This window comes from Microbacterium sp. NPDC056057 (assembly GCF_042266945.1).
Taxonomy (GTDB): Bacteria; Actinomycetota; Actinomycetes; order Actinomycetales; family Microbacteriaceae; genus Microbacterium; species Microbacterium trichothecenolyticum_C.
The window spans coordinates 228,328-689,700 of sequence record NZ_JBHJWS010000001.1; the positions used below are offsets into that span (position 1 = coordinate 228,328).

Sequence of the window (461,373 nt, forward strand, 5' to 3'; positions counted from 1 at the left end):
GGAGCCCGAGGACGCGGGCGGTGTACCAGGCGAGGTTGAAGAGGGCGATGATGCCGGTGGTGGTTGCGGCGATGATGGTGCCGGTGTCGGGCACGAGCAGCGCCCAGGCCAGCCAGATCACCTGGTTGACGACGGCGAGGATGAGGAACAGGACGGAGACCCCGTCGACGTGCCGATCGCGGACGAGCGCGACGCTCTGACCGGCGTTGGCGAGAACGGCGGGAATGATGGCGACTGCTCCGTAGGCTCCTGAGCCGAAGAGCTGATCGATGAGGACCATGAGAGCGGCCAGCCCGAGCCCCGGAGCCAGGGTCAGCAGGAAGCTCCGCTTCAGCTGCCTCGACATCAGGTACAGGATCGGCACCGTCGACAGCAGCGAGAGGGCGCTTGCGACGACTTGCGAGGCCTGGCCGATGGCGATGCCGTGCGCGGTCCAGCCGAGGTTGACGGCAAGGAACGCCTGCCAGGCGGGAAGGGAGAGCCCCTCCACGTTGCGGGTGCGTGCCAATCGCACCAGCTGTGGAAGGCCGAGGACGACTGCCGTGACGGTTCCCGCCCACCCCAGGATCTCGGTCTCCGTCATCGCCGCGGTCTCACACCGTCGCCGCCATCACGGGTTCTTCTGGTCCCGCCAGGCCAGCCAGTCCGGGACGACGGCCAGGTCGTAGTCGGGACCGGATAGCCCGACGGTGAACAGCGTCGCCCCCATCGCGTGGAACCGATCGGCGTCTGCGGTGGTCCGGTGGGCAATGGAGTCGAGAACCCCGACCGAGATCTCGATCTCCGACATGTCGCGGCCGACCGCGCGTGCGTGGTCGGCGAGCACCACGAGCTTCCGCTCCATCGTCGGGATGTCGCTGTAGCTGTGCCAGATGTCGGCATGGGTGGCGACGATGCGCAGCGTCTTCTTCTCACCGGCTCCGCCGATGAGAATCGGGATCTTCCGGGTGGGCGGCGGGTTGAGCGTGCCCCAGCGGTCCTCGATGACGGGGAGGTCCCGCGCGAGGGCGTCCAGCCGCCGCCCGACGGTGCCGAACTCGTACCCGTACTCGTCGTAGTCGCGTTCGAACCAGCCCGAGCCGGTCCCGAAGATGAAGCGGCCCCGGCCCGTCCCGTGGGCGCTGATCCGGTCGATCGTTCGCGCCATGTCAGCCTGCAGGCTCGCGTTGCGGTAGCCGTTGCAGTTCACCAGCGCACCCAGCTCCACGCGTCGGGTCTGCTCGGCCAGCGCGGCGAGCATCGTCCACGACTCGAAGTGCGCCCCGTCGGGGTCGCCGGTGAGCGGGAAGAAGTGGTCCCAGTTGAACAGGATGTCCACGCCGAGTTCTTCAAGTTCGGCGGCCCGATCGCGGATCAACTCGTAGGTCGCGTGCTGCGGCTGCAACTGCACCGCGATGCGCACGGGTCTGGCGGTCATGGCGTTTCGCCGGCCTTCCTGCTCGTCGGTTCGGGAGCGGACTGCTCCGGATGCTGCGCCGCCGGCGCGGCAGGTGAGGCCCAGCTGCCCAGAAGCTGCAGCGCCTCGTGATCGGCTGAGCCCGGTTCGGCGGTCAGCACGGTGAGCTGGACGCCGGCCTCTCCCACGAGGTCCAGGCCATTGAAGTGGAGGGTGAGGTCGCCGACCGCATGGTGGTGGAACCGCTTCACGCCGGACTGGTGCTCCCACACATCATGGCGCCCCCATAGTGTTCGGAAATGGTCGCTGCGGGTTGAGAGCTCGCCGACGAGATCGTGCAACGGCTTGCTGTGCGGGTCACGCCCCGCCTCGGTACGCAGCTGCGCGACGTTGATGCCGGCGATCGCCTCCCAGTCCGGGTAGAACCGGCGGGCGACGGGCTCGAGGAAGATGAACCGGGCGAAGTTCGGCGGCGTGGTCGTCGAGGTCGCCAGCATCTCATCCATCAGCCCAGCGGCCAGCGGGTTCCACGCCAGCAGGTCGGTCCGGCCGTTCCCGACCATCGCCACCGCGGACTGCATCGAGTCGAGGAACCACTGGATGCTCGGCGACGGCCGCCACACCGGTGCCGGCTTTCCGCTTCTGCGGCTGGCGGCTGTGGTCCCCGCCGCCTGATGGGCGAGGCGGTACAGGTACTCGCGCTCGGCGTCGTCCATCTGCAACGCCTTCGCCACCCCGTCCAGCACCGCCTCGGAGGCGCCGGCGATGCCTCCCCGCTCCAGCCGCGCGTAGTACTCGACGCTCACCCCGGCGAGCGCGGCGGCCTCACCGCGACGCAGACCCGGCACCCGGCGGTCGCCGCCGCGCGCGAAGCCGACGTCCTCGGGCTCCACTCGTGCGCGTCGCGACATCAGGAAGTCGCGGACCTCGGAACGGTTGTCCATGCACACAGGCTAGGTCGCCCCGCCACCGTGCTGGGATGCCCTGCCAGGGCACGTCAAGCCCGGGACTCCCACCGAAGTACGAGAAACCGTTGGCTGGTGACATGCCACAGCTCTCACTCCTCAAGCTGGCGCCGCAACGACTGCTCAACAGCGTCGTCGCCGCGCTGCTGCTGCTCACGGCGCCCGCGCTTTCCCAGGGCAGCCCCTCCCCTGCCCCGCAAGCCGTACTCGCGGTCGACGGCTCCACGACCGCCGCGCAGTTCGCCGCGCAGCTTCCCCTCACCGTGACGTTCCATGACCGGATGGGCACCGCCGTGTTCGCACAGCTGCCGACGTCCCTCGCCCCCGACAGCACAGATCCGATGAACGAGTATCGCGCCGGCGACGTCGCCTACGTCACCTCAGATCAGAGCATCGTGGTCTTCCTCACGGACGGCTCCGCCGTCCCAGATCACGGCCTCATCCTCCTGGGTCACCTGACGCGAGGGCTGGACGACCTCGCCGACTGCCGACAAGACTGCCCCGTCGAACTCAGCTGACCTTCTTGCCGAGTTGGGCGGCTATGTCGGGAACGTAACGGAACTGCTCGATCGGTGGCCGCTCGTAGTCGTCCGCCTTCGGACGGTCGGGGATCGTTATCTTCGGCCGGTCCAGGTGATGGTAGGGAATGCTCTCGAGAAGGTGGCTGATCGCGTTCAAGCGCGCGCTGCGCTTGTCGTCGCTCTCGACGACCCACCACGGCGAACCTGGCGTGTCGGTGGCGGCGAACATGGCGTCTTTCGCGCGGGAGTAGTCCTCCCACCGGCGAATCGACTCCAGGTCCGTCGGCGACAGCTTCCACAGTTTCATCGGATCTTCGCGCCGCGCGAGAAAGCGCGCCTGCTGCTCGTCATCCGAGACCGAGAACCAGTACTTGATCAGGATGATGCCGTCCTCGATGAGGTGCTGCTCCATGACCGGCACCTGCCGCAGGAACCTCTGGTACTGCTCATCCGTGCAGTACCCCATGACCCGCTCCACCCCGGCTCGGTTGTACCAGGACCGGTCCATCAGCACGATCTCACCTTTGGTGGGCAGGTGCTCGATGTACCGCTGGAAGTACCACTGGCCCCTCTCGCGCTTGGACGGCTTGGTGAGCGCGACGACGCGCGTATGCCGGGGATTGAGGTACTCGGTGACCCGTTTGATCGCTCCCCCCTTGCCGGCGGCGTCGCGTCCTTCGAAGATCACGACGACACGCGCGCCCGATTTCGCCACCCATCGCTGCATCTCGACCAACTCGATCTGAAGGCGCTTCAACTCGGCCTTGTACAACCGCTTGGGCGCCTGCCGCACCGACGTCTTCGTACTGCCCTTCTTCGCCACAGCTCCCCCTCCGTTCACCCGGCGTCGATCACCGCGCGTTCTGCCGCGCATCATCCTGCCCGCCGATGTCAACGACGGCCAGGGCTTGCACTGAGCGCCGAGTTGAGGCAGGGCAGCTGATCGCCGCGGTGAGGGTGGTGAGCAGCGGGAGGTTGGATGCTGCCACGGCGGCCGGGTCGGCCGCCTGGTGTCCGATCCGATCGCGGTGGCGCTCCGAACAACCGTCGAGCACACGGCTCGTGAACCGGGGGGTTGCACCGTGACAGAACGACGACCACGCAAGTTCTTCGCACTCGCGGCGCTGGCCGGCGTGGTCAGCGCCGTGGTGTTCCTCGCGGTCTCGGAGCTGGTCGCACTGCTGGTTGCACGGGAGGCCAGCCCGATCCTGGCCGTCGGTTCCTTCGTGATCGACATTGTTCCCCAGCCGCTCAAGGAGCTCGCGATCGCCACCTTCGGCGAGTTCGACAAGATCGCTTTGCTGGCCGGGCTCGGGCTTGGGGTGGTGATCGCCTCCGCGATCGCCGGGGTGCTGCAGTTCCTGCGTCCGCCCCTCGGCGTCGTCGCACTCGGTATCGCGGGGGCGCTCTCGGTCGCGGCGATCGTGACCCGAGCGGGCGTCACTCCGCTCGCATTCCTGCCACCGGTGATCGGAGCGATCGCGGGCTCGATCGTGCTCATCGTGCTGTGTCGGCGCATTCGAGGCTGGCAGCGTTCGACCGCTGGACCGGAGCCCAGCGGTGCGGCGAACGAGAGCCCAGCGGGGATGGATCGGCGCCGGTTCTTCGTCCTTGCCGGTGTCACCGGCGCCGCCGCGGTGATCGTCGGCGTCACCGCGCGAGCGGTGAGCATGGCCACCTCGTCAGTGGAAGCAGTCCGGCGGGCATTGCGCCTGCCCGCGCCGCGTTCGACCGTGACGGTGCCCGTAGGAGCCGAACTCGACATCCCGGGCGTCACTCCCCTGATCACCCCGAACGCGGACTTCTACCGGGTCGACACTGCCCTGACCGTTCCCACCGTGAACCCCGACAGCTGGCGGCTGGTGGTCGACGGCATGGTCGACCGACGGGTCGAGCTCGGCTTCGACCAGCTGCTCGCCATGGGGCTCGACGAGTACGCGATCACGCTGACGTGCGTGTCCAACGTGGTCGGGGGTGACCTCGTCGGGAACGCCATCTGGCTGGGTGTCCCGGTTCGCGACATCCTCCGCCTCGCGGGGCCGCAGTCCGACGCCGACATGGTGCTCTCCCGCAGCATCGACGGATACACGGCCAGCACCCCGCTGTCGGCCCTCACCGACGACGGGCTCGACGCGATCCTCGCCATCGGGATGAACGGCGAGCCGCTGCCACTGGAGCACGGATTCCCCGTCCGGATGGTGGTACCCGGTCTCTACGGCTATGTCTCCGCCACGAAATGGTTGACCGGACTGAAGGTCACCACGTTCGCGCAGGACCAGGCCTACTGGACCCCTCGCGGCTACAGCGAACAAGCACCCATCAAGTTCTCCTCACGAATCGACACCCCCAAGATCGGAAAGACCGTCGCCGCGGGCCGGATCCCGGTCGCCGGCGTCGCGTGGGCGCAATCCGTCGGCATCGAAGCCGTCGAAGTGCGCATCGACGACGGCGACTGGCAGCCCGCGACCCTGTCGACCCCGATCAACACCGACACCTGGGTGCAATGGTTCGTGGAGTGGGATGCCACACCGGGCACCCACTACGTCTCGGTGCGAGCCACCAACAAGAACGGTGAACTGCAACTCGAGGATGCCGCGCCGATCGCACCCAACGGCTCCTCGGGCTGGCAGCGCTCCCTGATCTCGGTCGCCTAGCGACGGCCGAACGCTGTCAGAGCCATCCACGGAGGCGGAAGACGACGTACAGAGCGGCCCCGAATCCCACCATGATGAAGATGGCGAAAGCGAAGCCCCACGGCGAAGACAGCCACGGCATGACCGTGAAGTTCATGCCGTAGATGCCTGCGACCAATGACGGCGCAAAGATGATGGCGGCCCATCCGGAGATCTTCTTCGCCTGTTCGGTCTGCCGCAGGCTCGTCTCCGTAAGCAGTCGCATCTCATCGTTCTGCTGCTGCGCAACCAACGTCGTGTGGGTCATCAAGGCATTCGTGAGCGTCTGACGGAATTCTTCCGTCTTCTCGGTGATGCTCAAGACGTGGTCGAGGACGTCGCGGAAGGAACGCCTCAACTCCAACGCGTGCGGATCATCCCGCAATTCCGACTCGAGATCATGTCGCAGCGTTGTCAGGATGGCCGTCAGCGCTCGAATCGCGCGCTGCAACTCCATGACCTCGCCCGAAAGGTCGTAGATCCGCTTCGTCACCGCGCGATCTCCTGAGAACAGCTGGAACTCGATCTCGTCGATGTCGGCCTGCAGCCCCTTGACCACCGGTTCATACTCGTCCACGACCTGGTCGACGATCGCATACAGCACGCCCAGCGGGCCGCGCTCGAGCAGTTCAGGCGAGCCTTCGAGTCGTGCCCGCACCCGGCGCAGATCGGGTGATTCCGCGTGACGGATCGCAATCATGAAGTTCCCGCCGACGAACAAGTGCACCTCGCCGAACTCGACGGTCTCGTCCTCGTCGATGTACCGAGCCGGGCGCAGCACCACGAATCTGGTGTCGGCATACCGGTCCAGTTTTGCGCGCTGGTGGCCCATCAAGGCGTCTTCGACCGCCAGCTCATGCAGCCGAAACTCCGCCGCCGCGATGCCGAGCTCGCGCTCATCCGGGCGGTAGAGGCCAATCCACGCGAAGCCACCCAGCTCGTCGAGTGCTTGGAGGGTGCCGGCGAGGCTGGCAGGACTCGCCACCCGGCGACCTTCGACGTAGATCGCGTCATCAATCAACGTCACGCCGTCAGTCTCCCACCCGCAAACCGACGTCGGGAGAGCCGAGCATCAGCGGTCATCCCAGCCGACCGTGAACATCGCGGCCGGACGAGAGCTATCCTGCCGCCATGGCCGACCGCGCGACCAAGCCCGAACTGCACGTGGACAGCGTCGCGGACTGGGAAGCCTGGCTCGACTCGGACCCCGACCCGAGCGGAATCCGACTTCGACTGCGGAAGACGACCGCGACCCTACCCGGGATCACGTACGCCGAGGCGCTCGATGTCGCGCTGTGCTTCGGGTGGATCGATGGGCAGAAGCAATCCCTCGACGCCGACTACTTCCTGCAGACCTTCACACCCCGACGACCGCGGAGCATATGGTCGAAGGTCAACATCGGCCACGTGACCCGGCTGATCGAGGAAGGCCGCATGCGTCCCCAGGGTCAGCTCGAGATCGAGCGCGCCAAGGCCGACGGACGATGGGACCGCCCATATCGGCAGCGCGACGGCGACCTCCCGGCGGAGTTGCGGGAGGCCCTGGAGGCGGACCCGAAGATCGCGGAAGCCTTTGCGTCCCAATCGGCGCAGAACCGGTTCGCGATGGCCTTCCGCGTCACCAACCTGAAACGGCCCGCGTCGCGCGCTGCACGCGTCGCCGAGTACGTCGAGATGCTGAAACGGGGCGAAACCCTCCACTGACGATCAGCTGCCGGCGCGGCCGAGCAACGAGGATCCCCTGTGCGGATCTCGTCATCGCACCCTGATCGCGGACGGCTGAACCGTCACGGTGAACTCGCGCGTTTCGCCGAGCTCTTCGCCGTCGACTTCGAGGAGTCGCGGCGAAGGAAGGGTCACCGCGAGTTTCTGGGCCCGCCCACGTTGAAGCGATTCCGAGCCGGACTCTGCGGTCTTCTCGGTCGTGCTCATGAGACGCTTCAGCCCGTCGTCCCACACCATGGTCTTGACCGTGCTCAGCCACTGCGCGAGTCCCTCGGCGCTGAGCACGAGGAAATCGAGTTCGCCATCGGAGGGGTCTGCATCCGGCATGATTTTCAGGCCGCCTTGCAGGGTGCCGCAGTTGCCGACGAGCAGCGTATGCCCCTTCTCGGTCCACGGTTCTCGGCCGTCCGCGGCAATTCCGAAGGACAGAACGTCGCTCCCGGATATTGCTCGTCCGAGCGATTCGACATACGCGAGCCAGCCCGCCCGATCCTTGAGCTGCTCATCGGTCTCGGCGATCATCTGGGCATCGAGCCCGAACCCGACCATCACGACGAACCCGTGTCGCTCGGTGCCACCCTCCGTCGTCACCTCGATCCAACCCACGTCGACCGCCTGGGCCTCACCCTCCAGCGCCCGCCGGAACGCCGCCCGCACATCGTCGATGGGCACGTCCAGGTTTCGGGCGAACAGGTTGCCGGTGCCCAGCGGGATGATCGCCAGCTCGACCTCGGCCATCGATTCAGCCAGGTACTCCGCGACCGCACGGACCGTCCCGTCACCGCCCGCGACGATGAGTACATCAGTCGGAGCCTCCAGAGCGCGCGTGGCGGCTCCCCGACCAGGATCATGTTCCGTCGTCTCGAACCAGCGGACGTCGGCGGTCGGCATCCCGTCGAGCGCGTCGGCGAGCGCCGTCTCGAGAGGTTCCTTGTCTGTTTTCGATGGATTCCAGACGATCGCGATGCGCATCGGTGCCTCTTCTCTCCACGGCGATCGAGCCGGCACCTCCAGGGGTGCATCGGCCGGCGCCATCCTCGTTCGTGCTACTTCGCGCCACCCAGTTCGGCGGCGATGTCGGGAACATCATTGAACTGCTCGACCGGAGGTCGTTCATACTCGTCCGCGTCGGGTCGGTCGGGTATCAAGACGTCGGCCCAGCGCTTCGGTACCCGTTTGACAGACGACCTGGGCGCGCTCCTGTTCGACATCACACCCCCAGAGTCCCCGCCGGATGCCGGTCATCCGCGCCGGCGCTGCTGCCGCAAGTATGCGGTTCGCTCGTGAGCTCCGTCGATCCGTGGCGCACACAATCCCGGAGGCATAAGATACGCGCCGCACACCCCAGGCGGAACATCGCCGGTGCGGAGCCCATCCCTCTACGGGCATCGGCACGATCAGGGGCGAAGGTCGCGCGATGCAACGGCGGCCGATGGGGGACGGAGTCAGTCACCTGTGCCCGCCGGTGATCCTACGAGGGTCGTGCGTCGGGGTTCGAGTTCAACGTCGGCGGTTCGAGGAGCGGTGATCTTGCATCCCGATCCCGACTCATGTGCCGTCGTTCGCTTCTTGGCGTGATGTCGTCCGTCATCGCGTTTCGCAATTCCGTAAGGCGATCGTCGACCGCCTTTCCAGCGAGAATGCGAGCGCGTCCGGATGCCTTGTGCCATTTTGTGATCGCTGGCCATAGCTGGCGCGCAGGGGCCTTGACGCGTGATGGTGCGACAAGAAAGAGGGCCGTGGAGGCGGCCTGTAGTTGAGCGAGCGGTTCATTGAGCGCATTACCGCGTGCATTGCCGCTGACCCGGAGCTTGTCCGCCGCACGAAGGAAGTCGACGTAGGCGGTGCGACGGACGTCTCGGAACTGTCCGCGCTCGCGGTGCCGCCGCTCGATCTGGGCAACGACGACTCCGGCGATGATCGCCAAACACGCGACGAGCGTAGCCCCGACGGTGGACCAGAAATTGGTGACCTCAGCGGCGGTCCAACCCGAACTAGGCACACCGAACCCGCTCAGGACGGAAAGTGGATGACGACTTGTCGGCAGCCGTTCACAACGGCGCCAGCGAAGACGATCACTCCAGCGCTGAAGAACCAGCGTGCTGCGAGTCTGCGCATCATGTCCCCATTCCCCAGAAAGCGCATGAGCGGCGAGATGAGCACAAGCTAGCGCCATCGACGGCGCCAGTAAAGAGGGCTCCCCGCCTGCATCCCGCAGCGACCGCGCAAGACGGACGAGCTGAACCGGCTCGTCTCGGAGGGGCAGATCTCGGCAGATGCTCTGCACGTCATCACCGGCGTCCCCGTCGACAGCATGCGTGCGTTGCTCGCCTGGCCATCCGTGGTCCGGGAAGGCTGGCGTCCCACGATCGCCCGGCCATCGGCGGCGACCCGCCTCTTGGTCGTGGTTCGAGGAGGTCATCGGGCCCAGATCGAGACCAGTGAAGCGATGAAGGTGGGAAGCGTCGCGAGCATTGCGACCGCGAGCAGGATCCGTCCGATCAGGACCCCTATCCCCGATGCGCGGGCTGCAAGCAACGCCGGCAGCAGGCGGGGGAATGCCAGTGCGACGAGTCCGGCAAGAGCGAGCAGGATCCCGAGCGGCCACAGCACGACAGCCGGGAGCAGCGGCACCGTCGTCGCCGGCCAGTTGCGTCGCGACATGAGCGGAAGGCTCCGACTCAATCGCCCCGCGACTGCAGCGAGGAACGCGCCCTGCAGCACGGCGAGCCCGGCGAAGAGGAGCACCGCGAGCCATCCAGGTCCGACGATATCGAAGTCGATGTTGTCAGCGCGCAGGGGATCGATGAAGGGCGACACGGTGACGAGCAGCAGAACACCAAAACTGGTGCCGCGCAGTCGGCCCGGAGCAAGCCACGGTTCCACGAGTAGGTACAGTGCGGTCGATGCGAACGCGAACGGTATCGCGCCGAAGAGAAGGTAGCCGAGCGTGCCTTCCAGCGTGATGAACCCGACGAGCTCCCCCGCTTCCGTGAGCCGCCCCCTGGCTTGCGGTGAGGTGACAGCCAGCAGCCGCATCACAAGCCGCCCGCCCGCGCCGGTCACGAGAATGCTCGAGGCCGTGGCCGCGACCAGGAAGACAGACACCCACCACACGTAGTGGCGCAAGCCGGCGCGATGAAACCGCAGGGGTGCGTCCGACCCGGGAAACTGCGGCACGGTGAGCCGCTCGCCATTCCACAGGATCGCGAGCACCACCCCCGTGATCAGCAACGCCCCGCACACGATCACCAGGAACATCTGACCCCGCTTCAGACGCAGGAAACAGCTATCGCGAAGCTACTACCGCGCGCCCCGCCCGCGGTAGAGCACTCGCGCACGCCCTTACGCCGTAGGCTGCGGCCGACCACAGCAAGACCGATCCGCGTGCGGTCTCCGCGTGGAGAAGCCGCACCCGCGCTCGGAGGCGAGCCGTCAGCGTCCCACAAGCGCTTCGACTCGCCATGTCCGGTCCTAGGTTGTCGGCATCCGGTCTGGGGCTGTCGGCGTCTGGTCGAACGCGAACTCGACGAACTCGCCTGTCGTTTGAGCGCAGTGGAAGACGAAGTAGAGGGCATGCCGGCCGGAGACTGCCGCCGTCCGGGCCGTGGACGTCGTGGCGCCGGGGGTTGTCGGCGCTAGTGGGATGTCGGCGATCATCGGTCCGTCGCTCGCGTCGAGGCGCACCTCCACGCGGCCGCCGCCGGTTCGTCGCGTCAGCACGCTCACGGTCGCAGCTCGAGCGTCGGAACCGAAGTCGAGGTGTTTCACGCCGATGATCGCACCCGCCGTGAGGTTGGTGACGACCTGGGCGACGCGGAGTCCGGACTGGCCGTCGACGAGCCCGTCCGCGGCCTCCACCTGTGTGATGTACGGCGCCGATTTCCGCGCGGGGCGCCGTCCGTTCGCGTCGGTCAGGACGCATGCCATGGCGGCGGGCCACCGATGGAAGGCCGGGAGTGCGTCCTTCGAGAATCCGAGGCTCGTGTACTCGGCGTGCTGGAACCCGCCGTCTTCGGTGGGGGTGAGGGCGACAGCGGTGGCCTGGCGGCTGCCCTGCGTGCGGCCGGTCTGACGGTGGTAGAGCAGGTACCACGTGCCGTAGATCTCGATCATGCCGCCGTGCGTGTTGCCCACCTTGTCGGTCGGGCGCTTCTGGCCGTTGTGGCGGACATTGCCGAGCGAGACGAGGATGCCGCCGTACTCGAACGGGCCGCGCGGGTCGGTCGCGGTGGCGTAGCACATAGCGTTCGTCGCGCGTGGCCCGACTGCGTAGTAGACCAGCACGTACCGGCCGTCGATCTTGCGGATGCTGGGGCCGTTCGCCATGCCCATGCCCCGCGTCCGGATCAGGCCGGGCCAGGTCGACGGCACCATAATGCTCGGCACGAGAACGCGCGAGGCGTATTCCCCCGTCGCGGCATCCCGGATCACGGTGCGCATGTCACGGGGGTCCAGCTCGACGACGCGGCACGACGCGAGTCCGTAATAGAGGAAGAGTCGCCCCTCGTCGTAGATCACCGAGGGGTCGTACATGAATCGCTTGGCGTTGCGCGGGTGGATGCGCATCCGCTTTCCGGCGGGACGCTCGATGACGGCCACACCGCCGCCGAACGCCATGTCGCCGTCGTCGATGCCGTCCACATCGTCGACCCACCCGGCGGGCTTCTCGCTGTCCGGGAACCGAACGCGGCCGAGGTATTCGAAAGGACCTGCGGGAGAGTCCGCAACGGCGACGCCGATTCCGGATGCCGACAGACCGACGCCGTAGTAGAGGTAGTACCTGCCCTCCACCTCGACGACGTCGGGGGCGAAGAGGTTGTGCAGCAGCGGGTCGGCGGTCCCGGCGGCCATCTGTGCGCCCAGGAAAGGATCCTGGTCGCGACGGAAGATGACTCCTTCGTAGCGCCAGGATGTCAGGTCGTGGACGGATGCCGACCACGTGACGTAGTCGCCCTCGCACATGTTGCCGGTTCCGGCGAGATCGTGCGAGCCGTACAGGTAGACGCGGTCGCCGAACAGCTTCGGCTCGGCATCCGGGATGTACTCATAGCTCGGCAGGATCGGGTTGATCGACGAGGTGTCCGGGCCGTAGCTCACCTCAGTGCGTTCGATGCTGCTCACGATCCTGGTCCTCTCGTCGCATCGGGTGCGACTTCTTACCTACGTCAGCGTAGGTAGTGCGAGCGTAAGCTCCTCTCGAATGCGATGCAAGTCGGCCGTGTGTCCCGGGTGGTGGGCGAACAGGTCGTCGGCGAACGCAGCCCATTGCCCGGTGAAGTCGATCGCGGGGTCGCGCAGCCAGTTGAGCTGCAGGCCGTCCATGAAGGAGTGCACCTCGACCGCCACGTCACGGCCTGGCCGACCCATGCCCTCGAGCGCGGTGGCCAGCCAGCCGATCGTGCGCTGCCAGCGATCGATGAAGTACTGATGCGCGGGATGGTCGACGTCGAGCGCCTCCGCGGACAGCACGGCGTACAGCCGGATGATTTCCGGCTGCGACCCGTTGCGGCGCACGATCAGGTCGAGCATCCGGCGCACGTCGCCGCGGTGGATGTCGATCTCCGCCAAGACGGCCTTTGCATCGTTCATGTCCCGAGCGGACAGCACGGCGAGCAGCATCTCTTCCCTCGACACGAAGTGGTGCAGCACCCCCGCGCGGGTGATTCCGCTCGCCCGGGCGAGCTCGGCGATCGTGAACTGCCGGAAGCCCGCTTCCGAGATCAGGCGCGTCGCCTCGGCGATCAACTGCGCACGCCTGCCCTCGGGTGACATCCGCTGCCGGGTCTTGGCCGTCATCCCGACATCCTCCCATTCGACTTGCGAAGTTTTGTTGCTTCTGCCTACTATTCCGTACCTACGCTGATGTAGGTAAGGGTGAGGATAAATGTCGATGAAGACGTCAGTCGAATCCAAGACGTTCGCCACCGCCGTCGAGCGGGTCGCCGAGGGCGGCGAGATCGCCGCCGAGACGGAGTGGCTGCTCTCGCAGCTGACCGATGGCGAGAAGCTGTGGCTGCTGGACGGCGATGCCGAGTTCTGGCCGGGCATGGGCTCGATGATGCAGGAGGGCTACAACGTCCGGCCGATCGAGATGGGACGCATCGACCGCCTGGGGATTCCCGGGCTCCGGTTCAGTGACGGCCCCCGCGGTGCGGTCGTGGGAGCCTCGACGGCGTTTCCCGTGGCGATGGCGCGCGGGGCCACCTGGGACGTCGATCTGGAGGAGCGCATCGGCGTCGCGATCGGGCGCGAACTTCGCGCGCACGGCGCGAACTTCTTCGGCGGCGTGTGCATCAACCTTCCCCGTCACCCGGCGTGGGGCCGCGCGCAGGAGACGTACGGCGAGGACCCGCACCTGCTCGGAGAGTTCGGCGCCGCCCTCGTGCGCGGCATCCATCACCATGCCATGGCCGTCGCGAAGCACTACGCGCTCAACTCGATGGAGAACGCGCGGTTCACCGTCGACGTGCAGGCCGACGACGCGACCCTGCACGAGGTGTTCCTGCCTCACTTCCGCCGGGTGGTGGAGGAGGGCGTCGACGGCATCATGACCTCGTACAACTCCGTCAACGGCGAGTGGGCCGGCCAGAACGAGGTGCTCATGGAGCACATCCTCCGCGGTCAGTGGGGGTTCGAAGGCGTCACGGTGTCGGACTTCATCTTCGGCCTGCGCGACGCGGGCCGCTCGCTCGGTGCCGGGCTCGACGTCGAGGAGCCCTTCCGCCAGCAGCGCGCACAGCACCTGCCGGCAGACCTCGCCGCGGGGCGGGTGAGCTGGGATGATGTGGACCGCGCCGCGCGCCGCATCCTGCGAACGCAGCTGGCGCACCACTCACGGACGCTCGACGACGAGCCGGGTCTCGAGGTGGTGTTCAGCGACGAGCACCGCGCGCTGGCCCGCGAGGCATCTCGCGCCTCCATCGTCCTGCTGCAGAACGAGCCCGTCGCAGGCGTTCCCGTTCTTCCGCTGTCCGCCGACTCGCTCACGTCGGTCGCCCTCATCGGGCGCCTCGCCGACCTGCCCAACACCGGAGACCACGGCTCGTCCGACGTCCGCTCGCCGCAGGTCGTCACGGCTCTCGAAGGCCTCACCGCCGCGCTCCCCGACGCCCGCATCACAAGCGTCACGGACGATGATCCGGATGCCGCCGCCGCTGCGGCGTCATCCGCCGACGTCGCGATCGTCGTGGCCGGATACACCGCCGCAGACGAAGGAGAGTTCCTCGGCGCCGACTCGATGGCCGACGCTGCGCTGCTCTCGCTGTTCCCCCCGCTACCGGAAGGCGCGCCGGCATTCGACCTGTCACAGGCTGCCGGCGCGATGGGCGGTGCGACGGGAGGAGACCGGGCGAGCCTGCGGCTGAGGCCGGTCGATGTGGAGATCATCAAGGCGACGGCAGCCGCCAATCCGCGCACGATCGTCGTCGTCGTGACCGCCGGTGCCGTGATCACGGAGGAGTGGCGGCATGACGTGCCCGCACTGGTCGTGGGCTGGTACAGCGGAGCCGAAGGCGGCCATGCCCTTGCCGACGCACTGACCGGCCGGGCCGATGCGTCCGGACGGCTGCCCTACTCGATTCCGACGAGCGAAGACCACCTCCCCTTCTTCGACCGCGATGCGACAAGCATCGTCTACGACCGCTGGTACGGTCAGCGACTCCTCGACCGCGACGGGCATGCCGCTGCGTTCCCGCTCGGCTTCGGACTGTCGTACACGTCATTCCGGATCCACTCGGTGTCCCCGTCGCCGATCGAGGGCGAGTCCTTCGACGCGATCGTCCGCGTGACGAACACCGGCAGTCGGGCCGGCCGGCACGTCGTCCAGCTCTACGCGACAGTGGACGCCGAAGACTTCCCCGCCCGCGTCCTGCTGGGCTTCTCACCCGTCGAACTCGACGCCGGCGAGACCGCCGAGATCGTCGTGGCCGGCTCGGTCCGGCCTCTCCAGAGGTGGACCGAGGGAGGATTCGTGCCCGCCGCGGCCGTCGCCACCCTCGAGGCCTCGTCGTACTCGGGGGACCCGGCATCCGTCACGGCCCCGCTCCCGCTCTCGCTCCCCTGAGCATCCGACACACCACACCCGAAACACGGCGGCGACTCGACGTCGAGTCGCCGCCTCAACCCACCTGGAAAGACATGACCACGACACCTGATTCCGTCGCGCCCGCCGCAGCCGACGGCCTTGAACCGATCACGGAGAACACCTTCGTCGCACACGCCGCCGGCAACGACGATCCGCCGCCGCCCATCAAGGGTCTGCGCCGGCTCATGTTCTGGATCGTCCCGGCCAACTTCGGCATCTTCTCGATCTGGGGATCGTCGCTGTTCCTCCTCCTGCCGCAGCAGATCAGCGAGGAGTTCGGGGACGCGAACAAGGTCGCCAACCTCGCGATCGCCTCGACGATCGGCGCTTTCGCCGCGATGATCGCGCAGCCCGTCGCCGGCCAGGTCTCCGACCGCACCCGATCGCGCTTCGGTCGCCGCGCCCCCTGGATCATGATCGGCGCTTTCGCGGGGGCCCTCTCGCTCGTCGGCATGGCCTTCGCGACCTCGTTCGTCGGTCTCGTGATCGCGGCGACGCTCATGCAGGTCTGCTACAACTTCGCACAGGGCCCGCTCAGCGCCGTCATGCCTGACCGCGTCCCGACTCAGCGTCGAGGCACCTTCTCCGCCCTGACCGGCATCGGCACCATGCTGGGCGCGCTGGGCGGCTCCATCCTCGGCGCGATGTTCTTCCACAACATCGCCGCGGGCTACATCACCTTCGCCATCACGTCGGTCGTGCTGCTCGGCCTGTTCGTCGCGTTCAACCCCGACTACTCCAGCCGCGACATCGCGGTCGAGCCGTTCAAGTTCCTCGACTTCCTCAAGACGTTCTGGGTCAACCCGGTCAAGTACCCCGACTTCTTCTGGGCCTTCACAGGCCGCCTGCTGCTGTACACCGGCTACTTCGTCGTGAGCGGGTACCAGCTGTTCCTCCTCACCGACTACTTCCACGTCACGCAGCCCGAGACGATCATCCCGCTGCTCAGCCTGATCAACCTCGTCGGGATCATCATCTCGACGGTCATCTCGGGCCCCCTGTCGGACAGGTTCGGACGCCGCAAGCCGTTCGTGTTCGCCTCGGCCGCCGTCGTCGCGCTCGGCTTCCTGCTGCCGTGGCTCTGGCAGGACGTGACCGCGTGGGTCATCATGACGGCCATCGCGGGGTTCGGCTTCGGCATGTTCCAGGCCGTCGACACGGCGATCATGAGCGAAGTGCTGCCGTCGGCCAGATCGTTCGCGAAGGACCTGGGCGTCGTGAACATCGCGGCGACCCTCCCGCAGACCGTCGCCCCGGCCGTCGCCGGCATCATCGTGCTGACCTTCGGCTACGCAGGCCTTTTCCCCGTCGCGATCGTCCTCGGCATCCTCGGCGCCTTCGCGGTCTGGCCCATCAAGTCGATCCGCTGACGACAGCAATCTGGGCACACCATCAATACGCTGCCGTCCGGATCACGGAATTGCAGGAACGCGATGGATCGGTCAGGCGCGGGTGAACTCCATGATCCAGTTGCACTCCCAAGTCTTGCCGTCGTCGCGCGAGAACTCCTGCTGCCACCTCGCCGAAACAGGTGTGATGTCCGACCAGGTGAAGTGCGCCCTGATGGGGTCGCCCTCGTGCGTGTCGTCGCCATAGAAGTCGCCGCGCCCGTCAGTGAATCGTCCGACGACGGGTGGGAAGAGTCGGCCCGTGCTGCTGTTCGCCCAGTAGATCGACCACTCGCCGCTCTCCTGGTCTTGGAACCGGATGCTCGCACCCGACCAGCCCTGCGTCGGGCAGTGCATCTCGTCAACGTTGCCGACGCCGTCGAGCAATGGCCGCGCCCACGACGTAGCGGGAAACTCGTCCCACTCGTCGCTGCCCACGAACAGCTGCCGTAGGCGACGGTTGGCCACAGTCCATTCGCCATAGAGGAAGTCGAAGTCGCTCATGGTGTGATCATCGAGCGGGCCACCGACATCGGGACGCCTGCGCGCTCGCCGAGTGACAATGCCTGGGTGCGGCTACGTTGGCGGCATGGAGACGAAGATCGCCGGTACGACGATGCCCGTGCTCGAGATCACACTCGAGGGAGGTGAGCGGATCATCGCGGAGGGCGGCGATGTGTCGTGGCTGACGCCGGGATTCGACATCGAGACGTCGACGGGGTTCGGGTCCGGCGGCCAGGGCGGCTTCATGAGCGGGCTCAAGCGGATGGTCGGCGGTGGGCAGCTGTTCCTCACGCAGTACACCGCCTCTCCTTCCGGTGGCTTCGTCGCCTTCGCGGCGCAGCTGCCGGGCACGATCCGCGAGCTGGCGATCGACGCGGCCGACGAGTACATGGTGCAGTCGGGCTCGTACATGGCGAGCACGCCGGACGTCGAGGTGTCGGTCGGCCTGCAGAAGAAGCTGGGTGCGGGCATCTTCGGCGGCGCCGGCGTGGTGTTCCAGAAGCTCGCCGGCAATGGCACGGCGTGGGTGCAGCTGGCGGGCGAGATCGTCGAATACGAACTGCAGGCGGGTCAGTCGCTGTTGATCCACCCCGGGCATCTCGCGCTGTTCCGCGCGAACATGCAGCTCGAGTTCGCGAGCATCAAGGGCATCAAGAACAAGCTGTTCGGCGACTCGCTGTTCCTGGCCCAGCTGCACGGTCCCGGACACGTCTGGCTGCAGTCGATGACCCCGGCCAAGCTTGCGGCCGCGATCGAGCCGTACCTGCCCGACAAGTCGTCGTCGAACAACAGCTGATCCGGCGCGGCCGCGGGCCGCAGCATCCGTCCCCGTCAGTCGTGCGGCGATGAGACGGATGCCGCGGCAGGCTGTCAGGACTCGCGAACGGCGCCCGCCGGGATCGCGGTCGACGAGTCCGCGCTGCGGCGGGCGACCGCGGCGTCCTCCTCATCGAACTAGGGGCCGCGCACTAACGCCACCGCAAGCCCAGACTCGGCCCACCGATCTCGATCACGCGCCCGCAGCGCGTGCGGTTGCGATCCATATCCGTGCAGTGCCGGTAGGCCGGCCCTCGGCGAGCGGCGTTTCAGGCTGGGTAGCCCGATCTCTAGGCGGATTGCGTAGGGACGGCGGTTTCTGCCAGATTGGCGAGCAGTTGGAGGCGTTCGTGGCTGGGGGTTCCGGGTTCCGGGTTCGGCGGAGAAGACGATCATCTGAAGTCCGCGGTCGGACGCGAGGTCCATGGCTTGGAAGGTGAGGTCGAGATCGCCGACGACCGGGTGGTGGATCAGTTTGAGGCCGGTGCGGTGCTCGCGGACGTCGTGGGCTCCCCAGAGCTTTCGGAACAGATCGCTTCGGGTTGAGAGCTCGCCGACAAGCTCCGTCAGTCGACGGTCGTAAGGGGAGCGGCCGGCCTCGGTGCGAAGTACAGCCACGATCTGACGTGTCTGCGCTTCCCATTCCCGGTAGAAGGTCTGCGCCCTCGGCTCGAGGAAGATGAACCGGGCGGCGTTGGCCGGCTGCGGGCCGTCATCGAGCATCTCAGAGTAGAGCGCTCGCCCGAGCCGGTTGGTGGCTACGGCATCAAGCCGGCCGTTCTGCACATAAACGGGCACCGTCGACATCGCGTCGATCGTCTGTCTCGCGCCGGGCGTGAGTTGCGACTTGCGGGTGGTCTTCACTCGCCGCTGTGGATGGGTGCCGGCATTCGCGGCGCGGATCAGGTCATACAAGTGGGCGTGCTCGGCTTCGTCGAGCTGCAGGGCGCGGCTCACGCCGTCGATGACGGCTTCGGAAACCCCCGCGGCGTTGCCACGCTCCAGACGCTTGTAGTACTCCGCGCTCATCCCGGCCACCAGTGCGGCCTCTTCCCGGCGGAGTCCGGGCACCCGACGGCGACCGCCGAAGTCCGGCAGCCCCACCTCCGACGGCGTGAGCTTGGCGCGCCGCGTGGTGAGGAAGTCACTGATCGCGTCCGAGGTATCCATCTTCCGAAGTTACGCCGACTCGGGGCGCGTAGAGGGTTCCTGTCGGGGCACCCATAGACAGGGCCACGCTAACCCGACGGAAGAAGCGTTGACTCGAACCATCAGCCGCAGAACGAGCGGCGACATTCGAGAAAGGCACACACCTCCCGTGAAGAACGCACACCTGGGATCCCTCGAGGTCTCTCGCATCGGCCTTGGTGCGATGACGATGGCCGGCACGTACACGACGGGTGGAGCGCTCGACAACGACGAGTCCATCCGCACCATCCACCGCGCCCTGGACCTCGGCGTCACCCACATCGATACCGCGGAGATCTATGGTCCGTACCTCAGCGAGCAGATCGTGGGCCAGGCACTTCGCGGACGACGCGACCAGGTGAAGATCGCCACCAAGTTCGGGCTCGTCTCACACGCCGGCGGCGGACCCGGTGTCACAGACAGCGCCCCGATGAACGTGAAAGCCGCGGTCGAAGGGTCCCTGCGCCGTCTCGGTACCGACCACATCGACCTGTACTACCAGCACCGCGTCGACCCGAACACGCCCATCGAAGACACCGCAGGCGCCGTCGCCGACCTGGTCGCCGAAGGCAAAGTGCTCCACTTCGGACTGTCCGAAGCATCCGCACAGACCATTCGCCGGGCGCACGCCGTCCAGCCCGTTTCCGCCCTCCAGACCGAGTACTCGCTGTGGACCCGCGACGTGGAAGCCGAGATCCTTCCTCTGCTGCGCGAGCTCGGCATCGGATTCGTTCCCTATTCACCCCTCGGTCACGGGCTGCTCACCGGGCAAATCCGCTCCGCCGCCGACATCCCCGACGACGACTGGCGCAAAACCAACCCCCGGTTCGTGGGCGAGAACTTCACCCGCAACCTCCGCCTCGTCGACGAGGTCCGTGCCATCGGTGCCGAGATCGGAGCCACCCCCGCACAGACCGCGCTGGCGTGGATCCTCACCCGAGGAGACGACATCGCCCCGATCCCCGGCACACGGCGAGTCGCGCGTGTGGAGGAAAACACCGCAGCCGACGCCCTCGAGCTGACTCAGGAGCAGGCCGATCGCCTCAGCGCGCTCGAACCCGCCGCCGGTGAACGACACGACCAAGCCAACATGGCCTCGATCGAACGGTGATCGGGGCAGACCGCCGCAGCTCGGGCTGGATCCCTATCCGGGCGGCGCCCGGAAACCGATCCGTCGCGCAGCGATCTAGGGTTGGCGCCGCTGTCGCTGGCTTCTGGGTCCGCGGCATCGGTTCGGTGTCGGTCGACGCGCGGCGCCCTCAGTCGACCTGGTCGTCGCCGGCCCACTCCTGCGGCTCGCCGGGCTTATATGTCCCGAAAGTCCACTCGTAGCCTTCGAGGTCCCGGACGCGGCAACGGTAGTTCCCCCACTCCGTGTCGGTGGGCTCGAAGACGACCTCTGCGCCGGCGGCGACGGCAGACCGGAAGACGTCGTCAACCCCGGCCGGAGAGCCCAGGGCGAACACGAGCCCAAGCCCGACCGACTCGCCGCGTGGTTGCGCGCGGTCGTAGCCCGCTCGATCGGTGAAGACGGTGAAGACAGCGTCGCCGCGCCGCATTTCGGCGTGCTGGATGCCTCCCTCATCGTCGGGCCATTCCGCGGTGGTCGTCAGCCCGAATGCGCGCTCGAGCCATCGAAGGGCGGCGGGTGCATCGCGGTACGGGATCTGTGCATAGAGGAACGCCGGAGTCTCTGTCGTTGTCATGCTGAGAAGGTAGCGATACTCCCGGACAGATTGTGTCCGGATCGGTGGAAGCGCTCAGGTCGTTGCCGGGGCCGTTGTCGACTCGACGGGCATCGGGACTCGTCCGCGCATCGACGTCGCCACGGGACCGAGCCACTGAGGCGCGAAAGCACCCGAGGTCGGTCCTGTGGACTCCGCCCCCTCCGCCCCTGTCGGGGCGTAGCGTGACAGCGTGGCGAGCTCAAAGACGCGCACACCCGGCGCGGGCAGAATCGGCTGACGATGGATGCCGCTGCCCGTGCCGAACTGGCCGCATTGCGTCGGCGCGCGTATAGCCGGGACGCCGATATCGCCGACGACGAGGCGGCGGTGGAACGTCTGTCCGAGCTCGAAGGGCTCGCCCTCGCAGCCCGGTCTGTGACCGCCCCCGCGTCGTCGTGGACGGCAGGCGTCCCAGAGCCCGAGGTCTCCACCCCCGATCCCTTCACTCACAGAGGCCCGGCGTCCGATGCGGGCCCGACGGTCGACGGACCGGCCACCGGCCGCCCCTCGTCCCGCCGCCTTCTGATCGTCGGCCTCGTCGCCTCGGCCACGCTGTTCGCGGCCGCCCTCGGCGCGGTCCACGGGCTGCAGACGGTGCCGGACCCGATCCGCGCTGGCGCGGCCACCGCGCCTTCTCCCGCAAGGGCCGCTGCGCCCAACCTCACCGCGAACGGTCGCGTGACCATCCCTCTGCTCATCGACAGGGTGCGCGGCGAGTTCATCGACGTCTCCTCGCTGCCCGATGTGCCGATGTTCCCCGCCAACGGCGTGACAACCTGGGCGCAGCCACTGGGCGTCTACTACGGATGGGCGCTTTGGGTCGCCAGAGTATCGAGCAGGAACGGACCAGAGAACTGCCTGCTGCTGACCGACGGCACCGCGACCGAAGCGCGGTGCAATCCCCACGATGCCACCGCGGAGGGGGCGGTTGGAGTGTCTCTCGCCTTTGGCAAGCTCGCCCAAGATCAGCGACCCCTGGGCATGACACCCGATCAGCAGGTGGCCTTCGGATGGGGCGGTGGGGCCTACATGACCATGGAGATCAACGACAGCTAATCTGCGTCTCCCAACCTTGCACCGAGGTCGGGCGTCACCGTGAACCCAATCAGTCGAGCCGCTCCACACGCAGGTCACGCGCAACGAACGATCCGTCGCCCTGCTCGCTCAGGGATCGCGCCGCACCGACCCGCCGGGTCAGGTCGATAGGGTCAGCACGTGACCAGGTCTCGAGCATCAACCGTGTGGACCATCGTCGCGGGCGTCGTCGTAATCGCCGGGGTCGTTGTGATCGTCGCCGGGCTCTTGACGCCCGTGACGTTCGGTTGGTTCACGTATCAACCGCTCGCAAACGCCACATTCGCACCAGCCGGTAACGGGGTGTTCGTCTCCCGCGTCACCATGATCGGATGGGCTCTGCTGGGGATCGGACTTGTTGCGCTCGCGTTCCTCATCGGCGTTCGCATCGGCGCGAAGCGAGCGGACGCGAGGGACGTGCACGATGGCTGACCGGCACCGTCGTTGGTTGATTGTCGTGAACGCAGTGACCGCCGCGGTCGGCGCCATCGTGACCGTCGTGTACTTCTTCCAGCCGTGGCGTAGCTGCGACTACGAAGACACCTCAGCTGGGTGCGCGATGCTCCCCGCCGACGCGAATGTCATGCTGATCGCCATCCTGGTCACGCTCTCGGCAGCCTCCGTGCTTGTGATCTTGCTCCTCGCCAAGGAGAAGGCTCACTCCCGCTAGCGAGAGGACGCGGCCCGGGTTGGATCCCCGCGACGGGGCAGTGTGCGGATGCCGTGCCCAGAGGCGCGAGTAGCGCTCAGGCGGTCGTGGCATGAAGTCGAGCCTGGAGCAGTCGGATGTGTTCGCCGAGGTCACCGGATGACAGCAGTCCCGGGCCGAGCGGCCCGGCGGAGTCGGTGCCGATTGGCGGGAGCGACCGGAGCGCGGCCGCGGCGTCGGAGCTCATGCATGCGATCTGCCACTCGAGTTCCTCGTTGACGGCGTTCGGGTCGCCCGCGGAGAGCCTGACCGCGCGGGCGGCATACGCCGCCGCGCCAAGCGCGTGCGCGCCCATGTGGGCGACACCCGCCGCCTGCGCGGCGGCTCGCGCAGCGGCGGCGCCGGCCGGGGAGACGGCGGACTTGGCTGCACGTCCGGCAATGAACCGTTGACGGATCTCGTCGGCGGCCGACAGCTGCCCTGCGGCGAACCCTCGAGCTCGCGCGATCGCATCGCGCGGGCGGTCGTCGTCGGGCGCCTCGGACTCGAACAGCGGCAGGACGCGCTCCGCGCAGCCTGCCGCCCACGCAGCGACTCGTCTCCGGTCATCTTCGCTGAGCGACTGAGGTGAAAGCATGCCAGCAATCTCGCACAAGGTGCCGATCACGGGCCCCATCGGATCCGCAGGGGAGCGATGCGCAGGCGCGGGGCCGCTGCGTGCTGCGGTGGCCCCGCGCAAGCCGCTCGAAGGTTGGCGTCCCGCCGGACGGGTCTGGATAATGGCGCAATGCCTGCCGCGCTCATCGAAGTTCGTCGCCAATACACCGTCGACGAGGAGGTCGCCATCATCGATGCGGTCCAGCGCGCCCTGGTCGACGCATTCCGGATTCCACCGGAGGACCGCAACATCCGACTGATCGTCCACGAGCCGCATCGCTTCGCCTGCGCCCCAGGCCTCGATCGCCCGGAGTATCGGACGATCGTCACCATCGACTGCTTCGCCGGCCGATCGGTGGACGCTAAGCGCCGGCTATACGCCGGGATCGTCGAACGGCTGGGCGCACTCGGCATCCCTGGCGATCACATATCGACCATCGTCCACGAGATCGACCGCAACAACTGGGGAATCAGCGGCCACGCCGCCAGCGACGTAGACCTCGGGTTCACCGTCAACGTGTGAGCCCGCGCCGATCACAAACGGGCGGGGCTCACTGAGGGGACGCTCCCGTGCAGCCGCGATCCTCACGCCTGCTTGGGGTGGGTGCGACAATTGCGCGATGAGCGGCAATGCTTCACTCGACGACGGCCCGTTCTTTCACGGAACGCGTGCGGACCTCGCCGCCGGAGACCGACTCGTCGCCGGGCATCGGTCGAACTACAGGCACGAGGTCATCATGAACCACGTGTACTTCACCGCCCTCCGAGACGGCGCGGGCCTGGCCGCCGAGATAGCGGCGATGCTGGGACCCGCCGAAGCGGAGCCGCACGTCTACCTCGTCGAGCCGACGGGAGACTTCGAGAACGACCCGAACGTCACGGACAAGAAGTTCCCGGGCAACCCCACGCGGTCCTACCGGACAAGCGCACCCATGATCGTCGTCGAGGAAATCACGGAATGGACCCGGCTGACACCCGAGGCCCTCGAGTCATGGCGCGTTCGGCTGGCTGCGCTGCGCGAGAGCGACGCCGAGATCATCAACTAGCACCGCGCATTTCAATGGTTGGTCAACGTGTCGACCCCGACGATCCCTCTCCGAGCGCGGAACGCTCGAGTGGCATCTGCGGGCGGCCGGGATCGCTTTCAAGACCGTATCGGTACGCAGAGAGGCGGCCGGGGCCGGTCGTGCCGTGTCGTCGGGCTCGGGGCGCTGGCCCTGGGCATCGGTCCGCGGCGTGCCAAGTGGTCTGTCGACAGGTCCACCACGCAAGAGGCACGATCGGGGGATGGATGCTGTTGTGCGACGCGCTTTCCGTCAGATCGATGTCTTCGGGCTGGGCTACAACGACGGCAATCCCGTGGCTGTGGTGCTCGGCGCGGATGGCCTGACGGATGAGGCGATGCGACGGTTCTCGGTGTGGACGAACCTGTCGGAATGCACCTTCGTGCTTCCTTCGACCGTGCCCGAGGCGGACTATCGGGTACGGATCTTCAGCCTGAACACAGAGCTCCCCTTCGCGGGTCACCCGACGTTGGGAACGGCGCGCGCGTGGCTCGATGCCGGTGGTATTCCAGCCACGCCAGGTGTGGTCATGCAGGAATGCGGTGCCGGTGTGGTCCCCGTGCGCCTCGACGGTGACATCCTCGCCTTCGCGGCCCCGCCCCGACTCCGCTCCGGCGCGGTCGATGCCGACCTGCTCGCGGCGGTCACCGAGATCCTCGGCATCGACGAGGGGCAGATCGTGGATGCCGAGTGGCTCGACAACGGCCCCGGCTGGGTGGGTGTGCTGCTCGCAGACGCGGCGACTGTTCTGAGCCTGCGTCCGGATGCCTCCGGGCACCCCGGCCGCTGGGACATCGGCGTTCTCGGATTGCACGACGCCGACTCGCTCCCGGCTGTCGAGGTGCGGGCGTTCTTCACGGACGGCGACGGGCCGCTCCGCGAGGACCCCGTCACGGGCAGCCTCAACGCCGCCGCCGCGGAATGGCTCATCGCCACCGGACGAATACAAGCGCCGTACCTCGCGGCTCAGGGTGGCGCCATCGGGCGACGCGGACGCGTGCACATCAACAGCGAAGATGGTCGCATCTGGGTCGGTGGCCGCGCAGACGTCGTCATCTCCGGAACCGCCGACCTCTGACCGACCCCCTCGGAGCGGATCCGCGTACGGGCACTGGACCGATTGGGGACGGGTCCGCGCATCGCGCGAGCGAAGACGCGCAGGATGGGTCCTGCGTTGGCACGTGGATCAGAGGACCCGCTACGACCCAGAGCGCGGTCGAAGGCTGTCAGCTGGAGGGCCCTTGGATGAGCTTGGGCTCGACGAAGCGCTCTCCGCCTTCAAGCGAAGGTTCGATGACGTTGTCTGCCGCGACGGCCCCGACGCGCAGGAGTTCGAGGTCGATGGTGGTGAGGCGACGAAGCTTCTGGTCGACGATGACCTCTTCCCAGTTGTCGACGCCGACGACAGCGACATCGTCCGGCACCCGGAGACCGCGTACAGCCAGAGCGTCCAGCACCCCGAACCCCATGTGGTCGTTGCCGCAGAACACCGCGTCGAATGCTGTGCCGGCGGCCAGGAGCTGCCCCACGGCCTGCTCGCCCCACTCCTGGCGCCACGATCCGTACAGCGCGGCGACGGGCTCCAGCCCATGCTCCTCTAGCGCGCGGCGCATCCCCGTCTCGCGCCGGCGCACGGCGAGATCGTCCCGATCGGCAGACACATACGCGACGCGCGTGCGCCCACGCTCGATCAGATGGCGCGCGGCGAGGTAGCCGGCCTCCTCGTTGTCGGGCACGAACACCGAGTCGTCAGGGTTGTCGGATGCCGCGAAGGCATAGGTCACCGGAACCTCGAACTGGTGGGTGATCGACGGCGTGACGCGGCCGTATCCGGCCCCGACGACCAGGAGACCGTCGATGCGCCGATCCTGAAGCGTGCGGATGCTCTCGCTCATCTCGTGGTGCGCGTTGATCCGCCCGTCGAACACGAGCGCCGCGCGCTCGCGACGACCGAGCTCGAGGATCGCGCCCATGACGACGGCGCGGGAGAACGTCGCGGTCGCGCGGTGCGTCAGCAGGCCTACCGTGCGGCTTCGGCCCGAGGCGAACGACTGGGCGAGAGCGTTGGGGCGGAAGTCCAGCCGATCGGCGACCTCACGCACGCGCGCCATCGTCGCGGCCGACACCAGCGGGCTGCCGTTGAGCGCCTTCGACGCGGTGGCTTTCGAGACCCCGGCCACCGCGGCCACGTCGCTCAGCCGCACAGCTCGTTGTGTGACCATCAGGTGATCCTACTGACCGGCTGCCGCGAACAGCGAGAGGTCCGCGTGCGGCGCCGCCGCGCGAGGGCCGCCCAGGCGCCGGTCGACGAACTCGACCTGCGTCGGCCAGTGCTCGGCGCCGCCGCCTTCGTGCTCGTTGAATTCGAACGTGACGATGTCCTTGTCGTCGCCCGCATAGGAGTTGAAGGCGGCGAACACCGTCGACGGCGGGCATACCGGGTCCTGCAGTCCCGCCGAGAAGAGGGCGGGGGCGTCGGCGCGCGCCGCGAAGCTGACGCCGTCGAAGTACGACAACGTGCGGAAGGCGGCGTCCGCTCGGCTGCGATGGATCGCGAGATAGCGCACGACCTCCTGGTAGGGGTCGCGCCCGGTCATGCCGACGGCGCGACGGAAGTGGCAGAGGAACGGGAAGTCGATGATCGCCGCGGACACTCCGTGGTGCAGACCCGCGGCGGCCAGTGCGATACCGCCGCCTTGGCTACCACCGCTGACGGCAACGGCAGCAGGATCAACGCCGTCGAGGCCGCGCACGGCATCGACGCATCGGACCGCGTCCGTGAAGACCCGGCGGTAGTAGTACGTCTCGGGGGCAGCGATGCCCCGGGTGACGAACCCGGGCACGCTCGGCTCCGAGCCGTGCGGGTCAGCGGTATCGGCTGCGGCCTGGCCGCGCGTGTCCATCACGATGTGCGCATAGCCCGCAGCGGCCCAGTTCATGCGCTGGTGCGCCATGCCGCGGCCTCCGCCGTAGCCCAGGAACTCGATCACCGCGGGGAGCACCTCCGGCCCGTCGGCGGGGCGCAGGTACCAGGCATGCACTGGCTCGCCTGCGAATCCGGGGAACACCAGCTGAGACGCCCGGATCGCCCGCAGCGGTGAGCCGGCGTCGCGGACCGCGGTCTCGCCACCGGCCGTGCGCGCCTCGGCGAGGGTCGCTCGCCAGAACGCGTCGAAGTCCTCCGGCTCGTCCACCACTGGGCGGAACCGGCGCAGTTCCTCGAGGGGAAGATCGAAGCGGGACATCAGGATGCCGCCGCCAGCGCGCCGGCGGCGGGCCGCAGGGCATCCGCAGCCGGGCCGAAGGGCAGGTCGCGCGTGCGCACCGGCATCCCGGTCGCGAGCGAGGTGTTCCCCGCCACGCCGACGGCCATCGCACGCACGCCGTCGAGCCAGGAGGCGGCATGCTGCAGCGGGTCGTCGCCCGCCCCGTCGAACAGATCGCGCAGCAGCGCGGTGTCGGCGCCGCCGTGGCCGCCGGCGACGTGCGGGATCGGGATCTCATGCGCCGCGCCGAAGTGGTGCTGCACGACGAGGCGCTCCCCGACCGGCCGTCCGCTGTCGTCGGCGACCTCCTCCGGGCGTGCGCTCGGATCGACGACCTGCTGGCGTCCCGACTCGTCGAGGAGGATGGCGCCGCGCTCCACCACCGACAGTTCGGCGCGACCGCGGGTGCCGTTCACCGACACGGTGTACCCCTCCCACGGCGAGTGGGCGTTGAGGGCGTAGGTCATGCTGCTGCCGCGCGCGTAGTCCACGACGAGCGACAGGTTGTCTTCGATCGTGATGCCCTCGCCGAAGACGTCGCGGTCGCGCAGGTAGCCGTCGTAGCGCTCCTGCTCGTAGTAGAGGCCGCGGAGCACCTCGTGTTCGCGCAGGTCGAGCAGGAACGGGTCGCCCTCGGCGACGTCGACGGTGCCGCGCTCCGGCCGCGGCCCGAGGCCCCGGCGCGCAGCGTTGTCGGCGCCGTAGAAACGCAGGCCGCCGGTGGCGAAGACCCGCTCGGGCCGATCCCCCAGCCACCAGTTCACGAGATCGAAGTGGTGCGAGGACTTGTGCACGAGCAGCCCGCCGGAGTTCTCCTTGCGCCGGTGCCAGCGCCGGAAGTAGTCCGCCCCGTGCGAGGTGTCGAGCAGCCATTCGAAATGCACCGAGGTGATCTCGCCGAGCTCCCCCGCAGCGATGATCCGCTTGAGCGCGGTGTTGCGGGGCGCGTAGCGGTAGTTGAACGTCACGGTGACCGAGCGACCCGTCCGCTCCGCGGCATCCGCGATGCGCCGCACACCCTCGGCGTCGGTGGTGAGCGGCTTCTCGACGATCGCGTCCGCGCCGCCTTCGAGCGCGGCCACGACGAGGTCGGCGTGCGCGTAGTCGGGCGCGGTGACGATGACCCGGTCGATCGCCATCCGGCCGATCGTCGCGCCGAGATCGGCCGCGTCGAATCGCTCGGGTGCCGCCTGGCCTGCGCGGGCGAGGTGCTGCTCGTTCCAGTCCAGCCGCCCGGGATTCGGATCGGCCCATGCCACCAGGCGCGCCTGATCGGCGTACGTCCCGGCGAGCGCCTCGAGGTACATCTGCGCCCGCGCGCCGGTGCCGATGAGCGCGTAGCGCGTCGGTCCTGTCATTGGTGGTCGTCCTCTCTCGGGGTCAATGGGAGCCCGCGCCGCGGCACGCGACGGCGGGAGCGGAGACGTCGAGCCTCGTGAAGGAGCCGGTCGGATCGGACGCGGTCCCGGGCACATACGCGGTCACCCGCACGCTCCCTGCGTCGACCGAAGCTTCCGTCGATCGCAGCCGCAGCACGGCCGTGGCACCGGCGGGCAGCCCCGCACGCTCCGCCTCGGCGAACGGGCTCTCGACTCGCACGTCGCTGGCAGCGTCGCCCGTGTTCCGCGCCTTCACCAGCCACAGCGCCCGCTTGCCGACGCAGATGCCCTGCACGGATGCCTCGACCGCCGCCTCGGCGGAGACGAGGGGAAGCACCGGCACGAACAGGGATGCGTTCTTCGCAGACCCGATGCCGCTGCCCCACTCGTAGAACCCCTCGCGGGTGCCGCTGTCGTTGTCGTTCACGAGGATCGAGAACGAGAAGGCGCCGTCGCGGAGGTCGACGCCGAGCACCGCCCACGGAACGGTCACGTCGTAGGACGTCGTCGTGCCGTTGCGGGTGACGGTCGCCGCGGCGTCGTCGACCACGCCGACCGGAGCGGTGTAGCGATAGACGCCCGCGCCGTCGGCGCCGAGGTAGGCGCCGAGTTCGACGCGCGACTGCGGATGGGCGCCGGGAAGGCCCCGGGCGACCGCGAACTGGATCGAGTCCCCTGACCAGAGACGGTCGATCGTCGCGCCGGCGACATGGTCCTGGTCCGTCACCTCGGCGCGCACGCGCAGGCCGTCAGCGCTCCACGACAGCGCGAACGTGCCGCCGAGGTCGTCGGCGTCGGGCGCGGCACCGGCGATCGCGACGTACGTCGCCCGCTCGCGCCACGGCACCTCGACGGGCGCGGCAGGTTCCGCGGGAATCGGGGCGAGTGCGGTGGTTCCGGCGAGGCTCCGGACGCCGGAGGGCGTCGTGGCGGTGACGGTGAACGGGTAGGGCTGCCAGTCGTCGATTCCGGCGGCGTCGACGCCGAGCGTGCGCGAGTCCCCTTCCGCCAGTGTGGCGGCGGGGAGCGTGCCGCTGGCGGGCCCGACCGCCCACGCGATCTCGTCGAGCGACGTGTCGCCCGCCCCGGCGAGGTTCTCGACGCTCAGGGCGAGCTGCGGCGCGTCGCCCAGGATGGGCCCGAGGGCGAGCACGGGGTTCTGCACCACGACGGCCTCGTCGTCGACGAACGCGACGACCGCGTCGCCGCTGCGCACCGTGTACGCGAGCGGGTGAGTGCCGAGCTCGCGGAGAGGCGCCAACGTCACCGATCCCGTCACCTCATCGCCCGTGCCGCTCAGGGCGCTCGCGCCGCCCACCGGCCCGAAGACCGAGAGGTCGCCCGAGACGTTCAACGCTGCCCTGTCGACGCGCACCGGCACCGCGGGAGCGCCGCCGAGGGCGATCTGGCCGGGGGTCTCGATGGTCACCGCCGGGTCACCGACGAGAGCTGGTGTGCCGGTCGCGCCGGAGAGGAAGGCGGGGCTCGCGCCGACCGTCAGTTCGACGCGCGCATCGGGGCGGGCTCGCCACGATCGCCCGTCGCTCTTCGTGATGCGCGCCTGCGCCGAGGTCTCGGCGGCGAGGGTGACCGGCTGACCGGTCGCCCACAGCATTCGCAGCACGTCGCCCGCGGCATCCGTGTAGTCCGCGACGATGGCGCCGTCCAGGCGGTGGAGGGCCGTCAGCTCGCGGCCGGCGGTGATGCCGTTGTACACCGCGAGGGCGGGATAGCTGGGCTTCGGCAGGAGGGCGGTGCCACCGTCGGCCGGCAGGCGGGAGATGCCGAAGTTGTGCTCGGGCTCGCCGCGGTTCGCACCCGAGTCGATGAGTTCGTAGTACACGATCCGCTCGACCCCGGCCGCCTCGAGCAGCGCCGCGGAGCGAACGATGTACGCGGCCTGCTGCTGCTCGGTCGTGCCGCCGGTCGTCGTCGTCCACCCGTGCTCGCTGAGCCAGATCGGGATGCCGGCACCCGGCGCGTACTCGTCGATGAGGGCGCGGAGCGTGGCCACGCCGGCCTCGGTGCGGCCCTCCGGCGCGACCGGGAAGTCGTAGGTGTGGTAGCTGACGGCATCGAGGTGATCGAGCGCGCCGAGCGCGAAGAGCTCCTCCATGAAGTCCCACCTCGCACCGGCGCTCACCGGACCGATCACCCGCGCGCCCGGCGCTGCGGCGTGGATGGCGGTCGCCGCCGGCACCAGCAGGTCGTAGTAGCAGGCGGCGCTCATGCCGCACGCGCCGTTGTTGAACGTGTGATTGAACTCGTTGTAGACCTCGTAGTCGACGTCCGAGCCGTAGTGTGCGGCGGCCGCGGCGGCGTAGGCGGCGAAAGCGGCGATGCCTTGGGGCGAGCTCGGCGTCTTGCCGCCGTCGTACCAGCGGCTGAAGTACGCGAGGATCACGAGCGGGCGCTCGCCACGCGCTTTCGCCGCGGCCAGCTGCGCGTCGAAGAGGGCCGGGAACTGATAGACCCCGGGCGACGTCTCGATCGTGTCCCACGACGGTCCCTCCCGCAGAACAGCCGCGCCGAGCGGGTCCATCAGGGTGTCAACCTGATCGACCGAGTAGCGGTTGACGTGCACCGCGACACCGACCGGGCGCCGGGCTTCTCCGCCGTCGGCGGCTGCGGCATCCACGATCGCGAGCGTGCCGGTCCGCGACGCGGCCACCGGGGCGTCGACCGACAGGGTGAGCGAGTAGTAGCCCGGCGGGAGCGTCGAGAGGTCGACCGCGGCCGACCCCCCTGCCGCGATCGCGGTGCCCGAGTCGATGCGCTGGCCCGACGACGCTCGCAGATCCCAGTCGACCGTGTCGGCGATCGTCGTGATGCCGACTTCGGCCTGCCCGGTCTCGTAGACGAGTGCGGTGTCCGAGAACGCGAGGGTGCCGGGCGGCGGGTCGTGGGACTCGAACGACGGGTTCACGACGAGGTTCGCGTCGCTGCCCGGAGCGCTCATCCGCACGTCGTCCACCCACACGGTGCCCGCTCCGCGCACCAGCAGGCGCATGACGAAGGTCATGCTCCCCGCCGGCTGCGTGTAGGTCCACTCCAGCCGGGTCCAGTCGTTCGTCCCGGCGGGCAGTTCGACGCGCTGCGAGTGGTCGCCGCTGAGCACGAAATAGGCGGCGCCCGACGACGACAGCCCCTCTGTGCGCACCCACGCGCTCATCGCATATGTGGTGCCACCCGACGCGCGGATGTTCTGGCGCAGGTCCACGTACTTGGTGGAGTAGGCCGAGGCGAATTCGACGCGTGCCGACGCGGCGCCGTCGTGCGCGGTCGCGGTGTCGGCGCGCACCACGAAGTCGGGAGCACCCGACACCATCGTGGTCCAGCCGTCGAACGAGTCGGATTCGGCGATGGTGGCCGACGCCCGCGGGGCCGTCGCCAGCAGGAGCCCGCCCACCATCAGGAGGGCGGCGATGATTGCGAGGGCGCGCCGCGATGCGCGCCGATGAGCAAGAGGCATGACTGTTTCCCGATCCGGGTGACCGCCTTCGGTCACCCCTTGATCGCGCCGGCCTGGCCGGCGCTGCGGAGGAACTGACGCTGGAACAACAGGAAGAGTCCGATGGGGATGATCACCGAGATGAACATGCCCGCCATCAGCAGGCTCGTCGGGGCCGTGTCGCTGATCCGGTACAGCCCTACCGAGAGCGGCTGCAGGTCGGGCGACGGCAGCACGAGCAGCGGCCAGAGGAACTCCTTCCACGAGCCGACGATCGTGAGGAGCGACACCACCCCGATGACCGGGCGCGACATCGGCAGCACGATCGACCAGAACACCCGGAACACTCCCGCCCCGTCGATGCGGGCGGCCTCGAACACGTCACGGGGAAGCCGGTCGAAGAAGCGGGCGACGAGCAGCACGTTGAACGCGCTGGCCGCGGTCGGCAGCCACACCGCCCAGAACGTGTTCACGAGGTTCACGCCGATCAGCGGCACGTCGAGGATCGTGACGTAGAGCGAGATCAGCGACACGACACCCGGGATGAAGAGCGTCGCGAGGACGGCGGCGTTGACCGCCTTGGCGTACTTGGGCCGAAGGATCGCGATCCCGTAGCCCCCCGTGAGTGCGACCAGAAGGCCGAAGAACCAGCAGCCCGCGGCCATCCACACGGTATTGAGCAGGTACTGGCCGATCCGGATCTGCGACCAGGCATCAGGCAGGTTCTGCCACTGGATGCCGCTCGGCCACCACTCGAACGGGTACTTGAGGATGTCCTGGCTCGTCGACAGAGCGGCCTTGAAGAGCCACAGGAGCGGACCGAACGCCACCACCACCAGCCCCGCGATGAGCACCACCGTGAGCACGCGCGTCGCGATGCGGACCGTTCTGCGGCTGCGGTCGAGCGCCGAGATGTTCGACCGTTCCTCGGACTCGTCCTGCTCGCGGGAGCGCCGGGTGATCGCACGCACCGTCGTCGTCACCGAGGTCATGATTCGCTCCACTTCCGGGTGAGACGCAGGTAGATGGCGGACACCACGCTGAGCACGAGTGCGAGCAGCAGGCTCAGGGCCGTCGCCTTGCCGAAGTCCCCCGACAGGAACGCGTAGTTGTAGACGAGCATCAGGAGGGTCACCGTGCGGTTCTCGGGCCCGCCGCCGGTCATGACGAACGGATCGGTGAACACCTGCATGGTGCCGATGATCTGCAGGAGGAGCATCAGCAGGATGACGCTGCGCAGCTGGGGCAGCGTGACGTGCCAGGTGCGCTGCATGATCGAGGCGCCGTCGACTTCGGCCGCGTCGTACAGCTCGGCCTGGATCGACATCAGCGCGGCGAGGTAGATGATCGTCGCGGTGCCGGCGGTGGCCCAGGTGGCCTGGATCACGATGCTGGGCATCGCCAGCGCCGGGTCCTGCAGCCACCCGATCGGTCCAAGCCCGAACCATCCCAGGACGGTGTTGAAGAGCCCCGACGCCGAGGGATCGTAGAACTGCTTCCAGAGGAGGACGCTGACGACCGGCGGGATGATGACCGGCAGGTAGACCAGCACGCTCGAGATCTGCCGGGTGCGGCGCAGCTCCGCCATCACCATCGCCATCAGGATCGGCAGCGGGAAGCCGATGAGGAGCGCGAGAACCGCGAACCACACGGTGTTCCCGGCGGCGGTCCACAGCAGCGGGTCTGCCAGCACCCGTTCGAAGTTGCGCAGGCCGATCCACGTCGGTTCGTTGATGAGGTCGGTGCGCTGGAACGCGAGGATCAGGCTCTTCAGGATCGGCCACCACGCGAAGTACCCGAAGGTCAGCAGCAGGGGCAGGAACATCACCAGCGTCCCGACCCCGCCGGCTCGCACCCACGCCGAGAAGGCCGCGATCGGTCGGCGACGCGGGCGTCGCGGCGCCGGGCCTGGCCCGTCGGCGACGCCGACGGCCGGCTCGTCGAGCAGGGGTGGGGCGGTGGCGGTCACGATTCGTTCTCCCGTCTCGGGGCGGTTCGGGCGATGAGGCTCCTGGCGGCCGCGGCACGCGGGTCGCGGCCGCCAGGGGGCGTCACTCGGCGTCGACGAGGTCCTGGACCTGGGTCTCGGCCGACGACAGCAGCTCGGAGAAGTCCGCGTCCTCACGCGTGAGGACGGCCTGCACGATGGGGTCGAGCGCCGCGTACAGCTCCTGCGCCTTCTTCGCCGGCTCGGGGACGATCGTCGCGGTCGCCAGGCTGTCGAGATAGGCCGCGTAGTTCTCCCGCGGCACGTTGATGTACGGCTCGATCCAGCCGAGGTAGGTCTCGTACTGCTCGTCCGACACCACGGGCACCTCCGGGAGGCCGACCGGAAGGTCGTCCGCGACCTGGGCCTCGGCCCACGTGACAGCCGCTTCCTCGTCGACGTACCGGTCGAGGAAGTAGAACTTCGTCCACTCCAGCGCTGCGCAGATCTGATCGGGCGTCGCCTTGGGGTTGTACCACTGGATGTTGCCGCCGCCGAGGACGCCCACCGGGTCGTCGCCCGTGGGGAACGGGGCGAGACCGAAGTCCTCCTTCGGCATGCCGCGTCCGATCACCAGGCTGTTGTACAGGTTGGCGCCGTTGAGGCTCTGCCCGATCACGCCGGCCGCGATGTCGTCGCGGATGGCGTTGTTGTCGTACAGATAGTTCGCGCCCGCGGCATCCGCCTCCCATCGCACGTCGTGGAGGAACTGCAGGCTCGCCGCCATGCCCGGAGTGTCGAGGGTGACCGTAGTGGTGTCGCCGTCGACCTGTTCGACGAGATCGCCGTTGGAGTACGACATCGACGTCAGCAGCCAGCCGCCGGTGTTGGCGGTGGTCGGGATGATGAAGCCGGTCTGGCCGGTCTCTTCGGTGACCGTGGCGGCCGCCTCGAGCACGTCGTCCCACGTGGCCGGCGGAGCATCGGGGTCGAGCCCTGCCTGTGCGAACAGGGCCCGGTCGTAGATCAGCCCCATCGTGTAGGCGGCGCGCACGACGCCGTAGGTGCGCCCGTCCGCATCCTGCGTGACGGCGGCCAGCTGCGGATTCAGCTGGCTGAGCACCTCGTCGTCTTCGACGTAGGCGGTGATGTCGGCGGCCTGCCCGCGCTCGATGAGGGACTGGATGTCGGTGAACGGCACCTGCAGTGTCGTGGGGAGGGTGCCGCCGACCAGCAGCGCCGGGAACGTCGAGACGTCGTACTTCGTCTCCTCGTCGTCGATCGTGATGTTCGGGTGGGCCTTCTCGAAAGCGGTGACCGCGTTCTCCCACGCCTCGAGGTTGGCGGCCTGATCGGCCGTCGGGCGCTCGCCCACGGTGATCGTGACGTCGGCGTCGGGATCGCACGCGACCGCCTCGGCCGACGGCGATGCCGGGGCGGTGCCTCCCGCGCACCCGCTGACCACGATTCCCGCGACCGCGAGGCCTGCGAACAGCCCTCCCGCGCGAAGCCGGCGATGCTGTGTCATCTGTTCTACTCCCTCGTAGTTCGGTTCTGCCTGTCGTCTTCGATGTCTCTAACAACCGGTTTCAACACTCTTGCCCAGATCAACTCCGGTGTCAACCAGGAATCGTTTTCTCACCCCATCCCCCCGCACGGAGCCACCGCTCGCATGCGGCTGTCCAGTCGACACCGGGGCCGCCCAGCGCGCACCCGTGGCCGCCGACCGGGTACAGGTGCAGCTCGTGCGGGACCCGCTCCCGCCGAAGTGCCCCCGAGAGCAGCAGGGAGTGCTCGACCGGCACCTTCTCATCGTCGAGTGAATGGAAGACGAAGAACGGCGGCGCGTCCGCGGTGACCCGCGTCTCCAGGGAGAGGGCGGACCTGTTCTCGTCCGTGTCGCGCCCACCCAGCAGGACCTCGCTGGAGCCCTGGTGGGAGTGCCTCCTCAGCGAGACCACCGGATAGCCGAGGATCGCGGCATCCGGCCGGGCCGCGGGCACTACTGCGTCGAGGGCCGCGAGCCCTGCGGCATGGCCGCCCGCTGAGAAGCCCACGAGCAGCACGCGGTCGACGCCCGCGCGGCGGAGGCCCTCGATGCGCGCGCCGATCGCGGCGTGGGCGGCGGGATGCGGCCGGCCGAGCGGGTAGCGGAGGACGCTCGCCGCGATGCCCAGGCCTTCGAGCCAGTCGACCACGGGTTCAGCCTCGTGGGGTGCGTGACTCCGGTAGCTTCCCCCGGGAAGCACGAGCGCGTGGCCTGACATGGTCCTCACCTTTGAAACCGGTTTACAGATGCCCTAGGTTTGCATGACGGCCCAGCGATGAGCAACTCGCGATCGATGACGACGGCGGCGGCAGCCGCAGTGAGGAATGCACAGATGCACGATGACCGGACGCGCGTTCATGCCCGCCTGCGGCGGTTCGTCCGCGAACGGCTCGAGCCGGCGGTTTACTCGGCCTACGAGCCGGTTGCGGTCGAGCACTGGCAGGTTCCCGACGAGCCTGTGCCGTTCTCGAGGGCCGTCGCGCAGATCTACGAGCCGACCACCCGGAACCAGCAGTGGGGGCGCGCATGGAGTTCCACGTGGTTCCGCCTCTCGGGAGCGCTGCCGGCAGGCTGGGACGCCGCGAACACCGAGATCGTGTGCGACCTCGGCTTCACGGCGGAGCAGCCCGGCTTCCAGGTGGAGGGACTTGCGTACCGCTCCGACGGCACGGTGATCAAGGCGGTGTCACCGCGCAGCCACCATCTTCCCTGCATCGTCGACGACGATGGCGCTCTGCTCCTCTACGTGGAGGCGGCGGCCAATCCCGACGTCGCGGGCACCTACACGTTCGCTCCCACACCTCTGGGCGAGAAGGCGACGGCGGGGCCGGAACCCCTGTACGAACTCGGCACCATCGCCTTCGCGGCGCGCGACACGACCGCATGGGAGCTGCTGCAGGATGTGCGGGTGCTCGACGGTCTCGCGCGCCGTCTGCCCGAGGACTCCACGCGGCGCGGCCGCATCCTCCACGGCCTCGACCGCATGCTCGACGCCATCGATCCCGATGACGTCGCCGGCACCGCCGCCGAGGCGCGCGCGGTGCTCGCCCCCCTCCTCGCGGCTCCGGCGCACGCGTCCAGCCACCGGATCATCGCGGTCGGGCACGCGCACATCGACTCTGCCTGGCTGTGGCCGGTGCGCGAGACGGTCCGCAAGGTCGCGCGCACGTTCTCCAACGTGCTGGATCTGATGGACCGCAACCCCGAGTTCGTGTTCGCGGCCTCGTCGGCGCAGCAGTACGCGTGGCTGAGGGAGCACCAGCCGGAACTGTTCGGCCGCGTGCGCGAGCGGGTCCGCGAGGGGCGCTTCGTGCCCGTCGGCGGCATGTGGGTCGAATCCGACACGAACATGCCCGGCGGCGAGTCGATGATCCGCCAGTTCGCGCACGGCAAGCGGTTCTTCCGCGCGGAGCTCGGCGTCGACAGCGAGGAGGTGTGGCTGCCCGACTCGTTCGGCTACTCCGCCGCGCTGCCGCAGATCGTGCGGGGTACCGGCAACCGCTGGTTCCTGACCCAGAAGATGTCGTGGAACCAGGTCAACCGGCTCCCGCACCACACCTTCTGGTGGGAGGGCATCGACGGCACGCGCGTGTTCACCCACCTGCCGCCCGCCGACACGTACAACTCCCAGCTCACGCCCGACGAACTGCTGCACGCCGAGCACAACTTCCAGGAGTCCGGCGCCGCGACCATGTCGCTCGTGCCCTTCGGCTGGGGCGACGGCGGCGGCGGCCCCACGCGCGAGATGATCGCCGCGGCCGAGCGCTCGCGCGATCTCGAGGGGCTCCCCCGGGTCGAGATCGGCTCACCTCGTCGCTTCTTCGAAGAGGCCGAGGCCGAATACCCCGACGCTCCGGTGTGGTCGGGCGAGATGTATCTCGAGCTGCACCGGGGCACGTACACCTCGCAGGCGCGCACCAAGCGCGGGAATCGCCGCAGCGAGCAGCTGCTGCACGAGGCCGAGCTGTGGGCGACCACCGCTGCGGTGTGCGCGGGGGTGCCCTACCCCGCCGACGAGCTACGGCGCATCTGGGAGCGCGTGCTGCTCCTGCAATTCCACGACATTCTGCCGGGCAGCTCGATCGCCTGGGTGCACCGTGAGGCTGAGCGTGACTACGCCGCGATCGCGAGCGAGCTCACCGCTGTGATCGAGCGCAGCCTCACCGCGCTCGTCGGAGACGGTGATGTCGAACTCGTCGCGAACGCCCTTCCGACCGCGGTCGACGGCGTACCCGCGCTCGGCATCGGCGCAGCCCGCAACAGCAGCGGGGAGGTGACTTGGCAGCGGGCGGGCGACGGCGGCGTCGCGATGGAGAACGGCGGCGTTCGAGTCGTCGTCGATTCGCGCGGTCGCATCGTGTCACTCGTGGACGCGGCCACCGGTCGTGAGGCCGTCGCCCCCGGTGGCGCGGCGAACCGGCTCGTTATCCACCGCGACACCCCCACCGAGTGGGACGCGTGGGACATCGACGACCACTACCGCCGCGTCGCCACCCCGCTCGACGCCGATGCCCCCGACGCGCTCGAGGTCGCGGCATCCGCTGACGGCACGGTCGTGGTGACGGTGCGCCGCTCGGTCGCGAACTCGCGGCTCACTCAGCGCATCTCGCTCTCGCCGGGGTCGGCCGCCGTCGACCTCGCGTTCGACATCGACTGGCAGGAGGGCCAGAAGTTGCTGAAGCTGTTCGTCGACCTCGACGTCCACGCTGACGACGTGCTCGCGGAGACGCAGTTCGGCCATGTGCGCCGGGCGACCCACGAGAACACGTCATGGGATGCTGCACGCTTCGAGTTCTGCGCGCACCGCTGGGCCTACGTCGCCGAGCCGGGCTACGGCGTCGCGGTCGCGAACGACTCCACCTATGGGCACGACGCGAGCCGGACGGTGCGGCAGGGCGGCGGTCGGACGACGACGCTAGGTCTGTCGCTGCTTCGCGCGCCGCGATTCCCCGACCCCGAGGCCGACCGCGGAGATCACACTATGAGAGTGTCGATCCGGCCGGGAGCCGGCATCCGCGACGCGGTCGCCGAGGGTCACCGACTCAACCTCCCGACGCGCCGCGTCACGGGCGGTCGCGCGGTCGATCCGCTGTTCGAGTTCGACGGCGACGGCGTCGTGGCCGAGACCGTGAAGCTCGCCGAAGACGGCTCGGGCGATGTTGTCCTGCGCTTGTACGAATCCACTGGCGGCCGCGGCACGGTCACGGTGACTCCGCGCTTCGACACGGCGGAGTGGGTCCCCACTGACCTGCTCGAGCGGCCGGTGGGCGATCGATCCAGCGTGCGGTCGTTGACGTTGACACTCCGGCCGTTCGAGATCGTGACACTTCGGTTCTCGCCAGCCCCGGCGGCGCCCCGCCGGCGCCGAGACGTGATCGGATAGCTCGCGCGCGATCGGCCAGGGCTGGCGGGCAGGCTCGTGGTCGGCTCCCGCGCGGGAATCGGAGCGAGGCGCCCGACACCTCCGGGTAGTCGATGGGATGTACGGCGGGGAGCCCCACCTCCATTGATCGATCCGTATTCGTGCAGTGCACGGAGGCGGCCCCGGCGCGTTCGCTGGGTCGTGGTGTGCCATGTTCGAGCTGGCGTCGACACCGGGCGGAGCGTCACCGTTCGGCCGTTCGCCGGCGGTCAAGGCGTCGACCCCGTGGGCTTCCGTGACCGGGGTGCGGTCAGAAAACTCTCGGCGGCGCCCGGAACGAGCAGCACGACCCCCCGTTCCGCACACATGCGCGCAGGCTACGCCGATGCCGGCCCGCCGGGCTACGTCCAAGTCGCGTGCAATGAGAATGACGACTCCGCGCATATCGAAGACGGAGCCGTCGGCGTGCCGACCGCGCCATACCCATTCACCCCATTCGGTCTCACCGTCGACCACGGCAGCGATGAGCTCGGCGGCGAAGTCGGGGACGCCCTGGAATACGGCTGACCAGTTGGCTAGCACCTGCTCGCGGCCTCTGAACGCGCGGGCGGGGTGTGCCGGCTGGTTGCTCTCGTAGTCCTGCGTGACGAGCGATGCCACCCGTTCCGGGTCATGGGAGTTCATCGCGTCCCGCAACCGTTCCAGCAGGGAGGCCACGGACCCGCCGGTCGGTCACTGTCGAAGGGCGGCCGTCGCGCGACCGGCGGGGACTGCGGAGATTCGAGACCACGCCCAGGCGGAACGCAGGATGAAGGCCAGGAGCAGCACCTCGAGTCCGATGGAGATGCCGTAGAAGGCGATCCACTCCCAGGTCGTCCCTGCCGCATTGAAGATCGAGTAGGGGATGAGGAGTGATGCGACGACGAGGTTCGTGACGCGGTTCGCCCGATCGGGCAGCGTCATGGAGAGCATCACCATCAGGGCGGGGATCGACACCGACACGAGGAAGACAGTCAACAACGTCGGGCTGATGTCGAACCTCCAGACGAGGCCGTTCAGGATGCCATCTACGACGCCGGGCTTGTAGAAGTTGAGGACGTCTACGTAGACGTAAAGGAACATGAAGCTGGTCCACGCGGCAGCGAGCTTGGCCTGCACGGGGATCCGCCGGTTGTCGAGCGTGTTCGGGGTTTCGGTTCGGGTGGTCATCGGTTCTTCTTCCTTGAGGAGCGGTCCCTCCACCGGAGTGGCGGCAGCGCTGGGTGCGGGTTGGGTCGTTCTCGGCGGGGACGGTCGTCAGATGGTGACCACGACCTTCCCTCGGGTGTGCCCGGCTGCGATGTAGCGGAGGGCGTGGGCCGCTTCGTCGAGGGGGTAGGTGCGATCGATAACCGGCCTGACCTGCCCGGTTGCGAGCAGGTCAGCCAGGGCGAGCAGATCCTGGCGCTTCCCGATCGACGTGAAGGGTCTCAGTTGCTGACGAGTGAACGCCGACAGCACGCGCGCTTTGACGATCCGACCGAGGGGGCCGAACCAGCGTCCGCCGCGTCCGCTGTTGGGGATGAGAACGCCCGTGGGCGTGAGCGCTCCGCGGAGGGCCGCCAGGGGGTGGGCCTCCACATTGTCGAGGACGACGTCATAGCGCTTGCCGGTGCCGGTGAAGTCGGTCGCCGTGTAGTCGACGACGTTGTCAGCACCAAGCGACCGGACCAGCTCGACGTTGCGAGTGCTGCACACGCCCGTCACCTCGGCGCCGAACGCCTTGGCGATCTGCACGGCGAACGTTCCCACGCCGCCCGACGCGCCCGTGACCAGCACCGACTGGCCCGGTCTAACGTTCGCGATGTCGCGCAGGGCCTGCAACGCCGTCATACCCGAGGTGGGCACCGCGGCCGCGTCCACGACCGACAGATCGGCAGGCACGGTGACGAGGTTCTCCGACGCGACGCAGGCGTACTCCGCGAGCGCTCCAGTGGTGCTCCAACCGAACACCTCGTCGCCGGGGCCGAGCGCCGTGACATCCTTCCCGACCGCTGCCACCACGCCGGCGAGGTCCCTGCCGGGGATGGCGTGGCGCGGCCGGCGGAGCCCGAACACCGGGCGCACGACGTACGGCTCACCGGTCATGACGAAGTAATCGCCGGGATGCACCGAGGCCGCGCCCACCTGGACGAGCACCTCACCTCGACCAGGTATCGGCAGCCCGATTTCGGTCAACTCGAGCACTGAGGGCGGGCCGTAGTGACGCTGGATGGCGGCCCGCATCGTCGCCGCCCCGGTCGGCCTCGCCGCCGGCACCAGGCCGGTTGCAGCATCCGATCGCTGTTCGATTCTCACAGAAGCCTCCTCACACGAGCTGCGACTTCGCTCGTTCGTACACTGTACGTCGTACGCTGTACTATCGCCGTACGCTGTACGATTGTCAAGCCCTACGAGCGAGCAAGGAGACCCGTGTCCGCGAAAGAACAACGCCAGGTCCCCTCAGACGCAGGGCTGAGCAAGCAGCGGGTCGTGCTCGAGGCGATCCGGCTCGCCGACCGCGAGGGGGTCGGCGGGCTGAGCATGCGCCGGCTGGCCGGCACGCTCGGCGCCGGCGCCATGTCGCTCTACCACTATGTGGCGAGCAGGGATGAGCTGCTCGACGCCATGATCGACATCGTGTTCGACGAGATCGAGCTCCCACCCGAAGGGACCGACTGGCAGTCGGCGATGCGACGGCGGGCGGTATCCGCTCAACAGGTTCTCGCCCGTCACCCCTGGGCGAACGGCCTGATGGAGTCGCGGACCTCGCCGGGGCCCGCGAACCTCCGCCACCACGAAGCGGTCACCGCCTGCCTGCGTAGGGCCGGCTTCTCGCCCTTGATGGCGACGCACGCCAACTGGCTGATCGACAGCTATGTGTACGGTTTCGCCCTGCAGGCGGCCAGCCTGCCGTTCGACACCGCCGATGAGCTCGCGGAGATGGCCGAGGACGTCTATCTGCCCCAACTTCCTCCTGACGAGTTCCCGTATCTCAACGAGTCCGCCGCGGCGCTGGTCGATGCCGGCTTCGACCCGGCGGAGGAGTTCATCTTCGGCCTCGACCTCGTCCTAGCTGCCCTCGAGCCACTGAGAACCGCCGGATAGCGACACCTGCGGACCACCACGCGGACCTCGGCACCGCGTGCGATCCAAGAGCGCGCCACTAGTCCGCATTCAACAACCGCTCGCTATCGAACTCACCGCGACGCGCTGAGCGATCTCGTCGATGCATCGTGATCGAGAGTGGGAACGGGATCGCTATCCGGGCGATGCGCGCAAGCGATACGTCGGGCACAGGGCTCAGCTCGCTCGATGGCCATCCCCCGCGGGCATCCGGACGCTCGGGAGCGCTCGCCGCGCATGTTGCGAATCTCGGGAGGCAAGCGAGGCGGCGCGCTCGCCGGGATCCACGATGCGGACGCTTGTACAACCTTCGCTTGGGCACGTCGTGATCGACGCTGCGACCGGTTGCTAGGTCGGCTGGGCGGTCCTGGTGCTTCGCCAGGATGCGAGGACGCGGTCGAGGTGTTGACCGAACTGTGCCGGGAGGTCGATGGCAGGGTTGAGCAGCCATTGCAGTTCGATGCCGTCCATGTACGCGATGAGCGCGCGACATTGCTGGTCGATCTCCGTCGCGCTCATCGGGCGAACGTCGCCGGCGTTGACGGCGAGGGTGAGCTGTGCGCTGAAGTCGGAGACGGTGCGGTCGTACCGGTTGCGGATGAACGCGGCGGCGGGGTGGTTCGGATCGGTGGCTTCGGTACTGAGTGTGAGGAACAGTTCGAGGTAGCCGGGGTGATCGACGTGGTAGTTCACCAGCCTCCGGAGACCGTTGAAGAAGTCCACTCCGGCCGCGTGTGGGTCTGCGAGCTTGTCGGTCTGCTCGCGCCAGTACTCGAGCACGCCGGTGAGGAGGTCTTCCTTGCTGTCGAAATGGCGGGTCAGCGCGGCGGGAGTTACTCCGACGGCGGTCGCGATCTGCCGCAGCGAGCCGCTGCGGTAGCCGTATGTCGCGAACACCTCGGCGGCGGTGGTGATGATCTGCCTGCGACGAGCGATGCCGCTCCGATACGGTCCTCGTCGTGTTCGGACCTCGGTCATGGAACCCACCCTTCCACTCTTGATGGAATGTTAGCGCGCGCGTACTATTCGTGAACAGTGAACGACGAGATACTTTTCGTCCATCCCGAGGGAAGGTGCGCGATTGGCCGACGATGACCAGAGCACACACCGCGTCCAGGCGACGCTGCGAGCGCTCATCGACACGATCGTCCCTCCGGACCAATGGCCAGGAGGGTGGGACGGCGGCGTCGAGCGCCTGCTGCGCGAACATGGTTCGGACTTCCTGGCCTGGAGCGCGTCGCCGCTCGAGACCGCCGTGCAGGCAGCGGACGATGCCGCGCTGCGCGTCCATCAGCGACCGTTCGCAATGCTCGCCCTCGAGGAGCGCTCCGCGGTGTTCTCGGCCCTATTCGACGCGGAACCGGGACACGGAGCGCTAGAGGCGCTGATCACCCTCACCTACCAGGGTTACTACGCCGGTACGAGACAGCCGGCAGGGTGGGCGATGGTCGGGTACACCGACATCCCGAACGGGACCGGTCCGGTCGACGCGGTCGACCCTGCGGGGATCGACGCAGGGTCGCTCGCCGAGTCCTACGACGTGATCGTCATCGGTGCCGGGGCAGGCGGCGGCGCGGTGGCCGCCGAACTCGCTGAGCGGGGAAAGCACGTCCTGCTGATCGACCGGGCGCGACCCGTGCGCAACAGCGAGCTGCGCGGCAACCACCTGCAGGGGAAGCGGACAGGACGCTACGACGTTCGCGTGGGCCCGCACGCGGGCAACCCCCGCGTCCTCGAGCACCCCGACGGGACCACGGAGGTGCTTCCGGCCGAGGGCGATGCCCTGGCTTACGGGCTGAACGCCATGGTGCTGGGCGGCGGCACGCGGGTGTGGCAGGGCATGTCGTGGCGATTCTGGGAGCAGGACTTCCGGATGGCATCCACCTACGGTGTCCCGCCAGGCAGCACGCTCGCGGACTGGCCGTTCGAGTGCGCCGAGCTCGAGCCGTACTACGAGCGCGCGGAGTGGGAGCTCGGCGTCGCGGGGGATGCGGACAGCGCCGTGGGACGGATGACGCCGCGCCGCCGCGGCTACCCGATGCCCGCGATGCCCACCGACCGCACGCGAGACGCGCTGACAACCGCGGCGCACCGGCTCGGGCTGACGACGTCGCCGATCCCGTTCGCGATCAACACGATCCCGCGCGACGGCCGGGCGGCGTGCGTTCGCTGCGCGCAGTGCATCGGCCACGCGTGCCCGGTCGACGCCAAGAACGGTGCGCAGAACACCTTCATCCCCCGTGCGCTCGCGACCGGGCGTACCGATCTGCTCCTCGGCGCGCAGGTCACCGCCATCGCACACGACGGGAGCGGGACGGCGACCGGCATCGTCGGTGTGATCGAGGATGCCGCGGGAGAACGTCCATTCCGGGCGCGGGCCGACCGGGTCGTGGTCGCGGCAGGAGCCATCGAGACGGCCCGGCTGCTGCTGGTCTCGGGGCTGGGCAACGACTGGGTGGGGCGCAACCACATGACCCACGGAGTCGCGCTAGCGATCGCCGGGGACAGCCCCGACATCAAGGAGACCATCGGTCCCGGGCACTCCGTCGCCACCATCGACTTCGTACACGACGACCCGGACGGATGGGGAGGAGGCGTGATCTTCGACGCCGCGCTGCAGTTCCCCTACGACAAGGCCCAAGCTGGTCGCGAACTCGCTCCCGCGCCATTCGGTGCGGAGCACAAGCGATGGATGCGCGAGGCGCCAAACCTGGTCGGCACGATGTCGATGGTGCAGGAGATCCCGCACGAACAGACCCGAGTGCTGCTGGACCCGGTACTGACGGACCGGCGCGGCATGCCCGCCGCCCGCCTGCGCGGCACCGCCCACGACGCGACCCGGGCCAACGTGGCCGCGATGGCGAGGCACTGCGCCGACTGGCTGCGCGCCGCAGGAGGAGGACGGATCACCACCCGGGAGATGCCGATCGCGCCCCAGGGGCAGGAGCACTCCGCCGGGACGGCACGACTGTCCGCCGACCCCGCGACCGGTGCCTGCGATCCTCAGGGCCGGCTATGGGGGACTCGCAACGTCTACGTCGCCGATGCGTCCCTTCACGTCACCAACGGCGGCTTCAACCCCGCGCTCACAGTCATCGCCAACGCCCTCCGTGTCGGGCACCTCATCCCCGACTGACCACGGACACGGCCACCAGGTGGGGATCCCCAACCGGGCGGTGCTCGCAAGCGGCACCGTGACGTGCTTAACCGTGCTCGCCGGGATCCCCTGGCCGGTCGATCGCATGCCGTCGGCCGAGGAGGAATCGGGGGATCATGCCAAGACAGACGAGACCCGAGACGCCGGCGACTTCGGCCGCAGCGAGCGGCGTCAACACAACACGCGAGCCGGGAAGAAGGCCACGCCAGGGAGCGGCTCGCAGGGGAGTCAGCAAGGGAGGGTGGCCGGAAGTGCGCTCGAGCCTACGGGGAAGGCTCGCTCGGCCTTGCGGAAAAGTGACCGGGTCGCGCTGTGCCCGCCGACAGAAGCTCGAGGTTGCGCTCGTAGCTGCGCTTGCCGTACAGCCGATAAAGGAGCTTGATAGCCCTCGGCACCTCCGTCAGGAACTCATCGAGCTGGTCGGGGGTCATCGAGTCCTGTATGAGCCCGAAGAACAGGAAGATCTGAGACCGGGCGTAGCCCTTCTGCGCCTCCTCCCCGACGTGCTCCCATTCCTCCTCGCTGAACGTCTGCTCGATCACCGGAAGGATGAAGCGCTCCTCCTTCGCGAGATGCTCCTCCAAGAGCGCGCCGATCGCCTCGAGATGCGCCGCGACAGCCTCCCCGGCGCCCTGATCGCGCTGCTGCTCCCAGGTATCGAACAGCGGCCGGCAGGACCCCAGCAGCCCCGCGACCTCAGCGTGATGATGCTTCATGAGCTCGACATGGACGGTGCAGGCCGGACGCCTCTCTTCAAGGCTGTCCCAGAGCAGGCTGTCTTCGAGGACATGGTGATGGTGGAGTGCGTCGTTGACGAGCCTGACGGACTGGACGACCTGTGCCACGCGCCGGCGGTCGGACGAAGTGCCCCGAACGCCCGCTGGCATCAGCGCGTAGAGCCGCCGGAAGGCGTCGTGGATGTAGAGGAGGTCAGACGGGTCGCAGCCTGCGTCTTCCGACGGGACGTCGCCCGAGGATGGGAGTGCGGTGGCCATTGCGTCGCCCCTCAGAGAGTCGCCGGGATCTCGCGCCCCGGGACCAGAGTCGAGTCCTGCTTGGGATAGAGGCGCCTGCCGATCGAGAAGCTAACGGAATCGGGCGGCACTGACAAGACCGCGTCGGGGCGCTGCACCGGATCCGCTTACGGGCGGGGAACGAAAGTCCTGCCGCCGCCGGGCGTTCGGCCACATCCTCGAGAAGGTCGGCGGCGCTCGGATGGACGAGCTGCCCCCGGAGAGGGTTTGCGACCCGATGGATCTCACCGAGACGGCCGCGTTCACGACGAGCACCGTCCCTCAACCGGGACGGCAGTTCATCTCGGAACGCAGGGGCGCGCTCGGCACCCCAACCGCGCCCCACCGCTGCCCCGTCTCAGTTGGTCAGAAAGAGCACGCTGATCAGCATCGCGATGATGAACGTGCTGAAGGCGAAGGCGATGTAGGTCTGTCCCGTCACGATGCGCCGAGCGCGCGTGGTCAGGATGCTCACGTCCGATGACGAGAACGTCGTGGCGAGCTGCGCGGCGAGGTAGTAGTAGTCGGCAAAGACCGGGCCGTCTCCGCGGTTGCCGGGCAGCTCGATGGATTCCTCCTGGGAGTTCAGACGGGCGTAGTGCATCGCGTAGGCCGTGACGGTGACGAGCCACGCGGTGATCACGACGACGAAGCTCAGCGCGTTCGCGAGGACGCTGTCGAGGAGCCCGGGAAGGATGAGCACGAGGGCGACGGCGAGCAATGCCAGCACCGCCCACAGAGCCGTGTATGTCGGGATCGCGGCACTGCGGCGGGAGTTGTTCGTGGCTGACAGCCAGGCGCGCAGCGTCGGTGCATCAGATCGGCCGAATATTGCGTGTGTGAGAGTGAGAAAAGCGAGGGAGTACCCGATCCAGAACACGAAGACGGTGAGTGTCACCGTGTCGACCGTCAATCGCACCGGCACGACGAAGCTGTAGCCCAGCAGCGCGATGATGGCGACGACAGCGGCGATCGCGAGCGCGACCAGGTTGCGGAAACCCTCGTAGGCCAATCGCGGCGCAGGGCCGACTTCCGGCGGCATGCCGTGATGGTACTGCTCGAACGCATCCGTCATCAGCACTCCGAATATTTGCGCGATATCGTACGCGCCCACGCAACCTTGGATCCCTGTCCGTGCGGTGGCCGAATCAGGTACCCCTTCGGGCGGTCGATTGTGATCCGTTCGTGCGCAAGAGATGCGCGCGGGCTGGAACGTGAGGTCCAACGCTTCGCACCGCGCGAGCGGATCAGGGGTGGGGCGGACGGAAGACACGCTCGACCACGGCATCGATGCCGACCTCATCGGGGTCGATCGATTCGACGTACAGTCGCGCCGACGCAATCAGTCCGTCACGGATGATCGCGACGATCACACCGCACGCTGCATACGGCTGGCCATCAGTATGGTGGCCGCTCCAAGCCAGTTCCCCCCACTCCATGTCGTCGAGCCGACAGAAGGAGAGCAGCTCGGCGTGGAAATCGGGGATGCCAGCGAACACGCCGGTCCAGTTCGAGAACACTTGTGCGCGTCCGACGAACTCCCGCCCCGGATGGGCAGGCTGCTCACTTCGATAGTCGAGGGCGAAGAAGGACGCGAAGCGCTCAGCGTCGTGGTCGTTCTGCGCTTGTGTGAGTCGTTGGAGGACGGTGTCCATGGCGCACCCTCGCATCACGGTGTTCAAAGTGTTCCGGCGACAGAGGCCTGTGGCCGCGGCAAGCATTCCACCCCGCAGACGCGCGCACAATCCCCGTCACCGACCGTTGCCGAGCGTGCTGGAGGATCCCCAATCGGGCACCGCGCGATAGCCGTGCGCCTGCAAGTCGTCGCGAGCGTCCGTCTTCGATTCCCCCGCTATGGTTGCGTCAAGAGTCAGCAAACGTATGCCCGCACGCTGACTCGTTGGCCGGGGACCAAAGCGCTCGGGGGTGCTGGATGGATAGGCAGTCTGTGGTTTTCGACCGTAGAGCGGCGTTTCGCCTCGTCGCGGCGGGATCAGTGGTGGCGCTAGCTACACCAGCACTCACTTCCTGCGGAGCGGCAGCCGTCCCCGCGACGGGCTGGCTTAGTGCAATGACGGCCGCGTTCGCCGCCGGCGTCCTCACCGACGCGGCAGGTGTTGCACTGCCGGAAGCCTGGGCTAGTTGGCAAGCCGGCCGGGACGCGACCATCCAGGCACAAGCCGATGAGGGGTACACGTTCACTTCGAACTCGTGCTACGGCGATGCCGTGCCCCCCGCCATCATCTTCTCCACTGGCACGTCAGAAGCCGATGACCCGGGCACGGATCGCATGATTGTTGGCGTGAATAGCGGCGCGGAATCCGTAGTGTTCGAACCTTGGGCTTGGCAAGCGCTCTACAAGTTCATTTCGGAGTACACCGCAAACAAGTCGGGAGATGAGCTCGCCGGATTTCGAGCGTTGTGCAAGATCAGCCTTATCCCCTCCGGGACGATCACCACTGCTTCCACAGCGACCGGACTATCGGAGATCTTGACCTACAAGACACGTAATGGCGAGGTCGAAATGAACCGGCGAACGAACCAGGATGGCTCGCTCACTGTCCAGGTGGTGGCCACGGGGATTCCGGACCTGCGGAGCCGCCCAACGACCAGGGAGTACAAGCTCGATATTCCGGTCGCCTAACTCGCGAATCCCGACAATCGCTGCCATGTGAACTGACGGATAGGATCCCTGAACGTGCCCCGTTGTGTCATGGCGATCCCGGGGCGAGGAGTCCGGTTTCGTAGGCAAGGATCACGAGCTGGGCGCGGTCGTGCGCGTGTACCTTCGTCATGACACGGTTCACGTGGGTCTTCGCGGTGTGCGGCGAGATGTGCAGGTCGTCCGCGATCTCCTGATTCGACCGGCCGCGCGCGACGAGGAGCAGGACCTCGCGTTCGCGCTCGGTGAGGGCCTCTAGCTCCGGGGGGATGCTGCGCAGAGGCGCCGCCGTCCGCTGCGGGGTGACGTACTTCGTGATGAGGCTCCGGGTCGCCGCCGGCGAGAGGAGCGCCTCGCCGGCGTTCACGGCGTGCACGGCGTGGACGATCTCGTCGGGCTCGGAGCCCTTGCCGATGAATCCGCTCGCACCGGCGCGCAGGGCGGTGACGATGTACTCGTCCTCTTCGAAGGTCGTGAGGATCAGCACGCGGGTCGAAGCGAGGTCGGGGTCGGCGCAGATCGCCGCCGTCGCAGCAATGCCGTCCAGTCGCGGCATCCGGATGTCCATCACGATGACGTCGGGGCGCAGCCGCGCGGCGGCGGCGACGGCATCCTGCCCGTCGACCGCTTCGCCCACGACCTCGATCCCGTCCGCATGCGACAGGATGTCGGACACCGCCTGGCGGATGAGGGACTGGTCGTCGACGACGAGCACGGTGGTCATGGGCGCCGGTCCGTGCCGAGCGGGAGTGTCGCCGCGACCCGCCACCCGCCCGGTGTCGGTCCCGTCTCGACTGTGCCTCGTGCCGCTGTGACGCGTTCGCGCAGGCCGATCAGTCCGAGAGTGGAGCCCGTGCTGTCGACGGATCTCCCAATGGTGTGAGGAGTATCGACGGGGAGAGTCGGATTGGTGACCACGATGTCGAGTGTGTCAGCCCCAGCCCGGACGAGGACGTGGGCGCGAGACTCGGCGCCGTGCTTGTGGGCGTTCGTGAGTCCCTCCTGGATGACGCGGTAGGCAACGATCTGAGCGGGCGTTTCGGCCTGCGCGAGGTCGCCCTCGATTCGGATCGTCACGGCGAGCCCGGCGTCCTCGAACTGGCCGACGAGGTCGCCGAGACGTTCGAGGCCGGGCTGCGGTGAGATGTCGCGGGGACCGTCATCGTCCGTGCGGAGGACCTCGAGGAGCGCTCCGATCTCGCTGAGCACCGTGCGCGCGGCGCTGCGGATCGTGCGGACGGCGTCCTGAGCGTCGTCGGGACGGGACGGGATCGCCGAGGACGCGACGCCCGCATTGAGGCTGATCACGGCGATCTGGTGCGCGACGGCGTCGTGCAGATCACGGGCGATCCGCAGGCGCTCCTCCGACACGCGTCGCTTCGCCTCGGACTCCCGGGACTCTTCCGCGCGTTCGGCGCGCTCGGTGATGGCGGCGATGTACTCCCGGCCGGATCGCGCCCCGTCGCCCGCCGCGGCGGCGAACGCGACCGTGATCACGACGGCGAACGCGCGCAGATCGAGGAGGCTGCTGAGCGAGGCGAGGACGTTGATCACGATGATCACGATGATCGTGACAAGAGTCGTGATCAGGGCGGCCCGCCGCCGCAGTCGGTTCGTGGCACCGAACATCGCGATCGCCATGGCCAGCACCAAACCGGGCCAGAGAGTTCCGGTGAACCCAGCGGCCGCGTACTGCGCGACGCATGCGGCGAGAACGGCGATCGGCCACCGGCGTCGCAGCGGAAGGATCAGCGCCGGAGCCAGCACGAGGGCGAACGTGAACACGCTGTCCGGGCGGAAGTCCACCTGCGGGAACGGGAGGTAGGCCGAGGCGACGATGAACACGGCCGCGATGACATCGCCGATCCAGGTCGGCACGCGCGGATGCGGCCCGCTGCGCCCGCTCTGCCGTCCCGCCTCGCGTGTCATCAGTCAAGTGTGGCGGGCATGGCGGCGCGCGGCATCCCTCCCCCGCGGCATGCCGAGTACCGCAGCCGCGGTATGCGAAGTGTCTCCCTCGGGGGGACGCGAGCGAGGGTGCGAGCGGCGAGGCTGAAAGTCCACTTCACTCAGGAGCCTCATGAATACGCCGATCATCTCGGTCCGGGACGTGCACAAGTCCTATGGCCGGGGCCAGAACCGCTTCGATGCGCTGAAGGGGGTGAGCTTCGACATCCGTGAGGGCGAGAGCATCGCGATCGTCGGCAAGAGCGGCTCGGGCAAGTCCACGCTCATGCACGTGCTCGCGCTGCTGGATGCCCCGTCCTCCGGCACGGTCGAACTCGAGGGCGTCGACACCGCGAAGCTGCGCGGCGGCGCCCTCAACCGCACTCGCAACAAGACCTTCGGCTTCGTCTTCCAGCAGTTCTTCCTGACCGGCAACTCGTCGGTGCTCGAGAACGTGATCCTGCCGCTCAAGATCGCCGGCGTGGGCCGCTCCGAACGGCGCCGCCGCGGCCTCGCCGCGCTCGCACAGCTCGAGCTCGACGACAAGGCCAGGAACAAGGCCGTCAACCTCTCGGGCGGTCAGAAGCAGCGCACCGTGATCGCGCGGGCGCTCGTGAACAACCCGCGGATCATCTTCGCCGACGAGCCGACAGGCAACCTCGACACTGCGACCGGCGCGATCGTCGAGGACATCCTGTTCGCGCTGAACCGCGAGAACGGCATTACCCTCATCGTCGTCACCCATGACGAGGAGCTCGCCAACCGCTGCGACCGGCGCCTGTTCATCCGCGACGGCCTGCTGGTCGAGGACTCCGCGGCGGTGGCCGCATGAGAACCGTCGACCTGATCGGCTCCGCCGTCTCGAACACCTTCCGCTCCAAGACCCGCACGATCCTGACGATCCTCGCGATCTTCGTGGGCGCATTCACCCTCACCCTCACGAGCGGCCTCGGCACGGGCATCAACGCCTACATCGACGACACCGTCACCTCGATCGGCGCCGCCGACGTCATGACGGTCACCAAGACCCAGGAGACCGCGACCGGCGTCGCGGCGACCGGACCGGTCGAGTACGACCCGAACGCCATCGCGAGCGGGCAGCCAGGCCCTCCGGGATCCACCGTCGTCGCCCTCACGCCCGCCGACCTCGACACTCTCGCAGGCATCGAAGGCGTCACCGACGTCGTGCCGACGCGCTCGATCTCGCCCGACTACATCCAGGCCGGCGACGGCACGAAGTACGTCATCGGCGTCGGAAGCCTCATCGCCGGTCAGACCATCCAGCTCGAGGCGGGTTCCTCGCCTGACGACGACGCGACCGAGCTGCAGCTCGTCCTGCCCGTCGCGTTCGTCGAGTCGATGGGCCTCGGCGACGCCGAGAACGCCATCGGGCAGACGGTGTCGATCGCGATCACGGATGCCGAGCGCACGCAGCATCTCGTCGAGGCGACCGTCGTCGGCGTCGCGGAAGAAGGGCTCGCTTCGCCGACCGGCGCGAGCCTCGTGCCCAACACGGCACTGGCCGATGAGCTCTTCGACACACAGAACATCGGCATGCCGGCCGACGAGGTGGAGCGCTACGCGCAGGCGAGCGTCTTCTTCGACCCGGCATCGACCGACGACGAGATCAGCGCGCTCAAGGATCGGCTCGCCGACGAGGGCTTCACCGGCTCGACCGTCGCCGACCAGCTCGGCATGTTCAAGACCGTGATCGACGGGATCGTGCTCGTGCTCAACGCATTCGCGATCATCGCGCTCCTCGCGGCGAGCTTCGGCATCGTCAACACGCTCTTCATGTCGGTGCAGGAACGCACCCGCGAGATCGGGCTTATGAAGGCGATGGGAATGGGCAACGGCCGCGTCTTCAGCTTGTTCAGCCTCGAAGCCGCGTTCATCGGGTTCCTGGGCAGCGCGATCGGCGTCGTCATCGCGATGCTCGTCGGCGCAGGCGTGAGCTCCGCGCTGTCCGGATCTCTGCTCGCAGACCTGCCCGGCCTCACCCTCATCGCCTTCGACCCGCTCTCGATCGCGGTCATCATCATCGTCGTCATGGCGATCGCCTTCCTCGCCGGAACGCTACCCGCCGCACGCGCCGCGCGCGCCGATCCGGTCGACTCGCTCCGCTACGAGTGATCTCAGGGGAGGAGGGGTCCGGAGTCTCCCGACCCTCCTCCGCTGACAATCCGGCAAGACCCTCACGGCCGACGGCGGGATGTGGTTGCCGCGGCATCTCTCTTGGGCAGCGGCGGCGTCCGTGTACCGACAACCGCTTCGAACGTTGACCAGGATGGCGCGATGTCGGGCCCTGGCGCACTCGGCACTCCTTGAGTGGGCGGAGGGATCGTCTTGCGGGCAACGAACGGAGCCGTACGGCAAGCGCGCATTCGGCTCGGTCGTCATCGCGAGCGCGTCGGGCCCTTCAGCCGGCGTGCACGCCGCAGATGGCCTAAAGGTGACTGCGGGCCGACAGCAGGTCGATCCTGCCCGCATCGAGGCGAACCACGAGGTTCGCGGCATCGATCACCGACTGCTCGTGGCTGACGCACACCACGGCCACGCCGCGGTCGGCTTCTGTCCTCATCGCACGGACGATCCGCTCCGCGCTGTCCGCGTCGAGTGCGGTCGTGGGTTCGTCGAGCAGCAACGCGTCGGCGCCGCGCGCCAACCCCTGCGCGAGGAGGGCGCGCTGCTGCTGCCCGCCGGACAGGGACCGGAACGGCGCTCGCTGCAGGGCGGTCAGGTCGAGGCGCTCGAGGGCGGCATCCACCGCCATCCGTGACGCGCGATCGAGTCGGCGCCACGCGCTGATCCGCCCCCACGCTCCGACGGTGACGACGTCGCGCACGGTCAGCGGCAGGGTGGGCGAGATCGCCGCGCGCTGCGGCACGAAGGCCCGTGACGCCGCGCGGATCTCGACGCTGCCCGCACGCGGCGTGATCGTCCCGGCGAGCACCTCGAGCAGCGTCGATTTGCCCGCGCCGTTCGGTCCCGCGATCACGGTGAGCGCGGCCTGCTCCGCGTCGAGATCGACGCCGCGGAGGGCCGGCGTCCCGGCGTGGTCCACGAAGACCGCGCGCAGAGACAGGGCGGCGGCGGACGATGTTTCGAGAGGCACGAGCTCAGCCTAATCGATTTTGAGAATCATTCTCATTAACGCTACCGTCGTCGCTCGTGCCCCTCATCACCGATCCGTTCTCCCTCGAGTTCGTGCAGCGCGCCCTCCTCGGCGGCAGCCTCGTGGCCGTGCTGTGCGGCGTCGTCGGCACCTGGGTCGTCGCTCGCGGCATGGCCTTCCTGGGCGAGGCGCTCGGCCACGGCATGCTCCCGGGCGTCGCCCTGGCGACCCTCCTCGGTGTGCCGGTGCTGCTGGGCGCCGGCGTCAGCGCGGCGGCGATGAGTCTCGGGATCGGCGCGCTGCAGCGACGCGGTCGCCTGTCGTACGACACCAGCATCGGCATGCTCTTCGTGGCCATGCTCGCGGGCGGTGTGATCGTCATCTCGCACTCCGGAAGCTTCGCGACGGATGCCACGGCCATCCTCTTCGGCGACGTCCTGGCGATCTCGGCCGACGATCTCGCGGTGCTCGCGTGGGCGACCGGGATCGGGGTGGCGGTCGCCGCAGCCGCGCACCGCTCCCTCGTCGCCGTGGCGATCGACGCGCGAGTGGCGGCGGTGCTCGGGCTCAGACCGAGGATCGCGCTGGCCGTGCTGGTGGGCCTGGTCACACTCGCGGTCGTCGCCTCGTACCAGGCCGTGGGCTCGCTCCTCGTGGTGGGCCTGCTCATCGCGCCGGCGGTCGCCGCCGGCCACTGGACCCGCCGGCTGCCGTCCGCGATGGCCCTCGCGTGCGTCTTCGGCGTCGCCGCCGTCGTACTCGGCCTGCTGCTGTCGTGGCACGCGGGCACCGCCGCCGGCGCCTCCATCGCGCTGACCGCCGTGCTTCTCGCGGCCGCCTCGTGGGCAGTACACACCGGGCGCACCCGCACGCGCGTCACGACCGCAGCCGCCGCGTGACGACGCGCGCGGGTGCCGCAGCATCCCACCCCACCACCCGACGAAAGAAGCCAGCCCCCGTGCTCCACCGCACTTCCCCGCTCCTCGCGCCGCTCGCGGTCGCCGTGCTCATGCTCGCCGGCTGCGCGAGCGCCGACGCCGGCACACCCGCCGCGAGTCCGGCATCCGGCGGACACGGCGCCGTCGACGGCGCGAAGGAGATGAGCGAGCCACCGCTCGCCGTTGTCACCATCGACCCCGGCGGCGTCGTGCGCCAGCTCGACCTGCTCGACGAGACCGTCGCCGAGCTCGGCGACGTGCCGGCCGCATCTCGCGCGAGCACCGACGGCCGCCATGTCTTCGCCGACAGCGGCGACGGGCTGGCGATCGTCGACAGCGGCCGGTGGACGTGGGACCACGTCGACCACTTCCACTACTACCTCGCCGCACCGGTGATGCTCGGCCAGGTGGCGGGCCGCGGGCCGGCGACCGTGGCGACGACCTCATCGTCCACCACCGGCAGCACCGGGATCTTCTTCGCCGGCAGCGGCGAGGCGGTGCTCCTCGACACCGCGGCGATGTCGAAGGGCGAGCTCGTCGAGCGGTTCCGTCTCGAGACCGCTCCGCACGACGGCATGGCCGTGCCGATCGGCTCGTACGCGCTCGTGACGCAACCGCAGGGCGGGGTGGCGGCATCCGTCTCGATCGTGGATGAGGACGGGATGCCGCAGCCCGGCGCGGGCGCCGACTGCACCGATGCGCGGGGCACCGTGACCACCCGTGTCGGTGCCGTCATCGGGTGCGCCGACGGTGCGCTGCTCGCGACCCTCGTCGACGGCGAGGTCGAGCTCGAGCGGATCCCCTACCCCGAGGGCACGACCGCTCCGCCGGCCACGGCGTTCGCGGGAAGAGACGGCCGCCCCACCGTCGCCGGTCCGGCCGGAGACCAGGGGATCTGGCTGCTCGACACCCGCGCGCGCACCTGGACGCTGCTCGCGGTGGACCGGCCGATCGTGCAGGCGACCGCGGTCGACGACGAGGCCCAGCACGTGCTCGCGCTCGGCGCCGACGGCCGGGTCCTCGTGATCGACGGCACGACGGGGGCACTCCTCGCGCAGACAGAGCCGCTGGTCGCCGAGTCGCTCGCAACGGATGCCGGCAGCCCGACGCTCGTCGCCGACCAGCCTCGCGCCTACCTCAACGGACCCGCGGAGCGCGCCGTCTACGAGATCGACTTCGCCGACGCGGCACGCATCTCGAGGACGTTCGAGACGCCGACTTCGCCCGCCCTGCTCGTGGTGACCGGCCGATGAGCCGCCCCCGGCCCGCAGTGCTCGCCGCGCTGCTGACGGCGGCGGTCGCCATCCGTCCTCACCGCGTGTGCGCCGACGGGCGAGGATCGCCCGCTCGCCGTCGTGTCGACGAACATCCTCGGCGACGTCGTGGGCGAGCTCGTGGGCGACGACGTCGAGGTGATGACACTGATGCGGCCCGATGCCGATCCGCATTCGTTCGAGATCTCCGCACAGGATGCCGCGCGCCTGCGCACCGCCGACCTGCTGGTGTCGAACGGCCTGGGCCTCGAAGAGGGGCTCCAGCAGCATCTCGACGCCGCCGTCGCGGAAGGGGTCGACAGCTTCGTCGCGGGCGATGCGATAGCGGTGCTGGAGTACGCGAGCGGCGATGCCGCCGGCACCCCCGACCCGCACTTCTGGACCGACCCCGCCCGCATGATCGATGTCGTCGCGGCGTTGGCCCCGCGCCTGTCCGCGCTGCCGGGGGTGGATGAGGCGGCCATCGACGCACACGTCGACGCCTACCTCGCCGAGCTCGCGGCCCTCGACGACGACATGTCGTCGGCGTTCGCCGGCATCCCGGCAGGGCGCCGCGCGCTGGTCACCAACCACCACGTCTTCGGGTATCTCGCCGAGCGCTTCGGCTTCCGCGTCGTGGGCGCCGCGATCCCGGGCGGCACGACACTCGCCGCGCCGAGCGCATCCGACCTCGCGGACCTCGTGTCGGCGATCGAAGAGCACGGCGCTCCGGCGGTCTTCGCCGAGTCCTCGTCGCCGGACCGGCTGATGCGCGCCCTCGCCGACGAGATCGACACGCACGTCGAGGTCATCGAGCTGTACACCGAGTCGCTCACCGCAGACGGCGGCGGCGCGGAGGACTACCTGACCATGATGCGCGAGAACACGCAGCGCATCGTCACCGGGCTCACGCAGTGAGCCCCACACCAAGAAAGAGGAACACCACATGCGCACACGCACGCTGCGGCGCGCCGGCCTGATCGCCGTCGCCGCCGGCGCCGTCGCGACCCTCGCGGCCTGTTCATCGACACCGTCGACCTCGGCCGGAGCCGGAGCCGAGACGCCTGCGGCCACCGTGGCCGGACCACGGATCGCGGTCTCGTACGAGGGCGGCATCCTCGTGCTCGACGGCGAGACCCTCGAGCCGGTTGCCGATCTCGCCTCGGAGGAGTTCACCCGGCTCAACCCGGCGGGCGACGGCCGCCACGTGCTCGTCACGATGAGCGAGGGCTTTCAGGTGCTCGACACCGCGGCGGCAAGCGCGGACGACGTCGCGCTGACCGACCTGATCTTCGCCGCCGACGCCCCCGGCCACGTCGTCCGGCACGGCGGCAAGACGATCCTCTACGCCGACGGCACGAGTGACACGACGATCTTCGACACCGACGCCCTGTTGTCCGCCGACGACGAGCTGCCCGAGACCGAGACGATCCCCGGCGTCGAGGCGCACCACGGCGTCTCGGTCGTGCTCGAGGACGGCACGTTCCTCACGACGGTGGGCGGCGCCGACGGACGCACCGGCATCTCGGTGGCCGACGAGTCGGGTGCGGTGATCGCCACGAGCGACGCCTGCCCGGGCGTGCACGGCGAAGGCACCGCGGCCAACGAGGCCGTCGTCTTCGGCTGCGAGAACGGCGCGCTGCTGTACCGCGACGGCGAGATCACCAAGCTGGACGCCCCCGACCAGCCGTACGGGCGCATGGGCAACGCGTGGGTGAGCGAGACGAGCCCGCTCGTGGTCGGCGACTACAAGAACGATCCGGATGCCGAGGGCTACCTCCTCGGTGCGGTCACCGTCATCGACACCGAGGCCGGCACGCTCGAGGTCGTCGACCTTCCCGAGGGCGTCGAGTACACCTTCCGCGACGTCGCCCGCGGACCCGAGGACCTCGCCTACATCCTCGCGAGCGACGGATCCGTCCACGTCTTCGACCCCGCCACGGGCGAGATCACCGATGCGTTCCCCGTCGTCGAAGCGTGGGAGAGCCCCGTCGAGTGGCAGGACCCGCACCCGGCCATCGTCATCGCAGGCGACATCGCCTACGTGACCGAGCCCGCCGCCGACGCGATCCACGCCGTCGACCTCACCACGGGCGAGGTCGTGGCCACGGTCACCCTCGACGTCACGCCGAACGAGATCGCGGTAGCCGCCGGCTGATCCACCCGCGAGGGCGGGCTCAACGTCCGCCCTCGCCGTGGACGTCGACTCAGCGAAAGGCTGCCTGAAAGCGATCCGCAATCGGGCATAAGCGCGATGAACAATACGGCACGATCATGGTCATGACGCTGCTGCGGCTAACAACGCCGAGGCGTAGGTTCGGCATCATGACTGAGGTCGTTGTCGGCGGGCTGCGCATAGCGTACCGGCGGGGCGGGAGCGGACCTCCGCTCGTCCTCTTTCATGGTGCCTTCGAGGACTCTCGTATCTGGGCCGATGAGCTGCGAACCTTGAGCCCGCACCTCGACGTCATTGCCTGGGACGCGCCCGGGTGCGGCGCCTCTGGCGACGTGCCCCGCGGGTGGAGCGACGCGGACTGGGCGAAGATCGCCTCCGGATTCGTCACCGCGTTGGGGCTGACAACGCCCGCCGTCGCAGGGCTCTCTTTCGGGTCAGTGATTGCGCTGCTGCTCGCCCGCCACCACCCGTCCAGTGTCGGCCACCTCGTCCTGATCGGCGGGTACGCCGGTTGGGGTGGATCTCTGGACGCGGACACGCTGGCACAGCGCATCGCCGCGGTGCGCTTCACAACGATGCACCGGGTCGAGGAGTGGGCGGAGGACTTCCTTGATTCCGTGTATCCGCCAGGTGGGATGCCCGAGCGTCGAGCGCGCGCCCGCACCCTCATCGATGACTGGCGATCCGCCACCACCGAGGCGCTCATCGACGTCATGGTGCAGGATCTGCGGCCAGACCTGCCCGAGATACGCACGCCGACCGTCGTCGTGCGTGGTACGGCTGATTCACGTAGCCCCCGAGCCGCCTCGCTTGATCTGTGCGCGAAGCTCCCACGTGCCCACCTCCTGGAGATCGCCGGCGCGGGCCACGATTGCAGCGGGCCGGAACTCGATGCTGTGCTCCTGCGCGCAGCGCGTGAGGCGCAAGCTGCTGCCGCCACGGCACCTGAATGACGCCGCGCACGCCGCCCGATGCGCTGGGTGAGCATCAGCATCGGTCGACTGGGGAGCGCTCGAGGGACCGCAAAGCGGCGGCGCCCGAAGAGATCCCTCAACGGGCATTTCCTGGGCCTGCTACGGGTGGTGCTGGTGATGCCGCTCGTTGCAAGCAAGGCTGGTGCCAGCCCAGCCGATTGGCCTCACTCCGACCAGTCAGTCGGTGGCTCGGTACTGTCCGAGCACACGTCGAGCTCCGCCGGAGGCGTTGATGAAGACACGGGAAGAACAACAAGCGTCTCTGGAGCCGTGAAGGCCCGCCTTGGCGTTTCGCTTGGGAGCCAGTCGGAGCCCTCATGAAACTGGTTGTCACGCTCACCGGCGTCGTACGCTCAGGGTCATGCGCACTGCAGGCTTGCTCGGGTACAACTCCAACAAGGACCGTCCCTTCCTGATTCGCGAAGCAACGGATCAGGTAGAACCTTCCACTCAGGAGTTTCTTGTGAGGATGGCAAGCGAGGAGTTGCAACAGAATTCCTGGGATTGGACCAGATTCGACACGTTCATAACGAGGGCGATCCAGCTGACCGCTCTCTTTGCCGAGTCCGGCCGGCAAGACCGCGCCATAGGTTTGCTGGATGAGTGCCTGGGCGTGCTTCGGGGAATTGCACGCACGCACCCGGGCGCCGAACAGTTTCGACACAGAAATCGCGTGTTGGAAGCGATCTGCAACTACAACGTCGCCGTGCTGTTGGTGGAGGGCTTGCAAAACGACTCGCTACACGCTGAAGCGTTGGAACTGGTCAACTCAGCGGTGGATCGGCTCTATGAAGTGGATCTCGACGATCACACGGAGTCGTATGGCAGGACCATGAATGCCGTCGTCGCTCTCGGCGGCATACTCACACATCGATAGCAGCGATCCTCTTGCGGGCAGTGGCACGCTGACGCACCGCCGTCGCGCAGGATGGCCGTTCCCGCTTCCCTCGGTCGAATCGAAGCTTGTCACTCTACTCGAGGGCGCAGACGTGGCGTCGCACGAAGGGCACGCCGCCTTCGGACGAACGAGGGGCTTTGGCCGCAGGTCATTCGGGAGTTGCGAATCCTGGGCCGGAAGGATCCGTAGCCCGAGCGCTCGGCCGTCACACACGCCCCGCCCCGCCGTCGCGGTCGGTGGTCACCGATATCCTCTGAGCCGTGAGCTCAGGGGAAGCATGGCTGATCGCCATAATCGGCGGCGCGCTGGCCGGCATCATCACCGCCGCCGTGCTGGCAATCTTCAGCAAGCGGGTTCGGGTGAGGTTGTGGATGCCGATCGGGCGCGCTCTCAGGTGGCCGCTGACCCTCCGCGTCACCACAACGCGCCGTATGCGTGCGCGGGCCGAAGAGCTCGAGAGGGCGCAGAAGCAAAACGAGCGCTCGAACCGGTTCTACGCCGACCTTTGCGAAGCGCTGGGGATCGTCGTGCTCTCGGGCGACAAGCAACTTCTCGAACGCATAGCCCAACTCCGTGGAGCATCGTCGAGCGCCGACCAACGGGCCGCGGCAGCGGTGGCCCATGCCGCCGAGCAGATCGCGGCCACGCAGGCTCTGGCCGTTGATGAGGCCGACCGCGTTTCGAAGGCCCATCAGCGTGAGTTGCAGTCCGCGATCGCCTCCGCACGAGCGGAAGGCCGCCAGCAGGCGATCGGCATCCTCAAGGAACAACGAGAGCGGTCACCCCTGCTGCGGCCGACGTGGCGTGTGGTGTACCTCGAAGACGACCGCTTCCTGCTCAACAACACGCAGTCCGGCGTGGAGATCAGCGACGTATCGATCGCGGCGCCGCTCGGCGACTTTGAGTTCATCGGCGACACCCAATGGCCGGGTCCCTATAGCGGCGTGCAGCAGTTCCGCGGACGACGGATGCGGAACGGGCGTTCCTTCGGGGTGAAGTTCGCCATTCGCTACCGTGACGCCGACGGCGAGTGGCGGGCCGGCGAGGCTTGGATCGACAAGGAGCCGCGGCAGGCCGTGGTCTTGTAGTCGACGGCCCTCACCAACATCACACGCCCGACTCGGTCAATCCTCCGGCTCCCGGGCCAATGACGGAGGTCCCCATTAGCATCGACATCGCACGACGTTGACCGACGGTGGGGAGGCTTATCGGCATGCCGAAGGCGAAACCGACGAGCCACAAGCCCCCGGGGTGGGCACAGCCCCACGAAGATGCGCCTCCGGATCTGTGGCCTGACATCTCGAAACTGCCGACGCGGCAAGCGGTGGCCGCCCTCGCGGGGGCGCGGCAAACTCGCCCGGAGGATTACCTTGCCGTCGTGAATGGGCTGCGCTGGGCGACGACGGGCGACATGGCGTCGGCGTGGTCGTTTCTCACGACGTGGGTTGCAGTGCTCGCGGTCGTCTTCGCTGCGCTGACGGTGCTGAGCCCATGGGTACTAATAGGCGTGTTCATATTCTTCGTGTTGTTCACAATGATGCTGAGTCACATCGCGCGCGTCGTCTCAGACCACTCGGACAGGAAGAGGCACGCCGAGGTATGGTTGGCGGCGCTCGAGGACGCGAAAGCGCCGGCGCGTCAGCGCTGGCGCTGGCGCTTTCGCTGGTCACGATAGTCGACAGGTCGCGGGTGCGCCGTTCTCGGCCTACCGACCCCTCTTGTCTACTCCGCGGGCTCCTTTGACAGATGTTGTTGTGAGCCTCGCGTCTCATCCTTGAGCGGGCACCGCGCAAGAGCGGACCGGTCGGCGTGCATCGGGCGCGGACTGCGGCCCGGCAACGGAATGAGGACTGTCGAATACGCTGCGTCCGCAAGCGTTGCTCGCGTCCACTTCGAGTTTCGGAAGGATGGCCCAAGCTGACCCGTTCCCTCGACCGATAGTACGAAGCGGCAGTTGGTCAATCCGAAGTCGACGTGTTAGAAGCATCGCTCGTCCCATTGCCGGCGGTGCTGGGCGTCGGAGGCGTGCCGTCCAGTTGCACCGCGTTGTAGTAGGGAACGTAAGCCAGACGGAACGCAAGCCACCATGCCCCGAGCATGTGGATGCCGCTTGCCTCGTCCGAGGACAACAAGCCGTGTGCGACACGGTTTCGCAGGTTCGGTCCCAGCGGTCCGCAGTACAGAGCCCGAATGTTCCAGGCGAGGTCGACGCCCAGCACTTCGTCTGCCCCTGGTAAGTCGATCAGCGCACTGAGACCCGGCTCAATCTCAGTGTCATCCTGCCGGATGGTCCTAGTCTCGACACCTCCGCGTTGCAGGACTCCGCGAACGCACGCCTCTGTCGCTGGCGCGAGAAGGTGGATCGCTTCCGCGAAGCGCTCGTAGTACCCATGGAAGAGCCCTCGGGCGTATAGCCCTCGAACTTCCGCCGGAACGAACGGGGATGCAGAGACGATGATGTCGAAGTCCGCAAGCGTGAAGCGCTGTCGGGAGCTGAACTCCCGCAGCGCGGGCCAGATGTATCCGGAGCTCAGGAGCGAACTCTTTAACTCGAACGAGCGAATCATCTCTGACCACTCGTCGTCCGGCACGCCCATGCGTTCCCGCGTCCCGTCGGACCGATGAATCGTTCGGCCGTCGCTGTCGACGGTCGTTCTCGAGAAGACGTGGAGCAGCGGGTGCGCAGCCATCTGCTTCCGAGCCTCCTCTCGCGCCGTGGCGAAGTCGTCCATGCGCACGTTGTCCAGCCACGCCGCGAGAGCGTCAAGGACGTTGTCCATCTGCGCGATACGGCGCGCTGACTCCGCAATGTTCGACAGGTCGATCGGCTCACCCTCGAGAGGCATCATCTCGCTGAGAGCTGCATCCCCTTCGACCCGGATAATTTCGGGAAGTGCTGTCAACCTGTCGACGACGTGCTGCGTTCGGTGTCGGCTGGGGATGGCTCGATAAGCGTTGAACGAGTTCCCGAAGAAGTCGCGAGCAACCATGCGTGAATCTGACCTTCGCGACTCCGCTTCACGCCACCAGGAGTCGCCGAGCAAGGTCTGGCGCGTCGATCGCGCCTGTTCACCAACCCCACGCGTCCACTGGATCGACTCTTCATACAGTTGACGCTGAAAGTGGCCGTCGCCGGTTTCGAGCCCTAGAGACTCCAATCGCTCGGCCACGAGGTCTGGATCTGGGAAGTAGCGGGCCGCTCGCATGGCGCGGGCCATTGACCAGGCGGTAGCAGCGTCACCTGCATGAAACGTTCGTAGTCCGAGGTCGATCAACGCCTGCTTCGCTGCGTCCATGTGAAACCGCGCGGCTACATCAGCCGCACGTTTCCAATCCTCCTGCTCGCTTCTGCTCAGGTCGCGCGAGAAACCTGCTGCGATCCACCGATCGACCGCGTCCTTCGCCCAGCGAAAGCGGTCACTCTTCTCCGTCGACCGGATGTGCAGCACGTCCGCCATACGTGCCGATAGTTGGTTCGGTGAAACCATCGGCAGCAGTCGCTCGAAGAACAGCAGCTCCGTCGGCGTGAAGTCGCTGGGGACATGCGTGCGACGGTCGTCGAACTGCATCAGGGGCGAATACGGCCTGTCCCAGTCCAATCCGTTCAACATCATGCCGATAACACCGGCAAGGAGCGAGACAGCCCTCGCCGCGAGCGGATCGCTCGCCTCTATCTCTGCGAGTTGCCGGAGATTGCTCCACGCCTTCGCAGGCTCCGCGTCTGCGGCAGGTGACCACTCCACGCGTGCGAGAGCCGCGACTAGCTCATCCGCTTCCTTGTCCATAGGCGCAACGTAGCCGATTGGTCCGACACCGGCGCGAGCAGCCGCTGGAGCGCTATTCATTTTGGCGGGCGTGGGTAGCGCCAGGCGTCAACGACCGCTACTCGTCGTCACGATTCCGTTGTGTGCAGTGCCCTAATCGGCGGAATGGTGGATGTCCTCTCGTGCGGCTTCATCTCTGGTCCCCAGTACCATGTGCCCATGGATTCCCACGTGGCCGCCACTGATCGGACATAGGCGGCTACCGGCGATGTGGATAACTGGTGACGTTGAACTACCCGACGAGATCCTCGACGCGCACGAAGGCGGCGAGTTGGTGTTCTTCGTCGGCGCGGGGGCCTCCTTGGCCAGTCCTTCCAACCTTCCCCTATTTGACGGGCTCGCCAGGAAACTCGCTCGACGTGCCTCGCACCCGTTCTCCAAGCGCGGAGGCCTGGACTTCTTCGTCGGCCAGTTGGAATCACTGCCACAGGGGTTCGATGCACATCATCACGCGCGCGAACTGATCGCCGATCCGAGATCCAAGTTCAACTCCCTGCACCATTCGGTCGTCGATCTCGCGAGCATCGGCGGCGGCTTTCGCATCGTTACCACCAACTATGACGATCACCTCGCCGCCGCAGCGGCCAGCGCGAACGTCATAGTCGCGGACACCTGGCATGCGCCCGCACTACCGCTCGGGCGCGATTTCATAGGTCTCGTACACCTGCATGGTTCGGTGACGCGCCCAAAAGAGGACATGATCCTCACTGACCGCGACTTCGGCCACGCGTATATCACCGATGCTTGGGCCGCTCGATTCCTACTGTCAATGTTCGATCGATTCATGGTGGTGTTCATCGGTTACAGCCACGACGACGTAATCATGCGATACCTCGCCCTAGGACTGCCGTCAGGCGGACAAGTTGCAGGGCCCCGACGCTTCGCGTTCACCAGCGACCCATCAAACTCTAAGTGGGCATACCTCGGTATCCGACCGATCGCGTATCCGGTTGCGGGGCGGAATCACGGCGCACTCGTCGCGGCACTCGACGCCTGGAGTGAGCGCGCGCGGATGGGGCAGACCGATCACCAATCCCGCATGCAGACGATCATCTCCGGTGGCACCACACTTCCGCTGCCCGACCGGGACTACCTGCATGCTCGCCTCCGGACTGTTGAAGGCGCCCGTGATTTCGCGAACGCCACGAACCAGCTCCCTGACGAGTCAAAGCTCCAGTGGCTGGTCTGGCTGGAGGACCTCCCAGAGTTCAAGAAGCTCTTCCTGCCTCCAGATGTCCCCGAGGCGACCGCGATCCTCGGACACTGGTTCGCGAGCACCTTTATCTCGTCGCCAAGCCTCAACGGCGCCGCGCTGCAGACGATGCAGCGGCTCGGCCAGTCGATGACGGGCTCGCTCTACAGGACCTCAACTTGGATCGCCAACGAGCTGGGCAACCACGATGCGGGAGCGGGCGATCGGTGGCAGGCGTTCCTTGCGTCGTCGGTACATGGCCAGTCCGCACCCCTCGGTTCGGACTTCTTGATGCCGTTCCTACCTGAAGCTACGGCGCGCAGCACGGCAGTGCTGCGGACAGCGTTGCGGCCACTGCTCAAGCTTGAGCGACGATGGTTCGTCGATGAGTCAGTTGAGCGGACCATCCCTCCCGACGCCAAGGTCACATGGAACTCGGAAGAGTACGCCCTAACACAGCACCTCATGCTCATCGTCCAAGCCGTTCAAGCAGGAGATCGATCGCTCGGGGGCGCCCTGGAAGATGCGCTCGTCGCGGCGTACGACCTGCTCGACGCCTATCACGGTGAGCGCCATTGGGATCCGTTGACGCATGGTCGCTCGGCGATCGAACCCCACCAACAAGATGATCTGCGCGAGCCGCTCGACGCGATCATTGACGGTCTACGAGAGTACGGGCTCAAGGCGCTGCCGCTTCGCCCTGAGCTACCTGACCGATGGTGGGACTTCGACCGCACCCTGATGCGCCGCCTGGCCCTCCACCTCGTCGCCTCGGATGCGGCGCGGAGCGATGACCAAAAGATCGAGTGGCTGGTCGCGCGCTCAGGGCTCTATGCGGAGAATCTGAAGCACGAGATCTATCAACTGCTCGGCGCTACGTTGCCTGGAGCGTCGCCAGCGCTCAAAGAGAAGGTTCTGGACGCCGCCGAAGCCGGTCCGGACTACCCGGAGGAGATCCCGGACCGCGACCGGCACTTCGCATACGCAAAGTTCAACCTCCTCGTGTGGTTGACGGAGGCCGACCCCGACTGGGAGACGGCCCGAGCCGCGTTGGAGAAGATCCAAGCCGAGAACCCACAGTTTGCTGCCCGAGACCACCCCGACTTCGACTCCTGGATGACCAGTGGCACGTGGGGCGGCAAGCCACCGATGGCCATCGAGGAATTTATCCAGGCTCTCGACGAAAGCGTACCTGCGGCCCTCGATGAGCTGATGTCGCGCGACTACTCCGAGCGCCACTTTGATGAACCCGACTGGTCCGACGCGCTCGGCCTCATCAAGCTGGCCGCGCAGCAGCGCCCCGACCTCGGTATCAGACTCTGGGATGCAATAGACGACCACAACGATCTAGCCGACAAGCGACTCCAGCTCCGGCGTTCCATCGTTGGCGGCTGGGGCGACGCAGAGCTCGGCGATCTCTCCACCGAACCCGTCGAGCGCGTGGCGACGCTAGTAGCCGATCACGACTCTGCGCACGCGATCGGTCGGTTCCTGCTTGACCAGATCCGTCAGCAGGTCGACCTTGATGAATCACCGGTCCTTGGGGAAATGCGAGAACTAGCGCGCACACTCTGGCACAGCCAGGGAAGCGCGTTCACACATCGGGAAGACTCAACACCGCTCTCGTTCGCGCCGCTCTATTTGAACTCATGGCCAGGATTCCTCGCCCAGTATTGGAGTAGCGAAGTAGACCGACGCTGGCGTCATCATCGCGACGACTGGACAGGACTCAGTCCCGAAGAGTTTGCCGCTCTCATCGATCTACTCAGCGGCAATCGAGATGCGCTCGACGCCACACAACCAGCGATCGCCGGACAGCTGTTCTTTTATTTCGCCGCCGACCCCGACTTCGCAACCACGCATCTGCTTCCCATCTTCCGCAACGACGAGACGCACGCATTCGGCTGGCACCCGTTCCTCCATCACGCTAGATGGGACGACCGGCTTCTACAGGCAGGGTTGCTGGACAGCATGATTGCGGAGCTCGCACGCCTCGATACGCTGCCGGACGAGACGCTGCACCACATATTCCTCGGGCTCGTTGCCTCAGTGGTGTCCTACGCCGGCATCTCAAGCACAGATCGAAAACGACTGCTCGACCAAACCGTCCTTGCATCGGACGGAAAGCACGCCGCCGACTTTGCCGAGGCGGTATCGCAATTCGTCCGGTCGGAGAACGTCGACGGAGCGGAAGTGTGGCGCCGTTGGCTCGGCAAGCACCTTGAGCGCCGCCTAAATGGGCAGCCGCGAGTCGCTTCGGTCGAAGAACTCGCTCGCTGGGCTGATGTCGTCCCCTTCGTCGGGGAGTTCCTGCCTGTCGCGGCGACGTTGGTGAGCGGACACAGCATCGGGCTAGGTGAAAGGTTTTTCAATCGTGAATTCTCAGAGGATGTGCTCAACACCCACGGCGCGGAACTCGTCGCATTCCTAGCCGAGCGAGTAAGGAACACGAACGGGCAAAACTACATGGTGAGCTACCGAGTCAGAGAGCTCGTTGATACCGTCCGTAGGGGGGTCGGAGACGTCGTAGTCCAACCGCTGGCTGTTGCAGCGAGGGATAGGCGGTTCATCACCGATTCCGAGTGAGGACGGCCCGCACCGTCGACGTGCCGAACTCGATCCTGCCGGGGACGCCCGCACGCAAACCGGTCCTCCAGCGCGCATACAAGACCGAGAACTCGGGGCACCACGCGAGACGAGGCGGGAATGCTCGTATACCCCGCCCGGTGAAAATGCCCGTGTGGCCGCGCTATTCGCGCGGCCACACGGGATAGTCGCAGCGACGATCCTGCCACGACGCGAGAGATGCCTCAGCGACCGTAGTGGGGACGACCGTCGCCATTCTCGGGCTCATCCGAGCCCTCGTCATTCGGTGTTGCTTCGCCATCGGGGGCGCCACTGTGGTGCTCCGTCGAGGGGCCTGCGTCTTCAGCTGCCGCCTCAACCTGCTCGGCCTCGGGAGAGCTGCCGTCGTCGTCCGCGGAGTTGTCGGGGTGAGTCGGGTGATCTCCGGGCTGCTCGGCGGACTCGGGCGCACTCTCGGACTCGCTGGGCAGCGGGCCCGCGTCGGGCTCCTCGGGGTCGGTCGCGCCTTCGGTCTCGGATTGCTCTTCGACTTCCGGCTCGCCGGCCTGGCCGAGCTCCGCGTCAGCGGCCGGCTCCGAGTCCTCCGCCGGCTCGGCGGTCTCCCCGTGCTCCGGTCCGTCGGTCGGCGCCGACGTCGACTCGGGTTCCTCGACCTCAGCCACCGTCTCATCGTCGGCAGTGGCGTCCGTCTCAGTCTCCGGCTCGCGGTCGCCGGCGGCATTCGCCTCAACCGGGGCAGGTTCTTCCGGCACCTCGGCGTCCGACTCCGAACCAGCCTCCGGTTCGGACACAGCATGATCCCCAGGCGTGACCTCAGCGGCCTCCGCCTCGGGCTCCCCCGCGTCCACCGACTGCGCCGCAGGCTCAGCCTCGACGGGTGCCGGGGTCGAGTCCGACACCTCGACGTCGGGGCCTTCCTCGATCACAGGAACCGCGACCTCGGAGGTCTCAGCCGCCGAACCACCGGCCCCACGCTGCCGCCGCTGCCGGCGGGTCTCGAACGCCGCAGCGCCCGCCGCGCCCGCGACCCCGACGCCACCCGAACCCGCAACCTCACCCGAAGCCTCGGCACCAGCCGCACCAGCCGCGACCCCCGCACCCACGAGCACTCCCGCGGCCGCAGCATCCGTCCCGCCATCCGGTCCATCGCCCTGCGGAGCCGGGCCTGCCCCGCCGTCGCCCTCGTCGCGACGGCGCCGGCGCTCAGCCCGACGCTCCTTCGCGCCCTCGACGAGGTTGTACAGGGTCGGCAGCACGAGCAGCGTCAGCACGGTCGACGACACGAGGCCGCCGATCACGACGATCGCGAGGGGCTGCGAGATGAAGCCGCCCTGGCCTGTGATGCCGAGAGCCATGGGCGTCAGCGCGAAGATCGTCGCGAGCGCCGTCATGAGGATCGGGCGCAGACGGCGCGAGCCACCCGCCACTGTGGCGTCGTGCGCAGTGAGGCCCTTCTCGCGGTACTGGTTCACGAGGTCGACGAGCACGATCGCGTTCGTCACGACGATGCCGATGAGCATCAGCACACCGATGAGCGATGCGACGCCGAGCGGCACGCCCGTGATGATCTGCAGCAGGATCGCGCCGGTCGCCGCGAAGGGCACCGACACGAGCAGCAGCAGCGGCTGGCGCAGCGACTTGAAGGTCGCGACCATCACGATGTAGACGATCAGGATCGCCGCGAGCAGTGCGAGGCCGAGCTGCGAGAACGCGTCCTGCTGCTGGGTCACGACACCGCCGAGCGTGGCGTCGGCCGACGACGGCAGGTCGGCGTCGGCGAGGGCCGTCGTCACCGAGGCCGTGGCGGTCTGCAGGTTGTCGGTCGACGGGGTCACCGTGACGGTCGACGTGCGCTGGCCGCCCTCGGTCGTGATCGAGGTCGGCCCCTCGCTCTCCTCCACGGTCGCGACCTGCTCGAGCGGGATCGGGCCGGTGGCGCTCGGCACCTGCAGCTGACGCAGGTCGTCGAGCGACGCGGGTGTCTCGGACGCCGCGAGGTACACCGTGAGCGACGTGTCGTCGATCTCGACCGTGCCGATCGACTGCGGCTGCATCGTGTTCGACACCAGCGCGCCGACCGCGACCTCCGACAGGCCGAGCTCCGCGGCCTTGTCGCGGTCCACCGTCACGGCGATGTACGGCAGCGAGGCCGACAGGTTGCTCGAGACCTGGCCCACGCCGTCGGCTCCTTCGACGGCCGAGATGACAGCATCCGTCGCGTCCTGAAGTGTCGACGAATCGGGGGCCGTGACGTCGATCGCGATGTCGGTCGAGCCGAAGCCGCCGCCACCCGCGGCGACGGTGATCTCGCCGGCGTCGTCGAGGTCGGCGACCGCCTTCTGCACCTCTTCGCGGAGGGCCACCTGGTCGACGCCCGGGTCGGTGGTGATCGAGTACGTGATGCCGCTGCCGCCGCCCGAGAAGGCGTCGCGCAGGGCCGAGCCGCTCGAGCCGATCGACACCTGCACGGTCTCGATGCCGTCGATGTCGAGGAGCACCTCCTCGACCTGCTCCGCCGCGGCGCTCTCGGCCTCGAGCGAGGGAGCCGGGCCGATGTCCTGCGTCATCGTGAACGTGTTCTGGCCCGAGTCGCCCAGGAAGTTCGTCTTCATGAAGGGAGCCGCGGCGATCGTGCCGACGAGCACCAGCACGGCGAGGGCGAGCGTGATCCACGAGTGCTTGAGCGTCCAGCGGAGGATCGGCAGGTACGACTTCTGCAGACGGCTCGGCGGCGCGGCCGGGTCCTCCGGGTCGACCGCGACGCCCTCGGCGTCGAGGATCGGCTTGCCAGGCTTCAGGAACCAGTACGCAAGCACCGGCACGATCGTGAGCGCCACGAACAGCGACGCGGTCATGGCGATCGTCACGGTCATCGCGAACGGGCGGAACAGCTCGCCCGTGACATCGCCGACGAAGGCGATCGGCAGGAACACCGCGACGGTCACGATCGTCGACGCCGTGATGGCCGACGCCACCTCGCGCACCGCGCGCCGGATGGAGTCGCCCTTGTCGGCGTCGCCGACGTAATGCCTCTTGATGTTCTCGATGACGACGATGGAGTCGTCGACCACGCGCCCGATCGCGATCGTGATCGCTCCGAGGGTCAGGATGTTGAGCGAGTAGCCGAACGCCTGCAGGCCGATGAACGTGATGAGGATGCTCGTCGGGATCGAGATCGCCGCGACGAGCGTCGAGCGCACCGACAGCAGGAAGACGAAGATCACCAGCACCGCGAACAGGAGGCCGAGCAGGCCCTCCTTCGCGAGGGTGTCGATCGACTCCTGGATGTAGGGCGCCTGGTCGAACACGACCGTGAACTCGGCGCCGTCGAGCGAGTCCTCCAGGTCGGGCAGCACCGCCAGCACGCCGCGCGACACATCGACCGTGTTCGCCGCGGGCAGCTTCGTCACGGCGATCGTGAGCGCCGGCTCGCCGTTCACCCGCGAGACGGTCGTGACCGGGTCGGCCTCTTCTGCCACGGTCGAGACGTCGCCGATGGTCTTCGGGCCGGCGACGAACTGGTCGGCCGTCGACGGCACGAGCGGCAGCGCCGCGATCTCGTCGACCGACGAGATCTTCGAGCCGGTCTGCACCGTGAGCGTCTCGTCGCCCTCGGTGATCTCGCCGCCGGGGAACAGCACGCCGTTCTGGTCGAGCGCATCGCGGATCGCCTGCTGCGTGTAGCCCGCGGCGGCCAGTTCCTCCTGGTTCGGCGTGATCGTGACGCGCTGCCCCACGCCGCCGACGATCTGGGCGGCGTTGACGCCCGCGACATCCTCGAGATCCGGGATGACGGATGCCTCGAGCTGAGCCTGGATCGTCGCCTCGTCGTCGTAGCCGGTCACGGCCAGCTGGATGACGGGGAAGTCGTCGATGCTCGCCGAGATGACGTTCGGCTCGACACCGGTCGGCAGCTGCGACTTGATGCGGTTGATCGCCTGCGTCATCTTCTGCTCGGCGGTCGCGAGGTCGGTGCCGTAGGTGAAGGACGCCTGCACGATCGAGGCGTTCGTGGTGCTCGTCGCACTCGTCGACTCGAGCCCCGGGACGCCCTGGATGGCGGTCTCGATGGGCACCGACACGTCGTTGCTCACGACCTCGGGCGACGCGCCCGGGTACGTCGAGACGACGATGAGCGCGGGGAACTCGATCGACGGGATCAGTTCCTGCTTGAGGTTCGTGAGCGCGAGTCCGCCGAAGATGGCGGCGACGATCGTGATCAGCGCGATGAGCGCGCGGTTCTTGAGACTCAGAACGGCGAGGTTCGACACACGGAGGCCTTCGCTGGTGAGGTGATGCAGGGGGAGGGGCAGAGCCCGCACGATACGGAGATGTATCGCGTTTCAGTATTTCATGCGGCTCTCATGAAACCGCTCCCCCGAGGAGAAGGCCGAGTCCCGCCGCGATGGCGGCGAGCGCGAGCGTGCCGAACAGGTTGAGGGCCGCATGCCGCCAGCGCTTGCGCTGGGCGAGCAGCACGGTCTCGACCGAGACGGTGCTGAAGGTCGTGTAGCCGCCGAGCAGACCGAGCCCGAGCACGAGCGACAGCTCGGGCGCGATGGCCGTGCCGAGCCCGGTGAGCACACCGAGCACGAACGAGCCCGAGACGTTGACCACGAGGATCCCGATCGGGAACCGCCCGCCGCCCGACGGCGTGAGCCCCCGGTCGACGACGTACCGCAGCCCCGCGCCGACGCCGCCCGCGAGCGCGGCGACCAGCAGCCACGGGCTCACTCGGCGTCCTCCGGGTACTCGATCTCGCCCGGCCGGTCGGCGATCCGGCGTCCGATGAACAGTCCGACGATCGCGCCGACGACACCTGCGATGACGGATGCTGCCGCCAGCCCCGCGGCCATCCACGGCGTCGCGACCCAGAGGGCTGTGGCCACCGCGAACGCGCTGTAGGTGGTGAAGCCGCCCATGATCCCCGTGCCGAGGAACGAGCGGAGGATCGGCCGCCGGTCGTCGAACCAGCCGACGATGACCCCGAGGATGAGCGATCCTGCGACGTTGATCCCGAGCGTCACCCACGGCACCGCCGTCGGATCGGTCACCGGGTCGAGCACGAGCGCGCGGGCGAGGACGCCGATGGCCCCGCCGGCCACCGTCACCCCGAGGATCCGGGGATCGACGGGCTGCGGCATCCCTTCACGCTACTCGCCCCGCTGATCCCGGATACTCGGGGCGTTTCGTCTTCGCGCGCCAGAGCGCGCTCCGCTCAACGACCGGGATTCCCGCTCGTTGAGCGAGCGAGGAACGAGCGAGACGAACCGCCCGCACCCGGCCGCACACGCCGGGTCAGCGCCCGGGCCGCAGCAGCCCGCGGATCGCGGACTCCGGCGTGATCGACAGGTCGAGCAGATTCCCCTCGCGGTACCGCGTGAACACGCGCGGGTCGATGTACGAGCCCCGCGCGACCGCCGGGGTGTTGCCCAGCGCCTCCGCCGTCGCCTTCACGGCGAGCACTTCGGCCCGCTTGCGGTCGGTCTTGGTGTCGACGGTGCCGATGCGCGCGAGCGCCTCGGCGGCGAGGATCGTGCCGCGCAGCGTGCGGAAGTCCTTCGCGGTGAACTTCCCGCCCGTGAGCGCCCGCACGTACGCGTTCACCTCGGTCGGGGTCAGCGCCACCCGCCGCCCGCCCCGCTGCCACGCGAGCAGCGGCGACCGCGGCCGGCCCGCGGCCAGCAGCTCCATCACGGCGGCGAGGTCGGCGTCGTCGAGCTCGAGCACCTGGTGCTTGCCGCTCTTCCCCGGAAACGCGAAGGAGACGACGGATGCCTCGACCGAGACATCCCGTCGCTGCAGCGTCGTGAGCCCCCGGCTGCCGTGCGCGGCGAGGTAGCGCTCCGAGCCGATGCGCGGCGCGGCGTCGTCGAGCAGGCGGAAGGCGACCGCCAGCACCCGCTCGCGATCGAGGTCCGCCCGGCGGATCGACGTGGTGACCCGCGCCCGTGCGCGGGGCAGCGCCTCGGCGAGCGCGAGCGACCGCGCGAACTTGCCGCGGTCGCGGCCCGCGGTCCAGTCGGGGTGGTAGACGTACTGGCGGCGGCCCGCGTCGTCGACGCCCACGGCCTGGATGTGCCCGTCGGGGCGGGTGCTGATCCACACGTCCTGCCACGCGGGCGGGATCACCAGCCCTTGGATGCGATCCAGGTGGCGGGACGCGGGTGCGCGCCCCTTCTCGTCGAGGTACCGGAAGCCCGACCCCGCGCGCAGCCGACGGAAGCCGGGGTCCTCGTAGGGACGGACGCGGACGAGCTTCGGCATCCGATCACGCTACCGGCCGCGCGCCGGCGCGATCCCGGGGTTGACTTTCGCCGCGGCGGAAGCCCGGCACGCACCGGTCGACCCGGCATATCACCGGAAAACCGGCGTCGTCAACCCCCTACGGACCCCGCCCTTCGGGTGCCACTGTCGAGATGTGCCCACGAGGCATCCGATGCATCACATGCATCGACGAAGCAGAAGGAGAACCTCCTATGAACCTCGCCCTGATCATCATCATCGTCGTCGCGATCATCCTTGCGATCGTCGGCGGCCTCAACTCGGCGCTGAGCTGGCTGCTGTGGGTGGCCATCATCGTCGGCGTCATCGCCCTGATCGCCTTCCTGTTCCGAGTGATCAGCGGCGGACGCGGCACCTGATCTCACCCCTCCCCCGCTAGGCAGACGGATGCCGCGGCCACTGCTGGCCGCGGCATCCGTCTGTCCTGCGGGCTCCGCCATTCCTGTTCGCCTGTCACGAGATGCCGGCCGGGCCGGCACATCGCGACAGGTGAGCGAGGAAGAGTCAGAGGTTCGCGTCCGCGTAGACGCGGAGCGCGTCGCGCACGAACTCGGCGCCGTGCGTGCCGCCCTGGCTCGTCGCGTAGTTCGCGCCGAACCGCGGGTCGGCGACGTACATCTCGCCGAGGCCGATCACGTACGCCTTCACGTCGCCGCCGGGCGCCGCCGCGGGCGTGCCGGGAATCCCGGTCAGCCACTCGACGTGCCGCTTCGCGACCGCCTGGGCCTCGTCGCTGTCGGGGGCGATTCCGGATTCCGCGGCCGCGATCCAGTCACGGCCGAGGTCCGAGACGCGCTGCTGCCACGCGGCCTTCTCGTCGGCGCTCATCGAGCGCCACCAGCGGTCGCTGTCGTCATACGCCTTCTTGCCCCAGCGCTGTTCGACCTCGTCCTTGTACTGCGTGTGGTCGAAGCCGTCGAACATGTTCTCTGCCATCAGTCGTTCACCTCCTCTCACTGCACTGATCGTGTTCTCGACCGACGCGATCTGCCGCGCCAGCCGGTCCTGCTCCTGCCGCAGCCATGCCAGGTGCGCCTCGAGGGCGGGCACCTCGCCGGTCTCCCGCTCGATCACCGCGGCGATCTGCGGCAGTCCGAGTCCGAGCTCGCGCAGCAGCAGGATGCGCTGCAGCCGCACGAGCGCGGCCTGGCCGTAGTACCGGTAGCCGTTGTGGCCGATGCTCGACGGCGCGAGCAGGCCGATGTCGTCGTAGTGACGGAGCGTGCGACTGGTGGTGCCGGCGAGCTTCGCGATCTGTTGAATCGACCACTCCTGCTCGTCCTCCATGACGACCTCCTCTCTCTCGTGGTCGGTTCGTCGTGAGGACCACGTTAAAGGTTGACGTCGCGTCAAGGTCAAGCGGGTTCGAGCAAGATTCTTGACAAGAACGCGATATATCGTGTTACTCTCGTAGCACGCGATATATCGCGATACGGATCACCCCCTAGAGATACCGCAGGAGAAGCAGTCATGACCCTGGAGAAGTGGATCATCCACCCGGGCGAGACGCGCGTCATCGACATCGAGAACGTGCGCACGCTCAAGATCGGCCTCGTCGGCGGGCAGGTCGACGTGATCGCCCATGACGAGCCCGGCATCCGCATCGAAGTGCACGAGGTCACCGTCAAGGACCTCCGCATCGAGGTCGCCGACGACCACGTCGAGATCGACCACCCGCAGCTGCGCTGGGACAACTTCCTCGAGGTGTTCCGCAACTTCGGCAACACCGGCCCCAAGGCCGAGATCAGCGTCGCGGTCCCCCGCGAGGTCGCCCTCACCCTCGGCGTCGTCAGCGCCAGCGCCCTCGTCTCGGGCCTGCAGAACAACGCCTCGCTCAACACCGTGTCGGGCGACATCATCGTCGACGGCCTCACCGGCGACCTGTCGGTCAACGCCGTATCGGGCGACGTGCAGGTGCGCGAGCTCGTCGGCTCGCTCAACGCCAACAGCGTCTCGGGCGACGTGGCCGCCACCGGAGCCCTCCGCAAGGCCACCATCGACACGGTCTCGGGCTCGGTCCTCGTGGACTCGGCCGGCGACATCCTGTCGGTCGGCCTCAACACCGTCAGCGGCACCTCGACCGTGCGCCTCGACGAGGGCCACCCGGCCAACTACGTCATCCGCAGCGTCAGCGGCAAGGTCCAGGTCGACGGCATCGTGCGCTCCGGCAACGGCACCGGCCCGACCACCAACTACGCCGGCTCCGTCGGCGAGCTCTCGGGCAGCTTCGCCGACGTGCGCGCCCACAGCGTCTCGGGCAACATCACCGTGCTGCGCCGCGCGGCTTCTCCGGTGACGGATGCTGCGCCCCACGCGTCCGTCGACGCCCCGACGTCTGCACCGGCCGAGCCCGCGGGCTCGCAGCCTGCCGCCGGTGTCGATGAAGCGGCCGCCGGTGAAGCGGCGGATGGCTTCGACCGAGGAGGGCTGTGAACCATGGCTCCGGTCTTCTCGCACGGCGATCTTCGCCTGTACCTGCTGAACCTGCTCGATGAAGGGCCGCGTCACGGCTACGACATCATGCAGGCCCTGTCGGACCGCACCGGGGGCACCTACACCCCCAGCGCCGGCACCATCTATCCGCGTCTGGCGAAGCTCGAAGAGGAGGGCCTCGTGACCAAGACCGTCGACGGCCGCAAGACCGTGTACGCGATCAGCGAGGCCGGCCACGCCGAGGTGCAGTCGCGGGCGGGTGAGCTCGAGGGCATCGAGGCCGGCCTCGCCGACTCGGTGCGGCTCATCGCCGACGAGGTGCGCGGCAGTGTGCGCGAGGCGATGAAGAGCCTCCGCGCCGACCTCGCTGCCGCATCGCGCGAGGAGCGCAAGACGACGCCTCAGCCCTCGCGCGAGGACGACCCGCGGGTGCGCAGCCGCGAGCAGGTGCAGCGCGTCGACGCCCTCGTGAACGAGTTCCGCGCCAACGTGCGCGGCGACGTCCGGGTCCACGTGGCCCGCGGCGGCGAGCTCGCCTCGTCGATCGTCGACCAGCTCGCCAGCGAACTCGACCGCGTGGCCCGCGACGTGACACGCGCGCTGCGCGGCTGAGCCGCAGCATCCCTCAGCCGAACGCCCTGGGTTTCCTCGGAAGCCCAGGGCGTTTCGTCTCGCAAGCTCGCTCAACGAGCGGTGGGTTCGGCCTTCCGCCACAGGTCGTTGAGCGAGCGAGGAACGAGCGAGACGAAACGCCTCGGCCCTGCGAACGAGTCAGGCGGGCCAGATCTCCTCGTCGTCGGGGACAGGCTCGCCGAGCGGGACGATCAGGATCGGGCGGTGCTGGCGGTGCGCGAGGCGCGCGCCGACAGAGCCTGTGAAGAACTCGCGGACCGACTCGCCGAAGCCGCGCTTGCGGGTGCCGACGACGAGCAGGCGCGCGTCGATCTCGTCGGCGAAGTGCTTGAGCGCCATCGCAGGGTCGCCGACGAGCTGGCGCACGGTCCAGTCCGGCCCGGAATCGCCGAGAACGGATGCTGCGGCATCCTGCACCTTCGCGAGCTCACCCTCGCCGGCGGCGATGTTGATGTCGATGGGCGCCGAGTGGACGTACCCGTCGGGGTCCTCGTAGGTGACGAAGCGCGTGACGTCGACGTGCACGACAACGAGCGGCGCCTGGAAGAGCTTCGCGTAGCGCGCCGCCTCCTTCAGGACGCGCGGCGACTGGTCGGGGATCACACCCGCGATCACCGCCCCGTGCAGGCTCGCATCGGTCGTCGCATCGCCTTCCGGCTCGGATGCCTCGTCGGTCATATGTCCGCACTCCTCGTCCACCGGTGGCGTCGGAACCGCCGGGGTACGGGGGCTCCGTGTTATCCTGAATGCTACTCTTACCGGTTCGAAGCCGGATTCGTGAATGCCCGGGTTTGCGAGGCCGAGAGCCTGCAAAATAGCCCGCGATCCTAAATGAGGGGGTCTCGCATGGGGCGTGGCCGTCAGAAGGCGAAGCACACCAAGATCGCCCGAGAGCTGAAGTACGACACGTACAGCGTGAACTACTCGGCGCTCGAGCGCGAGCTCGGTCACCACAGTGAAGACGAGTACGTCGACAAGTGGGCCGACAAGTACAGCGACGAAGACGAGGACGAGACCTCGCCGCTCTCGTCGTCGCAGGCGTAGCACGTCGCATGTCGGCCGCCGTTTCGGCGGCCTGACGGGTGTTCGTCGACCCCGGAGGCCTCGCAGCCCCGGGATGCCTCACCAGGCGCCGTGGCGCCTGGCCCAGTCGTCCTCGACGGTGTGGGGGCGGGCCGCGACGACCCCTGCGGGGATCGCTGCCGCGACGACCATCGCCAGCACGATGAGCGGACCCGTCCACGAGTCCGTCGCCTCGTGGAGCAGGCCGATGCCGAACGGGAACAGCGCCGCGATCGCGTAGCCGCCGCTCTGGGCGAAGCCGCTCAGGGCGACCGAGCCCTCGTGCGTGCGCGTGCGCAGGCCGAGCAGCACGAGGATCATCGGGAACAGCAGCGGCGCGAGCCCGAGCAGCACGACCCAGAGCCACGGCGCGGCGGTCGGCACGAAGAGGAACCCCGCGGTGCCGGCGAACCCGCACGCGACCGCGACCCCGAACAGCAGTCGGGTGGCGTTCCAGCGCGTGACGAGCAGCGGAACCACCAGAGATGCCGGCAGGCCCATGAATCCGAAGAGCGACAGCAGCGCACCGGCCGTCGCCGGCGTCACGCCTGCGATGTCGACGAGCAGCTGAGGCATCCACGCGAACGACGTGTAGGCGATCGTGCTCGACACCGCGAACGCGACGAGCAGCGCCCACGCGAGCGGGATCCGCCACATGCGGCCGAACGCCAGCGGGCTCGGCTCCTCGAAGTCCTCGTCGTCCTTCTCGGCCTGCTCGGCGCGGTGGCGCAGCGCGAGACCGATCCACGGGATCATCGCCACCAGGGCGAAGACGGCCCACAAACCCAGCGAAAGGTGCCAGTCCGCAGCATCCGCCATCGGAACGGCGATGAGGGGCGGCAGGAAGGTCGACACGGCCATCGTGGTCGAGAAGATCGTCGTCATCAGGCCGATGCGGTCGGGGAAGTACCGCTTCACGAGCGGCGGCAGCAGGATGTTGCCCGTGCCGACCGCGGCGAACACCAGCGCGGTGCCGGCGAGCAGCAGACCCCAGCTGGGCGCGAAGCTGCGCGCGACGAGCCCGAGCGTCACGACCGCCATTGCGGCGACCGCGAGGCGCTCGAGCCCGAACCGGCGCTCGAGGGCGGGCGTCAGCAGCCCGAAGATCGCGAAGCACACGGGCGGCGCCGTGCCGATGAGCCCGATGACCGCCGGGGGGACGGCGAAGTCCGCGGCGATGTGGTCATAGAGGGGCGACAGCGAGGCGACCGCCGAGCGCAGCGAGAACGCGAACAGCACGATCCCGACGAGCGCGAGGGTCCTCCCCTGCCAGAGCGGACGGGCAGGAGACGACTTCACCTATCCACCCTACGGGCGGCGACGGATGCTGCGGCCCGAGGTGGACGCCGCGCGAAACTCGGAGATCCCGCCGAACTCGGACGCTTGGCGCCCGAATCGTCCGATTCTCGCGAGATCTCCGATTCTCGCGGGCCGGACGGATGCTGCGACCCGCGGTGTCAGGACTCCTGCGAGCCCTCGACCCAGGCGAGGTACTCGTCGGTCACGGTGCCGGTGATGTAGCGGCCGTCGAAGCAGCTCATGTCGAGGTCCTCGACGTCGGAGCCCTCGAGGATCGCCGCCTTGAGGTCTTCGACCTCCTGGTAGACGACGAAGTCGGCGCCGAGCTCCTCCGCGATCTGCGGGATCGTGCGGCCGTGGGCCACCAGCTCGTGACGCGACGGCATGTTGATGCCGTAGACGTGCGGGTAACGCACGGGCGGCGCGGCCGAGGCGAACGTGACGCTCTTGGCCCCGGCATCCCGTGCCATCTGGATGATCTCCTTCGACGTCGTGCCGCGCACGATGGAGTCGTCGATGAGGAGCACGTTCTTGCCCTTGAACTCGCTCGACATGGCGTTGAGCTTCTGGCGCACGCTGCGCTTGCGGGCGGCCTGGCCGGGCATGATGAACGTTCGGCCGACGTAACGGTTCTTGTAGAAGCCCTCGCGGTACTCGACGCCGAGCTTGCGGGCGACCTGCATGGCCGCCGGGCGCGACGAGTCGGGGATCGGCATGACGACGTCGATCGCTTCCTTCGGCGTGTACTTCGCGATGGTGTCGGCGAGCCGGTCGCCCATGCGAAGACGCGCCTCATAGACCGAGATGCCGTTCATGACCGAGTCGGGGCGCGCGAGGTAGACGTACTCGAACGAGCACGGCACGAGCTGCGGGTCGGTCGCGCACTGCTGCGTGTGCAGGTTGCCCTCGAGGTCGATGAAGACGGCCTCGCCCGGGTCGACGTCGCGCACGACCTCGAACTCGCCGTTCTCGAGCACGAGCGACTCGCTCGTGACGACCCACTCATAGTGGCCGTCCTCGTTCTTGCGGGTGCCCAGGATGAGCGGACGGATGCCGAACGGGTCCCGGAACGCCAGCAGACCGTAGCCCGCGATCAGCGCGATGGCCGCATACGAGCCCTCGACGCGCTCGTGCACGCGGGTCACGGCCTGGAACACCTGCGCCGGGTCGAGCTCGAGACCCGACATGGACGACTGCAGCTCGTTCGCGAGGACGTTGACCAGCAGCTCGGTGTCGGACGACGTGTTGAGGTGGCGGCGGTCCTTGTGGAAGAGCTCCTCGGTGAGCTCACGCGTGTTCGTGAGGTTGCCGTTGTGCACCAGCACGATGCCGTACGGGGCGTTCACGTAGAAGGGCTGCGCCTCTTCCTCGTTCGACGCCGTGCCCTTGGTCGCGTAGCGGACGTGGCCGAGGCCGATCTCGCCGAGGAGCGCGCGCATGTCGCGCGTGCGGAACGACTCGCGCACCTGCCCCTTGACCTTGTGCATGTGCACGACGCCGTTTCGCTCGGCGGTCGAGATGCCCGTGGAATCCTGACCCCGGTGCTGGAGGAGGAGGAGGGAGTCGTAGATCTCCTGGTTGACGGACCCGCGGCCCACCATTCCGACGATTCCGCACATGGGTGTTGCCTGCTCCTGCTGTTCGTGCCCGGCTCAGCGAGCCGTGTGGTCTGCGTATGCGCCGACGAGGCGCACCGCGCCGCCGTCGACGCCCTTGGCGCCCTGCTCCCAGTGGCCGTCGGCCGGGCGGTCGCCGGTGCGCACGACACCCACCTGCCACGTCGCGATGCCGTCACGGGAGAGAGCGGATGCTGCGGCCTCGGCCTTGTCGGCCGACACGACCGCCAGGAACCCGATGCCGAGATTCCAGGTGCCCTCGGTCGCCTCGAGCTCAAGACCGCCGAGGTCGGCGAGGACGCGGAACACCGGCGAAGGCGACCACGTCGAGCGGTCGACCTCGACCCACGTGTCCTGCGGGAGAACGCGCGCGAGGTTCGCGGCGATGCCGCCGCCGGTGACGTGGCTGAGGGAGTGCACGGCGTCGCCGGTCGCCTCGATGAGGCGCAGCAGCGGCAGCGTGTAGAGGCGGGTCGGCTCGAGCAGGGCCTCGCCCCACGTCGTGCCGAAATCGGCGGCGTTGTCGCCGTACTGGATGCCGGAGCCCGCCACGATGTGGCGCACCAGCGAGTAGCCGTTGGAGTGCAGGCCCGAGCTCGCGAGCGCCAGGACGACGTCGCCCTCGCGCACCCGCTCGGCGCCCAGCACGCGGTCGGCCTCGACGACGCCGGTCGCGGCACCCGCGACGTCGTAGTCGTTGACGCCCAGCAGGCCCGGGTGCTCGGCGGTCTCGCCGCCAACGAGGGCCGTGCCGGTGGCCTCGCAGCCCTCGGCGATGCCGCGGACGATGTCGGCGATGCGCTGGGGGAAGACCTTGCCGCAGGCGATGTAGTCGGTCATGAACAGCGGCTTCGCGCCGACCACGACGATGTCGTCGACGACCATGCCGACCAGGTCCTGCCCGATCGTGTCGTGCTTGTCGATGGCCTGCGCGATCGCGACCTTCGTGCCGACGCCGTCGGTGCTGGTGGCCAGCAGCGGCTTGTCATAGGCCTTGAACGCGGCCGCGTCGAAGAGTCCGGCGAAGCCGCCGACGCCCCCGAGCACCTCGGGGCCGTGGGTGCGCCGCACCGCCGACTTCATCAGCTCGACGGCGAGGTCGCCGGCGGCGGTGTCGACGCCGGCAGCCGCGTACGGGTTCACGGGCTCTTCGGGGCGGGAGGGGGCATCGCGTTCGGATGAGGCCACGGCTACCAGCCTACCGGCGCCCCACCTGGACGGATGCCAGGGACCGCCGCTGTTACGCCGGGCCTCAGCATCCGTCCCGTTCTTGCGGTGTGAGCCCCCGCCTCGACGTCGATGCCCGGATCTACAATGGCCACATGGGCGGCGCCGGTGCTCCGGAGTGGCTGATCCGCGAAGACGCCGGTCAGCCCGTTCTCCTCGCCCTCTACCTCCGCCAGGTGCTTGGCATCCGTTCTCCGGACGAGCTTCCCCACCTCCGCGGCATCCCTCCGCGCGCGAACGACCGGTCCGAAGAGGCCCAGGCGCTGCTGGAACGGCAGTGGCGTGAGTTCTGGGCGATGACGGTCGAGCCGCAGGCGCATCCGTCGCCGGTCCCCCTCGATCTCGTCGACGGCTTCGACACCGCGCTCGCCCTTCCCACCGAGGGCTGCGACGAGCTGCGCGCAGCCTTCGAACCGCATGCGATCGAGGCGGTGGCGTTCGCGCAGTCGGCGAACGCCCGGTACCGGAAAGAGGCGTCGCACAGCACGGGCACCGCGTACCGCGCCTACGCGGGGGCGATCGCCGAGCACGAGCGGCAGGTCGGCCGGCGGGCGCACTCGTTCGAGCTCAATGTGCAGGTGCTGCCGCTGAATCAGCGCGGGGTGTGGTGGATCGGCTCGCTCACGATCGCCGTCACCGACGGACTGCGGGGCGATGTCGCGGCGTTCGATGCCGCCATCCACCCGATCATCGCCGAGCTGGCGTAGCGCCCGCGCTCAGTGGGCCGGGCCGTGGCCGTTGGTGCCGGGCTCCGGGTCGACGTGCACCTGCTCGTGGTCGACCGTGACCTGGTGCGTGTGACGCCGTGACCGGCGGTCGAGGATCAGCGCGAGGACGCCGCCGAGTGCGAGGCCGATCGGGGCGCAGATGAGCGCCAGGAAGCCGAACACCTGGCCCTGCGAGTACATGACCCCGGTGTTCGGGCTCGCGCCGGCGGTGCCGTTGAACGCGAACGTCAGGATCATCGCGACGAAGACGCCGACCAGTGCCCCGACGATCAGGAACACCGAGATCTTCGGTGCGCGTCGCACGCGCACGGTCTCGATGCGGTCCTGGCTGTGCTCGGGCATACCTCCATTGTCCCACCCGGCGGCACGCTGCGCGCCCATGAGAAAGGCGGCGCCCCGCTCGGAAGCCGAGAGCGGGACGCCGCCGGGGTGACGGCCGGTGGTCAGCCGGCCGTCTGGTCTCCGTTGCCGCCGGCCGTCGCACGGCGGCGGGAGACCACGATCCAGACCACGGCCCCGATCCCGAGGGCCAGGGCGATCCCCACGAGCGCCCACGGCCATACCGGCGCCGTCGTCTGGTCGGCGGAGAGGACCTCGGCTTCGGCGGCCTCGGCCACCGGCACCTCCTCGGCCTTCACCGGCGCTGCCGCGACCGCGCAGTCGCCCGCCACGGGGAGCACGGCCGACACCGGGTCGAGCTCGTCGCCCGCCGGGTACGTGCCGAAGGCGGCCGCGCCGGCGTCGGTCAGGGTCGCGGGAAGCGCGTCGAGCACGAGTCCGTCGTCGGTGACCTCGAGGTCGGGCAGGGCGAACTCGGCGAACCGGACACCCGCGGCCGTCACCGGCTCACCCGCCTGCGTCGTGCCGCTGACGTCGAACACCAGGTAGCCGGTGTCGCCCGCCAGCTCGACGCGGGCGTTCGCGAGCGTCGTGTCGAGCGCACCCTGGTGACCGGTGAAACGGATGCTGCCGCCATAGGTGACGAGACCCGTCCGGGTCGCAGCATCCACCGCTCCCGTGCCCGCGGTCCAGACGAACTCGGGGTATTCGTAGGCGACGTCGGTCAGCTCCCAGCCGCCGGCGGCGATGCCCTCGATGTACGTGCGGAAGGTCTCCTTGAAGCCCCAGTTCAGGCTGGCGGCCTCGACGAAGCAGCCGGCGGCGGTCGCGGCACGGGCGAGCGTGAAGCGGATGCCGCGGTCCACGGACCCCTGGAACGTCAGCGTGTGCTCGCCGTCCGCGAGCGTGGCGGGCAGCGAACCTGTCCACGTGGCGTTGCCCGAGGCATCCGCCGCCACCTCGCCGAGGAGCGTCGGCGTCGAGTACACGACGACCTTGATGCCGTCCTCGTTCGGGGTGAAGCCCGACGCCGAGACCGTGACCGGCTCGCCCTTCTGCAGCGCGGCGAGGGTGTCGTCGTCGAGGTCGATGCCCGTCGAGGCGGGCGGAGCGGCGGGGAGCGACGTCGTGCGCGTTGTCGACGCGGCAGCCACCGCGACGGTGCCCGTCGAACCCGCGGGCGCGGCCGCTGGGGCGCCGACCGTGAACGCGAGCGGGTCGAGCACGGTCGTGTAGCCCTGGAACACCTGGCTGCGCCCGGCAGCGGTCAGCGTGGCCGGCACGCGCGAATATGAGACGGTGCCGTTGGCGGTGACGCGCACCGCCGCGGACAGGTCGAGGTTCGCGAAGGCGACCTGCGAGCCGCCGCTCGTGACGTACAGCGTCGCCGCGTTCGCCGACGTGATGCGCACCTGCGGGTTCGCGATCGTGACGTCGAGCACGCCGCCATGGCCCGTGAAGCGGACCGACCCGTTGTACGAGACGGTGCCCGTGCCGGTCGCCGCGTCATACGTGCCGCCAGTCGCCTGGCCGAACTGGAACAGGCCGCCGGAGCGGGTGGCGCCGCCCGCCACGGCGATGCTGCCCTTCGCGGTGCTGCTCGTGATGTAGCTCGCGAAGCTCGACGAGATCGCCCACGAGAGCGAGCCGCCCTGCACCGCCGCCGGCGGGGTCACCGGCGTACCGGGATCGACCGGGGGCTCCGGATCGGTCGGGGGCGTCACGTCGGGGAAGAGCTTCGTCCAGTGGTCGGCCGTGAACGGCACGTCGGCGCGGGCGTAGATCGTGTCGGCAGCCGGGTTGGAGTGCTGCTTCCACACGATCACCTCGTACTGCTTCGTGCGGTCGAGCTTCGCTGCGGGGGCGACGACCGTGAAGGTCGTCGACCCGGCCGTGACGGACGGGAACGGCAGCGCGAACGCCGTGTAGCCGCCGCCGGCGGTGACCTGCGATTCGGTCCCCTTCTCGATCACCGCCGCGTAGACCGCCGGGACGTCGGGAAGGTTCGATCCGGACACCTTGATGGTCGCACCGGTGGTGGCCGCAGCATCCCTCACCGTCACGTCGAGGGCAGGCACGGGCTCGGGGTCGGCGAACGAGAGGGGAACGAATCGCTCGTTCGCGGGCTGCACCCAATTGGAGTGCGAGCCGAGCGTGAACACGGCCAGCGTGCCACCCTCGAGCTTCTTCGCGTCGAGCTTCGCCTTGTCGATCGTCACCGTCCACGAGAACGAGCCCGAGCCGTCCTCGGCGACGGTGAACGCGGGTTGGTTCGGGTATCCGGAGCCGACCAGCGCCGCATAGGCGTTCGTGCGGTTCGACGCGCGCGTATCGGATGCCGAGATCGGCGTCCACGCTCCCTCGACGATCCATCCGATCTGCGCATAGATGCCGCCGGTGTTGACCTCATAGCCCGTGCCGGTCACCGTGATGCTCTCACCGGCGGGGTCGAGCCCCTCGGTCTTCGAGACCGACAGGGTTGCGACGGGCTTCGGAGCGGCGAAGCTCACCGAGACCTTGGCGTCCTGCGAGCGATCGTTCATCGCGGTGTGGTTGGCGAGCGTGTAGACCGCCGTCGAACCCGCCTTCGGCGCGACGCGGAACTCGGTCGTGAACGACCCGTCGGCGTTGAACTTCACCTGCGTCGCCGTCGTCGGGTTGCTCGTGACCTGCTTCGCGCCCACCGTGCAGCCTGCGGAGATGAAGGTGAACGACAGCTCCGACAGCGGGACATCCGTGCAGATCGCGACGTAGATCGGCTGATTCGGGTTGTACCCCGCACCCGTCACCGTCACGGTCTCGCCCCCGGCATCAAGGCCGGTGGCCTTCGACAGCGTGAGCTTCGGCGCGAACGAGAGCGAGACCTTCGCGTCCTGCGAGCGATCGTTCATCGCGGTGTGGTTGGCGAGTGTGTACACCGCCGTCGAACCCGCCTTCGGCGACACTCGGAACTCGGTCGTGAACGACCCGTCCGCGTTGAACTTCACCTGCGTCGCCGTCGTCGGGTTGCTCGTGACCTGCTTGGCGCCCACCGTGCAGCCTGCGGAGATGAAGGTGAACGACAGCTCCGACAGCGGGACATCCGTGCAGATCGCGACGTAGATCGGCTGGTTCGGGTTATACCCCGAGCCCGTCACCGTGACGGTTTCACCGCCCCTGTCGAGGCCCGTGGTCTTCGAGAGCGTGAGCGTCGGCGTCCGGGGCCCCGGCTCGGTCGGGGGCGCCGTGATCTCGTATGGGACGACGGACGAGGCCGAGCCGGTGAACGCGGCGGCGTCAGCCGGGGTGAACACGGCCTTCAGCTGCGCAGTGCCTGCGGCGGCGATGCTCGCGGTGACCGTCGTGCCGACGGCGGCGGAGCCGAGCTGCGTCTCACCGTTGAAGTACGAGACGGTTCCGGATGCTGCAGGCTCGACGGTCGCGCCGAGCGTGAAGTCCGCGCCGGCCAGGCTCGAGGCGGCCGGGTCGACCGTCAGGGTCGTGGTCGTCGCGACGGCGGGGAGCGGCTCCCAGGCGATTGGCGTCGTCGCGTTCTGGCTCGGGTCGGTCATGCCGCCGCCGTGCGCCTTCGAGGTGTACACCGTGTACTGCGCGCCGTCGGTGTGGGCCGGAACGCTCACCTGCACGCTGAACGTGCCTTCGGCGGTCATCGGCGCGGTGCGGCCGCTGCCGATCGAGCCGTCGGCGTTGCCGGGCGACACCCAGACGACGTCGCCCATCGCGCCGCCGTAGAAGCCGCTGAGGCCCGCGGGCCCGACGCCGACGTAGACACCCGGCGCGACGCCGGAGAAGCCCGAGCCGGTGACGGTGATCGCGCCGCCGGCTCGAGGGGCCTGCGTGGCCGAGACGGATGGTCCGGCGGCGAAGGCCGGGACGGCGGTGAGGGCTCCTGCCACGACGAGCAGGAAGGCGAGGAGCGCGGCGATGCTCGCGCGACTGCGATCCAGGAACGGCTGCGTATTCACGGGGTGTCTCCGGCGCCGCGCACGCCGAAGCGCACCGGCGCATCAGTGCGATTCGGGTTGGTTGCTTAGGTTTGGCTAACCTAATATCGACTCGAACGTAGGGCACTCTCACAGCCGACGTCAAGCCTAAGGTAAGGCTCACCTAATGTTTCGCACCCTTTCCCCTCGTCGCGGTTCGGCGCGCCTCGCCGGCGCGATCGCACTCCTCGTGGCCGCGGTCGCCCTCGCCGGCTGTGCCGCGCCGGCCGCCGATGCGGCCGACGCGGACTGCCCCGCAGCATCCGTCCCGCTGGCGACACTGACCCTCGCCGAGAACCCGCGCACCGCGACAGGACCCTCCACGGCCTGCCTGGGGTCGCACGCGATCGAGCCCGTCGCGGCCGACGACGCCCCCGACCTGCCCGTGACGGTGACGGATGCTGAGGGCCGCGCGGTCGAGATCACCGATGTCAGCCGCATCCTGCCGGTCGACATCTCGGGCACGATCGCCGCGACCGTGTTCGGTCTGGGCCTCGGCGACGCGGTCGTCGGACGCGACTCGTCGACGTCGTTCGACGGCACCGAGGACCTGCCGGTCGTGACGAAGTCGGGGCACACGCTCAACGCCGAGGCGGTCCTCGAGCTCGCACCGACCGTGATGCTGACCGACACCTCGATCGGCCCGAAGGAGGTGCGCCAGCAGCTGCGCGACGCCGGCATCGCCGTCGTCGTCGTCTCGAGCGAGCGGCGCGCCGACACGGTCGCCGACCTCGTCTCGGAGATCGCCGGAGCCCTGGGCGTGCCCGGTCGCGGCGATGCGCTCGCGGAACGGCTCGATGCCGACGTCATGGCGGCGAGCGCCGAGGTGGCCGAGATCGCGCCGTCGGCAGCATCGGATCGTCCGCGCATGCTCTTCCTCTACGTGCGGGGCAGCGCGAACGTCTATTACATCTTCGGCCGCGACTCCGGGGCGGATTCGCTGATCGAGGCGGTCGGCGGCATCGACGTCGCGAGCGAGATCGGCTGGGAGGGCATGAAGCCCATGACCGCCGAGGCCCTCGTCGCCGCCCAGCCTGACGTCGTGGTCATGATGACCGATGGGCTCGCATCGGTCGGTGGGGTCGACGGGCTGCTCGAGCGCATCCCGGCGCTGCAGCAGACACCCGCGGGCGAGCACCGCCGTGTGGTCGACATGGCGGATGCCGAGATCCTGAGCTTCGGGCCGCGTACCGCGGAGGTCATCCGGGCGCTCGCGCGTGCGGTGTACGCGCCGGCGTCGAGCGCGACCCCGGCCGCTGCCGAGGTTCCGGCGTCGTGACGGGGACGATGACCGCTGTCGAGGTCGAGGCGGCGGAGGGCGCGACGGCGGAGGTCGTCACCGAGGTGCCGACGACGCACCGCCGTCGCCGGTTCGCGCTCATGACGGCGGGGCTGTCGATCGCCATCGTCCTCGTGGTCGTTGTGTCGCTCGGCCTCGGACAGTACTGGCTCACACCGACGCAGGTGATCGGCGTGCTGCTGCAGTCGATCGGGATCGACACGTCGTGGGCTCCGGAGGCGCCGACCGCGGCCGGGGTGATCCTCGACATCCGGCTCCCGCGCATCGTGCTGGGCCTCCTCGTCGGCGCGGCCCTCGCCGTGTCGGGCGTGCTCATGCAGGCCATCTTCGGCAACCCGCTCGCCGACGCGGCCGTCGTCGGCGTCTCGTCGGGTGCGGCGTTCGGGGCGGCCGCGAGCCTCACGTTCGGCCTCGCGGTGTTCGGCATGTGGACGACCCCCGCCTTCGCGTTCGTCGGCGGCCTCATCGCGGTGTTCTCGGTGTACCTCATCAGCCGCTCGGGCGGTCGCACCGAGGTCGTGACACTGCTGCTCACCGGCATCGCGATCAACGCCATCGCCGGTGCAGGCCTCGCGTTCCTGACGTTCCTCGGCACGACCTCGACGCGCGAGCAGATCGTGTTCTGGCAGCTCGGCAGCCTCAACGGCGCGCTGTGGCAGAACATCGCGATCGTCTCGCCCCTCGTGGTGATCGGCGTGGCCGCGGCGGTGTTCGTCGCGCACCGCCTCGACCTCTTCGCCCTCGGCGAGCGCACCGCGCGTCACCTCGGCGTGCGCGTGGAGCTGCTGCGGATCGTCGTCATCGTCATGGTGGCGCTGCTCGTGTGCGCGGCGGTCGCGTTCGCCGGGATCATCGGCTTCGTCGGCCTCGTCGTCCCCCACCTCATGCGCATGGCCATCGGGCCCGCGCACCTGCCGCTCATGGTCACGAGCGCCCTCGGCGGCGCGCTGCTCCTCGCGGTCGCCGACCTCATCGCCCGCACCGCCGTGCCGCTCGCCGACCTGCCGATCGGCATGATCACGTCGCTCGTGGGCGGCCCGTTCTTCCTGTGGCTGCTGCTGCGCACGCGCCGCAAGGCGGGGGGCTGGGGATGAGCACGACAACGGATGCTGCGGCCCGCGGGGTCGAGACCGGCGCCGGGGCCGTGCGGCTCAGCGCCCGAGACGTGACCGTGACGCCGCACGGCGCCGCGCGGCCGGTGCTCGTGGACGCGGGGATCGACGTCCGCGCGGGTGAGCTCCACGCCCTCGTCGGTCCGAACGGCGCGGGCAAGTCGACGCTGTTCGGGGTGCTCGCGGGCGATGTCACCCCGGACGCCGGCGACGTGAGCCTCGACGGGACGCTGCTGGGCAGCATCCGTCCTCGCCTTCTCGCGCAGCAGCGCGCGGTGCTGCTGCAGCAGAACGCCGTGTCGTTCCCGTTCACCGTGGAGCAGGTCGTGCGCATGGGCCGCGCGCCGTGGGCGCGCACACCCGCCGAGGACGATGACGACGCCGCGGTCGCGCGGGCGCTCGAGGTCACCGACCTCGTGCCGCTCGCCGGGCGCGGCATCACGTCGCTGTCGGGCGGCGAGCGCGCGCGGGCCGCGCTGGCGCGCGTGCTCGCACAGGCGTGCGACGTGCTGCTGCTCGACGAGCCCACCGCGGCGCTCGACCTCAAGCACCAGGAGGACGTGCTGCGCATCGCGCGGGGTCGTGCGCGCGAGGGCGCGGCGGTGGCCGTAGTGCTGCACGACCTCAACGCGGCGCTCGGCGTCTCCGACCGCGTGACACTGCTCTCGCGGGGTCGCGTCGTCGCCTCGGGCGCGCCGTCCGAGGTGCTGACGGCGGCCGCGATCGAGGAGGTCTACGGGCAGCGGGTCGACGTCTTCCCGCACCCGGTATCGGGCACACCGGTGGTCATGCCCCGGCGCTGACCCGCACCGCTGCAACCCGACCGGCGGCTCCCCTGTCACGAAGTGTCGCGCCGGGCGGCACATCGCGACAGGCGAACAGGAACACACGACGCCCAGAGGCTCCCCTGTCACGAAGTGTCGCGCCGGGCGGCACATCGCGACAGGCGAACAGGAACACACGACGCCCAGAGGCTCCGCCGTCACGAAGTGCCGCGCCGGGCGGCACATCGCGACAGGCGAACAGGAACACACGACGCCCAGAGGCTCCCCTGTCACGAAGTGTCGCGCGAGGCGGCACATCGCGACAGGGGAACAGCGGGGTCAGCGCTGGGCGACGAGTCGTGGTTGCAGGCCGCTCAGGGGCGCAGCGGTAGGAGATCCGAGATGTCGGCGCGCGTTCCCGAGGCGCTGATGCGGCCCGAGGTGGCAGCATCCGTCCACTGCTCCACGCCGGTCGCGAGGGCGATCCAGGTCGCGGGATCCGTCTCGACGACGTTCGGCGGGGTGCCGCGCGTGTGCCGGGGCCCCTCGACCACCTGCACCGCGCCGAACGGCGGCACGCGCACCTCGACCGAGTTGCCCGGAGCCTTCTCGGCCAGCAGCTGCAGCAGGTAGCGCACGGCCGTCGCGTTGTCGGTGCGGGCGGGCGGAACGGATGCCTCCGCCGCCGCCGCGACCGCGCTCAGGGCGGCGCGGCCGTCGTCGGTCGAGATCTTGCGGGCCACTCCTCCACGCTACGCCCCACACCCCCCGGCCGTTCCGCAGTCACTTCCTGCGGGTCACCGCGCGTCTCACCCGCCCCAACCGACTGCGGAACCGTGTGCGGGTGCCTCGGCGCTCGACCCCCACCGTTCCGCGGTCACTTCGTGCGGGTCACCGCGCGTCTCACCCGCCCGAACCGACTGCGGAACAACGAGAGGGCGGAGCGACGACGGGGACGGGACACCGCGGGAGCGGGGCGCGAGGGGTACCTCGGCCCGAAACAGCGAGGAGGGCCGCCGGTAGGCTGGGAGGCGTGAAGATCCTGGTTCTCGGCTCGGGCGCGCGGGAGCACGCCATCATCCTGGCGCTGCGGTCGGAGGAGGCGGAGCACGAGATCTTCGCGGCTCCCGGCAACGCCGGGATCGGGCAGGACGCGCAGCTGGTCGCCCTCGATCAGAACGACCCCGTGGCCGTCAGCCAGTTCGCGATCGACAACGACATCGCCCTCGTCATCATCGGCCCGGAGGCCCCGCTGGTCGCGGGTGTCGCCGATGCGGTGCGCACGCGCGGCATCCCGGCGTTCGGGCCCGGCCAGGCGGCCGCGCAGCTCGAGGGATCGAAGACGTTCGCCAAGCGGATCATGGATGCCGCCGGGGTTCCGACCGGTCGCGCGGTCCGCGCGCACACGCGCGCCGAGGTCGAGGCCGCGTTCGACGACCTCGGTGCCCCGCACGTCGTCAAGGCAGATGGACTGGCCGCCGGCAAGGGCGTCATCGTGACGAGCGACCGCGAGGCCGCCCTCGCGCACGCCGACGAATACCTGCCCTCGGGCGCCGTACTCGTCGAGGAGTTCCTCTCGGGCCCCGAGGTGTCGCTCTTCTTCCTCAGCGACGGCGATCACGTACTGCCGCTCAGCCCCGCCCAGGACTACAAGCGCCTGCTCGACGGCGACGAAGGCCCCAACACCGGCGGCATGGGCGCCTACTCCCCGCTCCCCTGGCTTGACGGCAAGTTCGGCAGCGAGCGCGAGTTCGTGGAGCTCGTCACGCGCGACATCGCCGAGCCCGTGATCCGTCAATTGGATGCTGAGGGCACCCCCTTCATCGGACTCCTCTACGCCGGCCTCATCCTGACCGACGACGGCGTGAAGGTCATCGAGTTCAACGCCCGCTTCGGCGACCCCGAGACCCAGGTCGTGCTGCCCCGGCTCGTCGACCCGCTGTCGGAGCTGCTGCTGGCCGCGGCATCCGGTCATCTCGAGGATCTCCCCCTGCCCGCCTTCGCCAACGACGTCGCCGTGACCGTCGTGCTCGCGAGCGAGGGCTACCCCGCCTCGCCGATCACCGGCCGCGCGCTGACGAACCTGCGCGAGGCGGAGTCGATCAACGGAGTGCACCTCGCCCACGCCGCCACCGCGGAGACCGACGGCGGACTCGTCGCCACCGGCGGCCGCGTGCTCAACGTCGTCGGTGTCGGCACCACCTTCGTCGAGGCCCGCGACCGCGCCTACCGCGCGCTCGGCGCGATCGGCCTCGAGGGCGGTCAGCACCGCACCGACATCGCCGCGCGCGTCGCCGAAGGACTCTGACGCATGCGCCGGGGCGCAGCATCCGTCCTGTCCGTTGGCCTGCTGCTCGTCGGCGGGGCCGTGTCAGGGTGCTCGGCGAGCGTCGACATCGACGCCCCCGGCAAGGAGCTGATGGACCAGGCGCACCAGGTCGCGAACGAGGCTCTCGTGGCCGCGGCCACGACCGCGCTGCAGGCGCTGCAGGCGACCGGCGCGGTCACCGAGGATGCCGTGCGCGAAGCGCTTCAGAAGGCCGGAGCGGCCGAGGTCGAGACCCGCGTCGTGGGCGACAGCCTGCTGTTCGGCGCCGAGGTCTCGGGCGGCTGTGTGTACGGCTCGGTCGGCACCTCGGGCACCGTCTCGATCGACCTCGGCGGCGTGAACGCCGACGGCGGGTGCCTCCGCGAGCCCTGATCCACCTCGTTGCTCGACGCCTTCGTGTCGACCATCGCGATCGAGTGGTCGCCTGGCTGGGTGAGGTCGACGGGCCCCGCCGCACCGAGGCGCTCGAGTCGCTCGCGGCTGAGGGCGTCGACCATGAGACGGCGATCATCATCGACGCCGGCGAAGGCCCGATCATCGTCTACGCGATGCAGACCGATGATCTCGAACGCTCGCGCGCCGTCACCGATGAGTCTCCACGACCGGTCGACGCCGAACATCGAGCGGTGATGCGCGCGGCGGATGATGGGCCGGCCGCGGCGGAGATCGTGCTCGACCTGCGCGCCGGCGAGCGCTAGCGAGGGCCGCACGCGCCGGGCGCCTCAGCCGATCGGACGAGGCGGTTCGAGCCGGGCGGCCGAAGCGGCGCAGCATCCGTTCTCGCGAGCATGGCGGCATGACAACCGCCACCGCCCGCCCGAGGGCCGTCCGACGCCGGCCTGAATGGCTCGTGCCCGCCGGGCTCATCGCCCTGAGCCTCGTGCCGATCGTGGCCGGGTCCGCCCGGCTGACGCAGCTGACCACCGGGGCCGCGGTCACCGCGGAGAACGCCCGGTTCTTCGACTCGCCCGTCCCCGTCGTGGCGCACATCATCGGATCGAGCCTGTTCCTCGTGCTCGGCGCGCTGCAGTTCGCCCCATCGCTGCGGCGGCGGCGCTGGCACCGCATCGCCGGGCGCGTCGTCGCGCCCGCGGGCCTGGTGTCGGCGCTCTCCGCGCTGTGGATGACCGTGTTCTACGACATCCCCTCCACCGTCACGGGGCCGGGCCTGCCGGCGATCCGGATCGTGCTCGGCACGACCATGGCCGCCGCCATCGTGTTCGCGTTCGTCGCGATCCGGCGCGGCGACGTGCGCACCCACAGCGCCTGGATGACGCGCGCCTACGCGATCGGCATGGGCGCCGGCACGCAGGTGCTCGTGTTCCTCCCCTATACGCTGCTCGCCGGCGCGCCTGCCCCCGTGGCCTACACCCTGCTCATGGCGGCGGGTTGGGCGATCAACCTCGTGATCGCCGAGCTCGTCATCCGGCGGCGCGCTCGCGCCGGACGCCGCCGCAGCGGCGCCCCGATGGCGGCTACCGGTGCCCGCCTATCATGAGGGCATGACGAGCCCGGTCCGCGCGCTCTGGGACGCGCCCGCGGCGGTTCCGGCGCCGCCTGGGCGGGTCTGGCGCGACTGGGTGCTCGTCGGTGTGATCCCGGCGCTGGCGGTGGTCGAGGCATCCGTCCGCACCGACGTGCCGTGGCGCTGGCTGTGGGCCGTCGTGCTCACCGCGCTCGCCCCCACGCTGCTGTGGCGCCGGTCACGCCCGTTCACGATGCTCGCGATCGCCTTCGCGGTCGGCACGGCCGTGGGCCTCGCAACGGCAGGCGACCCGCAGCTGTACACGACGGCGTACTTCCTGATCCTGCTGTACGCGGTGTTCCGGTGGGGTTCCGGGCGCGCGATGGTCGCCGGCGGCTCGCTGGTGGTGATCGGGATGCTGCTCACCTTCCTCCCGACCCCGCCCCAGGTCGCCGACGTCATCGGAGGCGTGGCGGTGGCGGTGACGACCAGCACACTCGGGCTCGCCGTGCGGTGGCGGCGACGCGCGCGCAGCCGCGAACTCGAGCAGGTGCGGCTGCTCGAGCGCGAGCAGCTCGCCCGCGACCTGCACGACACCGTCGCGCACCACGTCTCGGCGATCGCGATCCAGGCCCAGGCGGGCAGCGCCGTGGCGGCGACCGATCCCGGCGCGACGGTGCAGGTGCTGCAGGCGATCGAGGCCGAGGCGACGCGGACGCTCCGCGAGATGCGCGCGATGGTGGGCGTGCTGCGTGCTCCCGACGATGCGCTCGCGCCGACTCCCGGGCTCGCCGAAATCCGTTCGCTGGCGGCGGATGCTGCTGCCCCGACGATCGCCGTGCGGCTCGGCGGTGACCTCGACAGCGTGCCGCAGGCGGTCGCCGCCGCGGTGTTCCGCATCGCCCAGGAGGCGGTGACGAACGCCCGCCGCCATGCCCGCGGCGCGACGCGGATCGATGTGGGGGTTGATGTCGACAGCGATGGCGTGCGACTCGAGGTCCGCGACGACGGCGTGGGCGCAGCATCCGCCGCTCCCGGCTACGGGATCACCGGCATGCGCGAGCGCGCGGCGCTGCTCGGCGGGACGTGCGATGCGGGCCCGACGCCGGACGGCGGCTGGATCGTCGCGGCGACCCTCCCGCGGGCAGGATGGACCGCATGAGCGTGCGCGTGCTGGTCGCCGACGACCAGGATCTCGTCCGGACGGGCCTGCGCATGATCCTCGACGCGCAGCCCGACATCGAGGTGGTCGGCGAGGCCGCCGACGGCGCCGAGGCGGTCGCGCTCGCGCGGAGCCTGCGACCCGACGTGTGCCTGCTCGACATCCGCATGCCGGTGATGGACGGGCTCGCGGCGACTCGTGCCCTCGCCGGCGCGGACGTCGCCGACCCGGTCCCCGTCGTGGTGATCACGACGTTCGACCTCGACGAGTACGTCTATGAGGCGCTTCGCTCGGGTGCGCGCGGATTCCTCCTCAAGGACGCCGGAGCGGTGCTGCTCGCCGAGGCCGTGCGTGCGGCCGCCCGCGGCGATGCGCTCATCGACCCGAACGTGACGGTGCGCCTGATCGAGGCCTTCGCGGGCGGGACTCCCGAACCGGCGGCACAGCCCTCGAGTCCTCTCACCGACCGGGAGGAGGCGGTGCTCGCCGGCGTCGCCCGCGGCCTCGGAAACAGCGAGATCGGTGACGAGCTGCACGTGTCGCTCAGCACCGTGAAGACGCACCTCGCGAGCATCATGACCAAGCTCGGTGCCCGCAACCGCGTCGAGCTCGCGATCTGGGCACACGAGCGCGGCCGCGGCCGGCGCTAAACCACGGCAAGACAAAAGAAGGACGCCGGCGCCGCGTGCTGGGGGACATGCGGGCCGGCGTCCTGTCGACGCCCGGGATCGGGGAGGACCCTGCGGGCGCCGCGCGACCTGAGCTGGGGAAATCAGGTCTGACGACGAATGAAGCGCATCAGCCACGCGATCACGGCGATGATGATGATGACGAGGCCGATCCAGAGCAGGAACTTGGCCGCTTCGATGAACACGCCCAGCAGGAGCAGGACGATTCCGACGATGAGCAGGATCACTGCGAGTCCGGTCATGTGACCATGGTGGGCGGCTGGGGCGCCGCCCACCAACCTCTTGACAAGCTCCTCGAACGGCGTTACTCGGATGCGGCAGCCGCGTTCGCGGCCTGCCAATCCTCGGTCGACGTCGCCTTCGGCCGACGCAAGAACAGCACCACGACGACGCCGACGAGCATCACCGCAGCCGGCAGCAGGATCGCCTGCGCCATGGCCTGCGAGAAGCCGTCGACGACGAAGGGCGGCAGCGTGCCTTCGCCGAACCCGCCCGAGGCGTCAGACGCGCCGGGAAGGTTCGCCTCGAGCCGGGCCTGCATGAAGGCCGCGATCGATGCCGAGCCGATCACCGAGCCGATCGTGCGGGTGGTGTTGTAGATGCCCGCGCCGGCACCGGCCTGTCGGGGAGGCAGGTTGCGCGTGGCGGTCGTCGCGAGCGGCCCCCACATGCCGGCGTTGCCGATGCCCATGAGCGCCGACGGGAGCAGGAACATCCAGATCGGGGTGTCGACGTTCATGAGCGACGAGTACCAGAACAGCGACCCCGCGACCATGAGCAGGCCGGGCACCAGCAGGAACCGCGGGTCGGTGCGGTCGAGGAGGCGGCCGGCGAACGGTGCGCCGACGCCCGAGAGCACGGCCATCGGGATGAGCAGCAGCGCCGACTCGGTCGGCGTGAGGCCGCGCGCGAGCTGGATGAAGAACATCAGCGGCAGCGACATGCTCGTCACGGTGAATCCGACGATGGCGATGCCGAGGTTCGACACCGAGAAGTTGCGGTCCCGGAAGAGCGGCAGCGGCACGAGCGGCTCGTTCTTGGTGCGCGCCTGCGTCCAGATGAAGAGCGCCATGACGGCGACGCCGCCCGTGATCATCGCCCACACCCACGGCGCCCAGTCGTACTTCTCGCCCTCCTGCAGGCCGAAGACGATCAGGAACAGGCCGAGGGCGCTGAGCAGCACGCCGACGATGTCGAACCGGTGCGGGTGCGTCTCGAGCTTGGGCACGAGGATCCACGCGAGCACGAACGCGATGACGCCGACCGGGATGTTGATGAAGAAGATCCACTCCCACCCGAAGCCGTCGACGAGCAGGCCGCCGGCCAGCGGCCCGACGAGGGTGGCGACACCGGCGGTGGCGCCCCACAGACCCATCGCCGCGCCGCGGCGGTTCGGCGGGAAGGTGCGCGTGATGACGGCCATCGTCTGCGGGGTCATGAGCGCGGCGCCGAGGCCCTGCACCGCGCGGGCGATGATGAGCATCTCGAGCGTTCCCGACAGACCGCACCACAGCGACGCGAGGGTGAAGACCGTCAGTCCGATCAGGTAGATGTTCTTCGGCCCGAACCGGTCGCCGAGACGGCCGGTGATCAGCAGCGGCACGGCGTAGGCGAGCAGGTAGGCCGAGGTGACCCAAACGACGTTGTCGAGGTTGTTGGTGTCGGGGTCGAGCGCCGCCTTGATGGCGGGGTTCGCGACCGAGACGATCGTCGTGTCGACGAGGATCATGAAGAAGCCGATGACCAGCGCCCAGAGGGCGGGCCACGGGCTGCGGGGCTTGTGCCCCACCGCGTAGGCACCGGTGATCGGGCCGGCGACCCGATCGGTAGTGGATGCCGCGCCCGCCGTGGGGCGGGACTCCGGCGTTTGGGGGGTGGTCACTGTCGTGCTGCCTTTCTCTGGGCGAGATAGCGTTCCGAAGGGGTCGGCGTGGGACCCCAGGCGAAGTCGGGATCGGCGATGCGCGGGAGCACCGCGTCCATCCACTCGAGCTCCGCGCGCAGGAGCGCGAGCTCGCGGTCGATCTCGATGAGGTACTGCGCGGGCACGCCCTTCTCCAGGGCGTGACGCTGGCCGTCCTCGAGGGACCCGAGCGACGCGGCGAGCGCGTCGCGTCGAACGTGGAGCAGCTCGATCGCCTCGTCGCGATCCAGTCCGTGCACCTCGGCGAGCGCGACGCGGAACTCCGCCGGGCGGTCCACGCGCGGCAGCTCGCGGCGCACCCATTCGAGCACCGCGGCGGCGCCGGCATCCGTCTGCGTATAGGTGGTGCGCTCGGGGCGGTTGCCGTCGCGGTCGACGCCGACCTCGGCGATCAGTCCCGCCCGTTCGAGCCGTCCGACCGTGTGGTACACCGTGCCGTTCGTGATCGTGACGAGCCGGTCGTCACGGCGGAAGTGCATCAGCCGGATCATCTCGTACGGGTGCATGTCGCCCTCGCTCAGCAGCGCGAGCACGGCCACCCCGAGCGGGGTCAGGCGGGCGACGGGGTCGGTCACGATCTACTCCAGTTCGATTAGTCCACGTGGACTATACGCTTCTTCGTCGCCCGATGCACCCCTCGCGCTCTGTCCGTGGGGCGTCGTACGGTGAGGGTCATGGCAGACAAGGGCGCCGCGCGCAGGGAGAAGTTCCCCGAGTCGTACGCGATCTTCGACCCGATCGTCGCGGAATGGACGGCCCGGCCCGACGTCTCGCTCGGCGCGATGTTCGGTTCCGAGGGGCTCAACGTCCGCGGCAAGGTGTTCGCCTTCGTCACCTTCGAGGGCGCACTGATGGTGAAGCTGCCCGAGCGCCGCGTCGGCGAGCTGGCCGAGGCGGGCGAGGCCGCGCCCGCCGTCATGCGCGGCCGGCCGATGCGCGAGTGGGCGACTGCCGGGACGGATGCTGCCGACCGCTGGCCCGCGCTCGTCGCCGAGGCGTTCGCGCACGTCGACGAGATCACGCCGTGAGCCCGTCCGCCCAGATGCGACCTCGCCCCGAAACCCGCCGGAGTCACCCGGGATAATGGACGGGTGACGGCTATCCCCACCCCCACGACCGAGCTCCCCGGCTGGCGCCACGCCTACTCCGGCAAGGTCCGCGACCTCTACGTTCCGGCGGACACGCCCGAGGGGGCGACGCCCGAGCGCATGCTGGTCGTCGCGAGCGACCGCGTCAGCGCGTTCGACCACGTGCTCTCGCCGGGCATTCCGGGCAAGGGCGAGCTGCTCACCACCCTCAGCCTCTGGTGGTTCGACCGGCTCGCGGGTGCGGACGGGGGTCGCAGCATCCCGAACCATCTCGCCGCCTCGCACGAGCTCACGCTCGGGGCCGACGGCGAGGCCAATACGGCCGACGACCTGAAGAGCCTGATCCCGGAGGCCGTCACCGGGCGGGCGATGGTCGTGAAGAGCCTCGACATGCTGCCGATCGAGTGCGTCGTGCGCGGGTACCTCACAGGATCGGGCTGGGCCGAGTACCGCGAGAACGGCACGGTGTGCGGCATCGCACTCCCCGAGGGGCTGTCGAACGGCGACCGGCTGCCCGAGCCGATCTACACCCCCGCCTACAAGGCGCCGCTCGGCGAACACGACGAGAACATCTCCTACGAGCGCACCGTCGAGCTCGTCGGCGCCGAGCGCGCGGCCGAGCTGCGCGACCTCTCGCTCGAGATCTACGCGCGCGCGGCCGCGACGGCCGAGGCGCACGGCGTGATCCTCGCCGACACGAAGTTCGAGTTCGGCCTCGACGGCAACGGCGTGCTCACGATCGCCGACGAGGTGCTCACGAGCGACTCGTCACGATACTGGGATGCTGCGGCCTGGGCGTCCGGCACCACCCCCGACGAGCGCATGGCGAGCTTCGACAAGCAGATCGTGCGCGACTGGCTGGCGGCGAACTGGGCCGCCCCGCGCGAGGGGGAGCCGCCCGCACTCCCGGCGGACATCATCGACCGCACCACCGCCCGCTACCGCGAGCTGCTCGAGCGCCTCACCGCCGCCTGACGCCGCGGCGCGGCATCCGCGATCACGCGTTCTTCATCGCCTTCAAGCGAGCGAGCAGCACCGGTCCGGTGCGGTCGAGCATCGTGCCGCCGATGAGGATGCCGGCGACGAGCACCGCGGTGCCGCCCACGATCCCGATGACGAACGCGATCCAGCTCAGGGTCGGGTTCTGCGTGAAGTACCCGATGAGACCCGCGATGATCGCGGGCGCCGAGAGCGCGAGCGCGACCAGCCAGATGCCGAAGAACGCCATGCCCTGCAGGAACGTCGTGCCGGGAACGCGCTTGAACGGATTGTCGCCCGAGCCCGGAACCGGCACCACGAGCTGGGCCGACGTGACGGCGCAGACTCCGTAGCACGTGAAGAGGATCCCGAGCGCCATGCCGAGGATGCCGGGGAACTGCGTCCAGTCGCCCGCGAACGCGAACGGCAGGATCGCCGCGAGCAGCACCAGCGGCACCGCGACCGCGGCGGCGGCGAGGATGCGCCCGAGCCGGTCCGCGCGACCGCGCGCTCCCGTCGCGACCTCGTTGCCGAACGCCGTGCCGTCGTACGAGATGTCGGCGTACACCACGATGCCGATGATGAACGCGATGATCGGCGCCGAGAACGCCAGCGCCACGAACGGGTCGCCGTCGCGGGCGTAGAACCACAGCAGCACCGGCACCAGCGGCACGGCGATGAGCTGGCGGAGATACCGCGGGTCGCGCGTCCAGTACGTCAGCGCCCGCGCGAAGACCGCGCCCGCGGCACCGGTCGGCACGCGGCTGAACCATCCGATCGACCCGGCCCGCACGGCGGCGGCCGACGAGAGCCGGGGCCGCACGAGGGAGCGGGCGAGCGAGGCGCGCCACAGCAGCCACAGCGCCGCGAGGGTGGCGAGCGCGATGAGCAGCTTCGCCGCGGCCGCGGCCAGATCGCCGGCGGCCGCGTCGGCCGGTACGGCCCATGCGGCGCCGAGCGGCGTCCAGCCGAGCAGCGGCACGAGCTCGGCGATGGTGTCCGCGTTCACGGTGACCCCGTTGGCGAGCCCGGCGATGATCGGCCCCGCCAGGATGAGCGGGATGAAGATGAGGATGCCGGCGACCTCGCGGAAGCGCCGGCCTCCCCCGAAGCCGGAGGCGATCGTCGCGACAGCGCGTGAGGCGACCACCGCCGTGAGCACCGCCAGTGGCGTGCTCACCAGCCAGGCGACGAGCGCCGCGGGCCAGTGTGCCCACGTCGCGATCGTCGCGAGCGCAGCTGCCGACGTGATGATGCCCGGGATGCCGCAGACCGCGGCGAGGGTGAGCGCGACCATCATCCGCGAGGTCGTCATCGGGAACACGACGAGTCGGTCCGGGTCGAGCGTCGTGTCGACGCCGAACGCCACGAGAGGGATGAGGGCCCAGCCCAGCGTCACCAGTGACCCGGCACCCACGATGACGATGCTGGCGAGCCGCACGTCGGTGAATCCCAGCACCACGAGGCCGGCGACGATGCCCACGAGGAGCAGCGCACCGTAGAGGGCACCGAGGATGAACCCCACCAGCTGCCACGGGCTGCGCGCGAGCTGGTTGCCGAGGACCCGGAACCGCAGCCTCAGGAGCGTCGCAACCATTCCGGCCCTTCCGTGTGGCGGCGGCCTCCGACGAGCTCGACGAAGCGGTCCTGCAGGGACTCCCCCGCCCGCACGTCGTCGACGGTGCCCGCGACGAGCAGGCGGCCCGCCGCGACGATCGCGACGTGGTCGCACATGCGCTGGACGAGGTCCATCGAGTGACTCGAGACGATGACCGTGCCGCCGCCGGCCACATAGCCGGCGAGGATGTCCTCGATGTTCGCCGCCGACACCGGGTCGACCGACTCGAAGGGCTCGTCGAGCACGAGCAGCCGCGGCGCGTGGACCAGGGCGCACGCCAGCGCGATCTTCTTGGTCATGCCCGCCGAGTAGTCGACGACCATCGTGCCCGCGGCATCCGTCATGTCCATGAGGGAGAGCAGGTCGGCCGTGCGCTGGGCGATCTCGTCGTGCGGCAGACCGAACAGCAGCCCGTTGTAGGTGACGAGCTGCCCGCCGGTGAGGCGGTCGAACAGCTTGACGCCGTCGGCGAGGTTCCCGACCATCGCCTTCGCCTTCACGGGCTCGCGCCACACGTCGACGCCGTGCACGAGCGCCTGACCCGCGTCCGGCATGAGGAGCCCGGTCGCCATCGACAGGGTCGTGGTCTTGCCGGCGCCGTTCGGACCGACCAGCCCGTAGAACGATCCCGCCGGCACGCGCAGGCTGATGTCGGCCACGGCCACCTTCTCGCCGAAGCGCTTGTGGAGTCCTCGGAACTCGAGCGCGGGCGGTGTCGGCAGGGTCGCTGGGTCAGTCACATCTCTCCGTCGGTTCGCATCGAAGGTCCGGGTGCGAGCCGGAATCCGTCCAGCCTCTCGGATGCCGCGTGGCCGAGGCAACTCGCGCGCACCGCTCGCTAGGGTGATCCTCGCACCATCACCCGAGCGCAAGGAGCGCGCATGCCTTTGTGGACCATTCACGGCAACGGCCGGACCGTCGAACCCGGGAAGGTGGTGAAGCCCGACGAGCGGCTGAACTGGCCCGCGACGGTCGCGATCGGCGCCCAGCACGTCATCGCGATGTTCGGCGCCACGTTCCTGGTGCCCGTGCTGACGGGCTTCCCGGTCTCGACGACGCTCCTCTTCTCGGGCATCGGAACGCTGCTGTTCCTCCTCATCACGAAGAACCGCCTTCCCAGCTACCTCGGCTCGTCGTTCGCCTTCATCGCCCCCGTCACCGCCGCCACCGCTTCGCAGGGGATGGGCTCGGCCCTCGCCGGCATCGTCGCCGTCGGCGTGCTGCTGGCCGTCGTCGGCTTCATCGTGCAGTTCGCAGGACTCGGCTGGATCGAGAAGCTCATGCCGCCGGTCGTCGCCGGCGCCATCGTCGCGCTCATCGGCTTCAACCTCGCGCCGGTCGCGTGGCAGAACTTCCAGCAGGCGCCGATCACCGCGACCATCACGCTCGCCGCGGTGATCCTCGGCAGCGTGCTGTTCCGCGGCTTCCTCGGGCGCATCTCGATCTTCCTCGGCGTGATCGTCGGCTACATCGTGGCGCTGCTGCGCGGCGAGGTGGACTTCACGCAGGTGAACGAGCTCGTCGCGAACGGGCAGTGGGTGGGCCTGCCGACCTTCCAGTTCCCGACGTTCGGCAGCCCCGGCACCTGGAGCGTCATCGCCATGTTCCTCCCGGTCGTGCTCGTGCTCATCGCCGAGAACGTCGGGCACGTGCGCGGCGTCGCGACCATGACCGAGTCGTCGGTCAACCAGTACACCGGCCGCGCGCTCATCGCCGACGGTGCCGCCACTGTGCTCGCGGGCACCTTCGGCGGTTCGGGAACGACGACGTACGGCGAGAACATCGGCGTCATGGCGGCGACCCGCGTGTACTCGACGGCCGCGTACTGGGTCGCGGGCGTCTTCGCGATCCTGCTGTCGCTGTCGCCGGTGGTCGGCGCGGTGTTCAACTCGATCCCCGCCGGCGTGCTCGGCGGCGTCACCACCGCGCTCTACGGCCTCATCGGCATCATCGGTATCAAGATCTGGGTCGACAACCGCGTGGACTTCTCGCGCCCGGTGAACCAGTACACCGCCGCGGTCTCGCTCGTGATCGCGATCGCCGGCTTCACCATGGTGTGGGGCGACTTCCAGCTCGGCGCGATCGTCATCGGCGCGGCCGCGGCCCTGCTGATCTACCACCTCGGCAACGCGATCGCCCGCTGGCGCAAGACCGGCGCCGACGACGGCGGCCCGCTCCCCGCCGTCGGCCAGCTCGGCGGCGACCCGCAGGACTCGCAGGTCAAGTAGGCGCCCGGGCCACAGCATCCGTCCCCCTTCTTCGTCCGAGCACGGATGAGGGGAATGGATGCTGCGGGCAAATGGTTGTAGCTACATGTGAATGAGATCGTGCACCCCGACCGCCTCGACGCCGCCACTTCGATGGGCGCCGTCACGCTCCTCGTCGGCGACCTCGACGGCATGACCGCGTTCTACCGCGACGTCATCACCCTCCAGGTGCTGTCGGCCGAGGGCGACGAGGTCGTGCTCGGGCGCGCGGGCCGGCCGGTCGTCATCCTGAAGCATGAGCCCGCCCTGCGCCACGCTGCACCCGGCGCCGCGGGGCTCTTCCACACGGCGATCCTCTTCGAGACGCAGGAGGCCCTCGCGGCCGCGCTCTACAGCGTCGCGCAGCGCGCGCCGCAGACCTTCACCGGCTCGGCGGACCACCTCGTGAGCCAGGCGTTCTACCTCACCGATCCCGAGGGCAACGGCATCGAGCTGTACTGGGATCGGGCCCGGACCGAGTGGTCATGGACCCACGGCAGCGTCGAGATGGCGACCCTGTACCTCGACCCCAACGGCTTCCTCCGTGAGCACCTGACAGAGCGGGCCGCGAGCGGCGGGACCGGGCAGGACGCAGCATCCGTCGGTCATGTGCACCTGTCGGTCGGCGATGTCGCGAGCGCCCGTGCCTTCTACGTCGACGCGCTCGGCTTCGACCAGACCGCGGAGCTCGGCAACCAGGCGCTGTTCGTGAGCGCCGGCGGCTACCACCACCACATGGCGATGAACGTCTGGAACTCGCGCGGCGCCGGACCGCGGATGCCGGCGCTCGGCCTCGGCCGCGTCGACCTGGCCCTGCCCGACGCCGACTCGCTGGGCGAGCTCGCCGAGCGCCTGCGCCACCACGGCCTCGAGGTGCGCGACGACGGCCGCACCGTGGCCTTCGACGACCCCTGGCGCAACCTGCTGCACGCGACGGTGCCCGGCCGCGGCTGACCGGCGCCCCGAAGGCCCCATCTCTGCTCACCTGTCGCGAACTGTCGGCTCGGACAGCAACTCGTGACAGGCGAGCAGTCAGGGCTCGGAGTCATCGACGCTCAGCTGTCACAAAGCGCCGGCTGCGTCGACATCTTGTGACAGGTGAGCAGCCGACGCGGGACAGGTGACGCGACGGGTCAGACGGATTCGCGGATGACGAGCTCGGTCTCGAGGATCGTGACGTGACGCGGATGCCGCCCCGCGAGGAGGTCGACCAGCACCGTGGCCATGCGCTCGCCCTGCGCGAACGACGGCTGGCGCATCGTCGTCAGCTGCGGGATGACGGAGGTGGCCACCGGGGAGTCGTCGAAGCCGATGATCGCGACGTCCTCGGGGACGCGGAGTCCCGCGGCCGTCAGCACCGTCAGCACGCCGCGCGCCATGAGGTCGCTGGCGACGAACACCGCGTCGGGCTGGGCGCCGGTCGCGAGGACGCGGCGCATCGCGTCGGCACCGCCGTCCGCGGTGAAGTTTCCGTCCTCGACGGCGATCTCGTCGAGGTCCCACGCGGCGAGCGCGTCGCGATACCCCTGCAGCCGGTCGACGCCGGCGGGCATGTCGCGCGGGCCGGTGACCGTCGCGATGCGGCGGCGGCCGCTCTCGATCAGGTAGACCGTGGCGTCGTACGCCCCGCGGACGTTGTCGACGTCGACGTAGTAGTCACGGTCGCGCTCGCGCACCGGGCGGCCGCCGTAGACGACGGGCACGACACTCGCGATGCGGTCGATGAAGGTGTCGCTGGTGTGGTGCGAGACCACGATCGCACCGTCCACCGCACCCGAGCGCACGTAGCTCGTCGTCTTGTCGCCCGGGTCGTCGCTCGCGATGAAGAGGTTGAGCACGTAGTCCGAGCGGCTGAGGCGCGAGTTGATGCCCGACACGATCGCCGCGAAGAACGGGTCGCCGAAGAACCGGGTGGTGTCCTCGGGGACGATCAGCGCGATCGCGTGCGTCTTCTGGCTCGCCAGTGACCGCGCAGCGCGGTTGGGGACGTAGTTGAGCTCGCTGATCGCGCGCGTCACCGACTCCAGGGCTTCGGGACTCACCGCGGTCGAGCCGTTCACGACGCGGGAGACCGTCGAGCGGGAGACCCCCGCCGCGGCGGCGACCTCTTCGATCGTCACGGCGTGTGCGCTGCCGGCTCCCCGCTGGGTATGCCGCATGGCGTCGGTGCTCATTCCTGTCCCCTCCTTCCCGGATGCTACTGCGCCACGACACCGCGCGGCGCAGTGCTACGACGCGACGGTCGCCGCGCGCGCTGACTCCAGGTCGATCGCCCGAGCACCGATGATGCGGCGGTACTCGAGCGCGCTGTCCTTGGGCGTGCGCTCCTGGGTGTCGTAGTCCACCCGCACGATCCCGAACCGCTTCTCGTAGCCCCACGCCCACTCGAAGTTGTCGAGGAGCGACCAGTAGAAGTATCCGCGCACGTCGACGCCGGCCTCGGCCGCGTCGAGGATCGCACCCAGGTGCCCACGGAGGAACTCGACGCGGTCGGCGTCGTGCACGGCCTTCGCCTCGCCCTCGACGACGAGCTCGTCGTCGTAGGCGGCGCCGTTCTCGGTGACGTAGAGCACGGTGCCGGCCTGCTGCGCGTACTCGTCCCACACCCGCTCGAGGAGCGTGGTCAGCCCCTCGGGCTGCACCTCCCACTGCATGGGCGTCCGGGGAAGACCGCGCTCATGCCAGTAGATGCCCTCGTGCGAGGGGTACGGCGAACGCGCGGGGCGGTCGGTCGGCGCGTCGCCGCCGATCGGCGGGTTCACCGGCTCGTGGCCGCCCACGTACTCGCCGTGGTAGTAGTTCACACCGAGGGTGTCGATGGGCGTCGCGATGGTCTCGAGGTCACCCGGGCGCACAGCGGTCTCCCACGCGGCGATGGCCGCAGCATCCACCGTCCGGATGTCGTGAACGATGTCGGCGGGGTACTGCGCACGGAAGATCGGGTCGAGGAACCAGCGGTTGAACTGGCCGTCGATGCGGCGCGCCGCGTCGACGTCGGCGGGGTCGTTCTCGTCGACCGGCTCGGCGACCGTGAGGTTCAGCGTGATGCCGAGCTTGAGCGACTCGTCGCGAGAGCGCAGCTCGCGCACGGCCTGGCCGTGGCCGAGCAGCAGGTGGTGCGCGGCGAGCACGCCCTCCTCGACGCTGTAGTGGCCCGGCGCGTGGATGCCCGCGGTATAGCTGAGGAACGACGAGCACCACGGCTCGTTGAGCGTCGTCCACACGTTGACCCGGTCGCCCAGGGCGTCGTGCATCGTCAGCGCGTACTCGGTGAAGAGGTCCGCGGTGTCGCGGTTCGCCCAGCCGCCCCTCTCCTGCAGCGCCTGCGGCAGGTCCCAGTGGTACAGCGTCAGCCAGGGGAGGATGTCGGCCCCGAGCAGCTCGTCGACCAGTCGCTTGTAGAAGTCGAGGCCCTTGAGGTTGACCGCCCCGCCGTCGGGCCGCACTCGCGACCACGACGTCGAGAAGCGGTACGTCTGCAGGCCCAGCTCCTTCATCAGCGCCACATCATCGCCATAGCGGTGGTAGTGGTCGCACGCCACGTCGCCGTTGTCGGCGTTGGTGACGGCGCCCGGCACGCGGCAGAACGCATCCCAGATCGAGTCGCGGCGGCCGTCTTCGTGGGCGGCGCCCTCGATCTGGAAGGCGGCGGTCGCGGCGCCGAACAGGAAGTCCTGGGGGAAGGCGCGAGGGATCGCGGTCGTCATGAGGTCAATGATCCTCTCGGGGAACGTCGGTGTCAGGATGCCGAAGGGTGTGGGGAACGGAAAGGGTCTAGCCCTTGACGGCGCCGGCCATGATGCCGCTCACCAGCTGCCGGCCCGTGAAGGCGAAGACGATGAGGAGCGGAATGGTGGCGAGGAGCACGCCGGCGAGCACGACCGAGTAGTCGACGAAGTAGTTCGACTGCAGGAGCGAGAGCGCCACCGGGAGCGTGGGGCTCTGCCGGTCGAGCACGATGAAGGGCCAGAAGAACTGGTTCCACGCGCCGACGAAGGTGAAGAGGAACAGCATCGCGGCGGCGGGGCGCGCGGCGGGCACGCCGACCGTCCAGAACGTGCGGAGCATGTTGGCCCCGTCCACCCGTGCCGCCTCGATCAGCTCGTCCGGCACGGTCTGCGACAGATACTGCGTCATCCAGAACACCCCGAACGCGCTGGTGAGCGCGGGGATGATGATGGCGCCGATCTGCCCGGTCCAGCCCAGGTCGGAGAAGAGCAGGTAGAGGGGCACGACGCCGAGCTGCATCGGCACCGCCATGGTCGCGACCACGAAGGCCAGCAGCCACTTGCCGCCCGGGAAGCGGAGCTTCGCGAACGCCCAGCCGGCAAGGGTCGAGAACAGGACGACGGATGCCGCGATCACGGTCGAGCTGAAGATCGAGTTCCACAGCGCCTGCCAGAAGTTCACGGCAGGGTCGTTGATGACCTTCAGGGCGTTGTCGATGAAGTTGCCGCCGGGCAGCCACGACATGTTCGGGTTGTTGATGGTCGAGGCGTCGCCCGAGCCGATCAGGAACGACCAGTAGTAGGGGAAGAGCGCCGAGACGACGACGACTCCGAGACCGACGTAGACCCAGACCCCGGCGCGCACGCCGCGGATCTTCGTGGTCCGCCGGCTCCGGCGGGCGTTGGGCAGGTTCTCCTCGACGACCGCGAGGGGCGGGGTGCTGATGGCGCTCACTGCTGGGCTCCCTTCCGGCCGCGCCGGCGGCGCTGGATGACCCCGCGTCCGCCCTCGTCGCGTACGAGGGCACGGGTGATGGCGAGGTTGATGAGGCCGATCGCCAGGATGATGATGAAGAGGATCCACGCCAGGGCGGCGGCGCGGCCGAAGTTGAACTCGCCCCAGCCGATGTTGTACAGGTACAGCGTGATCGTGAGCCACTGGCCGGCGGCACCGCCGCGGCCGGTCTGGTCGAACATGCGCGGCTCGTCGAAGATCTGCAGGCCGCCGATCGTCGACGTGATGATGACGAAGATCAGGGTGGGCTTCAGCGACGGGAGCGTGATGCTCCAGAACTGGCGGAAGGCGTTCGCGCCGTCGACGGTCGCCGCCTCGTAGTACTCGCGCGGCACGGCCTGCATGGCGGCGAGGAGGATGAGGGCGTTGTAGCCGGTCCAGCGGAAGTTGACCATCGTGGCGATGGCGATGTGGCTCCAGAACGGATCCTTGTGCCACGCGATCGGGTTGAGGCCGAGGTTCGTGAGCACGTTGTTCACGAGTCCGTGGTTGTCGCCGAAGAGGTTGCTGAAGATCAGCGCGACGGCGACCGGGGCCATGACGTACGGGAGCAGGACGCTCATCCGCCAGAAGGTCTTGGACCGGATGTTCTTGTCGAGCATCGCCGCGATGAACAGCGCCAGGATGAGCTGCGGCACCGACGAGAGCAGGAAGATGCTGAAGGTGTTGCGCAGGGCGATCCAGAAGTCGGCCTGCGACAGGATCCAGACGTACTGGTCCAATCCGACGAAGGTGCCGGAGTTGCGGACGAGGTCCCACTCCTGGAACGAGATCACCGCCGTGTAGACGATCGGGAAGAGGCCCACGATCGCGAACAGGATGAAGAACGGCGAGATGTAGAGGTACGGGGAGAGCTTCAGGTCCCAGCGGCTGAGGCGGTGGGAGAAGGAGAGGACGCGCGGCTGGCGCTCCGGATCGGGCCGATCGGCCGGCCCGGATGCCGTCGTACGGGTGGCGGTCGTGGTCACCGGTGGCTCCGATTCGGGTGTCGAGGGGTGGGCGTGGAGGCGGAGTGCGCGCGGGCCGGGGGGACCCGCACGCACTCCGCTTCTGCTGTCAGACCTGGTCCGCGAGAGCGGACCGGATCGTCAGTGTCGGCCTATCAGAAGGCCTCGACCTCGGCGACGTACGCGTCCCACGACGCCTGGGCGTCCTGGGTGCCGTCGAAGACGCGGGTGATGGCGTCCTGGAGAGCCGTGTTGTACTTGAAGTAGTCCGCGCTCTTGTACGGGGTGACCGTGATCGCCGCGGAGCGGTCCGCGAAGATGGTGCCGGTCGGCGCGTCGGCGAAGTACTCGTTCTTCGAGTCGGTGATCGACGAAGCGCTCTGCGCGTCGAGTGCGCTCGGGTAGGCGCCGACGTTGACGAACGTCTTCTCCTGCTGCTCCGGAGCGGTCAGCCAGTCGGCGAGCTTGAGAGCCTCGTCGACGTTCTTGCCGTTGGCCGGAACGGTCAGGTACGAGCCGCCCCAGTTGCCGCCGCCGTTCGGGAACGCGTTCGCGATCTCCCAGCCGGTGACCTCGGGCGCGTTGCCCGAGATGATGCCGAGCATCCACGGCGGGCACAGCATCGCGGCGAACTCACCGTTGGCCATCGACGCGTTCCAGTCGTCCGACCACTGGCCCGAGTAGGCCGAGTTCGGGATGCCGCGCTCGACGACGAGGTTGTACGCAGCCTCGAGGTCGGGGTTGTCGGTCGCGACGACGGTGCCGTCGGGCTCGTCGTACGGGAACTCGATCTGGTTGACGATGCCCTGGAACGCGGAGTTCGCGGAGTCGAGCATCGGCTTGCCGGTCGCAGCCTTGTACTGGTCGGCCAGGTCGAAGAACGTGTCCCAGTCGCCGTCGATCGCCGAGGCGACCTCGTCGGGCGTCGAGGGCAGGCCCGCGGCCGAGAACAGGTCGGCGCGGTAGCAGACGGCCTGCGGGCCGATGTCCGTGCCGAAGCCGACGAGACGGCCGTCGGCGTCGGTCGCGGCCTCTTCCTTCCACTCGACCCAGCGGCCCTTGGCGCTGTCGGGCACCTCGGCGAGCAGGTCGGAGTACTGCATGGCCTCTGCGAACCAGTCGACCTCGACCGCCTCGATGTCGGCGAGGCCCTCCTTGCCGAGCTTCGCGAAGAAGTTCGTGCGGGCGTCGTCGGTGATGGCGGCCTTGTTGTGGACGATCTTGATGTTCGGGTTCTCGTCCATGTACTCCTGGAGGAGTTCATCGTCGTACCCGAAGTCGTTGAACGTGGCCAGGGTCAGCGTGATCTCGCCGTCTTCGCCACCGGCCTCGTCTCCGCTGCCACCGGCGCAGCCGGCGAGGACGATGGCCGAAGCCGAGAATGCGGCGATTGCCACGGCGCTTCTGCGGAAGGCGCGTGCGTTCACTGTCACTCCTTTGTGTTGTCAGGGTCGTGTGTGTTGCAGGATCGGCGCGGAGGGAACCGTGCCGTGGTGGTCGTGGGAGCGTTCCCATCGATCGAGACGCAACGCTATGGGATCGCTCCCACGAAGTCAAGGGAGCGCTCCCATGGATTGATCACGGTTGTGTCACGGGGTTCCCACGGCGCTTCGGGCAGGGCTCCCGGACGGCCGGAGAAACGCCGCGCGCACGGCCCGTAGACTGGAGGGGACCCCTGCCCGCGACATCCGGAGCTGTCACATGCCCACCATCGTCGTCGACGTCATGCCCAAGGCCGAGCTTCTGGACCCGCAGGGGAAGGCCGTCTCGGGCGCCTTCGCCCGTCTCGGCGTCTCCGACTTCAGCGCGGTGCGCATCGGCAAGCGGTTCGAGCTCACCGTCGACGGCGAGGTCACCGACGAGGTGCTCGCCGAGGCCCAGCGCATCGCCGACGAGATCCTCTCCAACTCCGTGATCGAGGATGTCGTCGGCATCGAGGTCGTCGAATGACCGCACGCATCGGCGTCATCACCTTCCCCGGCTCGCTCGACGACCGCGACGCGCAGCGCGCGATCGAGATCGCCGGCGGCGAGGCCGTCGCCCTGTGGCACGGCTCGCACGACCTCGACGGCGTCGACGCGCTGGTCCTGCCCGGCGGCTTCAGCTACGGCGACTACCTGCGCGCCGGAGCCATCGCGGCGCTCGCCCCGATCATGGCGGAGGTGAAGGATGCCGCAGCCAAGGGCATGCCGATCCTCGGGATCTGCAACGGCTTCCAGATGCTCGTCGAGGCGCACCTGCTGCCGGGCGGCCTGATCCGCAACGCGCACCAGCAGTTCGTCCGTCGTGACCAGAAGCTGCGCGTCGAGAACAACGACACCGCGTGGACCAGCGATTTCGCCTCTGGCCAGGAGATCGTGATCCCGCTCAAGAACGCCGACGGTGGCTACATCGCCTCGGAGTCCGAACTCGACCGCCTCGAGGGCGAGGGCCTCGTCGCCTTCCGCTACCTCGGCGTGAACCCGAACGGGTCGCTGCGCGACATCGCCGGCATCACCAACGAGCGCGGCAACGTGGTCGGCCTCATGCCGCACCCCGAGCACGCCGTCGAGCCGGGCTTCGGTCCTGACACGGCCGCCGCGATGCGGTCGGGCGTCGACGGCCTGTCGTTCTTCACGTCGGCCATCGCCGCCGTGGTGGGCGCCGCGGCCTGAGCCGCAGCATCCATTCGTCTTAGACCGTGCCGGCCGGCGGCCACACGCCGATGATGAGCGCCATCACGATGACCGTCACGAGCTCGTGCGCGATGTTGAGCACGGTCAGCGACGACGGCCGCCCCTCGAAGGCGTCGTGGGTGATGAAGCGCGCCGCGGTGAAGCCCGCCCAGAGGATCACGCCGGTGAGCAGCGCCGCCCAGAGATAGCTGCCTCCGTAGAAGTGCCACGCGATCGACGACGCGCCGGCGAGCACCCACGCGGTCACGAAGCTGACGATCACCGTGACCACGATCGGCACCACCGCACTCGCGCCCGGCCGGTTCATGTCGACGTTCGCGAGCTTCGCCCATCGCGTGCCGAACACCTTCGGGGTGTACCAGATCGAGCCGACGACCATGCTCGACGCCGTCGCGATCAGCACCGCCCAGTAGTTGATCTCGGGAACCATGTCCGCCTCCTCCGCCCAGGCGCCGCAACGCGTCGCGGTCGCCGCTCGACGCGAGCGTAGCGCCGACCGGTGACGCCGGCCCCGCACCGCGCCGGTAGCGTGGAGCGGGTGAGCACAGACACCCGGAATCTCGTCGTCAGCGTCCCCACCGAGCAGCTCGCCACGGATCTGGGCGCGCTGCCCGACGGCGTCGAGCTGGTGGTGTGGCCGATGGATGCTGCCGCCCCGCGTGACCGGTTCGACATCGTCGTGCCGCCCTACATGTCGATGGCGCGCGTGCTCGAGCGTCTCGAGGGCGTCGAGGTCGGCCTCGTGCAGGGCCAGTCGATCGGCTACGACGGCGTCGCCGCCATCCTTCCCGAGGGCCTCGTCTTCGCGAACGCGGCATCGGTGCACGAGACCTCGACCGCCGAGCTCGCGGTGGGTCTCGCGATCGCGGCGCAGCGGCACATCGACGCGTTCGCCGTCGACACCGCGGCCGGCCGCTGGGCCCCGGTCTTCGCGCAGAGCCTCGCCGACCGGCGCGTGCTGCTGCTGGGCTACGGCGGCGTCGGGAAGGCCGTCGCCGCGCGGCTCGAGCCCTTCGAGGTCGAGCTGATCCCCGTCGCGTCGCGCGCCCGCGACGAGGACGGCGTCGCGGTGCACGGCATCGACGAGCTGCCCGAGCTGCTCCCCCGGGCCGAGATCGTCATCCTCACCCTGCCCGGCGGTGAAGCTACCCAGGGGCTCGTGGACGACGCGTTCCTGTCGGCGCTTCCGGACGGGGCGCTCATCGTCAACGTCGGCCGCGGCACCCTCGTCGACACCGACGCGCTCGTCGATCACGTGCGTCGCGGACGCATCCGCGCCGCCCTCGACGTCACCGACCCCGAGCCCCTTCCCGAGGGACACGAGCTGTGGAGCCTTCCGGGCGTGCTCATCGCCCCGCACGTCGGCGGCGCGTCCAGCGCGATGCGCCCCCGGGTCGCGAAGCTCGTGCGCACCCAGATCGAGCACCTCGCCGCCGGCGAGCCGCCGATCAACGTCGTGCTCGGGGGCTGACCCGGCGTACCCTCTTCAGTTCTCCCCCGCTCTGAGGTAGACCGGAGGGACGGACAGTGGTGCGCGATGAACGATTTCCCGAGTGATCCCCGGAGTGCAGACCAGCCGCCGAAGGTGGAGCGGCTTGCCGCTTCGGCGTGCTGGGAGTACCTGCAGACCGCCGAGCTCGGCCGGCTCGCGGTCGACAACGCCGACGGTGCGCCCGACATCTTCCCGGTCAATTACGTCGCCCACGAGGGCGCCCTGTACATCCGCACGGCGCGCGACGCGAAGCTCCTCCACATCGCGCAGCACCCGATGGTCGCCTTCGAGGTCGACGGCGCGACCGACGACGACCACTACTGGAGCGTCGTGATCCGCGGCACGGCGCAGCGCGTCACCCGTGACGACGAGATCCGCGACAGCGGGGTCCGTCAGCTCGCGTCGTGGAGCCCGACCGCGAAGTTCTTCGTCATGAAGGTCGTCGCGAACACCGTGACCGGGCGGCGGTTCCCCCAGCACGCGAGCCGCAGGGATCCGCTCATGCCGTTCGAGGGCGACGCGACGCCCCCGACTCCGGCCGAGCCGTCGCACCAGCCCCGGGCCGAGCGACCTGCGCCGATCCCGCACTTCACTCCGCGCACCGGTCCGCAGGACACGCTCCCGGGACCCCGCTCGGACGCGTGACGCCGATGCCGACGGCGGGGGCGACGTCAGGCGGTGAAGACCGTGTGCACGTCGCCGACGACCTCACGGCCGCCGAGCGCCGTCAGCTCCATGAGCACCGCGGTGCCCACCACCACGCCGCCGAGCGTCTCGACGAGCTCGTGCGCCGCGACGAGCGTGCCGCCGGTCGCGAGGACGTCGTCGACCAGCAGCACGCGTGTGCCGGCGATGTCGTCGTGCGCCTCGATCGTGGCGGTGCCGTACTCGAGCGCGTAGGAGACGGATGCTGCGGGCAGAGGCAGCTTGCCCGCCTTGCGGATCGGGACCAGGCCCACGCCGGCCTCCATCGCGACGGCGCCGGCGAGCAGGAACCCGCGCGCCTCGACCCCGGCGACGACGTCGAACGACCCCTCGAACGGGGCGATCATCGCGTGGATGACGGTGCGGAGGGCTCGGGCATCCGCCAGCAGAGGCGTGATGTCGCGGAACTGCACACCCGGCTCCGGGTAGTCGGGGATCGTGCGGATGAGGGATTCGGCGCGCGTGAGGGCTTCGGACAGCACCCGCCAACCCTACGCCCGGCCCCTGTGCGTCATTCGTTACGAGGGAGTGTAAGCGCTTGCAGTATGCTGGCCGGATGACTTCCGCAGAGACCATCGAGCGCACGGACGCGTTCCTCACCACCGTCGGCGGCGAGTGGTGGCGCACCGCCGTCATCTACCAGATCTACCCGCGCTCCTTCGCAGACGCGTCGGGCGACGGCATCGGCGACCTCCCGGGCATCACCTCGCACCTCGACGACCTCGCGCACCTCGGCATCGACGCCATCTGGCTGAGCCCCTTCCAGCGCTCGCCCCAGAAGGACGCCGGCTACGACGTCAGCGACTACTGCGACGTCGACCCGCTCTTCGGCACCCTGGCCGACTTCGACGACATGCTGGCCGCGGCGCATGAGCGCAGCATCCGGGTCATCGTCGATCTCGTCCCGAACCACTCGTCCGACCAGCACGAGTGGTTCCAGCAGGCCCTCGTCGCCGCTCCCCACAGCGCCGAGCGCGCGCGCTACATGTTCCGCGACGGCAAGGGCGAGAACGGCGAGCTGCCGCCCAACAACTGGGAGTCCGTCTTCGGCGGCCCGGCTTGGACGCGCGTGGTCGAGGCCGACGGCGAGCCCGGCCAGTGGTACCTGCACCTCTTCGACTCGTCGCAGCCCGACTTCGACTGGTCGAACGAGGAGGTGCGCGAGGAGTTCCGCCGCATCCTGCGCTTCTGGCTCGACCGCGGTGTCGACGGCTTCCGCGTGGACGTCGCCCACGGCCTGGTGAAGGCCGAGGGACTGCCGGACTACATCCCGAACCCAGAAGCCGGCTCGATGGGCGGCGAAGCGGAGAACGTGCCGTACTGGGGCCAGGACGCCGTGCACGAGGTCTACCGCGACTGGCGCAAGATCCTCGAGGAGTACCAGGGCGACCGGGCCCTCGCCGCCGAGGCGTGGCTGCCCACCGCCGCGCGCACCGCCGAGTGGGTGCGCTCGGATGAGATGCACCAGGCCTTCAACTTCCCGTACCTCGAGACGAAGTGGAACGCAGCCGACCTCCGCGAGGTCATCGAGGTGTCGCTGCACGCGTTCCCGGGTGTCGGCGCCCCCTCGACATGGGTCCTCTCGAACCACGACGTCGTGCGCCACGCGTCGCGTCTCGCGCTGACGGCCGAGAACCCGCAGGGTCACGGCATCGGTCCGGACTCGCCCGGCCAGCCGATCCCCGAGGTCGGACTCGCCCGCGCCCGCGCGGCGACGACCCTCATGCTCGCGCTCCCGGGCTCCGCCTACCTCTACCAGGGCGAGGAGCTCGGACTTCCCGAGGTCATCGACATCCCGGGCGACGCCCGTCAGGACCCGACCTGGTTCCGCACGAACGGCGAGCGGTACGGCCGCGACGGCTGCCGCGTGCCGATCCCGTGGAACGCCGATGCCCCGGCCTACGGCTTCAACGCGACCGGCGCGTCGTGGCTGCCGCAGCCGGCCGAGTGGTCGACGCTCGCCCGCGACGCGCAGTCCGGCGTCGAGGGCTCGACGCTCGAGCTCTACCGCGCGCTGCTCGCCGAGCGCCGGGCACGGTCGCTGGGTGCGGGTTCGCTCGAGTGGATCGACGGATACGGAACGGATGCTGTCGCATTCCGCAACGGGAATGTCACCGTCATCGCGAACACCGGTTCCACGCCGATCGCGCTGCCGGGCGGTATCGTGATCGCGTCCAGCGGTCCCGTCGCGGACGGCGAGCTCCCGGGCGACACGACGGCCTGGATCGAGACCGCCTGACACCCTCGCTGGTCTACGAGAAGGTACGGTGACGACGTGGTCAGCATCGACGAGGTCGCCCGCGCGGCGGGGGTCTCGACGGCGACCGTCTCGCGCGCGCTGAGCGGGCGCGGGCACGTCTCGGCGGGCGCGAAGGCGAAGGTCGAGGAGGCCGCCAAGAGCCTCGGGTACGTGGTGTCGGCCTCGGCCTCGAGCCTCGCCTCGGGTCGCACGCGCAACATCGGCGTGCTGGTGCCGTTCCTCGACCGCTGGTTCTTCTCGACCGTGCTGAGCGGGATCGCCTCGGCGCTCATGCGCCGCGGCTACGACATCACCCTCTACAGCCTCACCGCCGACCGCGGCGAGCGGCACGACATCTTCGACACCTTCCTGCGGCGCCAGCGCGTGGACGGGGTCATCGCGATCTCGCTCGAGCTCGGCCAGGAGGAGACCGAGCGGCTCGTCGAGCTCGACCTGCCGGTGATCGCGATCGGCGGGCCCAATCCGCTGCTCACGACCCTCACGGTCGACGACGTCGCCGTCGCGCGGCTGGCCACCGAGCACCTGCTCGCGCTCGGCCATCGGCGGATCGCGCACATCGGCGCGAGCCCCGAGTTCGACATCGACTTCCACATCCCGACGCAGCGCCGGCAGGGGTTCGAGCTGGCGCTGGCCGACGCCGGCATCGAGGTCAGCCCGTCGCTGTTCGAGCCCGCCGACTTCACCATCGAGGGCGGCTTCCGCGCCGCGAAGCAGCTGCTGGGCAAGCCCGGCAGCCGGCCGACCGCGATCTTCGCGGCATCCGACGAGATGGCGATCGGGGCGCTCCTCGCCGCTCGCGAGCTCGGCTACCGGGTGCCCGAGGACCTCTCGGTCATCGGCATCGACGGTCACGAGCTCGGCGAGTTCTTCCGCCTCACCACGGTCGACCAGTTCCCCCTCGGCCAGGGCGAGCGCGCCGCCGACGCGATCCTCGAAGCGCTGGAGTCGACGGATGCCGAGACCCCCGTCCACCGGCCGGGCGAGCTGCCCTTCGAGCTCATCGTGCGAGGATCCACGGCGCGCCTGCCGCAGTGACGGTGTCGCGGTTTCTTCATCCGCCTCGGGAATAGTGTCGTATCCGAGACTCACCGTTCGTGGATCAGGTATGCGGGCCCGTTCGGGCATCGCGCCGGAGGATCCATGACGGAGTCCTCGTCCCGATGAGAGGAGACGACAATGCCGAAGTACCTGATCGCATTCAACGACGAGTGGGTGCCCCCGCAGACGGAAGACCAGCTGCGCAGCAAGAGCGCGGCCTCGGAGGTGCTGCTCGAGGAGATGAAGAGCGCGGGCGTCTTCCTCTTCGCGGAGGGGGGCATCGACGCCTCGACCGCGGTCTGCAGCGTCGTCAACGAGAACGGCAAGCCGGTCTTCACCGACGGACCGTTCGCCGAGACGAAGGAGCACCTCGGCGGGTTCACCGCCGTGGACGTGCCCGACGACGAGGCCGCCCGCTACTGGGCGGGACGACTGGCGGTCGCCCTCGACTGGCCGCAGGAAGTGCACCGCTTCCCCTCCGACATGGCGGAGATCGTGGAGCGGCACGCGTCCGATTCGTGACCAGCCCCGCCGTCGATCAGGCGATCACTCGCGCCCACCTCGAAGAGTGGGCGCGGGTGGTGGCGGGCCTGGCCCGCCGCTTCGGCGATCTCGACCTCGCTGAAGATGCCGCCGCGGAGGCGTTCACGGTCGCCGTGGAGCGCTGGCCGCGTGACGGCGTGCCCCCGAACCCGGGTGCGTGGCTCACCACCACCGCGACGCGCAAGGCGATCGACCGGCTGAGACGCGAGTCGCGCCGCGACGACAAGCACAAGGCGGCGCAGATGCTGTCCGACGACTCTGCTCCCGAGCCGACGGGACCGGTCGACGACGACCGGCTCCGGCTGATCTTCACCTGCTGTCATCCCGTCCTCACCATGGAGGCCAGGGTCGCGCTGACCCTGCGGCTGCTGGGCGGACTCACGGTCGCCGAGATCGCCCGCGCCTTCTTCGTCCCGGAGACCACCATGGCGCGACGGATCACCCGCGCGAAGGCGAAGATCGCGGCGGCGCACGTCCCGTACCGGGTGCCGTCGGCGACAGATCTCCGAGAGCGGCTCGCCGGCGTGCTCGCGGTGATCTACCTCATCTTCAACGAGGGCTATCTGGCGACCGGGGGCGACGACCCGATGCGGGCGGACCTGAGCGACGAGGCCATCCGACTGGGCCGGCTCCTGCACGAACTTCTTCCGGATGAGGGCGAGGTGACCGGACTCCTCGCGCTGATGCTGCTCATCGACGCGCGACGGACCGCGCGCGTGTCCCGCACAGGCGAACTCGTGACCTTGGAAGAGCAGGATCGCGGAGCGTGGAGCCGCGATCTGATCGTCGAGGGCCACGCTCTGGTCCGCGAACGGATCGCCGCGGTCGCCGCCGGCGGAGAGCCGCCGGGGCGCTACCAGCTGCTCGCCGCGATCAACGCGGTGCATACCGCCGCCCCGTCCGCTCGCAACACCGATTGGTCGCAGATCGTCGCGCTCTACGACCGCCTGCTCGGCGCCGATCCATCTGCCATCGTGCGCCTCAACCGCGCCATCGCTGTCGCCGAGATCGACGGTCCCGACGTCGCACTCGCCGAGCTCGAGCGGCTCCGCGGACCTCTCGACGGGTATCACGCCTTTCACGCCGCGCGCGCCGACCTCCTCCGCCGCCTCGGGCGCAGCGAGGAGGCACGGTCGGCGTACGACCGCGCCGTACAGCTCGCCGGCAACCCCGCCGAACGCGCGTACCTCATCCGGCGCCGCGACCAGCTGGTGTGGTGATCCCGGCCCGTCGCGTCGAAGGCGAGGCGGCGGCGCACCGACCCGAGGGTCCGGCACCCCGGGGATAGGCTCGACCGCATGACCCTCGACCTCGAAGCGATCTACGTCGATCTGCACCGGCATCCGGAACTGTCCTTCCAGGAGACCCGCACGGCGGGGGTGATCGCACAGCACCTGACCGGGCTCGGCATCGAGTTCGAGGAGGGGATCGGCAAGACCGGCGTGGCCGGGGTGATCCGCAACGGCGAAGGCCCCGTCGTGTGGCTGCGGGCCGACATGGACGCGCTGCCGGTGCCCGAGCAGACCGGTCTCGACTACGCGAGCACGGCTCGCGGCACCGATCCGGCCGGCAACGACGTGCCGGTCATGCACGCGTGCGGACACGACATGCACGTCACCGCGCTGCTCGGCGCCCTCGAGCGCCTGGTCGCCACGAAGGACGAGTGGTCGGGCACCATCGTCGCCGTCTTCCAGCCCGCCGAGGAGTACGGCGCCGGCTCGCAGGCGATGATCGCCGACGGCGTGCTCGAGAAGTTCCCGAAGCCCGACATCGTGCTCGGCCAGCACGTCACCCCGCTGCCCGCAGGCACCATCGGCGTGCGCAGCGGCACGCAGATGGCGGCGTCCGACGGCCTCACCGTCACGCTGCTGGGCCGCGGCGGCCACGGCTCGCGCCCGCAGGCGACGATCGACCCGGTCGTCATGGCCGCGGCCACCGTCATGCGGCTGCAGACGATCGTGTCGCGCGAGGTCGACCCGCGCGACGTCGCGGTGGTGACGGTCGGCTCGATCCACGCGGGGCTCAAGAACAACATCATCCCGGCCGAGGCGAAGCTCGAGCTGAGCCTGCGCTACCCCGACGACGAGGCCCGCGCGCGCGTGCTCGAGAAGGTGGAGCGTATCGTGCGCGCCGAGGCGCAGGCCTCGGGCGCCGAGGAGCCGCCGGTCATCGTCACCGACCACACGCTCCCTCCGACCATCAACGACGCCGACGCGACCGCGCGCCTGACCGCCGCGTTCGACGGGGCGTTCGGCGACGGCACAGTCATCGACCCGGGCATGTTCACCGGCAGCGAAGACGTCTCGTGGTTCGCCCGCGAGGCCGGCGTGCCGCTGGTGTTCTGGTTCTGGGGCGGCGTCGACCCGGCGAAGTTCGCCGAGTCCACCGCCGCCGGCACGGTCGAGCGGGACATCCCGACCAACCACTCGCCGTTCTTCGCGCCGGTGCTCCAGCCCACGCTGAACCGCGGCGTCGACGCGCTCGTGGTCGCCGCGCGCGAGTTCCTCGGCACGCCGACGGCGTAGGCGCTGGACGGATGCTGCGGGCCGCAGCATCCGTTCGCTCCGGCGTCGTCGCCGAGGCGGCGTCAGGCGGGTTCGGGGACGGCTCCCGCGCGGGCGTCCTCGGCGTCGAGCAGCCGCTGGAGACCGTGGAAGTCGCGCATGAGGATGCGGGCCAGGACGAACGTGGGGAGCAGCGCGACCAGCCGCAGCCATCCCGCGACGTCGCCCCCGTAGTCGGCGTGCACGCGCGTCCCGCGGTCCTCGGCGGAGCAGGCGTACTCGACGCGCGAGTTCCACGGCGAGGTGGAGTGCCACACGACTCGCTCGTCGGGCTCGACGACTTCGAGCACGTCCTCGAAGTGGACGCGGAACGGGCCGATGATGTGGTCGACCGCCGTCCAGCGGCTGCCCACGCTCGGCGGCCCGTCGCCGACGCGCCGGCGGAGTTCGACCGCGGGCGCCCAGTCGTGCCACGTGCCGGGGTCGGCGAAATACGGGAACACGCGAGCGGGCGGGTGATCGAGATGCACGTCCAGCGTCACGCGTCTCCACATGGCCGTCACACCATCGCGGGAACCGGGCGGTCGGGGTAGAGCTCCCGCATCGCCCTGTCGTACTGCCGCTTCATCAGCAGCTGGTACAACAGCCGGATCGGCGCGGGGACGTTCGTGCGCATCCACTCGTCGCGCTCGGCCTCGGGCACGCTGGCCACCAGCAGTCCGAGCTGGAGGGACATGATGTCCTTTCCGAGCTCCTTCCGGTGCGCCATGAGCTCGGCCCGCGTGTGCTCCTCCATCCAATCCCACTCCTGCTGGGAGAGGACGGCGCCGGCCACCGGCATGATGTCGTCCTCCTCCTGCCCCAGATGCACGACGAGGGTGTCGCGCAGATGCTCGATGTCGCCGGCGAACGCATCGCGGAGCGTGGCATCCGCCGTCCGGAGCCAGGGCTCGAGCTGCGGCTCGATCCGGGCGAGCTGGGACGCGACCTCGGCGTGCTGCGCGCGCATCTGGTCGACGTGCAGCGCGCAGCCGGGGTCGCGCGAGACCAGCTTGTCCCACAGCGCGGCGTCCTCGGTCTCGTGGTGCATGTGCAGCGCGTAGAAGTCGAGGTGGGCGTACCGGCCGACGATCGCGGCCCGATCGACATCTCCCGGTGGCACGCCGCGCACGAGCTGCGGCAGCTCGCGGTAGAGCCAGCGGAAGATCCTGTGGACCAGGATCAGGCCGGACGTGTCGCAGCCGGGTTCCTGCCCCTCCGGCATGGCTCCGGAGGAGGGAAGCTTGGTCGCCATATCGCACCCCCGATCTCCGCAGCTCGTCGACGCTGACGACCCCAGGCGGTGATCAGCCGGATTCTACTCCCGAGCCGCGCGCGTCCGCAGTCCCCCGCCCCGCACCCCCGAGCTCGCCGAAACAGGGGACTCGCGCCGAAACCGAGGACCACGCCCGCGGTCTCAGCGGAAACACCTTGCCTCGGCGATGCGGGACGACCCCGCACTTCACCGGACGCGGCGGGAACCCGGAGGCGCAGCATCCGGTTCCTCCAGCTCCCGCGCGTCGGTGAGGCGCTGACCCGACGCGAGACCGGGGAGGCCGCGACGCCCGTCTGTCGTGAAGACGAGGACGATCGAGACGACGGCGAACACCGAGGCCACGAACGTCCACGCCCCGGGGAGCGCGTTCAGCACGAGGTAGCCGCCGATGCCGGCGACGAAGCGCAGGAAGCGCGCCAGCCCGATAGGGAGCGGCCCGCCGGTGAAGCGCACCTGCACGGCGTGGTCGCCGATCGTTGCGCCCGTCGCGAGCGTGGCGACGAGCCACACGACGATCGGCACCGCGGAGCCGATGAGGTTCGCCGCGGAGCCGTCGCGCACGGCGGCGTCCGCACCGAGGAGATAGAGCACGAGCTGCACCGCGACGACCACCGTCAGCGTGAGCACCCAGGCGGCGAGCCCGTCGCACAGCATGCCGAGGAGGCGCCGGCCGCGCGTGACCGGCTGCGGCTGGTCCGCGTCAGGCAGGCGGGGCGAGCCGCGGTAACGGCGCGGCACGGCGAGCGCGAGCAGCGAGCCGAGCACCGCGCCCAGGGTGTTCGTGAGCAGATCGTCGACGTCGAACACGCGGTAGGCGCAGGGGTAGAGGCCCCAGACGCCGGTGAGCTGGGTGACCTCGACGAACCCCGACAGCCCGACGCCGACGACCAGGGCCGTGATCACGCCGCGGCCTCCGAGCACCCGCAGGAAGAAGCCGAGCGGCAGGAAGAGCAGGACGTTGAGCAGCAGCTGCAGGACGGCGGGGTCCGTCGCGAAGCCGCTGCCGCGGCGCACGATGGCGCCGCGCAGGTCGTCGGCGATCGCCGTCACGTCGATGTTCACGCCCGCGCACGCGATCGTGTCGGGGTCGGGGAGGGGCAGGAGCGTGTAGGTCCAGATCGCCATCACGTAGACGAGCGCGGCGCCCCACACCACGAAGCGGCCGACGCCGAATCCGCCCCGGCGGCGGTAGCTGAGCGCGACGAAGGGGACGAAGAGCAGCACCCCCACGACCACCCCGAGGGTGATCGCGAGCACACCGAGGATGATCTGCTCGTCCACGCTACGAGTGTCCCAGAGAGGCACCCGTATGGATTTCGTGAGGATGGCCGTCTGGATGCATCCTCACGTTCTCCTCACGAGTAGCCTTACGGGCCGTGACGAACGAAAGCCGCGAGCAATCGGTGGACGAGGCCCCGATCGCCAAGCGCCTCATCCTCGGGGACCCGCTCGCGTCCACCGACTCCGACGAGCACCTGCTCCCGAAGAAGCGGGCGCTGCCGATCTTCGCCTCCGACGCGCTGTCGTCGGTCGCGTACGCCCCGCAGGAGCTGCTGCTCATCCTCTTGACCGGCGGCCTCGCGTTCCTCGCGTTCGCTCCGTGGGTCGCCGTCGCGGTCATCGTGCTTCTGATCGTCGTCGTGATCAGCTACCGGCAGCTCATCAAGGCCTACCCGTCCGGCGGCGGCGACTACGAGGTGGCGCGCAAGAACCTCGGCGAGGTCCCGGGCGTCATCGTGGCCTCCGCGCTCCTCGTCGACTACGTGCTCACGGTCGCCGTGTCGGTGGCGTCCGGTGTCGACAACATCATCTCGGCGCTGCCGGCGCTCAACCCCTGGCGCGTCGAGTTGGCGGTCGGCTTCGTCATCCTCATCGTCGTCATCAACCTCCGCGGGGTGCGGGAGGCGTCGAGCGCCTTCGCGATCCCCACCTACATCTTCATCGGGTCGGTCGGAGTGATGATCGTCGTCGGCCTCTTCCAGATCGTGACCGGAAACCCACCGGTCGCCTCCAGCGCCCAGTACGGGATCGAGACGCAGAGCCTCACTCAGGCGGCCGTCATCCTGTTGGTGCTGCGGGCGTTCTCGAGCGGCTGTTCGGCCCTCACGGGCGTCGAGGCCGTCTCGAACGGCGTGCAGGCGTTCCGCAAGCCCAAGGTGCGCAACGCCCAGACCACCCTCGCCATGATGGGCGGGATCGCGATCCTGCTGTTCGCCGGACTCACCGCGATCGCGCTCGTCTCCGGAGTCCACTACGCCGAGAACCCGTGCGACCTCATCGGCTTCGACTGCTCCAATCCGCAGCCGAGCCTGATGGCGCAGGTGTCGTCGGCGGTGTTCGGCATGAACTCGATCCCGTTCTTCATCATCCAGGCGGCGACCGCGGTGGTGCTGCTGCTTGCGGCCAACACGGCATTCAACGGGTTCCCGTTGCTGGGATCGGTGCTCGCGCGCGACGGCTACGCGCCGAAGGCGCTCAACACCCGCGGCGACCGCCTGGTGTACTCCAACGGCATGATCATCCTGGGCCTCGTCGCCATCGGCGTGCTGATCGTGTATCAGGCGAACCTCACGAACCTGATCCAGCTGTACATCATCGGCGTGTTCGTGTCGTTCACGATCGGCCAGATCGGCATGATCCGGCACTGGATCCGGGGGATCAAGGGCATCCGCGAGCTCCCGGCCGAAGCACGCCACAGCAGTTCGGCGCGCACCGAGCTGTTCGGCCTGCGCAAGGGCCTCATCATCAACTCCCTCGGCGCCACGATGACGGCATCCGTCCTCGTCATCGTCACGATCACGAAGTTCACGCACGGCGCGTGGCTCGTGTTCCTCGCGATCCCGATCCTGTCGTTCCTCATGGTCGGCGTGCACCGCTACTACCGCGACGTCGACCACGAGATCGCGATGGACGATCACCTCCACTTCGGCTCGACGGGCGATGTCGCCCTCATCCTCGTCAACAAGCTGCAGAAGCCCGTCGTGAAGGCCGTCGACTACGCCCTCGCCGCCAAACACGACAAGACCTTCGCGGTCCACGTCTCGGTGACGAAGGAGGATGCGGCGGCGCTGGAGGAGGAGTGGCGCCAGCACCGCATGCCGATCCCCCTCAAGATCATCGAATCGCCGTACCGCATGTACGCGAGCCCGATCGCCGAGTTCGTCAAGAAGTACCGCGAAGAGCACGGGTCGTCGGTGGTCACCGTCTACCTGCCGCAGTACATCGTCGGTCACTGGTGGGAGTCGATCCTGCACAACCGGCGCGCCCGCCGCATCGCACAGCAGCTCATGCTCGTGCACGGCGTCTCGATCACGCTCGTGCCCTGGCTGCTCGACTCGTCCGAGCTCATCTACGGACGCCGGTCGCGAGCGCTCCCGGGCGATGACCGCGCCGGGCGCGTCACCGGCCCGGAGGTCCACCGTGCCGGCCGCCGGGTCGTCCGTCCCGCCGGGCCGCCCGAGAAGGCGGACGCCACCGACGCGTCGATCTCGACCAAGCCCTGACCCCGGCGCCGGGCGCCTGACCCGAACTCGCACCCGGCGCCAGGTGGCGACATCCCGCGTAGCCTGGAGGGGTGAGTTCTGCCGCCCCCGCCCCCTCCCAGGCCGCGCCTCTGGACGCCGCGCTGCTGCGCGCCGATTTCCCGCTCCTCGGCGAGCGCGTGAACGGCGAGCGCCTGGTCTACCTCGACTCGGGCGCGACGAGCCAGAAGCCGCAGGCGGTCATCGACGCCGAGGTCGACTTCCTCACGCGGTCCAACTCCGCCGTGCACCGGGGCGCGCACACCCTCGCGGCCGAGGCCACCGAACTCTTCGAGGACGCCCGCACGACCGTCGCGGGCTTCGTCGGCGCACGTCCCGAGCAGCTGGTGTGGACGAGCGGCGCGACCGCCGGACTCAACCTCGTCGCCTACGCGATCGGCAACGCATCGGTCGGTCGCGGCGCCCCCGCCAGCGCGCGCTTCGCGCTGCAGCCCGGTGACGAGATCGTCATCACCGAGACCGAGCACCACGCGAACCTCATCCCCTGGCAGGAGCTGGCCGCCCGCACCGGCGCGGTGCTGCGTCACATCCCCGTCCAGGACGACGGAACTCTCGACATGGATGCCGCAGCCGACCTCATCGGCGAGCGCACGCGGATCGTCGCGTTCACGCACGTGTCGAACGTGCTGGGCATCGTGAACCCGGTCGCCGACCTCGTCGCCCTCGCGCAGGCCGTCGGTGCGGTGACCGTGCTCGACGCCTGCCAGTCGGCGCCGCACCTGCCGCTCGACTTCCCCGCGCTCGGCGTCGACCTCGCGGTCTTCTCGGGACACAAGATGCTCGGGCCCTACGCCGTCGGCGGCCTCTACGGTCGCGCCGACGCGCTCGAGACCCTCCCGCCGTTCCTCACCGGCGGCTCGATGATCACCACCGTCACCCTCGACGAGGCGTCGTACCTGCCGCCGCCGCAGCGCTTCGAGGCCGGTACGCAGCCGGTGTCGCAGGCGATCGGGCTCGCGGCCGCGGTTCGCTACCTCGACGGCGTCGGCATGGCCGCGGTGCACGCGCACGAGAAGGCGCTCGAAGCGCGCATGGGCGACGGCCTGCGTGCGATCCCCGGGGTGCGTCTGCTCGGCGATGCGCCGGGCGCGGAGCGCGTGGGCCTCTGGGCGTTCGACGTCGACGGCGTGCACGCGCACGACGTGGGTCAGTTCCTCGACGCGCGCGGCGTGGCCGTGCGGGTCGGGCACCATTGCGCGCAGCCGCTGCACCGCCGCTTCGGGCTCACCGCCTCGGTGCGCGCGTCGTCGGCGCTCTACAACACGGCGGACGACGTCGACGTGTTCCTCGACGCGCTGTCGGGTGTGCGCGCGTTCTTCGGAGCCGGCGCATGAGCGGCCTCGAATCGCTCTACCAGGAGCTCATCCTCGACCACTCCAAGCGCCCGCACGGCAAGGGGCTCGGCGCCGAAGCTGGCCGGGTCGCCACGTCGTACCAGCGCAACCCCATCTGCGGCGACGAGATCACCCTCCGCGTGCGACTGTCCGACGACGGCACGACCGTCGACGAGGTCACGTGGGACGGCGCCGGCTGCTCCATCTCGCAGGCGTCGGCGTCCATGCTCGCCGCGCTCATCGAGGAGGAGGAGCGGATGCCGCGGGCCGAGGCATCCGCTCTCGTCGAAGGCTTCCGCGAGGCACTGCGCTCACGCGGCGAGATCGCGCTGGATGAAGAGGTCTTCGGCGACGCCGCGGCCCTGTCGGGCGTCTCGAAGTTCACCGCGCGCGTGAAGTGCGCGATGCTCGCATGGGTCGCCTTCGAGGACGCGACCGCCCGGGCCTGACCGCGGCGCCCTAGTCGCCGCCGGCGACGGGGTGCGTGCGGTGCACGGTGATGTCGCCGTACCCGGCACGGGCGTAGAGCTCGACCGACGCCTCGCCCTCGACCGGGCCCGCGGCCGCCGAGAGCTCGTTGCGCACGACGCCGTGCTGGCTCGACGCATCGAGCCATGCCGCCGTGCCCGAGCGGATGCCGAGGTCCACCGCGCCGTAGGAGGCCTCGATCCGCGCCGTCCCGCCGTTGAGGTCGCCGATGCGCACCGGGCCGTAGGCAGACCGCACCGTGAGCGCGGGACCCGGGTCGCCCAGGTGCACGACCCCGCTCGACGTCGCGATGTCGGCGACGCCCGAGACCGAGCCGACGTCGATGCCGGCGTCCGATCCCTTGAGCCGCAGCGCCCCGTCCACGATGCCGATGCGCGCACGGCCGGACTTGATGTCGACGTCGGCGTCGCCGCGCACATGCTCGACGCGCAGCTCGCCGTGCCCGAGACCGAGGTCGGCGCGACCGGTGCGCTCGAGGGTCGCGTCGCCGTAGTCCAGCGCGATGCGCGCGGTGCCGACGGCGCCGGCGACGCGGATCGAGCCGTACTTGAGCGCGAGCGAGACGTCCGAACCGGTGGGGATGCGCACCGCCACGTCGACGGAGTCGCCCGAGCCGAACAGGTTGAACCGCACCGGTCCGACGATGCGCAGGTCGGACCCCGCCTGCGTCACCCGCACCGCGTCGGCCGCACTGCGGTCGCCCGCGCGGTGCGGGTTCGCCGGCGCGACGTCGACGGCGAGGTCGCGGCGGCGTTCGGCGACGACGTCGATGCGGCCCATCTGCAGCTCGATGCGCACGGCCGCCGGGCCCGACACCGGGAACGTGGGCATCAGCGCACCCAGCCGGTGTAGGCGGAGCTCGAACCGCGGGCCGCAGGGGGCGCGGGTTCGACGGCCGCAGCGACGGCCCGGACCAGCCACGTGTTGAGTGAGAGCCCCTCGGCGGTGGCGGCCGCCTCGGCGCGCGCCTTGAGCGAGTCGGGCAGGCGCAGGGTGGTGCGTGCGGTGGCGTCATCGGGATCATCGGATGCCGCGGCCGCGAGCACGACGGGACCGCTGGGGTTCGCGGCGACCTCGGTCGCGGGCTCGGGCCGCGGCCGTGCGACGACGAAGTCGACGTCGCGCCCGCGCAGGCGCACGTCGACGGACCCGGGCGCGAGCTCTCGCGTGATCTCGCCCGCCGCCTCGGACAGCGCCTCGAGGATCGCGAGCCGCACCGCGGGCTCGAGCGCCGCCGCGAGACGCGCCGTGATTTCGGAGTCATCGGGGCCCGCGGCGGCGGCGAGCTGGCGCTGGAGCTCCTCGACATGGGTCGCGATCTGCATGACGTCAGAGTGACATCAAGGTGGTGTCATGTCAACGCCGCGTCAGGGTCCCGTGAGCGTCGGGCCGGACCGCGTTCGGATTCCGTGAGGACGGCGGCTGCAGCATCCGTCCCGGAGTTGCATCGATTCCGCACCTGAACCGCACCCTCCAGGAGACCCTGTGCTCGATGTGATCTACCTCGCCCTGACGCTCGCGCTGTTCGCGCTCGTCGGACTCGTCGCCAAGGCGGTGGAGAAGCTGGGCCCACGCGCCCGAGGCTCCGCCCGGCGCGAAGCGACGAGCGGAGAGGCGTGGGGATGATCGTCTTCTCGCTCGTCGGCGCCGCGCTCGGCCTCGCCGCGATCGTCTACCTCGTCGTCGCGCTCGTGAAGCCGGAGAAGTTCTGATGGACGCCGCCACCATGTGGACCGGCGTCCTGCAGATCGCCACCGTCATCCTGATCCTGGCGCTCCTCTACCGGCCGCTGGGCGACTGGATCGCCCGCGTCTACACCGCAGACAAGGACTGGCGCGTCGAGCGCGGCATGTACCGGCTCGTCGGCGTGGATCCGCGCTCGGAGCAGACGTGGCAGGCCTACCTGCGCGGCGTGCTCGCCTTCTCCGCCGTCGGCGTGCTCTTCGTCTACGCGCTGCAGCGCTTCCAGGCCGTGCTGCCGTACTCGCTGGGCCTCCCCGCCGTGCCGGAGGGCCTCGCGTTCAACACCGCGGTGTCATTCGTGACCAACACGAACTGGCAGTCCTACTCCCCCGAACTGACCATGGGCTACAGCGTCCAGCTCGCGGGGCTCGCCGTGCAGAACTTCGTGTCGGCGGCCGTCGGCATCGCCGTCGCCGTTGCGCTCGTCCGTGGTTTCGCACGGCGCGGGTCCGCGACGATCGGCAACTTCTGGGTCGACCTCACGCGTGGGATCACCCGGCTGCTGCTGCCGCTCGCCGTGGTCTCGGCGATCGCGCTGGTGATCGCGGGCGTGGTGCAGAACGTCAACGGGTTCGTCGACGTCGGCACGGTCGCGGGCGGCACACAGTCGATCCCGGGCGGGCCGGTCGCCTCGCAGGAGGCCATCAAGCTCCTCGGCACGAATGGCGGCGGCTTCTTCAACGCCAACTCCGCGCACCCGTTCGAGAACCCGACGCCGTGGTCGAACGTGCTCGAGATCCTGCTGATCCTCGCGATCCCGGTCGCGCTGCCGCGGGCGTTCGGGCGCATGGTGAGCGACGACCGTCAGGGTTACGCGATCCTCGCCGTCATGAGCACGATCGCCGTCGTGTCGATCACGGCGGTGACGTGGCTCGAGTCGCTCGGGCTCGGCACCGCGCCCCAGCTCGCCGGCGCCGCGATGGAGGGCAAGGAGGTGCGCTACGGCATCTGGGGCTCGACGCTCTTCGCCGGAGCGACCACCCTCACCTCGACCGGCGCGGTGAACTCGATGCACGACTCGTACACGGCGCTCGGCGGCATGATCCCGATGATCAACATGATGCTCGGCGAGGTCGCCCCCGGCGGCGTCGGGTCGGGCCTCTACGGCATGCTCGTGCTGGCCGTCATCGCGGTGTTCGTCGGCGGGCTCCTCGTCGGACGCACGCCCGAGTACCTCGGCAAGAAGATCGGGCCGACGCAGATCAAGCTCGCGAGCCTGTACATCCTCGTGACGCCCGCGCTCGTGCTCGCGGGCACGGCGCTGAGCTTCGGCATCCCGGCGATCCGGTCCGACATGGAGTCGACCTCCATCTGGAACCCGGGCGTCCACGGCCTCGGCGAGGTGCTCTACGCGTTCACCTCGGCGGCCAACAACAACGGTTCGGCGTTCGCGGGCCTCACCGCGAACACCCCGTGGCTCAACACGGCGCTCGGCGTCGCGATGCTGCTCGGACGGTTCCTGCCAATCGTGCTGGTGCTCGCCCTTGCCGGCTCGCTCGCCGCCCAGACGCCGGTGCCCTCGACGGCCGGCACCCTCCCCACGCATCGCCCGCAGTTCGTCGGCCTCCTCGCCGTCGTCGCGGTCGTCATCACCGCACTCACCTACTTCCCCGTTCTCACGCTGGGTCCCCTGGCGGAAGGGCTCGTCTGACATGCCTACTGACGTTTCGTCTCGCTTCGCCCGATCAACGACCGGGGAGGTGGAATCGACGGCGCATCCCATCGCGGGCTCTGTCTCGCCGAAGCCGCCCAAGCCGTCCTCCCGGGCGTTCAGTGCAGCCCAGCTGTGGGCGGCCGTGCCCGGCGCGCTGCGCAAGCTGAACCCCGCGGCGCTGTGGCGCAACCCCGTCATGTTTCTGGTGTGGGTGGGCGCCGCCCTCACCACGGCGATCGCGATCGCCGAGCCGTTCCTGGGCGGCCCCGAGCAGTCCGGCGGCACCACGGTGCCCTTCGGCTTCACGTGGGGCATCGCCGTCTGGCTGTGGCTCACCGTGCTCTTCGCGAACCTCGCGGAGTCGGTGGCCGAAGGCCGCGGCAAGGCCCAGGCCGCGTCGCTGCGAAAGACCCGCACGTCGACCATGGCGCGTCGCGTCACCGCCTACGACGGCACGAGGGATGCTGCGGCAGACCTCGCCGAGACGGTCGAGGTCTCCTCGTCCGATCTGAAGCTCGGTGACGTCGTCATCGTGTCGGCTGGCGAGCTGATCCCGGGCGACGGCGACATCGTCGCCGGCATCGCGACCGTCGACGAGTCGGCGATCACGGGCGAGTCCGCGCCGGTCGTCCGCGAGTCGGGCGGAGACCGCTCGGCCGTCACCGGCGGCACCCGCGTGCTGTCGGACCGCATCGTCGTGCGCATCACGTCGAAGCCGGGCGAGACGTTCGTCGACCGCATGATCGCGCTGGTGGAGGGCGCCGCGCGACAGAAGACGCCTAATGAGATCGCGCTGAACATCCTGCTTGCGAGCCTGTCGATCGTCTTCGTGATCGTGGTGCTGACCCTCAACCCGATCGCGTCCTACGCCGCGTCGCCCGTGAGCATCCCGGTGCTGATCGCGCTGCTGGTGTGCCTCATCCCGACCACGATCGGGGCGCTGCTCTCGGCCATCGGCATCGCCGGCATGGACCGCCTCGTGCAGCGCAACGTGCTGGCGATGTCGGGCCGCGCCGTCGAGGCGGCCGGCGACGTCACGACGCTGCTCCTCGACAAGACGGGCACGATCACGTACGGCAACCGCCGCGCTTCGGACTTCGTCGCCATGCCGGGCGTCGGCGAGGACGAGCTCGCACGGGCAGCCGCGCTCTCGTCGCTCGCCGACCCCACCCCCGAGGGCGTCTCGGTGGTCGAGCTGGCAGCCGTGCGCAGCATCCACGTCTCAGAACCCGCCGGCTCCGCCGTCGTCCCCTTCACCGCCCAGACCCGCATGAGCGGCGTCGACCTCGCCGACGGCACGCAGGTGCGCAAGGGCGCCGGGTCTGCCGTGATCGCGTGGCTCGCAGCAGCCGGATCCGACGTCCCGACCGCGATGCGCGCCCAGCTGACGAGCGAGACCGATGCCATCGCACAGTCGGGCGGCACGCCGCTCGTCGTCGCCGAGCTCGATCCCTCCGGCGCGGGCCGGGTGCTCGGGGTGATCCACCTCAAGGACATCGTCAAGGACGGCCTGCGCGAGCGGTTCGACGAGCTGCGGTCGATGGGCATCCGCACGGTCATGATCACGGGCGACAACCCCCTGACGGCCGCGGCGATCGCGAAGGAGGCGGGCGTCGACGACTACCTCGCCGAGGCCACGCCGGAGGACAAGCTCGCACTGATCCGCACGGAGCAGGAGGGCGGCAACCTCGTCGCGATGACCGGCGACGGCACCAACGACGCCCCCGCGCTCGCGCAGGCCGACGTCGGCGTCGCGATGAACACCGGCACCTCCGCCGCGAAGGAGGCCGGCAACATGGTCGACCTCGACAGCGACCCGACGAAGCTCATCGACATCGTGCGCATCGGCAAGCAGCTGCTGATCACGCGCGGCGCGCTCACCACCTTCTCGCTGGCCAACGACATCGCGAAGTACTTCGCGATCATCCCGGCGATGTTCATGGGGGTGTTCCCCGGCCTCGCGGCGCTCAACGTCATGCAGCTGTCGTCGCCGGCCTCGGCCGTCACGAGCGCGATCATCTTCAACGCGGTGATCATCGTGATCCTCATTCCGCTGGCGCTGCGGGGCGTGAAGTACCGCCCTGCGAGCGCCTCGCAGATCCTCAGCCGCAATCTGCTCGTCTACGGGCTCGGCGGCGTGATCGCCCCCTTCATCGGCATCAAGCTCATCGACCTCGTCGTGAGCCTCATCCCGGGCTTCTGACCCGCTAGGAGAGTCTTCGTGTCCACTCGCACCACCGTCCGCACGACCGGCGTCGCCGTCCGCGCGATGCTCGTCTTCACCCTCGTGCTCGGCGTCGGCTACACCCTGCTCGTCACCGGCATCAGTCAGCTCGCCCTGCCGTGGCAGGCCAACGGCTCGCTCGTGCAGAACTCTGCGGGCGACACCGTCGGGTCGGCGCTCATCGGGCAGTCCTTCACGGATGCCTCGGGTGCTGCGCTTCCGCAGTACTTCCAGTCGCGTCCCTCCGCCGCCGGCGACGGGTACGACGGCGGGGCGTCGAGCGGCTCCAACCTCGGCCCGGAGAACCCCGACCTCGTCTCCGCGATCGAGGAGCGCAAGGCCGCGATCGCCGAGCTCGAGGGCGTGGATCCGACGCAGGTGCCCGCCGACGCGGTGACCGCGTCGGGCTCGGGACTCGATCCCCACATCAGCCCCGCGTACGCGCTGCTCCAGGTGCCTCGCGTTGCGGCGGCCCGCGGGCTCACGGAGTCCGAGGTGCGCAGCGTGGTCGAGGCGCACCTCCAGCAGCGCGACCTCGGCTACCTCGGCGAGCCGCGGGTGAACGTGGTCGAGCTCAACCTCGCCCTCGATGCGCTGGGCTCGTGATCGTGGCCCGGGCCGCAGCATCCACCCCGCTCCTGCTCACCTGTCGCAAAAGGCCGGGCGAGCCGGCACATCGTGACAGGCGAACAGAAACGCCCAGGGCCGCAACACCCGCTGCCCTCCCGCTCACCTGTCGCAAAAGGCCGGGCGAGCCGGCACATCGTGACAGGCGAACAGAGAAGGCCGGAGTTGCCGCAGCCCTCACCACCCGCGGGGTTTGGGGCGCACGGCGCACGTCTGGGGCGCACGAGACGCGCCCCGAATGCACGAGACGCGCCCCGAGCCCGCCCGGCCGTGCCGGCGCACCCGCGGCGGGGTCCCGAGTCCGGCCGTTCGGATTCCGTGAGGACAGCGGTCGCCGGATCCGTCGCGGGTCATAGGGTGAGCACGTGAAGCGCGGCAAGCTGCGGGTGCTGCTCGGCGCGGCGCCCGGCGTCGGCAAGACGTACGAGATGCTCGAAGAGGGCCGCCGCCTCGCCGACGACGGGCGCGACGTCGTGATCGCGGTCGTCGAGACGCACGGGCGCGCCGCTACCGCCGCGCTCATGGACGGACTGCCCGTCGTGCCCCGCACGCTGGTGTCGCACCGCGGCGTCGAGCTCAGCGACATGGACCTCGAGGGGGTCCTCGAACGCAGCCCCGAGATCGCTCTCGTCGACGAGCTCGCCCACACCAACGCGCCGGGCCTGCGGCATCCCAAGCGCTGGCAGGACGTTGCCGACCTGCTCGACGCGGGCATCGACGTCATCACGACGGTCAACGTGCAGCACATCGAATCGCTCGGCGGGGTGGTCGAGCAGATCACCGGCGTCGCGCAGCGCGAGACGGTTCCGGATGCCGTGGTTCGCGCCGCCGACCAGGTCGAGGTGGTCGACCTCTCACCCCAGTCGCTGCGCGATCGCCTCTCAGCGGGGCTCGTCTACCCCGCCGAGCGGATCGACGCGGCCCTGTCGAACTACTTCCGGCTCGGAAACCTCACGGCCCTGCGCGAACTCGCACTGCTGTGGCTGGCCGACGAAGTCGACAGCGCCCTCAATACCTACCGCGCTGAGCACGGCATCGAGGGAGCATGGCAGGCGCGCGAGCGGGTGGTGATCGCGCTCACCGGCGGCTCCGAGGGCGAGACGCTGCTGCGCCGCGGCGCGCGCATCGCCGCGCGGTCGGCGGGCGGCGAGCTGCTCGCGGTGCACGTGTCGAGCCAGGACGGCCTGCGCTCGGGCGACCCGGGCGCCCTCGCCGCGCAGCGGGCGCTCGTCGAGTCGCTCGGCGGCACGTACCACCAGGTGGTCGGCGACGACATCCCTCGCGCGCTCGTCGAGTTCGCGCGCTCGGTGAACGCGACGCAGCTCGTGATCGGCGTGAGCCGACGCGGCCGCCTCGCCACGCTCTTCACCGGCCCGGGCATCGGGGCGACGGTCATCCGCGAGTCCGGCGACATCGACGTGCACATCGTCACACACGATGCGGCGGGCGATCGGTTCCCGCTGCCGCGCGTGACCGGCGGTGCCCTGAGCGTCCGCCGCCGCGTGCTCGGGTTCGCGCTCGCACTGATCGGCGGCCCGCTCCTCACGTGGCTGCTGGTCTCGCTGCGCAGTGAGGACACGATCACCAGCGACGTGCTCGCATACCAGCTGCTCGTCGTGCTGGTCTCGCTGGTCGGCGGCATCTGGCCCGCGGTCTTCGCGGCGGTGATGTCGGGCTTCACCCTGAACTACTTCTTCGTCGCGCCCTACTACACGGTGTCGGTCGCCGATCCGCGGAACGTCTGGGCGCTCGTCCTCTACGTCGTGATCGCCGTGCTGGTGAGCTTCATCGTCGATCGCGCGGCGCGCGCGGCGCGATCCGCCCGGCGCGCCGAGGCGGAGGCCGAGCTGCTCGCGAACGTCGCCGGCAGCGTGCTGCGCGGCGAGTCCGCGGTGCCTGCGCTCATCAGCCGCACGCGAGAATCGCTGGGGCTGGCCGGCGTGCGCCTGGTCGACGCGGACGGCTCCGTCGTCGCGACCGACGGCGAGCCCGTGCGCGACGGCCGCTACGAGGCCGTGACGGTCGCGCGTCGCAACGGGGGTCCGCCCGCGATGCTCGAGCTGCACGGCCACGTGCTCGACGCCTCCGAGCGCCGGCTCATCGACGCCGTCGCCGCCCAGCTCTCCGCGGCCCTCGAGCACACCGACCTCACCGCCACGGCACGGCAGGCCGGAGCTCTCGCCGAGACGGACCAGGTGCGCAGCGCGCTGCTGTCGGCCGTGAGCCACGACCTGCGCCGCCCGCTCGCCGCCGCGGTCGCCGCCGTCGGCGGGCTCCGCGCCGCGGGGCCGCACCTCTCGCCCGAGGACCGGGCCGAACTTCTCGCGACGGCGGATGAGTCGCTCACAACGCTGTCGGCGCTCGTCACCGACCTGCTCGACGTCAGCCGCGTACAGGCGGGGGTGCTCGCGGTGTCGCTGCAGCCCGTCGACAGCGCCGGCGTCGTGCTGGCGGCGCTCGACGAGCTCGGCGCCGGCCCCGACCGCTTCGAGCTCGCGCTCGACCCCGACCTGCCGCTCGTCGAGGCCGACCCGGTGCTGCTGCAGCGGGTGCTCGTGAACGTGCTCGCGAACGCCGCGCGCCACAGCCCGGCGGGATCGCACGTGCGCGTCGCGACGAGCCGACTCGGCCGCACCGCCGAGATCCGCGTGGTGGACCACGGCACCGGGGTCTCGCCGGAGCGGCGCGACGACATGTTCGTCCCGTTCCAACGGCTCGGGGACACCGACAACACCGCGGGCCTGGGTCTCGGGCTCGCCCTGTCGAAGGGGTTCACCGAGGGAATGGGCGGTACGCTCGCCCCCGAGGACACCCCCGGAGGAGGCTTGACGATGGTCATCGCGCTGCCGGTCGCGGACGCGATCCTCGCCGACGAGAGGTCGCTGCCGTGAAGGTCCTGATCGCCGACGACGATCCGCAGCTCGTCCGCGCGCTGCGGATCACGCTCGCCGCGCACGGCTACGAGGTCGTGGCCGCTCCTGACGGCGCGGCGGCGGTGGCCCTCGCCGCCAAGGAGCATCCCGACATCGTGATGGTGGACCTCGGGATGCCGCGCCTCGACGGCGTGCAGGTGATCGAGGCTCTGCGGGGCTGGACGACGGCCCCGATCATCGTGGTCTCGGGCCGCACCGGCTCCGCCGACAAGGTCGAGTCGCTCGACGCCGGCGCCGACGACTACGTCACCAAGCCGTTCCAGATCGACGAGCTGCTCGCACGACTGCGGGCGCTGTCACGACGTGTGACCGCAGCATCCGGTGTCCCCGTCGTCACGTTCGGGGACGTCGTGGTGGACCTCTCGACGAAGACGGTGACGCGGTCCGGCGAGCGCGTGCACCTCACGCCGACGGAGTGGAAGATCCTCGAGTTCCTGGCGCGCAACCCCGGCTCGCTCGTGACACGGCAGGCGCTCCTCAAGGACATCTGGGGCACCGAGCAGGTGGCCGACACCGGCTACCTGCGGCTGTACATGTCGCAGCTGCGCAAGAAGCTCGAATCCGATCCGGGCAACCCCGCCCACCTGCTGACGGAATCGGGCATGGGCTACCGCCTCCTCGCCGACGCCGCCTGAGCGGCGCCCACGGCCCTGGAGGGACGGATGCTGCGGCTCGCAGCATCCGTCCGCGCTCGAGAAACCGCGATCCAGCCTGGAAACCGCGCGGCGCCTGGTTTAACCGCGCGTTCCCGGTTTCTCAGCCGAGGCCCTGGCGCTCCTCGGCCGCGCCCGGCACCGCGTCGCCCGCCACGGGCTTCGACGACAGGCCCACCGAACCCGAACCCGGGTCCTTCGACAGCGCCGCGGCGACGGCGACCGACTCGTCGACGTCGGGGTACTGGGGGCGCAGCTGCACGGGAGTGCGGCGGCGCTGCTCGCGCTTCGCCTTCGCGGCGGCGGCCCAGAGGTTGAGCGCCTCCACGAAGATCGCGAACGCCATCGGGCCGTAGATGAACGCCTTGTCGATGTGGAACCCGAAGCCCTCGGCGATGAGGAACACACCGATCAGCAGGAGGAACGACAGCGCCAGCATCTTCACCGTGGGGTGCTTGTTGACGAACGCGAAGATGAAGCGCGATGCGAAGAGCATGATGCCGAAGGACAGCACGACGACGGTGATGATGATGACGAGGTTCGTGGTCATGCCGACCGCGGTGATCACCGAGTCGAGCGAGAACACCAGGTCGAGCACCAGGATCTGTGCGATCACCGAGCCGAAGGTCACGGCCTTGCGGCCGCCGCCGCCGTGCTCCTCCTCGGAACCCTCGAGCTTGTGGTGGATCTCGGTCACGGCCTTGTAGACGAGGAACAATCCACCGGCGATGAGGATGATGTCCTTCCACGAGAAGCCCATCTCGCCGATGAAGAACACCTCCTCCTTGAGCGTGATGATCCAGCCCGCGAACAGCACGAGCACGACGCGCATCAGCATCGCCAGCGTGAGGCCGAGATTGCGGGCCTTGGCCTGCTGCTCCTTGGGGAGCTTGGACGCGAGGATCGAGATGAAGATGACGTTGTCGACGCCGAGGACGACCTCGAGGACGAACAGCGTCAGGAACACGGCGATCAGATCGGGCGTGAAAGCGAAGGAGAAGTCCACGCCGCCAATCGTAGGGGGACGGCATGGACCGCCCGCGCCGATCAGCCGCCGGCTATGGTCACGCCCCCGCCGCCGGCTCGGGCGCGGACTCGGGCCGCCCATCGGCGTCCGGGGCGGACCACTCGGCGAACTCCGCCTCGACCCGCGCGCAGCGGCGCGCCCAGGTGATCGTGAAGAGCAGCATCAGGCCACCTCCGCCTGGATCTCGGCGTTTCGCACACGCACATCTCCGACAGGGACCGCGCCCACGCACGGCACGGCGATGAGGTCCCCGGGAATCAGGTCGGCGGGAAGGACGAGGGCCACGCCCGGCACTGCGCTTCCGGCGGCGTCACGAACGACGTGCCTGCGATCGCGGGCGTCCGAGACGCGCCCGATCAGCCGCGCCTCGCCCCATCGCGGCTGGGCCGTGGCCAGCACCGCATCGACCACGATCACCGGTTCCGGTCCGACGAGGCGGGCGTTCGCAGCATCCGTCCCGATCACGTCGACGACCGACACCGCGAGCACCGTCGCCGATTCGGAGGTCGACGGCATCCCGCCGGAGAGGGGGATCACCGCGGCGCCGGTCATCACGCTCGGCGTACCGCAGAGCTCGACGTACCGGAGGACCGAGACTCCGGCGACGACGACGTCATCGAGAGTGGGCACCGCGCCGACCGGCCAGAGATCGCGCGTGAAGGGGGACGGGATGCTGTGTCTCAGGGTGGGGAGGAGCGACGTGAGTGTCATGTCTCCGGTCTACGGCGAGCACGCGCCGCGGTCCCCTCCCCTCACGAGACCTTCGCGGCCGGCCTGCCGATCCTGACGGAGGCCATGCGGGGCCGCGGCGGAAACCCGGCACGCAGCGCCGCCGTGCGGCAGGATGATCTCGCGCCCTCGTCCCGCCGGCGAGGGAGACGGGAGTCGAGGCCGCACATGGGCACGGTGCTCTGGTACACGATCCCGATCGCGCTGGCGATCGCGCTGAGCGTGTTCCCGATCGTCTCGGTGCTGGTGCTGCTGCTCGCTCCCGACCCGATGCGGCGCAGCGTGCTGTTCACCGGCGGGTGGTTCGGGGGCCTGCTCGTCCTCGTCGCCGCGTTCACCATCGGCGCTGCGCTCGTTCCCGCCCAGGCGCGGGGTCCGTTCCCGCCGTGGGCGCATGTGGCCGAGATCGCGATCGGCGTCGTGCTGATCGTGATGACGCTGGTCATCGGCCGGCGAGCCCGTCGATCCGACTCGGCGAAGGCTCTCGACCTCCACGGCCTCACGACCCGGATGACGGGACCGCGCGCGTTCGCGTTCGGCGTCATGATGAACGTCCGGCCGAAGAACATCGTCCTCACGATCGCCGGCGGCCTCGCGATCGGAGCCGCCGCACTCGATCTCGTCGCGACCTCGACGATCGTCGTGATCTTCACGGTCGTGGCAGCGTCCACCGTCGTCGGGCTCGTCGTCGTGTACACAGTCGGCAGGACCCGGGTGCGCCCGGGGCTCGACCGTCTGCGCGTCTTCCTCGTCGATCACGCGTCGATGGTGCTGCAGATCTTCGGCGTCCTCGTGGGCGTGCTGCTGATCGTCATCGGAACGGTTCGGCTGATCGGCGCGTGAACGAGGGGAGACGGATGCTGCGCAGCACGGTCTCCCCTCATTTCCCGGTGGGCGAGATCAGTCGAGGATCTCCCGCAGGCGTGCCGCGAAGCCGGCGGGGTCGCCGGGATACCCCGGTTGATCCGCGAAGCCGCCGTGGTGGCTCGGAAAGTCGGTGACCGGCCGATCGAGCACCGCGGCGACGCCGCGGGCGCCGCGCGCGGGCAGCGTGTCGCCGGACTCCACCCCCGCCGCGATCACGAGCCGATCGCCCAGCGCCCGCAGCCGGTCGGCGTCGACGCGGTAGACGATGGTCGCCGGCATGTTCCGCAGCAGCGGGTTCGTGCGGGTGCCGTCGTCGTCGGCCGACATGCCGAACATCGCGGGGTCAGGCGCGGGCTGGTCGAGATAGTCGTCGGGCACCGGGCCGTCGAGCATGACGAACGGGATGAAGGTCGCCATCGCGGCGCCGTCGCCCTTCTCGGCGTAGGTGCGCTTCATGTGGTCGACCACCGCGAGCACCGCCTCCCGGTCGGGGAGCACGTTCGCGAGCGGCGGCTCGTGCACGACGGCGATGCGCACGTCCTCGGGGTGGGCCGTGACCACTTCGAGCAGGTTCACCGCCCCACCACTGGTGCCGAACGCGTCGACGGGGCCGCAGTCCAGCGCCGCGATCACGCGATGCAGGTCCGCCGCGTGCTGCTCGACCGTGATGTCGGCCGTGCCCACCGGGTTGCGCCCGGCGCCGCGCGGGTCGTAGGTCACCACGGGGCGATCCGCGAACTGCCCGGCGAGCTGCCCCAGTCCCCAGGCGTCCATCGGCGCCGCGAAGAGGAACAGGGCCGGCCTCTCGGCGGTGGCCGCGCTCAGATCCCCATGGATGTCGTACGTGATCACGTCTTCGCCCTCGCCCACGACGTGGGTGGTGACGGTCCGCTCGACGGTGTTCTCGGTCATCTCGACTTTTCCTCCGACTCAGACCTGCGCGAGGATGCCCTCGAGGCGGCCGTAGCTGGCTTCCATGCCGTCGGTCATGCCGGTGGCGAGGACGATGTCGCGCGTCTCCTTGTCGGGGTACTCGATGAGGAGCGTGATGAGGGTGGCGCCGTCCTCCTCGTAGAGGCTCAGGTCGTTGAGCGTCGAGGGGAACGGGGTTCCGGTCATGTGCTCGGTCGTGACCGCGCGGCGCGGCGCCTCGGAGAGGAGGGTCTCGCCGTCGAAGCCGAAGGTCTCGCCTTCGGTCCCTTCGAGCGGCTCCCACTGGTATTGGTACTTCCCGCCCACGGACGGGTCGATCTCGCACACGGACATACGCCAGCCGTCGGGGCCGAGCAGCCACTGCTGCATGAGCTCGGGCTCCTGGTGCGCGCGCCACACGAGGTCGATCGGACCCTCGATGAGCCGCGTGATGCGCACGTGGGTGTCGTCGAGGATCTCGGTCTGCGTGCCCTTGCCGGCCGAGTAGGCGCGCAGCCCCTCGAGCACGCGGTCGAGCTGGTTGATCGCCATCGTCGAGCCCTCGACGGCGCCCATCGCGACAACCTTCTCGAGCGCCTCGGCGGAGTCGAAGTACGTGGTGTTGACCAGCCGCGACCCGGTCGGCGTCTGCGTGAACGCGAACACCATGCGGGAGGTCGGCATCTCGGCCAGCAGCATGCCGTCCTCGTCGGCGAACGAGTCGAGCGCGGTGAACGTGCGGGGTCCGTCGATCTCGAGGAACTCCCAGACCCCGTGGTACTCCTCCCCCTTCGGGCTCGTCATGTGGTACCTGGCGCGGCCGCCGGCGGTGAGGTCGAACTCCGTGAAGGTGGCGGGGTACCCGGGAGGGCCCCAGAACCGCTCGAGCTGCCGCGGTTCGGTGAAGGCCTCCCACAGGCGCTCGACCGGAGCGGCGAAGTCGGCCGTGAGCGTCATCGTGAGCGCGTCGGGATCGGTGGTGACGTCGGTGACGGGCATCGTCATTCTCCTTCGTTACTGCGCGGATCGTTCTTCGGTTCTTCGGTGGTGCCGGGCGTTCCGGCGGGTTCGGCGAGCAGCGCATCGAGCCGGTCGATGCGGGCGCGCCACAGTTCTTCGTAGCGGGCGAGCAGCACGCGGGCGCGGGCGATCATCTCGGGGTCCGCCCGGACGAGGCGCTCACGGCCTTCGGCGCGCTTGACGATGAGGCCTGCGGCCTCGAGCACGGTGACGTGCTTCTGCACCGCCGCGAACGACATGTCGTACTCGCGAGCGAGGGCCGACACGGAGTACTCGCTCGAGAGCGTCCGACGCAGGATGTCGCGCCGGGTCGCCGCCGCCAGTGCATGGAACACGCGGTCGATCTCGTCATCGCTGAGCTCAATTCCTACAACCATTTGGTTGTACGTTAGCCCTGGCTGCAGCATCCGTCAACCCCTTTTCTGGCGACGGATGCTGCAGCAGCCGCGATCCGTCACCCCGTCTCGTGCCGAACTAGACTGTTGAGGTCCGGCATCCCCGAATTTCTGGAGCTGAGCCGCGTGACCACCCCCGCTTCGACCTCTGTCGCCGACACCGTCGAGAACGCCACCGCCACGCCCGAGAAGGAGCAGCCGTATGCGGCGCTCGGTCTCAAGCCCGACGAGTACGAGAAGATCCGCGAGATCCTCGGCCGCCGCCCCACGTCGGGCGAGCTGGCGATGTACTCCGTCATGTGGTCGGAGCACTGCTCCTACAAGTCGTCGAAGATCTATCTCCGCAAGTTCGGCGAGAAGGTCTCCGACGAGATGAAGGAACGGCTCATGGTCGGCATGGGCCAGAACGCCGGCGTCGTCGACATCGGCGAGGGCTGGGCCGTCACCTTCAAGGTCGAGTCGCACAACCACCCGAGCTACATCGAGCCGTTCCAGGGCGCCGCGACCGGCGTCGGTGGCATCGTGCGCGACATCATCTCGATGGGTGCGCGACCCGTGGCCGTCATGGACCAGCTGCGCTTCGGCGCCATCGACAACCCCGACACGGCGCGAGTCGTCCACGGCGTCGTGAGCGGCATCAGCTTCTACGGCAACTGCCTGGGCCTGCCCAACATCGGCGGCGAGACCGTGTTCGACGCCGTGTACCAGGGCAACCCGCTCGTCAACGCCCTCGCTGTGGGGGTCCTCCGCCACGAGGACCTCAAGCTCGCCAACGCCACCGGCGCCGGCAACAAGGTCGTGCTCTTCGGCGCCCGCACCGGCGGCGACGGCATCGGCGGTGCATCGATCCTCGCCTCCGACACCTTCGCCGACGGCGGTCCGACCAAGCGCCCCGCGGTGCAGGTCGGCGACCCGTTCGCCGAGAAGGTGCTCATCGAGTGCTGCCTCGAGCTCTACCGCGACGAGCTCGTCGAGGCCATCCAGGACCTCGGCGCCGCCGGCATCTCGTGCGCGACCTCCGAGCTCGCCGCGAACGGCGGCTCGGGCATGCGCGTCGACCTCGAGAAGGTGCTGCTGCGCGACCCCACGCTCACGCCCGAGGAGATCCTCATGAGCGAGAGCCAGGAGCGCATGATGGCGATCGTCGCGCCCGAGAAGCTCGACGCGTTCCTCGAGGTCGTCGGCAAGTGGGACGTCGAGACCTCGGTCCTCGGCGAGGTCACCGGCGACGGACGCCTGCAGATCTTCTGGCACGGCGAGCAGATCGTCGACGTCGACCCCTCGACGGTCGCGGTCGACGGCCCCGTCTACGAGCGCCCCGTGGCCTACCCCACGTGGATCGACGCGCTGCGTGAGGACTCGGCATCCGCTCTCCCGCGTCCGACCGACGCCGAGACGCTGCGTGAGCAGTTCACGAAGCTCGTCGCGAGCCCGAACCTCGCCGACACGTCGTGGATCACGAACCAGTACGACTACTACGTCATGGGCAACACGGCGCTGTCGTTTCCCGACGACGCCGGCATGATCCGCGTCGACGAGCACTCCGGTCTCGGCTTCGCGATCGCCACCGACTGCAACGGCCGCTACTGCCAGCTCGACCCGTACCAGGGCGCGAAGCTGGCGCTGGCCGAGGCGTACCGAAACGTCGCCGTCACCGGCGCCGAGCCGACCGCCGTCACCGACTGCCTCAACTTCGGCTCGCCTGAGAACCCCGAGGTCATGTGGCAGTTCTCGCAGACCGTCGACGGCCTGTCGGACGCCTGCCTCGAGCTCGGCGTCCCCGTCACCGGTGGCAACGTCTCGTTCTACAACCAGACCGGCGATCAGCCGATCTTCCCGACGCCCGTCGTCGGCGTGCTGGGAATCATCGACGACGTCGCGCGCCGCATCCCGTCGGGCTGGCAGGACGCGGGCGAGAACATCTACCTGCTCGGCGTGACCTCGACCGAGCTGTCGGGCTCGCAGTGGGCCGGCACGATCCACGACCACCTCGGCGGTCGCCCGCCGGCGGTCGACCTCGCGCAGGAGAAGAAGCTCGCCGAGCTCATCCACGCCGGCTCGCAGCAGTCGCTCATCTCGTCGGCGCACGACCTCTCGTCGGGAGGCCTGGCACAGGCCCTCGCCGAGGCCACCATGCGCTTCGGCGTCGGTGCGCGCGTGTGGCTGAACGAGATCATGGAGCGCGACGGAGTGGATGCTGCCACCGCCCTGTTCTCGGAGTCCACGGGTCGCGTCATCGTCTCGGTCCCCCGCGAGGACGACGTGAAGTTCCGCGGCCTGTGCGAGGGCCGGGGCTACCCGGTGCTGCGCATCGGCGTGACCGACGCGGCCGCGGACGGCGACGAGCCCGCGCTCGAGGTCCAGGGTCTGTTCACGGTTCCGCTCGCGGAGCTTCGGGGCCTGTCGACCTCGACGCTGCCCGACGCCTTCGGCCCGATCATCACCGAGCACACCGCCTGACCTGAGTAGCTCCCGGTTTGGGGCGCGCCGCGTGCGTTCGGGGCGCGTCGGACGCGCCCCGAACGGACGGGACGCGCCCCAAACCCCACAAGTAGGATGAGAGCCATGGCGCCCGAGGACGACGAGTACAGCGGTTTCAACGACACCCGGCAGCGGCGCGTCAAGATCATCGCGTGGGTGACGATCGTCGCCCTGATCCTCGTCGGCGGCGGCGCCACCGTCTTCGCCCTCCTCTTCGGCTGAGGTCGCGGCGGGTGGCCGAGGTGTCAGCAGACTCCCGGCGACAACCGCGCTATATCGCGTTTATCATGGCAGGGTGGAGCCCATCCTCCTCATCGTCTCGAGCTGGTGGTGGATCGGTCCGGCGGCCGTGGGCGCCGGGGCGGCCACCTATGCCGGAATGACGACGCGCAGCCGCCGGGCACGACGCCTGGAGCTCGACGCTGCCCGCGCGGAGGAGTCGCAGGCCTACCGCGACCTCGTCGCCGCGAAGGCGCGCCTGCATACGGCGCAGGCCGATCTGCTGACCGCCAAGTCGCGCTCCTCGGTCCCGCCCGCGCATGCCGCCGAGGCACGGCGCGAGCTGCAGGCGGCGAGGCAGGACGAGAAGACCGCCTCCCTCGCCCTGCGCGCGAGCCGCACGCGGGTGAAGGCCGGCTACGCCCAGTACCGCGCCGCGTCCACCCGCGACCCGCTCCCTATCGACCGCCTCTACGCCGCGCACGACGGTGTCAACACGCGGTGGCTGGCGTATGAGACCGATGTCGACAAGGCGCTGGCGTATCCGCAGATGACCGACCCGCGGCATCCGGCGACCGTCGTCTTCCTGCGCGCTCAGCGCGACGCCCTCGCGAAGCGCCCGACCCTGCGCGACAGGGTGACGCCGCAGCAGTTCCTCGAGTACCGGGTCGCCGTGCGCCACCTCGAGGCGACCTTCGCGGAGGCGGAGCGCCAGTCGGGCGTTCCCGGGGCACCGCGTCCGTCGTCGGCCGGAGCGACGGCCGCGGCCGGGCTCACCGCCGCCGCAGCGGTGCTGTCGGAGATCGCCGATCGCCTGCCCGCGCTCATCGCGCGGATCCCCCCGCCTCGCCAGAGCGAGCCGCCCGCTGGCAGGGTGCCCTGAGCCGACCACGCGGCGGCGACCGGCCGTTAGCATGACAGTGTGCAAGCGTTCTGGGAGTTCGCGGGCAACTTCTGGTGGCTCGTCTTCCCACTCATGGGTGTCCTCGGCATGGTCGGCAATGCCTGGGAGCGTGGCGCGCGCATGCGCCACAAGCGCCGCCTCGAGGTGATGCACGCGAAGGCCGAGCTCAAGGCCGCCCAAGCGGCGGCGCGCGGCAAGGCGGTGCCGGCGGCATCCCTCCCTCCGATCACCGCGCCGACGGCGACGACGGGTTCTGCGCAGGGTGCGTCGGTGTCCCGCGAGACGCAGGTGACCCAGCTCGAACGCCTGTTCGCGACGCACGACGCGGTCACGGCGCGCTGGCTCGAGTACGAGCTCGACGTCGCGAAGATCATCGCGTTCCCTGCCATGAGCGACGGGCGCCAGCCGCTCACCGCGGCGTTCCTGCGCGCGAAGCGGATCGCCGACGGCCTGCGCCCCGCGTCGGCCAAAGCGCGCCTCTCGAAGGAGCAGCTCGCCGAGTACCGCAATGCGGTCGCCGACTTCGAGGTGGCGTTCGACGTCGCCGAGCGCGACGCCCGCCGCCTGCGGGACTCGACCTTCACCGAGGACGAGCGCAAGCGCCTCGACATCGCCAAGAAGCTCCTCACGGTCGCGATCGACGAGGCCGCGACGCCGGCCGAGCGCCAGCTCGCCTACCGCCGCGTGCGCGAGGAGCTCGACGGACTCATCTCCATCTCGGACGAGGCCATCGAGGTGCTCGAGAAGAAGGTGATGCTCGAGCTCGGGCCCGTCACCTCCGCCACGACGACGGTGCCGGATGCTGCCGCCCCGTCTCGCTCGGAAGCCCCGGCTGCGCCGGAGCCCGAGCTGATCGCCGACCCCCTGCCCGCGCCGAAGCGTCCGAGCACGACACCGCCTCCCGGCGCGACGTGGCCGGTTCCCTCGCGCGGAAACGGCGATGCGCCGGGCCGCGTGACGCACCCCAAGCCCCACCGCTGAGCACCGGTTCGAGGTCAGGCAGCGAGCTCGGGGTGGGCGTCGATCCAGCCGTCGATGCGGGCGAACCAGTCGAAGAGCCACGCGGCGCGGGCGTCGAGGTCGTCGGGGATCTCCGACCGGGGCACGCGCCACGCGCGCATCGTGATGCCCTTGTCCATCGGCAGCTCGCGCCAGATGTCGCGCAGGGTGTGGAGTCGCTCGAGTCCGGTGTGGGCGATGAACACGACGTCGGCGTCGGGTGAGGCATCCAGCGCGGCATTCATGCCGCCCGGCTGCGGAGCCATGACGTGCGTCATCGCCTCGGCGCGCTCGGCCATGGCCTCGCGCCCCGCGTCGCGCAGCCGCTTGATGCGCGAGCGCCGTCTCTTCGGACTGACCTGGCCGCCTTCGGGGAAGATCACGAACGCGTCCTCGGGGCCGAGGCCGGTCGCGAGGTCGCGAAGCGCCGCCTCCACCGAGGCGCCGCCGCCCTTGCGACCGGCGCCGAACCCCGACGGGACGATGAAGCGCGCCGGGATCCGGTGCAGCAGGACGTCGATCGCCGGATCCCACTGCAGCGTGTACTTGAGCACGATCCGCGGCCGGCGCGCGACCTCGTTGAGCAGGGTGTGGATGAGGATGAACGAGTCGCCGGGACCGCCGTGCCGGCTCGCCACCACGAGCGGGGTTCCGGGGGCGAACAGCGCCTCGAACGCCGCGCGACCGGTCGCAGCGTCCGCGTCGTCGGAGCCGGTCGTCGTGATCGTGAGGCGCAGCACCCCGCCGAAGATCCAGAACAGAAGCCGCAGCGCCCAGGCGCCGAGGCGATAGTGCGCGGTGACGAAGCCGGGCCGGCGCAGCGCGTAGCCGAAGCCCGAGGCGATCCAGAGGGCGAACAGGGCGATCACGAGCATCGCGTCCCACAGCAGGTACACGGTCACGAGCCACAGCACGCGCGGCAGTCGGAACCGTCCGGGCACGAGCGAGGTCAGCGCGAGGGCGACGAGCAGCCACAGCGGAGTGAGCACCAGCATCACGAGCGCCGCCACGATCACGAGCGGGGCGAGAAGGATGCGGCGCACCCAGGCGGGCAGCATCCGCATCAGGTCTCCTCGTCGGCTCGGGGCGTTTCGTCTCGCTCCGCTCGCTCAACGACCGGGTCGTCGCTCTCGGTGCCCAGGCCGCGCTCGGCGAGGAACGCCAGGCTGGCGTCGTAGGCGGCGTCGATGCGGCGGCGGACGGTGTCCATGCGGCGATACGACATGAGCGAGTCGTCGCCGTCGAGCCCGCCGCCGCTAGGGAGCACGTGCAGGGCGACCCCCGCGGGAAGCGTCGCGACGTCGCGGGCGTAGCGATGGCGCCGGGCGATCTCGAAGGCGACGCGCGCGGTGTCGACCGCTGACTGCGGGGCGACCAGCGGCGTCTCGATGCGCCCGACCTGCAGCACGTAGACCGTCGTCGCGCCGACCTCCACCGCCTGCTCGATGGGGATCGAGTTGACGATGCCGCCGTCGATGAAGTGCTCGTCGCCGATGCGGGTGGGCGGCAGGAGTCCCGGCACCGAGGCCGACGCGAGGATCGCCTCGATGAGCGGACCCGACTCGAACACGTGCTCGGCGGCACGCTCGATGCTCGCGGCGACCACGCGCAGGCGCACCGCGAGGTCGTCGAAGGTCGTGTCGGCGCCGAGGGACCGCTCGAGCAGGTGCCGCAGCGGGGCCGGCGAGTTCAGGTGCGTCTTGGTCTTCACGAGGCGCGTGAACTGGGCGAACAGCGAGTCGCCGTAGACGGCGTTCGCCTCGGGCGAGGTCCAAGCGTCGAGCAGGCGCTCGATCACGGCCGGCGTCGGGTCGCTCGCGACCAGAGCCCCGTTGATGGCACCGATCGAGGTGCCGACCACGACATCCGGACGGATGCCGGACTCGAGCAGGGCCCGCAGCATCCCGATCTCGACGGCACCGCGTACCCCTCCGCCGCCGAGAACGAAGGCCACCGTCATGCCCACACCCTAGTGCGGGCGCCGTCGAGGACGATGGACTTCGGCCGTTCCTCGCTCGCTCAACGACCGGGGGCTGTGAGGCTGTCGACGTAGTCCTGGTTGTCGGCGACCCACTTCGCCACGACGGGGCCGTAGTCGTCGCCGTCGTAGGCGCCGACCATCGCGTCCTCGAGCGAGTAGAGCAGCTCGTTGTCCATGCGGAACGCCTCGAGCCAGTCGAAGATCTCGGGGAACTCGTCGGCGAACGAGGTCGACGCCACGGTGTGGATGCCCTCGGCATCGCCGAGCAGTCCGTCCGGGTCTTCGAGGTCCTTGAGCGGGAACGCGTTGTATGCCCAGTGCGGCCGCCACAGGGTGACGGCGACGTCGCGTCCGGCGTCGGTCGCGGCCTGCAGCTCGGTGAGCATCGCGGGCGTCGACGACGTCACGAACTCCATGCCCTCGAGGCCGTAGCCCGGGATCACGTCGTTCTGCGTGACGGTCACGAGCCCTGATCCGGCCTCGATCCCGACCAGGCGGTTGCCGAACACGTCGGCGTTCGCGGCGAGCTCGGTGAGCGAGTCGATGGGAGCGTCCTCGTTCACGGCGATCGTGAGCTTGGCCTCGTCGTTCCAGGCGCCCAGGTCGACGAGCTGGTCGCCGTACGTCTCCATGTAGTCGGCGTGCGTGAGCGGCAGCCACGTGTCGAGGGTCAGGTCGTAGTCGCCCTTCGCGATGCCGGTGTACGCCGCGGCCGGGTCGGCGTACGCGAGGTCGACGGTGTAGCCCTTCTCCTCGAGCACCGCCTTCCACAGCTCGGACGCGGCGATGCCCTCGTCCCAGCCGTTGAACACGGCGATCGTCAGGTGCCCCTGGTCGGAGCCGCCGACGCCCGTCTGCACGAGCGCGCCGTTGACGAGCAGTCCGGCGGTCCCCGCCAGGGCGAGTCCGGCGGCGATGATGCGTCGCTTGGTCATGTCGGTTCCTCTCGTGTCAGGCCGGGACGGGCTCGGGTCGCTCGGCCGGAGCCTCCGGGCGCGTGGGCCCAGCTCCGGCCTCGGCCTGCTCGGGCTTCGGGGTCGCGGATGCCGGGGTGGCAGCATCCGTGTCCGCGTTCCTGACGGTCGTGGCACGCGGCGTGCGGGCACGCGGCTGGGAGAAGCCCGACGTGACTCTGTCGAGGATCATCGCGAGGATGACGACCGAGAGGCCTGCTTCGACGCCGAGGCCGATGTCGATGCGGCTGAGGCTCTGCACGACCTGGCCGCCCAGGCCGCCGGCGCCGACCATGCCCGCGATGACGACCATCGACAGGCTGAGCATGATGACCTGGTTGACGCCGGCCATGATGCTCGGCAGGGCGAGGGGCAGCTGGATCTGGCGCAGGATGCGTCCGGGCGAGGCACCGAAGGCGTGGCCGGCCTCGACGATCTCGGGGTCGACGCCGCGGATGCCGAGCTCGGTGAGGCGCACGCCGGGAGCGAGCGCGAACGCGATGGTCGCGACCATGCCCGGCACGGGGCCGACGCCGAAGATGAGCATCGCGGGGATCAGGTAGACGAACGCGGGCATCGTCTGGAGGAAGTCGAGCACCGGGCGCAGGATCGCCGACACGCGATCGCTGCGGGCTGCCCAGATGCCCAGCGGCACGGCGATGGCGATCGCCACGACGGCGGCGAGGATCACGAGAGCGAGCGAGTCCATCGCGTTGGACCATTGCCCGACCGCGACGACCACGAGCAGGCCCAGTGCGCTGCCGACGGCGAGCACGAGGCCCCTCGACCAGTACGCGAACGCGGCGATCACGAGGATGACGGCCCAGAACGGCGGGGTCGACAGCGAGGCGTCGAGCCAGTCGTAGAGCCCGCGGAAGATCACGGCGACGACGTCGAAGAACCCGCCGAGCGCGTCGATCACCCAGCGGACGCCGGTCTCGACGACGTCACCCAGCGGGAGGCGGATCAGGTCGTTCATCGCAGGGCTCCTTCCACGGCGGCGTGTTCGTGGGCGCCGACCTCCGTCGGCGGCGCCGCGCGGCCGGCCGGCACGGCACCCGTCTGGTCGACGACTTCGAGGGTCTCGGTCATGACGCTCGCCGGGACGGTGGCGGGCACGTCGATGATCGGGTTCTCGCGGGTCACCGGCGGCACATCGCCCAGCGCCGCGAGCAGGGTCACGCGGGGGATCGTGCCGACGAGGCGTCCGGCGTCGTCGATGACGGCGACGGGCACGGGGCTCTCGACCGCGCGCTCGACGACGTCGGTGAGCGGATCGTCGATGTGCACAGCCGGCCGGCCGTTGCGCACGAGCGAGCGCAGGTCGGTGCGGCCGTCCTTGACGGCGCGGATGACCGCGCGGTCCGTCACCGAGCCGAGGAAGCGCCGGTTCTCGATGACCGACACGGAGCCGACCTGCAGGTCGCGCATGACACGCAGCGCGCCACGGACGCCGGCGCTCACCGGCGTCGTGGCGACCGGCGGACCCATGACCGAGCCGGCGGTGAGCACACGGGCGCGGTCGACGTCCTGCACGAACTGGGCGACGTAGTCGTTCGCCGGGTCGGTCAGGATCTCTTCCGGCGTGCCGTTCTGCACGATGCGGCCGTCGCGCATCACCGCGATGCGGTCGCCGAGGAACATCGCCTCGTTGAGGTCGTGCGTGATGAAGACGATCGTCCGACCGAGCTCGCGCTGCAGCTCGATGAGCTGCTCCTGCATCTCGCGCCGGATGAGGGGATCGAGCGCCGAGAACGCCTCGTCCATGAGCAGGATGTCGGTCCCCGACGTGAGCGCCCGGGCAAGGCCCACGCGCTGGCGCATGCCGCCCGAGAGCTCGTCGGGCATCGCGTCGGCGCGATCGCCGAGGCCGACCTTGTCGAGGATCTCGCGCGCCCGCGCGCGGCGCTCGTCGCGTCCGACGCCCTGGATCTCGAGGGCGTACGCGGCGTTGTCGAGCACGGTGAGGTGCGGCAGGAGCGCGAAGTGCTGGAACACCATCGAGATGGAGCGCTGACGGATGCCCCGCAGCGCTTTGGCAGAGGCCTTGGTGACGCTCTGCCCCTGCACGAACACGTCGCCGGCGGTCGGCGGCAGCAGCCCGTTGAGCATGCGCAGCACCGTGGACTTGCCCGAGCCCGACAGGCCCATGATCACGAAGATCTCGCCGGGCTGCACGGTGAAGCTCGCGTCGATCACGGCGGCCGAGCCCGCATCGGCGACGTCGGCGCGCGTCGCGCCGGCACGGAGCCGCTTGACGGCGTCCTTGGGATTGCGTCCGAAGACCTTGAAGAGATTCCTCGCCTCGATGGCAGGCGGAACGGTCACTGTGCACCTCGGCAGCTCCGGTGCAGGAGCTGCATCGGTCGCGCCCGGGTGGCGGCCGTTCCTGCAGCGGATGTCGGACCCGCGCCGCGGCCGCCGACCATACGCTCACCGGTCTGACGCTCAGGCATCACCGGAGACCGCGGACTGGTCGGGAGGGGCCCGTGACGGGCCTCAACCACCGTTTCATGCGGCCGCATGGGCTGCAAATTCGACACCGATCGGCCGTTTCGGTACCTCGCGCACGCGCGATAGCACGGCTCGGCGGCTCCGGGGCCGGTCGTCGAGACCGGGGATCCTCACCGAGACCTGGGGCGAAGTCCCCGGTCCCGGCCGATATGCCTTGACTCGGCGACCGGGAGGCAACCGAGGCCGCCGCGCAGACGGGGGTTGACGGCATCCACGTTCCATGGTTACTTAGTCAAGTAAGTAACCGACCAAGCGGAGTTGAAGTGATCGAAGAAGGCCGGGCGCTGTTCCTCCAGATCGCCGAGAGCGTGGAGGACGCGATCATCGACGGCAGCCTCGCCGAAGAGGCGCAGGCGCCGTCGACGAACGAGCTCGCCGCCTTCTACCGGATCAACCCCGCCACCGCCGCGAAGGGAGTCGCGATGCTGACCGACAAGGGCGTGCTGTACAAGCGGCGCGGCATCGGCATGTTCGTGGCGCCGGGTGCGCGCGAACTCCTGATGAACGAACGCCGCACCGCATTCGCCGACCGCTTCGTCGAGCCGCTGCTCGCCGAGGCCCGCAAGCTCGGGCTCGGGCCCGAAGACCTGGAACTGCTCATCCGCGACCGCGCCGGGGCGCACGTCGCGACCACCACGGAAGGGACCGCACGATGACGACCGGGAACCACGTCATCGAGGTGAAGAATCTCACCAAGCGCTACCGCGACGTCGTCGCGGTGGACGACGTGAGCTTCACCATCGAGAAGGACACCATCTACGGCCTGCTCGGCCGCAACGGCGCCGGCAAGACGACGGTCATGTCGATCCTCACGGCGCAGAACTTCGCGACGTCGGGCGACGTGCGGGTGTTCGGTATGCAGCCGTACGAGAACGTCAAGGTGCTCTCGCGCATGTGCTTCGTACGCGAGAGTCAGAAGTATCCCGACGACGCACTGCCGAAGCACGCGTTCGGGGCCGCGAAGCTCTTCTTCCCCAACTGGGACGACGAGCTCGCCGCGCAGCTCATCGACGACTTCCAGCTGCCCCAGAAGACGCGCATCAAGAAGATGTCGCGCGGACAGCTCTCGGCGGTCGGCGTGATCATCGGCATCGCCTCCCGCGCCGACATCACGTTCTTCGACGAGCCGTACCTCGGCCTCGACGCCGTCGCGCGGCAGATCTTCTACGACCGGCTGCTCGAGGACTACACCGAGCACCCGCGCACGGTGATCCTCTCGAGCCACCTCATCGACGAGGTGTCGAACCTCATCGAGCGCGTGCTCGTCATCGATCAGGGACGCATCGTCATGGACGAGGCGACCGATGCCGTGCGCGACCGCGCCGCGAACATCGTGGGCGACGTGAGCGCCGTCGACGCGTTCGTCACCGGCCGACAGGTGATCCACCGCGAGAGCCTGGGGAACGTGGCATCCGTCACCGTCCTCGGCGCGCTGTCGCTGGCAGACCGCGAGCGGCTCGCGGCCGCCGGCCTCGACGTCGCGCCGGTCTCGCTGCAGCAGCTGATCGTGCGCACCACCCAGAACGCGACCGGGTCCGCGGCGTCCGAGGAAGGAGCACTGCGATGAACCGCACCGTCAACGTCGTGCGCATGCAGCTGATCAACAAGCAGACGTTCGTCTGGGTGCCGCTGATCGTGCTCGGCGCCTCGTTCGCGATGTCGATCGCGATCTACGCGATCCTCAACTCGTCGGGTCTTCCCGGTCCCTTCTACGGCGGCGGCTCGCAGGCCCCGTTGTGGGTGCTGCTGTTCGTGGGGATCTCGTCGCTGACGCTGACCTTCCCGTTCTCGCAGGCGATGAGCGTCACGCGCCGGGAGTTCTTCTTCGGCACGATGCTCGCCGCGGCGATGTGCGCGGCGCTGCTGGCGGTGGTGTTCGCGGTCGGCGGGCTGATCGAGGAGGCGACGAACGGCTGGGGCATCAACGGGTACTTCTTCGCCCTGGACTGGGTCGTCGAGGACGGCGCGCTCGGCGCGGCCTTCTTCTACTTCGTGATGGCGATGCTCATCTTCATGCTCGGGTTCTGGTCGGCGACGGTCTACAAGCGGTGGGGCGCGCTCCTGCTGACCGTGATCTGGGTCGGGGTCGGCGTGCTGCTGCTCGTCGCGATCTGGGCGATCACGCGCTTCGAGGCCTGGGGCGAGGTCGTCTCGTGGCTGGTCGGCCTGGGCGCCGTCGGCCTCGCGGCGTGGGGCCTGGTCCTGACCCTCGTGCTCGGCGGGATCTCCTACCTCACGCTCCGGCGCACGGTGCCCTGATCAGACCACGGAAACGGATGCTGCCACCCGGCGTGATCGCCGGGTGGCAGCATGTATGTTCCACGTGAAACGGAAGTTCAGCGGGAGTCGGCCGCCTCGGTGTGGTGACGGATGACCTCGGCGACCACGAAGTTGAACCACTTCTCGGCGAAGGCCGGGTCGAGGTCGGCCTGCTCGGCGAGGCTGCGCAGGCGCGCAGTCTGCTGCTCCTCGCGGGCGGGGTCGGAGGCGGGCATGCCGTGCTCGGCCTTCAGGTGGCCGACCTGCTTGGTCGCCTTGAAGCGCTCGGCGAGCAGATACACCAGAGCGGCATCGATGTTGTCGATGCTGCTGCGCAGCCGGGCCAGCGTCGTCGTAGGGTCTTCGGTCATGGCGCTCCTTCTCGCCCCTCGACGATACCCGAGCGACAGGGCGCCTCCGGCGGGATGACGTGGGCTCACGCGATCCGCATGAAGTTGCCGCGCGCACCTCGTCGCGCGCACTCCCCAGTCCTAGAGTGTGTCCCATGACCGATGCCTCGCCCACCCTCGGTGCCACCGCAGCCGAGGCTGCTGAACCGCTGTCCGTCGACGCTGCGGCGGGCACGGACACCCAGACCACCACGTCCGCGTCCGCCAACGGCACCGCCGTGGACACCGCAGCCGAAGACGCCCCGGTTTTCACCGGCGAGGCGCCCGCGGGCAAGACGTTCTGGGCGAACCTCAACAGCCCGTTCCGATTGGGTCTGGTGCTGACCCTCGGCGCGCTTGCGGCGGTCGCCCTCGGCCTGGCGTTCTGGAACCTCTCGACGATCATCATCTACGTCGTGTTCGCACTCTTCGCCGCTCTGGGTCTCGACCCCGTCGTCCGGTGGTTCGGCCGCCACAACGTCTCGCGGCCGTGGGCGATCGTCATCGTGTACACCGCGTTCGCACTCGTGCTCACGGGCATCCTGCTGCTCGTGGTGCCGACCCTGATCAAGCAGATCAGCGCGTTCTTCACGGATCTGCCGACCACCATCGCGAACTTCCAGAAGTCCGACTTCTACGGGTGGCTCACCGACACGTTCGGCTCGCAGGTGGGTCAGATCACCGACCAGGTCGAGAAGTTCCTGACCAACCCCGCGAACATCGCGGCCATCGGCGGCGGCGTCGTGAACTTCGCCGTCAGCGTGGGAACGACCATCTCGGGCCTCATCATCGTGCTGGTGCTGAGCCTGTACTTCCTCGCGGGACTGCCCAACATGAAGGTCGCGTTCAACCGCTTCGTCGCGGCGCGCAACCGCAAGAAGGCCGCGGCGATGACCGACCAGATCACCGACTCGATCGGCGCCTACCTGATGGGCATGGTGGTGCTGGCGTTCTGCAACTCGGTCGTCGCGTTCCTTCTGCATCTGTTCCTGGGGCTGCCGTTCCCGGCCCTGATGGGTGTGCTCGCCTTCCTCATCACGCTGATCCCGCTCATCGGTTCGGTGCTCTACTGGCTGACCGCCACGACGCTCGCCCTCTTCACCGGCTGGGTGCCCGCGCTGATCTTCGCGATCATCTACCTCATCTACATGCAGCTCGAGGCGTACGTCCTGACCCCGAAGGTGATGAACAAGGCGATCTCCGTTCCCGGCGCCCTCGTCGTGATCGGCGCGATGGTGGGCGGCACGCTGCTCGGCCTCCTCGGCGCGCTCGTCGCGATCCCGGTGACGGCGTCGATCCTCCTCATCATCAAGCAGGTCTTCATCCCCAAGCAGGACGCCAAGATCTGACCCTCCGAGCAGCGTGCCCGCGTCGCGGGCACGCGAGACCGCACGAACGCACCGAAGCGCGGCATCCGCCGGTGCTGTCGTGCGGTCTCGTCACGAGGGGCGCGCGCCGGGCGGGGCGCAGGGCTTGTCGGCGCCCCCGGCCGCGCCCATACTGTGCGCATGGCGATCCGGGAGGCCGGCGTCGTGGACTGGACGGGCCGGTACGAGGAGCTCACCGCACGCGAGGCCGCACTTGCCGGCGATGAGCTGGACGAGCTCGGCCAGGCGGCGTGGTTCGTCGGCCGCGACGACGTCTCGGTGAGGGCGTGGGAGCGAGCGCACCTGCGCTACCTCGACGACGGGGATCTCGCCGCGGCGGTGCGGTGCGTGTTCTGGCTCGGCTTCACCCTGAGCGAGCACGGCGACGAGGTGCGCGCCGGCGCCTGGATGGCCCGGCTCATCGAGCTGTGCGGGCGCGCCGACGCCACGCCCGCGACCGACGCCGCCCGCGCATTGTGCGTCGCCGTCGGAACGTTCGCACGCGGCGAGGTGGCAGCATCCATCCCGCTCTTCCACGCGGCGATCGAGAGAGCGGATGCTGCGGCCGACGCCGACGGCGTCACCCTGGGGACCATGGGGCTCGGCCGCGCGCTGCTGGCGACCGGGCGCATGGAGGAGGCGTTCGCCGAGATCGATCGCGTGATGCTGCTCATCGCCGATGGCCGCGTGAGCGACCGGGCGGCGGGCCCCGCGTACTGCGCGGCGATCGCGAGCCTGCTCGGCCGCGGCGACATCGAGCGCGCCCGCGTGTGGACGCGCGAGCTCGGCGACTGGTGCGACGCACAGCGCGGGCTCGAACCGTTCCGCGGCGAATGCACGCTTCACCGGGCGGGCGTGCTGCAGCTCGGCGGTGAGTGGGAGGCGGCGGCGAGCGCGATCGATGACGTGTGCGCGACCGAGAAGCGCGGCGAGACCCTGGCGAACGCGTGGTACCGCGCCGCGGACCTGCACCGGGTCGCCGGGCGATCGGGACCTGCCCGCGAGGCGATACGCCGTGCCGCGTCCCTCGGCCGCGAAGTGCAGCCCGGGCTGGCCCTGCTCCACCGCGACACGGGAGACCTCGGCGGCGCATGGGCGGGGCTCGAGGCCGCGCGCACGACCCCGCACGAACCGGTGATGCGCGCCGAGATGGCGGCGGCGGCCGTGCGAGTGGCACTCGACCGCGGACGTCTCAGCGATGCGGCGGCCGCGGCAGACGACCTGAGGGCATGCGCGACGACGTTCGACACCCGCTACCTGCGGGCGCTGTCGTCGCGGGCAGACGGCGAGGTCGCCCTGGCGGAGGGTCGTGCCCCCGAGGCGCTGGCGCTCCTGCGCGCGTCGTGGGCGGCATGGCGGCGGCTCGACGCACCGTACGACGCTGCCCTCACGCGCATCTCGATCGGCGCCGCGATCCGCGACATCGGCGACGCCGAGGGCGCCGAGCTCGAGTTCGACGCGGCACGCGGGGTGCTCGAAGGGCTCGGCGCGATCCCCGATCTCGCGCGCCTCGAGCGCGTCGCCGCGGCGCGGGGCGCAGCATCCGATCCCGGACTCAGCCGGCGCGAGCGGGAGGTGCTCGCCCTCGTCGCTCGCGGCTGGTCGAACCGGCGCATCGCCGAGCACCTGTTCCTCAGCGAGCGCACGGTCGCGCGGCACGTCGGCAGCATCCTCGCGAAGCTCGGGGTGCCGAGCCGCTCGGCGGCCACGGCCTATGCGTTCGAGCATGGCCTGGCCGTCGCCACCTGAGCCCCCGGCGTGGTCCTCGATCGAGGATCCGCGACGACTCAGACCGAGGGTGGACGGATGCTGCGGCCCGCGGAATTGGTCATTTCTGCCGATGCCGGCCCGGCCACCCCCTCCTACCGTGAGGTCAGGAGGTCATCATGGACACCACAACACTCGACACCGTCGTCATCGGCGCGGGGGTCGCCGGTCTTCACACCGCACGTCTGCTCGCCGCCCGCGGCGTGGACTTCGAGATCATCGAGGCCGCTGATCGCGTGGGCGACACCTGGCGGGAGCGCTATCGCTCGCTGCGGCTCTTCACGCCGCGGCGCTGGGCGGAGCTGCCGGGCATGCGCCTCGACATCGGATTCTTCGAATACCCGACGGGCAACGGGTTCGCCGACTACCTCGAAGGCTGCGCCGCCACGATCGGCGCACGGGTGCGGCTCTCGACCCGCGTCGACCGGCTCTCGCTCGAGCCTGACGGCAGGTTCCGGCTCGCGCTGTCGACCGGCGAAGAGGTCATCGCGGCGCACGTCGTCGTCGCCGCGGGCGCGCATCATGTGCCGATCGTCCCGCCGTTCGCCGGGGAGCTCGACCCCGCGATCCATCAGCTGCACTCCCTCGACTACCGCGGTCCCGAGGACCTCGGGCCGGGATCGGTGCTCGTCGTCGGCGCGGCCAACTCGGGCACCGACATCGCGCTCGAGGCGGCAGCATCCGGTCATGAGACCACGATCTCGGGGCGCAACCCCGGCCAGATCCCGCCCGACATCGACACCCCGATCGGCAATCTCACGTCGGGACTGTTCCTGCGGCGGCTTCGTGCGACGACGATCGACACCGAGCGCGGGCGTGCGTTCCTGGCGGCGAATCGGGGCCACGGCGTCAACCTCGTGCGCAACAAGACCCGCGACCTCGTGAAGGCGGGGATCGCGCAGGTCGCCCGCGTGGCCGGGGTGCGCGACGGGATGCCGCAGCTCGAATCGGGCGAGACGCTCGACGTCGCGAACGTCGTGTGGTGCACCGGCTCGCTGCCGGACTTCGCCTGGATCGACATCCCCGGAGTGCTGAGCCCCGAAGGAGTCGCGCACCGGCGCGGAATGGCCGACGCCGTCCCCGGACTCGCCTTCGTCGGCCTGCCGTTCCAGTACTCCGTGATGTCGCCGACCCTCGTCGGCATGCGCCCCGACGCTGAGTACGTGGTCGAGCACCTGCTCGCCCCGGCACCGGTGCCGCAGGCCGCCTGACCGCCCCACGTCACGCGCGCGCCCACCTTCTCCCCGAACGAGACGACACGAACGCACCGCAGCGCGACTCCACCCAGGTGCTGTTGTGAGGTCTCGTCACGTTTGGCGCACCGACGCCGCGGCAGGGCGACGAAAGGTCCCCCACCCTCCTGCATGCGAGACCACACAAACGCACTCAGAGGTGTCTCCACCAGGTGCTGTTGTGAGGTCTCGTGCCGATCGCTGAGCTGCAGGCGGCCCGCCGCCGGGAGTCAACGCACGGGGAGGAGGCAGGTCGGCGACGGCGCTTCCGTGCGGTGCCGCACGCGGCCCGGAACCCCCGTGCGCACGTCGAGCGTGAGCGACGCGACCTCGTTCGACAGCTGCCCGGCGACGAGCAGGATGTCGCGGACCACCACGTGGTGCCGCGGCCAGTCGACGCCGGCGTCGACGAGGGCGACCGGTTCGACGTACTCCCCGGCGCCCCGCACGCGGAGCGTCGCGAGGGTGTTGCTGCCGCGCACGCCGGCGTAGAGGAACTCTCCGTCACGCGACGCGGCGAGCTCGGCGGCGCTGTCGCCCGGGAGGGTTCCGGCGCCCAGCGGCGTGCCGCCCACGAGGCTCCACGTGCCGTCGACCGCCGGCACGAGCACGAACAGCTCGCACGAGAACTCGGTCACGACGTAGAGATGCCCGCTCGGGTGCCACACCATGTGCCGCGGCCCACTGCCCTGCGGCAGCGCGACCTGCTGCACCTGACGCAGCCCGTTCGCGCCGTCGCGCCAGAACCGCACGACGTCGTAGCCGAGGTCGGTCGTCGCGATGAGCCCGCCCGGCAGGAACGCCGCCTGGTGCGCACGGGAGGGACGAACAGCGGATGCCTCGTCCCCGCCGCCCGCTGCCGGCTCGGCCTCTTCGCGGTCGTGGCCGGGCACGAGGTGCGCGTACTCCTCGCCGGCGGCCTCGCGCAGCGCACGCGCGGCCGCGGCGAGGTCGATGTCGCCGGCCCGTTCCGCCGCGCCGTCGGGTCCGTAGGGGTCGGTCGCCGCCGGAGCGATCGCCGGCGACGAGGGACGGCCCGAGGCATCCAGGTTCATGCGGACGACGCGTCCGTCGCCCCAGCAGCTCGCGATCAGGAAGCGACCATCGGGCGACACGGCCACGTGGCACACCGCCTCACCGGCGGCGACGGGGGCACCGAGCGGCGCGAACGTCGCCTCTCCGGTGCGGCGGAACGCCTGCACCTGCTGCCGCGCTTCGAGCGCCGCATACACGACGTCCCCCGGCGCCACCGTCAATGAGCCGGGATGCGCCGCCAGCCACGACGGCGAGTCGGTCGTCGCGACCTCGCCGGCGAACGCCAGCGCGCCGCCCGCGGAGGCGTCGTCGGCGGCGCCGGCGAGCAGCATCCCGAATCCGGACGCGCTGCCGCCCATGTCGGCGGTGTACCCGCCCAGCCAGAACCTCACGTCAGTCGACGAGGTCGTGGCGCACGATCACGGCGTCGCGGGCAGCGCCCACTCCGATCACCGAGATGCGCGTGCCGCTCATCGCCTCGAGCGCGAGGACGTACTCCTGGGCCTCGCGCGGGAGCTCGTCGAAGGTGCGGGCCCCCGAGATGTCCTGCTTCCAGCCGGGGAAGTACTCGAGGATCGGCTTCGCGTGGTGGAAGTCGGACTGGTTCACGGGGACCTCGTCGAACCGCTCGCCCTCGACGTCGTACGCGACGCAGACCGGGATCTGGTCGAGGCCGGTGAGGATGTCGAGCTTGGTCAGCACGAGGTCGGTGATGCCGTTGATGCGGGTCGCGTAACGCGTGATCGGCGCGTCGTACCAGCCGACGCGGCGCGGACGGCCGGTCGTGGTGCCGAACTCGAAGCCGCGCGAGCGCAGGAAGTCGCCGTTCTCGTCGAACAGCTCGGTCGGGAACGGTCCCGAGCCGACGCGCGTCGTGTACGCCTTCACGATGCCGACGATGCGGTCGAGGCGGTTGGGTCCGACGCCCGCGCCGGTCGCGGCGCCACCGGCGGTCGCCGACGACGACGTGACGAACGGGTAGGTGCCGTGGTCGACGTCGAGCATCGTCGCCTGGCCGCCCTCGAAGACGACCACGTCGCCCGCGTCGAGGGCGTCGCCCAGCAGGAGCGACGTGTCGGCCACCATCGGGCGAAGACGCTCGGCGTACGACAGCAGGTCGTCGACGATCTCGTCGGCGGTGATAGCGCGGCGGTTGAAGATCTTGACCAGCAGGTGGTTCTTCTGGTCGAGCGCGCCCTCGACCTTCTGGCGCAGGATGTTCTCGTCGAAGAGGTCCTGCACGCGGATGCCGACGCGGTTGATCTTGTCGGCGTAGGCCGGGCCGATGCCGCGACCGGTGGTGCCGATCTGGCGCTTGCCGAGGAAGCGCTCGGTGACCTTGTCGAGCGTGCGGTGGTACTGCGTGATGATGTGCGCGTTCGCACTCACGCGCAGGCGCGAGGTGTCGAGACCGCGGGCGTGCAGCGCCTCGAGCTCGTAGAAGAGCACCTCGAGGTCGATGACGACGCCGTTGCCGATCACGGCGTTCACGCCGGGAGACAGGATGCCGGACGGCAGCAGGTGCAGCGCGTACTTCTCGTCGCCGATCACGACCGTGTGGCCGGCGTTGTTGCCGCCGTTGAACTTGACCACCCAGTCGGTGCGCTCACCCAGGAGATCGGTGGCCTTGCCCTTGCCCTCGTCTCCCCACTGGACTCCGACGATCACGATGCCTGGCATGGGCTACTCCCCCGTTATCGGACGGTTACACCCCATCCTATCCGGATGCTTCGTTACGCCTTCTGGCGCCGCGAGTCCTCCCGTGACGACCGGGGTTGGACGCACGCACGACCCCGCGGGAATCGTGAGGAGCGGATTCCCTCGTGCGAAGAGGCCGCACGCGACGCAGGTCGCGTGCGGGGCTAGAAAGGACAGTTCCCGTGACCGATCAGGTTCACCTCGCCGTCGCCCTCGAACGGGCCGGCTGGCACCCCGCCGCGTGGCGCGAGGCGACGGCCCGCCCGCACGAGCTGACGTCGGCGCGCTACTGGCGCGACCTGCTGCGCACGGCCGACGACGCCGGCATCGCCCTCGCCACCATCGAGGACGCCCTCGCGCTCACCGACCGCTTCGAGCCCGCCGAGGGACTCCGCCGCGACCGCGTCCGCGGCCGGCTCGACGCCGTGCTCATCGCGTCGTACGTCGCGCCCCTCACGCGCCGGATCGGCCTGGTGCCCACCGTCACGACGGCGCACCCCGAGCCGTTCCATGTCGCCACCGGCATCCAGACGCTCGACTTCGCCAGCCGTGGCCGCGCCGGCGTGCGGCTGGTCGCGGGCGCATCCGCCGCCGAGCGGGCCAACTTCGGCCGTCGCACGTCCGGGGTCGACGCGATCCCCAGGTCGGGCCGCGTCGAGGACTCCCCCGAGATCCTCGCCGCGTTCCGCGAGGCGGGCGAGTTCGCCGATGTGCTGTCGCGCCTGTGGGACTCCTGGCAGGACGACGCCATCATCCGGGATGCCGCGGCAGGCCGCTTCCTCGACGCCGACCGCGTGCACAACATCGAGTTCGAGGGCGAGTTCTTCTCGATCACCGGCGCGTCGATCGTGCCGCGGTCGCCGCAGGGTCGCCCCCTGATCACCGTGCTCGCCCACCAGACGGTGCCGTACCGCCTCGCCGCCGAACACGCCGACGTCGTGTTCATCACACCCCACGTCGAGGGCGGGCGTCCCGGCTTCGCTCTGCCCGGCATCCTTTCGGAGCTGGATGCTGCCGCCGACGACCTGCGCACGGGCGACGAGCCGCTGCGTGTCTTCGCCGACCTGCTCGTGCTGATCGAAGACACCGAGGCCGCCGCGCGCGAGGCGCTGGCGCGACTCGACGAGTGGGACGGCGAGCAGCTCACCTCCGACGCACGTGTCGTCGTCGGCACGCCCGGCGATGTCGCCGACGCTGTGCGCGAGCTCGCGGCGCAGGGCGTCGACGGCGTGCGCCTGCGCCCCGCGCGCCAGCCCGCCGATGTCGTGGCGATCGCCGACCAGGTCGTGCCGCTGCTGCGCGCGACGGGCACCCTGCGTGAGGACGACGCAGCGGCGTCGCTCCGCGCCCGCCTCGACCTCGCCCGCCCCGAGAGCCGTTACGTCCGAGAGAAGGTCGCGCTGTGAGCCGTCCCCGCCAGATCCACTTCGCCGCGCACTTCCCCGGCGTCAACAGCACCACCGTCTGGACCGACCCGGCGGCGGGCAGCCAGATCGATTTCTCGTCGTTCGAGCACTTCGCCGCGACGGCCGAGCGTGGGCTTTTCGACTACGTCTTCCTCGCCGAGGGCCTTCGCCTTCGCGAGCACAAGGGCCGTATCCACGAGCTCGACGTGCTGGGCCGCCCGAACACGCTGTCGATCCTCGCGGCGGTCGCGGCGATCACCGAGCACGTCGGCGTCGTCGGCACGCTCAACACGACGTTCAACGAGCCCTACGAGTTGGCGCGCGAGCTCGCGACCCTCGACCACCTGTCGGGCGGCCGCGCGGGCTGGAACGCCGTGACGAGCTCCGATGCCTTCCACGGCGCCAACTTCCGCCGCGGCGGCTACCTGAACCATGCCGACCGCTACGAGCGGGCCCGTGAGTTCGCTGCACTGGCGAAGGAGCTGTGGGACTCGTGGGGCGAAGGCGACGTGCGCGCGGATGCCGCAACCGGCGTCTTCCTCGACGACGGCGTCCCCGCGCAGGTGCGCCACACCGGCCCACAGTTCGACGTCGACGCCCTGTTCGACGTGCCCCGCTCTCCGCAGGGCCGCCCCGTCATCGTGCAGGCCGGCGACTCCGCCGACGGGCGCACGTTCGGCGCCGAGCACGCCGAGGTGATCTTCTCGCTGCACCAGGAGTTCGAAGACGCCCGCGCGTTCTACGACGACGTCAAGGGCCGGCTCGCCGGCTACGGACGCGAGGAGGACGCCCTCAAGATCCTCCCGGCGGCGACGTTCTCCCTCGGCGACACCGACGCTGACGCCCGCGAGCGCGCCCGCGAGGTCGCGCTGCAGCAGGTGCGGCCCGAGGTCGCGCTCACGTACGTGGAGCAGGTGTGGGGCCGCGACCTGTCGGGCTACGACCCCGACGGCCCCCTTCCCGACGTCGATCCCGACACCGGGTCGGAGACCGCGCGCGGCTGGGCGAACCGGCACGCAGCGGTCCGGGCTCGGATCGCCAAGCTTCGTGAGCTGTCGGAGACCGAGGGGCTCAGCATCCGCGAAACCGTCATCCGCCTGACGGCCACCCCGACTTTCGTGGGGACGCCCGCGCACATCGCGGCCGAGATCGACCGCTACGTGCAGGAGCGCGCGACGGACGGCTTCACGATCGTCGGGCACCTCACGCCGCACGGGCTCGACGAGTTCGCCGAGCGCGTCGTACCGCTGCTGCAGGAGCGCGGCTCGTACCGGCAGTCCTACGAGGCGGGCGCGACGCTGCGCGATCTGCTCGGCCTTCCCGCGCCGGTCGCCGCACCGGCACTCGCGGCCCGATGAGCGACCGCGCGCGCCTGCTGTTCGTCGGAGCCGGCCCCCGGGCGATCATGCTCCTCGAACGCGTCCTGGCGCGCGCGGACGAGCACACGCTGCTCGACATCGACCTCGTCGACCCGCATCCCCCCGGTGCCGGCCGCATCTGGCGACACGCGCAGTCGCCGCTGCTCAAGCTCAACTCGATGACCCGCGACGTCACCGTGTTCACCGACGAGAGCTGCACGATCGAGGGGCCGGTGCGCTCCGGCCCCTCGCTCAGCGAGTGGCTGGAGCTGTGGCGGGCGGGCGACCTGCCCGACGTCGACCTCGACGAGCTCTCGGAGGCCGAGGCGCGGGCGCTCACTCCCGAAGGCTTCCCGACACGGCGCCTGCACAGCCACTACCTCGACTGGTTCTTCCGCCGCACCGCGGCGAGCGCGCCGGAGGGCGTGACCATCCGCCTGCACACCGACACGGTGACGTCGGTGCGGACTCTGTGGTCGGGGCGGCACGCGGTTTCGCTCGCGAGCGGTCGAGAGATCGAGACGGATGCTGTCGCCTACTGCCTCGGCCACACCGAGCGCGAGCCCGACCCGGCGTCGGCAGTGCTGACGGCGGCGGCGCGGCGCGGCGGGCTCGTCTACGTGGGCCCGGCGTTCACCGCGGACGCCGACCTCTCGGCGCTGGCCGCGGGTGCCGATGTGATCGTGCGGGGCATGGGCCTGGCGGCCGTCGACCTCGTCGTGCTCCTCACCCAGGGCCGAGGAGGGCGGTTCGACCGGGTCGCCGACGGGTCGCTGCGTTACGTGCCGTCAGGCCAGGAGCCGCGACTGCACCTCGGCTCGCGACGCGGGGTGCCGTACCGATCGAAGGTGACGTCGACGCTGCAGGGCTCGCCCCCGCAGCGGGACGTGCTGACGCCGGACGTGATCGCCGCGCTCGTCGACACGGGCCGGCCGATCGACTTCGACCGCGACGTATGGCCCCTGGTCGCCGCCGAGCTGCTGCACGGGCATTACCGCGAGCTCTTCACCGGGCATCCGGAGCGGGTATCGGCGACGTGGGACGAGTTCCATCCGGTGCTGCGCGCGCACGCGTGGGACGACCCCGCGCTGGGCGACGCGATCGCCGCCGTCGTGCCCGACCCACTGGACCGGTTCGACGTCGCCGCGTTCGACCGGCCGTTCGCCGACGCGGAGTTCGCCGACGCCGGCGACGCTCACAGCCGGGTGCGGGCGCACATCCGCGACGACCTCGAACTGCGTACGACGCAGGAGCGGAGCCCCGCACAAGGCGTGTTCATCGCCGCTCTGCTGTCGTTCATGGCGCTGGCGGAGATCCCCAAGGAGCGCTTCACGGCGCGATCCCGCGCCTACACGCTGCCCGTCCGCTGGCACACCTTCTTCAGCTACCTCGCGAGCGGTCCGCCCCCGCACCGGCTCGAGGAGCTGCTCGCCCTCGCCGATGCGGGAGTCGTGCGCTTCCTCGGGCCCGACGTGGACGTGGTCGTCGAGCCGCGCGGGTTCGCCGCATCCAGTCCCCGTGTGCCGGGTGAGACGGTCGCCGGCGCCCTCGTCGACGCGTGGCTGCCGGCCGCCGACGCGGAACTCAGCACCAATCCGGCGCTGCGCGAGCTCGCGACCGTGCACGGCAGCGTGCTGCACGTGACGGATGCCGAGTACTCGGGCTCGCTCGGACGCGTCCGCGTCGCCGACGACGGCCGGGTGCTGCGCCTCGACGGCGCGCCGCACGCCACTCTGTTCGCGATCGGCCCCTTCACGTCGCAGACCGAGGCCGGCGCCTTCACCCGTCCCGCGGCGAACTCCCTGTCGCTGCGCCAGACCGACGTCGTCGCGGGCGCGATCGCCGCACATCTCGGCGTCGCGGTGCCCGTCGCGCCGTAGCCGGCGTCCCGGCCTCGGCTCCGCCCTCCCGCCGCCGCTCCTCTGTTCCGCAGTCACCTTTTGCGGGTGCACGGCCCACGAACCCGCCAAACGTGACTGCGGAGCCTCCACGCCGCGGGCTCCGCAGTCACTTCGGGTCGCGGATAGGGCGCGGGACCCGCTCGAGGTAACTGCGGAACATGACGCCGGATGACGGCGCGTGACCGTGCGCGACCGACATTCACGCCGCGTGACATCCCCGATCGAGGCCTGCGGGACCTCTCCGGGACGCTGAATCCACGAGCCCGGCACCCCGCCGGGGCTCGTCCGCCACAGCTTCTGGAGACCCCCAATGTCGTTCACCCGACCCCGTACCGCCGCGCTTGCGGCGATCGGCGTCGTCGCGCTCGCGCTCACCGCGTGCGCGACCGGCGCCGGCGACGCCGCACCCACCGCATCCGCCGAGGCGGAGCCCGTCACGGGCGGCAACCTGACCTTCGCGATCTCGGTCGACAGCCAGTGCATCGACCCACAGCAGGTCGGCAACAACGACGCGATCGCGATCGCCCGCCAGACCGTCGCGTCGCTGACGATCCAGGACCCCGAGACCGGCGACATCCTGCCGTGGCTGGCCACCGACTTCGAGGTGAACGACGACGCCACGAGCTTCACGTTCACCCTGGAGGACGGTCCCACGTATGCCGACGGCGAGCCCATCGACGCGGCATCCGTCAAGACGAATTTCGAGGCCATCCAGGCGCTCGGCGCGAAGGCGAGCCTCGGCTCGTCGTACCTCGCCGACCTCGAGAGCATCGAGGTGCCCGACGAGCACACGGTCATCGTCAACTTCTCGGAGCCGAGCGCGCAGTTCCTGCAGGCGACCTCGACGTTCTCGCTCGGCCTGCTGTCGCCCGCGACGGCCGCGGTGAGCCAGGCGGATCGCTGCCTCGGCGACTACATCGGCTCGGGTCCGTTCTCGGTGCAGAGCTACACGCCCAACGAGGGCGCCGTGCTCGAGCGCCGCGAGGGCTACGAGTGGGGCCCGTCGACGGCCGCCCACACCGGCGAGGCCTACCTCGACACGATCACGTACAAGGTCGTGCCCGAGTCGGGCAACCGCACGGGCAGCCTGCAGTCGGGTCAGATCGACGCGACCACGGGCATCGCGACGGCCGACGCCGTGCTGTTCGAGGGCGAGGACTTCTGGTCGCTCAACCGCGCCAACCCCGGCTCGGTCTACAACCTGTACGCGAACCAGTCGACCGACAAGCTCGCCGACGAGAACGTGCGCCTGGCGATCCAGAAGGGCATCGACCGAGAGCAGATCACGTCGACCCTCCTCGGCCCCGACGACGTGCCCGCCGTGTCGCCGCTCGCCTCGTCGACGCCGTACTTCACCGACCTGAGCGACGTGCTCGAGTACGACCCGAAGGCGGCCGCCGAGCTGCTCGAGGAGTCCGGCTGGACCGAGGGCGATGACGGCATCCGCGAGAAGGACGGCGAGAAGCTCAGCTTCCACGTCACCTACTGGCAGTCGCCCAAGGAGGTGCTCGAGCTCGTTCAGCAGCAGCTGCGTCAGATCGGCATCGACCTGCAGCTGACCTTCGCGAGCATCGCCGACGTGCAGGCCGCGAACGCCGACGGCACCTACGACTTCTCGTACGGCAACCTGACGCGGGCCGATCCCGACGTGCTGCGGACCGTCTTCTCGGTGAGCGGCACCAACAACGCGACCAAGCGCACCGAGCCCGCCGAGATCGACGAGCTGCTCGACGAGCAGGCCGCGATCATCGACCCGGCCGAGCGCCAGAAGGTCGTCGACGAGGCCGCCGAACTGCTCATCACGGGCGGCTACTCGATCCCGATCTACCAGCTGTCGACCACCATCACGGCCGCGTCGAAGGTGCAGGGCCTCGGCTTCGAGGCCTCCAGCCGCCTGGACTTCTACGACGCCTGGATCGCCGAGTAAGCCCGTACGGGCGCAACGAAAGGGATGAGGAACGAATCATGTGGGGTCGATACATCGCCCGGAGGATCGGGCAGGGCGTCATCGTCCTGTGGGCCGCGTACACGATCTCGTTCCTCATCCTGTACCTGCTGCCGGGCGACGCCGCGACGCTGTTCGCGGGCGGCGGCGACCAGGAGGCCATCGATCCCGAGCTCGTGGCGCAGCTGCGCAGCGAGCTCGGGCTCGACCGCCCGCTGTGGGAGCAGTACCTCGTCGCGCTGGGCAAGGCGCTGACCGGAGACTTCGGGGTGTCGACGCAGACCGGGCGCCCGGCATCCGATCTCCTCCTCGAATCGCTCCCCCCGACGCTCGCGCTGACCGCCTTCGCGTTCCTGGTGTCGGTGGTCTTCGGCGTCGTCCTTGCACTGTCGGCGTCGCTCGCCCGCGCGCAATGGCTGCGCAACCTGCTGTCGTCGCTGCCGCCGCTGGGCGTCTCGATCCCGGTGTTCTGGATCGGGCTCCTGCTTCTGCAGGCGTTCTCCTTCCGCATCCGCCTCTTCCCCTCGATGGGCAACGAGGGCTTCGAGAGCCTCGTGCTGCCCGCGATCACGATCGCCATCCCCTCGGGTGCCTTCATCGCGCAGCTGCTGTCGCGGAGCCTCCGCTCGACCCTCGCCCAGCCGTACGTCGAGATCGTGCGCGCCAAGGGCGCGAGCGAGCGCCGGGTGCAGCTCGGCCACGCGTTCCGCAACGCCGCGATCCCCTCGCTCACGATGGTCGGCGTGCTCATCGGCGGCCTGCTCTCGGGTGCCGTCGTGACCGAGACCGTGTTCTCGCGCCTCGGAATCGGACGCCTCGTCGTCACCGCCGTCAACAACCGCGACGTGCCCGTCGTGCAGACCGTCGTCGTCTTCGCCGCCCTCGTCTTCGTGGTCGCGAACCTCGTCGTCGACCTCGTCTACCCCCTCATCGACCGCCGCATCACGCTCGCCCGCACGGCGTTCGTCGCCGCCTGACAGGAGCCGCCATGACCGTCGAGAACGTGCTCTCCCCGCCCGCGCGCACCCTCGAGCCGCACGATCCGTTCCTCGAATCGATCGTCGACCCCGACGCCGATCCGTCGGGCAGCCCTCACGCTGCTTCTCTTGATGAGACGGATGCTGCGACCCGCCGCTCCGCGCTTCGCCCGGTGATCGCCGTGCTGAAGCAGCCCACGCTCGTCGCGTCGATCCTCGTGCTCGCCCTCGTGACGCTGTGGGCGCTCGTGCCCTCGTGGTTCACGGCGTGGGATCCGATCGTCGGAGTTCCCCAGGACCGGCTCCTGCCGCCGAGCCCGGAGCACCTCTTCGGCACGGACAACCTCGGTCGAGACCTGTACGCCCGCGTCGTCTACGGATCCGCGACGTCGCTGGCCGCGACCTCGGTCGCCGTGATCGTCGGCCTCGCGGTCGGGTCTCTGTTCGGCCTTCTGGCGGGCTTCCTCCGGGGCTTCGTGGACGACGCGATCATGCGCTTCATGGACGTGCTGCTCGCGATCCCGAGCCTGCTGCTGTCGCTCGCCCTCATCACGGCGCTCGGCTTCGGCACGCTCAACGTCGCGATCGCGGTCGGACTCGCGAGCATCGCCTCGTTCTCCCGCGTGATGCGCGCCGAGGTGCTGCAGATCGCCACCGCCGTCTACGTCGAAGCCGCGCACGTGTCGGGCGTGCGCTGGTACACGGTGCTGCGCCGTCACGTGCTTCCGAACGCGTCGGGCCCCGTGATCGCCCTCGCCGCCCTCGAGTTCGGCGTCATGGTGCTGGCGATCTCGTCGCTGTCGTTCCTCGGCTTCGGCGCACCGCCGCCCACGCCCGAGTGGGGCTCGCTCGTCGCGGGAGGGCGCGACTATCTCGCCGTCGCGTGGTGGCTCACGACCTTCCCGGGCCTCGTGATCGTCGCCGTCGTGCTGTCGGCCAACCGCGTCTCGCGCGCCCTCGAGCGCAATGGAGGAATCCGATGACCGCGCTGCTGGAGGTGTCGAACCTTTCGGTGTCGTACACGCTGAGCGGCGAATCGCGGCCGGCCGTGCGCGACGTGAGCTTCACCGTGGACCGCGGCGAGGTCGTCGCGATCGTCGGCGAGTCGGGCTCGGGCAAGAGCACGACCGCACACGCGGTGATCCACCTCCTCGCCTCGAACGCGTCGGTGGACGCCGGCTCGATCGTCTTCGACGGCACCGACCTCACCGGGCTCTCGCGTCGCGCGTGGCGCGAGGTGCGGGGTCGTGCGATCGGGCTCATCCCGCAGGACCCGACGACGAGCCTGAACCCCGTCAAGCGCGTGGGTCGCCAGGTCGGCGAGCCGCTCGTGATCCACGGCCTCGCCACGCGCCGCGGCGCGGACGCCCAGGCCGTCGAGCTGCTGCGTCTGGCCGGGATCGGCGAACCTGAGGCACGCGCCAAGCAGTTCCCGCACCAGTTCTCGGGCGGCATGAAGCAGCGCGCGCTCATCGCGACGGCGCTGGCCGCCGAGCCGAAGCTCGTGATCGCCGACGAGCCGACCAGCGCCCTCGACGTGACCGTGCAGAAGCAGATCCTCGACCACATCGACACGCTGGCGTCGACGCTCGGCACCGCCGTGCTGCTCATCACGCACGACCTCGGCGTCGCCGCAGACCGCGCCGACCGCATCATCGTGATGCAGAACGGCGAGATCGTCGAGACGGGCGCCGCCCGCGAGGTGCTCGAGAATCCGCAGCATCCGTACACCCGTGCGCTCATCGCCGCGGCGCCCGGACTGCGCGGCGGGACGGCGCGCGTGTCCGAGCGACCGCTGCGGACGGAACCGGATGCTGCGTCCCCGGCACTCCTCGAAGTCACGGGTCTCCGCAAGGAGTTCCCGCTGCCCGGCCGCGAGAAGCTCCTCGCCGTCGACGATGTCACGTTCCGCGTCGACCGCGGCGAGACGCTCGCCATCGTGGGCGAGTCGGGGTCCGGCAAGAGCACCACGGCGCGACTGGCGCTGCGGCTCGAGAAGCCGTCGGCGGGCAGCATCCGTTTCGATGGCACCGATCTCGTCTCGGCGAGTCGTGAAGAGCTTCGCGCGCTGCGCCGGAGGTTCCAGCTCGTCTACCAGAGCCCGTTCGCGTCGCTCGATCCGCGCTTCACGATCGGTGAAGTCATCGACGAGCCGCTGCGCGCGTACGGCATCGACAAGGCCGAGCGGGCGCGCCGCGTGCGCGAGCTGATCGACCAGGTGGCACTGCCGGCGGGCACGGCCTCGCGGCGACCGGCCGAGCTCTCGGGCGGCCAGCGGCAGCGCGTCGCGATCGCGCGCGCTCTCGCGCTGCGGCCCGACCTCGTCGTGCTCGACGAGGCGGTGTCGGCGCTCGACGTATCGGTGCAGGCGCAGATCCTCGACCTCCTCGCCGCGGTGCAGCGCGACGTCGGAGTGTCGTACCTCTTCATCAGCCACGACCTCGCCGTGGTCCGCGAGATCTCGGACCGCGTCGCGGTGATGCAGCACGGCCGGATCGTGGAGCAGGGCGCGACCGCGCAGGTGCTCAGCGCGCCGCGCGAGGAGTACACCCGACGGCTCATCGACGCGATCCCGGGGTCGACGCTGTCGGCGCCGGTCCTGGCGGAAGGGGCGGTCGCATGAGCGTCCGGGGAACATTGGCCCAGCAGACGACCGAGCTGCTGCAGGAGCTGATCCGCAACGCGGCCGTCAACGACGGCACGCCCGACTCCGGGCACGAGCACCTGCAGGTGCGCACGCTGCAGCGCTTCTTCGAGGGCTCCGGGCTCGAGGGCGTCGTCGTCGAGCCGCATCCGGGCCGCCAGTCGCTCATCGTGCGCATCGAGGGCACCGATCCGAGTGCGCCGTCGCTCGCGCTCGTCGGGCACACCGACGTCGTGCCCGTCGAGCCGTCGGGCTGGTCACGCGACCCGTTCGCCGGCGAGATCGTCGACGGCGTGCTGTGGGGCCGCGGCGCGATCGACATGCTCAACCTCACCGCCGCGTACGCCGTGGTGACACGCGCGATCGCGACCGGCGGATTCCGGCCGCGCGGCGACCTCGTCTTCGCGGGCGTCGCCGACGAGGAGAACGGCAGCCGCTTCGGCGTCGGCTGGCTCACCGAGCACCGCCTCGACCTCATCGACGCCGACTACGTGCTCACCGAATCCGGAGGTGCGCACGCCGGGTCACTGCCGCACCTCGGTGTCATGGTGGGCGAGAAGGGCGGAGCCGGACGGCTCCTGCGCGTGACCGGGGCGCCCGGTCACGGCTCGGCGCCGTGGGGCTCGCGCAACGCCGCGGTCATCGCGGCCGAGGCCGTGACCCGCCTCGCGCGGCATCGCGGCACCACTGTCATCACGCCGCAGTGGCGCGCGTACGCCGGGGCGCTCGACCTCGACCCTGAGACCCGGGCCGCGCTCACCGACCCCGACCGGTTCTACGAGGGCCTGCCGCACCTCGGCACCCTCGACGGGTTCGCGCACGCCTCGACGCACACCACGATCTCGCCGACCATCGTCCGCGCCGGAGAGAAGGGCAACGTCATCCCGGGCACCGCGACCGTGCAGCTCGACATCCGGATCCTCCCCGACGTCACGCGGGATGACGTCGAGGGACTCATCCGCGACGCACTCGGCGACCTCATCGAGCACATCGAGATCGAGGGCGACTGGTTCGGCGAGTCGACGCTGTCGCCCATCGACACCCCGCTCTTCGACGCGCTCGGCAGCGCCGTGCGCCGCGCGTACCCCAGTGCCGAGCTGCTGCCGATGCTCGGCGTCGGCGGCACCGACGGGCGCTTCTACCGTCGCCGCGGCATCCCGGCCTACGGGTTCGGGGTGCTCAGCGAGCGCTGGGACTACGGCACCTTCCGCCGGCTGTTCCACGGCAACGACGAGCGCATCGACCTCGACTCGATCGCGCTCACGGTCGACGCGCTCGACCACGCCGTGCGCACGTTCCACGCCGACACGAGCACCGCGAGGCGCACCCGCGTCGCGGAGCCCGCGACCGCCTGAACGCGGGTGCGGCGCGGGCCGCAGCATCCGATCCCCATCCACCCCACCGAGGAGCACCCATGACCACCACCCTCAACTCCGATGTCGATCGCGCCGTGTTCGGTCGCGAGTGGGAGGACTGGCACCGCACGCATGAGACGCGGCGCGCCGATTCCCTCGGCTTCTTCGCGATCACCGGCCTGCACTGGCTCGGCAACGACCCCACGACCCTTCCGGGTGCGCCCGGGACGTGGCGCCTCGGCCCCGACGGCGTGGTCGTCGAGCTCGCCGAGGGCGAAAGCCTGACGCTCGACGGCGTGACGATCACCGGAACGCACGCGTTCGGCGAGATCGCCGAGCGGGGCAGCGTCTCGCCCACCTTCACGGACGGCGAGGTCGCCGGTGCGGTCGAGATCGCGATCCGCGGCGGGCACACGATCCTGCGTCCGCGCCGGGCCGATCACCCGTTCCTCGCGGAGTACTCGGGCACCCCGACCTACGTGCCGAATCCGCGCTGGCGGGTGGCGGCGCGCTTCCGCCCGTTCGATGCGCCCGTGCCGACCGAGGTCGGCGCCGCCGTCGACGGGCTCACCCACGTCTACGACGCCCCCGGTGTGCTGGAGTTCTCGTGGCGCGGCGAGGAGTTCTCGCTCACGGCGTTCGAGGGCAAGGCGCCGGGCGACCTGCTCGTGCTCTTCACCGACGCGACGAGCGGGATCACCACGTACGCCGCGAACCGTTCGGTCGGCATCGGCGCCCCGGACGCCGACGGCTGGACCACGATCGACTTCAACCGCGCCGTCAACCTGCCCTGCGCGTACACGGACTTCGCCACATGCCCGCTGCCGCCCGAAGGCAACCGCCTGCCGATCGGCATCGAGGCGGGCGAGAAGACGCCGCTCGCCCGTGTGATCTCGAACGCCGACCTCGTCGCGCCGGAGGTGGCCGCATGAGGTTCCAGCTGCTCGACATCGTCCCCTACCGTGCCGATCCGATCACGGGCCACCAGGTCTCGCCCGCCGAGCGGTTCGCCGAGACGCTCCAGCAGGCGATCCGCGCAGAAGAGCTGGGATTGGATGCTGTGGCCATCGGCGAGCGTCACGCCGGGCACTTCATCTCCTCGTCGCCGACGGTGCTCTTGGGTGCGATCGCGGCCCGGACGCACAGCATCCGCCTCAATTCCGGCGTGACCGTGCTCTCGGTGCTGGATCCGGTGCGCGTCGCCGAGGACTACGCGACCATCGACCAGCTCTCGGGCGGGCGGCTCGACATCACGATCGGCAAGGGCAACGAAGTCGCGCAGTTCCCGCTGTTCGGGCTCGACATCGACGACCAGTGGGAGCTGCTCGCCGAGAAGTACGAGCTGCTGCGGACGCTCTGGCGCGAGGAGGACGTCACCTGGCCGGGCACCGAGTTCACCCGGGCCTTGACCGGCGTCACCACGCTGCCGCGACCCTTCGCCGGGGCGCCGCGCGTGTGGCACGGCTCGGCGACGACGCTCTTCTCAGCGGGACTCGCGGCGAAGTTCGGCGACCCGCTGTTCAGCGCGAACGCGATCCAGCCGCTCGAGAACTACGGCGTGCTCGTCGACCACTACCGCTCGGAGTTCGCGCGGCACGGCCACGATCCGGCGAACGCGTTCGTCGCCGCCGGCTCGGGCGCGCTCTTCATCGCCGACACCACCCAGGAGGCGATCGCCCAGTACGGCCCGGTCTACAACGCGATCGTCGCCGCCACCAACGTGCCGGGGAACAACACCCCGTTCCGCGACATCGAGCACGCCGTCGCCGAAGGCCCGGCCCTCGTCGGCACACCGCAGCAGGTGATCGACAAGATCGCGCGGTTCCACGGCCGGCTCGGGCACGACCTGCAGTCGATCAGCCTGCCGACGACGGTGCCGTTCGCGCAGCAGCTCGAGATCCTCGAGCGGTTCGCCGAGGAGGTCGCACCGGTGCTGCGGCGGGAGTTCCCGACGGTGCTGTGGACGGAGGCCGACCCGCTCGGTCAGCGGGAGCGCGAGCTCACGACCGCATGAGTCGCCGGAGCGCGGTCCGCGACGCGACTGCTGCAGTCTCCGGCGAGCGCGGCGGCGCACGACGCAGCGGTCGCAGGGAACGGCAGCAGTCGCACGCGCGACCGGCGCTCTGGGCATGCCTCGCGGCGGGCTTCGCGACGCTGTTCGACGCGGTGGTGATCACGTACGCGGCGCCGGCGGTGAGCGCGTCGTTGGGCGGCTCCACCGCGGGCGTGCAGTGGCTGCTCGCGTCGTTCTCTCTCACGTTCGGGCTCGGGCTGATCCCGTCCGGACGGATGGGCGATGTGTACGGACGCCGGCTGCTGTTCCTTGCCGGCCTCGGCATCTTCCTGGTCGGAGGCGTCGCGGCCGTGGTGGCCCCGACGATCGCGGTGCTTGTGGCGGCGCGGTTCGTGCAGGGGCTGGGTGCCGGTGTGATCAGCGCGCAGGTGCTCGGCGCGATCCAGGACCTGTTCACCGGGAGGGCGCGCCTCAGCGCCCTCGCCGCCTACACCGCGGTCGGAGGGCTCGCAGGTGTGCTCGGCCCGGTGCTCGCCGCTGTGGTGATCGTGACCCTCTCCGCCCAGGTGGCGTGGCGCGTCGTTCTGCTGACTCCTCTCCCGCTCGTGATCGTCGCCTTCGTGCTCGGATGGCGCGGGATGCCGGGCCCCCGTGCCCGCGCGAAGCCGCCGGAGTCGGAGCGGGTGTGGCTCGATCTGCCGGGCATCGTGCTGCTGTGCCTCGTTGTGGTGGCGCTGACGCTGCCGGTCGTGGAGCCGGGGCTCTCGGGAACGTCGGGCCTGGCCGTCGCCGGCGCCGCGGTGCTGCTCGGGCTGGTGCTCGTGCTGTGGGAGCGCCGGTACGCACGGCGTGGACGGCTTCCGCTGTTCGCGCCGGCGCTGGTGCGCTCGCGCGGTTTCGTCGTGGGGAACGTGGTCGCGCTGCTGTGGTTCGGCAGCGGCATGGCGGCAGGGTCGGTCGTGACCCTGTACTTCCTGCAGTCGCCGGCGCTGTCGGCTCTGGTGATCGCGCTCGTGTTCGCGCCGGGCGCGCTGGCGCGGCTCGTCGGGTCGCTGTTCAGTCTGCGGGTGGTGGGGCGTATCGGGTCCTCGGCCACGGTGTGGCTCGGCCTGGGCCTGCAGGCGGCGCTGTTCACCGGGCTCGCGATCGCGGCGCCGCTGGTGCCGAACGGAGCCCTCTTCGTCGTCGCGGCGACCGCCCAGATCGGATTGGGGATCGGCGGCGGTCTCGTGGAGCCAGTGGTGCGTGCCACGACCCTTTCGTTCGCGTCGGCCGAGCTGCACGGCGTCGCGGCATCGTTCCTGCAGCTCACGCAGCGGCTGGCCGCGACGTTCCTGGTGGCCCTGGCCACCGGCATCCTTCTCACGTCGTCGGGCGTCTCGACCGTCGCCACGCTGCAGGCCGCACTCGCGACGTGCGCGGTGGGCTCGGCGGTGGCGCTCGTGGCGTCAGCGGATCCGGCGTTCCGGCGGGCAGGCACACGCGCGGAGGTTCCGGCGCCGCTGCGACGTGCAGCGCACACGACCCCCGCTCGTTGAGCGAACGAGGGTCCTGCCTGCCGACCCGCCGCTACGGCACGATGTTCTGGTTCAGGTGGAACATGTTGTCCGGGTCGTACGCGCGCTTCACCGCCCGCAGGCGGTCGTAGTTCGCACCGTAGTTGCTGGAGGCCTTCGGCTGGTCGTCCTGCGACGCGAAGTTGATGTAGCCGCCCGGCTGCGAGAAGGGCTCGATCGCCGCGTAGTAGTCCTTCACCCACGCGGTGTTGGCGGTGTTCTGCGTCGGATCCGGCCACATCCCGGCGATCACCAGCGCGAAGTTCGCGTCGCGATGCCCGAAGGCCGTCGCGTCGGAGGCCACGTCGTGGCACGCGCCATTGATCGGGTAGAAGTGGACCGTCGAGTTGACCGTCGGCACCCGCGGGCCGTGCTCCATGTGGGCGGCCACCGACTCCGGCGTGAGCTCGTCGAGGAACGCCGCCTTCCAGTAGTGCTGCAGGCCGGGAGGAACGAGTCCGTCGAAGAGACCGTTCATCGCCGGGTAGGGCATCGGACCCACCATCTCGGCCACCGGCTTCGCGACGTCGCGGAACCCCTGGACCATCTTCTCGGCCTCCGACGCCGGGCCGTTGATGCAGAAGACCACCGCGACGAACGGCTCCCCGGCGCGGTCCTCCGGCACGAAGGGCAGCGGAGGAGCGATCTGGAACGCGGGGAACCCGCCGAACTCGCGCGGTGCGGTCCGCACATAGTCGGCGAAGTGGGCCAGGATCGCCGGACCGTCCGCGAGCTCGAAGAACATCGGGCCGCCATAGATCTCGGCGACCGGATGCAGCTGGAAGGTGAACTTGGTCACGACGCCGAAGTTCCCTCCCCCGCCGCGCAGAGCCCAGAACAGGTCGGGCTCCTCGTCCGCGCTGGCGGTGACGATCTGGCCGTCGGCGAGCACGACCTCGGCCGCGAGCAGGTTGTCGCACGAGAAGCCGTAGCCCCGGGCGAGATAGCCGATGCCGCCGCCGAGCGTGAGGCCGCCGACGCCCGTCGTCGAGATGATGCCGCCGGTCGTCGCAAGGCCGAATGGTGCCGCCGCCTCATTGAACATCCCCCAGGTGGCCCCGCCACCCACGTCGGCGGTCGAGGACGCCGGGTCGACCGCGACCGAGGTGAGGTCTCCCAGATCCGCGACGAGCGCGCCGTCGGCGGTGCCGAACCCCGGCACGCTATGACCTCCGCCTCGCACCGCGAGGCCGCTCCCGTCCTCAGCGGCGGCGCGGACGACGGCCGCGACATCCGCGGCATCCTTACACCGCACGACCGCGGCGGGTCGGCGGTCGATCATCGCGTTGTAGACGACCCGCGCCTCGTCGTATCCGTCGTCGCCTTCTTCGACGACCGAACCCTTCACGCTGCCCCGCAGCGAATCCATCACCTTCATGGACATGGTCGACCTTCCCATCGACGCAAACGGGCACAGCGACCGCACGGTGCGTGCGGGCGTCGGCACCGGTTTGAATCGACGGTCCTCGCGTTCGAGGGCACTGTCAAGACGGTCGGTCGCCACTGGGTGAGGCAGCGGAACCCTGGTGGTCAGCCGATCCGCGCCGCCGATCCCGACACGACGATCCCGCCCGTCTCGGGGATGTCGACGGTGAGCTCGCTCGGCCGGCCGACGTGGCTCCCCTGGAGGATCACGACGCGCGCCGGGGTCTCGACCGCGCCGGTGGCGCGGAGGTACCCGCCGGTCGCGGCCGCCGCGGCTCCGGTGGCCGGGTCCTCGATGATCGGGCCGACCGGGAAGACATTGCGGGCGTGCCACCTGCCGGCGCCTTCGGGCCAGAGCACGATCATCGTCGCCGGCCATCCCCGCGCGTCGAGCACCGCACGGGCGCGGTCGGGATCGATCGCGAACCCGTCGAAGATCTCCCGGTCGGCGAGCACGACGAGCGGGTGCCAGTTGCCGCCGAACACCTGCGCGGGGGCGAAGTCCGGGTTCAGGTCCCGGTCCGTCAGCCCGATCGCTCCGAGCACGTCGGCCAGGGCCTCCGCGGGCAGCGGGGCCGTGTCGGGCTCGACGCTGGTGAACGAGACGCGCCGCTCACCGGAGTCCGTCGCCGTGACGATCTCGACGACGCCGACCGGAGTCTCGAACGCGATCGCGCCGTCGCCGTCGGCCTCGGCGATCGCTGCCGCCGCAGCGACGGTGGCGTGACCGCAGAACGGCACTTCGGCGAGCGGCGAGAAGTAGCGGATGGCCCGACGACCGTCGTCACCGGCGACCACGAACGCCGATTCGGCATACCCGAGGTCTGCGGCGATGCCGAGCATCGCAGCATCCGTCAGTCCATCGGCGTCCAGCACGACACCGGCGGGATTCCCTCCCGCGGGCTCGGAGGAGAAGGCCGTCCATCGCTGGATGTCGATCGCGCTCATCCGGTCACGATAGGTCACGGCGGTGCGGCGCGGTCGCCAGGCACCGACCGATTCCTGCCGATCAGGGGGTGCGCCGCCGGCGCCGCGCGATCCCGATGCCGATCAGCACGAGCCCCACGACGAGCACGATCGGTCCGATCGTCGCCCACAGCGTCGACCCGGTCATCGCCGATCCCTGCAGCACCCCGGCGCCCTGCAGCGTCCACACCAGTCCCACCGCGGCGAGGATCACGCCGGGCACGAGGAACGGCCACATTCGCTTCACGGCCCCGACCTTAGTCCGGCCGCCTGCCCTGCGACAGAGCCCCGCTCACCCGTCGCCGCGCAACCAGCTCACCACGTACGCCGGGGCCGTGTCGGCGGCCTCGAGAGCGATCGCAACGTGCGACCCGTCCATCCAATAGAGCTCCGAGCCGGCGATGCGCGCGTGGGCGTACTCGGCGTTGGCGGGGGGCGCCATCCGGTCTGACCGCGCGTGCACGATCAGCGTCGGACACGTGATCCGCTCGAGCGCCGCCGGCACGAGCTCGGCGTAGTCGTTCCTCATCCCCGCGCGGCGCCGTTTCGCACCGAGCGATGCCCGGAGCGTCGGCTCCATCGTGTCGGTCCGGCCGGGAATCGCGGCGAGCTCCTTCGCCCGCGCCGACACGACGGCACGGCTCTCGGTGCCGGCGCCGCCCATGAGCGCGCCGAGCGCCCACCTCGGTGCATGCCGCAGGAACCACAGCTGCATCTTGGCGGCCCAATCCCAGGCGAGGAGGTTCGATGCCAGACGAGGAGGCCGGCCCGGGATGCAGATCGCGTCGACCTCCACGAGCCTGCTCACCCGATCGGGGTGCCGCGCGGCGAGCTCGTAGCTCGCCGGTCCGCCGCCGGACGCCGCGAACACGGTGATGCGGTCGATCCCGAGTGCATCCAGCAGCGCCGCGAGGGCGTCGCCCTGCTCGGGGAAGGTGCGTCCGGTCGACAGCGGCGTTCCGAGATATCCGGGTCTGCTGGGCGCGATGATCCGGAACCCGCTCCGGCGCAGGAACTCCGCCGCGACGAGCCCCTGATCCCAGCCGCCCAGCGTGCCGTGCACCGCGAGGATCGGCTCGCCGGTCCCCCGTTCGGCGTACTCGACCGGCCCCGCCGCCGTGGCGACGGTGTGCGGAGTCTCCGCCATGCACGCGAGGTAGTCCTCCCGCGTGGGCGTCGGCGCGGTGGCCATGATCCACTATCCCAACCTGCGCGGCCGCCGAACAGGGTGGCAGCATCGAGGCGTGGTCGGCGGTCGCGCGCTACTCCCCGCCGAGCTCCCCCGGGTGCGTGAGCCGCCACGAGTCCGTCGGCGGGACGATGGTGCCCTCGATCTCGATCGGAACCGTCACCGTGTTCGGGCCCGCGGTCCACGTGATGCTCCCGACCTCTTCGCCGTCGGTGTAGGTCTTGGGCGTGGTCGTCGTCATCTCGACGGTGATCGGGGTGTCGGACCACGTGAAGATCGTCGCGTAGTCCGAGACGACGATCTGCGCCGACGCGCCCCACCTCGTCGTGATCGTGCCGACCGGCTGATCGCGCTTGGCGAGCGGCACTTCATGGAAGCCGGCACGGATGCTGTCGATCAGCGTCATCACGTCGTGATTGACGTTCGCGCGGGTGAAGCCACCGAGAACCACTCCGGTCACGCTGAGCGGCTGCGCCGTTCCGACGGGGACGGATGCGGTGAAGAGCAGGTTGTACGTGCCCTCGCCCAGGTTGCCCGTCTTCAGGCCGGTGATCCCGTTGCTGCCGAGGAGGTCGTTCGTGTTCTGCATCGCGCCGGGACCGGGCAGCGCCAGCGAGCGCGTCGCGGTGATGCTCGAGATCACGGGATTCGCGGCGGCGAGCTTGCCGAGCGCGATGAGGTCGGCCGGGGTGCTGGTGTTGCGCGCGTCGAGGCCGGTCGGCTCGACGATCGTCGTGCCGGTGAGGCCGTTCGCGGTGAGCCACCGCTGGGCGGCCCCGCGGAAGGCGCCCTGCGAGCCGAACGCCCACGTCGAGACGGCCTCCGCGTAGTTGCTCGCCGACGGGATGAGCATCGTCGCGAGCGCATCGTGCAGCGACATCGAGCTGCCCGTCGGCATCGCCGCGATGGTCGCGCCGCGCACGTAGTACTGGTCGTAGAGGTCGTGGTCGGCCTTGCTGAAGGTGATCGTCGGCCCGGGATCCGCGGTGTCCGCCAGGGGATGACGATCGAGGATCACGAGCGCCGTGATGACCTTGGTGATGCTCGCGATCGACTGCGGCTCGCTCGTCCCGCTCGTCGCCCAGATGCCGCTCGCCTCGGCCCCGAGGTACTCGTCACCACCGGCGACGGCGATCGCCGAGGAGCCGGTGGACGGAAGGGCGACCGCGGCAGCCGCCGGCACTGTCACGGGCGGCTCCTGCGACTCGACGTGCGGCGCGCTCACGGGTGCCGTCAGCGCCCACCACACGTAGCCGCTGGGAACGGCGAGCAGCACCACGAGCACGATCGCCGTGACGATCCAGCCGATGCGCCGACGCCGGCGACGCGCCTGCGGATCAACCCACCGGCGACCGAGCGGCTCCCGCTCGTCGCTCAGCAGCTCGGTGAGGTCGAAGAACTCATCGGTGGGCTGCTGCGGCGTGGAAATGGAAGACTCCCCTCGAGATGCTGAGCCCCATCATGCATCATTTGAGACTCCCCGTCTCACCGATGTGTGAACGGGGAACTCGCCATCACACCGGTGGCGCCGCCGCGGGCTCGGGAGCGAGGTCGTAGCCGAACGTGTACAGCTCGATCCAGCGGCCGGGCTGCACCTCCTTGAGCCCCTCGCGCTCCGGCAGCCGATCGAAGCCGAGCTTCGCGTACAGCGCGTGCGCGCCGGTCATCTCGGGACCGCTGTTCATCACGACCCGGTGCGAGCCGCGCTCGCGCGCGAGGTCGATCACGTGACGGGTGAGAGCCTCGCCGATGCCCCGACCGCGGGCGGCGGGAGCCACCGCGAGCTGCCGAAAGTCCGTCTCGCCGGGCTGCGCCATCTCGGCGAGCGGACGGTTCGGTTGCGCGACCCAGACGGTGCCGAGGATCTCGCCGCCGGCCTCGACAGCGACCCACACGTCTCCGCCGCGCACGCGGCTCGCGACGTCGCGCAGCGAAGCGACGTACTCGTCCGAGAGCGTGTCGTAACTCGACAGATAGGCGTGGGCGGTCACTTCGCCGGCGCGCTCGTACTCCTCAATTCGGACGAGCCGAATCGTCCATTCGGATGAAACGGATGCCGCGTCCGCGGTGTCTCCGCCAGGCTCCGCGCCCGTGTCCCACGCCTCGGCCAGCAGCTCGTACGAGCGCACCCGGTCCACGGGGTCGTGCGTGACCGTCGTGACGAGGAGCTCGTCGGCACCGGTCACGCGCTGCAGCGTCTCGAGGCGCTCGACCACTGTCTCCGCCGATCCGACGAACTGCGTGTCGAGGCGGTCGCGGACGACCGCGAGCTCCTCGGCCGTCAGCGGGTCGGCAGCGGCCTCGTCGGGCGAGGGGAAAGGGACGGCGCCCTGGCCGGCGCGGATGCTGTGCACCCATCGACCGTAACCCGCGGCGAGGCGGCGGGCCGCGGCATCCGTCTCTCCGACGACGGCGTCGACCGACACGATGACATACGGCTCGGCGAGGCGGCCGGGGCGGAACGCGGCGCGGTACTCGGCGATCGCCTCGAGCACGAAGCCCGGTGCGACGTGGTAATTCGCGCCGAACGGGAGCCCGAGCTCTCCCGCGAGCCGGGCGCTCGGGCCGGCGGTGGAGCCGTGGATCCAGACGGCGACGTCGGCGCCCTCCGCGGGCGTGACACGGATCGGCACGTCCTCGGGCGGCGAGAACGAGCCGTCCAAGAACGACAGGATGTCGGCGACGTCTTCGGCGAACCGGTCGGCGTCGGCGTCGGTGCGGCCGAGCAGCCGCGCCTGCACGACGAAGCGCTCCGCGTCGAACCCGGCGAACGGGCGCGCGGCCGGGAGCAGCAGGCCGTCGACGACGCGGTCCTCCGGCGCGGCGGGCAGTGCGGTCGCGGCGGCGCTGCGCGAACCCGAGCGCCCGATGCCGAGGTCGAAGCGGCCGGGGTGCAGCTGCGCCACGACGCCTGCGGCCTCGGCGACCTGCGCCGGCGAGTAGTTGCCGATGATCGTGGCGGCGGTGCCGATACGGATGCTGTGCGTCACCGCCGCGACGGACGCGAGAAGCACGTGCGGCGCGGCGCCGGCGATTCCGGGGTTGAAGTGGTGCTCGGCCACCCAGTAGCGCCGGTAGCCGAGCCGCTCGGCCGCGCGGGCGAGTCCGACGCTGGCGCGGAGGCCGTCGGCGGGAGTCTGCCCCGAGCCGAACGGCGACAGGTCGAGGACGGACAGCGGAACGCGGGACATGGGTGCTCCCTAGGCATGGTGCAGACGTGGAGAACGAGGGCACGGAATCGGAGGTTCTCGGCGACACGCCGGGTGGCAGCATCCCACCCCCGGCGGGTCGGCCGAGACCTCCGATTCCGTGCTCGCGAGCGGTCAGGACTTGGGGAGTCCCGGCGGGTTGATGAGGCTCTCGTCGACGCGCTCGGACTCGAGGTCCCAGATCTTGAGGACCTCGTCGTACTGACCGTTCTCGATGATGTAGTTGAGGGCGATGGCCACCGGCTCGATGAGTCCGTTGCCCTTGGCGGTCGCGGCGGCGATGTTCGCGGTCAGCGGCCAGCCGCCGGGCACGAGGCCGACGAGCTTGGTGTCACCGGTCTCGCGGGCGGCCCAGGCCGACGTCGCGTTCGGTCCGAACGTCGCGTCGATGCGGCCCGACTGCAGCGCCAGCACGGTCGCGGCGTTGTCGTCGAAGTACTGCAGCTCAGCCGGCTCCTCGCCCGCGGCCTCGAGCTCCTCGTTCCACGCGAGCAGCACCTGCTCCTGGTTCGTGCCCGAACCGACCGCGATGGTGAGGCCCGAGATGTCGGCGGCCTCCTCGATCTTCTCGATGTCGCTGTCGCTCTTCACGTAGAAGCCGAGCAGATCCTCGCGGTAGCTCGCGAAGTCGTAGAGCTCCTTGCGCTCCTCGGTCACGGTGACGTTCGACGTGATGAGGTCGTACTTGCCGGACTGGATGCCGAGGGGCCAGTCCGCCCATGCGACCACGACCGGGTTGTACTCGAGGCCGAGTGCGTCGGCGATCAGCGCGCCGATGTTCGGCTCGGTGCCGGCGGCCTCGGTCTCGCCCTCGGGGATGTAGCCGAGCGGCGGGACGTACGCGGAGTGCGCGACGGTGAGCTTGCCCGGCTCGACCGGTTCGAAGCCGCTCGCCTCGAGCGCCTCGACGGCCTCGGCGACGGGCTCGTCGAGACGCACCCACTGGATGTCGTCGGTCGCGACGTTCGCCGACTCCTCGGTCGCCGCGGGCGCGGCCGCCTCGGCGGGCTGGTTCTGGTTGACGCCCCAGACGACGCCGCCGACGATCGCGGCCACCGCGACGACGCCGACGCCGATCGCGATGCCCTGCTTCTTACTCAGTGCCATGTGATTGCTTCCTTTTCTCGGGTGAGGACTCTTGGGAGAACTCGGATGGGTCAGGCCAGGACCTTCGCGAGGAAGTCCTGGACGCGGGGGTGCTGCGGGCGCACGAGCACCTCGGCGGGCGGGCCCTGCTCGATGACACGGCCGCCGTCGAGGAACACGACGCGGTCGGCGACCTCGCGGGCGAATCCGACCTCGTGCGTGACGATGACGAGGGTCGTGCCGAGCTGCGCGAGGTCGCGGATGACGTCGAGCACCTCGCCGACCAGCTCCGGGTCCAGCGCGCTCGTCGGCTCGTCGAACAGGATGACCTTGGGCTTGAGGGCCAGGGCGCGGGCGATCGCGACGCGCTGCTGCTGCCCGCCCGACAGCTGCCGGGGGTAGTGCTCGGCCTTGTCGGCGAGCCCGACCCGGTCGAGCAGGCCAAGCGCCAGCTCGCGCGCGTCGTCCTTCGAGAGCCGGCCGAGCGCGATCGGCGCCTCGGTGACGTTCTCGAGCGCCGTCAGGTGCGGGAAGAGGTTGAAGTTCTGGAAGACGATGCCGATCTGCGTGCGGCGCTCGAGCACCTCGCGCTCGCGCAGCTCGTAGAGCCTGCCGCCGCGCAGCTCGTAGCCGATCAGCTGACCGTCGACCGTGACCGAGCCGCGGTCGACGCTCTCGAGGTGATTGATGGTGCGCAGCAGGGTCGACTTGCCGGAGCCGCTCGGCCCGAGGATCGCGACGACCTCCCCCGGCTGGACGGTCAGGTCGATGCCGCGCAGCACCTCGACGCCGCCGTAGCTCTTGTGGACGTTGTGGATCTCGACGAGGCCCTTCGTGGCGGTCTCCGCCGGGGTCTGGACGATGGTGGTGCTCATGTCAGCGCCCTCCGAACTTCGCGTCGTTGCCGTTGCTGTGCTGTGCCGCAGTGGGAAGGGGCGCAGCATCCGCTCCCTCCAGAGGAGGTGGTGACGAATCCGAGTCGCCGAGACGGGCCCACTGCACGGCGATCCAGTGGCGGGCCCGCTGGACAGGCGTCGGGGGCAGCACGCGCACCGTGCCGCGGGCGTAGTGCCGCTCGATGTAGTACTGCGCGATGCTCAGGACCGTCGTGATGATCGTGTACCAGACCACCGCGACGAGCAGCAGCGGGATCACGCGGCTGTTGCGGTTGTAGATGACCTGCACGGCGTAGAACACCTCGGGCAGGGCGATGACGAAGACCACCGATGCGCCCTTCACGAGCCCGATCACCTCGTTGGTGGCGTTGGGGACGATCGAGCGCATCGCCTGCGGCAGGATGATGCGGGTCAGCCGGCGGCGGGGAGGGATGCCGAGTGCCGCAGCCGCCTCGAGCTGGCCCTGGTCGACCGACAGCAGGCCGCCGCGGATGATCTCGGCCGAGTACGCCGCCTGGTTGAGGCTGAGACCCAGGATCGCGGCGGCGAAGGCGCTGATCAGCTGGACCGTCGGGAACTCGACGATCCAGAAGTCCGTCGTGAACGGGGTGCCGAGGCCGAGGGTCGGGTACAGGTAGCCGAGGTTGTACCAGACGATGATCTGCACCACGAGCGGCACCGAGCGGAAGAACCAGATGAACAGCCACGCCGCCGAGTTCAGGAGGGGGGACTTCGCGAGGCGGGCGAGCGCGAGCAGCGTGCCGAGGAAGAAGCCGATGGATGCGGACACCACCGTCAGCAGCAGCGTCAGGCCCACGCCCTGCAGCACAGGCTCCGACAGGAAGTAGTGCGCGAAGACGTCCCATTCGTAGTTCTCGTTCGTGACGAGCGACCACGCGAACTGCGCGACGACGAACAGCACGACGATGCCGATCGACCAGCGGAACCAGTGGCGCGTGTGGACCACGCGGAGGTCGCCGAGGTCGACGCGCGACGCCGCGGGCGCCGGCGGCGCGGCTTCTGCGGCGCCTGCCTGGCGCGGGAGGGTGTCGGTCATGAGGGGCTCCTCGGTCGGCGGCGCTAGGTCTGCGGGATGCGCCGGTAGGCCGAAGGTAGGGCGGACCCCGCCGTCCTGCCGAGCCGTGGCAGCCCCCGGCCGACACGGATCGTGACGGTGTGCAACGCGGCGTCACACTCCGGAATCGGGCGACGCACGCGGGGTCGGCATCGGCGCAAGGCCTACCGTGGCTCGCATGTCCGACACCCCGTTCGCCGTCGCCCTCGAGCTGGACGCCGACGGCGCCCACCCCGCTGCCGGCGCCGCATCGCCCGGCGCCCTCTCGGCGCGTCGCCTGGCCTCCCGCGCCGCGAGCGCCGAGCGCCTCGGCTTCACCGCCGTCACCTTCGACGACGCTCCGCTGCCGGCGGGCGACCTCGCCCGTCTCGACGCGGTGCAGCGCGCCGCGTTCGTCGCTCCCCTCACGTCGGCGATCGGTCTCGTGCCCGTCGCGCACACGACGTACAGCGAGCCGTTCCACGTGGCGACGCAGCTCGCGAGCCTGGACTGGGCGTCGAACGGACGCGCGGGCTGGATCGCCGCGGCCTCCGGCACCGCTCGCGAAGCAGCCGCGTACGGCCGCGAGGCGCTGTCGGGCGACGAGCTCCGCCGCGAGCGCGACGACGTCATCGAGGTCGCGCGTCGGCTCTGGGACTCGTGGGAGGACGACGCCGTCATCCAGGATGTCGCGACCGGCCGCTACCTCGACGCCGACCGCCTCCACTACGTCGACTTCGAGGGCGAGCGCTTCTCGGTGAAGGGCCCGCTCATCACACCGCGCCCGCCGCAAGGGCAACTGGTCGTGGTCGCGCCGGCAGGTACGGCGGGTGCGGATGTCGCGCTGGTCTCGGGTGCCGATCCGGCGGAGATCGCGGATGCTGCCGCCCGCGCGCGTGCCGCGGGCGCGGCGCTCGTCTGGGCCGAGGTCGACGTGGTGCTCGATGCCCGGGGCGTGTCCGCGGCCCGACGGCTGTCGGCGCTGGGGCCGTGGCCGGAGGTCGGGCTGCTGCGCTACGCGGGTGGAGCGGACGGTCTGGTCGCGCTGATCGCGGGGCTCGCAGCATCCACCGATGGCGTCCGCCTGCGGGTCGCGGAACTCGATGTCGATCTCGAGGAGGTGGGCCGCGCGGTGCTGCCGGCCCTGCGGGAGCGGATCGGGTTCCGCTCGCCGCGCGCCGGAGAGACCTTGCGGGACGCGCTCGGACTCGACAGACCCGTCAATCGCTATGCCGCCGTGAAGGAGTTCGCATGACCACGTCCCGCCGCATCCAGTTCGGTGTCTTCTTCCAGGGGGTCAACTTCGGAACCATCTGGTCGAGCGACCGCAGTGGCTCGCAGTACGACTTCGAGTCGTTCCGCCGCATCGCCCAGACCGCCGAGCGCGGGCTCTTCTCGGCGTTCTTCCTCGGTGAGGGCCTCCGGCTGCGTGAGCACTTCGGCCGCGTCCACGACCTCGACATCGCCGGCCGACCGGATGCGCAGACGCAGCTCGCGGCGCTGGCCGCCGTCACCGAGCGCATCGGCCTCGTGGCGACGCAGAACACCACGTACAACGACCCCTACGACCTCGCGAAGCGCCTGAACTCGCTCGACGTGCTGAGCGACGGTCGCGCCGGCTGGAACATCGTCACGACCGACAACGCCTGGACCGGCGCGAACTTCCGTCGGGGCGGCTATCTCGAGCACGCCGACCGATACCGTCGGGCGGCGCAGTTCGTGGCCGCGGCGCAGCGACTGTGGGATGCCGGGGCCGACGGCGTCGGGACGCCCGTCAGGGTGGGCGATCAGCTGGTGTCGTTCGAAGGCCCCGCGCCGCTTCCGCCGAGCGCGCAGGACCGGCCGGTGCTCTTCCAGGCCGGCGACTCCGACGAGGGCCGCGAGTTCGCGGCGGCGAGCGCGGACGTCATCTTCTCGGGGCATCCGGGTCTGGAGGATGCCGTGTCATTCGCCGCTGACGTGCGCCGGCGCCTGCCCCGCCATGGGCGGACCGAGGACGACCTCAAGTTCTTCCCCGGTGCGCAGTTCATCCTGGCGGCGACCGACGCCGAGGCCCGCGAGAAGGCCGAGTGGGTCACGCGGGCGCAGGTGTCGCCGCAGACCGCGATCCGCTTCCTCGAGCCGGTGTGGGGCCGCGACCTCTCGGAGTTCGATGCCGACGGACCGCTGCCCGACATCGACCCGGTCGTCGACGAGGTGGACGGGCAGCGCGGGTCGCTGTTCCAGGGCCGCCGCGCGGTCGAGACGGCGCGCGAGTGGCGCGAGAGCGCGGCCGCCGAAGGCCTCTCGATCCGCGAGTTCGTCGTCAAGCGGTCGTCGCTGCGCACCTTCGTGGGCGGATACTCGACGATCGCGGACCGGGTGCAGCAGTACGTGGACGCGGGCGCCGTCGACGGGTTCAACGTCTCGCCGTACCTCGTGCCCGAGGGGCTCGACGACATCGTCGACGGGCTCATCCCCGAGCTGCAGGAACGCGGGATCTACCCGACCGAGTACGTGGGCACGACGCTGCGGGAGAACCTCGGGCTGCCGGAGGTGGGCGAGCGGGCGGAGCTCGCGGCCTGATCCGGATCGGGCGGAGGCTCAGTCGATCGCCGCGACGAGGTGCGCGTTTCTCTCGGCGATGAGTCGGCGCATGTAGGGAACGAGAACCAGCCGTTCGGCGAGCGTCCCGAATATCGGAGAGGCGAGGGTGATGGTGTCGGTCATGCGGGACCCCGCCGGAAGCTGCTCGAAGCGGTGCTCGTGGACGAAGGTCTTGAACGGGCCCCGGACCTGCTGATCGACGAACCGTGACGGGTGGTCGAGCGCCGTGATCTGGGACGTCAAGGTCCACCAGATTCCGAAGTGGCGGGCTCGCCATGTCACCGTCTCGCCGAGGCCGATCCGCCCTGACGTCACACCCGCGACGGCGCGCTCGGCCGACTGAGACATCGAGGCGAGGTGGGCGTCGATGTCGAGCGAGAGGTCGAAGAGCGCCTCGACCGGGTACGGAGTCTCGGTCACCAGCGTGAAGGTGGAGGGCACCCCTCCATCTTGGACGCGCGCCGCCGCGGGCCTCTGGTACGCCGGCCGGTGCCGACCGTAGTGTGGGCCCGTGCCGGTCCGGTCGGTCGTCAGAAGCGCCGTCGGCGCCGCGTTGCTCGTCAACGCCGTGCCGCACGGGGTCAGCGGTGTGCAGGGACGGCCGTTTCCCAGCCCGTTCGCCGATCCTCCCGGTGTCGGTCTGTCGTCGCCGCGGGTGAACGTGGCATGGAGTGCGGCCAACGCGATCGTGGGGACGCTGCTGCTGCGACGAGGCATCCGTTCGCGCGGCGAAGCTGTCGGGGCCGCGGTCGGCGCCGTCGCCATGGCGATGACGGTGTCGTACCACTTCGGCGACGTGCTCGCCGGAGGCAGCGGCCTTCGGGGCTTCTCGATGCGCCGGTCAGCAGGCGACTCCGGACCACCGCGCGCGCTCGTGAAGGCCACGGAACCCCTCGCGAACGCCCTCGCCGGTCGCCGCTGGTTCCCGCTGTGGGCGGTGCTGCACCATCGTGGGCGCAAGAGCGGCACGGCGTACGCGACGCCCGTCGCGATGGTGCCCACTGTGGATCCGGCGCTCGTGATGATCGGCCTGCCGTGGGGCCGGAACACGAACTGGGCGCGCAACGTCGTTGCCGCGGGATCGGCCGAGCTCACGTGGTCGGGCGCGACCCACCCCGTGTCGTCGCCACACATCGTCGAGCCGGCGGAGGCGGCGGATCTCGCGAAGCCGCTGTTCCGCTCCATCGTGAAGCGGATGCCTGCCGCGATCGTGCTCCGTCGTTCGCCCGGGTCGGTTGCCTGACTCCAGCTGCGGGAGCCGCTCGACCTTCCGTGAATGTCGTAGGTATGTTCTAAAGTCGAAGCATGTTCATCGACCCGGCGCTGCCTGACCCGGTGCTTCCCGATGAGCTCGATCTGGTCGTCGAAGCGGCCGACATGATGACGGTGTTCGCCGCGCAGCGACTGGTGCGGATCGACGTGATGCGGCGCGATGCGCTGCGCGATGCGACCCGCAACGGCCGGGTTCTCACCGAGGTCGTCGAACGCGGCGTGCGACTGGAACTCGCGGCGGCGCTGCGCATCACCGAGCACGCGGCCGGTGATCTGCTGGGCCTCGCGGAAGCGCTGGTGCACTCCTACCCGGTGGTGCTGGCATCGATGGAGCGCACTCGCATCACCGAGCGGCACGCCGAGATCCTGGTCTCCGCGGTGAACGAACTCGAACCGAAGTTCCGCACGCAGGTGCTCGAGCCGGGCCTCGCGCTGGCTGAGGCGGAGCCGGTGGGCACGTTCCGTCGCAAGCTGCGCGCGCTCATCGACACCGTTCGTTCGGCGACGCTGACCGAGCGGTACGAGCGCGCCGTCACCAAGCGGCGGATCGCGGTCGAGCCCGACGACGACGGGATGGGGTGGCTGCATCTGTACGCCCCCATGGTCGCGATCACCGCGGCGCAGTCACGGGCGACCGCGATGGCCAAGGTGATCAAGGCGGGCGACGGCGATCCCCGCACCCTGGACCAGGCTCGCGCAGATGTCGTGCTCGACCTCCTCATCGACGGCGCTGTCGAGGCTCATCCCGGGCAGGCCCGGGGTGTGCGGGCGACGGTGTTCGTCACGGTCCCGGTGCTCGCACTCCTCCACGAGTCCGACGCCTCCCGCGCGGCGGCCGGCATCGATCCGCCGGTCGTCGAGGGGATCGGGCCGATCCCGCTGCCCGTGGCGCGGGAACTCGCGGGCGGCGCACCCGGGTGGACGCGTGTGCTCACCCACCCCGAGACCGGAATGGTGCTCTCGGTCGGCCGCGATCAGTACCGGCCTCCGCCGGCGCTGGCGAAGCTCGTGAAGTGGCGGGCGGACCGATGCATGGGACCCGGGTGCGGGATGCCGGCCTCCCGGTGCGACATCGATCACAACGTCGACTGGGCGCTCGGCGGAAGCACCGAACTGACGAATCTGGGGCCGCTGTGCGAAGGGCATCACACCGTCCGACATCACACCGACTGGACGATCGAGCAGGTCGCCGGCTCGGGCGGTGCGATCCAGTGGACGTCGCCCTCGGGCCGCCGGTACCTGGTCGAGCCGGAGCGCACCGTGCCGGTGTTCCGTGCCGTGGACTGCGCAGACGCTCCGTTCTGACCCGTTACCCTGCTGTCGATGAGTTTCGATGTGGAGACCTGCAGCGCGAACGCGGTGGCCTGGGCGCTCGGGCACGAGGGTTCGAACGAGTACGCGACGCGCTGCCTGGCGTTCGTCGAGGACGCGATCGAACGCTCGAACGACCTCGAGATGTTCGGCGGCGACGACGCGGCGGAGTCCGCCCGCCTGTACGGTGCGTCGGCGAACACGGGGGCGCCGCCCGCCGATGCGTTGGTGTTCTACGAGAGCGTCGGCGAGCTCTTCGGCGAGCGCCGAGATTGGGGCCACGTCGGCCTGAGCCTCGGTGACGGCCGCGTCGTGCACGCGTGGGATCGTGTGCGCGTCGATGAGTACCGCGCCCTCGAGGCCCTGACGCCGGCGCCCGGCTGGGAGCCGCTGCGATGGGTCGGCTGGGTGCCGCTCAGCCGCGCGCTCGAGGGCGCCCGCCCGCGGACGTGGGACGAGGATCCCGCCGCGGCTGCCGCGCGGATGCAGGCCGAGCGCTTCGGCGACTGACGACGTCTGCGAATCACCCGAAGGGGACGCGGAAGACCGCGAGGTAGCCGCCGCGCGACGCGGGGATGGTCTCGCGCTCCGGCAGCCGCTCGAAGCCGAGGCGGTGATACAGACGCTGCGAGCGCTCGTTCTGCGGGCCGGTGTCGAGCACCAGGGCGGGCGCACCCCATGCATGAGCGCGCCCGAGAGCCTCGCGCATGAGCGCCTCGCCGATCCCCCGGCGACGCGCCTCGGGCAGCACCGCGAGCAGGCGCAGCTCCACCTCACCGTCGCGCGACTGCCGCACGAGAGCGCTGTCGGCGCGCAGGAGGCTCGCAGTGCCGAGGATCGCGCCGGAGTCGTCGACGGCCACCAGCAGATCCCCGGCCGCGGCCCGGGCGGCGGCACCGCGCAACAGCGCGAGCCGCTCTGCGTCGGGCTGCGTCGCGCCCGGCTCGCCGTGCCCGAAGCCGAGGTAGGTCACCTCGGCGACCCGGTCGTACTCGTCCGGACGCGCGGTGCGCACAGCCCACGGTGACGTCGCGGCCCCAGCGGGTCCGGCTATCGCCTCCATCAGCGCCGCGGTCATCGGGCGACCGCCAGACGGCCGGCGCGGGCGGCATGGGCGACGAGGGTCTCGCGGGTGGTCACCCCCACGATCCTTCCATCGCGGAGGACGGATGCTGCCGTCCAGCTGCCCTGCGAGGCATCCAGCGCCGCGAGCGCGGCGTCGGCAGTCCGCCCGATGCCGACGGTGGGCGGTGCGGCGACGATGTGGGCCCGCACAAGGTCTTCGCCGAAACCCGACTCGAGCGCACGGCGCAATCCGTCCAGCGTCACGAGTCCGGCCACGTCGAGTGCCGGGATCGGCGCTTCGTGGTCAGCGCGCCGATACACGGCGAGAACGGGGGCTGCAGCATCCGTCTCCCGCTCATCGAGACGCGCCACCGCTTCGGCGACTGTCAGGTGCAGACCCACGCGCGGCGCGGGCTCGTCGACGAGGCCCTCGAGCGTCGGCACCTCGCTCTGCTCGATGACGAAGCCGCGGTCGGCGAGCCACTCGTCGTCGTAGTAGGTCGACAGAGCGTTGCGTCCGGAGTCGGGGGCGAGGGCGACGATCACGTCGTCGGGGCCGAGTCTCTCGGCCAGCCGCAACGCCGCAGCGAGCGCTGTGCCGGCCGATCCGCCGAGCAGCAGACCCTCCTCGCGGGCCGCACGGCGGGCGGTGAAGATCGCCTCGCGATCATCGACGGTGATGTACTCGTCGACGGCGGCGAGGTCGAAGGACCGCGGCCAGACGTCCTCCTCGGCCTCCGGGTGCACGGTGTGCCCGGCGCCCTCGACGTACTTCGGGCTGCCGTCGCCGCCCGAGTACGACGAGCCGAAGGGATCGGCCGCGATCACCCTCACCGCGCCGTCGCTCAGCGCCTTGAGCGCGCGGCCCGTGCCCGAGATGGTGCCGCCCGTGCCCACGCTCGCGACGAAGTGCGTCACGGCGCCTTCCGTGTCGGCCCAGATCTCGGGGCCGGTCGACCCGACGTGCGCGGCGGGATTGGCCGGGTTGTCGTACTGATCGGCGCGCCAGGCGCCGGGCGTCTCGTCCACGAACCGGTCGGCGGCGGCGCCGAGGCTGTCGGGGTGACCCTTCGGCACGAACGCGTCGACCAACCGCACGTCGGCGCCGTACGCGCGGAGCAGGCGGATCTTCTCCACCGCGATCCGGCTCGACGTGAAGATCACCGCACGGTAGCCGAGGTGCGCGCCGACGAGCGCGAGTCCGACGCCCGTGTTGCCCGACGTCACCTCCACGACGGTGCCACCGGGTCGCAGCGACCCGTCGCGCTCGGCGGCGCGGATCATCGAGAGCGCCGCACGGTCCTTCACGCTGCCGCCGGGGTTCTGGTGCTCGAGCTTCACGTAGACCCTGGGATGCAGACCCGCGGCGAGGCGATGCACGCGCACGAGGGGCGTGCCGCCGATGGACTCGATCACCGACTCGTACCGCGTCATGTGCGGCCCGCCTTCCCGTGGATGTCCTGGGACGCTACGCCGACGCCGCGGCCCGGACGGGCGAACGACGGCGCATGACGGATCGTGGCGTCGTATGACGCCTCGCCGGGCGCGGTCGCCCCCCTCGGCCGTAGCGTGACGCCGAGGAGCGGCATCCGTCCGTCCGAAAGGATCACCCCGCCATGACCGACACCACCGACACCGCGGCCGAGCCCACCTTCGACGCGCCGCTCATCACGGCCGAGGAGGCCGCCGGGCGCGCCGCGGCCGGAGCACTCGTCGTCGACGTGCGCAGCGACGCGGGCCGGGCGCGCGACGGCGTGATCCCCGGCTCCATCCGCGGCGACCGCAACAACCTCGACGCGCAGTTCCTCATCGACTCGCCCGAGAAGTTCGCCGAGATCACCGACTGGGACCAGGACATCGTCATCGTGTGCGGCACGATCAACGGTTCCGGCCCCGTCGCCGAGCAGCTCCGCGCGAAGGGCTTCACGAACGTCGCCCATGTCGACGGCGGCTTCCCCGCCTGGAAGGAGTCGGGTGCGCCGACCGCGGAGGCGACCGCAGAGCAGTGACGCCCTGACATGGCATGACGGATGCTTCGACCCTCCCTCCGAGGAAGGGTCGAAGCATCCGTCATTCCGTCACGCCGTCCGGAGGATCCGTTCGGTCACCCGCGCCGAGAAGTACAGCGCGTCGACGGGCACACGTTCGTCGGCGGCGTGGAACTGCGCGAACACGTCGAAGTCGCGGGGCACGCGCAGCGGGACGAACCCGTAGCCGTGGATGCCGAGCTTCGCGAAGTGCTTGTTGTCGGTGCTGGCCGGCAGCAGGTACGGCACGACCACGCCGTCGGGGTCGTCGACCGAGATCGCGTCCTGGAGGACGCCGATGATCGGGGCGTCGACCGGCGCTTCCGTCGCTGACCACCAACGGCCCTCGCGGATGTCGATGTCGTCGCCCACGAGCTCGCGCAGGCCCTCGCGCAGCGCGTCGTCCTGCCCGGGAAGGATGCGGATGTCAAGCCGCGCCGCGGCCTCCGCCGGGATGATGTTCGTCTTGTCCCCGGCGTCGAGCACGGTCGGGGTCGCGGTGTTGCGCGTCGTCGCACCGACGAGCGACGAGACGAATCCGAGGCTCTCGAGGTCGTCGGCGAGCGACTCGTCGGTGAACGCGAGACCGCGCGCCTCGCCGAACACATCGAGGAAGCGCTGCAGCGCGGGCGTGCGCACGACGGGGAACCGGTGCTCACCCACAGCGGCCACCGCCCGCGCGAGACGCACCACGCTGTTGTCGGCGGTGGGCCGCGAACCGTGCGCGGCACGTCCACGCGCCCGCAGCGTCGACCAGGCGACGCCCTTCTCGCTCGTCGCCACGAGGTACGCGCGACGGCCGTCTCCCGGCTCATCGGCCAGCGGCACCGAGAATCCGCCGACCTCGCTGAGCGCCTCGGTGACGCCCGCGAACAGGTCCGGCCGGTTCTCGACGAGCCAGCCCGCACCCCACACGCCGCCGCTCTCCTCGTCGGCGAGGAACGCGAACACCAGGTCGCGCCGCGGCACGATCCCCTCGCGGGCGAAGTGCCGCGCCACCGCGAGGATCGTGCCCGCGTAGTTCTTCATGTCCACGGCGCCGCGGCCGTAAAGGTAGCCGTCGTCGATGTCGGCACCGAACGGCGGGTGCGTCCAGTCCTTCTCCTCGACCGGCACGACATCGAGGTGCGCGTGCACGAGCAGGGCACCGGCATCCGGATCGCTCCCGGCGATGCGCGCGACGAGGGACCCGCGACCCGGGCGCGACTCGACGAGCTCCGACGCGATGCCGACCTCGGCGAGGCGCTCCTGCACCCATCGCGCGGCACGGGTCTCGCCGTCGCCGATCGTCGCAGCGACACCGGTGTTCACGGTCTCGATGCGGATCAGGTCGCGCACGAACTGCAGCGCCTCGTCCTCCAGCAGCGTCGGCACGGGCATCCTCCTCGGATCGGGCAGGGCGGACGACCCGCCGCGGCCGAGGCTAACCCGACTCGTCCCCGCGGCGCGCCGACCGGCGCCACGCGGAGTCACACCCCGACGCACCGCGACACAGCCCACTCGATATGGTGAGCCCATGACGCGCACGCGGGGATGGGCGACAACCTGGACGTTGCTGCGGCTCGCGATGGCGGCGGTGACGATCGCGGCGATCGCGGCGCAGCTGACGAAGTCCATCGGCACGGCGATCGAGCTCGGCCGCGACGTCACCACCACGATCGCGAACTTCTTCAGCTTCTTCACGATCCTCTCGAACGCCGCCGCCGCGGTCGCGCTGGCCTGGATCGCGCTCTGGTACCTCTTCACGGGGCGCCGACGCGACACGGATGCTGAGCCCCACGGCCTTGCGGTGGCGCTGGCGTGCGTCAGCACGTACATGATCATCACGGGCATCGTCTACAACACCCTGCTGCGGGGCATCGAGCTGCCCCAAGGCAGTGCGCCGATCCCGTGGTCGAACGAAGTGCTGCACCTGATCGGCCCGATCTTCCTGCTCCTCGACGTGTTCCTCGGACCACTCCGCCGAGCCCTTCCCTGGCGCAGCCTCTGGGCGGTGGTGGCGTTCCCGATCGTCTGGGTGATCTACACCATGATCCGCGGACCCCTCGTCACCAACCCGGTGAGCGGGGATCCGTTCTGGTACCCGTATCCCTTCCTCAACCCGAACAACCCGGGCGGATGGCTCTCGGTGGTCTTCTACGTCATCGGGATCGCCGCCGCGATCGTCGCCGTCGGGGCCTTGGTCGTGTGGTGGGGACGACGTCGGGGTGCGGCCGCCGGCGCGTCGGATGACGCCGTGGCAGCGGCATCCGTCCCCTCCTCCGTCGTGCCGGACTGACGCTCGACCGGCCGTCCACGCAGGCCGAATCGTGTCCCCCGAACGGCGGACACGCCCGGATTTCCGCGGCTTTTGTCGAGGTTGTCCACCAAACGGTGGACACGTTGTAGGTTCCTGACAACGCCGGGGATCGGGCGCGCGTTTTCCACACGCTGCCGACACAAAGGTTTCATACACCCCCGTATCGACGGGAGTACATCTGTGCTCGGGGCAGGAAGCGACACGCACTACGCGTGATGTCGAAAGGGGTAGGACATGCACTGGGCATGGTTTCGAATCGCCGCGGCACTCACCGGGATCTCCGGGGTGATCGCTGGATTCATCGTCAACGTAGACCGCGCAGCGCGTCAGGGGCAGGGCCTCGGCGACGTGCTGGCGAACTACTTCAGCCTGTTCACGATCGTGTCGACGCTGCTGAGCATCGTCACACTGTTCGCGGCCGCATCATGGGCGATGCGGCACCCGGGCTCCGAGCGCGAGCCGTTCGGCATCGCGCTGGCCCTGGCAGCAGTCACGGGACCCGTGGTGCTGCTCGGGCTGGTCTACAACGCGCTGCTGCGCGGACTGCCGTCGGCCATCGCGCTCGGCGACTCCGCCGGGATCGCGATGCTCGACAAGTACGCGGCCGAGGTGCTGCACGTGGTCCTGCCGATCTACTTCGTGCTGGACCTGCTGCTGGCTCCGCGCCGGCGGGCGCTGCCCTGGTGGTCGCTCGCAGTGCTCGTCGGCTACCCGCTGGCATGGACGACGTACACGATGGTCCGCGGCGAGCGCGTCGCGAACCCCGACGGCACCACACCGTGGTGGTACCCGTACCCGTTCCTGGACCCGCACGGCGCAGGCGGCTACTCGTCGGCGTTCACCTACATCGGCGTGATCCTGGTCGGCTTCCTGGCGATCGGCTCGATGATCATCCTCATCGGCCGGTACCGCGAGAAGCGGGCCACACGCCACGGCGCACCGGCGGCGGGCCACACGCTGCTGATCTGATCAGCGCCACGGGGGAGGCGGCGATGGGCGGGTGCGATGACGCACCCGCCCATCGTCGTCAGACGCTCCGGCTCCGGCGACGCACGACCACCATCGCGAACACACCCGCGAGGATCGCCAGCGCACCGATCGCCCCGAGTCCCGCCACGCGCGCACCGTCCGCGCCCGTCGCCGGCAGCGGGCTGTCGAACCTGTTGTCGATCGTGATGGATGCTGCGTCCTCACCGCCGACCGTCACGACGGCGCGGTTCGCACCGTCGGGATCCGCCGGCGTGTACGTGACGGCATCCGCTCCGCCGTTCGAGGTCTCGGCCAGTGTGCACTCGGCGCCGACGGGGAGATCCTCGTAGACCACCGGCGCGGCCGTCCCGAGTGTGCGCACGGCGCCGCCGGGCACGTCGATCGCGGAGCCGTTCCACGTGCACGACGCGGTCACTTCGAACGTGTCGGTCCGGTGCAGCGACGCGTCGCCGCCCGACACGGTCTTCACGACCTCGATCTGCCCGACGTCGAACGTGTTGGTCACCGTGACGTCGGTCTCGCCCTCGACGATCTCGATGGTCTCGACGGCCTCGCCCTCGGCATCCGTGATCGTCGTCGCGTGCGCGCCGCCGGTGTCGGTCTCCGTCAGCGTGCACTCGAGGCCGATCAGCAGCGGTGACCACGTGTAGCTGTACGGCGTCTCGCTGTCGGCGCTCAGCACCTGTTCGGCGTCCGGGATCTCCACCGGCTCGCCGTCCTGGTCGACACACGCGAGCACGACGGTGAACGGTCCGGCGCCCCACAGGTCGGCGCCCTCGCCGTCGATCACCTTGGTGACCGTGAGCGATCCGGCGTCGAACGTGTTGACGGCCTCGACCACCTGGCTGCCGCCCGACTCGATCGTGAACTGCGACGGGGTGATCTCGACAGAGGTCGCGCCGCCGTCCTCCGTCTCGCGCACGGTGCAGCTCGCTCCGGCGGCGACGTCGTCGACCTGCGCCTCGTAGCCGTTGCCCTCGTCGAGCGTCAGGAAGCCGGCCCACACGATGCTGGGGATCACTCCGCCGGTGTCGAGCGTGCAGACCACCGCGAACTCGAAGGGTCCGGCGCCGAAGTCCTCGGCGGCGTCGCCGGTGCGCGCCTTCTCGATGCGGAACGATCCGACCCCGAAGGAGTTCGTCGCGAGGACCCGGACCTCGGTCTCCTCCTGGATGGTGACCTCCACGGAGCTGCCCTCGACGGGCTCGTCCGAGTCGACCTGCATCGTGGTGCCCTCGGCACCGACGGCGTCGGTCTCCTCGACCGTGCACGTCGCGTTGACGGGCAGCCCGTCGAGCGCCCACGTCTGATCGGGAGTGATCTCTTCGATCATGGGCACGTCCGGACCGTAGCCGTCGGCGTACGCCGCTTGGCCGTTGAGTTCGCAGCTGACCTCGAAGGTGAACGGGCCGTAAGAGATCGCGTCACCGCCGCTGTCGACAGCATCCGTGTCCACCGCCTTGCTGATGCGCAGCGCGGCGACGTCGTAGATGTTCTCGACCGTGACGAGCCCGATCTCCTCGGTGTCGAGCGTGACGGTCGCGGTGCCGATGTCGGTCTGCGTCTGGCCCCACTGACCCTCGGTGGCCGTGCACTCGGCTCCGAGCGGCAGCCCGTCGACGACGACCGGATCGGCGCCGGGCACGAGGTCGACCTCGGGCAGGCCCTCGATCGGCTCCCCGTCGATCGTGCAGACGAGCTGCACCGGGAACGAGTCGGGTGCGAACTCGGCGGCCGGACCCGACACGATCTTCTCGAGCGCGATCGACCCGGTCGGGTACGCGACGCCGACACGGCGCCCTTCTGTGGCAGGCACGAGCACCGTCGCGTCGCCGCTCAGAGCAGCACCGCCGGTCGAGATCGTGTTGTACGCGGTCGGCTGGTCCTTCACGACCTGCCGGTTCGGGGTCGTCCGCGTCGTGAACTGGAGCGTCAGCGAGTCGCCCGGCTCGAACTTCTCCTCGCCGGGGAAGTCGACCGTCACCTTGACGCTCCGCACGATCGCCGGGTCGACGGTGTCGTCGAGAGGCAGCCACGCACCCGGCGCGCACGGTGTGCCCGCGGGGTTGAGATCGGCGGTGCACGGGACCGACGCCGTCGAGTAGAACAGCGAGATGTCGGCATTCGCCGGCGTGGTCGGGTCGACGATCAGCTCCGCGTCACCGACGTAAGTCGGCTGCCACTGGCTGCCACGAGGGATGACGACGATCAGGCCCTGGTCGCCCGGGGTCGGCAGGTTGTCGATCGAGACGAGCTTCGAGATGGGCACCGTGCCCGCGTTCGTGACGTGCAGACGCCACGTCTCGGTGTCGCCGGGGAGCGTCAGCGGCACACACGGATACCTGTAGAACCCGTCGACGGCGGTGCCGTCGCACGTGTAGTTCGCGTCGTCGCTGCGCACGTTCGGCACATCCGGCAGGTTCGGCGGATTGTCGGCGCGCACGGACTTGACGGTGCTCAGGGCGGGAACGGCCAGCGGCCGCACCGTGGCCGTGTCGGCACACAGCCCGGTGGCCTCGTCGTAGCTCGGCACGCACTCGTCGAGCGGTTCGGCCACGTCGATCGTCGCCGTGTTGGCGACGGAGTCGTTCGGCGTGAGACCCGGCCGCAGCATCATGCGCAGCGTGATCGTGTAGGTCTGCCCCGGCTCGAGCACCGACCCCTCGGGCATCGTGAACACGATGCGGGTGCCGAGGTCCTGCACGTCGACGTCGTCGGGGTCGGTCGGCAGCGGATCGCCGGCGGGTGGCGTCGGCGTCGCGCCCGTGAGCGCGAACGACCACGGCGGCACACTGGGGTCGCGGTCGGGGTTGAAGATCAGCTGCGGCTCGCCGGTCGCGGTCAGCGGCAGTTCGTCGGTGAAGACGACGTCGGTCAGAGCACGTTCGCCGGTGTTCGTGTAGGCGAGGGTGAAGGGGATCTCCACGCCGGGACGCACGTCGCCGGTGGGCGATTTCACGACATTGACGGATGCCTCGAGGTGAAGGTTGCGGTACTCCGCTTCGGCCGTCTCGTCATCGGTGAGCCGCTCCCCGAGTCCGATCTGGGCCGAGATGCCCTCGACCGTCAGCGTGTCGAAGAAGACGCCCGCGTCCTGCTCCCCCGGCGCGGGGACCTGGTCGCTGCGTGTCGTGGGCGTGGGCTCGCCGGTACGAAGGTCCGCACGGCGCTCCACGAAGAACGGGACGTTGATGATCGGATTGACCGGGTTCGTCCAGCCGAGCTCGACATCCGACCAGAACTGGAAGCTCAGCCCGTGCAGCGTGCTCGGCGCGTTCTCGAGGAACGTCTTGGCGGCCGCGACCGACAGGTCCCCGAGCCTCGGCATGCACGTCCACGTACCGCCCACCGTGTCGGCGACGACGTTCGCGTCGGTGAAGTCCCCGCCGTCGAGGTAGCACACCTGCACCTTGCCGATCGGCGGCGGAAGCTGCCAGTCGGGGTCGGGACCGACGAAGTCCATGGCGTTCCAGAACGTGGGGTCGTCGTCGGTCATGAGAATCGTCTGGGCACGGGCCGATCCGCCGGGCTGACCGGTGAGGGTCACGGTGACCGGCGAGAAGTCGTCCTCCTTCTGCGCGCTCGGCGAGATCGTCTTGCCCGCGTTCACCGAGAACGTCGGCTCCTCGAGCGCGATCGACGCGCTCCCGTCGTCACATGCGAATCGGTCGCCCTCGTGCGGCGGGCACTCGACGAACGGGTCCACGTCGGCGATGACGCCCTCGGCCGTGTTGGCGATCGGCGAATCGCCGACGGACACACGCTCGGTCGTGCCCTGCCAGAAGGGCCGGAGTCGCAGGTCGAACTCGACGACGCCCGCTGCATTCGCCGCGATGCGGCCGGTGTAGGTCACCTGCACGCCCGACACGTCGCAGGGCATCGTGCTCGGAGTGAGCGCGAGCGCCTCGGCGCGCGTCAGCTCCATCGGCGCACCCCCGAAGCACGAGAGTACGACCACCGTGTCCGTGGCACCCACCGGCAGGTCGATGCGCACGAAGTTGTTGAAGGTGAACGCCTGGAACGGATCCTGGCGCCGATCGGTCACCGAGCCCGGGGCCGTGTCGGTGATCTGCAGCATGTCGACCTTGGCCGGCGTCGTGTTCCGCGTGGTCACAGTGACCCGGCTGAGCGGGTACTGGCTCGGGAGGATGTTGGGATCGTTCGGCACCGCGAGCGGGCCGCCCTGCCAGTTCTTGTCGGTCGTCGTCGTCAGTGGCACGTCGACGATGATGACGTCGTCCTGGTCGTTCGCCGAGAGCGGGTCGCCTCCGTCGGCCGGGAATCCGGTCGCGTTGGCGGTGTTGCGCACCACACCGTCCGTCGTGAGGTTGTAGAGCTCGTCGCCGAGCACCGCGGTGCCGTCGCTGCGGCGCTCGTCGCGCACCTGCCACACGAGCGTCACGGGCCGGTCGTTCGCGAACGAGCGGGCGACGCCCGACCCGACGGGCGGCGCCGTCGGGTCACCGGCCGACGCGGCCGCGCGGTCGGGGCTCTCGACGAAGGTCAGCTTCACGCCCACGGTCGAGGCGCGCTCGGCCGTCGTGAGGTTCATGCCCGGGAACTGCCCGACGCAGAGCGGGTTGCACGGGTTGTTCGCCGCCGTCACCCACGCGGTGCCGTTGTAGAGCTGCACGGCCTGCACGGCGTCGTACTTGATAAGCGGGTCTGTCGCGGTCGTGATCGAGTTGACGCGCGTCAGGTCGAAGGCGTTGAACAGCGACGCTGAGATCGCCGTGGTCTCGGGAGCGGCGATGTCGGTGATCTCCACGCGCTCGAGATTGGAGTACCCGCCGGTCGACCAGCGCAGCGTCGAGGGGATCGTGTCTCCCGAGCGCGCGATGACGGACTTGATGCCGCCCGAACTCGAGGTCCCGAAGGACTTGTCGATCAGGTCGGCGTTGCCGGGGTCCGGCGGAATGAGCTCGAGGACGGGACAGTCGTCGGGCGCGAGTACGGCCTGCCCGTCCGGCACGCTCGGGTTCGCGCTCGATGCATCGGTCTGCGCGCAGTTCGGCACGAAGGTGCTCTCGTCGTCGCTGAACGGCGGCACCTCCGTGTAGCGGCCGTCCGCTCGGAGCGACGAGGTGAAGTTCGGCGCGAAGTCGGTGCCCGGCGCGAAGCCGCCGGCATCACCGGTGTAGTCGTAGACGAACCGCACGCCGCCTGCGACGTCACTGATGTCGGACGGCACCTGCTGCGAGTAGATCGTCGGCCCGTCGATCGGCCCGGCGAGGGTCTCCCACGTGCCGGTCGTCGTGTCGTAGTACTCGATCGTCAGCGTCGAGTCGGCCGGCACCGGCGTCTGCGTGATCGCAGTCAGGTCGAACGCGTTCCACCACGGGTCGCCCTCGACCGGATCCTCGGGATCCTGGATCACGACCTGCTGCGCACGACCCGTGGTGCCGGTGGGGTTGTCCGGCGGCGAGGGGCGCTCGGTGAGCCCGCCGTTCAGCGTGACCGTGACGACCTCGCCGGGCACCGCGAGGATCGGCGTGGGCCGGACCTGCTTCGAGATGTACGGCTCGATCACCTCGTCGTAGATGTAGAGGTCGTCGGACGCCTCCGCGGTGCCGGTGGTGCCCGCATTCTCACCCTCGACGGCGATGAGGTTGGGCACGGTGAGCGGCAGCCCGGTCAGATCGGGGTCGGTGTCGACCGAGAACGGGATCTCGGTCTCGCCGCCGGGGACGATGTCGCCGCTGAAGGTGACCTCGAACGCGACGATGTCGGCCGGGTCGACGCCGTCGGGAAGCGCCGGAACGGTGTTGTCCGCGAACGGCACCGTGACGGTTCCGCCCCCGGCGAGCGTGTAGACGACCTCACCCGACGTCGCACCGGCCGGCCAGTCCACCGGACCCGTGAAGCCGCCGAACGTATAGGCGTCGGGGAAGGTACCGGTCGCGGGCTCGCGGATCGTCAGCGTGTCGATCGGGATCGTCGAGGCGTTGCGGCCGCCGATCGTGACCGTGGTCGACTCGCCCGCGATGACGAGATCCGGGTCGAAGGACTTGCTCGCGGCCACCGTCACGGTGTTCTGCCGCAGGGTGAACTGCGCGTCCGCCTCGCCGGTGGCGGTCTCGTCGCCGATCGCGACGGTCGACAGCACGTCGTTCGCCACCGTTGATCCGTCGGGCTCGGAGGCCGCAGCATCGGTCACCGTCAGGTTCAGTGCGACGGAGCCCGTGGCGCCGGCGGGGATCGCCCCGTGGAAGGTCACACGCGTGCCCTTGACCTCGTCGGGGGTGACACCCGCGGGAAGCGTTCCGCCCGGCGCCGAGACCCACGCGCCGTCCACGTACACCTCGTAGGTGGTGAGCGCGGGGTCGGCTCCCGCCGGAGGCGTCACGGTGCCGAAGCCGGCGAACGCGAGCGAGTCGAAGGGGTTCGGCGCAGCCTCGGGGTCGACGGGATCCTGGATCGACAGCGACTCGACGGTCGCGTTCGAGGTGTTCGTCCCGCCGAGTGCGGCCGAGACCGCGGCCCCGGGCGTGGCGATGGCCTCCGTCGGGGTGAAGGTCTTGGTCGCGGTGGTCGCGAGCTCCAGCGGCACGATCGGCGTCACCGGGGCGACCGCGTCCTCGTCGGCGAAGTTCGTGCCCTCGATCGTGGCCTCGTTGATCACGGGCGTTCCGCTGACGTCGTACGAGGCGTCGGCGGGCAGCTGCGCCGTGATCTCGACGATGCCCGTCGTGTTGTCGAGGATGCCGACGGTGCCGTCGCCGAGCGGCGTCGTCCACGTCACCGTCACGGTGTTGCCACTGATGACCGGCTCGGCGGCGGTGTTGGCTCCGCCGCCGACCACCGCCTCCACCACGACGAACGGCGCCGGCACCACATCGGTGAGCACGGCGCCGCGGCAGCCGAGATCGGTGATGGCCGAGCAGCCGACGGTCAGCGTGTACGTGAAGGTCTCACCGGGCGCGACCTCGGTGACCGACGCGCTCTTGTCGAGCGTCGCCACCGCCGTGATGTCGCCCGCCTGCGGGTCGGGCAGGCTCGGGGCGGCCACGGCTGCCGGTGCGATCAGCGTCGCTGCGGCGACGGCCAAGATCGTGACGGCTGCCGCGATACGTGAGCGCGCTTTGGAGAACAAGTGACCCCCCGGTCCACTGGCACTGCTACGAATGGGCCGGTCACCTTCCAGAAGTCACGACCGGATTCATACCTCGCGGTCAGCCTAGCCAGGCCCGTCGGCGCGGCGCCACTGTTGCCAGCGTGACTGGTGTGACGGCCGACGCATCGCGGGGCGGCATCCGTCCCCTTAACTAGACTTGAGGCCATGTCGAAGGTCCTCCAGTCCCTGCCCGTCGGCGAGCGCGTCGGCATCGCCTTCTCGGGAGGCCTTGACACCTCCGTCGCCGTCGCGTGGATGCGCGACAAGGGCGCCATCCCCTGCACCTACACCGGTGACCTCGGTCAGCCCGACGAGGACGACATCGAGGCGATCCCGAGCCGCGCGCTCGAGTACGGCGCCGAGGTCTCGCGCCTCGTGGACTGCAAGCCCGCGCTCGTCGAAGAGGGCTTCGGAGCCCTCGCGTGCGGCGCGTTCCACATCCGCTCGGGCGGTCGCACCTACTTCAACACCACGCCGATCGGCCGCGCCGTCACCGGCACGCTGCTCGTGCGCGCCATGAAAGAGGACGGCGTCGACATCTGGGGCGACGGCTCCACCTACAAGGGCAACGACATCGAGCGGTTCTACCGCTACGGCCTGCTGGCGAACCCCGCCCTGCGCATCTACAAGCCCTGGCTCGACGCCGACTTCGTCACCGAGCTCGGCGGACGCCAGGAGATGAGCGAGTGGCTCGTCGAGCACGGCTTCCCCTACCGCGACTCCGCCGAGAAGGCGTACTCGACCGACGCGAACATCTGGGGGGCGACGCACGAGGCGAAGACCCTCGAGCACCTGAACGTCTCGCTCGAGACGGTCGAGCCCATCATGGGCGTGCGCTTCTGGGACCCGTCGGTGGAGATCGAGACCGAGGACGTCACGGTCACGTTCGAGGCCGGCCGCCCGGTCGCCCTCAACGGCGTCGAGTTCCCCGACCCGGTCGCGCTCGTCTTCGAGGCGAACCGCATCGGCGGCCGCCACGGCCTCGGCATGAGCGACCAGATCGAGAACCGCATCATCGAGGCGAAGTCCCGCGGCATCTACGAGGCGCCGGGCATGGCGCTGCTGTTCACCGCGTACGAGCGCCTGGTCAACGGCATCCTGAACGAAGACACGCTCGCGACGTACCACGAGCAGGGCCGCCGCCTCGGTCGCCTCATGTACGAGGGCCGCTGGCTCGAGCCGCAGTCGCTCATGCTGCGCGAGTCGATCCAGAAGTGGGTCGGTTCGACGATCACCGGCTCGGTGACGCTGCGCCTGCGCCGCGGCGAGGACTACACGATCCTCGACACCACCGCCCCGCGCCTGTCGTACCACCCCGACAAGCTCTCGATGGAGCGCGTCGGCGACGCCGCGTTCGGTCCCACCGACCGCATCGGCCAGCTCACCATGCGCAACCTCGACATCGCCGACTCGCGCGTGCGCCTCGAGTACTACGCCTCGAAGGGGCTCATCGGCGGTGCGACGGGCGAGCTCGTCGGTCATCTCACGCAGGGCGAAGCCGGCGAGATCACCGAGCGCGCCGAGAACTACAGCGCCGCGCAGGAAGAGCTCGCAGAGGCGACGGATGCTGCGAACGAGGCGTCCGCGTTCGACCTGGGAACCGACTGAATCGACACGAACGCGTTCACCGCGGGGCACTTCGCCCTGCGGTGAACGCGAGCCGGTTCATCGCCAGTAGGTGTAGCCCCATCCGTCGATCTGGTACGTCGCGCCGTGGCTGTACGTGCAGTTCGTCGCCGATCCGCCGTTCTTGACCCAGAATCCACGCGCGGCCGCGCATGCCGAGGCAGAGGAGTACTGCTTCGATCGATAGGTGATCGATGCCGACGCCGACAGCGCCGGGACCGCGACCAGAGTCAGCGCCAGCGCGGCCGCTGCGAGCCCGGACATCGTCTTTCGACGGCGCAGCATGGGTGAGGTCATGTGATTTCTCCAGTTCCCGAGTGCAGAGCGGGGACGCCCTGACATAACGCTTCGCATGATATTGCAGCGATCGCGCTACCGAATCACGCCTGCCACGGGGGGGTGGCGCCGAGCAGGAAGAGCTCGCAGGGGCGACGGATGCTGCGAACGAGGCGTCCGCGCTCGACCTGGGAACCGACTGAATCATCGTGGATTAACTTGCACAGTAGTGTGCAAGTTATCTACCGTGGAGGCATGACCTCCCCGATCGATGCTGCGCGCCGTCCGCGGCGCGACGCCCTCGAGAACCGCGCGGGCATCCTCGCCGCGGCACATGTCGCCCTCGCGCACGACCCCCGCGCGTCCGTCGACGCCATCGCCCGCCAGGCGGGCCTCTCGCGCCGGGCGCTGTACGGCCACTTCGACGACCGCGACGCCCTCGTGCGCGAACTGGTCGCCCAGGGCGCCGCGCGCTTCAACGCCGTCGCCGCCTCGATCGACGACGCCGACGCGCGGGTCGCCCTCGCCCGTCTGGCGGCCGCCCTGTGGAACGAAGCCGCGCACGTGCAGGTGCTCGCGGCGATCGCCCTCGACGAAGCCCACCTCGAAGAGACGGCGACGGCCCTCGCACCGCTGCGCCGCGCCGTCGTGCGCATCGTGCGCGACGGGCAGGACGCCGACGTGCTGCGCACCGACGTCGCCGCCCCGACGCTCGCCCGCCTCGTCGAAGAGACCGCGCGCACCGTCATCACCCGCATCGACGCCTCCTCGCCCGCCGCCCGCGACCTCGCGGTACGGGCCGTGCTGAGCATCGCCGGGCTGTCGTGGCGCCAGGCCGACGCACTGCTCCACGAGCACCCCGAGATCGTCGCGACCCCCGAGGCGGCGAGCGCGTGAGGGTCGTCCTCGACGCGGTCGGCAAGGGCCGCCGCGAGCACGCGCTGCCCGCGACGTCGGCCGTCTTCGAGTCCGGCGTCGCGACGCTCGTCGCCGCCGAGACCGCGCAGCGGCCGACGGTGCTCGGCCTCATCGCGTCGGGCCGCATGCGCCCGGACACCGGCGGGGTGACGCTGGACGACAGGACGGATGCCTCGGCACTGCGCCGCCGGGTCGCCCTGGTGGATGCACCCGAGGTGTCCGAGCCTGAGCCCAACGTCACGCTCGCCGGCGTCGCCGCCGAGGAGCTCATGTTCGCCGGACGCCGGTCCGATCCCGTCGCGGTGCGGCGCTGGCTCGACGAGCACGGCGTCGGGGACGAGGCATCCGTCCCCGTCTCGAACGTGGATCCCGACGCCCGCGTGCGTGCGCTGTGCGAGCTGGCGGTGCTGCGCAAGGGTGTCGAGGCGATCGTGCTCGTCTCCCCCGACCGCCATGGCGGCGAGCCCGCCGCGTGGTGGGCCGTGGCGGAGGACTTCGCGGCCCGTGGCTACGCCGTGCTCGTGATCGCGGGCCAGGCGTCGCAGCCGGTCGCCGAGCGGACTTCCCTCCCGGTCGTTGAGCGAGCGAAGCGAGACGAAACGCCCCGGACCATCGGGCGACCTCGTGTCCGCAGGCTCACCGCCCCGACGAAGGGGGGCCGGGCATGAAGGTCCCCCAGATGATCCTCGCCGAGCTGCGACGGCTCGGCTCGACGCGCATGTCGCTCATCGCGCTGATCGCGCTCATGGTCGTGCCGATCCTCTACGGCGGCCTGTACCTGTGGGCTAACCGCGACCCGTACGGCCAGCTCGACCAGGTGCCGGTGGCGCTGGTCGTCGCCGACACCGGCGCCGAGCTCAACGGCACCGACCGCAACCTCGGCGACGAGGTGGCGCAGGAGCTCATCGAGGACGGCACCTTCGACTGGCACCTCGCCACCGCCGAGGAGGCCGACGCCGGACTCGACGACGGCAGCTACGACTTCGCGATCGAGCTGCCCGCCGACTTCACGGCCGCCATCGCGTCGATCACCACCGGCGAGCCTCGGACGGCCGACATCGTGCTGCACACGAGCGACGCGAACAACTACCTCGCCTCGACGATCGGCACACAGGCGGTCGAGCGCATCCAGGCGACGATCACCGAGAAGGTCGTGGCCGAGGCGGGTCTCACGATGCTCGACGCCCTCGACGCCATCCGTGTCCAGTTGACGGATGCCGCCGCCGGCGCCTCGCAGCTGGTCGACGGTCTCGCGCAGGCCGGCGACGGAGCGTCGCAGCTCTCCTCCGGTGCCGGGCAGCTCGCAGACGGCACCGCTCAGCTGCGCGACGGCGCTGCCCAGCTCTCCGCCGGCGCGGCGCAGGTCGCCGACGGCGCGTCCCAGGTCGCCGGAGGCACCGCACAGCTCGACGCCATCGCCGATCGGATCGGCTCCGCATCCTCGTCCGCGATCTCGGCGCTGCCGCGGGTTCGCGACGACATCGCCGCGCAGCTCGCTGAAGCCGGCCTCGACCAGGCCCGGATCGACGACGTGCTCGCCGCTCTCGACCCGGTCGGCGAGCGGCTCGATGCCGTCGACGACCGCGTGCAGGGAGCCGTCGCGCAGATCGACCGGTTGAACTCCGGCGCGCAGCAGGTCTCGGCGGGAGCAGCATCCGTCGCGGCAGGGTCGTCGACGCTCGCCTCGGGCACCGCGACGGCCGCCGATGGCGCCGCACAGCTGCGCGATGGCGCGACAACGCTCGACAGCGGGCTCGCTCAACTCGAAGACGGTGCGACGCAGTTGCGCGACGGGCTCTCCGAGGGCGCCGCCCAACTGCCGTCGTACGACGCCGACACGCGCCACGCGCAGGCCGACACCCTCGCGGCCCCCGTCGAGGTCGAGCGCTCGTCGCTCACGCAGGCACAGAACTACGGCGCCGGCCTCGCGCCGTTCTTCGCCGCCCTCGCCGGCTGGATCGGCATCTACGCGCTGTTCCTCATCGTCAAGCCGGTGTCGAAGCGCGCGGTGACGGCGCTGCACTCGCCGATCCGCATCACGCTGGCCGGGTGGGCGACGCCTGCGCTCCTCGGCGGCGTGCAGATGCTCGGCCTCTTCGGCGTGCTCTCGCTCGCGCTCGGATTCTCGTTCGCGCACCCGCTCGCGACCCTCGGCATCCTGCTGCTCGCCTCGGCGACGTACGCCGCGATCGTGCTCGCGCTCAACGTGTGGCTCGGCTCCGTCGGGCAGTTCCTGGGCCTCGTCCTCATGGTGCTGCAGCTCGTGACCGCCGGCGGAACCTTCCCCTGGCAGACGCTGCCCGCGCCGCTCGCGGCGCTGCACCACGTGCTGCCGATGGGCTACGTCGTCGACGCGATGCGCCAGGTCATGTACGGCGGCAGCGCCGACCGCGTCTGGCTCGACCTCGCCGTGCTGCTCGCCTGGCTCGTCGGCGCGGGCCTGATCGCCGCGATCGGCGTCACCCGCATGACCCACTTCCGCACCCTGCGCGACCTGCAGCCGAGCGTCATCGGATAGCGGGCACTCTCACGAGACGGATGCCGCGGCCCGCGGCATCCGCCTCAGAAGTGCTTCTCAGCCGACGCCGCCGCCGTCGCAGGTGCCGTCGCCGATCTGCGACGCGTCCCCGTTGCCGGGGAACCACAGCACCTCGCCGTGACGCTCGTACCAGAAGGCCGGGATGATGTCTTCGTCATCCTGATGCTTCTCGTGGGCGCGTACGACGGCGAGCTTGTCGGTCTCGATGTAGACGTACGGATTCTTCGCACTGTGCGTCGCGTGACAGTACGCGACCTTGTGCGTGCCGTCGGCGGGCTTCGATGCGAATGCGGGTGCGGCGCTCCCGAGCGCGACGACCGCGGTGAGTGAGACGGCGGCTGCAACGGCAGCCGCTCTGCGCGAGGCGCGCGTGTGCATGGGCATAGTGGATCTCCCCCAGTTGAGATCGGCCAGTGACGGGAAGAGTCTTACAGCGCAGAGCGCTCCCGACAAGAGCCCGGTCGCGCGGTGAAAACCACACGCGATTCGGCGCGAGGCACGACTCGGGGTTAGCATGCGGAATGGTGCCGTTGCGACCCGAACGCGCGTGGCACCGAATGTCGCGGTGTCCGGCACCGCGTATCCCCCCCACCCCGCCCGGAAAGCCCTTTCAATGACGAAGCCCCAGCCCTCTCCGTACGCCGTCGACGACACCGTGCATCGCCGGTCCGCGGGGAGGACGATCGGCATCGTCCTGTTCAGCATCCTCGCGGCCGTCGTGGTGCTCGCCCTCATCGCGGTGGGCTTCGTCACGTACACGGCGCAGCGCTCGTTCCCGCAGCTGAGCGGCGAGGTGAAGGCCCCCGGCTTGGAGGCCGAAGCGACGGTGCAGCGCGATGTGCTCGGCATCCCGACGATCACCGCGGACTCGTCGCACGACCTGTTCTTCGCGCAGGGCTACGTCCACGCGCAGGACCGCTTCTGGGAGATGGACTTCCGCCGGCACGTCACGAGCGGACGCCTCTCCGAGATGTTCGGCGCGTCGCAGCTCGGCACCGACAAGTTCCTGCGCACCCTCGGCTGGCACGACATCGCAGAGCAGGAGGTCGACGCCCTCGACGCCACCGAGCGCGCGTACTACGACGCCTACGCCGACGGCGTGAATGCGTACCTCGCCGATCACCAGGGCGCCGACGCGTCGTTCGAGTACGCCGTGCTGGGTCTGCAGAACTCCGACTACGAGATCGAACCGTGGACGCCCGCCGACTCGGTCGCGTGGCTCAAGGCGATGGCCTGGGACCTCCGCAGCAACATCGAGAGCGAGACCGAGCGCGCGGTCATGGCGCCGGACTTCACCGAGGCCGAGGTCGACCAGCTGTACCCGGCGTACCCGTTCGACCGGAACCCGGTGATCGTGCCCAAGATCTCGGCGGTGCCGGCGGTCGGCACGGCTCCCGACCTTCCCGCCGAGGAGGGCACCGCCGCGGGCGACGGTGCGGGTGACGCGGAGGGCGACGCCGCGGGGAACACGGATGCTGCCACCGCCGCCATCGAATGGACCGAGGTCGACAGCGTGATCGAGGCCGTCGGCGAGCTCGTGGGCGACGCCGGCGAAGGCATCGGCTCGAACTCGTGGGTGGTGTCGGGCAGCGTCACCGACACCGGCATGCCGCTGCTCGCCAACGACCCGCACCTCGGCGCGTCGCTGCCGAGCGTGTGGCACCAGATCCAGCTCAAGTGCTCCACCGTGACCGAGGCGTGCCCGTTCGACGTCGCCGGCTTCGGCTTCTCGGGGCTTCCCGGCGTCGTGATCGGCCACAACGAGCGCGTCGCGTGGGGGTTCACGAACCTCACCACCGACGTCACCGACCTCTACCTCGAGAAGGTCGAGGGGGACTCGTACTGGTACGACGGCGCGCTGGTTCCTCTTGAGACGCACACCGAGACGTTCAAGGTCGCCGGTTCCGAGGACGTCGAGCTCGAGGTGCGCTCCACCGCGAACGGGCCGATCGTCTCGGGACTCACCGACGACTTCACCTCGATCGCGGAAGCGCCCTACACCGGGACCGGGGGCACCGTGACCGAGGCGCCCGCCGACGCTCCGGAGGGCGACTATGCCGTGAGCCTGCGCTGGACCGCACTGCAGCCCGGGACCACGGCATCCGCCATCTTCGCCCTCAACACCGCGAAGGACTTCGACGACTTCCGGGGAGCCGCGGCCCTGTTCGACGTGCCGGCGCAGAACCTCATCTACGCCGACGTCGACGGCAACATCGGCTACCAGACGCCCGGCAAGCTCCCCATCCGCGGCGCGGGCGACGGCTCGATGCCGCAGCCAGGGTGGGACTCGGCGTACGCGTGGCAGGGATATATTCCGTTCGAGGAACTTCCGGTCTCGTACAACCCGACCGAGGGTTACATCGTCACGGCGAACAACGCCATCGTGACGCAGGACTACAGATATCCGCTCACGCGCGACTGGGACTACGGCTGGCGCGCCGCCCGCATCACGGAGCTGATCGACCGCGCGATCGCCAAGGGCCCCGTGACGGCGGACGACCTCAACGCCATCCAGGCCGACAACTATTCCTTCATCGGCATGCGACTCACGGCCGCCTACGCCGACGTCACCACCGGCGATGACGAGACGGATGCGGCACTCGACCTGCTGCAGCAATGGGACGCGCAGAACAGCGCCGACTCGGCGGCCGCCGCGTACGCGAACGTGCTGTGGGACACCCTCGCAGGCAACGTGTTCGTCGACGGGCGCGAGAACGCGGCGCCGATGACCGGCCAGGGCCGTCAGTTCCTCGTGATGGACGCCCTGCTCGACGACGAGACGTCGCCCTGGTGGATCAATGACGAGCTGGGCGTGGACGGCATGACCGACATGCTGAAGCGCTCGGCGATCGACGCGTACGAACGACTCGTCGACGCCCAGGGCGACAACCCCTCGCGGTGGAACTGGGGCGGCCTGCACGCCCTTCCGCTCGAGAACGGCAGCTTCGGCAAGTCGGGCATCCCCGCGATCGAGTGGCTCTTCAACCGCGGGCCGTTCCCGGTCGGCGGCGGGTCATCGGTCGTGAACGCGACCGGATGGGATCTGACCCAGAGCTTCTCGACCGTCACGGTGCCGTCGATGCGCATGATCGTCGACCTGTCGGACTTCGACGCCTCGCGCTGGAACCAGCTCACCGGCGAGAGCGGTCACGCCTTCCACACGAACTACATCGACCAGGTGGAGTCGTGGCAGAAGGCCGAGCTCACGCCGTGGGCGTTCACGCCCGACGCGGTGGACGCCGCGACGACGGACACGCTGGTGCTCCGCCCCTGACCGCGGACCGCTCAGTCGGGGTGTCCCAGGGGCGCTGTCCCGGTGCCGGGAGGAACGGTCGTGATGTCCACGAGGACCTCGCGTCCGGACCCGCCCGCGACATCGACGGTCATGACCGGCCCGACTCCGCGCGTGTAGAACTTGTACTCGACGACGCCAGGCTCGAGGGGCGTCGTGTCCCGCGTCGTGAGCACCCTCTCGTAGTGACCGAAGGGGACGTCGACCAGCTCTGTCGTCCGCATGACCTCACCCTCGTCCTCGGCCTGTCCGCGGTAGTACTCCTGGCGATACCGGTCCCCCGGCTCGGGGTCGGCCGGCAACGCCACACCGGCCATCGCGCCGTCGACGCCGGCCTCGAACGAGCCTTCCTTCGATACGGACCGGCCGTTCTCGAACTCGGCGGTGTCCTCGCCGAGGTACCAGATCGCGCCGTCGCTGTCCTGCGCGTACCAATCGAAGGTGTCTTCCACGAGCTCATCTCCGCGGAAGACGGAGTCCCGGACCACTCGTGCCGTGATGCCGTTCGCGATCTCCCTGGTCGCTGTCGTGATCGTGACGACGACCGTCTGTTCGATCCCGTCCGCATCGACCTCGCGGTAGACGCTCCTCGTCCCCGGAACCATCGGCCAATACGGATTGTCGATGTCGGTGCTGAACCGCGCCGGATCGAGGGTCACCGGTTCGTCGCCCTGCGGCAGATCGGGGTCGCCCGTCGTGGCCGCCCTTCCCATCGCGCACGAGCTCAGCAGCAGGGTGCTCGCCGCAAGGCACGCGACGGCGATCGCTCGCATTCGGTCCGCGGTCACCATGGCCGGCCCTCCCTTCTTCACTCTCCCTCCGGTGAGCATGCGCCGTCGACCCTGACACCCACCTGAAGCCGGGGCGGCCGGTTCAGGCTGGCGTCAGGCCGCGTGCGTAACGTCGGACTCGATTCAGGTGAGCCACACGACGGACGGAGGCCGAGATGCGGCGAGGCAAGAGGCTCATGGTCGTTTCCGGGGTCGTCGCGGCGTCAGCGCTGCTCGGCGCCGGCGCGATCGTCCAGGGCGTGGAGAGCGGCGATGACGCCGACCCGCACGAGACCGAGACCCCGATCACGGGTGACGCTCTCCGGCGAGCGAGCGAGGCGGCACTCGCCGTGACCGGCGCAGGCCGGGTCACCGACTCCGAGGTCGGTGACGAGGAGAGCTACTACGAGGTGGAAGTGACGCTGCCCGGCGGAACCGAGGTCGACGTGCAGCTGGACGAGTCGTTCCACGTGGTCGGAACGGACTGACTCCCCGGCTCGCCGCCGTGTCACGACGGCATGCGCGCGATCGTGCTCGCGTCGTACGCTGGCCGAAGGAGCTGGCGATGAAGGTGCTGCTGGTCGACGACGACGAGAAGGTCGTCCGCGCGGTGAGGCTCGGCCTCGAGGCCGAGGGGTTCACCGTCGATGTCGCCTTCAACGGCATCGACGGGCTGTGGTCGGCGACGGAGTCGTCGCACGACGTCATCGTGCTGGACATCATGCTCCCCGGGCGCAACGGATTCCTGGTCTGCGCCGATCTGCGAGCGGCAGGGAACCGCACGCCGATCCTGATGCTCACCGCCAAGGACGGTGACCTCGACGAGGCCGAGGCCCTCGACACCGGCGCAGACGACTACCTGGTCAAGCCCTTCTCCTTCCCCGTGCTGGTGGCGCGGCTCCACGCCCTCATCCGGCGGAGCGCATCGAGCAAGCGAGCCCCCGTCCGGGTGGGCGACCTCCGGATCGATGCGCGGGAGCGCCGGGCGTGGAGCCGCGAGCAGGAGATCGTGTTCACGTCGCGCGAATTCGATGTGCTCCTCTTCCTCGTCTCGCGCGCCGAGCAGGTCCTGTCGAAGCACGCGATCCTCGACGGCGTGTGGAGCGACACGTTCGCGGGCGATCCGAACATCGTCGAGGTCTACGTCGCGCGGCTGCGTCACCGGCTCGCCGCCGCCGGCAGCGGAACCGCGATCGAGACCGTGCGGGGCGCCGGCTATCGCCTCACGGCGGCGTGACATGGTGTGGGGGATCCGCGCGCGCATCACGATCGTCGCCTCGCTCGTCGTGCTCGCGGTGCTGATCCTCACAGGGGTCGCGGTCGTGCAGGTGCAGCGCAACGTGCTCACCGAGAGCATCGACGAGACGCTCGAGCAGTGGACGGCGGAGATCGCGCAGGCGGCCGATGCCGGCGTGCTGAGCAGCCCGATCGCCGTGCGCGGCGACGAGGACTCGTTCGCGGTGGTGCTCGGCGCCGACGGAGCGGTGATCGCCTCCACGCCCGGGATGGTGGATGCCGCGATCGACGGGCCACCGGATGCAGCGCCCCGATTCTCCACCGTGCGCGTGGGCGATGAGGAGTACCGGGTGATGTCCGCGCGGCACGGATCGACGCTGATCGCCGCCGGGACACCGATCGACGACGTCGCCGACGCCGGGGCGGCGCTCGTGCGCGGGCTGGCGGTGGCGATCCCGATCGCCACACTCGTCCTCGCACTGCTCGTCTGGATCCTCGTCGGGCGCGTGCTGAGTCCTGTCGAGGCGATCCGTCGAGAAGTCGCCGAGATCTCGACGAGGAGCCTGGATCGCCGCGTGCCCGAGCCCGCCCTGCGCGATGAGGTCGGCCGGCTTGCACGGACCATGAACGAGATGCTCGACCGGCTGCAGAGCGCGACGGAGCGGCAACGGCGCTTCGTCGCCGATGCGTCCCATGAGCTGCGGACTCCGCTCACCCGCATCCGGGCCGAGCTCGAGGTCGCGCTCAGCCATGCCGAGCCCTCGGACTCCGCGATCATGCAGAGCGTCCGCGACGAGGTCGTCGAGCTGACCCGACTCGTGGACGACCTTCTCGTCCTCGCGCGGATCGACGCCGCAGCCCAGCCCGCAGCGCGTGGTCTGGTGGACCTCGACGACGTGGTGCTGCGGGAGGTCGAGAGGCTTCGAGGCGACCGCTCGGTGAGCATCGATCTGTCCGCGGTCTCGGGCGCGCAGGTCGTCGGCGACGCTGCCGCGCTCGGCCGCGCCGTGCGCAACCTGCTCGACAATGCGGTCGTCCACGGCGAGGGCCCCGTCTCGATCGCCCTGCGGGAGGAGGACGGAGAGGCGTTCCTCGCGGTCGCCGACCACGGCGACGGCGTCGATCCGCGACGTGCGGAGCACCTTTTCGAGCGGTTCGAACGCGCCGATGACGCACGAGCCCGATCGAGCGGGGGCACGGGCCTCGGGCTGGCGATCGCTCGGGAGATCGTCGCCGATCACCGCGGCATGGTCGCATTCGACCCCGACTACCGCGGCGGTGCCCGCGTGGTGATGCGGATCCCGCTCGCCGCTCCGTCGCCACAAGTGGTGGTCGACGGCGACGAGCGGCAGAGGACCGGGTCGGCCTGACGCGTCAGCCGCCCGAGGCTGGCGGGGTGCGCTTGGATTCGGCGAGCTCGTCGACGTACAGGCCGGTCTCGTCGATGGTGCCGTTGCGGTAGGCCTGCCTGCCCACCATGTGCGCCGAGAGCGGGGCGGTGGCGAGCTGGATCAGCACGACCGGCACGAGGAACGCCACGACCGGCCATGACCGCAGCGACAGCGCGATCGCGAGGCAGATGAGGATGAGCCCGAGCACCTGCGGCTTGGTGGCGGCGTGCAGGCGGGTCGGCACGTCGCGGAACCGCAGCACGCCGATCGCGGCGGTCAGGCACAGCAGCGCGCCGATGAGGATCAGGATCACGGCGGCGAGGTCCAGCATGGCGTCCATCAGCGGTCCTGGTCCCTTCTCGCGACGAACCGGGCGATCGAGATCGATCCGAACACGCCCACGGCGGCGATGATGAGCAGCACCGGAAGCGTGCGCGTGTGGTGGTTGATCGCCATCTCGGCGCCGAGCACGCACATCACCAGGGTGAGGAGCACATCGGATGCCACGGCCCGGTCGAGGATCGACGGGCCGATGACGATGCGCCACAGCGTGAGCAGCGCCGCGACCGCGAAGATCACGTAGATCGCGAGCAGCAGCACGTTCATCGGGAACCCCCTCGGGCCACGGTGCCATGCGGAGCGGCATCCCGCATCGCCTGGAGCTGCGCGCGCGAGCCGACCGCCCGCACGATGCGCTCCTCCCAGTGGTGCACGCTGGCGCGCTGTTTCGCGACGTCGGCGTCGCCGCGCACCCCGATGACGTGGAGGTAGAGGATGCGGCGATCGCGGTCGGTGTCGACGATGAGAGAGCCGGGGATGAGCGAGCATGTCACGCCGACGTGGGTCATGATGAGGTCGTCGTCGGTGACGAGCTGCGCGGCGATGATCGCGGTCCCCGGCTGCCGGCGGAAGTCGAGCACCTGCCAGGCGACCGTGAGCGAGCCGAGCACGACCGCCACAAGGAACTCCACGACGAACACCAGGCCCCACCAGAGGTTGACGCGGCCGGACAGCTCGACGGGCGGCAGGCGGAAGATCCGTGTCACAACGAGGGCGGCGACGAGGCCGGTGAGGAACGCGAGCCAGGTGAACTGGCCCCACAGCAGCATCCACAGGGCGATGAGCCACACGAAGAACGGCAGCTGTCGCCAGGCCGTCGTGAAGGCGCGACGGAGCCGGCTCTGGGGCAGGTCGGGGCTCACGGCGCCTTCTCCGTTCCCGCGGCGTCGTCTTCGAGCTGGGTCAGCGACACCGGCTGCAGCAGCGCCTCGCCGATGCGCGTGCAGACGTCGTACAGCGGACCGGCGAAGATCGTGAGCGCGACCGTGATGGCCACCATGCCGGTGGTCGCGGCGGTCATGATCTTCGGGATGACGCGACGCTCGGTCTCGATGCCGGCCGCGGGTGCCGAGCCCAGGTACGAGATGCGCGCCTCGGTCTCGGCTGAGTCCTCGTCCTCGCGCCAGAACGAGAGGTTCCACGCGCGCATGAGCGCGTAGAGGGTGAGGAGACTGGTCAGGATGCCGCCCACCATCAGCACCATCATGATCGGCGTGCCCACCTGCGCGGCGGCGTCGAACAGCGCGAACTTGCCGATGAAGCCTGAGAACGGGGGAAGTCCGCCCAGGTTGATCGCGGGGATGAAGTACAGCACCGCGATCACGGGGGCCGCCTTCATGAGGCCCTTGACCCGGAGGATCGACGTCGAGCCCGCGCGGCGCTCGACGAGGCCGACGGCGAGGAACAGGGTCGTCTGCACCACGATGTGGTGGACCATGTAGTAGATCGTCGCGCCGATCGCGGCGGGCGTCGCGATCGCGAGCCCGAAGATCATGTAGCCGATGTGACTCACGAGCGTGAACGACAGGATTCGTTTCAGCTCGGCCTGCGCGACGGCGCCGAGCACACCCACGATCATCGTCGCCAGCGCCACCCACATCAGCAGCTGGTTCACGTCGTTGTCGAGGAACAGCTCGGTCTCGGTGCGGATGATCGCGTAGACGCCGACCTTGGTCAAGAGGCCCGCGAACACCGCCGTGACCGGAGCGGGCGCGGTCGGGTAGGAGTCGGGCAGCCAGAACGACAGGGGGAAGACGGCCGCCTTGATGCTGAACGCGAGCAGCAGCATGAGGTGGAGGATCAGCTGCGTCTCCTGCGGCAGCTCGCCCATGCGCTCGGAGATCTGCACCATGTTCACGGTGCCCAGGGCGCCGTAGATCATGGCGATCGCGGCGAGGAACAGGATCGACGACACGAGCGACACGACGATGTAGACGACGCCGGTGCGGATGCGCGACTCGGTCGAGCCGAGCGTGATGAGGACGTAGGACGCGACCAGCAGGATCTCGAACCCGACGTAGAGGTTGAAGAGGTCGCCGGCGATGAAGGCGTTGAAGATGCCCGCGCCCAGGATCAGGTACGAGGGATGGAAGATCGAGACCGGCGTGTCGTCGTCGCCGTCGGCAGCACCCTGACCGACGGAGAACAGGAGGACCGCGAGCAGGACGATGCTCGACACCACCACGAGGAGGGCCGCGAGCCGGTCGACGTACAGCACGATGCCGAACGGGATCGGCCAGCCGCCGACCGAGACCGCGATCGGCTGGTCGCCGGTGTCGACGACGTACAGCAGGATCGCGGCGATCACGGTCACAGCGCTCAGCGTGACGACCGACACGACGACCTGGGTCTTGCGGTGCCGGCCCGCGATGAGCGCGATGGCGGCGCCCAGCAGGGGCAGCGTGACGAGCAGCGGGACGAGGGCGGGCGCGATCTGGGTCATGCGTCGTCACCCCGATCCCGCGGATCCGGGGAGGGACGGTCGACCGGGGCGTCATCGCGGAGGCCCGCGAAGTCGCGCGCGCCGAGGATCGTGATCGGCGCGGTGTCGGTCCCGACGAAGTCGGTGGTCGCGTCGTCGTCGGCGTCCTCGATCTCGGTCTCCTCGTCCATCGTCTCCTCGGTCTCGGCGGCGCGCTCGCGCACCTCGAGATCGGCCTCGTCGTCCGCCACGGTGTCGGCCTGGCCGAGCTGCCACGACCGGTAGATCAGGGCGAGGAGGAACGCCGACACGGCGAAGGTGATGACGATCGCGGTGAGCGTGAGGGCCTGCGGGAGAGGATCCGACATGTCGTCGACGGATGCCGAGCCGAAGAACGGAGCGACCCCCGGGCGGCCCATCACGATGAGCAGCAGCAGGTTCGTCGCGTTGCCGAGCAGCAGGAACCCGATGAGCACGCGCGTGAGGCTGCGCTCGAGCATGGCGTAGACGCCGCACGCGAAGAGCACGGCCATCACGATGATGAGGACGAGGGAGACGTTCACGGCACGCTCACCCCCTGCTGCTCGCGCGCTTCCTGCGCCTGGCGGTCGACCTCGGCGCCGAGGCTGCGCAGCACGTCGAGCACGAGGCCGATGACCACGAGGTAGACGCCGATGTCGAACAGCGTCGAGGTGACGAACTCCACGTGGCCGAGCAGCGGCACGTCCCACTCCCAGAAGTAGCTCGTGAGCGGCTGGTCGCCGAAGAGCACCGGCACGATCGCACACGCGACCGCGATGGTCATGCCCGTGCCCAGCAGGCGTCCGGCGTCGGTCGGTGCGGCGGCGCCGAGCTCGTAGCGGCCGCCTGCGATGTAGCGCATGACGAGCGCCATGCCCGCGACGAGGCCGCCGGCGAAGCCGCCGCCGGGCAGGTTGTGACCCGCGAAGAGCAGGTACAGCGACACGATGATGATCGTGTGGAAGAGGATCCGCACGATCACCTCCAGCATGATCGAGCGGTTCTCGGGCCGCACGCGCTGGCCGCCGACGAGCCATGCCATGCGCCCGCTGCCACGCTCGTCGCTGCGCTGGCGGAGTCCGTCGGAGGTCTCCACGAGAGGGCGACGGGCACGCGTGGCTCCGGTCGGCAGCGACGAGATCGCGCGCGACAGCGTGTCTGCGCGGTGGGTGACGAAGACGAGGGATGCCACACCCGTCGCGGCGAGGATCAGCACCGACAGCTCGCCCATGGTGTCCCAGCCGCGCAGGTCGACGAGGGCGACGTTCACCACGTTCTTGCCGTGACCGAGCTCGTACGCGAGGTCGGGGAAGGCGTCCGAGATCGGCTTCTCGACGCGGGCGCTGGTGGCCACGATCGCGACGAGCGCCATCGTGATGCCGACGGCCGCGCCCAGCACCGCGCGGGCGACCGGCCACACCGAGGCGTTGTGCTCGCCCAGGCGCGACGGGATCCGGCGCAGCACGAGTGCGAACGCCACGAGCGTCACCGTCTCGACGAGGATCTGGGTGAGCGCGAGGTCGGGCGCGCCGCTCGTCGCGAAGAGCAGCACCATGCCGAGGCCGGTCACCGACACCAGCACGACGCCCGTGTACCGCTTGCGCGCGCGGATCGCGATGAGTCCGGCCGCGATCATGACCGGCGCCACGAGCAGCTGCGTGGGCGTCTGGTACGCGTCGAGCTTGGCCTGCCAGTCGTCGCTCGCGAGCAGCGCGGTCGCCTCGGCCGCCACGAAAACGACGAAGATCGTGCCGACGTAGACCGGCAGCGAACCGCGCTGCGTGAGGCTCGTGGTGACGACCGAGAGGCGCGCGATGACGCGCAGGGCGCCGTTGTACACCTCGGCTGCCGTGAACGGCAGCAGGCGCTTGGCGGGACGCCAGCTCCGCGTCGCCCAGAACACGAACACTCCGATCGCGATCGTCGCGAGCGAGATCCACAGCGCCGGCTCGAGGCCGTGCCACAGGGCGAGATGCGCGGGGTGCGCGGGGGCAGGAACGCCGGGCGTCGAGACCGGCGCCTGGTCGGCGTACGGCGCGAACGCCTTGTCGAGCCAGGGTGCGGCGACTCCGGCGATGACGGTGAGCCCCGAGAGCACGATCGGCGCCACGAGGAATCCGATCGGCGGGTCCGGCCATTCCGTGTCGGGCATGCGGTCGCCGTTCGCCGCGCGCTTCGTCGAGAACGCACCCCAGAGGAAACGGATGCCGTACCCCGCGGTCAGCACGGAGCCGAGGGCGATTCCGACCAGCGCCACGATCCCCCACACGGCACCGCCGAGAGCTTCGTGCAGCAGCGCCGCGAGGGCGCCCTCCTTGGCCACGAAGCCGATGGTGGGGATGATGCCGATCATCGACGCGACGGCGATGATCGAGAACGTCGCCATGACCGGCGCCTGACGACCGACACCCGAGAGCTCGGTCAGGTCACGGGTGGACAGCTGGCGGTCGATGACGCCCACCACGAGGAACAGCGCCGACTTGAAAAGGGCGTGGCTCAAGAGCAGCGCGAGACCTGCCAGCGCAGCATCCCGCGTCCCGTAGCCGAGCACGACGGTCAGCAGGCCGAGCTGGCTCACGGTGCCGAAGGCGAGCACGCGCTTGAGGTCGGTCTCGCGCAGCGCCTGGAAGCCGCCGAGCAGCATCGTGAAGACGCCCAGGGCGATCACGATCGGCCGCCACGGCGGGGCGATCGCGAAGACGGGCGCGAAGCGGGCGATGAGGTAGATGCCCGCCTTCACCATGGCCGCCGCGTGCAGGTAGGCGCTCACCGGGGTCGGCGCGGCCATGGCGCCGGGGAGCCAGAAGTGGAACGGGAAGATCGCCGACTTGCTGAGCGCGCCGACGAGGATCATCACGAGCGCGGCGTCGACGATCGGGCCCGAGGGGGCCTCCGCGAGGATCGTCGAGATGCTCGACGTCCCGGCATCGACCACGAGCAGCACGACGCCGATCAGCATGACGAGTCCGCCGAGCGTCGTCACGAGGAGTGCCTGGAGCGCGGCACGACGGCTCGCCGCGCGCTTGTTGTAGTACCCGATGAGGAGGTACGACAGGACGCTCGTGACTTCCCAGAACATCACGAGGACGACGAGGTCGTCCGTGAGGACGAGCCCGTACATCGCCCCCGCGAACGCGAGCAGCACCGCCGCGAACTGCCCGAGGTTCTCCTTCTTGCCGCGGAAATACCAGCGGCAGTAGATCATCACGAGCGCGCCGACGCCGGTGACGACCAGCGTCATGAGCCACGACAGCGTGTCCATCCGCATCGAGAGGTCGATCCCGAGCGGAGGGATCCAGGCGTATGTCTCGAACGGAATGTCACCCGCGAGCACCTGCGGGGTGAGCACTGCGGCGTAGACGAAGCCCGCGATGGGGAGGATCGCCGCGACGTAGAACGCGCGGGCGCCGATGCGCGCCACGAGCCACGGGAGGAGGATGGGAACGACCGCGAACGCGCCGAGAACGAGGAGCATTCGGGCCTCCTCGGGGTCGTCGGCAGGCGCAAGTCAGAGGAGGACGGCGCAAAGCCCAGGCGATCGGGGTGTCAGGAACCATCCTAACGGGCGCGTCGCACCCGATCGCCCGGACGGCATGCATCGCCCCTCGTTCGCGGGCGTTTCGGCAGGTCTCAGGCGAGCGCGGGGGCCGGCCCCGTGGTGTTGCCCTCGCGGAAGGTGCAGGTGAACCGGATCGATGCCGCGGGGATGCCCTCCAGCATCGCGGCGACGGCGGCGCCCGCGGCGCGGCCCTTGTCGGTGGCGGGCTGCACGAGGGTGGTCAGCTCGTACGGAGCGAGGCCGTCCACGACGATGCCGTCGAAGCCGGTGACGCTCACGTCCTCCGGCACGCGCAGCCCGGCCTCCTCCGCTGCGCGGATCACCCCGGCGGCGAGCAGGTCGCTCTGCGCGATGACGGCGGTCGGCCGCCGGTCGGGGTCGGCGAAGATCTCGCGGCCGGCCGCGAACCCCTCGTCGATGAAGCTGCCCGCCGCCGCGTAGGCGGTCGCGTCGGGGAACACGTCGAGGGCGCCGGCGAGCCGCTCGCGGGTGACGTCCACGGTCACCGCGGTGTCGTCGTGCAGCCAGCCGCGGTGCCAGTCCACGCGGGCCGGCAGGGTCACGATGGCGATCTCGCGGTGCCCGAGCGCGCGCAGGTGGCTCGCGGCCTGGCGCTGAGCCTCGCGATTGTCGAGGCCGATGCGCGGCACGTCGTCGCCGGCATCCCCCTCGATGACGACGACCGGGATGCCGCGTGCCTTGACGGTCTCGAGCGACTCGCGCAGCAGGCCGCTGCAGCCGATGAGCACGGCGGCGTCGAGCGGGGCGGTGGTGAGCGACGGACCGCCCCCGGTGGGCTCATGGTCGCGCAGGAGCAGCAGCCCCGCGCCGAGCGGGGTGACGGCGTCGGCGAGGCCGTCCATCATGAGCGTCTTCACGGGGTCGAGGAACGCGGTGCCCAGGTGCTCCTCGAACACCACGCCGACGATCCCCGAGCGGCCGCGGCGCAGCGAGGCGGCGCGCGGGTCGGGGCCGGTGTAGCCGAGGGCGGAGGCCGCGTCGAGCACGCGGCGGCGGGTCGCCTCCGACACCGGGGTCTTGCCGCTGAACACCACCGAGGCGGTCGACGGTGAGACGCCTGCCTCGCGGGCGACGTCCGAGATCGTGGCGCGGCGGATGCCGGTGTCCTGACGGCTCATGCTGTCACGATCGTAGCCCGTCGCGGACCCGTGATGTCGAATCGATTCGGCCGTCTCGAATCGATTCGGTAGCATGTGCGGATGGATACCGCGCTCACCCGTCGGCAGCTGGTCGCCTGGCGCACCGCGATCTTCACGATCTTCCTCATCATGGGAGTCGGCTTCGCGTCGTGGGCCTCGCGACTGCCGGCCGTGAAGAACGACCTGGGCATCAACGACCTCCAGGTGGGTGTCCTGCTGTTCGTCTCGGGTGTCACGTCGATCTTGGGCCTCTCCCTGGCCAACGTGATCGTGGCGCGTTGGGGGGCGCGACGCGGAATGTTCGCGACGATCATCACCTTCGCGCTCGGCGTCGTCGTGGCGGGGGTCGGCGTGGAGTTCGTGCAGTCGTACGTCGTCGCCGCGATCGGTCTCGGGCTCATGGGCCTCGGCATGAGCGCCACCGACGTCATGATGAACGTCGAGGCGGCCGCGGTGGAGCAGGCGTTCGAGCGCACGCTCATGCCGCTGTTCCACGCCTTCTTCAGCCTCGGCACCGTCGCGGGCGCGGGGCTCGGCGTCGCGATGGCCGCCCTGGGGATCGGCGTCGGCTGGCACCTCGGCGCCGCCGGACTTCTCGTCGCCGTCGCAGGACTGCTGTCACTGCGCGCCGTTCCCGTGCGCGAGAGCGTGCACGACGATCCCGCGACGAGCGTCACGCGCCGCGAGCGCTTCGCCGAGATCGCGGCGGTCTGGCGCGACCCGCGCACCTACGCGATCGGCGCGATCATGCTCGGCATGGCGTTCGCCGAGGGCAGCGCCAACGACTGGCTCTCGATCGCGATGGTCGACGGCCACGATCAGACCGAGGCGGTCGGCGCGATCGCGCTGACGGTGTTCTCGGTCGCGATGACGACGTTCCGCATCCTCGGCGGCCCGCTCGTGGACCGTATCGGCCGCGTGTGGTCGCTGCGCATCCTGTCGATCGCAGCGGGCGTGGGCCTGGTCATGTTCATCCTCGCCCCGAACCTGCCCATCGCCTTCATCGGCATCGCGCTCTGGGGTGCGGGCGCGTCGCTCGGCTTCCCGCTCGGCATGTCCGCGGCGGCGGACGACCCGAAGAAGGCTGCCGCATCCGTCTCGGCCGCTGCGACCATCGGCTACCTCGCGTTCCTGTGCGGCCCGCCGATCCTCGGCTGGATCAGCCACGAGATCGGCATCCTGCCGACCCTGTGGATCATCGTCGCCCTCATCGCGATGTCGGGGCTCGCCTCCGGCGCCGCGAAGCCGATCGCCGGCTCGAAGGTCGGCGCGGGCCACGCCCACCACTGACACGCCGAAGTCGGAGGTCACGCCTCGCCGGCGGCGATCGCGACCGCGTGCGATCGACTGCGGGCTCCGAGCTTGGCCAGCACGTTGGAGACGTGGGTCTTGACCGTCGCCAGGGAGATCCCGAGCTCGTCCGAGATCTGCCGGTTGGACCGGCCGGCGCGCATCCCCTCGAGCACCTCGCGCTCGCGCTCCGTGAGCAGGTCGAGTTCGCCGGCCTCCCGCGTCACCTGCGGCGAGCGCGGGATCAGCGCCAGAGCGCGGCGCGTGACACGAGGATCGAGCATCCCCTCCCCGGCCGCCACCCGACGGACGGCTTCGACGAGGGTCGCGGCATCCGTCGTCTTCAGAAGGAAGCCGGCCGCCCCGGCGCGCAGGGCGCCCTCGACGAGCTCGTCCTCGTCGAAGCTGGTCAGCACGAGGACCTGAGCCGATCCCGCGGCGACGATCTCGCGGGTGGCGGTCACCCCGTCGGTGCCCGGCATCCGCAGGTCCATGAGGACGACGTCCGGGCGAAGCGCGGCGGCGTTGCGCACGGCGACCGCGCCGTCGGCGGCCTCGCCGATCACCTCGAGCCCGTGGTTCTCCAGCATCAGACGCAACGCCTCACGGATCGCGCCGTGGTCGTCGGCGAGCAGCACCCGCGGTGCGGCCCCGCTCACGCGTGAAACCCCGCCGGGATCGTCGCCCGCACCGACCACCCGGCATCCGACGGACCGGCCTCCACCGCGCCGCCGAGCGCCCGCGCACGCTCCTGCAGGAGCTCGAGCCCCCACCCGGTGCCCGGCATCGGCACAGCCGTCGCAGGGCGTCCGCCTCGCGAATCGACGCGCACGCGCACATCACCGTGATGCGAATCCAGGACCACGTCGACCGCCGCCCCCGCGGCGTGGCGCAGGCAGTTGACGAGGGACTCCTGCACGATGCGCGCGACCGCCAGCTCGACGGACGACGGGATGTCGCCGGGAAGCGTGTCGTCGAGCGTCACCGTCAGTCCCTGCCGGCGGGCGTCGTCCACGAGCGCCGGGATGGCGCCGCGGTGCGGCGACACCACCGCCGCGTCGCCCGTCCGCAGCACCGCGATCATGGAGCGCAGCGCCTGGTGGGCTTCGAGGCTGGAGTCGCGCACCGCGAGGAGCGCCGGGCGGTCGGCGCCGGCTGCGGGATCCGTCGACAGCGCGGCCTCGGCCCGGATCGCGATCGCCGCGACATGGCCCGCCACGAGGTCGTGCAGCTCGCGCGCCATCTGCTCCCGCTCGCGGCGCATCGCCGCATCGCGATCCCGTGCCGCCAGTCGTTCGGCATCCTCGGCTCGTCCTTGATGGAGCGCGACCAGCTCGTGCGCCTGCGCCACCGATGTCGCGTACCAGTAGTCCATGCCCGCGAGGGCGCCCAGCTGCAGGGCGACGACGACCGCGACGCGCACGTCGTCGGCGGCGGCGAGTGCGACGACGCCGATCCCGGCGACGGCGATCACGATACCGAGGAGGATGCGGCGCCGGCCGGAGGCTGAGGCGGCGCGCGTCGCGGCGTACAGCAGGTCGAGCACCACGACGAGCGTGACCACGCCGCCGACGGTCATCAGATCGATCGCGAACAAGACCAGGGCGACGCCGAGCAGAGCCAGCGGCGCGCGCGCACGGAACGGCACCACCGCGCACGCGGGCAGCGCGGTGGCCAGCGACCACCACGGCGACACCTCACCGGGCAGCACCGAGAAGACGGTCCACAGCCCGACGATCCCGAGCGCCGCCAGCACGATCGCGAGAACGGCCATCCCTGCCGCATCGGCGATCGAGCGGTGCTCGCGCACCCATTCGACGACGGATGCTGCGACCCGCCGCTCCGATCCGTTCACGCCTTCATGCAATCAGGGGCGCCGGGGCGAGGCATCCGTCCAAAGGAGGAGGCCGCCGGAGAACGACTCGTCCCTCCGCCCGATCCGCAAGCGCCGGCGCGGCGCGAGGCTGGCGTCATGGAACTGCTGGCAGACGCCCCGCTCGCCCTCACGCTCGGCGTCCTCGCCCTCCTGGACGGACTGAGCGTCGGGACACTGCTGGTGCCGATCTTCCTGCTGCTCGCCCCCGGAAAGACCCCGGTCGGAGGAGTGCTGCTGTATCTCGGCACCATCGCGGCCTTCTACCTCGCCGTCGGCATCCTCTTCATGCTCGGTCTGGTGAATCTGGTCGACGTCGCGCAGGGCTTCCTGTCGTCGCCGGCGGGTCAGGTCGTCCGCCTCGTGGCCGGTGCGGCCCTGCTCCTCGTCGCCTTCCTCGTCGGGAGGGGCTCCGCACCGGCACCCGGGTCCCGGGCGACGGGCGAACAGGTGCGGGTCTCACCGATGACCGGAATGCCCGTCGCCGGGGCGACGCCCGCCCCCGTGGCCGCGGCGGCGTCGGGGACCGCTCGGTCGGAGCCGTCGGCGCGTCTGGTGCGTTGGCGCGATCGCCTCCTCGCGCCCGAGGCCTCCGGGGGTGCGGTGATGGCCGTCGCTGTCGGCGCGGGAGTGGTCGAGGTGGCCACGATGCTTCCCTACCTGGTGGCGATGGGCATGCTCGCAGAGGCCCCACTCGGGATGCCCGTGCGGATCGCCGCGCTGGCGGGGTACTGCGCCGTCATGATCCTTCCCGCCGTCGTGCTCCTCGTGCTGCGCGTCGTGGCGGCGCCGGTCGTCGAGCGGCCGCTCGGTCGCCTCGCGGCGTGGATGGAGCGCACGGGTCGCGAGAACACCGCGTGGATCATCGGCATCGTCGGGTTCCTCGTGGCTCGAGGAGCCGCCACCGAGCTGGGCCTCTTCGACAGGCTGGGTGAGGTGCTCGGCTGATCTCCAGGCCGGCCGCCTCGTGGCCGTCCGTCAGAGCCGGTCGGCCACCGTCGCCGCGACGGTGAGCCACGCGTCGCGGGTCTCGGGCGACAGCGCGTCGAAGTCGATCGGGCCGCCGTCGACGAGCGACGGATCGAACGGCGCGTTCACGACCGCCGACGTCACCTGCTCGAAGTGCTGCGACAAGCGGGACTCGAGCTTGCGGTCCGGGCGGGAGGAGGGGGCCGTGAGCACCGTGACCGCCTCGTCGATCTTCCTGCCGAAGCCCTTCTCGCGCAGGCCGTCCAGCAGCCACGCCGCGCTGGCGGCGGTGTCTTCGCGCACGGTCGAGACGATCACGAGCTGGTCCGCGGCGGCGACGGCCGCGACCCAGTTCGAGGCGCGCATGTTGTTGCCGGTGTCGACGATCATCAGGCGGTAGTAGCGGCGCAGCAGGGCGTGGAGCCGGTCGAACGCCGCCGCGTCGATCGTCGAGGAGGCCGCGGCATCCTCGTCCGAGGCGAGCACGTCGAAGCGGGCGTCGACCTGCGTGCGGACGTAGTGGTCGAGCGCAGCGAGGCTGGACCCGCGGAAGTTCGAGGCCTCGTCGAGGTCCTCGAGGAGGTCGACGGCGGTGCGGTGGTGCGGCGCGTGCTGCGCGCGCCAGCCGAGCGTGCCACGGGTCTCGTTGTTGTCCCACGCGAGGGTCGCTCCGCCGCGCAGCGTGCCGAAGGTCGCGGCCAGCAGCAGGGTGCTCGTCGTCTTGTGCGCGCCGCCCTTCGGGTTGAGCACGACGATCGTGCGGGGGGCGTCGAGTCGGCGCTGCACCCGCTTCTCGCGGTCGAGGCGCGAACGCTCGACACGGCCCGGCGCCGGCGAGATCAGGCCGCCGGTCGCGCGCCGCACGGCACCCTGCCAGCCCGTCGTCGCCCGCGCGCGGCCTCCGCCGCCGCGCGAGTCGAGCAGATCCTGCACGGTCGGCCGCGCGATCTCCTCCGCAACCGGCGCGAGCGACGGGACGGCAGGCACCGGCGTCGGAGCCGTGACCGGAAGGGCTGACACCGGGGCGGGAGCGGGCGCCGGGGCGGGCGCCGCCTCGACGGCCGCTTCCTCCAGCGCCTCGTCGTACGAGCCGTCGGGGTGGACCACGAGCGGCCAGCGCGACGAGCCCTCGACGAGGGTCGCGTGCGCGGGTTCGCCGGCGGATGCCGCGAGCTGACGGATCTCCTCGACCACGCGGTCGCGCAGCGCGAGGCTGTCGGGGGCGACGACCTCGGCCACGTCGCTGCCGACATGGAGCTCGGCGACGGTGCTGGACAGGATGTGGACGGTCGCGTCGGGCAGACGTGAGTTCATCAGTTCTTCTCCGGACGAAAAGGGGTGGCGTGGGAGGCCGGGGTCTCAGGGCCGCGCGGCGAGGCGCAGGCAACGAGGGCAAAGGCTATCCGACGAGCCTGCGGGCAAGCTGACGCGGGCGGCTAGGCTCTTCGGGTGCGTCTTGTCATCGCCCGCTGCTCCGTCGACTACACCGGGCGGCTCAACGCCCACCTTCCCCTCGCCACGCGCCTGCTCGTGCACAAGGGCGACGGGTCGCTGCTGGTGCACTCCGACGGCGGCTCGTACAAGCCGCTCAACTGGATGAGCCCGCCGTGCCGGCTCGACGTCGAGGTGCCCGACGAGGAGTCGGCGTCCGCCGGCGTGCTCGAGCACTGGCGCGTGACGCACGCGAAGACCGGTGACGCGCTGCTCGTGCGCATCTACGAGGTCATCCACGACTCGTCGCACGAGCTCGGCATCGACCCGGGTCTGCAGAAGGACGGCGTCGAGGCCGACCTGCAGCGCCTCCTCGCCGAGCAGGTCGACGTCATCGGCGAGAACCTGACGCTCGTGCGTCGCGAGTTCCCGACCGCGATCGGCCCGGTGGACCTCCTGCTGCGCGACCCCGAAGGCGGCACGATCGCCGTCGAGGTCAAGCGCCGCGGCGACATCGACGGCGTCGAGCAGCTCACGCGCTACCTCGAGCTGCTCGGCCGCGACCCCCACCTCGCCCCGGTGACCGGTGTCTTCGCCGCCCAGGAGATCAAACCCCAGGCCAAGGTGCTGGCCGCGGACCGCGGCATCCGTTGCGTCACCCTCGACTACGAGGGCATGAAGGGCATCGAGTCCGGCGCCCCGCGCCTCTTCTGACTCTCCCCCGTCTGGCGCCTGGCGCCCCCCTCACTCCGGCGAGAGTACAGCTGGTCGCCGAGAGGTAGGGAAGCAACCACCCTCTCGTCCACCAGGTGCACTCTCGCGGCACGGGACGCCGGCGAGAGGGTTGTGTTGTGTCCTGTGGACGGTACATACTGTCGAGAAGACAGTAAACCACCCCGAACGGATGCTGCAGCAATGACGCTCGACGACTTCCGGCGTGAGATCGCCGAACCTGCCATCGAATACCGACCCGAGCTGCGCTGGTGGCTCGCCGAGGGCCTGCACAGCGACGCGACGCTCAGACGCGAGATCGACGACGCGCATCGCCTCGGCTTCGGCGGCATGGAGTTCCTCGCCATGGACGAGGGCGCGATCGACCACGCACGCTACGGCTGGGGCTCCGAGGAGTGGGTGCACGATTCGCAGGTCGTGGTCGAGGAGACCACCCGCCGCGGCATGTCAGTGAGCTTCACGTCAGGCACCAACTGGTCCAACGCCAACCTCCCGACGATCACGCCCGACGACCGCGCCGCCGCGCAGGAGCTCGACGTGGCGTCCGAGACGCTCGCCCCCGGCGAGCGCCGCTCCGGTCCGCTCCCCCGGATCGACCTCGCGGCACCTGCCGCCGCCCGCCACCTTCCCGGTGAGCGCGGCACGATCCGCGACCAGCACCTCGTCGCCGTCGTCGCGGCCCGCGTGGTCGACGCCGATGCGGGGGTGCTGGATGCCTCGTCGCTCACCGAGCTGACGGCATCCGTCACCGACGACACCCTGGAGTGGACGGCACCGGACGGCGAGGGCGACTGGCGCGTGTTCTTCTACTGGCTGCACGGGACCGGTCAGACCGCGGAACCCTCGGCGTCCGTCAATTACACCGTCAACTACATCGACCGTGACGGCGTCGACGCCGTGATCGCGTACTGGGACGACGTCGTGCTGACCCCCGAGCTGCGGGCGCAGATCGCGCAGAACCCCCGCGCGCAGATGTACATGGACTCGCTCGAGCTGTCGACGTTCGGCGCCGGCGGGCTCTTCTGGGGCCACACGGTCGTCGACGAGTTCCGCGCCCGCCGCGGCTACGACGTGGTGCCGTGGCTGCCGTTCCTCACGCGCGACGTGCCGTTCATGGCGGTCTCGACGGTCTACCACCACCAGCCCGCCGACGACGCCGACCGCATCACGGTCGACAAGGTGCGCCACGACCTCGTCGTCACCTTCACCGACCTGTACATCGAGAACATGCTGCGGCCGTTCGCGGAGTTCCTGCACGGCGTGGGCATGACCCTGCGCGCCGAGATCAGCTATGGGCTGCCGTTCGAACTGACCCGCCCCGGCCCGGAGGTCGACGGCATCGAAACCGAGTCGCTGGAGTTCGGCGCGCAGATCGACGCCTACCGGCTGCTCGCCGGCCCCGCGCACCTCTTCGGCAAGCAGTACTCGTCCGAGACCGGTGCCACCACCCGCAACCACATGCTCGACCACCGCTTCTACGACCAGATCATCGCGACGCAGCTCGCCGCGGGCATCACCAAGACGGTGCTGCACGGGTGGGCCAGCCCTGCCGGCGCCGAGGGCGTGACCGAGTGGCCGGGCCACGAGGGCATGTGGCCGATGTTCTCCGAGCGCTTCGACACGCGCCAGCCGGGCTCCGAGTTCTATCCCCTCTGGACCGCCGCCATCGGCCGGCTGCAGTACGCGCTCCGGTGCGGCCGGCCGCGCATCGACGTCGGCATCCTCCGCACCGACCACTTCACCGACAACCTCGTCGGGCTCTCGCTGACCGGCGACGGCGGCGAGCGCATCCCCGACGAGGTCGCGTACGGCACCATGTGGATGCGCGACCGCGACAACTTCTGGTGGCAGGACCTCGGCATGCAGGACGCCGGCATCACGTACGAGTTCTTCGACGGGTCTCTGCTGCTCCGCGACGACGTCTCGTTCGACGGCGACGAGGTGCAGCCTTCCGGCCCCGGCTACCGCGCCCTCGTCGTGTACCAGGAGACCCTCGACCCCGACGTGGCCGCTCACCTCCTGGCGTGGGCGCGGCGCGGCCTGCGGATCGTGGTCGTCGACGGCGCCCGCGAGGTGCAGTCGCTGATGGAAGGGCGCCACACCACTCACGCGACCGCGGCGGCGCGCACTCCCGGTCTCGACGGACGCGACGACGAGCTCGCCGCGATCATGGCGGAGCTGCGACGGATGCCGGGGGTCCGCGTCGCCGCGCCGTCCGGCGTCGTGACCGCCCTGGACGAGCTCGGCGCAGGCGGCCGTGCGCGCTTCGAGACCGACGATCCCCACGTGCTCACGCACCTGCGGGAGGACGACGGCCTCGTGGTCCTGTACGCGTACCACTTCCTCTACGAGACGACCGAGCCCACCACGGTGCGCATCGCCCTCGAGGGCACCGGACCGGTGCACCGCCTCGACGCCTGGACCGGCGAGCTGCGTCTGCATCGCGGCGCGCGACAGGCCGGCGACCGGACCGTGGTCGAGCTCACGCTCGCGCCCGGCGAGGTCGCGATCGTGGTGCTCGACAAGACGACGGATGCTGCGGACTCGCCGGCGCCGGCCGTCACCGAGGTCGCCCGGGCCGAAGCGTGGCGCCTGGTCGTCGAGAGCTGGGACGCCGGCGAGCCCGAAGTGCTCGAGGAGGACCGCGGCCTCGGCTACGTATCGCGCGAGGTGCGCCCGACGACCGCCGTGACGCGGCTCGACGCCGGCACGGTCGAGCTCGCACCATGGTCGGAGATCTCAGGCGTCGGAGCCGATGTCTCCGGTGTCGGCGAGTACACCGCAGTCCTCTCCGTCGCCGAGGTCGCTGACGGCGCGCGCTACCTCCTCGATCTCGGCTCGACCGGCGGCGGGCTCGGGTCCGTGCGTGTCGGCGACGGTCCCGAGCGCGGGTTCGACACCGCGCACCCGGTCGTCGACGTCAGCGGCAGCATCCGTCCCGGTGACAACGCGGTCACCGTCCGTGTCTCGAGTTCGCTGAACAACCGGCTCCGCGCCCGTGGATACTATGAGCGCATCCCCGACATCGGCGCGCAGCTGACCGGCGAGGAGCGCATGCAGCACGCGGTCGTGCGCGAGTACGGACTTCTCGGACCGGTGCGCCTGGTGCGCGAGGAGTGACGACCGGGACCGAGGGAGAGGAACGAGCAGACGATGGCCAGAGGTGACGTCGGCACCGACGCCTCCGCGGACCTGAGTCCGGTCATCGCGCCCGACCCGCTCGACCTCCGGCTGTCGCTCGCGTCGATCGTGCACTGGGCCGACAGCACCGGCGTGCGGCGCGACGTCATGGCGCGGGTCGCGTTCCCGGTGGACGACATGGGCATGTTCCTCGTCGTGAACCAGCTGTCCTACAACGGCGCGATGCGCCCCGTCGACCTGTCGCTCGCGCTGGGGCAGACCGCGACGAACATGAGCAAGATCGTCGGCCGCCTCGTGAGCGCGGGCCTGGTGGTGCGCGTTGCGGCGCCCGACGACGACCGCGGAGTGCTCGTCGCGCTCACCGACGAAGGCCGGCGCATCGGCGAGCGCATCATGTCGACGGCCGAGTCCAACATGAGGACGCTCCTCGCCGACTGGTCCCCCGCCGAGATCGAGGATCTGCGGCGCATGATGGCGCGCCTCGCCCGCGTGCACCGCTCCGTCTCGGAGCGGAGGGCCGCCTCCGCATAGGCTGGTCCCTATGCCGACCCGATCGCCGTGGACCTGTGTGCTGTGGGACGTCGACGGAACGATCGTCGACGCGTCCGACGGCATCCTCCGTCGCCTCACGATCGCCCTCGAGCACTTCGGCAAGCGTCCGCCGACCCGCGCCGAGCTCGTGCACTGGATCGGCCCGCCGATGTACCAGTCGTTCCAGGTGAACGTCGGCATGACGCCCGAGCAGTCGGCCGAGGCCGTCGCCTTCTACCGCACGCTCGGCAAGGCGGACGGGTACACGACGGGCGCCAAGCTCTTCCCCGGAGTGGGTGAGCTGATCACGGATGTCGCAGCCTGCGGCATCCCGCAGGCCACCGCGAGCTCGAAGCCCGAGGTGCAGGTCGTCGCCCTCATGGACCACTTCGATCTGTCGACCTCGCTCACCGCGATCGTCGGGGCGACGCCGGACGAGAAGACGCTCAGCGCGAAGTCCGACATCGTCGCCGAAGCGCTGCGACGCCTCGCCGCCGCGGGCGTCGACACGAGCCGTCCCGTGCTCGTCGGCGATCGGCACCACGACGTCGACGGCGGCGCGGCGCAGGGCGTGCCGGTGATCTTCGTCCGATGGGGCTTCAGCTGGCCGCACGAGTCCGAGGGCGCGCAGGCGGTCGTCGACGACGTCGACCAGCTCCGTGCACTCCTGCTGTTCGGCGAGCACGCCGAACAGGGTGCGGCCGCGACCGCCGGCGTCGCCGATGCCTGAGCTCGCCGCCGCGATCCTGGGGTGGCTCGTGCCGGCCCTGGTCGTGTTCGGCGTGACGGCGATCGCCGTCGCCGCCATCGTGTGGGCCGTACGCCGCGCGCGTCGCTCCCCGCGAGCCCGCGCCGCCGCCGAGCAGGAGCGGGCCAAGGCGGGCGCGACGCTCGTGAAGCTCGACGACGAGGTCGGCGAGCTCGACCTCGAGGTCGGCCTCTCCGGCGCCCTCTACGGCGGGGACGCCCCCGCCTCGCTGCGGCGGGCACGCCTCACGGCGCAGCACGTGCGCGACGACGCCTTCGAGGAGTACCGCGAGATCAGCGATCCCGCTGTCGCCCCCCACGAGGTGAAGCGGGTCTCCGCACGCATCGAGCGCCGCACGGGCGAGGCTCTGGCGACCGTCGCCGCCGCCCGCAAGGAGCACGGCGCGTGGGTCACGGCGAACGTGTCGGCGGCCGGGCAGATCGCCGCCGCCCGCCGCCGTCTCGCCGAACTCCACGCGTCGATGGGCGATCCGGCCGCGCTCGTCGCCGAGCTGTCGTCCCGCTTCGCCGAGGACGAGTGGCGGGATGCCTCCCGCTCCGCGCACGCCGCACTCTCCGAGGTGACCGCCGCCGAGCGCCACCTCGACGCCGCCGCCACCCGCGCCGCCGACCCGTCGCTGAGCGCCCTCCCCGATCTCGCCGCCGCCGAACGGGCCCTCCGCCAGGCGGAGGCGGACGCCCGCAACCTCGAGGAGACCCACCGCCTCGTGCTGCAGGCGGCGCTGGCCGTGCCCGACGAGATCGCGTCGGCGCGCACCGCCCTGCGCCAGGCCTCCGTCACGCGCGAGCACCTCGACGCGCCTGACGCCGCGCGGCTGGGCGCCGAGCTCCACGCCATCGACGGCGAGCTCAACCGCATCGAGACGGATGCTGCCCGCCACCCCACCCGCACCGTCGACGCCATCGCGCGCCTGCGCAGCCGGCTCGACCTCGCCCTCGGCGACGCCCGCACCTCGCAGCAGCGCCTGCGCGGCGCGCGCACCGCCCTCCCGGGCACCCTCGCCGCCGCGCGCGGCGCACTGGCGCAGGCCGAGGCATCCGTGTCCCGTTCGCGTGCCGGTGCCGACGCGCGCTCGCGCCTGCTGTCGGCCCAGCGCGAACTCGCCCAGGCCCGTCAGGCGCAGGATCCCGTGGCCGCACTCGACGCCGCCCGCCGCGCGATGCGCGACGCCGAGGACGCGAAGGCTCTCGCCGACTTCGCCCGCCAGGCCGGCCCGCTCGGATAAGCGACAGCGGGAAGACCCCCGCTATCGTGAACCCCATGAGCGACGGGGCGACTCAGAGACCGAACCGCGTGCTCGCCGGGGTGGGGCTGATTCCGGCGACACTCACGATGATCGCGCTGGTCCTGGTGACCGGCGTCGTGTGGCAGGGACTGTGGCAGCCGTTCGAGGATTCGGACCTGTTCGACGTCGTCGCTTACGGGCTTCCCGCTCTGGAGGCCGGGCGGTGGTGGACGCCGGTCACCGGGACGTTCTTCGTGAACCAGCCGTGGGTCTACGTCTTCACCATCGCGGGGTTCGTCGGCATGGCGTATCTCGAGTTCCGTCGCGGCTGGCGCGTGGCGCTGGCCTACTTGTGGGTGGGCCAGTTGTTCGCGGTCTTCGCCGCCGCGCTGCTGCTGTGGGTGCTCTCGCTGCTCCCGTGGGCGTGGGCGCAGGCTGAGGCGGCGGCGCTCGATGTCGGCCCGTCCGGCGGGACGATGGCGTGCATCGCGGCGGCGGTCGGGTTGCTGCGCCCGCCCTGGAGGGTCCGCGGCTGGCTGGTGCTTCTCGGCTTCGTGTTCATCGCGATGCTGTTCTGGGGCGCGCTGGCCGACCTCGAGCACCTGCTCGCGGTGCTGCTGGTGCTGTTCGTGGATCGCTCGCTCCGCGTCCAGCGCACCACGGTGCGCGAGCAGCGGCTCATCGCGTTCATCGCGGTGCTGGTGCTGGGCGCGGTGGAGATCATCACGATCCTCGTTCCCACTGACGGCCCGTTCGGCCCGACCGAGCCGGCGTCGGGCGGCTTCGTCGACCTCGCGATCGACGTGGTGGTGATCCTCGTCGTCGCCAACGGCCTGCGTCGCGGTCGCCGGTGGACGTGGGTCGTCGCGATCATCCTCGCCGTCTTCAACATCCTGATCGCAATGCTGATCGTCGCGGCGATCATCATCGCTTCCCAGGCGCAGGTGGAGGCGACGATCGACGGCGAGACGGAGCTGGCCCTCGCTGGCGGCGTGATGTGGCTGCTCATGCTCGTGTACCTGATCTGGGTGCGGCGGGCGTTCCGCGCCCGGCGCAAGTCCCGCATCGGCCATCAGCCCGCACCGGTCGTCGACGACGTGAAACGGATGCTGCACGCCCACGGCGGCGGCACCCTCTCGTGGATGACGACCTGGGAGGGGAACTCCTACGCCCGCACCACCGACAGCGTCGTCGCCTACCAGCGCCGCAACGGTGTCGCCCTCGCGCTCGCGGACCCGATCGGACCGGACGCGTCGCGCACGGCAGCCGTCAAGGAGTTCATCCACGATGCCGAGCGGGCGGGACTGATCCCGTGCTTCTTCAGCGCCGACGAGGCCACCCGCGCCGCGGTGCCGGCCTCGTGGCGCAGCCTTGTCGTGGCCGACGACACGATCGTGGACCTTCCCGGCCTCGAGTTCACCGGCAAGCGGTGGAACTCGGTGCGCTCGTCGCTCAACCGGGCGGGTCGCGAAGAGATGACGTTCCGCATGACCCACCTCAAGGAGGAGTCCTGGGGCGTGCAGCAGCAGCTGCGGGCGATCTCGGAGATGTGGGTGGGCGACAAAGGCCTTCCCGAGATGGGGTTCACGCTCGGCACGCTCGTCGAGGCGGAGGACCCGGAGGTGCGCCTCGCCCTGGCTCTCGCGCCGAACGGCGACGTCGACGGGTTCCTGTCGTGGCTGCCGGTCTACGGTCCCGGCGAAGACGGCGCGCAGAAGGTCGCCCGGGGCTGGACGCTCGACCTCATGCGCCGCCGCGAGGGCGGCTTCGGTCCCGTGATGGAGTACCTGATCGGCTCGTCCGCGAGGCTGTTCTCCGACGAGGGCGCCGAGATCATGTCACTCTCGGGCGCGCCGCTCGCCCACGACTATCCGCCGGACGCCGGCATGATCGCGGCGCTCAGCGACAGGCTCGCCGACGCCCTCGAGCCGGTGTACGGGTTCCGGTCGCTGCACCGCTTCAAGGAGAAGTTCCACCCGCGGTACGAGACCATGTACCTGCTGTTCCGCGACGAGAGCGACCTCACGCGCATCGGCGGCGCCCTCACACGGGCGTTCCTGCCCGACGCGACGCTGCGTCAGTTCGCCGGAGCGGGACTCGAGCTCGTGCGCGGCGACCGGGAGTGATGCTCAACCGGCGCACGCGCGCGCGACGAAGCCGCGGCACCCACCGATGGGATACCGCGGCTTCGACCGCGTGAAGCGATCGGTCCGCCGATCAGATCGGGCGGATGTTCTCGGCCTGGAGGCCCTTGGGTCCCTGCGCGATCTCGAACTCGACGCGCTGGTTCTCCTCGAGGGAGCGGTAGCCGCTCGACTCGATTGCGCTGTAGTGCGCGAAGACGTCTGCGCCACCCTCATCGGGAGCGATGAAGCCGAATCCCTTTTCCGAGTTGAACCACTTGACGGTGCCCTGCGTGCTCATTACTTGCCGTTCTTCGTTGATCTCGTCGCGATTGCGGCGATTGCATCCAACGTAGTGAAGAGGCGGGCGCGCGGCGAGACCCAGTTGCGAAGGTGACACAAATGTTGCACAGCGACTGTTGACGAGACAGGGACCATCGTCCGCCCGGGCTGAGCTTGGCTCGAAAGCCCGGGCGTCGACGGATCCCCCCGGATAGGCCACGTCGTAACGTGGACAGGGAACATCGTACCGATATATCAGTGCAAGAGCGAGGCCGGTTTCCTCAGCGTTTCCGCATGTTCCGATGGGGTCCCACGGCCCTCTCGGCGGCCTCCTCAAGGCGCGCTCAAGCGGGTCTATGCACGTGAATCCTCCGGCGTACACTGGTGCCACTCATGAGTGCCCCCTTCGTCCCGCTCGAGCCGAGCCGCGCCGTCCTCGGAGACGAGGTGTACGCGCGCCTGGGCGAAGCGATCCTCGACGGGCGGCTCGCCCCCGGCGAGCGTCTGCGCGACCAGGAGCTGGCGGAATGGCTCGGCGTCTCGCGCACTCCGGTGCGCGAAGCACTGCAGCGGCTGGAGCGGGCGGGCCTGGTCGAGGTGTCGCCCCATCGGTACACACGGGTGTCGCACCCCAACCAGCAGAACGACACCGTCGAGCTCGTCGCCTTCAACATGGGCCTGGCCGTGCGCATGGCGTCGGCGCGCGCCGACGCCGACGCCCTCGGGCTCGCGCTGGAGCGCCTGGACGACGTCATCGCCGCGTCCCGCGAGAACGACGCCGATGCTCTGGCCGTCGCCAGCCACTCCTTCTTCTCCGTCGTCACGCGCGCGAGCGGCAACCTCGCCCTGCGGCAGTTCGTCCGCGAGTACGAGTTCGCGATCCGGCGCGACATGGTGGGCTGGCGGCCGTTCATCGAATGCCCGATCGGCCGCACCGCCGCCTACGAGGAGTTCCGCGAGGCGTTCGCCTGTCGCGAGGCCGATCGCGCCGAATCCCTGCTCCGCCGCATCCACGGCCTGAACTGACACCCGCCCTTCCTCGGTGACGGATGCCGCGGCTACCGTGAAGCGCGTGAACCACATCGATCTGCGACCGCTGGACGACGACGACCTCGACGCCGTCTTCGAGATGATGCGCGACCGTGAGGCGATCGCCATGGCCGCGTTCACCGCGGAGGATCCGGACGACCGCGCGGCCTTCGACGCGTGGATCGAACGGCAGCGTGCGATGGCCGACGTCCTCTCCTTCGTGGTCACCGAGAACGGCGGATTCGCCGGGACCGCGGCATCCTTCACCGTCGACGGCGACCGCGAGGTCACCTATTGGATCGCCCGTCACGCGTGGGGCCGGGGCGTCGCGACCGCAGCGGTGCGCCACCTGATCTCGCGCGAGCCCATCCGGCCGCTGTTCGCCCGCGTGGCCGCCCACAATGCCGCCTCCATCGCCGTGCTCACCAAGGTCGGCTTCACGGAGGTGTCGCGAAACGTCGACTTCGCCCCGGGCGTCGGCCGCGAGATCGAGGAGATCGTCTTCGCACTGCCGCCCGCCCTCGACGGCGCGTAGCTCCGTGGTGTGGGCACAAAAGAAGAGGACCCCCTCTCGGGAGTCCTCTTCTGCGCTGTGCGCGAGGGGGGAGTTGAACCCCCACGCCCTTTCGGGCACTGGCACCTGAAGCCAGCGCGTCTGCCTATTCCGCCACTCGCGCGAGCCGTGGGATCCGGAGATCCCGCGAAACTCAACTTCCCGAGGATATCATGCGTCGCGGCCCCTTCCGAACTCACCCTGGTCGGGGGCGCGATCCATCACGGGTACAGCCTGTGCAATTAGCATGTAGCAACCGGCACCCCCCTCAAGAGGAGCTCCGTGGGACTACTTGACAGCTTCGAGAAAGGTCTGGAGCGCGCAGTCAACAGCGCGTTCGCCAAGACCTTCCGCAGCGGCATTCAGCCTGTCGAGATCGCATCGGCCCTGCGCAGCGAACTCGACAAGAAGGCTGCGGTCGTCAGCCGCGACCGCATCCTCGCGCCGAACACGTTCACGGTGCGCCTGTCGCCCGCCGACGACGACCGCATCTCGGCGCTCGGCGATGCGCTCCTGCACGAGCTCGACACGCTCGTCCACGCACACGCCAAGGCACAGGGGTACTCATTCGCAGGTCCGGTGACGATCGCGATCCGCCGCGACGAGGAGCTGTCGACCGGCACCCTCCGCGTCGAGTCGTCGACGGCGCAGGGCGGCCGCGTCTCGTGGCGCGGCGTCGTCGACGTCGAAGGCCGTCGCATCCCGCTGACGAAGTCGCGCACGGTCATCGGCCGCGGCAGCGACGCCGACATCACGGTCGCCGACTCGGGCACCAGCCGCAAGCACGTCGAGATCCTGTGGGACGGCGAACGCGCCATGGTGCGTGATCTGGGCTCGACCAACGGCACGATGCTCGACGGCCGCAAGGTGACCGAGGCGGCGCTCCCGCCCGACGCGACCGTGCGCATCGGCCGCACCGACATCGTGTTCCGCGTCGTCGCACAGGCGAGCGCGCCGCGGCCCGCAGCATCCGTCGACGATGCCACGAGGGCATTCGACGCGCAGGAGAGGGGCCCGCTGGCATGAGCGAGCTCACCCTGCTGCTGCTGCGCATCGGGTTCCTGGTGCTGCTGTGGGCGTTCGTCTTCGCCGTCGTCTACTCGCTGCGCGCCGACCTGTTCGGTGTGAAGGTGAGGCGGATGCCGGATGCTGCGGCCGCCGCAGCGGGCGCGCCGGTGGCGTCGGCTGCCGCCGCTTCGTCGGCGACCGCGCCCGTCGCGCCGGCGGCGCCCGCTCCGGTGACCAAGCCCGGCGGACCCGCCACGACCGCCACCGCGTCGCGCATCGTGATCACGAGCGGACCCAAGACCGGCCTCGAGCTCCCGCTGGGGAACGAGCCGCTCACGATCGGCCGCTCGAGCGAGTCGGGACTCGTCGTGCGCGACGACTACACGTCGAGCCACCACGCACGCCTGGTGCTCTGGGGCGACCAGTGGATGATCCAGGATCTCGACTCGACGAACGGCACGTGGCACGACGGTGCCCGTGTGACCGCCCCGGTCCCCGTGAACCTCGGCGCCCCGATCAAGGTCGGCGCGACGACGTTCGAGCTGCGGAAGTAGCGGGCGGACCCCTCGCACATGGTCTTCCAGGGCTCGAGCGCCGCGATCTCGCACACCGGCAAGGTGCGCTCCAACAACCAGGACTCCGGGTACGCCGGCTCCAACCTGTTCGTCGTGGCCGACGGCATGGGCGGTCACGCCGGCGGCGACGTCGCCTCGAGCCTCGCGATCTCGCGTCTGGAGGGTCTCGACCGCCCGTTCGACTCGACCTCCGAGGCGGAGCGGGCGCTGCGCGACGCGATCTCGGATGCCGCGGTCGACCTCGTCGACACGGTCGGCGTCCGGCCGGAGCTGGCCGGCATGGGCACCACGGTCAGCGCGCTGATCATGGTGGACGACTACGCCGTGATCGCCCACATCGGCGACTCGCGCATCTACCTGTACCGCGACGGCGCCCTCACGCAGATCACCACGGACCACACCTTCGTGCAGCGCCTCGTCGACTCGGGCCGCATCACGCCCGAAGAGGCGCGGTACCACCCCCGCCGCTCGGTGCTCATGCGCGTGCTCGGCGACATGGACACCGACCCCGAGCTCGACACGTTCATCATGCCGACCCAGCCCGGCGACCGCTGGCTGCTGTGCTCGGACGGCCTGTCGGGCGTGGTCGACGACCCTCACACGTCCAAGGCGCTCGGGCTGGGTCTCGCCCCGGGACGCACGGCCGACAACCTGCTGAAGCAGGCGCTGGACGGCGGCGCCCCCGACAACGTCACGATCGTCATCGTCGACGTCGGCGGGCAGCATCCGCTCTTCTCGGGAACGCCCACCATCGTGGGCTCCGCGTCCAACCCGGTCGGCGTCGAGGTGCCCGCGGCCGCGCCGCGGCGTTCGAGCTGGCTGCACCCGAACCGCCAGGCGGCGAACGAGCCGACGCACTTCGAGCCGGCGCCGGAGTTCCTCGAGGAGCTCATCGAGGAGGACCGCCGACGGGCACGTCGCCGCCGCGTCGGCTGGATCGCCGGCGTCGCGCTCGTGCTCGTGATCATCGCCGGAGCCGCCTGGATCGGCTATCAGTGGACGCAGACCCGGTATTACGTCGGCGCCGACGAGGACACCGTCGTCATCTACCAGGGCGTGCAGCAGGGCATCGGGCCGATCTCACTGTCGACCCCGTACGAAGACACCGGGATCCCGCTCGATTCGCTCTCGGACTTCGCCCGTGCGACGGTGGAGCAGACCATCTCGGCGAACTCCCTGTCGCACGCGCGGCAGATCGTGTCGGGAATCAGCGACCTGGCGGGAGGCGGCGGATGAGCGCCTCCACAGGCACGCCGACCGACGCGGTCTCGACCGACACCGCCGTGGTGCGGGCCCTCCGCCGCATCAGGGTTCCGCAGACGCAGCGCAACCGCGAGCTGGCGCTGCTGATCTTCGCGTTCGCGATCAACGGCTCGGCGATCGCGCTCGTGCAGCTCGGCTCCGAGGGCGTGATCGACTGGACGTTCCTCGTCTACTGCGGCGGGCTCACCGCCCTGGTCATCGCGCTGCACATCCTGCTGCGCCTGCGCGCCCGTGCCGCCGATCCGTTCGTGGTCCCGATCGCGACGCTTCTCACCGGGCTCGGTCTCGCGATGATCTACCGGCTCGACCTGTACTGGGACCGCCACGGGTGGGACGCGTTCTCGACGCGGCAGCTCGCGTGGGCGGCGATCGCGCTGGTCGCGGCGATCCTCGTGGTGCTGTTCCTCAAGAACTACCGCGTGCTGTTCCGGTACACGTACATCTTCGGCTTCGTCGGCATCGTGCTGCTGATCCTGCCCGTGATCCCGGGCCTCAGCGGCGGCGGCAACGCCGACGTGTGGGTCGACTTCGGCTTCTTCACGTTCCAGCCGGGTGAGCTCGCGAAGATCGCGCTCGGCATCTTCTTCGCGGGCTATCTCGTCCGCACGCGCGAGAGCCTGACCTCGACGGGCACGCGCTTCCTCGGCATGACCTGGCCGCGCGCCCGCGAGCTCGGCCCGCTGCTCGTGATCTGGCTCGTGTCGCTCGGCATCATCGTGCTGCAGCGCGACCTCGGAACCGGTGTGCTCATCTTCGGCATGTTCGTCGCGATGCTCTACGTCGCCACGGGCAAGACCAGCTGGGTGCTCATCGGCGTCGTGCTCGCGGTCTCGGGCGCGTTCCTCGCGTCGCGGATCCTGCCGTACGTCGGCGCACGGTTCAACAACTGGCTCGACGCGTTCAACCCGGAGCTGATGGACAACTCGAGCTACCAGCTCGTCAACGGCATCTTCGGCATGGCGAACGGCGGACTGCTCGGCACCGGCCTCGGCCAGGGGCGGCCGTACCTCACGCCCGTCGCGGAGAGCGACTACATCCTCCCGGCGCTGGGCGAAGAGCTCGGGCTCATCGGCGTCTTCGCGATCCTGTGCCTGTACATGGTGTTCACGAGCCGCGGCATCCGCATCGGCCTCGCCGGGCAGGACGACTTCGGCAAGCTCCTCGCGACCGGCCTCTCGTTCACGATCGCGCTGCAGGTCTTCATCATGGTCGGCGGCGTGACGCGTCTCATCCCGCTCACCGGCCTGACGACACCGTTCCTCGCGGCCGGCGGTTCGTCGCTGGTGGCGAACTGGATCATCGTCGCCCTGCTGCTGCGCATCTCGGATGCCGTCCGCAGCCGGCCGAGGGTGGTGATCGGCTAGATGACGAAAGAACTGAGGCGGCTCAGCATCCTGATGCTGATCATGTTCCTCGCGCTGTTCGGCTCGACGAGCTGGATCCAGGTGATCCAGACCGACGAGCTCGCCGCGAACCCCGCGAACCGCCGGGCGCTCTACGACTCGTACGAGGTCCAGCGCGGATCCATCATCGCGAGCGGTTCGGCCATCGCGTCGTCGGTGCCGTCCGGCGACCTGTACAGCTGGCAGCGCGTGTACACGGATGCCGACATGTGGGCGCCCGTCACCGGCTACATCAATCCCGCCCTGAACTCGGCGACCGGCATCGAGCAGGCGATGAACCAGGAGCTCAGCGGCACGGCGGGATCACAGTTCCTGTCGCGCGTGGAGCGCATCTTCACCGGGCAGCCGCCGCGCGGCTCGAACGTCGTGCTGTCGCTCGACGCCGACGTGCAGCGCGCGGCCTACGAAGCGCTGGGCGACCTGCAGGGCGGCGTCATCGCGATCGAGCCGTCGACGGGCCGCATCCTGGCGATGGTGACCAGCCCCAGCTACGACACGAACGTGCTGGCCTCGCACGCCACCGGCGAGGTGAACGCCGCGTACGACGCGCTGGTCGCCGACCCGGGCAAGCCGCTGTCGAACCGCGCGATCGCCGGCGACCTCAACCCGCCGGGCTCGACCTTCAAGCTCGTCGTCGCCTCCGCGGCTCTCGCCTCGGGCGACTACACGCCCGCGTCGACGCTCCCGAACCCCGCGACCTACCAGCTGCCGCAGTCGTCGAGCGTGGTGCACAACGCGAGCGGCGGCACGTGCGGCGGCGGCGACACCGTCACCCTCGCCGACGCGCTGCGGCTGAGCTGCAACATCCCGTTCGCGGAGCTCGCCGTCGAGCTCGGCGACACCGCGATCCGCGAAGAGGCCGAGAAGTACGGCTTCAATCTGTCGTTCGAGCTGCCGCTCATCTCCACGCCCTCGGGCTATCCGCGCACGATCCAGGACGACGCGCAGACCGCGCTGAGCGGCTTCGGCCAGGGTCAGGTCACGGCGACGCCCCTGCAGATGGCGATGGTGTCGGCCGGCATCGCGAACGGCGGGATCGTGATGAACCCGCGCATGGTGGATCGTGTGATCGGCCCGGATCTGTCCGTTCAGAAGACCTTCGACGACAGTGAATTCGGGCGTGCCCTCGACACGGGACTGGCGGACGAGCTGGTGGCGATGATGGTCGCCAATGTCAGTGACGGTGCTGCGTCGGGTGCAAGAATAGACGGGGTCGACGTGGCCGGAAAGACGGGTACCGCGGAGAACACGGGCGATGAGCCGTACACGCTCTGGTTCACCGGGTTCGCACCCGCCGACAACCCCGAGGTCGCCGTCGCCGTGGTCGTCGAAGACGGCGGCAGGCAAGGACAATCGGGCAGCGGCAACACCATCGCCGCTCCTATCGCGAAGAAGGTCATGGAGGCGGTGCTGGGACGATGAGACCGACGCAGGGCGTGACCTTCGGCGGCCGTTACGAACTCGATTCGCGCATAGCGATCGGCGGCATGGGCGAGGTGTGGGAGGCGACAGACCACGTCATCGGACGAACTGTCGCCATCAAGATCCTCAAAGACGAGTACATGGGCGATCCGGGCTTCCTGGAGCGCTTCCGTGCCGAAGCCCGCCACGCGGCGCTCGTCAACCACGAGGGCATCGCCAGCGTGTTCGACTACGGCGAGGAGAACGGCAGCGCCTTCCTCGTGATGGAGCTCGTCCCCGGCGAGGCGCTGTCGACGATCCTCGAGCGCGACGGCTCCCTGTCGACCGACAAGACGCTCGACATCGTCGCGCAGACGTCCGCCGCACTGCAGGCCGCGCACGCCGCGGGCCTCGTGCACCGCGACATCAAGCCCGGGAACCTCCTCATCACGCCCGACGGGCGCGTGAAGATCACCGACTTCGGCATCGCGCGCATCGCCGACCAGGTGCCGCTGACCGCCACCGGCCAGGTCATGGGCACGGTCCAGTACCTGTCGCCCGAGCAGGCGTCGGGGCACCCGGCTTCCCCGGCCACCGACATCTACTCGCTCGGCATCGTCGCGTACGAGTGCCTCGCTGGCAAGCGTCCGTTCACGGGCGAGTCGCAGGTCGCGATCGCGATGGCGCAGATCAACGAGCAGCCGCCCGCGCTGCCGGCGACAGTCGCCGTCCCGGTGCAGAACCTCGTCATGGCGATGATCGCCAAGAAGCCCGAGGAGCGCCCCGCGTCGGCTGCCGCCGTCGCGCGCGCCGCCACGGCTCTCCGCCGCGGCGATATCGCGGCCGCCGCCGCAGCCGTCCCGGCGATCGCGGGCGCCGCGGCCGCAGGCGACGCCGCCACGCAGCTGCTCGCCTCCGGCTCCGACACCTCCGCGGCGACCCGACTCATGCCCGCTCCGGGCGAGGAGCCCGCCGAAGAGACGACCGAGAAGAAGAAGCGCAGCCCGTGGACGTGGCCGCTGATCGCGCTCATCGCGCTGCTGCTGCTCGTGCTGATCGGAACGATCTGGGCCGTGGTCGCGAACTCGGGCAACGAGCCCGCGCCCGACCCGACGAAGTCGTCTGCGTCGCCGTCCGCGACGCCGACCGACACGCCGACGCCGACGCCGACCACGGCGAACGTCGTCGCGGACGACTACGTCGGCAAGGACTGCGCCGCCGCGTCGGCCGCGCTCGACGCGATCGGACTCGGGGCGAGCTGCCAGGAGGGCAACGCCGCGCCCGACGAGGGCAGCGTGGGCAAGATCTACAGCGTCTCGCCGACGGGCAACGTGCCGAAGGGCACGATCATCGAGCTGACGGCGTACGCCGGTCAGACCCCGATGCCGGCGCCCTCGACCCCGACGTTCCAGGGATCACCGGCGACGGTCGAGCCCGGCGACCCGCTCACCGTGATGTGGGACGGCTACACGTGCCCCTCCGGCACCGGCTCGGTGAGTTCTTACACCTTCACGGTGCAGAACGGCACGATCGCCAACGGCCCGAACTTCCCGCAGAACGCGCGCAGCGCGACGGTGACGGCGGGCGATACGGCCGGTCAGACCGTGATCGTCACGTACACCGTCACCTGCAGCGGCGGCACGGCGGGCAACCGCACGTCGGGCGCATCCGGCGAGGCGACCGTGCTGATCGAGGCCGCTGCCCCGATCCCGACGCCCACGCCGTGAGCTTGGCTGAGTGAGTCCTCCGAGCGGGTCGTACGGCACGTGCGACCCGCTCGGGCTCGGCTAGTGTGGCTGATGTTCCAGGCAGGGAGTGACCGTGACAACTGAGCCGCGCGTGCTTTCGGGGCGCTATCGCATCGATGAGCCGATCGGCCGGGGCGGCATGGCGAGCGTCTTTCGCGGCTACGACCTCACGCTCGGCCGCGAGGTCGCGATCAAGATCCTCGACCGCGAGCTCGCCGACGACAACGCGTTCCGCACGCGGTTCCGCCTCGAGGCGCAGGCTGCCTCGCGCATGGCCCATCCGACGATCGTGCGCGTCTACGACGCGGGCGAGGACTCCCTGACCGCTCCGGACGGCACGGTGCGTCCGGTGCCCTTCATCGTCATGGAGCTCGTCAAGGGCCGGCTCCTCAAGGAGATCATCTCCGCGGGCCCGGTTCCGGTGACGGATGCCGTGCGCTACGTCGACGGGATCCTCGAGGCCCTCGAATACTCGCACCGCGCCGGTGTGGTGCACCGCGACATCAAGCCGGGCAACGTCATGGTCACCGACGCCGGCCAGGTCAAGGTGATGGACTTCGGCATCGCGCGCGCGGTGTCGGACTCGTCGTCGACGGTCGCCGAGACGACCCAGATCCTCGGCACCGCCGCGTACTTCTCGCCCGAGCAGGCAAAGGGCGAGCCGGTCGACGCCCGCGCCGACGTGTACTCGACGGGTGTGGTGCTGTACGAGCTCCTCACCGGGCGCCAGCCGTTCCGCGGCGAGTCGCCCGTCGCGGTGGCGTACCAGCACGTCAGCGAGGCGCCGGTGCCGCCGTCCGAGGTCAACGACACGGTGCCCCGGGCACTGGACACGGTCGCCCTGCGCGCCCTCGCGAAGGACCCGTTCCAGCGCTACCAGGACGCCGCAGGCTTCCGCGAGGCCCTCGACGCGACGGTCGACGGCCGGCAGCCCTCCAAGCGCCAGGTGGGCGCCCTCACGAGCGAGCTGTACGGGCCCAACCCGCGGCAGGCCGCCGAGACCGCGCGATCGCTCCGCCAGCTCAGCACCGACACCACGATGAAGCGCACGCAGGCCGGTCCGCCGGTGGCGTGGATCTGGGCGGGCGTGGCGCTGCTCGCCGTGCTGCTCATCTCCCTGCTGTTCTGGGTGCTCACGATCCAGCCGCGCGACGACCTCCCGGGCAACGTGCGCGAGGTGCCCAACGTGTCGGGCATGACCTACGAGCGCGCGAACGACACCCTCGCCGAATCGGACCTCCGCGCGATCCGCGTGGACGAGGAGAGCACCGACGTCGCCGCGGGCAACGTCATCCGCACCGATCCCGAGGCGGGGACCTCCGTCACGCCCGATCAGCAGGTGAAGGTCTACGTGTCGACCGGGCAGCAGATGTCGACGGTTCCGACGCTCACCGGCCTCGGACAGGATGCCGCGACCTCGGCCATCACCGGCGCCGGGCTGCAGCTGGGCACCGTCACGCAGCAGAACGACAAGGATCTCGCCGCCGGCACGGTGATCTCGAGCAACCCCGTCGACGGGGCGAGCGTGCCCACCGGCACGATGGTGAACCTCGTCGTCGCCTCGGGCCGCGTGGCCATCAACGACGTGCGCGGCTACACCGTCGATGCGGCGACTCGTGAGCTCGAGAGCCTCGGCCTCACGGTGATCCCGGCGGAGGACCCGAGCTGCGCGGGCTCCACCCCGCCGACGGTGTCGTCGCAGTCCCTCACGCCGGGTGACGTCCCGGTCCACTCCGAGATCACGCTGACCTACTGCACGGGCGCCTGACCCGCAGGGCTCGCGACCCCGGGCGTCAGCGCCTCGGGCTCAGCGCAGCGCCGCGGGACGCGGCATCCGTGTATCCGATCGATGCGAGCCAGTTGCCGAGCAGGCGGTAGCCGCCCTCGGTCAGCACGCTCTCGGGGTGGAACTGCACCCCGAGGATCGGCGCGGTCCGGTGGGCGACGCCCATGATCACCCCGCTCGCCGTGCGACTCGTGACGACGAGGTCGTCGGGGAGCGTCTCGGGCACGATCGCGAGCGAGTGGTAGCGCGTGGCCGTGAACGGGTCGGGCAGCCCGGTGTACAGGAGCGAGCCGTCGTGGTGCACGAGCGAGGTCATGCCGTGCATGAGCTCGGGCGCGTGATCGACCGTGGCTCCGTACGCCTCGCCGATCGCCTGGTGACCGAGACAGACACCCAGGAGAGGGATGCCGCCGGCCGCCGCCGCGCGGACCACCTCGATCGACGCGCCGGCGTCGGCGGGAGTGCCGGGGCCGGGGGAGACGAGGACACCCGGCCGGCCCGCGACGTCGCGCGACGGATCGGTGAGGGCATCCGCCTCGACGAGGTCGGTGTCGGCGCCGAGTTCGTGAAGGTACCCGATCAGGGTGTGCACGAAGCTGTCGTGGTTGTCGACGACGAGGATCGGCGCCGACGTGGAGCGGTCGGTCACGACAGCGACGTGAGAGTCGACGCCCCGGGCAGGGTGACCGTGACCTCCTGCGGGTTCACGAACTGACTGACCCACGGGAAGGCGTAGAAGAGGAGGCCGTACAGGACCGCGGCGATCAGCACGAGCAGGATGAGGACCCGCACCCACCACGGGCCGGGGAGGATCCGCCACAGACCCGCGTACATCAGGCCACCGCCTGGAGGGAGGCAGGCTCCTCGCCCGACGCCGTGCGGGGGGTGAACGACTCGAACACGCCGTACGCCACGATGCGCTCGGTCATCGCGTACATCGGGCTGCAGCTGGTCAGCGTGATGTAGGCGGTGCCTGCGGGGACGTCCATCTGCTGCGGCACCGGCAGGAGCACCTCGACCTCGTTCGGCTTGACGTACTGGAGCGTGCGGAAGCGGTACGTGTACCAGCCCTCCTGCGTCTCGACGACGATCGCGTCGCCGACGTGCAGATCGGCGATGCGGTTGAAGGGCTTGCCCCACGTGGTGCGGTGCGCGGCAAGGGCGAAGTTGCCGGCCTCGCCCGGCATCTTCGTTCCGGGGTAGTGCCCGATCCCGATGGGGTCGAGCGTACGGGCGCGTGTGACGCCGCCGGCCATCGGCACGGCGTAGTCCGCGCCGAACCGCGGGATCCGCATGATGGCGAACGTCTGTCCGTCGGCGGGCTCGGTGAGCACGGGCGGAGGCGCAGTGACGGGCACCACCTCGGGGTCGGTGCCGGCGTCCGTCGGCGCGGGTGCGGGACTCTGCTCCTCGTACTGCGCCTGCCACTCCTGCGAGAGCTCCGTGCCCTCGGCGTTGCGCTCGGCGCCATAGATGAGGTCGCCCACCCAGAGCTGCCACACGACGTAGAGGAGCACGATGACGCCGGCGGTGATCAGGACCTCGCCGATGACGCCGACGACCGACGTGCGCCGACGCGGGGTTCGAGTCCCGCGGGCAGCTCGCCTCGGGCCGGGCAGCGCGTCATCCACAGGTGGATTCTAATCAGGGCGGGCTGTGGCGTGGCTGGCAGTTAGACTCTTGTGCATGGCACGACCCGGCAAAGACGACGACTCGCTCGTCGAGCGCGCAGAAGGCGAAGCCGCACCCAACCCGGTGTGGTTCAAGCCGATCATGATCGGACTGATGCTCATCGGTCTGGTGTGGATCCTCGTCTTCTACCTGAGCGGCATGGCGTTCCCGATCCCCGACATCGGGGCATGGAACCTCGTGATCGGCTTCGGCATCGCCTTCATCGGCTTCCTGATGACGACGCGCTGGCGATAAGCGACACTTCGAAAGAGAAACCCCGGTCTACGACGACCGGGGTTTTTCCGTGTCCGGATGCTGCGGATCCGGCCGATCCGGAGTTGTTAACAAGTCTGTTAACATCTGTGAATTACACCGGTGTGATTCTCCCCAGGGTGTGGATGAGCCTGTGGATAACTCTGTTCAGAGGATCACGAGCGCCGGAAAGAAGACCGGCACGAACAAGAGCGCCACGAGTCCCGCGCCGACCGCGACGAGCAGCCCGATCTGCAGTCCGCGCTGGCGGACGGCGCGCGTGCGCGTGTAGATGAATGCCACGAGCAGACCGACGACGAGCCCGCCGACGTGCGCCTGCCACGAGACGTTGAATCCGGGAATGAACCCGATCACGAGGTTGATTCCGAGCACGAGCGCGATGCCGGCGATGTTCGCGCCGATGTGCCGGCCGATGACCAGGAGCGCTCCGAAGAGGCCGAAGATGGCTCCGGATGCCCCGACCACGGGCGTCGTGAACGACAGGAGCGTGACGGCGACCGAGCCGCCGAGTGCGCTCAGGAGGTAGAGCGTGAGGAAGCGCCAGCGGCCGAGGAGCGGCTCGAGACTGCGTCCGATCATCCACAGGGCGAGCATGTTGAGTCCCACATGCCAGATGCCCGAATGCACCAGAGCGACGGTGAGCAGACGCCAGGGCTGGGAGGTGCCCCGGAACTCGGGGTAGAGCAGCGGCGCCCAGTAGTACAGCGCGTCCTGGATGGCGCCGCCGACGCCCGGGATGAGCGTGAGGAGGTAGACGAAGGCCGTGATCGCGATGATCGAGTAGGTCACGATGGGCCGGCCGGAGGACGCCGACATCGCACGAGGGCGCGACCACCGCCGTTCGGCCTTCTTCTGCGCCGGCGACTGCGCCTTCTGCTGGTCGCGGAGGCACTCCGGGCAGATGACCCCGACGGCGCCCTGCGTCTGGCACTCCGGGCAGATCGTGCGCAGGCACCGCTGGCACAGCACGAAGCTCTGCCGGTCGGGATGCCGGTAGCAGAAGTTGTCGCGGTTGCGCTGGAAGTCCTGCGTGCTCACGGGGGACCCGTCTCTGTCTCGCCTGGGCTCAGGGATGCGGATGGCCCGGGGCAGCAGTCGCCGCCCCGGGCCCGATGACGCTCGCGCTCAGACCGCGGCGACGTCGATCGACTCGATGACGACGGGCTCGACCGGGCGGTCGCCCGCCGCCGTCGGCACCTCGGCGATCGTGTCGACGACGGCCTTCGATGCATCGTCGACGACCTCGCCGAAGATCGTGTGCTTGCCCTGCAGCCACTCCGGTCCGCGGCCGCCCTGGCCGGGGACGGTGATGAAGAACTGCGAGCCGTTGGTGCCCTCGGGCTGGCCGGTGATCGCGTTGCGGCGCAGACCCGCGTTCGCCATGGCGAGCTTGTAGGGAGCGGTGAAGGTGAGCTCGCCGCTGATCTCGTCGTTGAAGTTGTAGCCCGGACCGCCCACGCCCTGACCGAGCGGGTCGCCGCCCTGGATCATGAAGCCCGAGATGATGCGGTGGAAGATGACGTCCTTGTACAGCGGGCCTTCGCCCGGCTTGCCGGTCGCCGGGTGCGTCCACGCCTGCGAACCGTCGGACAGGCCGACGAAGTTCTGCACGGTGCGAGGAGCCTGGTCGCCGAACAGGTTGACGACGATGTCGCCGTAGTTGGTGTGGATCGTTGCGACAGCTGTGTGAAGCGGCATTCCTACATTGTCTCAGAGTTCCCTGCAACCCCTCCCGTCTCAGCGGTGGTCTGGCAAGATGATGAAGAGACCGACATCCCCACCACAGGGAGGGCAACCGTGAGCGTCAGCCGCAAGCGCAAGAAGGAACTCGAGAAGCTGCAGAAGCAGGCCGGAAACCTCTGGGAGGCCCAGCAGGTTCTGGTCGGGGAGGCCGCGACCGTCGCCCGCGAGGCGAGCCGTCAGCTCGGTCACTACGGTCGCGAGCAGGTCAAGCCGCAGGTGCAGGCCGGGTACGACAAGTACGCCGCCCCCTATGTCGACAAGGGCAAGAAGGTCGTGAACAACACGGTCATCCCCGCAGCGGGCGCCGTCGTCGGCTCCGCCCTGTCGGTGTGGGACGCCGCCAACGAGCAGCGCTCGCACCTCGCCGCCGGACGCGGGTTCACCGTGCCGTCGTCGTGGGCGAAGGCCGCGCCGGTTCCGGCGAAGAAGGGCATCGGCGCCGGCGGCGTGATCGCCATCATCCTCGGCATCGCCGCCGCGGTGGGCGTGCTGTACGCCGCGTGGCAGACGCTGCGCGCCGATGACGAGCTCTGGGTCGCGGACGACCCGCTGCGCGCACCGGATGCCTGAGCCCACCACGGGTGAGGCTCTGACGGGCGTCGACCGCGTTCGCGCGGCGGCGGCCGAGCGCGGCCTCGAGGTCGAGATCCGGGAGCGTCCGGCGGCGAACAGCCTGCCGGAGGCTGCCGCGATCCTCGGCATCCCGCCGTCGGGCATCGTGAAGACGCTGGTCGTCAAGCGCAGCGACGACACCTATCTGTTCGCCCTGATCCCGGGCGACCGTGCGATCTCATGGCCGAAGCTCCGCGCCATCGTCGGCGTGAACAAGCTCCAGCTGCCGGATCCTGCCCGCGCTCTCGCGGCGACGGGCTACGAGCGGGGGACCATCGTGCCGCTCGGCAGCACGCACGACTGGCCGATCTACGCCGACGCCGAGATCGCGGGGCAGCGCATCGCGATGGGGGCCGGCGCCCACGGCTACAGCATGTTCGTCGACGCCGACGCGCTCATCGCCGCCTACGGCGCGACGGTCGCCGACATCTCGCAGCCCATCGACTGACGGCATCCCTCAGTCCGGGGACGGCAACTCGATCCCTGCCATCTCGAGGGCGATGTCGACGAGTTTGACGCGCTGCAGCGCGCGGACCTCGGGGAGCGTGAACCACTCGGCGCGATCCGTCGACCCGTCGGTCTCGTTGCGCAGTCGCCCGCCGGTGATGCGGGCACGGTAGACGATGCGCAGCGTGTGCAGCGGCAGGTCCGCGCCGGGCTTGAGGCGGCGCCCCGGCGGGATCACGCGGGAATGGATGCCGAGGAGCCCGTCGAGCTCGACCCGGTAGCCGGTCTCTTCCTTGACCTCGCGGCGCGCGGCGCTCTCGGGGTCCTCGCCGGGCTCGAGGCCGCCGCCGGGCATCGTCCACGCGGCGCGACGGCCCTCGTTCCAGTGGGCGAGCAGGATACGGTCGTGATCGTCCATGATCACCGCGTAGGCCGCGACGCGCAGGTCCATGCTTCACCCTAACTGCGCGGGGCTCGTGGACGAACGCAAGAAGCCGGTCCCTCTCGGAACCGGCTTCGTGGCTGTGGAGCCTAGGAGATTCGAACTCCTGACATCCTGCTTGCAAAGCAGGCGCTCTACCAACTGAGCTAAGGCCCCGGGGCTTACGGTGGGGCTACCAGGACTTGAACCTGGGACCTCTTCATTATCAGTGAAGCGCTCTAACCGCCTGAGCTATAGCCCCGTCTGCTGCGGAAACTGCGCTCCGCAACCTCCAAGACTTTACCCGACGAATCGCGAATCACCGAATCGGGCTGGTTGACTGGGGTCGTGACAGAGATTTCCCATCCTGGTGAACCGCACGGGGTCCGGCTGGGGGAGCGCCTCAACTGGCTCCGCGCCGGTGTTCTGGGCGCGAACGACGGCATCGTCTCGGTCGCGGCGCTGGTCGTCGGCGTCGCAGGCGCGACGACCGACACCGCGGCACTGTTCACCGCCGGCATCGCCGGCCTCGTGGGCGGTGCCATCTCGATGGCGCTCGGCGAGTACGTCTCGGTGAGCAGTCAGCGTGACTCGGAGCGGGCGCTGATCACCAAAGAGCGCGGGGAACTGCGCGACATGCCCGAGGAGGAGCTCGACGAGCTCACCCAGCTCTACCGCGACCGGGGACTGTCGGATGCCACGGCTCGTCAGGTCGCCCTCGAGCTGACCGCACACGACGCGCTGTCGGCCCACCTCGAGGTCGAGCTGCACATCGACCAGAACGACCTCGTGAACCCGTGGCACGCGGCGATCTCGTCAGCCATCTCGTTCACGCTCGGCGCGCTGCTGCCGTTCCTCGCGATCCTGCTCCCGCCGCCGGAGTGGCGCGTGCCGGTCACCTTCGTGGCGGTGCTCATCGCTCTGGCCGTCACGGGCACGGTCTCGGCGCACCTCGGCGGCGCGGCGAAGGGGCGGGCCGCGATCCGCCTCGTCATCGGCGGCGCGCTGGCCCTCGTCGCGACGTGGCTCATCGGCACGCTGCTCGGGACCACGGTGGTTTGACGCACAAACGCCGAGCGCCGTCATCCGGGATCGAATCCACGGATGCCGGCGCTCGGGCGTCGTGCGTCAGTTCGAGGTGAAGCCGACCAGCAGGCCGCCCGTCACCTTGACCGCAAGGTTGTAGATGCCCGCGATCACGGCGCCGAGCACCGTCACGACCACGAGGTTCAGGATGGCGACGACCGCCGAGAAGGCCAGCACCTGCGGGAAGCTCACGAACTGCGACAGCAGGATGCTGCCGTCGGAGAAGCTCGAGAAGAACTCGTCGGCCTTCGCGATCAGGCCGGTGGTCTGCACCACCAGGAAGACCATCACGAAGGCCACCACCGTCACCACCGCGATGGCGATCGCGGCGAGGAACGACAGCTTCACCGCGGACCAGAAGTCCACGTACACCAGACGCAGGCGAACCTGCTTGGCGCTGGTCTTGTGACTCGATTTCTTGGCGAGCTTGTCGGCTACCGTGCTCATGCGTCAGTGCTCTCTTCGGGGGTCGGGGGCGAGGCATCCGATCCGAGGGTGTCCGTCGACTGGGGGGTCTCGGACGACGGTGCTGCATCGGCGCCGTCGGTGGCTGCATCCTCGGATTCTTCTGCGAGGCCCCGTTCGCCGTTGCGCGCGATCGCGATGATGCGATCGTCGTCGCTGGATCGGGCGAACACGACACCCATCGTGTCTCTACCCTTGGCGGGGACCTCGGCCACGGCAGAGCGTACCACCTTGCCGCTGGCAAGAACCACCAAGACCTCGTCGTCGTCGGAGACGATGAGACCGCCCGCGAGATCGCCGCGATCCTCGCTCAGCTTGGCCACCTTGATGCCCAGTCCGCCGCGGTTCTGCATGCGGTACTGGTCGACCGCCGTGCGCTTCGCGTACCCGCCTTCGGTCACGACGAAGACGTACCCGTCGTCGGCGGCGACGGATGCCGACAGCAGGCTGTCGCCGGCGCGGAAGTCCATTCCCTTGACGCCCGAGGTCGAGCGGCCCATGGGGCGCAGCGCCGAATCGGTCGCCGAGAAGCGCAGCGACATGCCGTGGCGGCTGATGAGGAGGATGTCGTCGCCCTCATCGACCAGCAGCGCACTGACGACCTCGTCGTCAGGGCCGGCCTCGGCCTCGTCACCCTCGTCGGGCACCTGCCCGCGGAGCTTGATGGCGATGATGCCGCCCTGGCGGTTGGTGTCGTACTCGGTGAGGCGCGTCTTCTTGACGAGGCCGCTGCGGGTCGCGAGCACGAGGTACGTCGCGACCGAGTAGTCGCGGATGTCGAGGATCTGGGCGATCTCCTCATCGGGCTGCAGCGCCAGGAGGTTGGCGACGTGCTGGCCCTTCGCGTCACGCCCGGCCTCCGGCACCTCGTACGCCTTCGAGCGGTATACGCGGCCCTTGTTGGTGAAGAACAGCAGCCAGTGGTGCGTCGTGGTGACGAAGAAGTGCTCGACGACGTCGTCGGCGCGCAGCTGCGCACCCTTGACGCCCTTGCCGCCGCGGTGCTGCTGGCGGTAGTTGTCGCTGCGCGTGCGCTTGATGTAGCCGGCGCGCGTGACCGAGATGACCATCTCCTCTTCGGGGATCAGGTCTTCCATCGACATGTCGCCGTCGAATCCGTGGAGGATGTGCGTGCGGCGCTCGTCGCCGAACTTGTCGACGATCGCCGTGAGCTCCTCGCGGATGATGTCGCGCTGGCGCTGCGGCGTGGCCAGGATCTCGCGGTAGTCGGCGATCTGCAGCTCGAGCTCTGCCGCCTCGTCGATGATCTTCTGCCGCTCGAGGGCCGCGAGACGGCGCAGCTGCAGCTGGAGGATCGCGTCGGCCTGCGCTTCGTCGACGTCGAGGAGCTTCTGCAGACCCTCGTTCGCCTCCTGCGCGTTCGGCGACCGGCGGATGAGCGCGATGACCTCGTCGAGCGCATCGAGCGCCTTCAGGTACCCGCGCAGGATGTGCATGCGCTCTTCGGCCTTGCGCAGGCGGTAGCTGGTACGGCGGACGATGACGTCGATCTGGTGCTCGAGCCACAGAGTGACGAAGCCGTCCAGCGACAGCGTGCGCGGCACGTTGTCGACGATCGCCAGCATGTTGGCGCCGAAGTTCTCCTGCAGTTGGGTGTGCTTGTACAGGTTGTTCAGCACGACCTTGGCGACGGCATCCCGCTTCAGCACCACCACGAGGCGCTGACCGGTGCGGTCCGAGGTCTCGTCGCGGATGTCGGCGATGCCGGTGATCTTGCCGTCACGCGCGAGGTCGCCGATCTTGACCGCGAGGTTGTCGGGGTTGACCTGGTACGGCAGCTCGGTGATGACCAGGCAGGTGCGGCCCTGGATCTCTTCGATCGACACGACGGCACGCATCGTGATCGAGCCGCGGCCGGTGCGGTACGCCTCACGGATGCCCTTGGTGCCGAGGATCTGCGCGCCGGTCGGGAAGTCCGGACCGGGGATGCGCTCCATGAGCGCCTCGAGCAGCTCTTCGCGCGACGCCTCGGGGTGCTCGAGCGCCCACAGTGCGCCGGCGGACACCTCGCGGAGGTTGTGCGGCGGGATGTTGGTCGCCATGCCGACCGCGATGCCGACGGAGCCGTTGACGAGCAGGTTCGGGAAGCGCGCCGGGAGCACCGTCGGCTCCTGCGTCTGACCGTCGTAGTTGTCGTGGAAGTCGACAGTGTCTTCTTCGATGTCGCGCACCATCTCGAGCGCGAGCTGAGCCATCTTGGTCTCGGTGTACCGCGGGGCGGCGGCGCCCATGTTGCCGGGCGAGCCGAAGTTGCCTTGACCCTGCGCGAGCGGATAGCGCAACGACCACGGCTGCACGAGACGGACGAGGGCGTCGTAGATCGCGGTGTCACCGTGCGGGTGATACTGACCCATGACCTCGCCGACGACGCGCGCGCACTTCGAGAACGACTTGTCGGGACGGAACCCGCCGTCGTACATGCCGTAGATCACGCGGCGGTGCACCGGCTTCAGGCCGTCGCGCACGTCGGGCAGCGCGCGGCCGATGATGACGGCCATCGCGTAGTCCAGGTAGCTGCGCTGCATCTCGAGCTGCAGGTCCACCTGGTCGATGCGGCCGTGGTCGTGCTCGGCGTTCGCGTCGGGACGTTCGTCTTCTGCCATGTCTTCTATCTCGTCTTCTTTGTGAACCGCGGTGTCTTGACCCGACGCAGGGTCAGATGTCGAGGAAGCGGACGTCCTTGGCGTTGCGCTGGATGAACGTGCGGCGCGACTCGACGTCCTCGCCCATCAGCACCGAGAAGATCTCGTCCGCGGCGGCCGCGTCGTCGATCGTCACCTGGCGGAGCGTGCGCGTGGAGTGGTCCATCGTGGTCTCCCACAGCTCCTTGGCGTTCATCTCGCCGAGACCCTTGTACCGCTGGATGCCCTCCTTGGGGATCCGCTTGCCGTTCGCGAGGCCGTCGGCGAGCAGCGCGTCGCGCTCCTTGTCGGAGTAGACGTACTCGTGCGGGGAGTTGGTCCACTTCAGGCGGTAGAGCGGCGGCATCGCGAGGTACACGAAGCCGGCCTCGATGAGCCCGCGCATGTAGCGGAACAGCATGGTGAGCAGCAGCGTGGTGATGTGCTGGCCGTCGACGTCGGCATCCGCCATCAGCACGATCTTGTGATACCGCGCCTTGTCGATGTCGAAGTCCTCGCCGATGCCCGTGCCGAAGGCCTGGATCATCGCCTGGACCTCGCGGTTGCCGAGCGCCTTGTCGAGGCGCGCGCGCTCGACGTTGAGGATCTTGCCGCGCAGCGCCAGGATCGCCTGGGTGTGCGGGTCGCGGCCCTGCACCGCCGAGCCGCCGGCCGAGTCTCCCTCGACGAGGAAGATCTCGCTGATCGACGGGTCCTTGCTGGTGCAGTCCTTGAGCTTGTCGGGCATCGCCGCGGACTCGAAGACGCTTTTGCGGCGCGCGGTCTCGCGCGCCTTGCGGGCCGCCATGCGCGCGGTCGCGGCGTCGACGGCCTTCGTGATGACGCGCTTGGCCTGCACCGGGTTGCGGTCGAGCCAGTCGGCGAGCTGGTCGCCGACGACCTTCTGCACGAACGCCTTCGCCTCCGTGTTGCCGAGCTTGGTCTTGGTCTGCCCCTCGAACTGCGGCTCGGAGAGCTTGACCGAGATCACGGCAGTGAGGCCCTCGCGGATGTCGTCGCCGGTGAGGTTGTCGTCCTTCTCCTTCAGGAGGTTCTTGTCGCGCGCGTACGCGTTGATGCGCGTGGTCAGCGCCGCGCGGAAGCCCTCTTCGTGGGTGCCGCCCTCGTGGGTGTTGATCGTGTTCGCGAAGGTGAAGACGTTCTCGGTGTAGCTCGAGGTCCACTGCATCGCGAGTTCGAGCGAGATGTGGCGGACGGTGTCCTCCGACTCGATCTCGATGATCTCCTCGTTCACGACGTCGGCGTGGCGCACCTTGTTGAGGTACTCGACGTAGTCGACGAGACCGCGCTCGTAGTGGAAGTCGTCGAACGGCTGGCGCTCCTCGGAGCCTCCGCCCTCGGCATCCGTCACGTACGTCGACTCGGGGCGCTCGTCGGAGAGCGTGATGCGCAGGCCCTTGTTGAGGAACGCGGTCTGCTGGAACCGGGTGCGCAGCGTGTCGTAGTCGAAGTGGACCGACTCGAAGATCGTGTCGTCAGGCCAGAACTGGATGATCGTTCCGGTCTCTTCGGTGGGCTCGCCCTTCGCCAGCGGCGCCTGCGGCTGCCCGCCGTCGCGATAGGACTGGCGCCAGACGTGCCCCTGGCGCTTCACCTCGACCTCGAGGCGCGTCGACAGCGCGTTCACGACCGACGAACCGACGCCGTGGAGACCACCCGATACCGCGTACCCGCCGCCGCCGAACTTTCCGCCCGCGTGGAGCACGGTCAGCACGACCTCGACGGTCGACTTGCCCTCCGTGCGGTGGATGTCGACCGGGATGCCGCGGCCGTTGTCGACGCAGCGGATGCCGCCGTCGGGCAGGATCGTGACGTTGATCGTGTCGCAGTAGCCGGCGAGGGCCTCATCGACGGAGTTGTCGACGATCTCGTAGACGAGGTGGTGGAGGCCGCGCTCACCGGTCGAGCCGATGTACATGCCAGGGCGCTTGCGGACGGCCTCGAGGCCCTCGAGCACCTGGATGGCGTCTGCCCCGTAGTCGCCGGGAGTTCCGTTGGGAGCCGGAGCGGGCTTTTCGGGTTCCTCGGAAACGTTATCGGGGTTGTCAGACGTCATCTTCGCGAGGGCTCCAAATCCTTCGACACGGGCCCTGACAGTCTATCGGGTAACGGCCCGATCACAGCGCTCTACGCCCCTGTAAGGGGATGAAAATCGCCTGGATGCCTCCCGACGTGGCTTATCCGTAGGTATCGCGCGGACCGCGCCCTGGAATCGTTCTGGGACCCCATTTCCAGGAGGGGACGTCCGGCCCGATGAAGCGGACCGCGTCCACCCCGGCCTCGGGGTACCGGCGGACGATCTCCGAGAGGATCTGCGCGCGCATCAGCTGGAGCTGCTTCGCCCACGCCGTCGAGTCGGCCTGGATGGTGAGCGTCCCGTCCGAGAACGCGACCGGGCGGGTGTGCTTGGCGGTGTCCTCGCCGGCCACCTGATCCCACGCACGGACGACGTCCTCCCGCGCGAGCTGAGGGTCCCAGCCGGCCTCGCGGGTGAGATCGGCGAGCACGTCGCCGACGCCGCGAGGGTCGCGCCCCGGGGCGAAGGGGATGTTCTCGTCGTCCTCGGTGCGCCGCCGGCGCTTGCGGTACGACCGGGCGGAGGGCTCGAGTCCGCGCAGGCGCAGGTACGTCGCGATCGTCTCCGGGACGGCCGTGCGGTCGAGCGGCGCAGCTTTCGCGGGCATGGATGCTGCGTCCCCGGGCTGAGCGGCGCCTGAGCCTGTCGATGGGTCAGGCATCTCCGGCCTCCGCGTCAACGGGTCCGACGATGCGACCCGCCTCGACGCGCACCATTCGCGCGCGGAGCTCGCCGGGGACATCGCCCTCGACCGCGGCGGTGACCACGACCTGCTCGTAGTCGGCCGCGAGGTGCGCGAGGCGTGCGCGGCGGTCCGTGTCGAGTTCGGCGAAGACGTCGTCGAGGATGAGCACGGGGTCGCCGAGCCGCGAATCCGCCCGAAGCAGCTCCGCCGACGCGAGCCGCAGCGAGAGTGCGACCGACCACGACTCGCCGTGCGAGGCGTACCCCTTCACCGGAAGGCCCCGGATCCGCAGCAGCAGGTCGTCGCGGTGCGGCCCCACCAGCGTGAGCCCGCGCTCGAGCTCGGACGTGCGCTTCGCCGCCAGCGCCTGACGGAAGAGCTCGGCGATGCGGGTGGTCGAGGCATCCGTCCGTCCGCCATCGGAAGTCGGACTGAGCGATGCGGGTGAACCCGAGCCGCTGTCCACGTCTTCATCGGTGTCGGCGCCCGCGACCGAGAGCGCCCACTCGATCTCGGGGTTGTGGTCGGCACCGGCGATCGCCGTGTACGCCGCGGCGAGTGGGGTCGCCAGGTCGGTCGCGAGGGCGAGACGCGCAGCGATGAGCTGGGTGCCGAGGGAGACGAGCTTCTCATCCCAGACATCGAGGGTCGAGAGGGCGTCGCCGCGGATGCCGCGCGCCTTCGCCGACTTGAGGAGCGCGGTGCGCTGCTTGAGCACGCGGTCGTAGTCGGCCAAGACTGCGGCCATCCGTGGAGTGCGCTGCACCAGGAGCTGATCGGCGAAGCGGCGGCGCGCGGACGGATCGCCGCGCACGATCTGCAGATCTTCGGGGGCGAAGAGAACGACCTGCGCGTAGCGAGGGAGCTCTGCCGGTTTCACCGGAGCCCCGTTGACCCGCGCCTTGTTCGAGCCCTGCCGGTTCACCTGCGCTTCGAGCTGGACGCGACGTTCGCCGTGGGCCAGTCGCGCGCGGATGATCGCGGCATCCGCCCCGTCACGCACCATGGGCGCGTCGTTGGAGACCCGATGCGAGCCCAGAGTGGCGAAGAAGCCGATCGCTTCGGCGAGATTCGTCTTGCCCTGACCGTTGCGGCCGACGAAGACGTTCGGACCGGGCCCGAGCTCGACGTCGGCGGCCGCGTAGTTGCGGAAGTCGACGAGACTCAGGTGCTCCACGATCACCGGACAAGCCTAATGATCGGCTCCGACGACGGGCTGATCAGCGCAGCAGCAGGTTGGGCTGCAGCAGGTAGCGGAACGAGTCCGAACCGGCGCGGTCGACCGAGGTCTGCGGGGTGATGAGCACGGGGCTCAGCTTGTTCGCGTTGTCGCTCGAGGTGAACGTGATGCGCACGAACTCGCTCTTCACGGCGCCGAGCGACTCGAGCAGGTACTGGGGGTTGAGACCCAGGGTGACCTCGTCGCCGCCGAGCAGCGTCGCGTCGACGGACTCGGTGGCGCGAGCCTGCTCGGTGCCCGAGGCATCCATCGACACGCTGTCGGCCGTGAAGGTGAAACGCAGCGGGGCCGAACGGTCGAGGACGAGCGACACACGGCGCACGGCCTCGGCGAGCTCGGCGGTGTTGACGACCGCGTGGTGCTCGGTCTGCTCGGGGAACAGTCGCCGAACCGGGGGGAAGTTGCCCTTGATGAGCAGCGACGTCACGGTCTTGTTGCCGGCGGTGAAGGCGATGATCTCGCGGTCGCCCGACCCGGAGAAGGCGATCGAGATGTCGCCGCCGTGCGCGAACGTCTTGCCGACCTCGGTGAGGGTGCGCGCCGGCACGAGTGCGGTCGTCGACTCTTCGCTCGCTGCGGTGCCGCCGTCCCACGGGATCTCGCGGAGGGCGACGCGGTAGCGGTCGGTGGCGACGAGACTGAGGCTCGTTCCCGATACCTCGAGCTGCACGCCGGTGAGCACGGGGGTGACGTCGTCGCGGGACGCGGCGAACGCGACCTGCGCGATGGCGGTGGCGAAGTCCTCGGAGGGGACGAGGCCGGAGTCGCCGGTGACCTCCGGGATCGCGGGGTACTCCTGCACTGGCATCGAGGCGAGGGTGAAGCGCGCGGAGCCGCAGGTGAGCAGGATGCCGCCGTCTTCGTCGACCTCGATCTGGATCGGCGCGTTCGGCAGGCGGCTGGCGATGTCGGAGAGCAGGCGGCCGTGGACGAGGATCGTTCCCGGCTCGTCGACGGTCGCCTCGATCGTGGTGCGCGCGGACGCTTCGTAGTCGAACGCGGCGAGCGAGAGGCCTTCAGCGGATGCCTCGATCAGCACGCCCGCGAGGATCGGCTGAGGGTTGCGCTGCGGCAGGAGTTTGACGACGAACGATACGGCTTCGCTGAACACATCGCGATTGACGTGGAACTTCACGAACGCTCCCTCTGCAGCGGGCCCTTCGACTGCGGGCTCGGGGTTCTCATGCTAGTGCCAGCCTCGGAGATTGCCAGTCCGCCTTGTCGTCTCGGGGCTTGTCCACCGCAAAGGTGATCGGACGGGTTTCATCACAAAGATTTCTTGTCATGGTGTTAACGGCTGTGGAAACTGTGGACAACTGTCGCGTTGCCAGTCGGGAGACGGAAACCACACTCTTGTGAGTTGTGGAGACGCTCCGGAGAGCGCTCGGAAAGACGAATGACAAAACCTGTGGATTCCGCAATCCATCCACAGGTCTCCCCCGCTCGTTCACAGCAGTTTCCGCAGCTTGAGAGAGTTATCCACAGGTTTTCCACACTGTGCAGAACCGAAATCTTGGCCCTGCTCCCCGCGCGTGTCAAGAACTTCTTCGGGCATATGCGACGAGGGGCCAGCGCGTCGTGACGCACTGGCCCCTCGAGGGGTGTAGAGGACGGTTCAGCGACCGTTGCGGCCCAGCTGGGCGGTGATCTCGGTGACCTGGTTGTAGATCGAGCGGCGCTCCTTCATGAGCTCGCTGATCTTCTTGTACGCGTACATCACGGTCGTGTGGTCGCGGTTGCCGAACAGCTGCCCGATCTTGGGCAGGGACAGACTCGTGCGCTCCCGACACAGGTACATGGCGATCTGACGCGCGGTGGCGACGGACTGCGACCGGCTCGATCCGTAGAGGTCGTCGACCGTGAGCTTGAAGTAGGCCGCGGTGGCCGTGATGATGTCGGTCGGCGAGATGACGTTCGCGTCGTCCTGGTCGACGATGTCGCGCAGGACGGTCTGGGCGAGCGACATGTCGAGCGTCGAGCGGTTCAGGCTCGCGAAGGCCGAGACGCGGATCAGTGCGCCCTCGAGCTCGCGGATGTTGCTCGACACGACGGTGGCGATGTACTCCATGACCTCGTCGGGGATGTGGAGTCGCTCGGACTGTGCCTTCTTGCGGAGGATCGCGATACGCGTCTCGAGGTCGGGCGCCTGTACGTCGGTGATGAGGCCCCACTCGAACCGGCTGCGCATGCGGTCCTCGAAGCCGGTGAGGTGCTTCGGGGGCACGTCGCTCGTGATCACGACCTGCTTGTCGTGATCGTGGAGCTGATTGAACGTGTGGAAGAAGGCTTCCTGCGTCTCGGCGCGGCCCTGAAGGAACTGGATGTCGTCGATCAGGAGGATGTCGACATCCCGGTACCGCGCCTGGAACGCCGAGCCGCGGTTGTTGGCGATCGAGTTGATGAAGTCGTTGGTGAATTCCTCGCTCGACACGTACCGCACGCGGATGCCGGCGTAGAGGCTCAGCGCATAGTCGCCGATCGCATGGAGGAGGTGGGTCTTGCCCAGACCCGAGTCGCCGTAGATGAAGAGCGGGTTGTACGCCTTGGCCGGCGCCTCGGCGACCGCGACCGCCGCGGCATGGGCGAAGCGGTTGGACTGCCCGATGACGAAGTTGTCGAACGTGTACTTCGGGTTCAGTCGCGTATCGCTGCGCGAGACGGATGCTGTGTCCACCGGTTCGTCGAGCGGCGGGCGTCCGACCGGCGGCCCGGACTGCAGTCCGACGGGCGACGCGATCGGCGCCGCCGTCGACTGGACCGGGATCGGTGCAGTGAGGTGCACGTCGGCGAGATCCGGGTTCACGACGACGCGGAAGTTCGACGCGGGGTCCTGGACGTCCTGGCCGACGCGCGTCAGAGCCTCGAGGATCGGCGCGCGCATGCGCTTGGTGAACTGAGCCGCGGTCAGATCGTTGGGGACGTCGAGATAGAGCGTCCCGCCCATCACTCCCTGCGGAACTGCCAGGCTGATGAAGCCGTGGAGCTGCGGTGTGATGCGATCGTCTCGCACGAGTTCGTCCAGAACGGCCGTCCAGACCGGTACATCTGGAACTTCGTGCGGTGTCATGGCCCCCCCGGGTTGTTGATGATTCCACCGGAGGCCGCGGAAACGTCGGTCCAGGCCTGTGGATAACTGCCGGAGCCACGCTAGTCAGGAGGCGTCGCGTGAGCAAACTCCACTGTAGAACCGCCCTGCGTGTCGGTGCCAGGGTCGATCGCCTCGTCGGGGCATAATGACACGTTCTGCGCTCGGTTTGAGTTCTCGGGCAACTCGACGTAGCCTTAATCGGTTGACTTATGCCCTCGTGGCAGTCGCCCCTGTACACACGTCCCCGGTCTCGAGCGTCCCGGTGACACCTGATCGGAAGTAGTCCCCATGAGCAAGCGCACCTTCCAGCCCAACAACCGTCGTCGCGCCAAGAAGCACGGCTTCCGCGCCCGCATGCGCACGCGCGCCGGCCGTTCGATCCTGTCGGCTCGCCGCGCCAAGGGGCGCACCGAGCTCTCGGCCTGAGCCGAGCGGTGCTCGCGAGGCCGCACCGACTCACCCGCGGATCGGAGTACAAGGCCGTTGTCCGCCGGGGTCGTCGGTGTGCCGGAGCGCACACCATCACCTACGTGAACCGCGTCGTGACCGATGGTCCGGCGCGGTTCGGCTTCATCGTGAGCAAGCAGGTCGGTGGCGCCGTCGTGCGCAACACCGTCCGTCGCCGGCTGAAGGCGCTGTGCTTCGAGTCCATCGACTCGGTCGCGCCGGGCAGCGAGGTCGTGATCCGGGCGCTGCCCAGTGCGGCATCCGCATCTTTCGATGATCTGCGCAGCGACGTCGTGAAGTGCCTCGCACGGAGGGCCGCATGAGCGTTCTTCCCGCCTACGCGTTCGGAGAAGCCGAGTTCGCGGCATCCGATTCCCTGCGCAGCATCCCTCTGCTCCCCCGCAACGCGCTGCTCGCGCTGCTGCACGGCTACCGTGCCACCATCTCGCACACCTATGGCGACGTCTGCAAGTACTACCCGTCGTGCTCGGCCTACGCCGTCGGCGCGGTGCAGCAGCACGGCGCCGTCGTCGGTTCAGCGCTGACCGCGGCGCGCATCGCACGCTGCCACCCCTGGGCGGTCGGCGGCGTCGACGACGTGCCGCCCCGCAAGAACTTCCGGCACGCGCTGACCCGCCACGGGTTCGTCGTGCCTGCCCCCACCGGAAAGGACTGATCCTCCGCATGGATCTCTTGTCAGCCCTCGCCTCGACGCCGTCGCCGTCCGCTCCGGCGACGAACGGCGGATTCGATCTCTTCGGGATCATCCTGTGGCCGCTCAAGTGGGCGGTCGAGGCGGTGCTCGTCTTCTGGCACTGGCTCTTCACCGCGATCGGGCTTCCGCCGGCAGACGGCATCACGTGGGTGCTGGCGATCGTCGGTCTCGTGATCGTCGTGCGCTCGGCGATGATCCCCCTCTTCGTTCGGCAGATCAAGAGCCAGCGCAAGATGATGGAAATCGCTCCTGAACTGCGGAAAGTCCAGGAGAAGTACAAGGGCAAGAAGGACCAGCTCTCTCGCGAGGCCATGAGCCGCGAGACGATGGCGCTGTACAAGAAGCACGGCACCACCCCGGTCTCGAGCTGCCTGCCGCTGCTCGTGCAGATGCCCGTCTTCTTCGCGCTGTTCAGCGTGCTCAACGACGTCACCAAGCACTACGCCGCCGGTACCGGTGGTGTGGGTCTGCTCAACGCAGAGCTCACGGCCGAGTTCTACAACGCGAAGCTGTTCGGCGTCGCGTCGCTGCACGAGACGCTCATCCAGGCGTGGCAGGCGGGCAACACCCCGGCGATCATCATCCTCGTCACGCTCGTCGTGCTGATGATCGCGTCGCAGTTCTTCACGCAGCTGCAGATCATCTCGAAGAACCTCTCCCCCGAGGCGAAGACCGGCCAGGCCTACCAGATGCAGCGCATCATGCTGTACATCCTGCCGCTGGGCTTCATCTTCTCGGGTGTCTTCTTCCCGCTCGGTGTCGTCATCTACTGGTTCGTGTCGAACCTGTGGACCATGGGTCAGCAGTTCCTGGTCATCCGCGAGATGCCGACCCCCGGCTCCGACGCGGCCAAGGCGCGCGAAGAGCGTCTCGCGAAGAAGGGCAAGGCGATCGATGCCTCGGGCAAGGTCGTCCCGATGGAGAAGTACGTCGCCGAGCAGCAGCGCCTGTACGAAGAGGCCGAGCGCGCGAAGGCCTCGGCGCCGAAGCGTCAGCAGCCCGTGAGCAAGCAGCGCGCGAAGAAGCAGGGTCAGAAGCAGCCCGGATCGGGCCAGAAGCAGGGCGGCCAGGTCCCCGGTGGGACCGACCCAGGCAATCCCGGCACCGGCTCCGCTTCCTGAAGCTCCCGACCGACGTCACACACGAGGATCACGCCATGACCACGTCCCCTGAGTACGCCCCTGTCGACACGCGCGAAGAGCGGGTCCCCGCGACCGTCGCCCAGCTCGAAGAAGAAGGCGACGTCGCCGCCGACTTCATCGAGGGTCTGCTCGACATCGCCGACATCGACGGCGACCTCGATCTCGATGTGCGCGCGGGCCGCGCGTACGTATCGGTCGAAGCGCCGTCCGGCGGATCGGTCGACCTGATCGCAGCACCCGACACCGTTCAGGCGCTCCAGGAGCTGACGCGCATCGCGGTGCAAAACCGCACCGGTCGCTTCTCGCGTCTGATCCTCGACATCGGCGGCTCACGCGACGCTCGCCAGAACGAGTTGACCGCTCTCGTCGACCGCGCGATCGCCCGACTGGATGACGGTGCCTCGCAGGCGTCGTTGCCGGCGATGTCGAGCTACGAGCGCAAGGTCGTCCACGACATCGTCGCCGAGCGCGGCTTCGTGTCCGAGTCGTACGGCGAGGGCGCCGACCGCCACACGGTGATCCGTCGCGGCTGAGCCGCGCGTTTCACGTGAAACACCCGGCTGAGCTTGTCGAGGGATCGATGATAGAGATCGAGCAGGAACCCGCGGCCGCCGCCGAGATCTTCGGCGACCGCATCGACGTCGCGCGGAAGTTCGCCGAAGCGCTCGGACAGCACGGTGAGGAGCGCGGGCTGATCGGGCCTCTCGAACCGCCGCGCCTCTGGTCGCGCCACATCCTGAACAGCGCGGTCATCGCTCCCCTGTTCTCCGGCCGGGTCGGCGACGTGGGGTCGGGCGCCGGCCTTCCCGGGCTTGTGCTCGCCATCGCGCGTCCGGACGTCGAGTGGGTCCTGATCGAGCCGATGGAGCGCCGGGTCGCGTGGCTGTCGGAGCAGGCCGAGTCGCTCGAGCTCGGCAACGTCGAGGTGCTGCGCGCACGGGCCGAGGATTGGAAGCGCGGTCCTTCACTGGATGCCGTCACCGCCCGTGCCGTGAGCGCGCTGCGCACCCTGGTCCCGATCACCGCTCCCCTGGTCCGCGACGGCGGCGAGCTCATCCTCCTCAAGGGGACGAGCGCCACGAACGAGATCGAGGCGGCCGAGAAGCAGCTCCGCAAGTTCAAGGTGACGAACCCGCGCGTCGAGATCGTCGGCGAAGGCCTGCTGCCCGAACCGTCGCGCGTGATCCGAGCAACCGTACGCTGACGCGTTCGCTGCGCGTGGCGCAAGGTGGCGGGTGCGTCCAACCAGACGCGCATCGTGCCCGAGGCTGAGTGTGTTCGTTGTCGGAACTCGCAAGGCGGAGGGCTGCTCAGTGTTTCCGGCGTTCCACACATCGCGCCGACGCTGCCTCCTCGTGGCCTCGCTGTCCGCGGAAGCGTCGGTCTAGGACTGACGCACAGGGCACGTTTCACGTGAAACGGCTTCACTACCGAGGTCCGACTGCCGCCTCCCAAGCACCACGCGGTATCGGCGACCGACGAGTGTCACTAAGCCCTCCGCTGCGCCGGTCACGGCGAAGGAGGGAGCGCGCACTTGCGCCGTCAAGCGGATGCCGAGAACATACGACCGGTCGGTCGGACTCGACGGACGCAACGCTCCCCTGCGTCTTCCACGGATGTGCGACATCACGCGGAGCTCAGGGTCTCCGATTCGCTGGCCGCTAAGACGCTGCTACCCGCACTTCTCGCTGAAGCATCCCCCAATCGCGGCGCTCGTCTGGCGCTCGCACTCCGAATCCCTACTGCTCCGGCAAGGGGCGGGCACGCGCGTTTCCCTAGTGTTCGTCGAATCACCGGGGCGCTCGAGCGCGTCTGATCAGTGTGTTCCCCACCGTGGATACCCCGTCCCCGACGAGAGTCATGCCGCGTTCCGCACGCAGCCGGGGCTCGGGGATCTTGCGACGTCTTGCCGACCCCTGCCCGACCGTAAGAATGTGGTGGACGTGCTGGGATCGCGCGGGTCGACATTGGAGAACGGTGGAGTGCAGCCGCAGGTCTGGAAACTCACGGCTCCAAGGCACAGCTTCGACTCCGCTGCGGGGCTGCGGGAGCGGTGGGATCGCCACAGATTCGCCCGATACGCCATGGATTGCACCACCTCGACACCGAGGGCGTGCCCACGGGGTGCGGGATCGGCGACGTCGACGGTGCTGTCGCGGTGGCGGCGCGGGGGCGGCGGTGTCCGCACGGTAGATGGGTCGGCCAGCAACGCGTGCTGGTGCTGGCGCGACGATCTGCCGGCTTGACCGATTCTGCACCGCGCACGCTCCCCGCGACGACGTCCTCGCGAACGAGCAGGCACCGGCAGTGGGATCCCTGCGTGCTTTACAAGGCGGGGTCACGGGAGTCGCAGAAGGGGCGGGTGTTTCACGTGAAACGGTGCGCCCCGCCCCGGTATCACGAGTCCCTTCCGTGTCCGCCGTGCGTGGCGTAGACGACAGCGCCGGCGGTCATAGGCACGTTGGCAGAGCACGTCAGAACTCCCTTCTCCTTGCCTCGCTCCCCTGCCGGCGAGTGAGTCCGATGAAGGTGACCACTGAGGTGCCACGAGCTCTCTGGCTCAGGGGCGGCTCGATTGTGCGGTGGCGAAGGTGACCATGGCGCACCACTCGCGCCACCTCGTGTCGTTGCCGGCGACGGGTGCAGTGTCCCTTCAGCTGATCATTGAGCGCTGCGGCTTTCCGTCCCGCCATGCCGAGACCGCAGAACGACACGCGACGTTGCTGGCGCTGGAACCGAGCGATGCGGCGCTCGAGCAACAGGCTGGACGCTCACCCGGGATGCACCTGCGGTGGTGAAGGTGACCACGGCGCACCTCCGGCTGCATCTGTGCTGCCGCCTGCGGCGGACGCTGACTATCAGTGCTCTGGAACGTGAGCGGTCGTGGAGGGAAGCGTCGATCCGCGCCGTGACAGCAGGCATCCGGCTCGGGTGTGTTGTCGTTCCAGCACGCGTGCCGTGTGCTGGTCGTCGGACATCCGTCGTCTCTCGCCACTGCCCCACCCCGCGCCTGATAGCGGCATCAGCGCGTTCGCGACGCGGTGGCGCGGGACCGCACGCGTACCTCGCCTACAAGCTCGGGCTCAGGCACGTGTGGTCGGCGCCCCAGTCCCTCCCTTGCGCGTCTCCTCGCTCCGTGAAGCACCCAGATGACGCCGTCGCTGGGGTGTACGGGCGGCGGACGCGCCGGGCATCGCGGGCTCTTGTTCCGAGGAGGCCCCGGGAGCTGGTCGACGGCATCCTCCGAGCAGGTGTCATCGATCACGTTTCACGTGAAACATTGTGTCGAGGGCGGATCGACTGTCAGCGGCGCGGCGCTGTCCGACGCGAGTGTGGCGACGCTGCGGAGGTCGCATCAGCACGCCGCAGCGCAGTGACGTTTCGCGGGGTGAGCGAACCCTGATTGCGTCATGCTCACCAGTGCTCAGGTGAGTCCCTCGGGGGTCGCGGGGGTGAACTCGCTCTGGACGCTTCAGGTGCCCAGGGATTGTCTCTCGAGGAGCCTCCGGCACTCGGTCAACTGTGTCGTGAGCCATGTGGTCGATGACGTTTCACGTGAAACATGGGATGGTGTGTCCGGGTAGAGGACGGGGCGCCCGACGGGAACTGTGTGGTGCGAGCGGCGCGCCGACGCGGAGGTCGCGTCCGTTTCGGCGCTGAGGGCGCGGTTGTCGTGTCTTGCGGAGCACACGAGAGGAGGGGGAATACCGCCGCCGCACTGCGCGCACTGACTCCCCCCATGCGGAAGTGGGCGGCGGACTGTCGCGGGAGGGCACGCGTGCGGATGCTTCCGGCATCCCAGGCTTGTCTCCCGAGGAGCCTCCGGCATTCGGTCAACCGACTCAGGTCGTGGCATCGACGACGTTTCACGTGAAACATGCGGCGGCGAACACAGATCGATGACCGAGCCTTCACCGCAGGCGCCGCCTCGACGGGACGTCGACGCAGACATAGCGCCCACGTCCATCCCGCGGCGCAGCTGCGTTCTGCGGAACAAGTGGCAGTAGGCGACGCAGTGTCGCCGCGATGCGCGCCGTGACCTTCTTCGGTGCAGAGAGTGGGCGGCGTGCTGTCTCTGGGAGTGCACGGCCCCCGGAGGCTCCCGTCATCCCGGGCATCTCTTCCGTAGGCGGCTGCCGGCATCGGCCGGGCCTGCCTTCCGGCGAAGCCGTGAGCATCGGGTCTACCGTGCTGTGGCGTTGGTGTCGTCGATCACGCCTCATGTGAAGCACACGGCGGGCCGGTGCGACGACTGCCCGCTCTGCGCGGCTTCGGCGGAACCGGACGCTGCCGCGGGGGTCGGGTCCGTGTCGCTACCCGCAGCGTGCAGGTCCGCCTTGTGGAGCAAAGCGAGACGCGGCGTCGAAGCGGCGCACCGGTGCCGCGCGCCACGCGGTAGTCCACCTCAGTGCACGAGCCGGTGGCTCGAGGTGGCGCCGCCGCTGTGCGGACTGGCATTGCGCGCATTGCCGCACGCGGGACGTGAGCGGACGCCTCTTGCGGCACAGAGCGGCGCGGCCCGCGCCGAGGCAGGATTGCTGCGAATCGACGATCGTTTCACGTGAAACATCGACAGCTCGCGCATGGTTCAGCGCACCCGAGGATCAAACCGCGGACCGAGGAGACGAGGCGTATCTGGTTGCGCAATCGACGCACGCATACGGCCCCAACGGAGTCGCGGCGTCCGTCTTGGGCTGCACAGGCCGAATTCGGAGGGGCCGCGTCAGCCGTGGAGGTCAGCTCGGCCGACAACCGATGCGATCACGCAGGTACACCCATCGCTGAACGAGGAACCGGTCGGATTCATCGTCTGGGGACAAGAACTGACGACGGGGGACGCCGTCGCGGAGTCGCGCGCTGACTCCGCGCGGTCTCCCTGTCACTACAACCTCGGCGTGGACCGAATATGCACGCGCCTACATTCGGCGCGGCGGGACGGGACCCATCTCCGCGACCCTCACGATCGATCACGCCGAGATCCTCGGATCGGCACGCTTCACGGGCCCCCCGCCCACACGTTGCTTCGCTGCGGCATGGCTGCGGAGGTGACCACGCCGAACCGCTACGGACACCCTCAAGTTCGGCGGAGGACCGCGTGCGAACCGCGTGGACGCTTGAAGAGGAGCACTGCACTCACCGCCTTCGGCGATCTCCTGAAGATTCGACCGGATCGGACACGGCGGTGCGATGGCCGACGAGCGCTTGATGTGCGCGACTCTTCGCTTCCCCCGCGGGCAAGAAGAGGGAGCCGCGTATGTCGTGCAGGGATCCCATATCTCGAGCGACGACACCCACCACCTTGCGACGGATGTCCCCCCGAGCGCTCCGCAACGCGTCGCGTTCGTGCGCCACGGGCGTCCAGTCAGCGCTATGGCACTGGAGTGTGTGCCGTCGTCCTGGCTGCGGCGACGAGCCATCCATGGCCAGCGGTAGCCAGTCGGGGGCGATATTCCGCGAACCCAGCGGGAGCAGAGGTCGCCGTTGGGCCTGTGGCGGCCCGGCAGAAGGAGGCTCCTCGCCGGGAGCCTCCGAGCGGTGATGAGTGCCAGGACGCTGTGGCGGCGCAGCTGCGACCGCGAGATTGCCCGCGGTGCCCCCCGCGCAGAGCGAACGCGAGCCTCTTTGTTCCACGCTGCACTGCCAAGAACGACGTCGACCGGGCGGGTCTCCGGGGCGATTCCGCGTGACCACAGCCTGCGGACGGTCCCGTCCACCGGTTCCTCTCCCGCGAGGCAGGACGATTCCGAACTGCCGTGCCTCCCCAGCCGATCGAACTGTCCATGGCAAACCATTCGGAGTTGACGATGTCCGGCGTCCACAGGGCGGCGGACGGAGCACGACCGGCCAAGCTCCGCACTGTCGACAGGTGTGCACCGCACGCACTGCCGCAGGCGCGGTCGCGCGCGGTGCATGAGCGTCGCAGCATCATTGCGCTCGCGCGAACTCTCTGATCCACGACAGACGCGACTGCCGCCAGCGACGTGTGGCAGCGCGCTGATGCACTGCGCGCTCCGTTTCACGTGAAACGGCACCGAACGTGTGAGTGCCACCGACCAAGCGACAACGCTGCGGGGCGTGGCAGGCGGAGGCGCATCGTCGCGCGGAGGCATGCCCGGGACCTACATGATGTCGCGCACTGTGGCGATCGTTCCGTTGCAAAGGGCGATCGCCACCTGGCGCGTGGGCGACGCTTGTCAGAGCGGCCCGTCGAAGGTGATGGGAATCGCGGTTGCCCTTCGACGCATGGTTTCACGTGAAACATGCGCTGGCGTCCGCCTGGTCAGCCTCTCAAGGACTGCCTCCCGGGTCACCCCTGGACTGCGAGGCGCCACCGGTCTTCCGTCAGAGGGTGGGCACCCCGCGGTGCCGGGTGGCGAGACCAGGCGATGATCCCTCTCGCTCTATCCGTTCCGCGTCGCCCTGGATGGCACGTCCAGATCTGTGCACTGATCCCCTGAGCGGAGAGATCGACTCGTTGGGCAACCGCAGCCCGCGCCCACCGCAACATCATCGCGAGCATTGATGACGGTCGGCGAGTCGACCCGTCACGGTTCGACGGCCCCGCGCCAGATGAGTCCCCTCCCCTGAGTCACGCATGCCCTGCTTGGCCGAGACGTTGGTGTCGAGCATCGCAGCCTTGCGCTGGAGGGGCATTGACGTGGGACTCTGACTCGAAAGTGCACGGTGGGGGCTTCCCGCGTGACCATCCGGGAGGAGGTAGCCACGACAGGTGATCAGCGTTCCCAGAGCCGGGCCGCACCAGACTGGTCTCGGCTCGCTCATGGGATCGGTGCCATCGATGAGCCGCCGGCGCAAGCGATTGCTTCCCCGCCTGGATTGAGCGCCTCCTTGCGACGGAGTGGTCCTAGCGGTGTCCCCGTCGGGTGAGGAGATGTCGCGATCGGTGCAAGCCGGGCTCGCGATCGGGTCGTGATCCGGTCGCGGGTGTCTGAAGATCGTGACCGTCCTGCGGTGGTCCGTGCAGAGAAGGCTAGGCTGTGCGGCAACGCCGCAGAGCGTTTCACGTGAAACACGATGTCCACCGCAGAAGCGACCATCTGGGCTGGGCTGCGAACATCGCCGAAAGCCGTCCGTGGGGGTGGTGCGCAACCGTTCGTCGCGTCGTCGCACCATGCCATCTACGTGTTGTGGTGGATCGTGTGAAGCTGCACGCGAGTCGGGTTGGTGCCGACCAGCACAGGACGGGAGAATTCACGTCGGCTCGCGTCTTTCAGGTGAAACGGACCGCAACGACTCGCCGCGCATGCGCGCCCGCCTTCGCACATGAGCGCCGGCGTTTCACGTGAAACGGAGCACATCGACGCGTCGCGCCCGCGCCCGCGCCTCGACGTTCAAGGCCGTGTGCGACACCCGGAGACTGGCCTTTGCCGCCCGAACGCGGACGGGTCAAGTGCTCATCCGGAGCGGGGTCGGGCGGGAGAACGAGCCCGTCGCCGCACCACGTCACACGTGAATGCCTTGACTGATGAGCGGGGTGCGGCGCCCTTCGGGCGCGGGGTGAAACACGGCCGGTGTCTTGACCGGTACTTCGTCAGATGAGGGATTTCTCAGTCGAATCCGAGCGGCGGGTTGGCGTGCCCGAACGGTTCGCGCGGGGTTGACTAGGGAGGGTGGATGATCCACGCGGAACGGTAAGGGACGAATGAATAAGTGGCTCCGACGGCTGGGGATGGGGGGAAGGCGGGATAGGGTGGAAGACGATGTTGAGCGGCTCGGGCACGGGGGAGAGTTTCACGTGAAACAACCCGACGAGAGCGAGGCTCAGGCATCCTTCTCGTCCGATGAGCTGCCGACCATCGGGACACCGCAGTCAGCGGAGTCGCAGGATGCGTCCACCCCGGTGCCCGGCGAGAGCGATATCCCCTCGCATAGCGAGAGCGCCTTGTCCCACGGAGCCGCAGTCCCCGAGGAAGCCGCCGTCCCGGAAGAAGACATCGTTCCCGTCGAAGACTCCGTCTCCGACGAGATCACCAACTCCCACCAGGACGACGTGCCCGACGAGGTCACCTCACAGGACGACGAGGTTGAGCGCGCAGACGTCGCCGAAGATGTCGCAGCGGCTGAGTACGCTGACCCCGCACCTGAAGTCATCGCATCACCCGAAGTCATCGCATCACCCGAGGGCTCCACCGTCACGCAGGAAGAGGAATCCCCCATCGTGCAGCAAGACGGCACCGCTCTCGCGCAGGAAGAAGACGACTCCCCCATCGCGCGGGAGCTCGCAGATCTCACGGCACGTCGCAAGGCGCTCGAAGAAGCCGAAGTCCAGCTCACTGGACGCACTCGAGTCCTCACCGTCTCGAACCAGAAGGGCGGCGTCGGCAAGACGACGACCACCGTCAACCTGGCCGCCGCCATGGCCGAGCGCGGGGCGAAGGTGCTGGTGATCGACCTCGACCCGCAGGGCAACGCGTCGACGGCACTGGGAGTGCCGCACACCGCTGATACGCCGAGCGTCTACGACGTGCTCATCGACGAGTTCCCTCTGGCAGACATCATCCAGGTGAGCCCCGAGTCGCCCAACCTGCTCTGTGCGCCGAGCACCATCCACCTCGCGGGCGCCGAGATCGAACTTGTGTCGCAGGTCGCACGCGAGCACCGACTGCGCGTCGCCGTCGACGACTATCTCGCGAACAACCCCGGCGAGCTCGACTTCATCCTCATCGACTGCCCGCCCTCGCTCGGACTCCTGACGATCAACGCCTTCACCGCGGCGAGCGAGCTCCTCATCCCGATCCAGTGCGAGTACTACGCACTCGAGGGACTGAGCCAGCTGCTCGGTACGGTGCGGATGATCCAGAAGCACCTCAACCCGCGCCTGGAACTGTCGACCATCATGCTGACGATGTACGACGGGCGCACGAGGCTCGCGCAGCAGGTCGCGGACGAGGTGCGCGCCCATTTCCCCACCGAGGTGCTCGACACGATCATCCCGCGTTCGGTGCGCGTCTCAGAGGCACCGAGTTTCGGGCAGTCGGTTCTCGCTTACGATGGACAGTCGGCCGGCGCCATCGCGTATCGCGAGGCGGCTGTCGAGATGATCCGGCGCGACAGCGCCTCGAATGAAAGGGGCGCGTGATGGCAGCGAAGCGCACAGGACTCGGCCGCGGAATCGGCGCACTGATCCCGACCAGCGAGCAGGCCGACGAGCGTCCCGCGGATGTCTTCTTCCCCCGCGCCGTCGCCGTGGCCGAGGCGGAGCCGCCCGCCGAGACCGTCGAGTCCGACGGGCAGGAGGATCTGGTCGAGGTGCCCGGCGCCCGACTGGCGCACATCGACCCGCACGACATCGTGCCCAACCCGCGTCAGCCGCGCACGAACTTCGACCCCGAGCACTTCGCAGAGCTCGTGCACAGTGTGCGCGAGTTCGGCGTGCTGCAGCCCGTGGTCGTCCGGCTCAACGAGAAGGGCGATTACGAGCTCATCATGGGTGAGCGCCGTACCCGCGCCGCCCGTGAGGCCGGACTCACCTCGATCCCCGCGGTCGTGCGCGACACTGCTGACGAGCACCTGCTCCGCGACGCGCTGCTCGAGAATCTGCACCGTTCCGAGCTCAACCCCCTCGAGGAGGCGTCGGCATATCAGCAGCTGCTCGAGGACTTCGGCATCACGCAGGAAGAGCTCGCCACCCGCATCGGCCGCTCGCGTCCGCAGATCAGCAATACGATCCGCCTCCTCAAGCTCCCCGTGCCCGTGCAGCAGCGGGTCGCCGCAGGGGTGCTCACCGCCGGGCATGCCCGCGCGATCTTGTCGCTCGAAGACCCGTCGGCGATGCAGCGTTTCGCCGACAAGATCGTCAACGAGGATCTCTCGGTCCGTGCCGCGGAAGCTGCGGCGAAGCTTCCGGATGCCTCCCCCACCCGTTCCGCCAAACCACAGGCCGGCTCACGCCGCGCCCACCTGGATGAGGTCGCCGGACGACTGGGCGATCGGCTCAACACCCGCGTCAAGATCGCACTGACGGCACGAAAAGGCCAGATCAGCATCGACTTCGCTACGATTCAGGATCTCAACCGCATCCTCGCGGAGCTCGGTGAGACGGAGTACGGGGCCCTCGAGGCCTCATAGGCGTCCGAGCGCCTCGGCCCGTCGGCGCAGCGCCTCTGCCTCGGCGGCATTGCCTGGCAGCTCTGCCGCTGCGAGGAACGCTGCGGCCGCGGCATCCGTTCGTCCGAGTCGCTCCAGCAGCTCGGCGCGGACGGCGGGAAGCGGGCGGAATCCCGACAGCTCGGGCTCGAGCGCGTCCACCACGGCGAGAGCGGGCTCGGGGCCGCGCGCCATGGAGAGCGCGACGGCGCGGTTGAGGCGGACGACGGCCGACGGCGCGAGCGACTCCAGCGCGTCGTAGAGCCGGAGGATCTGCTCCCAGTCCGTCTCGCCGAACGACGGGGCGATCGCATGGCACTGCGCGATGGCGGCCTGCAGGCCGTAGTAGCCGAGACCGCGGGTCGGGGCATCTGCTCGCCCCATCGCTTCCAGGCCGCGGGCGATCGCCGAACGATCCCATCGGCGGCGGTCCTGGTCTTCCAGGGTCACCGGGAGGCCGTCGGCGTCGATGCGCGCGGCGAAGCGCGACGACTGGAACTCCATGAGCGCGATGAGCGACCAGATCTCGGGCTCACGCGGCATGAGCGCGGCCAGTTGCCGACCCAGCCGCACCGCTTCACGCGCGACGTCGGGACGGATGAGCCCCTCCCCCTCGGCCGCCGAGTACCCCTCGGTGAAGAGGAGATAGATCACCTGGAGCACGCTCGCCAGCCGCGCCGGGCGCTCCGCACGGTCGGGCACCTCGAACGGCACGCCTTCTGCCGCGAGAGTCCGCTTGGCGCGGACGATGCGCTGCTGCACGGTCGGCACGGTCATGAGCAGCGCTCGCGCGATCTGCTCGGTCGTGAGGCCGGCCACCGTACGCAGTGTGAGGGCGAGACGGGCCTGCGGCGGGAGCACCGGGTGACAGGCGACGAAGACGAGACGCAGCACGTCGTCGTCGATGCGGTCGGGATCGGCGTCGTCGGGCACCGAGTCCATCGCCTCGGCCACGAGAGCCTCCGAGACGAACAGGGGCTCGCGATGCGACATCCGCTCGCGTCGTCGCCACCCGTCGATCGCGCGCCGCTTGGCGACCGACATTAGCCAGGCTCCCGGATTGTCGGGGATGCCGCTGCCCGGCCACGCGGCGAGGGCTTCGACGAGCGCCTCCTGGGCGAGATCCTCGGCCCATGCGAAGTCGCCGGTGTGCCGAGTCAGCGCCGAGACGATGCGCGCGGACTCGTCGCGCCACACGGCTTCGACCGCGCGGCGCGCGTGGGCATCGTCCTCGGCGGGCATGCTGCCAGCGTAAACGCGTGGCGCACGGTGTCGGGATCGGCACGTACCCTGGATTGATGGCGAACGACGAGCAGACCCCGCGGCGACGTGCGAGCCTCGAGCTGCTCCGTGCCGAAGCCGCCGACGAACTCTCGGTACTTGTGCACGAGCGCCTCCGTGCGGGCGAGGACCCGTGGGAGTTCATGGACGATCTGCCGTCCGTCGACGAACTCGTCGTATACCTGCTTCGCGCCGACAACATCGCCGCCGACGGCGGATCGCGGCCGAACGCCAGCCGTCACTACCGAGTGCTGAGGCAGATCGCCATCGACTATCCCCCGCTCACCCGCGCCGTGTGGTCGCTGCTGGGTGACGTGAACACGCACCGCCGGTGGGATCCGACGGTGCGTGCCGAAGCGAGCTGAAGCCCGCTGCTCACGAGTCACGAGTTGGCGGCACGCCACTCCTTCTCCTTGGAGACCCACTCGTCGTTCTGGTCGAAGTCACTGAGCTCGTTGACGCGACGCACCTCCAGCGCGGTGCCCGGGCCCAGCGGGCACTTGCGCGCCCAGTGCTCGGCCTCTTCGCGCGAGGCGACCTCGAGGATCCAGTAGCCGGTGAAGACCTCGCGCGCTTCGGCGAACGGTCCGTCGGTCACCGCGGGCGGGACCGAGTCGAAGTCGACGCGGAAGCCCTCGGAGGCATCGGACAGACCCTCGGCGCTCAGGAACACGCCGGCCTTCTGCAGCTCCTCGTTGTACGCGCCCATGGCGGCGTACGCCTCCGCCATGTCGAAGGTCTCGGGGTCGAACGCCGCAGCAGCCTCGGCACCGACCTGCATGATGAGCATGTAACGCATGGGAATCCCTTTCGTCGGGGCGATGATGGCCCGTTTGGAGGACCGTTCGGCCCCTTCACCATGTGCGTCGAACCAGCCTCGCGCAGATCGACATCGCGGACGAAGTTTCCCGTGAGAATCTCGGATGCCGGAGACAGCATATTGAGGAAATCCCCGGTAGAACAACGAAAACCCCGCCGAACGGTCGGCGGGGTCTTCGGGAAGTGTGAGGGAACTCAGCCGATGTAGGCCGCGAGATCCTGCTCGAGCGCGAACTTCGGCTTGGCGCCGATGATGGTCGTCTCGACAGCGCCCTTGTTGAACACCTTCATCGCGGGGATGGAGGTGATCTGGTACTTCATCGCGAGGTCGGGGTTCTCGTCCACGTTGAGCTTGAGGATCGTGATCTTGTCGGGGTGCTCCGACTGGATCTGGTCCAGGACGGGCGAGACCATGCGACACGGGCCGCACCACTCCGCCCAGAAGTCCACGAGCACCGGGCCCTCGGCCTGGAGCACGTCCTGCTCGAACGTGGCGGAAGTCGTCGCCTTGGCGGTCATCTGTCTTTCTCCTTCTCTGGGAAGTCTGTCCACGCTCATTCAACGCGAGAGGGGCGCGAAGTGTTCCCGGGCTTGTGCAGCGCCCGGTCCCGCGCTAGGCGGCGTCGACCTTGGCGACCGGCTCGGCGCCGGGAAGGCCGTCGATCTCGGACGCGTCGGGGGCGGGTGCGCCGGCCTCGCCGAGTGCGGCGAGGAAGTGCTCCACATCGAGAGCGGCGACCGTCCCGCTGCCCGCGGCGGTGACCGCCTGACGGTAGGTGGGGTCGATCACGTCACCGGCGGCGAACACACCCGGGACCGAGGTGCGCGACGAACGGCCGTCGACCCACACGGTGCCCTCGGGGGTGAGGTCGAGCTTGTCGTGCACGAGGTGCGTGCGCGGGTCGTTGCCGATCGCGACGAACACGCCGTCCAGCGCGAGATCGCGACGCGAGCCGTCGACGGTGTCCTCGAGCACGACGCCGGTGACCGCTTCGTCGCCGAGGATGTCGACGACCTCGCTGTTCCAGACGAACTCGATCTTGTCGTTGTTGAACGCGCGCTCCTGCATGATCTTCGAGGCGCGCAGCTCGTCGCGACGGTGGATGATGTACACCTTCGACGCGAACTTGGTGAGGAAGGTCGCCTCCTCCATCGCGGAGTCGCCGCCGCCGACGACCGCGATCACGCGCTCCCGGAAGAAGAATCCGTCGCACGTCGCGCAGTACGACACGCCACGGCCTGACAGGCGGGCCTCGCCCTCGATGCCGATCTTGCGGGGAGCGGAACCGGTCGCGAACACCAGCGCGTCGGCCTCGTGCGAGGCGCCGCTGCCGAGGGTGACCTTCTTGACCGGGCCGTCGATGTCGAGCGAGACGACGTCGTCGTACAGCACCTCGGCGCCGAAGCGCTCGGCCTGCTCCTGCATCTTCGCCATGAGGTCGGGACCCATGATCGCCTGGGGGAACCCGGGGAAGTTCTCGACCTCGGTGGTGTTCATCAGCTCGCCGCCGGCCTCGACCGAGCTCGCCACGACGAGCGGGCTCAGGTTGGCACGGGCGGCGTAGATGGCCGCCGTGTAACCCGCGGGACCCGAACCGATGATGATGACCTGACGCACGTGCGCACCTTTCCTCGTGAAGCCTCGCGGAACGTCTCATGACACACGCGATGGCTCCGGATGCCTCAACACATGGTAACCGCGTGGCATTCCGTGACCCGTCCCCCGCGCCCCGGCGGGACACATGGGCGGGCGGTGTCAGCGTCGGCCGGGCAGGAAGCGGCGCACGAGGCCGGTGGCGACGGTGAGCTCGGGCGCTCGGAAGACGGCGAGGATACCGACATACACCGCGATGACGACGATGCCGATGATGGCCGCGCCCGCGGCGCCGAGGATCTTGTCGGACACCGTCCAGCCATCGACGCCGCCCAGCAGCTCGAATGTCAGCCAGCCGACGACGCCCGCAGGAATCGCGGCCAGTGCGAACCTTCCGAGCGCCCACAGCCATGAGCCGACGTGGATGCTCCCCAGCCGCCGATGCAGCAACCAGGTCGCGACGATCACCTGCACGACGCTGGCGAAAGACTGGCCCAACGCGACTGCGGCGACCAGTTGCGCGGAAGGGAGCACGCCTTCGTGGAAAGCCCACAGCGCGCCCCAGGCGGTGAGGACGACGATCGCGCACTGCAGGATCGTGAAGAAGAAGGGGGTCCGGGTGTCGTCGTAGGCGTAGAAGCTGCGCTGCACGACGAACAGCACGGCGAGCGGGATGAGGCTCACGAGGTAGCAGAGCAGCACCCCCGCCGCGGCGACCGCTTCGTCGGGGCTGCCGGTGAAGATGCGGGACGCGGGAATGGCGGCGGCAGCGAGGGCGGCCGTGGCGGCGACCACGAACACTCCCAGCGTGCGGATGCTGCGACCGATGTCGCCCCGCACCTCGCCGTCGCGGCCCGCCGCGGCGTGCTCGCTCAACTGGGTGAAGTACGGGGTGCCGATCGACAGCACGATGATCGAGTACGGGAGCATGAACAGCAGCCAGGCGTTCTGCGCCACGAAGACGCCCGGGTCGCTCTTGGGGATCTCCGACATGACCTGCGACTGGACCAGTCCGGCGAGCTGACCCGCGACGACCATGAGGAAGGTCCAGCCGGCGAGCTTTCCGATCTGCCCGAGTCCGACGCCTTTCCAGCCGAAGTCGGGCCGGATGTGCAGTCCTGTCTGCCGCCAGAAGAGGAAGAGGATCCCCGTCTGCACCACGATGCCGAGCGTCGCGGTGCCCGCGAGGACTGCGATCATCTCGGACGTCCACGCCGTCGCGGAACCCGTCGGGCCGAAGAGCCAGATGAAGACGAGGAAACCGGCGATCGACACGATGTTGTTGACGATGGGTGCCCACGTGTAGGGCCCGTACACGCGGCGAGCATTGAGGGATTCGCCGACGAGCGCGAACAGACCGTAGAAGAAGATCTGCGGCAGACACCAGTAGGCGAATGCGGTGGCCAAGGCCTGCTGCTGCGGGGGATAGCCGGGCGCGTAGAGGGCCACGAGCCACGGAGCGGCGATCGTCGCGAGGACGGCCGTCCCGAGGAGCACCACCGTCCCCAGGGTGAAGAGCTTCGAGACGAAGGCGCGCCCACCATCGTCATGGGCGGCGGCCTTGACGATCTGGGGCACGACGACGGCGCTCAGGAGGCCTGTCGAGATGATCGCGTAGATGTTGTTCGGGAGTTGATTCGCGATCGCGAACGCGTTGCCCCCTGCAGTGGTCGCGCCGATGGCCGACACCAGCACGACGGAGCGCAGGAACCCGGTGAGGCGCGACACGATCGTGCCGGCGCCGATGAGTGCGCTCGCGCGCCCGATCCCGCTCACCGCTCGTCTCCGTCGGTCGTGGACGACATCTGTTCCGCCTCGCTCGCGTCCTTCGCTTCGGCCGACGCCGCACTCTCCGCAGCACCCGGGGCGGCAGCTGGGCCCACGCGCCCGGAGGCTCCGGGCGACGCGTCAGCGGCGCCTGGAGGGGGCGTGGGGACCGTTCCCTTCCGCTTCCGGCGCATGCGCAGCACGGTGCGCGCGATGCCGAACAGGAGGAGGATGCCGACGACCACGGCGAGGGCCGCGATGCCGACGGCCTCCCAGTCGGCGTAGACGTTGATCTCGACGGATTCGGGCTCGCCGATGGCGACGAAGGCGGGGCTGCGCAGCTGCAGGGTCAGCGTGACGTCGCCGCGGCCCACGCGGGCCTGCACCGGCACCTCGACGCGGGTGTTGCTCTGCGGCGTCGCGACGATCGGCGTCTCGCCCTGCACGTCGAGCCGGAGGTTGTCACGGGTCGTGTACAGGACGAGGTTGACCGGGTACGGGAGGTCGTTGCGCACCCAGAATCGGAGGGCGGCGCTCGACCCGTAGAGGTCGCTCGGGCTCGTGGGGAGGAGTGCGACCGAGTCGAGGGTTCCGGCCGTCGCGGCGCGGTGGTCGGCGAGCTCCGTCGGCCAGGTGGCGTCGCCGATCCACGCGACGCCGAGCAGCTGCAGGATGTCGGCGCGCTCGGGCCCGGTCAGCAGCGACGGCTGGTCGAGGATCGTGGCGAACCGGGCGAGCTCGCTTTCGTCAGCGACGAGGGCGGATGCCGCGGCCGCGCGCTCGGGCGAAGACTCGACGCCGGTCAGCTCGACGTCGAACGCCTCCCCCGCCGCGACCGTCGCGATGGTGCGGGGCGTCACGTCGGGGGCGGAGAAGGCCGCGGAGATCGCGGCGCCGAGCTCGACGCGCGAGCGACCGTCGCCGCGGCCGACCGTCACGAGGAGGGGGCCCTTCGTCTCGGCCGCGGCGAAGGCGAGGTAGGCGGTGGCCGTGCTGAGTGGCGCGCCGCGCAGCCACGACTCCTCCTGCTGGGATGCGTCGTCGAGCGCGGTTGAGATGTCGCTGTCGTAGACGAGCACCTCGCCGGCGCCGACCCGACCGTGTGCCGACACGGTCCGGCCGTCGGAGCCGGCGTCCGTCGTCGACGACGGGATGAGCGTGACGGGCGCGGTGCCGTCGTCGGTCGCGATGTCGGCGAGGCGGGAGACGATCTGCTCGTCCGCCGTGCCGTCGGCGGGCCAATACACGCCCTGGCGGGTGGCGGGGCCGACGACCAGCAGCTCGTCGGTGCTCGGAAGGGCGCTGTCGGGCTGCGAGGTGGGTGCGGTGGTCGGCGCATCCGACGGCGCCGGGGTGGGCGTCGGGGTCGGCGTCGGCGTCGCGAAGTTCGAGGACGACATGTACGCGCTGAACGAGGTGGGCTGCAGCGGCCGCGGGAGGCCCGCCTGCAGCTGCGCGGTGACGTCGGCGTCGCCGAACTGCAGGGCGAAGCGCGAGTTCTGGATGGCATCGAGGCGCGAGAGCCACTCGAGCGCGGACTCCGGGGCCGAGGTGCCGAGCACCCGGATCGACGCGGGCACGGCGGGGTCGACCGCGAGGATGGCGGCGGTGCCGGTGACCCCGTCGAGCTGGTTGGTGAGCTCGCCGTCCGGCGCGGTGAGCTCGGCGAGCTGCTCCGCGGTGAGGAGGCCCTCGCTGAGAGGACCTGCGGTGATCGGCACGACCACGCCGATGCCGACGTCGGTGGCCTCGGTGGGCGGCACGATCATCACGCTCGTCGATGTGACGGTGCCCTCGGTACCGGGGTACGACGCGGCGAGCGGGTAGACGCCGGGGGCGAGGCCGGCGAGGGCAGGGTCGTCGGCCGCGACCGTGATGCCGCGGACCTGGAAGCCGCCGGGTTCGACGGCTGCGATCGAGTCGGTGCCGATCGGCTCCAGGGCGAGCTCGGGCGAGCTGCCGTCGAGCCAGTCGCCCAGATCGTCACGGTCGCCGAGGGGCGTGCGCCCGAGAGAGAGGGTGACGGCCGCGGGCGCGAGCTCTGCATCGGTCCCGTTCTGCAGCGAGACCGACACGCTCAGCGCATCGCCCGGGTTCACGATCCCGTTCGCCACGGGCGACAGGGTGAACACGGTGGTGCCCGCGGGGACGGCGGATGTCGCGCTCGGCGAGGGGCTCGGTGTCGGGTCCGCCGCGATCGCGGGAGCCGGCAGCAGAAGACCGGCGAGCACGACTCCGACCGCCATGGCGGCGGTCACGAGGCGCGGTGCGCGGCGCGGGGCACGCCGCGGGGCTCGCGGTGAAGTCACGATCATCCTGTCGGGGGGTTCGCTCCTGTGCGATGTCCTGACCGCACGATCCAGGAGATTCTACGGTCCGCGCCTCCGAGCCCGCCGGAGGGCGGGCGGCGCGGTTGAATGGAGCCGTGCTCCCCGAACCGGATACCGACCTGTGCCGTGACCTGGCCGCCGACCTGCGCAGCGCGGGGTTCACCGCCGAAGCCCTGCGCGACGCGTGGGGCGCCGCGGCCGACGATGCGATCGCGCGCGGCCTCCGGTCACCGGCGTCGCGGGCCCTCGGCGACCGCGGCGACGCCCTCGCCGTGCTGGGCAGACTTCTCGTGCTCGGGATGCCGCAGGCCGAGGCATCCGTCGATCACGCGCTCGTGCGTGCCGGTGCGGAAGGACTCGCGCGGCTGGGGCTCGCCGAGATCGACAAGGGCGAGGTGCGCGCGCTGGCGGTGGTGCGGCCGCAGTCGTACGCCGACGCGTCAGGATCCGGACAGTGGTGGATCGCGAGCGACCTCGACGAGGCGGCACTCTGCGGGCCGCTGCCCGAGGATCACGTGCTCGGCGTCGGCGGCGCGTCGCTGACGCTCGCCGGACTGCAGCTGCCGACCCCCGCAGAGCGAGCGCTCGACATCGGGGCGGGCTGCGGCATCCAGGCGCTGCGCGCCCGCGCGCACGTTCGCCACGTCGTGGCGACCGACATCTCGCCGCGCGCCCTGTCGTTCACGCGGCTGAACGCCCTCCTCAACGGGATCGACGGCATCGAGGTGCGGCTCGGCAGCCTCTTCGAGCCCGTCGCCGGAGAGCAGTACGACCGCGTCGTGTCGAACCCGCCGTTCGTGATCACGCCGCGGGTCGCCGACGTCCCCGCCTACGAGTACCGCGACGGCGGGATGGTGGGCGACGACGTGGTGGCCGCGTTCGTGAAGGGGGTCGGCGCTCACCTGGCGCCCGGCGGGGTCGCGCAGCTGCTCGGCAACTGGGAGACGCGCGACGGCGTGCCCGGCCTCGAGCGCGTGCGCGGATGGGTCGAGTCGTCGCCGGTGCCGCTGGACGCCTGGGTCGTCGAGCGTGAGAGTCTCGACCCGCTGTCGTACGCCGAGCTGTGGGTGCGCGACGGCGGCACGCTGCCCGGCACGCCCGGCTTCGTGCGACTCGTCGACGCCTGGCTCGACGACTTCGCGGCCCGCGCGGTGACGGAGGTGGGTTTCGGCTACCTGCTGCTGCGGCGTCCGGCCGACGGGGCGCCCACGCTCGCCCGGTACGAGACCCTCCACACGGCCCTCGCGGGCGACGGGCTCGGGGCGCATCTCGCGGCCGCGCTCGACGCCCACGACCGCTTGAGCGATCTCGACGACGCGGGGCTCGCGGCATCCGTCCTCGTCGTCGCCCCTGACGTCACCGAGGCGCGTCATCACCTGCCCGGAGCCGAGGATCCGACCGTGATCGAGCTGCGCCAGGGCGGCGGGTTCGGTCGCGCGCTCGGCGTGGATCCGGGGCTCGCAGCGCTCGTCGGCGCGTGCGACGGCGACCTTCCGGTCGGTGTCCTCATCGATGCGATCGCCGACCTGCTCGAGGTCGACGCCGGTGCGCTCCGTGCGGACCTGCTGCCCCGCGCACGTGAACTGGCATTCACAGGATTCCTCCGCTTCGCGGACTGATGCCCCGAAGCGAATATGGATGCTGTTGACGACAGTATCTTGACAGCGCCGCCCGAGCAGGGCCATCATCCGTCTCGGGTGCTGGTGTGGGCGCCCGCGCTGCTTCGGGCGGCGCATTCGGGAGCGGTCTGAGGCCCTGGGGAGGGCTGCGGTGACGAAGTCGCGGAGACCCTTGCGCGCTGAGCGCGAAGCAGCGATGTCCCGCGCGCGCTCCGCAGCGGTCGCCGCCACCGTCTCGCTCTCGATGGCGATCACCCCGCTCATGGTCCCTCCTGCGGCCGTCGCCGACGAGTTCGCACTCCGCTCCGCCGCGCCCGTCGGCTCCTCCTCCGTGATCCCTGACCTCACTCCCGCCGACATCGACGCGGTGCTTCCAGCCGCCCTGCAGATGTGGGGCGAGACCGGCCTCGCGGGCGCCGTCGTCCGCATCGGCGACGTCAGCGGCGACCGGCTCGCGGTCACGTCGGGCCGCACGATCACGATCGACACGGATGCTGCGGGCCGCGGCTGGTTCGTCGACAGCACCCCGTCCACCTCGAGCGAGTTCACGCAGCGCTCGGGCGACGTCGCACGAGCCTCGGACTCCAGCCCGGCGGCGGGACGCTTCGACCTGCAGACGGTGCTCGCGCACGAGATCGGGCACCTGCTCGGCCGCGCCGACCTGGACCGCGCCGACGCGATCATGCACGAGAGCCTCCGGCCCGGCGAGCGGCACCTCACGCGCGGCGTCGACGCCGGTGCCCGGGTCGGCGTGCTCCGTGCGCTGGCCGCCGGTGCGGAGCTGCCGCTGACCGCGGCGACCGACGCGGTGACCGGCGACCCCGCCGCGACCGACCCGGGCGCGACCGAGCCGGCGGCGCCTCCGGTGGCCGAACCCGCCCCTGCCCCGGCGGAAGCGCCGGCCGCGGAACCGGCGCTCGTCGTGGACCCGGCAGCGGCTGCCCCCGCGGCGACGACCGACCCGGCCGCCGAGTCCGTCGCGACACCCGCGGCCGATGACCCCGCGACCGCCGACGTGGCGGCCGAAGACCCGACAGCGGCGCAGCCGGCCACCCCCGAGGCATCCCTCACCGTCACCGCGCTGGCCACCGCCACCCCGTGGTCGATCTCGATCGCGGGCACCGTCACGGTCACGGTCGACGGCGCGGACCTCGTGATCGGGTCGGAGCGTCGGGCGCTCGACACGATCAGCGCCCTCGCGATCGTCGGCTCGAGCGGCGACGACACCGTCGTGTTCACCGCGGCGGCGCTCGCGGCGCTCGCCGGCATCGGGATCACGTTCGACGGCGGCGCGGGAAGCGACACCGTCACCGGCCCCGCCGGCAGCGTGCAGTGGACCCTCACCGGAGCCGGGGCCGGCGTGCTCACGGCCGGTGCGGCCTCCGTCGCCTTCACCGGCGCGGAGCGCCTGCAGGGCACCGGCACCGACACCCTTGCGGGCGGCGCTGCCGACACACAGTGGGTGATCGACGGGCCGGGCACCGGATTCACGGGTGACATCTCGTTCAGCGGCATCGACACCGTGGTCGGCGGCTCGGGTGCCGACGCGTTCGCGATGCGCAGCACCGGCTCGATCGGCTCGATCGCGGGCGGCGGCGGCGCGAACACGCTCGTCGGCCCCGACGTCGCGAACACCTGGACCGTGTCGGGAGCGGATGCCGGAACCCTCGGTACGACGCCGTTCACCGGTATCGGCACCCTCGTAGGCGGCAATGCCGACGACACTTTCAAGGTCTTGGCAGGCGGCGCGCTCTCGGGCGGCGTCGAAGGCGGTGCGGTCGCAGACGCTGCGGCGGCGCCCGTCGACGTGCTCGACTTCTCGGCCCGCGGCGGCCAGATCGTCGCCATCCTCGCCGGCGGCGCGGTCGACATCGCGACCGCGTTCTCCGCCGCCACCGCGGGGGCGCCCGCGGCCGGGACGGTGCGGCTCAACACCCCGGATCAGAACCAGGCGACCCAGGTCGTGATCAGCACCACGGACGCGGCGGGGGCGTCGGTCGCGGCATCCATCGATCGCATCGACACGTCGCAGAGCGGCGGCCAGCTGCTGATCTCGGGTGTGGACGACCCGTCGGCCTGGATCCTGTTCCGGGTGCTCGGGATCTCGGCGCCGGGCCTGCCGGGTGAGTCGCGCACCGTGAGCGTGCAGGTCATCGCGGCCAGTGCCGCGTCGCCGTTCGCCGGAGGCATCGACGTGACGCTGTCGTACGTCCCGCCCGTCAACGTGGTCGTCGGCTTCGGCACCTTCTCGGGCATCGACGAGCTGGTGGGTTCCGCGAGCGGCTCCGACTCGATCCGCGGTCCCCCCGACGCGAGCGTGCGCTGGACGGTCGACGGCGCGAACTCCGGCACGGTCGCCGGCATCGCCTTCTCGTCCATCGAGAACCTCGTGGGCACCGCGAACAACGCCGACGTGTTCGACGTCGTCGGCACCGGCTCCATCGGCTCGGTCGCCGGCGGCAGCGGCGGCACCGACATCCTGGTCATCTCCTGCGTCGTCCTGTGCGGAAGCATCAGCGGCGCGCTCTACAACGTCACCGGAACGGATGCTGCGGGCACCGCGTCGCTCTATGGCCGGGTGATCGCCTACACCGGCCTCGACACGCAGACCCCCTTCCTCACCGTCGGCGGCGACACGGTGCGCATCACCGGCACCCCGTCGAACGACACCATCACCATCTCGGCGCACCCCACCGACCCGAACCGGATGCGCGTCGACTACGGCTCGCACGGCTGGTACGACCCGATCACCCAAGTCGTGACCACCGTGATCGAATTCGCGGTGCCGAGCGCCTCGCTCGTGGTCGAGGGGCTCGACGGCGCCGACACCATCGTCGTCACCGGCCTCGCGGCCGGCTGGGCGAGCGAGGCCACGTTCGTCGTCTACGGCAACCGCCGGCTCAGCGACGACATGCCGATCTTCGTCGACGACCCCGAGGCCGACAGCGTCACCTTCACGGGGGACGTCTCGACCAACGACGGCGTGATGGAGATCTACGCCGCGCACATCACCGTGAACGCGAACGTCGCGATCGACACCGGGGCCGGCTGGGTCACCTTCCGCGCCCGGCAGATCGGCAGCGCGTTCGCCGAGAACCTCTCACCCGTCTACGCGACCGACCGGAACGTGTCGATCACGATCGGCGACGGCGCGACCATCCACGCGACGGGCATCTTCTTCATCGCGCAGGCCGAGGACCGCAGCCTCGCCGAGTACCTCGGCGTCGCGCGCGAGGTCGGCAGCTACGTGCTCGACCCGCTCACGGGCCTCCTCGGCAGCATCATCGCCCTCCCGGTCAAGCTGCTCCTCAAGAAGTCGACCGCCACGATCACGATCGGCGTCGGCGCCCAGCTCATCGGCGACGACACCGTCGGCATGTACGCCACGGCGGCGGCCGTCGCGAGCGGCACCGCGCGCGGCAGCCTCGTGAGCGCCGGCTTCGTGCAGGCCACGGCGACCGCCACGGTGATCGTCAAGAAGGACGCGCTCATCACGAGCACCGCCGCGATCGTGATCACGGCCACCGCCAACGCGAGTGCCTCGCTCAGCAGCTCGACCGAACGCGAGATCAAGAGTCTCGCGAACCCGGGCGGCACGCAGGTGGCCATCGCCGTGGCGGTGAGCAACGCGGTCGCGAACTCGCACATCGACGTCGCCGTGGGCGCCGTGATCGAGGCCGGCAAGACCGCCAACCTCGTCGCCGGCGGAGCGGTCGAGTCCGAGGCCGAGGCCGAGTCGGGCATGTACGCCGACGGATCGGCCGGACTCGCCTTCGCCATCGAGCTGTCGAAGGCAGACATCACCACCGTCGTGAACGGCACGGTCATCGCCCACATGACCCCGTGCGAGGACCTCGCGGGCGTACTCACCGGCTGCTCGACCGTGAAGATCGAGATCGACCCGCTCGTCACGAACATCAAGGACGTCGGGTACGTCGACTACGCGTACGACCGCATCCACGTGGGCATGCACGGCCTCGTCACCGAAGACACCGTCACCTACAGCCCGCGCCGTGGGAGCAACATCGGCGGGCTCGTCGAGGGACGCACCTACTTCGTCGTGTGGATGGCCGATGACCCGACCACCCTCGACCTCAACGAATCGGAATTCATCGCGCTGGCCTCGTCGGAGCAGGCCGCGGTGCGCGCCGCGACCTGCAGCGCCGACGGCGACGACCACGCGGCGTATCTCGCGTACCTCGTGTGCCTGCAGCAGTTCACCGTCGACCTCACGCAGGCAGGGTTCCCCGCGACGACGAACAACACGCGCGACTTCACCGCGGCCGACGTCGACACCGGCGCCAACACGGTGACGCTGCACTGGACCGGCGGTGTGTTCAACACGTTCGAGCTCGGCCAGGCGGTGGTGTACCACCAGAAGGGCGGCGCGAAGATCGACGGCCTCGTCGACGGCGCCACGTACTACGTCGTCGCGAGCACCAACCAGACCAACCTGCAGGGCAACACGCGCTTCGCCGACGCGCAGGTGATCGGGCTCGCCGAGACCGAGAACGAGGCCCGCGGCGGCGTTCTCATCGACATCGGCCCGGCGCAGGCGGGCGGCTACTCCTTCGCCGCCAAGCACGTGCTCGACACCGGCTTCGCGACGGGCGTCGGCATCCTCGCCAAGCTCGAGGCGAAGGACTCCTCCAGCGCGGCTGCCGGCCTCGCCGACACCGGCCACCCGGTGACGTGGTGGGCCCTGCTCAAAGAGTCCTTCTCCGGCAACTTCGTCAACCAGCTGTTCGATGCTGCGGCGTTCGCGTTCGGCGCGCACGCTCCGGCCGCCGGACTGGGGTCGCCGCCGCCACTGGCCGTCGCCGGGGCGCTGGCGGTCATCGACGCAGATCACCACGTCGAGACGACGATCGGGTCCACGGCCGTCGTGAAGTCGGGCGAAGACCTCGAGATCAAGGCGACGATCGCGCAGCGCTACACGATCAGCGCGAACAGCAGCATCGAGCCGCAGACGGACGCCGCCGGCGGCCTGGCCGGGTCGAGCGCCGACACGGCCATCAGCGTCGCGGTGTCCGTCGCGAACTTCGACAACACGGCGATCGCCACCGTGAAGACCGGGGCGAAGGTCGACGGGCTGCGCGCCACGCGCGTGATCTCCGACGTGAGCTACCCGTTCCTGGTGCGGTTCGACGAGTACATCCCGCTGTCGTGGAGCGAGTTCATCGACCGCCTGCGCAGCGAGGGTCCCGACGCGGTGCTCAAGTACCTCAACACCACCCTCGGGCTCCAGGGCATGTTCAACGCGTGGACGACCTCCACCGCGACCGCCGACAAGATCGCGCTCGCCGGTTCGCTCGCGGTGCTGGTGCTCACCAACATCTCGACGGCGACCGTGCAGGGCGGCGCCTGGATCAACCAGGACGCGAAGTGGCGCTCGACCGACGCCGCCGACCCCGAGGCCATCAACGCGACGCACATCAACAACACCGGCGAGCAGACGGTGTCGGTCGAGGCGACGAACTACCAGCAGCTGCTGTCGATGACCGGCAACTTCTCGCTTCCCGACCTCGATCTCGACACCGCCGACGTGAAGGTCAAGGAGCGGCTCGAGACGCCGTCCGTGAGCGGGGGCGGCAAGAAGGGCGGCGCGGGAGGCGCGTTCCTCATCTTCGTGCAGGACAACACCACGCACGCGATCGTGCAGGACGGCGCGCGCATCTTCAGCGGCGCCGACGGCGGCTTCAACATGAAAGCCGAAGAGGCGCTGTTCCACATCGATCTCGTGCAGTCCGGCAGCAATGGCGGCGCATTCACGATCTCAGGCTCGGTCGCCTACATCGGCCAGCGCAGCGACACGCTGGTGCAGCTCGGTGCGAACGCCCTGGTGACCGGTCGTGACGTGCGCCTGTATGCGGGCGACCTGATGACCCAGGTCACGTGGGTCGGCGCGGTCGCGTTCGGCACCGGGCTCGGTGTCGGGTTCTCCCTGGCGATCAACGACCTGCACCGCACGACCAAGGCCGTGATCGGGAATCCGGATGCCTCGGCCACCAGCACTGCGACGGCCCGGCCGAACGCGAACATCGCGGTGACCGGCGTCGTCGACGTGCTGGCGAAGCTCGATGGCGACCTGTGGGCCTTCACGGTGGCGGGTGCCTTCTCCGGACCCGCAGCGCCCCAGCCCACGCCGCCCGCGGGCGCATCGCCCAAGGCGCTGCAGCTCCTCGGCGGCAACGCCCAGCCCGCGACGCAGTCGCAGGCTGCCGTCGCCGCGGCGATCGCGGTGAACGTCGTGGTCGACACGACGCAGGCGTCGATCGCCGACGCGGGGCATCTCACCGCGGGAAGCGTCACCGTCACCGCGCTCGACGACTTCTGGCAGCGGGCGATCACCGGCGGCGCCGCGCTCGTGGCGGGCGCCAAGACGAACGCCGCGGCGCTCGCCGGCGCGCTCAGCGTGAACCTCATCGATGCGACGACCCGGGCCTTCATCGTCGCCACCGACCTCACCACGACCGACGGATCGCTCGTCGTGCAGGCCACCCGCACCGGTGACCTGATCAGCGTCTCGGCCGGCATGGCCGCGGCGGCCGGCACCGAGTCGGTCTCGGTCGCGGGCTCCTTCTCGTTCAACACCGTCTACGGCACCACCGAGGCTGTCGTGCAGAACGTGCGCGGCGTCATCGCGTCCGACGTGGTGGTCGCCGGCCGCGACGGCACGCGCATCGTCGCCGTCGGCGGCGGCATCGGGTTCGGCGGTGCGGTCGGCATCGGACTGGGCCTGGCGCTCAACCTGCTCGGCACCGAGGCGCGACCCCTCATCTCGAGCGCGCGCATCTCGGGCTCGACGCTCACGATCGGCGGCAAGGTGCTGTCGGTCACCGCGAAGAGCCTCAACGACGACACCGGTCAGCGCATCTACGCGATCGGCGCCGGGGTCGGCCTCGCCGCCGACGCCCAGGCGCACATCGGCGGCGCCTTCCAATTCGCGGTCAACCTGCTCGTCTACCGCACGATCGCCGAGATCACCCGCAGCACGATCCTCCGAGCGACGAGTTCCACGAACACGCTCGACGTCACGGTCGCGGCCACCGACGACTCGGGCATCGTCGCCCTGGGCGGCGCGATCGCGGTCACGACCGGAAGCGCGATCGGCGCCGCCGTCGGGTACAACGAGATCCAGGGAGACGTCGAAGCGCGACTCGACGACGTCGACCTCACCACCAACGGCAAGGTCACGGTCGAGGCGACCTCGAAGGCCGAGATCGGCGGTGTCGCGGTCGGCGTCACGGCCTCGGCGTCCACCGGCAACAGCATCGCCGCGTCGGGCTCGCTCCTCATCAACATCATCGACAACCGGATCATCGCCGAGATCGTCGACACCGTGTCGTCGTCGCCGATCGGCGCCTCGGTCATCGACGCGCAGGGCCCGGTGTCGGTGACGGCGACGGATGCCTCGGTCATCGTGTCGCTCTCCGGCGGCGTCGCGCTCGCGACCAGCGGCCCCGCCGTCGGCGCGGCCATCAGCTACAACCTCATCTCGGACGTCATCTCGGCGCGCATCGACGGGGTGTCGGTCTTCGCGCGGGGCGCAGCATCCGACATCACCGTCGCCGCACGCTCGACGGCCACGCTCGTCGCGATCGCGGTGGGCGGGGCGCTCGCCGGCGACAACGGCTTCGCGATCGGCGGATCCGTCACCGTCAATTCGATCGCCAACACCCTCACCGCCGTCGTCGCGCACAGCCCGGCGGTGCAGGCCGGCCGCGACGTGCTCGTCACGGCGGCCGAGTCGGTGACGCTCATCGTGATCGCGGGCGGTGTCGGCATCGCGTTCGGCGGGGTCGCGGTCGGCGCATCGTTCGCGTACAACTTCATCGGCGGCAGCTTCGACCCGGCCAACCCCGACCACACCAACAGCGACACCGCCACCGTCGACGGCGAGCTCGACCAGATCATCGCCGCGATCGACGACGCGCAGGTCACGGCAGGTCGCAACATCGTCGTGACGGCGGGCTATCTGCCGGCGAACACCGGGGTGCCCAGCTCCGTGTCCCTCGACACCGGCACGGGCAGCGCGCTCGTCATCGGCATCCCGGGCGACCCGAGCACCGAGGGCAGCCCCGCCTTCACGTCGACGATCGTCAGCGTCACGGTGGGCGCCGCCGGCGGCAACGACCTCGCGGTGGGCGGCTCGATCTCGATCAACGTGATCATGCACGACATCGTCGCGCGCATCACGGGCAGCCGGCCCGTCACTGCGGGCGGCAGCATCCTGGTCGCCGCAGCGGACGACCTCACCGCCGTGGCCGTCGCGGGCGGCATCGCCGTCGGCGACAACGCCGCAGGCGTGGCGGTGCCGCTGCAGATCGACGTGAGCACCGTGCGCGCCTCCATCGGCGACCGCGCGGTCGTGGACGCCCGCGGCAATGCGACCCTCGCAGTGCCGGACGGCCGCGGTCAGACCGTGATCCGTCGCGGCGTCGCGGTCGTGGCCACCGCGACCGAGGACGTCGTCACGGTCGGCATCGGGCTCGCGGGCGCCGGCGAGGTCGCGGGTGCCGGCGGCGGAGCGGTCACCGTCATCGACCGCGAGACCCACGCGTGGATCGGCGCGGGCGCCCGCGTGAACACGACGGCCGGCCCCGAGAACATCGGGCAGGACGTGTTCGTCCTCGCCTCCGACCGCACCGTGCACGTCACGGCGGCCGGTGCGGCGGCGGGATCCGGCAGCGTGGGCATCGGCGCGGGGCTCACCGTCGGCGTGCTCACCAAGGACACGCAGGCATGGATCGGCGCCGGCGCCGAGGTGCAGGCGCAGGCAGACGTGCGGGTGATCGCCGTCTCGACCGAGCTCGTCGTGGGAGTCGCGATCGCCGGGGCCGTGAGCGGCGACGTCGCGGTCGCGGGGACGGTCGGGGTGTACGTCATCGACGTCACCACGAAGGCCACGATCGCCGGGACCCCGGCGGCGGTGACCCCGACGACGGTGCGGGCGGACGGGAGCGTGCAGGTCGCAGCATCCTCCGCTCTGCGGGTCGAAGTGGTCTCGGGCAACCTCGCGGTCGGCATCGAGATCGGCGGCGTCGGCGGCGCGCTCGTCGTGCCGGTTGTGACCAAGACGACGGAGGCCGTGATCGGTTCGCGCGCGGTGGTCGTCGGCCGGGCCCTCCGCCCCGGCGTCACGGTCGAGGACGGACTGTCGGAGCTGCTCGCGGCGAACGCCTGCAACGGGGGCACGCGCGACCCGCACCAGGTGACAGCGCCGTGCCTCACCAACCAGGACGTCGGGTACGACCAGTCCCAGCACGGCAGCGACACCTCGCAGAACCCGCTCACCTCGCCGCAGCTCACCCAGGACCGCACCGTCAGGGAGAACGCGCGCCCCGGCTTCACCGGCGTCGCCGTCACCGCACTGAGCCACGACGACATCGGCATGTACGGCATCGGGGCGTCGGGCGGCCTGTTCTTCGGCGTCCAGATCTCGGCCCTCGTGCACGTCCTGAACGCCACGACAAACGCCGAGGTCGACGACCTCGCGCAGCTCTCCTCCGGCGGCGACGTGCTCGTCATCGCCGCCGACGACTACCAGCTGCTCGGCATCGCCGGCGGAGCGTCGGGCGGCGGGGTCGCCGCGACCCCCGGCATCCAGGTGGCCGTCGTCACCGCCCAGACCACCGCACGCATCGGCAAGAACGCGGTGGTGACCGCGGCAGGCGACGTGATCGTCCGCGCCGACGCGAACGAGGAGACGCTCGTCATCGTCGTGGCCATGGGGGTCGGCGCCGTCGGGTTCGGCGGCGCGGTCGGCGTGCTCTTCCTCGACTCCACGACGTGGGCCTCGATCGATGACGGGGCCGCGGTCACGGCGGGCGGCAGCGTGCTGGTCGCCGCGTTCGACGCCACCGACATCGACCTCATCACGATCGGCGCCGGCATCGGCGCGGGCGGAGCGGGCGCCGGAGCGGGCGTCGGTGTGACGGTGCTCACCAAGTCGACACGGGCCTGGATCGGCGCCGCCACCGTCGACGCCTCCGGCAACGGTGCGGCCATCGACGTCCACGACGGCACGCTCGCCGGCGATGGGGCCTTCGGGCACACCACCGCGACCGGCGTCATCGTCACCGCCGTCAGCCGCGAGGACGTCGTGTCGGTCGCGGTCGCCGCCGGCGCCGGGTTCTCCGCCGGCATCGCCGGAGCGGTGACCGTCGAGGTGATCAACGCCGACACGCGGGCGTACATCGCGGGCGGCGCGCGCATCAACACCGCCACCCCGAACGCCTCCGCCACGCAGGACGTGCGCGTCGTCGCCGTCGACGATCTCACGGTGCTGGTCATCGCCGGCGGACTCGCGATCGGCATGATCGGGCTCGCAGGCGGCGTCGACGTCGGCGTCGTGAACAGCGACACCACCGCGTGGATCGCGGGCAGCGACGTGCGGGCCGGGCGCGACATCGCCGTGGCCGCCCTCGCCGACCGCTACATCCGCACCTTCGCGCTGAGCGCCGCAGGCGGTGCCGCCGCGCTCGGGGCGGCGATCTCGGTGTGGGTCATCGCCGGCGACCTCGTGGGCACGTACGGCTACGCCGACCAGGACGAGAACGGCAACGCGACGAACCCGACGTACGACGCGCTGGGCGCGAAGGGCGCCGGCCAGACGCTGACCAACGCCGACACCCTCATCGGCGGCGGATCCGCCTCGACCGAGATCGGCAAGGTCGGCGGCGCCGGTCACGGCCGCGCGAACGCGGGAGTGCTGCAGGATGCCGCGAGCTCGGCGAACGGCTCGCTCGGCGCGGCATCCCCCGCGGGCGTGATCGCCGGGTCGCGCACGGCACCTCCCCAGGAGGCGGACATCCCGGCGGGAACGGCGGCGTTCGTCGGCCGGGGCGCCACGCTCAGCGCCGGCCACGACATCCGCATCGACGCCCGCAGCCGTCTCGACTTCACGCAGGTGACCGGCGGCTTCGGGTTCGGCGCCTTCGGCGGCGGTGTCTCGGTGTCGGTGGCGACGGTGAACGAGAACGTCTCGGCCTTCGTCGGCTCGGGGGCGACCCTCACCGCCGCCCACGACGTCGCGATCGCCGCGAACCTGCGCGACGAGCTGGACGTGCTCGCGATCACGACGGGGCTCTCGCTCCTCGTCGGGATCGGCGTGACCGTGGCGGTCGTCTACGACGGCGGAACCGCGGCCGCGTACCTCGAAGACGGGGCCGTCACCGGCGCGACGATCCTCGCCGGCGGTGCCGTGACCCTCACCGCGGGCAAGCAGTTCCTGCTCACGATCTCGGCGTATGCGATCGGCAGCTCCTTCATCGTCGGTGTCGGCGCGGGTGCAGGCATCGTCGTCGTCACCGACGGCGGCGGCGCCACCGCCTACCTCGGAACGAACTCGCACGTGGGCCGGCCCGGCAGCTCCGTCGGATCGGTGTCGGTCTCGGCGACCCACACGGCGAGCGTCCACGAATTCGCGAACGCCTCGGTCAACGTGCTCGCGCTCGGAAACGGCGGCGCGGGGGTGGGCATCGCCGCCGGCGTCCTGGTCATCACGATCGGTGCTTCGGCCGCCTCGGTCGCGTCGGCGGAGGTGCGTCGCGGCACGCTGATCTATGCGACCGGCACGGTGCGGGTCGCCTCCACGTTCACCCCGACGGTCGTCGCGCACGCCGCAGGGGGCGCCGGTGGCCTGGTGATCGCCGTCGGCGCGGTGGTCGTGCACATCACGATCGCAGGGCTCGTGCTCGCGGCCGTCCGCGACGCGGTGCGGATCGAGGCGGGTTCGCTCGAGATCGCCGCCTCCGACACCGTCGATGCGACGGCAGAGCTCGTCGCCGTCGCGATCGGCATCTTCGGCGGATCCGGTGCCCGCGTCGACGTCGACGTCGACGTCGACACCCACGCGCTCCTCGGCTCGGCCGCCGGCGCCACCACGACTCTCGCGACGGGGGGCTCGATCTCGCTCCTGGCCACATCGTCGCGCACCCTCTCGGCGTACTCGCACGGCGGTGCCGGCGGCGCGGCGGCGGTCAGCTTCCTGATCGCGAGCGCGAACCAGACGGGCTCGACCGAGGCCGGCATCCTCGGCAACACCGCCATCCTGCGGGCTCTCGGCGTGACCGTCACGGCCGACCTGCTCTCGGCGACCAGCACGGCGACCGTCGTCGTCGGCTCGGGCGGTCTCATCGGAGTGCGCGGCACCGAGGCCGCCGCCACCACCAAGCCGGTCGTGAAGGCGTGGATCGGCGACGGCGTCGTGATCGGCGACTTCAGCGTCGCGTCCGCGCCGGTGCCCATCACCGGCGGCGTCACCGTCACCGCCCGCGCACGCGCCGAGGCCGACGCGACCGGCAACGCCTACGGCGGCGGCGGGGTCGATGTCGGCGTCCCGTACGCGCACGCGGCGATCGGCCCGGACCTCGACGCGTACATCGGCACCGCGGGGGCCATCACCCGCACGGTGATCCACGCCGGCGGCACGGTGCGTGTGGAAGCGGTGCTCACGGACGACGGCGGTGCGGCACAGCCGGTGACCGACCAGATCACGGCCGTCGACGCGCTGAACGACACCGTGACCTTCACCTACCCGGGCATCGCCGAGGGCAGCGTGGTCACGTATCAGGCCACGGGCACCGGAATCCTCGGACTCCACAAGGGCGCGCGCTACACGGTCATCGACACGGGTGTCGCGGGACAGATGCGGCTCGGCGCGATCTTCAACGCCTCTACCGTCGACCCCGCATCCGAGATCATCACGTTCGGATCGGCGCACGGGTTCGTGAGCGGCGACTGCGTCGTCTACGACGCCCGCGGCGGCGCCTCCATCATCGCGAGCGCGGGCGCCACCACCGGCACGTGCGCGCAACCGGGCAGCACCACGTTCTACGTGCGCAGGATCGACGACTATCGCATCAAGCTCATGACGACCGCCGCGGCGGCGACGGCCTCGACCGAGACGCCGCTGGCTCCCGCCGTCACGGACGGGCGCCTGCAGGACGGCACGCTCGGCGCCCTTCCCAACGGCACCGCGGTCCAGTACCACGCGCCGTACGTCGCCGACTTCATCGCCGGGGCGGTCGACGTCACGCTGCACCTCGTCGACAAGCCCGAGGGCGGCGGCCAGGTCTGGGTGCCCGAGACCGCCACGGTGAACGGCAAGACCGTCGTGGCGCACAACAACGGGGCGAACAACATCTTCCTGGGCACCGACCTGACGGCGACCCTGCACACCGGCGACGCGCTCGTCTACTACGGCACCGGCATCGCGGGCCTGGTGAACGGCCGCACCTATTACGCCATCGTGCAGGCGAACGGCCTCATCCAGCTCGCCGACACCCTCTGCCACGCCGTCGGGTGCACGAACGACCCGGCCCAGGCGCTCGCCATCTCGCCCGTCTCCGACGACAGCGCCACGGCCTCCTTGCAGAAGGCGCTGCCCGGCCTGCGCGACGGGCACACCTATTACACGGTGGGCCGCGCGGCCGACGGCTCGAGCGTCGCGCTCGCGGCCACGCTCGGGGGAGCCGCCATCGCCCTCGGCGACGCGGCCGCCGGTCTCCACCGGTTCGGCCTCGTGCAGGTCGACCTCAAGGCGGGTTCCGGCAGCCAGGTCATCTCCGCGCACCTCACCAGCCCGTCGCTGCCGGCCGGCACGCACACGCTCGGCGGCCCGGGCGGCGAGCCGCTCGCCGACCTCGCACCTGCCGCCGGCGATGGCGCGACCGGCGCGACCGTCAACGGCGGATCGGCCGGCATCATCGTGGGCATCGACGTGCCGAGTGCGCGCGTCGACGGCTCTCCCACGGTGAACGCGTTCCTCGGCACCGTCACGGTGCGCGCCGGGCAGTCCGTCCAGGTCGTCGCGTCGAGCCGCACCCGGTCGGTCGCGTACGCGAACAGCGCGGGCGGCGGCGGGGTCGCCGTCGGCGAGGCGCATGCCGACACCGTGTTCGACACCGCCACCACCGACGTGTCGATCGGCACCGGGTCCGACATCGCCGCCGGGGCCGACGTGCTTCTCTCCGCGGCATCCGATCACCGCATTTCGGCGACGGCCTCGTCGAAGGGTGGCGGCGCGATCTCGGCGAAGATCGCCGAGACCACTGCCCGCATCGACAACGACACCACCGCGACGATCGGCGCGAGCGCCGTCATCGTCGCCGGTCACCACGTCATCGTGCGCACCGACCTCGCCACGAACGGGCGGACGCTGTCCGATACCGAGTCGTGGGGCATCGGGGCAGGTGCGGATTCCGACAACACCAACGACGACCGGGGCGTCAGGATCGGATCGAGAACGGATGCCTCGACCTCGCGCGTCGTCGTCGGCACGGGCGTGCGCCTGACCGGTGAGACGGTGAACCTCGACGCGTTCGTATCGCGCATCCTCGCGAACGCGACAGCGAAGGCGCTGGGCGTCAACCCCATCCTGCTCGGCGTCGCCACGGCGTTCGCCAACGCCGAGGTCGACGTCTTCCTCACCGTCGCGGTCGAGATCGCCGGCGGCGGCACGATCATCCGCGGCGACCGCGGCGTCGACCTCAAGGCGCACACCGCGAACATCGTCATCGAGCGCAACGCGATGCGGCTCGCCGTCGCCCTCATCCCGCCGCAGCGCGCCGAGAACAACGGCGAGGGGCGCATCGACACCACCGTCGACACCGCGAAGGGCGCGCTCGTCATCGCGGGAGCCCGCCGCACCGACCCGGCGTCGGGGCTGGATGCCGCAGCCGATCCCGGCCATGTCGCGCTGTACGTGCTCTCCACCAACGCGAGCGTCACCTACCCCGACATGCCCACGGACTCCGACCGCTACCGCGACGACGGCGGCTCGCCGTTCCAGCAGGCGCGCCGGATCGACTGGGATGCCGACGTCATCGTGCTCGGCGGGCTCAACGGCGCGCCGCTGCTGGTCGTCGACGCCGACGGCAGGGTCGTCGCGGTCAACGCGATCACCATCAACGGCGGCCACGCGCCGGTGATCGGTGAGCAGGTCGACCTCGACGGCGACGGCGCCTACGTCATCGACCCGATCCGCAACGACGGCTACGCGAACGTGCTTTTCGAGGCGCCCTGCACGCCCACCGACGAGGTGCTGTGCGAGATCGACAACGGCGACGGGTACGCCTCCAGCGTCGACGGCCGCGCGAGCGACCCGTGGCCGACGTTCGAGTTCCGCGACACGCTCGAGTCGGTGACGATCGTGGACCGCTCCGGAAAGCGGGTCACCATCGGCGGCATCGACGTCGTCAACGCGTTCGGCTCGTGGCCGCTCGTCGTGCTGCGGTCGTCGGGCGGCCCGCTCGACTCGCACGTGACGCTCGAGTTCGACCTGCGCCACGCGGCCGCCCCGAGCGTCGTCGACATCGAGAAGCGCGGCGACGACGACGTGCTGCTGAACGGCCGCATCAACAACCCGGTCGGCCTCACGCGCATCGTGAACCTCTTCGGCGACATCCTGGCGTCGTCGCCGAGCACGATCATCGTGACGAACCTGCTCGACCTCGAAGCGACCCAGGGCTCGATCGGATCGGCAGAGCGCCGCCTCGCCGTCGACCTGGTGCGCTTCACCGCCCGCCCGCGGCTCGACGCCCCCACGGCCTCGGGCCCGCGCGATCCGCGCCTGGCGGCCGTCGCGGGCGTCGACGCGTACCTGAGCCTCCGGGGCGTCGACCGCACCCTGCCCGCGGCCGGACAACCTGCGGTGACGGCGATCGAGGTCACGCTCGACCTGGTGCGCGCCGGCCGCGACGTCGACCTCGAGCTGCGCACCGGCATCCGCCAGGGCGCCGCGGCCCGCACCGCCGACGTGAACGTGGTCGTGCCCGGCGAGCAGTCGATCTGGTCGGTGCAGCGCCCGCACCGCCACCACTTCCGCGGGGTGAACGACGTCAACGGCGCCTACGACCCCGCCCGCGCCGGCGCCTCCGCCTTCGTCGATCCGGCGATCGACCCCGCGGGCGCCGACGTCGAGATCGACAGCGTGTACCGCCTGCTCGCGCGCAACGCCCCGCGCCCGCGCACCGAGGTCACGGTGGGCGGCTCGAGCGACACCATGTTCCTCGCCGAGATCGTCGGCGGCTGGTTCGTGATCTTCGCCGACGCCCCGCTCGCCGCAGGTGCGCCCGGCGTGGTGGGCGGCGACCACCTCCGCATCCGCGACACCGAGGCGCTCGCGAACGGACCCGACGCCGTGGATGCCGGGACCGCGCCGCAGATCGACGTCGTCGGCTTCATCGACCTCAGGGCGCCTTCCGCGGGAGGCACGGGCACCGGCTGGGTCGACGTCGACATCGACGGATCGGTCACACTCGAGGAGGTCCAGGACGACTTCCGCATCGGCCTCATCCGCTCGCGCACGTCCGACGTCGCCCTCATCGCCGCGGTGAACATGCTCGACGGCGACCCGGGCGACGCGGCCACCAACCCGGCCGACCCGCGCGACGTCGAGGGCGTGAACATCGCGCTCACCGCGAAGACCGGCTCGATCGGCACCGAGAGCGACTTCCTCGAGATCAACCTCCTCGACACCGTGGGCCTCGCGCGCACGCCGGTGAGCGGCATCCTGAACGCCACCGCCGCTCTGGGCGTGTACCTGTTCGAGACCATCGGCGACCTGCGCGTCGGACTCGTCACCTCGAACCAGCTCGACACGACCAAGGTCACCGACGTGGCGCTCGTCACGGGCGCCGGCTCGATTCTGGACGGACAGACGGATGCTGCCGCCGACGTGGTCGCCGAGCGCATCGACCTGCGGGCGACCGGTGGCGGCATCGGCGCGTTCCTGGACGACCTCGACGTGAACACCTCGTCGATCACGGGGACGGGCGGACGCCTCTACGCCTCCGCCGACGGGAGCGTGTTCGTCACCGAGACCGACGGCGATCTGCGCCTGCTCGCCGCGACGTCGCGGACCGGTGACGTGCGCGTCACGGTCCCCGACACGAACGGCGTGCGCGGACCCCCGTCGACGGGCACGCAGAACCTCATCCTCCTCGTCAGCGGCACGAGCCTGGTCAGCCAGGCGCAGCCGCGCAGCACGACCCCCGGCGCCGCCGACACCGCGACCACGACGCGCAGCGGCATCTGGGCAGGGCTCGACATCTCCCTCTGGGTGGGCGACGACCTCCTCGCCCCCGCCGGCTCCGACATCGTCGCCGGCCGCACCATCTACATCCATGGCGACGCCGACCGCGGACCCGCGGCCCCGACGGCCACCGATCCCGACCCGCTGGGGACGCCCGTCGCCGCGAACGCCGACACGCACGCGAGCGCGGCCACCGCACCTGCCGGCTTCGGCACGACGATGACGCTCGCCGGACGCCTGGGCGGCGTCTTCGACCTCGACGGCGGAGCGGACCGCACGAACGGCGCGCTGATCTTCGGCCACATCGACGCCGACCACTTCGACTTCGTGGCGACGCTCCTCGGCACCGCGGTGCACGTCTACGGCAGCCAGAACCTGTCGGCGACCGACCGCGCCGTCTGCGCTCCCGGCGTGCTCCAGGTCGGCTGCGGCGACGGCGAGGACGTCTTCCGCGTGCTGGCGCTGCGCACCCCCGACGACCCGGCCGAGCACACCCTCACGCTCGACGGGCAGCAGGGCACCGACTCCTACCGCGTCGAGACGACGACGGATGCCTCGCGCACCTACATCGTCAACCTCCTCGACTCGGGCGCACCCGACGACGGCGCCGACGTGGCGACGATCGTCGGCACCGACGGCGCGGACGTCTTCCTCCTGCGCCGGGTGACCTCGATCCCCGGCGAGAATGCCCACAGCCCCGCGTTCGTCGCCCTCGTGCACGGCACCGTCGAGGGCCTGCGCTCCTCGCCCGCTCTCGGCAGCGGCGTCGAGCGGATCACCTACGACGCCGCGCTCAACGGCCGGCTCAGCGTCGAGTCGGGCCTCGGTGACGACGTCTTCGCCGTCGACGACACCGCGACGACCATCACCCTCGACGCCGGTGCCGGCGACGACGAGTTCCAGATCGGGCAGCTGTACGGCACCCCGCGGGACGCCTCCGCCGGCCTCGCGCCCGCCGACGTCTTCCCGCTCCTCATCCCGACCACGCGCGGCTACCTCAGCCCCGGCGTGAGCGCGTCGCTCGTCGCGCTCGGCGGTGCCGGGAACGACCGGTTCACGGTCTACTCGAACCGCGCCGAGCTGCGACTCGAGGGCGAGGACGGCAACGACCTCTTCGTGGTCCGCGCCTTCGCGCTCGCGCAGACGGATGCCACCGGGCGCATCCTGATGGCGAACGGCGCAGCGGTCCCGGCGATCGGACTCTCGACGGGTCGTCCGCTCGACATCCGCACCGGCGGCGGTGACGACGAGGTGCAGTACACGATGAACGCGCCGGTGTCGGTGGACGGCGGAGCGGGCTACGACAAGCTCGTGATCCTCGGCACCGAGTTCCCCGACGACATCGTGATCACGGCATCCGCGATCTACGGCGCGGGCGTGAGCGTCCGGTACACGACCGTGGAGTCGGTCGAGATCGACGGCCTCGAGGGCGCGGACGAGTTCTTCGTGCAGTCGACCGCCGGCGGCGTCTCGTACCGCGTGATCGGCGGCCTCGGCAGCGACCGCATCAACATCGCCGGCGACATCTCGACCGACATCGTGGTGCGCGACATCGAGGGGGCGAGCGGGTCGGTCGACCACCTCGTCACGTCGGGCGACATCCGCTACGACGGGATCGTCGCGCCCGGCATCGACCTGCACGTCGCGGGCGTGAACGAGGGGCTCGTGGTCATCACGGAGTCCGGCGGCGGCACCTCGGTCAGCGAGGGCGGCGGGTCGACGTCGTTCGACTCGTACACCGTGAAGCTCGCGCGCCAGCCGGTGGGCAAGGTGTACGTCACGGTGTCGGCCGCCTCGCCCGGCGTCGCCGAGCGGCTCGGCGTGAACCCCGGCGACTCCGTGTGGCTCTGCGCCGGCACCGCCGCGCAGTGCGACGACGCGTTCGCCGACTTCCGCCGGCACCTCGTCGAGATGGGCGGCGTCGTCGACCCCGCGCAGCGCGCGGTCGTGCTGGTATTCGAGGGCTCGAACTGGAACGTGCCGCAGACCATCCACGTCTACGCCGTCGACGACCTGCGCGGAGAGGGCGACCGCGTGGTCGCCATCAGCCACACGACGATCGCGACGGACGCCGCCGACATCGCCGCCGGGTTCGACGGTGCGACCGTCCGCAACGTCGAGGCGCTCGTGCGCGACAACGACGTGCCCGGGGTCGTCATCGTCGAGGTCACGCCCGGCACGTCGAACGAGGACCGCTCGACCGTGGTGCTCGAGGGCGCGAACGGCGTCACCGACGAGATCCTCGTGGGTCTGGCCGCACCCGCGGCCGGCACCGTCGTCATCCGGCTCGACCTGCCGGACGGCCGGATCCGCCTCGAGAACTCGGACTCGCGGTTCGATGCCGCGACCCGCACGATCACGTTCGCGGCGGGCGACGTCGTGCCGGTGCGCATCCGCATCGTCGTGATCGACGACGCCACGCGCCAGGACCCCACGTGGGTGCGCCTCATCGCCCATCTGGTGTCGGCACCGGCCGGCTACGCGTTCGCCGACCGCACGCTCTACGCAGACGTTCGCGACGACGACTCCGCAGGCGTCATCGTGACGCAGAGCGGCGGCTCGACGACCGTCGTCCGCGGCGGCACGGGTGACGACTACACGATCCGCCTCACCACGCCGCCGACCGCCGATGTGCATATCGCGATCCTCACCGACGGGCTCACCGACGTCGTCCTCGGCGGCCGCGTCACGATGCGCGCCATCGGCACCGCGGGCGCGGGCCTGTTCAGCGGCGGCGTCACGATCGACCCGGGAACGCGCCGCATCACGCGCACCGACGGCGGCAGCTTCCTCGCGGACGGCTTCCTCGAGGGCATGCGCATCTCGCTCGACGGCGGCGCGACCTCCTACAAGATCGCGGTCATCCGCGGCACGAACGCGACGTTCGACAACGTGATCGAGCTGACCGCCGAAGCCGCGCTGGGCGCGTTCGCCGGCACGATGACGCTGCGCCGGGTGGCAGCATCCATCACCTTCACGGCTGCGAACTGGGCGACGCCGGTCACGGTGTCGCTGCTGGCCGACGCCCTGTTCGACGTGCCGCTCGTGCGCGACGGCGTGAAGACGTTCGCAGCGCAGCCGCACCTGCTGTCGCAGCTGGTGGGTCCGGTCCAGATCGAGGGCGGCACGACGCGGGCCGACCGGTCGCTGCGAGGCGGCATCAAGCTGCCCGGCGAGACCGACGGAGCGCTGCTCGGCATCGGGAACGCGGCATCCGTTCCCGAGGGTCGCAACGTCGACATCCTGAGCATCTACGACGACTCCAGCGTGCAGGACCACGTGCGCACACTCACCTCCACGAGCCTCACCGGGACGGGACTGCCGGCCGGCTTCACCGTCGACGGCGCGACCGCGTTCGGCGAGCCCGCGGTGGTTCCCGGCGGCATTTCGTGGGGCCGTGTCGAGTTCGCGACCGGCGCCGACGGCACCGTGACCGGGATCACGACGGATGCTGCGCTCTCGACGATCGAGGTGCTGAACCTGCTGCTCGGCACGGGCAACGACCGCCTCACGATCACCGGCACGCTGCAGCAGGCGCCCGAGGACGACGGCGACCCGGCCACCATCGTGAACCCGCCCGCCGCGCACGGATCGCTCACCGTCGTGCACGGCGGCGGCAACCAGCTCGTGGGCGGCGTGGTCGGCGGCGACACGATCATCATCACCGGCGGCGGCGGTCCCGCCTCGCCGCTGGTCGTCTACGGCGACACGTCGCAGGACGGCGTCTGGTACTCGGGCCGCCCGGCCGGCCAGGACGCGGGAGACTTCGGCGCACAGCCGTTCGACTCCTTCCCGGGGATCCCCGACGAGGACGAACGCTTCTGGCTGCCGCTGGCGAACCCGTTCGCGCACGCCGGCAACGATGTGATCGACGCGAGCGCGCTGTTCGCCGGGGTGCCCGCCGGCGCCCTGCCCACGGTCGGCGTCGTGATCTACGGCGGCGAGGGCGACGACACGATCATCGGCAGCCAGGCGCACGACTACCTCGCCGGCGGTTCGGGCGACGACCTCATCCTCGGCCAGCGCGGCAGCGACCAGATCTACGGCGACTCGGGCGTGAACGTCGACGTCATCACGCGCCGCCTCGACATCCCGACGGCGAACGCCAGCACGCACCCGATGGCCGACGGCCTCGTCCCCGGAGACGACGAGCTGCACGGCGAAGGGGCGGACAGCGCCGCGGGCGCCGCGGGCGACGACGACGACATCATCCTCGGCGACCACGGCGTCGTGACGCAGGCCGTCACCCTCGAGCGCACCGACCTGCTCGGCGGACCGGTGTTCGTGCGGATCCAGACGGCGCGCCTCGTGACCGTCATCGCGACCGCCGAGCCCACCGCGGGCGGCGACGACGTCATCTCGGGTGACGCGGGCGATGACCGGATCGCCGGCGGCAACGGCGCCGACGCCATCACCGGCGACGCCGGCCGTGACACGATCTTCGGCGACCACGGCCGCATCGAGTACGCCTCGCCCGACGGCCTGCGCCACCTGGTGACGACGACCGACCCGGGGGTGGCGGCCGGCGACGACGTGATCTCGGGCGGCGACGACCGTGACGTCGTCCTGGGCGGCAACGGCGCCGACACGATCCGCGGCGACGCGGAGGCCGACGTCATCCTCGGCGACCACGGTCTCGTGCGCGACGGCGCGACGCCGGCCGCGGCGAACGGCACGTGGGACCTCATCACGACGACCGACCCCAACCAGGGCGCGGGCGACGTCATCTTCGGCGGCACGGCCAACGACGTCATCTTCGGCGGCACGGGCGCCGACACGGTCTCGGGCGACGACGGCAACGACCTCATCTTCGGCGACCACGGCAGAGTCGAGTCCACCGTCCTGTACAACGGTGTGCTCGGCATCTTCCTCGAGCTGCTCCCGCTCAACATGCCGCTCGCCGCGCACCCGTTCCGGTGGACATCGGTCGACACGCTCGCCGCCCACGGCGGCGCGGGCGACCTGCTGCGCGGCAACGCCGGCGAAGACGTCATCATCGGCGGTCAGGGCGCCGACCGCATCACCGGCGGCGACGGCGACGACGACCTCATCGGTGGCCACAACGTCGCGGGCGGCAGTGACGGTGCTGATCCCGCTGGATGGGGCGACGTCATCGACGGCGGTCAGGGCGACGACGCGATCGCCGGCGACAACGCGAACCTGCTGCGCACCGGCGACATCTCGAGCCGGCGGTTCCAGGTGCTCACCGGCAGCGGCATCTACGCGCAGGACACCGGGTGCGCCAACATCGTCAGCGGTGCCGGCGGCGCCTGCGGCACCAACCCGGCGAACTCCTCCGACGACCCGCGCGGCGCCAAGGAGCGCGACGTCGTGCTCTTCGACCACGACACGTCGACACAGCCCGGGCTGTACGCCGGCGACGTGATCGCCGGCGGCGCCGAGGACGACCTCATCTTCGGCCAGCTCGGCGACGACTGGATCCAGGGCGACGGCTCGGCGATCGACGACACCGGCGCGATCACCGTCGATGTGCGCACCACGCGCCAGTCGGCCGAGGACTGGGCGGGACCCGGCCGCGACGGCGACGACTACATCGAGGGCAACGGTGGGAACGACGTCATCTTCGGCGGCCTCGGCCGCGACGACCTCATCGGCGGCAGCTCCGAACTCTTCAGTCTCACGACGGCCGCGCGCCGGCCGGACGGCGCCGACACGATCTTCGGCGGTGCCGGCATCCGTCTCGTCCGCAACAACTACGGCGACCTCGAAGAGGGCGGCCACGCCGCGGACAGCGACGTGATCCTGGGCGACAACGGCAACATCCACCGCCTCGTGCGGATGGTGGCCACCGCGGCGGACGCCGATCCGTACACGCCGGGCACCGCGTTCCTCACCTTCACCTACGACACCTACGCCGGGGCCGTGCGCCTGCTGCCGCGGGCGTACACCTTCCTCGACTACACACAGGGGTCGGGCGCAGGCATCGGCGCGGCCGACGTCGTGCACGGCGAGGACGGCGACGACACGATCCACGGCCAGCTCGGCGACGACGTGCTCTTCGGCGAAGGCCAGGATGACGACATCTACGGCGGCTGGGGCAACGACCGCATCTACGGCGGCACCGGCGTCGACGGCATCATGGGCGACGACGGCAAGCTGCAGACCAGCCGCAACGGCCTCACCGAGCCGCTCAACAACCTGAACACCGCCGACGCGGCCCAGTTCGTGTCGATTCCCGGTCCGTTCACGGGCGCCGAGATCTACATCCTCGGGGAGCTGCTCAAGCGCGCCGACTTCGCCACGTGGATCGACGGTGCGGTCAACCACGACGTGCTCTACGGCGGTCTGGGAGACGACTTCATGCACGGCGGCGAAGGCAGCGACTCGATGTCGGGCGCCGAGGCGATGCAGGAGTTCTACAACCGCGACCTGCGGATCGGGGCGCTCACGCGCCTGGCGACCGAGTTGCCGACGGTCGACACCGACCCGCTGCACTACAACGCCGACACGACGATGTTCGCCGACTACGACGCCGACGATCCGCGGTCGATCATCCCCGGGTTCCTCCTGAACTTCGACGCGTACGTGCTCGACGAGGCGACGGGGCTGCCGATCGACATCGACGGCATGAAGGTCAAGAGCGACGACGGCCGCGACCGCATGTACGGCGACCTGTGGCACGACTGGCTCGTCGGCGGCACGAACTGCGACTGGCTGTTCGGCGGCTTCGGCGACGACCTCCTGCAGCTCGACGACAACCTCGAGACCGCCGGCGGCGCGAACACCGACCCCGAGAACGACGACCCGCGCTTCCGCGACGGCGACTTCGCCTTCGGCGGCGCCGGGCGCGACGTGCTCATCGCCAACACCGCGCAGGACCGCATGTTCGACTGGGGCGGCGAGTTCAACAGCTACCTCGTCCCGTTCAGCCCGTTCGGCTCGCCGACCGTCAACCGCGGCTTCAGCCCGCACATCCGCGACTTCATCCGTGCCCTGTCGGTCGCCGGCGGCTCCGACGAGGGCCCGGGCGTCCCTCCGGGCGAGCCGTTCGACGAGGAGGCGCTCGTCGAGCCGAGCGACGGCCAGCTGTGGAACGACCAGCACGGCGGCCCCCGCGACCCGCAGCCGGGCAACATCGGCGGCACCGGGCGGGACGATGTGGGTGGCCAGAACCTCCACTGCCCGTGCGACCCGCAGACGATCCTCCGCGTCGTGAAGTACGTGAACGGGCAGGATGCGAACGAGTCGGGTCCGACGGTCCCCGTCGGGTCCACCGTGGTCTGGACGTACGAGGTCACCGTCGCGGGCACGATCTCGATCCGCCTCACCCGGCTCCTCGACGACGGCGGCACGCCCGCCGATCCGAGCGACGACTTCGCGCCGGTGTACCTCGGCGGCGACACGAACGGCAACGGGCTCGTCGACCCCGGCGAGATCTGGCGCTTCAGCGCGACCGGCATCGCGCGCGCCGGCCGGTACATGAACGTGGTGACGGCGGAGGGCGTCGGCACGAACGGCCAGGCCCGGCGCGACAGCGACCCCGCCGTGTACATCGGCATCTCGGGCCCCGACGACGTGCTCCTCTTCGTCGAGAAGGCCGTGAACGCCGTAGACCCGCTGCACCCGACCCCCGCCGAGGACGCCGACACCGCGACCGGCCCCCTCGTCACCGCCGGCTCGCAGGTGGTCTTCACCTACCTCGTGACTTCCCTGAACGGCTCGGTCTCGGGCGTGACGCTGATCGACGACAACGGCACACCGGGCAACCCGAACGACGACTTCGCCCCGACCTATGTCTCAGGCGACACCAACCAGAACGGCATCCTGGACCTCGGCGAGATCTGGATCTTCCGCGCCGTGCGCACCGCGATCCTCGGTCAGTACATGAACATCGCGACGGTGCGCGGCACCGGCGCCGGGCGCGCACTGGTGGGCACCGACGCGGCCAACTACTTCGGCATCCCGGTCGACGAGACGGTGCTGTTCGTGGAGAAGGCCGTGAACGCGGTGGATCCGCTGCACCCGACGCTCGCCGAAGACGCCGACTCGCCGACGGGGCCGCGCGTGACGGTCGGGTCGCAGGTGGTCTTCACCTACCTCGTCACCGCCGTCGGCGGCCCGGTCTCGGCGCTCATGCTGCGCGACGACAACGGCACGCCGTTCGAACCGAGCGACGACTTCACGCCCGTGTACGTGTCGGGCGACACGAATGGCGACGGCATCCTCGATCCCGGCGAGATCTGGTACTTCCGGGCCGTCCGGGCGGCGATCCTCGGCCAGTACACGAACGTCGCGACCGCGCGCGGCGCCGCCGGCGACGCGCCGCTGGTGGCCACCGACGCCGCGAACTACTTCGGGGTGCCTGTGGAAGGCACCGAGCTGTTCGTCGAGAAGGCGGTCAACGCCGTCGATCCGCTCCACCCGACGTCGGCCGAGGACGCCGACCTCGCGACCGGGCCCACCCTGATCGTCGGCTCGCAGGTCGTGTTCACGTACCTGGTGTCGGCCGTCGGCGGCCCGGTGTCGAGCGTCACGCTCCGCGATGACAACGGCACACCCGGCGCTCCGAACGACGACTTCACGCCCGTGTTCGTCTCGGGCGACACCAACGGCAACGGCATCCTCGACCTCGGCGAAGTGTGGCTGTACCGCGCGGTCCGCACCGCGGTCCTCGGCCAGTACACCAACATCGCGACGGCGCGGGGAACGGCAGGCGGCGTCAGCATCGACGCCACCGACGTCGCGAACTACCTCGGCATCCCGGTGGGCCTGGTCTCGATCGACAAGGCGGTGAACGCGGCATCCCCGCTCGCGCCGACCGCTCAGGACGACGCCGACACGGCGTTGCTCGCCAAGCCCATCGGCGTCGGCACCGCCGTCGTGTGGACGTATCTGGTGCGCAGCCTCACGACGTCCAGCCTCCATGGCGTCACCGTCGTCGACGACAACGGCACCCCCGACGACGCCAGCGACGACTTCACCGCGGTGTACGTCTCGGGCGACGCCAACGGCAACGGACTGCTCGATCCCGGTGAGGTGTGGCTCTTCACGTCGCTCGGCGTCCGGGTCTTCGCGGCGATCGCGGGGCTCTACGGCAACACCGCGACCGTGACCGCCTACGACCAGGCGAACGCGCCGGCCACGGCACGCGACGCCGCCTACCACTTCGGTGCGATCGCGCTTCCCGAGATCGTGAAGTACGTGAACGGACAGGATGCTGCGACCGCACCCGGCATCGAGCTTCCGGTGGGCGGCCCCGTGACGTGGACGTACGAGGTGCGGAACCTCGGCAACATCGTGCTCGCGGTCACGGTGACAGACGACAACGGCACGCCCGCGAACCCCGCGGACGACTTCGCCCCCGCGTACGTGTCGGGCGACACGAACGGCAACGGGCTGGTCGACCCCGGCGAGGTCTGGCTCTACCGCGCGACAGGGTCCGTGACGGAGGGCGCGTACGTCAACACCGCGACGGTCGTGGGCACCGTACCGGGCACCGCGATCACGGGCCGCGACACCGATGACGCACACCACGTCGGGGTGGTCGTCCCGCCGACCGGCATCGTGGTCGTCAAGCGCGCCAACGGACAGGATGCCGACACCGCCGCCGCGGCCGTGCGCGTGATCCCCGGCTCGACGATCGAGTGGACGTTCGCGGTGCGCCTCATCGACGGCTCGCTGCCGCTGGGGGGCATCGTGCTGGTCGACGATCGCGGCACGGCCGACACCGCCGACGACGTGACGCTGACGCTCGTGAGCGGCGATGTGAACGGCAACGGGATCCTCGAGACGGGCGAGGTCTGGCTCTACCGCTGGACGACGATCGCGACCGCCGGCGCCTTCCGCAACGTCGCGACCGTCGTCGGCGCCGACCGGTTCGGTCGCGTCTTCACCGACGACGACCCGGCGCACGTCTACGGCGCCGTCGTCGGGATCGACGTCGAGAAGGCGATCAATGCGGTCGACCCATGGCACCCGAACGGACTCGAGGACGCCGACACGAGCGGCCCGCAGCTGCTCGCCGGCAACGCCGTCGTGTGGACCTACCTGGTGCGCAACACCGGTAACACGCCGATCTCGGTGAGCCTCGTCGACGACAACGGCACGCCGGGCAACGCTGCCGACGACTTCGCGCCGACTTTCGTCGGCGGCGACACCAACGGCAACGGGCTGCTCGACCCCGACGAGATCTGGCTGTACAGCTACAGCAGCACGGTCCGCACCGTCGACTACACGAACACCGCGACCGCGACCGGCACCGAGGCAGTCACCGGGCAGACAGCGACCGACCGCGACGTCGCCGCGTACCGCGCCGTGGCCGCGGGCGCCGCCGAGGGCCACACGCCCGGCTTCTGGAAGACGAACGCGACCAACTGGGCTGCTATCGCGTGGCCGCGGCTGCCCGACGGCTCGCTGCTGTACCGCCCCGACCAGACCGTCGGCAGTGTGTTCACAGCGGCCACCGGCTCTTACGCGTCGCAGACGCTGCTGCAGGCGCTGAGCGCGGGCGGCGGTGGTGTGACGGCCCTGCTGCGCCACGCGGTGTCGGCCCTGCTGTCGTCGGCGCACCCGGAGATCCCCTACCCCTACACGACGGCCCAGGTCATCGCCCGCGTGAACGCTGCGCTCTCCGGCGGCAGCAACGCCCAGATCAACGCCCTCGCCGCCGAGCTCGACCGCTACAACAACTACGGCTCCGATCTCGACCAGCACGGCGTCGGCACCGGTACGCGGCTGGCCGACCCGGTGGAGCCCGCGGCGCCGGCGACCCTTCCCACCCTGAGCATCTCCGACACGTCGGTGACGGAAGGCAGCAAGGGATCCGGCACCACCGCGAGCCTCAAGATCACGCTGTCCGCAGCATCCACCGTCGACATCACCGTGACCGTCTCGGTGATCGGGGGCACCGCGACCGGCGGCACCGACTACAAGGGGGCGACGACGATCACCCTCACGATCAAGGCCGGGCAGACGTCGGGGACGTTCTCGCTCACGATCGTGGCCGACAAGGCGGACGAGGCGAACGAGACGATCATCGTCGGGCTGAGCAACGTGAGCGGCGGCGCGACCATCGCCGACGGCACCGGGGTGATCACGATCGTCGACGACGACTGACGCGCCCCGTCTCGGAGGGTCCCGTTCGCGCGGATAGGCTCGATGTCATGCTCAACATGGCCGAGGGCATCGCGCGCCTCGGCGCGCTCGCCGAGTCCCCCGTCGTCTCCACGCTCGCCCGTGCCTTCTCCGACGCAGGCTTCGACCTCGCGATCGTGGGCGGCCCGGTGCGCGATGCGCTCCTCGGCCGGCCGACGAACGACCTCGACTTCACGACGAGCGCGCGCCCCGACGACATCCTCAAGATCGTCAAGCCCATCTCGTCCGCGCAGTGGGACATCGGCCGCGCGTTCGGCACGATCGGCGCCCGCGTCCACGGCGAGCAGGTCGAGATCACGACGTATCGCGCCGACAGCTACGACGGCGTCACCCGCAAGCCCACCGTCGAGTTCGGAGACACGATCGAGGGCGACCTCGTGCGCCGGGACTTCACGGTCAACGCGATGGCGCTGCGGATACCCGGGCAGACGCTGGTCGATCCCACCGGCGGTGTCGAAGACCTCGTCCGCGGCGTCCTGCGCACCCCGACCGACCCCGCGGTGAGCTTCGGCGACGATCCGCTCCGGATGCTGCGCGCCGCCCGCTTCGCATCGCAGCTCGGCGTCGCCGTCGACCCCGCCACCGAGGCCGCGATGGAAGAGCTCCGCGCGACGCTCGAGATCGTGAGCCCCGAGCGCATCCAGGGCGAGCTCGTGAAGCTGCTCGCGACCGACGACCCGGTGCGAGGCATCCGCCTGCTCGTCGAGACGGGACTCATGGCCGAGTTCCTGCCCGAGATCCCCGCGCTGCAGCTCGAGGTCGATGAGCACCACCATCACAAGGACGTCTACGAGCACTCCCTCACGGTGCTGCGGCAGGCGATCCAGCTCGAGAAGAGCCGGAATCCGGATGCTGCTGCCGACGTCGCCCTGCGGCTCGCGTCGCTGCTGCACGACATCGGCAAGCCGGCGACCCGCCGGCTCGAGCCGGGCGGCGGCGTCACGTTCTACCACCACGACCTCAAGGGCGCGCGGCTGGCGCGCAAGCGCCTGCAGGAGCTGCGCTTCGACTCGGCGACCATCGCCACCGTGAGCCGGCTCATCGAGCTGCACCTGCGCTTCTTCGGGTACTCCGAGGGTGCCTGGACCGACTCGGCGGTGCGCCGGTACGTCCGCGACGCCGATGCCGAGCTCGATCGCCTGCACATCCTCACGCGCGCCGACGTCACGACCCGCAACGTCAAGAAGGCCACGCGCCTCGCGCGCGCCTACGACGACATCGAGCGCCGCATCAGCGAGCTCGCGGCGCAGGAGCAGCTCGACGCGATGCGCCCCGAGCTCGACGGCAACCGCATCCAGGAGGTGCTGGGCCTGAAGCCCGGCCGCGAGGTGGGCGAGGCGTACAAGTTCCTCCTCGACCTGCGCCTCGACGAGGGCGTGGTCGGCGAGGAAGAGGCAGAGCGGCGCCTGCGGGAGTGGTGGGCCGCGCGCGCCTGATCCCGTTCAGCTACGGATCCGCCGCTCCGCCACCTCGCGCGTGGATCACCGGGCGAGCGCGTGCAGATGCGAGGAGACCCGCGCGGCGAAGGCGGGGCATCCGGCGGCGGTCAGCGCCTCCGTGATCGGCTCCAGGCGGCGGCCATCCCCCGGCCGGCGGGCGCGTGCGTGCTGCGCGGAGGTCACGTGCCTCACGTCCGCACCCGCGGTGTCGTCGAGGAGGCAGAGGAACTCGTCGGGGCTGTAGACGTCGAAGGGCAGCGGATCCTCTGCAGCGATCCCGTGGGGGTGGCTCGAGACCAGCACGTGGGCGCCGCCGGTCGCGGCGTCGGCCGCGGCGAGGCGGGGCTCGACGGCGTCATCGAGGTCGATGTCGGCGTCGACCGACCCGATCATCTCGTCGAGGCTGGTGGCGAGGAGTTCGAGACGTCGCCGTGAGGCCGCGCGCCGCGTCGGCTGCCGCCTCGACCACAGGCGGACGGAGTCCGTCACGACGCCCGCGGACGAATGGAGCTGGAAGGACCCGGTCTGGTGGCGCAGCAGCGCGAGCCATTCGTACGGGGTGCGCGCGGCGAGGACGTCGCTGTCGACGAAGACACGGTGCAGCACCCGGTCAGACTACCCAGCGCCGGTTGTCAATCGGCTCCGAATCCGGCTCCGAGCTCGTCGTCGAGTTCGCGCAGGGCGTCGAGGGCCTCGCGTCGCGCGCGGGCCCGGCTTCGCCGCAGCGCCAGGACGTCGGCGGTGCGCAGCCGCGTGTGTGTTCCCACCTGGTGGGAGGGCAGCTCGCCCGCCCGCACCAGCTTCATCAAGGTGGGCCTGGACACCCCCACGAGCTCCGCAGCGACGGTGGTGGTCAGCTCGTCCGGGAGGGTGGCGACCGACACGCGACCACGCGCCAAGCCCTTGAGGACGTGGGCCAGGAACGAGCCCAGATCAGCGGGAACCGCACTCTGGGGGCCGTCCTCGGCGGCGACGGTGAACCCGACAGAGCCGAGGTCGGGGATGCGGCGCAGAAGCTCGGCGGCCTGTTCGCGCAGGCCCTCTTCTATGAAGACTGTCCCGTTCGACAACAACACGCTCATACGGCCCCCCGACCTGTGTCGCGCACCACCCCTGAGCGCTGTACGGGGCAATGCTATCCGGTTGCAGTTGCACGTGGTTGCTTTGCAGTTACATCTGTAACGCGCTAGCGTCGCCCGAGACCGAATCGCCGACGAGGGGACAGGAAACACGTGGATGCGGTAGCGCTCAAGCGGACCTGGAGCCAGGTCGCCGCCCACGGGGACGCGGTCCCCGGGTACTTCTACGCGCACCTCTTCCTCGCCCACCCCGAGACGCGCGACCTGTTCCCCGTCGCGATGGCGGCGCAGCGCGATCGCCTCGTCAAGGCCCTGGGCCACATGGTGAGCAACGTCGACCGGGTCGGCGACGTCGTGCCGTACATCGAGGATCTCGGCCGCGATCACCGCAAGTTCGGCACGATCGCCGGGCACTATCCCGCCGTCGGCGCGTCGCTGCTCGCGACGCTGAAGCACTTCCTCGGCGACGCGTGGACGGCCGAGCTCGCGGCCGACTGGGCCGAGGCCTATGGACTCATCGCCACGACCATGATCACGGCCGCCGAAGCCGTCGAGTCGCAGCCCGCGACGTGGGCCGCGGAGGTCGTCGGGACAGAGCGGCGGGGAATGGACGTCGGCACCGTGACGATCCGCCCCGACGACCGGTACCGCTACCAGGCCGGCCAGTCACTGGCTCTCGAGATCCCGCAGCGGCCCCGGCAGTGGCGCTACCTGTCGCCGACGCACGCACCTCGTGCCGACGGCACGATCACCTTCCACGTCCAGCTGGTCGCCGGCGGACAGGTCAGCGGTGCGCTGCTGCGCGACGTGAAGGCGGGCGACCGCGTGCGCCTCGGCCCGCCGATCGGCGAGCTGCTCACCCTCCCCTTCGACAGCGAGTGGCCGGACCTCCTCCTCGTCGCCGGCGGCACCGGCCTCGCGCCGCTCCTCGCCGTGATCGACCAGGTCGCCGCCCGCCACGCGGCCCGCGGGAACGGCCCGCGCGTCGCGCTCTACCAGGGCGTGCGGCATCCGTGGGGGTTCTATGCGAAGCCCGAACTCGAGCGGTACGCCGACGCGGCCTGGCTCGACGTCGAGTACGGCGTGTCGGACGACCCGTCGTTCCCCGGGCGCCGCGGCCTGATCGGCGACCTCGCGGCCGCCGACGGCCCGTGGGACGAGCGTCTGGCGATGGTGTGCGGATCGCCGCGCATGGTCGACCACACCATGGCCGCCCTGCGCCGCGCAGGCATCGACGAGCACCGCATCCGCAGCGAGAAGTACGAAGACCCGTTCACCCAGCAACCCAGCGCCGCCGCCGGACGAGCAGACTCCCCGGAGCTCGTCCGCCCCGCCGTCTCGCTGGGAGTCCAGTAGAGCGAAGGCGATCATGACCGCGATCCAATCCGTATCCACCACACCGGAGACGCTGCGCGCCGCGTCGTTCTCGGACGAGCGCCACGGCTACTCCCGCGGCGAGGTCGACGCGCTGCTGACCGCCGCGGCCGACGCCCTCGAGGTCGCCTGGCGCGAGAACGCCGCGCTGACCGCGAGCGGCGTGAGCGCGGACGAGGGCGAGATCTCGAGCCGCGCCGTGCTGCTGCTCAGCAGCGCGCAGCGCATCGCCGACGACGCCGTCGCCGAGGCCGAGTCGTACGCCCGCGACCTCATCGAGACCGCGCGCAAGCAGTACCGCGAGATCGTCGAGCGGGCACAGCAGGTCGCCCACTCGATCGAGAAGGAAGCGGCGGCGCACCCGGCTCAGGTCGCGGCGGCCACGGCCGGCGCCCCCGCGGCAGGCGCAGCCGACCCCGCATCCGCCTCCGCATCCCCGCCATGGACCGCGGACCGGTCGCCCGCCCTCGCGTTCGCGACCGACGACCTCGGGGTCGCAGGGCCCGCCTCGCCGGACGACGTCGTGCGCGCCCGCCAGTTCGCCCGCATGGCCACCGCGCAGGTGCACTCGCTGCTGGAGTCGATCGAACGGGAACTCGGACGCCTCGGCGCCACCCCGGTGCGAACGGCGCCTCCGGCGCCGGCGGCGCCGACGACGCCTGCGCCCCTCCCCGCCCCTGCGGACTCCTCGGACGAGGGCGGCCGCCGGCGACGCAGCGACTTCGAATACTGAACGACCGCACGATGACATCCCCCTCCTCACGATCGGAGCACCCGCATGACTGACACGAGCGAAGCGACCCTGTACCAGCGCCTCGGCGAAGGCGCGGGCATCGCCGCGGTGGTCGACGGCCTCTACAGCCGCATCATGGCCGATGAGACCCTGGCCCCCTTCTTCGAGCACACCCGCATGATCGAGCAGAAGCGCCACATGGCGCTCTTCCTCGCCGCCGCGGCCGGCGGTCCGGACGCGTACAAGGGCAAGGACCTCGGCGTCGCCCACGCCGGTCGCGGCATCTCCGACGCCGACTTCGACCGCGTCATCGGCCACGCGGCCGCGGCGCTCGCCGAGGCGGGCGTCGACGCCGACGCGATCGACCAGGTCGCCGGCGCGCTCATGCCGCTGCGCGCGAAGGTCACCACCGCGGCGGCGTAGCACCGCGCCCACCTACACTGGAGGCACGCTCCACCGACGTCGATCGGAGCCGCCGTGTCATCATCCTGGTCGCAGCGCCGCGAGGTGTCGCCCGAGACCTCCCGTCTGCTGATCGAGCGCGCCCACGAGGAGCTCGTGGCGGGCAACGCCGCCGACGAGCGACTGCGCGACGTCCGGCTGCTGGTGCGCGACTCGTGGCGCCGCTCGCTCGACAGCCTCGTCGGGGCGGAGGCGCTGCCGCCCCTCGACCTGACGGCCGAGGAGCTCGAGGCGTACCGCCGCGCCCACCCGCTCGCCGCGGTGATCGACATGGTGCGCGGCCTGCTGCTCCCGGGCGAGGCATCCGATTCCGGCGTCGTCGTCGCGGTGGGCGACGCCTCCGGGCGCCTCCTGTGGGTGGAGGGCGACCGCAACGTGCGGCGTCTCACCGGCGACATGGGATTCGTGGAGGGCGCGAACTGGTCGGAGGACGCGGTCGGCACCGCCGCGCCCGGCACCGCGATCACGCTCGACCGGTCCGTGCAGATCACCGGCGCCGAGCACTTCAACCGGCTCGTGCAGCCGTGGTCGTGCAGCGCCGCGCCCGTGCACGATCCTGAGACGCGGCGCATCCTCGGCGTGATCGACGTGACCGGCGGCCTCGAGGCCGTCACTCCGCAGGCGCAGCTGCTGGTGGATGCCACGGCCCGGGCGATCGAGGGAGAGCTCCTGGTCGCGCGTCTCCGAGCCCGGGCGGAGCCGCCGCGACCCGCGCGTCGCGCGCCCGCCCGGCGGGTGGAGCCCACGCGGGCGGTGCTGCGGGTGCTGGGCCGCGACCGCGCCCAGCTCGAGGTGACGGGCGAGGGCTTCGAGACGGTGTCCGAGCTCGGTCCACGTCATGCCGAGCTGCTGCTCATGCTCGCCGTTCACCGCCAGGGCCTGTCGGCCGAGCGGCTCGGCGACCTCGTGTACGGCGAAAGCGCGGGGGACGCGGCATCGGTGACTCTCCGCGCCGAGATGGTGCGCCTCCGCAAGGCGCTGACGACCGCCGCCCCCGCTCTCGTTCCCGAGTCCCGGCCGTACCGGCTCGCGGTCGAGGTCGAGACCGACGCGCACCAGGTGCTGTCGCTGCTCGACCGCGGTGCGCACCGCGTCGCACTGGCCGCATATCGCGGCGACGTGCTCCCCGACTCGGTCGCGCCCGGGGTGGAGGAGTTCCGCGACACCGTCAGGGTCGCGCTGCGGGAAGCACTCATGGCCGAGGCATCCGTCGACGTCCTCCTCGCGTTCGCCGAGACGGATGCCGCAGCCGACGACGTCGAGCTGCTCCGGCTGTGCCTGTCGATGCTGCCCGCCCGCTCGCCCCGCCGCGCCGGCCTCGTCGCCCGCATCGAGAGACTCGAAGCCGACCTCTGATTGCGGACGCAACGTTGTGCAACGTTGCGCCGCCTACCTTCGGTGACACGCGACGACGACCGTCGCGAAGCGTCGAAGGAGACCAGCAATGACCATCGTCGAAGAGGGCGTCTCGAGCGTCTACGCCGCACCCGGGCAGCGAGGATCGATCGCCGACTACCGCCCCCGCTACGGGCACTACATCGGCGGCGAGTTCGTCGAGCCGATCAAGGGCCAGTACTTCGAGAACATCACGCCCGTCACCGGCAAGCCCTTCACCGAGGTCGGCCGCGGCACCGTCGAAGACGTCGACCGCGCGGTGGATGTCGCGTGGAAGGCCTTCGAGTCCTGGAAGCGCACGACCCCGGCCGAGCGGGCCGTCATCCTCAACAAGATCGCCGACCGCATCGAGCAGAACCTCGAGCGCATCGCCGTCGCCGAGACGTGGGAGAACGGCAAGCCGGTCCGCGAGACGCTGGCCGCCGACATCCCGCTCGCCGTCGACCACTTCCGCTACTTCGCGGGCGTGCTGCGCGGGCAGGAGGGCTCGCTCAGCCAGCTCGACGAGGACACGGTGGCGTACCACTTCCACGAGCCGCTGGGCGTGGTGGGCCAGATCATCCCCTGGAACTTCCCGATCCTCATGGCCACGTGGAAGCTCGCGCCGGCGCTCGCCGCCGGCAACTGCGTCGTGCTGAAGCCCGCCGAGCAGACCCCGGCGTCGATCCTGTTCCTCTTCGAGATCATCGGCGACCTCCTGCCGGCAGGCGTCGTCAACATCGTCAACGGCTTCGGCATCGAGGCCGGCGCGCCGCTCGCGCAGCACAAGCGCATCCGCAAGGTCGCCTTCACCGGTGAGACCACGACCGGCCGCCTCATCATGCAGTACGCGTCGCAGAACCTCATCCCGGTGACCCTCGAGCTCGGGGGCAAGAGCGCCAACGTCTTCTTCGAGGACGTCGCCCGCTCCACCGACGACTCCTACTACGACAAGGCGCTCGAGGGCTTCACGCTGTTCGCCCTCAACCAGGGCGAGGTCTGCACGTGCCCGTCGCGCGCGCTCATCCAGCGCTCGATCTACGACGGGTTCCTCGGCGACGCCCTCGGCCGTGTCGGAAAGATCGTGCAGGGCAATCCGCTGGATCCGGCGACGATGATCGGCGCGCAGGCGTCGAACGACCAGCTCGAGAAGATCCTGAGCTACATCGAGATCGGCAAGGCGGGCGGCGCGAAGCTGCTCACGGGCGGTGAGCGCGTCGATCTCGGCGGCGAGCTGTCGGGCGGCTACTACGTCGCACCCACCGTCTTCGAGGGCACGAACGACATGCGGATCTTCCAGGAGGAGATCTTCGGACCCGTCGTCTCGGTCACCTCGTTCGACGACTTCGACGACGCCATCTCGATCGCCAACGACACGCTCTACGGCCTCGGCGCCGGCGTCTGGAGCCGCTCCGGCGACACCGCCTATCGCGCCGGCCGGGCGATCGAGGCGGGCCGCGTCTGGACGAACACGTACCACCAGTACCCCGCGCACGCGGCGTTCGGCGGCTACAAGCAGTCCGGCATCGGCCGCGAGAACCACCTCAAGATGCTCGACCACTACCAGCAGACCAAGAACCTGCTGGTGTCGTACGCCGACGGAGCCATGGGCTTCTTCTGAGCTGCCATGTCAGACACGAAGGACTTCAGCAGGGTGGCCGTGACGGATGCTGCGGCCGCCCTGCTGCGGCAGCTCACGGCGCACCACGGCAGGCTGATGTTCCACCAGTCCGGCGGCTGCTGCGACGGCAGCGCCCCGATGTGCTTCCCGATCGGCATGTTCATCGTCGGTCCCTCCGACGTGCGGCTGGGCGACCTCGACGTCGGCCTGGACGACCCGATCGAGGTCTTCATCTCGGAGGCCCAGTTCGAGTACTGGAAGTACACGCATCTCACGATCGACGTCGTCCCCGGCAGGGGTGCGGGCTTCAGCGTGGAGGGTCCGACGGGCAGCCGGTTCATCATCCGCAGCCGCATGCTCGACGACGCAGAGCTCGTGCATTTCGGCCTCGGACCGGAGCAGTCAGGGGGCAGTTCGCCCAGCTGAACGGGCGTAGAGGGGGCATCCGGCTCGATCGCGGGCGGGTTTCGTTCTGGTTACGAATCGTTTACTGGATTGCCGTAACGCTCCCGCAGGGTGAAGATAGCCTCTGGCCGCGACCATCTGACGCGACTGACACCACTACGCAGAGGTAGCACCTATGTCACTGCACCACAGCACGCGCGGCCGGATCGGCCTCGCGATCGGCGCCTTCGGCGCCTCGGCACTCCTCCTGGCCGGCTGCGCCGGCGGCGGTGGGAACGGCGGAAGCACCGGCGGAGGCAACGCCTCGGGTGAGCCGCTCATCGTCGGAACGACCGAGACCATCACGTCGATCGACCCCGCGGGCTCGTACGACAACGGCTCGTTCGCGGTCATGAACCAGATCTACCCGTTTCTCCTGAACAGCGAGTACGGGACCGCAGAAGTGACGCCCGACATCGCGGAGTCCGCGGAGTTCACGTCGCCGACCGAGTACACGGTGAAGTTGAAGGAGGGACTGAAGTTCGCCAACGGCAACGACCTGACCTCCTCTGACGTGAAGTTCACGTTCGATCGTCAGGTCGCGATCAACGACCCGAACGGTCCTGCTGCCCTGCTCGGCAACCTCGACAGCGTCGAGGCTCCCGATGACACGACCGTCGTCTTCCACCTGAAGAACGGCAACGACCAGACCTGGGCTCAGATCCTGTCGAGCCCTGCCGGCCCAATCGTCGACGAGGACGTCTTCTCGGCGGATTCCGTGACCCCCGACGCCGACATCGTCAAGGGCAAGGCCTTCGCGGGCCAGTATGTCATCGACTCGTACAAGGTCAACGAACTCATCGCCTACTCGCCCTACGCGGACTATGCCGGCAGCCTCGGTGCGCCGGAGAACGGCGGAGTCACCGTCAAGTACTACGCCGACGCGTCGAACATGAAGCTCGATGTCGGCAACGGCGACATCGACGTGGCGTTCCGCAGCTTCTCGGCGACCGACATCGCCGACCTGCAGAAGAACGACAAGGTGAAGGTCGTCGATGGCCCCGGCGGCGAGATCCGCTACATCGTCTTCAACTTCAACACGATGCCGTTCGGCGCCACGACGGCGGACGCCGATGCTGCGAAGTCGCTGGCCGTGCGGCAGGCGATGGCTGACCTCATCGACCGCGAGGCACTGTCGAAGGACGTATTCAAGGGCACATACACTCCGCTGTACTCCTACGTTCCACAGGGGCTCGCCGGTGCAACCGAGTCGCTCAAGGGCCTCTACGGCGACGGCAACGGTGGTCCCGATGCCGACAAGGCGAAGAAGACCCTTGCCGACGCGGGCGTCACGACGCCGGTCGAACTGAACATCCAGTACGCCGGTGACCGCTACGGCCCCTCGTCGGGTGACGAATACGCCGCGATCAAGTCGCAGCTCGAAGAGAGCGGCCTGTTCACGGTCAACCTGCAGCAGACCGAGTGGGTCCAGTACAGCAAGGACCGTGTCGCCGATGTGTATCCCATCTACCAGCTCGGCTGGTTCCCGGACTACTCGGATGCCGACAACTACCTCACGCCGTTCTTCAGCGCGGACAACTTCCTGAAGAACCACTACGACAACGCCGACGTGCAGGAGCTCATCACCACCCAGGCGACCGAGACGGATGCGGCTGCACGACAGGCGGACATCGAGAAGATCCAGGACCTCGTTGCCGCCGACCTCTCGACGCTGCCGATGCTCCAGGGCACGCAGGTCGCGGTGGTCGGAGCGGACGTCCAGGGCACCACGCTCGACGGCTCGTTCAAGTTCCGCTACGCGCCGATGAGCAAGTAGCACTCCCGCCGCGGAGGCTCGTCGAGACGGCGGCAGGGAACAACCCCTGCCGCCGTCTCGCGGCCTTCGCCTTCCTCTCTTAAGGTCTTCGCATGGTCACAGTGGTCGACGCCGGTGTCGCGGGGAGCTCGCTCGTCTCCCCCAAGGGCGGTGGGATGTGGCGCTACATCCTCTTCCGGTTCTTCCTGCTCATTCCGACCGTCTTCATCGTCGTGACGGTCGTGTTCTTCCTCACCCGGTTCACTGGCGATCCGATCACGGCTGCGCTGGGCGGCCGACTCCCCCCCGATCAGCTCCAGGAGCGCATCCACCAGGCGGGTTACGATCGCCCGCTCATCGTCCAGTACATCGAGTACATAGGTGGTGTCCTCAGGGGGGACTTCGGCACGACGATCACAGACAACCGTCCGGTCACCGAGATCCTCCTCACCTACGGGACGGCGACGCTCGAACTGGTGTTCTACGCCCTGATCGTCGCGTTCGCCGTAGGCATCCCGCTCGGACTGGTGGCGGCATCCCGTCGTGACCGTCCGTCCGACGCCGCGCTGCGCATCGGCGCCGTCCTCCTCTACGCGACCCCGATCTTCTTCGTCGCGATCCTGCTGAAGCTCACCTTCTCAGTGTGGCTGGGCTGGCTTCCGGTCGCCGGTCGTGCATCGACCCGCACCGAACTGCTGCTGCAGTCCGTCGACCCTCCGACCGGCATATACCTCGTTGATGCGATCCGACTGGGCAACGCGGCGGCCATCGGTGACGTCCTCTGGCACGCTGTGCTTCCAGGGCTCGCCCTGGGCCTGCTGACCGCCGGGATCTTCCTCCGCCTCGTCCGCACCAACGTCATCGGCACTCTCGGTGCGCAGTACGTGACCTCCGCCCGATCGCGCGGAGTCAGCGAGCGGCGCCTCCTCACCAAACACGCCTACCGCCCGGCGCTCATCCCGATCGTCACGGTCATCGGCCTGCAGATCGCTCTCCTGCTGTCGGGCGCGGTGCTGACCGAGAAGTCCTTCGAATGGAAGGGGCTCGGCTTCATGCTCTCGGAGTACATCAAGTCCCGTGACTTCGTCGCCGTCCAGGGCATCGTCATCATGATCGCGATCATCGTGGCCCTCACGAACTTCATCGTCGACATCATCGCGGCGATCATCGACCCGAGGGTGAGGTACTGACGATGTCGGCACAGCCTTCCCCTCAGACGACGGATGCGGCACCCCGCCCCGTCACCACCCGCAAGCGACCGCTGCTCGACCGGATCCCCGTGATCTCGCACCTCCGGCAGAGCGTCGGACTGCAGCGAGTCATGCTCGTCCTGGGGCTCGTGCTCACCGTCGTGTTCGTCGTCGTCGCCGCACTCGCCCCCTGGATCGCGCCGTACTCCTGGGCTCAGCGCAGTGTCGACGGGGTGGACTTCGGAACGACGCAGCCGCCGAATCCCCTCAACATCTGGGGGACCACCGTCAGCGGCTTCGACGTGTACTCCCGCGTGATCTGGGGAGCGCAGACCGCATTCCTCGCCATCGTCGCCGCGGTGCTGTTCTCCATCTTCCTCGGCATCTTCCTGGGTCTCGTCAGCGGCTACTTCGGAGGCTGGCTCGACCGCATCCTCGTCGTGATCGCCGACGCGATTTACGCGCTGCCGTCGCTGCTGCTTGCGATCGTGCTGTCGATCGCGATCTCCGGTGGCCGATCCACGCTGCAGAGCGGCATCCTCTCCACCGCCCTCGCGATCACCGTCGTGTTCGTGCCGCAGTACTTCCGCGTCGTGCGCGCCGAGGTCGTCCGTGTGAAGGCGGAGCCGTTCGTCGAGTCGGCCCGGGTGATCGGTGTTCCGACCCACCGGATCCTCATCAGGCACGTCCTGCGCAACTCCACGCGCTCCATCCCGGTCATCGTGACGCTCAACGCGTCGGAGGCACTGCTGACGCTCGCCGGCCTCGGCTTCCTCGGGTTCGGCATCGAGGCGACCTCGGCGGCTGAATGGGGCTACGACCTGGGCCGCTCTGTCGCCGATGCGTCGAGCGGCATCTGGTGGACGTCGATCCCGCCGGGCGTCGCCATCGTGCTCGTCGTCCTCGGCATCACCCTGGTGGGCGAGAGCCTCAACGATCTCAGCGACCCGCGGCTGCGCCGCCGTCGCCGCGCGGGAGGTGCCGCATGAGTCCTCAGACCACGCACGACGACCGGATCCCGGCCGTCGCGTCGATCCGCGATCTGCACGTCACCTTCGCGACCGACGCGGAGCCCGTCAAGGCGGTCACCGGCATCAGCCTCGAGGCGCGGGCCGGCGAGGTGCTCGCCATCGTCGGCGAGTCCGGATCGGGCAAGACCGTCACGGCGAACACGCTGCTGGGGCTGCTCCCTGAGACCGCGACGCTCTCCGGCGCCGTGCTCATCCGCGGCCGCGACGGCGGTGAGACCGACGTCGTGCACGCGTCGCACGACCAGCTTCAGGAAATGCGCGGCCGCGACGCCGCCATGGTGTTCCAGGAGCCCTCGACGGCGCTCAACCCGGTGTTCACGATCGGGTTCCAGATCGCCGAAGGACTGCGCGCGCACGAGAAGCTGTCGGAATCCGAGGCGAAGGCGAAGGCGGTCGAGATCCTTCGGAAGGTCGGCATCCCCGACCCGGAGAAGCGGGTCGACGACTATCCCCACCAGTTCTCGGGCGGGCAGAAGCAGCGCGTGGTGATCGCGATGGCACTGGTCCTCGACGCGAAGCTCATCATCGCCGACGAGCCGACGACCGCTCTCGACGTCACTGTGCAGGCCGAGATCCTCGAGCTGCTGCGTGCGTGCCGTGATGAGTTCGGCGCCACGATCGTGCTGATCACCCACAACATGGGCGTGGTCGCCGACCTCGCCGACCGCGTCGTCGTGATGTACCGCGGCGACATCGTCGAGCAGGCACCGGTGCGCGAGCTGTTCGCCGCCCCGCGCGAGGACTACACGAAGTCCCTGCTCGAGGCGGTTCCCCACGTGGGCCGGGGCAAGAGCTCGACGCAGGATCCCGCGGCGCCCGCGCCCACGGAGCCGCCGGCGGGCAGCCTCGTCGTCGCGAAGAAGGTGCAGATCGGCTACCCGGGCCGCTTCGGCTCGCCGGGCGTCGTCGCCGTGAAGGGCGTCGACTTCTGGATCGCCCCCGGCGAGGTGCTGGGCCTGGTGGGCGAGTCGGGCTCCGGCAAGACGACGATCGGCCGCGCGATGGTGGGCCTCACCGAGGTCCTCGGCGGCTCGCTCACCGTGCTCGGACAGGAGCTCAAGGGCGCGAAGTCCCGCTACCTCGCGAAGCTGCGGCCGGACATCGGGTTCGTCTTCCAGGACCCCGCGACGAGCTTCAACCCGCTGCTCACGATCGCCGAGTGCATCGCCGAGCCGCTCGTGGTGCACGGGCGCAACTCGTCGGCGCAGAGCGTCCGGGTGCGCGTCGATGAGCTGCTCGACGCCGTGCACCTGCCCACCGCCTACGGCGACCGGTATCCGCACGAGCTGTCGGGCGGCCAGCGCCAGCGCGCCTCGCTCGCGCGGGCGCTCATCCTCAACCCGAAGCTGCTCATCGCCGATGAGCCCACCAGCGCGCTGGACGTCTCGGTGCAGGCGCGTGTGCTCGAGCTGTTCGCCGAGCTGCAGCGCGAGTTCGGATTCGCGTCGCTGTTCATCAGCCACGACCTCGCCGTCATCGACCAGGTCGCCGACCGCGTGATCGTGCTCCGGCACGGCGAGATCCGCGAGCAGGGGACGACGGTGCAGGTGCTGACCGACCCGCACGACGACTACACGAAGCGCCTCCTCGCGTCGCTGCCCGTGCCCGACCCCGAGGAGCAGGCCGCGCGCCGCGCCGTCTGGCAGGCCACCCGCGACGAGTGATCCGGGGTCGGCATCCGTCGTCCAGGTCATCGTCGCCGAGACAAGGGGTTTCGGCCGAGACCGGGGGCATCGTCCCCGGTCTCGGCGCAAAAGCCTTGGTTCGACGAATCGGCCCCGATGAACAGGCCACGGCGAACCGGCGCCGCTCGCGTCAGGCGCCGTCGCGGATGTCGCGCGCGAACCCCTCGGCGTGCGCGCGGAGCGCCTCGATGCGTCGCTGACGGGCGGCCATGACATCGAAGCCGAGGTACGCCGGCGGCATCGGCCGGCGGGCGTTGACCGAGCACTCGAACCTCTCGCACAGCAGGGTGCCGACGGTGTCGCCGTTGCGACCGGCCTTGCCGGCCCGCTTCGCGCCGAAGAGCACGACGTCGTTCGGCAGGGTGACGTCTTCGCACCACGAGCACTGCGCGCGGGTGCGCGTGCGCTGTTCGGTCTGGCGCAGCAGGATGCCGACGGCCTCGCCGTCGACCGGCACCACGATGAAGCCGGCGAGCGGCTGCTTCGGGTCGCGCCAGCCGAAGTAGTCGAGTCCGTCCCAGCCCACCTGGGCGAGATCGGGAACGATGAGGGCGTTGCGCTCGCGCAGCGAGGCGTTGACGAAGGACGCGCGGATGTCCTTCTCGGTGAATGCGTGCATGATTCCTTGATTCACGGGAGAGAGATCGCCGAAGGGGCGACGAAAGGATGCTGCGGGCCGGCGGCGCGCAGATGACGCGGGCTGCGCCCCCCCGAGGTCAGGGACCGGGGCGGCGCGCGCGGCTACCTCCGCTCGGCGCGTGGAGCGCCGAGTACCCCCTCACGCCCGCCGGGCGTCGTGAACGTCGAATGCACGCCCGACAGCATACGCTCGTCGGCCTGCGCGTCGGCCTCGCGCTCAGCGGAGGAACGCGGGCCCGATCTGGGTGAGGATCCAGAACAGCACCATGACGCCGCCGACGATGATCGGCAGCCACGGCACGCCGCGCTGGAGGCGACGGCCCTCCGGCGCGACGCCGGGCGGCGGGCGCAGCGCGTCGAGCGGCGGAGTGAACGGGACGGATGCTGCGCCGCCATGCCCTGCGCCGGCCCCCGCCGCCGCGGAGCCGAGGGGGGCAGCATCCGTCATCGCCGCAGCCGCCGCGGCGGCCAGTCGCTCGTCGCGCCACCGCGCCCACTGCGCGAACTTGTCGAGCAGGGCTCCGACGACCGAGAACAGCCACGCCCAGGTCTGCGGGTCGAGCGTGGAGAAGTCGCGCTTGGCGTAGAGGAACAGCCAATCGTCGACGATCTCGACATCGAGCGCGGCGGCGTTGTCGATGAAGCGCGCCATGATGTCGGGCGTGAAGAGGTAGAGGGCGTCGCGCTCGTAGTCGGCGGGGCAGTACAGCGAGAAGTACTCGTCGAAGTCGCCTTCGAGGCTGAGGCGCTGATCCTTGTCGAACGTGAGCGGCAGGTTCGAGCCGAACAGGCCGTTGTTGCTCGTCGCGTCGAGCACGATGTGCGGCAGGGGTGTGTCGAGCTTCACTGCGACGTAGCCCCAGTGGTGCGTCTGCCGGTTCTTGCCCGAGCCGGTCGTGTAGCGGTAGTTCGCGAATTCCACGAAGCGCGGATGATCGCCGCGCACGAGGTCGCTCGACTGGCGGCTGCTGCCGAGCGAGAAGATCATGCCCGGCAGTCCCGGGGCGTCGAGTCGCGGCTCGTAGTGCATCGCGTTCGCGCGCGCGAAGCGGTCCAGGCGGTACATGCGGTCGCTGCTGCTGCGCGCACCCCGCACGAAGAGCGTGATCCCCACCGCGGCGATGATGCCGATGACGACGAGCGGCAGGAAGCCGAACAGGACGGCGAGTCCCCCACCGTCGGCGCCGGCGGTCGCGACGCTGACGATGCTCGTGACGAGGGTGATCGCGACGGAGCCGAACAGCACGACGACCACGAAGACGATGACGACGATCACGAGCGCGCCGAAGACGGGAGAGCCTGTGATGCGGCCCGTCCGGCGCAGCTCCTGCACGAACGCGCGCGCGGCGCCCGGTGCGACGGGCTCGACGAGCGGGCGCGCGTCGAACGGATACGACGGTGCGTGCGTCGGATCACTCACGCGTCCACGCTACCCTCGCCCCTAAGACGGCAGCGCGACTGCGCGCGCCCGAAGAGTTCTGCGCGAGGAGGCGCCGTGACCGATGCCCGCCTTGACCCCGACGATCTCGCCGCGCTGCGCGAGGCATCCGATGTCCTCGGCATCGATGCGCAGCTGAGCCCCGACGAGCGGGCCATCCGCGATCGGGTGCGCGCGTTCGTCGACGCCGAACTGCGCCCGCACATCGCGGAGTGGTTCGACCGGGCCCGTTTCCCCGTCGAGCTGGCGCCCGCGCTCGGACGCCTCGGAGTGCTCGGGATGGAGCTGGACGGATTCGGATGCCCCGGCCGCAGCGCCGTCGAGTACGGCCTGGCCGCGCTCGAGCTCGAGGCCGGCGACTCGGGCATCCGCACGTTCGTCTCGGTGCAGGGCTCGCTCGCGATGGGCTCGATCCACCGCTGGGGCAGCGAGGAGCAGAAGCAGGAGTGGCTGCCGCCGATGGCTGCGGGCGAGGTGATCGGCGCGTTCGGCCTCACGGAGCCGGGCGCGGGGTCCGACCCGTCGAGCATGACGACGTTCGCCCGCCGCGATGGTGAGGACTGGGTGATCACGGGCGCGAAGCGCTGGATCGGCCTCGCGTCGGTCGCCCAGCTCGCGGTGGTGTGGGCGCAGACCGACGACGGCGTCCGCGGCTTCATCGTGCCCACGGATGCGCCCGGTTTCGAGATCACGGTCCTCGAGCCCAAGGGCTCGATGCGGGCCTCCGTGCAGACGGCGCTGCAGTTCGACGAGGTGCGGGTGCCGGCATCCGCTCTCCTTCCCGGAGCGCGCGGTCTGCGCGGGCCGTTCTCGGCACTCAACGACGCGCGGTACGGGATCGTGTGGGGCGCGCTCGGAGCGGCGCGCGACAGCTACGAGGCGGCGCTGCGCCACGCCCTCCGGCGCGAGCAGTTCGGCAAGCCGATCGCGGGATTCCAGCTCACGCAGCGCAAACTCGTCGACATGGTCGTCGAGCTGCAGAAGGGCGCCCTCCTGGCGCTGCAGATCGGGCGCGCGAAGGACGCCGGAACCCTGACGCCCACCCAGATCTCGCTCGGCAAGCTCAACAACGTGCGCGAGGCGATCGAGATCGCGCGCGAGGCCCGCACGATCCTGGGCGGCGACGGCGTGCTGCTCGAGAACTCGCCGATCCGGCACGCCGCGAACCTCGAGTCGGTGCGCACCTATGAGGGCACCGACGAGGTGCACACCTTGATCCTCGGCCAGCACCTCACCGGGCTCGGCGCGTTCCGATGACGGCGCCTCCACAGGCTCGGCGACGACCGGAGCAGGCCACCGGCCCGCTCGCGGGCCTCCTCGTCGCGGACTTCTCGCGCGTGCTCGCGGGGCCGTACTGCACGATGCTGCTCGCCGACCTCGGCGCCACGGTCGTCAAGGTCGAGGGTCCGGCGGGCGACGAGACGCGGCACTGGATGCCGCCGTCGCGCGACGGCGAGGCCACCTACTATCTGTCGATCAACCGCGGCAAGCGCGCGATCACGCTCGACTTCGACGACGGCGAAGACCTCGCCCTCGCCCGTGCGCTCGCCCACCGCGCCGATGTCGTGATCGCGAACTTCAAGCCCGGCGGCCTCACGCGCTTCGGTCTCGACTACGAGGCCGTGCACGCCGCGAACCCCCGCGCCGTGTACGTCTCGATCACCGGCTTCGGCGCCGACTCGGCCCTTCCCGGCTACGACGTGCTCGGCCAGGCGCTGTCGGGACTCATGAGCGTCACCGGTGCGCCCGACGGCGAGCCGACGAAGGCCGGCGTGGCGATCGTCGACGTCGTGACCGGCCTCCACGCGGGTCTCGGCGCGCTCGCCGCGCTCCGGCACCGCGATGCCACCGGCGAGGGCCAGCACGTCGAGGTCAACCTCCTGTCGTCGGCACTGTCGGCGCTCGTCAACCAGTCGGGTGCGTACGCGGTCGCCGGCGTGGTGCCCGAGCGGCTCGGCAACGACCATCCGAGCGTCTACCCGTACGGCCCGTTCCCGACGGCCGACGGCGAGCTCGTCCTCGCGGTCGGCAACGACGGCCAGTTCCAGCGGCTCTGCCTGGTGCTGGGGATCCCGGATGCTGCGACCGACCCCCGCTTCCTCCGCAATGCCGACCGCAGCACGGGTCGCGAGGCGCTGCGCCCGGTGCTCGAGCGGGCGCTCGCCGCGCATCCGGCGACGGAATGGGAGGCCCGGCTCACGGCGGCCGGGGTCCCCTGCGCCCCGATCCTCACGATGGACGCGGCGTTCGACCGCGCCCGCGCGCTCGGCCTCGACCCCGTCGCCCACGCCGGCGTGGAGCGCGTGCCGGGGGTCCGGCATCCGATCTCCCTCTCCGCCACGCCGCCTGTGTACCCGCTCGCGCCGCCCGCGGCCGATGCCGATCGCGCCTGGGTTCGGCGTCTGCTCGACGATCCGGTACCATAGGAGGGTTGTCCGCACGCGCAACCTTGCGCGGCGAGTCGGACGACGTGCTACACACCCTCCTGCTGCCGGGAAATGCCCGACAGCCGTTCTAGTCCGAAGGAGGTGGGTTAGTGACGCACCAGTACGAACTCATGGTCATCCTGAACCCCGAGATCGACGAGCGCCAGGTCGGCGCCAACCTCGACAAGTTCCTGAAGGTCATCACGACCGACGGCGGCACCATCGAGAACATCGACATCTGGGGCAAGCGCCGTCTTGCATACGAGATCCAGAAGAAGAACGAGGGCATCTACGCCGTCGTCAACTTCACCGCCACGGCAGCGACCACGCAGGAGCTCGACCGCCAGCTCAACCTGAGCGAGCAGATCATGCGCACCAAGGTCCTCCGCGCCGAGGAAGCGATCGCCATGATCGCCTCTGAGAAGCAGCGTGCCGACGAGCGCGCCGCCCGCAAGACCGCCAAGGCTGCGAAGGCGTAAGGCAGATGGCCGGCGAGACGATCATCACCGTCGTGGGCAACCTCACGGCTGATCCCGAACTGCGTTACACGCAGAACGGTCTCCCTGTCGCGAACTTCACGATCGCGTCGACGCCTCGCAACTTCGATCGCCAGGCGAACGAGTGGAAGGACGGCGAAGCGCTGTTCCTCCGCGCGAGCGTGTGGCGCGAGTTCGCCGAGCACGTGGCCGGCTCGCTGACGAAGGGCATGCGGGTCATCGCGACCGGCCGCCTCAAGCAGCGCAGCTACCAGGACCGCGAAGGCAACAACCGCACCGCGATCGAGCTGGAGGTCGACGAGATCGGCCCGTCGCTGCGCTACGCGACCGCACAGGTCACCCGCGCAGCGGGAGGCTCCGGCGGTGGCGGCAGCTTCGGCGGCGGTGGCGGCGGTCAGTCGCGTCCGCAGGTCGCCGACGAGCCGTGGTCGACGCCCGGTTCGCAGAACGCCGGCGGTGCCGGTGGCGGCGACGCGTGGGCGGCCCCGGGCGCCTACGGCGACGACACCCCGTTCTGATCGGCCTGATCTCAGAAGCAGATTCCGGATGCCCCGTGACGAGGCATCCGATCAAGAAAACGTAAAGGAAACACCATGGCTGGAAAGGCAACCGGCGATCGCCGGAAGCCGCGGAAGGGCGCGAAGAACGCGGCCCCCGCGAAGGCGATCCGTGTCGGTCTCATCGACTACAAGGACGTCGCGACGCTTCGCAAGTTCATCTCGGAGCGCGGGAAGATCCGCGCCCGTCGTATCACCGGTGTCTCGGTGCAGGAGCAGCGTCTGATCGCCAAGGCGATCAAGAACGCGCGCGAAATGGCGCTCCTGCCTTACGCCGGCGCTGGCCGCTAAGGAGTACCCACATGGCAAAGCTCATTCTCACGAACGAGGTCGCCGGGCTCGGTAGCGCCGGTGACGTGGTCGAGGTCAAGAACGGGTTCGCCCGCAACTACCTCATCCCCCAGGGCTTCGCGGTCGCGTGGACCCGCGGTGGCGAGAAGCAGGTGGCGTCGATCCGCGCCGCCCGCGAGGCGCGCGCGATCCACGACCACGAAGAGGCCGTGGCCCTGAAGAACAACCTCGAGACCAACAAGGTCCGCCTGGCCGTCAAGGCCGGCGCCGAGGGTCGCCTGTTCGGTGCGGTCAAGACCGTCGACGTGGCGGAGGCCGTCAAGGCCGCCGGTCTCGGCGAGCTCGACAAGCGCAAGATCCACATCACCTCCCCGATCAAGTCGGTGGGCGAGCACGAGGCGACCGTTCGCCTCCGCGACGACCTCACCGCCGTGATCACCCTGCAGGTGGTCGCCGCCAAGTAACATCTGGCGCACGAACGGATGCCGCGAACCCCACGGGTTCGCGGCATCCGTCGTCTGTGGGCTCAGAGCCAGCCGTTCTCCTGGGCGAGGCGGGCGGCGTCGGCGCGGTTGCGGCCGCCGGTCTTGCCGATGGCGCTGGACAGGTGGTTGCGCACGGTGCCCTCCGACAGGTGGAGCATGCGGGCGATGTCGGCGATCGAGCCGCCGGTCTGTGCGGCCGACAGCACATCGGTCTCACGCTCGGTGAGGGGCGAGTCGCCCTGGGCCAGCGAGTCCGCGGCGAGGGCCGGATCGACGACGCGCAGCCCCTGGGCGACGCGGCGCACGGCGTCGGCGAGCTGGGCGGCGGGGGTGTCCTTCACGACGAAGCCGGCGGCGCCCGCCTGCATGGCGCGCTTCAGGTAGCCGGGCCGGCCGAACGTCGTCACGATGAGCACGCGGCACGTCGGCAGCGCGGCGCGGAGGGCGGCGGCCGCGGCGATGCCGTCCAGCCCGGGCATCTCGATGTCGAGCATCGCGACGTCGGGCTGTGCCGCGAGCGCGGCGTCGACGACCTCGTCGCCCCGGGCCACCTCGGCGACGACCTCGATATCGGACTCGAGGCCGAGCAGGGCCGACAGGGCGCCGCGTACCAGCGCCTGGTCGTCCGCGATGAGCAGGCGGATCACAGCGTCACCCGCAGGCTGAAGCCTCCGAGGTCGCTGCGCCCGACCATGAGCCGTCCGCCGGCGGCCTCGACGCGCTCGCGGAGGCCGTTGAGCCCCGACGAGCCGGCCGATGAGCCCGACGGCCCGGCTCCGTCGTCAGCGACTTCCACCTCGTGCGTGCCGAGCGTCACCCGGCAGACCGACGCGCCGGAGTGGCGCACGACGTTGGTGACCCCCTCGCGAACGACCCAGCCGGCGAGCTCGCGGCGACCCGGGGGCACAGCATCCGTCGACGAAGGCAGTTCGGCGGCGATGCCCGCAGCGGCCAGCGCGGCCTTGGCCGCCGCGAGCTCGCCGCTCACGTTCACGGACCGCACTCCCGCGACCGTCGCGCGGACGTCGGCGAGGGCGCCCCGCGCGAGCGACTCGACCTCCGCCATCTCCGCCTTGGCGCGCTGCGGGTCGACGTCGACGAGCCGGCTGGCGAGCTCGGCCTTCACGGTGACGACCGTCAGCGAGTGGCCGAGGATGTCGTGGATGTCGCGTGCCACGCGCCCCCGCTCGCGCTCCACCGCGAGCGCCTCGAGCTGCCGCTGCGTGCGCCGCAGCTCGCCCATGGTCGCGGTCGTGCGGGCGATCGAGGCCATCACGAGCGAGATCGAGACGATGATCGCGGGGACCCAGATCACGTTCGCGTCCCAGCCCCCGGTCAGCCCGTCGGTCACGAGCGCGAGCACGCCCAGCCCGAGGATCGGCGGCCACGTCCACCGCCACGGAAACGCGCACATGCCGAAGGTGACTCCGACGTACGCCCAGGCGGGAGCGATGTCCCAGCCGAGCCAGGGGAACAGGGTGAACGAGAGGGCGAACAGGCCCGCGCACACCGTGAGCCGACCGCGGGTGCGGAGCGTCCAGGCGAGCGGCGCCGAGACAAGGAACGCCACGGCGAACATGGCGAGGAGGAGCACCCCGACCGTTGCGGAGGAGGTGGAGGCCGACTGCGCGACCACCTGTTGCGCGAGGCTGACGAGCCACACCAGTGCGAACCCGGCACCCACGTACCAGCCCGCGGCCTGCCGCGACCAGAGGGCTCGCGGCAAGGTGCCGGTCGCCCGGATCGTCGCGTCGGGCCGTCGCACGGGGGTTCCCGGAGGAGGATCGGCATCGAGTCCGTCGCCGCGAGACGTCGCGTGCATGGCTATCACCCTAGGGGTCGAGGTCGGCGAGCGGCACCGGCCGCGCGAGTGGCGAAGAGTCGCGCGACCGGCGCCGCGATCGTGAGTCAGACGCGTTTCGTGTCGCGCCGGAAGGCCCAGGCGGCGCCCGCGACGAAGATCCCGAGCCACACGACCGTGTTCACGAACCACAGCAGGTCCACTCCCGCTCCGGTGAGCGGTGCCCGCGCGATCTGACTGATGCCGTAGACCGGTGTGAACCGCGCGATCACCTGAACGAAGTCGGGCATCGAGCTGAGCGGTGTGAAGAGCCCGCCGAGGAACGACAGCAGCACGATCGCGAGGCTCGTGATCTGGGCGGCTCCCTCGCCCGGAACGAGGTATCCCATCATGAGGCCGAGCGTCGTGAAGACGGCGCTCGCGAGCAGCCAGCCGGCCAGCCCGGTCGCGATCCACTGCGCGGGCGTGAGCTGGACGCCGCTGATCGCGCCCGTGATGTAGGTGCCGACCACGGCGAGCAGGCCCAGCAGCATGCCGGCGATGGTCTTCACGACGACGTTGACCACTGGGTTCAGCGGGGTGAGCCGCAACTGGCGGCTCCATCCCTGCGCGCGCTCGATCCCGATGGCGGCACCGGTCTGCGTGGCCGACATCATGGCGCCGTACATCGCCATCGACACCATGATGTAGGCGGCCACCGAAGGCCCGCCCTGCGAGAGCGGCACGGCCGTCAGCGGCTGGTCGCGCAGCGGGAGGCCGATGATGACGAACATCACGATGGGGAACGCCACGATGAAGAGCAGGATGCGGCGACCCCGGAGCTTGCGTCTGAGCTCGATCCCCAAGTACGTCAGGCTGAAGCCGCCGAGCGGCGGCACCCGCCGCTGGAGCGACACCCGGTCGGCGGTGGGGGCGGTGGTGGTCATGATGCCGTTCCTTCGGAGATGAGGGCGAGGAAGACGCTCTCGAGGTTCTGTGCGGCGATCTCGATGTCGCGCGCGTCGGTGCGGGTGAGGAGGTGGCGGGCCACGGCATCCGAGTCCCTGGTGTAGATGCTGAGCCGGGCGCCCAGCGCCTCGACGCTGTCGACGCCGGGGAGTGCCGCCAGCGCGGCCGGATCCGCGTCGGTGACCGTCGCGGTCACCGTGCGTCCCGACACCATGTTCTTGATGTCGGCGGTCGTGCCGTCGGCGACGATCCGTCCCCGGTTCATCAGGACGATCCGGTCGGCGTACTCGTCGGCCTCGTCGAGGTGGTGCGTCGCGAACAGCACGGTGCGACCGCGCGCGGCGTCGGCTCGGATGGCGCTCCAGAACGAGCGCCGGCCTTCGACGTCCATGCCGGTCGTGGGCTCGTCGAGGATGAGCACGCCCGGGTCGGGGAGCAGCGCCATGGCGAAGCGCAGGCGCTGCTGCTGACCGCCCGAGCACAGGCCGACGCGGCGGCCGGCGATCTCGGCGATGCCGGCGCGCTGCAGCACCTCGTCGACGGGTCGGGTGTCGGCGAACAGGCTCGCCGTCAGTTCGACGGTCTCGCGGACCGAGAGGTCCTTGAGCAGTCCGCCCGTCTGCAGCACGGCCGACACCAGGCCGTTCGCGATCGCCGCTCGCGGCGACTCGCCGAACACGCGGACCGCGCCGGAGTCGGGCTCCGACAGGCCCAGCAACAGGTCGATCGTCGTGGTCTTGCCCGCGCCGTTCGGCCCGAGGAACGCGATGATCTCGCCGGGGTGCACCCGGAGCGTCACCCCGTCGACCGCATGGACCTTGCCGAACGACTTGCGCAGCCCGGTCGCGTCGATGGCGAGCGGCATCACGGACGCTGCCGCCGCCGTCCGCGCGAGGGTTTGTGTGGTTTCCATGCCCTCAGCGTCGCGCCGAGGCCGCGTGCGACCCTCACACAGGCGTCACGATGTGTCCGTGACAAACGTCACGGGTCAGAAGATCCAGTTCGCGCCGGCGGCGACCGGCCACGACCATGCCGCCGAGGCCGTGCGCAGCGCCTCGGGTGTGCGCACCTCGATGAGGCCCGCCTGCGCGAGCGAGCTGAGCGAGACCGAGCCGAGGTGCGCCGCTCCGAGTTCGCGGACGTCGAGCACGAGGTCGGGTTCGGAATCGGATGCCGCCACCTCCGCGTGCTCCCACGCTGCGGCACGGACGCGCCACCGGCCCGCGTTCGCGGGCAGCATCGCGTCGGTCACCTCGAGCACCACGTCGATGTCACCCGCATACCGCCTCTGGCTGAGCGCCGCGGGGAGGTCGAGGATGCGGATCCATGAGTTGTCCTGGTAGTCGGGGACGGCGGGGCGGATGTCGACGAGCAGCGAGACGATGGGGTCGTCGACCGGAAGGTTCGAGATCTTCACGCGGCTCGTGAGGTCGAGATCGAGCAGCACCGACCACATGCGATGGGCCGCGGCCGCGGTGAGGGCGACGGCCTCGCGCACGTGCACGGTGCCCTCGGCGCCGGCGCGCTCCCACGACGTCGCTCGCCGGAAGGTGGCATACGCGAGCGCGTTGTCGGCGGCGTCGCGCACCAGCAGGAGCCGCAGCGACTCCTTGCCGCCGCGGTACGCGGGCGGGTCGGCGTCGCGGGCGGTGCGCTGCTCCGGCGTCTCACGCGTCGCCCACCCCGGACGGCCGAGGCCGGCAGGCAGCCGCGCGTAGTCGCGATGGATCGAGGCGACGAGATCGCCGTGGATCCCGGCATCCCATTCCTCCAACTCGACCTCGAGCTCGGCGGCCCCGGCCACCGGGCGCAGCGCAGCGCCGCGCGGGATCGTGAGGTCGAGCTGGGTCGAGGCCAGGCCGTAGCCGAAGCGGCCGTAGATCGGTGTCTCGGCGGCCATGAGCCCCGAGATCGCCTCGCCGTTCTCCAGGCAGTCGGCGAAGTGGTGCTCGATCATGCCGCGGAGGATGCCGCGCCGCCGGTGCCCCGGGTGCACGCCGACCCAGGTCAGCCAGCCGCACGCGATCTCGGCGCCGGGGACGGGGTAGGCACGCAGCGGGTAGGCGCCGTGGAAGCCGGCGAGCACCTCGTCGTCGTCGACGCGCGCGACACCGTAGGTGCGATCCCAGCTGAGCGGGCTCGGAAGCTCCCGCAGCGCCTCGACGGAGCGTTCCGTGGGGAAGGCCCACGTGTCGAGGCGGAGGACGTCCTCGAGCCGGTCGGCGTCGACGGGGGTCAGGCGATAGGGCTCGGGGAGCGGCATCCCTCCACTCTGGCGAGGAGGGGACGGCCGCGCAACGCAGCGGCTGAGCCGGGCGCCGGTGGGCACGACGAGGCGGATGCCGCGAGCCCCCCGGGTCGCGGCATCCGCTCGTGACATCTCCGGCCGTGCGGCGCCGGTCCAGGCAGCGCCGGAGCCGACACGGACGGAGATGGCTGTGGGCCCCCGATCACGAGGCGCGGTCCAGGCAGAGCCGGCACTCGCGATCGGGGGCGTTCAGGGCGGGAGGGCCGCTGGGGGACGGCCCTCCCGCGTGCTCACGCGGGTCGGAGTGAGTGGCGCCTGGGGAACGTCCGCTCACCCCATCGACTCACGCGGAGCGCCGCCGCGACGCGCGTGCGATGGCGCCCGCTGCGAACAGCGAGAGCCCGAGCAGCAGGAACGGCATCACACCCGTCCCTCCCGTCGTGGCGAGCTGAGTGGCGGTGCCGGCCGTAGCCGCCGAGCCGGTCATCGCGGCCGCCGAGGCGGTCGCGGCGACGGTGCCGTCGGTGCCCGGCGTTCCGTTGCCCCCCGGTGTGGTGGGGTTCGTCGGACCCGTCGGATCGGTCGGGTCGGTCGGATCGGTCGGGTCGGTCGGCACGACGGCGTCCACCGTGGTGCTGTCGCCGATCACCGAGACCGCGTTGCCGCCGATGGTGACGGGCAGCGAGATCGGCGCGAGGATCTGCGTCCCGCCGAGGATCGAGCCCGATCCGCCGGTGCTCCCGGTCGTGCCGCCCGAGCCGATCCCCGGCGCTGCGACGGCGCCTGTCGAGACACTGTCGCCCACCCCCGAGATCGCGTTGCCGACGACCGTGACGGGCACGGCGATCGGTGCGAGCACCTGGGTGCCGCCGAGGATCCCGTCCTCGCCGGTCGTGGTGCCCGTCGAGCCGCCGTTCGCGGAGCCGGCGGCGGGAGCCGCAGCGGCGCCCTCGCTCGAGCTGTCGCCGAGGACGGAGATCGCGTTGCCCGTGACCGTGACAGGCGCGGTGACGGGGGCGACGACCTGGGTGCCGCCGAGGATCGAGTCCTCGCCGTCGGTCCACGCATCGGCCCCCGAGGAGGAGCCCGAGGCGGCGGGTGCGGTGGTCGCACCCTCGCTCGAGCTGTCGCCGACGACCGAGATCGCGTTGCCCGACACCGTCACCGGAGCGGCGACGGATACGAGGCCCTGCGTTCCCGCGAGCACGCCGTCGTCGCCCGATGTCCCGGCGGCCGGAGCCGGCGCGGGTGCGGATGCGGGTGCGGGTGCGGTGGTCGCAGCATCCGTCGATGAGCTGTCACCGACGACCGCGACCGAGTTGCCGCTGACGGTGATCGGAACGCTCACCGACACGAGCGCCTGCGAGCCCGAGCCGACGCCGTCGGACCCGCCGGTGGACGCGGCGGGAGCCGCCGCCGGGGCGGGAGCCGCGGTGGTCGCGCCGCTCGAGGAGGAGTCACCGAGGACGGAGAGCGACGTGCCGCTGACCGTGATCGGGAGGTTGACGTCGATGATCGCCTGGCTGCCGGAGAGCAGCCCGTCGTCACCGGTGGTCTCGGCCGCGTTGGCGACCGTCGCGCCGAGCAGCGTGATGCCGCCGGCCAGGAGCGTGCCCAAGAGGGCGCGCTTGTAGAAAGTGCGCATGATGTTCCCCTTTGTGGATTGATCGGTTCGCAGCGCGGAAGGGTCGCGCTGCACAGCGCGGAGGGCGCGCTGATGCGGTGCCGCTCACGCTCGGGTGAGCAGAAGCGGCGGCGAGCCGATCAGTCGGGGGAGACGTCGGTGGAGCCGGCGGGCGCCGGCGGCGCGTGCTCGTCCTGCGGTCCTGCTCGGCGCACCCAGGCACGGTGTGCGACGAGCGGAAGGAGGCCAGCGAGCGCCCAGGCGCCGGGACCCGCACCACCGGGTCCCGCGGAAGCGATCGACAGGCAGAGTCCGCCTGCAGAGCCGAGGAGTCCGCCGGCGACCAGCGCGGCGGAAGAGGTGACGAGAGCGGCGCGCGTGGCCGCTTCGGAGACGGATACTGCGGCCCAGTGGCCGAACGCACCCGCTGTCGTCGTGAAGAGGGCGGCGGCAGCATCCGTCCGCGCGGCGAGAAGTGCGATCGCGGTCGGTGCCGCCGAGTCGGCCGAGCTGTCGAGGAGGCCGGGAAGCTGCGGGATCGCGGGAAGCGCGGGGAGCCCGGTCGCCGGCGGCCGGCCGACCGTCGAGCCGGTCTCGCCGACGGCGCCGACGAGGCCACCGAGCGTCGCGTCGACGGTACCGCCGAGGTCTGTCACGGCACCGTCGAGGCCGACGCCGGAGACGATCCCGCCGACGATCGGCACCTCGGTGACGAGGTCGACGACCGGCTTCGCGATCTGGCTCACGACACCGCCCGAGACGGCCTCCGACACCGGCTGGGTCACCGTCGTGACGACGGCGCCGACGGTCTGCACGACCTGGCTCACGGGCTGCTGCACGGGAGCGGGAGCCGCGGCGACCACGTTGTTCACGGCATTGGTCACGCCGGTCGTGACAGTCGAGACGGTGCCGGTGACCGTCGAAGCGGTCGTGTCGACCAGCGAGGTCACGGCACCGAGGGCACCCCCGAGCGCTCCCGCGTCGTCGGGCTCGTCGGCGTGCGCCTGTCCGAGGCCGAGGCCGAGGACCAGCGACACGACGATCCAGGCGAACGCGGTCGCGGCCCCGATGAGGGCCAGCCGCACGATCCTCGGCAGCTGCGAGGTTGCGATCTCCACGTTCACCTCCCACGACGAAAGAGCCGCACGTTCCGGACGGATCGTGCGTGAGGGTGCCTGGAAACCCGAGGGTACTCCTTGCCGATTCGGTCTGTCCAGACCCCTTTGGACGGTGAGTCCCTTTGTCTCGGGCCGGCATCCGGAGACCGCGCGGCCGGCGGGCGATTGTGCACAGGACAGTGTTCGCGAGCAAACCTTCAACCACGACTTCAACCACATCTCTCTCCACAGGCTGTGGATTGGGCAGGCCCTGGTCAAAGGGGATTTCTGTGTCATAACCCCCAGAAGGACGGTGGGTTCTCCACAGGGGTTGTTCACAGGAGCGACGGCGTTTCTCCCCCACTCTCCACAAAGTTATCCACAGGGTGTGTTGCGACTGTCGGAGGCCATCCTTAGCGTGGGGTGCGGCCCATTCGGGCGTCGCGCCTCCGTGCTGGGTTCGGTGACGCGACGGCGGCCGCAATCGCACGACGGAATCAAGCGGGGGACGAGATGCCGTGGCATCTCGCCGATCGCTCGTGCTCAGGCGCGCCGATTCGGCGAGCCGTCCCGATACCGCCGAGAGAGCTCGGATGATGTGAACAACGGTAGGGAGGACGCGCAGCCTATGTCGATCGCCGACATCTCAGAAGAGCGCATGGGGGCTCCTCGCGACTTCGAGCGCACCCCCCCGCACGATCTGCTCGCCGAGCAGAGCGCCCTGGGTGGAATGCTGCTGTCCAAGGATGCGGTCGCCGACGTCATCGAGACGTTGCGCGGCACCGACTTCTACGTGCCCAAGCACGAGCTGATCTTCGAGGCGATCCTCACCCTCTACTCGCACGGTGAGCCGACGGACGTCGTCGCCGTCACCGACGAGCTCATCAAGACGGGCGAGCTGCAGCGCGCCGGCGGCGCCGACTACCTGCACACGCTCACCTCGATCGTGCCGACCGCCGCGAACGCCGGCTATTACGCCTCGATCGTGTCGGAGCGTGCTCTGCTGCGTCGCCTCGTCGACGCCGGCACCCGCATCGTGCAGATGGGGTACTCGGGTCAGGGCGAGGCGCTCGACCTCGTCAACAACGCGCAGGCCGAGATCTACTCGGTGACCGGTGCGGAGCAGGCCGAGGACTACGTGCCGCTCACGATCGCGGTGGATGCCGCGGTGGAAGAGATCGAGGCCGCGCGCGGTCGCGACGGCCAGATGACCGGCATCCCGACCGGCTTCTCGGGTCTCGACGCGCTGACCAACGGTCTGCACCCGGGTCAGATGATCATCATCGCGGCGCGACCCGCGATGGGTAAGTCGACGCTCGCGCTGGACTTCGCCCGCTCGGCGGCGATCAAGGCCAACATGCCGACGATCTTCTTCTCGCTCGAGATGGGGCGCAGCGAGATCGCGATGCGCCTGCTGAGCGCCGAGGGCGCGATCCCTCTGCAGTCGATGCGAAAGGGCACGCTCGACTCGCGCGACTGGACCACCGTCGCCGCGACCCGTGGCCGCATCAACGACGCCCCGCTGTACATCGACGACAGCCCCAACATGACCCTCGTCGAGATCCGCGCGAAGTGCCGCCGGCTCAAGCAGCGCGCGGGCCTCAAGCTCGTCGTCATCGACTACCTGCAGCTGATGACCTCGGGCAAGCGCGTCGAGTCGCGCCAGCAGGAGGTCTCGGAGTTCTCGCGTGCCCTCAAGCTCCTCGCGAAGGAGCTGGGCGTGCCGGTCATCGCGCTGTCGCAGCTGAACCGTGGCGCCGAGCAGCGCGCCGACAAGAAGCCGGCGCTGAGCGACCTCCGTGAGTCGGGCTCGATCGAGCAGGACGCCGACATGGTGGTGCTCCTGCACCGCGAGGCCGCCTACGAGAAGGACTCCCCGCGCGCCGGCGAGGCCGACCTCATCGTCGCCAAGCATCGCAACGGCCCCACCGACACGATCACGGTCGCCTTCCAGGGCCACTTCTCCCGCTTCACCGACATGGCCCCGGGCGACTTCGGGTAGACAGCGTTGAAGCGGCCGGCCGGGAAACCCCGACCGGCCGCCTCGGTGTCTCACCCGGTCAGTGGACAGCGATCAGATCGTTCGTCCAGCCGATCATGCGCTGTGCGAACACCGCATTCACGCCCTTGCCACGCTGACCCTCCAGCTGCTGCACGACGGCGCCGAGCTGGTTCACCTCGGTCGGGTGCTTGCCCGTCGCGTGGCTCTTGAGCGCCGCGTTGAGCTTGTCGCGCAGACCCTTCTCGACCTTGGGGTCGGTCACGAGCTTCTCGGCGACAGCCCGGGTGAGGTTGTTGCCGAGCGACTCGGTCGTGGCCAGCAGCGTGAACGTCCGGGAGGCCGTGCCGGTGTTGCCGACGAAGTCGGTCGCCGTCGCCACCGCCGTGTGCGCACCGGTGTCGAGCGTGAACATGTCGAGCACGTAGCCCGTCGGCACCGCGGTGCCATCGAACGTCACGGACTGCGACTCGACCCCGCTCAGCGCATCCGTGATCGTGTACTGCACGCTCGCGAAGTCGTCGGTGTCGTAGCCGGTGGCAGCCGGCTGACTCAGGTCGACGACCGGCGCCGTGCGGTCGACGCGGACCGTCTGGCTTCCGGTGACCGTCTCGCACTCGCTCGACGTCTTCCACTCGATGACCCACTCCAGGTTCTCGTCGGCGTCCGGCGGCAGGGCGAACTCGGCGACCGCGCCGTTCACCGTCGTCCACGTCGGCTCGGAGCCGGCGGGGTGGACGGCGTACGTCGTCGTCAGCGACTCCGGTGTGAAGGAGTCGTCGGCGGCGCTGACGGTGAACGTGTGGTCCACACCCACCCACTGCACGCCCGAGACGACGGCCTCGTCACCGGTGATCTGGAAGTCCGCGCTGAGCGACCCGGCGATCCACGCCGGCGCGCTCGGCGCGTCGCCGTGGTCGGGGAAGTTCTTCCCCGGCAGGTACCAGGCGCCGTTCTCCCAGTCGCGGAACACGTCGCGGAAGGTCGAGCGCGCGACGCACGACTCCCACAGCGGCATCTGGCCGGTGCCGGCGTACCGGGGCTCCTCCTCCGAACTGTGGCCCGGGTCGGGCGAGTCGAAGACCGGCAGGCGATCGGCGCGCCAGGAGTGGTCGGAGTCGATGCTCCGCAGCCACGGCTGCCCGTCGAGCCCGTCGATCATCACGTTCGCCGGACGACCTGCGGGGTCGGCGTAGAGGGCGGTCGACACACCCGGCAGCAGGTTGGCGCTGCGGTGATCGGCGATGACCTGGTTGAGGCCGTTCGCGTCGAGGAGGAGCAGCTTCGCCATCTGCACGGCGTCGTACGCGGGCTCGAAGTCCTCGAGCGTCCACTCCGCGCTGTCCTTCAGACGTGACGAGGGCACCACCGTGCCGTCCGGCAGCTCGACCTGGTCGCCGACCAGCGGGTCGACGAGACCCATGACGGCGTCGAGGTACTCGCGGTCGCCGTCGTCGAACAGGTCCACATGCACGTCGTCGTCGGAGAAGGGCACGTCGATGTCGGCCGAGCCGACCTCCATCCAGTGCGTCGGGCTCTTCAGGAAGTCCGACAGCAGCTCGACGTCGAAGCCGAGCGCCTCCGAGGCGAGCTCGAGGACGAGCTCCTTGGCGTCGGCGACGAGCGGGTCGAGGAAGTCGATGTCGGGCATGATCGACTGCAGCAGATCCTGGAGCCACAGGAAGACCGCGCCGCCCTCCTCGACGACCTCGCCGACGAAGTCGGGAGCACCGAGCATCGACAGCAGGTACTCGTTGATGAAGCCGGGCTTGTCGCTGTCGTTCAGACCGCCGAGCGTGTAGCCGGCCACCTGGAAGATGCCGATGCCGTCCTCGCACTTCGCCCGGTCGGTGTCGAGCACCTCGTCGGTCTCGCCTTCCTCGGCGTCGCCGTCGCAGAGGAAGTTCTGCGCGTCGCGGAACGTGCCGGCGTCGAAGAGCGTCTTCGACAGCGCCTCACCCAGCTCGGGCCAGTGCTGCAGGCCCCGGTCGATGTCGTCGATCCATGCGTCGAGGTAGGCGATGATCGCCGGGTTGACGATCGCATCGTCGGCCTCGTCGATCGGGCTCGTGACGCAGAAGTACTCGGCCCGGCATTCCTGCACGGTGACCGGCTTGACGGTCACGCCGCGCACCGTGTCGACCGTGACGTTCTCGACCACTTCGTAGCAGTCCCAGTCGACGATGTTGCAGTCCTCGTAGTCGAGGTCCTTCTGCATCGCCGCGCGCTCGACCTGCAGCTTGGCCTTCAGGTCGATGAAGTAGTCGATGAGCGGGCCGCGGTTCGGCTCGGGCTCGTCGCCCACGGTGTACGCGAGGCCGGGGCATCCGTCATCCGCCGTCCCGTCCCCGTCGTCGTCGATGCCGTCGCCGCACGTGCCGACCGGCAGCGGGTTGTTCGGGTCGACGAGGGTGTCGTAGATCCACGCGGTCGGCGCGGAGTACTCGAACGCCGGCGTGGAGTCGTTGCTGTACTCGGGTCCGGTCTCGTCGGTCTCGCCCGCGACCTGCGAACGCAGCGAGTTGCCGTCGAAGCCCGCCGTCGCATCGCCGACGTAGCCCTCCGCGATCACGTGGCGCAGGGCGATCTCGAGCGCGGTCGGGTCCTCGAGGTCGAGGATCTCGCCGACGCCCGGGAAGACACCCTCCGCGACCTGGTTGATCAGCGTGTGCGCCCACATGTCGCCGGCGGCATGCGTCATGAAGCCGTACGCGAAGGCGAGGATCTGCTGCTTCTCGGCGGCGCTGCGGCCCGCGTCGTCCTGCGCGTCCCACGCCGCGGTCATGATGTGCTGCAGCCACCTGCCCGTCTCGTCGGGGTGGATCGCCGACTGGCCGTAGGCCAGGTCGGGGAACCCGTCGGGGCCGATCACGCCCGCGTTGTACGCGGCCGGCTGATTGCGCAGCGCCGTGACGATGTCGGCGCGGACGGTGTACTCGGCGCCTTCGACGGTCACCTTCCCGTCGTCGGTGACGTCGTCGTAGGCGTTCTCGGCGGTGGCGTTGTGGGTGTACGGCTTGAAGGCGGCGGCGGGCAGCGCACTGACGACGAGTGTCGTCACGGTGAGCGCCGCGGTCGCGGTCAGGCCGGCTGCGAGCTTCGTGAAGCTGCGGCGTCGGCCGGCGGTTCGAGACATGGGCTTTCCTCCCCAAGGAAACGGACGTGCAGAACGGATGTTCCGAGGCACCGAGAGTCGCCGACGTCTTCGTCAGATACACGATCGGGAAAACGGATGCTGCCGCCCGGGGTCCGCTCAAGCCTTCAGGCGCCGACGAGCCTCAATCGTTCCCGTTCCCGTTCCCGTTGTTGCCGTTGCCGTTGCCGTTCCCGTTGTCGTCCGGGGGCTGGTCCGGGCCGGGTGCGGGACCCGGGCGCGGCGGCGGCGCGGCGCGACGCACCAGGTTGGCAGGAGGCGCCGGGAAGTCACTGCCCCCGTACAGCTGGTTGGCGGCCGCCTGGATGTCGCGGGTCATGGGCAGGCGGATCGTCGACAGCGCCCGGCCGTTGTAGAAGGACCGGAACACGTCGCCGTAGCCGGTCGTGTTCCCGACCCACACGGCGGTCGTCACGCGTGTGCTCGACTCGACCAGCCAGGTCTGGATGTTCTCGTGCGTTCCGGTCTTGCCCAGCATCGGCGTGCCGTCGTTGGGGTTGCCACCCGACCCGGTGCCGCCCGGGCGCATGACGCCCTGCAGCGCGAACGCCGTGGCCGCCGCCACCTCGGGGCTGATGGCCTGCGAGCATCGGTTGCCGGGAACCGGAAGCTCGGTGCCGTCTGCGTTGACCACGCGCTCGATCACGCGCGGGATGCAGTAGACGCCGTTGTTCGCGACCGTCGCGAACGCCCCGGCCATCGCGACGGGTGCGATGTTGTTGGTGCCGATGATCGACGAAGCGCCGTCGAGGTCTACGGGGTCGCCGTCGCCGCGGGCGACGCCCATGCGGGCGGCGACGTTCTCGATATCGCACATGTCGAGCTGCTCCGCCATGCCGAGGAAGCCGCTGTTGAGCGATTGAGCCGTGAACTGCAGGGGCGTTCCCACGTAGCCGGCCGCGCCGCCGAAGTTGCGCACGACGTGGTTCTCGCGGTTGATCCACGTGCCCGCGCAGCGGTCCCGGAGCCGGGGGATGGCCCGCAGGGTGCCGTTGACGGAATCGGACAACGTGTGCCCGGTCTCGAGCCAGTCCACGAGGGTGAACAGCTTGAAGGTCGATCCGGTCGGGAATCCTGTCGAGACCCCGTGCATCATGTCGCCGGCGTAGACGAGCGAGCTGTACACCGGGTCTGTGAGGGCGAGATCGCGGTCCTCCGTGAACCGGTTGTTCTGGCTGATCGCGAGGATGCGCCCGGTGTTGACCTCGATGCTGACCGACGCCGACCCGAACGACATTCCCGCAACGGTCTCTGGCGCGTACCGGTGCATGGCGTCCTGCGACGCGTTCTGCAGGCTCCAGTCCAGCGTCGTGTAGATGTTCAGGCCCTCGCGTGTCAGCGACTTCTGCCGGTCCTCCGGCGTCGCGCCGAACGCACTGGCATAATCCGGGTCAGATTGCACGGTGTTCACCACGTACTGGCAGAAGAACGGGGCCGCGCTGGATCCGCACCGGGTGGGCGGCAGCTGCAGCGCGGGGGTGATCGGCTCGATCGCCGCGGCGACGTACTGCTCGGCGGTGATGCGCCCGTCCTCGCGCATCCGGTCCAGCACGTAGAGCTCCCGGCCCTTGGTCGCGCTGTAGGCGTCACCGGCCGCGAGGTACTGCTCCGGAGTGATCGTGCCGTCGGCGAGGAGGGTGTCGAGGCCCGCCAGGGTGCCGGGGGTCACGTCGTCCACCGAGCCGTCGGCGGCCTTGTTGTACCTGGTGCCGTCGCCCCCGAAGATCGAGCCCTGTGCCCGGTCGATCCGGAACGTGTTGGGGTTCTGCACGATGCCGGCGAGGGTCGCCGCCTGCGTCAGCGTGAGCTGGGCGGCCGTGGTGCTGAAGTAGTAGCGCGCTGCCGCCTCGATGCCGTAGGTCGTGCCGCCGAAGTTCGCGATGTTGAGATAGCCCAGCAGGATGTCGTTCTTCGAGTACTTCTGCTCGAGCTGCACGGCGTAGCGGATCTCCTGCAGCTTGCGTTCGTACCCCTCGACGCCGTCCGCCTGCGTGGCGTCGAGCCAGCACTGCTGCAGCACCTGGTCGCGCGTCATCTTCACGACGGTGGCGCCGTTCTCGTCGACGACCGTCTCACCCGCCTCGTTCGTCTCGTACACCGTCTCCGCGTCGCGTTCGCAGCGCTGGACCAGCACGTTCTTCACGTACTGCTGACTGATCGAGGAACCACCCTGCGTCTGACCGCCCTGCGCGTTCTTGATCAGGGCGCGGGTGGTGCCCATGATGTCGACCCCGCCGTGCTCGTAGTACCGCGGGTCCTCGGAGGCCAGGATCGCGTCGTACATGACGAGCGACACCTGGTCGAATGCGACGGGCTCGCGGTTCTGGTCGTAGAACGACGTCAGTTCGACCTCCTGCCCGGTCGACGGGTCGCGGGCGTAGATGGTCGTCGGCAGCATCAGGCGGTCGATCTCGAGGTAGCTCGGCATGTTGTCGAACAGCGACACCGCGCTGCTGGCCGCATGCCCGCCGATCGCGATGGCCGGCGCGAGCGGTGCGACGACCAGCACGCCCGCGATGACGCTGAGCGCGAGAAGGCCGACGAGGCCCCCGAGAACCCCCGCGAATGTGCGCCGGTAGCGGGGTATCGGCGCGACCGGTGAAGAACCCTCTGATGGCTGCTTCACGACAGCTTCCTATCTGCGGTGGGAGAAATCATGTCAGACCGTCCCCGATTCCGCGATGGGTTCGGTTCGCGACTCGGGGGTGTCGTCGCGTGGAGGCGGCGCATAGGCTCGGGTCGAGGCATCCGCTCGAGAAAAGAACTCCCGCAGAACGCGGCGAGAACCGGACACGAAGGAGAGTCCCGTGCAGACCGTGACGGTCGACTTCATCATCTCGCTCGACGGCTACGGCGCTGCGGAGGGGTGGCCGGGCTTCTGGGGGATGGAAGGTCCCGAGTACCTGGGCTGGCTCGCCGAGTCCCCCGACAGGGACGATCCGCTGCTGATGGGCGCGACGACGTACCGCCTCATGTCGGAGCTCACCGCCGGCGGCGAGGAGGGCACCGACATGCTCGGTGGCATCCAGAAGTACGTCTTCTCGTCCACGCTCCAGGAGCCGCTCGCGTGGGAGAACACGACGCTCGTCCGTGAGGATGCGGTCGCGTTCGTCCGGCGGCTGAAGGAGGAGTCCGACCGGCCGCTCCGCACGCTCGGGAGTGTCGCCCTGTGCCGGTCGCTGCTGCTCGCGGGCCTCGTCGACCGCTACCGGGTGGGCGTGTTCCCGGTGATCACGGGCGCTACCGGACAGGACCGGATCTTCGACGGCTACCCCGACGTGCGCCTGGATCTCGTGGAGGCGCGAACGTTCGACGGGCGCATCCAGCTGCTCGAGTACGTCCCGACGGTGCTCGACGGCCCGCCCGGGGCATGATGAGGACGTGGTTGATGGGGGTGACCTCGCCGGATCGGCGGTCGTGAGCGATCCGGTGCAGGGTGGGCGCGGGCCGGCACCCCGGTCGTCGTTCGCCCGCTTCTGGACCGCGGCGGCCATCAGCTCGTTCGGCACGGCGGTCACTGCCGTCGCGATGCCCGTGCTCGTGGTGCAGCTGCTGCACGCGACGCCGTTCGAGGTCGGCATCGTCGGCGCGGCGCAGTTCGTGCCGTACGCCGTGCTCGGGATCTTCGCCGGCGCGTACACCGACCGCTGGCGTCGCCGCCCCATCCTCGTATGGGCGAGCGTGGGGCGGGCCGTGTCGCTCGGCGCGATCCCCGTGCTGTGGCTCGTCGGCGCGCTCCAGATCTGGATGCTCGTCGTGCTCCTGCTGCTGTTCGGCGCGTTCTCCGTCTTCGGCTTCGCGGCGACGCAGTCCTTCCTCCCCCGGCTCGTGCCCCGCTCCCGGCTCGTCGTCGCGAACGCGCGACTGGATCAGACGGATGCCGCGGCCCAGACACTCGGCCCGGCCCTCGGCGGTGGCCTCGCGGCGCTGCTCGGTGCGCCGATCGCGCTGCTCGTCGACGCGATCAGCTACATCGTGGATGCCGCGCTGAACGCGAGCATCCGTGTCGAGGAGACCCGCGAGCGGCGACGCGATCGGCATCTCGGCCGCGAGATCCGCGAGGGCCTCCGGTGGGCGTACGCGCACCGCACCCTCGGCCCGCTCGCCGTGTCCACGCACGTGTGGTTCTTCGCCAACGGACTGGCGCTCACGGTCCTGTCGCTCCTCGCCCTCCGGTCGCTGGGGTTCACGGCATTCACGTTCGGCCTGCTGCTCGCGGTGGCGGGATCGTGTGCGCTGGTCGGGGCGACGTTCGCGGCTCGGATCGGCGAGTGGCTGGGCATCGGTCCGACCATCATCGTGGCGCGGGCGACGTACCCGATCGCGTGGGCGGTCGCCGCGGTGGCGGCCTGGGTCCCCGCCGGACCCGCGCTCCTCTTCGTCGCGCTCGCGCTCCACGGGCTCGCGGGCGGTGTCGAGAACGCCAACGAGATGGCGCTGCGACAGACGGTCACCCCCGACCGACTGCTCGGCCGCGTGAATGCGAACATCCGCTCGGCCAACCGCACCGCCGCCGCGATCGGCGCGCTCGCCGGAGGCGCGGCGGTCGCGCTCGTCGGCGACCGCTGGACGCTTGTGGCCGTCGCCGTGATCTTCGCGATCGCCGCCCTGCTGGCCTGGCTCTCGCCTCTGCGCTCTGAGCGCGTGGCCGCGGACTGAGCCGCCCTGAGCCGCCCGCGGTCACAGGGAGCGCGCGTGCTCCACGAACGCGTCGAGCGCGGCGCGCAGGGCGGGGGAATCCTCTTGGGTACGGCGATGCACGGCGAGGACGTCGCGCGTCGACGCCGGCTCGACGGTCGGGATCGCGACCAGGTCGGAGCCGATGTCGCCACGGCCGAGGCGGGGCACCAGCGCCACCGCGCGGCCCGCGCGCGCCAGCTCGAGGTGGTTCTGGAACTCCATCGACTCGTGCACGATGCGCGGGGCATTGGGGACGCCGTCGAAGAGCCGGCGCAGCCACTGGCGGCAGATCGTCGCCTCGAACGTCGCGACCCACGTCTCCCCCGCCAGCTCCTCGGGATGCAGCACCGTGCGGCCGGCGAGCGGATGGTCACGATGCACGATGACGTCGGCGACGTCCGTGAACAGCGGTGTCGAGACGAGGTGATCGGGCATCGCCAGGGCGACGCCGCCCCAGCGGTGCACGATGCCGAGGTCGCGCTGGCCGGACGCCACGAGCGCGATCGTCTCCCACGGCTCGCTCTCGCGGAGGGGCAGAGCGAGTTCGGGATGCCGCTCGGCGAGCGAGGTCAGCACCGGAATGACCAGCCCCCGCACGACAGTGGAGAAGGCGGCGAGCCGGACTTCGCCCACCACCCGATCGTCGGGCCCCGCGGTGAGCTGGAGATCGGCACGGAGCCGTTCGAGGTCGGCGAGGATCGGCGTCGATGCGACGACGAGACGCGTGCCGGCCTCCGTGAGGATGACTCCGCGTCCGGCGCGTTCGAGGAGAGCGACGCCGGTCTCGCGCTCGAGGCGCTTGACCTGCTGCGACACCGCCGACGGCGTGTACCCGAGACTCGTCGCCGCGGCGACGACGCTGCCCTGCGTGGCGACCGCACGAAGCGACTGCACGGCTTCCAAATCGATCATGAAGCAAAGCTACATCGTTTCATGAGAAAAGCATCGCTGGTGCTTCATCCAAGGCTGGAGTGAAGTAGAAGTCGTGAAGAGACGCGACATGGTGCTGGCGGCGACCGTCGCATCGTTCTGGGGATTCAACTTCGTCGTGATCGACTGGGGGATGACGGGCGTGCCGCCGCTGCTGTTCGTCGTGATCCGATTCCTGGTGGTCGCGCTCGCGGTCTTCGTCGTCCCGCGGCCTCGCACCTCGTGGCGCACGGTCATCGGCGTGGGGCTGTTCATGAGCCTCGGACAGTTCGGACTCTTGTACACGTCGATGGCGCTCGGGTTGCAGCCGGGGCTCGCCGCGCTGGTGCTGCAGGCCCAGGCGGTGTTCACGATCCTCATCGCCGCCGCCGTGCTGCGCGAGCGCCCGACCGTCCCGCAGATCGCCGGGATCGGACTCGGCATCGTCGGGCTCGCGATCGTGGCGGCCGGTCGCGGTGGCGATGCGCCCGCTCTCGCGGTGGCGTTGGCGCTCGCCGCGGCATTCTCGTGGGGAATCGGGAACGTGATCTCCCGCCGTGCCGGGGTGGTCAGCGGGCCCGGGCGGCTCGGGTCGTTGTCGCTCACCGTATGGTCGGCACTCGTGGTGCCGGTCCCGGCCCTGATGCTGTCTTTCGTCGTCGAGGGTCCGGAGGCGATCGCGTCGGGAATCGCGGCATTCGGCTGGCAGTCCCTGCTGTCGACGCTCTACACCGCAGTCCTGTGCACGATCATCGGCTACTCGATCTGGAACGGCCTGCTGGCCCGGAACCCCTCCGCGGCCGTCGTGCCGTGGGTGCTGCTCGCGCCCGTGGTCGCGATGGTGTCGGCCGCGTTGCTGCTCGGTCAGATCCCCACTCCCGCCGAGATCATCGGCGGCATCCTCCTGGTCGGCGGCGTGCTGGTCACCGGCTTGCGCCGTCGAGTGTCGTTTCGCCGGCGCGGGATCACGGAGGTCAGCCGGCAGCCCATGCGAAGCGCGTCCGCAGGGGATGGCGCGCGCCCGATCGCACAGGAAGCGGGTGAATCTCGTCGGCTCGGGTCGGTGAGGTGAACAGACGCGCCGAGACCTGGGGCATCCGCGTCAGAAGGGTGGCGCCGCGGGGGATCCGGGTGGGTCGTCAGCAGGGAAGAGCCAGGGTTCGCGCATCATCTTGCGGAGGTGTGTGGTGGCCTCGTCGGAGCTGAATCTCACGGTCGGCTCGGGGCGGTCGGTGTGCCTTCGCCCTGACGGGCTGGTCCAGATCAGAACGCCGGGCGAGACCTGCTCGACCGACCACGCCGTGACGCCCTTCAGGGTGTGATGGCGTCGGCACAGGTGCGCGAGGTTCGCGTGGTGCGTGGGTCCGCCTTCGGCGGCGGGAATCGTGTGGTCGACGTCGCACCGCCATACCGGGCGGCGGCAGCCGGGGAATCGGCAGTGCTCGTCCCGCGCGGCGAGGAAATCGGGTGGAGTTTTGCGCAAGAGCGTGATCTGAGGATGGTGCTCCCGAATCGATTCGATACACTGGCTGCTGCCACTCGGCACCTCTCCGTCGCCTGCGGGCGCGGCATCCGTCCCCTTCCTCGCCTTCTCGTTCGAGAGCCGCCCTCATGACCACCGCCCTGACGACGGGCCGCCCGTGGCGCGTCATCCTCCTGTTCTCCGTCCCGCTGCTGATCGGCAACGTGGTGCAGCAGCTGTACCACTTCGTCGATGCCGTCGTCGTGGGGCGCCAGCTCGGGGTCGATGCGCTGGCCGCGGTGGGCGCGACCGGCAGCATGCTGTTCCTGCTGCTCGGGTTCGCGTGGGGTCTCACATCGGGCTTCGCGATCCCGACGGCGCAGGCGTTCGGGGCGCGCGACTATGCGGCGGTGCGCCGTTCCGTCGCGGCGGGCACGATCCTCACGGGCATCTGCACCCTCCTGCTCACCGTCTGCGCGCCGCTGCTGACGGCGCCGCTGCTCGAGCTGCTGCAGACGCCCGCCGAGCTCATGGACGACGCCATCGTCTTCGCCCAGATCAGCTTCCTCGGCGCCGGCGCGATGATGTTCTTCAACTACCTGTCGGCGATCATCCGAGCCATCGGCGACTCGCGCACGCCGCTCGTCTTCCTCACGCTCGCGTGCGTGCTCAATGTCGCGCTCGTCATCGTCATGGTCGGCCCGCTCGGCTGGGGCGTGGGCGGCGCGGCGCTCGCGACAGTGGTGTCGCAGGCGATCTCCGTGCTGCTCTGCCTCGAGTTCGTGCGGCGACGGATGCCGGTGCTCCACGTCCGCCGCAGCGACTGGCGTGTCACCCGGGCCGAGCTCGCCGAGCACCTCCGCCTCGGTCTGCCGATGGGCTTCCAGGCCTCGATCATCGCGATCGGAACCCTCTCGGTGCAGGTCGCGCTGAACGAGCTCGGCGCGGACGCGGTCGCCGCGTACACCGCAGCGTCCCGGGTCGACGGTCTCGCCGTCGCCCTCCTGCAGTCGCTCGGCCTCGCCGTGTCGATGTTCGTCGCGCAGAACCACGGCGGCGGACGACCCGACCGCATCCGCCGCGGCGTGATCGAGGCGACGTGGATGTCGGTGGGCGCGGCCATCGTGCTCGGTGCCCTGCTCATCGCCTTCGGCGCGATGACGGTGCGCCTGTTCATCGACGAAGGCTCGGCCGAGGTCGTGGACCTCGCCGCGCAGATGCTCGCCATCAACGGTGCGACCTACTGGATCCTCGGCATCCTGTTCGTGCTCCGCGGTGCTCTGCAGGGGCTCGGCCACACCCTCATCCCCACGGTGACCGGCGTGATCGAGCTCGTGATGCGCGTCGGGGCGGCCGTCGTGCTGGGCAGCATCTTCGGCTTCATCGGCGTCGCGGCGAGCAACCCGCTCGCGTGGCTCGGCGCCGTTGTCGTGCTCGTGCCCGCGTACATCCACGCTCACCGTCGGCTCGCCAAGCAGCCGGTCATCCCCATGGTCGCGACGCCCACCACCCCCATCGCGGTCATCGGTCCCACCGACGGCTCGATGGTCGTCGACGCGATCGTCACGCAGCCCATCGTGCTGCCGCCCGTCGCCCAGGGCGCGACCCGGCGGCCGCGGCGGTTCCGCTTCGTGCCGTCGCGCGCCAAGCGCCGCACGCGCGGCTGACCCGCCCGGACGCGATCGAGCACGTCGACGGTGTCGACCGCATCGACCGCGTGCGCCTTCGCTGGGTCGGACACCGCCTCCAGGGCGATGCGATCCTCGCCACCGCGGCGGAATCCAGCATCCGTTCCCACCTGCGCAACGTCGACGACTTCACGGTCACCGTCCGTCCCACCATCGAAGTCGGCGGTCGCGAATAGGCTCGTTGCATGTCCGTGACGACGCGCCGCATGCAGGATCTGACCATCGACGACCACTTCCTCACGGTCCCCTTGGTGTGGGGCGATCCGGCGGACGCCCGCACGATCGACATCCACGCGGCGGTCGTCACGCGAGAGGGCGGCGAGAGCCTGCCGTATCTGGTGTTCCTGCACGGCGGGCCTGGGCACGAGGCGCCGCGCGCGTTCCACTCGCCGTCGGGTCCGTCGTGGCTCGACGCGGCGCTCGAGCACTACCGCGTCGTGCTGCTCGACCAGCGCGGCACGGGGCTCTCGACGCCCGTCGGCGACGACGACCTCGAGCGCGACGCGTCCGAGCTCGCCGAATACATCACACACCTGCGCGCCGACGCGATCGTGCGCGACTGCGAGGCGGTGCGCCAGCACCTGGGCGCCGCGAAGTGGAGCGTGCTGGGCCAGTCCTTCGGGGGGTTCACCACCCTGGCGTATCTCTCGACGGATGCCGCGTCCCTCGAGCACGTCTACATCACCGGCGGTCTGAGCGCCGTGGGCCGCCACCCCGACGACGTGTACGCCGTGACGTACGACAAGATGCGCGACGAGTCGGAGAAGTACTACCGCCGCTTCCCCACGCATCGCGACGCGATGCGGCGGGTGATCGACCTCGCGGTCGACGGCGAGCTCGTGCTGCCCGGCGGCGAGGTCGCCTCGGTCTCGCGGGTGCGCTCCGTGGGTTCGGCGCTCGGCACCAACGACGGCTGGCAGACGGTGTGGGGTCTGCTCGAACGCGACCCGCGATCGAACGCCTTCCGCCACGACCTCGCCGCGGCGATGCCGTTCGGCACCCGCAATCCGCTGTACTTCGTGTTCCACGAGTCCAGCTACGCCGACGGCCACGCCACCCGGTGGTCGGCCGAGCGCACCGAGTCCGCAGACTTCCGCGAAGACCCGACGCTCTTCACCGGTGAGCACGTGCGCCGGGAGTGGCTCGACACCGTGCCCGGGTTCCAGCCGTGGCGCGACGTGACCCTCGCGCTCGCCGAGTTCGAGTGGCCCTCGCTCTACGACGCCGACGCGCTCGCCGCGTCCGACGCACGCGGCGCGGCCGCCGTCTACGTCAACGACGTGTACGTGCCGTTCGAGTTCTCGATGGAGACGGCACGGCTCCTCCCCGGCGTGACCCCGTGGATCACGAGCGAGCACGAGCACAACGGCCTGCGTGGCGGGGGCGACGTGCTGGCGCGCCTCATCGACCTCGCGCACGGCCGCCGCGTGCGCTGACCGCGACGCAGACCATGAGGAGACGCGGATGCCGCGGCACGAGCCCGCGCCGCGGCATCCTGTCGATCACTTGTCGAGGCGGGTGATCGGCGGCGGGGCGTAGGTGCCGTTCAGCACCGCCTCGCCCGGCATGTACATCCGCAGGATCGGGCGGAACGCGCCCTCGGGTGCCGGGAGCCAGTTGGCCGCAGCATCCGGATCCGACGGCCGCGTGCGGCTGATGCGGATCGTCAGGCCGCCGTCGCCGTCGGTGACGATGCCCGGGGTGCGGTCGCCCACCGAGTAGCGGTCGATCTGGTTCGCGACGAGGTAGAACTCCGGCACCGCGTACATCGTGACCGACCAGAACGCGCCCACCGGCGGAGGCGGCGCGAGCCGCAGCTCATACTCGTGCTCACCCGTGAGGGGCTGCCCGTCGCCGTCGAGGAACGTCATCACGTAGGCGGCCTCGTACCCGTGGTTGCCCCACAGCCCCGCCTTCGCCGCCACGGCGCGCTCGACGATCCGCATCTTCGGATCGGCGACTTTCCACGCGGGATCGTCCATCGTGCCGACCTCGAAGAAGTCGAGGTTGTAGTCGAAGACGTGGAGGGTGACCGACCAGGCGCCCGGCTCCCCACCGGTGGCGGCACCGGCCATCGCCTTCGCGATCACGCCCGCGCCGCCCTGGAAGCCGGCGCGCAGCGCGGCCTGCTGCTCGTCGCTCAACTCGCCGACCGGCGTACCGCCGGCCAGGCCGAGCGCCGCGAACGATGCCTGCAGCACCTCGTCGCGCGGAGCGGGAGGGAAGGCCTGCGACCACACGCGGTACTTCTCCCAGAAGTCGAGCACGTCGTCGCCCTGGGGCTCGGCCGAGGGGATCCCGGTGGCCTCCGCATCCGGATCGAGCGGCGTGAGCGTCATGGCGTCCTGCAGTGCGTGGACGGCCGGCAGGTCGTCGATACCCGAGCAGGACCAGCGGCCCACGATCGACGCCACACGCGTCGGCGCGTGGATGACGGTCAGTCCGCCGGCATCCCCCTCCCATTCCGGCGGGACGATCAGGAACTCGCCGGCGCCGTTGCCCGTGCCACGGGTGCCGACGTAGGCGAAGTTGTCGGTCCAGGCGTCGACGAACTGCAGCACGTAATAGCGATCGGACGCCGGCACCGAGAGCCGGACGGGCCCGACCCCGAGGTCGAGCGATGCCATCGAGTAGACGGTGTCGTTGTTGATCGAGACGAACGTGTCGGCGGCCGTGGCCAGCGTGCGCGCGTGCGAAAACGCGTTGAACGGCGCCTGCGGGTTGGAGCCGACGCCGGTCGACGTGTAGCGGATCACCTGCTCGAGGTCGAAGACGAGCGGGAACCCGTAGAGGTATGCCTGGGCGGCGAGGGTGTCGAGGTCGGTCACGGCGTTCACGCCTCCTTCACGAGCTCGGGCAGCTGCCACGTCTTGTCGAACCAGGGCTCGAGCGGGCCGTAGAGCCGGAGCATGGGGAACCAGGACTTGCCGGGGATCGTCGGGATCCAGTTGGACTCCTTGCCCTCCGGCGCCGTCGGCGAGAACCACAGCACGTACGAGCCGTCGTCCTCGGCCTGCACGGTGCCCGACAGGCTCGCGAGTGCGGGGTACGCCGTCGACTGCAGGAGCGAGCGGGTCTGCGTGTCGTAGAGGTCGATCGACCAGAAGTTCTTCGCCGGCGGGTCCGCGGGGATGCGCAGCGAGTACGTGGCGGAGCCGTCGAGTGCGTGGCCGTCGCCGTCCTCTGCGGTGTACGCGTACGCGGATCCCGCGCCGACCTGCGCGTGCGCCATCGCCGGCGTGATCACCGTCGCGAAGTAGTGGAACTGCGTGCGGGCGTCGAGGTTGCGCGCCCCGCCCCGAAGGAATTCGTAGCTGCCCCCGACGAACGCGTTCTTCCACGACGAGCCCTCCCAGAAGAAGGTGTCCGGATCGCGCGGCTTGTAGACGAGCGCGCGTGAGATCGCGGCGCCGATGCGGGCGGCGTCGTCGAGGATGGCGCGGCGATGATCGTCGGGCTCGAACGGCGTGCCGTGCGCGAGTCCGATCGCCGCGAGGGTGCCGGCTCTTTCGGGGTCGAGCGCCGTGGGCGGCTCCTCCGAGACGAGCTGCGCGATCTCCTCATAGAACGTGAAGTCGTTCGCGTGCACGGTGTTCTGCAGCACGGGAGCGATGTTCAGGAAGGTGTTCTCCCGGGGCGAGTCGGCTTCGCTCAGCGGGTAGATCCGCGTCTCCTTCATCGCGGGAACACCGCCCAGAGTGCGCAACACGACCCAGTTCGCGTACGTCGGCGACTCGTACGTGAAGTAGCCCTCGGGGCGCTCGCCGTCGTACCCCGGCGGCAGGAAGAGGTACTTGCCGCCGGCGCCCTTGTCGGGTCCGGCGATCCCCATGTCGGCGACATAGCGGAACCAGAAGTCGTCCACGACGCAGAGCGACTGCGGCGGTGCCTCGATGACCGTCGGTCCCCACGCCTTCAGATCGAGGAAGGTCGTGCCGTACGTCGTCTCCGTGTTCGGAGTGAGGAAGATGCCGCCGGAGTTCGCCCGGGGGTCGGTGTAGCCGATCTTGTCGGGCGCATCGACGCCGGCCGACCGCAGACCACGGCGCATCGCGACGAGCGAGGCGCCCGGGACGGCGGTGAGGAACGCGTCGATGCCGCGCAGCAGGTCGAGCGCGTCGTAGATCGACCGCACCGAGTCGGTCTTCGGCACGCCGTCGAAGAACTCGAAGTCGCCGAACGGCGTCGTCAGCAGATCGGGTGTCGCGAGGTGGGTCACCTCCTCCGCCAGCTGCTCCTCCGTCAATCCCGCGCCCGGGGTGCCCTCGATCGCCATGCTCATCCCTTCATCGCGAACGCCGCCCCCCGGCGGCGCCCATCCTCCGCATTGTGCCAGGCGGAGGTGGCGCGCACGGCGAAGGGCGGGGGATGCCGCAGCATCCCCCGCCCGGATCGGCGGCGTCGAGGCGGGTCAGCCGGCCAGCGTCACCGTGTCGATGGTCACCGCGGCGATGCCGGGGTGGTCGCTGAAGACGCCGTCCATGCCCGCGGCGACGAATGCGCGGATCTCGCCGTCCAGGTCACCAGAGGCGGCGGGGTCGGCACTGGAGCGGAAGTCGACCGGCAGGAACTGGTTCTCGGCGCGGAACGTCCAGCCGTGCACCGTGAGCCCCGCGGCGTGCGCGTCGGCGATCACCGCGGTGGGCGTGCCCAGGCGGCCGTCGGTGGTGCGCGGGATCATGACGGACTTCTCGAGTCCCACGCCGTCGGCGTAGGTCGCGATCTCGGCGAGGCCCGCCGGCGTCACGAGGTCCTTGTAGGTGCGCGTGTCGCCCGCGAGCGTGAAGTCGTACGGGCGGCCCGACGCGTTCACGAGCTGGGCCAGCGTGACATCGGTGAGCCGCGCGAGGTCGCGCAGGTTGGCGGTCTCGAAGCTCTGCAGGATCACCGGCGCGTTCGCGCGGTCGAGTCCGTTCGCCTTCAGGGCCGCGACGAGCGGCTCCTCGAGCGACAGCCCGATCGAGTCGAAGTACGACGGATGCTTCGTCTCGGGGTACACGCCGACGGGCCGGCCGTCGCAGCTCACCGAGTGGCGCGCGAGGTCCATGACCTCGTCGAGCGTCGGGATCGCATAGAGCCCGTCGAACGCGGTGTTCGCGGGACGCGTCTGGGGCAGACGCTCCTTCGCGCGGAGGGTGCGCAGCTCGGCGAAGGCGAAGTCCTCCGTGAACCAGCCCGTCACCGAGGCGCCGTCGATGAGCTTCGTGGTCTTGCGCGCGGCGAACTCGGGGCGGGCCGCGACATCCGTCGTCCCGCCGATCTCGTTCTCGTGGCGTGCGACGAGCACGCCGTCCTTCGTGGCGACGACGTCCGGCTCGATGTAGTCGGCGCACTGGACGATCGCCGTCTCGTACGCCGCGAGCGTGTGCTCCGGACGCGATCCGCTGGCACCGCGGTGACCGATGAGACTGACCGTCGACGGCTCGATCTTCGTCTTGTCGAGGTCGATGATCGCGAACTCGGTGTCGTCGGGCGTGCCGGGGATGCGCGCGTCGTTGCCGGGGTAGTTGTTGTCGTTTCCGATCAGCAGGCTGCCGTCCTTCAGCTGCACGACGGTCTCGAACGACTGCACGGGCAGCGAGTAGATCTCGCCGGTGCCGTAGCCGTCGCCCGCGCCGATCCCGTGCGGGTTCGCGATGCGGAGAGCGTCGAGCACGAGCGTCTTCTCGAGGTAGCGCTCGGCGTCGGTGCGCCGCAGGTCGACCTGGTACACGCGCTTGGTGACGGCCTGCTCGCCCTCGAAGTCGTCGCGCTCGATGAGCAGCAGTACGTCGTTGCGCACGGTGAACGCGTCGCCGATGACGTTCGGCTCCTGATCGGTCTGGTAGCTCCACGTGCGGCCGGTGTAGGCGCCGGCGCGCGTGTCGAACTCGAGGATCTCGCGGCGGCGCAGATCGCTGTCGTCCGCGTACGAGCCCTCGACGACCGGGTAGAGGTAGCGCCCGTTCACCGACGCGGCGAGGGCCTCGAAACCGCGGCTGGCGCGCACGCGCGGCGTCTCGCCGGGCTGCAGGTAGGGGTTCTGCGGAGACTTCGCGCCGTCGAGCGCGAACGGCTTCTCGAGCAGCGTGCCCTCGGCGTCGAAGTGCAGCAGGAACGGGCCGAACTCCTCGCCGACCCAGAACGAGCCGTCCTTGGCCTTGACGACCGACTCGATGTCGAAGTCGGCGCCGGTGAGGAGGCGCTCGGCGGTGCCGTCGCCCACGGTCGGGAAGTCGAGCACATGGTTGCGGTCGTTGTACGACACGAACCGCTCGATCCGGATCTCGCCGGCGCCCCCGGCGGCCGTCTGCCACGCGGGACGCACGAGGTAGTTGCGCAGCAGGAAGTCGGCGGAGTTGCCCTTGGCGCCGAAGCCGTTGTCGGGCTGCGCCCAGAAGGTGCCGTCGCCGTTGTCGATCGCGGCCGAGAAGCCCGGGATGACCTGCCCGTCCCACGGACCGGTGCGCCCATTGGCCGAGCTGGCCAGCGCACCCGACGCCGGGCCCGGCTCGAGGTGATCGGCCGAGAGCGTCGCCCGTGCGACGAGCGTCGGCACGTGCGTCTGCACGTACGGCGACTGCGAGTTGGGGGATGCGGCGGCGACCGGCTGGGCGTAGGCGGCCGTGGCGGGGAGGAGGGCGACGGCGGTGGCCGTCGCTGCTGCCGCGGCGAGAAGGCGTGGCAGGACGCGTCGTGTGGGGATTCGACTCATGCCCTCGACGCAACCGGGGGCGCTCGGCCGCATGCTGACCGATCGCCGACCACTCCGCGACGGCCCGGTGAACGGGTGGCAAGCGGCGCGTGAGAACGATCTCACAGACGGCAGGACGATGGATGCTGCCGCACAAGCCCTGATCGGGGCCTGATGCGGTCGCGGTCAGAGCGCGGCCAGCAGCGCCGAGAGCGGCGGCGGCACGCGATCGAGCGGCACCGCCTCCGCGAGCAGCCGGGCGTAGCGCGCCTTGTTGCCGCTGCGGCCCCCGAAGAACCGCGCGAGCTGCGCGTCGACCGGACGTTCGCGCTGGAACGGCTGGCGCTGCAGACTCCGGAACGACTCGAGCTCGCCCTGCTCCGCGATCACCGCCTCGACGCCCGCGACGCCGAGAGCGCGCACGAACTCGGCCTCGAGGTCTGGGTCGCACACGAACACCGTGTCGAGCACGCGCTCGAAGTCTCTCCGCTCCCCCACATCGACGAGGCCGACGAGCGGTACGCCGACGAGCTCCCCGGCCGCGCGGCGGGCGCCCTTGGAGCCGCCCACGACACGGACCTCCGGCATCCGTATCCCCATCCGCGCGGCGAGCGTCTCGAGAGCGATCCGATCGCTCTCGCCTTCGACCAGCACGACGGTCATGCGGCCTCGGCCTCGGCACGCTCCTCGTCGAGGATCTCGAGGAGGCGCGGCGCGAGCGAGGCGGTCCCCGCGATGAGGGTCGACACGATCCACTCCGGCGCGCCGGCGGGGACCGGCAGGGCGACGAGGCCCTTCGCCTGGGGCTTGTTCGCGACGTGCTGCGGCACGATCGCGACGCCGAGCCCGCGCACGACGAGGTCGAGCAGCGTGTGCACATCGTCGACGCTGCAGCGCACCCGCCGCTCGACGCCGTGCCGCTGGAACGCGTCGTCGTTGATCGTGCGCAGCGCCCACGCCGGCCGGAAGTCCACGAAGTCGGCGTCGCGGAGGTCCCTCCAGCGCGACACCGGACGCTCGGCCAGCGGGTGGGCGGGCGGGACGATGAGCACGAGGGGGATCCGCGCGAGCTCCGCCACGGCCGGCACCGGCGCGGGGTCTGCGCTGGCGACGAAGGCGACGTCCAGCTCGCCGGCCGCGACATGGTCGACCAGCTGGTGCGACCCCGCCTGCACGAACTGGATGTCGACGGCAGGGTGGCGGCGGTGGAACCGCTCGAGGAGCAGATTCACGTCGAGGGCCCCCAGGCACTGCTCGGCGCCGATGCGCAGCGAGCCGGCGAGCTGGTGCGACGCGCGGACGACGGCATCCCGCCCGGCGGCCGTCTGGGCGAGGATCTCACGGGCGTGCGGCAGGAGCGCGAGCGCAGCCGGCGTCGGCTCGACCGAGCGCGTCGTCCTTTCGAACAGCTTCGCGTCGAGCTCCTGCTCCAGGCGGCGTATCGCGGCCGACAGCCCGGACTGCGACACGCGGCACCGCTCCGCGGCGCGGGTGAAATGCCGTTCCTCGGTGAGGGTGACCAGGTACTCCAACTGGCGGTGCTCCATGGCATATCCATTCGCTTCGATTCTCAATCGCAGAATATACAGTTGTTGGACTTCTTTGTGGGCGGTGCCTAACGTGGACCCGGCAGTACTGACCCGACCCGAGAGCGGACCCATGAAGACCATCGAACTCACCGGCGTCGAGCGTCCGGCACCCAACGTGGTGCTCGGCCTCATGCGCATCCAGGACCTCGACGACGACACCGTGCGCACGCTCATCCGTACAGCGCGCGACGCGGGCATCGACTTCTTCGACCACGCCGACATCTACGGCAGCTCGCTCCACGGCTGCGAGCTCCGCTTCGCCGAGGCGATGCGGCTCTCGCCGTCCGAGCGCGCCCAGATCACCATCCAGACCAAGGCCGGCATCGTCGGCGACGGGCCGTACTTCGACTTCTCGTACGAGCACATCGTCGAGTCGGTGGAGGGGTCGCTCCGCGCGCTCGACACCGACTACATCGACATCCTGCTGCTGCACCGGCCCGATGCGCTGGTCGAGCCCGACGAAGTCGCCCGTGCGTTCGACGAGCTCGAGGCCGCGGGCAAGGTGCGGGCGTTCGGCGTCTCGAACCACACCCCGCGCCAGATCGACCTGCTGAAGAAGTCGGTGCGCCAGCCCATCGTCGCGAACCAGATCCAGCTGTCGATCACCCACTCCCCGACCATCGCGCAGGGCGTCGCCGCGAACATGCACGGTGAGGAGCAGTCCCTCACGCTCGACGGCGGCGGGATCATCGACTACTGCCGCCTGCACGACATCGCGGTGCAGGCCTGGTCGCCGTTCCAGGCGGGATTCTTCACCGGCGTGTTCCTCGACTCGCCCGACTACCCCGAGCTCAACGCCGTGATCGACCGCCTGGCTGCGACCTACGACGTGCCGCCGATCGCGATCGCGGTGGCGTGGATCACCCGCCATCCGGCGCGCATGCAGGTCGTGCTCGGAACGACGAGCCCCGAGCGTGTGAGCGGTGCCGCCGAGGGCTCGGACATCCCGCTCACCCGCGCGGAGTGGTACGAGCTGTTCCGGGCCGCGGGCTACCGCGTGCCCTGACCCGACGCCGGTCTCATCGAGCCGAGGCGTTTCCGCCGAGACCGAGGGCGACGTCCTCGGTCTCGGCGGGAATCCCCTGGCTCGCGGTCGAGGGCGGGTCGACCTCCCGCCGCGAGAACTCCGATGCGCGCTGGATCTGGTCGAGCGTCGGCGCGACGCCGGTGTAGCGCTCGAACTGCCGGGCCGCCTGCAGTGCGATCACCTCGGCACCCGTGATGACCGAGATGCCGCCGCTCCGCGCTGCCTGGATCAGCGGGGTCTCTGCGGGGTAGGCGACGACATCGAACACGGTCTGCGCCGCGTCGACGTGCTCCTGTGAGAACGACAGGACGTCGGCGTCGGCACCGGCCATGCCGAGCGGGGTGACGTTCACCAGCACCGCGTGCCCGGGCGCCGGGTCGGTCGTGGTGCTTCGGTAGCCGTACTTCGCGGCGATCTGCTCCCCGGCCTCGGCGTTGCGTGCGACCACGGTGACGTCGTCGAAGCCCGCGCCGCGGAACGCCGCGACGACCGCCTTGCCCATGCCGCCCGACCCGCGCACCAGCACGGGGAGCGCGGGGTCGACGGCGTGGCGTTCGAGCAATTCGGCAACCGCCTCGTAGTCGGTGTTCGAGGCGACCAGGCGCCCGCCCTCGTTGACGATGGTGTTCACGGACTCGATCGCCGCGGCGGAGGGCTCGATCTCGTCGACGAGCGGGATCACGGCCTCCTTGAACGGCATCGACACCGAGCACCCGCGGATGCCGAGCGCCCGCACCCCGCCGATCGCGGCCTCGATGTCGTTCGTCGTGAACGCCTTGTAGATGAAGTTCAGCCCGAGCTCGTCGTAGAGGAAGTTGTGGAACCTCGTGCCGATGTTGGACGGGCGTGCGGCAAGGGAGATGCAGAGGACCATGTCCTTGTTCAGAATGGGCACGGTGCCATTGTGCCCCGCCCCCGATGTCCGACCCCAGGGCGACGATGCAGGAGGCCAGACGCACGCGCCGCCCCGACCCTCGAAGGAGAGCACAGGATGACCGCCATCGAATATCGCCGGCTCGAGCCCGTCACCGTCTATGCGGCATCGGGCGTCGCACCGGGCAGCGAAGGCGTGCCCGCCGTGGTCGACCGCATCCTGCCCCCGCTGCACGACGCCCTCGAGGCTGCCGGCGTCGAGTACCGCGAGCCCGGAACGTTCTGGTACGAGCCGCTCGACGGCGGCGACCTGCGCGTGTGGGTCTCGTGGATCGCGGGCGACGAGCCGGTGGAGGGCGACGGCTGGCAGGTCGTGGAGCTGCCCGCCGCGGAGCGCGCCGCCGTCACGACTTACCGGGGCGAGATGAGCGGCATCGGCGACGCCTGGGGCGCGTTCATGCAGGCGGTCGCGGCAGACGGCGGCGAGTTCGACGGTCCGTGCCGTGAGGTGTACCTGCAGGCCGACGGTCCGCAGTCCACGTGGGTGACCGAGCTGCAGCAGCCCGTCGCCTGACACCCGGAGCGCACGCACGACGATGCCCCGGGTCCGCCGGGAGCCCGGGGCATCGTCGCCGGCAGATCACCGGTCGTCGGTGAACGCGTCCTTGATGTCGTCGCCGGCCTTCTTCATCTTGGCGCTGACCTGGTCGGCCACGCCCTCGGCCTGCAGCTTCTCGTTGTCGGTCGCGTCGCCGACCTTCTCCTTCACCTTGCCCTTCAGGTCTTCGGCATTGTGCTTGATGTCGTCATCCATACCCATGGGTGGATCCCCTTTCTTCGTGGTCTTTCGTACGGCGAGGCTCAGTAGCGGACCCGGTCGACGCGGTCCACGCCGTCGAGGCCCACGCGGTCGACACGGCGGTGGAAGCTCATGCCCGCCATGCCGCCCAGGACCGCGGCGACGAGCGTGATCACCGCGGCGCCGATGGCGGTCAGGATGCCGGTGAGAGTGGCCGTGTCGGCGGTCACCGGGATGCGCGGGAAGATGTCGACGTTCCCGAGGATGTCCCACTGGCTGCCGGCGATCAGCGTGATCACGGCGACGACGATCGCGATGAGGATCGCCCACAGCCAGACCGCGAAGCCCTGCTTGGCGCCGCTGAACCGCGCCATGCGGCCGGCGACGTAGCCCCCGGCGAAGTAGGCGATGAACAGCACGAAGGCGATGGCGATCGCGCCGATGATGGTCGCCCCGCCGATGTTGCTGGTCGCGGCCTCGGCGGCGTCGTCAACCGCCTGGGGCGAGGTGAGACCCGTGGCAGCGCCGATCCCGGCGACGACGGCGGTCAGCGCGACGAGCGCGCCCAGTGCCGTGAGCCAGCCGAAGAAGGCGCTTCCGAACTTGATCCCGCCGAAGCGCTCGCGCTCGCGTCCGACGACGACGTCGCGCAGCGACGCCTCGCGGGTGTCGGTGACGCTGTCGATGTCACGGGCGCGACGCGCCTCCTGGGCGTCCGGCACGCCGTCACGGTCGCGATCGCGCGCCACGTCGCCGTCGCGGTAGATTCGCTCGGTGTCGTCGGGGAGGCCGTTGCGGTCCGCGTCACGGGCTCGGGTGCCGTCGATGTCGCGGGTGGTGTCCGTGCGGGGATCCGTGTCGAGAGGACGCGTGCCGTCGGCATCGGGGTCGCGGGTGAGGTCGCGATCGCGACCCAGGTCCCCGTCGGTCCTCCGCGCGTCCGTCGTGCGGTAGTCGCGGTTGTCGGTGCTCATGACGTGAACGTAGGGGAGCACGCTCTGACACTCAGCCCGGTTGATATCCGGCGCGGTGCGAGGTAGCCTGTCACGCCTTTCCGCCCGGGCGGAAAGGACTGGGGACCCTTCTGCGTCGCCCTGCTGCGGGTGAGCGCGCGGGCGCGGGAGCAGAATGGCGATATGGATGCCGTCGCCTCGATCCCGCGCACCGAGATGCCGCCGCCGAGCTACATCATGTCTGCCGAGGGGTACCAGCTCGCGACATACGCCTGGGGTGAGCCCGACGCCGACCCCGTGCTGTGCGTGCACGGGTTCGCGTCGAGCTGCCGCGACAACTGGGTCGAGACCGGATGGGTGCGCATGCTCACCGGCGCCGGGTATCGCGTCATCGGCGTCGATCAGCGCGGCCACGGCGCGAGCGACAAGCCCGATGATCCGGTCGCCTACTCGATGAGCGCGTTCGTCGGCGACCTGATCGCCGTGCTCGACACGTATCTCGTCGACGACGTCCGCTACGTCGGCTACTCGCTCGGAGCCCGTGTCGGCTGGCAGCTCGCGGTCGACGCTCCGGAGCACGTGAGCCGTGCCGTGCTGGGCGGCATCCCGGACGGGCGTCCGCTCGGGCGGCTGCGCATCGAGCAGGCCCGGGCGTATGCCGAGGAGGGCATACCCGTCGAGGATCCAGTCACCCAGAACTACGTGAAGCTCGCCGAGCGTGTACCCGACAACGATCTGCGCGCCCTGATCGCGCTCGCCGAGGGCATGCGGTTCGGCGACGCCGACCCCGACCCCGAGCGGCCCCCGCGCCAGCCGGTGCTGTTCGCGACGGGCACGGAGGATGCGATCCTGGAGCGCTCGCGGACGCTCGCCGCGACGGCGCCGAACGGCCGTTTCATCGAGATCCCGGGGCGGCACCACTTCAACGCCCCGGGCTCGCGGGCGTTCCGCGATGCGGCCGCGGAGTTCCTGGCGGCGGACGGGACGGGCGCATGACCCACCGCATCCGTGTCGTCTACTGCACCCAGTGCGCGTGGATGCTCCGCGCGGCATGGGTCGCGCAGGAGCTCCTCACCACCTTCCAGGACGAGCTCATGGGCGGCGGCGCGACGCTCGAGCCGGGCACCGGCGGGATCTTCGAGGTCTACGCCGACGATGAGCTCGTCTGGTCCCGCAAGGCCGACGGCGGTTTCCCTGACATCGTCGTCCTCAAGCGCCGGGTACGCGATCGCATCGCTCCGGGACGGGTGCTCGGCCACGCCGATCGCGCCGCCGCGCCGCCAGCCGCCCCCGACCGCTGACCTCGCGCACGACCGCGGGGCGCAGCATCCGTGCCGATGATGGATGCTGCGCCCCGCGGTACGTCGGGCGCGCCGGGTTCAGGCCACGGCGGCCGCGACGAGCTCGGTGATCTTCTTCTCGACCGCGGGCGTCCAGGCGAGCACCGCGAACCCCGTCGACCAGAAGTCGCCGTCGTCGAGGTGGGCGTTCTCGTCGAACTGGATGGTCGCGTAGCGGGTCTTGAACTTCGAGGCCGGCTGCGTGAAGACGACGACCTTGCCGGCCGCGTTCGCGTAGGCGGGGAACCCGTAGTACGTCTTGGGCACGAGGTCGGGAGCGACCTCGCCGACCACCTTGTGCAGGCCCTCGGCGATGTCGCGGTCGGTGCCGTCGAGCTTCTCGATCGCCTCGCGGACCTGCTTGGTGCCCGCCTCGCGGCTCTTGCCCGCCTTGGCCTGGTCGCGCAGCTCCTTCGCGCGGTTCTTGACCGCCTCGCGCTCCTCCTGCGACAGTCCGTCGGATGCCGTCTTCGCCATGATGCTCCTCCTCACGCTCGTGGGCGCCTTCGCGTCCCGTGATCCTCACGCTACCGAGGCGCTCCGGAGGGTGCTTCTCCATTCCTGCTTGATCGTGATGGCCCCGGCGCGACGCAGGGGCGAGGCATCCGCCCCGCCCCTGCGCCTCCCGCGTCACCCCGACGCTGTCAGTCGAACTGCATCACGATGCGGCCGTCGATCCTGCCGTGCTCCATGCGCTCGAAGATGTCGTTGATGTCGTCGATCGACTCCACCGCGACGGTCGGGTGGATCTCGCCCCGCGCATAGAAGTCCAGCGCCTCGATCATGTCCTGGCGCGTGCCGACGATGGATCCGCGGATCGTGATCGCGCGGAGCACGATGTCGAAGATGTCCGCGGGGAAATCCCCCGGAGGAAGGCCGTTGAAGACGATGGTCGCGCCGCGGCGCGCGACACCCAGCGCCTGACCGAAGGCCTTCGGGTGCACGGCGGTGACGAGCACGCCGTGCGCGCCGCCGGTGCGCTCCTGGACGACCGCGGCCGGGTCCTGCGTGAGCGCGTTGACGGAGAGTTCGGCGCCGTGCCGGCGGGCGAGCTCGAGCTTGGCGTCGTCGATGTCGACGGCGGCGACCCGCAGACCCATGGCGCGCGCGTACTGGACCGCGATGTGGCCGAGTCCGCCGATGCCCGAGATCACGACCCACTCGCCCGGGCGGGCCTCGGTCATCTTGAGCCCCTTGTAGACGGTGACGCCGGCGCACAGGATCGGCGCGACCTCGACGGGATCGGCACCGTCGGGGATGCGGGCGGCGAAGCGCTCGTCGACGAGCATGTACTCGCCGAAGCTGCCGTCGACGGAGTACCCGCCGTTCTGCTGGTCGGGGCACAGCGTCTCCCACCCGGTGCGGCAGAACTCGCAGACGCCGCAGGCGCTCCAGAGCCACGCGTTGCCGACGAGGTCGCCGACAGCGAGCGACGTGACGCCGTCGCCGAGGGCGACGACGCGGCCGTACCCCTCGTGCCCCGGGATGAGGTCGGGCTTCGGGGCGACCGGCCAGTCGCCGCGGGCGGCGTGGAGGTCGGTGTGGCACACGCCGGTGGTCAGCACCTTGACGAGCGCCTGGCCGGGGCCGGGCGTGGGGATGGGCACGTCGCGCACTTCGAGAGGCCGGTCCGGCGCGGTGACCACGGCTGCGCGCATCGTGCCGGTGGGGGTCGCGGTGCCGTGTGCTGCGTGCGAGTCGGTCAGGATCGTCATCGATATCACTTCCCTGGGGCGGGCGTTCGCCGCCCTCTGATCCGACGGTAGGCGCGCGTACGTTGCACGACGTTGCGGTCCACGGGGCCGCACGGCGATGGTGCAGCTTCGCGAGGTGTCTTGTGGGGAACCAGGAGCAGGACTAACGTGACGGGCGCTACGGACCGGCTTCGGCACCGTTCGGGGGTGCGCCGGCCCGCCGGGGGGCGAATCGCCATGTCTGTGCGACCGCGGGTTTTCTCTGTGGGGATCGGGGCTCTTCTGGTCGGGGGCCTGTTCGCGTCGGGGCTCTCTCCGGCCGCGGCGGCACCCGTCGACGACACCGGGCAACCGCCGTCCGTGACGATCGATCCGGCGAACGGCCGCGTCGTGGCCGACCCGTCGGCCGCGGCGCTCACGGCACCCAGCGACGCGTCGCCGGGCGATGTCGCCCTCGGCTACGTGCGGGCGCACGCCGCCGATTTCGGACTCGCCGGGGACGCAGCATCCGGGATCTACGTCCACAAGGAGCTCGCCCTCTCGAACGGGTCGACGGCCGTCCATCTGGGCCAGCGCATCGACGGGCTGCGCGTGCGCGACGCGGTGATGACGTTCGTCATCGCCGCTGACGGCCGGGTGCTGTCGGTCGCGGGATTCCTGGCGCCCGGTGACGGCACCGGCACGCGCGCCGCACTCACGGCGCAGGCGGCGATCGACGTCGCCGCCGACGCGCAGGACGCCGATGCGACCCGGCCGCTGCGCGAGGCTGCGACGAGGTCGCCCGCGCCCCAGGAGTACCCGAACGTGTACGCCGAGGGCCTGACCGACCCGGCACCCGTGACGTCGGAGCTGGTCTGGTACCCGGGCGAGGACGGCACGTCGCTGCGGCTCGCGTGGCTCACCGACATCGAGTCGTCGGGGCAGGCGTGGTTCGAGACGGTCGTCGATGCGAACACCGGCGAGGTCATCGATCAGCGCAGCCGCTACGCGCACGCCGCACCCGAGGGCGACGTGTTCCGCGAGGAGCACCCCGAGGCGGCGGGCGCGACGCGCCAGACCACCTCGTTCTCGGGCATCAACGGCACGTGGGTCGACGACCGCACCACGAACGGCAACAACGTCAACGCGTACCTCGACCGCAACGACGACGACGCGAACAACGAGTACCAGCCGCAGACGCCGGCGAGCGGCGACCCCGGCTACCAGCAGTTCCTCTACGCGTGGACGGATGCCTGGCGCACCACCGCCGACGTCGATTCGCTGGTCGCGCTCGACGCCGACCGCGACGCGATCATCACGCAGCTCTTCTACTACACGAACGTCATGCACGACTGGCTCTACGGCCACGGATTCGACGAGGCGAGCGGCAACTTCCAGGTCGACAACTTCGGCAACGGCGGCTCGGGCGGCGACCCGGTGCTGGCCGAGGCGCAGGACGGCTGGGACTTCGGCTGCATCGACGACCAGAACACTCCGGCCCCCGGTGACGACGTGCCCGTGCGCTGCCTGAACAACGCGAACTTCGGCACTCCGGCCGAGGGCACCAGCCCGCGCATGCAGATGTACATGTGGGCGCCGGGCCGCCCGTTCCGCGACGGCGACATGGACGGCGACGTCATCGCGCACGAGTACGGGCACGGCGTCTCGAGCCGCCTGGTCGGCGGCGGGGCGCTCGGCTACAACGACTTCGACCAGCGCGGTGCGCTCGGCGAGGGCTGGAGCGACGTGATCTCGTTCCTGAAGTGGGACGACGCCGTCGTCGGCGAGTACGTCACGGGCGACGCGGTCAACGGCATCCGCTCGGTCGGCTACGACATCTCGACGCGCACGTACCAGTCGTACAACACGACGTCGAACAGCGGCCACGGCAACGGTGAGATCTGGGCGGCGACGATCTACGACATCCGCGAGCTCTTCCCGGGCGGCGCCGAGGCGCTCGCCACGCTCGTCCTCGACGGCATGAAGGCGACGCCCGCGAGCCCGAACTACATCGATGCGCGCAACGCCCTGCTCACCGCCGACGGCGGCGCGAACACGTGCCTCATCTGGTCGGCGTTCGCCGGCCGCGGGCTCGGCACGGCGTCCACCACCGGTCTCGACACCGTGCCGACGGCGAGCTCCGCCGTGCCGGCCGAGTGCGAGCCGACGGCCGACGCCGGCGGGCCGTACGTGACGCCGGAGGGCACGGACGCCGTGCTCGACGGCACCGGCTCGGCCGCGGGCAGCGACCCGAGCGCCGGGGCGATCGCCTCGTACGCGTGGGACCTCGACAACGACGGCGCGTACGACGACGCGACCGGCGCGACGCCGTCGTTCACCGCGGTCGGCCAGGACGGGGTCTACCCGATCGGGCTGCAGGTCACCGACGCGTTCGGCCGCACGTCGACCGCGACGAGCACGGTCACCGTCACCAACGTGGCGCCGACGGTGTCGATCGACGCCATCACGCCGATCGACGAGTTCGGCACGGTGACCGTCTCGGGCACCGTCACCGACCCCGGCTGGCTCGACGACCTGTCGGCCACGATCTCGTACGACGACGGGGCGGCTGCGGTCGCGCTCCCGGGCGTCGAGGAGAACACGCGACCCGACGCCACGCTGACCTTCTCGGTGCAGCACCAGTACGGCGATGACGGGGCGTACACGGTCGAAGTGTGCGCGGCTGACGACGACACCACCGGCAACTGCGACACCGCGGTGGCCGCCGTGGCGAACGTCGATCCCACCGCGACGATCGACTCGTCGGGCGAGGAGGTCTACGACGGCACGAGCGCGTTCGTCGTCGAGGCGGGCGAGGAGCTCACGGTGCCGGCCGGGTCGACCGACCCCGGCAGCGACGACCTCACCCTGACGTGGGACTGGGGGGACGGGGCGACCGACAGCGAGACGTCGCTGGTGAACCCGCCGGCGTCCGACCCGGTGAAGTCGCCCAGCGTGCAGCCGCGCGACATCACCCTCGAGGCGAGTCACGCCTACACCGACGCGTGCCTGTACGAACTCGGCGTGACCGCCGAGGACGACGACGGCGGTGTCTCGGCGACCGACACGGCGGCCGTCATCATCACCGGGAACGCCACGGTGTCGAAGGGTCACGGCTGGTGGCTCAACCAGTACCGCGTCAAGAAGTCGAACGACTTCACGCCCGCGGAGCTGCAGTGCTACCTCGACATCGTGGGCTACTTCAGCCTGGTCTTCGACGAGGGGAAGGATGCCTCGACCCGGGCCGCCGCGACGCTCGTGCTGAACAACCCGGCGAAGGCGCCCGCCGACGTCATCTTCGATCAGCACGCGCTCGGGGCGTGGCTCAACTTCGCGAACGGCTCGGTGAGCCTCGACACCCCCGTGGACACCGACCGCAACGGCAGCCTCGACAGCACGTTCGGAGCCGTCATGCTGGCGGCCGAGACCGTCCGCATGAACCCGGCGTCGACCTCGGCGCAGATCAAGGCGCAGAAGGACGTCGTCGAGCGGATCGCGACGCAGAGCGGTCCCTGACCCGCAGGGGATGAGAGGTGGGCGGCGGTGAGGCGGTGGCTACCAGCTCTCCTCCTCGTGGCGGCGATGCTCACGGGGTGCGCGAGCGGCGCGCCGCCTACAGGAACCACCACCGCGGTGCCTGAGCCGACGCCTTCGCAGCCGTCGGCGACGGCTGCCGCCCCGGTGCCCCGGTTCATCGGCCCTACGGAGGACGGCCGCACGTTCGCCATGACGGTCGGGCAGACGACGACACTGCGGCTCACCGATCCGCAATCGCCTGAACCGGAGGTCGAAGGCGCCGCCGTGCTCCTCATCCCCGTCGCGAACGTGGCCGACGGCGGGGCGCGGGAGTGGGAGGTGCGCGCGGTCGAGCCGGGCGACGCGGCCATCAGGTCTGTGGGCGAGGCGCCCTGGACGATCGCGTTCACCGTCACCGAGTGACCGCGGGCGCCTCCGAGACCGCGGGTCGCGGCATCCGGATCCGAGAAGCGGATGCCGCGACGCGGTGTCAGCCCAGATCGTCCTCAGGCTCCGGCGCGTACGGCGCCCGGGTGCGCTGAGCGTCGATCAGCCGGGCGCGAACGACGGTGTCGGACGCCGCGCGCGCCGCGGCCAGCGCGAGTGCGAGCGCGCCGTCGACCGCAGCGATGTCGCCCGCCGACGAGACGGCCGCTTCCGCGAAGCTCTGGTGGTGGGGGACCGCCTCCACCCCGCGCAGCGCGATCATCGGATGGATGGACGGCAGGTACTGCGACACGTTGCCCATGTCGGTCGAGCCGCCGCCCATTCCCGCCGGCGCGGGGAGCAGGTCGTAGCCCATGCCCGTCATGGCCTCGTCGAAGAACCTCGAGATGTCGGCATCCGGGTCCAGCGGCGCGTACGGCTTCTCGGGCCGATCGATCTCGACCCGGCATCCGCTCGCGAGCGCGGCGCCCGCGAGCACGTCACGCACCCGCTTGCGGGCGTCGCGCCACTCGTCGGCGGTGTTGCCACGGATCTCGACCTCGAGCACACCGCGCTCCGGGATGACGTTGGTCGCTCCGCCCGCCTCGACGACGAACGAGCCGACGACGACGGTGCGGCGGAGCTGCTGGCGCAGCAGCCCGAGCCCCACCTGCGCGAGAGTGACCGCGTCGCCGGCGTTGACACCCTCGTGCGGCATGGCGGCGGCGTGCGCGGCGCGGCCGTGGAACGTCGCGATGATGCGCTCGTACGCCTGCGTGACGAAACCGCTGCTCGCGATCTGGGCGAACGGCCCGCCGTGCACCATGAGCGAGAAGGCAGCGTCGTCCCACGCGCCCGCCTCGAGCATGAGGATCTTTCCGCCGCCGAGCTCCTCGGCGGGAGTTCCGAGGAATTTCACGCGCAGCCCCAGTCGATCGGCGACAGCCGCGAGGCCGAGCGCCGCGCCGACCCCTGCGGCGGCGATCACGTTGTGGCCGCACGCGTGCCCGACGCCGGGGAGGGCGTCGTACTCGCCGACGAAGGCGACCGTCATCTCGCCGGATCCGGAGGTCGCCTCGACGGCGGTGTCGAGACCGTAGACGCCCGTCGTCACGGCGAAGCCGGCATCGTGCAGCGTGGCGGCGACGCGGGCGGCCGCACGGTGCTCCTGGAACGCGAGCTCGGGGTCGTGCCCGATCTCCTGGCTGAGGCGGACGATGCGCTCGCTCGCCCCGTCGACGGCGTTGCGGATCGCTGATTCGACCTCCTGGGGGTCGACGTCGAGCCCGGTGTCGGTGAGGAGGGTCATGAGGCGGCTCCGATCGTTGCGGGGTTGTCGGCGGTGGCGGCCGCTGAGCGGGGCGTGCGGCGTCCGCCGAGCGTGAGGGCGAGCCCGGCGGCGATCACCAGGATCGCGGCGAAGACGATCCAGACGACCTGGAATGCGGCGAACGTCGTCGTCGGCACGCCTTCGGAGGTCGGGTGGGTGAAGGCGGTGATGATCGCCGCCACCAGGGCGCCCGCGAGCGAGCCGCCGAGGGTGCGGCCGGTGTTGTAGAGACCGGACACCGACGCGGATGCCTCCTCCGGCGCCCGGTCGATGACGACGGCCGGCAGTGCCGCGAGCACGACACCGGTGCCCAGTGACGTCACGCCGAACAGCGCGGCGACCACGACGACGTTCGTCGGAGCCGTGATGAGGACGACCATGCCGGCCGCCATCACGACGCATGACGCGGAGATCGTCGCAGGCACGCCGATGCGCCGCACGACGAGGGGCGACAGGAAGGCTCCTGCGCTCGAGCACAGCGCGGTGAGGGCGAACACGATGCCGACGACGGCGACCGTGGCGCCGGTGCCGTAGCCGTCGACGGCCGGGTCGGCGCTCAGATACAGCACGGTGGGCGTCTGCGAGCCGAACATCGTCATGGCCACGAGCACGCCGAGCACGAGCGGCACCCCCAGGCGCGCAGAGCGCAGCACGCGCACGTCGAAGAGCGGGTTCGCGGCACGCGCCTCGACGACGCAGAAGACGATGAGCCCGACGGCGCCGACGGCGAGGCATCCGATCGTGACCGGAGCGCCCCAGCCCTCGCTCGTCCCCGATGACAGGCCGTACATGACGCCGACGAGTGCGATCGCGAAGGTGGTGGCGCCTGCCCAGTCGGTCGCGCGTGTCGAGTCGCCGGGCGTGGACGGCACCGTGAAGCCCACGGCGATCGCGAGGAGAATCAGCGGGACGGCGCCGATGAACTGCGTGACGACGAGACTGCCGACGGCCTCCATCACGAAGCCGGCCGTGAGGGCACCGACGGCGACGCCGAGGGTGAGGGTGCCCACGAGCATGCCGACGACGCGGTTCGCCGACGCGGGCCGGTGGTGCTTCAGCAGCGCCATCTCCAGCGGAAGGAAAGCGGCCACAGGCCCCTGCACGACCGCGCCCAGGATGAGGAGGGGGAAGGTCGGAGCGAGCGCGATCAGTGCGGAGCCGGCCGCGGTGAGGGCCGCCGCGACGACGAGCAGCCGCCGTGCGCCGAAGCGGTCGGCGAGCATCGTCATGAACGGCACCGACACCGCCGACGACAGCAGACCGACGGTGAGGATCCAGCTGAGGGCGCCGTCGGGAACGGCGTAGTGCGTGCCGATCTCGCCGAGCAGCGGCGTGATCCAGCCCTGGATGAGGCCGCCGAACAGCTCCAGTGCGATGAGCGTGGGGATGAACAGGATGGCGGGTCCGCGCGACACGCGCGTCCCCGCCGAAGTGGGCGTCGTCATCGGCGTCCTCCTTCTGGTCGGGTGTCATGGGGAACGCATGAATCGTGGTTCGAAGTGAGGATGCCTGGTGCACTTGCAGAAGATCCGCGCATGATGGAGCCGTGATGCAGGAAATTCCCCTTGACGACCTCGATCTGCAGATCATCCATGCCCTCCAGCTCGAGCCGCGCGTCGCCTGGACGGCCCTCGCGCCGATCCTGGGTACGGACGCCGTGACGCTCTCACGCCGCTGGGAGCGCATCTCCGGGGCGGGTACTGCGTGGCTCTCAGCGGTGCGCGGATCGGGGGAGATGGTGGCGGCGGCGCTGGTCGAGTTCTCGTGCGAACCGGGCAGGGTGCTCGATGTCGCGCATGAGGCGGCGCAGCTCCCCGAGATCTACTCCATCGATGTGACCGCCGGCGGGCGCGACCTGATCGCCACCGTGGTCTCCCGCACCGACGGTGCGCTGGCAGACCTGCTGCTCGGCCGGCTCGGTCGCGTTCCCGGCGTGCGGTCGGTGCGCACCGACATCGTCACCGATGTCGTCCGGCTTGGGTCCGATTGGACGGTGCAGGCGCTGACGCCGGCCCAGCAGGATCGCATTCCGGCGCCGCGTCCCCCGCGCGCGGGCGCGGCGAAGTCGGTGACCGCCGACCTCGCGGGCGCCCTCCGGCGTGCGCTCGAGCCGAACGCCCGCCTCCCGTTCCGCGAGCTCGGCGAGCAGGTGGGCGTCAGCGCGCAGCGGGCGTCCGATGCCGTCGCGCTCCTCCGCCGCAGCGGTCGGCTGGTGCTGCGCACCGATGTCGCCGCGCCGTTCTCGAGCTGGCCGATCGCCGCGTGGTACTTCCTGCAGGTGCCGTCGGCCGAGTTGGGGGCGGCACGCCGCGAACTCGCGACCATGCCCGCCGTGCAGTACGCGGCGATCGCGACCGGGGCCAGCAACATGATCGTCGCCGCCGGCGCCCGCAGAAAGGACGAGGTGGTGCGCACCGAGATGGAGTTCGCCCGCCGCATCCCCGGCGTCCGCGTCCAGGACCGATCCATGGTGCTGCGCGTGCACAAGCATCTCGGCCGCCTGCTGGAGCCTTCGGGTCGAGCCTCGGGCGCGGTCGTCCCCCTCCCCTGACGTCAGGCGGCGGCCGAGCTCAGCAGGATGCTCGTCTCGCTGTCCCGCACGCCGGCGGTGCTGCGGATCGCGGCGAGGGCGCCGTCGAGGTCGCCGAGGCTCTCGCAGCTGAGCTCGGCCACGAGATCCCAGCGGCCGTTGGTCGTGTGGAGCGCCGCAATCTGAGGGATGCCACGCAGCTGACGGATCGCGTCGCGCGCATCGTGGCCCTCGACGGCGACCATCGTGATCGCGCGCACCGCGGAGTCGCTCGCGACATCGTGGAGCCGCACCGAGAAGCCGGCGATGACACCCGAGTCGACGAGGCGCTCGATGCGCTTGTTCACGGTCGTGCGGGTGACGCCGAGCCGCTCCGCGAGCCGTACCACCGACTCCCGCCCATTCGCCCGCAGGAGCGAGATCAGGCGTCGGTCGAGATCATCCAGCGGAGCCACCATGCACAGAATGTAACCCGATGGTGAGCAAAGTAGCCAACCAGTCTCCGAAATGACGCGAGATGCTGATTGAAAAGCGCAGTGCCGCGCGCATAGCCTGGCCACGCCACCTCTGGAAGGACTCGCCGTGACCGCGCCTGAAGACATGCACCGCATCTCGCCCGACACCCGCCACACCGTCGAGGACGTGCTCGAGTACGCGCGGCGCCGGGCTCTGTACGAGGACGTGCCGCTCGACAAGCCGATGAGCCCGCGCGACCTGGAGCGCCTGGCGTCCGGGTCGATCACCCCCGAGGGCATCGGCTCGCGGCGCGCGATCTCCCTCTTCGAGAACGTCCTCGCGCCGGCGTGCGTGTCGACCGACCACCCCGGGTACCTCTCGTTCATCCCCTCGGCGCCGAGCAAGGCCTCGCTCGCGTTCGACGTCGTGGTCTCGGCATCCGCCATCTACGGAGGCTCGTGGGTCGAGGGCGCCGGCGCGGTGTTCGCCGAGAACGAGGTGCTGCACTGGCTCGCGAAGGAGTTCGGCCTGCCGGCAGGCGCAGGCGGGGTCTTCGTGCAGGGCGGCACGATCGGCAACCTCTCGGCTCTCGTGACGGCTCGGGATGCTGCGCGCCGCCGTGCGGCGGACGAGGGACGCGCGACCCCGCCCCGGTGGGTCGTCGTGTGCAGCGCCGAGGCCCACTCGTCGATCGCGTCGGCCGCGGCCGTCATGGACGTCGACGTCGCGACGGCCGAGGTGGATGCGAACGGGCGCCTGCACGGTGACGCCGTCGCCCGCGTGCTCGACGAGCACGGCGACGCGGTGTTCGCGGTGGTCGCCACCGGCGGCACGACCAACTTCGGCATCGTCGACGACATCGCGAGCGTCGGGGCCCTCGCGCGCGAGCGCGGCATCTGGTTCCACGTCGACGGCGCGTACGGCCTCGCGGCGATGCTCGTCGAGAGCATGCGGCCGGTCTTCGCGGGTGTCGAGCTCGCGGACTCGGTCATCGTCGACCCGCACAAGTGGCTGTTCGCGCCCTTCGACGCGTGCGCGCTGATCTACCGGGAGCCCGCCCTCGCGCTGGCGGCCCACACCCAGAAGGCCGAGTACCTCGACACCCTCACCGGCAAGCCGGACTGGAACCCGTCCGACCTCGCCGTGCAGCTCACCCGCCGGGCACGGGGCCTGCCGATGTGGTTCTCGCTCGCGACCCACGGCACCGACCAGTACCGCGCCACGATCGAGTACGGCATCGACCTCGCGCGCCGCATCGCGGACGAGATCGCGTCGCGCGAGGGCCTCTCGCTCGTGCGCGACCCGCAGCTGTCGGTCGTGGTGTTCCGTCGCGAGGGCTGGACGCTCGCCGACTACGAGGCGTGGTCGAGCCGGCTGCTCGAGGAGCAGCACGCGTTCGTCGTGCCGAGCTCCCACGCCGGCGAGCCCGTGCTGCGGTTCGCGATCATCTCGCCGCTCACGACGTTCGAGCTGCTGACGGGGATCCTCGACACCCTGGATTGAGGCCGCCGACGGTGCCCGGAAGCTCCCAGCCTCCGCGCACGTAGACTGGAGGCATCCGTTCTCGTCCCTGAGAACCCGCCGCTCCGCAGGATCACCGTGACCTCAGCCGATTCCCGCACGTTCGCCGTGCGCCACGTGCAGCTCGCACGCGCCGCGTTCGCGGCGCTCGCGGCACTCATGATCACGTTCTCGCCCGACCACTCCGCCCTGGTCGGCAGCTCGGTGTTCAGCGGCTTCGCGATCGCGACCGGCCTCGTGCTGCTGCTCGCGGTGTGGCTGGTCTACCCGAAGGGACTCCGCTGGCCGTCGGCCGCGCTCGGCGGCGTCGCCATCGTCGCGGGCATGGCGAGCGGCCTCCTCCCGCTCCGCACCGTCACCGGCTACTTCGTCATCGTGATCGCGTGGGCGCTCATCAGCGGCGTCATCGAGCTCATCGCGGGCTGGCGCGGCCTCCGCGGCCGTCGCGAGCGGCGCGAGATCGCGCCCGGCGTCGCCGATGCGCGGCCCGCCGCGCTCGTCGGTCCGCGCTCGGAGAGCCGCGACGCGGCGGTCGTCGGCGCCCTGACGATCCTCCTCGGCATCGCGCTGCTGTTCGTGCAGCCCGCGTACGCGCTGGACTACACGATCGAAGAGGCCCACGCGACGTTCACCCTCACCGGCATCACGATCGGCGTCGGCCTGTTCGGCGGCTACGCCGCGATCGTCGCCGTGTACCTCGGCATCGCCGGCTTCTCGCCGCGCCCGGTCGAGGCCGCCGACAACCCTGACTTCACGGCGGAGGCGTCCGCGTCCGCCGATCCCACCCCGTAGAAGGACTCCGCGTGAGCCACGAAAGCCCCACCCGCCGCGACCTCATGAAGCCCCTGCAGCTGCTCGGGCTGGCGTTCGCGGCCGCCCTGTTCGCGGGAATCGTGACGCTCGTGTCGATGGGCTTCTTCCAGCAGCGCGCCGCCGGCGAGGCGGAGCGCGCTGTCGTCACGGCGCTCGTCATCGCCGGCATCAGCTTCATCGCGGTGCTGCTGATCGTGTCGCTGCTCCTCCTGGCGGTCGATCCCGCCCAGGTGACGAAGCAGATCGACAAGCCGGTGCTCTTCGACGAGAAGTCCGACGAGCCGGAGCAGGGTGAGAAGCCGGATGCCGCAGCATCCGGCGACCCGAAGGCCTGAACCCGCGGCACCCCGCGCCGAGAATCGCGAAAGGGGAGATCTCCGCGTGCGGAGATCTCCCCTTTCGCATTCCGGGAGCGCCGGAACCCGGTCAGCCGAGCTCGTCGACCAGCTGCGAGGCGAGGCCGTCGTAGGTCGCGGGCGTGAGGGCGAGCAGGCGCTCCTTGGCCTCGTCGCCGATGTCGAGTCCGCGCACGAACTCCGCGAGCTCGGGGGCGCCCACGCGGCGGCCGCGGGTGAGGTCCTTGAGGAGCGCGTACGGGTCGCTGATCCGCGAGCGCCCGGCGGCGATCTCGGCGCGCACCACCGTCTGGATGGCCTCGGCGAGCACTTCCCAGTTCTGGTCGAGGTCGGCCAGCAGCACGTCCTCGGCGAGCGAGATCTCCTTCAGGCCGCGCTGCAGGTTGTCCAGCGCGAGCAGCGAGTGCCCGAACGCGACGCCGATGTTGCGCTGCGTCGTCGAGTCGGTGAGGTCGCGCTGCAGGCGGCTCGTGACGAGCGTCTGCGAGAGCGTCGCGAGCAGGCCGCCCGAGATCTCGAGGTTCGCCTCGGCGTTCTCGAACCGGATCGGGTTGATCTTGTGCGGCATCGTCGACGAGCCGGTGGCGCCGGCCACCGGGATCTGCGTGAAGTAGCCGATCGAGATGTAGGTCCAGATGTCGGTCGCGAGGTTGTGCAGGATGCCGCCGACGTGACGGGCGCGGTCGTACAGCTCGACCTGCCAGTCGTGCGACTCGATCTGGGTCGTGAGGATGTTGAAGTCGAGGCCCAGACCCTCGATGAATGCGCGGGAGACTTCGGGCCAGTCCACGTCCGGCGCGGCCGACAGGTGCGCCGACCACGTGCCGGTGGCGCCCGAGAACTTCGCGAGGTACTCGCCGCCCTCGATCTGGTCGGCGACGCGGGCGAGGCGCCACGCGAACACGCCGAGCTCCTTGCCCATGGTCGAGGGCGTCGCCGGCTGGCCGTGCGTGCGCGAGAGCATCGCGGCGTCGCGGTGGTCCACGGCGAGCTCGCTGAGCGCGGCGATGACGGCGCGCAGCTTCGGCAGCCACACGCGCTGCACGGCGCGCTGCACGGTGAGGGCGTACGACGTGGAGTTGATGTCCTCGCTGGTGCACGCGAAGTGCGTGAGCTCGGCGATGGCGTCGAGACCGAGCGTCGAGAGGCGGTCGCGCACCAGGTACTCGACGGCCTTGACGTCGTGCCGGGTCACCGACTCCTTCTCGGCGAGCCAGTCGATCTCGGCCTGCCCGAACTCGAGGTAGAGCGCCCGCAGGCGCTCCTTGTCGGCGTCGGCGAGCGGCGACGTGCCGAACAGCGAGCGATCCGTGAGGGCGATGAGCCACTCCACCTCGACCTCGACGCGGGCGCGGTTCAGGCCCGCCTCCGAGAGGTACTCGCCGAGTTCGCTCACGGCGGGGCGGTAGCGCCCGTCGAGGGGACTGAGCGGCTGAGGAGGCAGAGAAGTCATGGGGGCTCCCGTCGGTATCGCCGAAGACGACCGTCGATCCGGTGTCTTCACACCGGGCGGATGGCGGGTTCGAGTTGCCGGAAGAGCGCCCGGCTCGCGCTCTCGATCATACCGAGCACCTCGTCGAACATTCCGGGGCCCGCGTAGTACGGGTCGGGGACGTCGAGGGTGTGGGCCGAGGGGTCGAATGCCAGCAGCAGGGCGATCTTGTCGGCGTCGCCCTCGGTGCGGGCCCAGCCGCGCAGGATCCGCTCGTGGCTGCGATCGAGTGCCACCACAAGGTCGCTCCGCGCGAAGTCCGAGTGCGTGAACTGCCGCGCGCGGTGGTGCGAACCGTCGTAGCCGGCGCGCTCCAGCGCCTCGATCGTGCGGAGGTCGGCCTGCTCGCCGACGTGCCAGTCGCCGGTGCCGGCGCTCGTCGAGGCGACGCGCGAACCGAGGCCGGAGGCATCCGCGAATCCCCGGAACACCACCTCCGCCATCGGCGAGCGGCAGATGTTCCCCGTGCACACGAACACGACGCGGAAGGGCGTCGCGTCGGTCGCGGTCATGGGTTCCATTCTGGACCGAGCGGACACCGAACGTTAAGGAGTTCTCCTCTCAGGGTCTTTCGATGACGGATGCTGCTCCCCTAGCTTGTGACGAATGGGCGGCGACCAGGCTGTCCTTTCCCACGCGCGGTCCACAGACCGCCGTCATCCTGTGGAGGTCTCGTGTCCCCAGCACCCCGTCCTATCGCCGCTGCGATCGCAGCCGCGGCGCTCGCAGCCGGAGGCGTCGTGGCATTCGCCGCGCCCGCGGCCGCAGCATCCGGTGATCTGTTCATCAGCGAGTACGTCGAAGGCTCGTCGAACAACAAGGCCATCGAGGTCTACAACCCCGGCACGACGGCGGTCGACCTCGCCGCCGCCGGATACAAGGTGCAGCAGTACTCCAACGGCAGCGCCACCGTCAGCCTGACGATCAACCTCACCGGCACCGTCGCCGGCGGGGATGTCTTCGTGTTCTCCCACGCGCTCGCCAACGCGGCCATCCTGGCTCAGGCCGACCAGTCGGCGAACCTCGGGCTCTTCAACGGCAATGACGCCGTCGCCCTGGTCAAGGGCACCGAGATCGTCGACGTCATCGGTCAGATCGGTGTCGACCCCGGTTCCCAGTGGGGCACCGGGCTCGCGTCGACGATGGACAACACGCTGCGCCGCAACGCGAACATCGTGCAGGGCGACACGAACGGCTCGGACCCGTTCGATCCCGCCGTCGAATGGACCGGCTTCGCCAACGACACGTTCGACGGCCTCGGCTGGCACCTGACTCCGCCCGACCCCGATCCCGGGCCCGTGGCAGACTGCGCAGCGACCCCCGTGACGATCGGCTCCGTCCAGGGCTCCGGCGCGGCGTCCCCGATCCAGGGACAGGACGTGCTGATCGAGGGCGTCGTCGTCGGCGACTTCCAGACCGGCGGATTCGACGGGTACTACGTGCAGGACGCGGGTGACGGCAACGCCGCGACCTCGGACGGCATCTTCGTCTACGCGCCAGGCGGCGCGCCGGTGGACGTGGGCGACAGCGTCAGCGTCGCGGGCGAGGTCGCGGAGTTCTTCGGCCTCACGCAGGTCGTCGCCGCCGACGTCGAGGTGTGCGCGACCGACCAGGCGCTGCCGACGGCGACGCCGCTCACCCTCCCGGCGACGAACGCGCAGCGTGAGGCGCTCGAGGGCATGTACGTGACGCTTCCGCAGAACCTCGCGATCGGCGAGACGTTCGAGTACGGCCGCTTCGGCACGATCACCCTCACCAACGGCCGCCTCGACACGCCGACCGCGGTCGTCGAGCCGGGGGCTGCGGCCAACGCGCTCGCCGCCGCCAACCTCGAGAACAGCATCACGCTGGACGACGGCCGCGGCAGCCAGAACCCCGACCCGGCCATCCACCCGGATGGCGCGGTCTTCACGCTCGACCACTCGTTCCGCAGCGGCGACCTCGTCCAGAACGCCACCGGCGTCCTGGACTACCGCTTCGACACGTGGGGCGTTCAGCCGACCGAGGGTGCCGACTTCACCGTCGCCAACGCGCGGACCGGCGTACCCGACGTGGGCGGCGACCTGAAGATCTCGAGCTTCAACGTGCTGAACTACTTCACCTCGATCGATCCGACGCCGACCAACTCGAACGACGACGACTACTACCGAGGTGCGGACACGGCCGAGGAGTTCCAGCGCCAGCAGGACAAGATCGTCGCTGCGCTCGCCGCGATCGACGCCGACGTGTTCGGCCTCCTCGAGATCGAGAACAACGGCACCGCCGTCCAGGCGCTGGCCGACGCGCTGAACGCGAAGGTGGGTGCGGGCACCTACGTGCCGGTGACCACCGGCGTGATCGGCACGGACGCCATCACCACGGCGGTCATCTACAAGCCGTCGACGGTGACCCCGGTCGGGGCGTACCAGCTGATGACGAGCGCCGTCGACCCGACCTGGTCGGACGCGCGGCACCGCCCCGCGGTCACGCAGCGGTTCGCGTCGACCGAGACGGGCGAGGAGTTCGTGGTGTCGGTCAACCACCTGAAGTCGAAGGGCTCGGCGTGCTCCGAGAGCCCCGACCTCGGTGACGGCCAGGGCAACTGCAGCGCGTCGCGCACGGCGGCCGCCACGGCGCTCACGAAGTGGCTCAACGAGACGGTGGCTCCCGACGGTCGCGCGATCGTCATCGGCGACCTGAACTCGTACGACCACGAGGACTCGATCGACGCGTTCGTCGCGGGCGGCTTCACCGACCTGGAGAAGCAGTTCAACGGCGAGCACGCGTACTCGTACGTCTTCGACGGCCAGCTGGGCTACCTCGACTACGCGCTCGCGCAGCCCGCGCTGACCGCGGACGTGTCGGGGGTCTCGTCGTGGCACATCAACTCCGACGAGCCGAGCCTGATCGACTACGACATGTCGTTCAAGCTCCCGGCCCAGGACGCGCTGTACGCGCCGGACGCCTACCGTTCGAGCGACCACGACCCGGTGATCGTCGGGCTCGACCTGACGCCGCCCGACACGACGGATCCGACCATCGAGGTGACGGCGGACCCGGAGCTGATCTGGCCGCCGAACAACAAGATGCGCACCGTGCAGTTCACGATCGACGCGGCCGATGATCGCGGCGACGTGACCGTCGAGCTCACCGACGTGAGCGTCTCGGGCGCGAAGGCGTCGTGGACCCAGGTCGACGACGACACGTTCACCGTCAAGGCCGCGAAGGACGCCGTCTACCGCTTCACCTGGACGGCGACGGATGCTGCGGGCAACACCAGGGCCGACACGGTCGAGGTGGTCGTGGGCAAGTAGCCCTCGATCGCTCCGCCCGGAGGGGCGTCGTTCCGAGAGGAGCGGCGCCCCTCCTCCACATCCGGGGTGGGGCGCCGCGCCGTGAACAGATCGTCACGCGGGCGGCCGCGGGAAGGTCGCTCCCCGCGACGATCGACGGGTGACACTGCTTGAACCGGCCGCCGACGCGGCCTCCCACCAGCTGGCCCAGGTCGCGCGCGAGCTCGCGCGGATCATCGACCGGATCACGGATGCCGCGATCGTCGCCCGTGGGCTCGCCGACGCCGTCGACTGGCAGGCGAAGGCCGCAACCGCGTTCCACGACCGGGCGACGACGTGGGCGGGCGACGTGTCCGGCCTCGCGTGCCTGGCCGAGACGGCCCGCTACGACGTCTCCCGGGCGCAGGACCGCGCCGCGTTCGCGGGCTTCTTCCCCGGCCTCTTTCCGGGGGCGGGGCGATGAGCAGCGACACGAAGCCCGGCCCGAACCTCGTCGATCCGGAGCTGGCGCCGGAGGTGGGGCGCCTCGGCCCGAACGAGGGCGCCATCGGCCTCCTCGCCGAGCACTGGCCGCGCGTCGACGACGGCCTGCAGATCCGCGGCGGGGGCGCCGTCGCCGTCGACACCGCGACGCTCTCTGCGGCGGCGGTCCGCTTCGACACCTCCCGGGAGGAGCTCACAGCGATCGGCCGGCGACTGCGCGTGCTCCGCGCCGAGCTGGGGGCGCACCCCGAGTACACGGCGGATGCGCGGGCCGCAGCATCCGTCCTCGCTGCGAAGCTCGATGCGGTGCAGGTCGAGGCCGACGAGATCGCCGCGGCACTGAGGCAGGCCGGATGGGCGTACGAGATGGTGGAGATCGAGGCGGCGCATCGCGCCGCCGTGCTCGCGGGCGACACCGACCGTGCGCAGCGCCTCGACGCCCGCATGACCGCCCTGGCCGACGCGCACCCCGATGCGTGGCGCATGGCCCTCGGAGCGCAGTTCGAGCGCGCCGTCATGTGGCCGTCGGAGCTCGTCCGCCAGGCGACGCAGTGGGGCGTCGCAGCGGGCGGCGAGGTCAGCGACCCGGGGTCGGTCGTGGTCGGCGGTGCGGCGGGGCTGCTCACGCTGGGCGGGGCAGCGGGCGTGGGGCTCTCGGGTGCCGGCCTACTGTCCCGCGACGCGCGGCTCTCGGGCACGGCGGGGCCGGTCACGGTGACCCCGGTCGCAGCCGGCCCGCCGGCGGGCGCGACCTCGGCCGGCATCGCCGCGTCCCCGCCGTCGCGGTCGCCTGCCTCGGTGGCGCCGCGGAGCCTGGCTGCCGTGACGGAGCGGATGCCGGGGGCCGGTGACTCGCGAGTGCGCGTCGAGCGGTACACGATGCCCGACGGGTCGCGGCAGTACGCCGTGTACCTCGCCGGCATGCAGTCGTTCGACGTCGGAGGCGACGAACCCTGGGACAACGCCTCCAACGTCGAGCTGTACGCGGGGCGGAGGTCGGACTCGTACACGGCCACCCAGGCGGCGCTCGCCCAGGCGGGCGTGCAGCCGGGCGACGCCGTGCACCTCTTCGGGTTCTCGCAGGGGGCGATGATCGCCGGCCACCTGGCGCTGGAGGGCGGCTACGACACGCAGACGCTGGTCTCGATCGGGTCGCCCGTCGACACCGACGTCGGATCGGGAACCCTCAGCGTGACGCTGCGGCACACCGACGACCCGGTCGCAGGGCTGGCCGGCGGTGGACACGCCGAAGCAGTCGGCGCGCCCGGGAGCTTCGTCGCGGAGCGGGTCTTCGATCCCGACGTCGGCACAGACGAGCCCCGGCTCCCCGCGCACCGGCTCACCGCCTACGCCGAGACCGCGGCACTGGTGGATTCCTCGCCCGACCCGCGGGTCGACGCGCTGCGCGGCGTCTTCGCCGAGCTCGCGCGCGCCGAATCGGTCGAGGTGACCGAGTACGCGGCGACTCGCGGTGCGGGGTGAGTCAGTCCTTGCGCGGGCGGATGATGATGCCGACGACCCAGTTGATGAGGGTGATGATGATCGCCGCGACGACGCCCCACCAGAAGTCCTCGACCCGCAGGCCCCAGTTCCAGAAGCTCGTGAACCACGCGGTGAGCCACAGCAGGAACGCGTTGATGAGGAGGCCGATGAGGCCGAGCGTCAGGATGTAGAGCGGGAACGCCAGCACCTTGATGACGGTGCCGATGATCGTGTTCACGAGCGCGAAGATCGCGGCGACGATCAGCAGGGTCAGGATCAGCTGGAGCGTCTCGCCCGGCGGGAACGGGATGACCGAGACCTGGAGCGCCGGGATCAGGGTGACGACCCAGATCGCGAAGGCGTTGATGACCACGCGGATGAGGAAGCCCATAGTCCGCCCAGTCTTCCACGCCCGCGCCCGCCACCGGTAGGAGCCACACCGTGCCCAGCGACGGCTGGGGACAGGAGGCGCATCCGATCCCCCGCTCGTAGACTCGGGGCGTGACCGACGCTCCCGAGATCCCCGTCCGCGTGCGCCCCGAGGTCGCCGCCCTGCCGCCGTACAAGCAGGGCCGGCAGGCCGGCGCGGACGCGTTCAAGCTGTCGAGCAACGAGAACCCGTTCGACCCGCTGCCCGGGGTGCTCGAGCGGGTGCGGAACGCGTCGGCGCTGAACAGATACCCGGATGCGACGGCCGCACGCCTGCGCGAGCGGCTGGCCGAGCGGTTCGGCGTCGGCGCCGACTCCGTCCACATCGGTGCCGGCAGCGTCTCGATCCTCGCCCAGCTCGTGCTGGCGACGTCGGGCCCCGGCGACGAGGTCATCTACGCGTGGCGCTCGTTCGAGGCCTACCCCTGGCTCGCCGTGGTCGCCGGCGCCACCGCCGTGCAGGTGCCGCTCGCGGGCGGCGCCCGCCACGACCTCGACGCCATGGCGGCGGCGATCACCGACCGCACGCGCGCGATCATCGTGTGCAGCCCCAACAACCCCACCGGCCCGATCGTCACGCAGGCCGAGTTCGACGCCTTCGTCGAGAAGGTGCCGTCCGACGTACTCGTCATCCTCGACGAGGCCTACGCCGAGTTCGTCACCGACCCCGAGTCGGTCGACGGGCTGCGGGTGCTCGGCGGGTCGGGTCGCCCCAACGTCGTCGTCCTGCGCACCTTCTCGAAGGCCTACGGTCTCGCCGCGCTCCGCGTCGGGTACGCGATCGGCCATCCTCGCGTGCTGGACGCCGCCCGCAGCACCGCCATCCCGCTGTCGGTGACCGCCCACGGCGAGGAGGCCGCGCTCGCGAGCCTCGACGCCGAAGACGAACTGCTCGAGCGCGTCCGCGTGATCGCCCATCGTCGCGACCGGCTGGCGGCGGGTCTCCGCGAGGCCGGGTGGGACGTCCCCGTCGCGCAGGGCAACTTCGTGTGGCTGCCCACCGGCGACGACACGATGGCGTTCGCGGCGACCTTCGAGGAGGCCGGACTGATCGTGCGGCCGTTCGCCGGCGACGGCATCCGGATCTCGGTCGGCGAGGAGGAATCCGTCGAGCAGGTGCTGCGGATCGCGGCGACGGTCGCCGCCCGCCGCGAGGGATGACTGCCGGTGCGGTTGTCGATCGCGTGCGGTGGTTGTCGGCTGGGCCCACGCGCCCGGAGGCTCCGGGCGACGCGCCAGCGGCGTCTGGCGGGGGCGTGGGGACCATTGTCGAACGCATGCAGAATCGCGCATGCACGGAGAGATAGCGTGAATTCATGATCCCGGTCGACGATCACGCCCTGGTGCGGTTTCTGGAGGCGGACGGAACGTTCGCGCCGAGCCCTGCCGCCGAACCGTATCGGGAGGCCGTCGAGAGTCTCGGCGATGCCGACCTCGAGACGTTCTACCGCGATATGGCCGTCATCCGCGCGTTCGACGTGCAGGCGACGAACCTCCAGCGGCAGGGGCAGCTGGCCCTCTGGCCGCCGAGCTACGGGCAGGAGGCCGCGCAGGTGGGCTCGGCCCGCGCCGCGCGCGCACAGGACCACCTCTTCCCGTCGTACCGCGAGCACGTGGTCACCAAGATCCGCGGCGTCGACCCGATCGACATCATCCGCGTGATGCGCGGGCTGACGCACGGCGGGTGGGACCCGACCGACCCGAAGAACGGCAACACGCACATCTACACGCTCGTGCTCGGCTCGCAGACGCTGCACGCCACGGGCTTCGGGATGGGTCTCGTCTTCGACGGCCGCTGCGGCACCGGCGACCTCGACCGCGACGAGGCCGTCATCGTCTACTACGGCGACGGCGCCTCCAGCCAGGGCGACGTGCACGAGGCGATGGTCTTCGCGAACAGCTACCGCACGCCCGAGGTGTTCTTCCTGCAGAACAACCAGTGGGCGATCTCGGTGCCCGTCGCGACGCAGTCGCGCTCGCCGCTGTACAAGCGCGGCGAGGGCTACGGCATGCCCAGCACGCTGATCGACGGCAACGACGTGCTCGCGAGCTGGGCCGTGACGCGCACCGCACTCGACGAGGCGCGCGCCGGCGGCGGACCGCAGGCGATCGAGGCCATGACCTACCGCCTCGGCGCGCACACCACGAGCGACGACCCCACCAAGTACCGCACCTCCGACGAGGAGGAGTCGTGGCGCCGCCGCGACCCGATCGCGCGGATGAAGGCGTTCCTCATCGGGCGCGGCGCCTCGGAGGCGTTCTTCGCCGACGTCGAGGCCGAGTCTCAGGCGCTCGCCGACGACGTCCGCACCCGCACCAACGCTCTGGGCGGCCTCGAGCGCGACGACATGTTCGCGCACGTGTACTCCGAGCAGCACCCGCTGATCGACGAGCAGCGGCAGTGGCTCGCCGACTACGAGGCATCCTTCGAAGGAGGCGCATCGTGAGCACCTCGACCACCGCATCCGCGGCCACCGAGACGACGGCCCCCGTCGTGCAGACCATGCCGTTCAGCCGGGCGATCAATGCCGGACTCCGTGCGGCGCTCGCCGGCAGCGACCGCGTCCTCCTCATGGGCGAGGACATCGGCAAGCTCGGCGGCGTCTTCCGCGTGACCGAGGGCCTGCAGGCCGAGTTCGGCGAGCAGCGCGTGCTCGACACCCCGCTCGCGGAGTCGGGACTGGTGGGAACCGCGATCGGGCTCGCGATGGCGGGCTTCCGCCCCGTCGTCGAGATCCAGTTCGACGGGTTCGTCTTCCCGGCGTTCGACCAGATCACGACGCAGCTCGCCAAGCTCACGAACCGCCACGAGGGCGCGCTGCAGATGCCCGTCGTCATCCGCATCCCGTACGGCGGGCACATCGGCGCCGTCGAGCACCACCAGGAGAGCCCCGAGGCGTACTTCACGCACACGGCCGGCCTCCGGGTCGTGAGCCCGTCCACGCCGAACGACGGCTACTGGATGATCCAGGACGCCATCTCCTCACCCGACCCGGTGATCTTCCTCGAGCCGAAGAGCAAGTACTGGCAGAAGGGCGAGGTCGACACGTCGGCGCGCGCCCTGCCGCTGCACGCGTCCCGCGTGGTCCGTCGCGGCACCGACATCACCCTCGTCGGCCACGGCGCGATGGTGACGACGATGCTGCAGGCCGCCGTGCTCGCCGAGGCCGAGGGCACGAGCATCGAGGTCATCGACCTCCGCTCGCTCTCGCCGGTCGACTACGGGCCCATCCTCGACTCGGTCCGGCGCACCGGCCGCATGGTCTACGCGCAGGAGGCCCCGGGCTTCACCTCGCTCGGCTCCGAGGTCGCCGCGACCGTCATGGAGCGCGCCTTCTACGCGCTCGAGGCCCCCGTGCTGCGCGTGTCGGGCTTCGACACCCCCTTCCCCCCGGCCAAGCTCGAGGGGTCGTATCTTCCCGACGCCGACCGCATCCTCGAGGCCGTCGACCGGTCCCTCGCCTACTGACCTCCACCCTTTGACCGCGAGAGAACACCTGGTGGCCGAGATGCGGGTTGCTTCCCCAACTCTGGGCGACCAGCTGTACTCTCGCGAAAAGGGCGGGATCGAAAGGAGCTCCGCATGAGCACCCAGACGTTCGTCCTCCCCGATGTCGGTGAAGGCCTCACCGAGGCCGAGATCGTCCAGTGGCGCGTCGGCCCCGGCGACAGCGTCGCCGTCAACGACGTCCTCGTCGAGATCGAGACCGCGAAGTCGCTCGTCGAGCTGCCCTCGCCGTTCGCCGGCACCGTGGGCGAACTGCTCGCGGCCGAGGGCACGACCGTGAACGTCGGCGCCGCGATCATCACGATCGCTTCGGCGACGGATGCTGCGCCCCCCGCCACCGTCGGGCAGTCCGAGCACGGCGAGCCCGCCGAGGCCGCCGGCGAGGGTGCGGTGCTCGTCGGCTACGGCACGGGCGGACACGTCCAGTCGCGGCGGCGCAAGCCCGCGGTTCCGGCCGAGGAGCGGGTCGCAGCATCCGTCGGCGTCATCGCGAAGCCCCCGATCCGCAAGCTCGCGCGCGACCTCGGCGTGGAGCTCTCGGCGGTCGCGCCCAGCGGCCCCGCCGGCGAGGTGACCCGCGAGGACGTCGTGCGACACGCGTCGCAGGCCAGCGTCTTCCGCAACATCGAGACGCCCGAGTGGGGCGACGTGCGCGAGGAGACCATCCCTGTTTCGGCGCCGGCGCCCGCGCCGGGTCCCGCATCCGTCGCACCGTCGACGCCCGCGCCCGACGCGGCCGGCCGCGAGGAGACCATCGCGGTGCGAGGCGTGCGCAAGGCCACGTCGTCGGCGATGGTGCAGTCGGCGTACTCCGCCCCGCACGTATCGGTGTGGACGGACGTCGACGCCAGCCGCACGATGGAGCTCGTCAAGCGCCTGAAGACGTCACCCGACTTCGCCGACATCAAGGTCTCGCCGCTGCTCATCATGGCGCGCGCCGTCATCTGGGCGGCCCGGCGCACGCCGATGGTGAACGCAGCGTGGGTGGATGCCGAGAACGGCGCCGAGATCCGTGTGCGCCGCTACGTGAACCTCGGCATCGCCGCCGCGACCCCGCGCGGCCTGCTCGTGCCCAACATCAAGGACGCGCAGGACCTGTCGATGCGCGAGCTCGCCCGCGCGCTGGAGAAGCTCACGCTCACGGCGCGCGAGGGCAAGACGACCCCGGCCGACCAGCACGGCGGCACGATCACCATCACGAACATCGGCGTCTTCGGCATGGATGCGGGCACCCCGATCATCAACCCCGGCGAGGCCGGAATCGTTGCTCTCGGCACCATCCGCCAGAAGCCCTGGGTCGTCGACGGCGAGGTGCGTCCCCGCTGGGTCACGACCGTCGCCGGCTCGTTCGACCACCGCGTGGTCGACGGCGACGGCATGTCGCGCTTCATCGCCGACGTCGCGTCGATCCTCGAGGAGCCCGCGCTCCTCCTCGACTGACACACTCGCTCCCCGCTGAACCGCGGGACGAAGCGCCGCCGCGGCCGTGTGCCGGGCGGCGCTTTCGTCGCTTCCCGGTGCCTCGGTGCCTCGGTCCCCGGTGCCTCGGTCCCCGGTGCCTCGCTTCCCGGTGCCCCGGTGTCCCCGCTGCCCCCGGTGCTTCCTCGCCCGTGCATCCGTTCGTTCGTCACAGATGTACGCGAATCGGCCGAGGACGCGTACATCTGTGGCGAACGAACAATGGGGGGCGGGGTTGAGGCGGGGTCGCCGCGGGGGGCGGCGGTGGATTTGAGAACGATTCTCATTAGCGTTAGGGTCGAAGCATGACCTTCGTGCGACGTTCCCTGCCCGTGCTCGGCCTGGCGGCAGCATCCGCCCTCGTTCTCGCCGGTTGCGCGGGAACGGCCGCCGGCGACGACACGGCCGACGGGCGGATCGCCGTCGTCGCGTCGACCAACGTGTACGGGCAGATCGCGGAGGAGATCGGCGGCGACCTCGTCGACGTCACGTCGATCGTGACCAACGAGTCGCAGGACCCGCACTCGTTCGAGCCGAGCGCGCGCGACCAGCTCGTCATCTCCAAGGCCGACCTCGTCATCGAGAACGGCGGCGGCTACGACGCGTTCATCGACGCGCTCATCGAGTCCAGCGGCACCGAGGCGCCGGTCGTCACGGCGGTCGAGTACTCGCACGACTGGCCCGAGAACGCCGGCCACGACGAGGAGAACAGCGACGACGCCGAGGATCACGCGCACGACCACGGCGACCACGAGCACGTCGAGGGCTTCAACGAGCACGTCTGGTACGACCCGCACACGATCGCGCACGTCGCCGAGGCCATCGCCCACGAGCTCGCGGAGCTCAGCCCCGACGACGCCGAGACCTTCACGGCCAACGCCGAGGCCTTCTCGGGCGAAGTCGACGGACTCGAAGCGTCGCTCGAAGAGATCGGCGCGGCGCACGCCGGCGAGAAGGTCTTCGTCACCGAGCCGGTTCCGGTGTACCTCGTCGAGGCTGCCGGACTCGAGAACGCGACGCCCGCGAAGTTCACCGAGGCGGTGGAGGAGGGGCAGGATGTCGCGCCCGCGACCCTGCTCGAATCCCTGGCGCTCGTGCGGGGCGGCGAGGTGCGCATCGTCATCACGAACACGCAGACCGGCGGCGCCGAGACGCAGGAGATCGTCGACGAGGCCGACGGGCTCGGGATCCCGGTGATCGCGTTCTCGGAAACGCTGCCGGAGGGGCAGACTTACATCTCGTGGATGCAGGCGAACATCGAGGCGCTGAACGGGGCGCTCCAGGCGTGACGCCGGCATCCCGCAGCTCGGAGCGTCCCGTCGTGCTCAGCATCCGCGACGCGGCGCTCCAGCGCGGCGACCGCGAGCTGTGGGCCGGTCTCGACCTCGACGTGCACGCCGGCGAGCTCGTCGCGGTGCTCGGGCCCAGCGGGTCGGGAAAGACGACCCTGCTGCGTGCGATCCTCGGCCTCGAACCGCTCTCGCGCGGCGAGATCACCGTCCAGGGCGAGCCCGTCGCCCACAAAGGCAGCCGGAGCATCGGGTACATCCCGCAGGCCCGGCCGCTGCCGCGCGACGCGTCGCTGCGGGGCCGCGACCTCGTGACGCTCGGGGTCGACGGCCACCGCTTCGGCTTCCCGATCCCGCGCCGCGGCGATCGCGCCCGCGTCGATGCCCTCATCGACGCGGTCGGCGCCCGCGAGTTCGCCGACCGCCCCGTCGGCCTCCTCTCGGGCGGCGAGCAGCAGCGACTGCGCGCCGGGCAGGCACTCGCCGACGACCCGCGCCTGCTCCTCTGCGACGAGCCGCTCACGAGCCTCGACCTCGCGAACCAGCAGGCGGTGATCCGGCTCATCGATGGGCATCGCCGGGAGAAGGATGCCGCGGTCCTGCTCGTCACGCACGACATCAACCCGCTCCTGGGCAAGGTCGACCGCATCCTGTACATCGCGAACGGGCGGTTCACCCTCGGCACGCCGCAGGAGGTGCTCCGCTCGGACGTCTTGACGGCACTGTACGGCGCGCACGTCTTCGTGCTGCGTGCCGGCGACCGGCTCGTGGTGGTCGGCGCGCCCGACGCCGAGGCATCCCATCACCATCACGACCACGGGGCCGACGCATGAACTGGAACGACATCGCCGACGCGATGTTCGGCGGGCTGCCCTACTACGGCGAGATCCTCGCGCTCGTGTCGAATTCGGTGTGGGCGGGCGCGGTCCTCGGGCTCGTGGGCGGACTCGTCGGCGTCTTCGTCATGCAGCGCGACATGGCGTTCGCGGTGCACGGCATCAGCGAGCTGTCGTTCGCCGGTGCGGCGGCGGCGCTCCTCATCGGGTGGGACGTCGTCACCGGATCCATCGTCGGCTCGCTCATCGCGGCCGCGATCATCGGCGTGCTCGGCGCGAAGGCGCGCGACCGCAACTCGATCATCGGCGTGCTGATGCCGTTCGGGCTGGGTCTCGGCATCCTGTTCCTCTCGCTCTACGACGGCCGCAGCGCCAACCGGTTCAGCCTGCTCACCGGCCAGATCGTGTCGGTGCAGACGGGGCAGCTCGGCTGGCTGATCGGCATCGGGGCCGTCGTGCTGCTCGGCCTGCTGCTCATCTGGCGCCCGCTGCGGTTCGACTCGCTCGACCCGCAGTCCGCCGCCGCGCGCGGTGTGCCCACCACCGCGGTCTCGCTCGCGTTCATGCTGCTGCTCGGGCTGATCGTCGCGGTCGCCGTGCACATCATCGGGGCGCTGCTGGTGATGGCCCTCCTCGTCACCCCGGCCGCCGCCGCGATGCGCATCGTGTCGGGGCCGCTCTCGGTGCCGCTGCTGTCGGCCCTGTTCGGCTTCGTGTCGGCGGTGGGCGGCATCCTGCTCGCGATCATGGGCACCCTCCCCGTGAGCCCGTACATCACGACGATCTCGTTCCTGATCTACGTCGTGTGCCGCGTCGTCGGCGCCCGCCGCGACCGCGTCACCCGCGTCGCCGTTCCGGAGTCCGCCCGGTGACCGGCGCCCGAACCTGCTCACCTGTCACGAAATGCTGCCCGCGGCGACACTTTGCGACAGGTGAGCAGACGGAGCTCGGGATGACCGGCGCCCGGGCGACGCACAGGACCCCTCGGTAGACTCCCCACCATGGCCCAGCGCAACACGTGGCAGCGCGAACGCGTGCGCGAAGCGCTGTCGGACGCCCGCGGATTCGTCAGCGCGCAGTCGCTGCACGCCACCCTCCGCGACGAGAACACCGGCATCGGGCTGGCGACGGTGTACCGCGCACTCGCGGGGCTCGCCGCCCAGGGCGAGGCCGATTCGCTGCAGAGCCCCGAGGGCGAGGCGCTCTACCGCGCCTGTTCCAGCACCGGCCACCACCACCATCTGATCTGCCGCTCCTGCGGACTGACCGTCGAGATCGAGGCGACGGACGTCGAGCAGTGGGCCAAGCGCACCGCCGAGCGCCACGGATTCCGCGACGCAGAACACGTCGTCGACATCTTCGGGCTCTGCGCGAACTGCGCCGCCGCCCGGGATGCCCAGCGTGACGCGAACTGACCCCGGCACGCGGGCGCGCTCTGCCGAGCACCGCCACGGATCTGCATCGGATGCTGCGCCGCAGCCGTCCGCCCAGGCTCGCACCCTGCTCTGGCTCGGTGTGGGCGTCGCCGTCGTCGCCGGCCTCTTCCTCATCGACTGGCTCGCCCCGACGCTGTTCCCGGCGTCCCTCCCGACCCGCGCCCAGGACGGCCTGACGCTCGCGATCAGCGTGCTCATCGAGTCGCTGCCGTTCGTGGCGCTCGGCGTGGTGCTGTCGATCGTCGTGCAGGTGTGGGTGCCCCCGGGGGCCATCGAGCGATGGATGCCGCGGCGAGGGTGGGCGAGGCGCGCGGTGCTGTCGCTCCTCGGCATGATCGTTCCGGTGTGCGAGTGCGGCAACGTGCCGTTCGCGCGCGGCCTCCTCATGCGCGGATTCTCGGTGCCGGAGACGCTGACGTTCCTCATCGCCGCGCCGATCGTGAACCCGATCGTCATCATCACGACCCACCAGGCGTTCGGCTTCAGCGACGGCATCCTCGTCGCCCGCCTCCTCGGCGGATACGCGATCGCGAACCTCATCGGGTGGCTGTATTCGCGGCATCCGTCTCCCGACGCGCTGCTGACCGACCGCTTCCGCGACACGTGCGAGCTCGTCGTGCACGAGCCGGGCGGCAAGTGGCGGCGCACGCTCGCGCAGTTCGTGATCGAACTCCGCGCGGTGATGCCGGCGCTCGTCATCGGCTCGGCGCTCGCGGGCGCGGTGCAGGTGCTCATCCCGCGCGAGGCGCTGCTCGCGATCGGCGCGAATCCCGCGCTGTCGATCGTCGCGATGATGGCTCTGGCGATGGTGGTGTCGATCTGCTCCAACGTCGACGCGTTCTTCGCGCTGTCGTTCGCCTCGACGTTCACTCCCGGCTCGATCGTCGCGTTCCTGCTGGTCGGGCCGCTCGTCGACGTCAAGATGCTCGCGCTGATGCGCACGACGTTCACGTGGCGCACGCTCGGCGGCATCGTCGTGGTGGTCGTGCTGTCGGCCTTCGCGATCGGGACGGCGGTGAACCTCCTTGCGTAGGACAGGCTTCGTCGGCACACGGTGGCTCGGGGTCGGGCTGGCCGCGGCCCTCGCCGTCTTCACGATCTCGCTCGCGGTGACCGGGCGGCTGGGCCTGTACATCAACCCCGACTCGACATGGTTCGCGGTGTCGATGTCGGTGTTCGTGCTGATCGGCGCGGTGGCCTCGTTCGCCCTCCCGCTCGGCGCCGAAGCCGACCACGGCCACGACCACGGCGAAGAGCCGGAGCAGGACCACGCTCACCACACCTCGCACCCGCTCGCCGTCGCGGCCACCGTCGCCGGCGGGGTGGCGGCATCCGGGGTCGTCGTGCTCACGCTCGTGCTGCCGCCGGCCTCCCTCAGCGCCGAGCTCGCGATGTCGCGCGATGTCGGGGCCACGCCGCTGTTCGGCGGGGCCGACACGATCCAGCTCGCCTCGACCGGCGACACCGCCTCGTTCGGCGTCGGCGAGTGGGCGACCGTGTTCGCGACGGCCACCAACCCCGACGCGTTCGATGGCGAGACCGTCGAGCTCACGGGCTTCGTGACACCGGGCGAGGACGGCGCGTTCGATCTCACGCGTCTGGTCATCACGCACTGCGTCATCGACGCGCAGCCCGCGAGCCTGCCCGTCGTGTCGGGCGCGAGCGCGCCCGACACCGGGCAGTGGGTCACGATCACCGGCACCGTGCGCTCCTCGTCGGACGGGCAGCTCGTGGTCGACGCGGCCGCGGTCGAGGAGATCGGCGAGCCCGAGGACCCGTATGAGTACTGACGGGTCGTCACGTCGTTCGCGGTCCCGGCGTCGTCGGGGCCGCGCGTTCGTCGGAGCCTTCGCGATCGTCGTGGGCGTCCTCGCCGTGCTCGGGCTCGCCGGAGCCGCCGCGAGTGTCGCGCAGGGGCCGCGGGTGACAGAGGCCTCCGTGGATCCGGAGGCGGCGGCCGCAGCATCCGGCGCGCGTCTCATCGTGACCACGACGCAGTCGCTCGCCGAGGTCGACCCGTCGCAGGTGACGATCACCCCCGAGACGCCGTTCGTCGTCGACACCTCGGGACGCAGCGTCGGCGTGCGGTTCACGCTGCCGCTGTGGGACGACACCGAGTACACCGTGACGATCGACGATGTCGCCTCGCTCGGCGGCGGACCGACCGCGACGATCACGCAGACCTTCACGACCCCCGCGGCAGAGGTGTTCCTCATGCAGCGCGGCACGAACTCGGGCGACCTCATCTACCGCACCGACCTCACCGGGCAGAACGCGGTGCCCGTGTTCCGGCACGCGCACATCGAGGACTTCCGCGCGACGGCCCAGCACCTCGTCGTCTCGGTGCGCACCGACGACGACCAGGCCGGGCTCATCGTCACCGACCTCGACGGCGAGAACGCGCACGAACTGCCGCTTCCCGGCGACGGGTTCGTGTCGAACCTGCAGATCGCCGATCGCGGTGAGCGCATCGGCTACACGTTCTCGGACGCCGAGCTCACCGCCGACTCCGGTCGCGAGAGCCGGCTCTACACCGCGTCGCTCAGCGACCCCGGCGCCGATCCGGCGGCGATCGAGGTCGAAGGTGCCGACCCCCGCGTCGCGGAGTGGCGGTTCGTTCCCGACACCGACAGCATCCTGCTGCTCTCGTTCGATGGATCGCTGCTGCTCACCGGATCGGAGAGCGCGAGCGGCGCGCCGACCGCGCTCGGGGACGCCATGACGATCGAGGGCATCGCGCGCGGCTCGAGCGAGGCGGTCGTCGACCGGGTCGACCGGGCGACCGTGATCGACCTCACCGACGCCAGTGAGGCGGACCTCGTCGCGCCCGACATCGACCTCGGCGGCACGACGTCGGTCACCCCCCTCCCTGACGGCTCGACGATCCGCACGGCGGCGGTGCTCGACGCCGACGGCGTGCCGACAGGGCGCACCTCGGTCGCCCACGTGGGCGCCGGCGGTGCGACGACCATGCTCACCGAGATCGCCGACACGGATGCCGTCATCCAGGTGTGCGTGTCGCCCAGCGCCCGCTACCTCGCGGTGCTCGTGGCGCCCGACGCCGTGACGAACTCCTACGACACCTACCAGCACCCGCTGCCGAAGCGCCCCGAGACGCGCATCCTCGAGGTGGCCGACGGCGACCCCGTCGTCGCCCTCAACGGCTCGTCGATCTCGTGGTGCCAGGTGCCGCCCCGCTGACCGGAGGGTCGGGGAGCTTCGAGGGCAGGCCGCTCGACAGCATGAGCCCGAGTACGGTGAGGGCGAACACGAAGAACAGCGACTGCCGCAGCGACTCGACCTGCGTGTCGGCGTAGATCTGGGCGATCTCGGTGGCGGATTCGGGGTCGGCGCCGGCATCCGTCAACAGGTCCTCGGCCTGCTGCTGCGAGATGATCGGCGCCCCCTTCGAGGCGGTGGCGACGACCTGCTGCTGGATGTCGGACGGGATCGTCGTGCTCTGCTCCACCGCCGCGGTGAAGCCCGACGTGAGCAGCAGGATGAACACCGAGCCGACGATCGCCGTGCCGAACGACGAGCCGAGGTTCTGGAACGTGCCCTGGAGGCCACCGACCTCCGAGGTGTCGGACTGCGAGACCGCCGACATGTTGACGTTGCCGAGCTGCGAGGCGAGCAGGCCGAAGCCGGCGCCGACCACGAACATGCCGGCGGCGAATGCGAAGTCGGCGAGCTCGGGCTGCACCGCGAGGAACACCACGAGCACGCCGAGACCCAGCGTGAGCTGTCCGATGCGGCCGATGTTCTGGGCCGAGCGCACCGTCGACAGCCGCGACCCGAGGATCGAGAACAGGATGAGCCCGAGCGACAGCGGCAGGATCTTCAGGCCCGTCTGCAGGGCGTCGTAGCCGAGGATCGTCTGCAGATACACCGGCACCACGAAGAACAGCGCGGCGATCGCGAAGTACTGCGCCATGAACATCGTCAGGCCGCTGCGCAGCGCCGTGATCCGCAGCAGGCTCACCTTCAGCAGCGGCACGCGGCCGGTCCGCTCGAGCCGCTGCTGCCGCTTCACGAAGAGCCACAGCACGACGAGCGACAACAGGATCAGGTACGCGACGGGCGAGATGCCGAGCGGGGCGAACGGCTGGCCGTTGATCACGGGCGGGTCGAGCGGCTGGAACCAGCCCCACGTCTTGGACTGCAGGATGCCGTAGACGAGCAGGCCCAGGCCCAGGGCCGAGAGCACGACGCTCAGCAGGTCGATGCGGAGCGTGCGGTCGCCGGGCACGTCCTTGATGCGCCCCGACACGATGAGCACCAGGGTCATGACGACCGCCTCGGCGACGAAGACGTAGCGCCACGACGAGTACGTCGTGACGAGACCGCCGATGAGCGGGCCGGCCGCCGCGGCGCCGCCGGTGACCGCGCCGAGCACGGCGAACGCGACGACGCGCTCGCGACCCGTGTAGTTGATCGCCGCGAGGGCGGCGATCGCGGGGATGACGAGCACCGCGCCGAGGCCTTCGACGAGCGACCAGCCGAGCATGAGGACCGTCAGGTTCGGCGCGAGCGCGGTGGTCAGCGAGCCGATGCCGTAGACGACCGAGCCGATGCGGAAGGCCATGCTGCGGCCCCAGCGGTCGCCGAGCTTGCCGCCCGTGAGCATGAACGCCGCCATCGTCAGCGCGTAGAACGTGATGGCTGCCTGCATGCCTGAGATGTCGGTGCCGAGGTCGTGCGCGACGGTCGAGATCGAGACGTTCATGACCGTGCTGTCGAGCACCATGATGAACTGCGAGACGCTCAGCAGGATCAGCACGAACCATTTGCCCATGCGCGAACAGTATCGGCGGCGGTGCTTCGCCGGCCCCAGCGCGGCCACGACGCGCGGACGTAGACTCGGCCCATGGCGCGGGACCTGTGGCGTGCGGCGACCCGCGCGGACCTGCAGGGTCTTCCCGCCGACGTCGCGCCGCGCCTGCTCGGCGCCCGCCTCACGACCGTGGTCGAGGGTGAGACGGTGGCGGTGCGGCTCACCGAGGTCGAGGCGTACCACGGTCGCGGGACCGGGCCGGTGCCCGATCCGGGCTCGCACGCGCGCATGGGGCAGACCGCGCGCAACGCGACGATGTGGGGCGAACCCGGGCATCTGTACGTGTACCTCAGTCACGGCATCCACTCGTGCGTGAACGTCGTGTGCGGTCCCGAGGGGGTCGCCGGCGGTGTGCTGCTGCGGGCAGGTCAGGTGATCGAGGGGACGGATGCTGCGACCCGCCGCCGACCGGCGGCCCGCACCCCGCGCGACCTGGCGCGCGGACCGGGCCGGTTCGGCGGCGCGGTGGGGCTGCGGCATCCGCTGCACGACGGCATCGACGCGATCACCGGTGCGCCGCTGCACGACGCGGTGGCACGGCTCGAGCTGCTCGCCGACCCGCTCGCCGAGGTGGCGTCGGGGCCGCGTGTCGGCGTCGCGGGCGTGGCCGGCACCGCGGTGTTCCCGTGGCGATACTGGGTCCCCGGCGAGCCGACCGTGTCGCCGTTCCGCTGGGGGCGCGGCGCGCGCGAGGTCAGCGAAGCGACGTGACCGCGACGACGGTCGTGCGCAGCGCCTTCATGTTCTTCTCGTAGCGGGCGGCCATGAAGATGAGCAGCGCGCCGCCCAGGCCGAGCCACAGCCACCACGGCACGGCGACGTACGTGGTGGAGATCCACGGCCACAGCTGGGCGACCCCGTGCACGACCAGCACCGCCGAGCCGAGGAGGAGAGGGGCCTGCAGCCGATAGATCGCGCCGACCACCACCATCGCGATCGCGACCACGCCGAGCGAGACGACGCGCCAGAGCTCGGGCTGGCCCAGCCACCCCGCTTCGACGTCCACGCCGGACGGGGACCCCGCGAAGTCGGTCAGCAGCGACGGCACGGTCAGCAGCGCCAGCCAGGGGCCGAGGGCCGGCCACGTGCGCGACGCCGGTTCGCGCCGCAGCGTGCGCACCCCGTACGCGATGCCGCCGAGCGCCGGTGGCACCGTGACGAGTTCGATGGGACGCACGTCCCCGACCGTGAGCGCCAGGATGCCGAAGCCCGCGCCCGCGATCGCGGCCGCGATCACGAGGGCCAGTCCGAGCCGGGCGCGCGCGGCCGTGCCGACGACGGTGGCCGCCGTCAGCGCCGACATCACCGCGGCGGTGCGGAGCTCGTCGCCCGTCTGCTGCACGAGCAGCAGCTGCAGCTCGGCGAGGGCGAACAGCACCGATGCGACCGCGAAGCCCGCGCCGGCGGTGAGGCCGACCGCGCGCGACGGCGTCGCGCGGAGCGCGGCCAGCGCGATCGCGCCCGCGATCCCCGCCCCTGCCACGGCCCAGAGGTCGGGCTCGAGGCCGCCGGCGGGTGCGATCTCGAGGAACCGCACGCCGCACGCGACCACTGCGACCACGAGTCCGCCCACGGCCAGCACGCCGCCGAGCGGCGCCCAGCGCCGGAGCCCCAGCACCGAGGCGCCCGCGACGCCGAGGACGCCGCCGATGACGGCAGTCACGGTCGTGAGCACGAGGTCGGCGTCGGGACGTGTGAGCGACATCGCGACGAGCAGGGCGGTCCCGGCGCCGGCCAGGGCGGCCGCGCCGCGGGGGGCGGCATGCGTCGCTCCGCGTGCCGTCAGCAGGACTGCCACCGCGACGACACCGAGGCCTGCGACGATCGCGGCGGCGGCGTCGCCCTCGACGGCCGGCGGGACGAGCCCGCGCAGCCCCATCAGGACGGCGGCGAACCCGAGCAGCATCGCCGTCGGGGTGCGCAGCGACCAGATGTCCACGAACCGCGGCGTCCGCGGGGCGGCCGGTGTGTCGGCCGCGTCGGCCGGTGGCCCGTACGCCGGCGGCGCGACGGGCGGGACGGGCGATCCCGCGGGCGGAGCGTAGGCGGAGAGCTGCGCGGACGGGGCGCTCGTCGCAAACGGGCCGAGTGGGATCGGCGGTACCGCGCCCTTCGCGGGCGCGGGCGGCGCGGTGACCTGCGCCGCCGCCGGTGCGGCCGCCGCGGCGACGAGCTCGCGCGCGGGCTCGCGCAGCGCTGCCACTCCGGCCGCCGCAGCGAGGGTGAGTGCGAGGTACGCCCACACGCGCACGGGCTCGGCCGCGACCAGGAGGCTCGGCGCGGTGGCGAGCACCAGACCCACGATCCACGCGGGGCCCTCCGCTCCGGGCCAGACCTCGCCGGCCCGTCGACGCCGGAGCATGCCGAGCACGGCCCCGACGAGACACATCGCGGCGACGGGAAGGGCCACCGCCTCGACCTCGGTCGCCGCACCCAGGAACGAGCCCGCGACGCCGACGGCGAAGGCTCCCGCGAGCGAGATCCAGCGGGTCGTGCCGGTCAGCGGAAGGCGGTTCAGTCCCGCGGCGGCGAGGTGCAGTGCGGCGAGCATGATGATCGTCCCGGCCACGATGCGGGGCTCGTCGGCGAGCGGCATGATCGCGACGATCGCCGCGATGAGGGCGGCCGGGGGCACGATGAGTGCGTAGAGCCCGGACGCCGGACGGCTCGGCCGGGCGAGGGTCGCGCCCCAGCCCGACGCGTACGCGACGGCGACCAGCAGCACGAGCCAGAGCACCTGCCAGTCCGGCCCTTCGAACGCGCGCTCGACGGCGACCAGTCCGATCGCGATCACGGCGACGGCGGCCCCGAGAGGAGCGGCGGGACGGATGCTGCGCACCGGTGTGAACGACATTGCCAAGCACACCGCCACGGCGACGAGGGCGATGACAACGCCCCGCAGCGGCTCCCCGGTCCACCCCTCGACGGCGGGCGCCCACAGCCCGAGCGCGAGACCGGCGGCGAGGGCGATGCTCGCCTCGACGCGGCGGCGCAGCCGCACCAGCAGCGCCGCGAAGGCGACGAGCACCACGGCGGAGGGCACCACGTACGACTCCACCGTGAAATACGTCTCGGGTGTTCCGGCGTCGAGCCATGTCCACCACGCCGCGATCGCGGCGACGACCGCCGGCCACGCCAGCAGGCGGCGCGGGGCGTCGAGGAGCGGCATCCCGTTGCGCGTCATCGCGAAGCGATCGTCGGCAGGATCCGCCGCGATCGTCCCCGCCCACCCGCGAGAAACGGATGCCGCGGTGAAGCCGACGGCGACGATCGCGAGTGCGGCCCAGACGAGCAGAGGAGCCACCGGCCACACCACGACGAGCACCGTGAGGGCAGCGCCCAGATCGGCGGCGAGCCTGCGGAGCACGCGATCCGTCGGGCGCGGTCGCGGTGGTGCAGGGGCGATGTCGGCCGGCCACTGCGAGACCGGCACGGATGGCGCCGCGTCCGCGGTGCGACGCGGGAACGCGGTGGCTGCCGAGACGAGCGGGGCGACGACCGCCGCGGCGATGAGGGCGAGCGGCGCCCCGTCCGTGTCGCGCAGACCGAACGTGCCGAGCACGTCGTAGGTCGTCGCGGCCGCGACCGGGGCCGCCAGTGCCGCGGCGAGGATCGTCGGCACCCCGGCGATGCGGGTGACGCCGAAGGCGACACTCGTGAGACCGGCGAGGAGCAGGGCGCCCCGCGCGATACCGAGGCCCGGCTCGCCGATCGCCGTCAGCAGCGGGTTCGCCGAGGGCTCGGCATCCGGCGTCGTCACGGCGATGAACGCGCCGATGAGGCTGAACGCCACGAGCACCTCGGCGGCGACGGCCAGCGCGATGCGGCTTGCGCGTTCCACAGGCAGCACGATCGCGGCGACGAGGGTCGCGAGGGCCACCCACTGCAGCAGCGTCGCGATCACCGGGCCCGGCTCGCCCGTCAGGCCCGTCACCGCGGCGAGGGCGCTCGGCGCGAACACCGTCGACAGCGCGGCGACGGCGACCGGGGCGACGACCGCCACGACCGCAGAGATGTCGGTCGGCCGCAGCACGAGCCGCAGGGCGATCGGGTACGCCATCGAGACACCGATCCCGACGAGCCACAGCCACGGCGTGGCCACGCCGCCGACGTACGCGGTCGCGGCGGCGATCCCGCCGGCGACCAGGTAGCCGATCGGAAGGCCGCGGGCCAGGAGCCCGGCGTCGGGATCGACCGCGCCGTCGGCGACGTCGCCGACGCGGCGGCGGCGCTCGCGGATCCGCAGCGCCGCGACGACGGCGACCGCGGCGACGACCAGTACGACCGCGATCCCGACCAGCGCGGCCGGGACGGCCGTCCGCGCGCCCGCGACCAGCAGGAGGACGGTCGCCACGACCGGCACGAACGGGCGCGCCACCGGTCCGCGGAGCGTGGGGGTTGCGAGCAGCAGGCCGCCGATGACCACGGCGGAGATCACCGCGAGCAGCGGGGCCTCGGGGGCTCCCGCCGGCAGGGTCAAGGCATCCGTCCGCCACACCGTCCACGCGGCGCCGATCGTGAGGACCGCCTGCATCGCCCACGTGACGGTGATCGCGACGATCGACAGCCCGGCGACGACCGCGGATGCGATCGCCGCGGGCACCCACGCGGGTGTGCCGCGTCGGCTGCGCACGACGTCGATCGCGACGGCGACGAGCACGGCGAGCACCGGGGCGACCAGCACGCCGTACACCGGGAGGTCGCTGCGCACTGCGAGCTGCCACCCCGCGAGACCCGCGGCCGCTGCTGCGACCACCGAGGCGACGCCCGAGACCACGGCGGCGGCGGGCAGGCGAGCACCGTCGACCGGCCGATGGGCGAGCCACGCGTGCGCGGCGCCGAGCACAACGAGTCCGATGCTCGACCAGATCACGACCGGCAGCGCGTCCGCGGTCAAGAACGCCGCGGTGAGACCCGCACCGACCAGGGCACCCACCCCGCTGAGCGCGAGCACCAGGCGCTCGGCAGCGTGGTCCTCGCCGCGCCGCGCCGACGACCAGGGCGAAGGAAGCGCGTGCACCAGCCCGCCGGCGGCGGCTCCGAGCAGGCCCGCGGTGAGGGCTTCCGCGGGCGGCAGCGACGTCAGTCCGCCCGCGAGGAGTCCGAGGCCCGCGGGAAAGGCGAGCGAGGCGGCGAGGTCGGGTCCGCGCAGGCGCGAGACGCGCGCCCACAGGCGGCAGATCACCGCGACGACGAGAGCGGACACCCCCGCGTACAGTGCGGCGTCGGTCGACCCGGTGCCGAACAGGTCGTTCGCCCGCACGGCCCACGCGTCCAGCGCGAGCAGTCCCACACCCAGCGCGCCGATGCCTTCGGCCGTCGCCCCCAGATCGCGGCGGCGCAGCCACGAGGCCAGCGCGATCGTCGCGAGCGTGATGCCGCCGATGATGAGCGCGCGCACCGCGATGCCCCACAGGAACCACGCCAGCAGCAGGAAGAACACGGCGGCGATGCCGACCAGCGACACGCCGACGATGAGCAGCAGGACCGGCACGGTCAGCCGGCGGCGGGGAGCGGATGCCGCCACCGCGACCGGTGCGGACGGCCCGGGTCCTTGCGGGCCAGAGGCGGCGGGTGCGGGCGGCTTCGGGGGCACGACGATCTCGGGTCGCGTCGCCGCGGCTGCCGCGGGGGTGGACTCCGGCACGGTCACGAGCTCGATCGCGTCGGGCGCTGTGAGGGACGCGCCCTCCGCCGCGGGCTCGGCCACGACGGTGATGGCGCCGGTCGGCGGTGCCGGGGCGCCGAGCATCGCCTCGGCGGCGGGCGCCAGGTGCACGGCGACGCCTGCGTCGACGACGGCCTCGGCCGCGACGAGCTCCGGCGGAGCCGCGAGCGTTGCGGGCGCAGCTGGGCCCACGCGCCCGGAGGCTCCGGGCGACGCGTCAGCGGCGCCTGGAGGGGGCGTGGGGACGGCTTTCGCCACCAGAGCCGTCGCGTGCGCGAGGCGGATCTCGTCCATCAGCTGCTGACGCGACAGCTCCAGCGTGAGCATCTGGCGGCCGAGCTCGAGCACGCGCGGGGCGCCCGGGTCGGTCAACGCGAAGCCGCACGCGGGGCATACCCGCGCGGTGACGGCGGTGAAGCACGACGGGCATCGGTGCGCGTCGGCGAGATCGAAGGGAGACGCAGGCCACAGGGGTCCGTCGTCGTGCGTTGCGCGCATGTCCATCCCCTCTCCCGGGATTGACGACATGGTCCACCCGGAATGCGGTTCGGTGTGGGATTTTGTAGGGGCGCACAACGCGGCGCGCCGCCGGGGCCTGCTGTCTTGGAGCAACCCCGAGGATGCATTCCCGTGGCGGAATGCAGCGCTGAGGAGGGGTATCGCGGGGACAGGGCAGCGCCAAGAAGGCGCACGGAGAGCGGGTGCCGGCGCCGAAGGGCCCCAACTCTCAGCCGGTTCCAGGGGCGGTCTCAATGTCGTAGATATGTTCTAATATCGAGCCATGGAAGCAACCCCGCTCGACGGCATCGCAGAGGCGCTACACGCGCTGGCGACCGCGGGCGGCGACCGTCCTGCCGGCGCTCTGACGCCGGCGGAGCTCGTGGCGGTGAACCAAGCGTTCGGTGCGCTGAAGCGTCATGTCGATGCCGCGTTCGCCCCCGTAGCGGCCGAGATCTCGCGGCAGTCGCGCCGAGAGCTCGGCAAGGATTCGCTCGCGAAGAAGCAGGGTTTCGCATCGCCGGCGGTGCTGATCTCGACGACCACCGGCACGAGCGTCGGTGAGGCGGTGCGCATCGTGCAGGTCGGTGAGGCGACCGCGCCTCGGGTGTCGCTCACCGGTGAGGCGCTGCCCGCGAAGCACCCGCATGTCGCCGAGGCGGTGGCGGGCGGCGGGATCGGCATGACGGCGGCGGCCGCGATCATCAGCCTGCTCGACCGGCTGGCCGTGCGCGTCGATGCGGCCCGGCTCGACGAAGCAGAGCGGCAGCTCGTGGGGCTGGCTCCGGGGTTGCGCCCCGACGAACTCGGCAAGCTGCTGGCCCGCGCTGAGGCGCACCTCGATCCCGACGGCATCGAACCGCGACACGAGCAGCTTGTGTCCGAGCGGACGTTCCAGATGCACGAGCGCGACGGGATGCTGGTGATCTCCGCCAAGCTCGACCCTGAGACGGGAGCGCCTGTCAAAGCGGCGCTCGACGCGCTCGTCGGCGACGCACTGCGCCGAAACGAACACACCGACGAGGTCGACCGTGACCCGCGATCGGTTCGGCAGATTCAAGCGGATGCGCTGGCGGACCTCTGCCGCCACGCGATCGGGTGCGACCGGGTGCCCACTGGGGTGACCGCGACTGTCGTCGTGCGGATGGACCTCGCAGATCTCGAGGCGGGCACGGGCGCCGCGACGATCGATGGCATCGCCCAGTCGATCCCGGCGTCCGCGGTGCGCCGCCTGGCGGCAGATGCGCAGATCATCCCGTGCGTGCTCGGCGGTGACAGCGAGATCCTCGACTGGGGGCGCGCGAAGCGCCTCTTCACCCCCGTGCAGAAGCTCGCGCTCGGCGAACGCGACGGCGGATGCGCCGGCTGCGGAGCGCCACCGGCGTGGTGCCACGGGCACCACCTCGAGTGGTGGGATCGCGACGGCGGGCGCACCGACCTCGAGAACGGCGTCCTGCTGTGCACCGGGTGTCATCATCGGCTCCATGCCGACGGGTGGGAGATCCGCGTCGACGGTCCCGGCATCGATGCGAAGGTGTGGCTCATACCCCCGCCGTGGATCGACGCCCAGTGCACTCCACGCCTCGCCGGCAAGTCTCGCTACACGCTCACCGCCTGACCGCCGGGATGCGCTTTGCCCGGCGCCGGTGGGAGTCGGCGGGGCGCAGCATCCCTCCGTGCTAGACTGACTCTTTGTCTGCGCGCCTCCAGCACGCAGTACGTATCCCACACCAGTTCGCGGGCCTTCACCGGCCGGATCCGGCGCGGGGTGCAGACAAGGGATCTTGGGTGAGGCCGTCCGGCCTCACGGTACTAAGGAGACATCACTATGGCAGCAGTGTGCCAGGTGACTGGAGCAGTTCCCGGCTTCGGTCACAACATCTCGCACTCGCACCGCCGGACGAAGCGCCGCTTCGACCCGAACGTGCAGAAGAAGACCTACTTCGTTCCGTCGCTGGGTCGCAACATCAAGCTGAACGTTTCGGCCAAGGGCATCAAGGTCATCGACGCTCGCGGCATCGAGGCGGTCGTGCGTGACCTCCAGGCGAAGGGTGTGAAGCTCTAATGGCCAAGAAGGCACAGGACGTCCGTCCGATCATCAAGCTGCGTTCGACCGCGGGCACGGGTTACACCTACGTCACGCGCAAGAACCGCCGCAACAACCCCGACCGCATCGTGCTCAAGAAGTACGACCCGGTCATCCGCAAGCACGTCGATTTCCGAGAGGAGCGTTGATCCATGGCTAAGAAGAGCAAGATCGCGCGCAACAAGCAGCGCCAGGAGGTCGTCGACCGCTACGCCGCCAAGCGCCTTGAGCTGAAGAAGGCGCTCGTTTCGCCGACGTCGACCGACGAGGAGCGCGAAGCCGCTCGCGTGGGCCTGCAGAAGCTGCCCCGCAACGCGTCGCCGGTCCGCCTGCGCTCGCGCGACGTCATCGACGGCCGCCCCCGCGGTGTCCTCACGAAGTTCGGCATCTCGCGTGTCCGCTTCCGTGACATGGCGCACCGTGGCGAGCTGCCCGGCGTGACCAAGTCGAGCTGGTAAGCACCCGCTTCACAGAAGGCCCGGAGTTCCTCGGAACTCCGGGCCTTCTGCATTTCTTCTCGACATCGATCGCCCGGATGTGTATCGTTACAAATCGCTTCACCCCGATGTTTCGAAGGAGAAACCCGTGCCCGACCTCCGCGCCCGCGCCGTCGTCGACCTGGACGTCCCCGGTCCGGTCATCAGCCGCCACCTCTACGGCCACTTCGCCGAGCACCTGGGGCGCTGCATCTACGGCGGCTTCTACGTCGGCGAGGACTCGTCGATCCCCCACGAGCGCGGCATCCGACTCGACGTCGTCGAGGCGCTGAAGGGCATCGGCATCCCGAACCTGCGCTGGCCGGGCGGCTGCTTCGCCGACGAGTACCACTGGCGCGACGGGATCGGGCCGAAGGAGTCGCGGCCGCGCATGGCCAACACTCACTGGGGCGATGTGGTCGAGAACAACCACTTCGGCACGCACGAGTTCATGGACCTGTGCGAGATGCTCGACGCCGACGCCTACGTCAGCGGCAACGTCGGCAGCGGCAGCGTGCAGGAGATGAGCGACTGGGTCGAGTACCTCACCCGCGACGGCGACAGCCCGATGGCGAGCCTGCGCCGCGAGAACGGGCGCGACGAGCCGTGGAAGGTGCCGTTCTGGGGCATCGGCAACGAGGCCTGGGGCTGCGGCGGCAACTTCACCGCGCCCCAGTTCGCGTCCGAGGCGCGTCGCTACGCCACCTTCTGCCGCGACCACGGCGACAACAAGCTGTACCGCATCGCCGCCGGCGCGTCCGATGACGACGTGACCTGGACGACGGCGCTCATGGAGGCGCTCAACTGCCTCGGCTGCCAGCGCGACCCGAAGAACATCTTCCAGGCGATCTCGTTCCACTACTACACGCTCGCCGGCACGTGGGAGCACAAGGGCAGCGCCACATCGTTCTCCCCCGAGGACTACTACGCGACGATCTCGAAGGCGCAGGACATCGAGCGCGTCATCAGCGCGCACGCCCGGATCATGGACGCGTACGACCCCGGCCGCAAGGTCGGGCTCGTGCTCGACGAGTGGGGCACGTGGTGGGACGTCGAGGAGGGCACCAACCCCGGGTTCCTGTACCAGCAGAACACCGTGCGCGACGCGCTCGTGGCGGCCGTCCACTTCGACGCGTTCCACCGCAACGCCGACCGCCTGGTGATGGCCAACATCGCGCAGACGGTGAACGTCTTGCAGGCGATGCTGCTGACGGATGCCGAGACCGGCGCCCTCGTGCTCACGCCGACGTACCACGTGTTCGAGATGAACCGCGGCCACCACGACGCGACGTCGCTCGCCGTCCACGTGCTCGACGCCCCCGAGGCCCGCGAGGCGGACGGGCGATCGCTGCAGGTGGTGTCGGCGTCGGCCAGCACGACGGGCTCGACGGCGCTGCTGTCGCTGAGCAACCTCGACGCCGAGGCATCCCTCACCATCGACGTCGATCTGCGCGGCCGCGCGGTGTCGTCCGCAACGGCCCGTGTGCTCACCGGCGACTCGGCCGCCGCCCACAACACGGCCGACGCGCCCGAGGCGGTGGCGCCGGTCGCGCTCGACACCGAGCTCGACGGCGGCACGCTGCGGGTCACGCTGCCGGCGCACTCGTTCGCGACGGTGTCGCTGGAGCTGGCCTGACGGCCGGGCCGACGGCCCACGGATAGAGTTCAGCAATGGCCACCCTGCACGACGTCGCCAAGGCCGCCGGCGTCTCGCCGATGACCGTGTCGAACGTGCTCAACAAGCACCCGCACGTGCGGGCCGAGACGCGTGAGCGCGTGCTCAAGGCGATCGACGACCTCGGCTATCGCGTGAACGTCGCGGCGCGCAACCTGCGCGCGGGGCGCACCAACACGATCGGGTTCGCCGTGCCGGAGGTCGACCGGCCGTACTTCGCCCAGCTCGCGGCGCGCGTCATCGCGAAGGCGCAGGACGCGGGATACCGCGTCGTGATCGAGCAGACCGGCGCCGACCGTGAGAACGAGCTGTCGGCCATCGTCTCGTCGCGCACCCGCATGTACGACGGGCTCATTCTGTCGGCCGTCGGTCTCGGCACCGCCGACCGCGACCTGCTCACGACGGACGTGCCGATGGTGATCCTGGGCGAGAGCGTCTTCGACTCGCCGGTGGACCACATCGCCCTGCCCAACGAGGACGGCACGTACGCCGCGACGATGCACCTGATCGACCGGGGGTGCCGGCGCATCGCGATGGTCGAGGGCGACGACGTGAGCCGCCTCAGCGTCACGTCGCTGCGACACGCGGGATACCGTCGGGCACTCGAGGAGCGGGGCATCGAGCCGGATCCGGCGCTGGTCGTCGAGCTGCGCGAGCTGTCGTCCGAGTCCGGACGCCTCGCCGCGCACGAGCTGGTCGACAGCGGCGGCGACGTCGACGGCGTGGTGTGCATCACCGACACCGTCGCGCTGGGCGTCATCCGCGGGCTCGCCGATCGCGGGGTCTCGGTCCCCGGCGACGTGAAGGTGGTGGGCTTCGACGACATCCTCGAGGCCCGGTACAGCGTGCCGAGCCTCACCACCATCGACCCCGATCACGACGAGGTCGCCCGGCTCGCCGTCGACCTCCTGCTCGCCCGTCTGGCGGACGCGCCGGACTGGCAGCCCAAAGAGCATGTGACCGGGTTCCGCGTGGTCGCGCGCGAGTCGACCGGATGAGCCCGTCATGAGGGTTCGGTACCGGCTCTAGACCGGTTGTAACGATACAGGTAGCATTCAGTCCACTTCCGCTGGTCGAAGGAGATCACGTGACACTCATCGAAGAGAGGCCGCAGACCGACACACGGGTCCTCGTGACGGCGGGCAAGCGCATGTCGCGATGGCTGCGCCAGCCGGTCGGCAGCCACGGCCCCGTCTACCGCGCCGATCGGCTGCGGATCAGCCTGTTCCTCGTGCCGATGATCATCGTGTTCATCGTGCTGTTCGCGATCCCGCTGGCGCAGTCGCTGTGGTGGAGCTTCACGGACTTCAACGGGTACTCGTCGGACGCGCAGTTCGTCGGGTTCCGCAACTACGCGAACGTCTTCACCGATCCCTCGATGCTGGCAGGCCTGAGCTTCACGATCCTGTTCACGCTCGCCACGACGATCATCATCACGGCGCTTGCCATCCCGCTCGCCGTCGTCCTCGATCGGGCGTTCTTCGGCCGCAACGCGGTGCGCGCCATCTTCTTCTTCCCCGCCATCCCGTCGGTCGCGATCCTCGGGCTGGTGTGGGGCTTCATCCTCAACCCGCTGGGATCGGGAGCGCTCAACTCGCTGCTCATGTCGATCGCCGGCATCGGGCCGATCCCGTGGCTGTCGAACAGCACGCTGGCGCAGATCAGCGTGATCGCCGTCGCGGTGTGGACCTCCACCGGCTGGCACGCCATCCTCTACCTCGCCTACCTGCAATCCATCCCCGGCGACTACTACGAGGTCGCTCGCATCGACGGCGCGTCGGGACTCCAGCGCTTCTTCTACATCACGCTTCCGCTGCTGCTGCCGGCGATGACGGTGAGCTGGCTGCTGCTGATGACGGGCGGGCTCAAGGTCTACGACCTGCCGATCACGCTGACCAAGGGCGGCCCCGGCTTCTCGACCTTCACGATCACCCAGACGATCATCCAGAACGGCGTCTCGCAGGCGAAGTACGGTCAGGCGTCCGCGCTCGCGGTGATCTTCATGATCGCGGTGGGAGCGATCGTCGCCCTGCAGCTCTTCCTCTCCCGCCGCCTCGAGGGGAGGTTCTCATGAGCGTCCGCGAAGCCGCCGTGCCCGCAGCATCCGTCCCCGCCCTCAAGGTGCGCCGTCGTGAACGCGTGCTGTCGCGCCCGGGCGCGATCGTCACGAGCCTCGTCATGATCCCGCTCGCCGTGCTGGTGGGGCTGCCGTTCTACTACCTGGTCATCAACACGCTCAAGACGCAGGCCGAGACCACGGCGTCTCCGCTGGCTCTGCCGACCACGTTCAACCTCGACAACTACATCCGCGTGTTCACCGAGGTCCCCGTCGCGCAGGCGTTCCTCAACACGCTCTACGTGACGGTCGCCTCGATCCTGCTCATGCTGCTGATCGGGTCCATGGCCGCGTTCTCGGTCATCATGCGGACGTCGCGGCTGATGGTCGTGCTGCTGGTGGTCGCGTTCCTCGTACCCGGCCAGGTGACTCTGATCCCGCTGTATCGGCTGCTGAGCGACGTGCGGCTCGTCGACACCCTCGAGGGGCTCATCATCCTCTACTCCGCCGGGGCGGTGTTCTGCTACTTCCTCATCGTCGGCTACATGCGGACTCTCCCCGGCGAGGTGATCGAGGCCGCGCGCATCGACGGCGCCGGCCCCTGGCAGATCTACTGGCGGATCGCCCTTCCGCTCATCCGGCCGATTCTGGTGACGGTCGGCGTCTTCCAGACGATGTGGGTCTGGAACGACTTCCTGCTGCCGGTCGTCTTCATCAGCTCGACCGAGAAGCAGACCCTCGTCCTGCAGACCTACAAGGCCGTCGGCGAGTTCACGACCGACTGGCCGATGTTCCTGACGCTCAGCGTGATCGTCCTGATCCCGATGGTGATCTTCTTCATCGCGATGCAGCGCCACATCGTGCGCGGCCTCATCGCGGGAAGCGTCAAGGGCTGAGATGCACCGCTCGCACGGCGGTACGCGCGGAAGCTTCCGCAACCTGTAACGATCCAACAACCGAAAGGCGCAGCAATGACGCACACCTTGCCCTCCGCCCGCACGTCGATCCGGCTCGCCGCCGGCGCCGCCGCCCTCGCCACCGCCGTGGCACTGGCGGGCTGCTCGGGCGCACCGGCCGACGACCGGACGACCCTCACGTTCTTCTCCTGGTCGAACGAGGAGACCATGACGCCCGTGATCGAAGCCTTCGAGGAGGAGAACCCCGACATCCGCATCGAGTTCTCCTCGGCGCCGCCTGTCGCGGAGTACATCTCCACCCTGCAGAACCGCCTCGGCTCCAATACCGCCGCCGACGTGTTCCTGATCGCGGCCGAGAACAAGACGAACCTCATCGAGGGCGGGTTCGTCGAGGACCTCAGCGACGAGCCGTTCATGGACGTCGCATCGGAGTTCAACACGGCGACTTACGCGGGTCCGGGCGGCGAGGCGTACGGACTGTCGATTTCGTCGTGGGCGTCGGGCATCCTCTACAACGAGGACCTGCTCGCCGAGCACGGCTACGACGAGTTCCCGACGGACTGGGACTCCTTCGTCGAGATGCTCACCACCCTCAAGAGCGCGGGCGTCGTGCCGTTCCTCGAGTCGTGGCAGGGCTTCCCGACATCGCTCGGCTCGGCTGTGGGCCTGGCGAACTTCGAGCAGGGCGGCGACGTCGACGCGCAGATCTTCGCGGGCGAGTCGACCTTCGAGGACCTCTGGACCGACCCCCTCACCCCGTGGGACGAGCTGATCGCCGACGGCGTGCTGAGCCCCGACATGGTCGGCCTCACCGGCGACCAGGTGCGTGACGAGTTCGTCGGCGGGCGCGTCGCGATGATCACGACCGGCCCGTGGGACGTCGGCACGATCCGCGAAGCCAACCCCGACATCGACTTCACGTTCGCCGGCGTGCCTCAGGAGGGCGGCGAGCCCTTCTTCACCGGCGCCGCGTCGCCCGGCTATGCCATCAACACCGCCGCCAAGGAGCCGGAGGCCGCGAAGAAGTTCCTGGAGTTCCTGGCCAGCGAGGAGGGTGTGCGCATCTTCCAGGAGCAGACCAACGACATGACGACCACGTCGAACTACACTCCGACGATCGACGAGTCGCTCGAGGTGCCGTTCCAGGCCCTGCTCGACGGCAAGTTCTACCTGCCGATGATCTCGTGGCCCAAGTATCAGGACGCGCTGTACACCGAGCTGGTCGCGCAGATCCAGCTGATGGCGCAGGGTCAGGCCACGCCGGCCGACGTCGGCGCGGCCCTCGACGCCAAGCTCGCGCAGGAGTCCGGCGAGTAGCGGGGTCCCACGAGGCCCGGAGTTCCTCGCAGCTCCGGGCCTTCCGCGCTTTCGCGTGGCGCGGCATCCTTCGCGGGTCCCGCACCCTCCCGCGAGCGCTGCACCTTCCTGCGACTGCTGCGTCGCGCGACGCAGCAGTCGCAGGAAACGGCCGCGCTCGGGCGAGCCGGCGTCCGTAGACTCGGCACGTCGGACCGCGGAGGAGGATCGGATGCCGCTGGACCCCTTCTTCGCCGAGCGCCTGCGGGTGCACCGCAGGTATCTGTTCGACCAGGCGCTCGGGTCGATGCGCAAGCGGCTCTGGGCGCTGTGGTCGTTCGGCCGCACGAGCGTGCCCGCACCCGAGAAGGGCGCGGACGCGGCGAAGGCGAAGAAGCAGAAGAAGCCGCTGTCGCCGCGTGAGCGTCATCGCCGCGCGGCCCTGGCCTGGGACCGCACCGAACTGCGCACCGTCGGCACGCCCGGCCCGGACGTGCGCATCACCGAGCACGAGGTCGCCGTGCCGCACCGACCGCCCGTCCGGGTTCGGATCTACCACCCCGACGGCGACGCCCGGGTTCCCGCGGTGCTCGCGTTCTACGGCGGGGCATTCCGCATCGGGGGCATCGACTATCCCACGACGGATGCCGCGTACCGTCGCCGCGCGGCAGACGCGGGTGTCGCGATCGCCGCGGTCGACTACGCGCTGGCGCCCGAGCACCGCTACCCGGTCCAGGTGGAGCAGGCGTACGCGGCACTCGAGTGGCTGTTCGCGCACGCGTTCGAGCTCGGCATCGATCCCGACCGCATCGGCGTGGCCGGCGTCTCGGCCGGCGCGAACCTCGCGACGGCGCTGACCCTCGCCAACCGCGACCGAGGCGCCTACCCCGTGAGGCTGCAGGTGCTCGAGGTGCCCGTCGTCGACCTCACCGGCGCGCACCTCGACCTGCGCGCGACGCGGGCGCTCGGCATCCCCCGGTTCATCGTCGCCCGCGAGCTGCGCTCGGTCGCCCGCACCTACCTGCCGTCGAAGGGGAGGGCCCGCGAGCCCTACGCGTCGCCGCTGCGGGCCGCGTCGCACGAGGGCCTGCCGCCGGCGGTGATCCTCACAGCCGAGTACGACCCGCTCCGCGGTGACGGCGACGCCTATGGCGCGGCGCTGCGCGCGGCGGGCGTCGACGCCAGCGTCGTGCGGTACCAGGGCGTGACCCACGACACCGCGATCTTCACCGGCGTGCTGCCCGCCGCTCGCCGCTGGCACGATGACGTCGTCACCGCGCTGCGGCGGCTGCACGCCTGAGGCACGGGAAAGGCCCGGGGCTCTTGCGAACCCCGGGCCGCTGCGTCCCACCGCGGACACCGGCCGGGACACCACCCGACCGCCGAACCACCAGATGGACTGGGAGCTCGACGACCGGGTGCTGTCGGGGCGGCGCCGGGGCGCAGCATCCGTCTACTGTGCCGCCTCCGTCTCGGGAGCCGCAGCCGTCTCGCGCACCTGGTGGCTCGTGGCCCACGCGAGGGCATAGTCGGCGATCTCCTCCCAGCCGTCCTGGCTCACCAGGCGGTGGGTGCGGCCCGCGTACTCCTTGTACTCGACGATCGCGGGGCTGCCGGTCTGGGTGTACTTCTTCACGACGGCCTTGCCGATCGCCGGCGGCACGACGTGATCGATCTCGCCGGTGATGATGAGCAGCGGCGCGCGGTCGGTGCGGCCGTAGTCGACATGGGTGACGCCGCCCTTCTCGTTGAGCACCGACGAGACGCCCTCGAAGAAGACCCGGTTGTACGAGTTGACCGCGTACTCCTCCCACAGCTTGTCGGACTCGCTGCGCGGCAGGTCGTTGCCGAACGTGAAGTGGAAGTGGCGCTTCGAGAGCGGCTTGGCGCCGTTGCGGCCGAACGGGTTCGACAGGATCGGGGTGCCGGTCCAGAGGGTAGACAGCGGCAGCGTGGTGACCCCCGCGGTCTGTCCGGGTGCGACGCCCACGTACGCGACGCCGAGGCCGCGGTCGGCGAGCATCTGGGTGAGGACTCCCCCGAACGAGTGGCCGATGATGATCGGCTTCTCGGGGAGCTCGCGGATGATGCGCTCGTAGTTGTCGGCGATCTGCTTCAGGCCGATGCCCTTGAGCGCCTCGGGGTTGCTGCGGATGTCTTCGACCGTGCGGTCGTCGATGCCGGGCCAGCCCGGGACGATGACCTGGTGGCCGGCGGCGCGGAAGCGCTCGGCCCAGGTGTCCCAGCTCTTGGGGGTCATCCAGAGGCCGTGGATGAGGACGATCGGGGTCTTGGTCGTGGTGTTCATGTCGTGCTCCTCGGTGGTGTCGTGCGGTGGTTTCGGATGTTTCTCAGGTTCCGGATCCTGGTGTGTCTCCGGCTGATGTGTCCGATGGTAGACCGAACGTTCTATCTACGCAAGACTATTCCCAAGAATTCTGAAATGGCACGATGGAAGGACCTGAGGGGGATCCATGAGCACCACACCTGCCGCGCCTGCCGCGGCGAGCCACCCGTCACCGGCGCGTCGACGGCTGCTGGAAGCCGCGACGCAGCTCTTCTACAACGAGGGCATCCACTCGGTGGGGGTCGATCGCATCATCGAGGAGGCCGGCGTCACGCGGGCCACGATGTACAAGCAGTTCGCGGGCAAGGAGGGCCTCGTGCTCGCCTACCTCGAGGGGGAGGACCAGGGCCTGCGGGTGCTGTTCGCGCAGGCGGCGCAGGCGTCGAACGACCCCGACGTGCTCCTCGATCTCGTGGTCGCGGGCATCGAGCAGGACATCCGCGACCGGCACACGCGAGGCTGCCCCTTCATCAACGCCGCGGCCGAGTACCCCGACCAGGGGCCGGTGCGCGATCTCATCGCAGACCATCGCGAGTGGTTCCGCGGAACCCTCCGGCAGCTGGCCGAGGGAGCGGGGCTGCGCGATCCCGAGGGGGTCGCCGCATCCCTCGTCCTGCTGCGCGATGCGGCGCTCGTCGGCGGCTATCTCGACGGCCAGGACCGGGTCGGCCCGGCGTTCGCCCGCACCGCCCGCGAACTGATCGCCGCGCACCAGGGCTGAACGCTGTCGGCGTAATCGAGGCTCACGAGCCACATTTGTCACTCTTTTCACACGACACGCGGCCCTCATCGCCAAAAATCCGCAGAAATACGCGGTTCTGTCGGCCATGTCAGGTACATTCGGGACCGGTCGATAGGACCAGCCGGGGGGCGAAGCCGTCCGGTCCGAGCAATGACAAGACGGCACTCGTCGTCTTTGGAGGACATACCAAATGGCCGACAAGACCATCACCAAGACCGAGCTCGTCGCGAGCATCGCGAGCGCGACCGGCCAGAGCCAGTCCGCCGTCTCTGGCGTGCTTGACTCCCTCTTCTCCACCGTCTCCGACGCGGTCGCCGCCGGCAGCAAGGTCTCGATCCCGGGCTGGATCGCGTTCGAGCAGGTCGCCACCTCGGCTCGCACGGGCCGCAACCCGCAGACCGGCGAGGAGATCAAGATCCCCGCGGGCAAGCGCGTCAAGGTCACCGCGGGCTCGAAGCTGAAGGCCGCCGTCAAGTAATTCCGACGCAGACCTCTGGGGAGGGGATGCCGCGACCTGCGGCATCCCCTCTCGCTTTGTAAACGTAGGCTTGCAGGGTGAACCCCCGCGCCCTGCGGGCCGTCGGGCCCGTCATCCTCGTCGTGGCCGCGCTCGCGGTGATGGTGTGGGCGCTGGCGTTCGGCGGAGGCACCGCGCCGCTCGCGATCGCCGACCCCGGGCCGTTCGTGCGGTGGGGGCTTCCGACCGCGAAGCTCTTCGTCAACCTCTCGGCCGCCGGCATGGTCGGCGTGCTCGTGACCGCGCTGTTCACGCTGCGGGCCGGGGATCGCGAGTTCGACGTCGCACTCGACACCGCGTCGATCTCGGCCGCCGTGTTCACGATGGCCGCGGCCGCCACCGGGTTCCTCACGTTCGTCGACGCGTTCAATCCGGTCCTGAGCATCGGTCCGGAGTTCGGGGCGCAGCTCGGCCGCTTCATCGTCGAGACCGAGGTCGGCCGCACCTGGCTCATCACCACGATCGCGGGCGCAGCTCTCACGGTGCTGACCTTCGCCGTGCGGTCCTGGACGGCGACCTTCTTCGTGGCGCTGCTGGCCACGGCATCCCTCGTCCCGATGGGCACCCAGGGCCACTCCGGCGAGGAGGCGTTCCACCACGAGGCGATGACCGCGCTGATCCTGCACATCATCGCCGCGGCGGTGTGGCTGGGCGGGTTGCTCCTCATCGTGATCGTGCGGCCGCTGCAGTCCCGCGACGACAGTGTCGCGACCGTCGCCCGCTACTCGAGCATCGCGCTCGCCGCGTTCGTCGTGGTGGCCGTGTCGGGCACGGTGCGGGCCGCGATCGGTCTGCGCGACTGGTCCGCGCTCATCTCGCCGTACGGCCTGATCCTCGGCGTGAAGGTGCTGGCGCTCATCGCGCTCGGCCTCTTCGGCGCCTGGTACCGCACCCGCCTCATCGGCAAGATGCGGACCCAGGATGGCGCCACCCGCGCCTTCTGGACCCTCATCGCCTTCGAGCTCGTGCTCATGGGCGTCGCGAGCGGTGCGGCGGCGGCCCTCGCGCGCACGCCCCCGCCGGTCGTGCCGCTGATCCCGAAGACACCCACGCCCGCGGAGCGCCTCACCGGGGCCCCTCTCCCACCCGAGCTGACGCTCGACCGCTGGCTCACGGCGTGGAACGTCGACCTCCTGTGGGCGGTCATCGCCGGGTTCGCGATCTTCTTCTACCTCGTGGGCGTGTGGCGTCTGCGCCGACGCGGCGACGCCTGGCCGGTGTATCGCACGATCATGTGGGTGGTCGGCTGGCTGCTGCTGGTGTGGGTCACCGGCGGGGTCATCAACGTCTACCAGGACTACCTGTTCAGCATGCACATGGTCGGGCACATGCTCCTGACCATGGCGATCCCGCTGCTGCTCGTGCCGGGCGCTCCCATCACGCTGGCGGCGCGCGCGATCCACAAGCGCGACGACGGCACCCGCGGCGGCCGCGAGTGGCTGCTCTGGGTCGTGCACTCGCCGGTGGCGCGCATCCTCACGAACCCGTTCGTCGCCGCGGGTCTCTTCATCGGGTCGCTCTGGGTCTTCTACTACACCGACCTGTTCCGCTGGTCGCTGTACGACCACCTCGGCCACGAGTGGATGATCGCGCACTTCCTCGTCACGGGGTACCTGTTCGTGATGAGCCTCATCGGCATCGATCCGGTGCCCTACCGCCTGCCGTACCCGGGGCGCCTGCTCCTGCTGATCGGCGTGATGGCGATGCACGCGTTCTTCGGCATCGCGATCATGATGCAGGAGGGCCTCATGATCGCCGAGTGGTTCGGTTCGATGGGCCGCACATGGGGTGCGACGCCGCTCGAGGACCAGTACACCGGCGGCGGCATCGCCTGGTCGATCGGCGAGATCCCCACGCTCATCCTCGCGATCACGGTGGCGATCCAGTGGAGCCGCAGCGACGACCGCGAGACCAAGCGCCGCGACCGCCACGCGGACCGCACCGGAGACGCGGAGCTCGAGGAGTACAACGCACGGCTGGCGGCGCTCGCCGAGCGTGACGCGCGCAGCGGCGGCTGAGAACTACGCCTTCGGGTCGCCGGGGGTGTCGTCGCCCGGGGCGCGACGAGGGCTTTCGGGCGCAGCATCCCATTTCGTCCCGCCGATGTCGCCGCGCAGGGTGCCTGTGACCTCGTCGACGGCGGCCCCGACGGTCGGGGCGAAGCGGTCGGGAGCGAAGCGGTCGGTGAGGCCGTAGCGGGCGAGCGTGTCGACGACCGGCGACTTCATCTCGGCGATGATGAGACGGATGCCGCGTGCCTGGAGATACTCGTCGAGCTCGACGAGCTCGTCGGCCGCGGTGGTGTCGATGTCGGTGATGGGCTCGGCGGCGAGGATCACGGTGCGGACATCCGGTCCCGCGGACCGCACCCTCGAGCGCACCCAGTCGTCGAAGATGGCGCCGTTCGCGAAGAACAGCGGCGCGTCGAACCGCACGATGACGATTCCCGGAACGCGGGCGCCCTCGGGATTGCGCGCGAGGTCGTGGTAGCCGCGGAGGCCCGCGACGCGGCCGAGCTCGGCCTTGTACGGGCGCCACGAGCGGTTGACGAAGGCGATGAACGACAGCCCGATCGTGATGACGATGCCCTCGAGCACGCCGAAGACGAGCACTCCGAGGAACGCGGCCGCCGAGAGCACGGCATCGACGATGTTGATGCGGACGAGCCGCACGACTCCGCGCGCGTCGATGAGTCCGATGGCGGCACTCATGACGACGGCGGCGAGCGTCGCTGACGGGAGGAGTTCGGTGAGTCCCGGCAGCGCGAGGATGAACACGATGAGCAGCACGGCGCCGACCACGCCGGTGAGCTGCGTGCGCGCCCCGGCCTGTTCGGCGACCGGCGTGCGCGACGACGAGCCCGAGACCGGGAAGCCGCCGAGCGCGCCGCCCGCGACGTTCGCGATGCCGAGACCGGCCATCTCCTGGCTGCCGTCGACGCTGTCGCCGCGGCGGGCCGCGAACGTGCGCGAGAGCACCGCGGTATCGGTGAACGCGATGAGCGCGATGCCGGCGGCGGGGAGCGCCAGGGACGCGACATCCGTCCACTCCAGCCCGCCGAGGGCGGGCGCGGGGAGGCCCTGCGGCAGTGCGCCGACCACGGGGAGCCGGTCCGAGAGGCCGAGGACCCCGGTGAGCACCATCGACACCACCACGACGACGAGGACGCCCGGCACAGGGAAGCGCACCGCCTTGAGTGTGAAGATCACGATGACCGAGCCGACGCCGAACGCGGCGGCGACGGGATCGATGCTGCCGCCCACGATGCCCTCGCCCGTGGCGACCGCTCCCCGCCACAGCGAGGGCGCCTCGACCGAGAACCCCAGCAGCTTGGGAAGCTGCGACACGATGACGATGACCGCGATCGCGTTCAGGTAGCCGACGCGGATCGGCTTGGAGAGCAGGTCGGTCACGAATCCGAGGCGCACGAGACCGCCGATGACGAGCAGCGCGCCGACCATGATCGCCAGCAGGCCCGCGAGAGCGACGGCGCGCGACTGGTCGCCGAGGGCGAGCGGGAGGATCGCGGCGGCGATGATCGGGGCGAGGGACGAGTCCGGGCCGAGCACGAGCACCCGCGACGGGCCGAACACCGCGTACGCCAGCAGCGGCACGATCGTCGCGTACAGGCCGGTCACGGGAGGAAGCCCCGCGACCTCGGCGTAGCCCATTCCCGCGGGGATCAGCAGTGCAGTGACGACGATGCCCGCCCGCACGTCGGGCCAGAGCCACGCGCGCTGGTAGCCGCGCACGGTCGCGACGGCGGGAATCCACCGCGCGATGCCTTCCTGCGACCTCATCATCGACCCCGGCACCCATCCTGGCGGAAACGGCCGCCGCACGGCATGGTGCGTCAGGCCGTGTCGGGGCCGGTCACCACGATCGTCGCGGTGCCATCGGGGCGCACGGTGATGGTGCCCTTGACGATGAACGGGACGTCCTCGCTGACGTCGCGCACGCGGCCGTCGAAGAGCGAGCGGATGCCGACGTCGATGTGCGCGACGGCCTCGGCCGCGAGGATCGACCAGCCCGCGCCGTCCGGCTCGACGGCGACCGTCGGCTGCGTGACGATCGACCACTTCGGGGCCGACGTGATGCGGTCCTCGACGAAGAAGCCGAACGGGCACGCGGTCGGCTGCAGCACCTCCTGCGTCGCGCACGAGGTCAGGAATTCCTCGACCTTCTCCTGCACGACGCTGAGGAACTTCTCGGTGGGCTGGGCGGCCACGTTGACCGGAATCGCGCGGAACGGGCTGTCCGAGAGCACCGCAACGCCCGGGGTGCTCGAGATCGCGGTGTCGACCGACACCGAATACAGGCCGGGTGAGAAGACGAGGAGCGAGACCGGGGCGGCGGGGTCGGCGTCGGCCCCGTCGGGCGAGACCTGGCGCTTGTCGAGCTCGAAGCCGTTCACGTCGAAGACCATCGAGCCGGTGACGGCGAGGTTCATGACCGCGAGCGGGCTCTTCGCGAACCGCCACGTCGGCGCGAGGCCGATCGAGCCGTCCTGCTCGACCGAGAACGTCGTGCGGCCGTCGTGGCCGCGTGCCGTGTACTCGACGGTGACGTGAGTGACGTCGCCGTCGTGCTCCTCGGACACGACGTGCGCATCGCGGATCGGGGCGAGCGCGGAACTGCGCAGCAGCGCCTCGGACGCCGTGGGCGGAAGTCCGGCCGCCTCGAGCTCCGCGGAGGTCACGGCGACCCCGGGCACTGCGAGGGCATCGGCCGCGCGCCCCTCGGCGAGGAGCTGGACGTAGCGCTCGACGAACGCCTTCGGGCTGTAGAACTCGCGCTGCATCACTTGCCAGGCCGCGAACGCGGCGCCGACGAGCACCACCCCGACGACGCCGAGCAGGGTCAGATCGAGCGCGAGGCGGCGGCGCGTCCGCCGCTTGGCGGGAGGCTGGATCACGTCCTGCTCAGGGCTCGCCGCGGCGGTGCCGGGGGTCGCCGGACCGGCCGGAGGCGCACCCGCGCGACCGGACGACGTGTCCATCACCCCCTGATCCACGCGCCCAGTCTAGGAAAGCGTGGCCGGGAGGCCCCTGTGGAAACGCAAAGTTGGGACTCGAAGTCCACTCGGCTCCTTGCCGCACCCGCGCCGGTCAGGGCATGATCGCGTCGCGCACCGCGCTCGCGCCGGCGAGCTGGCCGGAGGCGATCGCGGCGGCCAACGACACCATGGGACCCGGGACGGCCGCCAGGTGCGCCATGTCGCCGCCCGCGTACACGCCGGGCACCGTGGTGCGCCCCATCGCATCGATCTCCACACCGCCGCTCGGGAGGCTGCCGCAGCCGAGCTGGTCGGCGAACGGAGCGCGCTGCGTCGCCGTCGCGGCGGTGAAGACGCCGGCGACGTTCTCGACCGAGCCGTCGGCGAGCGAGAGCTCGAGCCCGCCGTCGACCTCGGTCACGAGCGCGACGTCGGCGGGGCGGACGATGAAGGCGGAGGCGACGACGGGACGCAGCATCCGTTCGATCATCCCGGCGTGCTCGCCGTCGATGAGGATGCCGACGCGCCGGCCGGCGAATTCGTGGCCGTGGCAGAACGGGCACTGTGCGACGAGGCGGCCCCACTGCTCGGCGAGGCCGGGAACCGGCGGCAGCTCGTCGCGCATGCCCGTCGCCAGCACGAGGCGCGCGGCGCGCTCGGTGCCGTCGGCGGTGCCCACGTCGAAGGCGCCGAGAGATCCCGACACGGCGGTGACGGCCGCCGTGCGCACCTCGACGGTGCCGTACGCGGCGAGTTCCTCGCGCGCGATGCGGCGCAGCTCGGCAGGGCTCCGGCCGTCGTTGGTGAGGAGGTTGTGGGCGTGCTCGACCGTCGCGTTGCGGTACTCGCCGGAGTCGAGCAGGAGCACGGTGCGGTGCATGCGGCCGATGGTGAGCGCGGCCTGGAGGCCGGCCGGGCCGCCGCCGATCACGATGACGTCGTACATGGGGATCCTCTCGTCGGGTTGCGTCTGCCTCGATCCTGTGACTTCATGTCGACATGAAGTCAAGTCTGCCGATCGGAGACGCGGCCGCCAGGTTCTCGCTGCCCACGAACGTGCTGCGGCACTGGGAAGAGGTGGGGCTGCTGCGGCCCGACCGCGACGGTGGCGGGCGCCGCCGCTACGGCGACGACGACCTGGTGCGCATCGGCGTGATCGTCCGCAGCAAGAACGCCGGCATGAGCCTCGAGCAGATCGGCGTGCTGCTGGACGAGCAGGCGCCGGAGCGGCATCGCGTGCTCGAAGAGCACCTCGCCGACCTCGAGCGCCGCATGGCCGACATGGAGCGCTCGCGGCGCATGACGGAGCATGCGCTGCGCTGCCGCTCCCACGACATCACGACCTGTCCGCGGTTCCGGGCGATCATGGACGAGGTCGTGGCGGGCACCGGGCGCTGGAGGGAGGCCGAGGAGCCTGTGGAGAGCGGGCGGGTGTCCACGGATCGCGGCGTGCAGGGCCGGGAGCCGGCATCCGCTCGTTAACATGAGTCGGTGAACACTCCGCCTCTGTCTGCCGAGCAGGAGGCGCTGTTCCGGCTCATCGAAGACACCCGCGAGCACGTGTTCGTGACCGGGCGCGCGGGCACCGGCAAATCGACGCTGCTGCAGCACCTCGCGTGGAACACGAACAAGCAGATCGCGGTGTGCGCGCCGACGGGCGTCGCCGCGCTCAATGTCGAGGGTCAGACGATCCACTCGCTCTTCAAGCTGCCGCTCGGCATCATCGGCTCGCACGACGAGGACCAGTCCGACGCGACCCGCAAGCTGCTGAACGCGATCGACACGCTCGTCATCGACGAGATCTCGATGGTCAACGCCGACCTCATGGACGCGATCGACCGTTCGCTGCGCAAGGCGCGGGGGCGGCGCGGCGAGCCGTTCGGCGGCACGCAGATCGTCATGTTCGGCGACCCGTACCAGCTCGCCCCGGTGCCGCCCCGCGGCGACGAGCTCCGGTACGTGCAGGACCACTACCGGTCGTTCTGGTTCTTCGACGCCAAGGTGTGGGTGGGCGAGGCCGCGACCGACGGCATCCTCGATGTCGGGTCGTACGGCGCCGACCTCAACATCCGAGAGCTCGTCGACATCCACCGGCAGTCCGACCCGGCGTTCAAGGCGATGCTCAACGCCGTGCGCTACGGCCGCGTGACGGCCGACATCGCCGAGGTGCTCAACACCACCGGGGCACGCACTCCCCCGGACCCGCTCGACGGCGAGCACCCGATCATCACGCTCGCGACGCGCAACGACATCGTCAACAACATCAACCGCCGCCACCTCACCGAGCTCGTGGGCCGGGAGCAGACGGCGATGGCGGAGGTCAACGGCGACTTCGGACGAGGGGATGCCGCGTACCCGGCGGATCTCGAGCTCAAGCTGAAGGTCGGTGCCCAGGTGATGTTCCTGCGCAACGACACCGCCGCCTTCGGCGAGCCGCCCCGGTGGGTGAACGGCACGATCGGGACGGTCACGCGCATCGCGGGCGAGACCGTGCGGGTCGACGTCGAGGGCGAGGAGTTCGACGTCGAGCCGTCGGTCTGGGAGAAGTACCGCTACTCGTACAACCCGGGGTCCAAGACCCTCACCCGTGACATCGTGGCCGAGTTCACCCAGTTCCCGCTGCGGCTGGCGTGGGCGGTCACGATCCACAAGTCGCAGGGCAAGACCTACGACCGCGCGATCATCGACCTCGGCTCGGGTGCCTTCGCGCCCGGGCAGACGTACGTCGCGCTGTCGCGGCTGACCTCGCTCGAGGGGCTGTACCTCTCGCGCCCGCTGCGCCCGCGCGACATCCAGGTCGACCCCGACGTGCGGCGGTTCATGGCGTCCGCGGTGCGCGGCACTCCCGTGGCCTGAGGCTTCGGCCCGGCTCGCAGCATCCGTCCCGCCACCGTCCGGCGAGAGTACAGCTGGTCGCCGAGAGGGTGGTTGCTTCCCTACCTCTCGTCCACCAGCTGTACTCTCGCGGAGTTCGGAGGGGGCCGGAGAGGCCGGCGGGGCGGGAGGGGCCGGCGGGGCGGGAGGGGCCGGCGGGTCAGGCGACGTGCGAGGACTGGGCGGACTCAGCGGCCTTCGCGGCGGCGAGGTCCTCGAAGAGCTCGGTGTTGAAGCGGTAGGCGAGCAGCACCTCGTCGATCACGCGCTCCTGCTCCGCGGCATCCCACGGGGCGGCGTCGAGCTGCTCGCGGTAGACGTCCTTGAAGGCCTTCGGGTCGGCGATGTCGTCGAACAGGTAGAAGCCGATGCCGTTCGTCTCGAACCCGAAGCGGCGCGCCATCAGGCGCCCGATGAACTGGCCGCCCGAGAGGTCGCCGAGATAGCGCGTGTAGTGGTGGGCGACGAAGCCGCCCGCCCATGTCGCGCCGACCTCGTTGATGCGGTCGACGTACCGGCTCGTGGTCGGCAGCGGCTCGATGCGATCGCGCCAGTCGGGACCGACGAGGAACTCGAGGTCGGCCTCGAGCGCGGGAAGCCGCGTGAGCTTGTCGGAGATGAACACGGCCGCGACCGGGTCGTTGCGCATCTGGCCGGCGGTGCGCTCGAGCGCCTCGTAGATGAACCAGTGCTGCACGACGAGGGCGACGTAGTCCTCGCGCGTGCCCTCCCCCTTCATGAGGTCGGCCATGAAGCCGGAGTGCTCGCTCGACGAGTGCGAGCTGCTGGAGCGCTCGCGCAGGGCGGTGGAGAACGGGATCGGGTCGCTCATACCTTCATGCTAACTGAAGATAAGGCGAACCTAACCATCAATTTACTCTGCGTGCGGGCGGGGCTCGATTCCGAGGCGGCGGCACGCCTCGTCATAGAGCGCGACGATCTCGCGTCGCACCTCGCGGCGCTCCGTGATCGGGCCGCCCGGCCATGCCACGGCGATCTGGGCCGTCGACCCGTCGGCGAGTCTGGCCTCCCAGACGCCCCGATCCCCGTCGAACTCCGTCATCGTCGCGGCGCTGATCTCGGGGTCCGCGACTCCCGCGTCCGCGGCGAACGCCCGCGAGATAAGGAGGTTGTCGCCGGCGTGATCGCCGTTCATGTGGCCGAGCACGCCGCTGAGGGCGGCGTCGTCGAAGTGATGGGTCATGCCATCACCCTACGGATCGCCGTTCAACGCAAGCGACTCTGGTGTGTTTGAATTCATTGCACGATCATCGGGGGGTGAGAATGCGGACCCGCTCCACACATCGACGCGCCATCGCGGTCGTCGCAGGTGCCATGACATCCGCTCTGCTCCTCGCCGGGTGCTCATTCGGCGGCGACATCCAGCCCGACGTTCCTCCTCAGACGACCGCGGCCTTCGCCGACGAGACCGTGCAGCAGCTGACGGATGCCGTCACCCACGCGATGGGCGTCACCGGGTCGTCCGGCGCGATCGTGGGCGTGTGGGCGCCGTGGAGCGGGAGCTGGGTCTCCGGCCTCGGCACGCAGCGTCCGGACGGCGGGGGCGAGGTCACCGACGATCTGGTGTTCCGTGCGGGCAAGGTCACGCGCGCCATGACGTGCGACGTGCTGTTCGAGGCTGCCGCCGCGGGCAAGGTGAAGCTCGATGACAGCATCACCGAGTACGTCTCGGGCGTGCCAGACCTCAAGGACGTGACGCTCATCGAGCTCTGCGACGGGACGTCCGGCATCGGCTCGTATGCCGGCCAGCTGTACTCGTCGTGGCTCTCGAATCCCGACCGGAACTGGGATCCGCGGTATCTCGCGAGCTTCGGCCTCGGCCAGCCGCGCACGGCCGATCCGGGCACGGCCTACCGCGACTCCGACGCCGGGTACGTGCTGCTCGGCCTCGCGCTGGAGCGCGCGACCGAGTCGACGGCCGCCGCCCTCATCCACGACTACGTCGCCGATCCGCTCGGTCTCGATGCCACCGCACTCGGCGAGCTCCCTGCCTCGGGCGCACTCAAGGGCGGACAGTCGGTCAACAACGCCGAGGGCGCGCTCGACTGCGCGCAGCCGCTCGATCTGACCGCGGCCTCGTCGAGCAGCGGCTTCACCGACGCCGGCGTGATCACCGACATCCATGACCTCGGCCGCTACGTGCAGTCGCTGGCGTCCGGTTCGCTCGTCGAGGACGACGACCGGTTCAACGCACCGGTGGCGGTCGCCGCCGATTCCCCGTCGTGGTACGCCGCAGACGGCGGTGCGCTGATCGCCGGCTCGCTCATCGGACAGTACGGCAAGGTGCCCGGGTACATCACCGCGGCATTCGCCGACCCCACGACCGGGCTGACGGTCGCCGTCGTCCTCAACAACTCCGCCGCCGACGCCGCGGTCGGCGTGTACCTCGCGTGGGAGCTGGCGGCGATCGCGTCGAAGACGCCGGCCACGGCGGGCGAGACGGCGCCGGAGGCCGGTCTTCCCTGGACTGCCGAGCAGTACCACGCCGCGATCGACACGCTCGCGGTCTGCACTCCTCCGGCAGCGGAGTGAACTCCGGGGCAGACTCCGGAGGCGCGACGATCTCGGGCGGTGGCCGCTCGGGTACCTCGCCCGCGATCCTGCTGGTCATCGCCGGCCTCGCCTGCCAGGAGGTCGGCGCCTCCATCGCGGTCCTGCTGTTCCCACAGGTCGGGCCGCTCGGCATGGTCATGCTGCGCCTGGTGTTCTCCGCCGTCGTGCTGCTGCTGATCGCCCGGCCCCGCGTGCGCGGTCACTCCCGCGCCGACTGGACGGCGGTGGCGCGCTTCGGACTCGTGCTCGCGCTGATGAACGGCCTGTTCTACCTCGCCCTCGAGCGTCTTCCGCTCGGGGTCACCGTCACCATCGAGGTGCTGGGCCCCCTCGTGCTGTCGATCGTCGCGGCTCGCCGCGCGTCGGCGTGGCTCTGGGCGCTCCTGGCGCTCGCCGGAGTCGTGGCTCTGGGCGGCGGTGGATGGGACCGCCTCGACCCGCTCGGCGTGCTGTTCGCGCTCGGCGCCGCCGGCAGCTGGGCGTTCTACATCCTCTCCTCGGCGCGCGTCGGGCGGGCGTTCCCCCAGCTCGACGGGCTCGCGCTCGCGATGACGATCGGTGCCGTCATCGCCCTGCCGTTCGGGATCGCGGATGCCGGAGCCGCCCTCCTGCGGATCGAGATCGTCGCGCTGGGCGCGGCCGTGGCGGTGCTGTCGTCGACGATCCCGTACGCCCTCGAGCTCATCGCGCTCCGGCGCCTCCCGGCGGCCGTCTTCGCGATCCTGATGAGCCTTGCGCCGGCGACCGCCGCGCTCGCGGGGTTCATATTCCTCGGACAACATATGACGTGGCTCGAGATCCTCGGCATCGCGCTGGTCATCGCCGCGAGCATCGGTGCCATCCGGTCCTCCGCCCGCGCCGCGCGCGAGGCCGCGGAGCCGATCGCGTGACGCGGGGTCGCGGCATCCGTTCCGCTCCGTCAGCACGCGAGACCGGACAGAAGCACCGATCTCGGCGCAGGCGGGGTGCTGTCGTGCGGTCTCGCCCAGAGACGGGTGCGGCTCGGTAGCATCGGGGCGTGACTCAGGCGCAGACGAGATGGGCGGTCCTCGGGCCGGGGTGGATCAGCCGGGACTTCGTGGTCGGTCTTCGAGCGTCGGAACACGGGATGCTGCATGCCGTGGGCAGCTCGTCGGTCGAGCGCGCGGCGGCGTTCGCGGCGGAGTACGGGGCCGAGGGATCCGGAACCTACGACGAGATCCTGGCGCGCGACGACGTCGACGCGGTGTACGTCGGGACGGTCCACACGGCCCACGCCGATCTCGCGATCCGGGCGCTCGAAGCGGGCAAGGCCGTGCTGTGCGAGAAGCCCGCGAGTCCGACGCTCACGGAGGTCGAGCGGATCCTGGAGACCGCCGAGCGCACGCAGCGTCCCTTCCTCGAGGCGTTCAAGACACGCTTCGGCCCGTTCGCCGACGCGCTGCGCGAGCTCGCCGCCGGCGGTGAGCTCGGAGCACCCCGGCGATTCGAGGGCGCCTTCGGCTTCGACGCCGGTACGCGCGAGGGACGTCTGTTCGACCCGGCGGTCGGGGGCGGCGCGATCCTCGACGTGGGGTGCTACCCGCTGGCGCTCGCGATCGACCTCGCGGCCGCGGCGGGGCAGCCGATCGCGCCGGAGTACCGGGCGTTCGAGGCCGAGCTGGTGGGTGGCGTCGACGGCACCGCATCCGCCGAGCTCGCATTCGGCGACCTGACGGCCGGGATCGCGACGTCGGTGATCGAGAACCTGTCCGACACCGGCGTGCTGCGGTTCGCCGACGCCGAGGTCGTGCTGCCGAACGTCTGGGGCAGCCGCACCGAGAGCCCGTCGACGCTGATCGTGCGCCGCGGGACTGACGAGCGCGTCGTCGAGCTGCCGGTGGTGCAGCCGATGGCCGCCGAGGCCGACGCGCTGTCGCTGGCGCTGGCCGAGGGGCGGCTCGAGGTGCCCGAGATGCCGTGGGCCCACACGCGCGCCGCGGCTCGCGTGCTCACCGACTGGCGCGCGGCCGCCCTCGCCGGCTGACGCGGTAGGCCTGCGTCATTCCCAGGTGTGCACGGGCTCGTTCGTGTGCATCGCCTCGCGGTACTCGAGCAGGGTGGCGCGCAGCGCGTCGTAGCGGTCCATGTCGGCCCGGCGGTGCATGCGGTCCGTGAACCATCCGGCGCCCGTGACGCCGGTGAGGCACCGGCCCTCGATGATGCCGAGCAGGCGATCTCGGACCGACGTCTCGACGCCCCACGCCTCGAGACCCCGGTGCGCCAGCGGGAGCAGGCGACGCAGCACGAGCTCCGTCGCGGGCACCTGGCCGACGCCCGGCCAGTACTGCTGGGCATCGATGCCGTCGCGGGCCGCGCTGTGGAAGTTCTCCTCGGCGGCGGTGAACGACAGCTGCGACCACAGCGGCCGGTCGTTCTCGGCGATCGCGCGCACGAGTCCGAAGTAGAACGCGGCGTTGGCCATGATGTCGGCGACGGTCGGCCCGGCGGCGAGCAGGCGGTTCTCGACGCGCAGGTGCGGCACGCCGTCCGCGACGTCGTAGATCGGGCGGTTCCACCGGTAGACCGTGCCGTTGTGCAGGCGCAGCTCCGCGAGGGCCGGGATGCCGCCGTCGTCGAGCACGGCCATCGGGTCGTCGTCGTGGACGATCGGCAGCAGCGCCGGGAAGTAGCGGACGTTCTCCTCGAAGAGGTCGAAGACGGAGGTGATCCAGCGTTCGCCGAACCAGACCCGCGGCCGCACACCCTGCACCTTCAGCTCCTCGCTGCGGGTGTCGGTGGCCTGCTCGAACAGCGGGATCCGCGTCTCGCGCCACAGCTCTTTGCCCAGCAGATACGGCGAGTTCGCCGACATCGCGAGCTGCACGCCCGCGATCGCCTGCGAGGCGTTCCAGTACGCGGCGAACGAGTCGGGTGAGGTCTGGACGTGCAGCTGCGTGCTCGTGCACGCTGCCTCCGGGAGGATCGAGTCCGCCGTGGTGGCGAGCCGCTCGGGCCCGTCGATCCTGATCGCGATGTCTTCGCCGCGCGCGTCGAGGATCTGCTCGCTCAGCAGCCGGTACCGCGGATTCGCGCTGATGCTGTCGGGCCGCAGGTGTCCCTCCGCGAGCGTGGGAAGGATGCCGATCATCACGAGGTGCGCGCCGACCGTCGCCGACCGCTCCTCGGCGTGGTTGAGGCTGCGCCGCAGCCCCTCCTCGAAGGTCGTCAGGCCGCCTTCGCGCAGGCGTGCGGGCGGCACGTTGATCTCGATGTTGAACTGTCCGAGCTCGGTCTGGAACGCAGCATCCGCTATCGCTTCCAGCGCCTCGGCGTTGCGCAGCGCGGGGTCTCCCGCGTCGTCGACGAGGTTCAACTCGACTTCCAGGCCCGTCAGCGGGTCGTCGGTGTCGAAGTGCGCTTCGCGCAGCATGCGCGCGAACACGTCGAGGTTGCGCCGGACCTTCTCGCGATGGCGTGTGCGGTCGGCGCGGGTGAACTCCTGTGCCGGGACGTCCTCCCCCATGGCGGAACTCTAGCGAGCCCGGGGTGTTTCCGCGCCTACGCGCCGCGGGGCGGAGCTGTCGAGCCGCGGACGTTCAGCGTGGGGTTCAGCACGACGCGGTGCACGGGGCGCGTGGGATCCTCGATGCGCCGCGCCAGCAGGTCGACGGCCGCGCGACCGACCGAGTTGCGCGGCGGGCTCACCGCGGTGAGCGCGGGCGTGAAGAGCTCGGCCACCTCGTCGTCGTACGCGACGACCGACAGGTCGCCGGGCACCGAGATGCCGCGGTTCAGCGCCAGGTCGACGAAGGCCATCGCCTCGGGGTCCGAGTGCACGAGGATCGCCGTGACCGAGTTGGACAGCGCGGCGTCGAGCGTGGCGTCGACGACGGCCGAGAAGTCGGGACTCGTGCGCGGCGGCAGGCTCGTCTCGAAGTGGTCCGACGGGGTGAGGCCGAGCTCGAGGCAGGCGGCCTGCCAGCCGGCGGCGATCTTGCGCGAGGTGGGCGAGTCCCGGGCGATGATGAGCCCGACGCGGCGGTGGCCGAGCGAGGCGAGGTGCCGGGCCGCGAGCACGGCGCCGAGCGCGTGGTCGGTCGTGACGTTCTCGACGGGGCTGCCGTCCGGCAGCACCACCGCGTCTCGCTCGACCAGCACATTGGGGACACCGCATTCGGCGAGCCACTGCACGACGTCCTGCGCGTGGGGCGTGTCGGTGTTCGGCGCGACGACGAGCCCGCGCACGCCCTCGGTGTGGACGAGCCGCTCGAGCACCGGGCGCTCGTCCTGCAGCTCGTACGACGCGCCGCGCAGCACCACCCGCAGACCGTGGCGCGTCGCCTCGGTCTCGGCGCCGCGCACGACGCTCGGCCAGTAGAAGCTCAGCGACGGCACGAGCATCGCGATCGATCCGGTACGGGTGGAGGTGAGCGGATGCCCCGGCTCGACGTCGTCGAATCCTCCCGCGGGAGGCACCGCGCCGCCGTGGACGCGCACGAGCAGCCCCTCGCGCTCCATCTGGGCGAGGTCGCGGCGCAGCGTCACCGGGGCGACGCCGAGCTCGTCCATGAGCTGCGCGACCCGCACGGCGCCGTCGCGCTCGAGCGTGGCCATCACGTGCGCCCGCCGTTCCGCGGCCAGCAGCGCCGGAGTCTGGTCGGTCATCGGGCGTCCTCCGCGTTCGTCAGGTCCAGTTCTACCGTGACGGCGACCGACTCGGCCGTCGTCACGTCCAGATCGAGCCGGGTGAGTCGCGCGCCCCACACGCTGGACAGCACCGGATCATCGAGCTCGCGCACCACGAGAGACCCCTCCACACCCGCGGGCCACGAGATGCGCACGGGCGTCGCGCCGTCGAGGGGCGTGACCGTGACGGATGCTGCGTCCCTGCGCACGTCGCCGGCCAGCAGCATCCGCACCTGGGTGGGCGCGTCGGTCCGGGGCGCTTCGACAGGCGCAGCGACCGAGGCCGGCCACGCGTCCTCGATCACGACGCGCCGCGTCTCGCGCACGAGGCGCACCGTGCGCCGCCACGGCGCCGCGCCGGCGTACGCACCCGAAATGTCGAGCGACATCGACGCGTCATCCACGGACACCTCGACGTCGGATGCCGCGAACTCGGCGCCGGGGCTCTGCTCGACTCCGCCGATCACGGGCACGTTGTGCCACCCGCTCTGCATCGTCCAGATGTCGTAGCGGCCGGGCCCGAAGGTCTGCAGGGTGTACGTCGGCCGGCCCGCGTCGACGATGACCGGCACGCCGTCCGACGCGACGACGAACGAGCCGACGTCGTTGTGGTTGTGGTGCTCCCCGTTGTGCCCGCCCTTGACGGCGACCGTCAGGCCGCGCGCGGTCCCGCCGTGTTCACGGGCCAGCAGGACTTCCGTCGAGGGCAGCCAGACGTCGCGCGGGAACGGCGACGTCTCGCGTGCCACGCCCACCCAGGCCGGATCCGTGATGCCGCGCAGCAGGCGCCCGAAGCCCTCGTGCTCGGTGGCCGCGGGCGTGCCGGCGATGCGATGCGACGCAGCATGGGCGGCAGCATCCGTGTCTCCTGCGTTCCGCGCCGCACGCTGCAGGGCGTGCCAGGGCTGCGCGGCGGAGACACGCGCCTGTCCATCGGCGAGGTTCAGGTACCAGTCGCCGCCGAGATGCATGCGGTGCGGGAACGCGACGGTCTCGCGCAGCGCCGGGATGCCGGACGCGTCGAGCACTCCCCCGGTCGCGTGGCGCACGATGTCGAGGGCTTCGAGGGCGCGGCACGCGCCGTTCCACCAGTACGCGTAACCCTCGTCGATCGCGCCGTCGGCCGGCAGCACCGAGACGTACCGGTCGATGCCCTCGATGGCCAGAGCGATGATGCGCGCCCGCTCGTCGGCCTCGGACGCATCGTCGAGCAGCCGCAGCGCGGCGGTGATCACGTTGCCGTGGATCCACGGGTTCCAGTTGTGCACGTCGCCGTCGAGCCCGAGCCAGTGCCAGTCGCGGCGATCGGTGAACGGCTGGAACACGCGCACGCGCGCCTCGTGGCGGATGCGCGAACGGATGCCGGGGTACCGGGCCTCGAGCCGTGTGCCGAGGAGCTGGTCGACCCACGTGAGCAGGGCGACCGCCTCGCCCGCGCCGAGGTCGAGGTACGGCGCGGTCACGGTCGGGAGAACGGAGCCGCGCTCGCGGAACGCATCGTCGTGGGCGGGCCAGCACCAGGTGCTCTGCTCGCAGATCAGCCAGACGCCGTCGAGCACCTCGGCCAGCCATGCGGGACCGAGCTCGGGGTCGTCGGCGTGGTGCGCGGCGGCGACCGCCGCGCGGGCGAGGCGGAACTGGCGCTCGAAGACGACGGTCTCCCACCCGACGCGGTCGCCGTCGTCGTGGATGCGCGCCGCGGCGGTGGCGAGCGGGACGCCCCACGGACGGCCGAGGTCTTCGTCGGCGCGCGCGAGCACGTCCGCGATGGCGACGGGGTCGGCGCTGCCGTCGGGCCCCCAGACGGTGCGGTCGGCGGAGGTCGCGACCGGGAGCGCGCGGTCTGCGGGAGCCAGGAGGGAGGCGAGGGCCGCACCGAAAGCACAGTCGGCGCCGGCCTGCCGGTGGTAGACGGCGGCCAGGTCGCCCTCGAACGTCGCGGTCGCGGTCGTCAAGGTTCCTCCTCGTTGATTCACCATGGGTGACGGATCCACTCGCAGTGAGGCTCGCTATGAACCCAAAGCGATCATAAACGATCATAACGAATCTCAAACAACCTTGCAATGAACGAATTGGGTTGCTACAGTCCCAAACGTTCGCTTTCCGCAGGACCCGATTCCGGCGGCGAGAAGAAGGCATCAAGGGAGATCCCAGTGACGGTCCAACAGCCCACCACGTCGGCGCACATCGCGACGGGCTTCGATTGGACACGCGACGAATGGCTCGCCTACGCCGATCGCCTGCTCGACACCGCCCGCACCCACGCTTCGCCGGGTGCCGGCCGCATCCACTTCCCGGGCGCCGAGGGCGGCTACGGTCACGCCGTCGACGGGCTCGAGGGCTTCGCCCGCACGTTCCTCCTCGCCGGCTTCCGCATCGCCGGGGCGCGCGGGCGGGGCACCGAGGATCTCGCCGACTTCTACCGCCGCGGGATCGTGACGGGCGTCGACCCCGAGGCCGAAGACCGCTGGGTGCGTCTCGACGAGCACGCGCAGGCCAAGGTCGAGGCGGCGTCGCTCGCGCTCGTGCTCGACATGACGCGCCCGTGGATCTGGGACCGCCTCGACGCCCTCACCCAGCAGCGGGTCATCGACTACCTCGCGCCCGTCGTGGGCGATGCGACGTACCCCAAGACGAACTGGCTGTGGTTCCGCGTCGTCGTGCAGACCTTCCTCCGCTCGGTCGGCGGGCCCTGGTCGCAGGGCGACATCGCCGACGACCTCGCGCTGCACGACGTCCTCGTGCGCGAGGACGGCTGGATCTCGGACGGCTTCGAGCGCTCGTACGACCACTACGTCGGCTGGGCCCTCCACACCTACCCCGTGCTGTGGTCGCGCATGCAGGGCGCTGAAGAGCTCGCCGCCGGCCGCACGCCCGGCGACATCGCGCGCCTCGACCGCTTCCTGCAGGACGCCGTCACCCTCATCGGCGCCGACGGCTCGCCGCTCGTGCAGGGCCGCAGCCTCATCTACCGCTTCGCCGCCGCCGCCCCGTTCTGGGTCGGCGCGATCGCCGAGGTGCCGTCCGTGCCGCTCGGGCAGCTGCGCCGTGCGGCGAACGCCGTCGTCGCGCACTTCGACGAGGCCGGCGTTCCGACGCAGGACGGCGTGCTCACCATGGGCTGGCATCACGAGTGGCGCGAGCTCGCCCAGTCGTACTCGGGCCCGGGTTCGCCGTACTGGGCCGTGAAGGGCCTCCTCGGCATCGCCCTCCCGGCGGACCACCCGGTGTGGGCCGCCGAAAGCGAGCCGCTGCCGATCGAGGCGGGCGACGAGCTGCGCACGGTGCGCCCTGCGGGCTGGGTGATCTCGGGCACGCAGGCCGACGGCATCGTGCGCATCGTCAACCACGGCACCGACCACGCCGCCGAGGGCAGCCTCGTCGGCGACTCGCCGCTGTACGCCCGTATCGGGTACTCGACCGCTTCGTCTCCGCTCGCCAGCCGGCGGGCGTTCGAGGAGCCCCTCGAGCAGTCCGTCGCCCTGGTGGACGCCGCCGGCCGCGCGACCCACCGCGCCGCGATGGACCTCATCGACGTGCGCGTCCAGGACGACGAGGGCGGCCGCGTCGGCATCGCCGCCTCCGTCTCGCGCGCCCACTGGATCGACCTGCGCCCTTCGGCCCAGCGCCACGGCTCCGGCATCGACGGCGACATCGAGATCGCCGGTCTCGTCGAGGTGCACTCGCTCGTGCGCGGCCCGTGGGAGGCGCGCCTCGTCCGCGTCGCCGCGCTCGAATCCGGCGTCGACGCCGCGTCGCTCCGCCTCCGCGTGGGGGGCTGGGCTCTGGCGGCCGCCTCGCTCGACGACGCGACCACGAATGCTGCCGCCTCGGCGTTCGCGAAGGGGCTGAGCAGCAGCATCCGTCCCCTTCTCGGTGACGGTGAGACGAGCGTCGAGACGCGCGAGGACGCCAGCCCGCTGGGGCCCGTCGCCGGTGTGCCGCTCGTGTCGTTCCCGGTCGAGCCCGGCACGTGGAGCGCGACGCTCCTGGAGCTGACCACCGCAGACCTCGCATCGCCCGCCGATGCCGCACAGGTCGTCCTCGACGAGGACGGCGACCAGACCACCGCCACGGTCATCTGGCCGGACGGAACGGCGACCACGAGTCGCCTCGCACACCCCGGATCCCCCGCGAACCGGTAACCCTATGGGCCCGAGGACGGGTCCGCAATCACAAAGGAGTACCCCCAGAATGAAGCGCTCATACGCTGCCGCGGCCGGCATCGCCGTGGTCGCAACGCTCGCTCTCGCCGGCTGCAGTGGCGGCGGCGACGACGCGGCTGCGCCCGAGGAGTCGTCGGGTCCGGTCACGCTGTCCCTCTCGGGCTGGAGCCTCGACACGACGCCGGAGTTCCAGGCGCTCGCCGACGCGTTCCACGAGGAGAACCCCGACATCACGGTCGAGCTCAAGGGCTACGACGCGGCGGAGTACAACACGCTGCTCACCGCCGACCTCGCTGCGGGCTCCGGCCCCGACATCATCACGCAGAAGGAGGTCAAGTTCGTCCCGACGTTCGTCGAGGGCAGCCAGCTCCTCGACGTGTCGGATGTCGAGCTGCCCGACGGCATCAGCGGCGCCAAGTCGTACGAGGTCGACGGCACGGCGTACGCGGTGCCCTACCGCAACGACTCGTGGGTCCTGTACTACAACAAGGCCCTCTTCGACCAGGCCGGCGTCGAGTACCCTGACGGCTCGTGGACGTGGGACGACTACAGCGACGCCGCGGCAGCGCTGACCGAAGGCATCGCCGCTGCGGGCGGTTCCGCCAAGGGTGCGTACCTGCACAACTGGCAGTCGACCGTCCAGGGCTTCGCGAACGCGCAGTCCGACGGCGACATCCTCAAGGGCGAGTACGACTACATGGAGCCGTTCTACGACAACGTGCTCGCACTGCAGTCGGCCGGCGACCAGGTGGACTTCAACACCGCCAAGGCGAACCAGCTCACCTACCAGGGCGAGTTCGGCAAGCAGAACGCCGCGATGCTCCAGATGGGCACGTGGTTCGTCGCGACGCTGATCGCGCAGCAGGCCTCGGGCGACGCCGATGACTTCGAGTGGGGCATCGCGCCGATCCCGCAGGTCTCGTCGAAGACGGCGGGTCTGGACAACACCCCCGTGACCTTCGGTGACCCGACCGGCTTCGGCATCAACGCCGGCATCGACGAGTCGAAGGTGGCCGCGGCCAAGAAGTTCCTCGCCTTCGCCGCCGGTGAAGAGGGCGCCCAGGTGCTCGCGAACATCGGCATCACCCCGGCGCTGCTGACCGACTCGGTCGTCGAGACCTACTTCTCGGTCGATGGCGCTCCCACCGACGACCTGTCGAAATTCGCGTACTCGACGCACGAGGTGCACCCGGAGAACCCGACGTCGAGCAAGACGGCGGCGATCCAGGGCATCCTCGGCGACATGCACACGGCGATCATGTCGGGCTCCAAGAGCGTCTCGGACGCCATCAAGGAGGCCCAGGACCGCGTGGCCAACGAGGTCGGCACCGACTGATCCCTCCGGGCCCTCCGGGGCCCGACCCGGTGGCCGGTCCGCACCCTGCGGCGGATCGGCCACCGCCCCCCGACTTCACCACCCCACTGGAGGTCCGCCATGGCGACCATCACCGCCACAGAGGCCGGCACCGCGCCGCCGCCCGTGCGCCGCCGGCGCTCGAAGCTGCGGCTGCGCAACACCCTCATCGGGTGGAGCTTCATCCTTCCGAACTTCATCGGCTTCGGGCTGCTCACGCTCATCCCGATCGTCGTGCTGTTCTACATGTCGTTCACCAACTGGAACGTCTTCGGCAAGGCCGACTGGGTCGGCCTCGCCAACTTCACGCGGCTCATCGGCGACGGCAGCTTCCGCATCTCGGTCCTCAACACCCTGTACTACTCGGTGCTGCACATCCCGCTGACGATCGTCGTCTCGCTCGGTCTCGCGCTGCTGCTCAACAACAAGCTCCGCGGCGTCGCCTTCTTCCGCACCGCCGCGTTCTTCCCGTACATCACCTCGATCGTCGCGATCGCGGTCGTGTGGAACCTGCTCTTCAGCCCCGAGTACGGCCCGATCAACGAGTTCCTCCGCTTCATCGGCATCCAGAACCCGCCCGGATGGCTCACCTCCCCCGAGTGGGCGATGCCCGCCGTCGTCATCGTCGGCACGTGGCGTGACATGGGCTACTACATGATCCTCTTCCTCGCGGGCCTCCAGACCGTCCCGCGCGAGCTGCACGAGGCCGCTCGCGTCGACGGCGCGAACGTGTGGCAGCGGTTCGTCAACGTGACCCTGCCGTGCCTGCGTCCCACCATGTTCTTCGTCACCGTGATGCTGACGATCAACTCGTTCAAGATCTTCGACCTGATCCTCGTCATGACCGACGGCGGCCCGGGTCAGTCCACCCTCGTGATGTCGCAGTTCATCTACCGCAAGGGCTTCGAAGAGAGCCAGTTCGGCTACGCGTCGGCCGCTGCCGTGGCGCTGTTCTTCATGTGCATCATCGTCACGATCGTGCAGTTCCTCTGGAACAAGAAGCGGAGCAGCTGATGGCCGAGCAGATCGAGAAGGACGCCGAGCTCCTCGTCTCCGACTTCACCGCCCCCGCGGGCGCACGTCGCGGACTGCGCAAGCTCGCCGAAGAGACCCCGGAGCCGCAGCCCCGGGTCGCCTACACCGAGAAGATGACCCCCGGCCGTCGCATCGCCCGCATCGCGATGTACGTCGGACTCGTCATCTTCGCCATCGGACTCCTCACGCCGTTCGTGTGGATGGTGCTGAGCTCGTTCAAGTCCGCCAACGAGGTGTTCTCGGTGCCGGTGAAGTGGCTCCCCGAGACGTGGGTGTGGCAGAACTACATCGACATCTGGACCGAGTCGAACATGCTCGTCTGGATCCGCAACACGCTGTTCCTGGCCGTCGTCGTCACGTTCCTGCAGGTGCTGACCGGCTCCTTCGCGGCGTACGGCTTCGCCCGGATGCGTTTCCGCGGACGCGACGTGCTGTTCCTGCTCTACGTCGGCACGATCGCCGTCCCGTGGCAGTCGTACATGATCCCGCAGTTCATCCTGCTCTCGAACTTCAAGGTGTCGAACACGCTGTGGTCGATCATCCTGCTGCAGGCGTTCGGCGCGTTCGGCGTGTTCCTGATGAAGCAGTTCTACGAGACGATCCCCGAGGAGCTGTCTGAGGCCGCACGCCTGGACGGCCTCAGCGAATACGCGATCTGGCGCAAGATCATGCTGCCGCTGTCGATCCCGGCGCTCGCCTCGCTGACGCTGCTCACGTTCGTCAACACCTGGAACGACTACCTCGGGCCGCTCATCTACCTGCGCAACCCCGACCTCTGGACGATCCAGCTCGGCCTCAAGGGCTTCGTCTCGAACCTCTTCGACACGAACTACGCACTGCTGTTCGCGGGCCTGACGATCTCGGTCGTCCCGATCGCGATCATCTTCCTGCTCGGCCAGAAGTACTTCGTCGAGGGCATCGCGACGAGCGGTCTGAAGGGCTGAGGCCATGAAGAAGCTCAACGGGTTGGTGTCGCACGAGACGTGGGCGTCCCTCATCGGGATGATCTACCTCGGGCTCATCGTGAACCTGCTGCTGGTGGTGTCGTCGCTGCCGCTCGTGGTGCTGCTGGTCACGACCGACCCGCTGTACTCGTGGCCGCTGCTCGCGATCGCCGCGCCGCTCGCGGCCCCCGGTCTCGCTGCCGCGTTCCGCGCGTTCCGCGAGCACGGGGAGGGCGGGCTGGGCCCGATCCGCGCGTTCGTCGCGGGGCTGCGCGCCACGTGGCGTCGTGCGCTCCTGATCGGCGTCGCGGTCGCGGCGGTCGTCGTGGTGCTGCTCGTGGACGTGCGGATGCTGTCGAACACGGCCGCCGCCGTGTTCACCGTCCCGCTCCTCGGGGTGCTGGCGCTGCTCGCGATCGCGGTCGGGCTCGTCGCCCTGGTCGCGATCGCCGAGGTGCCGACCGCACGCCTGCGCGACGTGCTGCGCGCGAGCCTCTACCTGAGCCTGCGCCGCTGGTACCTCACGGCCGCGTCGCTGGCCGCACTGGCGGCCCAGGTCGCCGTGTTCGCCACCGCGCCCGCCCTCGGGCTCGGCCTCACGGCCTCCGCCGCCCTCTTCTTCGCGTGGACCAACTCGCGCTTCACGCTCCGCCCCGTTCTCGATCTCGACGAGAAGGCCGCCGCGCAGGCCTGAGCCCGCGGCATCCGTTCTCTGCATATACCTCAGAAGGAATCTCTCCATGACGTCCACCTCGCCCGCCGCGGGCACCACCGAGACCACGACCGACGCGGCCATCGCCGCCGCGCTGTCGACGATCCGGCGCAACATCGCGAAGTTCGGGGGCTCGTACCCCGACGACACGACGGTGGACGACCGCTACGAGCTGCGTCCCGCCGAGGGCGGCATCCCGCTCGGCGGCAACCGCGGCTGGACCACGAGCTTCCGCACCGGTCTGCTGTGGCTCGCGTGGGAGCTCACCGGCGACGAGGACTACCGGGACGCCGCGCGGATCGACGCGGCCGACTTCGAGCGTCGCGTGCGCGACGAGGAGGACCTCGACACCCACGACCTCGGTTTCCTCTACACGCTCTCGACGGTCGCCGCCTGGCGCCTGGTCGGCGACCCGAAGGCGCGTGACGCGTCGCTGCTCGCCGCCGACCACCTGATGCGCCGGTTCCTCGAGCCCGCGGGCATCATCCAGGCATGGGGCGACCTGTCCGACCCCGCCCAGCGCGGACGCACCATCATCGACAGCCTCATGAATATGCCGCTGCTGACATGGGCCCACGAGCAGACCGGCGAGGAGCGCTTCGCGGACGCCGTCGTGCGCCACACCGCGCAGCTCCGCGAGCACATCCTCCGCCCCGACGACTCGACGTTCCACACGTTCTACTGGGACGCCGAGACCGGCGAGGCCCTCCGCGGCGGCACCGAGCAGGGCGCGGCCGACGAGTCGTGCTGGGCGCGTGGGCAGGCGTGGGGCATCTACGGCTTCGCGATGAACTACGCGGTGACCGGCGACGAGCGCCTGCTCGAGGCATCCCGTCGCTGCACGGAGTACTTCCTGCGCCACCTGCCGGCCGACGATGTGCCGTTCTGGGACCTCGTCTACACCGACGGCAGCGACGCGCCGCGCGACAGCTCCGCCGCCGCGATCGCGGTGTGCGGCCTGCTCGAGCTCGCGAAGGTCGAGACGGATGCTGAGCGCGCCGCCGAGTGGACCGCCCGGGCGCACTCGATCCTGGCGTCGCTCATCGCGAACTACACCCCGGTGAACGCCGAGGACTCCGACGCGCTGATCCTGCACTCGGTCTACGACCTGCCGAAGGACAACGGCGTCGACGAGGGGACGCTCTGGGGCGACTACTTCTACCTCGAGGCTCTGATGCGCGTCGCGCGTCCGGAGTGGAGGAAGTACTGGTGAGGCTCGTCACCTACGCGGGTTCAGGGGACGCCCGGCCGGCCGCGGTCGTCGCGGGCGATCGCGTGCTCGACCTCGGCGGGATCGCCGGTTCGGTGACGGAGCTGCTGTCGTCTGACGCGGCACTGGACGCGGCGCGGGAAGCGGTGGCGTCGGCCGATGCGGACTCTCTTCCGTCGTTCGACGCCTCGGCGCTGCGCGCGCCGGTCGCGCCGGGCAAGATCCTCTGCCTCGGGTACAACTACCGAGGACACGTACCGGACGGCGTCGACCCGACCGCGAACGACCCCGAGTTTCCGGACGTGTTCGTCAAGACGTCGAATACGCTCGCCGGCCCGAACGACGCCGTCGTGATCCCGCCGGGCGCGACCGACGTCGACTACGAGGGCGAGGTCGCGGTGGTCATCGGCCGTCGCGCCCAGCGCGTGTCGCTCGAGGACGCCCTGGACCACGTCGGCGGGTACACGATCCTCAACGACGTGTCGGACCGCGCATGGCAGCGCCGGCAGAGCCAGTGGGCACTGGGAAAGTGCTCCGACGGGTTCGCGCCGCTCGGGCCGTGGGTCGTCACGCCCGATGACGCGCCGGACCCTCAGGACCTCCTCGTGGAGGTCGTGCGCGACGGGGTCGTCACGGTGTCGCAATCGACCTCGACCACGATCTTCAGCGTGGCGTACGTCATCCATCACCTCAGCCAGGTGCTGACCCTCGAGCCGGGCGACATCGTCTCGACCGGCACGCCGCAGAAGCTGCCCGCCGCCCAGGACGCGCACCGCCCGCTCGCCGACGGCGACGCGGTCACCGTGCGCATCTCCGGCCTCGGCGAGCTCACCACCCGATTCATCGCAAGCCAGGAGTCCGCCGCATGATCCTCGATTCGTTCCGCCTCGACGGCAAGGTCGCGCTCGTCACCGGTTCGAGCCGTGGTCTCGGCCAGGGCGCTGCCGTTGCCCTCGCCGAGGCCGGTGCCGACGTGGCGCTCCTCGACCGCGGCGACGCGTCAGCCACCGCCGAGCTCATCGAGGCGACCGGCCGCCGGGTCCACCGCGTGCAGCGCGACCTCGTGTCGGCCACGCCCGACGAGCTGTCCGCCGCGGTCGACGAGGTCATCGCCGAGCTCGGCGGCCTCGACATCCTCGTGAACAACGCCGGCACCATCCGTCGCGCGCCGGCCGCCGAGTACCCGCTCGGGGACTGGGACGACGTGCTCGCGATCAACCTCGACGCGGTGTTCCACCTGTCGCAGGCCGCGGGCCGCCACATGCTCGCGAACGGCGGGGGACGCATCATCAACGTCGCGTCGATGCTGTCGTTCCAGGGCGGCATTCTCGTTCCGGCATACACCGCCTCCAAGCACGCCGTCGCAGGCCTCACCAAGGCTCTCGCGAACGAGTGGGCGGCTGCGGGCGTCACCGTCAACGCCGTCGCCCCCGGCTACATGGCGACCGACAACACCGCACCGCTGCGTGCCGACGAGGACCGCGCCGCGTCGATCCTGTCGCGCATCCCCGCAGGACGCTGGGGCGAGGCATCCGATCTGCAAGGCGTCTTCGTCTTCCTCGCCTCCGACGCCGCCGCTTACGTGACCGGCGCCGTCATCCCCGTCGACGGCGGCTGGCTCGTCCGCTGACCCTTACGCACCCCCACGCAGAACCAGGAGAGAACTCGTGACCGAGACGCACATCCCGCAGCGCTACGCGACCAACCCCGCCCAGATCCCGGGCATGACGACGCAGGACCTGCGCGACACGTACCTCATCCCCGACGTCTTCGTGCCGGGTGAGATCCGCCTCACGTACACGCACCACGACCGGATCGTGCTCGGCGGCGCCGTGCCCGCGGGCTCGGTGCTCGAGCTCGGCGGATACCCCGAGATCCGCAGCGACTACTTCCTCGAGCACCGCGAGGTCGGCATCATCAACGTCGGCGGCACCGGCACGGTCACCGCCGACGGCGAGGTCTACACGCTGGTCAAGGGCGCGTGCCTGTACCTCGGCCGCGGCATCAAGGACGTCTCGTTCGCCGACGCTTCCGGTGAGACGGGGGCGCAGTTCTACCTCTTCTCGGCTCCCGCGCACACCGCGTACCCGTCGGCGCTCGTGTCGCCCGGCGAGGGCACCGTGCGTGAGCTCGGCGACCAGCTGACCTCCAACCGCCGCACGCTCAACCAGTACATCCACGAGAACGGCGTGAAGAGCTGCCAGATCGTCATGGGCGTCACCGAGCTGCACCCGGGATCGATGTGGAACACGATGCCGGCGCACACCCACGACCGCCGCACCGAGTGCTACCTGTACTTCGACCTCCCCGAGGACGCCCGTGTCATCCACCTCATGGGCGAGCGCGAAGAGACGCGTCACCTCGTGATCGCCGACCGCCAGGCCGTCATCTCGCCCTCGTGGTCGCTGCACTCCGGCGTCGGCACCTCCTCGTACACGTTCATCTGGGCGATGGCCGGCGAGAACCAGGCGTTCGACGACATGGACGCCGCCCCCGTCACCGACCTGCGATGACCGGACGGTCGATCCGCTCCACGTGGTCTGCCGCTCACCTGTCGCGAAGTGCCGACGAAACCGGCACATCGTGACAGGGGAGCAGGCTGACTACGCTGGCGGGGTGCCCCGGACTCTGCTCGCGATCGGCGAGACCATGGCGATGGTGACGCCCGTCGTCGCGACTCCCGTCGCCGACGCCGACGCGTTCCTGCTGGATGCCGGGGGAGCGGAGTCGAACGTCGCCGCGCACGTGGCCGCGCTGGGTCACCGCGCCGTCTGGTTCAGCCGGCTCGGCGAGGATACTCTCGGGCACCGCATCGCCCGCCAGCTGTCGGGGCGGGGCGTGGACGTCTCGCGCGTGGTGTTCGATGACGGGCACCCGACCGGGCTGTACGTGAAGGACCCCGGCAACGGGGTGCTCTACTACCGCCGGGGCTCCGCTGCGGCGCATCTGTCGGAGTCCGACGCGGCCGACGTGTCGTTCGACGGCGTCGACCTGCTGCACGTCTCGGGCATCACGGCCGCGATCTCGGCGTCCGCCGCCGCATTCCTTTCCCGTGTGATCGGTCGCGCCCGGGAACACGGCGTTCCGGTCTCGTTCGACGTCAACCACCGCGCGCCGCTGTGGGATGCCGCGACCGCCGCGCCGGCCCTGCTCGAGCTCGCCCGCAGCGCCGACATCGTGCTCGTGGGGCGCGACGAGGCTGAGGCGCTCTGGTCTACCCCGACCGCGGCGGACGTGCGTGCCCTCCTGCCGCATGTCGCCGAGCTCATCGTCAAGGACGGCGACATCGGCGCGACGGCCTTCGTCGGGGACGACGAGGTGTTCGAGCCGGCCCTCGTCGTCGAGGTCGTCGAACCGGTCGGCGCCGGCGACGCGTTCGCGGGCGGATACCTCGCGGGCCGGCTCTCGGGCGACCCGGTGAACGACCGACTGCGCGCGGGCCACGCCCGCGCTGCCCGCACCCTCCAGACCACCACCGACTCGATCGACGAGCCCGCCGCCGGCATCCCGACCCCGACATGACGGGTTCGGGGCGCGTCCCAAGCGTTCGGGGCGCACGCCCCGCGCCCCGAACGCACGCGGTGCGCCCCAACCCGCAACGATGACTGAACCCGACACCCGAAGGACCCGCGAATGACCTCCCAGCCCACCTCATCGAGCGCAACGGTCCCCACGCCCCCTCCGGTCGCCGCTGGCGCGTCGGCCGGAGCCTCCGGGCGCGTGGGCCCAGCTGCCGCCCAGGGCGCCTGGTTCGACACAGCGTTCGCCGGGGCGCCGCTCATGGCGATCCTCCGTGGCATGGGCGTCGAGCGCTCGGTGCGCCTCTCCGAGACCGCGTGGGACCTCGGAATCGACTCCGTCGAGGTGCCGCTGCAGACCGACGAGGACGAGCAGGCTCTGCGCGCCGTCGTGGAGGCGGCGAACGTCCGCGGCAAGAGCGTCGGCGCCGGCACGATCATCACGCCCGAGCAGGTTGCGCGTGCCGCCGACGCCGGCGCGGTGTATCTCGTCTCGCCGGGACTCGACCCGGTCGTCGTCCGGGCGGCGCAGGATGCCGGCATCCCGATCCTCCCGGGGGTCGCCACCCCCAGCGAGGTTCAGCTCGCCGTCTCGCTCGGGCTGACGTGGCTCAAGGCGTTCCCCGCGACGTGGCTCGGCAGCGGCTGGTTCAGGCACATCCGCGGACCGTTCCCGCAGGTGAAGTTCGTCGCCACCGGCGGGCTCGACGCCTCGAACGTCGAGGAGTTCCTCGACGCCGGCGTACGTGTCGCCGCCGTCGGCTCGGCCCTCGAAGACGCATCCCAGCTCGAGCGTCTCGCCGCGGTGCTGCGCGCGCGTCCGGCTGCGCGATGACCGCCGAAGCGCGCTCGTTCGCGATCGGCGAGACCGACTTCCTCCTCGACGGAGAGCCTTTCCGCGTGCTCGCCGGTGCTCTGCACTACTTCCGGGTGCACCCGGGACAGTGGGCCGATCGCATCCGCAAGGCGAAGCTCATGGGGCTCAACACCATCGAGACGTACGTCGCGTGGAACGCCCACGAGCCGGTGCGCGGCGAGTGGGACGCGACCGGCTGGAACGACCTCAGCCGGTTCCTCGACCTCGTCGCGGCGGAGGGCATGCACGCGATCGTGCGGCCCGGTCCCTACATCTGCGCCGAATGGCACAACGGGGGACTCCCCGTCTGGCTGACGGCGCTCGAGGGCGTCGGCCTTCGCCGTTCCGAGCCCCGCTACCTCGAAGAGGTAACCGCGTACCTCGAGCGCGTGTACGAGATCGTGGCTCCGCACCAGATCGACCGCGGCGGACCCGTCATCCTGGTGCAGATCGAGAACGAGTACGGCGCGTACGCCAGCGACACCGCCTACCTCGAGCACCTCGTGCGGGTGACGAAGGGCGCGGGCATCACCGTTCCGCTCACCACGATCGATCAGCCGACCGACCAGATGCTCAGCGACGGCAGCGTCGCGGGGGTGCACCTCACAGGCTCGTTCGGGTCTCGCGCGGCCGAACGCCTCGAGACCCTGCGCCGCCACCAGCCCACCGGGCCGCTCATGTGCGCAGAGTTCTGGGACGGCTGGTTCGACTGGTGGGGCAACACCCACCACACGACCCCGGCGGCGGCGTCGGCCGCCGAGCTCGACACGCTGCTCGCGTCGGGCGCGTCCGTGAACTTCTACATGTTCCACGGCGGCACCAACTTCGGGCTGACGAACGGCGCGAACGACAAGGGCCGCTACCTGCCGATCGTGACGTCGTACGACTACGACGCCCCGCTCGACGAGCGTGGTGATCCGACCGAGAAGTACTTCGCGTTCCGTGACGTCATCGCGAAGTACGCGCCGGTGCCCGACGAGGTGCCCGCGGTCAGCGGGCCCGCGCCGGCATTCGCGGTCGCACTGGAGCCGGTCGCGACCGAGGCGGCAGCATCCGGTTCCCGTCATGAACTGCCGCCGACGTTCGAGCAGCTCGAACACCTGAGCGCGCTCGTCGCGTACGAGGCCGAGCTCGACGACCGCGGGGGAGTGCTGCGCTTCGGCGAGGTGCGCGACCACGCGTGGGTCTCGGTCGACGGTGTGGCGGTGGGCACGCTGTCGCGGACTCGTCACGAGGATGCGCTCGTCGTTCCCGCCGGTCGCCGAGTGCGGGTGCTCGTGGAGGAGCAGGGCCGCGTCAACTACGACGTGCGCCTCGGTGAACCGAAGGGTCTCTTCGGTCCGGTGACGCTGGCGGGTGAGCCCCTCACCGGGTGGACCGCGACGCCCATCGACGTCGCCGCCCTGGGTGCTTCGGCACGGGATGCTGCGACCGCCGCCTCCGCGGAGGCCGACGTCGCCCCGTTCGTGCTGCGGGGTTCGTTCTCGGTCGACGAGCCGACCGACCTCTTCCTCGACACGAAGGGCTGGGGCAAGGGCTTCGCGCTCGTGAACGGCTTCCTTCTCGGCCGCTACTGGTCGAGCGGCCCGCAGCGCACCCTCTACGTGCCGGCTGCCGCATTGACCGCGGGGGAGAACGTCGTCGTGGTGGTCGAGCTGGATCGTGTGACCGAGGCTGAGGCGCGCTTCGTCGCCGAGCCAGACCTCGGCCCGCTCGAGGAGTAGCCGGACGCGACGGATCCCGCCCGCGTGCGGGTCGGAGCAGTCGTTGATGGCGCTCTAGGGTGCCGGAGCGACGTCTTCGTCGAAGCCAACCAGGGGTACCCGCGCCGGACCTGACTGCGCCGTGCGGTCGCCTCCCTGGCTTCGACCTGCGGCGCCCGCCGGCACGGGAAGTCGATTCGTCGTCTCGCTGAGAGGCGGCTGGTTGACTAGGCGGATGCCTCTCGCGTCTGACGCCCGGGTCGCCGTGTGCGGACCCGCCTCGTGGAACCACCTCATCCTCCTCGACCGCCTGCCCGAACCGGCGCCGCACATGCAGTTCGCGCTCGGCGACCTGCACACGCTCGGCGGGACGTCGGCCGGCAAGGCGCTGCACCTCGCCGACCGCGGCGTCGACGTCACGCTCCACGCGCTGCTGGGCGCCGACGACGACGGCCGGCGCGTATCTGCCGCGCTCGATGCGGCAGGCGTCCGGGTCTCGGCCTCTCCTTCGGAGCGCACCGAGCGGCACGCGAACCTGATGACCGCGGCGGGGGAGCGCGTGAGCCTCTACCTCGCGACGCCGTCGGCAGCATCCGACGAGGAGATCGGCCGTATCGAGGCCGACCTCGCCGACGCGGACATCGCGGTGGTCGATCTCAGCGGGGTAGGCGCGACGATCGTGGAACGCCGCCTCGCCGGCGCTGCGAGCGCTCCGATCTGGACCGACCTCCACGACTACGACGGGGCTGCGCAGTTCCACGAGCCGTTCCTCCGGGCCGCCGACGTCGTCTTCATGAACGACGATGCGACCGACGATCCGTGGGCGCTGATGCGGAGCTGCCTCGACCGTGGACCGCGGCTTGCCGTCTGCACGCTCGGCGCGCGCGGCGCCATCGCCCTCGCCGCCTCCGGGGAGCGCGCGGCCGTCGATGCCGCGCCGGTCGATGTCGTCGACACGAACGGTGCGGGCGACGCGTTCTTCGCCGGGTTCCTCGCCGCGTCGCTCTCGGGTGCGGACCTGGATGGATGCCTCGCCGCCGGCGCTCGTCAGGCGGTCGTGGCGCTCTCGTCCGAGCACCTGCACCCGGCGGTCGTCGGTGCCGAAAAGGTCACCAGCGGGCTTCGGTGACGTGGGCGGGATTCGCCGCCGCGTCGTAGACCCGAACCCACGCCGGTCGCACGACGACGACGGCGAATTCCGGGTCCAGCGCCCGGGATCCGGGGAACTGCGCGTTGTAGGCGCCGCCGTACTCTTCGCGGAGCGTGCCGTGGACGATCGTCCCGAAGCCGTCGATCTGCGCGGACACCGCGCCGTCCGTCCCGACGACGACGGCGATGCGATGGTCGTGGCGGAGGTTCTCAGCCTTTCGTGACCCGACGAGCGTGTCGAACACGAGGGTGCCGTCGTCGAGTGCGGCGATTCCGACGAGCGCCGCCTCGGGCGCCCCCGACGGCGATACGGTCGCGATGACGCCCTGCGCTTCGGCACGCACGAAGGCCACGAATGCCGGAACGTCACTGGGATCGAACGCCATCCGCTCACAGTACGGCAGGGAGTGCTCGCGGGGCATCGACGCGCAGAACAGCGGATGCTGCGCCGCGACCTCCGCTCAGAAGCTCGTGTTGAGGGCGAGGATCGCGCGCTTCTCCGCGTCGGTGAGATCTGACAGGGCGAGCACCTCCTGCAGCACCGGTGATTTGAGCGCCAGGTAGGTCTCGATGTCCATGCCTGGATCGCGTGCGAGCTCGGTCTTGACCGCACCGTACCGATCGCGGAGATCGTCTCGATCCCTGAGGATGGCCCGCACCGCGAGGTGGTTGCGCAGGTGCAGCGTCCCCTCGACGCACACATAGACGTTCCTGCGCGGATTGTCGTCGGGTGCCGCCATCGACTCCCGATCGGTGACGCCCAGGTCGCCGCGGTGCGTGTATCCCGCCGCGATGAGCGCGGCGATCGCGCCTTCGACGTGGGCTCGCTCGACGACGACATCGATGTCGATGACAGGTTTCGCCGCCAGCCCTGGCACCGCCGTCGACCCCACGTGCTCGATGGCGAGCACCGGGACGCCCTCCAGCGCCCGCCGAAGCTCGGTTGCCGCGCGCTCGAACTGCTCCGGCCACTCGTCCGAATAGGGAACGACCATGACCGCCATGCTCCCCAGCCTCCCACTGCGCCCCGGGGCTGCGCCAATTCCACGCACCCGCTCGCCGCGCCCGCTCGCCGCGCCCGCTCGCCGCGCCCGCTCGCCGCGCCCGCTCGCCGCGCCCGCTCGCCGCGCCCGCTCGCCGCGCCCGCTCGCCGCGCCCGCTCACCGCACCCGCTCGCCGCGCCCGCCCGCGGCGCCCGCCCGCTGCGCCCGCTCGCCGCGCCCGCACACCCCTCGCCACACGCCCGCTCGCGACGCCCATCCGCTCGTCATGCCGCCTCGAATCGTCGGGGCGACTTCGACCTCAGCTCGACGGGCTCGCCGATCTCACCCGTGAGCGGGTCGGGCGGCGGGTGGAGCCAGTACGTGTCGGCATCGGTGATCGGATCTCGTGTGCGCGTGATGCGCCATCGCTGGTTGTGAAGCCGCAGGTGGCAGTTGCGGCAGAGGGCGATCCCGTCGTCGACGTCGGTGCGGCCGTGATCCTCCCACCAGTGATCGATGTGGTGGTACTCGCATTGCGAGATCGGGGCGCCGCAGGACGGCCACATACAGCCGCCGTCGCGGGCGGCGATCGCGATGCGCTGCTTTCTCGTGAACAGGCGGAGCTCGCGCCCGACGTCGAGTGGGCGACCGTCGGGCCCCCACATCACGGGGATGACCCCGGAGTCGCACAGACGTGCCTCGATGACCCCGCCGGGCAGCGCTTGTCCACCGTCTTCGATGTGGCCGACCCCGGTCACCTGCATCTCACTGCGCTCATCACGGCCGGCAACGGCAGACGCTTCGACCACGATGCGCACACCCGGCTGCCGGTCGCCGAAGGCCTGCTGAGGATCGGCGTTCGCGCCCGTGCGCATCACTGCCATGATCGTGTCGTACTGCAGCTGCTCGTTCGACCGCTCGTCGGCTTCCGCCGCGCGCGTCTTCTCCCCGGCGTCCGTGCCGACGAATCGCGGTCCTCGCCGCGGACGCAGCGCGGCCTGCAGGAGCGCGTCCACCCACGCGCCCGCCTCATCATCGAAGAGGATGTGCGCGTGGCGCTGGCCGTCCTGGTCGGTCCAGCTGCGGAACGACCGCGCGGCGAAGCGCTCTTCGAACCGCAGCGTCACCCCGACCGGATCGAGTCGGTCTCGGGCGATGCGCGCCTGGTTGCGGAGATCTTCCACGGAGAGTCCGTTCGCTTCGTCGAGCAGCACGTGCACGGCGCGAGCCCAGGCCTGCGGGAGGAAGTCCGGCGCCAGCTCGGGGTAGCGCTCGACAGGCGGCTCGCCGAGCCCCGCACGAATCGCCTGGAACTGCGCCTGCGTCAGGCGTCCGGACCCGAGTGCGCCCCGAAGCATGCCGAGCCACTCGTCGACCGCCGGCGTCGGCGGCGCGTCCGCGCCGTCCGCCCCGCCCACCGGCACCACCCCGGCCACCGGCACCGCCACCGTCGGAGCGAGCTCCCTGCCCGCATCGACAGCTCTTGTCACGTCTCCACGCCCGAGGCCGGTGATGTGCTGCACGAGCGCCGTGCCGGTGCGCAGGCCTTTCCGCTGAGCCAGCCCGCCGTACCCGAGCTCTCGGGACGAGCGCCGCGACACCTCTGCCGAGGCGCCCGCGACGATCAGCTCGAGCGCCTTCCGCGCCTCGGTCGTGTCGGTGAGCAGTCCCAGGAGTTCGTCGTCGGCAAGCTCTGTCACCTCGGCTACGCCGTCGCCGAGTCGCGAGGCCACGCGGGCAGCAGCATCCGTCAACCGCGTCGCGGGAGAGGGAGAGGCCGGAAAGCTCATAGAACAAAGATACGAAGAACCTCCGACATTGATCGCCCTGCCCGGCGACGGCCTGACGACATTCGCGATCGGCGCACGCGCCGTGCACGTCGCCCACGGTGGAGAGCGGGTCTACGCTCGCTCGCATGCCGGGTGCAACGCACTTCGAGGAAGGCGCCGAAGAATACGACTCGGCGCGCCCGCCGTATCCGCAGGCGTTGTGGGATCGGCTGCGCATGCTCGGTCTGCTGGAGTCCGGGCGGACGGCCCTCGACCTGGGTGCGGGGAGCGGGCAGGCGACGGGCCCGTTGCTCGCGGCCGGAATGAGGGTCATCGCAATCGAGCCGGGGCGGCGCCTCGCGACCCTGCTCGAGGCAGCCCATCCTGCGGCACGAGTGATCGCCTCCCGGGCCGAGGGCGTCGAGCTCCCCGCCGGCCGCTTCGATCTCGCCGTGGCCGCGACGTCCGTCCATTGGCTCGATCTCGACATCATGCTTCCGAAGATATCTACGACGCTTGCGCCGAACGGGCGCTTCGCGGTCTGGCGCAATGTGTTCGGAGACGCGGACGCTCCGCAGACGCCGTTCCGCTCACGCGTCGCCGGGGTCGTCGCCGCGCGCCACGCGCCCGAGCGGCCGGGGCCGCCCGCTGAGGACCTCGCCGCAATGACCGAGGCGCTCACGGCATCGGGCCTTTTCGCCGTGGAGGACGTCTCGACCTACCGATGGACCGTCGACCTCGAAGCCGCGGCGATCGGGCGCCTCTTCCGCACCTTCAGTGACTGGTCGCCGGCGGAGGTGGAGCAGGCGGTCGCGGCGGTGAAGCACCTCGGAGGCTCGGTCATCGAGCACTACTCGTCGTGGCTGCTGGTGCTCGCCCCGACTCGGCGGCGCTGATCGAGTCGCGAACGGATGCCGGCTATCGCAGCGTGGCGGCCGGCTCCGGTCGGTGCACACCGCGCGGGCGATAACCGAGCGCGTCGGCGACGCCGGCGAGGTCCGCGAGGTACCAGAGGATCGCGAGCCACATCTCCGTCCCCTGGAGACCCGGCTCGGTGTCGGTGAGTCCGCGCGTCGCCGGGCTCGGCTCGCGGAACGAGAACCCGGCGCCGGGCACCCACGTCGCCAGCGCGTCGGAGAGCAGGCGCGCGGCCAGCTCTCGCACCTCGTCGTCGCGGTAGCCGCTTCCGCGGGCTAGCCACAGCGGGTGCGCGACGTCGAGCACGTTGCACGCGTTGCGCGCGCCGGGTGCGAACCAGCGCGGATCGCGCGCATGGCGCAGCACGGTGTCGATCACGCGATCCGGGTGGGGGAGCGGCACGCCGAACTGCGCGAACGTGCCGCGCGACGCCCGGTAGAACCCATTCACGACGGGGAGAAGCCCGCGGTCGGACGTGGCCGAGCCCCACATGCCGGTCTGCGGGTCGGTGTTGAGCAGCAGCCAGCCGAACAACGCCTCCTCCACACCGGCCGGAATCGGATGCCCCGCCCGCTTCGTCCACAGAATCGCGGTGCCGAAGCCGTCGATGTGGTGTCCGGCGCCCCACGCGTCGGTGGCCCACGGCAGACTCTCGCAGAACTCGACGACCAGTTCGGGGGTCGCCGCGGTCACCCATGTGAGAGGAGCCGGAAATTCCGACCCCAGCAGATCCAGCGCGTAGCCCGTGCTCAGCACGTGGTACGCGACATCCTCGTGGGAGAACCCGAGGCCCTCCCGCTGACGTCCGTCCGCATCGAGAGGAGCGACCGCGCCGGTCGCGGCGTCCTGCCATCGCTGTAGACGACGAATCTGCGCTTCCACCGACGTCTGCGGTGGCGCGGCGCCGAGCAGCAGGTCTGCGATCTCGATCGCGTCCGCCTGGGCGCGTACGGTCGGGGCGGCGCCGGGGCGGTCCGTGAAGAGTCCGAGGTCGTCGTTCCACGCGCGCTGCAGGACGACGGATGCCTCGTCCCTCGCGCGCGCCGCCAGCTCGGCGACGCGTTCGGCCAGGCCTGCGGTGTCGTCGGTCGCGGGCGAGGTGGCGGCGGCGGTCACGACGTTGTCAGACGTCGCAGTCCGGGCGTCGGGTGCGATGGCGATGGCGTTGGCCGGCATGTGAGCGGGGTCGGCGTC

At 70.2% G+C, this 461,373-nt stretch carries 386 protein-coding genes, 3 tRNA genes and 2 pseudogenes (2 of these 391 cut by a window edge); 220 read left to right on the top strand and 171 right to left on the bottom strand.

Annotated features, from left to right (window positions below):
• The 3 genes in view from ACFC1K_RS00955 to ACFC1K_RS00965 are tightly spaced (at most 27 nt apart) and all read right to left on the bottom strand, a layout consistent with a single transcriptional unit that may run on beyond the window.
• On the bottom strand, positions 1 to 583 hold the 5' portion of the coding sequence (locus tag ACFC1K_RS00955) for a SemiSWEET family sugar transporter (RefSeq protein WP_375870054.1). It extends 50 nt beyond the left edge of the window; only the first 583 of its 633 coding nucleotides appear in the window; the start codon lies at positions 581 to 583; its stop codon lies off the left edge, out of view.
• 27 nt (positions 584 to 610) lie between these two features.
• The gene (locus ACFC1K_RS00960) at positions 611 to 1,417 is read right to left on the bottom strand and encodes an LLM class F420-dependent oxidoreductase (protein WP_375870055.1); all 807 of its coding nucleotides are present in this window, start codon (positions 1,415 to 1,417) and stop codon (positions 611 to 613) included.
• Positions 1,414 to 2,340, bottom strand: coding sequence for a helix-turn-helix transcriptional regulator (locus ACFC1K_RS00965; protein ID WP_310287380.1), 927 nt, complete (start codon positions 2,338 to 2,340; stop codon positions 1,414 to 1,416). Before ACFC1K_RS00965 ends, ACFC1K_RS00960 begins: the two co-directional genes overlap by 4 nt.
• A 101-nt stretch (positions 2,341 to 2,441) precedes the next feature.
• On the opposite strand from ACFC1K_RS00965, the gene ACFC1K_RS00970 reads away from it, so the two are divergent.
• Entirely contained in the window at positions 2,442 to 2,879 is a 438-nt protein-coding gene (locus ACFC1K_RS00970) for a cyclophilin-like fold protein (protein ID WP_375870056.1), read from the top strand.
• Here ACFC1K_RS00970 and ppk2 read toward each other — a convergent pair.
• On the bottom strand, positions 2,872 to 3,705 hold the full coding sequence (gene ppk2 / locus ACFC1K_RS00975; RefSeq protein WP_310287378.1) for a polyphosphate kinase 2: 834 nt from the start codon (positions 3,703 to 3,705) through the stop codon (positions 2,872 to 2,874). The two genes, ACFC1K_RS00970 and ppk2, sit on opposite strands and share 8 nt — an antisense overlap.
• A gap of 259 nt (positions 3,706 to 3,964) precedes the next feature.
• Between ppk2 and ACFC1K_RS00980 the strand changes: the two genes are divergently transcribed.
• Positions 3,965 to 5,536 carry a molybdopterin-dependent oxidoreductase gene (locus ACFC1K_RS00980; RefSeq protein ID WP_375870057.1) on the top strand — a complete coding sequence of 524 codons (1,572 nt, stop codon included), beginning with the start codon at positions 3,965 to 3,967 and terminating at the stop codon, positions 5,534 to 5,536.
• Between the two features lie 16 nt (positions 5,537 to 5,552).
• Here the strand turns inward: ACFC1K_RS00980 and ACFC1K_RS00985 are convergent, their stop codons facing one another.
• Entirely contained in the window at positions 5,553 to 6,581 is a 1,029-nt protein-coding gene (locus ACFC1K_RS00985) for a magnesium and cobalt transport protein CorA (RefSeq protein WP_375870058.1), read from the bottom strand.
• A 104-nt stretch (positions 6,582 to 6,685) separates the two neighbouring features.
• Here ACFC1K_RS00985 and ACFC1K_RS00990 point away from each other — a divergent pair, with 104 nt between their 5' ends.
• A complete protein-coding gene (locus ACFC1K_RS00990; RefSeq protein WP_375870059.1) occupies positions 6,686 to 7,258 on the top strand; it encodes a YdeI family protein in 573 nt (190 codons plus the stop codon).
• A 51-nt stretch (positions 7,259 to 7,309) separates the two neighbouring features.
• Here the strand turns inward: ACFC1K_RS00990 and ACFC1K_RS00995 are convergent, their stop codons facing one another.
• Positions 7,310 to 8,251: a diacylglycerol kinase family protein gene (locus ACFC1K_RS00995; RefSeq protein WP_310287366.1), complete on the bottom strand. Its 942-nt coding sequence runs from the start codon at positions 8,249 to 8,251 to the stop codon at positions 7,310 to 7,312.
• Positions 8,252 to 9,035: 784 nt separating this feature from the next.
• On the opposite strand from ACFC1K_RS00995, the gene ACFC1K_RS01000 reads away from it, so the two are divergent.
• Positions 9,036 to 9,449: a hypothetical protein gene (locus ACFC1K_RS01000; RefSeq protein WP_375870060.1), complete on the top strand. Its 414-nt coding sequence runs from the start codon at positions 9,036 to 9,038 to the stop codon at positions 9,447 to 9,449.
• 248 nt (positions 9,450 to 9,697) lie between these two features.
• Here the strand turns inward: ACFC1K_RS01000 and ACFC1K_RS01005 are convergent, their stop codons facing one another.
• The 3 genes from ACFC1K_RS01005 to ACFC1K_RS01015 form a co-directional block, all read right to left on the bottom strand.
• Positions 9,698 to 10,540 (bottom strand): hypothetical protein, encoded by an 843-nt coding sequence (locus tag ACFC1K_RS01005; protein ID WP_375870061.1) that lies wholly within the window; start codon positions 10,538 to 10,540, stop codon positions 9,698 to 9,700.
• Positions 10,541 to 10,753: 213 nt separating this feature from the next.
• Positions 10,754 to 12,403, bottom strand: a complete 1,650-nt coding sequence (locus tag ACFC1K_RS01010) for a family 43 glycosylhydrolase (protein ID WP_375870062.1) — start codon at positions 12,401 to 12,403, stop codon at positions 10,754 to 10,756.
• Positions 12,404 to 12,442: 39 nt separating this feature from the next.
• Positions 12,443 to 13,078, bottom strand: coding sequence for a TetR/AcrR family transcriptional regulator (locus ACFC1K_RS01015; RefSeq protein WP_375870063.1), 636 nt, complete (start codon positions 13,076 to 13,078; stop codon positions 12,443 to 12,445).
• Between the two features lie 94 nt (positions 13,079 to 13,172).
• Here ACFC1K_RS01015 and ACFC1K_RS01020 point away from each other — a divergent pair, with 94 nt between their 5' ends.
• Positions 13,173 to 15,344 carry a glycoside hydrolase family 3 C-terminal domain-containing protein gene (locus tag ACFC1K_RS01020; RefSeq protein WP_375870064.1) on the top strand — a complete coding sequence of 724 codons (2,172 nt, stop codon included), beginning with the start codon at positions 13,173 to 13,175 and terminating at the stop codon, positions 15,342 to 15,344.
• 74 nt (positions 15,345 to 15,418) lie between these two features.
• Positions 15,419 to 16,735 (top strand): MFS transporter, encoded by a 1,317-nt coding sequence (locus ACFC1K_RS01025; RefSeq protein ID WP_375870065.1) that lies wholly within the window; start codon positions 15,419 to 15,421, stop codon positions 16,733 to 16,735.
• A gap of 72 nt (positions 16,736 to 16,807) precedes the next feature.
• On the opposite strand, the gene ACFC1K_RS01030 is transcribed toward ACFC1K_RS01025, so the two are convergent.
• Positions 16,808 to 17,257, bottom strand: a complete 450-nt coding sequence (locus ACFC1K_RS01030; RefSeq protein ID WP_375870066.1) for a hypothetical protein — start codon at positions 17,255 to 17,257, stop codon at positions 16,808 to 16,810.
• 85 nt (positions 17,258 to 17,342) lie between these two features.
• Between ACFC1K_RS01030 and ACFC1K_RS01035 the strand changes: the two genes are divergently transcribed.
• On the top strand, positions 17,343 to 18,053 hold the full coding sequence (locus tag ACFC1K_RS01035) for an AIM24 family protein (protein WP_375870067.1): 711 nt from the start codon (positions 17,343 to 17,345) through the stop codon (positions 18,051 to 18,053).
• Between the two features lie 158 nt (positions 18,054 to 18,211).
• Here the strand turns inward: ACFC1K_RS01035 and ACFC1K_RS01040 are convergent, their stop codons facing one another.
• Positions 18,212 to 19,243: a helix-turn-helix transcriptional regulator gene (locus ACFC1K_RS01040; RefSeq protein ID WP_375870068.1), complete on the bottom strand. Its 1,032-nt coding sequence runs from the start codon at positions 19,241 to 19,243 to the stop codon at positions 18,212 to 18,214.
• 148 nt (positions 19,244 to 19,391) lie between these two features.
• Between ACFC1K_RS01040 and ACFC1K_RS01045 the strand changes: the two genes are divergently transcribed.
• Complete coding sequence (locus tag ACFC1K_RS01045) at positions 19,392 to 20,372, top strand: aldo/keto reductase (RefSeq protein WP_375870069.1); 981 nt, start codon at positions 19,392 to 19,394, stop codon at positions 20,370 to 20,372.
• A gap of 148 nt (positions 20,373 to 20,520) precedes the next feature.
• Here ACFC1K_RS01045 and ACFC1K_RS01050 read toward each other — a convergent pair whose 3' ends face one another.
• Positions 20,521 to 20,967, bottom strand: a complete 447-nt coding sequence (locus ACFC1K_RS01050) for a VOC family protein (protein WP_375870070.1) — start codon at positions 20,965 to 20,967, stop codon at positions 20,521 to 20,523.
• A gap of 261 nt (positions 20,968 to 21,228) precedes the next feature.
• Here ACFC1K_RS01050 and ACFC1K_RS01055 point away from each other — a divergent pair, with 261 nt between their 5' ends.
• From ACFC1K_RS01055 to ACFC1K_RS01065, 3 genes are all read left to right on the top strand, one after another.
• Positions 21,229 to 22,044, top strand: coding sequence for a hypothetical protein (locus ACFC1K_RS01055; RefSeq protein WP_375870071.1), 816 nt, complete (start codon positions 21,229 to 21,231; stop codon positions 22,042 to 22,044).
• 183 nt (positions 22,045 to 22,227) lie between these two features.
• On the top strand, positions 22,228 to 22,494 hold the full coding sequence (locus ACFC1K_RS01060) for a hypothetical protein (protein ID WP_375870072.1): 267 nt from the start codon (positions 22,228 to 22,230) through the stop codon (positions 22,492 to 22,494).
• 25 nt (positions 22,495 to 22,519) lie between these two features.
• Positions 22,520 to 22,732 (top strand): hypothetical protein, encoded by a 213-nt coding sequence (locus tag ACFC1K_RS01065; RefSeq protein WP_375870073.1) that lies wholly within the window; start codon positions 22,520 to 22,522, stop codon positions 22,730 to 22,732.
• A 76-nt stretch (positions 22,733 to 22,808) separates the two neighbouring features.
• Here ACFC1K_RS01065 and ACFC1K_RS01070 read toward each other — a convergent pair whose 3' ends face one another.
• Complete coding sequence (locus ACFC1K_RS01070) at positions 22,809 to 23,378, bottom strand: putative immunity protein (protein ID WP_375870074.1); 570 nt, start codon at positions 23,376 to 23,378, stop codon at positions 22,809 to 22,811.
• A 120-nt stretch (positions 23,379 to 23,498) separates the two neighbouring features.
• Between ACFC1K_RS01070 and ACFC1K_RS01075 the strand changes: the two genes are divergently transcribed.
• From ACFC1K_RS01075 to ACFC1K_RS01085, 3 genes are all read left to right on the top strand, one after another.
• Positions 23,499 to 23,891 (top strand): tautomerase family protein, encoded by a 393-nt coding sequence (locus ACFC1K_RS01075; protein WP_375870075.1) that lies wholly within the window; start codon positions 23,499 to 23,501, stop codon positions 23,889 to 23,891.
• A 97-nt stretch (positions 23,892 to 23,988) separates the two neighbouring features.
• Complete coding sequence (arr, locus tag ACFC1K_RS01080; RefSeq protein ID WP_375870076.1) at positions 23,989 to 24,414, top strand: NAD(+)--rifampin ADP-ribosyltransferase; 426 nt, start codon at positions 23,989 to 23,991, stop codon at positions 24,412 to 24,414.
• Positions 24,415 to 24,655: 241 nt separating this feature from the next.
• On the top strand, positions 24,656 to 25,510 hold the full coding sequence (locus tag ACFC1K_RS01085; RefSeq protein ID WP_375870077.1) for a PhzF family phenazine biosynthesis protein: 855 nt from the start codon (positions 24,656 to 24,658) through the stop codon (positions 25,508 to 25,510).
• 148 nt (positions 25,511 to 25,658) lie between these two features.
• Here the strand turns inward: ACFC1K_RS01085 and ACFC1K_RS01090 are convergent, their stop codons facing one another.
• The 8 genes from ACFC1K_RS01090 to ACFC1K_RS01125 form a co-directional block, all read right to left on the bottom strand.
• Entirely contained in the window at positions 25,659 to 26,654 is a 996-nt protein-coding gene (locus tag ACFC1K_RS01090) for a LacI family DNA-binding transcriptional regulator (protein WP_375870078.1), read from the bottom strand.
• 9 nt (positions 26,655 to 26,663) lie between these two features.
• Entirely contained in the window at positions 26,664 to 27,677 is a 1,014-nt protein-coding gene (locus tag ACFC1K_RS01095) for an acetylxylan esterase (RefSeq protein WP_375870079.1), read from the bottom strand.
• Positions 27,677 to 29,056 (bottom strand): Gfo/Idh/MocA family protein, encoded by a 1,380-nt coding sequence (locus ACFC1K_RS01100; RefSeq protein WP_375870080.1) that lies wholly within the window; start codon positions 29,054 to 29,056, stop codon positions 27,677 to 27,679. Before ACFC1K_RS01100 ends, ACFC1K_RS01095 begins: the two co-directional genes overlap by 1 nt.
• A gap of 22 nt (positions 29,057 to 29,078) precedes the next feature.
• Positions 29,079 to 32,549 (bottom strand): sugar-binding protein, encoded by a 3,471-nt coding sequence (locus tag ACFC1K_RS01105; protein WP_375870081.1) that lies wholly within the window; start codon positions 32,547 to 32,549, stop codon positions 29,079 to 29,081.
• A gap of 32 nt (positions 32,550 to 32,581) precedes the next feature.
• The gene (locus ACFC1K_RS01110; RefSeq protein ID WP_310244664.1) at positions 32,582 to 33,520 is read right to left on the bottom strand and encodes a carbohydrate ABC transporter permease; all 939 of its coding nucleotides are present in this window, start codon (positions 33,518 to 33,520) and stop codon (positions 32,582 to 32,584) included.
• Positions 33,517 to 34,497, bottom strand: a complete 981-nt coding sequence (locus ACFC1K_RS01115) for a carbohydrate ABC transporter permease (RefSeq protein WP_375870082.1) — start codon at positions 34,495 to 34,497, stop codon at positions 33,517 to 33,519. The genes ACFC1K_RS01110 and ACFC1K_RS01115 overlap by 4 nt, the downstream gene beginning before the upstream one ends.
• Before the next feature lie 82 nt (positions 34,498 to 34,579).
• Positions 34,580 to 35,983: an ABC transporter substrate-binding protein gene (locus ACFC1K_RS01120; RefSeq protein ID WP_375870083.1), complete on the bottom strand. Its 1,404-nt coding sequence runs from the start codon at positions 35,981 to 35,983 to the stop codon at positions 34,580 to 34,582.
• 91 nt (positions 35,984 to 36,074) lie between these two features.
• Positions 36,075 to 36,722 carry an alpha/beta hydrolase gene (locus ACFC1K_RS01125; RefSeq protein WP_375870084.1) on the bottom strand — a complete coding sequence of 216 codons (648 nt, stop codon included), beginning with the start codon at positions 36,720 to 36,722 and terminating at the stop codon, positions 36,075 to 36,077.
• Positions 36,723 to 36,836: 114 nt separating this feature from the next.
• Between ACFC1K_RS01125 and ACFC1K_RS01130 the strand changes: the two genes are divergently transcribed.
• Positions 36,837 to 39,887, top strand: a complete 3,051-nt coding sequence (locus ACFC1K_RS01130; RefSeq protein WP_375870085.1) for an alpha-mannosidase — start codon at positions 36,837 to 36,839, stop codon at positions 39,885 to 39,887.
• Between the two features lie 264 nt (positions 39,888 to 40,151).
• Positions 40,152 to 40,433, top strand: coding sequence for a hypothetical protein (locus ACFC1K_RS01135; RefSeq protein ID WP_375870086.1), 282 nt, complete (start codon positions 40,152 to 40,154; stop codon positions 40,431 to 40,433).
• Here the strand turns inward: ACFC1K_RS01135 and ACFC1K_RS01140 are convergent.
• The 3 genes and pseudogenes from ACFC1K_RS01140 to ACFC1K_RS01150 form a co-directional block, all read right to left on the bottom strand.
• Positions 40,338 to 40,550 (bottom strand): annotated as a pseudogene (locus tag ACFC1K_RS01140) (nuclear transport factor 2 family protein); the annotation flags it as partial. The gene ACFC1K_RS01135 and the pseudogene ACFC1K_RS01140 sit on opposite strands and share 96 nt — an antisense overlap.
• A 48-nt stretch (positions 40,551 to 40,598) precedes the next feature.
• Positions 40,599 to 41,075, bottom strand: coding sequence for a DUF6326 family protein (locus tag ACFC1K_RS01145; protein ID WP_375870087.1), 477 nt, complete (start codon positions 41,073 to 41,075; stop codon positions 40,599 to 40,601).
• Between the two features lie 87 nt (positions 41,076 to 41,162).
• On the bottom strand, positions 41,163 to 42,203 hold the full coding sequence (locus ACFC1K_RS01150) for an NAD(P)-dependent alcohol dehydrogenase (RefSeq protein WP_375870088.1): 1,041 nt from the start codon (positions 42,201 to 42,203) through the stop codon (positions 41,163 to 41,165).
• 114 nt (positions 42,204 to 42,317) lie between these two features.
• Here ACFC1K_RS01150 and ACFC1K_RS01155 point away from each other — a divergent pair, with 114 nt between their 5' ends.
• On the top strand, positions 42,318 to 42,992 hold the full coding sequence (locus ACFC1K_RS01155; RefSeq protein WP_375870089.1) for a TetR/AcrR family transcriptional regulator: 675 nt from the start codon (positions 42,318 to 42,320) through the stop codon (positions 42,990 to 42,992).
• Between the two features lie 366 nt (positions 42,993 to 43,358).
• Here ACFC1K_RS01155 and ACFC1K_RS01160 read toward each other — a convergent pair whose 3' ends face one another.
• Positions 43,359 to 43,988 carry a TetR/AcrR family transcriptional regulator gene (locus ACFC1K_RS01160; protein WP_375870090.1) on the bottom strand — a complete coding sequence of 210 codons (630 nt, stop codon included), beginning with the start codon at positions 43,986 to 43,988 and terminating at the stop codon, positions 43,359 to 43,361.
• A 103-nt stretch (positions 43,989 to 44,091) separates the two neighbouring features.
• Here ACFC1K_RS01160 and ACFC1K_RS01165 point away from each other — a divergent pair, with 103 nt between their 5' ends.
• Positions 44,092 to 46,146, top strand: coding sequence for a GMC oxidoreductase (locus tag ACFC1K_RS01165; RefSeq protein ID WP_375870091.1), 2,055 nt, complete (start codon positions 44,092 to 44,094; stop codon positions 46,144 to 46,146).
• Between the two features lie 284 nt (positions 46,147 to 46,430).
• Here the strand turns inward: ACFC1K_RS01165 and ACFC1K_RS01170 are convergent, their stop codons facing one another.
• The 3 genes from ACFC1K_RS01170 to ACFC1K_RS01180 all read right to left on the bottom strand — a co-directional run bounded on the left by ACFC1K_RS01170 (position 46,431) and on the right by ACFC1K_RS01180 (position 48,835).
• A complete protein-coding gene (locus ACFC1K_RS01170; protein WP_375870092.1) occupies positions 46,431 to 47,162 on the bottom strand; it encodes a hemerythrin domain-containing protein in 732 nt (243 codons plus the stop codon).
• A 376-nt stretch (positions 47,163 to 47,538) separates the two neighbouring features.
• Positions 47,539 to 48,294, bottom strand: a complete 756-nt coding sequence (locus ACFC1K_RS01175) for a DUF1345 domain-containing protein (protein ID WP_375870093.1) — start codon at positions 48,292 to 48,294, stop codon at positions 47,539 to 47,541.
• 133 nt (positions 48,295 to 48,427) lie between these two features.
• Positions 48,428 to 48,835, bottom strand: coding sequence for a nuclear transport factor 2 family protein (locus ACFC1K_RS01180; RefSeq protein WP_375870094.1), 408 nt, complete (start codon positions 48,833 to 48,835; stop codon positions 48,428 to 48,430).
• Between the two features lie 416 nt (positions 48,836 to 49,251).
• On the opposite strand from ACFC1K_RS01180, the gene ACFC1K_RS01185 reads away from it, so the two are divergent.
• Positions 49,252 to 49,824, top strand: a complete 573-nt coding sequence (locus ACFC1K_RS01185) for a hypothetical protein (protein WP_375870095.1) — start codon at positions 49,252 to 49,254, stop codon at positions 49,822 to 49,824.
• Between the two features lie 67 nt (positions 49,825 to 49,891).
• On the opposite strand, the gene ACFC1K_RS01190 is transcribed toward ACFC1K_RS01185, so the two are convergent.
• Positions 49,892 to 50,566, bottom strand: a complete 675-nt coding sequence (locus ACFC1K_RS01190) for a response regulator (protein ID WP_375870096.1) — start codon at positions 50,564 to 50,566, stop codon at positions 49,892 to 49,894.
• Positions 50,563 to 51,771, bottom strand: a complete 1,209-nt coding sequence (locus ACFC1K_RS01195) for a sensor histidine kinase (RefSeq protein ID WP_375870097.1) — start codon at positions 51,769 to 51,771, stop codon at positions 50,563 to 50,565. Before ACFC1K_RS01195 ends, ACFC1K_RS01190 begins: the two co-directional genes overlap by 4 nt.
• Before the next feature lie 151 nt (positions 51,772 to 51,922).
• On the opposite strand from ACFC1K_RS01195, the gene ACFC1K_RS01200 reads away from it, so the two are divergent.
• Together ACFC1K_RS01200 and ACFC1K_RS01205 are read left to right on the top strand one after the other, a co-directional pair.
• Positions 51,923 to 52,621 (top strand): ABC transporter ATP-binding protein, encoded by a 699-nt coding sequence (locus ACFC1K_RS01200; RefSeq protein ID WP_375870098.1) that lies wholly within the window; start codon positions 51,923 to 51,925, stop codon positions 52,619 to 52,621.
• Positions 52,618 to 53,922 (top strand): ABC transporter permease, encoded by a 1,305-nt coding sequence (locus ACFC1K_RS01205; RefSeq protein ID WP_375870099.1) that lies wholly within the window; start codon positions 52,618 to 52,620, stop codon positions 53,920 to 53,922. Before ACFC1K_RS01200 ends, ACFC1K_RS01205 begins: the two co-directional genes overlap by 4 nt.
• A 313-nt stretch (positions 53,923 to 54,235) precedes the next feature.
• Here ACFC1K_RS01205 and aztA read toward each other — a convergent pair whose 3' ends face one another.
• Positions 54,236 to 54,904: a zinc ABC transporter ATP-binding protein AztA gene (aztA, locus tag ACFC1K_RS01210; protein ID WP_375870100.1), complete on the bottom strand. Its 669-nt coding sequence runs from the start codon at positions 54,902 to 54,904 to the stop codon at positions 54,236 to 54,238.
• Positions 54,905 to 54,960: 56 nt separating this feature from the next.
• On the opposite strand from aztA, the gene aztB reads away from it, so the two are divergent.
• From aztB to ACFC1K_RS01250, 8 genes are all read left to right on the top strand, one after another.
• A complete protein-coding gene (gene aztB / locus ACFC1K_RS01215; protein ID WP_375870101.1) occupies positions 54,961 to 55,803 on the top strand; it encodes a zinc ABC transporter permease AztB in 843 nt (280 codons plus the stop codon).
• 59 nt (positions 55,804 to 55,862) lie between these two features.
• Positions 55,863 to 57,095, top strand: coding sequence for an ABC transporter (locus ACFC1K_RS01220; RefSeq protein ID WP_375870102.1), 1,233 nt, complete (start codon positions 55,863 to 55,865; stop codon positions 57,093 to 57,095).
• 102 nt (positions 57,096 to 57,197) lie between these two features.
• Positions 57,198 to 58,013 (top strand): zinc ABC transporter substrate-binding protein AztC, encoded by an 816-nt coding sequence (gene aztC / locus ACFC1K_RS01225; RefSeq protein ID WP_375870103.1) that lies wholly within the window; start codon positions 57,198 to 57,200, stop codon positions 58,011 to 58,013.
• Between the two features lie 28 nt (positions 58,014 to 58,041).
• Entirely contained in the window at positions 58,042 to 59,253 is a 1,212-nt protein-coding gene (gene aztD / locus ACFC1K_RS01230; RefSeq protein WP_375870104.1) for a zinc metallochaperone AztD, read from the top strand.
• Between the two features lie 122 nt (positions 59,254 to 59,375).
• A complete protein-coding gene (locus ACFC1K_RS01235; protein WP_375870105.1) occupies positions 59,376 to 60,224 on the top strand; it encodes an alpha/beta fold hydrolase in 849 nt (282 codons plus the stop codon).
• 382 nt (positions 60,225 to 60,606) lie between these two features.
• Complete coding sequence (locus tag ACFC1K_RS01240) at positions 60,607 to 61,122, top strand: hypothetical protein (RefSeq protein WP_375870106.1); 516 nt, start codon at positions 60,607 to 60,609, stop codon at positions 61,120 to 61,122.
• 281 nt (positions 61,123 to 61,403) lie between these two features.
• On the top strand, positions 61,404 to 62,231 hold the full coding sequence (locus ACFC1K_RS01245) for a hypothetical protein (protein WP_375870107.1): 828 nt from the start codon (positions 61,404 to 61,406) through the stop codon (positions 62,229 to 62,231).
• A 125-nt stretch (positions 62,232 to 62,356) separates the two neighbouring features.
• Positions 62,357 to 62,818, top strand: coding sequence for a hypothetical protein (locus tag ACFC1K_RS01250; protein ID WP_375870108.1), 462 nt, complete (start codon positions 62,357 to 62,359; stop codon positions 62,816 to 62,818).
• Between the two features lie 283 nt (positions 62,819 to 63,101).
• On the opposite strand, the gene ACFC1K_RS01255 is transcribed toward ACFC1K_RS01250, so the two are convergent.
• Positions 63,102 to 64,928: a DUF4209 domain-containing protein gene (locus ACFC1K_RS01255; protein ID WP_375870109.1), complete on the bottom strand. Its 1,827-nt coding sequence runs from the start codon at positions 64,926 to 64,928 to the stop codon at positions 63,102 to 63,104.
• 247 nt (positions 64,929 to 65,175) lie between these two features.
• On the opposite strand from ACFC1K_RS01255, the gene ACFC1K_RS01260 reads away from it, so the two are divergent.
• The gene (locus tag ACFC1K_RS01260; protein ID WP_375870110.1) at positions 65,176 to 68,745 is read left to right on the top strand and encodes an SIR2 family protein; all 3,570 of its coding nucleotides are present in this window, start codon (positions 65,176 to 65,178) and stop codon (positions 68,743 to 68,745) included.
• 1,142 nt (positions 68,746 to 69,887) lie between these two features.
• Here ACFC1K_RS01260 and ACFC1K_RS01265 read toward each other — a convergent pair.
• The 4 genes and pseudogenes from ACFC1K_RS01265 to ACFC1K_RS01280 form a co-directional block, all read right to left on the bottom strand.
• Positions 69,888 to 73,016 (bottom strand): annotated as a pseudogene (locus tag ACFC1K_RS01265) (efflux RND transporter permease subunit); the annotation flags it as partial.
• A gap of 91 nt (positions 73,017 to 73,107) precedes the next feature.
• Positions 73,108 to 73,479: a fluoride efflux transporter CrcB gene (crcB, locus tag ACFC1K_RS01270; protein ID WP_375870111.1), complete on the bottom strand. Its 372-nt coding sequence runs from the start codon at positions 73,477 to 73,479 to the stop codon at positions 73,108 to 73,110.
• Positions 73,476 to 73,889 (bottom strand): fluoride efflux transporter FluC, encoded by a 414-nt coding sequence (locus ACFC1K_RS01275; protein ID WP_375870112.1) that lies wholly within the window; start codon positions 73,887 to 73,889, stop codon positions 73,476 to 73,478. Before ACFC1K_RS01275 ends, crcB begins: the two co-directional genes overlap by 4 nt.
• Positions 73,890 to 74,043: 154 nt before the next feature.
• Positions 74,044 to 75,012, bottom strand: a complete 969-nt coding sequence (locus ACFC1K_RS01280; RefSeq protein WP_375870113.1) for a DNA topoisomerase IB — start codon at positions 75,010 to 75,012, stop codon at positions 74,044 to 74,046.
• Between the two features lie 212 nt (positions 75,013 to 75,224).
• On the opposite strand from ACFC1K_RS01280, the gene ACFC1K_RS01285 reads away from it, so the two are divergent.
• Complete coding sequence (locus ACFC1K_RS01285) at positions 75,225 to 75,389, top strand: hypothetical protein (protein WP_181911764.1); 165 nt, start codon at positions 75,225 to 75,227, stop codon at positions 75,387 to 75,389.
• A gap of 145 nt (positions 75,390 to 75,534) precedes the next feature.
• Here ACFC1K_RS01285 and ACFC1K_RS01290 read toward each other — a convergent pair whose 3' ends face one another.
• Positions 75,535 to 76,317 carry a MerR family transcriptional regulator gene (locus ACFC1K_RS01290; protein WP_375870114.1) on the bottom strand — a complete coding sequence of 261 codons (783 nt, stop codon included), beginning with the start codon at positions 76,315 to 76,317 and terminating at the stop codon, positions 75,535 to 75,537.
• A gap of 183 nt (positions 76,318 to 76,500) precedes the next feature.
• Here ACFC1K_RS01290 and ACFC1K_RS01295 point away from each other — a divergent pair, with 183 nt between their 5' ends.
• Both ACFC1K_RS01295 and ACFC1K_RS01300 read left to right on the top strand, forming a co-directional pair.
• A complete protein-coding gene (locus ACFC1K_RS01295; protein WP_375870115.1) occupies positions 76,501 to 77,463 on the top strand; it encodes a DUF4097 domain-containing protein in 963 nt (320 codons plus the stop codon).
• Between the two features lie 3 nt (positions 77,464 to 77,466).
• Positions 77,467 to 78,075 (top strand): PadR family transcriptional regulator, encoded by a 609-nt coding sequence (locus ACFC1K_RS01300; RefSeq protein WP_375870116.1) that lies wholly within the window; start codon positions 77,467 to 77,469, stop codon positions 78,073 to 78,075.
• 159 nt (positions 78,076 to 78,234) lie between these two features.
• On the opposite strand, the gene ACFC1K_RS01305 is transcribed toward ACFC1K_RS01300, so the two are convergent.
• Positions 78,235 to 78,774, bottom strand: coding sequence for a universal stress protein (locus ACFC1K_RS01305; RefSeq protein ID WP_310287244.1), 540 nt, complete (start codon positions 78,772 to 78,774; stop codon positions 78,235 to 78,237).
• A gap of 168 nt (positions 78,775 to 78,942) precedes the next feature.
• On the opposite strand from ACFC1K_RS01305, the gene ACFC1K_RS01310 reads away from it, so the two are divergent.
• Positions 78,943 to 79,140 (top strand): DUF3073 domain-containing protein, encoded by a 198-nt coding sequence (locus ACFC1K_RS01310; protein WP_310287243.1) that lies wholly within the window; start codon positions 78,943 to 78,945, stop codon positions 79,138 to 79,140.
• A gap of 78 nt (positions 79,141 to 79,218) precedes the next feature.
• On the opposite strand, the gene ACFC1K_RS01315 is transcribed toward ACFC1K_RS01310, so the two are convergent.
• The 3 genes from ACFC1K_RS01315 to purM form a co-directional block, all read right to left on the bottom strand.
• Entirely contained in the window at positions 79,219 to 80,457 is a 1,239-nt protein-coding gene (locus ACFC1K_RS01315; RefSeq protein WP_375870117.1) for a CynX/NimT family MFS transporter, read from the bottom strand.
• A gap of 158 nt (positions 80,458 to 80,615) precedes the next feature.
• A complete protein-coding gene (purF, locus tag ACFC1K_RS01320) occupies positions 80,616 to 82,076 on the bottom strand; it encodes an amidophosphoribosyltransferase (RefSeq protein WP_310287239.1) in 1,461 nt (486 codons plus the stop codon).
• Positions 82,077 to 82,109: 33 nt separating this feature from the next.
• Positions 82,110 to 83,261, bottom strand: coding sequence for a phosphoribosylformylglycinamidine cyclo-ligase (purM, locus tag ACFC1K_RS01325; protein WP_375870118.1), 1,152 nt, complete (start codon positions 83,259 to 83,261; stop codon positions 82,110 to 82,112).
• Between the two features lie 134 nt (positions 83,262 to 83,395).
• Here purM and ACFC1K_RS01330 point away from each other — a divergent pair, with 134 nt between their 5' ends.
• Positions 83,396 to 84,007 (top strand): zinc-binding alcohol dehydrogenase, encoded by a 612-nt coding sequence (locus ACFC1K_RS01330; protein ID WP_310287235.1) that lies wholly within the window; start codon positions 83,396 to 83,398, stop codon positions 84,005 to 84,007.
• A 9-nt stretch (positions 84,008 to 84,016) separates the two neighbouring features.
• Here the strand turns inward: ACFC1K_RS01330 and ACFC1K_RS01335 are convergent, their stop codons facing one another.
• Both ACFC1K_RS01335 and ACFC1K_RS01340 read right to left on the bottom strand, forming a co-directional pair.
• Positions 84,017 to 84,370, bottom strand: coding sequence for a potassium transporter Trk (locus tag ACFC1K_RS01335; RefSeq protein ID WP_375870119.1), 354 nt, complete (start codon positions 84,368 to 84,370; stop codon positions 84,017 to 84,019).
• A gap of 101 nt (positions 84,371 to 84,471) precedes the next feature.
• Positions 84,472 to 88,332: an HtaA domain-containing protein gene (locus ACFC1K_RS01340; protein WP_375870120.1), complete on the bottom strand. Its 3,861-nt coding sequence runs from the start codon at positions 88,330 to 88,332 to the stop codon at positions 84,472 to 84,474.
• Positions 88,333 to 88,477: 145 nt separating this feature from the next.
• Between ACFC1K_RS01340 and ACFC1K_RS01345 the strand changes: the two genes are divergently transcribed.
• From ACFC1K_RS01345 to ACFC1K_RS01355, 3 genes are read left to right on the top strand one after another with little or no spacing between them, the layout of a single operon-like run.
• Positions 88,478 to 89,629 carry a hemin ABC transporter substrate-binding protein gene (locus ACFC1K_RS01345; protein WP_375870121.1) on the top strand — a complete coding sequence of 384 codons (1,152 nt, stop codon included), beginning with the start codon at positions 88,478 to 88,480 and terminating at the stop codon, positions 89,627 to 89,629.
• A gap of 8 nt (positions 89,630 to 89,637) precedes the next feature.
• A complete protein-coding gene (locus tag ACFC1K_RS01350; RefSeq protein ID WP_375870122.1) occupies positions 89,638 to 90,744 on the top strand; it encodes a FecCD family ABC transporter permease in 1,107 nt (368 codons plus the stop codon).
• A complete protein-coding gene (locus ACFC1K_RS01355; RefSeq protein WP_375870123.1) occupies positions 90,741 to 91,565 on the top strand; it encodes a heme ABC transporter ATP-binding protein in 825 nt (274 codons plus the stop codon). The genes ACFC1K_RS01350 and ACFC1K_RS01355 overlap by 4 nt, the downstream gene beginning before the upstream one ends.
• A 335-nt stretch (positions 91,566 to 91,900) precedes the next feature.
• Here the strand turns inward: ACFC1K_RS01355 and ACFC1K_RS01360 are convergent, their stop codons facing one another.
• Complete coding sequence (locus ACFC1K_RS01360) at positions 91,901 to 92,269, bottom strand: sterol carrier family protein (RefSeq protein WP_375870124.1); 369 nt, start codon at positions 92,267 to 92,269, stop codon at positions 91,901 to 91,903.
• A 290-nt stretch (positions 92,270 to 92,559) separates the two neighbouring features.
• Between ACFC1K_RS01360 and purD the strand changes: the two genes are divergently transcribed.
• The 6 genes from purD (at position 92,560) to ACFC1K_RS01390 (ending at position 97,132) form a co-directional block, all read left to right on the top strand.
• Entirely contained in the window at positions 92,560 to 93,834 is a 1,275-nt protein-coding gene (purD, locus tag ACFC1K_RS01365; RefSeq protein WP_375870125.1) for a phosphoribosylamine--glycine ligase, read from the top strand.
• Between the two features lie 3 nt (positions 93,835 to 93,837).
• Positions 93,838 to 94,227 (top strand): hypothetical protein, encoded by a 390-nt coding sequence (locus tag ACFC1K_RS01370; RefSeq protein WP_375870126.1) that lies wholly within the window; start codon positions 93,838 to 93,840, stop codon positions 94,225 to 94,227.
• Positions 94,209 to 94,553 (top strand): DUF6176 family protein, encoded by a 345-nt coding sequence (locus ACFC1K_RS01375; protein ID WP_375870127.1) that lies wholly within the window; start codon positions 94,209 to 94,211, stop codon positions 94,551 to 94,553. The genes ACFC1K_RS01370 and ACFC1K_RS01375 overlap by 19 nt, the downstream gene beginning before the upstream one ends.
• A 98-nt stretch (positions 94,554 to 94,651) precedes the next feature.
• The gene (locus ACFC1K_RS01380; protein ID WP_375870128.1) at positions 94,652 to 95,353 is read left to right on the top strand and encodes a DUF2306 domain-containing protein; all 702 of its coding nucleotides are present in this window, start codon (positions 94,652 to 94,654) and stop codon (positions 95,351 to 95,353) included.
• Positions 95,354 to 95,357: 4 nt separating this feature from the next.
• Positions 95,358 to 96,482, top strand: coding sequence for a sensor histidine kinase (locus ACFC1K_RS01385; protein WP_375870129.1), 1,125 nt, complete (start codon positions 95,358 to 95,360; stop codon positions 96,480 to 96,482).
• Positions 96,479 to 97,132 (top strand): response regulator, encoded by a 654-nt coding sequence (locus tag ACFC1K_RS01390; protein ID WP_375870130.1) that lies wholly within the window; start codon positions 96,479 to 96,481, stop codon positions 97,130 to 97,132. Before ACFC1K_RS01385 ends, ACFC1K_RS01390 begins: the two co-directional genes overlap by 4 nt.
• A 122-nt stretch (positions 97,133 to 97,254) precedes the next feature.
• Here the strand turns inward: ACFC1K_RS01390 and ACFC1K_RS01395 are convergent, their stop codons facing one another.
• The 3 genes from ACFC1K_RS01395 to ACFC1K_RS01405 form a co-directional block, all read right to left on the bottom strand.
• Positions 97,255 to 97,413, bottom strand: coding sequence for a hypothetical protein (locus tag ACFC1K_RS01395; RefSeq protein WP_308866175.1), 159 nt, complete (start codon positions 97,411 to 97,413; stop codon positions 97,255 to 97,257).
• Positions 97,414 to 97,475: 62 nt separating this feature from the next.
• The gene (locus tag ACFC1K_RS01400) at positions 97,476 to 98,960 is read right to left on the bottom strand and encodes a DHA2 family efflux MFS transporter permease subunit (protein ID WP_375871139.1); all 1,485 of its coding nucleotides are present in this window, start codon (positions 98,958 to 98,960) and stop codon (positions 97,476 to 97,478) included.
• Between the two features lie 89 nt (positions 98,961 to 99,049).
• Complete coding sequence (locus ACFC1K_RS01405; protein WP_375870131.1) at positions 99,050 to 99,670, bottom strand: PadR family transcriptional regulator; 621 nt, start codon at positions 99,668 to 99,670, stop codon at positions 99,050 to 99,052.
• A gap of 99 nt (positions 99,671 to 99,769) precedes the next feature.
• Here ACFC1K_RS01405 and ACFC1K_RS01410 point away from each other — a divergent pair, with 99 nt between their 5' ends.
• Together ACFC1K_RS01410 and ACFC1K_RS01415 are read left to right on the top strand one after the other, a co-directional pair.
• Positions 99,770 to 100,123, top strand: a complete 354-nt coding sequence (locus tag ACFC1K_RS01410; RefSeq protein WP_375870132.1) for a hypothetical protein — start codon at positions 99,770 to 99,772, stop codon at positions 100,121 to 100,123.
• Positions 100,124 to 100,195: 72 nt separating this feature from the next.
• Positions 100,196 to 101,158, top strand: coding sequence for a phosphoribosylaminoimidazolesuccinocarboxamide synthase (locus ACFC1K_RS01415; protein WP_375871140.1), 963 nt, complete (start codon positions 100,196 to 100,198; stop codon positions 101,156 to 101,158).
• Between the two features lie 22 nt (positions 101,159 to 101,180).
• On the opposite strand, the gene ACFC1K_RS01420 is transcribed toward ACFC1K_RS01415, so the two are convergent.
• Positions 101,181 to 102,758: a hypothetical protein gene (locus tag ACFC1K_RS01420; RefSeq protein ID WP_375870133.1), complete on the bottom strand. Its 1,578-nt coding sequence runs from the start codon at positions 102,756 to 102,758 to the stop codon at positions 101,181 to 101,183.
• The gene (locus ACFC1K_RS01425; RefSeq protein ID WP_375870134.1) at positions 102,740 to 103,519 is read right to left on the bottom strand and encodes an ABC transporter ATP-binding protein; all 780 of its coding nucleotides are present in this window, start codon (positions 103,517 to 103,519) and stop codon (positions 102,740 to 102,742) included. Before ACFC1K_RS01425 ends, ACFC1K_RS01420 begins: the two co-directional genes overlap by 19 nt.
• A gap of 141 nt (positions 103,520 to 103,660) precedes the next feature.
• On the opposite strand from ACFC1K_RS01425, the gene ACFC1K_RS01430 reads away from it, so the two are divergent.
• Complete coding sequence (locus ACFC1K_RS01430) at positions 103,661 to 105,007, top strand: uracil-xanthine permease family protein (protein WP_375870135.1); 1,347 nt, start codon at positions 103,661 to 103,663, stop codon at positions 105,005 to 105,007.
• A 132-nt stretch (positions 105,008 to 105,139) separates the two neighbouring features.
• Positions 105,140 to 105,979, top strand: a complete 840-nt coding sequence (locus ACFC1K_RS01435; protein WP_375871141.1) for a VOC family protein — start codon at positions 105,140 to 105,142, stop codon at positions 105,977 to 105,979.
• A 179-nt stretch (positions 105,980 to 106,158) separates the two neighbouring features.
• On the opposite strand, the gene ACFC1K_RS01440 is transcribed toward ACFC1K_RS01435, so the two are convergent.
• The 5 genes from ACFC1K_RS01440 to ACFC1K_RS01460 form a co-directional block, all read right to left on the bottom strand.
• Positions 106,159 to 107,199, bottom strand: coding sequence for a LacI family DNA-binding transcriptional regulator (locus ACFC1K_RS01440; RefSeq protein WP_375870136.1), 1,041 nt, complete (start codon positions 107,197 to 107,199; stop codon positions 106,159 to 106,161).
• 54 nt (positions 107,200 to 107,253) lie between these two features.
• Entirely contained in the window at positions 107,254 to 108,732 is a 1,479-nt protein-coding gene (locus tag ACFC1K_RS01445; RefSeq protein WP_375870137.1) for a glycoside hydrolase family 1 protein, read from the bottom strand.
• 67 nt (positions 108,733 to 108,799) lie between these two features.
• Positions 108,800 to 109,708: a carbohydrate ABC transporter permease gene (locus ACFC1K_RS01450; protein ID WP_056365228.1), complete on the bottom strand. Its 909-nt coding sequence runs from the start codon at positions 109,706 to 109,708 to the stop codon at positions 108,800 to 108,802.
• A complete protein-coding gene (locus tag ACFC1K_RS01455) occupies positions 109,705 to 110,736 on the bottom strand; it encodes a sugar ABC transporter permease (protein ID WP_310287091.1) in 1,032 nt (343 codons plus the stop codon). Before ACFC1K_RS01455 ends, ACFC1K_RS01450 begins: the two co-directional genes overlap by 4 nt.
• Positions 110,737 to 110,870: 134 nt before the next feature.
• Positions 110,871 to 112,142 (bottom strand): extracellular solute-binding protein, encoded by a 1,272-nt coding sequence (locus ACFC1K_RS01460; RefSeq protein ID WP_375870138.1) that lies wholly within the window; start codon positions 112,140 to 112,142, stop codon positions 110,871 to 110,873.
• Positions 112,143 to 112,416: 274 nt separating this feature from the next.
• On the opposite strand from ACFC1K_RS01460, the gene purS reads away from it, so the two are divergent.
• Together purS and purQ are read left to right on the top strand one after the other, a co-directional pair.
• Positions 112,417 to 112,665: a phosphoribosylformylglycinamidine synthase subunit PurS gene (gene purS, locus ACFC1K_RS01465; protein WP_310287085.1), complete on the top strand. Its 249-nt coding sequence runs from the start codon at positions 112,417 to 112,419 to the stop codon at positions 112,663 to 112,665.
• The gene (gene purQ, locus ACFC1K_RS01470) at positions 112,662 to 113,369 is read left to right on the top strand and encodes a phosphoribosylformylglycinamidine synthase subunit PurQ (RefSeq protein WP_310287083.1); all 708 of its coding nucleotides are present in this window, start codon (positions 112,662 to 112,664) and stop codon (positions 113,367 to 113,369) included. Before purS ends, purQ begins: the two co-directional genes overlap by 4 nt.
• Before the next feature lie 19 nt (positions 113,370 to 113,388).
• Here the strand turns inward: purQ and ACFC1K_RS01475 are convergent, their stop codons facing one another.
• A complete protein-coding gene (locus ACFC1K_RS01475; RefSeq protein ID WP_310287082.1) occupies positions 113,389 to 113,820 on the bottom strand; it encodes a DUF1761 domain-containing protein in 432 nt (143 codons plus the stop codon).
• A 108-nt stretch (positions 113,821 to 113,928) separates the two neighbouring features.
• On the opposite strand from ACFC1K_RS01475, the gene ACFC1K_RS01480 reads away from it, so the two are divergent.
• Positions 113,929 to 114,861, top strand: a complete 933-nt coding sequence (locus ACFC1K_RS01480; protein WP_375870139.1) for a 2-hydroxyacid dehydrogenase — start codon at positions 113,929 to 113,931, stop codon at positions 114,859 to 114,861.
• A 114-nt stretch (positions 114,862 to 114,975) separates the two neighbouring features.
• Positions 114,976 to 115,527 carry a pyridoxamine 5'-phosphate oxidase family protein gene (locus ACFC1K_RS01485; RefSeq protein ID WP_375870140.1) on the top strand — a complete coding sequence of 184 codons (552 nt, stop codon included), beginning with the start codon at positions 114,976 to 114,978 and terminating at the stop codon, positions 115,525 to 115,527.
• A 26-nt stretch (positions 115,528 to 115,553) separates the two neighbouring features.
• Here ACFC1K_RS01485 and ACFC1K_RS01490 read toward each other — a convergent pair whose 3' ends face one another.
• On the bottom strand, positions 115,554 to 116,069 hold the full coding sequence (locus tag ACFC1K_RS01490; protein ID WP_375870141.1) for an adenine phosphoribosyltransferase: 516 nt from the start codon (positions 116,067 to 116,069) through the stop codon (positions 115,554 to 115,556).
• A 74-nt stretch (positions 116,070 to 116,143) separates the two neighbouring features.
• Here ACFC1K_RS01490 and ACFC1K_RS01495 point away from each other — a divergent pair, with 74 nt between their 5' ends.
• The 5 genes from ACFC1K_RS01495 to ACFC1K_RS01515 all read left to right on the top strand — a co-directional run bounded on the left by ACFC1K_RS01495 (position 116,144) and on the right by ACFC1K_RS01515 (position 121,953).
• On the top strand, positions 116,144 to 117,826 hold the full coding sequence (locus tag ACFC1K_RS01495; protein ID WP_375870142.1) for a glycoside hydrolase family 13 protein: 1,683 nt from the start codon (positions 116,144 to 116,146) through the stop codon (positions 117,824 to 117,826).
• A 36-nt stretch (positions 117,827 to 117,862) separates the two neighbouring features.
• On the top strand, positions 117,863 to 118,882 hold the full coding sequence (locus ACFC1K_RS01500) for a LacI family DNA-binding transcriptional regulator (RefSeq protein ID WP_045296269.1): 1,020 nt from the start codon (positions 117,863 to 117,865) through the stop codon (positions 118,880 to 118,882).
• Positions 118,883 to 119,023: 141 nt separating this feature from the next.
• Positions 119,024 to 119,407, top strand: coding sequence for a YciI family protein (locus ACFC1K_RS01505; protein WP_310287070.1), 384 nt, complete (start codon positions 119,024 to 119,026; stop codon positions 119,405 to 119,407).
• Complete coding sequence (locus ACFC1K_RS01510) at positions 119,404 to 120,648, top strand: RNA polymerase sigma factor (protein ID WP_375870143.1); 1,245 nt, start codon at positions 119,404 to 119,406, stop codon at positions 120,646 to 120,648. Before ACFC1K_RS01505 ends, ACFC1K_RS01510 begins: the two co-directional genes overlap by 4 nt.
• 78 nt (positions 120,649 to 120,726) lie before the next feature.
• The gene (locus ACFC1K_RS01515) at positions 120,727 to 121,953 is read left to right on the top strand and encodes an amidohydrolase (RefSeq protein ID WP_310287064.1); all 1,227 of its coding nucleotides are present in this window, start codon (positions 120,727 to 120,729) and stop codon (positions 121,951 to 121,953) included.
• Positions 121,954 to 122,015: 62 nt separating this feature from the next.
• Here ACFC1K_RS01515 and ACFC1K_RS01520 read toward each other — a convergent pair whose 3' ends face one another.
• The 3 genes from ACFC1K_RS01520 to ACFC1K_RS01530 form a co-directional block, all read right to left on the bottom strand.
• Positions 122,016 to 122,474, bottom strand: a complete 459-nt coding sequence (locus ACFC1K_RS01520) for an SRPBCC family protein (RefSeq protein WP_375870144.1) — start codon at positions 122,472 to 122,474, stop codon at positions 122,016 to 122,018.
• A 17-nt stretch (positions 122,475 to 122,491) separates the two neighbouring features.
• On the bottom strand, positions 122,492 to 123,226 hold the full coding sequence (locus ACFC1K_RS01525) for a hemerythrin domain-containing protein (RefSeq protein WP_375870145.1): 735 nt from the start codon (positions 123,224 to 123,226) through the stop codon (positions 122,492 to 122,494).
• Between the two features lie 207 nt (positions 123,227 to 123,433).
• Positions 123,434 to 124,528: a VanZ family protein gene (locus ACFC1K_RS01530; protein WP_375870146.1), complete on the bottom strand. Its 1,095-nt coding sequence runs from the start codon at positions 124,526 to 124,528 to the stop codon at positions 123,434 to 123,436.
• 95 nt (positions 124,529 to 124,623) lie between these two features.
• Between ACFC1K_RS01530 and ACFC1K_RS01535 the strand changes: the two genes are divergently transcribed.
• From ACFC1K_RS01535 to sufU, 3 genes are all read left to right on the top strand, one after another.
• Positions 124,624 to 126,750 carry an APC family permease gene (locus ACFC1K_RS01535; RefSeq protein ID WP_375870147.1) on the top strand — a complete coding sequence of 709 codons (2,127 nt, stop codon included), beginning with the start codon at positions 124,624 to 124,626 and terminating at the stop codon, positions 126,748 to 126,750.
• Between the two features lie 71 nt (positions 126,751 to 126,821).
• Positions 126,822 to 128,123, top strand: coding sequence for a SufS family cysteine desulfurase (locus ACFC1K_RS01540; RefSeq protein ID WP_375870148.1), 1,302 nt, complete (start codon positions 126,822 to 126,824; stop codon positions 128,121 to 128,123).
• Complete coding sequence (sufU, locus tag ACFC1K_RS01545) at positions 128,120 to 128,572, top strand: Fe-S cluster assembly sulfur transfer protein SufU (protein WP_375870149.1); 453 nt, start codon at positions 128,120 to 128,122, stop codon at positions 128,570 to 128,572. Before ACFC1K_RS01540 ends, sufU begins: the two co-directional genes overlap by 4 nt.
• A gap of 10 nt (positions 128,573 to 128,582) precedes the next feature.
• On the opposite strand, the gene ACFC1K_RS01550 is transcribed toward sufU, so the two are convergent.
• Positions 128,583 to 129,443 carry a DUF4097 domain-containing protein gene (locus ACFC1K_RS01550; protein WP_375870150.1) on the bottom strand — a complete coding sequence of 287 codons (861 nt, stop codon included), beginning with the start codon at positions 129,441 to 129,443 and terminating at the stop codon, positions 128,583 to 128,585.
• Positions 129,443 to 129,937 (bottom strand): toxin-antitoxin system HicB family antitoxin, encoded by a 495-nt coding sequence (locus ACFC1K_RS01555; RefSeq protein ID WP_375870151.1) that lies wholly within the window; start codon positions 129,935 to 129,937, stop codon positions 129,443 to 129,445. Before ACFC1K_RS01555 ends, ACFC1K_RS01550 begins: the two co-directional genes overlap by 1 nt.
• Before the next feature lie 160 nt (positions 129,938 to 130,097).
• Between ACFC1K_RS01555 and ACFC1K_RS01560 the strand changes: the two genes are divergently transcribed.
• The 7 genes from ACFC1K_RS01560 to ACFC1K_RS01590 all read left to right on the top strand — a co-directional run bounded on the left by ACFC1K_RS01560 (position 130,098) and on the right by ACFC1K_RS01590 (position 138,428).
• A complete protein-coding gene (locus ACFC1K_RS01560; RefSeq protein ID WP_157005676.1) occupies positions 130,098 to 130,238 on the top strand; it encodes a hypothetical protein in 141 nt (46 codons plus the stop codon).
• Positions 130,235 to 130,324: a potassium-transporting ATPase subunit F gene (locus ACFC1K_RS01565; protein WP_045302164.1), complete on the top strand. Its 90-nt coding sequence runs from the start codon at positions 130,235 to 130,237 to the stop codon at positions 130,322 to 130,324. The genes ACFC1K_RS01560 and ACFC1K_RS01565 overlap by 4 nt, the downstream gene beginning before the upstream one ends.
• A complete protein-coding gene (kdpA, locus tag ACFC1K_RS01570; protein WP_375870152.1) occupies positions 130,324 to 132,006 on the top strand; it encodes a potassium-transporting ATPase subunit KdpA in 1,683 nt (560 codons plus the stop codon). The genes ACFC1K_RS01565 and kdpA overlap by 1 nt, the downstream gene beginning before the upstream one ends.
• Position 132,007: 1 nt before the next feature.
• Positions 132,008 to 134,212: a potassium-transporting ATPase subunit KdpB gene (gene kdpB / locus ACFC1K_RS01575; RefSeq protein WP_375870153.1), complete on the top strand. Its 2,205-nt coding sequence runs from the start codon at positions 132,008 to 132,010 to the stop codon at positions 134,210 to 134,212.
• Positions 134,213 to 134,230: 18 nt separating this feature from the next.
• Positions 134,231 to 134,839 (top strand): K(+)-transporting ATPase subunit C, encoded by a 609-nt coding sequence (kdpC, locus tag ACFC1K_RS01580; RefSeq protein WP_375870154.1) that lies wholly within the window; start codon positions 134,231 to 134,233, stop codon positions 134,837 to 134,839.
• A gap of 386 nt (positions 134,840 to 135,225) precedes the next feature.
• Positions 135,226 to 137,751, top strand: coding sequence for a DUF4118 domain-containing protein (locus ACFC1K_RS01585; RefSeq protein WP_375870155.1), 2,526 nt, complete (start codon positions 135,226 to 135,228; stop codon positions 137,749 to 137,751).
• Positions 137,748 to 138,428: a response regulator gene (locus ACFC1K_RS01590; RefSeq protein ID WP_310287032.1), complete on the top strand. Its 681-nt coding sequence runs from the start codon at positions 137,748 to 137,750 to the stop codon at positions 138,426 to 138,428. The genes ACFC1K_RS01585 and ACFC1K_RS01590 overlap by 4 nt, the downstream gene beginning before the upstream one ends.
• Before the next feature lie 121 nt (positions 138,429 to 138,549).
• Here the strand turns inward: ACFC1K_RS01590 and ACFC1K_RS01595 are convergent, their stop codons facing one another.
• From ACFC1K_RS01595 to ACFC1K_RS01605, 3 genes are read right to left on the bottom strand one after another with little or no spacing between them, the layout of a single operon-like run.
• Complete coding sequence (locus tag ACFC1K_RS01595; RefSeq protein WP_375870156.1) at positions 138,550 to 139,452, bottom strand: TerC family protein; 903 nt, start codon at positions 139,450 to 139,452, stop codon at positions 138,550 to 138,552.
• A gap of 58 nt (positions 139,453 to 139,510) precedes the next feature.
• Positions 139,511 to 139,636 carry a hypothetical protein gene (locus ACFC1K_RS01600; RefSeq protein ID WP_375870157.1) on the bottom strand — a complete coding sequence of 42 codons (126 nt, stop codon included), beginning with the start codon at positions 139,634 to 139,636 and terminating at the stop codon, positions 139,511 to 139,513.
• Complete coding sequence (locus tag ACFC1K_RS01605) at positions 139,636 to 140,184, bottom strand: hypothetical protein (protein ID WP_375870158.1); 549 nt, start codon at positions 140,182 to 140,184, stop codon at positions 139,636 to 139,638. Before ACFC1K_RS01605 ends, ACFC1K_RS01600 begins: the two co-directional genes overlap by 1 nt.
• Before the next feature lie 186 nt (positions 140,185 to 140,370).
• Here ACFC1K_RS01605 and ACFC1K_RS01610 point away from each other — a divergent pair, with 186 nt between their 5' ends.
• Complete coding sequence (locus ACFC1K_RS01610; RefSeq protein ID WP_375870159.1) at positions 140,371 to 141,045, top strand: GAP family protein; 675 nt, start codon at positions 140,371 to 140,373, stop codon at positions 141,043 to 141,045.
• Between the two features lie 57 nt (positions 141,046 to 141,102).
• Here ACFC1K_RS01610 and ACFC1K_RS01615 read toward each other — a convergent pair whose 3' ends face one another.
• Genes ACFC1K_RS01615 through ACFC1K_RS01625 form a run of 3 tightly spaced genes read right to left on the bottom strand, consistent with a single transcriptional unit; the run spans position 141,103 to position 143,378 of the window.
• Positions 141,103 to 141,981: an alpha/beta fold hydrolase gene (locus ACFC1K_RS01615; RefSeq protein ID WP_375870160.1), complete on the bottom strand. Its 879-nt coding sequence runs from the start codon at positions 141,979 to 141,981 to the stop codon at positions 141,103 to 141,105.
• A gap of 18 nt (positions 141,982 to 141,999) precedes the next feature.
• Entirely contained in the window at positions 142,000 to 142,980 is a 981-nt protein-coding gene (locus tag ACFC1K_RS01620; protein WP_375870161.1) for an SRPBCC domain-containing protein, read from the bottom strand.
• Positions 142,981 to 142,982: 2 nt separating this feature from the next.
• The gene (locus ACFC1K_RS01625) at positions 142,983 to 143,378 is read right to left on the bottom strand and encodes an ArsR/SmtB family transcription factor (RefSeq protein ID WP_375870162.1); all 396 of its coding nucleotides are present in this window, start codon (positions 143,376 to 143,378) and stop codon (positions 142,983 to 142,985) included.
• A gap of 144 nt (positions 143,379 to 143,522) precedes the next feature.
• On the opposite strand from ACFC1K_RS01625, the gene purL reads away from it, so the two are divergent.
• The 4 genes from purL to ACFC1K_RS01645 all read left to right on the top strand — a co-directional run bounded on the left by purL (position 143,523) and on the right by ACFC1K_RS01645 (position 147,981).
• Complete coding sequence (gene purL, locus ACFC1K_RS01630) at positions 143,523 to 145,856, top strand: phosphoribosylformylglycinamidine synthase subunit PurL (RefSeq protein ID WP_310287012.1); 2,334 nt, start codon at positions 143,523 to 143,525, stop codon at positions 145,854 to 145,856.
• Between the two features lie 105 nt (positions 145,857 to 145,961).
• Positions 145,962 to 146,099: a hypothetical protein gene (locus ACFC1K_RS01635; protein WP_204260058.1), complete on the top strand. Its 138-nt coding sequence runs from the start codon at positions 145,962 to 145,964 to the stop codon at positions 146,097 to 146,099.
• A 73-nt stretch (positions 146,100 to 146,172) separates the two neighbouring features.
• Positions 146,173 to 146,979 carry a hypothetical protein gene (locus ACFC1K_RS01640; RefSeq protein WP_375870163.1) on the top strand — a complete coding sequence of 269 codons (807 nt, stop codon included), beginning with the start codon at positions 146,173 to 146,175 and terminating at the stop codon, positions 146,977 to 146,979.
• A 39-nt stretch (positions 146,980 to 147,018) separates the two neighbouring features.
• On the top strand, positions 147,019 to 147,981 hold the full coding sequence (locus ACFC1K_RS01645; RefSeq protein ID WP_375870164.1) for a hypothetical protein: 963 nt from the start codon (positions 147,019 to 147,021) through the stop codon (positions 147,979 to 147,981).
• Between the two features lie 14 nt (positions 147,982 to 147,995).
• Here the strand turns inward: ACFC1K_RS01645 and ACFC1K_RS01650 are convergent, their stop codons facing one another.
• The 5 genes from ACFC1K_RS01650 to ACFC1K_RS01670 are packed head-to-tail and all read right to left on the bottom strand — an operon-like array spanning position 147,996 to position 153,261.
• Positions 147,996 to 149,063, bottom strand: coding sequence for a 1-acyl-sn-glycerol-3-phosphate acyltransferase (locus ACFC1K_RS01650; RefSeq protein WP_375870165.1), 1,068 nt, complete (start codon positions 149,061 to 149,063; stop codon positions 147,996 to 147,998).
• Positions 149,063 to 149,959 (bottom strand): patatin-like phospholipase family protein, encoded by an 897-nt coding sequence (locus ACFC1K_RS01655; protein WP_375870166.1) that lies wholly within the window; start codon positions 149,957 to 149,959, stop codon positions 149,063 to 149,065. The genes ACFC1K_RS01650 and ACFC1K_RS01655 overlap by 1 nt, the downstream gene beginning before the upstream one ends.
• 59 nt (positions 149,960 to 150,018) lie before the next feature.
• Positions 150,019 to 150,915, bottom strand: a complete 897-nt coding sequence (locus tag ACFC1K_RS01660; RefSeq protein ID WP_375870167.1) for a glycine betaine ABC transporter substrate-binding protein — start codon at positions 150,913 to 150,915, stop codon at positions 150,019 to 150,021.
• A 16-nt stretch (positions 150,916 to 150,931) separates the two neighbouring features.
• The gene (locus ACFC1K_RS01665; RefSeq protein ID WP_375870168.1) at positions 150,932 to 151,912 is read right to left on the bottom strand and encodes an ABC transporter permease; all 981 of its coding nucleotides are present in this window, start codon (positions 151,910 to 151,912) and stop codon (positions 150,932 to 150,934) included.
• Positions 151,909 to 153,261: a glycine betaine/L-proline ABC transporter ATP-binding protein gene (locus tag ACFC1K_RS01670; RefSeq protein ID WP_375870169.1), complete on the bottom strand. Its 1,353-nt coding sequence runs from the start codon at positions 153,259 to 153,261 to the stop codon at positions 151,909 to 151,911. Before ACFC1K_RS01670 ends, ACFC1K_RS01665 begins: the two co-directional genes overlap by 4 nt.
• A 449-nt stretch (positions 153,262 to 153,710) precedes the next feature.
• Between ACFC1K_RS01670 and ACFC1K_RS01675 the strand changes: the two genes are divergently transcribed.
• The 3 genes from ACFC1K_RS01675 to ACFC1K_RS01685 are packed head-to-tail and all read left to right on the top strand — an operon-like array spanning position 153,711 to position 155,706.
• The gene (locus ACFC1K_RS01675) at positions 153,711 to 154,103 is read left to right on the top strand and encodes a GntR family transcriptional regulator (protein WP_375870170.1); all 393 of its coding nucleotides are present in this window, start codon (positions 153,711 to 153,713) and stop codon (positions 154,101 to 154,103) included.
• Positions 154,100 to 155,014, top strand: a complete 915-nt coding sequence (locus ACFC1K_RS01680) for an ABC transporter ATP-binding protein (RefSeq protein ID WP_375870171.1) — start codon at positions 154,100 to 154,102, stop codon at positions 155,012 to 155,014. The genes ACFC1K_RS01675 and ACFC1K_RS01680 overlap by 4 nt, the downstream gene beginning before the upstream one ends.
• Complete coding sequence (locus ACFC1K_RS01685) at positions 155,011 to 155,706, top strand: hypothetical protein (protein ID WP_310286992.1); 696 nt, start codon at positions 155,011 to 155,013, stop codon at positions 155,704 to 155,706. Before ACFC1K_RS01680 ends, ACFC1K_RS01685 begins: the two co-directional genes overlap by 4 nt.
• A 77-nt stretch (positions 155,707 to 155,783) precedes the next feature.
• Here the strand turns inward: ACFC1K_RS01685 and ACFC1K_RS01690 are convergent, their stop codons facing one another.
• Positions 155,784 to 156,077 (bottom strand): chorismate mutase, encoded by a 294-nt coding sequence (locus ACFC1K_RS01690; RefSeq protein WP_045302127.1) that lies wholly within the window; start codon positions 156,075 to 156,077, stop codon positions 155,784 to 155,786.
• Positions 156,078 to 156,211: 134 nt separating this feature from the next.
• On the opposite strand from ACFC1K_RS01690, the gene ACFC1K_RS01695 reads away from it, so the two are divergent.
• The 3 genes from ACFC1K_RS01695 (at position 156,212) to ACFC1K_RS01705 (ending at position 160,440) form a co-directional block, all read left to right on the top strand.
• Positions 156,212 to 157,444, top strand: coding sequence for an AI-2E family transporter (locus ACFC1K_RS01695; RefSeq protein ID WP_375870172.1), 1,233 nt, complete (start codon positions 156,212 to 156,214; stop codon positions 157,442 to 157,444).
• A 159-nt stretch (positions 157,445 to 157,603) separates the two neighbouring features.
• Entirely contained in the window at positions 157,604 to 159,211 is a 1,608-nt protein-coding gene (locus ACFC1K_RS01700) for a LuxR C-terminal-related transcriptional regulator (RefSeq protein WP_375870173.1), read from the top strand.
• A gap of 137 nt (positions 159,212 to 159,348) precedes the next feature.
• Positions 159,349 to 160,440 (top strand): flavin-containing monooxygenase, encoded by a 1,092-nt coding sequence (locus tag ACFC1K_RS01705; RefSeq protein WP_375870174.1) that lies wholly within the window; start codon positions 159,349 to 159,351, stop codon positions 160,438 to 160,440.
• A gap of 251 nt (positions 160,441 to 160,691) precedes the next feature.
• Here the strand turns inward: ACFC1K_RS01705 and ACFC1K_RS01710 are convergent, their stop codons facing one another.
• Positions 160,692 to 161,888: a lactonase family protein gene (locus ACFC1K_RS01710; protein ID WP_375870175.1), complete on the bottom strand. Its 1,197-nt coding sequence runs from the start codon at positions 161,886 to 161,888 to the stop codon at positions 160,692 to 160,694.
• A 1-nt stretch (position 161,889) separates the two neighbouring features.
• Positions 161,890 to 163,176 (bottom strand): adenylosuccinate synthase, encoded by a 1,287-nt coding sequence (locus ACFC1K_RS01715; RefSeq protein ID WP_310244384.1) that lies wholly within the window; start codon positions 163,174 to 163,176, stop codon positions 161,890 to 161,892.
• Between the two features lie 200 nt (positions 163,177 to 163,376).
• Here ACFC1K_RS01715 and ACFC1K_RS01720 point away from each other — a divergent pair, with 200 nt between their 5' ends.
• From ACFC1K_RS01720 to ACFC1K_RS01770, 11 genes are all read left to right on the top strand, one after another.
• Entirely contained in the window at positions 163,377 to 164,600 is a 1,224-nt protein-coding gene (locus ACFC1K_RS01720; protein ID WP_375870176.1) for an LLM class flavin-dependent oxidoreductase, read from the top strand.
• Positions 164,597 to 165,958 (top strand): NtaA/DmoA family FMN-dependent monooxygenase, encoded by a 1,362-nt coding sequence (locus ACFC1K_RS01725; RefSeq protein ID WP_375870177.1) that lies wholly within the window; start codon positions 164,597 to 164,599, stop codon positions 165,956 to 165,958. Before ACFC1K_RS01720 ends, ACFC1K_RS01725 begins: the two co-directional genes overlap by 4 nt.
• A complete protein-coding gene (locus tag ACFC1K_RS01730) occupies positions 165,955 to 167,838 on the top strand; it encodes an FAD/NAD(P)-binding protein (protein ID WP_375870178.1) in 1,884 nt (627 codons plus the stop codon). Before ACFC1K_RS01725 ends, ACFC1K_RS01730 begins: the two co-directional genes overlap by 4 nt.
• A 331-nt stretch (positions 167,839 to 168,169) precedes the next feature.
• A complete protein-coding gene (locus ACFC1K_RS01735; RefSeq protein WP_375870179.1) occupies positions 168,170 to 169,786 on the top strand; it encodes an ABC transporter substrate-binding protein in 1,617 nt (538 codons plus the stop codon).
• 38 nt (positions 169,787 to 169,824) lie between these two features.
• Positions 169,825 to 170,781, top strand: coding sequence for an ABC transporter permease (locus ACFC1K_RS01740; RefSeq protein WP_375870180.1), 957 nt, complete (start codon positions 169,825 to 169,827; stop codon positions 170,779 to 170,781).
• A gap of 11 nt (positions 170,782 to 170,792) precedes the next feature.
• Positions 170,793 to 171,764: an ABC transporter permease gene (locus ACFC1K_RS01745; RefSeq protein WP_375870181.1), complete on the top strand. Its 972-nt coding sequence runs from the start codon at positions 170,793 to 170,795 to the stop codon at positions 171,762 to 171,764.
• The gene (locus tag ACFC1K_RS01750; RefSeq protein WP_375870182.1) at positions 171,761 to 173,404 is read left to right on the top strand and encodes a dipeptide ABC transporter ATP-binding protein; all 1,644 of its coding nucleotides are present in this window, start codon (positions 171,761 to 171,763) and stop codon (positions 173,402 to 173,404) included. The genes ACFC1K_RS01745 and ACFC1K_RS01750 overlap by 4 nt, the downstream gene beginning before the upstream one ends.
• Positions 173,401 to 174,780, top strand: coding sequence for a M20/M25/M40 family metallo-hydrolase (locus tag ACFC1K_RS01755; RefSeq protein ID WP_375870183.1), 1,380 nt, complete (start codon positions 173,401 to 173,403; stop codon positions 174,778 to 174,780). The genes ACFC1K_RS01750 and ACFC1K_RS01755 overlap by 4 nt, the downstream gene beginning before the upstream one ends.
• 59 nt (positions 174,781 to 174,839) lie before the next feature.
• Complete coding sequence (locus ACFC1K_RS01760) at positions 174,840 to 175,712, top strand: DUF1684 domain-containing protein (protein ID WP_375870184.1); 873 nt, start codon at positions 174,840 to 174,842, stop codon at positions 175,710 to 175,712.
• Positions 175,709 to 176,794, top strand: a complete 1,086-nt coding sequence (locus ACFC1K_RS01765) for an LLM class flavin-dependent oxidoreductase (RefSeq protein ID WP_375870185.1) — start codon at positions 175,709 to 175,711, stop codon at positions 176,792 to 176,794. The genes ACFC1K_RS01760 and ACFC1K_RS01765 overlap by 4 nt, the downstream gene beginning before the upstream one ends.
• Positions 176,791 to 178,332, top strand: a complete 1,542-nt coding sequence (locus ACFC1K_RS01770; protein ID WP_375870186.1) for an MFS transporter — start codon at positions 176,791 to 176,793, stop codon at positions 178,330 to 178,332. The genes ACFC1K_RS01765 and ACFC1K_RS01770 overlap by 4 nt, the downstream gene beginning before the upstream one ends.
• Positions 178,333 to 178,363: 31 nt before the next feature.
• Here the strand turns inward: ACFC1K_RS01770 and ACFC1K_RS01775 are convergent, their stop codons facing one another.
• The 9 genes from ACFC1K_RS01775 to ACFC1K_RS01815 all read right to left on the bottom strand — a co-directional run bounded on the left by ACFC1K_RS01775 (position 178,364) and on the right by ACFC1K_RS01815 (position 188,178).
• Complete coding sequence (locus tag ACFC1K_RS01775) at positions 178,364 to 179,734, bottom strand: FAD-binding oxidoreductase (RefSeq protein ID WP_375870187.1); 1,371 nt, start codon at positions 179,732 to 179,734, stop codon at positions 178,364 to 178,366.
• Between the two features lie 146 nt (positions 179,735 to 179,880).
• Positions 179,881 to 180,723, bottom strand: a complete 843-nt coding sequence (locus tag ACFC1K_RS01780; RefSeq protein ID WP_375870188.1) for a PhzF family phenazine biosynthesis protein — start codon at positions 180,721 to 180,723, stop codon at positions 179,881 to 179,883.
• Positions 180,724 to 180,784: 61 nt separating this feature from the next.
• Positions 180,785 to 180,979, bottom strand: coding sequence for a hypothetical protein (locus tag ACFC1K_RS01785; RefSeq protein ID WP_375871142.1), 195 nt, complete (start codon positions 180,977 to 180,979; stop codon positions 180,785 to 180,787).
• A gap of 54 nt (positions 180,980 to 181,033) precedes the next feature.
• Positions 181,034 to 181,933 (bottom strand): alpha/beta hydrolase, encoded by a 900-nt coding sequence (locus ACFC1K_RS01790; protein ID WP_375870189.1) that lies wholly within the window; start codon positions 181,931 to 181,933, stop codon positions 181,034 to 181,036.
• A 70-nt stretch (positions 181,934 to 182,003) separates the two neighbouring features.
• On the bottom strand, positions 182,004 to 183,215 hold the full coding sequence (locus ACFC1K_RS01795; RefSeq protein WP_375870190.1) for a D-alanyl-D-alanine carboxypeptidase family protein: 1,212 nt from the start codon (positions 183,213 to 183,215) through the stop codon (positions 182,004 to 182,006).
• A gap of 229 nt (positions 183,216 to 183,444) precedes the next feature.
• A complete protein-coding gene (locus ACFC1K_RS01800) occupies positions 183,445 to 185,121 on the bottom strand; it encodes an LLM class flavin-dependent oxidoreductase (RefSeq protein ID WP_375870191.1) in 1,677 nt (558 codons plus the stop codon).
• 132 nt (positions 185,122 to 185,253) lie between these two features.
• Positions 185,254 to 186,246: an ABC transporter substrate-binding protein gene (locus tag ACFC1K_RS01805; protein ID WP_310286954.1), complete on the bottom strand. Its 993-nt coding sequence runs from the start codon at positions 186,244 to 186,246 to the stop codon at positions 185,254 to 185,256.
• A gap of 50 nt (positions 186,247 to 186,296) precedes the next feature.
• On the bottom strand, positions 186,297 to 187,100 hold the full coding sequence (locus ACFC1K_RS01810; RefSeq protein ID WP_375870192.1) for an amino acid ABC transporter ATP-binding protein: 804 nt from the start codon (positions 187,098 to 187,100) through the stop codon (positions 186,297 to 186,299).
• Between the two features lies 1 nt (position 187,101).
• Positions 187,102 to 188,178: an amino acid ABC transporter permease gene (locus tag ACFC1K_RS01815; protein WP_375870193.1), complete on the bottom strand. Its 1,077-nt coding sequence runs from the start codon at positions 188,176 to 188,178 to the stop codon at positions 187,102 to 187,104.
• A 196-nt stretch (positions 188,179 to 188,374) separates the two neighbouring features.
• Between ACFC1K_RS01815 and ACFC1K_RS01820 the strand changes: the two genes are divergently transcribed.
• Positions 188,375 to 189,430 (top strand): LLM class flavin-dependent oxidoreductase, encoded by a 1,056-nt coding sequence (locus tag ACFC1K_RS01820; protein ID WP_375870194.1) that lies wholly within the window; start codon positions 188,375 to 188,377, stop codon positions 189,428 to 189,430.
• Complete coding sequence (locus ACFC1K_RS01825; RefSeq protein ID WP_375870195.1) at positions 189,427 to 190,740, top strand: LLM class flavin-dependent oxidoreductase; 1,314 nt, start codon at positions 189,427 to 189,429, stop codon at positions 190,738 to 190,740. Before ACFC1K_RS01820 ends, ACFC1K_RS01825 begins: the two co-directional genes overlap by 4 nt.
• Positions 190,741 to 190,758: 18 nt before the next feature.
• On the opposite strand, the gene ACFC1K_RS01830 is transcribed toward ACFC1K_RS01825, so the two are convergent.
• Positions 190,759 to 191,202, bottom strand: coding sequence for an SRPBCC family protein (locus tag ACFC1K_RS01830; protein WP_375870196.1), 444 nt, complete (start codon positions 191,200 to 191,202; stop codon positions 190,759 to 190,761).
• Positions 191,203 to 191,272: 70 nt separating this feature from the next.
• On the opposite strand from ACFC1K_RS01830, the gene ACFC1K_RS01835 reads away from it, so the two are divergent.
• From ACFC1K_RS01835 to ACFC1K_RS01845, 3 genes are all read left to right on the top strand, one after another.
• Complete coding sequence (locus ACFC1K_RS01835) at positions 191,273 to 192,004, top strand: nitroreductase family deazaflavin-dependent oxidoreductase (RefSeq protein WP_375870197.1); 732 nt, start codon at positions 191,273 to 191,275, stop codon at positions 192,002 to 192,004.
• A 62-nt stretch (positions 192,005 to 192,066) separates the two neighbouring features.
• The gene (locus tag ACFC1K_RS01840) at positions 192,067 to 193,338 is read left to right on the top strand and encodes a DUF222 domain-containing protein (protein WP_375870198.1); all 1,272 of its coding nucleotides are present in this window, start codon (positions 192,067 to 192,069) and stop codon (positions 193,336 to 193,338) included.
• Positions 193,339 to 193,356: 18 nt separating this feature from the next.
• Complete coding sequence (locus ACFC1K_RS01845; protein WP_310286942.1) at positions 193,357 to 193,854, top strand: hypothetical protein; 498 nt, start codon at positions 193,357 to 193,359, stop codon at positions 193,852 to 193,854.
• Between the two features lie 13 nt (positions 193,855 to 193,867).
• Here the strand turns inward: ACFC1K_RS01845 and ACFC1K_RS01850 are convergent, their stop codons facing one another.
• Both ACFC1K_RS01850 and ACFC1K_RS01855 read right to left on the bottom strand, forming a co-directional pair.
• Positions 193,868 to 194,422, bottom strand: a complete 555-nt coding sequence (locus tag ACFC1K_RS01850; RefSeq protein ID WP_375870199.1) for a GNAT family N-acetyltransferase — start codon at positions 194,420 to 194,422, stop codon at positions 193,868 to 193,870.
• Positions 194,419 to 195,843, bottom strand: coding sequence for a PLP-dependent cysteine synthase family protein (locus ACFC1K_RS01855; protein ID WP_375870200.1), 1,425 nt, complete (start codon positions 195,841 to 195,843; stop codon positions 194,419 to 194,421). Before ACFC1K_RS01855 ends, ACFC1K_RS01850 begins: the two co-directional genes overlap by 4 nt.
• Before the next feature lie 182 nt (positions 195,844 to 196,025).
• Here ACFC1K_RS01855 and ACFC1K_RS01860 point away from each other — a divergent pair, with 182 nt between their 5' ends.
• A complete protein-coding gene (locus ACFC1K_RS01860) occupies positions 196,026 to 196,418 on the top strand; it encodes a rhodanese-like domain-containing protein (RefSeq protein ID WP_375870201.1) in 393 nt (130 codons plus the stop codon).
• A gap of 69 nt (positions 196,419 to 196,487) precedes the next feature.
• Here ACFC1K_RS01860 and ACFC1K_RS01865 read toward each other — a convergent pair whose 3' ends face one another.
• The gene (locus ACFC1K_RS01865) at positions 196,488 to 197,816 is read right to left on the bottom strand and encodes a M20/M25/M40 family metallo-hydrolase (RefSeq protein ID WP_375870202.1); all 1,329 of its coding nucleotides are present in this window, start codon (positions 197,814 to 197,816) and stop codon (positions 196,488 to 196,490) included.
• Positions 197,817 to 197,952: 136 nt separating this feature from the next.
• Between ACFC1K_RS01865 and ACFC1K_RS01870 the strand changes: the two genes are divergently transcribed.
• Both ACFC1K_RS01870 and ACFC1K_RS01875 read left to right on the top strand, forming a co-directional pair.
• Entirely contained in the window at positions 197,953 to 198,714 is a 762-nt protein-coding gene (locus ACFC1K_RS01870) for a Pr6Pr family membrane protein (RefSeq protein ID WP_375870203.1), read from the top strand.
• Between the two features lie 255 nt (positions 198,715 to 198,969).
• On the top strand, positions 198,970 to 199,704 hold the full coding sequence (locus tag ACFC1K_RS01875) for a Pr6Pr family membrane protein (protein WP_375870204.1): 735 nt from the start codon (positions 198,970 to 198,972) through the stop codon (positions 199,702 to 199,704).
• 58 nt (positions 199,705 to 199,762) lie between these two features.
• Here the strand turns inward: ACFC1K_RS01875 and ACFC1K_RS01880 are convergent, their stop codons facing one another.
• Positions 199,763 to 206,773: a DUF5979 domain-containing protein gene (locus ACFC1K_RS01880; protein WP_375870205.1), complete on the bottom strand. Its 7,011-nt coding sequence runs from the start codon at positions 206,771 to 206,773 to the stop codon at positions 199,763 to 199,765.
• Between the two features lie 231 nt (positions 206,774 to 207,004).
• Between ACFC1K_RS01880 and argG the strand changes: the two genes are divergently transcribed.
• Entirely contained in the window at positions 207,005 to 208,447 is a 1,443-nt protein-coding gene (gene argG / locus ACFC1K_RS01885; RefSeq protein ID WP_375870206.1) for an argininosuccinate synthase, read from the top strand.
• Positions 208,448 to 208,504: 57 nt separating this feature from the next.
• On the opposite strand, the gene ACFC1K_RS01890 is transcribed toward argG, so the two are convergent.
• Positions 208,505 to 208,762 (bottom strand): hypothetical protein, encoded by a 258-nt coding sequence (locus tag ACFC1K_RS01890; protein WP_310286929.1) that lies wholly within the window; start codon positions 208,760 to 208,762, stop codon positions 208,505 to 208,507.
• A gap of 234 nt (positions 208,763 to 208,996) precedes the next feature.
• Between ACFC1K_RS01890 and ACFC1K_RS01895 the strand changes: the two genes are divergently transcribed.
• From ACFC1K_RS01895 to ACFC1K_RS01905, 3 genes are read left to right on the top strand one after another with little or no spacing between them, the layout of a single operon-like run.
• A complete protein-coding gene (locus ACFC1K_RS01895) occupies positions 208,997 to 209,638 on the top strand; it encodes a TetR/AcrR family transcriptional regulator (protein ID WP_375870207.1) in 642 nt (213 codons plus the stop codon).
• On the top strand, positions 209,635 to 210,327 hold the full coding sequence (locus ACFC1K_RS01900; protein WP_375870208.1) for a hypothetical protein: 693 nt from the start codon (positions 209,635 to 209,637) through the stop codon (positions 210,325 to 210,327). Before ACFC1K_RS01895 ends, ACFC1K_RS01900 begins: the two co-directional genes overlap by 4 nt.
• Positions 210,324 to 212,177: a YhgE/Pip family protein gene (locus ACFC1K_RS01905; protein ID WP_375870209.1), complete on the top strand. Its 1,854-nt coding sequence runs from the start codon at positions 210,324 to 210,326 to the stop codon at positions 212,175 to 212,177. Before ACFC1K_RS01900 ends, ACFC1K_RS01905 begins: the two co-directional genes overlap by 4 nt.
• A gap of 57 nt (positions 212,178 to 212,234) precedes the next feature.
• Here ACFC1K_RS01905 and ACFC1K_RS01910 read toward each other — a convergent pair whose 3' ends face one another.
• Positions 212,235 to 212,576, bottom strand: a complete 342-nt coding sequence (locus ACFC1K_RS01910) for a hypothetical protein (RefSeq protein WP_310286921.1) — start codon at positions 212,574 to 212,576, stop codon at positions 212,235 to 212,237.
• 235 nt (positions 212,577 to 212,811) lie between these two features.
• On the opposite strand from ACFC1K_RS01910, the gene ACFC1K_RS01915 reads away from it, so the two are divergent.
• Entirely contained in the window at positions 212,812 to 215,472 is a 2,661-nt protein-coding gene (locus ACFC1K_RS01915; RefSeq protein WP_375870210.1) for a penicillin acylase family protein, read from the top strand.
• An 11-nt stretch (positions 215,473 to 215,483) separates the two neighbouring features.
• Here ACFC1K_RS01915 and ACFC1K_RS01920 read toward each other — a convergent pair whose 3' ends face one another.
• On the bottom strand, positions 215,484 to 216,281 hold the full coding sequence (locus ACFC1K_RS01920; protein WP_375870211.1) for a hypothetical protein: 798 nt from the start codon (positions 216,279 to 216,281) through the stop codon (positions 215,484 to 215,486).
• Positions 216,282 to 216,457: 176 nt separating this feature from the next.
• Between ACFC1K_RS01920 and ACFC1K_RS01925 the strand changes: the two genes are divergently transcribed.
• The 3 genes from ACFC1K_RS01925 (at position 216,458) to ACFC1K_RS01935 (ending at position 218,866) form a co-directional block, all read left to right on the top strand.
• Positions 216,458 to 216,748, top strand: a complete 291-nt coding sequence (locus tag ACFC1K_RS01925) for a hypothetical protein (protein ID WP_375870212.1) — start codon at positions 216,458 to 216,460, stop codon at positions 216,746 to 216,748.
• 77 nt (positions 216,749 to 216,825) lie between these two features.
• Positions 216,826 to 217,497 (top strand): response regulator transcription factor, encoded by a 672-nt coding sequence (locus ACFC1K_RS01930; RefSeq protein ID WP_375870213.1) that lies wholly within the window; start codon positions 216,826 to 216,828, stop codon positions 217,495 to 217,497.
• A gap of 1 nt (position 217,498) precedes the next feature.
• On the top strand, positions 217,499 to 218,866 hold the full coding sequence (locus tag ACFC1K_RS01935) for an ATP-binding protein (protein WP_375870214.1): 1,368 nt from the start codon (positions 217,499 to 217,501) through the stop codon (positions 218,864 to 218,866).
• A gap of 4 nt (positions 218,867 to 218,870) precedes the next feature.
• Here the strand turns inward: ACFC1K_RS01935 and mnhG are convergent, their stop codons facing one another.
• From mnhG to ACFC1K_RS01970, 7 genes are all read right to left on the bottom strand, one after another.
• On the bottom strand, positions 218,871 to 219,227 hold the full coding sequence (mnhG, locus tag ACFC1K_RS01940) for a monovalent cation/H(+) antiporter subunit G (protein ID WP_310286911.1): 357 nt from the start codon (positions 219,225 to 219,227) through the stop codon (positions 218,871 to 218,873).
• Complete coding sequence (locus ACFC1K_RS01945) at positions 219,227 to 219,493, bottom strand: monovalent cation/H+ antiporter complex subunit F (RefSeq protein WP_220288949.1); 267 nt, start codon at positions 219,491 to 219,493, stop codon at positions 219,227 to 219,229. Before ACFC1K_RS01945 ends, mnhG begins: the two co-directional genes overlap by 1 nt.
• A complete protein-coding gene (locus ACFC1K_RS01950; protein WP_310286909.1) occupies positions 219,490 to 220,089 on the bottom strand; it encodes a Na+/H+ antiporter subunit E in 600 nt (199 codons plus the stop codon). Before ACFC1K_RS01950 ends, ACFC1K_RS01945 begins: the two co-directional genes overlap by 4 nt.
• Complete coding sequence (locus ACFC1K_RS01955; RefSeq protein ID WP_310244292.1) at positions 220,086 to 221,669, bottom strand: Na+/H+ antiporter subunit D; 1,584 nt, start codon at positions 221,667 to 221,669, stop codon at positions 220,086 to 220,088. The genes ACFC1K_RS01950 and ACFC1K_RS01955 overlap by 4 nt, the downstream gene beginning before the upstream one ends.
• The gene (locus tag ACFC1K_RS01960; protein WP_310286908.1) at positions 221,666 to 222,211 is read right to left on the bottom strand and encodes a Na(+)/H(+) antiporter subunit C; all 546 of its coding nucleotides are present in this window, start codon (positions 222,209 to 222,211) and stop codon (positions 221,666 to 221,668) included. The genes ACFC1K_RS01955 and ACFC1K_RS01960 overlap by 4 nt, the downstream gene beginning before the upstream one ends.
• A complete protein-coding gene (locus tag ACFC1K_RS01965; protein WP_375870215.1) occupies positions 222,208 to 225,144 on the bottom strand; it encodes a Na+/H+ antiporter subunit A in 2,937 nt (978 codons plus the stop codon). The genes ACFC1K_RS01960 and ACFC1K_RS01965 overlap by 4 nt, the downstream gene beginning before the upstream one ends.
• A gap of 155 nt (positions 225,145 to 225,299) precedes the next feature.
• The gene (locus tag ACFC1K_RS01970; RefSeq protein WP_375870216.1) at positions 225,300 to 226,367 is read right to left on the bottom strand and encodes a LacI family DNA-binding transcriptional regulator; all 1,068 of its coding nucleotides are present in this window, start codon (positions 226,365 to 226,367) and stop codon (positions 225,300 to 225,302) included.
• Positions 226,368 to 226,448: 81 nt separating this feature from the next.
• Here ACFC1K_RS01970 and ACFC1K_RS01975 point away from each other — a divergent pair, with 81 nt between their 5' ends.
• Positions 226,449 to 227,678 (top strand): MFS transporter, encoded by a 1,230-nt coding sequence (locus ACFC1K_RS01975; RefSeq protein WP_375870217.1) that lies wholly within the window; start codon positions 226,449 to 226,451, stop codon positions 227,676 to 227,678.
• 17 nt (positions 227,679 to 227,695) lie between these two features.
• On the opposite strand, the gene ACFC1K_RS01980 is transcribed toward ACFC1K_RS01975, so the two are convergent.
• A complete protein-coding gene (locus ACFC1K_RS01980) occupies positions 227,696 to 228,268 on the bottom strand; it encodes a response regulator (protein ID WP_375871143.1) in 573 nt (190 codons plus the stop codon).
• A gap of 65 nt (positions 228,269 to 228,333) precedes the next feature.
• A complete protein-coding gene (locus ACFC1K_RS01985) occupies positions 228,334 to 229,533 on the bottom strand; it encodes a sensor histidine kinase (protein WP_375870218.1) in 1,200 nt (399 codons plus the stop codon).
• Between the two features lie 117 nt (positions 229,534 to 229,650).
• On the opposite strand from ACFC1K_RS01985, the gene ACFC1K_RS01990 reads away from it, so the two are divergent.
• Positions 229,651 to 230,499: a GAP family protein gene (locus ACFC1K_RS01990; RefSeq protein WP_375870219.1), complete on the top strand. Its 849-nt coding sequence runs from the start codon at positions 229,651 to 229,653 to the stop codon at positions 230,497 to 230,499.
• Positions 230,500 to 230,529: 30 nt separating this feature from the next.
• Here the strand turns inward: ACFC1K_RS01990 and ACFC1K_RS01995 are convergent, their stop codons facing one another.
• Positions 230,530 to 231,834, bottom strand: coding sequence for a MinD/ParA family protein (locus ACFC1K_RS01995; protein WP_375870220.1), 1,305 nt, complete (start codon positions 231,832 to 231,834; stop codon positions 230,530 to 230,532).
• A 135-nt stretch (positions 231,835 to 231,969) separates the two neighbouring features.
• Between ACFC1K_RS01995 and nucS the strand changes: the two genes are divergently transcribed.
• From nucS to ACFC1K_RS02025, 6 genes are all read left to right on the top strand, one after another.
• Positions 231,970 to 232,665, top strand: a complete 696-nt coding sequence (gene nucS, locus ACFC1K_RS02000; RefSeq protein WP_045302045.1) for an endonuclease NucS — start codon at positions 231,970 to 231,972, stop codon at positions 232,663 to 232,665.
• 201 nt (positions 232,666 to 232,866) lie between these two features.
• Positions 232,867 to 235,803 (top strand): glycosyl hydrolase, encoded by a 2,937-nt coding sequence (locus ACFC1K_RS02005; protein ID WP_375870221.1) that lies wholly within the window; start codon positions 232,867 to 232,869, stop codon positions 235,801 to 235,803.
• Positions 235,804 to 235,836: 33 nt separating this feature from the next.
• Complete coding sequence (locus ACFC1K_RS02010) at positions 235,837 to 236,355, top strand: MarR family winged helix-turn-helix transcriptional regulator (protein ID WP_375870222.1); 519 nt, start codon at positions 235,837 to 235,839, stop codon at positions 236,353 to 236,355.
• A gap of 10 nt (positions 236,356 to 236,365) precedes the next feature.
• Entirely contained in the window at positions 236,366 to 237,085 is a 720-nt protein-coding gene (locus ACFC1K_RS02015) for an HAD hydrolase-like protein (protein ID WP_375870223.1), read from the top strand.
• Positions 237,078 to 238,349: a hypothetical protein gene (locus ACFC1K_RS02020; RefSeq protein ID WP_375870224.1), complete on the top strand. Its 1,272-nt coding sequence runs from the start codon at positions 237,078 to 237,080 to the stop codon at positions 238,347 to 238,349. The genes ACFC1K_RS02015 and ACFC1K_RS02020 overlap by 8 nt, the downstream gene beginning before the upstream one ends.
• A gap of 35 nt (positions 238,350 to 238,384) precedes the next feature.
• Positions 238,385 to 240,475: a bifunctional lysylphosphatidylglycerol flippase/synthetase MprF gene (locus tag ACFC1K_RS02025; protein ID WP_375870225.1), complete on the top strand. Its 2,091-nt coding sequence runs from the start codon at positions 238,385 to 238,387 to the stop codon at positions 240,473 to 240,475.
• A gap of 91 nt (positions 240,476 to 240,566) precedes the next feature.
• Here the strand turns inward: ACFC1K_RS02025 and ACFC1K_RS02030 are convergent, their stop codons facing one another.
• Positions 240,567 to 240,773, bottom strand: coding sequence for a cold-shock protein (locus ACFC1K_RS02030; RefSeq protein ID WP_137845695.1), 207 nt, complete (start codon positions 240,771 to 240,773; stop codon positions 240,567 to 240,569).
• Positions 240,774 to 241,147: 374 nt separating this feature from the next.
• Between ACFC1K_RS02030 and ACFC1K_RS02035 the strand changes: the two genes are divergently transcribed.
• Both ACFC1K_RS02035 and ACFC1K_RS02040 read left to right on the top strand, forming a co-directional pair.
• The gene (locus tag ACFC1K_RS02035) at positions 241,148 to 241,780 is read left to right on the top strand and encodes a GntR family transcriptional regulator (protein ID WP_375870226.1); all 633 of its coding nucleotides are present in this window, start codon (positions 241,148 to 241,150) and stop codon (positions 241,778 to 241,780) included.
• Between the two features lie 46 nt (positions 241,781 to 241,826).
• Positions 241,827 to 242,318 (top strand): GNAT family N-acetyltransferase, encoded by a 492-nt coding sequence (locus ACFC1K_RS02040; RefSeq protein WP_310286884.1) that lies wholly within the window; start codon positions 241,827 to 241,829, stop codon positions 242,316 to 242,318.
• A gap of 58 nt (positions 242,319 to 242,376) precedes the next feature.
• On the opposite strand, the gene ACFC1K_RS02045 is transcribed toward ACFC1K_RS02040, so the two are convergent.
• Positions 242,377 to 242,460: transfer RNA gene (locus ACFC1K_RS02045), tRNA-Leu, on the bottom strand.
• A gap of 158 nt (positions 242,461 to 242,618) precedes the next feature.
• Between ACFC1K_RS02045 and ACFC1K_RS02050 the strand changes: the two genes are divergently transcribed.
• The 7 genes from ACFC1K_RS02050 to pknB all read left to right on the top strand — a co-directional run bounded on the left by ACFC1K_RS02050 (position 242,619) and on the right by pknB (position 251,502).
• Positions 242,619 to 243,362, top strand: a complete 744-nt coding sequence (locus ACFC1K_RS02050; RefSeq protein ID WP_375870227.1) for an FhaA domain-containing protein — start codon at positions 242,619 to 242,621, stop codon at positions 243,360 to 243,362.
• Entirely contained in the window at positions 243,359 to 243,898 is a 540-nt protein-coding gene (locus ACFC1K_RS02055) for an FHA domain-containing protein (protein WP_375870228.1), read from the top strand. The genes ACFC1K_RS02050 and ACFC1K_RS02055 overlap by 4 nt, the downstream gene beginning before the upstream one ends.
• Before the next feature lie 18 nt (positions 243,899 to 243,916).
• Positions 243,917 to 245,155 carry a PP2C family protein-serine/threonine phosphatase gene (locus tag ACFC1K_RS02060; protein WP_375870229.1) on the top strand — a complete coding sequence of 413 codons (1,239 nt, stop codon included), beginning with the start codon at positions 243,917 to 243,919 and terminating at the stop codon, positions 245,153 to 245,155.
• Positions 245,152 to 246,546 carry an FtsW/RodA/SpoVE family cell cycle protein gene (locus ACFC1K_RS02065; RefSeq protein ID WP_310286877.1) on the top strand — a complete coding sequence of 465 codons (1,395 nt, stop codon included), beginning with the start codon at positions 245,152 to 245,154 and terminating at the stop codon, positions 246,544 to 246,546. Before ACFC1K_RS02060 ends, ACFC1K_RS02065 begins: the two co-directional genes overlap by 4 nt.
• Positions 246,547 to 248,007, top strand: a complete 1,461-nt coding sequence (locus ACFC1K_RS02070) for a penicillin-binding transpeptidase domain-containing protein (RefSeq protein WP_310286875.1) — start codon at positions 246,547 to 246,549, stop codon at positions 248,005 to 248,007. It abuts the gene before it with no gap.
• The gene (locus tag ACFC1K_RS02075) at positions 248,004 to 249,713 is read left to right on the top strand and encodes a serine/threonine-protein kinase (RefSeq protein WP_375870230.1); all 1,710 of its coding nucleotides are present in this window, start codon (positions 248,004 to 248,006) and stop codon (positions 249,711 to 249,713) included. The genes ACFC1K_RS02070 and ACFC1K_RS02075 overlap by 4 nt, the downstream gene beginning before the upstream one ends.
• Positions 249,714 to 249,807: 94 nt before the next feature.
• The gene (gene pknB / locus ACFC1K_RS02080) at positions 249,808 to 251,502 is read left to right on the top strand and encodes a Stk1 family PASTA domain-containing Ser/Thr kinase (RefSeq protein WP_375870231.1); all 1,695 of its coding nucleotides are present in this window, start codon (positions 249,808 to 249,810) and stop codon (positions 251,500 to 251,502) included.
• A gap of 25 nt (positions 251,503 to 251,527) precedes the next feature.
• Here pknB and ACFC1K_RS02085 read toward each other — a convergent pair whose 3' ends face one another.
• The 3 genes from ACFC1K_RS02085 to ACFC1K_RS02095 are packed head-to-tail and all read right to left on the bottom strand — an operon-like array spanning position 251,528 to position 253,151.
• Positions 251,528 to 252,169 (bottom strand): anthranilate synthase component II, encoded by a 642-nt coding sequence (locus tag ACFC1K_RS02085; protein ID WP_375870232.1) that lies wholly within the window; start codon positions 252,167 to 252,169, stop codon positions 251,528 to 251,530.
• Positions 252,166 to 252,354, bottom strand: a complete 189-nt coding sequence (locus ACFC1K_RS02090) for a hypothetical protein (RefSeq protein WP_375870233.1) — start codon at positions 252,352 to 252,354, stop codon at positions 252,166 to 252,168. The genes ACFC1K_RS02085 and ACFC1K_RS02090 overlap by 4 nt, the downstream gene beginning before the upstream one ends.
• Positions 252,354 to 253,151 (bottom strand): class E sortase, encoded by a 798-nt coding sequence (locus ACFC1K_RS02095; protein ID WP_375870234.1) that lies wholly within the window; start codon positions 253,149 to 253,151, stop codon positions 252,354 to 252,356. Before ACFC1K_RS02095 ends, ACFC1K_RS02090 begins: the two co-directional genes overlap by 1 nt.
• A 55-nt stretch (positions 253,152 to 253,206) precedes the next feature.
• On the opposite strand from ACFC1K_RS02095, the gene ACFC1K_RS02100 reads away from it, so the two are divergent.
• Positions 253,207 to 253,446, top strand: coding sequence for a cell division protein CrgA (locus ACFC1K_RS02100; protein WP_045301992.1), 240 nt, complete (start codon positions 253,207 to 253,209; stop codon positions 253,444 to 253,446).
• A 165-nt stretch (positions 253,447 to 253,611) separates the two neighbouring features.
• Here the strand turns inward: ACFC1K_RS02100 and ACFC1K_RS02105 are convergent, their stop codons facing one another.
• On the bottom strand, positions 253,612 to 254,502 hold the full coding sequence (locus ACFC1K_RS02105; RefSeq protein WP_310286865.1) for a rhomboid family intramembrane serine protease: 891 nt from the start codon (positions 254,500 to 254,502) through the stop codon (positions 253,612 to 253,614).
• 87 nt (positions 254,503 to 254,589) lie between these two features.
• Complete coding sequence (locus ACFC1K_RS02110; protein ID WP_310286864.1) at positions 254,590 to 255,162, bottom strand: peptidylprolyl isomerase; 573 nt, start codon at positions 255,160 to 255,162, stop codon at positions 254,590 to 254,592.
• Between the two features lie 99 nt (positions 255,163 to 255,261).
• On the opposite strand from ACFC1K_RS02110, the gene ACFC1K_RS02115 reads away from it, so the two are divergent.
• Together ACFC1K_RS02115 and ACFC1K_RS02120 are read left to right on the top strand one after the other, a co-directional pair.
• Positions 255,262 to 255,777 (top strand): DNA helicase, encoded by a 516-nt coding sequence (locus ACFC1K_RS02115; protein ID WP_310286863.1) that lies wholly within the window; start codon positions 255,262 to 255,264, stop codon positions 255,775 to 255,777.
• Positions 255,770 to 256,267, top strand: a complete 498-nt coding sequence (locus ACFC1K_RS02120) for a YbaK/EbsC family protein (protein ID WP_310286861.1) — start codon at positions 255,770 to 255,772, stop codon at positions 256,265 to 256,267. Before ACFC1K_RS02115 ends, ACFC1K_RS02120 begins: the two co-directional genes overlap by 8 nt.
• A 9-nt stretch (positions 256,268 to 256,276) precedes the next feature.
• Here the strand turns inward: ACFC1K_RS02120 and ACFC1K_RS02125 are convergent, their stop codons facing one another.
• The 3 genes from ACFC1K_RS02125 to ACFC1K_RS02135 form a co-directional block, all read right to left on the bottom strand.
• Complete coding sequence (locus ACFC1K_RS02125) at positions 256,277 to 256,717, bottom strand: NUDIX hydrolase (RefSeq protein WP_375870235.1); 441 nt, start codon at positions 256,715 to 256,717, stop codon at positions 256,277 to 256,279.
• A gap of 74 nt (positions 256,718 to 256,791) precedes the next feature.
• Positions 256,792 to 256,864 (bottom strand) — tRNA-Ala (locus ACFC1K_RS02130).
• Between the two features lie 11 nt (positions 256,865 to 256,875).
• Positions 256,876 to 256,949 (bottom strand) — tRNA-Ile (locus tag ACFC1K_RS02135).
• A gap of 86 nt (positions 256,950 to 257,035) precedes the next feature.
• Here ACFC1K_RS02135 and ACFC1K_RS02140 point away from each other — a divergent pair.
• Complete coding sequence (locus ACFC1K_RS02140; RefSeq protein ID WP_310286857.1) at positions 257,036 to 257,749, top strand: VIT family protein; 714 nt, start codon at positions 257,036 to 257,038, stop codon at positions 257,747 to 257,749.
• A 66-nt stretch (positions 257,750 to 257,815) separates the two neighbouring features.
• Here the strand turns inward: ACFC1K_RS02140 and ACFC1K_RS02145 are convergent, their stop codons facing one another.
• The 7 genes from ACFC1K_RS02145 to dnaA all read right to left on the bottom strand — a co-directional run bounded on the left by ACFC1K_RS02145 (position 257,816) and on the right by dnaA (position 267,970).
• A complete protein-coding gene (locus tag ACFC1K_RS02145; RefSeq protein WP_045301979.1) occupies positions 257,816 to 258,220 on the bottom strand; it encodes a DUF3566 domain-containing protein in 405 nt (134 codons plus the stop codon).
• Entirely contained in the window at positions 258,217 to 260,862 is a 2,646-nt protein-coding gene (gyrA, locus tag ACFC1K_RS02150) for a DNA gyrase subunit A (protein ID WP_375870236.1), read from the bottom strand. The genes ACFC1K_RS02145 and gyrA overlap by 4 nt, the downstream gene beginning before the upstream one ends.
• Positions 260,863 to 260,914: 52 nt before the next feature.
• Positions 260,915 to 262,957: a DNA topoisomerase (ATP-hydrolyzing) subunit B gene (gene gyrB / locus ACFC1K_RS02155; RefSeq protein WP_310286852.1), complete on the bottom strand. Its 2,043-nt coding sequence runs from the start codon at positions 262,955 to 262,957 to the stop codon at positions 260,915 to 260,917.
• 121 nt (positions 262,958 to 263,078) lie between these two features.
• Complete coding sequence (locus tag ACFC1K_RS02160; protein ID WP_375870237.1) at positions 263,079 to 263,585, bottom strand: DUF721 domain-containing protein; 507 nt, start codon at positions 263,583 to 263,585, stop codon at positions 263,079 to 263,081.
• Between the two features lie 46 nt (positions 263,586 to 263,631).
• Entirely contained in the window at positions 263,632 to 264,846 is a 1,215-nt protein-coding gene (recF, locus tag ACFC1K_RS02165) for a DNA replication/repair protein RecF (protein ID WP_375870238.1), read from the bottom strand.
• A 37-nt stretch (positions 264,847 to 264,883) separates the two neighbouring features.
• Positions 264,884 to 266,038: a DNA polymerase III subunit beta gene (gene dnaN / locus ACFC1K_RS02170; protein WP_310286847.1), complete on the bottom strand. Its 1,155-nt coding sequence runs from the start codon at positions 266,036 to 266,038 to the stop codon at positions 264,884 to 264,886.
• A 480-nt stretch (positions 266,039 to 266,518) separates the two neighbouring features.
• Positions 266,519 to 267,970 carry a chromosomal replication initiator protein DnaA gene (dnaA, locus tag ACFC1K_RS02175; RefSeq protein ID WP_310286846.1) on the bottom strand — a complete coding sequence of 484 codons (1,452 nt, stop codon included), beginning with the start codon at positions 267,968 to 267,970 and terminating at the stop codon, positions 266,519 to 266,521.
• A 309-nt stretch (positions 267,971 to 268,279) separates the two neighbouring features.
• On the opposite strand from dnaA, the gene rpmH reads away from it, so the two are divergent.
• From rpmH to ACFC1K_RS02220, 9 genes are all read left to right on the top strand, one after another.
• Positions 268,280 to 268,417, top strand: coding sequence for a 50S ribosomal protein L34 (gene rpmH / locus ACFC1K_RS02180; protein ID WP_005054680.1), 138 nt, complete (start codon positions 268,280 to 268,282; stop codon positions 268,415 to 268,417).
• An 8-nt stretch (positions 268,418 to 268,425) separates the two neighbouring features.
• Positions 268,426 to 268,761, top strand: coding sequence for a ribonuclease P protein component (rnpA, locus tag ACFC1K_RS02185; protein WP_056365562.1), 336 nt, complete (start codon positions 268,426 to 268,428; stop codon positions 268,759 to 268,761).
• Positions 268,758 to 269,114, top strand: coding sequence for a membrane protein insertion efficiency factor YidD (gene yidD, locus ACFC1K_RS02190; RefSeq protein WP_375870239.1), 357 nt, complete (start codon positions 268,758 to 268,760; stop codon positions 269,112 to 269,114). The genes rnpA and yidD overlap by 4 nt, the downstream gene beginning before the upstream one ends.
• 8 nt (positions 269,115 to 269,122) lie before the next feature.
• The gene (yidC, locus tag ACFC1K_RS02195; RefSeq protein ID WP_310286844.1) at positions 269,123 to 270,274 is read left to right on the top strand and encodes a membrane protein insertase YidC; all 1,152 of its coding nucleotides are present in this window, start codon (positions 269,123 to 269,125) and stop codon (positions 270,272 to 270,274) included.
• Positions 270,275 to 270,309: 35 nt separating this feature from the next.
• Positions 270,310 to 270,828 carry a R3H domain-containing nucleic acid-binding protein gene (locus ACFC1K_RS02200; protein ID WP_056365571.1) on the top strand — a complete coding sequence of 173 codons (519 nt, stop codon included), beginning with the start codon at positions 270,310 to 270,312 and terminating at the stop codon, positions 270,826 to 270,828.
• A gap of 47 nt (positions 270,829 to 270,875) precedes the next feature.
• On the top strand, positions 270,876 to 271,499 hold the full coding sequence (rsmG, locus tag ACFC1K_RS02205) for a 16S rRNA (guanine(527)-N(7))-methyltransferase RsmG (protein WP_375870240.1): 624 nt from the start codon (positions 270,876 to 270,878) through the stop codon (positions 271,497 to 271,499).
• A 1,378-nt stretch (positions 271,500 to 272,877) separates the two neighbouring features.
• Entirely contained in the window at positions 272,878 to 273,093 is a 216-nt protein-coding gene (locus ACFC1K_RS02210; RefSeq protein WP_375870241.1) for a hypothetical protein, read from the top strand.
• A 4,958-nt stretch (positions 273,094 to 278,051) separates the two neighbouring features.
• Positions 278,052 to 279,395 (top strand): AAA family ATPase, encoded by a 1,344-nt coding sequence (locus ACFC1K_RS02215; RefSeq protein WP_375871166.1) that lies wholly within the window; start codon positions 278,052 to 278,054, stop codon positions 279,393 to 279,395.
• Complete coding sequence (locus tag ACFC1K_RS02220; RefSeq protein WP_375870242.1) at positions 279,395 to 280,384, top strand: ParB/RepB/Spo0J family partition protein; 990 nt, start codon at positions 279,395 to 279,397, stop codon at positions 280,382 to 280,384. Before ACFC1K_RS02215 ends, ACFC1K_RS02220 begins: the two co-directional genes overlap by 1 nt.
• Here the strand turns inward: ACFC1K_RS02220 and ACFC1K_RS02225 are convergent.
• On the bottom strand, positions 280,379 to 281,644 hold the full coding sequence (locus ACFC1K_RS02225; RefSeq protein WP_375870243.1) for an RNA polymerase sigma factor: 1,266 nt from the start codon (positions 281,642 to 281,644) through the stop codon (positions 280,379 to 280,381). The genes ACFC1K_RS02220 and ACFC1K_RS02225 overlap by 6 nt on opposite strands.
• Before the next feature lie 56 nt (positions 281,645 to 281,700).
• On the opposite strand from ACFC1K_RS02225, the gene ACFC1K_RS02230 reads away from it, so the two are divergent.
• A complete protein-coding gene (locus tag ACFC1K_RS02230; RefSeq protein WP_375870244.1) occupies positions 281,701 to 282,048 on the top strand; it encodes a tryptophan synthase subunit alpha in 348 nt (115 codons plus the stop codon).
• A gap of 17 nt (positions 282,049 to 282,065) precedes the next feature.
• Here ACFC1K_RS02230 and ACFC1K_RS02235 read toward each other — a convergent pair whose 3' ends face one another.
• The 5 genes from ACFC1K_RS02235 to ACFC1K_RS02255 form a co-directional block, all read right to left on the bottom strand.
• Complete coding sequence (locus ACFC1K_RS02235; protein ID WP_310286832.1) at positions 282,066 to 282,482, bottom strand: YciI family protein; 417 nt, start codon at positions 282,480 to 282,482, stop codon at positions 282,066 to 282,068.
• Positions 282,483 to 282,697: 215 nt separating this feature from the next.
• Entirely contained in the window at positions 282,698 to 283,021 is a 324-nt protein-coding gene (gene trxA, locus ACFC1K_RS02240; protein ID WP_045301944.1) for a thioredoxin, read from the bottom strand.
• Positions 283,022 to 283,115: 94 nt separating this feature from the next.
• Positions 283,116 to 284,120, bottom strand: coding sequence for a thioredoxin-disulfide reductase (gene trxB, locus ACFC1K_RS02245; protein ID WP_375870245.1), 1,005 nt, complete (start codon positions 284,118 to 284,120; stop codon positions 283,116 to 283,118).
• A 138-nt stretch (positions 284,121 to 284,258) separates the two neighbouring features.
• Complete coding sequence (murJ, locus tag ACFC1K_RS02250) at positions 284,259 to 285,872, bottom strand: murein biosynthesis integral membrane protein MurJ (RefSeq protein ID WP_375870246.1); 1,614 nt, start codon at positions 285,870 to 285,872, stop codon at positions 284,259 to 284,261.
• The gene (locus ACFC1K_RS02255) at positions 285,869 to 288,172 is read right to left on the bottom strand and encodes a DUF6049 family protein (RefSeq protein ID WP_375870247.1); all 2,304 of its coding nucleotides are present in this window, start codon (positions 288,170 to 288,172) and stop codon (positions 285,869 to 285,871) included. Before ACFC1K_RS02255 ends, murJ begins: the two co-directional genes overlap by 4 nt.
• 116 nt (positions 288,173 to 288,288) lie before the next feature.
• Between ACFC1K_RS02255 and ACFC1K_RS02260 the strand changes: the two genes are divergently transcribed.
• From ACFC1K_RS02260 to ACFC1K_RS02270, 3 genes are all read left to right on the top strand, one after another.
• A complete protein-coding gene (locus ACFC1K_RS02260) occupies positions 288,289 to 289,812 on the top strand; it encodes a methyltransferase (protein ID WP_375870248.1) in 1,524 nt (507 codons plus the stop codon).
• Positions 289,813 to 290,008: 196 nt separating this feature from the next.
• Positions 290,009 to 317,929, top strand: coding sequence for a Calx-beta domain-containing protein (locus ACFC1K_RS02265; RefSeq protein ID WP_375870249.1), 27,921 nt, complete (start codon positions 290,009 to 290,011; stop codon positions 317,927 to 317,929).
• A 47-nt stretch (positions 317,930 to 317,976) separates the two neighbouring features.
• Positions 317,977 to 319,404: a CCA tRNA nucleotidyltransferase gene (locus ACFC1K_RS02270; protein WP_375870250.1), complete on the top strand. Its 1,428-nt coding sequence runs from the start codon at positions 317,977 to 317,979 to the stop codon at positions 319,402 to 319,404.
• Between the two features lie 45 nt (positions 319,405 to 319,449).
• On the opposite strand, the gene ACFC1K_RS02275 is transcribed toward ACFC1K_RS02270, so the two are convergent.
• Together ACFC1K_RS02275 and ACFC1K_RS02280 are read right to left on the bottom strand one after the other, a co-directional pair.
• Positions 319,450 to 320,013 (bottom strand): hypothetical protein, encoded by a 564-nt coding sequence (locus tag ACFC1K_RS02275; RefSeq protein ID WP_375870251.1) that lies wholly within the window; start codon positions 320,011 to 320,013, stop codon positions 319,450 to 319,452.
• A gap of 26 nt (positions 320,014 to 320,039) precedes the next feature.
• Positions 320,040 to 320,477 (bottom strand): helix-turn-helix domain-containing protein, encoded by a 438-nt coding sequence (locus tag ACFC1K_RS02280; protein WP_375870252.1) that lies wholly within the window; start codon positions 320,475 to 320,477, stop codon positions 320,040 to 320,042.
• 162 nt (positions 320,478 to 320,639) lie between these two features.
• Between ACFC1K_RS02280 and ACFC1K_RS02285 the strand changes: the two genes are divergently transcribed.
• The 10 genes from ACFC1K_RS02285 to ACFC1K_RS02330 all read left to right on the top strand — a co-directional run bounded on the left by ACFC1K_RS02285 (position 320,640) and on the right by ACFC1K_RS02330 (position 332,135).
• A complete protein-coding gene (locus ACFC1K_RS02285) occupies positions 320,640 to 321,842 on the top strand; it encodes a globin domain-containing protein (protein ID WP_375870253.1) in 1,203 nt (400 codons plus the stop codon).
• Positions 321,843 to 321,855: 13 nt separating this feature from the next.
• Positions 321,856 to 322,593, top strand: coding sequence for a DivIVA domain-containing protein (locus ACFC1K_RS02290; protein WP_375870254.1), 738 nt, complete (start codon positions 321,856 to 321,858; stop codon positions 322,591 to 322,593).
• A gap of 45 nt (positions 322,594 to 322,638) precedes the next feature.
• Entirely contained in the window at positions 322,639 to 323,016 is a 378-nt protein-coding gene (locus ACFC1K_RS02295) for a group 1 truncated hemoglobin (RefSeq protein WP_375870255.1), read from the top strand.
• Positions 323,017 to 323,070: 54 nt separating this feature from the next.
• A complete protein-coding gene (locus tag ACFC1K_RS02300; protein ID WP_375870256.1) occupies positions 323,071 to 324,411 on the top strand; it encodes a transcriptional regulator in 1,341 nt (446 codons plus the stop codon).
• An 88-nt stretch (positions 324,412 to 324,499) separates the two neighbouring features.
• Positions 324,500 to 326,050: an aldehyde dehydrogenase family protein gene (locus tag ACFC1K_RS02305; protein WP_375870257.1), complete on the top strand. Its 1,551-nt coding sequence runs from the start codon at positions 324,500 to 324,502 to the stop codon at positions 326,048 to 326,050.
• 6 nt (positions 326,051 to 326,056) lie between these two features.
• Positions 326,057 to 326,476, top strand: coding sequence for a DUF779 domain-containing protein (locus ACFC1K_RS02310; protein ID WP_375870258.1), 420 nt, complete (start codon positions 326,057 to 326,059; stop codon positions 326,474 to 326,476).
• A gap of 154 nt (positions 326,477 to 326,630) precedes the next feature.
• Entirely contained in the window at positions 326,631 to 328,271 is a 1,641-nt protein-coding gene (locus ACFC1K_RS02315; RefSeq protein ID WP_375870259.1) for an ABC transporter substrate-binding protein, read from the top strand.
• Between the two features lie 92 nt (positions 328,272 to 328,363).
• Positions 328,364 to 329,440: an ABC transporter permease gene (locus ACFC1K_RS02320; RefSeq protein ID WP_375870260.1), complete on the top strand. Its 1,077-nt coding sequence runs from the start codon at positions 328,364 to 328,366 to the stop codon at positions 329,438 to 329,440.
• Positions 329,441 to 329,442: 2 nt separating this feature from the next.
• The gene (locus ACFC1K_RS02325; RefSeq protein ID WP_375870261.1) at positions 329,443 to 330,429 is read left to right on the top strand and encodes an ABC transporter permease; all 987 of its coding nucleotides are present in this window, start codon (positions 329,443 to 329,445) and stop codon (positions 330,427 to 330,429) included.
• Complete coding sequence (locus tag ACFC1K_RS02330; RefSeq protein WP_375870262.1) at positions 330,426 to 332,135, top strand: dipeptide ABC transporter ATP-binding protein; 1,710 nt, start codon at positions 330,426 to 330,428, stop codon at positions 332,133 to 332,135. The genes ACFC1K_RS02325 and ACFC1K_RS02330 overlap by 4 nt, the downstream gene beginning before the upstream one ends.
• Before the next feature lie 151 nt (positions 332,136 to 332,286).
• On the opposite strand, the gene ACFC1K_RS02335 is transcribed toward ACFC1K_RS02330, so the two are convergent.
• Positions 332,287 to 332,775 (bottom strand): FBP domain-containing protein, encoded by a 489-nt coding sequence (locus tag ACFC1K_RS02335; protein WP_375870263.1) that lies wholly within the window; start codon positions 332,773 to 332,775, stop codon positions 332,287 to 332,289.
• A 237-nt stretch (positions 332,776 to 333,012) separates the two neighbouring features.
• Positions 333,013 to 334,215 (bottom strand): hypothetical protein, encoded by a 1,203-nt coding sequence (locus tag ACFC1K_RS02340; protein ID WP_375870264.1) that lies wholly within the window; start codon positions 334,213 to 334,215, stop codon positions 333,013 to 333,015.
• A 75-nt stretch (positions 334,216 to 334,290) separates the two neighbouring features.
• On the opposite strand from ACFC1K_RS02340, the gene ACFC1K_RS02345 reads away from it, so the two are divergent.
• From ACFC1K_RS02345 to rplI, 6 genes are all read left to right on the top strand, one after another.
• Positions 334,291 to 335,490, top strand: coding sequence for an acyl-CoA dehydrogenase family protein (locus tag ACFC1K_RS02345; protein WP_375870265.1), 1,200 nt, complete (start codon positions 334,291 to 334,293; stop codon positions 335,488 to 335,490).
• On the top strand, positions 335,487 to 336,659 hold the full coding sequence (locus ACFC1K_RS02350; RefSeq protein ID WP_375870266.1) for a CaiB/BaiF CoA transferase family protein: 1,173 nt from the start codon (positions 335,487 to 335,489) through the stop codon (positions 336,657 to 336,659). The genes ACFC1K_RS02345 and ACFC1K_RS02350 overlap by 4 nt, the downstream gene beginning before the upstream one ends.
• A 110-nt stretch (positions 336,660 to 336,769) precedes the next feature.
• Complete coding sequence (gene rpsF / locus ACFC1K_RS02355) at positions 336,770 to 337,138, top strand: 30S ribosomal protein S6 (RefSeq protein ID WP_045301900.1); 369 nt, start codon at positions 336,770 to 336,772, stop codon at positions 337,136 to 337,138.
• Positions 337,139 to 337,143: 5 nt separating this feature from the next.
• A complete protein-coding gene (locus tag ACFC1K_RS02360; RefSeq protein ID WP_310286801.1) occupies positions 337,144 to 337,674 on the top strand; it encodes a single-stranded DNA-binding protein in 531 nt (176 codons plus the stop codon).
• A 75-nt stretch (positions 337,675 to 337,749) separates the two neighbouring features.
• Positions 337,750 to 338,004, top strand: coding sequence for a 30S ribosomal protein S18 (gene rpsR, locus ACFC1K_RS02365; RefSeq protein ID WP_045301896.1), 255 nt, complete (start codon positions 337,750 to 337,752; stop codon positions 338,002 to 338,004).
• A gap of 11 nt (positions 338,005 to 338,015) precedes the next feature.
• Positions 338,016 to 338,468 carry a 50S ribosomal protein L9 gene (rplI, locus tag ACFC1K_RS02370; protein ID WP_045301894.1) on the top strand — a complete coding sequence of 151 codons (453 nt, stop codon included), beginning with the start codon at positions 338,016 to 338,018 and terminating at the stop codon, positions 338,466 to 338,468.
• 62 nt (positions 338,469 to 338,530) lie between these two features.
• Here rplI and ACFC1K_RS02375 read toward each other — a convergent pair whose 3' ends face one another.
• The 7 genes from ACFC1K_RS02375 to ACFC1K_RS02405 all read right to left on the bottom strand — a co-directional run bounded on the left by ACFC1K_RS02375 (position 338,531) and on the right by ACFC1K_RS02405 (position 346,228).
• Positions 338,531 to 339,136, bottom strand: coding sequence for a response regulator (locus ACFC1K_RS02375; protein ID WP_375870267.1), 606 nt, complete (start codon positions 339,134 to 339,136; stop codon positions 338,531 to 338,533).
• Entirely contained in the window at positions 339,133 to 340,311 is a 1,179-nt protein-coding gene (locus ACFC1K_RS02380; RefSeq protein ID WP_375870268.1) for a sensor histidine kinase, read from the bottom strand. The genes ACFC1K_RS02375 and ACFC1K_RS02380 overlap by 4 nt, the downstream gene beginning before the upstream one ends.
• Before the next feature lie 86 nt (positions 340,312 to 340,397).
• Positions 340,398 to 341,216: an ABC transporter permease gene (locus ACFC1K_RS02385; protein ID WP_375870269.1), complete on the bottom strand. Its 819-nt coding sequence runs from the start codon at positions 341,214 to 341,216 to the stop codon at positions 340,398 to 340,400.
• Positions 341,213 to 342,151 (bottom strand): ABC transporter ATP-binding protein, encoded by a 939-nt coding sequence (locus ACFC1K_RS02390; RefSeq protein WP_375870270.1) that lies wholly within the window; start codon positions 342,149 to 342,151, stop codon positions 341,213 to 341,215. The genes ACFC1K_RS02385 and ACFC1K_RS02390 overlap by 4 nt, the downstream gene beginning before the upstream one ends.
• A 75-nt stretch (positions 342,152 to 342,226) precedes the next feature.
• Positions 342,227 to 343,501: an enhanced intracellular survival protein Eis gene (gene eis / locus ACFC1K_RS02395; RefSeq protein WP_375870271.1), complete on the bottom strand. Its 1,275-nt coding sequence runs from the start codon at positions 343,499 to 343,501 to the stop codon at positions 342,227 to 342,229.
• Positions 343,502 to 343,829: 328 nt separating this feature from the next.
• A complete protein-coding gene (locus tag ACFC1K_RS02400; RefSeq protein ID WP_375870272.1) occupies positions 343,830 to 345,131 on the bottom strand; it encodes a chaplin family protein in 1,302 nt (433 codons plus the stop codon).
• 119 nt (positions 345,132 to 345,250) lie between these two features.
• A complete protein-coding gene (locus ACFC1K_RS02405; RefSeq protein WP_375870273.1) occupies positions 345,251 to 346,228 on the bottom strand; it encodes a hypothetical protein in 978 nt (325 codons plus the stop codon).
• 607 nt (positions 346,229 to 346,835) lie between these two features.
• Here ACFC1K_RS02405 and dnaB point away from each other — a divergent pair.
• Positions 346,836 to 348,209 carry a replicative DNA helicase gene (dnaB, locus tag ACFC1K_RS02410; RefSeq protein WP_375870274.1) on the top strand — a complete coding sequence of 458 codons (1,374 nt, stop codon included), beginning with the start codon at positions 346,836 to 346,838 and terminating at the stop codon, positions 348,207 to 348,209.
• Positions 348,210 to 348,267: 58 nt separating this feature from the next.
• Here dnaB and ACFC1K_RS02415 read toward each other — a convergent pair whose 3' ends face one another.
• Complete coding sequence (locus ACFC1K_RS02415; protein ID WP_375870275.1) at positions 348,268 to 351,342, bottom strand: hypothetical protein; 3,075 nt, start codon at positions 351,340 to 351,342, stop codon at positions 348,268 to 348,270.
• 142 nt (positions 351,343 to 351,484) lie between these two features.
• Positions 351,485 to 353,986, bottom strand: coding sequence for a transglycosylase domain-containing protein (locus tag ACFC1K_RS02420; protein ID WP_375870276.1), 2,502 nt, complete (start codon positions 353,984 to 353,986; stop codon positions 351,485 to 351,487).
• Between the two features lie 181 nt (positions 353,987 to 354,167).
• Between ACFC1K_RS02420 and ACFC1K_RS02425 the strand changes: the two genes are divergently transcribed.
• Together ACFC1K_RS02425 and ACFC1K_RS02430 are read left to right on the top strand one after the other, a co-directional pair.
• Complete coding sequence (locus ACFC1K_RS02425) at positions 354,168 to 354,734, top strand: dihydrofolate reductase family protein (RefSeq protein ID WP_375870277.1); 567 nt, start codon at positions 354,168 to 354,170, stop codon at positions 354,732 to 354,734.
• A gap of 7 nt (positions 354,735 to 354,741) precedes the next feature.
• Entirely contained in the window at positions 354,742 to 356,019 is a 1,278-nt protein-coding gene (locus ACFC1K_RS02430) for an MFS transporter (RefSeq protein WP_375870278.1), read from the top strand.
• 21 nt (positions 356,020 to 356,040) lie between these two features.
• On the opposite strand, the gene ACFC1K_RS02435 is transcribed toward ACFC1K_RS02430, so the two are convergent.
• Positions 356,041 to 356,952, bottom strand: a complete 912-nt coding sequence (locus ACFC1K_RS02435) for a LysR family transcriptional regulator (RefSeq protein ID WP_375870279.1) — start codon at positions 356,950 to 356,952, stop codon at positions 356,041 to 356,043.
• A 73-nt stretch (positions 356,953 to 357,025) separates the two neighbouring features.
• Here ACFC1K_RS02435 and ACFC1K_RS02440 point away from each other — a divergent pair, with 73 nt between their 5' ends.
• Positions 357,026 to 358,021, top strand: a complete 996-nt coding sequence (locus ACFC1K_RS02440; RefSeq protein ID WP_375870280.1) for an EamA family transporter — start codon at positions 357,026 to 357,028, stop codon at positions 358,019 to 358,021.
• A gap of 30 nt (positions 358,022 to 358,051) precedes the next feature.
• Here ACFC1K_RS02440 and ACFC1K_RS02445 read toward each other — a convergent pair whose 3' ends face one another.
• Positions 358,052 to 358,495 (bottom strand): HNH endonuclease signature motif containing protein, encoded by a 444-nt coding sequence (locus ACFC1K_RS02445; protein WP_375870281.1) that lies wholly within the window; start codon positions 358,493 to 358,495, stop codon positions 358,052 to 358,054.
• Positions 358,496 to 358,560: 65 nt separating this feature from the next.
• Between ACFC1K_RS02445 and ACFC1K_RS02450 the strand changes: the two genes are divergently transcribed.
• From ACFC1K_RS02450 to ACFC1K_RS02460, 3 genes are read left to right on the top strand one after another with little or no spacing between them, the layout of a single operon-like run.
• On the top strand, positions 358,561 to 360,078 hold the full coding sequence (locus ACFC1K_RS02450; protein WP_375870282.1) for an MATE family efflux transporter: 1,518 nt from the start codon (positions 358,561 to 358,563) through the stop codon (positions 360,076 to 360,078).
• Positions 360,079 to 360,128: 50 nt separating this feature from the next.
• Positions 360,129 to 360,275: a hypothetical protein gene (locus ACFC1K_RS02455; RefSeq protein ID WP_375870283.1), complete on the top strand. Its 147-nt coding sequence runs from the start codon at positions 360,129 to 360,131 to the stop codon at positions 360,273 to 360,275.
• Positions 360,276 to 360,284: 9 nt separating this feature from the next.
• The gene (locus ACFC1K_RS02460; RefSeq protein ID WP_375870284.1) at positions 360,285 to 361,535 is read left to right on the top strand and encodes an alpha/beta fold hydrolase; all 1,251 of its coding nucleotides are present in this window, start codon (positions 360,285 to 360,287) and stop codon (positions 361,533 to 361,535) included.
• 66 nt (positions 361,536 to 361,601) lie between these two features.
• On the opposite strand, the gene ACFC1K_RS02465 is transcribed toward ACFC1K_RS02460, so the two are convergent.
• From ACFC1K_RS02465 to ACFC1K_RS02475, 3 genes are all read right to left on the bottom strand, one after another.
• Positions 361,602 to 362,936: a DUF1254 domain-containing protein gene (locus ACFC1K_RS02465; protein WP_375870285.1), complete on the bottom strand. Its 1,335-nt coding sequence runs from the start codon at positions 362,934 to 362,936 to the stop codon at positions 361,602 to 361,604.
• Positions 362,933 to 364,375: a DUF1254 domain-containing protein gene (locus ACFC1K_RS02470; protein WP_375870286.1), complete on the bottom strand. Its 1,443-nt coding sequence runs from the start codon at positions 364,373 to 364,375 to the stop codon at positions 362,933 to 362,935. The genes ACFC1K_RS02465 and ACFC1K_RS02470 overlap by 4 nt, the downstream gene beginning before the upstream one ends.
• A gap of 135 nt (positions 364,376 to 364,510) precedes the next feature.
• A complete protein-coding gene (locus ACFC1K_RS02475) occupies positions 364,511 to 366,793 on the bottom strand; it encodes an esterase-like activity of phytase family protein (RefSeq protein ID WP_375870287.1) in 2,283 nt (760 codons plus the stop codon).
• On the opposite strand from ACFC1K_RS02475, the gene ACFC1K_RS02480 reads away from it, so the two are divergent.
• Positions 366,792 to 366,947, top strand: a complete 156-nt coding sequence (locus tag ACFC1K_RS02480) for a hypothetical protein (RefSeq protein ID WP_375870288.1) — start codon at positions 366,792 to 366,794, stop codon at positions 366,945 to 366,947. The genes ACFC1K_RS02475 and ACFC1K_RS02480 overlap by 2 nt on opposite strands.
• An 11-nt stretch (positions 366,948 to 366,958) precedes the next feature.
• Here ACFC1K_RS02480 and ACFC1K_RS02485 read toward each other — a convergent pair whose 3' ends face one another.
• Together ACFC1K_RS02485 and ACFC1K_RS02490 are read right to left on the bottom strand one after the other, a co-directional pair.
• A complete protein-coding gene (locus tag ACFC1K_RS02485) occupies positions 366,959 to 367,435 on the bottom strand; it encodes an ATP-dependent endonuclease (protein WP_375870289.1) in 477 nt (158 codons plus the stop codon).
• Positions 367,432 to 368,319, bottom strand: a complete 888-nt coding sequence (locus ACFC1K_RS02490) for a LysR family transcriptional regulator (protein ID WP_375870290.1) — start codon at positions 368,317 to 368,319, stop codon at positions 367,432 to 367,434. Before ACFC1K_RS02490 ends, ACFC1K_RS02485 begins: the two co-directional genes overlap by 4 nt.
• A gap of 112 nt (positions 368,320 to 368,431) precedes the next feature.
• On the opposite strand from ACFC1K_RS02490, the gene ACFC1K_RS02495 reads away from it, so the two are divergent.
• On the top strand, positions 368,432 to 369,367 hold the full coding sequence (locus ACFC1K_RS02495) for an aldo/keto reductase family oxidoreductase (RefSeq protein ID WP_375870291.1): 936 nt from the start codon (positions 368,432 to 368,434) through the stop codon (positions 369,365 to 369,367).
• 13 nt (positions 369,368 to 369,380) lie between these two features.
• Here ACFC1K_RS02495 and ACFC1K_RS02500 read toward each other — a convergent pair whose 3' ends face one another.
• Positions 369,381 to 370,283 (bottom strand): shikimate 5-dehydrogenase, encoded by a 903-nt coding sequence (locus ACFC1K_RS02500; protein WP_375870292.1) that lies wholly within the window; start codon positions 370,281 to 370,283, stop codon positions 369,381 to 369,383.
• A 96-nt stretch (positions 370,284 to 370,379) separates the two neighbouring features.
• On the opposite strand from ACFC1K_RS02500, the gene ACFC1K_RS02505 reads away from it, so the two are divergent.
• On the top strand, positions 370,380 to 370,835 hold the full coding sequence (locus tag ACFC1K_RS02505; RefSeq protein ID WP_375870293.1) for a GyrI-like domain-containing protein: 456 nt from the start codon (positions 370,380 to 370,382) through the stop codon (positions 370,833 to 370,835).
• Positions 370,836 to 370,901: 66 nt separating this feature from the next.
• Here the strand turns inward: ACFC1K_RS02505 and ACFC1K_RS02510 are convergent, their stop codons facing one another.
• The gene (locus ACFC1K_RS02510; RefSeq protein ID WP_375870294.1) at positions 370,902 to 371,081 is read right to left on the bottom strand and encodes a CsbD family protein; all 180 of its coding nucleotides are present in this window, start codon (positions 371,079 to 371,081) and stop codon (positions 370,902 to 370,904) included.
• Positions 371,082 to 371,122: 41 nt separating this feature from the next.
• Positions 371,123 to 372,034 (bottom strand): hypothetical protein, encoded by a 912-nt coding sequence (locus tag ACFC1K_RS02515; RefSeq protein WP_375870295.1) that lies wholly within the window; start codon positions 372,032 to 372,034, stop codon positions 371,123 to 371,125.
• A gap of 162 nt (positions 372,035 to 372,196) precedes the next feature.
• On the opposite strand from ACFC1K_RS02515, the gene ACFC1K_RS02520 reads away from it, so the two are divergent.
• Positions 372,197 to 373,009 (top strand): alpha/beta fold hydrolase, encoded by an 813-nt coding sequence (locus tag ACFC1K_RS02520; RefSeq protein WP_375870296.1) that lies wholly within the window; start codon positions 372,197 to 372,199, stop codon positions 373,007 to 373,009.
• Complete coding sequence (locus ACFC1K_RS02525; RefSeq protein WP_375870297.1) at positions 373,006 to 373,314, top strand: SelT/SelW/SelH family protein; 309 nt, start codon at positions 373,006 to 373,008, stop codon at positions 373,312 to 373,314. The genes ACFC1K_RS02520 and ACFC1K_RS02525 overlap by 4 nt, the downstream gene beginning before the upstream one ends.
• 78 nt (positions 373,315 to 373,392) lie before the next feature.
• Here the strand turns inward: ACFC1K_RS02525 and ACFC1K_RS02530 are convergent, their stop codons facing one another.
• Together ACFC1K_RS02530 and adhP are read right to left on the bottom strand one after the other, a co-directional pair.
• Positions 373,393 to 373,830: a hypothetical protein gene (locus tag ACFC1K_RS02530; protein ID WP_056365705.1), complete on the bottom strand. Its 438-nt coding sequence runs from the start codon at positions 373,828 to 373,830 to the stop codon at positions 373,393 to 373,395.
• A 167-nt stretch (positions 373,831 to 373,997) separates the two neighbouring features.
• Positions 373,998 to 375,068: an alcohol dehydrogenase AdhP gene (gene adhP, locus ACFC1K_RS02535; protein WP_375870298.1), complete on the bottom strand. Its 1,071-nt coding sequence runs from the start codon at positions 375,066 to 375,068 to the stop codon at positions 373,998 to 374,000.
• Positions 375,069 to 375,407: 339 nt separating this feature from the next.
• On the opposite strand from adhP, the gene ACFC1K_RS02540 reads away from it, so the two are divergent.
• Complete coding sequence (locus ACFC1K_RS02540; RefSeq protein ID WP_375870299.1) at positions 375,408 to 378,542, top strand: M36 family metallopeptidase; 3,135 nt, start codon at positions 375,408 to 375,410, stop codon at positions 378,540 to 378,542.
• A 117-nt stretch (positions 378,543 to 378,659) separates the two neighbouring features.
• Complete coding sequence (locus ACFC1K_RS02545) at positions 378,660 to 378,965, top strand: hypothetical protein (protein ID WP_375870300.1); 306 nt, start codon at positions 378,660 to 378,662, stop codon at positions 378,963 to 378,965.
• A 67-nt stretch (positions 378,966 to 379,032) separates the two neighbouring features.
• Here the strand turns inward: ACFC1K_RS02545 and ACFC1K_RS02550 are convergent, their stop codons facing one another.
• Positions 379,033 to 380,277 carry a M20 family metallopeptidase gene (locus ACFC1K_RS02550; RefSeq protein WP_375870301.1) on the bottom strand — a complete coding sequence of 415 codons (1,245 nt, stop codon included), beginning with the start codon at positions 380,275 to 380,277 and terminating at the stop codon, positions 379,033 to 379,035.
• On the bottom strand, positions 380,274 to 381,743 hold the full coding sequence (locus ACFC1K_RS02555; RefSeq protein WP_375870302.1) for an MFS transporter: 1,470 nt from the start codon (positions 381,741 to 381,743) through the stop codon (positions 380,274 to 380,276). The genes ACFC1K_RS02550 and ACFC1K_RS02555 overlap by 4 nt, the downstream gene beginning before the upstream one ends.
• Before the next feature lie 104 nt (positions 381,744 to 381,847).
• Between ACFC1K_RS02555 and ACFC1K_RS02560 the strand changes: the two genes are divergently transcribed.
• Positions 381,848 to 382,849, top strand: a complete 1,002-nt coding sequence (locus ACFC1K_RS02560) for an Lrp/AsnC family transcriptional regulator (RefSeq protein ID WP_375870303.1) — start codon at positions 381,848 to 381,850, stop codon at positions 382,847 to 382,849.
• 2 nt (positions 382,850 to 382,851) lie between these two features.
• Here the strand turns inward: ACFC1K_RS02560 and ACFC1K_RS02565 are convergent, their stop codons facing one another.
• Positions 382,852 to 383,286, bottom strand: a complete 435-nt coding sequence (locus tag ACFC1K_RS02565; protein ID WP_375870304.1) for an Lrp/AsnC family transcriptional regulator — start codon at positions 383,284 to 383,286, stop codon at positions 382,852 to 382,854.
• Between the two features lie 124 nt (positions 383,287 to 383,410).
• Here ACFC1K_RS02565 and ACFC1K_RS02570 point away from each other — a divergent pair, with 124 nt between their 5' ends.
• The 3 genes from ACFC1K_RS02570 to ACFC1K_RS02580 all read left to right on the top strand — a co-directional run bounded on the left by ACFC1K_RS02570 (position 383,411) and on the right by ACFC1K_RS02580 (position 385,953).
• On the top strand, positions 383,411 to 384,787 hold the full coding sequence (locus ACFC1K_RS02570) for a pyridoxal phosphate-dependent decarboxylase family protein (RefSeq protein ID WP_375870305.1): 1,377 nt from the start codon (positions 383,411 to 383,413) through the stop codon (positions 384,785 to 384,787).
• A 96-nt stretch (positions 384,788 to 384,883) separates the two neighbouring features.
• Complete coding sequence (locus ACFC1K_RS02575) at positions 384,884 to 385,597, top strand: acyl-CoA synthetase (RefSeq protein ID WP_375870306.1); 714 nt, start codon at positions 384,884 to 384,886, stop codon at positions 385,595 to 385,597.
• Between the two features lie 11 nt (positions 385,598 to 385,608).
• Positions 385,609 to 385,953: an amino acid transporter gene (locus ACFC1K_RS02580; RefSeq protein WP_375870307.1), complete on the top strand. Its 345-nt coding sequence runs from the start codon at positions 385,609 to 385,611 to the stop codon at positions 385,951 to 385,953.
• A gap of 91 nt (positions 385,954 to 386,044) precedes the next feature.
• Here the strand turns inward: ACFC1K_RS02580 and purB are convergent, their stop codons facing one another.
• Together purB and ACFC1K_RS02590 are read right to left on the bottom strand one after the other, a co-directional pair.
• The gene (purB, locus tag ACFC1K_RS02585; RefSeq protein WP_375870308.1) at positions 386,045 to 387,427 is read right to left on the bottom strand and encodes an adenylosuccinate lyase; all 1,383 of its coding nucleotides are present in this window, start codon (positions 387,425 to 387,427) and stop codon (positions 386,045 to 386,047) included.
• 47 nt (positions 387,428 to 387,474) lie between these two features.
• Complete coding sequence (locus tag ACFC1K_RS02590) at positions 387,475 to 387,978, bottom strand: low molecular weight protein-tyrosine-phosphatase (RefSeq protein WP_375870309.1); 504 nt, start codon at positions 387,976 to 387,978, stop codon at positions 387,475 to 387,477.
• Positions 387,979 to 388,140: 162 nt separating this feature from the next.
• On the opposite strand from ACFC1K_RS02590, the gene ACFC1K_RS02595 reads away from it, so the two are divergent.
• From ACFC1K_RS02595 to ACFC1K_RS02605, 3 genes are all read left to right on the top strand, one after another.
• On the top strand, positions 388,141 to 390,759 hold the full coding sequence (locus ACFC1K_RS02595) for an ExeM/NucH family extracellular endonuclease (RefSeq protein WP_375870310.1): 2,619 nt from the start codon (positions 388,141 to 388,143) through the stop codon (positions 390,757 to 390,759).
• 139 nt (positions 390,760 to 390,898) lie between these two features.
• A complete protein-coding gene (locus tag ACFC1K_RS02600; protein WP_375870311.1) occupies positions 390,899 to 391,201 on the top strand; it encodes a hypothetical protein in 303 nt (100 codons plus the stop codon).
• A complete protein-coding gene (locus ACFC1K_RS02605) occupies positions 391,198 to 392,703 on the top strand; it encodes a hypothetical protein (RefSeq protein ID WP_375870312.1) in 1,506 nt (501 codons plus the stop codon). The genes ACFC1K_RS02600 and ACFC1K_RS02605 overlap by 4 nt, the downstream gene beginning before the upstream one ends.
• Before the next feature lies 1 nt (position 392,704).
• Here the strand turns inward: ACFC1K_RS02605 and ACFC1K_RS02610 are convergent, their stop codons facing one another.
• Positions 392,705 to 393,094, bottom strand: coding sequence for a phage holin family protein (locus tag ACFC1K_RS02610; protein ID WP_045301844.1), 390 nt, complete (start codon positions 393,092 to 393,094; stop codon positions 392,705 to 392,707).
• Between the two features lie 110 nt (positions 393,095 to 393,204).
• Here ACFC1K_RS02610 and ACFC1K_RS02615 point away from each other — a divergent pair, with 110 nt between their 5' ends.
• From ACFC1K_RS02615 to ACFC1K_RS02665, 11 genes are all read left to right on the top strand, one after another.
• Positions 393,205 to 394,293 (top strand): histidinol-phosphate transaminase, encoded by a 1,089-nt coding sequence (locus tag ACFC1K_RS02615; RefSeq protein WP_375870313.1) that lies wholly within the window; start codon positions 393,205 to 393,207, stop codon positions 394,291 to 394,293.
• 155 nt (positions 394,294 to 394,448) lie between these two features.
• Complete coding sequence (locus ACFC1K_RS02620) at positions 394,449 to 395,579, top strand: thiamine pyrophosphate-dependent dehydrogenase E1 component subunit alpha (protein ID WP_375870314.1); 1,131 nt, start codon at positions 394,449 to 394,451, stop codon at positions 395,577 to 395,579.
• 56 nt (positions 395,580 to 395,635) lie between these two features.
• Positions 395,636 to 396,601 (top strand): alpha-ketoacid dehydrogenase subunit beta, encoded by a 966-nt coding sequence (locus ACFC1K_RS02625; protein ID WP_310287836.1) that lies wholly within the window; start codon positions 395,636 to 395,638, stop codon positions 396,599 to 396,601.
• Positions 396,602 to 396,715: 114 nt separating this feature from the next.
• A complete protein-coding gene (locus ACFC1K_RS02630) occupies positions 396,716 to 398,080 on the top strand; it encodes a dihydrolipoamide acetyltransferase family protein (protein WP_310286732.1) in 1,365 nt (454 codons plus the stop codon).
• 323 nt (positions 398,081 to 398,403) lie between these two features.
• Positions 398,404 to 399,387, top strand: coding sequence for a metal ABC transporter solute-binding protein, Zn/Mn family (locus ACFC1K_RS02635; protein ID WP_375870315.1), 984 nt, complete (start codon positions 398,404 to 398,406; stop codon positions 399,385 to 399,387).
• A 32-nt stretch (positions 399,388 to 399,419) separates the two neighbouring features.
• Positions 399,420 to 400,220 (top strand): metal ABC transporter ATP-binding protein, encoded by an 801-nt coding sequence (locus ACFC1K_RS02640; RefSeq protein ID WP_375870316.1) that lies wholly within the window; start codon positions 399,420 to 399,422, stop codon positions 400,218 to 400,220.
• Positions 400,217 to 401,095 carry a metal ABC transporter permease gene (locus ACFC1K_RS02645; RefSeq protein WP_375870317.1) on the top strand — a complete coding sequence of 293 codons (879 nt, stop codon included), beginning with the start codon at positions 400,217 to 400,219 and terminating at the stop codon, positions 401,093 to 401,095. The genes ACFC1K_RS02640 and ACFC1K_RS02645 overlap by 4 nt, the downstream gene beginning before the upstream one ends.
• A gap of 129 nt (positions 401,096 to 401,224) precedes the next feature.
• Positions 401,225 to 401,638: a transcriptional repressor gene (locus ACFC1K_RS02650; RefSeq protein WP_310286721.1), complete on the top strand. Its 414-nt coding sequence runs from the start codon at positions 401,225 to 401,227 to the stop codon at positions 401,636 to 401,638.
• Positions 401,625 to 402,692 carry a permease gene (locus tag ACFC1K_RS02655; RefSeq protein ID WP_375870318.1) on the top strand — a complete coding sequence of 356 codons (1,068 nt, stop codon included), beginning with the start codon at positions 401,625 to 401,627 and terminating at the stop codon, positions 402,690 to 402,692. The genes ACFC1K_RS02650 and ACFC1K_RS02655 overlap by 14 nt, the downstream gene beginning before the upstream one ends.
• Entirely contained in the window at positions 402,685 to 403,449 is a 765-nt protein-coding gene (locus ACFC1K_RS02660) for a TIGR03943 family putative permease subunit (RefSeq protein WP_375870319.1), read from the top strand. The genes ACFC1K_RS02655 and ACFC1K_RS02660 overlap by 8 nt, the downstream gene beginning before the upstream one ends.
• Positions 403,439 to 404,860 (top strand): hypothetical protein, encoded by a 1,422-nt coding sequence (locus ACFC1K_RS02665; protein ID WP_375870320.1) that lies wholly within the window; start codon positions 403,439 to 403,441, stop codon positions 404,858 to 404,860. Before ACFC1K_RS02660 ends, ACFC1K_RS02665 begins: the two co-directional genes overlap by 11 nt.
• Here the strand turns inward: ACFC1K_RS02665 and ACFC1K_RS02670 are convergent.
• Positions 404,817 to 406,454, bottom strand: a complete 1,638-nt coding sequence (locus ACFC1K_RS02670; RefSeq protein WP_375870321.1) for an MFS transporter — start codon at positions 406,452 to 406,454, stop codon at positions 404,817 to 404,819. The genes ACFC1K_RS02665 and ACFC1K_RS02670 overlap by 44 nt on opposite strands.
• A 72-nt stretch (positions 406,455 to 406,526) precedes the next feature.
• Between ACFC1K_RS02670 and ACFC1K_RS02675 the strand changes: the two genes are divergently transcribed.
• A complete protein-coding gene (locus ACFC1K_RS02675; RefSeq protein WP_375870322.1) occupies positions 406,527 to 407,204 on the top strand; it encodes a DNA-3-methyladenine glycosylase in 678 nt (225 codons plus the stop codon).
• Here ACFC1K_RS02675 and ACFC1K_RS02680 read toward each other — a convergent pair.
• Entirely contained in the window at positions 407,188 to 412,659 is a 5,472-nt protein-coding gene (locus ACFC1K_RS02680) for an SCO7613 C-terminal domain-containing membrane protein (RefSeq protein WP_375870323.1), read from the bottom strand. The genes ACFC1K_RS02675 and ACFC1K_RS02680 overlap by 17 nt on opposite strands.
• A 283-nt stretch (positions 412,660 to 412,942) precedes the next feature.
• Between ACFC1K_RS02680 and ACFC1K_RS02685 the strand changes: the two genes are divergently transcribed.
• The 10 genes from ACFC1K_RS02685 to ACFC1K_RS02730 all read left to right on the top strand — a co-directional run bounded on the left by ACFC1K_RS02685 (position 412,943) and on the right by ACFC1K_RS02730 (position 422,465).
• Positions 412,943 to 414,277, top strand: a complete 1,335-nt coding sequence (locus ACFC1K_RS02685) for a DUF222 domain-containing protein (protein WP_375870324.1) — start codon at positions 412,943 to 412,945, stop codon at positions 414,275 to 414,277.
• Positions 414,278 to 414,487: 210 nt separating this feature from the next.
• Positions 414,488 to 414,724 (top strand): 50S ribosomal protein L28, encoded by a 237-nt coding sequence (gene rpmB / locus ACFC1K_RS02690; protein WP_013584774.1) that lies wholly within the window; start codon positions 414,488 to 414,490, stop codon positions 414,722 to 414,724.
• Positions 414,724 to 414,894 (top strand): 50S ribosomal protein L33, encoded by a 171-nt coding sequence (rpmG, locus tag ACFC1K_RS02695; RefSeq protein WP_018173550.1) that lies wholly within the window; start codon positions 414,724 to 414,726, stop codon positions 414,892 to 414,894. The genes rpmB and rpmG overlap by 1 nt, the downstream gene beginning before the upstream one ends.
• Positions 414,895 to 414,897: 3 nt before the next feature.
• The gene (rpsN, locus tag ACFC1K_RS02700; RefSeq protein ID WP_018173549.1) at positions 414,898 to 415,203 is read left to right on the top strand and encodes a 30S ribosomal protein S14; all 306 of its coding nucleotides are present in this window, start codon (positions 414,898 to 414,900) and stop codon (positions 415,201 to 415,203) included.
• A gap of 127 nt (positions 415,204 to 415,330) precedes the next feature.
• Entirely contained in the window at positions 415,331 to 416,857 is a 1,527-nt protein-coding gene (locus ACFC1K_RS02705; RefSeq protein ID WP_375870325.1) for an alpha-N-arabinofuranosidase, read from the top strand.
• 35 nt (positions 416,858 to 416,892) lie between these two features.
• Positions 416,893 to 417,894: a LacI family DNA-binding transcriptional regulator gene (locus ACFC1K_RS02710; protein WP_375870326.1), complete on the top strand. Its 1,002-nt coding sequence runs from the start codon at positions 416,893 to 416,895 to the stop codon at positions 417,892 to 417,894.
• Positions 417,895 to 417,983: 89 nt separating this feature from the next.
• Positions 417,984 to 418,970 (top strand): carbohydrate ABC transporter permease, encoded by a 987-nt coding sequence (locus tag ACFC1K_RS02715; RefSeq protein WP_375870327.1) that lies wholly within the window; start codon positions 417,984 to 417,986, stop codon positions 418,968 to 418,970.
• A complete protein-coding gene (locus ACFC1K_RS02720; protein WP_375870328.1) occupies positions 418,967 to 419,848 on the top strand; it encodes a carbohydrate ABC transporter permease in 882 nt (293 codons plus the stop codon). The genes ACFC1K_RS02715 and ACFC1K_RS02720 overlap by 4 nt, the downstream gene beginning before the upstream one ends.
• A 75-nt stretch (positions 419,849 to 419,923) precedes the next feature.
• The gene (locus ACFC1K_RS02725) at positions 419,924 to 421,186 is read left to right on the top strand and encodes an extracellular solute-binding protein (protein WP_310286702.1); all 1,263 of its coding nucleotides are present in this window, start codon (positions 419,924 to 419,926) and stop codon (positions 421,184 to 421,186) included.
• Positions 421,187 to 421,397: 211 nt separating this feature from the next.
• Positions 421,398 to 422,465, top strand: a complete 1,068-nt coding sequence (locus ACFC1K_RS02730; protein ID WP_375870329.1) for an alpha/beta hydrolase — start codon at positions 421,398 to 421,400, stop codon at positions 422,463 to 422,465.
• A 153-nt stretch (positions 422,466 to 422,618) separates the two neighbouring features.
• Here ACFC1K_RS02730 and ACFC1K_RS02735 read toward each other — a convergent pair whose 3' ends face one another.
• The gene (locus ACFC1K_RS02735; protein WP_375870330.1) at positions 422,619 to 423,473 is read right to left on the bottom strand and encodes an alpha/beta hydrolase; all 855 of its coding nucleotides are present in this window, start codon (positions 423,471 to 423,473) and stop codon (positions 422,619 to 422,621) included.
• 166 nt (positions 423,474 to 423,639) lie between these two features.
• Between ACFC1K_RS02735 and ACFC1K_RS02740 the strand changes: the two genes are divergently transcribed.
• The 3 genes from ACFC1K_RS02740 (at position 423,640) to ACFC1K_RS02750 (ending at position 426,789) form a co-directional block, all read left to right on the top strand.
• A complete protein-coding gene (locus ACFC1K_RS02740; protein ID WP_375870331.1) occupies positions 423,640 to 424,233 on the top strand; it encodes a TetR/AcrR family transcriptional regulator in 594 nt (197 codons plus the stop codon).
• Positions 424,234 to 424,444: 211 nt separating this feature from the next.
• Positions 424,445 to 424,732 (top strand): HU family DNA-binding protein, encoded by a 288-nt coding sequence (locus ACFC1K_RS02745; protein ID WP_045301792.1) that lies wholly within the window; start codon positions 424,445 to 424,447, stop codon positions 424,730 to 424,732.
• 77 nt (positions 424,733 to 424,809) lie between these two features.
• The gene (locus ACFC1K_RS02750) at positions 424,810 to 426,789 is read left to right on the top strand and encodes a cytochrome c oxidase assembly protein (protein WP_375870332.1); all 1,980 of its coding nucleotides are present in this window, start codon (positions 424,810 to 424,812) and stop codon (positions 426,787 to 426,789) included.
• 3 nt (positions 426,790 to 426,792) lie between these two features.
• Here the strand turns inward: ACFC1K_RS02750 and ACFC1K_RS02755 are convergent, their stop codons facing one another.
• The 3 genes from ACFC1K_RS02755 to ACFC1K_RS02765 all read right to left on the bottom strand — a co-directional run bounded on the left by ACFC1K_RS02755 (position 426,793) and on the right by ACFC1K_RS02765 (position 430,713).
• Complete coding sequence (locus ACFC1K_RS02755; protein ID WP_375870333.1) at positions 426,793 to 428,571, bottom strand: SulP family inorganic anion transporter; 1,779 nt, start codon at positions 428,569 to 428,571, stop codon at positions 426,793 to 426,795.
• 53 nt (positions 428,572 to 428,624) lie between these two features.
• Positions 428,625 to 429,770 (bottom strand): hypothetical protein, encoded by a 1,146-nt coding sequence (locus ACFC1K_RS02760; protein ID WP_375871144.1) that lies wholly within the window; start codon positions 429,768 to 429,770, stop codon positions 428,625 to 428,627.
• 109 nt (positions 429,771 to 429,879) lie between these two features.
• Positions 429,880 to 430,713, bottom strand: coding sequence for an NAD(P)/FAD-dependent oxidoreductase (locus tag ACFC1K_RS02765; RefSeq protein WP_375870334.1), 834 nt, complete (start codon positions 430,711 to 430,713; stop codon positions 429,880 to 429,882).
• Positions 430,714 to 430,766: 53 nt separating this feature from the next.
• Between ACFC1K_RS02765 and ACFC1K_RS02770 the strand changes: the two genes are divergently transcribed.
• Both ACFC1K_RS02770 and ACFC1K_RS02775 read left to right on the top strand, forming a co-directional pair.
• Positions 430,767 to 431,249, top strand: a complete 483-nt coding sequence (locus ACFC1K_RS02770; protein WP_375870335.1) for a MerR family transcriptional regulator — start codon at positions 430,767 to 430,769, stop codon at positions 431,247 to 431,249.
• A 9-nt stretch (positions 431,250 to 431,258) separates the two neighbouring features.
• Positions 431,259 to 432,623: an ATP-dependent RecD-like DNA helicase gene (locus tag ACFC1K_RS02775; RefSeq protein ID WP_375870336.1), complete on the top strand. Its 1,365-nt coding sequence runs from the start codon at positions 431,259 to 431,261 to the stop codon at positions 432,621 to 432,623.
• A gap of 178 nt (positions 432,624 to 432,801) precedes the next feature.
• Here the strand turns inward: ACFC1K_RS02775 and ACFC1K_RS02780 are convergent, their stop codons facing one another.
• Both ACFC1K_RS02780 and ACFC1K_RS02785 read right to left on the bottom strand, forming a co-directional pair.
• Complete coding sequence (locus tag ACFC1K_RS02780) at positions 432,802 to 433,473, bottom strand: biliverdin-producing heme oxygenase (RefSeq protein WP_310286686.1); 672 nt, start codon at positions 433,471 to 433,473, stop codon at positions 432,802 to 432,804.
• 42 nt (positions 433,474 to 433,515) lie between these two features.
• Entirely contained in the window at positions 433,516 to 433,845 is a 330-nt protein-coding gene (locus tag ACFC1K_RS02785) for a DUF2470 domain-containing protein (protein WP_375870337.1), read from the bottom strand.
• 131 nt (positions 433,846 to 433,976) lie between these two features.
• Here ACFC1K_RS02785 and ACFC1K_RS02790 point away from each other — a divergent pair, with 131 nt between their 5' ends.
• The 3 genes from ACFC1K_RS02790 (at position 433,977) to ACFC1K_RS02800 (ending at position 437,220) form a co-directional block, all read left to right on the top strand.
• Positions 433,977 to 435,194: a serine hydrolase domain-containing protein gene (locus tag ACFC1K_RS02790; protein ID WP_375870338.1), complete on the top strand. Its 1,218-nt coding sequence runs from the start codon at positions 433,977 to 433,979 to the stop codon at positions 435,192 to 435,194.
• Between the two features lie 29 nt (positions 435,195 to 435,223).
• Positions 435,224 to 436,105: a DMT family transporter gene (locus ACFC1K_RS02795; RefSeq protein WP_375871145.1), complete on the top strand. Its 882-nt coding sequence runs from the start codon at positions 435,224 to 435,226 to the stop codon at positions 436,103 to 436,105.
• A 128-nt stretch (positions 436,106 to 436,233) separates the two neighbouring features.
• Positions 436,234 to 437,220: a Gfo/Idh/MocA family protein gene (locus ACFC1K_RS02800; RefSeq protein ID WP_375870339.1), complete on the top strand. Its 987-nt coding sequence runs from the start codon at positions 436,234 to 436,236 to the stop codon at positions 437,218 to 437,220.
• 15 nt (positions 437,221 to 437,235) lie between these two features.
• Here the strand turns inward: ACFC1K_RS02800 and ACFC1K_RS02805 are convergent, their stop codons facing one another.
• From ACFC1K_RS02805 to ACFC1K_RS02815, 3 genes are read right to left on the bottom strand one after another with little or no spacing between them, the layout of a single operon-like run.
• Complete coding sequence (locus tag ACFC1K_RS02805; protein ID WP_375870340.1) at positions 437,236 to 438,699, bottom strand: glutamate--cysteine ligase; 1,464 nt, start codon at positions 438,697 to 438,699, stop codon at positions 437,236 to 437,238.
• A gap of 35 nt (positions 438,700 to 438,734) precedes the next feature.
• Entirely contained in the window at positions 438,735 to 439,841 is a 1,107-nt protein-coding gene (locus ACFC1K_RS02810; protein ID WP_375870341.1) for a substrate-binding domain-containing protein, read from the bottom strand.
• Positions 439,838 to 441,817 carry a heparinase II/III family protein gene (locus tag ACFC1K_RS02815; protein WP_375870342.1) on the bottom strand — a complete coding sequence of 660 codons (1,980 nt, stop codon included), beginning with the start codon at positions 441,815 to 441,817 and terminating at the stop codon, positions 439,838 to 439,840. The genes ACFC1K_RS02810 and ACFC1K_RS02815 overlap by 4 nt, the downstream gene beginning before the upstream one ends.
• 198 nt (positions 441,818 to 442,015) lie before the next feature.
• On the opposite strand from ACFC1K_RS02815, the gene ACFC1K_RS02820 reads away from it, so the two are divergent.
• From ACFC1K_RS02820 to ACFC1K_RS02880, 13 genes are all read left to right on the top strand, one after another.
• Entirely contained in the window at positions 442,016 to 444,007 is a 1,992-nt protein-coding gene (locus tag ACFC1K_RS02820; protein ID WP_375870343.1) for a DUF2264 domain-containing protein, read from the top strand.
• Positions 444,008 to 444,056: 49 nt separating this feature from the next.
• Positions 444,057 to 445,364 (top strand): ABC transporter substrate-binding protein, encoded by a 1,308-nt coding sequence (locus ACFC1K_RS02825; RefSeq protein WP_375870344.1) that lies wholly within the window; start codon positions 444,057 to 444,059, stop codon positions 445,362 to 445,364.
• A 99-nt stretch (positions 445,365 to 445,463) separates the two neighbouring features.
• On the top strand, positions 445,464 to 446,396 hold the full coding sequence (locus ACFC1K_RS02830) for a carbohydrate ABC transporter permease (protein WP_052676912.1): 933 nt from the start codon (positions 445,464 to 445,466) through the stop codon (positions 446,394 to 446,396).
• Positions 446,396 to 447,361 carry a carbohydrate ABC transporter permease gene (locus ACFC1K_RS02835; protein WP_375870345.1) on the top strand — a complete coding sequence of 322 codons (966 nt, stop codon included), beginning with the start codon at positions 446,396 to 446,398 and terminating at the stop codon, positions 447,359 to 447,361. Before ACFC1K_RS02830 ends, ACFC1K_RS02835 begins: the two co-directional genes overlap by 1 nt.
• A 4-nt stretch (positions 447,362 to 447,365) precedes the next feature.
• Complete coding sequence (locus tag ACFC1K_RS02840; RefSeq protein ID WP_375870346.1) at positions 447,366 to 448,055, top strand: ferredoxin-NADPH reductase; 690 nt, start codon at positions 447,366 to 447,368, stop codon at positions 448,053 to 448,055.
• Between the two features lie 46 nt (positions 448,056 to 448,101).
• The gene (locus tag ACFC1K_RS02845) at positions 448,102 to 449,286 is read left to right on the top strand and encodes a glycoside hydrolase family 88 protein (protein ID WP_375870347.1); all 1,185 of its coding nucleotides are present in this window, start codon (positions 448,102 to 448,104) and stop codon (positions 449,284 to 449,286) included.
• Entirely contained in the window at positions 449,283 to 450,152 is an 870-nt protein-coding gene (locus tag ACFC1K_RS02850) for a fumarylacetoacetate hydrolase family protein (RefSeq protein ID WP_375870348.1), read from the top strand. Before ACFC1K_RS02845 ends, ACFC1K_RS02850 begins: the two co-directional genes overlap by 4 nt.
• Positions 450,149 to 450,913, top strand: coding sequence for a 2-dehydro-3-deoxy-D-gluconate 5-dehydrogenase KduD (kduD, locus tag ACFC1K_RS02855; protein WP_056365831.1), 765 nt, complete (start codon positions 450,149 to 450,151; stop codon positions 450,911 to 450,913). Before ACFC1K_RS02850 ends, kduD begins: the two co-directional genes overlap by 4 nt.
• Before the next feature lie 37 nt (positions 450,914 to 450,950).
• On the top strand, positions 450,951 to 451,796 hold the full coding sequence (kduI, locus tag ACFC1K_RS02860; protein WP_375870349.1) for a 5-dehydro-4-deoxy-D-glucuronate isomerase: 846 nt from the start codon (positions 450,951 to 450,953) through the stop codon (positions 451,794 to 451,796).
• Between the two features lie 103 nt (positions 451,797 to 451,899).
• Positions 451,900 to 452,805 (top strand): sugar kinase, encoded by a 906-nt coding sequence (locus ACFC1K_RS02865; protein ID WP_375870350.1) that lies wholly within the window; start codon positions 451,900 to 451,902, stop codon positions 452,803 to 452,805.
• 198 nt (positions 452,806 to 453,003) lie between these two features.
• On the top strand, positions 453,004 to 453,636 hold the full coding sequence (locus ACFC1K_RS02870) for a bifunctional 4-hydroxy-2-oxoglutarate aldolase/2-dehydro-3-deoxy-phosphogluconate aldolase (protein WP_375870351.1): 633 nt from the start codon (positions 453,004 to 453,006) through the stop codon (positions 453,634 to 453,636).
• A complete protein-coding gene (locus ACFC1K_RS02875; RefSeq protein ID WP_375870352.1) occupies positions 453,633 to 455,381 on the top strand; it encodes a beta-galactosidase family protein in 1,749 nt (582 codons plus the stop codon). Before ACFC1K_RS02870 ends, ACFC1K_RS02875 begins: the two co-directional genes overlap by 4 nt.
• A 214-nt stretch (positions 455,382 to 455,595) precedes the next feature.
• Complete coding sequence (locus tag ACFC1K_RS02880; protein WP_375870353.1) at positions 455,596 to 456,489, top strand: carbohydrate kinase family protein; 894 nt, start codon at positions 455,596 to 455,598, stop codon at positions 456,487 to 456,489.
• On the opposite strand, the gene ACFC1K_RS02885 is transcribed toward ACFC1K_RS02880, so the two are convergent.
• The 3 genes from ACFC1K_RS02885 to ACFC1K_RS02895 form a co-directional block, all read right to left on the bottom strand.
• Positions 456,470 to 456,895, bottom strand: a complete 426-nt coding sequence (locus ACFC1K_RS02885; protein ID WP_310286650.1) for a pyridoxamine 5'-phosphate oxidase family protein — start codon at positions 456,893 to 456,895, stop codon at positions 456,470 to 456,472. The two genes, ACFC1K_RS02880 and ACFC1K_RS02885, sit on opposite strands and share 20 nt — an antisense overlap.
• A gap of 75 nt (positions 456,896 to 456,970) precedes the next feature.
• Positions 456,971 to 457,513, bottom strand: coding sequence for a GrpB family protein (locus ACFC1K_RS02890; RefSeq protein WP_375870354.1), 543 nt, complete (start codon positions 457,511 to 457,513; stop codon positions 456,971 to 456,973).
• Positions 457,514 to 457,776: 263 nt separating this feature from the next.
• Positions 457,777 to 459,282, bottom strand: coding sequence for a DUF222 domain-containing protein (locus ACFC1K_RS02895; protein ID WP_375870355.1), 1,506 nt, complete (start codon positions 459,280 to 459,282; stop codon positions 457,777 to 457,779).
• 125 nt (positions 459,283 to 459,407) lie between these two features.
• Between ACFC1K_RS02895 and ACFC1K_RS02900 the strand changes: the two genes are divergently transcribed.
• A complete protein-coding gene (locus ACFC1K_RS02900) occupies positions 459,408 to 460,157 on the top strand; it encodes a class I SAM-dependent methyltransferase (protein WP_375870356.1) in 750 nt (249 codons plus the stop codon).
• A 22-nt stretch (positions 460,158 to 460,179) separates the two neighbouring features.
• Here ACFC1K_RS02900 and ACFC1K_RS02905 read toward each other — a convergent pair whose 3' ends face one another.
• A protein-coding gene (locus ACFC1K_RS02905) for an acyltransferase (protein ID WP_375870357.1) crosses the window boundary here: on the bottom strand, positions 460,180 to 461,373 show its 3' portion. It continues 780 nt past the right edge of the window; the window shows 1,194 of its 1,974 coding nt (coding positions 781-1,974); its start codon lies beyond the right edge, outside the window; the stop codon is at positions 460,180 to 460,182.

Excerpts from the sequence above, each read along its gene's own strand:
- ACFC1K_RS00960 (WP_375870055.1), bottom strand. The coding sequence starts at position 1,417 with ATGACCGCCAGACCCGTGCGCATCGCGGTGCAGTTGCAGCCGCAGCAC.
- ACFC1K_RS00965 (WP_310287380.1), bottom strand. The coding sequence starts at position 2,340 with ATGGACAACCGTTCCGAGGTCCGCGACTTCCTGATGTCGCGACGCGCA.
- ACFC1K_RS00970 (WP_375870056.1), top strand. The coding sequence starts at position 2,442 with ATGCCACAGCTCTCACTCCTCAAGCTGGCGCCGCAACGACTGCTCAAC.
- ACFC1K_RS00990 (WP_375870059.1), top strand. The coding sequence starts at position 6,686 with ATGGCCGACCGCGCGACCAAGCCCGAACTGCACGTGGACAGCGTCGCG.
- ACFC1K_RS00995 (WP_310287366.1), bottom strand. The coding sequence starts at position 8,251 with ATGCGCATCGCGATCGTCTGGAATCCATCGAAAACAGACAAGGAACCT.
- ACFC1K_RS01005 (WP_375870061.1), bottom strand. The coding sequence starts at position 10,540 with ATGTTCCTGGTGATCGTGTGCGGGGCGTTGCTGATCACGGGGGTGGTG.
- ACFC1K_RS01015 (WP_375870063.1), bottom strand. The coding sequence starts at position 13,078 with ATGACGGCCAAGACCCGGCAGCGGATGTCACCCGAGGGCAGGCGTGCG.
- ACFC1K_RS01020 (WP_375870064.1), top strand. The coding sequence starts at position 13,173 with ATGAAGACGTCAGTCGAATCCAAGACGTTCGCCACCGCCGTCGAGCGG.
- ACFC1K_RS01025 (WP_375870065.1), top strand. The coding sequence starts at position 15,419 with ATGACCACGACACCTGATTCCGTCGCGCCCGCCGCAGCCGACGGCCTT.
- ACFC1K_RS01030 (WP_375870066.1), bottom strand. The coding sequence starts at position 17,257 with ATGAGCGACTTCGACTTCCTCTATGGCGAATGGACTGTGGCCAACCGT.
- ACFC1K_RS01035 (WP_375870067.1), top strand. The coding sequence starts at position 17,343 with ATGGAGACGAAGATCGCCGGTACGACGATGCCCGTGCTCGAGATCACA.
- ACFC1K_RS01040 (WP_375870068.1), bottom strand. The coding sequence starts at position 19,243 with ATGGATACCTCGGACGCGATCAGTGACTTCCTCACCACGCGGCGCGCC.
- ACFC1K_RS01050 (WP_375870070.1), bottom strand. The coding sequence starts at position 20,967 with ATGACAACGACAGAGACTCCGGCGTTCCTCTATGCACAGATCCCGTAC.
- ACFC1K_RS01055 (WP_375870071.1), top strand. The coding sequence starts at position 21,229 with ATGGATGCCGCTGCCCGTGCCGAACTGGCCGCATTGCGTCGGCGCGCG.
- ACFC1K_RS01075 (WP_375870075.1), top strand. The coding sequence starts at position 23,499 with ATGCCTGCCGCGCTCATCGAAGTTCGTCGCCAATACACCGTCGACGAG.
- arr (WP_375870076.1), top strand. The coding sequence starts at position 23,989 with ATGAGCGGCAATGCTTCACTCGACGACGGCCCGTTCTTTCACGGAACG.
- ACFC1K_RS01085 (WP_375870077.1), top strand. The coding sequence starts at position 24,656 with ATGGATGCTGTTGTGCGACGCGCTTTCCGTCAGATCGATGTCTTCGGG.
- ACFC1K_RS01090 (WP_375870078.1), bottom strand. The coding sequence starts at position 26,654 with ATGGTCACACAACGAGCTGTGCGGCTGAGCGACGTGGCCGCGGTGGCC.
- ACFC1K_RS01095 (WP_375870079.1), bottom strand. The coding sequence starts at position 27,677 with ATGTCCCGCTTCGATCTTCCCCTCGAGGAACTGCGCCGGTTCCGCCCA.
- ACFC1K_RS01100 (WP_375870080.1), bottom strand. The coding sequence starts at position 29,056 with ATGACAGGACCGACGCGCTACGCGCTCATCGGCACCGGCGCGCGGGCG.
- ACFC1K_RS01105 (WP_375870081.1), bottom strand. The coding sequence starts at position 32,549 with ATGCCTCTTGCTCATCGGCGCGCATCGCGGCGCGCCCTCGCAATCATC.
- ACFC1K_RS01110 (WP_310244664.1), bottom strand. The coding sequence starts at position 33,520 with ATGACCTCGGTGACGACGACGGTGCGTGCGATCACCCGGCGCTCCCGC.
- ACFC1K_RS01120 (WP_375870083.1), bottom strand. The coding sequence starts at position 35,983 with ATGACACAGCATCGCCGGCTTCGCGCGGGAGGGCTGTTCGCAGGCCTC.
- ACFC1K_RS01125 (WP_375870084.1), bottom strand. The coding sequence starts at position 36,722 with ATGTCAGGCCACGCGCTCGTGCTTCCCGGGGGAAGCTACCGGAGTCAC.
- ACFC1K_RS01130 (WP_375870085.1), top strand. The coding sequence starts at position 36,837 with ATGCACGATGACCGGACGCGCGTTCATGCCCGCCTGCGGCGGTTCGTC.
- ACFC1K_RS01145 (WP_375870087.1), bottom strand. The coding sequence starts at position 41,075 with ATGACCACCCGAACCGAAACCCCGAACACGCTCGACAACCGGCGGATC.
- ACFC1K_RS01160 (WP_375870090.1), bottom strand. The coding sequence starts at position 43,988 with ATGACCGAGGTCCGAACACGACGAGGACCGTATCGGAGCGGCATCGCT.
- ACFC1K_RS01170 (WP_375870092.1), bottom strand. The coding sequence starts at position 47,162 with ATGGCCACCGCACTCCCATCCTCGGGCGACGTCCCGTCGGAAGACGCA.
- ACFC1K_RS01180 (WP_375870094.1), bottom strand. The coding sequence starts at position 48,835 with ATGGACACCGTCCTCCAACGACTCACACAAGCGCAGAACGACCACGAC.
- ACFC1K_RS01185 (WP_375870095.1), top strand. The coding sequence starts at position 49,252 with ATGACGGCCGCGTTCGCCGCCGGCGTCCTCACCGACGCGGCAGGTGTT.
- ACFC1K_RS01190 (WP_375870096.1), bottom strand. The coding sequence starts at position 50,566 with ATGACCACCGTGCTCGTCGTCGACGACCAGTCCCTCATCCGCCAGGCG.
- ACFC1K_RS01195 (WP_375870097.1), bottom strand. The coding sequence starts at position 51,771 with ATGACACGCGAGGCGGGACGGCAGAGCGGGCGCAGCGGGCCGCATCCG.
- ACFC1K_RS01200 (WP_375870098.1), top strand. The coding sequence starts at position 51,923 with ATGAATACGCCGATCATCTCGGTCCGGGACGTGCACAAGTCCTATGGC.
- ACFC1K_RS01205 (WP_375870099.1), top strand. The coding sequence starts at position 52,618 with ATGAGAACCGTCGACCTGATCGGCTCCGCCGTCTCGAACACCTTCCGC.
- aztD (WP_375870104.1), top strand. The coding sequence starts at position 58,042 with ATGCGCACACGCACGCTGCGGCGCGCCGGCCTGATCGCCGTCGCCGCC.
- ACFC1K_RS01235 (WP_375870105.1), top strand. The coding sequence starts at position 59,376 with ATGACGCTGCTGCGGCTAACAACGCCGAGGCGTAGGTTCGGCATCATG.
- ACFC1K_RS01240 (WP_375870106.1), top strand. The coding sequence starts at position 60,607 with ATGCGCACTGCAGGCTTGCTCGGGTACAACTCCAACAAGGACCGTCCC.
- ACFC1K_RS01250 (WP_375870108.1), top strand. The coding sequence starts at position 62,357 with ATGCCGAAGGCGAAACCGACGAGCCACAAGCCCCCGGGGTGGGCACAG.
- ACFC1K_RS01255 (WP_375870109.1), bottom strand. The coding sequence starts at position 64,928 with ATGGACAAGGAAGCGGATGAGCTAGTCGCGGCTCTCGCACGCGTGGAG.
- ACFC1K_RS01260 (WP_375870110.1), top strand. The coding sequence starts at position 65,176 with ATGTGGATAACTGGTGACGTTGAACTACCCGACGAGATCCTCGACGCG.
- ACFC1K_RS01275 (WP_375870112.1), bottom strand. The coding sequence starts at position 73,889 with ATGCCGCAGCCCGTCGATCCCCGGATCCTCGGGGTGACGGTGGCCGGC.
- ACFC1K_RS01280 (WP_375870113.1), bottom strand. The coding sequence starts at position 75,012 with ATGCCGAAGCTCGTCCGCGTCCGTCCCTACGAGGACCCCGGCTTCCGT.
- ACFC1K_RS01285 (WP_181911764.1), top strand. The coding sequence starts at position 75,225 with ATGAACCTCGCCCTGATCATCATCATCGTCGTCGCGATCATCCTTGCG.
- ACFC1K_RS01290 (WP_375870114.1), bottom strand. The coding sequence starts at position 76,317 with ATGGAGGACGAGCAGGAGTGGTCGATTCAACAGATCGCGAAGCTCGCC.
- ACFC1K_RS01295 (WP_375870115.1), top strand. The coding sequence starts at position 76,501 with ATGACCCTGGAGAAGTGGATCATCCACCCGGGCGAGACGCGCGTCATC.
- ACFC1K_RS01300 (WP_375870116.1), top strand. The coding sequence starts at position 77,467 with ATGGCTCCGGTCTTCTCGCACGGCGATCTTCGCCTGTACCTGCTGAAC.
- ACFC1K_RS01305 (WP_310287244.1), bottom strand. The coding sequence starts at position 78,774 with ATGACCGACGAGGCATCCGAGCCGGAAGGCGATGCGACGACCGATGCG.
- ACFC1K_RS01310 (WP_310287243.1), top strand. The coding sequence starts at position 78,943 with ATGGGGCGTGGCCGTCAGAAGGCGAAGCACACCAAGATCGCCCGAGAG.
- purF (WP_310287239.1), bottom strand. The coding sequence starts at position 82,076 with ATGTGCGGAATCGTCGGAATGGTGGGCCGCGGGTCCGTCAACCAGGAG.
- ACFC1K_RS01330 (WP_310287235.1), top strand. The coding sequence starts at position 83,396 with ATGGGCGGCGCCGGTGCTCCGGAGTGGCTGATCCGCGAAGACGCCGGT.
- ACFC1K_RS01335 (WP_375870119.1), bottom strand. The coding sequence starts at position 84,370 with ATGCCCGAGCACAGCCAGGACCGCATCGAGACCGTGCGCGTGCGACGC.
- ACFC1K_RS01345 (WP_375870121.1), top strand. The coding sequence starts at position 88,478 with ATGTTTCGCACCCTTTCCCCTCGTCGCGGTTCGGCGCGCCTCGCCGGC.
- ACFC1K_RS01350 (WP_375870122.1), top strand. The coding sequence starts at position 89,638 with ATGACCGCTGTCGAGGTCGAGGCGGCGGAGGGCGCGACGGCGGAGGTC.
- ACFC1K_RS01355 (WP_375870123.1), top strand. The coding sequence starts at position 90,741 with ATGAGCACGACAACGGATGCTGCGGCCCGCGGGGTCGAGACCGGCGCC.
- ACFC1K_RS01370 (WP_375870126.1), top strand. The coding sequence starts at position 93,838 with ATGCGCCGGGGCGCAGCATCCGTCCTGTCCGTTGGCCTGCTGCTCGTC.
- ACFC1K_RS01380 (WP_375870128.1), top strand. The coding sequence starts at position 94,652 with ATGACAACCGCCACCGCCCGCCCGAGGGCCGTCCGACGCCGGCCTGAA.
- ACFC1K_RS01385 (WP_375870129.1), top strand. The coding sequence starts at position 95,358 with ATGACGAGCCCGGTCCGCGCGCTCTGGGACGCGCCCGCGGCGGTTCCG.
- ACFC1K_RS01390 (WP_375870130.1), top strand. The coding sequence starts at position 96,479 with ATGAGCGTGCGCGTGCTGGTCGCCGACGACCAGGATCTCGTCCGGACG.
- ACFC1K_RS01395 (WP_308866175.1), bottom strand. The coding sequence starts at position 97,413 with ATGACCGGACTCGCAGTGATCCTGCTCATCGTCGGAATCGTCCTGCTC.
- ACFC1K_RS01410 (WP_375870132.1), top strand. The coding sequence starts at position 99,770 with ATGGCAGACAAGGGCGCCGCGCGCAGGGAGAAGTTCCCCGAGTCGTAC.
- ACFC1K_RS01420 (WP_375870133.1), bottom strand. The coding sequence starts at position 102,758 with ATGGTTGCGACGCTCCTGAGGCTGCGGTTCCGGGTCCTCGGCAACCAG.
- ACFC1K_RS01430 (WP_375870135.1), top strand. The coding sequence starts at position 103,661 with ATGCCTTTGTGGACCATTCACGGCAACGGCCGGACCGTCGAACCCGGG.
- ACFC1K_RS01435 (WP_375871141.1), top strand. The coding sequence starts at position 105,140 with ATGGGCGCCGTCACGCTCCTCGTCGGCGACCTCGACGGCATGACCGCG.
- ACFC1K_RS01440 (WP_375870136.1), bottom strand. The coding sequence starts at position 107,199 with ATGAGCACCGACGCCATGCGGCATACCCAGCGGGGAGCCGGCAGCGCA.
- ACFC1K_RS01445 (WP_375870137.1), bottom strand. The coding sequence starts at position 108,732 with ATGACGACCGCGATCCCTCGCGCCTTCCCCCAGGACTTCCTGTTCGGC.
- purS (WP_310287085.1), top strand. The coding sequence starts at position 112,417 with ATGCCCACCATCGTCGTCGACGTCATGCCCAAGGCCGAGCTTCTGGAC.
- purQ (WP_310287083.1), top strand. The coding sequence starts at position 112,662 with ATGACCGCACGCATCGGCGTCATCACCTTCCCCGGCTCGCTCGACGAC.
- ACFC1K_RS01475 (WP_310287082.1), bottom strand. The coding sequence starts at position 113,820 with ATGGTTCCCGAGATCAACTACTGGGCGGTGCTGATCGCGACGGCGTCG.
- ACFC1K_RS01495 (WP_375870142.1), top strand. The coding sequence starts at position 116,144 with ATGACTTCCGCAGAGACCATCGAGCGCACGGACGCGTTCCTCACCACC.
- ACFC1K_RS01505 (WP_310287070.1), top strand. The coding sequence starts at position 119,024 with ATGCCGAAGTACCTGATCGCATTCAACGACGAGTGGGTGCCCCCGCAG.
- ACFC1K_RS01515 (WP_310287064.1), top strand. The coding sequence starts at position 120,727 with ATGACCCTCGACCTCGAAGCGATCTACGTCGATCTGCACCGGCATCCG.
- ACFC1K_RS01525 (WP_375870145.1), bottom strand. The coding sequence starts at position 123,226 with ATGGCGACCAAGCTTCCCTCCTCCGGAGCCATGCCGGAGGGGCAGGAA.
- sufU (WP_375870149.1), top strand. The coding sequence starts at position 128,120 with ATGAGCGGCCTCGAATCGCTCTACCAGGAGCTCATCCTCGACCACTCC.
- ACFC1K_RS01550 (WP_375870150.1), bottom strand. The coding sequence starts at position 129,443 with ATGCCCACGTTCCCGGTGTCGGGCCCGGCGGCCGTGCGCATCGAGCTG.
- ACFC1K_RS01555 (WP_375870151.1), bottom strand. The coding sequence starts at position 129,937 with ATGCAGATCGCGACCCATGTCGAGGAGCTCCAGCGCCAGCTCGCCGCC.
- ACFC1K_RS01565 (WP_045302164.1), top strand. The coding sequence starts at position 130,235 with ATGATCGTCTTCTCGCTCGTCGGCGCCGCGCTCGGCCTCGCCGCGATC.
- kdpA (WP_375870152.1), top strand. The coding sequence starts at position 130,324 with ATGGACGCCGCCACCATGTGGACCGGCGTCCTGCAGATCGCCACCGTC.
- kdpB (WP_375870153.1), top strand. The coding sequence starts at position 132,008 with ATGCCTACTGACGTTTCGTCTCGCTTCGCCCGATCAACGACCGGGGAG.
- ACFC1K_RS01600 (WP_375870157.1), bottom strand. The coding sequence starts at position 139,636 with ATGCTGCTCTTCACGATCACCTGGGCGCGCCGCTGCGCGCGGGTCGAG.
- ACFC1K_RS01605 (WP_375870158.1), bottom strand. The coding sequence starts at position 140,184 with ATGACACTCACGTCGCTCCTCCCCACCCTGAGACACAGCATCCCGTCC.
- ACFC1K_RS01610 (WP_375870159.1), top strand. The coding sequence starts at position 140,371 with ATGGGCACGGTGCTCTGGTACACGATCCCGATCGCGCTGGCGATCGCG.
- ACFC1K_RS01615 (WP_375870160.1), bottom strand. The coding sequence starts at position 141,981 with ATGACCGAGAACACCGTCGAGCGGACCGTCACCACCCACGTCGTGGGC.
- ACFC1K_RS01620 (WP_375870161.1), bottom strand. The coding sequence starts at position 142,980 with ATGCCCGTCACCGACGTCACCACCGATCCCGACGCGCTCACGATGACG.
- ACFC1K_RS01625 (WP_375870162.1), bottom strand. The coding sequence starts at position 143,378 with ATGGTTGTAGGAATTGAGCTCAGCGATGACGAGATCGACCGCGTGTTC.
- ACFC1K_RS01635 (WP_204260058.1), top strand. The coding sequence starts at position 145,962 with ATGGCGCCCGAGGACGACGAGTACAGCGGTTTCAACGACACCCGGCAG.
- ACFC1K_RS01650 (WP_375870165.1), bottom strand. The coding sequence starts at position 149,063 with ATGCGGATGCTGCCCGCCTGGGTGCGCCGCATCCTTCTCGCCCCGCTC.
- ACFC1K_RS01655 (WP_375870166.1), bottom strand. The coding sequence starts at position 149,959 with ATGACGGTGGCCTTCGTTCTCGGCGGCGGAGGGGTACGCGGTGCCGTC.
- ACFC1K_RS01660 (WP_375870167.1), bottom strand. The coding sequence starts at position 150,915 with ATGACCAAGCGACGCATCATCGCCGCCGGACTCGCCCTGGCGGGGACC.
- ACFC1K_RS01665 (WP_375870168.1), bottom strand. The coding sequence starts at position 151,912 with ATGAACGACCTGATCCGCCTCCCGCTGGGTGACGTCGTCGAGACCGGC.
- ACFC1K_RS01680 (WP_375870171.1), top strand. The coding sequence starts at position 154,100 with ATGACGACCGGGAACCACGTCATCGAGGTGAAGAATCTCACCAAGCGC.
- ACFC1K_RS01685 (WP_310286992.1), top strand. The coding sequence starts at position 155,011 with ATGAACCGCACCGTCAACGTCGTGCGCATGCAGCTGATCAACAAGCAG.
- ACFC1K_RS01690 (WP_045302127.1), bottom strand. The coding sequence starts at position 156,077 with ATGACCGAAGACCCTACGACGACGCTGGCCCGGCTGCGCAGCAGCATC.
- ACFC1K_RS01695 (WP_375870172.1), top strand. The coding sequence starts at position 156,212 with ATGACCGATGCCTCGCCCACCCTCGGTGCCACCGCAGCCGAGGCTGCT.
- ACFC1K_RS01700 (WP_375870173.1), top strand. The coding sequence starts at position 157,604 with ATGGCGATCCGGGAGGCCGGCGTCGTGGACTGGACGGGCCGGTACGAG.
- ACFC1K_RS01705 (WP_375870174.1), top strand. The coding sequence starts at position 159,349 with ATGGACACCACAACACTCGACACCGTCGTCATCGGCGCGGGGGTCGCC.
- ACFC1K_RS01715 (WP_310244384.1), bottom strand. The coding sequence starts at position 163,176 with ATGCCAGGCATCGTGATCGTCGGAGTCCAGTGGGGAGACGAGGGCAAG.
- ACFC1K_RS01730 (WP_375870178.1), top strand. The coding sequence starts at position 165,955 with ATGAGCGACCGCGCGCGCCTGCTGTTCGTCGGAGCCGGCCCCCGGGCG.
- ACFC1K_RS01735 (WP_375870179.1), top strand. The coding sequence starts at position 168,170 with ATGTCGTTCACCCGACCCCGTACCGCCGCGCTTGCGGCGATCGGCGTC.
- ACFC1K_RS01740 (WP_375870180.1), top strand. The coding sequence starts at position 169,825 with ATGTGGGGTCGATACATCGCCCGGAGGATCGGGCAGGGCGTCATCGTC.
- ACFC1K_RS01745 (WP_375870181.1), top strand. The coding sequence starts at position 170,793 with ATGACCGTCGAGAACGTGCTCTCCCCGCCCGCGCGCACCCTCGAGCCG.
- ACFC1K_RS01750 (WP_375870182.1), top strand. The coding sequence starts at position 171,761 with ATGACCGCGCTGCTGGAGGTGTCGAACCTTTCGGTGTCGTACACGCTG.
- ACFC1K_RS01755 (WP_375870183.1), top strand. The coding sequence starts at position 173,401 with ATGAGCGTCCGGGGAACATTGGCCCAGCAGACGACCGAGCTGCTGCAG.
- ACFC1K_RS01760 (WP_375870184.1), top strand. The coding sequence starts at position 174,840 with ATGACCACCACCCTCAACTCCGATGTCGATCGCGCCGTGTTCGGTCGC.
- ACFC1K_RS01765 (WP_375870185.1), top strand. The coding sequence starts at position 175,709 with ATGAGGTTCCAGCTGCTCGACATCGTCCCCTACCGTGCCGATCCGATC.
- ACFC1K_RS01770 (WP_375870186.1), top strand. The coding sequence starts at position 176,791 with ATGAGTCGCCGGAGCGCGGTCCGCGACGCGACTGCTGCAGTCTCCGGC.
- ACFC1K_RS01775 (WP_375870187.1), bottom strand. The coding sequence starts at position 179,734 with ATGTCCATGAAGGTGATGGATTCGCTGCGGGGCAGCGTGAAGGGTTCG.
- ACFC1K_RS01780 (WP_375870188.1), bottom strand. The coding sequence starts at position 180,723 with ATGAGCGCGATCGACATCCAGCGATGGACGGCCTTCTCCTCCGAGCCC.
- ACFC1K_RS01785 (WP_375871142.1), bottom strand. The coding sequence starts at position 180,979 with ATGTGGCCGTTCCTCGTGCCCGGCGTGATCCTCGCCGCGGTGGGACTG.
- ACFC1K_RS01790 (WP_375870189.1), bottom strand. The coding sequence starts at position 181,933 with ATGGCCACCGCGCCGACGCCCACGCGGGAGGACTACCTCGCGTGCATG.
- ACFC1K_RS01800 (WP_375870191.1), bottom strand. The coding sequence starts at position 185,121 with ATGTCCCGCGTTCCGCTGTCCGTCCTCGACCTGTCGCCGTTCGGCTCG.
- ACFC1K_RS01805 (WP_310286954.1), bottom strand. The coding sequence starts at position 186,246 with ATGGCACTGAGTAAGAAGCAGGGCATCGCGATCGGCGTCGGCGTCGTC.
- ACFC1K_RS01810 (WP_375870192.1), bottom strand. The coding sequence starts at position 187,100 with ATGAGCACCACCATCGTCCAGACCCCGGCGGAGACCGCCACGAAGGGC.
- ACFC1K_RS01815 (WP_375870193.1), bottom strand. The coding sequence starts at position 188,178 with ATGACCGACACCCTCCCGCGCCAGGCAGGCGCCGCAGAAGCCGCGCCG.
- ACFC1K_RS01820 (WP_375870194.1), top strand. The coding sequence starts at position 188,375 with ATGTCCGACACCCCGTTCGCCGTCGCCCTCGAGCTGGACGCCGACGGC.
- ACFC1K_RS01825 (WP_375870195.1), top strand. The coding sequence starts at position 189,427 with ATGACCACGTCCCGCCGCATCCAGTTCGGTGTCTTCTTCCAGGGGGTC.
- ACFC1K_RS01840 (WP_375870198.1), top strand. The coding sequence starts at position 192,067 with ATGTTCATCGACCCGGCGCTGCCTGACCCGGTGCTTCCCGATGAGCTC.
- ACFC1K_RS01845 (WP_310286942.1), top strand. The coding sequence starts at position 193,357 with ATGAGTTTCGATGTGGAGACCTGCAGCGCGAACGCGGTGGCCTGGGCG.
- ACFC1K_RS01850 (WP_375870199.1), bottom strand. The coding sequence starts at position 194,422 with ATGACCGCGGCGCTGATGGAGGCGATAGCCGGACCCGCTGGGGCCGCG.
- ACFC1K_RS01855 (WP_375870200.1), bottom strand. The coding sequence starts at position 195,843 with ATGACGCGGTACGAGTCGGTGATCGAGTCCATCGGCGGCACGCCCCTC.
- ACFC1K_RS01860 (WP_375870201.1), top strand. The coding sequence starts at position 196,026 with ATGACCGACACCACCGACACCGCGGCCGAGCCCACCTTCGACGCGCCG.
- ACFC1K_RS01865 (WP_375870202.1), bottom strand. The coding sequence starts at position 197,816 with ATGCCCGTGCCGACGCTGCTGGAGGACGAGGCGCTGCAGTTCGTGCGC.
- ACFC1K_RS01870 (WP_375870203.1), top strand. The coding sequence starts at position 197,953 with ATGACGCGCACGCGGGGATGGGCGACAACCTGGACGTTGCTGCGGCTC.
- ACFC1K_RS01875 (WP_375870204.1), top strand. The coding sequence starts at position 198,970 with ATGCACTGGGCATGGTTTCGAATCGCCGCGGCACTCACCGGGATCTCC.
- argG (WP_375870206.1), top strand. The coding sequence starts at position 207,005 with ATGTCGAAGGTCCTCCAGTCCCTGCCCGTCGGCGAGCGCGTCGGCATC.
- ACFC1K_RS01890 (WP_310286929.1), bottom strand. The coding sequence starts at position 208,762 with ATGACCTCACCCATGCTGCGCCGTCGAAAGACGATGTCCGGGCTCGCA.
- ACFC1K_RS01895 (WP_375870207.1), top strand. The coding sequence starts at position 208,997 with ATGACCTCCCCGATCGATGCTGCGCGCCGTCCGCGGCGCGACGCCCTC.
- ACFC1K_RS01905 (WP_375870209.1), top strand. The coding sequence starts at position 210,324 with ATGAAGGTCCCCCAGATGATCCTCGCCGAGCTGCGACGGCTCGGCTCG.
- ACFC1K_RS01910 (WP_310286921.1), bottom strand. The coding sequence starts at position 212,576 with ATGCACACGCGCGCCTCGCGCAGAGCGGCTGCCGTTGCAGCCGCCGTC.
- ACFC1K_RS01915 (WP_375870210.1), top strand. The coding sequence starts at position 212,812 with ATGACGAAGCCCCAGCCCTCTCCGTACGCCGTCGACGACACCGTGCAT.
- ACFC1K_RS01920 (WP_375870211.1), bottom strand. The coding sequence starts at position 216,281 with ATGGTGACCGCGGACCGAATGCGAGCGATCGCCGTCGCGTGCCTTGCG.
- ACFC1K_RS01925 (WP_375870212.1), top strand. The coding sequence starts at position 216,458 with ATGGTCGTTTCCGGGGTCGTCGCGGCGTCAGCGCTGCTCGGCGCCGGC.
- ACFC1K_RS01930 (WP_375870213.1), top strand. The coding sequence starts at position 216,826 with ATGAAGGTGCTGCTGGTCGACGACGACGAGAAGGTCGTCCGCGCGGTG.
- ACFC1K_RS01935 (WP_375870214.1), top strand. The coding sequence starts at position 217,499 with ATGGTGTGGGGGATCCGCGCGCGCATCACGATCGTCGCCTCGCTCGTC.
- mnhG (WP_310286911.1), bottom strand. The coding sequence starts at position 219,227 with ATGGACGCCATGCTGGACCTCGCCGCCGTGATCCTGATCCTCATCGGC.
- ACFC1K_RS01945 (WP_220288949.1), bottom strand. The coding sequence starts at position 219,493 with ATGAACGTGCTGCTGCTCGCGATCTACGTGATCTTCGCGGTCGCGGCG.
- ACFC1K_RS01955 (WP_310244292.1), bottom strand. The coding sequence starts at position 221,669 with ATGACCCAGATCGCGCCCGCCCTCGTCCCGCTGCTCGTCACGCTGCCC.
- ACFC1K_RS01965 (WP_375870215.1), bottom strand. The coding sequence starts at position 225,144 with ATGCTCCTCGTTCTCGGCGCGTTCGCGGTCGTTCCCATCCTCCTCCCG.
- ACFC1K_RS01970 (WP_375870216.1), bottom strand. The coding sequence starts at position 226,367 with ATGAGCCGTCAGGACACCGGCATCCGCCGCGCCACGATCTCGGACGTC.
- ACFC1K_RS01975 (WP_375870217.1), top strand. The coding sequence starts at position 226,449 with ATGGATACCGCGCTCACCCGTCGGCAGCTGGTCGCCTGGCGCACCGCG.
- ACFC1K_RS01980 (WP_375871143.1), bottom strand. The coding sequence starts at position 228,268 with ATGCTGGAGAACCACGGGCTCGAGGTGATCGGCGAGGCCGCCGACGGC.
- ACFC1K_RS01990 (WP_375870219.1), top strand. The coding sequence starts at position 229,651 with ATGGAACTGCTGGCAGACGCCCCGCTCGCCCTCACGCTCGGCGTCCTC.
- ACFC1K_RS01995 (WP_375870220.1), bottom strand. The coding sequence starts at position 231,834 with ATGAACTCACGTCTGCCCGACGCGACCGTCCACATCCTGTCCAGCACC.
- ACFC1K_RS02005 (WP_375870221.1), top strand. The coding sequence starts at position 232,867 with ATGACGCTCGACGACTTCCGGCGTGAGATCGCCGAACCTGCCATCGAA.
- ACFC1K_RS02010 (WP_375870222.1), top strand. The coding sequence starts at position 235,837 with ATGGCCAGAGGTGACGTCGGCACCGACGCCTCCGCGGACCTGAGTCCG.
- ACFC1K_RS02015 (WP_375870223.1), top strand. The coding sequence starts at position 236,366 with ATGCCGACCCGATCGCCGTGGACCTGTGTGCTGTGGGACGTCGACGGA.
- ACFC1K_RS02020 (WP_375870224.1), top strand. The coding sequence starts at position 237,078 with ATGCCTGAGCTCGCCGCCGCGATCCTGGGGTGGCTCGTGCCGGCCCTG.
- ACFC1K_RS02025 (WP_375870225.1), top strand. The coding sequence starts at position 238,385 with ATGAGCGACGGGGCGACTCAGAGACCGAACCGCGTGCTCGCCGGGGTG.
- ACFC1K_RS02030 (WP_137845695.1), bottom strand. The coding sequence starts at position 240,773 with ATGAGCACGCAGGGCACCGTCAAGTGGTTCAACTCGGAAAAGGGATTC.
- ACFC1K_RS02035 (WP_375870226.1), top strand. The coding sequence starts at position 241,148 with ATGAGTGCCCCCTTCGTCCCGCTCGAGCCGAGCCGCGCCGTCCTCGGA.
- ACFC1K_RS02055 (WP_375870228.1), top strand. The coding sequence starts at position 243,359 with ATGAGCGAGCTCACCCTGCTGCTGCTGCGCATCGGGTTCCTGGTGCTG.
- ACFC1K_RS02060 (WP_375870229.1), top strand. The coding sequence starts at position 243,917 with ATGGTCTTCCAGGGCTCGAGCGCCGCGATCTCGCACACCGGCAAGGTG.
- ACFC1K_RS02065 (WP_310286877.1), top strand. The coding sequence starts at position 245,152 with ATGAGCGCCTCCACAGGCACGCCGACCGACGCGGTCTCGACCGACACC.
- ACFC1K_RS02070 (WP_310286875.1), top strand. The coding sequence starts at position 246,547 with ATGACGAAAGAACTGAGGCGGCTCAGCATCCTGATGCTGATCATGTTC.
- ACFC1K_RS02075 (WP_375870230.1), top strand. The coding sequence starts at position 248,004 with ATGAGACCGACGCAGGGCGTGACCTTCGGCGGCCGTTACGAACTCGAT.
- ACFC1K_RS02090 (WP_375870233.1), bottom strand. The coding sequence starts at position 252,354 with ATGTACGCGGGTCTGTGGCGGATCCTCCCCGGCCCGTGGTGGGTGCGG.
- ACFC1K_RS02100 (WP_045301992.1), top strand. The coding sequence starts at position 253,207 with ATGGCACGACCCGGCAAAGACGACGACTCGCTCGTCGAGCGCGCAGAA.
- ACFC1K_RS02110 (WP_310286864.1), bottom strand. The coding sequence starts at position 255,162 with ATGCCGCTTCACACAGCTGTCGCAACGATCCACACCAACTACGGCGAC.
- ACFC1K_RS02120 (WP_310286861.1), top strand. The coding sequence starts at position 255,770 with ATGCCTGAGCCCACCACGGGTGAGGCTCTGACGGGCGTCGACCGCGTT.
- ACFC1K_RS02125 (WP_375870235.1), bottom strand. The coding sequence starts at position 256,717 with ATGGACCTGCGCGTCGCGGCCTACGCGGTGATCATGGACGATCACGAC.
- ACFC1K_RS02145 (WP_045301979.1), bottom strand. The coding sequence starts at position 258,220 with ATGAGCACGGTAGCCGACAAGCTCGCCAAGAAATCGAGTCACAAGACC.
- gyrA (WP_375870236.1), bottom strand. The coding sequence starts at position 260,862 with ATGGCAGAAGACGAACGTCCCGACGCGAACGCCGAGCACGACCACGGC.
- gyrB (WP_310286852.1), bottom strand. The coding sequence starts at position 262,957 with ATGACGTCTGACAACCCCGATAACGTTTCCGAGGAACCCGAAAAGCCC.
- ACFC1K_RS02160 (WP_375870237.1), bottom strand. The coding sequence starts at position 263,585 with ATGCCCGCGAAAGCTGCGCCGCTCGACCGCACGGCCGTCCCGGAGACG.
- dnaA (WP_310286846.1), bottom strand. The coding sequence starts at position 267,970 with ATGACACCGCACGAAGTTCCAGATGTACCGGTCTGGACGGCCGTTCTG.
- rpmH (WP_005054680.1), top strand. The coding sequence starts at position 268,280 with ATGAGCAAGCGCACCTTCCAGCCCAACAACCGTCGTCGCGCCAAGAAG.
- yidD (WP_375870239.1), top strand. The coding sequence starts at position 268,758 with ATGAGCGTTCTTCCCGCCTACGCGTTCGGAGAAGCCGAGTTCGCGGCA.
- yidC (WP_310286844.1), top strand. The coding sequence starts at position 269,123 with ATGGATCTCTTGTCAGCCCTCGCCTCGACGCCGTCGCCGTCCGCTCCG.
- ACFC1K_RS02200 (WP_056365571.1), top strand. The coding sequence starts at position 270,310 with ATGACCACGTCCCCTGAGTACGCCCCTGTCGACACGCGCGAAGAGCGG.
- rsmG (WP_375870240.1), top strand. The coding sequence starts at position 270,876 with ATGATAGAGATCGAGCAGGAACCCGCGGCCGCCGCCGAGATCTTCGGC.
- ACFC1K_RS02220 (WP_375870242.1), top strand. The coding sequence starts at position 279,395 with ATGGCAGCGAAGCGCACAGGACTCGGCCGCGGAATCGGCGCACTGATC.
- ACFC1K_RS02225 (WP_375870243.1), bottom strand. The coding sequence starts at position 281,644 with ATGCCCGCCGAGGACGATGCCCACGCGCGCCGCGCGGTCGAAGCCGTG.
- ACFC1K_RS02230 (WP_375870244.1), top strand. The coding sequence starts at position 281,701 with ATGGCGAACGACGAGCAGACCCCGCGGCGACGTGCGAGCCTCGAGCTG.
- ACFC1K_RS02235 (WP_310286832.1), bottom strand. The coding sequence starts at position 282,482 with ATGCGTTACATGCTCATCATGCAGGTCGGTGCCGAGGCTGCTGCGGCG.
- trxA (WP_045301944.1), bottom strand. The coding sequence starts at position 283,021 with ATGACCGCCAAGGCGACGACTTCCGCCACGTTCGAGCAGGACGTGCTC.
- ACFC1K_RS02265 (WP_375870249.1), top strand. The coding sequence starts at position 290,009 with ATGTCCCGCGCGCGCTCCGCAGCGGTCGCCGCCACCGTCTCGCTCTCG.
- ACFC1K_RS02270 (WP_375870250.1), top strand. The coding sequence starts at position 317,977 with ATGCTCAACATGGCCGAGGGCATCGCGCGCCTCGGCGCGCTCGCCGAG.
- ACFC1K_RS02290 (WP_375870254.1), top strand. The coding sequence starts at position 321,856 with ATGACCGCGATCCAATCCGTATCCACCACACCGGAGACGCTGCGCGCC.
- ACFC1K_RS02295 (WP_375870255.1), top strand. The coding sequence starts at position 322,639 with ATGACTGACACGAGCGAAGCGACCCTGTACCAGCGCCTCGGCGAAGGC.
- ACFC1K_RS02305 (WP_375870257.1), top strand. The coding sequence starts at position 324,500 with ATGACCATCGTCGAAGAGGGCGTCTCGAGCGTCTACGCCGCACCCGGG.
- ACFC1K_RS02310 (WP_375870258.1), top strand. The coding sequence starts at position 326,057 with ATGTCAGACACGAAGGACTTCAGCAGGGTGGCCGTGACGGATGCTGCG.
- ACFC1K_RS02315 (WP_375870259.1), top strand. The coding sequence starts at position 326,631 with ATGTCACTGCACCACAGCACGCGCGGCCGGATCGGCCTCGCGATCGGC.
- ACFC1K_RS02320 (WP_375870260.1), top strand. The coding sequence starts at position 328,364 with ATGGTCACAGTGGTCGACGCCGGTGTCGCGGGGAGCTCGCTCGTCTCC.
- ACFC1K_RS02325 (WP_375870261.1), top strand. The coding sequence starts at position 329,443 with ATGTCGGCACAGCCTTCCCCTCAGACGACGGATGCGGCACCCCGCCCC.
- ACFC1K_RS02330 (WP_375870262.1), top strand. The coding sequence starts at position 330,426 with ATGAGTCCTCAGACCACGCACGACGACCGGATCCCGGCCGTCGCGTCG.
- ACFC1K_RS02335 (WP_375870263.1), bottom strand. The coding sequence starts at position 332,775 with ATGCACGCATTCACCGAGAAGGACATCCGCGCGTCCTTCGTCAACGCC.
- ACFC1K_RS02350 (WP_375870266.1), top strand. The coding sequence starts at position 335,487 with ATGACGGCGCCTCCACAGGCTCGGCGACGACCGGAGCAGGCCACCGGC.
- ACFC1K_RS02360 (WP_310286801.1), top strand. The coding sequence starts at position 337,144 with ATGGCCGGCGAGACGATCATCACCGTCGTGGGCAACCTCACGGCTGAT.
- rpsR (WP_045301896.1), top strand. The coding sequence starts at position 337,750 with ATGGCTGGAAAGGCAACCGGCGATCGCCGGAAGCCGCGGAAGGGCGCG.
- rplI (WP_045301894.1), top strand. The coding sequence starts at position 338,016 with ATGGCAAAGCTCATTCTCACGAACGAGGTCGCCGGGCTCGGTAGCGCC.
- ACFC1K_RS02380 (WP_375870268.1), bottom strand. The coding sequence starts at position 340,311 with ATGCACGCGACGTCTCGCGGCGACGGACTCGATGCCGATCCTCCTCCG.
- ACFC1K_RS02385 (WP_375870269.1), bottom strand. The coding sequence starts at position 341,216 with ATGACCACCACCGCCCCCACCGCCGACCGGGTGTCGCTCCAGCGGCGG.
- ACFC1K_RS02390 (WP_375870270.1), bottom strand. The coding sequence starts at position 342,151 with ATGGAAACCACACAAACCCTCGCGCGGACGGCGGCGGCAGCGTCCGTG.
- eis (WP_375870271.1), bottom strand. The coding sequence starts at position 343,501 with ATGCCGCTCCCCGAGCCCTATCGCCTGACCCCCGTCGACGCCGACCGG.
- ACFC1K_RS02400 (WP_375870272.1), bottom strand. The coding sequence starts at position 345,131 with ATGCGCACTTTCTACAAGCGCGCCCTCTTGGGCACGCTCCTGGCCGGC.
- dnaB (WP_375870274.1), top strand. The coding sequence starts at position 346,836 with ATGTCGATCGCCGACATCTCAGAAGAGCGCATGGGGGCTCCTCGCGAC.
- ACFC1K_RS02415 (WP_375870275.1), bottom strand. The coding sequence starts at position 351,342 with ATGTCTCGAACCGCCGGCCGACGCCGCAGCTTCACGAAGCTCGCAGCC.
- ACFC1K_RS02435 (WP_375870279.1), bottom strand. The coding sequence starts at position 356,952 with ATGATCGATTTGGAAGCCGTGCAGTCGCTTCGTGCGGTCGCCACGCAG.
- ACFC1K_RS02450 (WP_375870282.1), top strand. The coding sequence starts at position 358,561 with ATGACCACCGCCCTGACGACGGGCCGCCCGTGGCGCGTCATCCTCCTG.
- ACFC1K_RS02460 (WP_375870284.1), top strand. The coding sequence starts at position 360,285 with ATGTCCGTGACGACGCGCCGCATGCAGGATCTGACCATCGACGACCAC.
- ACFC1K_RS02470 (WP_375870286.1), bottom strand. The coding sequence starts at position 364,375 with ATGGCGATCGAGGGCACCCCGGGCGCGGGATTGACGGAGGAGCAGCTG.
- ACFC1K_RS02480 (WP_375870288.1), top strand. The coding sequence starts at position 366,792 with ATGCCCTCGACGCAACCGGGGGCGCTCGGCCGCATGCTGACCGATCGC.
- ACFC1K_RS02475 (WP_375870287.1), bottom strand. The coding sequence starts at position 366,793 with ATGAGTCGAATCCCCACACGACGCGTCCTGCCACGCCTTCTCGCCGCG.
- ACFC1K_RS02485 (WP_375870289.1), bottom strand. The coding sequence starts at position 367,435 with ATGACCGTCGTGCTGGTCGAAGGCGAGAGCGATCGGATCGCTCTCGAG.
- ACFC1K_RS02490 (WP_375870290.1), bottom strand. The coding sequence starts at position 368,319 with ATGGAGCACCGCCAGTTGGAGTACCTGGTCACCCTCACCGAGGAACGG.
- ACFC1K_RS02495 (WP_375870291.1), top strand. The coding sequence starts at position 368,432 with ATGAAGACCATCGAACTCACCGGCGTCGAGCGTCCGGCACCCAACGTG.
- ACFC1K_RS02505 (WP_375870293.1), top strand. The coding sequence starts at position 370,380 with ATGACCGCCATCGAATATCGCCGGCTCGAGCCCGTCACCGTCTATGCG.
- ACFC1K_RS02510 (WP_375870294.1), bottom strand. The coding sequence starts at position 371,081 with ATGGGTATGGATGACGACATCAAGCACAATGCCGAAGACCTGAAGGGC.
- ACFC1K_RS02515 (WP_375870295.1), bottom strand. The coding sequence starts at position 372,034 with ATGAGCACCGACAACCGCGACTACCGCACGACGGACGCGCGGAGGACC.
- ACFC1K_RS02520 (WP_375870296.1), top strand. The coding sequence starts at position 372,197 with ATGGATGCCGTCGCCTCGATCCCGCGCACCGAGATGCCGCCGCCGAGC.
- ACFC1K_RS02525 (WP_375870297.1), top strand. The coding sequence starts at position 373,006 with ATGACCCACCGCATCCGTGTCGTCTACTGCACCCAGTGCGCGTGGATG.
- ACFC1K_RS02530 (WP_056365705.1), bottom strand. The coding sequence starts at position 373,830 with ATGGCGAAGACGGCATCCGACGGACTGTCGCAGGAGGAGCGCGAGGCG.
- adhP (WP_375870298.1), bottom strand. The coding sequence starts at position 375,068 with ATGACGATCCTGACCGACTCGCACGCAGCACACGGCACCGCGACCCCC.
- ACFC1K_RS02550 (WP_375870301.1), bottom strand. The coding sequence starts at position 380,277 with ATGACCCTCCTCACCGACACCGGGCTCGACGTCGACCCCCAGGAGGTC.
- ACFC1K_RS02555 (WP_375870302.1), bottom strand. The coding sequence starts at position 381,743 with ATGACGACGCCCACTTCGGCGGGGACGCGCGTGTCGCGCGGACCCGCC.
- ACFC1K_RS02560 (WP_375870303.1), top strand. The coding sequence starts at position 381,848 with ATGCAGGAAATTCCCCTTGACGACCTCGATCTGCAGATCATCCATGCC.
- ACFC1K_RS02565 (WP_375870304.1), bottom strand. The coding sequence starts at position 383,286 with ATGGTGGCTCCGCTGGATGATCTCGACCGACGCCTGATCTCGCTCCTG.
- purB (WP_375870308.1), bottom strand. The coding sequence starts at position 387,427 with ATGACTTCTCTGCCTCCTCAGCCGCTCAGTCCCCTCGACGGGCGCTAC.
- ACFC1K_RS02590 (WP_375870309.1), bottom strand. The coding sequence starts at position 387,978 with ATGACCGCGACCGACGCGACGCCCTTCCGCGTCGTGTTCGTGTGCACG.
- ACFC1K_RS02605 (WP_375870312.1), top strand. The coding sequence starts at position 391,198 with ATGAGCAGCGACACGAAGCCCGGCCCGAACCTCGTCGATCCGGAGCTG.
- ACFC1K_RS02610 (WP_045301844.1), bottom strand. The coding sequence starts at position 393,094 with ATGGGCTTCCTCATCCGCGTGGTCATCAACGCCTTCGCGATCTGGGTC.
- ACFC1K_RS02620 (WP_375870314.1), top strand. The coding sequence starts at position 394,449 with ATGATCCCGGTCGACGATCACGCCCTGGTGCGGTTTCTGGAGGCGGAC.
- ACFC1K_RS02625 (WP_310287836.1), top strand. The coding sequence starts at position 395,636 with ATGCCGTTCAGCCGGGCGATCAATGCCGGACTCCGTGCGGCGCTCGCC.
- ACFC1K_RS02630 (WP_310286732.1), top strand. The coding sequence starts at position 396,716 with ATGAGCACCCAGACGTTCGTCCTCCCCGATGTCGGTGAAGGCCTCACC.
- ACFC1K_RS02635 (WP_375870315.1), top strand. The coding sequence starts at position 398,404 with ATGACCTTCGTGCGACGTTCCCTGCCCGTGCTCGGCCTGGCGGCAGCA.
- ACFC1K_RS02645 (WP_375870317.1), top strand. The coding sequence starts at position 400,217 with ATGAACTGGAACGACATCGCCGACGCGATGTTCGGCGGGCTGCCCTAC.
- ACFC1K_RS02650 (WP_310286721.1), top strand. The coding sequence starts at position 401,225 with ATGGCCCAGCGCAACACGTGGCAGCGCGAACGCGTGCGCGAAGCGCTG.
- ACFC1K_RS02665 (WP_375870320.1), top strand. The coding sequence starts at position 403,439 with ATGAGTACTGACGGGTCGTCACGTCGTTCGCGGTCCCGGCGTCGTCGG.
- ACFC1K_RS02670 (WP_375870321.1), bottom strand. The coding sequence starts at position 406,454 with ATGGGCAAATGGTTCGTGCTGATCCTGCTGAGCGTCTCGCAGTTCATC.
- ACFC1K_RS02675 (WP_375870322.1), top strand. The coding sequence starts at position 406,527 with ATGGCGCGGGACCTGTGGCGTGCGGCGACCCGCGCGGACCTGCAGGGT.
- ACFC1K_RS02680 (WP_375870323.1), bottom strand. The coding sequence starts at position 412,659 with ATGCGCGCAACGCACGACGACGGACCCCTGTGGCCTGCGTCTCCCTTC.
- ACFC1K_RS02685 (WP_375870324.1), top strand. The coding sequence starts at position 412,943 with ATGGAAGCAACCCCGCTCGACGGCATCGCAGAGGCGCTACACGCGCTG.
- rpmB (WP_013584774.1), top strand. The coding sequence starts at position 414,488 with ATGGCAGCAGTGTGCCAGGTGACTGGAGCAGTTCCCGGCTTCGGTCAC.
- rpmG (WP_018173550.1), top strand. The coding sequence starts at position 414,724 with ATGGCCAAGAAGGCACAGGACGTCCGTCCGATCATCAAGCTGCGTTCG.
- rpsN (WP_018173549.1), top strand. The coding sequence starts at position 414,898 with ATGGCTAAGAAGAGCAAGATCGCGCGCAACAAGCAGCGCCAGGAGGTC.
- ACFC1K_RS02710 (WP_375870326.1), top strand. The coding sequence starts at position 416,893 with ATGGCCACCCTGCACGACGTCGCCAAGGCCGCCGGCGTCTCGCCGATG.
- ACFC1K_RS02720 (WP_375870328.1), top strand. The coding sequence starts at position 418,967 with ATGAGCGTCCGCGAAGCCGCCGTGCCCGCAGCATCCGTCCCCGCCCTC.
- ACFC1K_RS02725 (WP_310286702.1), top strand. The coding sequence starts at position 419,924 with ATGACGCACACCTTGCCCTCCGCCCGCACGTCGATCCGGCTCGCCGCC.
- ACFC1K_RS02730 (WP_375870329.1), top strand. The coding sequence starts at position 421,398 with ATGCCGCTGGACCCCTTCTTCGCCGAGCGCCTGCGGGTGCACCGCAGG.
- ACFC1K_RS02735 (WP_375870330.1), bottom strand. The coding sequence starts at position 423,473 with ATGAACACCACGACCAAGACCCCGATCGTCCTCATCCACGGCCTCTGG.
- ACFC1K_RS02740 (WP_375870331.1), top strand. The coding sequence starts at position 423,640 with ATGAGCACCACACCTGCCGCGCCTGCCGCGGCGAGCCACCCGTCACCG.
- ACFC1K_RS02745 (WP_045301792.1), top strand. The coding sequence starts at position 424,445 with ATGGCCGACAAGACCATCACCAAGACCGAGCTCGTCGCGAGCATCGCG.
- ACFC1K_RS02755 (WP_375870333.1), bottom strand. The coding sequence starts at position 428,571 with ATGAGGTCGCAGGAAGGCATCGCGCGGTGGATTCCCGCCGTCGCGACC.
- ACFC1K_RS02760 (WP_375871144.1), bottom strand. The coding sequence starts at position 429,770 with ATGGACACGTCGTCCGGTCGCGCGGGTGCGCCTCCGGCCGGTCCGGCG.
- ACFC1K_RS02765 (WP_375870334.1), bottom strand. The coding sequence starts at position 430,713 with ATGTACGACGTCATCGTGATCGGCGGCGGCCCGGCCGGCCTCCAGGCC.
- ACFC1K_RS02770 (WP_375870335.1), top strand. The coding sequence starts at position 430,767 with ATGAAGTCAAGTCTGCCGATCGGAGACGCGGCCGCCAGGTTCTCGCTG.
- ACFC1K_RS02780 (WP_310286686.1), bottom strand. The coding sequence starts at position 433,473 with ATGAGCGACCCGATCCCGTTCTCCACCGCCCTGCGCGAGCGCTCCAGC.
- ACFC1K_RS02785 (WP_375870337.1), bottom strand. The coding sequence starts at position 433,845 with ATGACCCATCACTTCGACGACGCCGCCCTCAGCGGCGTGCTCGGCCAC.
- ACFC1K_RS02790 (WP_375870338.1), top strand. The coding sequence starts at position 433,977 with ATGACATCCGCTCTGCTCCTCGCCGGGTGCTCATTCGGCGGCGACATC.
- ACFC1K_RS02805 (WP_375870340.1), bottom strand. The coding sequence starts at position 438,699 with ATGGGGGAGGACGTCCCGGCACAGGAGTTCACCCGCGCCGACCGCACA.
- ACFC1K_RS02810 (WP_375870341.1), bottom strand. The coding sequence starts at position 439,841 with ATGACCGACCAGACTCCGGCGCTGCTGGCCGCGGAACGGCGGGCGCAC.
- ACFC1K_RS02825 (WP_375870344.1), top strand. The coding sequence starts at position 444,057 with ATGAAGCGCTCATACGCTGCCGCGGCCGGCATCGCCGTGGTCGCAACG.
- ACFC1K_RS02830 (WP_052676912.1), top strand. The coding sequence starts at position 445,464 with ATGGCGACCATCACCGCCACAGAGGCCGGCACCGCGCCGCCGCCCGTG.
- ACFC1K_RS02835 (WP_375870345.1), top strand. The coding sequence starts at position 446,396 with ATGGCCGAGCAGATCGAGAAGGACGCCGAGCTCCTCGTCTCCGACTTC.
- ACFC1K_RS02840 (WP_375870346.1), top strand. The coding sequence starts at position 447,366 with ATGAAGAAGCTCAACGGGTTGGTGTCGCACGAGACGTGGGCGTCCCTC.
- ACFC1K_RS02845 (WP_375870347.1), top strand. The coding sequence starts at position 448,102 with ATGACGTCCACCTCGCCCGCCGCGGGCACCACCGAGACCACGACCGAC.
- kduD (WP_056365831.1), top strand. The coding sequence starts at position 450,149 with ATGATCCTCGATTCGTTCCGCCTCGACGGCAAGGTCGCGCTCGTCACC.
- ACFC1K_RS02875 (WP_375870352.1), top strand. The coding sequence starts at position 453,633 with ATGACCGCCGAAGCGCGCTCGTTCGCGATCGGCGAGACCGACTTCCTC.
- ACFC1K_RS02880 (WP_375870353.1), top strand. The coding sequence starts at position 455,596 with ATGCCTCTCGCGTCTGACGCCCGGGTCGCCGTGTGCGGACCCGCCTCG.
- ACFC1K_RS02885 (WP_310286650.1), bottom strand. The coding sequence starts at position 456,895 with ATGGCGTTCGATCCCAGTGACGTTCCGGCATTCGTGGCCTTCGTGCGT.
- ACFC1K_RS02890 (WP_375870354.1), bottom strand. The coding sequence starts at position 457,513 with ATGGCGGTCATGGTCGTTCCCTATTCGGACGAGTGGCCGGAGCAGTTC.
- ACFC1K_RS02895 (WP_375870355.1), bottom strand. The coding sequence starts at position 459,282 with ATGAGCTTTCCGGCCTCTCCCTCTCCCGCGACGCGGTTGACGGATGCT.
- ACFC1K_RS02900 (WP_375870356.1), top strand. The coding sequence starts at position 459,408 with ATGCCGGGTGCAACGCACTTCGAGGAAGGCGCCGAAGAATACGACTCG.